This window comes from Ulvibacter sp. 2305UL32-6, from assembly GCF_058148545.1.
On sequence record NZ_JBYVKA010000003.1, the window covers coordinates 173,014 to 634,386 of the forward strand.

415 protein-coding genes and 5 tRNA genes (2 of these 420 cut by a window edge) are annotated in these 461,373 nt (G+C 37.9%); 250 read left to right on the forward strand and 170 right to left on the reverse strand.

The annotated features are described in order from the left end of the window. The 3 genes from ACY2RU_RS10520 to ACY2RU_RS10530 form a co-directional block, all read right to left on the reverse strand. Positions 1-556: the start of a S41 family peptidase gene (locus tag ACY2RU_RS10520; protein ID WP_490138415.1), read on the reverse strand. 1,043 nt of this gene lie to the left of the window's left edge; the window shows 556 of its 1,599 coding nt (coding positions 1-556); the start codon lies at positions 554-556; its stop codon lies beyond the left edge, outside the window. 1 nt (position 557) lies between these two features. Continuing rightward, a complete protein-coding gene (locus ACY2RU_RS10525; protein WP_490138416.1) occupies positions 558-989 on the reverse strand; it encodes a deoxycytidylate deaminase in 432 nt (143 codons plus the stop codon). Positions 990-1,059: 70 nt separating this feature from the next. Beyond that, a complete protein-coding gene (locus ACY2RU_RS10530; RefSeq protein WP_490138417.1) occupies positions 1,060-1,662 on the reverse strand; it encodes a HupE/UreJ family protein in 603 nt (200 codons plus the stop codon). A gap of 56 nt (positions 1,663-1,718) precedes the next feature. On the opposite strand from ACY2RU_RS10530, the gene ACY2RU_RS10535 reads away from it, so the two are divergent. Then, positions 1,719-2,435 (forward strand): T9SS type A sorting domain-containing protein, encoded by a 717-nt coding sequence (locus ACY2RU_RS10535; RefSeq protein WP_490138418.1) that lies wholly within the window; start codon positions 1,719-1,721, stop codon positions 2,433-2,435. Positions 2,436-2,438: 3 nt separating this feature from the next. After that, a complete protein-coding gene (locus ACY2RU_RS10540; RefSeq protein WP_490138419.1) occupies positions 2,439-3,143 on the forward strand; it encodes a T9SS type A sorting domain-containing protein in 705 nt (234 codons plus the stop codon). 91 nt (positions 3,144-3,234) lie between these two features. On the opposite strand, the gene ACY2RU_RS10545 is transcribed toward ACY2RU_RS10540, so the two are convergent. Both ACY2RU_RS10545 and ACY2RU_RS10550 read right to left on the reverse strand, forming a co-directional pair. Beyond that, positions 3,235-3,693 carry a hypothetical protein gene (locus ACY2RU_RS10545; RefSeq protein ID WP_490138420.1) on the reverse strand — a complete coding sequence of 153 codons (459 nt, stop codon included), beginning with the start codon at positions 3,691-3,693 and terminating at the stop codon, positions 3,235-3,237. Between the two features lie 157 nt (positions 3,694-3,850). Continuing rightward, on the reverse strand, positions 3,851-5,608 hold the full coding sequence (locus ACY2RU_RS10550) for a hypothetical protein (protein ID WP_490138421.1): 1,758 nt from the start codon (positions 5,606-5,608) through the stop codon (positions 3,851-3,853). A gap of 106 nt (positions 5,609-5,714) precedes the next feature. On the opposite strand from ACY2RU_RS10550, the gene ACY2RU_RS10555 reads away from it, so the two are divergent. Genes ACY2RU_RS10555 through ACY2RU_RS10565 form a run of 3 tightly spaced genes read left to right on the forward strand, consistent with a single transcriptional unit; the run spans position 5,715 to position 9,689 of the window. Continuing rightward, complete coding sequence (locus ACY2RU_RS10555) at positions 5,715-6,239, forward strand: RNA polymerase sigma factor (RefSeq protein ID WP_490138422.1); 525 nt, start codon at positions 5,715-5,717, stop codon at positions 6,237-6,239. 46 nt (positions 6,240-6,285) lie between these two features. Then, on the forward strand, positions 6,286-7,182 hold the full coding sequence (locus tag ACY2RU_RS10560) for a FecR family protein (RefSeq protein WP_490138423.1): 897 nt from the start codon (positions 6,286-6,288) through the stop codon (positions 7,180-7,182). Next, the gene (locus ACY2RU_RS10565; protein WP_490138424.1) at positions 7,179-9,689 is read left to right on the forward strand and encodes a TonB-dependent receptor; all 2,511 of its coding nucleotides are present in this window, start codon (positions 7,179-7,181) and stop codon (positions 9,687-9,689) included. Before ACY2RU_RS10560 ends, ACY2RU_RS10565 begins: the two co-directional genes overlap by 4 nt. Positions 9,690-9,695: 6 nt before the next feature. On the opposite strand, the gene ACY2RU_RS10570 is transcribed toward ACY2RU_RS10565, so the two are convergent. Beyond that, on the reverse strand, positions 9,696-11,345 hold the full coding sequence (locus ACY2RU_RS10570; protein WP_490138425.1) for an alkaline phosphatase family protein: 1,650 nt from the start codon (positions 11,343-11,345) through the stop codon (positions 9,696-9,698). A 103-nt stretch (positions 11,346-11,448) separates the two neighbouring features. Between ACY2RU_RS10570 and ACY2RU_RS10575 the strand changes: the two genes are divergently transcribed. Next, complete coding sequence (locus ACY2RU_RS10575; RefSeq protein WP_490138426.1) at positions 11,449-12,888, forward strand: CotH kinase family protein; 1,440 nt, start codon at positions 11,449-11,451, stop codon at positions 12,886-12,888. A 29-nt stretch (positions 12,889-12,917) separates the two neighbouring features. On the opposite strand, the gene ACY2RU_RS10580 is transcribed toward ACY2RU_RS10575, so the two are convergent. From ACY2RU_RS10580 to ACY2RU_RS10610, 7 genes are read right to left on the reverse strand one after another with little or no spacing between them, the layout of a single operon-like run. Then, positions 12,918-15,101 (reverse strand): PepSY domain-containing protein, encoded by a 2,184-nt coding sequence (locus tag ACY2RU_RS10580; protein ID WP_490138427.1) that lies wholly within the window; start codon positions 15,099-15,101, stop codon positions 12,918-12,920. Between the two features lie 9 nt (positions 15,102-15,110). After that, positions 15,111-15,596, reverse strand: a complete 486-nt coding sequence (locus tag ACY2RU_RS10585) for a DUF2271 domain-containing protein (protein WP_490138428.1) — start codon at positions 15,594-15,596, stop codon at positions 15,111-15,113. A gap of 1 nt (position 15,597) precedes the next feature. Further along, positions 15,598-17,094: an ankyrin repeat domain-containing protein gene (locus ACY2RU_RS10590; protein ID WP_490138429.1), complete on the reverse strand. Its 1,497-nt coding sequence runs from the start codon at positions 17,092-17,094 to the stop codon at positions 15,598-15,600. A gap of 1 nt (position 17,095) precedes the next feature. After that, entirely contained in the window at positions 17,096-18,001 is a 906-nt protein-coding gene (locus tag ACY2RU_RS10595; protein ID WP_490138430.1) for a DUF6607 family protein, read from the reverse strand. Between the two features lie 7 nt (positions 18,002-18,008). Beyond that, positions 18,009-19,244 carry a T9SS type A sorting domain-containing protein gene (locus tag ACY2RU_RS10600; protein ID WP_490138431.1) on the reverse strand — a complete coding sequence of 412 codons (1,236 nt, stop codon included), beginning with the start codon at positions 19,242-19,244 and terminating at the stop codon, positions 18,009-18,011. A gap of 34 nt (positions 19,245-19,278) precedes the next feature. Further along, positions 19,279-20,691, reverse strand: coding sequence for an HmuY family protein (locus tag ACY2RU_RS10605; protein ID WP_490138432.1), 1,413 nt, complete (start codon positions 20,689-20,691; stop codon positions 19,279-19,281). Between the two features lie 2 nt (positions 20,692-20,693). Next, the gene (locus ACY2RU_RS10610; protein WP_490138433.1) at positions 20,694-22,823 is read right to left on the reverse strand and encodes a TonB-dependent receptor plug domain-containing protein; all 2,130 of its coding nucleotides are present in this window, start codon (positions 22,821-22,823) and stop codon (positions 20,694-20,696) included. Positions 22,824-23,869: 1,046 nt separating this feature from the next. Between ACY2RU_RS10610 and ACY2RU_RS10615 the strand changes: the two genes are divergently transcribed. From ACY2RU_RS10615 to ACY2RU_RS10625, 3 genes are read left to right on the forward strand one after another with little or no spacing between them, the layout of a single operon-like run. Beyond that, positions 23,870-25,084, forward strand: coding sequence for a tyrosine-type recombinase/integrase (locus ACY2RU_RS10615; protein ID WP_490138434.1), 1,215 nt, complete (start codon positions 23,870-23,872; stop codon positions 25,082-25,084). A gap of 22 nt (positions 25,085-25,106) precedes the next feature. Next, positions 25,107-25,376 carry a hypothetical protein gene (locus ACY2RU_RS10620; protein WP_490138435.1) on the forward strand — a complete coding sequence of 90 codons (270 nt, stop codon included), beginning with the start codon at positions 25,107-25,109 and terminating at the stop codon, positions 25,374-25,376. Beyond that, entirely contained in the window at positions 25,376-25,609 is a 234-nt protein-coding gene (locus ACY2RU_RS10625; protein ID WP_490138436.1) for a hypothetical protein, read from the forward strand. Before ACY2RU_RS10620 ends, ACY2RU_RS10625 begins: the two co-directional genes overlap by 1 nt. Positions 25,610-25,663: 54 nt before the next feature. On the opposite strand, the gene ACY2RU_RS10630 is transcribed toward ACY2RU_RS10625, so the two are convergent. From ACY2RU_RS10630 to ACY2RU_RS10650, 5 genes are all read right to left on the reverse strand, one after another. Further along, the gene (locus tag ACY2RU_RS10630; RefSeq protein ID WP_490138437.1) at positions 25,664-26,182 is read right to left on the reverse strand and encodes a hypothetical protein; all 519 of its coding nucleotides are present in this window, start codon (positions 26,180-26,182) and stop codon (positions 25,664-25,666) included. Then, entirely contained in the window at positions 26,166-27,362 is a 1,197-nt protein-coding gene (locus ACY2RU_RS10635) for a hypothetical protein (RefSeq protein WP_490138438.1), read from the reverse strand. Before ACY2RU_RS10635 ends, ACY2RU_RS10630 begins: the two co-directional genes overlap by 17 nt. Next, positions 27,362-29,497: a type II secretion system protein GspD gene (locus ACY2RU_RS10640; RefSeq protein ID WP_490138439.1), complete on the reverse strand. Its 2,136-nt coding sequence runs from the start codon at positions 29,495-29,497 to the stop codon at positions 27,362-27,364. The genes ACY2RU_RS10635 and ACY2RU_RS10640 overlap by 1 nt, the downstream gene beginning before the upstream one ends. Positions 29,498-29,502: 5 nt before the next feature. Continuing rightward, on the reverse strand, positions 29,503-30,903 hold the full coding sequence (locus ACY2RU_RS10645) for a GspE/PulE family protein (protein WP_490138440.1): 1,401 nt from the start codon (positions 30,901-30,903) through the stop codon (positions 29,503-29,505). A gap of 491 nt (positions 30,904-31,394) precedes the next feature. Further along, positions 31,395-31,814 carry a type IV pilin protein gene (locus tag ACY2RU_RS10650; protein WP_490138441.1) on the reverse strand — a complete coding sequence of 140 codons (420 nt, stop codon included), beginning with the start codon at positions 31,812-31,814 and terminating at the stop codon, positions 31,395-31,397. 345 nt (positions 31,815-32,159) lie between these two features. Here ACY2RU_RS10650 and ACY2RU_RS10655 point away from each other — a divergent pair, with 345 nt between their 5' ends. The 13 genes from ACY2RU_RS10655 to ACY2RU_RS10715 all read left to right on the forward strand — a co-directional run bounded on the left by ACY2RU_RS10655 (position 32,160) and on the right by ACY2RU_RS10715 (position 52,017). Then, the gene (locus ACY2RU_RS10655; protein WP_490138442.1) at positions 32,160-32,696 is read left to right on the forward strand and encodes an OmpH/Skp family outer membrane protein; all 537 of its coding nucleotides are present in this window, start codon (positions 32,160-32,162) and stop codon (positions 32,694-32,696) included. 5 nt (positions 32,697-32,701) lie between these two features. After that, the gene (locus ACY2RU_RS10660) at positions 32,702-33,289 is read left to right on the forward strand and encodes a hypothetical protein (protein WP_490138443.1); all 588 of its coding nucleotides are present in this window, start codon (positions 32,702-32,704) and stop codon (positions 33,287-33,289) included. An 18-nt stretch (positions 33,290-33,307) separates the two neighbouring features. Continuing rightward, complete coding sequence (locus ACY2RU_RS10665; RefSeq protein WP_490138444.1) at positions 33,308-38,872, forward strand: hypothetical protein; 5,565 nt, start codon at positions 33,308-33,310, stop codon at positions 38,870-38,872. A 17-nt stretch (positions 38,873-38,889) separates the two neighbouring features. Continuing rightward, entirely contained in the window at positions 38,890-44,136 is a 5,247-nt protein-coding gene (locus ACY2RU_RS10670) for an RHS repeat-associated core domain-containing protein (RefSeq protein WP_490138445.1), read from the forward strand. A 12-nt stretch (positions 44,137-44,148) separates the two neighbouring features. Continuing rightward, the gene (locus ACY2RU_RS10675; protein ID WP_490138446.1) at positions 44,149-44,676 is read left to right on the forward strand and encodes a hypothetical protein; all 528 of its coding nucleotides are present in this window, start codon (positions 44,149-44,151) and stop codon (positions 44,674-44,676) included. 1,110 nt (positions 44,677-45,786) lie between these two features. Continuing rightward, positions 45,787-46,419 (forward strand): outer membrane beta-barrel protein, encoded by a 633-nt coding sequence (locus ACY2RU_RS10680; RefSeq protein WP_490138447.1) that lies wholly within the window; start codon positions 45,787-45,789, stop codon positions 46,417-46,419. Positions 46,420-46,778: 359 nt separating this feature from the next. Continuing rightward, on the forward strand, positions 46,779-47,453 hold the full coding sequence (locus ACY2RU_RS10685) for a hypothetical protein (RefSeq protein ID WP_490138448.1): 675 nt from the start codon (positions 46,779-46,781) through the stop codon (positions 47,451-47,453). Beyond that, positions 47,453-48,391, forward strand: a complete 939-nt coding sequence (locus tag ACY2RU_RS10690; protein ID WP_490138449.1) for a hypothetical protein — start codon at positions 47,453-47,455, stop codon at positions 48,389-48,391. Before ACY2RU_RS10685 ends, ACY2RU_RS10690 begins: the two co-directional genes overlap by 1 nt. Positions 48,392-48,393: 2 nt before the next feature. Next, on the forward strand, positions 48,394-48,858 hold the full coding sequence (locus ACY2RU_RS10695; protein ID WP_490138450.1) for a hypothetical protein: 465 nt from the start codon (positions 48,394-48,396) through the stop codon (positions 48,856-48,858). Beyond that, the gene (locus ACY2RU_RS10700; RefSeq protein ID WP_490138451.1) at positions 48,855-50,123 is read left to right on the forward strand and encodes a hypothetical protein; all 1,269 of its coding nucleotides are present in this window, start codon (positions 48,855-48,857) and stop codon (positions 50,121-50,123) included. Before ACY2RU_RS10695 ends, ACY2RU_RS10700 begins: the two co-directional genes overlap by 4 nt. Further along, entirely contained in the window at positions 50,111-50,437 is a 327-nt protein-coding gene (locus ACY2RU_RS10705; protein ID WP_490138452.1) for a hypothetical protein, read from the forward strand. The genes ACY2RU_RS10700 and ACY2RU_RS10705 overlap by 13 nt, the downstream gene beginning before the upstream one ends. Continuing rightward, positions 50,424-50,900 carry a prepilin-type N-terminal cleavage/methylation domain-containing protein gene (locus ACY2RU_RS10710; RefSeq protein ID WP_490138453.1) on the forward strand — a complete coding sequence of 159 codons (477 nt, stop codon included), beginning with the start codon at positions 50,424-50,426 and terminating at the stop codon, positions 50,898-50,900. The genes ACY2RU_RS10705 and ACY2RU_RS10710 overlap by 14 nt, the downstream gene beginning before the upstream one ends. Then, a complete protein-coding gene (locus tag ACY2RU_RS10715; RefSeq protein WP_490138454.1) occupies positions 50,890-52,017 on the forward strand; it encodes a type II secretion system F family protein in 1,128 nt (375 codons plus the stop codon). Before ACY2RU_RS10710 ends, ACY2RU_RS10715 begins: the two co-directional genes overlap by 11 nt. Positions 52,018-52,192: 175 nt before the next feature. Here the strand turns inward: ACY2RU_RS10715 and ACY2RU_RS10720 are convergent, their stop codons facing one another. Next, positions 52,193-52,714 (reverse strand): hypothetical protein, encoded by a 522-nt coding sequence (locus ACY2RU_RS10720; protein ID WP_490138455.1) that lies wholly within the window; start codon positions 52,712-52,714, stop codon positions 52,193-52,195. After that, the gene (locus ACY2RU_RS10725) at positions 52,704-53,618 is read right to left on the reverse strand and encodes an RHS repeat domain-containing protein (RefSeq protein WP_490138456.1); all 915 of its coding nucleotides are present in this window, start codon (positions 53,616-53,618) and stop codon (positions 52,704-52,706) included. Before ACY2RU_RS10725 ends, ACY2RU_RS10720 begins: the two co-directional genes overlap by 11 nt. Positions 53,619-54,165: 547 nt before the next feature. Here ACY2RU_RS10725 and ACY2RU_RS10730 point away from each other — a divergent pair. Beyond that, complete coding sequence (locus ACY2RU_RS10730) at positions 54,166-54,759, forward strand: tyrosine-type recombinase/integrase (RefSeq protein ID WP_490138457.1); 594 nt, start codon at positions 54,166-54,168, stop codon at positions 54,757-54,759. Between the two features lie 22 nt (positions 54,760-54,781). On the opposite strand, the gene ACY2RU_RS10735 is transcribed toward ACY2RU_RS10730, so the two are convergent. From ACY2RU_RS10735 to ACY2RU_RS10755, 5 genes are all read right to left on the reverse strand, one after another. Beyond that, positions 54,782-55,273, reverse strand: a complete 492-nt coding sequence (locus ACY2RU_RS10735; protein ID WP_490138458.1) for a JAB domain-containing protein — start codon at positions 55,271-55,273, stop codon at positions 54,782-54,784. After that, on the reverse strand, positions 55,270-55,641 hold the full coding sequence (locus ACY2RU_RS10740) for a DUF7222 domain-containing protein (protein ID WP_490138459.1): 372 nt from the start codon (positions 55,639-55,641) through the stop codon (positions 55,270-55,272). The genes ACY2RU_RS10735 and ACY2RU_RS10740 overlap by 4 nt, the downstream gene beginning before the upstream one ends. Before the next feature lie 68 nt (positions 55,642-55,709). Then, complete coding sequence (locus ACY2RU_RS10745; RefSeq protein WP_490138460.1) at positions 55,710-56,903, reverse strand: type IV secretory system conjugative DNA transfer family protein; 1,194 nt, start codon at positions 56,901-56,903, stop codon at positions 55,710-55,712. A gap of 41 nt (positions 56,904-56,944) precedes the next feature. Then, entirely contained in the window at positions 56,945-57,853 is a 909-nt protein-coding gene (locus ACY2RU_RS10750) for a tyrosine-type recombinase/integrase (protein ID WP_490138461.1), read from the reverse strand. 390 nt (positions 57,854-58,243) lie between these two features. Further along, positions 58,244-59,215: a tyrosine-type recombinase/integrase gene (locus tag ACY2RU_RS10755; protein ID WP_490138462.1), complete on the reverse strand. Its 972-nt coding sequence runs from the start codon at positions 59,213-59,215 to the stop codon at positions 58,244-58,246. Positions 59,216-59,318: 103 nt separating this feature from the next. Between ACY2RU_RS10755 and ACY2RU_RS10760 the strand changes: the two genes are divergently transcribed. From ACY2RU_RS10760 to ACY2RU_RS10770, 3 genes are all read left to right on the forward strand, one after another. After that, positions 59,319-59,831 (forward strand): replication protein, encoded by a 513-nt coding sequence (locus ACY2RU_RS10760; RefSeq protein ID WP_490138463.1) that lies wholly within the window; start codon positions 59,319-59,321, stop codon positions 59,829-59,831. A gap of 203 nt (positions 59,832-60,034) precedes the next feature. Beyond that, positions 60,035-60,385, forward strand: a complete 351-nt coding sequence (locus ACY2RU_RS10765) for a hypothetical protein (RefSeq protein ID WP_490138464.1) — start codon at positions 60,035-60,037, stop codon at positions 60,383-60,385. After that, positions 60,375-60,875, forward strand: a complete 501-nt coding sequence (locus ACY2RU_RS10770) for a hypothetical protein (RefSeq protein WP_490138465.1) — start codon at positions 60,375-60,377, stop codon at positions 60,873-60,875. Before ACY2RU_RS10765 ends, ACY2RU_RS10770 begins: the two co-directional genes overlap by 11 nt. A gap of 67 nt (positions 60,876-60,942) precedes the next feature. On the opposite strand, the gene ACY2RU_RS10775 is transcribed toward ACY2RU_RS10770, so the two are convergent. The 6 genes from ACY2RU_RS10775 to ACY2RU_RS10800 form a co-directional block, all read right to left on the reverse strand. Further along, positions 60,943-61,332: a hypothetical protein gene (locus ACY2RU_RS10775; protein ID WP_490138466.1), complete on the reverse strand. Its 390-nt coding sequence runs from the start codon at positions 61,330-61,332 to the stop codon at positions 60,943-60,945. Between the two features lie 129 nt (positions 61,333-61,461). Continuing rightward, positions 61,462-63,000 (reverse strand): hypothetical protein, encoded by a 1,539-nt coding sequence (locus ACY2RU_RS10780; protein WP_490138467.1) that lies wholly within the window; start codon positions 62,998-63,000, stop codon positions 61,462-61,464. 12 nt (positions 63,001-63,012) lie between these two features. Further along, on the reverse strand, positions 63,013-63,855 hold the full coding sequence (locus ACY2RU_RS10785) for a protein phosphatase 2C domain-containing protein (RefSeq protein WP_490138468.1): 843 nt from the start codon (positions 63,853-63,855) through the stop codon (positions 63,013-63,015). Then, the gene (locus tag ACY2RU_RS10790; protein WP_490138469.1) at positions 63,855-64,892 is read right to left on the reverse strand and encodes a protein kinase domain-containing protein; all 1,038 of its coding nucleotides are present in this window, start codon (positions 64,890-64,892) and stop codon (positions 63,855-63,857) included. Before ACY2RU_RS10790 ends, ACY2RU_RS10785 begins: the two co-directional genes overlap by 1 nt. A gap of 3 nt (positions 64,893-64,895) precedes the next feature. Then, positions 64,896-66,230, reverse strand: coding sequence for a hypothetical protein (locus ACY2RU_RS10795; RefSeq protein ID WP_490138470.1), 1,335 nt, complete (start codon positions 66,228-66,230; stop codon positions 64,896-64,898). Between the two features lie 84 nt (positions 66,231-66,314). Then, positions 66,315-67,757, reverse strand: coding sequence for a sigma 54-interacting transcriptional regulator (locus ACY2RU_RS10800; RefSeq protein WP_490138471.1), 1,443 nt, complete (start codon positions 67,755-67,757; stop codon positions 66,315-66,317). A 276-nt stretch (positions 67,758-68,033) separates the two neighbouring features. Between ACY2RU_RS10800 and ACY2RU_RS10805 the strand changes: the two genes are divergently transcribed. From ACY2RU_RS10805 to ACY2RU_RS10875, 15 genes are all read left to right on the forward strand, one after another. Next, positions 68,034-68,207 (forward strand): hypothetical protein, encoded by a 174-nt coding sequence (locus tag ACY2RU_RS10805; RefSeq protein WP_490138472.1) that lies wholly within the window; start codon positions 68,034-68,036, stop codon positions 68,205-68,207. Positions 68,208-68,319: 112 nt separating this feature from the next. Continuing rightward, positions 68,320-70,260: a tetratricopeptide repeat protein gene (locus ACY2RU_RS10810; protein WP_490138473.1), complete on the forward strand. Its 1,941-nt coding sequence runs from the start codon at positions 68,320-68,322 to the stop codon at positions 70,258-70,260. Between the two features lie 2 nt (positions 70,261-70,262). Continuing rightward, positions 70,263-70,922, forward strand: coding sequence for a response regulator (locus tag ACY2RU_RS10815; protein WP_490138474.1), 660 nt, complete (start codon positions 70,263-70,265; stop codon positions 70,920-70,922). Positions 70,923-71,088: 166 nt separating this feature from the next. Then, positions 71,089-72,210, forward strand: a complete 1,122-nt coding sequence (locus ACY2RU_RS10820) for a hypothetical protein (protein ID WP_490138475.1) — start codon at positions 71,089-71,091, stop codon at positions 72,208-72,210. Further along, positions 72,207-72,914 (forward strand): hypothetical protein, encoded by a 708-nt coding sequence (locus tag ACY2RU_RS10825; RefSeq protein ID WP_490138476.1) that lies wholly within the window; start codon positions 72,207-72,209, stop codon positions 72,912-72,914. The genes ACY2RU_RS10820 and ACY2RU_RS10825 overlap by 4 nt, the downstream gene beginning before the upstream one ends. A gap of 61 nt (positions 72,915-72,975) precedes the next feature. After that, a complete protein-coding gene (locus ACY2RU_RS10830; protein WP_490138477.1) occupies positions 72,976-74,544 on the forward strand; it encodes a type IV secretory system conjugative DNA transfer family protein in 1,569 nt (522 codons plus the stop codon). After that, positions 74,537-74,875: a hypothetical protein gene (locus tag ACY2RU_RS10835; RefSeq protein WP_490138478.1), complete on the forward strand. Its 339-nt coding sequence runs from the start codon at positions 74,537-74,539 to the stop codon at positions 74,873-74,875. The genes ACY2RU_RS10830 and ACY2RU_RS10835 overlap by 8 nt, the downstream gene beginning before the upstream one ends. Then, positions 74,838-75,341 (forward strand): hypothetical protein, encoded by a 504-nt coding sequence (locus tag ACY2RU_RS10840; protein ID WP_490138479.1) that lies wholly within the window; start codon positions 74,838-74,840, stop codon positions 75,339-75,341. Before ACY2RU_RS10835 ends, ACY2RU_RS10840 begins: the two co-directional genes overlap by 38 nt. Then, positions 75,325-75,849, forward strand: coding sequence for a relaxase/mobilization nuclease domain-containing protein (locus ACY2RU_RS10845; protein WP_490138480.1), 525 nt, complete (start codon positions 75,325-75,327; stop codon positions 75,847-75,849). The genes ACY2RU_RS10840 and ACY2RU_RS10845 overlap by 17 nt, the downstream gene beginning before the upstream one ends. Before the next feature lie 20 nt (positions 75,850-75,869). Continuing rightward, positions 75,870-76,175 carry a hypothetical protein gene (locus ACY2RU_RS10850; protein WP_490138481.1) on the forward strand — a complete coding sequence of 102 codons (306 nt, stop codon included), beginning with the start codon at positions 75,870-75,872 and terminating at the stop codon, positions 76,173-76,175. 442 nt (positions 76,176-76,617) lie between these two features. After that, positions 76,618-77,652, forward strand: a complete 1,035-nt coding sequence (locus ACY2RU_RS10855) for a hypothetical protein (protein ID WP_490138482.1) — start codon at positions 76,618-76,620, stop codon at positions 77,650-77,652. Then, a complete protein-coding gene (locus tag ACY2RU_RS10860; RefSeq protein ID WP_490138483.1) occupies positions 77,642-79,066 on the forward strand; it encodes a hypothetical protein in 1,425 nt (474 codons plus the stop codon). The genes ACY2RU_RS10855 and ACY2RU_RS10860 overlap by 11 nt, the downstream gene beginning before the upstream one ends. A 283-nt stretch (positions 79,067-79,349) precedes the next feature. After that, positions 79,350-80,852 (forward strand): ImmA/IrrE family metallo-endopeptidase, encoded by a 1,503-nt coding sequence (locus ACY2RU_RS10865; RefSeq protein ID WP_490138484.1) that lies wholly within the window; start codon positions 79,350-79,352, stop codon positions 80,850-80,852. After that, a complete protein-coding gene (locus ACY2RU_RS10870; protein ID WP_490138485.1) occupies positions 80,849-82,498 on the forward strand; it encodes an adenylosuccinate synthetase in 1,650 nt (549 codons plus the stop codon). Before ACY2RU_RS10865 ends, ACY2RU_RS10870 begins: the two co-directional genes overlap by 4 nt. Continuing rightward, positions 82,499-83,140: a DUF7002 family protein gene (locus ACY2RU_RS10875; RefSeq protein WP_490138486.1), complete on the forward strand. Its 642-nt coding sequence runs from the start codon at positions 82,499-82,501 to the stop codon at positions 83,138-83,140. It begins immediately after the preceding gene. 70 nt (positions 83,141-83,210) lie between these two features. Here the strand turns inward: ACY2RU_RS10875 and ACY2RU_RS10880 are convergent. Next, positions 83,211-83,292, reverse strand: a tRNA-Leu gene (locus tag ACY2RU_RS10880). Positions 83,293-83,463: 171 nt separating this feature from the next. Between ACY2RU_RS10880 and ACY2RU_RS10885 the strand changes: the two genes are divergently transcribed. The 25 genes from ACY2RU_RS10885 (at position 83,464) to ACY2RU_RS11005 (ending at position 106,670) form a co-directional block, all read left to right on the forward strand. Continuing rightward, positions 83,464-84,405 carry a ribose-phosphate pyrophosphokinase gene (locus ACY2RU_RS10885; RefSeq protein WP_490138487.1) on the forward strand — a complete coding sequence of 314 codons (942 nt, stop codon included), beginning with the start codon at positions 83,464-83,466 and terminating at the stop codon, positions 84,403-84,405. A 333-nt stretch (positions 84,406-84,738) separates the two neighbouring features. Next, on the forward strand, positions 84,739-85,377 hold the full coding sequence (locus ACY2RU_RS10890; protein WP_490138488.1) for a 50S ribosomal protein L25/general stress protein Ctc: 639 nt from the start codon (positions 84,739-84,741) through the stop codon (positions 85,375-85,377). A gap of 78 nt (positions 85,378-85,455) precedes the next feature. Continuing rightward, entirely contained in the window at positions 85,456-86,148 is a 693-nt protein-coding gene (pth, locus tag ACY2RU_RS10895; protein ID WP_490138489.1) for an aminoacyl-tRNA hydrolase, read from the forward strand. A 1-nt stretch (position 86,149) separates the two neighbouring features. After that, positions 86,150-87,082 carry a bifunctional riboflavin kinase/FAD synthetase gene (locus tag ACY2RU_RS10900; protein ID WP_490138490.1) on the forward strand — a complete coding sequence of 311 codons (933 nt, stop codon included), beginning with the start codon at positions 86,150-86,152 and terminating at the stop codon, positions 87,080-87,082. Further along, on the forward strand, positions 87,075-88,547 hold the full coding sequence (locus ACY2RU_RS10905; RefSeq protein WP_490138491.1) for an HTTM domain-containing protein: 1,473 nt from the start codon (positions 87,075-87,077) through the stop codon (positions 88,545-88,547). Before ACY2RU_RS10900 ends, ACY2RU_RS10905 begins: the two co-directional genes overlap by 8 nt. 139 nt (positions 88,548-88,686) lie before the next feature. Then, positions 88,687-89,220 carry a hypothetical protein gene (locus tag ACY2RU_RS10910; RefSeq protein WP_490138492.1) on the forward strand — a complete coding sequence of 178 codons (534 nt, stop codon included), beginning with the start codon at positions 88,687-88,689 and terminating at the stop codon, positions 89,218-89,220. Between the two features lie 68 nt (positions 89,221-89,288). Next, entirely contained in the window at positions 89,289-90,560 is a 1,272-nt protein-coding gene (gene serS, locus ACY2RU_RS10915; RefSeq protein ID WP_490138493.1) for a serine--tRNA ligase, read from the forward strand. A 70-nt stretch (positions 90,561-90,630) separates the two neighbouring features. Next, positions 90,631-92,415: a tetratricopeptide repeat protein gene (locus ACY2RU_RS10920; protein ID WP_490138494.1), complete on the forward strand. Its 1,785-nt coding sequence runs from the start codon at positions 90,631-90,633 to the stop codon at positions 92,413-92,415. Positions 92,416-92,433: 18 nt separating this feature from the next. After that, on the forward strand, positions 92,434-92,748 hold the full coding sequence (locus tag ACY2RU_RS10925; protein WP_490138495.1) for a DUF4286 family protein: 315 nt from the start codon (positions 92,434-92,436) through the stop codon (positions 92,746-92,748). A 106-nt stretch (positions 92,749-92,854) separates the two neighbouring features. Continuing rightward, the gene (gene rsmA / locus ACY2RU_RS10930) at positions 92,855-93,649 is read left to right on the forward strand and encodes a 16S rRNA (adenine(1518)-N(6)/adenine(1519)-N(6))-dimethyltransferase RsmA (RefSeq protein WP_490138496.1); all 795 of its coding nucleotides are present in this window, start codon (positions 92,855-92,857) and stop codon (positions 93,647-93,649) included. Beyond that, entirely contained in the window at positions 93,627-94,976 is a 1,350-nt protein-coding gene (gene mgtE, locus ACY2RU_RS10935; protein ID WP_490138497.1) for a magnesium transporter, read from the forward strand. The genes rsmA and mgtE overlap by 23 nt, the downstream gene beginning before the upstream one ends. A 20-nt stretch (positions 94,977-94,996) precedes the next feature. Next, positions 94,997-95,401 (forward strand): acyl-CoA thioesterase, encoded by a 405-nt coding sequence (locus ACY2RU_RS10940; RefSeq protein WP_490138498.1) that lies wholly within the window; start codon positions 94,997-94,999, stop codon positions 95,399-95,401. Between the two features lie 19 nt (positions 95,402-95,420). Beyond that, positions 95,421-95,786: a cupin domain-containing protein gene (locus tag ACY2RU_RS10945; protein WP_490138499.1), complete on the forward strand. Its 366-nt coding sequence runs from the start codon at positions 95,421-95,423 to the stop codon at positions 95,784-95,786. Between the two features lie 22 nt (positions 95,787-95,808). Then, positions 95,809-96,471 carry a hypothetical protein gene (locus tag ACY2RU_RS10950; RefSeq protein ID WP_490138500.1) on the forward strand — a complete coding sequence of 221 codons (663 nt, stop codon included), beginning with the start codon at positions 95,809-95,811 and terminating at the stop codon, positions 96,469-96,471. Between the two features lie 45 nt (positions 96,472-96,516). Continuing rightward, positions 96,517-97,878 carry an NAD(P)-dependent oxidoreductase gene (locus ACY2RU_RS10955; RefSeq protein ID WP_490138850.1) on the forward strand — a complete coding sequence of 454 codons (1,362 nt, stop codon included), beginning with the start codon at positions 96,517-96,519 and terminating at the stop codon, positions 97,876-97,878. 39 nt (positions 97,879-97,917) lie between these two features. After that, positions 97,918-98,259, forward strand: a complete 342-nt coding sequence (locus tag ACY2RU_RS10960) for a TM2 domain-containing protein (RefSeq protein ID WP_490138501.1) — start codon at positions 97,918-97,920, stop codon at positions 98,257-98,259. A 91-nt stretch (positions 98,260-98,350) separates the two neighbouring features. Continuing rightward, positions 98,351-98,674, forward strand: a complete 324-nt coding sequence (locus tag ACY2RU_RS10965) for an ArsR/SmtB family transcription factor (protein ID WP_490138502.1) — start codon at positions 98,351-98,353, stop codon at positions 98,672-98,674. 31 nt (positions 98,675-98,705) lie between these two features. Further along, positions 98,706-99,200: a DUF6428 family protein gene (locus tag ACY2RU_RS10970; RefSeq protein ID WP_490138503.1), complete on the forward strand. Its 495-nt coding sequence runs from the start codon at positions 98,706-98,708 to the stop codon at positions 99,198-99,200. Positions 99,201-99,203: 3 nt separating this feature from the next. Continuing rightward, positions 99,204-99,713 (forward strand): GNAT family N-acetyltransferase, encoded by a 510-nt coding sequence (locus ACY2RU_RS10975; RefSeq protein ID WP_490138504.1) that lies wholly within the window; start codon positions 99,204-99,206, stop codon positions 99,711-99,713. A gap of 206 nt (positions 99,714-99,919) precedes the next feature. Beyond that, positions 99,920-102,199, forward strand: a complete 2,280-nt coding sequence (locus ACY2RU_RS10980) for a PAS domain-containing sensor histidine kinase (RefSeq protein WP_490138505.1) — start codon at positions 99,920-99,922, stop codon at positions 102,197-102,199. A gap of 227 nt (positions 102,200-102,426) precedes the next feature. Beyond that, positions 102,427-102,843 (forward strand): DUF3592 domain-containing protein, encoded by a 417-nt coding sequence (locus ACY2RU_RS10985; protein ID WP_490138506.1) that lies wholly within the window; start codon positions 102,427-102,429, stop codon positions 102,841-102,843. Between the two features lie 10 nt (positions 102,844-102,853). Then, entirely contained in the window at positions 102,854-103,564 is a 711-nt protein-coding gene (locus tag ACY2RU_RS10990) for a flavodoxin family protein (protein WP_490138507.1), read from the forward strand. Between the two features lie 108 nt (positions 103,565-103,672). Next, complete coding sequence (locus ACY2RU_RS10995; RefSeq protein WP_490138508.1) at positions 103,673-104,482, forward strand: helix-turn-helix transcriptional regulator; 810 nt, start codon at positions 103,673-103,675, stop codon at positions 104,480-104,482. Between the two features lie 60 nt (positions 104,483-104,542). Beyond that, positions 104,543-105,610 (forward strand): serine hydrolase domain-containing protein, encoded by a 1,068-nt coding sequence (locus ACY2RU_RS11000; RefSeq protein WP_490138509.1) that lies wholly within the window; start codon positions 104,543-104,545, stop codon positions 105,608-105,610. A 91-nt stretch (positions 105,611-105,701) separates the two neighbouring features. Next, positions 105,702-106,670 (forward strand): YitT family protein, encoded by a 969-nt coding sequence (locus ACY2RU_RS11005; RefSeq protein WP_490138510.1) that lies wholly within the window; start codon positions 105,702-105,704, stop codon positions 106,668-106,670. A gap of 182 nt (positions 106,671-106,852) precedes the next feature. Here the strand turns inward: ACY2RU_RS11005 and ACY2RU_RS11010 are convergent, their stop codons facing one another. Next, positions 106,853-108,058 (reverse strand): aspartyl protease family protein, encoded by a 1,206-nt coding sequence (locus ACY2RU_RS11010; protein WP_490138511.1) that lies wholly within the window; start codon positions 108,056-108,058, stop codon positions 106,853-106,855. A 295-nt stretch (positions 108,059-108,353) separates the two neighbouring features. On the opposite strand from ACY2RU_RS11010, the gene ACY2RU_RS11015 reads away from it, so the two are divergent. Continuing rightward, positions 108,354-108,770: a hypothetical protein gene (locus ACY2RU_RS11015; protein ID WP_490138512.1), complete on the forward strand. Its 417-nt coding sequence runs from the start codon at positions 108,354-108,356 to the stop codon at positions 108,768-108,770. A 100-nt stretch (positions 108,771-108,870) separates the two neighbouring features. Beyond that, positions 108,871-109,326 (forward strand): hypothetical protein, encoded by a 456-nt coding sequence (locus tag ACY2RU_RS11020; RefSeq protein ID WP_490138513.1) that lies wholly within the window; start codon positions 108,871-108,873, stop codon positions 109,324-109,326. Positions 109,327-109,396: 70 nt separating this feature from the next. On the opposite strand, the gene ACY2RU_RS11025 is transcribed toward ACY2RU_RS11020, so the two are convergent. Genes ACY2RU_RS11025 through ACY2RU_RS11035 form a run of 3 tightly spaced genes read right to left on the reverse strand, consistent with a single transcriptional unit; the run spans position 109,397 to position 112,994 of the window. Beyond that, positions 109,397-111,217 carry a GNAT family N-acyltransferase gene (locus tag ACY2RU_RS11025; RefSeq protein ID WP_490138514.1) on the reverse strand — a complete coding sequence of 607 codons (1,821 nt, stop codon included), beginning with the start codon at positions 111,215-111,217 and terminating at the stop codon, positions 109,397-109,399. A gap of 47 nt (positions 111,218-111,264) precedes the next feature. Beyond that, positions 111,265-112,521: an aspartate kinase gene (locus ACY2RU_RS11030; RefSeq protein WP_490138515.1), complete on the reverse strand. Its 1,257-nt coding sequence runs from the start codon at positions 112,519-112,521 to the stop codon at positions 111,265-111,267. Continuing rightward, entirely contained in the window at positions 112,518-112,994 is a 477-nt protein-coding gene (locus ACY2RU_RS11035) for a GNAT family N-acetyltransferase (protein WP_490138516.1), read from the reverse strand. The genes ACY2RU_RS11030 and ACY2RU_RS11035 overlap by 4 nt, the downstream gene beginning before the upstream one ends. An 82-nt stretch (positions 112,995-113,076) precedes the next feature. Here ACY2RU_RS11035 and fbp point away from each other — a divergent pair, with 82 nt between their 5' ends. The 5 genes from fbp (at position 113,077) to ACY2RU_RS11060 (ending at position 117,596) form a co-directional block, all read left to right on the forward strand. Further along, on the forward strand, positions 113,077-114,081 hold the full coding sequence (gene fbp / locus ACY2RU_RS11040; protein WP_490138517.1) for a class 1 fructose-bisphosphatase: 1,005 nt from the start codon (positions 113,077-113,079) through the stop codon (positions 114,079-114,081). Between the two features lie 64 nt (positions 114,082-114,145). Then, positions 114,146-114,493, forward strand: coding sequence for a fructose 1,6-bisphosphatase (locus ACY2RU_RS11045; RefSeq protein WP_490138518.1), 348 nt, complete (start codon positions 114,146-114,148; stop codon positions 114,491-114,493). 14 nt (positions 114,494-114,507) lie between these two features. Further along, a complete protein-coding gene (locus tag ACY2RU_RS11050; RefSeq protein ID WP_490138519.1) occupies positions 114,508-115,338 on the forward strand; it encodes a cell envelope biogenesis protein OmpA in 831 nt (276 codons plus the stop codon). A gap of 249 nt (positions 115,339-115,587) precedes the next feature. Beyond that, positions 115,588-116,079, forward strand: a complete 492-nt coding sequence (locus tag ACY2RU_RS11055) for a Rab family GTPase (RefSeq protein ID WP_490138520.1) — start codon at positions 115,588-115,590, stop codon at positions 116,077-116,079. After that, positions 116,076-117,596 (forward strand): ATP-binding response regulator, encoded by a 1,521-nt coding sequence (locus tag ACY2RU_RS11060; protein ID WP_490138521.1) that lies wholly within the window; start codon positions 116,076-116,078, stop codon positions 117,594-117,596. The genes ACY2RU_RS11055 and ACY2RU_RS11060 overlap by 4 nt, the downstream gene beginning before the upstream one ends. A gap of 2 nt (positions 117,597-117,598) precedes the next feature. On the opposite strand, the gene ACY2RU_RS11065 is transcribed toward ACY2RU_RS11060, so the two are convergent. Next, entirely contained in the window at positions 117,599-118,024 is a 426-nt protein-coding gene (locus tag ACY2RU_RS11065; RefSeq protein ID WP_490138522.1) for a tellurite resistance TerB family protein, read from the reverse strand. A 198-nt stretch (positions 118,025-118,222) separates the two neighbouring features. On the opposite strand from ACY2RU_RS11065, the gene ACY2RU_RS11070 reads away from it, so the two are divergent. The 8 genes from ACY2RU_RS11070 (at position 118,223) to ACY2RU_RS11105 (ending at position 130,982) form a co-directional block, all read left to right on the forward strand. After that, positions 118,223-119,287, forward strand: a complete 1,065-nt coding sequence (locus ACY2RU_RS11070) for a ligase-associated DNA damage response exonuclease (protein ID WP_490138523.1) — start codon at positions 118,223-118,225, stop codon at positions 119,285-119,287. After that, complete coding sequence (locus ACY2RU_RS11075; protein WP_490138524.1) at positions 119,284-120,876, forward strand: ATP-dependent DNA ligase; 1,593 nt, start codon at positions 119,284-119,286, stop codon at positions 120,874-120,876. Before ACY2RU_RS11070 ends, ACY2RU_RS11075 begins: the two co-directional genes overlap by 4 nt. Beyond that, positions 120,873-123,368, forward strand: a complete 2,496-nt coding sequence (locus tag ACY2RU_RS11080) for a ligase-associated DNA damage response DEXH box helicase (protein ID WP_490138525.1) — start codon at positions 120,873-120,875, stop codon at positions 123,366-123,368. The genes ACY2RU_RS11075 and ACY2RU_RS11080 overlap by 4 nt, the downstream gene beginning before the upstream one ends. A 124-nt stretch (positions 123,369-123,492) precedes the next feature. Next, positions 123,493-124,128, forward strand: coding sequence for a ligase-associated DNA damage response endonuclease PdeM (gene pdeM / locus ACY2RU_RS11085; RefSeq protein WP_490138526.1), 636 nt, complete (start codon positions 123,493-123,495; stop codon positions 124,126-124,128). A 9-nt stretch (positions 124,129-124,137) separates the two neighbouring features. Next, the gene (locus tag ACY2RU_RS11090) at positions 124,138-124,938 is read left to right on the forward strand and encodes a TspO-related membrane protein (RefSeq protein WP_490138527.1); all 801 of its coding nucleotides are present in this window, start codon (positions 124,138-124,140) and stop codon (positions 124,936-124,938) included. Continuing rightward, the gene (locus ACY2RU_RS11095; protein ID WP_490138528.1) at positions 124,938-126,077 is read left to right on the forward strand and encodes an aminotransferase class V-fold PLP-dependent enzyme; all 1,140 of its coding nucleotides are present in this window, start codon (positions 124,938-124,940) and stop codon (positions 126,075-126,077) included. Before ACY2RU_RS11090 ends, ACY2RU_RS11095 begins: the two co-directional genes overlap by 1 nt. A 174-nt stretch (positions 126,078-126,251) precedes the next feature. Next, positions 126,252-129,602 carry a transcription-repair coupling factor gene (gene mfd, locus ACY2RU_RS11100; RefSeq protein ID WP_490138529.1) on the forward strand — a complete coding sequence of 1,117 codons (3,351 nt, stop codon included), beginning with the start codon at positions 126,252-126,254 and terminating at the stop codon, positions 129,600-129,602. 48 nt (positions 129,603-129,650) lie between these two features. Next, positions 129,651-130,982, forward strand: coding sequence for a TlpA family protein disulfide reductase (locus ACY2RU_RS11105; RefSeq protein WP_490138530.1), 1,332 nt, complete (start codon positions 129,651-129,653; stop codon positions 130,980-130,982). 15 nt (positions 130,983-130,997) lie between these two features. Here the strand turns inward: ACY2RU_RS11105 and ACY2RU_RS11110 are convergent, their stop codons facing one another. Both ACY2RU_RS11110 and ACY2RU_RS11115 read right to left on the reverse strand, forming a co-directional pair. Further along, positions 130,998-131,357 (reverse strand): YraN family protein, encoded by a 360-nt coding sequence (locus tag ACY2RU_RS11110; protein ID WP_490138531.1) that lies wholly within the window; start codon positions 131,355-131,357, stop codon positions 130,998-131,000. 41 nt (positions 131,358-131,398) lie between these two features. Beyond that, positions 131,399-132,298 carry a S66 peptidase family protein gene (locus ACY2RU_RS11115; RefSeq protein WP_490138532.1) on the reverse strand — a complete coding sequence of 300 codons (900 nt, stop codon included), beginning with the start codon at positions 132,296-132,298 and terminating at the stop codon, positions 131,399-131,401. A 119-nt stretch (positions 132,299-132,417) separates the two neighbouring features. On the opposite strand from ACY2RU_RS11115, the gene ACY2RU_RS11120 reads away from it, so the two are divergent. The 9 genes from ACY2RU_RS11120 to ACY2RU_RS11160 all read left to right on the forward strand — a co-directional run bounded on the left by ACY2RU_RS11120 (position 132,418) and on the right by ACY2RU_RS11160 (position 142,327). After that, positions 132,418-133,890 (forward strand): DUF1800 domain-containing protein, encoded by a 1,473-nt coding sequence (locus ACY2RU_RS11120; protein ID WP_490138533.1) that lies wholly within the window; start codon positions 132,418-132,420, stop codon positions 133,888-133,890. A gap of 7 nt (positions 133,891-133,897) precedes the next feature. Next, a complete protein-coding gene (locus ACY2RU_RS11125; protein ID WP_490138534.1) occupies positions 133,898-135,517 on the forward strand; it encodes a DUF1501 domain-containing protein in 1,620 nt (539 codons plus the stop codon). Positions 135,518-135,641: 124 nt separating this feature from the next. After that, entirely contained in the window at positions 135,642-137,711 is a 2,070-nt protein-coding gene (gene metG, locus ACY2RU_RS11130) for a methionine--tRNA ligase (RefSeq protein WP_490138535.1), read from the forward strand. 15 nt (positions 137,712-137,726) lie between these two features. Further along, positions 137,727-139,184: a hypothetical protein gene (locus tag ACY2RU_RS11135; protein WP_490138536.1), complete on the forward strand. Its 1,458-nt coding sequence runs from the start codon at positions 137,727-137,729 to the stop codon at positions 139,182-139,184. Positions 139,185-139,240: 56 nt separating this feature from the next. Beyond that, positions 139,241-140,185 (forward strand): histone deacetylase family protein, encoded by a 945-nt coding sequence (locus ACY2RU_RS11140; RefSeq protein ID WP_490138537.1) that lies wholly within the window; start codon positions 139,241-139,243, stop codon positions 140,183-140,185. A 45-nt stretch (positions 140,186-140,230) separates the two neighbouring features. Further along, a complete protein-coding gene (locus tag ACY2RU_RS11145; RefSeq protein ID WP_490138538.1) occupies positions 140,231-141,070 on the forward strand; it encodes a helix-turn-helix domain-containing protein in 840 nt (279 codons plus the stop codon). A 134-nt stretch (positions 141,071-141,204) separates the two neighbouring features. Next, positions 141,205-141,672: a hypothetical protein gene (locus ACY2RU_RS11150; RefSeq protein WP_490138539.1), complete on the forward strand. Its 468-nt coding sequence runs from the start codon at positions 141,205-141,207 to the stop codon at positions 141,670-141,672. Between the two features lie 93 nt (positions 141,673-141,765). Continuing rightward, positions 141,766-141,903: a hypothetical protein gene (locus ACY2RU_RS11155; protein ID WP_490138540.1), complete on the forward strand. Its 138-nt coding sequence runs from the start codon at positions 141,766-141,768 to the stop codon at positions 141,901-141,903. A gap of 31 nt (positions 141,904-141,934) precedes the next feature. Continuing rightward, positions 141,935-142,327, forward strand: coding sequence for a cupredoxin domain-containing protein (locus ACY2RU_RS11160; RefSeq protein ID WP_490138541.1), 393 nt, complete (start codon positions 141,935-141,937; stop codon positions 142,325-142,327). Between the two features lie 118 nt (positions 142,328-142,445). Here ACY2RU_RS11160 and ACY2RU_RS11165 read toward each other — a convergent pair whose 3' ends face one another. From ACY2RU_RS11165 to ACY2RU_RS11175, 3 genes are all read right to left on the reverse strand, one after another. Beyond that, a complete protein-coding gene (locus tag ACY2RU_RS11165; RefSeq protein WP_490138542.1) occupies positions 142,446-143,549 on the reverse strand; it encodes a slipin family protein in 1,104 nt (367 codons plus the stop codon). A gap of 593 nt (positions 143,550-144,142) precedes the next feature. Next, positions 144,143-144,210 (reverse strand) — tRNA-Ser (locus ACY2RU_RS11170). A gap of 516 nt (positions 144,211-144,726) precedes the next feature. Next, a complete protein-coding gene (locus ACY2RU_RS11175; RefSeq protein WP_490138543.1) occupies positions 144,727-145,284 on the reverse strand; it encodes a tetratricopeptide repeat protein in 558 nt (185 codons plus the stop codon). Between the two features lie 856 nt (positions 145,285-146,140). On the opposite strand from ACY2RU_RS11175, the gene ACY2RU_RS11180 reads away from it, so the two are divergent. Beyond that, positions 146,141-147,451, forward strand: coding sequence for a PI-PLC domain-containing protein (locus ACY2RU_RS11180; protein ID WP_490138544.1), 1,311 nt, complete (start codon positions 146,141-146,143; stop codon positions 147,449-147,451). Between the two features lie 84 nt (positions 147,452-147,535). Here ACY2RU_RS11180 and ACY2RU_RS11185 read toward each other — a convergent pair whose 3' ends face one another. The 5 genes from ACY2RU_RS11185 to uppS all read right to left on the reverse strand — a co-directional run bounded on the left by ACY2RU_RS11185 (position 147,536) and on the right by uppS (position 158,361). After that, entirely contained in the window at positions 147,536-147,829 is a 294-nt protein-coding gene (locus ACY2RU_RS11185) for a hypothetical protein (protein WP_490138545.1), read from the reverse strand. Positions 147,830-147,840: 11 nt separating this feature from the next. After that, a complete protein-coding gene (locus tag ACY2RU_RS11190; RefSeq protein ID WP_490138546.1) occupies positions 147,841-154,515 on the reverse strand; it encodes an RHS repeat-associated core domain-containing protein in 6,675 nt (2,224 codons plus the stop codon). Between the two features lie 65 nt (positions 154,516-154,580). Continuing rightward, positions 154,581-154,874, reverse strand: a complete 294-nt coding sequence (locus ACY2RU_RS11195; RefSeq protein WP_490138547.1) for a hypothetical protein — start codon at positions 154,872-154,874, stop codon at positions 154,581-154,583. Positions 154,875-154,904: 30 nt separating this feature from the next. Then, a complete protein-coding gene (locus ACY2RU_RS11200) occupies positions 154,905-156,737 on the reverse strand; it encodes a cyanobactin maturation protease PatG family protein (RefSeq protein WP_490138548.1) in 1,833 nt (610 codons plus the stop codon). Next, on the reverse strand, positions 156,727-158,361 hold the full coding sequence (gene uppS, locus ACY2RU_RS11205; protein ID WP_490138549.1) for a polyprenyl diphosphate synthase: 1,635 nt from the start codon (positions 158,359-158,361) through the stop codon (positions 156,727-156,729). Before uppS ends, ACY2RU_RS11200 begins: the two co-directional genes overlap by 11 nt. A 602-nt stretch (positions 158,362-158,963) precedes the next feature. Between uppS and ACY2RU_RS11210 the strand changes: the two genes are divergently transcribed. Genes ACY2RU_RS11210 through ACY2RU_RS11220 form a run of 3 tightly spaced genes read left to right on the forward strand, consistent with a single transcriptional unit; the run spans position 158,964 to position 162,213 of the window. Continuing rightward, a complete protein-coding gene (locus ACY2RU_RS11210; RefSeq protein WP_490138550.1) occupies positions 158,964-159,323 on the forward strand; it encodes a hypothetical protein in 360 nt (119 codons plus the stop codon). Beyond that, positions 159,320-160,669 carry a hypothetical protein gene (locus ACY2RU_RS11215; RefSeq protein ID WP_490138551.1) on the forward strand — a complete coding sequence of 450 codons (1,350 nt, stop codon included), beginning with the start codon at positions 159,320-159,322 and terminating at the stop codon, positions 160,667-160,669. The genes ACY2RU_RS11210 and ACY2RU_RS11215 overlap by 4 nt, the downstream gene beginning before the upstream one ends. Beyond that, positions 160,666-162,213 (forward strand): hypothetical protein, encoded by a 1,548-nt coding sequence (locus ACY2RU_RS11220; protein WP_490138552.1) that lies wholly within the window; start codon positions 160,666-160,668, stop codon positions 162,211-162,213. The genes ACY2RU_RS11215 and ACY2RU_RS11220 overlap by 4 nt, the downstream gene beginning before the upstream one ends. 83 nt (positions 162,214-162,296) lie before the next feature. Here ACY2RU_RS11220 and ACY2RU_RS11225 read toward each other — a convergent pair whose 3' ends face one another. Both ACY2RU_RS11225 and ACY2RU_RS11230 read right to left on the reverse strand, forming a co-directional pair. Continuing rightward, positions 162,297-162,635 carry a single-stranded DNA-binding protein gene (locus ACY2RU_RS11225; protein ID WP_490138553.1) on the reverse strand — a complete coding sequence of 113 codons (339 nt, stop codon included), beginning with the start codon at positions 162,633-162,635 and terminating at the stop codon, positions 162,297-162,299. 419 nt (positions 162,636-163,054) lie between these two features. Beyond that, a complete protein-coding gene (locus ACY2RU_RS11230; protein WP_490138554.1) occupies positions 163,055-163,180 on the reverse strand; it encodes a hypothetical protein in 126 nt (41 codons plus the stop codon). 158 nt (positions 163,181-163,338) lie between these two features. On the opposite strand from ACY2RU_RS11230, the gene ACY2RU_RS11235 reads away from it, so the two are divergent. Continuing rightward, the gene (locus ACY2RU_RS11235; RefSeq protein WP_490138555.1) at positions 163,339-163,527 is read left to right on the forward strand and encodes a hypothetical protein; all 189 of its coding nucleotides are present in this window, start codon (positions 163,339-163,341) and stop codon (positions 163,525-163,527) included. Continuing rightward, positions 163,527-163,979, forward strand: a complete 453-nt coding sequence (locus ACY2RU_RS11240) for a hypothetical protein (RefSeq protein ID WP_490138556.1) — start codon at positions 163,527-163,529, stop codon at positions 163,977-163,979. The genes ACY2RU_RS11235 and ACY2RU_RS11240 overlap by 1 nt, the downstream gene beginning before the upstream one ends. A gap of 2 nt (positions 163,980-163,981) precedes the next feature. Here ACY2RU_RS11240 and ACY2RU_RS11245 read toward each other — a convergent pair whose 3' ends face one another. Next, entirely contained in the window at positions 163,982-164,914 is a 933-nt protein-coding gene (locus ACY2RU_RS11245) for an IS1595 family transposase (RefSeq protein WP_490138557.1), read from the reverse strand. Positions 164,915-165,021: 107 nt separating this feature from the next. Here ACY2RU_RS11245 and ACY2RU_RS11250 point away from each other — a divergent pair, with 107 nt between their 5' ends. Further along, positions 165,022-165,228, forward strand: a complete 207-nt coding sequence (locus tag ACY2RU_RS11250; RefSeq protein ID WP_490138558.1) for a hypothetical protein — start codon at positions 165,022-165,024, stop codon at positions 165,226-165,228. Positions 165,229-165,971: 743 nt separating this feature from the next. On the opposite strand, the gene ACY2RU_RS11255 is transcribed toward ACY2RU_RS11250, so the two are convergent. Continuing rightward, positions 165,972-166,127: a hypothetical protein gene (locus tag ACY2RU_RS11255; protein WP_490138559.1), complete on the reverse strand. Its 156-nt coding sequence runs from the start codon at positions 166,125-166,127 to the stop codon at positions 165,972-165,974. A 469-nt stretch (positions 166,128-166,596) separates the two neighbouring features. On the opposite strand from ACY2RU_RS11255, the gene ACY2RU_RS11260 reads away from it, so the two are divergent. From ACY2RU_RS11260 to ACY2RU_RS11270, 3 genes are all read left to right on the forward strand, one after another. After that, complete coding sequence (locus ACY2RU_RS11260; RefSeq protein WP_490138560.1) at positions 166,597-167,118, forward strand: hypothetical protein; 522 nt, start codon at positions 166,597-166,599, stop codon at positions 167,116-167,118. A 147-nt stretch (positions 167,119-167,265) separates the two neighbouring features. Next, positions 167,266-168,033, forward strand: a complete 768-nt coding sequence (locus ACY2RU_RS11265; protein ID WP_490138561.1) for a DUF805 domain-containing protein — start codon at positions 167,266-167,268, stop codon at positions 168,031-168,033. After that, positions 168,020-170,725 (forward strand): RHS repeat domain-containing protein, encoded by a 2,706-nt coding sequence (locus ACY2RU_RS11270; RefSeq protein WP_490138562.1) that lies wholly within the window; start codon positions 168,020-168,022, stop codon positions 170,723-170,725. The genes ACY2RU_RS11265 and ACY2RU_RS11270 overlap by 14 nt, the downstream gene beginning before the upstream one ends. On the opposite strand, the gene ACY2RU_RS11275 is transcribed toward ACY2RU_RS11270, so the two are convergent. The 9 genes from ACY2RU_RS11275 to ACY2RU_RS11315 form a co-directional block, all read right to left on the reverse strand. Then, on the reverse strand, positions 170,722-171,090 hold the full coding sequence (locus ACY2RU_RS11275; protein WP_490138563.1) for a hypothetical protein: 369 nt from the start codon (positions 171,088-171,090) through the stop codon (positions 170,722-170,724). The genes ACY2RU_RS11270 and ACY2RU_RS11275 overlap by 4 nt on opposite strands. A 96-nt stretch (positions 171,091-171,186) precedes the next feature. Next, entirely contained in the window at positions 171,187-171,567 is a 381-nt protein-coding gene (locus ACY2RU_RS11280) for a thermonuclease family protein (RefSeq protein WP_490138564.1), read from the reverse strand. Between the two features lie 13 nt (positions 171,568-171,580). Beyond that, positions 171,581-172,492, reverse strand: a complete 912-nt coding sequence (locus ACY2RU_RS11285; RefSeq protein ID WP_490138565.1) for a hypothetical protein — start codon at positions 172,490-172,492, stop codon at positions 171,581-171,583. Between the two features lies 1 nt (position 172,493). Continuing rightward, the gene (locus tag ACY2RU_RS11290) at positions 172,494-172,901 is read right to left on the reverse strand and encodes a hypothetical protein (protein WP_490138566.1); all 408 of its coding nucleotides are present in this window, start codon (positions 172,899-172,901) and stop codon (positions 172,494-172,496) included. A gap of 24 nt (positions 172,902-172,925) precedes the next feature. After that, complete coding sequence (locus ACY2RU_RS11295) at positions 172,926-173,360, reverse strand: hypothetical protein (RefSeq protein WP_490138567.1); 435 nt, start codon at positions 173,358-173,360, stop codon at positions 172,926-172,928. A gap of 11 nt (positions 173,361-173,371) precedes the next feature. Next, a complete protein-coding gene (locus ACY2RU_RS11300) occupies positions 173,372-173,977 on the reverse strand; it encodes a type I restriction endonuclease (protein WP_490138568.1) in 606 nt (201 codons plus the stop codon). A 671-nt stretch (positions 173,978-174,648) separates the two neighbouring features. Then, on the reverse strand, positions 174,649-175,314 hold the full coding sequence (locus tag ACY2RU_RS11305; RefSeq protein WP_490138569.1) for a response regulator: 666 nt from the start codon (positions 175,312-175,314) through the stop codon (positions 174,649-174,651). A gap of 3 nt (positions 175,315-175,317) precedes the next feature. Beyond that, a complete protein-coding gene (locus ACY2RU_RS11310) occupies positions 175,318-176,985 on the reverse strand; it encodes a tetratricopeptide repeat-containing sensor histidine kinase (RefSeq protein WP_490138570.1) in 1,668 nt (555 codons plus the stop codon). A gap of 30 nt (positions 176,986-177,015) precedes the next feature. After that, positions 177,016-177,174, reverse strand: coding sequence for a hypothetical protein (locus tag ACY2RU_RS11315; RefSeq protein ID WP_490138571.1), 159 nt, complete (start codon positions 177,172-177,174; stop codon positions 177,016-177,018). A gap of 363 nt (positions 177,175-177,537) precedes the next feature. Here ACY2RU_RS11315 and ACY2RU_RS11320 point away from each other — a divergent pair, with 363 nt between their 5' ends. Next, the gene (locus ACY2RU_RS11320) at positions 177,538-178,230 is read left to right on the forward strand and encodes a hypothetical protein (RefSeq protein ID WP_490138572.1); all 693 of its coding nucleotides are present in this window, start codon (positions 177,538-177,540) and stop codon (positions 178,228-178,230) included. Positions 178,231-178,304: 74 nt separating this feature from the next. Here the strand turns inward: ACY2RU_RS11320 and ACY2RU_RS11325 are convergent, their stop codons facing one another. From ACY2RU_RS11325 to gdhA, 4 genes are all read right to left on the reverse strand, one after another. Beyond that, positions 178,305-180,704 (reverse strand): TonB-dependent receptor plug domain-containing protein, encoded by a 2,400-nt coding sequence (locus ACY2RU_RS11325; RefSeq protein WP_490138573.1) that lies wholly within the window; start codon positions 180,702-180,704, stop codon positions 178,305-178,307. Continuing rightward, positions 180,701-181,426: a DNA repair protein RecO gene (gene recO, locus ACY2RU_RS11330; protein ID WP_490138574.1), complete on the reverse strand. Its 726-nt coding sequence runs from the start codon at positions 181,424-181,426 to the stop codon at positions 180,701-180,703. The genes ACY2RU_RS11325 and recO overlap by 4 nt, the downstream gene beginning before the upstream one ends. Next, positions 181,426-183,735, reverse strand: coding sequence for a type IX secretion system anionic LPS delivery protein PorZ (porZ, locus tag ACY2RU_RS11335; RefSeq protein WP_490138575.1), 2,310 nt, complete (start codon positions 183,733-183,735; stop codon positions 181,426-181,428). The genes recO and porZ overlap by 1 nt, the downstream gene beginning before the upstream one ends. Before the next feature lie 113 nt (positions 183,736-183,848). Continuing rightward, complete coding sequence (gdhA, locus tag ACY2RU_RS11340) at positions 183,849-185,192, reverse strand: NADP-specific glutamate dehydrogenase (protein ID WP_490138576.1); 1,344 nt, start codon at positions 185,190-185,192, stop codon at positions 183,849-183,851. A gap of 247 nt (positions 185,193-185,439) precedes the next feature. Between gdhA and ACY2RU_RS11345 the strand changes: the two genes are divergently transcribed. Then, the gene (locus ACY2RU_RS11345) at positions 185,440-186,240 is read left to right on the forward strand and encodes a THC0290_0291 family protein (protein ID WP_490138577.1); all 801 of its coding nucleotides are present in this window, start codon (positions 185,440-185,442) and stop codon (positions 186,238-186,240) included. A gap of 71 nt (positions 186,241-186,311) precedes the next feature. Here ACY2RU_RS11345 and ACY2RU_RS11350 read toward each other — a convergent pair whose 3' ends face one another. After that, complete coding sequence (locus tag ACY2RU_RS11350) at positions 186,312-187,454, reverse strand: cystathionine gamma-synthase (RefSeq protein WP_490138578.1); 1,143 nt, start codon at positions 187,452-187,454, stop codon at positions 186,312-186,314. A gap of 100 nt (positions 187,455-187,554) precedes the next feature. On the opposite strand from ACY2RU_RS11350, the gene ACY2RU_RS11355 reads away from it, so the two are divergent. From ACY2RU_RS11355 to ACY2RU_RS11370, 4 genes are read left to right on the forward strand one after another with little or no spacing between them, the layout of a single operon-like run. Next, the gene (locus ACY2RU_RS11355; RefSeq protein WP_490138579.1) at positions 187,555-188,364 is read left to right on the forward strand and encodes a DUF3298 and DUF4163 domain-containing protein; all 810 of its coding nucleotides are present in this window, start codon (positions 187,555-187,557) and stop codon (positions 188,362-188,364) included. Between the two features lie 23 nt (positions 188,365-188,387). Next, entirely contained in the window at positions 188,388-188,744 is a 357-nt protein-coding gene (locus ACY2RU_RS11360; RefSeq protein ID WP_490138580.1) for an arsenate reductase family protein, read from the forward strand. After that, a complete protein-coding gene (locus ACY2RU_RS11365) occupies positions 188,741-189,634 on the forward strand; it encodes a DMT family transporter (protein ID WP_490138581.1) in 894 nt (297 codons plus the stop codon). Before ACY2RU_RS11360 ends, ACY2RU_RS11365 begins: the two co-directional genes overlap by 4 nt. A 50-nt stretch (positions 189,635-189,684) precedes the next feature. Beyond that, positions 189,685-190,044, forward strand: a complete 360-nt coding sequence (locus ACY2RU_RS11370) for a SnoaL-like domain-containing protein (RefSeq protein WP_490138582.1) — start codon at positions 189,685-189,687, stop codon at positions 190,042-190,044. A gap of 68 nt (positions 190,045-190,112) precedes the next feature. On the opposite strand, the gene ACY2RU_RS11375 is transcribed toward ACY2RU_RS11370, so the two are convergent. The 3 genes from ACY2RU_RS11375 to ACY2RU_RS11385 are packed head-to-tail and all read right to left on the reverse strand — an operon-like array spanning position 190,113 to position 192,053. Next, on the reverse strand, positions 190,113-190,589 hold the full coding sequence (locus tag ACY2RU_RS11375) for an acyl-CoA thioesterase (protein WP_490138583.1): 477 nt from the start codon (positions 190,587-190,589) through the stop codon (positions 190,113-190,115). A 1-nt stretch (position 190,590) separates the two neighbouring features. Then, complete coding sequence (locus ACY2RU_RS11380) at positions 190,591-191,421, reverse strand: alpha/beta hydrolase (RefSeq protein ID WP_490138584.1); 831 nt, start codon at positions 191,419-191,421, stop codon at positions 190,591-190,593. A gap of 41 nt (positions 191,422-191,462) precedes the next feature. Then, positions 191,463-192,053 carry a TetR/AcrR family transcriptional regulator gene (locus ACY2RU_RS11385; RefSeq protein WP_490138585.1) on the reverse strand — a complete coding sequence of 197 codons (591 nt, stop codon included), beginning with the start codon at positions 192,051-192,053 and terminating at the stop codon, positions 191,463-191,465. A gap of 98 nt (positions 192,054-192,151) precedes the next feature. Between ACY2RU_RS11385 and ACY2RU_RS11390 the strand changes: the two genes are divergently transcribed. The 4 genes from ACY2RU_RS11390 (at position 192,152) to nadD (ending at position 195,243) form a co-directional block, all read left to right on the forward strand. Then, entirely contained in the window at positions 192,152-193,111 is a 960-nt protein-coding gene (locus tag ACY2RU_RS11390; RefSeq protein ID WP_490138586.1) for a YheT family hydrolase, read from the forward strand. A 78-nt stretch (positions 193,112-193,189) separates the two neighbouring features. Then, positions 193,190-194,047, forward strand: coding sequence for a YicC/YloC family endoribonuclease (locus ACY2RU_RS11395; protein WP_490138587.1), 858 nt, complete (start codon positions 193,190-193,192; stop codon positions 194,045-194,047). Further along, a complete protein-coding gene (gmk, locus tag ACY2RU_RS11400; RefSeq protein ID WP_490138588.1) occupies positions 194,047-194,652 on the forward strand; it encodes a guanylate kinase in 606 nt (201 codons plus the stop codon). The genes ACY2RU_RS11395 and gmk overlap by 1 nt, the downstream gene beginning before the upstream one ends. Next, positions 194,653-195,243: a nicotinate (nicotinamide) nucleotide adenylyltransferase gene (gene nadD / locus ACY2RU_RS11405; protein ID WP_490138589.1), complete on the forward strand. Its 591-nt coding sequence runs from the start codon at positions 194,653-194,655 to the stop codon at positions 195,241-195,243. Positions 195,244-195,800: 557 nt separating this feature from the next. Here nadD and ACY2RU_RS11410 read toward each other — a convergent pair. Then, positions 195,801-196,721 carry a nicotinic acid mononucleotide adenyltransferase gene (locus ACY2RU_RS11410; RefSeq protein WP_490138590.1) on the reverse strand — a complete coding sequence of 307 codons (921 nt, stop codon included), beginning with the start codon at positions 196,719-196,721 and terminating at the stop codon, positions 195,801-195,803. Between the two features lie 128 nt (positions 196,722-196,849). Here ACY2RU_RS11410 and ACY2RU_RS11415 point away from each other — a divergent pair, with 128 nt between their 5' ends. Both ACY2RU_RS11415 and ACY2RU_RS11420 read left to right on the forward strand, forming a co-directional pair. Further along, complete coding sequence (locus ACY2RU_RS11415) at positions 196,850-197,854, forward strand: NAD(P)H-dependent glycerol-3-phosphate dehydrogenase (RefSeq protein ID WP_490138591.1); 1,005 nt, start codon at positions 196,850-196,852, stop codon at positions 197,852-197,854. Positions 197,855-198,069: 215 nt separating this feature from the next. After that, positions 198,070-199,107, forward strand: coding sequence for a LamG-like jellyroll fold domain-containing protein (locus tag ACY2RU_RS11420; RefSeq protein WP_490138592.1), 1,038 nt, complete (start codon positions 198,070-198,072; stop codon positions 199,105-199,107). A 39-nt stretch (positions 199,108-199,146) separates the two neighbouring features. Here ACY2RU_RS11420 and ACY2RU_RS11425 read toward each other — a convergent pair whose 3' ends face one another. Further along, positions 199,147-199,350: a hypothetical protein gene (locus ACY2RU_RS11425; RefSeq protein ID WP_490138593.1), complete on the reverse strand. Its 204-nt coding sequence runs from the start codon at positions 199,348-199,350 to the stop codon at positions 199,147-199,149. A gap of 443 nt (positions 199,351-199,793) precedes the next feature. Between ACY2RU_RS11425 and ACY2RU_RS11430 the strand changes: the two genes are divergently transcribed. Further along, on the forward strand, positions 199,794-200,828 hold the full coding sequence (locus ACY2RU_RS11430) for a LamG-like jellyroll fold domain-containing protein (protein WP_490138594.1): 1,035 nt from the start codon (positions 199,794-199,796) through the stop codon (positions 200,826-200,828). Positions 200,829-200,867: 39 nt separating this feature from the next. On the opposite strand, the gene ACY2RU_RS11435 is transcribed toward ACY2RU_RS11430, so the two are convergent. Genes ACY2RU_RS11435 through ACY2RU_RS11445 form a run of 3 tightly spaced genes read right to left on the reverse strand, consistent with a single transcriptional unit; the run spans position 200,868 to position 202,699 of the window. Continuing rightward, on the reverse strand, positions 200,868-201,263 hold the full coding sequence (locus ACY2RU_RS11435; protein ID WP_490138595.1) for a hypothetical protein: 396 nt from the start codon (positions 201,261-201,263) through the stop codon (positions 200,868-200,870). A gap of 18 nt (positions 201,264-201,281) precedes the next feature. Beyond that, the gene (gene pheS / locus ACY2RU_RS11440; RefSeq protein ID WP_490138596.1) at positions 201,282-202,301 is read right to left on the reverse strand and encodes a phenylalanine--tRNA ligase subunit alpha; all 1,020 of its coding nucleotides are present in this window, start codon (positions 202,299-202,301) and stop codon (positions 201,282-201,284) included. Positions 202,302-202,342: 41 nt separating this feature from the next. Further along, positions 202,343-202,699 (reverse strand): hypothetical protein, encoded by a 357-nt coding sequence (locus ACY2RU_RS11445; RefSeq protein ID WP_490138597.1) that lies wholly within the window; start codon positions 202,697-202,699, stop codon positions 202,343-202,345. Positions 202,700-202,794: 95 nt separating this feature from the next. On the opposite strand from ACY2RU_RS11445, the gene ACY2RU_RS11450 reads away from it, so the two are divergent. Then, positions 202,795-203,367, forward strand: a complete 573-nt coding sequence (locus tag ACY2RU_RS11450; RefSeq protein WP_490138598.1) for a CvpA family protein — start codon at positions 202,795-202,797, stop codon at positions 203,365-203,367. Here the strand turns inward: ACY2RU_RS11450 and ACY2RU_RS11455 are convergent. The 8 genes from ACY2RU_RS11455 to ACY2RU_RS11490 form a co-directional block, all read right to left on the reverse strand. Beyond that, complete coding sequence (locus tag ACY2RU_RS11455) at positions 203,364-204,125, reverse strand: tetratricopeptide repeat protein (protein ID WP_490138599.1); 762 nt, start codon at positions 204,123-204,125, stop codon at positions 203,364-203,366. The genes ACY2RU_RS11450 and ACY2RU_RS11455 overlap by 4 nt on opposite strands. Next, positions 204,122-205,864 (reverse strand): BatD family protein, encoded by a 1,743-nt coding sequence (locus ACY2RU_RS11460; RefSeq protein WP_490138600.1) that lies wholly within the window; start codon positions 205,862-205,864, stop codon positions 204,122-204,124. Before ACY2RU_RS11460 ends, ACY2RU_RS11455 begins: the two co-directional genes overlap by 4 nt. A 41-nt stretch (positions 205,865-205,905) precedes the next feature. Beyond that, a complete protein-coding gene (locus ACY2RU_RS11465; protein WP_490138601.1) occupies positions 205,906-206,796 on the reverse strand; it encodes a tetratricopeptide repeat protein in 891 nt (296 codons plus the stop codon). After that, positions 206,786-207,820, reverse strand: coding sequence for a vWA domain-containing protein (locus ACY2RU_RS11470; protein WP_490138602.1), 1,035 nt, complete (start codon positions 207,818-207,820; stop codon positions 206,786-206,788). Before ACY2RU_RS11470 ends, ACY2RU_RS11465 begins: the two co-directional genes overlap by 11 nt. Before the next feature lie 2 nt (positions 207,821-207,822). After that, positions 207,823-208,827, reverse strand: coding sequence for a vWA domain-containing protein (locus tag ACY2RU_RS11475; RefSeq protein WP_490138603.1), 1,005 nt, complete (start codon positions 208,825-208,827; stop codon positions 207,823-207,825). Then, the gene (locus ACY2RU_RS11480) at positions 208,827-210,488 is read right to left on the reverse strand and encodes a DUF4381 family protein (protein WP_490138604.1); all 1,662 of its coding nucleotides are present in this window, start codon (positions 210,486-210,488) and stop codon (positions 208,827-208,829) included. Before ACY2RU_RS11480 ends, ACY2RU_RS11475 begins: the two co-directional genes overlap by 1 nt. Position 210,489: 1 nt before the next feature. Next, a complete protein-coding gene (locus tag ACY2RU_RS11485; protein WP_490138605.1) occupies positions 210,490-211,356 on the reverse strand; it encodes a DUF58 domain-containing protein in 867 nt (288 codons plus the stop codon). 98 nt (positions 211,357-211,454) lie between these two features. Next, the gene (locus tag ACY2RU_RS11490) at positions 211,455-212,459 is read right to left on the reverse strand and encodes an AAA family ATPase (RefSeq protein ID WP_490138606.1); all 1,005 of its coding nucleotides are present in this window, start codon (positions 212,457-212,459) and stop codon (positions 211,455-211,457) included. 188 nt (positions 212,460-212,647) lie between these two features. Between ACY2RU_RS11490 and ACY2RU_RS11495 the strand changes: the two genes are divergently transcribed. The 6 genes from ACY2RU_RS11495 (at position 212,648) to ACY2RU_RS11520 (ending at position 218,705) form a co-directional block, all read left to right on the forward strand. Continuing rightward, a complete protein-coding gene (locus tag ACY2RU_RS11495) occupies positions 212,648-213,406 on the forward strand; it encodes an SDR family NAD(P)-dependent oxidoreductase (RefSeq protein ID WP_490138607.1) in 759 nt (252 codons plus the stop codon). Between the two features lie 111 nt (positions 213,407-213,517). After that, entirely contained in the window at positions 213,518-214,651 is a 1,134-nt protein-coding gene (locus ACY2RU_RS11500; protein ID WP_490138608.1) for an ATP-binding protein, read from the forward strand. Between the two features lie 202 nt (positions 214,652-214,853). After that, a complete protein-coding gene (locus ACY2RU_RS11505) occupies positions 214,854-215,543 on the forward strand; it encodes a hypothetical protein (protein ID WP_490138609.1) in 690 nt (229 codons plus the stop codon). Between the two features lie 107 nt (positions 215,544-215,650). Further along, complete coding sequence (locus tag ACY2RU_RS11510; protein WP_490138610.1) at positions 215,651-216,784, forward strand: SPFH domain-containing protein; 1,134 nt, start codon at positions 215,651-215,653, stop codon at positions 216,782-216,784. A gap of 98 nt (positions 216,785-216,882) precedes the next feature. After that, positions 216,883-217,983, forward strand: a complete 1,101-nt coding sequence (locus tag ACY2RU_RS11515; protein ID WP_490138611.1) for a TFIIB-type zinc ribbon-containing protein — start codon at positions 216,883-216,885, stop codon at positions 217,981-217,983. Continuing rightward, complete coding sequence (locus ACY2RU_RS11520) at positions 217,980-218,705, forward strand: metallophosphoesterase family protein (RefSeq protein WP_490138612.1); 726 nt, start codon at positions 217,980-217,982, stop codon at positions 218,703-218,705. The genes ACY2RU_RS11515 and ACY2RU_RS11520 overlap by 4 nt, the downstream gene beginning before the upstream one ends. A gap of 210 nt (positions 218,706-218,915) precedes the next feature. On the opposite strand, the gene amaB is transcribed toward ACY2RU_RS11520, so the two are convergent. The 3 genes from amaB to ACY2RU_RS11535 form a co-directional block, all read right to left on the reverse strand. Then, a complete protein-coding gene (gene amaB, locus ACY2RU_RS11525) occupies positions 218,916-220,469 on the reverse strand; it encodes an L-piperidine-6-carboxylate dehydrogenase (protein ID WP_490138613.1) in 1,554 nt (517 codons plus the stop codon). A 410-nt stretch (positions 220,470-220,879) separates the two neighbouring features. Beyond that, the gene (locus ACY2RU_RS11530; RefSeq protein ID WP_490138614.1) at positions 220,880-221,419 is read right to left on the reverse strand and encodes a 3-hydroxyanthranilate 3,4-dioxygenase; all 540 of its coding nucleotides are present in this window, start codon (positions 221,417-221,419) and stop codon (positions 220,880-220,882) included. 66 nt (positions 221,420-221,485) lie between these two features. Then, on the reverse strand, positions 221,486-221,992 hold the full coding sequence (locus ACY2RU_RS11535) for a CAP domain-containing protein (RefSeq protein ID WP_490138615.1): 507 nt from the start codon (positions 221,990-221,992) through the stop codon (positions 221,486-221,488). A gap of 200 nt (positions 221,993-222,192) precedes the next feature. On the opposite strand from ACY2RU_RS11535, the gene ACY2RU_RS11540 reads away from it, so the two are divergent. From ACY2RU_RS11540 to ACY2RU_RS11605, 14 genes are all read left to right on the forward strand, one after another. Next, the gene (locus ACY2RU_RS11540) at positions 222,193-223,281 is read left to right on the forward strand and encodes an isoaspartyl peptidase/L-asparaginase family protein (RefSeq protein ID WP_490138616.1); all 1,089 of its coding nucleotides are present in this window, start codon (positions 222,193-222,195) and stop codon (positions 223,279-223,281) included. Positions 223,282-223,284: 3 nt separating this feature from the next. Next, complete coding sequence (locus tag ACY2RU_RS11545) at positions 223,285-223,467, forward strand: hypothetical protein (protein ID WP_490138617.1); 183 nt, start codon at positions 223,285-223,287, stop codon at positions 223,465-223,467. Continuing rightward, positions 223,460-223,762, forward strand: a complete 303-nt coding sequence (locus ACY2RU_RS11550; protein ID WP_490138618.1) for an antibiotic biosynthesis monooxygenase family protein — start codon at positions 223,460-223,462, stop codon at positions 223,760-223,762. The genes ACY2RU_RS11545 and ACY2RU_RS11550 overlap by 8 nt, the downstream gene beginning before the upstream one ends. Before the next feature lie 115 nt (positions 223,763-223,877). Beyond that, a complete protein-coding gene (locus ACY2RU_RS11555; protein ID WP_490138619.1) occupies positions 223,878-225,377 on the forward strand; it encodes a DUF4153 domain-containing protein in 1,500 nt (499 codons plus the stop codon). A 232-nt stretch (positions 225,378-225,609) separates the two neighbouring features. After that, positions 225,610-231,177 (forward strand): alpha-2-macroglobulin family protein, encoded by a 5,568-nt coding sequence (locus ACY2RU_RS11560; protein WP_490138620.1) that lies wholly within the window; start codon positions 225,610-225,612, stop codon positions 231,175-231,177. A 60-nt stretch (positions 231,178-231,237) separates the two neighbouring features. Beyond that, entirely contained in the window at positions 231,238-233,604 is a 2,367-nt protein-coding gene (gene pbpC, locus ACY2RU_RS11565) for a penicillin-binding protein 1C (protein WP_490138621.1), read from the forward strand. Positions 233,605-233,625: 21 nt separating this feature from the next. Then, on the forward strand, positions 233,626-236,100 hold the full coding sequence (locus tag ACY2RU_RS11570; protein ID WP_490138622.1) for a beta-mannosidase: 2,475 nt from the start codon (positions 233,626-233,628) through the stop codon (positions 236,098-236,100). A gap of 1 nt (position 236,101) precedes the next feature. Beyond that, positions 236,102-238,405 carry a beta-N-acetylhexosaminidase gene (locus ACY2RU_RS11575; RefSeq protein ID WP_490138623.1) on the forward strand — a complete coding sequence of 768 codons (2,304 nt, stop codon included), beginning with the start codon at positions 236,102-236,104 and terminating at the stop codon, positions 238,403-238,405. Positions 238,406-238,407: 2 nt separating this feature from the next. After that, the gene (locus tag ACY2RU_RS11580) at positions 238,408-239,112 is read left to right on the forward strand and encodes a copper homeostasis protein CutC (RefSeq protein ID WP_490138624.1); all 705 of its coding nucleotides are present in this window, start codon (positions 238,408-238,410) and stop codon (positions 239,110-239,112) included. Between the two features lie 130 nt (positions 239,113-239,242). Beyond that, entirely contained in the window at positions 239,243-239,734 is a 492-nt protein-coding gene (locus ACY2RU_RS11585) for a GbsR/MarR family transcriptional regulator (RefSeq protein ID WP_490138625.1), read from the forward strand. Positions 239,735-239,748: 14 nt separating this feature from the next. Then, positions 239,749-240,873, forward strand: a complete 1,125-nt coding sequence (locus tag ACY2RU_RS11590; RefSeq protein ID WP_490138626.1) for an efflux RND transporter periplasmic adaptor subunit — start codon at positions 239,749-239,751, stop codon at positions 240,871-240,873. A 16-nt stretch (positions 240,874-240,889) separates the two neighbouring features. Further along, the gene (locus ACY2RU_RS11595) at positions 240,890-244,027 is read left to right on the forward strand and encodes an efflux RND transporter permease subunit (RefSeq protein WP_490138627.1); all 3,138 of its coding nucleotides are present in this window, start codon (positions 240,890-240,892) and stop codon (positions 244,025-244,027) included. Positions 244,028-244,032: 5 nt separating this feature from the next. Then, positions 244,033-245,451, forward strand: a complete 1,419-nt coding sequence (locus ACY2RU_RS11600; protein ID WP_490138628.1) for an efflux transporter outer membrane subunit — start codon at positions 244,033-244,035, stop codon at positions 245,449-245,451. A gap of 75 nt (positions 245,452-245,526) precedes the next feature. Beyond that, positions 245,527-246,117 (forward strand): TetR/AcrR family transcriptional regulator, encoded by a 591-nt coding sequence (locus ACY2RU_RS11605; protein ID WP_490138629.1) that lies wholly within the window; start codon positions 245,527-245,529, stop codon positions 246,115-246,117. On the opposite strand, the gene ACY2RU_RS11610 is transcribed toward ACY2RU_RS11605, so the two are convergent. Genes ACY2RU_RS11610 through ACY2RU_RS11625 form a run of 4 tightly spaced genes read right to left on the reverse strand, consistent with a single transcriptional unit; the run spans position 246,114 to position 248,179 of the window. Next, entirely contained in the window at positions 246,114-246,614 is a 501-nt protein-coding gene (locus tag ACY2RU_RS11610; RefSeq protein ID WP_490138630.1) for a YciI family protein, read from the reverse strand. The two genes, ACY2RU_RS11605 and ACY2RU_RS11610, sit on opposite strands and share 4 nt — an antisense overlap. A 56-nt stretch (positions 246,615-246,670) precedes the next feature. Further along, entirely contained in the window at positions 246,671-247,141 is a 471-nt protein-coding gene (locus tag ACY2RU_RS11615; protein ID WP_490138631.1) for a CYTH domain-containing protein, read from the reverse strand. Next, positions 247,134-247,523 carry a VOC family protein gene (locus ACY2RU_RS11620; RefSeq protein ID WP_490138632.1) on the reverse strand — a complete coding sequence of 130 codons (390 nt, stop codon included), beginning with the start codon at positions 247,521-247,523 and terminating at the stop codon, positions 247,134-247,136. The genes ACY2RU_RS11615 and ACY2RU_RS11620 overlap by 8 nt, the downstream gene beginning before the upstream one ends. Continuing rightward, positions 247,520-248,179: an NAD(P)H-binding protein gene (locus ACY2RU_RS11625; protein WP_490138633.1), complete on the reverse strand. Its 660-nt coding sequence runs from the start codon at positions 248,177-248,179 to the stop codon at positions 247,520-247,522. The genes ACY2RU_RS11620 and ACY2RU_RS11625 overlap by 4 nt, the downstream gene beginning before the upstream one ends. 78 nt (positions 248,180-248,257) lie before the next feature. Here ACY2RU_RS11625 and dinB point away from each other — a divergent pair, with 78 nt between their 5' ends. The 3 genes from dinB (at position 248,258) to ACY2RU_RS11640 (ending at position 251,102) form a co-directional block, all read left to right on the forward strand. Continuing rightward, positions 248,258-249,367 (forward strand): DNA polymerase IV, encoded by a 1,110-nt coding sequence (dinB, locus tag ACY2RU_RS11630; protein WP_490138634.1) that lies wholly within the window; start codon positions 248,258-248,260, stop codon positions 249,365-249,367. A 44-nt stretch (positions 249,368-249,411) separates the two neighbouring features. Continuing rightward, positions 249,412-250,203, forward strand: coding sequence for a hypothetical protein (locus ACY2RU_RS11635; RefSeq protein WP_490138635.1), 792 nt, complete (start codon positions 249,412-249,414; stop codon positions 250,201-250,203). Positions 250,204-250,328: 125 nt separating this feature from the next. Continuing rightward, complete coding sequence (locus tag ACY2RU_RS11640; protein WP_490138636.1) at positions 250,329-251,102, forward strand: SH3 domain-containing protein; 774 nt, start codon at positions 250,329-250,331, stop codon at positions 251,100-251,102. A 12-nt stretch (positions 251,103-251,114) separates the two neighbouring features. Here ACY2RU_RS11640 and pyk read toward each other — a convergent pair whose 3' ends face one another. The 5 genes from pyk to ACY2RU_RS11665 form a co-directional block, all read right to left on the reverse strand. Continuing rightward, positions 251,115-252,542 carry a pyruvate kinase gene (pyk, locus tag ACY2RU_RS11645; protein WP_490138637.1) on the reverse strand — a complete coding sequence of 476 codons (1,428 nt, stop codon included), beginning with the start codon at positions 252,540-252,542 and terminating at the stop codon, positions 251,115-251,117. Beyond that, the gene (locus ACY2RU_RS11650) at positions 252,542-253,033 is read right to left on the reverse strand and encodes an IPExxxVDY family protein (RefSeq protein ID WP_490138638.1); all 492 of its coding nucleotides are present in this window, start codon (positions 253,031-253,033) and stop codon (positions 252,542-252,544) included. The genes pyk and ACY2RU_RS11650 overlap by 1 nt, the downstream gene beginning before the upstream one ends. A 140-nt stretch (positions 253,034-253,173) precedes the next feature. Beyond that, positions 253,174-253,917, reverse strand: a complete 744-nt coding sequence (gene rnc, locus ACY2RU_RS11655) for a ribonuclease III (RefSeq protein WP_490138639.1) — start codon at positions 253,915-253,917, stop codon at positions 253,174-253,176. Between the two features lie 8 nt (positions 253,918-253,925). Beyond that, positions 253,926-255,179 (reverse strand): beta-ketoacyl-ACP synthase II, encoded by a 1,254-nt coding sequence (fabF, locus tag ACY2RU_RS11660; protein WP_490138640.1) that lies wholly within the window; start codon positions 255,177-255,179, stop codon positions 253,926-253,928. Positions 255,180-255,188: 9 nt separating this feature from the next. Then, on the reverse strand, positions 255,189-255,425 hold the full coding sequence (locus ACY2RU_RS11665; protein ID WP_121906110.1) for an acyl carrier protein: 237 nt from the start codon (positions 255,423-255,425) through the stop codon (positions 255,189-255,191). Positions 255,426-255,688: 263 nt separating this feature from the next. Between ACY2RU_RS11665 and purN the strand changes: the two genes are divergently transcribed. The 5 genes from purN (at position 255,689) to ACY2RU_RS11690 (ending at position 261,756) form a co-directional block, all read left to right on the forward strand. Continuing rightward, positions 255,689-256,279, forward strand: coding sequence for a phosphoribosylglycinamide formyltransferase (gene purN / locus ACY2RU_RS11670; RefSeq protein ID WP_490138641.1), 591 nt, complete (start codon positions 255,689-255,691; stop codon positions 256,277-256,279). 60 nt (positions 256,280-256,339) lie between these two features. Beyond that, on the forward strand, positions 256,340-256,981 hold the full coding sequence (locus ACY2RU_RS11675) for a ribonuclease H1 domain-containing protein (RefSeq protein ID WP_490138642.1): 642 nt from the start codon (positions 256,340-256,342) through the stop codon (positions 256,979-256,981). Between the two features lie 436 nt (positions 256,982-257,417). Further along, the gene (locus ACY2RU_RS11680) at positions 257,418-258,131 is read left to right on the forward strand and encodes a T9SS type A sorting domain-containing protein (protein ID WP_490138643.1); all 714 of its coding nucleotides are present in this window, start codon (positions 257,418-257,420) and stop codon (positions 258,129-258,131) included. 670 nt (positions 258,132-258,801) lie between these two features. Then, positions 258,802-259,719 (forward strand): PfkB family carbohydrate kinase, encoded by a 918-nt coding sequence (locus ACY2RU_RS11685; RefSeq protein ID WP_490138644.1) that lies wholly within the window; start codon positions 258,802-258,804, stop codon positions 259,717-259,719. 138 nt (positions 259,720-259,857) lie between these two features. Beyond that, entirely contained in the window at positions 259,858-261,756 is a 1,899-nt protein-coding gene (locus ACY2RU_RS11690; RefSeq protein WP_490138645.1) for an amidophosphoribosyltransferase, read from the forward strand. Positions 261,757-262,981: 1,225 nt separating this feature from the next. On the opposite strand, the gene ACY2RU_RS11695 is transcribed toward ACY2RU_RS11690, so the two are convergent. Then, positions 262,982-263,590: a superoxide dismutase gene (locus ACY2RU_RS11695; RefSeq protein ID WP_490138646.1), complete on the reverse strand. Its 609-nt coding sequence runs from the start codon at positions 263,588-263,590 to the stop codon at positions 262,982-262,984. 160 nt (positions 263,591-263,750) lie between these two features. Between ACY2RU_RS11695 and ACY2RU_RS11700 the strand changes: the two genes are divergently transcribed. The 5 genes from ACY2RU_RS11700 (at position 263,751) to ACY2RU_RS11720 (ending at position 274,018) form a co-directional block, all read left to right on the forward strand. Further along, positions 263,751-266,906, forward strand: a complete 3,156-nt coding sequence (locus ACY2RU_RS11700; RefSeq protein WP_490138647.1) for a UvrD-helicase domain-containing protein — start codon at positions 263,751-263,753, stop codon at positions 266,904-266,906. A 43-nt stretch (positions 266,907-266,949) separates the two neighbouring features. Further along, positions 266,950-268,143 (forward strand): glycine C-acetyltransferase, encoded by a 1,194-nt coding sequence (gene kbl / locus ACY2RU_RS11705; RefSeq protein WP_490138648.1) that lies wholly within the window; start codon positions 266,950-266,952, stop codon positions 268,141-268,143. 130 nt (positions 268,144-268,273) lie between these two features. Then, entirely contained in the window at positions 268,274-269,683 is a 1,410-nt protein-coding gene (locus tag ACY2RU_RS11710; protein ID WP_490138649.1) for an OmpA family protein, read from the forward strand. A gap of 61 nt (positions 269,684-269,744) precedes the next feature. Beyond that, on the forward strand, positions 269,745-272,474 hold the full coding sequence (locus ACY2RU_RS11715; protein ID WP_490138650.1) for a PD-(D/E)XK nuclease family protein: 2,730 nt from the start codon (positions 269,745-269,747) through the stop codon (positions 272,472-272,474). Positions 272,475-272,539: 65 nt separating this feature from the next. After that, positions 272,540-274,018 carry a T9SS type A sorting domain-containing protein gene (locus ACY2RU_RS11720; RefSeq protein WP_490138651.1) on the forward strand — a complete coding sequence of 493 codons (1,479 nt, stop codon included), beginning with the start codon at positions 272,540-272,542 and terminating at the stop codon, positions 274,016-274,018. A 111-nt stretch (positions 274,019-274,129) separates the two neighbouring features. Here the strand turns inward: ACY2RU_RS11720 and ACY2RU_RS11725 are convergent. The 3 genes from ACY2RU_RS11725 to ACY2RU_RS11735 all read right to left on the reverse strand — a co-directional run bounded on the left by ACY2RU_RS11725 (position 274,130) and on the right by ACY2RU_RS11735 (position 275,468). After that, a tRNA-Ala gene (locus ACY2RU_RS11725) sits at positions 274,130-274,203 on the reverse strand. Between the two features lie 56 nt (positions 274,204-274,259). Further along, positions 274,260-274,502, reverse strand: a complete 243-nt coding sequence (locus ACY2RU_RS11730) for a GIY-YIG nuclease family protein (protein WP_490138652.1) — start codon at positions 274,500-274,502, stop codon at positions 274,260-274,262. A 171-nt stretch (positions 274,503-274,673) separates the two neighbouring features. Next, entirely contained in the window at positions 274,674-275,468 is a 795-nt protein-coding gene (locus ACY2RU_RS11735) for a universal stress protein (RefSeq protein WP_490138653.1), read from the reverse strand. A 44-nt stretch (positions 275,469-275,512) separates the two neighbouring features. Between ACY2RU_RS11735 and ACY2RU_RS11740 the strand changes: the two genes are divergently transcribed. Both ACY2RU_RS11740 and ACY2RU_RS11745 read left to right on the forward strand, forming a co-directional pair. Next, entirely contained in the window at positions 275,513-276,016 is a 504-nt protein-coding gene (locus tag ACY2RU_RS11740; RefSeq protein ID WP_490138654.1) for a GNAT family N-acetyltransferase, read from the forward strand. Between the two features lie 15 nt (positions 276,017-276,031). After that, positions 276,032-277,384 (forward strand): MATE family efflux transporter, encoded by a 1,353-nt coding sequence (locus tag ACY2RU_RS11745; RefSeq protein ID WP_490138851.1) that lies wholly within the window; start codon positions 276,032-276,034, stop codon positions 277,382-277,384. A gap of 84 nt (positions 277,385-277,468) precedes the next feature. Here ACY2RU_RS11745 and ACY2RU_RS11750 read toward each other — a convergent pair whose 3' ends face one another. The 5 genes from ACY2RU_RS11750 to ACY2RU_RS11770 form a co-directional block, all read right to left on the reverse strand. Further along, positions 277,469-278,707, reverse strand: coding sequence for a hypothetical protein (locus ACY2RU_RS11750; RefSeq protein ID WP_490138655.1), 1,239 nt, complete (start codon positions 278,705-278,707; stop codon positions 277,469-277,471). 26 nt (positions 278,708-278,733) lie between these two features. Beyond that, positions 278,734-280,089, reverse strand: a complete 1,356-nt coding sequence (locus tag ACY2RU_RS11755; RefSeq protein ID WP_490138656.1) for a hypothetical protein — start codon at positions 280,087-280,089, stop codon at positions 278,734-278,736. A 270-nt stretch (positions 280,090-280,359) separates the two neighbouring features. Next, complete coding sequence (locus ACY2RU_RS11760; protein ID WP_490138657.1) at positions 280,360-280,680, reverse strand: hypothetical protein; 321 nt, start codon at positions 280,678-280,680, stop codon at positions 280,360-280,362. A gap of 95 nt (positions 280,681-280,775) precedes the next feature. Further along, a complete protein-coding gene (locus ACY2RU_RS11765) occupies positions 280,776-281,525 on the reverse strand; it encodes a LytR/AlgR family response regulator transcription factor (RefSeq protein WP_490138658.1) in 750 nt (249 codons plus the stop codon). After that, entirely contained in the window at positions 281,522-283,369 is a 1,848-nt protein-coding gene (locus ACY2RU_RS11770) for a sensor histidine kinase (protein WP_490138659.1), read from the reverse strand. The genes ACY2RU_RS11765 and ACY2RU_RS11770 overlap by 4 nt, the downstream gene beginning before the upstream one ends. A gap of 335 nt (positions 283,370-283,704) precedes the next feature. Between ACY2RU_RS11770 and ACY2RU_RS11775 the strand changes: the two genes are divergently transcribed. Both ACY2RU_RS11775 and ACY2RU_RS11780 read left to right on the forward strand, forming a co-directional pair. Next, a complete protein-coding gene (locus ACY2RU_RS11775) occupies positions 283,705-284,154 on the forward strand; it encodes a 6-pyruvoyl trahydropterin synthase family protein (RefSeq protein ID WP_490138660.1) in 450 nt (149 codons plus the stop codon). A 208-nt stretch (positions 284,155-284,362) separates the two neighbouring features. Beyond that, positions 284,363-285,121, forward strand: a complete 759-nt coding sequence (locus tag ACY2RU_RS11780; protein ID WP_490138661.1) for a UDP-2,3-diacylglucosamine diphosphatase — start codon at positions 284,363-284,365, stop codon at positions 285,119-285,121. A 2-nt stretch (positions 285,122-285,123) separates the two neighbouring features. On the opposite strand, the gene ACY2RU_RS11785 is transcribed toward ACY2RU_RS11780, so the two are convergent. Continuing rightward, positions 285,124-285,738, reverse strand: coding sequence for a peptidoglycan-binding domain-containing protein (locus ACY2RU_RS11785; RefSeq protein WP_490138662.1), 615 nt, complete (start codon positions 285,736-285,738; stop codon positions 285,124-285,126). 39 nt (positions 285,739-285,777) lie between these two features. Continuing rightward, positions 285,778-287,472 carry a single-stranded-DNA-specific exonuclease RecJ gene (gene recJ / locus ACY2RU_RS11790; protein ID WP_490138663.1) on the reverse strand — a complete coding sequence of 565 codons (1,695 nt, stop codon included), beginning with the start codon at positions 287,470-287,472 and terminating at the stop codon, positions 285,778-285,780. 142 nt (positions 287,473-287,614) lie between these two features. Between recJ and ACY2RU_RS11795 the strand changes: the two genes are divergently transcribed. Together ACY2RU_RS11795 and ACY2RU_RS11800 are read left to right on the forward strand one after the other, a co-directional pair. Further along, a complete protein-coding gene (locus ACY2RU_RS11795) occupies positions 287,615-289,102 on the forward strand; it encodes a T9SS type A sorting domain-containing protein (RefSeq protein WP_490138664.1) in 1,488 nt (495 codons plus the stop codon). Between the two features lie 52 nt (positions 289,103-289,154). Beyond that, positions 289,155-289,745 carry a carboxymuconolactone decarboxylase family protein gene (locus tag ACY2RU_RS11800; protein WP_490138665.1) on the forward strand — a complete coding sequence of 197 codons (591 nt, stop codon included), beginning with the start codon at positions 289,155-289,157 and terminating at the stop codon, positions 289,743-289,745. 466 nt (positions 289,746-290,211) lie between these two features. Here ACY2RU_RS11800 and ACY2RU_RS11805 read toward each other — a convergent pair whose 3' ends face one another. From ACY2RU_RS11805 to ACY2RU_RS11840, 8 genes are read right to left on the reverse strand one after another with little or no spacing between them, the layout of a single operon-like run. Next, complete coding sequence (locus tag ACY2RU_RS11805) at positions 290,212-292,521, reverse strand: FdhF/YdeP family oxidoreductase (protein WP_490138666.1); 2,310 nt, start codon at positions 292,519-292,521, stop codon at positions 290,212-290,214. 24 nt (positions 292,522-292,545) lie between these two features. Next, complete coding sequence (locus ACY2RU_RS11810; RefSeq protein ID WP_490138667.1) at positions 292,546-292,917, reverse strand: DUF7009 family protein; 372 nt, start codon at positions 292,915-292,917, stop codon at positions 292,546-292,548. Position 292,918: 1 nt separating this feature from the next. Further along, positions 292,919-293,749 (reverse strand): formate dehydrogenase accessory sulfurtransferase FdhD, encoded by an 831-nt coding sequence (gene fdhD, locus ACY2RU_RS11815; protein WP_490138668.1) that lies wholly within the window; start codon positions 293,747-293,749, stop codon positions 292,919-292,921. Beyond that, the gene (locus ACY2RU_RS11820; RefSeq protein WP_490138669.1) at positions 293,742-294,809 is read right to left on the reverse strand and encodes an NTP transferase domain-containing protein; all 1,068 of its coding nucleotides are present in this window, start codon (positions 294,807-294,809) and stop codon (positions 293,742-293,744) included. Before ACY2RU_RS11820 ends, fdhD begins: the two co-directional genes overlap by 8 nt. Continuing rightward, positions 294,806-295,828 carry a hypothetical protein gene (locus ACY2RU_RS11825; protein WP_490138670.1) on the reverse strand — a complete coding sequence of 341 codons (1,023 nt, stop codon included), beginning with the start codon at positions 295,826-295,828 and terminating at the stop codon, positions 294,806-294,808. The genes ACY2RU_RS11820 and ACY2RU_RS11825 overlap by 4 nt, the downstream gene beginning before the upstream one ends. Positions 295,829-295,872: 44 nt before the next feature. Next, entirely contained in the window at positions 295,873-296,544 is a 672-nt protein-coding gene (rsmI, locus tag ACY2RU_RS11830; RefSeq protein ID WP_490138671.1) for a 16S rRNA (cytidine(1402)-2'-O)-methyltransferase, read from the reverse strand. 34 nt (positions 296,545-296,578) lie between these two features. Further along, positions 296,579-296,935, reverse strand: a complete 357-nt coding sequence (locus tag ACY2RU_RS11835; protein ID WP_490138672.1) for a DoxX family protein — start codon at positions 296,933-296,935, stop codon at positions 296,579-296,581. A gap of 15 nt (positions 296,936-296,950) precedes the next feature. Then, positions 296,951-297,745, reverse strand: coding sequence for a DUF8457 domain-containing protein (locus tag ACY2RU_RS11840; RefSeq protein ID WP_490138673.1), 795 nt, complete (start codon positions 297,743-297,745; stop codon positions 296,951-296,953). A 100-nt stretch (positions 297,746-297,845) separates the two neighbouring features. Between ACY2RU_RS11840 and ACY2RU_RS11845 the strand changes: the two genes are divergently transcribed. The 10 genes from ACY2RU_RS11845 (at position 297,846) to ACY2RU_RS11890 (ending at position 306,470) form a co-directional block, all read left to right on the forward strand. Then, on the forward strand, positions 297,846-298,484 hold the full coding sequence (locus ACY2RU_RS11845) for a thymidine kinase (RefSeq protein WP_490138674.1): 639 nt from the start codon (positions 297,846-297,848) through the stop codon (positions 298,482-298,484). Continuing rightward, on the forward strand, positions 298,485-299,603 hold the full coding sequence (gene alr, locus ACY2RU_RS11850) for an alanine racemase (protein ID WP_490138675.1): 1,119 nt from the start codon (positions 298,485-298,487) through the stop codon (positions 299,601-299,603). Positions 299,604-299,676: 73 nt separating this feature from the next. Continuing rightward, positions 299,677-300,084, forward strand: coding sequence for a large conductance mechanosensitive channel protein MscL (mscL, locus tag ACY2RU_RS11855; protein WP_490138676.1), 408 nt, complete (start codon positions 299,677-299,679; stop codon positions 300,082-300,084). 158 nt (positions 300,085-300,242) lie between these two features. Then, complete coding sequence (locus ACY2RU_RS11860) at positions 300,243-301,232, forward strand: aspartate-semialdehyde dehydrogenase (protein ID WP_490138677.1); 990 nt, start codon at positions 300,243-300,245, stop codon at positions 301,230-301,232. A gap of 56 nt (positions 301,233-301,288) precedes the next feature. Next, entirely contained in the window at positions 301,289-301,687 is a 399-nt protein-coding gene (locus ACY2RU_RS11865) for a DoxX family membrane protein (protein ID WP_490138678.1), read from the forward strand. Positions 301,688-301,787: 100 nt separating this feature from the next. Further along, the gene (locus tag ACY2RU_RS11870) at positions 301,788-302,162 is read left to right on the forward strand and encodes a DoxX family membrane protein (protein ID WP_490138679.1); all 375 of its coding nucleotides are present in this window, start codon (positions 301,788-301,790) and stop codon (positions 302,160-302,162) included. Positions 302,163-302,241: 79 nt separating this feature from the next. Continuing rightward, the gene (locus ACY2RU_RS11875) at positions 302,242-304,407 is read left to right on the forward strand and encodes a prolyl oligopeptidase family serine peptidase (protein WP_490138680.1); all 2,166 of its coding nucleotides are present in this window, start codon (positions 302,242-302,244) and stop codon (positions 304,405-304,407) included. A gap of 69 nt (positions 304,408-304,476) precedes the next feature. Then, entirely contained in the window at positions 304,477-305,430 is a 954-nt protein-coding gene (locus ACY2RU_RS11880; protein ID WP_490138681.1) for an ABC transporter ATP-binding protein, read from the forward strand. 72 nt (positions 305,431-305,502) lie between these two features. Beyond that, the gene (locus tag ACY2RU_RS11885; RefSeq protein WP_490138682.1) at positions 305,503-305,871 is read left to right on the forward strand and encodes a hypothetical protein; all 369 of its coding nucleotides are present in this window, start codon (positions 305,503-305,505) and stop codon (positions 305,869-305,871) included. 71 nt (positions 305,872-305,942) lie between these two features. Further along, positions 305,943-306,470 carry a hypothetical protein gene (locus tag ACY2RU_RS11890; RefSeq protein ID WP_490138683.1) on the forward strand — a complete coding sequence of 176 codons (528 nt, stop codon included), beginning with the start codon at positions 305,943-305,945 and terminating at the stop codon, positions 306,468-306,470. A gap of 14 nt (positions 306,471-306,484) precedes the next feature. Here ACY2RU_RS11890 and ACY2RU_RS11895 read toward each other — a convergent pair whose 3' ends face one another. The 9 genes from ACY2RU_RS11895 to pdxA form a co-directional block, all read right to left on the reverse strand. Continuing rightward, positions 306,485-306,943, reverse strand: a complete 459-nt coding sequence (locus tag ACY2RU_RS11895) for a 3-oxoacyl-ACP synthase (RefSeq protein WP_490138684.1) — start codon at positions 306,941-306,943, stop codon at positions 306,485-306,487. Between the two features lie 12 nt (positions 306,944-306,955). Continuing rightward, entirely contained in the window at positions 306,956-307,630 is a 675-nt protein-coding gene (gene mtgA / locus ACY2RU_RS11900) for a monofunctional biosynthetic peptidoglycan transglycosylase (RefSeq protein WP_490138685.1), read from the reverse strand. Between the two features lie 42 nt (positions 307,631-307,672). Continuing rightward, entirely contained in the window at positions 307,673-308,791 is a 1,119-nt protein-coding gene (locus tag ACY2RU_RS11905) for an NAD(P)/FAD-dependent oxidoreductase (RefSeq protein WP_490138686.1), read from the reverse strand. Positions 308,792-309,119: 328 nt separating this feature from the next. After that, positions 309,120-310,472, reverse strand: coding sequence for an acetyl-CoA carboxylase biotin carboxylase subunit (accC, locus tag ACY2RU_RS11910; protein ID WP_490138687.1), 1,353 nt, complete (start codon positions 310,470-310,472; stop codon positions 309,120-309,122). A 77-nt stretch (positions 310,473-310,549) separates the two neighbouring features. After that, the gene (accB, locus tag ACY2RU_RS11915; RefSeq protein WP_490138688.1) at positions 310,550-311,032 is read right to left on the reverse strand and encodes an acetyl-CoA carboxylase biotin carboxyl carrier protein; all 483 of its coding nucleotides are present in this window, start codon (positions 311,030-311,032) and stop codon (positions 310,550-310,552) included. A gap of 34 nt (positions 311,033-311,066) precedes the next feature. After that, complete coding sequence (locus tag ACY2RU_RS11920) at positions 311,067-312,065, reverse strand: beta-ketoacyl-ACP synthase III (RefSeq protein WP_490138689.1); 999 nt, start codon at positions 312,063-312,065, stop codon at positions 311,067-311,069. A gap of 180 nt (positions 312,066-312,245) precedes the next feature. Then, positions 312,246-312,443, reverse strand: coding sequence for a 50S ribosomal protein L32 (gene rpmF, locus ACY2RU_RS11925; protein ID WP_116694094.1), 198 nt, complete (start codon positions 312,441-312,443; stop codon positions 312,246-312,248). A gap of 10 nt (positions 312,444-312,453) precedes the next feature. Continuing rightward, positions 312,454-313,002: a YceD family protein gene (locus ACY2RU_RS11930; protein WP_490138690.1), complete on the reverse strand. Its 549-nt coding sequence runs from the start codon at positions 313,000-313,002 to the stop codon at positions 312,454-312,456. A gap of 78 nt (positions 313,003-313,080) precedes the next feature. Continuing rightward, positions 313,081-314,145: a 4-hydroxythreonine-4-phosphate dehydrogenase PdxA gene (pdxA, locus tag ACY2RU_RS11935; RefSeq protein WP_490138691.1), complete on the reverse strand. Its 1,065-nt coding sequence runs from the start codon at positions 314,143-314,145 to the stop codon at positions 313,081-313,083. 58 nt (positions 314,146-314,203) lie between these two features. Here pdxA and ACY2RU_RS11940 point away from each other — a divergent pair, with 58 nt between their 5' ends. Next, positions 314,204-314,794, forward strand: a complete 591-nt coding sequence (locus ACY2RU_RS11940) for a riboflavin synthase (protein ID WP_490138692.1) — start codon at positions 314,204-314,206, stop codon at positions 314,792-314,794. On the opposite strand, the gene ACY2RU_RS11945 is transcribed toward ACY2RU_RS11940, so the two are convergent. The 3 genes from ACY2RU_RS11945 to mce all read right to left on the reverse strand — a co-directional run bounded on the left by ACY2RU_RS11945 (position 314,775) and on the right by mce (position 315,886). Further along, positions 314,775-314,999: a hypothetical protein gene (locus ACY2RU_RS11945; protein ID WP_490138693.1), complete on the reverse strand. Its 225-nt coding sequence runs from the start codon at positions 314,997-314,999 to the stop codon at positions 314,775-314,777. The two genes, ACY2RU_RS11940 and ACY2RU_RS11945, sit on opposite strands and share 20 nt — an antisense overlap. A 242-nt stretch (positions 315,000-315,241) precedes the next feature. Beyond that, a tRNA-Ile gene (locus tag ACY2RU_RS11950) sits at positions 315,242-315,315 on the reverse strand. A 160-nt stretch (positions 315,316-315,475) separates the two neighbouring features. Continuing rightward, positions 315,476-315,886, reverse strand: coding sequence for a methylmalonyl-CoA epimerase (gene mce, locus ACY2RU_RS11955; protein ID WP_490138694.1), 411 nt, complete (start codon positions 315,884-315,886; stop codon positions 315,476-315,478). Positions 315,887-315,969: 83 nt separating this feature from the next. On the opposite strand from mce, the gene rbfA reads away from it, so the two are divergent. Both rbfA and ACY2RU_RS11965 read left to right on the forward strand, forming a co-directional pair. Next, complete coding sequence (gene rbfA / locus ACY2RU_RS11960; RefSeq protein WP_490138695.1) at positions 315,970-316,365, forward strand: 30S ribosome-binding factor RbfA; 396 nt, start codon at positions 315,970-315,972, stop codon at positions 316,363-316,365. Next, entirely contained in the window at positions 316,366-317,565 is a 1,200-nt protein-coding gene (locus tag ACY2RU_RS11965) for an ABC transporter permease (protein WP_490138696.1), read from the forward strand. 9 nt (positions 317,566-317,574) lie between these two features. Here ACY2RU_RS11965 and dusB read toward each other — a convergent pair whose 3' ends face one another. After that, positions 317,575-318,567, reverse strand: a complete 993-nt coding sequence (gene dusB, locus ACY2RU_RS11970; RefSeq protein WP_490138697.1) for a tRNA dihydrouridine synthase DusB — start codon at positions 318,565-318,567, stop codon at positions 317,575-317,577. Between the two features lie 74 nt (positions 318,568-318,641). Next, positions 318,642-321,047 carry an outer membrane beta-barrel family protein gene (locus ACY2RU_RS11975; protein WP_490138698.1) on the reverse strand — a complete coding sequence of 802 codons (2,406 nt, stop codon included), beginning with the start codon at positions 321,045-321,047 and terminating at the stop codon, positions 318,642-318,644. A 242-nt stretch (positions 321,048-321,289) separates the two neighbouring features. On the opposite strand from ACY2RU_RS11975, the gene lepA reads away from it, so the two are divergent. Beyond that, a complete protein-coding gene (lepA, locus tag ACY2RU_RS11980) occupies positions 321,290-323,086 on the forward strand; it encodes a translation elongation factor 4 (protein ID WP_490138852.1) in 1,797 nt (598 codons plus the stop codon). A 52-nt stretch (positions 323,087-323,138) separates the two neighbouring features. On the opposite strand, the gene ACY2RU_RS11985 is transcribed toward lepA, so the two are convergent. The 3 genes from ACY2RU_RS11985 to ACY2RU_RS11995 form a co-directional block, all read right to left on the reverse strand. Then, positions 323,139-323,402, reverse strand: coding sequence for a hypothetical protein (locus ACY2RU_RS11985; protein ID WP_490138699.1), 264 nt, complete (start codon positions 323,400-323,402; stop codon positions 323,139-323,141). A 71-nt stretch (positions 323,403-323,473) separates the two neighbouring features. After that, positions 323,474-323,701, reverse strand: a complete 228-nt coding sequence (locus tag ACY2RU_RS11990; protein WP_490138700.1) for a hypothetical protein — start codon at positions 323,699-323,701, stop codon at positions 323,474-323,476. Positions 323,702-323,739: 38 nt separating this feature from the next. Continuing rightward, a complete protein-coding gene (locus ACY2RU_RS11995; RefSeq protein WP_490138701.1) occupies positions 323,740-325,611 on the reverse strand; it encodes a cation:proton antiporter in 1,872 nt (623 codons plus the stop codon). 141 nt (positions 325,612-325,752) lie between these two features. Here ACY2RU_RS11995 and ACY2RU_RS12000 point away from each other — a divergent pair, with 141 nt between their 5' ends. From ACY2RU_RS12000 to ACY2RU_RS12045, 10 genes are all read left to right on the forward strand, one after another. Beyond that, positions 325,753-326,601: a universal stress protein gene (locus ACY2RU_RS12000; protein ID WP_490138702.1), complete on the forward strand. Its 849-nt coding sequence runs from the start codon at positions 325,753-325,755 to the stop codon at positions 326,599-326,601. Further along, on the forward strand, positions 326,598-328,814 hold the full coding sequence (locus tag ACY2RU_RS12005; protein ID WP_490138703.1) for a SulP family inorganic anion transporter: 2,217 nt from the start codon (positions 326,598-326,600) through the stop codon (positions 328,812-328,814). The genes ACY2RU_RS12000 and ACY2RU_RS12005 overlap by 4 nt, the downstream gene beginning before the upstream one ends. Positions 328,815-328,931: 117 nt before the next feature. Next, positions 328,932-329,792: an MBL fold metallo-hydrolase gene (locus ACY2RU_RS12010; protein WP_490138704.1), complete on the forward strand. Its 861-nt coding sequence runs from the start codon at positions 328,932-328,934 to the stop codon at positions 329,790-329,792. Positions 329,793-329,799: 7 nt separating this feature from the next. Continuing rightward, positions 329,800-331,470, forward strand: a complete 1,671-nt coding sequence (locus tag ACY2RU_RS12015) for a S8 family peptidase (RefSeq protein ID WP_490138705.1) — start codon at positions 329,800-329,802, stop codon at positions 331,468-331,470. Positions 331,471-331,479: 9 nt separating this feature from the next. Next, a complete protein-coding gene (locus tag ACY2RU_RS12020; protein WP_490138706.1) occupies positions 331,480-333,315 on the forward strand; it encodes a M1 family metallopeptidase in 1,836 nt (611 codons plus the stop codon). Positions 333,316-333,406: 91 nt separating this feature from the next. Further along, a complete protein-coding gene (gene rnpA / locus ACY2RU_RS12025) occupies positions 333,407-333,769 on the forward strand; it encodes a ribonuclease P protein component (protein WP_490138707.1) in 363 nt (120 codons plus the stop codon). Continuing rightward, on the forward strand, positions 333,759-334,592 hold the full coding sequence (locus ACY2RU_RS12030) for a DUF4349 domain-containing protein (protein ID WP_490138708.1): 834 nt from the start codon (positions 333,759-333,761) through the stop codon (positions 334,590-334,592). The genes rnpA and ACY2RU_RS12030 overlap by 11 nt, the downstream gene beginning before the upstream one ends. A gap of 42 nt (positions 334,593-334,634) precedes the next feature. After that, positions 334,635-336,257, forward strand: a complete 1,623-nt coding sequence (locus ACY2RU_RS12035) for a S41 family peptidase (RefSeq protein ID WP_490138709.1) — start codon at positions 334,635-334,637, stop codon at positions 336,255-336,257. A gap of 7 nt (positions 336,258-336,264) precedes the next feature. Then, positions 336,265-337,086, forward strand: coding sequence for a sterol desaturase family protein (locus tag ACY2RU_RS12040; RefSeq protein WP_490138710.1), 822 nt, complete (start codon positions 336,265-336,267; stop codon positions 337,084-337,086). Positions 337,087-337,133: 47 nt separating this feature from the next. Continuing rightward, positions 337,134-337,508: a hypothetical protein gene (locus ACY2RU_RS12045; protein ID WP_490138711.1), complete on the forward strand. Its 375-nt coding sequence runs from the start codon at positions 337,134-337,136 to the stop codon at positions 337,506-337,508. Here the strand turns inward: ACY2RU_RS12045 and ACY2RU_RS12050 are convergent. The 4 genes from ACY2RU_RS12050 to ACY2RU_RS12065 form a co-directional block, all read right to left on the reverse strand. Beyond that, on the reverse strand, positions 337,495-337,938 hold the full coding sequence (locus tag ACY2RU_RS12050) for a GNAT family N-acetyltransferase (RefSeq protein ID WP_490138712.1): 444 nt from the start codon (positions 337,936-337,938) through the stop codon (positions 337,495-337,497). The two genes, ACY2RU_RS12045 and ACY2RU_RS12050, sit on opposite strands and share 14 nt — an antisense overlap. Before the next feature lie 42 nt (positions 337,939-337,980). Further along, a complete protein-coding gene (locus ACY2RU_RS12055; RefSeq protein WP_490138713.1) occupies positions 337,981-338,892 on the reverse strand; it encodes a cation diffusion facilitator family transporter in 912 nt (303 codons plus the stop codon). A gap of 9 nt (positions 338,893-338,901) precedes the next feature. Next, positions 338,902-339,333, reverse strand: coding sequence for a ribose 5-phosphate isomerase B (gene rpiB / locus ACY2RU_RS12060; RefSeq protein WP_490138714.1), 432 nt, complete (start codon positions 339,331-339,333; stop codon positions 338,902-338,904). Between the two features lie 532 nt (positions 339,334-339,865). Next, on the reverse strand, positions 339,866-340,105 hold the full coding sequence (locus ACY2RU_RS12065; protein WP_490138715.1) for a putative signal transducing protein: 240 nt from the start codon (positions 340,103-340,105) through the stop codon (positions 339,866-339,868). Between the two features lie 93 nt (positions 340,106-340,198). Between ACY2RU_RS12065 and rnr the strand changes: the two genes are divergently transcribed. The 4 genes from rnr (at position 340,199) to ACY2RU_RS12085 (ending at position 344,786) form a co-directional block, all read left to right on the forward strand. Beyond that, on the forward strand, positions 340,199-342,415 hold the full coding sequence (gene rnr / locus ACY2RU_RS12070; RefSeq protein ID WP_490138716.1) for a ribonuclease R: 2,217 nt from the start codon (positions 340,199-340,201) through the stop codon (positions 342,413-342,415). Positions 342,416-342,482: 67 nt separating this feature from the next. Continuing rightward, entirely contained in the window at positions 342,483-343,154 is a 672-nt protein-coding gene (locus ACY2RU_RS12075) for a head GIN domain-containing protein (RefSeq protein WP_490138717.1), read from the forward strand. 60 nt (positions 343,155-343,214) lie between these two features. After that, the gene (locus ACY2RU_RS12080; RefSeq protein ID WP_490138718.1) at positions 343,215-343,934 is read left to right on the forward strand and encodes a LysE family translocator; all 720 of its coding nucleotides are present in this window, start codon (positions 343,215-343,217) and stop codon (positions 343,932-343,934) included. Positions 343,935-344,021: 87 nt separating this feature from the next. Continuing rightward, positions 344,022-344,786: a hypothetical protein gene (locus ACY2RU_RS12085; RefSeq protein ID WP_490138719.1), complete on the forward strand. Its 765-nt coding sequence runs from the start codon at positions 344,022-344,024 to the stop codon at positions 344,784-344,786. A 675-nt stretch (positions 344,787-345,461) separates the two neighbouring features. On the opposite strand, the gene ACY2RU_RS12090 is transcribed toward ACY2RU_RS12085, so the two are convergent. Then, positions 345,462-345,532, reverse strand: a tRNA-Cys gene (locus ACY2RU_RS12090). A gap of 120 nt (positions 345,533-345,652) precedes the next feature. Continuing rightward, positions 345,653-346,009, reverse strand: a complete 357-nt coding sequence (folB, locus tag ACY2RU_RS12095; RefSeq protein ID WP_490138720.1) for a dihydroneopterin aldolase — start codon at positions 346,007-346,009, stop codon at positions 345,653-345,655. A gap of 101 nt (positions 346,010-346,110) precedes the next feature. Here folB and ACY2RU_RS12100 point away from each other — a divergent pair, with 101 nt between their 5' ends. From ACY2RU_RS12100 to ACY2RU_RS12125, 6 genes are all read left to right on the forward strand, one after another. Further along, positions 346,111-348,138 carry a glutamine--tRNA ligase/YqeY domain fusion protein gene (locus ACY2RU_RS12100; RefSeq protein ID WP_490138721.1) on the forward strand — a complete coding sequence of 676 codons (2,028 nt, stop codon included), beginning with the start codon at positions 346,111-346,113 and terminating at the stop codon, positions 348,136-348,138. A gap of 33 nt (positions 348,139-348,171) precedes the next feature. Beyond that, positions 348,172-349,164, forward strand: a complete 993-nt coding sequence (locus ACY2RU_RS12105; RefSeq protein ID WP_490138722.1) for an acyltransferase family protein — start codon at positions 348,172-348,174, stop codon at positions 349,162-349,164. Beyond that, a complete protein-coding gene (locus ACY2RU_RS12110) occupies positions 349,142-350,638 on the forward strand; it encodes a phosphoethanolamine transferase (protein WP_490138723.1) in 1,497 nt (498 codons plus the stop codon). The genes ACY2RU_RS12105 and ACY2RU_RS12110 overlap by 23 nt, the downstream gene beginning before the upstream one ends. A gap of 144 nt (positions 350,639-350,782) precedes the next feature. Beyond that, positions 350,783-351,160 carry a YtxH domain-containing protein gene (locus tag ACY2RU_RS12115; RefSeq protein ID WP_490138724.1) on the forward strand — a complete coding sequence of 126 codons (378 nt, stop codon included), beginning with the start codon at positions 350,783-350,785 and terminating at the stop codon, positions 351,158-351,160. A gap of 1 nt (position 351,161) precedes the next feature. Next, positions 351,162-351,611 (forward strand): phage holin family protein, encoded by a 450-nt coding sequence (locus ACY2RU_RS12120; protein WP_490138725.1) that lies wholly within the window; start codon positions 351,162-351,164, stop codon positions 351,609-351,611. Next, on the forward strand, positions 351,604-351,846 hold the full coding sequence (locus tag ACY2RU_RS12125; RefSeq protein ID WP_490138726.1) for a DUF6327 family protein: 243 nt from the start codon (positions 351,604-351,606) through the stop codon (positions 351,844-351,846). Before ACY2RU_RS12120 ends, ACY2RU_RS12125 begins: the two co-directional genes overlap by 8 nt. Before the next feature lie 26 nt (positions 351,847-351,872). Here the strand turns inward: ACY2RU_RS12125 and ACY2RU_RS12130 are convergent, their stop codons facing one another. Then, positions 351,873-352,850: an SPFH domain-containing protein gene (locus ACY2RU_RS12130; RefSeq protein ID WP_490138853.1), complete on the reverse strand. Its 978-nt coding sequence runs from the start codon at positions 352,848-352,850 to the stop codon at positions 351,873-351,875. Between the two features lie 103 nt (positions 352,851-352,953). Here ACY2RU_RS12130 and ACY2RU_RS12135 point away from each other — a divergent pair, with 103 nt between their 5' ends. Further along, positions 352,954-353,607, forward strand: coding sequence for a hypothetical protein (locus ACY2RU_RS12135; protein ID WP_490138727.1), 654 nt, complete (start codon positions 352,954-352,956; stop codon positions 353,605-353,607). Here the strand turns inward: ACY2RU_RS12135 and gltX are convergent. Both gltX and ACY2RU_RS12145 read right to left on the reverse strand, forming a co-directional pair. Beyond that, a complete protein-coding gene (gltX, locus tag ACY2RU_RS12140) occupies positions 353,604-355,127 on the reverse strand; it encodes a glutamate--tRNA ligase (protein ID WP_490138854.1) in 1,524 nt (507 codons plus the stop codon). The two genes, ACY2RU_RS12135 and gltX, sit on opposite strands and share 4 nt — an antisense overlap. 89 nt (positions 355,128-355,216) lie before the next feature. Next, complete coding sequence (locus ACY2RU_RS12145; protein ID WP_490138728.1) at positions 355,217-356,263, reverse strand: alkane 1-monooxygenase; 1,047 nt, start codon at positions 356,261-356,263, stop codon at positions 355,217-355,219. A gap of 76 nt (positions 356,264-356,339) precedes the next feature. Here ACY2RU_RS12145 and ACY2RU_RS12150 point away from each other — a divergent pair, with 76 nt between their 5' ends. From ACY2RU_RS12150 to ACY2RU_RS12165, 4 genes are all read left to right on the forward strand, one after another. Further along, a complete protein-coding gene (locus ACY2RU_RS12150; protein WP_490138729.1) occupies positions 356,340-359,792 on the forward strand; it encodes a hypothetical protein in 3,453 nt (1,150 codons plus the stop codon). Next, positions 359,785-360,201, forward strand: a complete 417-nt coding sequence (gene ybeY, locus ACY2RU_RS12155; protein ID WP_490138730.1) for an rRNA maturation RNase YbeY — start codon at positions 359,785-359,787, stop codon at positions 360,199-360,201. The genes ACY2RU_RS12150 and ybeY overlap by 8 nt, the downstream gene beginning before the upstream one ends. A gap of 133 nt (positions 360,202-360,334) precedes the next feature. Then, the gene (gene mnmG / locus ACY2RU_RS12160) at positions 360,335-362,206 is read left to right on the forward strand and encodes a tRNA uridine-5-carboxymethylaminomethyl(34) synthesis enzyme MnmG (protein WP_490138731.1); all 1,872 of its coding nucleotides are present in this window, start codon (positions 360,335-360,337) and stop codon (positions 362,204-362,206) included. A gap of 48 nt (positions 362,207-362,254) precedes the next feature. Beyond that, a complete protein-coding gene (locus ACY2RU_RS12165) occupies positions 362,255-363,103 on the forward strand; it encodes a class I SAM-dependent methyltransferase (RefSeq protein WP_490138732.1) in 849 nt (282 codons plus the stop codon). Positions 363,104-363,247: 144 nt separating this feature from the next. Here ACY2RU_RS12165 and ACY2RU_RS12170 read toward each other — a convergent pair whose 3' ends face one another. Then, positions 363,248-364,402: a DNA polymerase III subunit gene (locus tag ACY2RU_RS12170; protein ID WP_490138733.1), complete on the reverse strand. Its 1,155-nt coding sequence runs from the start codon at positions 364,400-364,402 to the stop codon at positions 363,248-363,250. 74 nt (positions 364,403-364,476) lie between these two features. Here ACY2RU_RS12170 and ACY2RU_RS12175 point away from each other — a divergent pair, with 74 nt between their 5' ends. The 3 genes from ACY2RU_RS12175 to ACY2RU_RS12185 all read left to right on the forward strand — a co-directional run bounded on the left by ACY2RU_RS12175 (position 364,477) and on the right by ACY2RU_RS12185 (position 368,337). Continuing rightward, positions 364,477-365,667, forward strand: coding sequence for a phosphoglycerate kinase (locus tag ACY2RU_RS12175; RefSeq protein WP_490138734.1), 1,191 nt, complete (start codon positions 364,477-364,479; stop codon positions 365,665-365,667). Between the two features lie 86 nt (positions 365,668-365,753). Then, the gene (locus ACY2RU_RS12180; RefSeq protein ID WP_490138735.1) at positions 365,754-367,331 is read left to right on the forward strand and encodes a LysM peptidoglycan-binding domain-containing protein; all 1,578 of its coding nucleotides are present in this window, start codon (positions 365,754-365,756) and stop codon (positions 367,329-367,331) included. A gap of 31 nt (positions 367,332-367,362) precedes the next feature. Further along, the gene (locus tag ACY2RU_RS12185; protein WP_490138736.1) at positions 367,363-368,337 is read left to right on the forward strand and encodes a DUF4837 family protein; all 975 of its coding nucleotides are present in this window, start codon (positions 367,363-367,365) and stop codon (positions 368,335-368,337) included. A 76-nt stretch (positions 368,338-368,413) separates the two neighbouring features. Here ACY2RU_RS12185 and tatA read toward each other — a convergent pair whose 3' ends face one another. After that, the gene (gene tatA, locus ACY2RU_RS12190; RefSeq protein WP_490138737.1) at positions 368,414-368,602 is read right to left on the reverse strand and encodes a twin-arginine translocase TatA/TatE family subunit; all 189 of its coding nucleotides are present in this window, start codon (positions 368,600-368,602) and stop codon (positions 368,414-368,416) included. Positions 368,603-368,720: 118 nt separating this feature from the next. Here tatA and ACY2RU_RS12195 point away from each other — a divergent pair, with 118 nt between their 5' ends. Genes ACY2RU_RS12195 through ACY2RU_RS12240 form a run of 10 tightly spaced genes read left to right on the forward strand, consistent with a single transcriptional unit; the run spans position 368,721 to position 379,837 of the window. Then, the gene (locus ACY2RU_RS12195; RefSeq protein ID WP_490138738.1) at positions 368,721-369,587 is read left to right on the forward strand and encodes a M23 family metallopeptidase; all 867 of its coding nucleotides are present in this window, start codon (positions 368,721-368,723) and stop codon (positions 369,585-369,587) included. A 3-nt stretch (positions 369,588-369,590) separates the two neighbouring features. Beyond that, positions 369,591-371,087 carry a GH3 auxin-responsive promoter family protein gene (locus ACY2RU_RS12200; protein ID WP_490138739.1) on the forward strand — a complete coding sequence of 499 codons (1,497 nt, stop codon included), beginning with the start codon at positions 369,591-369,593 and terminating at the stop codon, positions 371,085-371,087. A 22-nt stretch (positions 371,088-371,109) separates the two neighbouring features. Further along, positions 371,110-372,798: a DUF6909 family protein gene (locus ACY2RU_RS12205; RefSeq protein ID WP_490138740.1), complete on the forward strand. Its 1,689-nt coding sequence runs from the start codon at positions 371,110-371,112 to the stop codon at positions 372,796-372,798. A 14-nt stretch (positions 372,799-372,812) separates the two neighbouring features. Next, positions 372,813-373,832 carry a dTDP-glucose 4,6-dehydratase gene (gene rfbB, locus ACY2RU_RS12210; protein WP_490138741.1) on the forward strand — a complete coding sequence of 340 codons (1,020 nt, stop codon included), beginning with the start codon at positions 372,813-372,815 and terminating at the stop codon, positions 373,830-373,832. Then, positions 373,829-374,686, forward strand: a complete 858-nt coding sequence (gene rfbA / locus ACY2RU_RS12215; protein ID WP_490138742.1) for a glucose-1-phosphate thymidylyltransferase RfbA — start codon at positions 373,829-373,831, stop codon at positions 374,684-374,686. The genes rfbB and rfbA overlap by 4 nt, the downstream gene beginning before the upstream one ends. Positions 374,687-374,688: 2 nt before the next feature. Beyond that, entirely contained in the window at positions 374,689-375,234 is a 546-nt protein-coding gene (gene rfbC / locus ACY2RU_RS12220) for a dTDP-4-dehydrorhamnose 3,5-epimerase (protein ID WP_490138743.1), read from the forward strand. Continuing rightward, positions 375,231-376,088 (forward strand): dTDP-4-dehydrorhamnose reductase, encoded by an 858-nt coding sequence (rfbD, locus tag ACY2RU_RS12225; protein WP_490138744.1) that lies wholly within the window; start codon positions 375,231-375,233, stop codon positions 376,086-376,088. The genes rfbC and rfbD overlap by 4 nt, the downstream gene beginning before the upstream one ends. Before the next feature lie 9 nt (positions 376,089-376,097). After that, positions 376,098-377,093, forward strand: a complete 996-nt coding sequence (locus ACY2RU_RS12230; protein ID WP_490138745.1) for a hypothetical protein — start codon at positions 376,098-376,100, stop codon at positions 377,091-377,093. Positions 377,094-377,147: 54 nt separating this feature from the next. Further along, positions 377,148-378,431: a lipopolysaccharide biosynthesis protein gene (locus ACY2RU_RS12235; RefSeq protein WP_490138746.1), complete on the forward strand. Its 1,284-nt coding sequence runs from the start codon at positions 377,148-377,150 to the stop codon at positions 378,429-378,431. Then, positions 378,428-379,837, forward strand: a complete 1,410-nt coding sequence (locus tag ACY2RU_RS12240; RefSeq protein ID WP_490138747.1) for an O-antigen ligase family protein — start codon at positions 378,428-378,430, stop codon at positions 379,835-379,837. The genes ACY2RU_RS12235 and ACY2RU_RS12240 overlap by 4 nt, the downstream gene beginning before the upstream one ends. 8 nt (positions 379,838-379,845) lie before the next feature. Here ACY2RU_RS12240 and ACY2RU_RS12245 read toward each other — a convergent pair whose 3' ends face one another. Beyond that, a complete protein-coding gene (locus ACY2RU_RS12245) occupies positions 379,846-380,949 on the reverse strand; it encodes a polysaccharide pyruvyl transferase family protein (RefSeq protein ID WP_490138748.1) in 1,104 nt (367 codons plus the stop codon). Positions 380,950-381,148: 199 nt separating this feature from the next. Here ACY2RU_RS12245 and ACY2RU_RS12250 point away from each other — a divergent pair, with 199 nt between their 5' ends. From ACY2RU_RS12250 to ACY2RU_RS12290, 9 genes are all read left to right on the forward strand, one after another. Continuing rightward, entirely contained in the window at positions 381,149-382,660 is a 1,512-nt protein-coding gene (locus tag ACY2RU_RS12250; protein ID WP_490138749.1) for an ArnT family glycosyltransferase, read from the forward strand. Positions 382,661-382,815: 155 nt separating this feature from the next. Further along, entirely contained in the window at positions 382,816-383,769 is a 954-nt protein-coding gene (locus ACY2RU_RS12255) for a glycosyltransferase family 2 protein (protein ID WP_490138750.1), read from the forward strand. 19 nt (positions 383,770-383,788) lie between these two features. Then, complete coding sequence (locus tag ACY2RU_RS12260) at positions 383,789-385,015, forward strand: O-antigen ligase family protein (protein ID WP_490138751.1); 1,227 nt, start codon at positions 383,789-383,791, stop codon at positions 385,013-385,015. Next, a complete protein-coding gene (locus ACY2RU_RS12265) occupies positions 385,008-385,805 on the forward strand; it encodes a glycosyltransferase (protein WP_490138752.1) in 798 nt (265 codons plus the stop codon). Before ACY2RU_RS12260 ends, ACY2RU_RS12265 begins: the two co-directional genes overlap by 8 nt. 87 nt (positions 385,806-385,892) lie before the next feature. Continuing rightward, the gene (locus ACY2RU_RS12270) at positions 385,893-387,017 is read left to right on the forward strand and encodes a glycosyltransferase (RefSeq protein WP_490138753.1); all 1,125 of its coding nucleotides are present in this window, start codon (positions 385,893-385,895) and stop codon (positions 387,015-387,017) included. A gap of 34 nt (positions 387,018-387,051) precedes the next feature. Continuing rightward, positions 387,052-388,365, forward strand: a complete 1,314-nt coding sequence (locus ACY2RU_RS12275) for a UDP-glucose dehydrogenase family protein (protein WP_490138754.1) — start codon at positions 387,052-387,054, stop codon at positions 388,363-388,365. Positions 388,366-388,404: 39 nt separating this feature from the next. After that, positions 388,405-389,394: a UDP-glucuronic acid decarboxylase family protein gene (locus ACY2RU_RS12280; RefSeq protein WP_490138755.1), complete on the forward strand. Its 990-nt coding sequence runs from the start codon at positions 388,405-388,407 to the stop codon at positions 389,392-389,394. Further along, positions 389,394-390,749, forward strand: a complete 1,356-nt coding sequence (locus ACY2RU_RS12285; protein ID WP_490138756.1) for an exopolysaccharide biosynthesis polyprenyl glycosylphosphotransferase — start codon at positions 389,394-389,396, stop codon at positions 390,747-390,749. Before ACY2RU_RS12280 ends, ACY2RU_RS12285 begins: the two co-directional genes overlap by 1 nt. Further along, the gene (locus tag ACY2RU_RS12290) at positions 390,718-391,530 is read left to right on the forward strand and encodes a glycosyltransferase family 2 protein (RefSeq protein ID WP_490138757.1); all 813 of its coding nucleotides are present in this window, start codon (positions 390,718-390,720) and stop codon (positions 391,528-391,530) included. Before ACY2RU_RS12285 ends, ACY2RU_RS12290 begins: the two co-directional genes overlap by 32 nt. Here the strand turns inward: ACY2RU_RS12290 and ACY2RU_RS12295 are convergent. Beyond that, a complete protein-coding gene (locus tag ACY2RU_RS12295) occupies positions 391,527-392,900 on the reverse strand; it encodes an AMP-binding protein (protein WP_490138758.1) in 1,374 nt (457 codons plus the stop codon). The genes ACY2RU_RS12290 and ACY2RU_RS12295 overlap by 4 nt on opposite strands. A gap of 57 nt (positions 392,901-392,957) precedes the next feature. Here ACY2RU_RS12295 and purD point away from each other — a divergent pair, with 57 nt between their 5' ends. Further along, positions 392,958-394,229 carry a phosphoribosylamine--glycine ligase gene (purD, locus tag ACY2RU_RS12300; RefSeq protein ID WP_490138855.1) on the forward strand — a complete coding sequence of 424 codons (1,272 nt, stop codon included), beginning with the start codon at positions 392,958-392,960 and terminating at the stop codon, positions 394,227-394,229. Positions 394,230-394,256: 27 nt separating this feature from the next. On the opposite strand, the gene ACY2RU_RS12305 is transcribed toward purD, so the two are convergent. Then, the gene (locus ACY2RU_RS12305; protein WP_490138759.1) at positions 394,257-394,508 is read right to left on the reverse strand and encodes a DUF6341 family protein; all 252 of its coding nucleotides are present in this window, start codon (positions 394,506-394,508) and stop codon (positions 394,257-394,259) included. Positions 394,509-394,547: 39 nt separating this feature from the next. Between ACY2RU_RS12305 and ACY2RU_RS12310 the strand changes: the two genes are divergently transcribed. From ACY2RU_RS12310 to ACY2RU_RS12325, 4 genes are all read left to right on the forward strand, one after another. Next, a complete protein-coding gene (locus tag ACY2RU_RS12310) occupies positions 394,548-395,504 on the forward strand; it encodes a DUF6427 family protein (RefSeq protein WP_490138760.1) in 957 nt (318 codons plus the stop codon). 82 nt (positions 395,505-395,586) lie between these two features. Continuing rightward, the gene (locus tag ACY2RU_RS12315; RefSeq protein ID WP_490138761.1) at positions 395,587-396,195 is read left to right on the forward strand and encodes a DUF4254 domain-containing protein; all 609 of its coding nucleotides are present in this window, start codon (positions 395,587-395,589) and stop codon (positions 396,193-396,195) included. 39 nt (positions 396,196-396,234) lie between these two features. After that, positions 396,235-397,266, forward strand: coding sequence for a glycosyltransferase family 9 protein (locus ACY2RU_RS12320; protein WP_490138762.1), 1,032 nt, complete (start codon positions 396,235-396,237; stop codon positions 397,264-397,266). Between the two features lie 317 nt (positions 397,267-397,583). After that, positions 397,584-398,168 (forward strand): TetR/AcrR family transcriptional regulator, encoded by a 585-nt coding sequence (locus ACY2RU_RS12325; RefSeq protein WP_490138763.1) that lies wholly within the window; start codon positions 397,584-397,586, stop codon positions 398,166-398,168. Between the two features lie 5 nt (positions 398,169-398,173). On the opposite strand, the gene ACY2RU_RS12330 is transcribed toward ACY2RU_RS12325, so the two are convergent. Next, positions 398,174-399,223 carry a 2Fe-2S iron-sulfur cluster-binding protein gene (locus ACY2RU_RS12330; protein WP_490138764.1) on the reverse strand — a complete coding sequence of 350 codons (1,050 nt, stop codon included), beginning with the start codon at positions 399,221-399,223 and terminating at the stop codon, positions 398,174-398,176. Positions 399,224-399,413: 190 nt separating this feature from the next. On the opposite strand from ACY2RU_RS12330, the gene porW reads away from it, so the two are divergent. The 17 genes from porW (at position 399,414) to ACY2RU_RS12415 (ending at position 415,547) form a co-directional block, all read left to right on the forward strand. Beyond that, the gene (gene porW, locus ACY2RU_RS12335; RefSeq protein ID WP_490138765.1) at positions 399,414-401,951 is read left to right on the forward strand and encodes a type IX secretion system periplasmic lipoprotein PorW/SprE; all 2,538 of its coding nucleotides are present in this window, start codon (positions 399,414-399,416) and stop codon (positions 401,949-401,951) included. A gap of 34 nt (positions 401,952-401,985) precedes the next feature. Further along, positions 401,986-402,432: a bactofilin family protein gene (locus ACY2RU_RS12340; protein ID WP_490138766.1), complete on the forward strand. Its 447-nt coding sequence runs from the start codon at positions 401,986-401,988 to the stop codon at positions 402,430-402,432. Between the two features lie 5 nt (positions 402,433-402,437). Then, positions 402,438-402,653: an AtpZ/AtpI family protein gene (locus tag ACY2RU_RS12345; RefSeq protein ID WP_490138767.1), complete on the forward strand. Its 216-nt coding sequence runs from the start codon at positions 402,438-402,440 to the stop codon at positions 402,651-402,653. A 6-nt stretch (positions 402,654-402,659) separates the two neighbouring features. After that, complete coding sequence (locus ACY2RU_RS12350; RefSeq protein WP_490138768.1) at positions 402,660-403,079, forward strand: DUF6168 family protein; 420 nt, start codon at positions 402,660-402,662, stop codon at positions 403,077-403,079. 87 nt (positions 403,080-403,166) lie between these two features. After that, positions 403,167-404,282, forward strand: coding sequence for a F0F1 ATP synthase subunit A (gene atpB, locus ACY2RU_RS12355; protein ID WP_490138769.1), 1,116 nt, complete (start codon positions 403,167-403,169; stop codon positions 404,280-404,282). Positions 404,283-404,353: 71 nt separating this feature from the next. Beyond that, positions 404,354-404,545: an ATP synthase F0 subunit C gene (gene atpE, locus ACY2RU_RS12360; RefSeq protein WP_014781930.1), complete on the forward strand. Its 192-nt coding sequence runs from the start codon at positions 404,354-404,356 to the stop codon at positions 404,543-404,545. Positions 404,546-404,673: 128 nt separating this feature from the next. Next, positions 404,674-405,174, forward strand: a complete 501-nt coding sequence (locus tag ACY2RU_RS12365; protein ID WP_490138770.1) for a F0F1 ATP synthase subunit B — start codon at positions 404,674-404,676, stop codon at positions 405,172-405,174. A 6-nt stretch (positions 405,175-405,180) separates the two neighbouring features. Beyond that, positions 405,181-405,720 (forward strand): ATP synthase F1 subunit delta, encoded by a 540-nt coding sequence (atpH, locus tag ACY2RU_RS12370; protein WP_490138771.1) that lies wholly within the window; start codon positions 405,181-405,183, stop codon positions 405,718-405,720. Between the two features lie 48 nt (positions 405,721-405,768). Beyond that, positions 405,769-407,349, forward strand: a complete 1,581-nt coding sequence (gene atpA / locus ACY2RU_RS12375) for a F0F1 ATP synthase subunit alpha (protein ID WP_490138772.1) — start codon at positions 405,769-405,771, stop codon at positions 407,347-407,349. 28 nt (positions 407,350-407,377) lie between these two features. After that, positions 407,378-408,241 (forward strand): ATP synthase F1 subunit gamma, encoded by an 864-nt coding sequence (atpG, locus tag ACY2RU_RS12380; protein WP_490138773.1) that lies wholly within the window; start codon positions 407,378-407,380, stop codon positions 408,239-408,241. Between the two features lie 351 nt (positions 408,242-408,592). After that, the gene (locus tag ACY2RU_RS12385; protein WP_490138774.1) at positions 408,593-409,108 is read left to right on the forward strand and encodes a hypothetical protein; all 516 of its coding nucleotides are present in this window, start codon (positions 408,593-408,595) and stop codon (positions 409,106-409,108) included. Next, positions 409,105-410,565 carry a lipopolysaccharide biosynthesis protein gene (locus ACY2RU_RS12390; RefSeq protein WP_490138775.1) on the forward strand — a complete coding sequence of 487 codons (1,461 nt, stop codon included), beginning with the start codon at positions 409,105-409,107 and terminating at the stop codon, positions 410,563-410,565. Before ACY2RU_RS12385 ends, ACY2RU_RS12390 begins: the two co-directional genes overlap by 4 nt. A 12-nt stretch (positions 410,566-410,577) precedes the next feature. Beyond that, complete coding sequence (gene dut / locus ACY2RU_RS12395; RefSeq protein ID WP_490138776.1) at positions 410,578-411,015, forward strand: dUTP diphosphatase; 438 nt, start codon at positions 410,578-410,580, stop codon at positions 411,013-411,015. Positions 411,016-411,123: 108 nt separating this feature from the next. After that, positions 411,124-412,140 (forward strand): sugar nucleotidyltransferase, encoded by a 1,017-nt coding sequence (locus ACY2RU_RS12400; protein WP_490138777.1) that lies wholly within the window; start codon positions 411,124-411,126, stop codon positions 412,138-412,140. Positions 412,141-412,155: 15 nt separating this feature from the next. After that, complete coding sequence (locus ACY2RU_RS12405) at positions 412,156-413,526, forward strand: tetratricopeptide repeat protein (RefSeq protein WP_490138778.1); 1,371 nt, start codon at positions 412,156-412,158, stop codon at positions 413,524-413,526. Continuing rightward, positions 413,495-414,310 carry a lipoprotein insertase outer membrane protein LolB1 gene (gene lolB1 / locus ACY2RU_RS12410; RefSeq protein WP_490138779.1) on the forward strand — a complete coding sequence of 272 codons (816 nt, stop codon included), beginning with the start codon at positions 413,495-413,497 and terminating at the stop codon, positions 414,308-414,310. The genes ACY2RU_RS12405 and lolB1 overlap by 32 nt, the downstream gene beginning before the upstream one ends. Beyond that, entirely contained in the window at positions 414,291-415,547 is a 1,257-nt protein-coding gene (locus ACY2RU_RS12415) for a murein hydrolase activator EnvC family protein (protein ID WP_490138780.1), read from the forward strand. Before lolB1 ends, ACY2RU_RS12415 begins: the two co-directional genes overlap by 20 nt. Positions 415,548-415,624: 77 nt before the next feature. Here ACY2RU_RS12415 and ACY2RU_RS12420 read toward each other — a convergent pair whose 3' ends face one another. The 3 genes from ACY2RU_RS12420 to ACY2RU_RS12430 all read right to left on the reverse strand — a co-directional run bounded on the left by ACY2RU_RS12420 (position 415,625) and on the right by ACY2RU_RS12430 (position 420,107). Beyond that, positions 415,625-418,360, reverse strand: coding sequence for a S8 family serine peptidase (locus ACY2RU_RS12420; RefSeq protein ID WP_490138781.1), 2,736 nt, complete (start codon positions 418,358-418,360; stop codon positions 415,625-415,627). Between the two features lie 176 nt (positions 418,361-418,536). Beyond that, the gene (locus ACY2RU_RS12425; RefSeq protein WP_490138782.1) at positions 418,537-419,046 is read right to left on the reverse strand and encodes an acyl-CoA thioesterase; all 510 of its coding nucleotides are present in this window, start codon (positions 419,044-419,046) and stop codon (positions 418,537-418,539) included. 104 nt (positions 419,047-419,150) lie between these two features. Then, positions 419,151-420,107 carry an HU domain-containing protein gene (locus ACY2RU_RS12430; protein ID WP_490138783.1) on the reverse strand — a complete coding sequence of 319 codons (957 nt, stop codon included), beginning with the start codon at positions 420,105-420,107 and terminating at the stop codon, positions 419,151-419,153. A gap of 98 nt (positions 420,108-420,205) precedes the next feature. On the opposite strand from ACY2RU_RS12430, the gene dprA reads away from it, so the two are divergent. Then, positions 420,206-421,312 (forward strand): DNA-processing protein DprA, encoded by a 1,107-nt coding sequence (gene dprA, locus ACY2RU_RS12435; RefSeq protein WP_490138784.1) that lies wholly within the window; start codon positions 420,206-420,208, stop codon positions 421,310-421,312. On the opposite strand, the gene trpS is transcribed toward dprA, so the two are convergent. After that, positions 421,309-422,277 (reverse strand): tryptophan--tRNA ligase, encoded by a 969-nt coding sequence (gene trpS, locus ACY2RU_RS12440; RefSeq protein WP_490138785.1) that lies wholly within the window; start codon positions 422,275-422,277, stop codon positions 421,309-421,311. The two genes, dprA and trpS, sit on opposite strands and share 4 nt — an antisense overlap. A gap of 106 nt (positions 422,278-422,383) precedes the next feature. Here trpS and ACY2RU_RS12445 point away from each other — a divergent pair, with 106 nt between their 5' ends. Then, entirely contained in the window at positions 422,384-423,124 is a 741-nt protein-coding gene (locus ACY2RU_RS12445) for a lysophospholipid acyltransferase family protein (RefSeq protein WP_490138786.1), read from the forward strand. Positions 423,125-423,268: 144 nt separating this feature from the next. On the opposite strand, the gene ACY2RU_RS12450 is transcribed toward ACY2RU_RS12445, so the two are convergent. From ACY2RU_RS12450 to recA, 3 genes are all read right to left on the reverse strand, one after another. Further along, complete coding sequence (locus ACY2RU_RS12450; protein WP_490138787.1) at positions 423,269-424,825, reverse strand: porin family protein; 1,557 nt, start codon at positions 424,823-424,825, stop codon at positions 423,269-423,271. A 2-nt stretch (positions 424,826-424,827) separates the two neighbouring features. Beyond that, positions 424,828-425,370, reverse strand: coding sequence for an RNA polymerase sigma factor (locus tag ACY2RU_RS12455; RefSeq protein ID WP_490138788.1), 543 nt, complete (start codon positions 425,368-425,370; stop codon positions 424,828-424,830). 121 nt (positions 425,371-425,491) lie between these two features. Then, entirely contained in the window at positions 425,492-426,499 is a 1,008-nt protein-coding gene (gene recA / locus ACY2RU_RS12460; RefSeq protein ID WP_490138789.1) for a recombinase RecA, read from the reverse strand. A gap of 237 nt (positions 426,500-426,736) precedes the next feature. Between recA and trhO the strand changes: the two genes are divergently transcribed. The 6 genes from trhO to ACY2RU_RS12490 all read left to right on the forward strand — a co-directional run bounded on the left by trhO (position 426,737) and on the right by ACY2RU_RS12490 (position 433,462). Beyond that, the gene (gene trhO / locus ACY2RU_RS12465; RefSeq protein WP_490138790.1) at positions 426,737-427,768 is read left to right on the forward strand and encodes an oxygen-dependent tRNA uridine(34) hydroxylase TrhO; all 1,032 of its coding nucleotides are present in this window, start codon (positions 426,737-426,739) and stop codon (positions 427,766-427,768) included. A gap of 131 nt (positions 427,769-427,899) precedes the next feature. Further along, on the forward strand, positions 427,900-429,174 hold the full coding sequence (locus ACY2RU_RS12470) for a PSP1 domain-containing protein (RefSeq protein ID WP_490138791.1): 1,275 nt from the start codon (positions 427,900-427,902) through the stop codon (positions 429,172-429,174). 1 nt (position 429,175) lies between these two features. Beyond that, a complete protein-coding gene (locus tag ACY2RU_RS12475) occupies positions 429,176-429,664 on the forward strand; it encodes a gliding motility lipoprotein GldH (protein ID WP_490138792.1) in 489 nt (162 codons plus the stop codon). A gap of 4 nt (positions 429,665-429,668) precedes the next feature. Then, the gene (locus tag ACY2RU_RS12480) at positions 429,669-431,975 is read left to right on the forward strand and encodes a penicillin-binding protein 1A (protein ID WP_490138793.1); all 2,307 of its coding nucleotides are present in this window, start codon (positions 429,669-429,671) and stop codon (positions 431,973-431,975) included. A gap of 102 nt (positions 431,976-432,077) precedes the next feature. Next, positions 432,078-432,779, forward strand: coding sequence for a CoA transferase subunit A (locus ACY2RU_RS12485; RefSeq protein WP_490138794.1), 702 nt, complete (start codon positions 432,078-432,080; stop codon positions 432,777-432,779). Between the two features lie 26 nt (positions 432,780-432,805). Further along, complete coding sequence (locus tag ACY2RU_RS12490) at positions 432,806-433,462, forward strand: CoA transferase subunit B (RefSeq protein ID WP_490138795.1); 657 nt, start codon at positions 432,806-432,808, stop codon at positions 433,460-433,462. A 420-nt stretch (positions 433,463-433,882) separates the two neighbouring features. Here the strand turns inward: ACY2RU_RS12490 and ACY2RU_RS12495 are convergent, their stop codons facing one another. Continuing rightward, complete coding sequence (locus ACY2RU_RS12495; RefSeq protein WP_490138796.1) at positions 433,883-435,577, reverse strand: ABC transporter ATP-binding protein; 1,695 nt, start codon at positions 435,575-435,577, stop codon at positions 433,883-433,885. Positions 435,578-435,864: 287 nt separating this feature from the next. Here ACY2RU_RS12495 and ACY2RU_RS12500 point away from each other — a divergent pair, with 287 nt between their 5' ends. After that, complete coding sequence (locus ACY2RU_RS12500; RefSeq protein ID WP_490138797.1) at positions 435,865-439,578, forward strand: fibronectin type III domain-containing protein; 3,714 nt, start codon at positions 435,865-435,867, stop codon at positions 439,576-439,578. A 53-nt stretch (positions 439,579-439,631) separates the two neighbouring features. Here ACY2RU_RS12500 and ACY2RU_RS12505 read toward each other — a convergent pair whose 3' ends face one another. The 3 genes from ACY2RU_RS12505 to ACY2RU_RS12515 are packed head-to-tail and all read right to left on the reverse strand — an operon-like array spanning position 439,632 to position 442,019. Further along, entirely contained in the window at positions 439,632-440,345 is a 714-nt protein-coding gene (locus ACY2RU_RS12505; protein ID WP_490138798.1) for a 3'-5' exonuclease, read from the reverse strand. 44 nt (positions 440,346-440,389) lie between these two features. Beyond that, positions 440,390-441,538, reverse strand: coding sequence for a serine hydrolase domain-containing protein (locus tag ACY2RU_RS12510; RefSeq protein WP_490138799.1), 1,149 nt, complete (start codon positions 441,536-441,538; stop codon positions 440,390-440,392). 4 nt (positions 441,539-441,542) lie between these two features. Next, the gene (locus ACY2RU_RS12515) at positions 441,543-442,019 is read right to left on the reverse strand and encodes a methylated-DNA--[protein]-cysteine S-methyltransferase (protein WP_490138800.1); all 477 of its coding nucleotides are present in this window, start codon (positions 442,017-442,019) and stop codon (positions 441,543-441,545) included. A gap of 112 nt (positions 442,020-442,131) precedes the next feature. On the opposite strand from ACY2RU_RS12515, the gene ACY2RU_RS12520 reads away from it, so the two are divergent. Next, a complete protein-coding gene (locus ACY2RU_RS12520) occupies positions 442,132-444,354 on the forward strand; it encodes a tetratricopeptide repeat-containing hybrid sensor histidine kinase/response regulator (RefSeq protein ID WP_490138801.1) in 2,223 nt (740 codons plus the stop codon). Here the strand turns inward: ACY2RU_RS12520 and ACY2RU_RS12525 are convergent. The 15 genes from ACY2RU_RS12525 to hemA form a co-directional block, all read right to left on the reverse strand. After that, positions 444,351-445,439, reverse strand: coding sequence for a CNNM domain-containing protein (locus tag ACY2RU_RS12525; protein ID WP_490138802.1), 1,089 nt, complete (start codon positions 445,437-445,439; stop codon positions 444,351-444,353). The two genes, ACY2RU_RS12520 and ACY2RU_RS12525, sit on opposite strands and share 4 nt — an antisense overlap. Before the next feature lie 102 nt (positions 445,440-445,541). Beyond that, a complete protein-coding gene (locus tag ACY2RU_RS12530; protein ID WP_490138803.1) occupies positions 445,542-446,012 on the reverse strand; it encodes a hypothetical protein in 471 nt (156 codons plus the stop codon). A 93-nt stretch (positions 446,013-446,105) separates the two neighbouring features. Next, entirely contained in the window at positions 446,106-446,459 is a 354-nt protein-coding gene (locus ACY2RU_RS12535) for a hypothetical protein (RefSeq protein WP_490138804.1), read from the reverse strand. 60 nt (positions 446,460-446,519) lie between these two features. Next, a complete protein-coding gene (locus ACY2RU_RS12540; protein WP_490138805.1) occupies positions 446,520-447,032 on the reverse strand; it encodes a DinB family protein in 513 nt (170 codons plus the stop codon). 185 nt (positions 447,033-447,217) lie between these two features. Then, positions 447,218-448,756 (reverse strand): anti-phage dCTP deaminase, encoded by a 1,539-nt coding sequence (locus tag ACY2RU_RS12545; protein WP_490138806.1) that lies wholly within the window; start codon positions 448,754-448,756, stop codon positions 447,218-447,220. Between the two features lie 161 nt (positions 448,757-448,917). Further along, complete coding sequence (locus ACY2RU_RS12550; protein ID WP_490138807.1) at positions 448,918-449,610, reverse strand: peroxiredoxin family protein; 693 nt, start codon at positions 449,608-449,610, stop codon at positions 448,918-448,920. Positions 449,611-449,615: 5 nt separating this feature from the next. Next, positions 449,616-450,599: a porphobilinogen synthase gene (hemB, locus tag ACY2RU_RS12555; RefSeq protein WP_490138808.1), complete on the reverse strand. Its 984-nt coding sequence runs from the start codon at positions 450,597-450,599 to the stop codon at positions 449,616-449,618. Between the two features lie 58 nt (positions 450,600-450,657). Then, complete coding sequence (locus ACY2RU_RS12560) at positions 450,658-450,861, reverse strand: four helix bundle protein (protein ID WP_490138809.1); 204 nt, start codon at positions 450,859-450,861, stop codon at positions 450,658-450,660. A gap of 21 nt (positions 450,862-450,882) precedes the next feature. Continuing rightward, positions 450,883-451,785 carry an oxygen-dependent coproporphyrinogen oxidase gene (gene hemF, locus ACY2RU_RS12565; RefSeq protein ID WP_490138810.1) on the reverse strand — a complete coding sequence of 301 codons (903 nt, stop codon included), beginning with the start codon at positions 451,783-451,785 and terminating at the stop codon, positions 450,883-450,885. Then, the gene (locus ACY2RU_RS12570; protein WP_490138856.1) at positions 451,782-452,558 is read right to left on the reverse strand and encodes an EI24 domain-containing protein; all 777 of its coding nucleotides are present in this window, start codon (positions 452,556-452,558) and stop codon (positions 451,782-451,784) included. Before ACY2RU_RS12570 ends, hemF begins: the two co-directional genes overlap by 4 nt. Beyond that, positions 452,558-453,046: a DUF6973 domain-containing protein gene (locus ACY2RU_RS12575; protein ID WP_490138811.1), complete on the reverse strand. Its 489-nt coding sequence runs from the start codon at positions 453,044-453,046 to the stop codon at positions 452,558-452,560. Before ACY2RU_RS12575 ends, ACY2RU_RS12570 begins: the two co-directional genes overlap by 1 nt. After that, on the reverse strand, positions 453,043-454,074 hold the full coding sequence (gene hemE / locus ACY2RU_RS12580) for a uroporphyrinogen decarboxylase (protein WP_490138812.1): 1,032 nt from the start codon (positions 454,072-454,074) through the stop codon (positions 453,043-453,045). Before hemE ends, ACY2RU_RS12575 begins: the two co-directional genes overlap by 4 nt. Before the next feature lie 13 nt (positions 454,075-454,087). Then, positions 454,088-454,786: a uroporphyrinogen-III synthase gene (locus tag ACY2RU_RS12585; RefSeq protein WP_490138813.1), complete on the reverse strand. Its 699-nt coding sequence runs from the start codon at positions 454,784-454,786 to the stop codon at positions 454,088-454,090. Continuing rightward, positions 454,783-455,691, reverse strand: a complete 909-nt coding sequence (hemC, locus tag ACY2RU_RS12590) for a hydroxymethylbilane synthase (protein ID WP_490138814.1) — start codon at positions 455,689-455,691, stop codon at positions 454,783-454,785. The genes ACY2RU_RS12585 and hemC overlap by 4 nt, the downstream gene beginning before the upstream one ends. Then, positions 455,688-456,959, reverse strand: coding sequence for a glutamyl-tRNA reductase (hemA, locus tag ACY2RU_RS12595; protein ID WP_490138815.1), 1,272 nt, complete (start codon positions 456,957-456,959; stop codon positions 455,688-455,690). The genes hemC and hemA overlap by 4 nt, the downstream gene beginning before the upstream one ends. Positions 456,960-457,142: 183 nt before the next feature. Here hemA and ACY2RU_RS12600 point away from each other — a divergent pair, with 183 nt between their 5' ends. The 4 genes from ACY2RU_RS12600 to ACY2RU_RS12615 all read left to right on the forward strand — a co-directional run. Continuing rightward, positions 457,143-458,039, forward strand: a complete 897-nt coding sequence (locus ACY2RU_RS12600; protein ID WP_490138816.1) for a helix-turn-helix transcriptional regulator — start codon at positions 457,143-457,145, stop codon at positions 458,037-458,039. Between the two features lie 126 nt (positions 458,040-458,165). Further along, a complete protein-coding gene (gene hemH, locus ACY2RU_RS12605; RefSeq protein ID WP_490138817.1) occupies positions 458,166-459,209 on the forward strand; it encodes a ferrochelatase in 1,044 nt (347 codons plus the stop codon). A 3-nt stretch (positions 459,210-459,212) separates the two neighbouring features. Further along, complete coding sequence (locus ACY2RU_RS12610; RefSeq protein ID WP_490138818.1) at positions 459,213-460,583, forward strand: MATE family efflux transporter; 1,371 nt, start codon at positions 459,213-459,215, stop codon at positions 460,581-460,583. Between the two features lie 57 nt (positions 460,584-460,640). After that, a protein-coding gene (locus ACY2RU_RS12615; protein ID WP_490138819.1) for a WD40/YVTN/BNR-like repeat-containing protein crosses the window boundary here: on the forward strand, positions 460,641-461,373 show its 5' end (the start). The gene runs 2,390 nt beyond the window's last position; 733 of the gene's 3,123 nt are visible here — the first part of the coding sequence; its start codon is at positions 460,641-460,643; its stop codon lies off the right edge, out of view.

A 461,373-nucleotide genomic window follows, 5' to 3' on the forward strand; every position in this document is an offset into this window, starting at 1 on the left:
TTCGGCGCAAAGAGACATCGAACATTTTGTCTTCATCTTTACGATATACCTGTAATGAAACTTTTGAGTTAAGCTCGCCTTTTAAAAATTCAGAAATGCTATCACGCGACATCCCCCCGCCAAAAAGCGATACACCTTCGGCTGCCAAAATACGATCGCCTCCTTTAATTCCTGCTTTAGCCGCGGGGCCGCCCTCAATAGCACGAATCACCGCGATGGTGTCTTTATAAATATGAAAACTGATCCCAATACCTGTAAAGGCCCCGCGCATATCATCTGCGTTATCTGCGTATTGATCAACGGGAATATACACCGAATGCGGATCTAAATTTTCAAGAATTCCGTTTACTGTAACATCTACAATACTGTCGGTATTTACCTCATCTACATATTCATAATCGATATAATCAATAAGTTTATTGAGTTTATCTTTTTTTGAATTGGTAGCGAAGATCTTTTCGGTAGTATCTGTAAAATTTAGCTTTGATCCAATATAAACCCCTATCGCAACAGCAATACCCAAAAACAAGGGAAGATAAATAGGGTTCTTTTTCATATTAAATAGATAGATCTGGAATATGCGTAATACTAACGCCTGCTTTTTCTAAAAATTTCACACCACTGTCGTCTTTGTATCCTTGTAAATAAACAAGTCGTTTGATTCCCGACTGATGTATCAATTTACTACAATCTTTACACGGTGACATCGTAATATACAATGTTGCGCCGTCACATGATTGTGTTGATGATGCAACCTTTAAGATGGCATTGGCTTCAGCGTGCAATACATACCATTTTGTAGCTCCTTCTTCATCTTCACAAACATTCTCAAAACCGGTAGGTGTTCCATTATAACCATCACTAATGATCATCTTATCTCTTACAATAAGTGCGCCAACTTGTCTTCGTTTGCAATGTGACAGTTTACTCCATTCTTGCGCCATTCGAAGGTAAGCGACATCGTACTTGCGTTGTTTCTTTAGATTCATATACTGTAATGAGTGTCAAAATTAGCGCGAAGTTACACTCAAAAAAAATAATTGTGCATTTTTTAAGAGGCTAAGCCCCAAAACAAGTTGCAGATAACATAGGAATTGTCATTCCTATAATGATCGCCGAAACGACAAGGATCCAATCTCGCCTACTGATCTTAAACATTTGCGCGCTGGCAAATGCTACCATTAGCACCAAGAATACAACAATGACCTGCGATAATTCAACTCCTAAGGCAAACATTAATAGCGGAGCAATACTATTGTCAACGCTAATCATTTGATAATAGGTGGCAAATCCAAAACCGTGAATCAATCCAAAGAAAAGCGTAAGTCCGTAGAGTAAAAACCTGCCCTGGGTCTTTATGCTGTTACTGGCAGTAAAGACATTATACAGCCCAGTTAGCAAAATTGTTATAGGAATTAAGCACTCTATAAGCCCGCTGCTGATCATCACCACATTAAAATGCGCCAATAGTAGCGAAATAGTATGCCCAAGTGTAAAAAGCGTTACGAGCAGCAGCAAGCGTTTCCACGCATAAAATGAATACCCGGCAGATAAAGCAATAAGAAAAAGCACATGATCATAAGCACCCCAGTCTAAAACGTGTTCTAGTCCTAAAGTGAGATATAGCCAGAAATCGGTCATTATTATTATTTTTTGGGTCATGTAAAGATAGTGAAAGTAGTTTTTTGTAACTTTAAGGGAATCAATTTTTTCGTGTTATGAAAAAACTACTACTCATACTCGTTTTAAATGCAATTTCATTTCAAAGTTTTGCACAGGAGCCAAACGCAGATTTATTTCAAACGTGGTATTTAGCATCATACAGTTATGATTTGGGAGACACATATTATTTAGCCGATGTTGAGCCTTTTTTATCTGTGGATATGACGATTGATAGTCAACTTGGTTTTACAGGATTGGCATGCAACGAATATGGGGGCGAATTTTTATATGATGCAACCACAGATAGACTCGAATTGGTTTTTTTTGATCTGTGTTTGTGTGGCACATGTAATAACCCACCGCAGTCGCATGTTGACTTAGAGAATGATTATTTTGACTACTTTTTTGGCCATGAAGGCGCGTTTTATGAGTATGTACTTTGGACAGATTCTGGAACAGGAATCATGGATCTAACTCTCGAAGTCATTCCTGGCTTTACGTTAACCTATCAAAATGCGCCAGTATTGGGAACTTCAGAGTTTGAAGCGCAACGTTTTGTCATTAGTCCAAATCCAGTAGCGGAAACGCTTTTTATTACTTCGGAAGGAAGTATGATAAAGCAATTTTCGATTTATTCATTAACTGGTGAACGTATTTTTTCTGACGCTTCCGCAGCCGATCAGATCGATGTGTCAAGTTTGAAAACTGGACTCTATTTTGCAGAAATATTAACTTCCGAAGGAAAAAGTATTCAGAAATTCTTAAAAAGATAAATCATGAAAAATATTGCAGCATTGCTTTTTATGATTGTTTCTTTAACTACCGTTAATGCCCAAGATCCAACCCTATTAGAAAACCAATGGAATTTGTTTAATGTGGTAATCATGGGAGATGACAATATTCCTCCGCCTTTTAATGACGATATTACAGAAATTGGTTTACTCTTTGACATGCCTGGGTCTACAACTCCTTTCACAACGTATGTGTGCAACGGACTTTATGGACAAGTTACGTATGCTGGCACTGACACCTTTAGCCTGACCGATCTAAATCAAACGCTAGGCAGCTGTAATGGTAATTATTCGGATAATTACGAAATGACTTATTTTGAATTTTATTTTGATAATGCTACCAGCCCGTTCACGTATGAAATTACCGATGAAGGCGCCGGCGGATTAGGTCTGATTGTTACGGCAGCCAATGGCGACACGGCCGAATACGGCAATCCCATTTTGAGTATTTCTGAAAAAGACCTTCAAAACATAAGTATATATCCAAATCCAGTTGCGGAGACGCTTTTTGTTTCGTCGGAAGAAACTTTGATTGAATCAATTTTAGTTTTTACTATTAACGGAAAGCAAGTTCTTTCGGAAGCTGAGCAATTAAAAAGTATTGATGTTTCTTCGCTTAAATCTGGCTTATATTTTGTTTCTGTCAGCACTTCCGAAGGAAAAAGTATTCAGAAATTTATAAAACAGTAACACGGTAAAATAAAAGAGCCTCTTTGGGAAAGGCTCTTTTGGAAAAGACTGCATTGAGTATCTGCACGTCTTAAAATAGCAACTAAGCAGGTTATATTTTTTCAAAGGTTAGGTAATCGGTACCTCCATTGCCTCCGCTTACGTCTGTCAATTCTATTTTTGTATTACTTACTGAAATTATATCCCAATCGTCAATAAGATCATCAAATTTGTTGCTTTCAGGTACGGGGAAAAAGATATTAAAGTCGTCGTCATCTGAAGAATTACTAGAGTCATCTACAACAGACCATGTTCCTGTAACAGTTTCACTGCCCTTAACCGCCGTAAGTATTCCATTTTCAGCAAAGGTAAAAACGTAGCCTGCAAAATCTGATGTTTCATCTTGATCACTATCATAGAAATATGTGATCTTCCACGTGCCATTTTGTGCAATTTCGGAGGTTTGGTCGGCAGAATTTGAGTTGTCGCTAGTGCTATCATCACTAGAACAGGCTAAAGATATGAGACTAAATAATGTGAGTATTGTAAAGAGCTTTAAACGATATTTCATAATGTGCTTTTCTTAGGATTAAATTTTAATTTGTTAGTAAAACAGTCTCGCCTCGTCTTTTTTCTTTTTCATAGTGAAAATAGTTTCAACCTATTTCCAAAAAGTGATCAAAACAATTTGAGACTGTCATTAACTAAACAAACAGGTCTTTTATGTATTATAATTTTTCTAAAATTAAAATATCGGTGCCTCCGCCCCCACCACTCACGTATTGTAGTTCAACACGTGTATTGGTGAACATAAGGACATCCCAATCGTCATTGAACTCGTCAAAAGGTGCCCCAACAAAATATAGATTCAATTCGGCATCTGAATTAAGCACCTGCCAAGTACCATTATTTGTATTACTTCCGTTGGTAGCCACTACAGTTCCTGAGCTATTAAAATCGATGCTGTAGTTAACGTAATAAAAAGTCTCATCGTAACCGTCGTCTGTATACAATTGCACAAACCATGGACCATCTGTAAGAATGTCCACAAGTATTGATCCACTGCCTTGAGTGCGTTCAAAAGTCAAGAAATCTACAGACCCATCACCTCCACTACGATCTTTTAGGCGAATTATATCGTTGGTAACTTCAAGTACATCCCAATCATCTGCTAGTTCATCTAGCGGATCGAGTGTTCCAAAATTCAGGTTGAGTTCAAGTGCGGTTTCATCACCAGCTGCTGTAGACCAAAAACCATTGGTCGTTCCGCTTGTGTGCGTTGCCGTTGCCGTGTTATCATTCACAAAATTAAAGGTATAGTCGGCGTAATCACTGGTCTCATCCGTATCATCAAAATAGTAGCTAACATACCAATCGCCCGCTATAAGAGCATTTACGAGCATTGTATCATCTACACTTCCTCCTGTACCACAGTCACTTTCAAATTGCAGTCGGTCATCACCAAGACGTAGATCAACTTTGCTCTCTCCTGGTTGTTGTTCTATTACGTGAAGATTCCAGGTATTGTTAAAGTCGGGTAGCGTTGGAATATTAATTACCACGTCAATATTGTTTCCAGTTCCTGTAGCAGACCAATTTCCGTAGTAAATATCGCTTCCACTTTGAATGGTAATTGTTCCTGAGGGGTCAAATGAAAAGAAATATCCTATGTAGGTATCTTCGAGATCATCATCGTTACGCTCTAATTTGTCAACAAACCAATTATCACATCCGGTAAGTAGATCACTTAATTGTTGTGTGCTACAATTGTCACAATCATCATCATAAGGGTCGTTGTCGTCATCTTCATCGCATACATCATCTGCGTTTGCTATAATATCGGCCAGCTGTACAAAATTCTCGATCTCAATGGTTGATTCATCATAAAGGATCACTGTGATCGGAAAATCGAAAGTAACAATCGTATTCGGATCGATTGATTGTAAAAAAGCAAATAAGGCTGCGTCTGATTGAATTACTACTGTTTCTAGTAACTCATTGTTTAAATTAAACACTGAAGCTGTAATTGGATATTGAATATCAATACATTCAATATCGTCGTCATTACCAACAACACATTGCGCTGCGGCAGCATCAAGCTCGGCTTGGCTATTGATAATTTCTTCGGAATAGTCAGATTTCACAATCGTTATTGGAAATTGAAATTCCAGAGTATCGACATCATTTGGAAATTCATCAAAAATATCTTCTACCGTTTGAAGATCATCCTGATTTTCAATTATCACTTCGGTTCCATTCACACTAACTGTGACAGGCAATTTTATATTAAAACAACTCGCACTATCTAAGATATTGTCATAAGAACCGTCCTTCGTAGCCGTTCTTAATAATAAGTTGGCCACTTCAGACCCAAGTGCCTCTTCTACATCGGGCGTAATTACTACCATTTCCTCTTTACGACAGGACGAGAGCGCGATAATACTAAAGAGAATTGTAAATAATATTTTAAACCTGAATTTCATCATTTGTGCTTTTTGACGTTCCTGCTATATAGTTAAAACAATTTAAGATTAAAATCTCCCGAAAAAAAGTGAATTTTTTCTTTGTAGTTTTGTTTTTAGGATAAAATGTATGTCAAGAGACCTTTATAAAGATATCTGTAGTAAGAGCTTATTTGCAAAGCTTTATCAAAAGCATGCAAAAAATCTACATGACTTTCTCTACTATAAATATGGGGCGCAAAATAACCCAAATGATTTAATGCAAGAAGCCTTTGTAAAGCTTTGGGAAAACTGTGCAAAAGTGGTGCCCGCTAAGGCAAAGTCATTTTTGTTTACCATTGCCAACAATTTAATGCTAAACGAATTGAAACACAACAAGGTTGTTTTAAAATTTCAGAAGATCAAGCCTAAAGAATACACCCATGAATCTCCTGAGTTTTTATTAGAGAAAGAACAATATTTACTACAATATCAAAAGGCTCTTGCCTCCTTAACCGAAGAACAGCGCGTTGCTTTCACATTAAGTAAGATTGAAGGCAAAAAACATAAAGAAATTGCCGAATTATTAGGCGTAACCCAAAAAGTGATAGAGTATCGCATTTATAGCGCCTTCTCTATTTTAAAGAAACAGCTGAAAAATTTTAATATAAAATAATCAGGAGATTTGTTTTTCTAGTTGTTATATGCATAAGAGCACTCGTATGGAAAAAGATTATTTGTTGAAGAAATGGTTGAATGATGACCTCACGGAAGAAGAACGATTAGCATTTGAAGCGCTTGAAGATTTTGAAATTAATAACACAATAATCAATGAAGCTCAGCGATTCAAGGCTTCGCATTTTTCAGATCCAGCCACTTTTGATTCCGTTGAAAAACAAATAACCAAATCTATCCCGAAGAAAACTTTATGGAGGTCTAACCTACTAAAAATTGCAAGTATTGTTGCTTTAGGTGTTGCCGTATATTTTTCATTTTTCAATAACGCACTTACTAAAACACGCGCCTTGGCTACGCAACAAAAAGAAGTTGAACTACCCGATCATTCGAAGGTGGTGCTTAATTCAGATTCTGAGTTGAGCTTTGATGCTAAAGAGTGGAAGAAACAACGCATTGTATCTTTAAATGGAGAAGCATTCTTTAAGGTTGCTAGCGGAAAAACCTTTGATGTGCAAACTTCGGAAGGAATTGTTACCGTAGTGGGAACACAATTTAATGTGAATCAGCGTAAAAATTACTTCGAGGTAATTTGCTACGAAGGGATCGTTCAGGTAAAAAACAAGGATACACTACTAAAATTACTAGCCGGAGATTCTTTTAGAACCTTAAACAGTGTTGTTTCCGTAGGAAAAACAGAAGAAACGATCCCACAATGGACCCAACATATGAGTACCTTTAAAGACATTCCTTTTAGCTTAGTACTCGACGAACTAGAACGTCAATACGACGTTTCTATTGAATATCAAGGTGAGTATCGCGACCAATTATTTTCTGGAGGGTTTATGCAAAATAACCTTGAAAATGCCCTACAATCTATAACTGCCCCTTTCGGTTTAACCTACAAAATAGATGATACTAATATTAGGTTGTTTAAAGGGTGAAGGCAGTAATTAGGTATAGTTGTTCTATCGGCATACTCCTTTGGAGTACGTTTTTTTTCGCCCAAGAAAAAGAAGAAAAAACACGCCTGATCGACCTGATAATACAACTGGAAACACAGCACAATCTTACCTTTAATTATGCGACCGCTCATGTGGAGGACATATTTGTGTTTCCTCCTGAAAGCACTATTTCAATTTCTGAAAAGCTTGCGTTTATATCTGCACAAACTTCTTTAATATTTAACACCTTAGGTGATAAATTCATTACAATTACAAAACGTGAGGAATGGAAATTTTGTGGTACCGTTAAAGATCGCGACACTGGCGAACCTTTGCAGGGGGCTACGATCAAATACAACCAACAGGTTTTAATAACCAACGCCGACGGTATTTTTCACTTCATATCTAAGCAGCCTATAAATCATCTTACTATACAATATTTAGGATATAATACTTTAACACTATCCCTAGACACCTCGGCCTCTACGCCATGTATTGATATCTTAATGCAAGCTCGCTTAGAACCGTTGAGTCAAGTGTTTTTAACTTCCTATTTGGTAAAAGGAATCGACAAAATGAAAAACGGCGCGTTTAAAGTCGATTTTGATGAATTTTCTGCTCTTCCTGGAGTAATAGAAACCGACGTTTTACAAACTATTCAGGCATTACCAGGAGTACAAAGTTTAAATGAAACAGTTTCAAACATAAATATTAGGGGAGGTACAAATGATCAAAATCTCGTGCTTTGGGACGGAATTAAAATGTATCAAACCGGCCACTTTTTCGGACTCATCTCTGCGTTTAATCCAGAAGCAACTCAAACCGTTCTTGTTCAAAAAAACGGCACAGAAGCTTCCCTCTCTGATGGTGTTTCAGGAGTTATTCACCTAAAAACAGATGAACAACTCAATCGTGAGCGACAAACTACGATCGGGCTAAACTTAACCGACGCGAACATTTTTCTAGACCTTCCCCTTGGAAATCAGTCATCGTTGCAACTCGGGGGAAGAAAATCTTTAAGTGATCTTACCACAACCCCAACCTATACCTCATATTTTGATCGTATCTCTCAAGATACTGAAGTTGAATCAAACGATGCGATGATCGTCAATTCAGATAAAAAATTCAACTTTTATGATCTTTCGCTAAGGTGGCTTTACAAGCTAAGCGCAAAGGATCATCTGCGAGTCAATTTTTTAAACATCCACAATAAATTAGAGTTTGACGAAATGGCTACAAATAATACTATAGCTAATTCAAGAAGAAGTAGTGTTGCACAAAGCAGTTTGGGATTTGGATTTTTTTATAAACGAGAGTGGAATAAAAGCCTAAGTTCCTCTCTGGAAATTTACGAGTCAGATTATAAGCTTCAGGCCATAAACGCAAACATTTTAAACGACCAACGTTTTTTACAAGAGAATCGTGTTTCTGAAACAGGAGCCAGATTGCAGGCTACTTACGCACTCAACGATCAACAGGATCTTACAATAGGCTCAGGGATAATAGAAACAAAAGTTAGTAATCTCGACGATGTTGACAAACCGCTAGTTCGTATTTTAATTGCTGAAGTAGTTCGAACTGCGAGTGTGTTTGGTCAATATCAATGGCAATCTAAAAATCAACATAGTTTACTTTCAACCGGCCTAAGATATAATTATCTCGAAAAGTTTAATGAAAGTATTTTAGAACCTCGTTTTCGGTTTTCCCAAAAATTCTTAGATTATTTCAGTGCCGAAATTGCTGGGGAGATGAAACATCAAATTACGTCGCAGATCATTAACTTTCAGAATGATTTCCTCGGAATTGAAAAACGAAGATGGCAATTAGCTAACGACACTACTATTCCTATTACAAAAAGCAAACAGTTTTCTGCAGGGATCAATTTTAGCAAAATGGGTTGGTTGATAAATATTGACGGATATTACAAAAACATTGATGGAATTAACTCGCAAGCTCAAGGTTTTCAGAACCAGTTCGAATTCTCCAAAACCGATGGAAGCTATCGGGTTTTAGGCGCCGATGTGTTGATACGAAAAAGAATAGAGACCGTGACCCTCTGGCTCAGCTATGCGTTTATGAATAATGAATATACTTTTAAAAACCTCTCAAATCAATCCTTTCCTAGCAATTACAACATTCCCCATGCCATTACCTTTGGAAGTACCTATGTCAAGGATGGACTGAAACTAACGGCTGGTTTCCAATGGCGAAGCGGTAACCCAACTACAAAACCTATTTTAGGAAGCGAGATTATCGACAACCAAATTCAATATGGATCAATTAACGCCTCGCGTTTAAAAAATTATTTCCGCGTTGACGCCTCTGCACTTTATGCTTTTGATCTTAAGAAAACACAAATTGAAACGGGGATTTCAGTATTAAATGCCCTCAATCAAGAAAACGAAATTGGATCCTATTACCGAATTGATTCCGAAGGTGCTATTAAAGAAAATATTCAAAATGCGCTTGGCTTTACTCCTAACGCGATGATGCGTATTTCATTCTAAGCCCACTTATTTAAAGACTTCCATTAGCACATCGCCCTTCCAATAAGGTACAAAAGGAATGCCTAGTAGCTTTGCCAATGTTGGGGCAATATCGGTTGGGTTGGTCTCGCGATCGGTGACGCCAGGTTGAATCCCCGCTCCATAGAAGAGCAATGGTACGTGAGTATCTTCTTTATGCGGACTCCCATGACTTGAGCCGGTCTTTGCGTATAATGACATCCCCTCGGAAAGGGTATACACAATATCACCGCTTCGTTTTGGGTGAAAGCCTCTTTGTATCATTTGCAGGGTAAGCTCTTCCATCCTTGCAGCTAAAAGTTCCGTTCGTGTTGCGGCAGTACCTATGGCAGGATCCTTTAAGATATGATCTTTAATAACCTGTTCAATTTCCGAAGCTTTTCTTCCTGAAGCACCTACCAATGAATCGTTTAAATAGATCATATTCCCAGAAATATGCTCTATGATCTTATCATTTCCGAAGGTATCAAGTACAAAATCACCAAGTGCTATCTTAAATGTGGCTTCCTTAAAATAAGCATCATTATTTTGAGCTGATAAGCCGAAACTCGGATTGCTTTGGGCACCGTGATCGGAAGTGAGAAATAAGGTGTAATTATTACGTCCAACCGATCTATTAAGGGCTTTAATAAACCGTGCGAGATCGTTGTCTAGCCTAATGTAGGCGTCCTCAACTTCTTTAGAGTCAACCCCAAAATTATGTCCAATATCATCGGTACTCGAAAAACTGATCAATAAAAAATCTGTGATCTCATCTTGGCCAAGCGCTTCCTCTTTTAAAGTGGCCAAGGCAAAATCTATAGTGTAACTATTACCAAAAGGTGTTGCTTTGAGCAGATCATAACCACCATTGGTGGGCGCTAAGGTTTTTAGATCATATGGAAACGAAGTGCTCTCCTTTTCACGATAGCCGCGCTCTACAGGGCTTTCGTCGGGTCCGCTTTCTATATAATTGGCTATTGCTGAAAATGTATCCCAGGTTTCCATATATTTTTCAAGCTGATTTGCCTCATTGAATTCGATGACCCATTTCGGCAAACGTTTCATATAATAGGAAGAGGAGATCCAATGCCCTTGTCCTTCACCTCGAAACCAATAAGCGGCATTAGGTTTTTTACCCCCTGATAGGACGGCTCCTCGGTCTTTTAAAGATATACTTATGGTTTTTCCTTTATACTTTGTATGCTTTCTATTGATATCACCCATGGTCTCGACCAGTAATTGATGAGGTGAACTTTGAGCCGTTCTACTTCCTGTACCTACGGGATCTACCGAAAAATCGCTTACTGAGTAAGTCACCTCACTCGTAGTCTTATTATACCAGCTATTATTAAGAATGCCGTGCATGCTAGGTGTGACGCCCGTATGAATGGTGGCGTGCCCGGGTGCTGTTTTGGAAGGCACATAGTTTATAAAGTGATTTTGAAACGAATGCCCTTCTAACAATAAGATCTTAAAACCTGATTCTCCATATTTTTCAGCAAATCGTGTGAGATAATCATAGCGCATTTGATCAACTACAATACCTACTACCAACTTGGGTTTGGCATTAAAATCCTGAGATAACGCGGGATTTTGCGACAGTGCTGTCAAGCAAAAAGCAATGAAAAATAAGAAGGATACAATTTTTAGAGTCATTATGCGAAACATCGTATTTTTAAAGATATGCTTTATTCTTGTAGTAAATTGTTATTAATTTTGGCATTCGTATTGCAATGCAACATGTACAAAACAGAACGTTATGATTAAACAACTATTATGTCTCCTTATTGTTTTAAGCAGTTGCAGTCAGCGCGCCCAAACAACAGTAGATGCTGCCGATGGTTTCTTCGGAATTGATGTAGCACACAAGATCATTGTTTGGAATACCTCACACCTCAACGAATTAACCGCTCAAACCGAGCCTATTGAGAAAATTCGTTTCAACAGTGAACTGTATTACCTTACTTCACCAGCCTCAAGATTGTATACAAAAGAACGATATCGTGTGGTTAAAGAGAATGACACCTTTAATTTATATATCAGTTCATTTCCGATCATTCATATCACAACTTCAGACACCATTGTGGATGAACCGAAAATTGCTGCCAAATTCAAATTTTTCTCAAAGAATGACACCCTAACTTCAGCTATAGGTATAGAACTTCGTGGAAACAGCGCCATGCGTTATCCGAAGAAATCCTATGATATGGAATTGTGGGAAGATGCTTCAAACAAAAAATCAAAAGATGCTTCCTTTGGAAATTTGCGCGAAGATGATGATTGGCTTTTCAACAGTATTTATAACGAACCTCTTTTACTTCGATCTTATTTTTCAAACAAATTGTGGTTGGACGTCCACAAACCATACTATTCCGAAGAGGAAAAAAAAGCGAAAAGTGGTATCGATGTGCTTTATGCGGAAGTATTTCTCAATAACACTTATCAAGGAATGTATCTTTTTAACGAGCAACCGGACAGAAAACTACTAAAGCTCGATAAATATAAAAACAACATCGTTAGTGGCGAACTTTTTAAGGCACTTCGCTATGCTGATGCCACCTCCTTTAAAGCGGCTCCCCCTTATAAAAATTCACTTCCCATGTGGGATGGTTTTAGCATGGAATATCCTTACGAAGACTATGAAGCTCATTATGATGAGGTGCACGATATGATCGATTTTGTCGCTACATCATCCAAACGAAAATTTAACGCCCACATTGGAGAGCAGATCGCTATTGACAATGCAATCGACTATTTTTTGTTTATCAATCTACTTCGGGCAACCGATAACAGTGCTAAAAATTATTTTCTAGCCCGCTATAAAGCAAATGCTCCGTATTTCTTTGTTCCATGGGATCTAGACGGAGTCTTAGGAACAATACAAGACGGCAAACGAATTCCTACCACCAACGATATTTTAAGTAATACCTTGTTTGATAAGTTGCTCGAAAACAATCCCGATGATTACCGTAAGCATGTAAAAAAACGATGGAATACGTTGCGAAAGAGCCTATACAGTGAAAAAGCGCTTATGGAACGCCTCGATGCCGTTTACCAACGCCTTGTTGAAGAAGGGGTGTATGAACGCGATAGTTTTGTATGGCAACACAAAAACAATAAAGCAGATGATCTAGCTTATCTGAAAGAATGGCTGCAAAAACGATTGATTTATTTAGACGGATATATAGATAACTTGTAGCTTTAATCTTAGTGTAAGCGCGATCTGTATTAATAACAATCCATTTTCAATTGCCCACGGTGTTTAAGAATGTCTAAACTGACCAGATCATGCTGGTCCAGTATCTCTTCGAGCGTATCCAAGACATCGTTTTGCATGGAGAGTGAGCCACAAAGCATTAAGCAACCATTATTCTCCAATACGCCCAGGATCATTTCGCTCTGTTTTGCTAATAGATCTTGAACATATACTTTCTTGCCTTCTCTTGAAAAGCCCGTGTAAAACTTAATTCGATTTCCTTCGGAAAAATTTTTTTTGAGAATCTTTTCATAGATTGCTACAGAAGCAAGGGTACGTCCACCCCAAAATAAGTGGATCTCGGTCGCCTTATTTTCATTGATCATCCCAAGAAAAGGTGCGATTCCTGTTCCATTCGCAATAAGCACAGCAGAGGATGTTTTCTTCGGAAAATGGAAGTGCTTATTAGATGCAACAGCTGCCTCAAGAACTGCGCCTTCTTGTAACTGATACAAAAATGTAGACGCCTTGCCAAATTCATGTTTTTTAATGCTTAAGACTAGAGTGTCATCTATCTTAGCAATAGAATATTGCCTTGAAACCTCATTCCCTTCAACAAAAACATGAAGGAGGTCTCCAGAAACAAAACTTGCTTTTTTAAGCGGTTTTAGCTTGAGTAAAAATGTATCATCTAGATTTAACTCGGTGCGTTCAATGACTTTAAAAGGAATCTTTTTCAGTTTTGTTTTCTTTTTTTCTGAAAGCGCCAGCTTTAGATCAATGTTTATAGCTTCGCTCCATTGTTTAGCCCAGTTTTTAAATGCTTCTCTCTCCGTATTATTAATTTTATATAATGGAAGTAATGGTTGAAATGCCTGTTGAACTTGTAGTAAACCATCTACTTTGATCGCAAACCGACAGTAATCTGGGTATTCTAAAGAACCAAAGCCCACAACCGAATATTGAATCGCATGCGGTTGCTGAATGCTTGGCAAAAGCGTCTCAAATTTCCGAGCGTTGGTTGTCGCTTCGCCTTCGCCATAGGTAGCCGTGAAGACAATTATGTGTCGCGCTTCAGCAAACAGCATATAATTGTTGAGTTCGGTGAGGTACACCTTTTTTCCTGCTTCGGTTAAAGCCTTATAAAAAGATTGAGCGAATTGATAGGTTGATCCCGTTTCTGAACCAACTAAAATAATATACTCGCAGGCATCCTTATCAGGCATATCCACGTTAGTGGCGATTTTTTTTCTGCGTTTTATTGTCATTACAAAACCAGAATACATAAAGAAAATGATCGAGGCACTCGCTAAAAGCAAAACCATTGCCCATAAGGCATTTCCCTCCCCCGTGTGCAACATCCAACTTATTCTTGAAGCCAGGGTAATAAACGGATAAGGCGCACTACTTATCACAGCTCCGGTTTGTTGGTTCACGCGTAATTCTTGATCTTGTAATGCAATTTGAAAATATTCTTCAGGGTCTTCGGAAAAAGGAAATTCAACATTGCGAACTTTATTAAGCGTTGTCTGTTGAAAAATCGACCTCTTAAATGTATTTGAAGAATTTTCAGTAAGGTCTTCGTTAAAAACGACCGAAGCCTCAGGTAACAGATCAAATTTTTCAGCAGAGAGATACACCCCACTCAACGCAATAATGATGATAGGAAGAAAAAACCACCGACTTAAGATCACGTGGTAATGCATTTCGGCGTATTCCTTTTGCACATTAGAAAAGAGTCGCTTGATCCCTCCTTGCCTTTTGATCAGTAAAAACAGACCTGTAATGGCAATACAGCACAATAAAAAGGAAAAGATTCCCACAAAAACCCGTCCTGTACTTTTTAGGAATAGTGACCGATGTAGGTTGGTAGCAAAACTATAAATAAAAGGCCGTTCAGACACTTCCCCTAGAGTTTCTGAGGTAATTGGATCAATATAAATTTCCTTCGTTTCAAGATCGGGTGTAAGCACCGAAGCTTTTACAAACCCCGACCGTTCCACTTCCAAAGCAAAGACTTCCTCGTAATTCGCTTGAAGCGATTCGATGGTTGTTGCTAGCGTGACTTTACTCAAATCGGCTACGATATAGCCATTGGTCTGATGTTGTATCGGCTCAACAGCAAGTACGACACCAGTTACCGATGCTATTAATAAAAACAAGGAGGAGATAATAGCCAATAGAAAATGACTATATCTCCAGATGGAAATGGTCATGAATTATGGTTATTGTAGCAGCATTCGCACATAGCGAATCCAACCTTTACCTTCTTTTTTACTTTTTAAATTTTCAGTCGTTAGCGGAAACTCTAGGTCATTTTTATAATAATCTTGATCTTCTACGGAAGTTTCAAAACGCAAACTATATCCTTTGTCAATTTTATCTGCCGGAATTTGCAATACCGTCATGGTACGTTCACCACCGCTTATGGTCGCTCCCGAAATAGCATCAATATTGGGGCGATACTTTCCGTAGAATTTCCACCATTCGGGAATTTCACTATACCACTCACTGTCTTTTCCTTGAACATATAGCGTTTCTTCATATTCGCCAGCTGGGTTCAGCAATGAAACCACTACATAGGCGCCTTCGCCCGTATAATTGGTCATTTGTATTAGACACTTGACCGCTTTAGAATCGGCTGTTGAATAGGCCGTAAGCAGCAAGGCCGCAAGTATGAGTAATGGAACTGTTTTTATTAATTTTCTCATCTTATTTTAAAAAATTCAAGGGTATGTTATTGTTTTTCAAAAGTTCGTTTTCGCTTGCAAGATCATAGACACTTTCATCAAAATCTGTTTTCAAGTCGCTATCGCCACCTATAGAGATCAAATATTTCAATAAACTATCATCTTCTGCCTTCATCGCTGCAAGATGCAAGGCTGTAAGGCCTTCATCATTTTTAGCATTTACTGAAATATTATAATCCGAAAGACGCTTTAACAAGGCCAAATTGTTTGCTTTTGCCGCAAGATGCAGTAAAGTATTGCCTTCCGCTTGTGGCGCGTTTAAAGAAACTTGCTGCTGCTGAAGAAGTTTTAATTTACGTTCAAAATCGGTTGCCTTTTTTGAGTCAAATGAAGTCACTAAATAATACGCGAGCGTATTTCCGCTAGCATCTTTTGCCAAAGCATCGCTACCTTTTTTCAGAAGAAACTCGGTCACTTCTGGCGAATTTCCTTGAACTGCAAGCATGAGCGCTGTTTGTCCGTTTTCATTCGCATCATTAAAATCTGTTACCTTTTCTGAAAGCAACTGTACCATTTCCAGCGTATTCCGCGAAGCAGCATTTAAAAAAGGTGTGTTTCCTTCCGAATCTTTTCGATTCACACCCGCTCCCGCCGAAATAAAAAACTGGAGGATCGCTGGATCGGTCGTATTATAGGCCAAACGATGTAAGGGAGTATAACCACTTTTGGCAACTATATTAGGTTCTAAGCCAAGTGTTTTCAGATATTCATATACCGCCAAGGGATTGCTATATCCTCTTCCGCCTTGAGCAGCAAAAAGAAAAGCATTACCACCCCCATTGTTCAAGGTTTTATAATCAATTCCTTTATCAACCAACAACTTTAAAAAGTCAATATTCCCCTTTTTTGCGGCGTAGTTAAAAATGCCATTCCCATGAGTATCGGTACTATTAATATCGACACCCTTGTTCTCAAAATAGGCGATATCTTCTTCACTTTGAAGAAAAGGTGCAGCAAGTAATAGTGTATTCGCTCCATCCTCATTGGTCTCCTGCGCTAAATTGACGCCAAATTGAATAAAAAGATCATAAATAGCCGCGTCTTTTTGACCAGCACCCGCTGCAAAGGTAAGTGGCGTGCTCCCATGACTATCTAATGCTGTTACCGAAGCTCCTTCTTCCAATAATATTTTTACAATACCTGTCTTTCCAGCATAGGCGGCCCAATGTAAATACGTTCTACTATCATGCGTACGCTTGTCAATACCATTACCTTCTTGCGTTAGTAGATAGTTAATTGCCTCATCATTGACTTTTTCAAGCAACGCATATACGACGCCATCAAAGGCATTGCTATTCAATGCTGAAGGGTCATTCCCAGAAGCGATATCCTTTTTGATCTGTTCTACAGAAGGGTTTGCCTTCCAGTAGCTTCGGGATAGAAATACATTTTCTTGTGCGCCTATTTCCGAAGCAAAAAAGAACATTAAAAGAATACTTAATACGGCTTGCTTTATCATACTACGGTTTTTTTACAAACGATTCTATAACATCGTCAATTTGAGCTTCCGCCTTGTAATTGTCATCAAATAAGTACTTGTAAAGCACCTTATTATCAACTTTTTCTTCTAAAACAAGGTCTTGGTTACGTTTATATACCTCATCCCATTTAGCACGAACGATAGCCCATTTTTGGTCATTTTCTTTCCACCATTTGGCCGCGGCATCACAGCGACTATCGGCTACTTTTTTATATACGTTATAGCCTTTTTCTTGTGCCAATACAACATCTTCTTTCCCGCTTTTACGTATCACCTTCATATTATCTTGGTCGTGTACCCAACCAAAATCTGTTATTTCTTGACGATTTCCACGAACGGTCACGTTGTAGTCACTTCGTTTGGTATATTCACGTCTGGGAAGTGGCGCATCGGCCGTATTTTCCCAGTAACTTTTTCCATCAACATGCACCCATGTTGAAGAGCCTTCGTAACGCGGACTATCATCTACCTGAAACACTTTTTGAGTCCATTGACCTTGAACTTCACTCGCTGGTTTATGAATATATTTCCATTCGTTATCTCCATTATAGGTGTACAAATCTGTATTCTCATAAAGCCAATCTTGGCGCCAATGCTTTACGATCATGGGTTCTGCAGGATTTCCTACTTGAAGAATATGCTGAATGGAAATCTCATTGTCCGCATCTTTTATCAATTGCGCCCATTCCAATCCTTTGTCTATTTTCGTTTCTGAAGGTCGATAAAGACTATCACTGCTGTTGTGAAAGGTTTCAGCAAAATTGAAAGTCACTTCATAACAGCCACACATATCTTTAATGGCGTCCTGATCTTGTTGTTTTTTGTTTTGCGCCGTTACACCGAAAGTAAGGCTCAAAGTAAAAATTGCTACTGCTAGTTTTTTCATTACTCGATTACTTTAAAATTAACTTCTTTGTTATGTTTGATTTTCCGTGGGTAAGTGCAACGATATACACGCCACTCTGTAAGGCATTCAGATCAAGTTCTTTGTTATAAAAACCTTGGTTATTTGACAAGTTTGATGTGAATACGTTTCTTCCGTTACTATCGTAAATATTCATTTCACTAGGAGCACTTCCAAGCGTATTTAGATCGTAAATAATCGTCACTTTTTTGTCCTCGGAAGGATTTGGGTACATTCCAAACGAAACCCCTTCAGAAACCGTTTCCAACCCTAAAAGATCTGAAACATCTTCAAAAACAAAGGTTGTATTTCCACTCGCTGAACCTTCAAACTCAGTAAACGTTAGACGATACACGGTGTTATCTGCGCGCTTGATATAATAAGCCATGTCGCTATTTACATCATATCCCACACCATTAAACGATTTCCAATCGTAGCCCATCGTATTGATCTCTTCGGAATAATTTAAGCCATTTGGATCGCCGCCACCCGAAATTTCTTCGTTTTGAGCAACGGTCACATTTGGATTGTGTAAAACTCCTGTTACGTTGTAATACTGTCCTGGAGGATCTAAAAACGTAGTGTACTTTGTGAATACGAAATCCCAAGCATCTATTGCGGGCTCTGCTATTACTTCTGTGTTATTCTGAAGAGAATAATAATTATAGCGCTGATCTGGGTTGGTGGTGTTTAAAATTGTTTCGGTAGTTTCACCTACCCATGCTGCACCATCCCAAGTAGCGTACTTAAATGTATAGCCACTAAAAAACTCCTCGTTAATAAACTTGATATAGGTTCCGTTTGCAAATTTCAGTACAAAAACTATGGTTCCTTCTACTACATGCGTTACCGGATTGTATTCTCCCCAACCATAGGAAGCAGAACCCTGCATAAAAGCGCCATTATCCCAATTGGTATCATCGTTATACAAAGGTGTCCAAGACGCTTCGTCTGCAATATCAATAGTATTAAAATCTGCTGGGTCATTGGCGGCTTCAAAAACTTGAATTCCAATTCCATCGTTTACCCGAATTCCAATATTCTGCGGATTATCACGTAAAAAGGCGATATCCCAGCTAGTCGCTTCATAGGTATTTTCCGTTTGATCTGAAAGATCAAAATATACTTCATTTTCATATCCTGCTCCCATAGAAATAGTTATGGTTTCTTGAGCATTTACGAGTGTTGTGGCTACTATCACAGCCAAGAGTATTAATTTTTTCATGTTGAAACTTTTTAAAAATTTTTAGATTTGTTGATTATAGGAGATTGTATTTAAATTCTGGAAAACCGCGTTCGCCGCTGTCACTAAGCAAAGCAGTAAATTTTAGTTTGTAAGTATTTCCGTTTACGTCTTTAATAATGTAGAATATGTCATCAACAAGTACTTTATCTTCATTGATCACATCGCGCCATGTACTTCCAATTGCCCGTTGGTCTTGCTCGAAATTTTCAGAATTTACACTGCTCAACTGAAAATCGTCATATGCAATATCATCGGTACTCACAGCGTAGGCCGTCACTCCACCTTTGCGGTTGTGAAGCACTCCGTCTGAAAATCCGTAGGACCCAGCTCCTTCCAAAATATTTGTAAATACGGTGAAATTAATATCCCACTTTTCAGCTTCTGGCTCAACCAAAAGGGTACTGTTTGTATCAAAACTGAAAAAGGTAAAATTGTAAGCCGAATTTTTCGAAATTACAATCTCTTCATGTGTTGTAGCATTGAGATCTGCATACTGAAGAAGGTATCCGTTGCCTTGACGTAGTACTCGAATTTTTTTCCAACCACGCGCATCACCAGCAACAGCAACACTTCCTGGTGCCGGACTCAGCGTTCCTACTTCGTAACCTAGATTAACTAAATATACCTTGTTGTTGGCATCATTATCACTTACTGAAGCGATGGCCGTTTTGGTGATATTTCCGTCGGGATGATCAATATAGATCTCGTTCGCTGGGTCAAAAGTCCCCACGGCAACTTGGTCTTGAATCGCTGCCACGTCGGCTTGTGTTACTTCGTCTATATTGGTACTTTCCAATTGAGCGGCCGCCATATAAATGGAACCGTTGATCCCAACGCGGAAGTCAGAACCTCCGTAAAATCCTAAATCCCATGCATCTCTTTTTACAGCTGTTTGGTCTTCGGTACTTAAGTCAATATAAACTTGATTTGGCTGATTCGCTCCACCAACCGAAGGTTCAAATCCGCGTCCTAAAGATGCCGAACTATTGATCAAAAAGCTTGAATTTCCTTGTATGTTGGCGTTTGGATAATCTATCGCAGTGATCGTAAACTTGATCTCTACAGTTTCGTCTAAAGAGGCATTCAACTTGGTAAAAGAAATTGTTGCGCTATTTTGTCCTTCGGAAATAGGAACGATAATATTATTTCCTTCTAAGGGCGGATTCGTATCAAAATCTTCTCCGTAGATCGCATTGGTAGCTTCCACCAAGACGGTTACTGATCCTGGCTCCGAAGTCATTTCAGAATACACTAAATTAATATCTTGATCGCTATCGATCTCGCCTAAATTCGCCGAAAGATTTTCAAAAGCAACCACAAAAGGATCACCAGTAACGGCAGCAGTTTCGTCATCGCTACACGCGCTAAATATAGTTGCCATAAGCAACATTACGAGAATTGACTTTTGTGTTTTAAAAAATGTCATGATTATAGTGTTAAGTTATAAGTGAGTTTTAAAAAATAGGAGCGGCCGTAACCCAATGGAATTTGCGTTGGCGGTCCATTATGCGTTCCGCCACTAAATGCTGTCGTGTTTACTTGAGTTACGTCAAAAAGATTCCGACACCCGATGGTCGTAGTAAAAGCGCCATCAAAAAATGATTTATTGATGGTGGCATCCGTCCAACTGTAAGGATCTGTTTCGCCTTGTACAAATACTTGATCACCTTCAGTATTTGTTTTTTCAACAAATTGTTGCTGTTTCCCGATGTGTTTAAAGAATAAAGAGAAAGTTGTTTTCCACTTCGGAATTAGATACGATACGTTCGAATTGAGTTGAAAATTGAACAGAAAATCATCATTACTTTGTGTATTGCTGTCTAATACTTTGGAAACACCTTGAACCGAAGCGCCTAGCTGCCCTTTAAAATTGTTGTAATAAATTTCGTTTTCTGAAAAGACACCTAAAGCCCGAAAGCTGTCGATGTTGTTGTACTGAAATGCCAGCGGACTCTGATCAATGACGATCAATTCAATACGATCTTGAAGGTCTAAATAGTTAAAACTTAGCTTGTTTTTTAAACGTAAAGCTGTGTTAGCAAAAGCGCTTTTCTTTTTAATATGCAGAAAAGCCGAAACTCCTCTTTCAGGATTTAAGGCCGGATTTCCTTGTACGTCGTGGTTTACATCTACAAAAAACGTATACAATTCATTGTAATTTGGTGTGCGATTGGCAGACCCTAGTATTGCGCGCAATTCCCAGTCTTCGCCAAATTGCTGTTTGGCACTCAACGACCCAATATATTGTGTGTCAAATAGGTTGCTGAAGGAAGTCCGAAACCCCGGTCGTAGTGAGAAATTTTTTGTAAGCTGCAATTCCGAAGCAGCAAAAAAGTCGTAGTTATTTAAATTTTGAGTTATCGCATCACTTTCAGGGCCGATCACAATGGCAAGGGAAGACCCTGAGCCTTGTTCGGCTGTAACTTCATAGCCCAATTGTAAATTAGCGGTTTTGGTATTTATAATGTTACTAAAAGTTCCGCGGGAGAAAAAAGCGCTTCTACTCTGGTATTCTCCTTCTTCGATGTTTTCTTTTTCTTGGCTGCGAATGCGGTAGGTATAGCGTTCAAGATCTTTGGTCTGTTCTTGGTACGAAACCGAAATATTATAATCGATCTTTTTAAAGAAGGTTCCGGTACTATTTAAATGATGATAAAACCGATTGTTGGTATAAATCTCATCCAATGCCGAAGGATTTGTAGTGCCTGTAGACGGATTTTCATTTGGATCGACCGTTTCATTGTAACGATCAATGGTTTCGTTTAGGTAGTCGAAACGGTAAAATATGTTGAAATTCTCCTTTTTGTAAGAAAGCAGCGTCTTGGTGTTTTGCTGAAGTTTCGGCAACCACTCGTGACCGCGCAGTCCGTCGTTTTGATCATAATCGGCTCCTTGCTTGTCATCAAAGAATCCACCGAAGTCGTTTCTGGTATAAACGAGATTGGCGTAAAAATTTTCAGAAAAATTGTGCCCCACTTTCAACGATTGTACATGGCGACCTTTGTCAAACCATTCATACTCGTCCCCTACAGTTTCTTCCTGAATATAGGCGGTGATGTCCCAATCGTTGCGTGAGGACTTTTTTGTAATAATATTGATGATGCCAGAAACCGCATTGGAACCGTACTGCACACCCATAGCCCCTTCAACAATTTCAATGCGTTCAATATCATCGAGATTGATAAGCGTTAGATCGGTGTTATTTCCAACCCCTTCTTCATTGATGATAGGAATGTTATCAATAAGTACTTTGACATATTGACTATCGAGCCCAAAAAGACTAACCCCGCTCTTCCCTGTAGCGGTATTTGGTGTAATATTTAAGTTTAGGGTGGTATTGAGGACATCGGCTAAGGTATTTCCTGCTTGGCGTTCAATATCCTTTCGAGAGATCACTTTTACCTCAACAACCGATTTAGAAACGGATTGCGGATTTATTTGCCCGGTTACCACGACCTCACCTAGGCTTTCGGGTACGATCGAATCGTTTTTTTGAGGCACTTGAGCAAAAAATACCGCAGAGTGAAATAGCAAAATTAAAAGAGTAACTAAACGCATGTTTCTGATTCTAATGAAAGCGCAAAACTAGTTATTTTTATTTATTCTAAATAAGAATAGAGTAAATTTAACAATTAAATCATGAATTAAATGAATTCTCCGTTTCTCATAAGTTGGTTATGAGAACATTGTAGAAGCAACCTTTAGGATCAGTAGAAAAAAGAAAGGATCTTGCTCTATATGGTACATGACGCACCCCTTTTCATCAGAATGAGTACGCAAAGTTTATAATTGAAAATCCAAATTAATACGAGGCACTAAAACTGTTGAAGCGCAGCATAGAAATATGTAGGCGTTAAGAATTTGCGAAGCCTTGAAGTAAATTTAGCTGTAGTATTTCGGTTTTACGAAGTGAAAATGCCTCGCTGAAACTTGATTTTTTTGGTTCGTTTTTTCATCTAAGGAAAAAATGAACCAAACACACACGCGGCAGGTCAAAAGTCAGAATACACACAAGTTAGCGCGAGCAGCCTGTGCCGTTCTTGAAACGGTATCTCGCTCGTGTCGCAATAAAATAGTCAAGACAGTCAAGACGCCTTGCGGGATTCAATGACAAGTGCTGTAAAAATTAGATCAGAAAAGTATCGTTTATATACTACTGCATTCCTCTCGCTTCGCTCGTCGGATGCATAAAAAAGAAGCGAGCTCCTTTTTAAACTTTGAGAAAACATATTAGAAGAGTCAAACCTCCCTGCGGGATTCATTTGCGAAGCAAATGTTCCCGATACGGTCGCTTTGAGAACCACAAAAAGAATCACATCGCTTGCTATCAAAAAAGAAGCGAGCTCCTTTTTTGAAGCTCGCTTGTAATCCACCTTTTTTGTGGTTCATTCGTACCTTGGGCGGGAATCGAACCCGCACGCCGTGAAGCACTGGATTTTGAATCCAGTGCTTCTTGTATCTATATGAATCTATATGTTCTGATATTCATTTATTTAACTAATCATCAACGATTTTAATAGAATATAATATATCAAGTAAAATCTATAATTGTTTTACCTATGTTTTACCTAGAATGATTATCTTGCCATAATAAAGATGCAATTATGGCTTCTAGTATAAAAGTACTGCTACGAAAAAAACCAAATAAGGAAGGCTTATTTCCAATAGTCCTGCGTATCATTAAGAACAGAAAACCAACTTATTTATACACTGGTTACTATATCGACACCAAGCATTGGAATATTGAAGAAAAAAAGGTCAAAAAAACACATCCTAATTCTAGTCGTTTGAATAATATGATCGCACAAAAAATCGCTGAAGCCAATAGAACACTTCTCGATTTACAAGCTAATCACAATGCTATCTCAGCTAAACAGATTAAAAGAGAAATTACAAATCCAACAAGAGCCAAATCTTTTAATAAATTATCAAATGAATATTTAAAAGAACTTGAAGAGAAAAAGAAGCTTAGTCGCTATTCATCTGATAAAGCAAGAATTAAATATTTTATTGAATTTGCACAATCAGATAACATCAAATTCACAGAAATTGACCAAGTAATGTTAAGACGATATTCCTCTTATCTAAAAACAAAAAGGAACAACTCTAATAGATCCGTTATTAATTGCCTCATCGTTATTCGAACATTATTCAATCGTGCAATAAGAATGGGTATTGTTGAACAAAAAAACTATCCTTTTGGAACTCACAAGATTAAAATTAAGTTCCCTGAAACTGAAAAAGTAGGCTTAAATATTGAAGAAGTCCAAAGAATCGAAGATTTGAAAAACCTTACTCCTCCAGAAATACACACTCGAAATGTTTGGCTCTTTAGTTTCTATCTAGCTGGCATGAGAGTAGCTGATATTCTCAAAATCAAATGGGGCGATATTTGCGACGGGCGTTTACATTATAGAATGAATAAAAATGACAAACTACTATCCCTTAAACTACCAGAGAAGTTATTTCCTATTATTGAAAATTATAAAAACGATAAAACACATAAGAATGATTTTATCTTTCCTGAAATGTCAAAGGCTATTATTAATAACCCAAGGGATATCTTAGCAAAAACTAAAACAGCGAATAAAAAATTTAATAAATATTTAGACACTATTGCAATAAAGGCGAACATTGACAAAAAAATAACCATGCATATAGCTAGGCATACTTTTGGTAAAATATCAGGTGATAGAATCCCGATTCAAATACTTCAAAAATTGTATCGTCACTCCTCAATAACGACAACCATAAATTATCAATCTAATTTTACACATAAAGACGAGGATGAAGCTTTGGATAAAGTCATTAATTTTTAAATCATTGTTGTAACTTTAGCAAATGGAAGTAATATGTCTACATGACGAAGCATTCTATGGCCTTGTAGAGGAAGTTGTAGCACGCATTAAAGAGAAAAATAATATCCACAAAGACAAATGGGTAAGCCCAGATCGAGCAATGGAAGTGCTAAACATAAAAAGTAAAACCACGCTACAAAACCTTAGGGATATTGGAGCGATAACATATACGCAACCACAAAAGAAAATAATCTTATACGATTATAACTCAATCTTAGAATATTTAGAAGACAACAAAAAAGAAAGGTTTTAATGAGTAATTCTACAAGCGAACAATACATAAAGGCTTTCAATAATGCATATATATTGACTAAATATAACCCCACATTATTGGGGAAAATCTTAAAATCAAATAATAATAGCGATTTTTTTATAGGTTTAAAAGATGGGAAAAAAACATTTGAGATGGAACAGAAAATATTAAGGATAAATGAAATTGAAAGACTTAAATCTTCCAAGTCTAAAGAAAAGGGCTTAGAGCGATAATAAATGCTAAATTATTCTCTTATTTAGAAGACTATCAAGCGATTCGATGCTATTTCACTCTGAAACAAAACTCTCCACAATAACGAAACATTCTAAATAGTTTTTTCGCTTTCTATAATCTCGTTTCTTCTCAAAATTAACATGTGAAATACGTCCATAATTGTGTTCCTGCTCAAGCTTGTATATCACTTGTAACAAATCGTCAAAATTACCTTGCAAACTAAACTGGTATGATGTCACTGCGCTTTTATCAACAACTATTGTATGAGGCTCATTAAAACTTGCAATTATAAATTGTTGGTTGGTCGATTCGGTATTTAGAAATTCTAATATATTATTTTGTATAGAAATATTTTTAATATTGTTTTTTGCCAAAATTGAGTCTGCAAATCGCTCGCGTTGGCTCAAATTTAGCATGTTTTGCCTAATGCCTTTTGCATTGACAGACTTTTGTTTCAAGTCACTAACCTCCTTTTTTAATTCAAAAGTTTTTGAAATGGAAAGTTGGTACAGCAAAAGCAATAGAACACCAAATCCAACTGTCAATAGTATGTTTTTATTCTTCTTTGTCATCTTGTAATTGTATCTCTATAGCAAATGAAGATGTGTCGCCTAAGGAATTGTATTTTATTATTGTAATTCCACTAACCCAAGAAAATTGTTCCAAATTTTCAATCCAATTAGAGAAGTTATTTTTATCTAAGCTCTCCCCTTCCAAAATGATAGTGTTAATGCGATATTCTATATCTTTATTAGGGCGTATAGATCTTGTTAAAGGTTGAAACTGGATTGAATTAAATACGATAGAAGCAGGCTTATTAACAACAATTCTATTGATATAAAAAGAACTTTTAGAGCCTCCACTACTTAAAATATTATCGACTATTTTTTCTTTGGACTGAACGACTCTTTGTTTAGCTTTAAATACTTCTTTTTGACTACTTGCTATTTGGGTTTCCTGAATTAAGGTCTGAGATTGGTTATCATAAAAATTATAAAAAAGCACATTAATTAGAAGAATTAAAAAAACTATTGCAAGGCCAGCGACAATTCCTTTTTTAAAAAAATTACCTTGCCGCTGTAACATTTTAAGCGCATTGTTTTTTTCAAGAAAATTTGAAGTAGTCAGATTATGGTCCAAAACATAATTGAACAAGCCCGAAAGAGCCAATAAATAGTTTGAATTTACCGTAATATCTTCTATTGTATATACCTGAGTATTTTCATTTCCTAATTTGAAAAAATCAATTGAGTTTTCTTGAATCATTAAAATAAATCGAGAGGTAGTAATTGATTTTTCATCCAAGATTGAGATTGAATTTACAACATTATTAAAACCTAATTTAAATCCAATAATATTGATATTTTGCGCCTTAAACTCATCTAAAATACTATTAACGTATTGCTTTCGGCAAATAGCAACAAAACATTTAGATGGAGTGTGTAGAATTTCATAGTAAAACTCGGAAGATGAAATACTCGGGAAAGCATGCGACAGCGCTTTAGAATCTAGTGCATAAGATGGAGACTCTTTGACTAATACCTGAGTCGTGTTTATTGTTAAGAAAGCATGGTGGATTTTAGCTGAGATTACCTCAATCCTAGAGTACTCAACAAACTTTAACTCCTGAAATTCCCCTTTGTTTTTTTTTGCAAAGACACCAAAAATTTTCTCTTCATCATCAATTGTAGAAAGTTCTAGACTACAGTATGCAATGCCATATCTCCAATATGATATAAGTTTTTGGAACATCAGTAAATCACTGTTGGTTTAATAAGAATATTCAAGTTTCGTTTTGTAGCTTCCCTACGTCTTTTACTGAAAAACCATTTAATAATTGGTATACGAGCTAATAATGGAACACCAGATCCTGAATCATCCTTCCTAATAGATTCAATTCCCCCTAAAACTACAACATCTTGATCCTGCATTCTTACAATTGATGAAAATTCACGACTCGTAATACCAGGAGGAGCATCTTCAGCAATTCGCTCGCCATTAAATGCCGATTGAATAACCTGAATATCTAATGTGATTTGGCCATCTCCTGAAACAAATGGTAGAATTTCTAATGAGAGTTCAGCATCTATAGGTACATAATTTCTTATTTCCGATGTTTGCGGGATCTGCGAACCATAGAAACTTTGACTTGTCACGGCGTAATAAGTAGTTTCCCCACTTGATAGAAAAGCTTTATGTCCATTAATAGTAGTAAGTTTTGGTGTTGATTTTACTTTGAGGGTGCCAGCAGATTCCATAGCCTTAATATCTAGGTAAAAGTTAGGTACAACCCTACCTATGTTTAATGATCCAAACCCATCAAAATTTCCAATAACCTTATTTACATCTTTCGCGCCTATTGTGACATTACCACTTGGAAAGAACTCCCCCTGCGTTTGAACTGGTTTGTCGCCTATTCCGAACGACACACCTGTTTCAGTAATAGCGCTTCTATTTACTTCTAAAATCATTACTTCAATTAGTATCACTGGAACAGGCTTGTCAATAAAACTTATGAACTCCTTAAAACGTTCCACTTTAGCCCCAGGACCACTAACAACAAAACTATTAAGTTCAACATCAATCTTAATCTCTATTCCATCTTTTATATTCTCAGGGATAATTTCTTCAATAGAAGACAAATTTGATGAACCTCCAGAGCTATTATTATTGTTTATTCGATTATTTTGATTTTGGTTCTGATTGAAGTTACTAAAAGATCCATCAGGGTTGATTCCAGAGTTATTGTAGTTATTTCGGCCAGCTCTTTTTTGTCCACCCCCAGATGGATTATCTAATGATTGTATCGAGCGATGCATCATGGTAACAAGTTCGACTTGTTTTAAGGATAATTGATCTTCAGTTCCGAAATAATAGATATTTCCATCTTTTTTAAAAGTAAAATTAGAAGATGTTTTCATTGAATTTCCCCCGACAGCATTTGCGGTTGCCATACCTCTAGATTCGTTAGATTGAAATATTTTTTCCAGTAAATAATCAAACCCTATGTCTTTTGCTTTGACTGTTGCCATTCCCGCCTCTTCTAGTGGAGAAGCCGTGAAAATATCCAAATTCAGATCTTCACCTAGGGTATACACAACATCAGCAATAGCAGTGTTCTGCAAATTTATTTCTACTCTTTTATTAAGTGTATCTAATATTTTATAGTAAAAATTACTTCTACTTCGCTTAACTGATCTTGAACTACTATTTGATCCTGTTTGATTTGAAGGTGTTGTTGAATCAAATGCCGAATCAAAAGTGTAAAAACCATCATCGGTTTTATTCAAATACAAATTATTAGATTCTGCCATTTTACTAAGCGCTAGCCCGAAAGGAACATTCTTAATATAGATAGATAAAGACTTCTTTTCAATCTCTGGTGTATACAATAAATTCTTACCCGATTGATCCATTATTTTTCTAAATACTTCATCCAGTTTGTCATTTTTTAAATCTAAACTCAAGGATTGATTTGTTGGAAAATACTCTACCAAAATCTCTTTTTCTTTTGGTTTTTCTGGAGACTTCTTGTATTTACTTATAGACAATATATTTCCAGTAAAATCAATATCTAACTCATATTCCTTTGCCAAAAACAGTAATACATCTGATACTGAAACATTAGTGAAGTTGTTTACTATATTAATTGAATTTAAATCTGGAGATACATTAATGTTTAACTCATGCACTTTTGCAATAGCTAGCAAAAAATTAGATAAGGTTGTTTGAGAAATATTAATATCTATGGATTGATCCAAACCAGCAACTTCTATTTTTAATACCTCAAATTGGTTTTTAATTTTGTTAATTCTAGTTTCATCTTGAGCATGGCTTTGCCCAAAAGCGCCAAATAATAGAATTATTATTAAGAATATGTTTTTCATATAATTTAGTTAGCCAAGATTGAATAAACTTCGTCTATAGATGTTTCCCCAGCGATTACCATTTTGAGAGCATTATCCTTTAACGTATTTAAATTCCTCTTCTCGAAATACTCATCAATTTGCAAATCATTGTTCTTTATTGCTATTTCTAATTCTTTTGTAATAGGAATGATTTCATAAATAGCTTTACGACCATCATAACCAGTATAAAAACAGTTCGTACAACCTTTAGCAATGAAATGGTGTTTTATTTGATCTTTTTCTTTAAGTGAATCTGGAAATATATCCTCAGTTGCCTCCTTTTTGATCTTGCAATGATTACAAAGTTTTCTAATCAGACGCTGCGCTATGCTCGTATTAATCGTTGAAGCTACCAAAAATGGTGGAACTCCCATTTCGATGAGCCTAGAAATAGTCGCCCAAGCAGAATTGGTATGAATTGTCGACAACACCAAATGACCCGTTAAAGCAGCTTTAATTGCCATATTAGCAGTTTTCTCATCTCGTATCTCCCCTACCATAATTATATCAGGATCTTGCCTTAAAAAAGACCTTAGTGCTCTAGGAAAATCAAATCCTATATCCTCTTTTATCTGAACTTGATTAATTCCATCAAGTGTATACTCAATTGGGTCTTCTATTGTAAGAATATTTGTAGCTTCATTATTAAGTAGTTTTAGGGTTCCGTATAGAGTCGTGGTCTTTCCTGAACCAGTAGGGCCTGAAATTAATACAATCCCATTCGGGCTTTTCACACCTTCCAAATACAATTTTAATTCTTGCTGGTGAAACCCCAGCTGATCTAATTCAACCGCTTCAGCATCTTGCTTTAAGATCCTAAGAACTATTTTTTCTCCATAAAGTGTAGGCATTGTTGATACTCTAATATCGAAGTCTTCAATGTTGTTTTTTACAGATATTCTTCCATCTTGAGGGAGACGCCTTTGAGATATATCTAACTTTGCTTGAATTTTAATTTGATTAATTAGTTGCGGATATTCATCCATCGGGATAAAATATTGTTCTTTTAGCTTACCATCAAGTCGAAACCGCACTCTACTATGTCCGGCATAAGTCTCTAAGTGAATATCACTACTGTTAAAATCTTTTGCTGTTTGCAGTAATCTTTCAAGAAAATTTGTTGCATTTAGCTCTTCTACCTCTTGAGTTATTTTACGATAATTGAGAGCTAACTGGGAATTAATATTCTTTGGAGTTTCTTCTACTAGGTTAAAATCAAAGTCCAATAATACATCTAAATCTTGCCTTAATACATCAATATTTTGTGAATCAGTCTTGAGAACCACCTGCGATCCTATTTTTTCTGTTGGAATAATTCTATAATGAAAAGCCTGATTAGGAGTAATAAGCTGTTTAAGAGAAATAGGAATTTTATAGTCTTCCATCAAAATAAATAAATTGAATCAAAATAGCCCGTCCAATCAATAAGATAAACTAATATCAAAAAAAGAGACATAAAGCCAGCGAGGGGAATACTGGAATGCCAAGACGCTGATAAATTTTTAAGCACATTGTGCAAAACGAATGTAAACAAAATGGAGAAAAGGAAGAAATTAATAAAGGTAATCGTTGGAAAAGAAATAGAAAACGCAACTAAGAATAGCAAATCTCCAAGTCCAAATACTTCTTTAAAGAAATTCCTCTTCAGAATTATTTTAGAGAAAAGAAAAAGGACTATCAGAATACAAAAGACTAAGACCAAATTTATGAATAAATATGCTTTATAGAGGTCAGAACTTACATTTTGAAACAACAATAGTGAACCACAGAATGCAAACACTGGAAATAAAAACACCCAAACAAGGCATTGTTTAAAGTCTTGATAAGCAATTATTCCTAAGGCTAAAACTAAGAGGCCTTTCACTAAAACAAGCATCTAATCTTTGATAATTTCTTTCAGAACACCACTTTCGTCAATTTCCCAAACATTAAAAATACCGTCACCATCAAAATCAACTACAGCCTCAGCTCTTGCTTTAAATGAACTGGTAGAAGCCTGTATGATTTCATAGGAATAATTGGCTGTGCCTCCTTGAGTAACCATCTTGGGTGCTTCAAAATCAATCTCATTGAACTCTATGGAATATTTTGAATTTAAATACTGGAATTGTGTTTGTAAATTGGAAATATATTTAAGTTGACTCTGAGCCTCTTGAGACTTAGCCTTAGATATTAATGGTTTAAAAATAGGCCACGCTGCCAACATTAATATTCCAATTATTGCCAAAACAACCAACATTTCGTTCAATGTGAATGCAGATATTTTATACCTGTCTAAGTTCTTAATGATTCTCATACAGCAAATATAAATGAATACAATTTAAAGAGGGTAAATCGATAAATTTTGATAAAATTAGACTAATTTATTTGCTCAACAGTATGAGTAGAAATCCTAAATATTTTATCAGGCTTTTAAGTATTTAATTATCAGTATTTTACAAAACTTCCTTGGCTTTTTAATTTAAAAATCTTCAATAATTGATAAATATTTCTATTTTAGCAAAGGACTAGTATATCTGAATATCATACTCCCCGCGGATTTAGAATTGAAAGACCCAACACAATTGGGCATTGTAAAAGATAAGATCTGTTTTTTTTATTAACGAATCCATATTATTAATTTTTTTAACCATCATTTTGAATGAAAAAGCTTTCGCTTCCTATCGCTTTAATTGCCCTACTGCTAAGTGTTATTTCTTTTTTTTACAATCAATCTCCTTCAGATTTAGTCTACGTTGATGTCAACAAGCTCGTTGATGGCTACGAACGAACCGCTATTGAAAGAGGCAAATTCGACGAAAAGGCTAAAACTATGCAAGCCAATGTCGATAGCTTAATTTCTGGTTGGCAAAATGAGTTGAAAAATTACGAGAGACAGCGTAGCTCCATGACTAAAAAAGAAATAGAATTAAAACAGGAATTACTATCCAATAAGCAACAACAAATAGGGAATTACCAGCAAGCTATAAAAAGACAAATTCAAGAAGAAGATCAGAAATCTACTCAAACCGTAATTGATGACATAAACGAGTACGTGAAGGAGTACGGAAAAAAAGAAAACTATAAAATTATCTTAGGCGCTAGCGGTAGTGGAAACATCATGTATGCGGCAGAGTCTACTGATCTCACTCAAATAATATTAACAGGTCTTAACAAGGGATTTAATAAAAAAGAATAACCTTTATGAAATTAACTTTGATTCTTTGTTCCTTAATTCTCTGTTCGTGCAATATACAAACGTTTGAAAGCAAAGAAGATCTGATTAGTTATATTAAAAACCCTGAAAATGGATATTTTCAAACCAAAAGTATTAAAGGTTTTAAGTTCGACTTACTCCTTCGTCCGACAGATTTATTAGTTGCTCAAGAATTAAGGGATAAATCGAATCTCATTGCAGTAGATAGTTTAAGAAAAAAATACTCTGAATACCTTTATTTCAGTTTATCCGTTTCAAATAATGCCCAAGAATTATTGAGCACGGTTCCAAAAAACAGAAACGAGTACGGACAAATGTCGGCTGAGCTATCATTTGGTTTAGAAAATATTGTTTTTCTTTATACAGCGAAAAAGGATACCATTAGAATGATTAACTATGTTCATCAAAGAACATATGGAATGAGCAAGAATTCGACATTTCTATTTGTCTTTCCAAAAGATATAAAGCTTGAATCAAATGAAATAATATTTTCGGTGAATGATATGGCTCGATTAAATCGTGACATTAAATTCACCTTTTCAAAAGTTCCGCGGGACGTTCAAATTAGTTTTTAAAAAATCAATTTTATAAATATGAAGAATACCTTCCAGAGCATATTAAGTAATTTGTCGCTAATTTGTCTAGTGCTATTTAGTCATATTGTTTTCTCTCAAGGACCGAATGCTCCTGAAGCTGGTAGTTTCGAGCCTGTTGATGCAACTGACATGGTCAACTTATTAACTGGTGATTTAACATATGTACTCCCTTTATTGAATGTGCCAAGTCCGGAAGGTGGATATCCTATTTCCTTATCTTATCATGGTGGAATTGCCTTAGATCAAGAAGCTTCATGGACTGGTCTTGGATGGAACTTAAATCCTGGCGCCATCAACCGATCAATTAATGGGTTCCCTGATGATTATAATAACGTTAGATTTCATGAGTTTTTTTATGATGAAGGAGGGTCTGAAACTAACCACAGTATTTCGGTTGGATATTCATCAAATGGTAGTTTATCTGTAGGGCTGAATTTTTCGTGGGGATCGAATAAGTCATTAGCTGGGAGCGTTAGTCTGGGCTATGGACCAGCAGCAGGAATTGGCACAAATGCATCAATAGGCACCAACGGTCAGCAGTCTATTGGAATCGGTTATCAAAATAGTGGTGTTTCATTAGGCGGGAGCATAAACAATGCTGGTGTAAGTGGAAATTTTGGAATTAGTGATAATGTTGCTGGGCTTAATTTAAACGCAAGCTCATACGATGGAGTTAGTGCTAGTGTTACAGTGGGAATGAGCACTTCGAAAAACAAAGGTGATAGCGTAGGCCTTACTTTAGGAACTAATGGCATCGGAGTTTCATATCGTCGAGAAAATGACAATGGGAGTTTTGGAGGAATTGGGGTTGGTTTTACCAATTCTTTTAGTAATACAATTCATCAGGGAGATTATACAGTAAGACAGTTTAGTTCTGTAATACCAGTATTCGTGCCTACTCCTATAGGGGTATTTTCTGCTAGCATAGGAAAACAAAAGACTGTATGGTATTTAGACAAAATAACTGAGAATATAATAAACGGACCTCTTTACTTTAATGAAACAACAGAAGATACATTTAGGGTTTCTTGTTATAGAAGATATAATACTCAGTGTAATCAAAGCTGGCTAGAACCTTTTTTTTATTATTCTGAAACAGCAGAAACTTCGGTAATTGCTAATCAAATTAAATCTTACCAAGAGTCATTATATACTTGCGCTACTTGCGAAATTTCAACACTAGTGGAATCTTTTATGGATGTATATGAAATTCCCATGCTAACGAATTCTCCAACCTTTTTAGATAGAAACAACGCCGTCTTTCCAAATTTTGATAGCTTTAATGTGCAAGCTCAAGGAATATCTGGGAATATGTCAATTAAACATTTTGAAAACGGAAATTTGTTTAATCTTTCGAAGGACTTTTATGATAATTTTTCTGTCGTTTATACCATCAATGGCAATGCAAATAATAATCCAGACGAAAAATTTACTTTTGAAGAAAAACCCCAATTCTATTTTGAGAATGAGTTCTCTTCTTATCTTGGCACAGCTCCCGCAACTTTTAATACTAGTAATCAAAATGGAATACTTGATTATCATTTACTCTCAAATCCTGATGGATTGGATAGAAGAAAAGTTTCTAATTATATAGAATATTTCACGAACGAGGAGGTGTTTTCCAATGATCAAGAAAAGTACAGCCGAGGATATATTGAACCTCGAAATATAAATGACCTGTCTAATTCTATTCCAAAAGGTATTGGCGCCTTCACTATTACAAATGCTGAAGGTAAGAAATTTCACTATTCAATTCCGGTATATAACTATGCTACTGTAACTAGGACAATTGGAGTAATTGATGGTAAAGCTGAGGAGGATTCCTATTTCGAGAAAATACAGGATGAGCCTTACGCAACACATTGGTTGTTGACCGCGGTTACTGGTCCTGATTATGTCGACCTCAATAATAACCACAGAGTCGACACTGACGATTACGGTTATTGGGTTGAATTTGACTATGGAAGATGGTCAGAAGCCTATGCTTGGAAAACTCCCTATGGAAAAGAATTTACGGAATCAAAAGATGATGAGAATGTAAAAACACGAACTGCGGGATATAAGGACATTTACTACTTAGACGCGATCATTACAAGAACACACACTGCAATTTTTAGTAAATATCTTAGATACGACAATAAAAGCTACAACTGGAAATATGAATCGGTCAATTGGAGTAATAATCAAAGTTCCAATGACTTTGATGAGGTTTTCAACATCCCATCACAATATTGTCTTAAACTCGATAAGGTATTATTATTTAAAAATGAAGACATAGGGAATTTGAATAAGGAAAGTGGTATAAATATGCCTTACTCCAATCCTAGCTCAGTAAACATTCAATTTCCACGTCCAAATAGTGTGTCAAATACCCGATACTTTAATTTAGACAATAAAATTTATGATCGTTCCGATATTGAAAGTGATTTATTGGATAAAGCAATAAAGGTGATTGAACTAAATTATCGAAGCCCGGAAGCATCTTTAGTTAAAAACACCCCAAATTCTCAGGGTGTTGAAACTGGACGCCTTACTCTTGCTAGCGTTAATTTCCGAGGCAGAAATAATAGCAATGTACTACCTCCTTACCTCTTTGATTATTATGACACTGACAATTTTAATTTAGATGATATGAACGACTGGGGTTATCACAAAGTGAATCCCTGGACATGGTCGTTAAAACAAATTCTCACACCGCAAGGAGGTAAAATAAACATAAATTATGAGTCTGATGACTTTCATAAACCCGCAATACAGAATGGAAAGCTTTTTACGAGACAACTAGAATTTGAGTTTTTATCGTTGCCCCCTACTGGAGGCAACAACCCCGATACTGCTCCTGAGGGTTCAATGACAATCCGAATCAGGCCTGATCAAAATGATCCAATAACTAATAATCTGCAACTAGCTGATTATTTTGACCCAACGCTACCTTTCTTCATTGATTTATGGCATTCATCAGTAATTAACTCTGGAGGAGGAAATTTTAACTTTTCGACAATTGATATTAGGGAAAAGATGGCAACTATTACCAACTTGAACGCGGCTCAGAACTATATGGATATTCAAGTACAGGCATCAAGCCCCTACTATGGTGGTAGTTTTAACATTCAGGTGCAGCCTCTATCATATATTCAAGCCAATGATCAGTATGGAGATTTTCGAGATAATCAGAAAAAACCTCGCTATGAGAAAGCCTGGGTCCCAGCAAATGGTTCTGGAAATCTTAGATATTCTTTGCAATTTAAAATTGTAGGAAATCAACAAACTTTTAATGAGGTTGATGGTGATATTAGGGTAAAAAGTGTAACAATTGATGATGACATAAATACTTATAAAACAGAATATCTCTATAACGAAATTGGATATGACGAATATCCTACGGATAATAACTACAAATCTTCTGGTATTGTTTCATATATCCCGAATGAGGAATATGCCCCTATTCCTTACAGCTCTGAACTCCCCTCTCCGAAAGTGATGTACGAATATGTAGGGGTTCGAAATGTTGATAACGACAATCAAAATCAAACAAAAACTTCTTATCATTTCAATGTGCTTAAAGAAAAATCTCCTGGAGAAATAAAGTTTGGAAACATCTTTGAAATTACATCGGCAACAAATAATTATAATAATACTACTGCTAACAAGGACGTATCAATTAGTGAAATAATATTACACGATAACTTATCTGCTGTTGGACAATTGTTAGATGTCAAAAATTATAATGCTAAAGGACATTTAGTTTCCGCAGTTGAAAATGAATATTTTGATAGAATAGATAGACCATCAAATCAAGGCGTTGAACAGCAGTCCTATCAGACTTATAAGGAAATTGATTATAAGAGAAATAGTGCAAAGGATAAATGGATAATAAATTCTTCAACTCGTAGAAACTATACACAAGCCCTAAAAAGTAAAAGTACTTTATCTAATAATACGCCATCTAGTCTATTTTATACTGAGTATGACAATATTAGTGGTGCCGTAATGAACACAAAGTCTTTGACTAGTGGGGGTTATGAAGTTTTTAATAGTGTTCTACCAGCTTATAGAATAGATGAGTACAACAATCCATTGTTAACTTTTGGTATGGGAAGTAAAGTAGATGATATAACTAATAAGAATATGCTTTCTCAAATTGCCGTTAACACATCTTCTATTTTGTTTATCTCAAATAATCAGGTCTTTAATAAAATTACGGGAGTTGGTATAACCACATGGTCTAACGATTGGACATATTTAGATTATGCGGGAAATAAATATCAAGAACCTATTGAAAATTCTGTTTGGAGAAAACACAAAACATTCCTTTGGGATGGAAACTTAGATTCTGATGGTGGATATATTGGCTATGATGTTGCCACCAATGATGGATTCAATTGGTCTATATCTGCTAATGTACAACCGCAACCATGGAAAGAAATATCCAGAATAATGTATTACGATCATTATTCAATGCCTATTGAGGTTAGGGACATAAATAGTAATTCAATAGCCAAAAAAACATGGGACAATCAAAGTAAAATTTTTGCAGCTGGTAACGCTCAGTTTAGTGAAATCTATAGTAGTGGTGCTGAAAAAATTGAGTCTAGTAATGGCACAACTTATTTAGGAACTGGTATCTCAATGACCTCTTCAATACGTACCGAAGACAAATCACATACAGGTCAGTATTCTATAAGTGTTAGTACATCTAACGAAGCTTTTAAAACAAATTTAATATCTGGGGATCATAATGACGGAATATATAGAATTTCTGTTTGGGCTCATAAAGATAACTTTCAGAGTGCTCGAATAAAACATGGATCCAATAATCCAGAAGTATTTAATGCGGAAAAAGTTTTTGCTGGAAATTGGGTTCAATTAAATCATGAGGTACTTCTTAGCTCAAATCAAGAATCGATCTATCTTACCTCATCTAATGGTATAGTGTTTTATGATGACTTCCGTTTATATCCAATTGAATCTACCATGCAGACATATGTTTATAATAATTATGATCAGTTAGAAGCAATATTAAATGGAAATAATATGGCTACTAAATATAAATATGATAGAGCCGGTAGATTAATTAGAACTTATAAAGAAACCTCAGATAATGCAACGATTATGGGAGGATTTAAGAAAGTGCAAGAATATCAATATAACTACGAACGTGATTTTCAGAATGGAAACAACGGAAATGACTCCTATCCTCCAATTACAGCTTCAATTAATATTCCTATAGACAGTTATAGTTGTGACCCTAATGATCCAACTTGTCATGAGTGTAAAGCATTCACTCCATTTGTTTATAATTTAGAGGGTGGATCTGGAACATTTAGTTTTGATTGGCAATTTAGCACCAATGTTGATTCCAATTGGACCAGCCATGGTGTTACTTCAATTCCTGAAACTAGCTTTCCATATAATATTACCAATTCTGTTTTTTGTGAAACGAATACAAGTTATGTATGGATAAAATGGAGATGTATAATTTCTGACACAGCAGGAAATTCAATCACAATTCCGACTAATTCAACTCAACAAAATTTTGATTGTGGTTGTATTCCTCAATAATTTTTAAAAAGATAAACATGACTAGAAAATATATACACATTCTCTTATTGCTTTGTCTATCAATTTCAATCCATACACATGGGCAGGAAATTGTTTGGAGTGAAATAAGTTCATTTAATTATAATGCAACAAGTAATACTCTATCAAGTAATATTACTTCAGGAAATGAATCATATATTTTATCTCAAAGTGATTTACCTTCCAACGATATGGGGTATGTTGAATTAACTAATTTCAATTTAGATAATAGTGCCATTACGCCACAATCTGAGATAGATTTTCTATCACTATATTTTACTTTTGAAAACAGCTTTAGCCTTGCTGAAGTGCATGCAAATAGTTATTCAATTACTTACTCAGCTACAAATCAAACGATCAATATTAGTAGCCCTAACGGCATTATAGCTATATTAGAAAATATAACACTAAATAATTTAGATATATTCAGAATTGAAAAAATAGAAAATAATAAAATCCTATTAAAATTTAATACGAATGAATATTTTATTACAGATAACTTTATTGATGATGGACGTATTTCTTTGAGAACTGCAACAAATAATTTTTCATTTGATATTAGTACTGATGGTTACAGAACTGTCGACACAACACCATCCATACTAGTCACCGATGATGATAAGAATTGGGTTTTTTCAAAATCGTTTGATAATAGTAAAGCACTGAGAAGTGCTTCCGTAGGATACTTTGACGCATTAGGAAAATTCACACAGTCTCAATCTCGAGATTTCAAAACGAATAAAACGTGGGTCAATGAAACTCGATATGATTATCAAGGTAGACCAGCTTTACAAACGCTCGGGGAACCCCTTCTGGGTACCACACAAGACTTTACTTTTAAGGAAGACTTCATAATTAAAAATCATGATGGACAACCACTTACAACTAGTGGTATAGAATGGGATCCTGAAGGACCTCCAAAAGTACGGTCTAATATACCTGGTTCTTTAGGTTATTATTACAGTAACAATAATAATTCAGAAACATTTCAGGATGTCACCAATAGACCTTATTCAAGAACAGTATATGATGAACTAAATCCAGGAAAAGTACGCGCTGTTGTTGGAGGTAAGACATTAGATGTAAATAACAATAATACTGAAGATGGTCTTTTAGATGAGTTTCCACAAGGCTATTCGCACACAATGCCAGCTGCTCAGGAAATGTATTATGCATTTGGGCAGAATTATTTTGATGGGCCAGTTACTTCAAATGGAAAAGAAGTAATTGCAAAAATTTTCAAAACCGTTTCAATAGATGCTCACGGTAATGAATCGGTAAGTTTTTCTGATTCCGAAGGAAAATTATTAGCAGCAGCCCGTTCAGGAGGAAATACTTCTTATGAAGTTAAATATGTCATGGGTGAACAAGGCTACATAGATGTACATATTCCTACTAATTGGGACACAAGCTTCGAATTATTTGGTTGGGGAACTGAATATACCATCCAAAACTTGAGAACTGGTGAAATATTATCAAATTATATTGACATAAGCGCAGGAAATTTTTATAGAATAAGCCATCCCAGTCCCGGAAATGGAAAAACATATATAACTTCTGGCGGCGACATTAATCGAGATGCTGGTTCTAAAGGGATTAAATATAATGTAAATTACTATGACTATTCTTTAAATTATTATGATAAAGCAGGTTACTTGAAAAAAAGCATTCAACCTATAGGTTTTCATGCTTCTGCCTATGATTTAAGCACTGGAACCCCTACGCATGCCTTTGCATCTACATATTACTACAATGCGTCGGGAGAATTACTAAATACATCTAGTCCCGATGAAGGATCGGCATTCTTTGTATATCGTGAGGATGGTCAAATAAGATTTTCTAGAAATACCTTACAAGCTGCAAATGATGAATTTTCATACACGAATTATGATGATAAAGGAAGGCCTATTGAGAGTGGTGTTAGTGAAAGTGAAGTGCCATTTTTTCCAACAATTTCAACTGGTATTCCTGCATTCGCGGTTCAAGATAGTATATCTTCGGGTAGCGGTATCATAACAAAAATTGGAGAAACCAATTGGAACAACTCTGGCTTTTATTCGAACGAAAATACAGGTACGAGTAATTTTAGTTTAGAATTCCAATTTTCTCAGAATACGGAAGGCCTTGTTGGTCTTTCTGAAACTAATATAGATGGTAGTTATACTACAGTACCTTATGCCTTATATTTTGCAAATAATCAAGTTGATGTTTACAGCAACGGTACTCCACAAATGCGCTTTGCATCACCTTATATGGATTCAGATACATTTAGCATAGAACGAAACAACAATACTATCTTCTTTAAAAAAAATGACGAAGTACTTTATCAAATGAACCCTTGGTCTAGCACTGCTCCTAGTTTTCCTGAATTGTATGTTGATGGGGCTCTTTATACGGAAAATTCTGTGGTAAGTAACATGGTAATGAATGAACTTAGCACTACTACAACTACAACCCCACCTCCGGTAGATGATTGGATCGTTGACCCCACTACGTGCAAAGAACAGATTTTTACATCATACGACATAGCTGATGTAAGTGGAATTAATGATGTCATTAACCCTCAAGTTGCATCTCGAGACCAAAGGCATTTAGCAGGAAATGTCTCTAAAACTTGGACAAAAAATCCATCTACAAGTACGACATGGTACAGTTATGATGTATATGGACGTGTTGAATGGATGCTTATGTATATTAACGGATTAGGTGTTAAAACGGTAGACTACACGTATGATGATGCAACTGGACAAGTTACCAGAGTTGAATATCAAAGGGATGATGCTGTTGATAGATTTACTCACAAATACCTATATAATGATGTGGGTCAATTGATTACAGTTGAGACTTCCAGGGATAATCTTAATTATATTGAACACGCTAATTATAGTTATTATGAAACAGGAGCTTTAAAGAGAGTGATTCTTGCTGAAGGTTTGCAAGGAATAGATTACGTCTATAATCTAAATGGTCAATTAAAAGCAATAAACCATCCTAGTTTGTCCAATACGTATGATCCTGGAGAAGATCAGAATGATGCATTCGGCCTTGTTATAGATTACCACAAAGATGATTATTCCAGACAAGGAACCAATATCAATGCTACTAGTGATGGTATGGACAGATATGACGGAAATATTAAATCAACGCGTTGGGGTACTACTGGGCTTTCAGCAAATACGGGTTATCAATTTACCTATAATAAAAATAATTGGTTGACTGGAGCCACATTCGGAGTTTTTTCAAATGGTGGTGCTTTTACTCAGAATAGTAATAATGATTATAATCTTTCTAATCTTAGTTATGACTCTAATGGAAATATTCTTTCATTAAATAGAAATAAAGATTCTGGAGCTAGCAGTAATTCAATGGATGTATTGTCTTACAACTATTATTCAAATAAAAACCAACTCAGTCATGTAGACGATGCTTCTACCGCGCCCGAAGATGTAGGAGATATTAAGGATCAAATTCCAGATACGTACATATACAATAGTATTGGGCAACTTGTCGCGAACACTCAAGATGAAATCGCATATAATTATTATGCAAACGGTCTTGTGAAGTCAGTTAATTCTACGGTTTCTGGAAGTGATCAAGGCATATCTATCTTTTATAATGATAGGGGTCATCGAGTACTGAAAAGCACTAGTTATCAATCTACTTCTGGACCAGAGACTTTTTATGTTAGAGATGCTTCTGGACAGGCCATAGCGATTTACACCATTCCAACAGGAACAAAACCAATCGTTACTACAGAGTTTCCTATATATGGTATATCTAGACTTGGCGTTGCTGATCAGAATAATATTTTCAAGTACCAAATGACAGACCATTTGGGAAATGTACGAGCAGTTATAAAACGAGATGGTAATGTAATTACCGTATTAGATGAAGATTTTGGCAATGGTATTGTTCCTACTTGGACTCACACGCAAAATACGGTTTTACAGGTAGTTGGCCAAAGACTTAAGGTTTCTGCGGTTAACAATACGCCTGATGACGTAAGTGCAACTTTTCCTGTCACCGCGGGAAACACCTATAGCATAAGATTTGAACTAGATTTGGATGAAACCATAAATAGTTTCCAATATTTTGTAAGCAACAGTCCTAGTGCACCAACTACAGCTATCAATAGTACAAGTTCCAATGGTGAATTTACTTTTACTTATACGGCCTTATCGACAGGAAATGTATATTTAAACTTCAGGCTTGCAACCTCACCATTCCCTGGATCTCAAAACAACTATTATTTAGATAATGTTAAAATAGTTGATGTAACAACCTCAAATATCCCAATCATGTTGGCCCGCAAAGATTACTATCCCTTTGGGATGCCAATGCCAGAGCGTAATGATGAAGGAGAATATCGATACGCTTTTCAAGGGCAGGAAAAAGATGCAGAAACGGGCATGGAGGCGTTTGAGCTGCGACTTTGGGATGCGAGGATCGGAAGATGGTTGAGCCCAGACCCTTATGGTCAGTTTCATTCGCCTTATTTAGGGATGGGGAATAATCCAGTTAGTGTAATTGATCCTGACGGAGGGTTTGCTTGTATTGATGCTGATGGGAACTCTTTTCCTTGTCCAGATGGATTTGAACAATTTAATGGTCCAACTCAGACCGATGCTTATTTTGATGAAAATAATAATTTTCTTTTCCAAGCTGACTATCAATTAGAAGTGGTAACAGTTACTGCAACTAGGCATACAATTTCTGCCGATAATAGAACAGCTTCTGAGCGACAAGCAACTTTCCAGCAATGGGATCAGTTTTATAAAGATTTAGAATTTACTAGAAACAGGTATGCCAACTATACGAATTTGGGAAATCCATATTCTGCATATAACGTAATGGAAGGAGCGGCCTATGGAGCAGTTGATTATGCAACAGGGGCTCTGATAGGAAAAGGAGCAAGTTTAATTAGTGGGTCAAAAAAAGGAGCGGATCTTGGGAGAAAATTAGACTTTGTTTTCGGAAAAGCCACAGGAAGATTACATAACCTGCAAAGATCTAAAGCTATGTTAAAAGTTTTAAATGATATAGATATTTTTGACAATAATGCAGGAAGAACTTTATTGGCAAATCATTTTAATTCTGTATTAAAAGATGGAACAAATATAGCTAAATCTGCTGGTGGGTTCACGACTAGAGAATCTTTTCTTATGGGAAGGTCTGGAGGAGTTAAAGTTATAAGTGTATGGCAAGATAAAATCTTAAGATCAGTAATACTTAAGGCAGGAAATTAATAATATTTGATAATGGCTAAATTAGTAATTAATAATATACAATATAGATTTCAAAAATTCAGAAATCTTATGGAATTTGACAACTATAATAAGCAAAGATCTTTCAAGCATAAGTCTATTAATATATCTAAAAACAAATCATATATTTATTCTTATGAAGGCATTGATTCATTATTAAACTCTGATGAGTTTATTCTGGCTTTTAGTAGTGATGAAGAGGAAAATGATCTTTTTTTCCTTTATTCTAATGACTTGAATTTTACTGCATATACTACTGGTGAAGAAACAATAGTTATAGATTCAAATTATAATGAAATACAAAGGATTTATAATTTAACTCCAGTTATGGATATATACTCTACTAGCAATAAAATTATTGTTATTGAAGAATTTAGTATCAATATAATTAATAAAAAAGGTGTTTTAGAAAAAAAATCAACATATGATGAAAACATAAAAGATTATGACCTTAAAGGTAAAAACCTAATTATTTTACTAGATGATGAAACAAAAATTGTCGAACTATTATTACCGGATTAAAAACAGATATATTAATCCCCCCTGCTAGCCCTAGTTTGTAACTAGTGGCGTATTGAATAAGCAAAAAGATAAGTTATAAGAACTACTGTAAGAGGCAGCTTTTTTTATGCGATGGATTTAAGTTTTACATTTTTAATAAGTGCATCAATAGTGTAGAGAATATACTTGCGTTCTTCCTCGTTAAACTCTTCTATATCCTGAAAGCGTTTCAATATCTCTGGGTTTTTGAAAAGCGCTGCATTATCGTTTTCGCCAGGTAAGTAAGCAATAAAAGTATTAGGAGCTGTGCCAGTTTTTTTCGATATCTACCGCCGGTGTCGATATTCCTTTGGGAGCTCCTATTGATAGAGAATTACAACAATCTTTAAACCTTACAGGCCTTAAGGTACAGCCAGACGATATGTTTATCGTTATAAAAAATCTAACACAGAATTCTTTCTTATAGTTGACGAATACTCTCATCTTGAAGATTATTGTAACAATAATTATATAGGATACGGATCATACAAAAATCATTTAATCCTGTTTTGGGAGACCGCGAATAGTTCTTTTGACAATCTTCTAAACGAAGAAAAAGAAGTTAGTAAAAAGAAAATCTTTCCTAATCGTAAGTTTATAAAGGATAAAGTTCCTAGTCTCATTGGCTTGTCAATTAATATTTATAAATATTATATGACTGGTGATAAAATTTTAAGGGAACAATCCGACTTTTATCCGACAACAATTCATAGTAAATACAAAAGGAATTTTGATAGTAAAACTTCTAAAATGTTAAAAAAACCAATCTGTCAAATTGATAGTGCCTATACTAGCAGTACTATAACTTTGACAAACCTATTGTCATTTAGACAGCGTGTTGAGCAATATTTCATAAGGCGACTTATATCTTTCAGTAGCCCTTATTAAAATTTGAAAAAAACTTAACAATTTTTTAAGCAGTAACGTTAGATTATATTTCGCTTAAAGTTTGCTCCATTCAATAACTTAACGAATTCAATCTTAATTTAATGTCAGAGTAGAATGATAGATAATAATTATGTCAAGTATTTAGTACTTCTCTAATTATTCTTCTAAATTAGCCTTTGCTAAATATCCACAAAATTATATTAGATGAAAACAACTCATTATATTTTACTAATACTTACCATGGCATGGACGTCAATCATTACGGCTCAAACAGACAAGGGAACCTTTTTTATTAATGGAAGTTCAACTTTCAGTGCAAACTTTACTAATTCTAAAATAAAGTCTGATGATCTTGAACGGAAGAACACTGAAAACACCAATATGTCCGTGTCGCCAGGATTTGGGTACTTTTTGGCAGATAATTTGGTGGGAGGTCTTAGTATAAATTATTCTTATTTTTCTGAGAAAAGCACCGTAACTGGAGACAAGGCGAAGAGTAATTCATTTGCCATAGCACCGTTTGCACGCTATTACTTCGGTCAAAGCAAAACGAAACCTTACCTCCAAGCCAGGGCAGGGGTAGGTTCATCCAAATTTGAAAACATTGGTGAGAATTCTGAATTTTCATATACTTCAAAAACAGGCACATTCTTATATTCCTTTGAAGGCGGTGTTGCAATTTTTTTAAATGAGAAAGCCTCAATAGATGTAGGGGTTAGTTATTTATCCTCATCAAATACTCCAAAAGAAGATAACCAAAATAACACGAGATTTGTTTCTAGTGGTTTTGGCTTGGGAGTTGGAATAAGTCTCTATTTATGGGAAAAAGATGAATAAACATTTCCCGTATTTAACCAACAAGTTCGTCAATCTAGAAAAAAAAGAGAATTAATAGCCGTATTTCATTCAAGTATTTTTAAGGGAAAAGCAAGAATTTTTGAGCAAAAACTAGAAATTTATTACTGAGGAAGTAAAACTTGCATCTCCATCAAAAGTTACCAATTTCATCGGCATAGTGTGGGCTCCTAATAGGTAGCCACAGATTACAGAGTAGGTTAGGAAATAGAGATTAGATTTATATACTTGGACAGATTAAGTATCACTGATCAAAGCTTTAAAAAATTAAATTGGATAATATCGGGATTGGCTTGTATACGATACTCTAATAATGTATTTTAGTGTTAAACACCATTGTATTGAAATCGATAATTGTTCTATTATTTTGTTTTGTACTTTTCTCTTGTAATGCCATTAAGTATGAGACAAAAACAACGAAGGCTCTCCCTGAGTTAGGTACTATTGGAGAATATCGTGACTTTTTATTACAATCTATTGAAGATGATAAGACAGTACCCAAACTAGTTTCTCCTGTTCGAGTTAAATTTGAGAAGATTGAGTTTTCTAAGCGTAAAATTTTTATTAAAAATGACTCGATTACTGATCCAAAATCAAACGAAAAGCTACTTACATTGAAAGTTCTAGATCAGTTTTCGTTAATTAATCAGATAAATAACAATAGAGAGTTACTTGATTTTTTAAAAAATAGCAATAACTCCCAAATCATTACAGAAGTTACCATTAAACTTCCAGACAATATTCGTGAGCAGATCGAATCTGCTAATGAATTGTATCTTGTTCAAAATAAAGAAAAAACGCTTTCAATTGAGTTAAGATATGAAGCACAAAAACCGAACTACATTGAATTTAGTCAAGGTAAGATTGTTGATATTACTGCTTCCAGTTTTTGTTGGGGTAATTCTAAAGGATATAAAGTCGAAATTCTGGATTTAGTTGGAATAGGAGATAATTGTAATTCTCAAAGTTATAAATCTGCTCGTAAAGCCGAACGTAAAAACGCTATTAAATTTTAATGTTTAATTTAAAACATATAATCGCAGTTGTATCAATTTTTGTTAGTTTCTCTTGTGAAGATGGTGGTCTTTTAATTGAAACTGACATCAGTGATAAAAACTTAACTTTAATAGCGCCAAGTAATGGTTCTGAAGTCGCGACTAATGTTGTGTTCTTTGATTGGGAGGCTATTGAAGATGCTACAAGTTATGAGATTCAAGTGGCAAGCCCTAATTTTGATAACATTGATCAATTAGTCCTCAGTAAAATTGATTCTATAACTACAAGTCAACTGAATATGGTCTCGGGTGATTACCAATGGCGAGTCCGTGCTAAAAATAGTAATTATGAGACAGCATTTACTACAGCTTCTTTTAGTGTAATTGCTGTTGATGATTTTTCTAATAACGTCGTGTTACTTATATCTCCAGAAAATGATTTGATCACAAATAGTGCTTCTCAACAACTTCAATGGGAAGCTGTTCCAGATGCATCTGTTTACAGAATTGTAATAGTAGATGGTTCTGGGAATGAGTTAACTAGTGAAACAACAGCTAATACTTCTATTCAATTAGAATTTGACGATGGTCAACTAATATGGAAAGTGAGAGCAGAAAATGATAACCAAAGTACATTATATTCTTCGAGAAATATTTTGGTTGATACCGTATCACCGAATACTCAATCTTTATCATCCCCAGCAAGCGGTGTTACTTTAAATGATCAACTTGTTTCCTTTGGATGGTCACGGGAGCTAATTGAAGGAAGTGAAGAAAGCGATAGTTTGTATGTATATAGAGATATGCAATTAACAGACTTATTTCTAAAAGAAGCGGTTTCATCACCGTTTGAGACGATGTTAGAAAATGGCCAATATTTCTGGAATATGAAGGCATTTGATGCCGCAGGAAATGAAAGTTCAGTGAGTAATACTTTTGATTTCACAGTTGATCAATAGAGTTGAAAAATAATAAAAACATAAAAATTTTACTGCCTTTAGTGGTATTGTTATGGGGTGTACTTATTTATAAAATAGTAAGTGCGCTAAATCCATCACATGCTGGATTTTCTACGATAACAAGTAAATTTGTTGCCCCCCAAATAAAACCAAAAGATACTTTTTCCTTGCTTCCCATTACAAGTGACCCATTTTTAGGAACCGTGTACATAAAAAAGAAAGTACAGAGAATAAGTTCCAAAGTTTCTACAGTTAAAAAAGAAGCTACACCGTGGCCACAGATTAATTACTTTGGTTTAGTTTCTGATAATAACTCCACAACCAGCATCTATATTCTCCAAGTGAATGGCAAACAGTATTTACTTAAAAAAGGAGATACTATTGAGAGAATTAAACTTGTTTCAGGCTCCTCAGAAAAGGTTGTTATTAAGTACGACAAAGCATCCAAAGAATTTCCTATAATGTGAATATTTTAGAAAAAATAAGAGGCTCTGCCATGCAGTTTGCAATATTGGTTGCAACCATTGTTTTAATTCTACTGGGTTCATTCATAGCCTTATCAAATACACGCAGTTTTTTTCAAATTCAATCGCAGCTTCTATTTGAAACCATTGATACTTCAAACAAAGGCATTCGGTATGGTCTTAATCCTTTGAGCACATTTCAAGATTCGATTTACATTCAAGATAATCTTAACGAACTAATTGTCAAAAAGGATGCTTGGGGCGGCTATGTGCGATTAACTTCAACGGCAAAGACAAAGAATAAGACATTCCAAAAAATAGCTCTCATTGGAAATGCAGGAACGACTCCAAAAATAAGTTTACTGGTTTCGGATGATGAACTACCCCTTACTATAGCCGGCAACACTCAAATTGAAGGTAATGTATATCTCTCGATTAAAGGCATTAAACCATTTTTTCTAGGTGCAAATGCCTATAAGAAAAATTACCTTGTTAGTGGATCAATATCTACAGGTAGCAACTCACTCCCAAAATTATCTTCCTCATGGATTAGGGAAACAGAGAACCTTTTGAAATATCGCCCAACAGCAAATGATATTTTAGTGGAGAGAAAATACAACAATCAAAATTCGTTTTTTGAAAAGAAGCAGTTTTTTTTCGAGGAAGGACCAATACTTCTTTCTGAAAGCTACATTGGAAATATTATTATAATCAGTAAAACAGAAATAATAATTTCATCCAACTCCAAATTAACAGAAGTTGTAATTGTTGCGCCAAAAATTACTATTAAAAGCGGTTTTTCTGGGAGTGCCCATTTTGTAGCGAATGAGACAATTTTGGTTGAAGAAAATGTACAATTGCTATATCCATCCTCACTTGTTCTGATTGATTCTACTGTAAGCAGAGATCTCCCTCCTAATGAGGGAATGGAGCCTATTTACATTTCTGAAAATTCTATGATCTACGGAAATGTCATCTATTTATCTGATAAAAGTAAAATCCAAACGCATAAATCTAAAGCAGAAACAAATATTAAAATCGCTGAAAATACAATTCTCAAAGGCAGTATTTATTGTGATGGAAATACTGAACTTTTAGGTACCATTTTAGGTGCTGCATTTACCAATCGTTTTGTGGCTAAAATTGCAGGTTCTAGATATATGAACCATATTCTAAATGGTCGTATATTTGGGAATGATGTTCCAAATAACTACGCAGGTCTACCTCTTGAGCATAACGAAAAAAACATTGCTAAATGGTTATATTAAATAAGATTAGAGCAGGTACTTTGATTGAAACACTAATTGCCTCTGTAATAATTGTTACCATATTTGCAATTGCCAGCCTTAGTTTAAACAATGTTTTTAAGGGAGTTGTCAAAGGGAATAATACTCCACTACAGAACCGCCTAAAAGAAGTTACATACATGACACTTCATGAAAAAATAGTAATCCCATATTTTGAAGCAACTGACCTTTGGGAAATATCGATTGAATCATCAAATGATAGAATTATAATGAATTCAGTTAATAAAAGAAATCAAAAAGAGTTTCAAACTGTATTGAACGATGATTCATTTTAAAAAAATAAAAGCTTTTACCCTTACAGAAATGTTACTAGTAATGGTTATTACTTCAATTGTGGTGGGTTTAGCATTTACCATTCTTACCCTTTTTACAAAGAATACGCAGATCATTGGGAATAATTATAACAACTCAACCAAGCGAAATCTATTAGAACAACAACTTACAGTTGATTTTAATCGATTTCACACCGTTTATTATCACCAAAATAATCAAGAGCTACATTTAAGAAATCCATTGGACTCAATAACCTATACATTTGAAGAAGAAATAATTATACGTGGAGTAGACACACTTTTGACCGAAAAAACTGAAATCAGTATTCTTAACAACGGCAACCAAATTAAGCAAGGGCTTGTAGATGCAATAAAAATTGAATTTATTGAAGATCTAACAGGTTCTTTTCTTTTTATTTATAAACTAAATGATGCAACTATAAATATGTCTATGTATGGGAATTAAATTTGAAAATATATCTAATAAGACCGTTTCTGAAAACAAGAACAAGACAAGTTTCTTGAATAAAGAAATCAATTTATTTGGTGGTAATTTTTCAAACAAAGCCAAGGAACAATTCTATGGCGAACTTAGTGTTCTTCTTAATTCTGGAGTAAATCTTAAGAGATCTTTGGACTTGATTTCTGATATGCAGAAAAAGGCTAAAGACCAAAAGTTAATTATTGATATTTCAAAAGGAATTGTCACTGGAAGTTCATTATCCGAAGTTTTAGAGAAAAATAAACATTTCTCACCTTATGAATACAATGCCGTTGCAATCGGAGAACAAACGGGGCAGTTAAAGGAAATTACAGAAGATCTCAGAGAGTATTTTCATAGGAAAACGGAGCTAAAAAGGCAATTAATAACATCCTTGACCTATCCAGCCATTGTAATGCTTACAGCTTTTCTCGTAATCATCTTCATGCTCAAATATGTTGTACCCATGTTTGAAGATATTTTCAAACAAAATAAAGTAGAACTCCCGTGGATAACACGACAAATAATTAATGCTTCTACTTTTATTCAAGAACACGGACTCGTCGTACTTTTATCGACGTTAGCCTTCGTCATAGTTATGAAATGGCTTTCAAAGCAAGGCTTTTATTATAAAATTATTGGATTTATCCAGCTTAAAATTCCTGTGCTAGGAAATTATATAAGGAAGATTTATTTAATACAATTTACTCAAGCAATGGCACTTCTTACAAATGCCAAAATTCCAGTGGTTAGTGGCATTTATTTAGCAAGAAGAATGATTCGTTTTTATCCACTTGAAAAGTCATTAATAGCTATCGAAAAAGACCTCATACAAGGGACTAAACTGTATGAAAGTTTTGCTAAACATGAATTATATGACAAGAAAATGATTGCGCTTTTAACTGTCGCTGAAGAAACCAATCAAACTGAGTATATTTTTCAAAAGCTGTACGATCAATACAGCACAGCACTTAAGTATGAGGGGGGAATTATTTCAAATGTTCTAAATTTTCTAATGACACTTTTAGTGGGAGTAATAGTTGGAGTAATTCTAGTAGCTATGTATTTACCAATGTTTAAGCTTAGTAGTGTGATTGGGTAGAGCTTTGTTAATGACTACATTTTCTTTTTTTCTACTTTAACTTACTGTAAATCTTCGGGTCCAAACCGTATTGGTTTGTTTTCTCCTGTAAAAGAATTATTGTTAGTCATTCCAAAAATTTGATTATTAGTATTGAGTATAAAATTGCTTTTAAAAAATTTATGAAATATCGACTTTAATCTCTTATTTCATCATCCCATACCTTTATACTATTTATTTTGAACCACTTTCGATTAATTGTATCAAATTTTTTTACTTCTATGATTATGGTATCTATAATAGAAGGTTTTTTCAATAAAATATTATAATTATAAATTGAATCGAAAGAATTTTTGTTAGTTATATCAAACGTTATATGTCTATATTTTTTATTAATATAAAAGGGAATTTGATATTTATATTGGTCACCTTCTATAATTCTTGTGTCAGAAGCACTATGTAACCCATAGCGAAATGCTTTCTCAATATAGGCATCAAAAAGTAGGGTGTCTTTTTTTTCTTTTTCAAAAGGCAATAATTTTACAAATATTCCTCTTTCTTTGGACTCTTGGATATTCCCAAAAGTACTTCTACGAGATTCATTTTTTTTATAACCATACCAACCTATAGCACTACTCAAGTATCCTAATCCAAAGTATAGTGTGAAAAAAGCAACAAATAATATAATAGCCATTTTAAATATTCTTTTAATTTCCATCTATTCCGATTTGTTTCAATTCACCAGTTGTCACAACAAAAGGTCTTTCTAAGCGCCTTCCAAAAATACCGTTCGCATTTAAATTGAGATGAAAATTATTCCACAATTGATCAAACCAAGCGTTAGGCCCTAATGCACCAACTCCTGAAAATCCAAAGTTATATCTACCTAATTCGGATAACTCACCTCCTCTACGGTGTTCAAAGACACTCAATAATGCATCTTGACCTGGGTCAATACATGAAGAACCATCACCACAAATTGCATATCTTGGATCCCTTGCAGTTTGGCTAGCTGCATTGAACGCAATACTATCTTCATTTTTAGAAGTAGTATATCTTACATACTTTTTATAATTATGATGTTCTTCAGCATTTGTATTTTGAACTTTGTTAATTACTTCTGCTGCTGTTAACCCTGTCCCTCTAAAGTCATTTGCCCCTGGCTTTCCATAGGGAATATTTCCTAAATCTGCATTTTGAGAATGTCCAAATGCTGCAGCACCATCTCCAGTACCATTTATAGATACGTAACGCCACCCATCTTGATCATTACCGATGAGCACTCCGTGGTGACCAAATCCAAATGCGGCATCAGGATCACTCAGAATTATAATATCACCTCCATCTGGGTCAATAGCAACTGTTGGTCGATTTCCCATGCCTATATATGGCGATATAAATTCCCCAGCAGGATCCGTAGTCAACCACCTACCAATTCTCGCATCCCAAAGCCTCAGTTCAAAGGCCTCCATTCCCGTTTCACTATCTTTCTCCTGTCCTTGGAAGGCGTATCGATATTCTCCTTCATCGTTACGTTCTGGCATTGGCATCCAAAGGGATAGTAATCTTACAGTCCGCAACCCTTGATTTAAAAGAACGTATCGTGATTTTATAAGAATCACTTTATGCCTATTTTGACGTTATAAGGTAAAAATACAATAAAAGTAAGAACCATTATGGCTCTTACTTTTCATTAATGACTTAAATAATTTTATTCTATGAAAAAGCCGCAATTACTGATTCCGTTATTTGAAAAATTCATAACGGACAATCAAACTGGAAAACGCCTGAAGAAAAATGGAGAGCGCATAAAGGATTCATCTATTCGGAATTACAAATATGTTCTTAAAAATCTTTTGCGATTCTGCGAACAAACAAATTTTGAATTAAGAGTCTGCGAAATATCCAAAATGTGTAAACGAGAATACAGTTCTGAAAAGAATTACTGGAAGAAATTTTATAAGACTTTTACAACCTATCTCTACTCAAATGGTTGTCATGACAATTATGTAGGGCAGAATATGAAAGTCATCCGAACCTTCTTTAACTACTTAAAACAGGAAAAAGATCAAAATATCGGAGATTTTCATAAAATGTTCTATATAAGGAAAGAACAAATAGAGGTTTTGGTATTGTCTCCTGAACAGCTAAAATTTATGATTCACAATCATGAATTTCACAATTCACTCAGTAATTCAGAAAGATATAAAGGATGTATTTGTATTTGGATGCTCAACGGGTCTGCGTTTTTCAGACATCTATCAACTCACAATTAGAAATTTTGAAAAACAAGAAAATCACTGGTATCTAAAAATTAAATCAAAAAAAACTAAAACGTATAGCTTTATTAAATTGCCATCATATGTTGTAGAAATTTTTAATTCTTATAAATCGACGACGACTAATAAAAAGTTGTTTAGGCCAATTGCGTTATTTAATTTCAATAAAACTTTAAAAAATATTGGAGAAAAAGCTGGCTTTACGCAACCAATAAGTACTACACGAGAACAATTGGGTAAAGCCAAAAGCGTGTATAACAATCCAGATAAATCCCTTGTTAGGTTTTGTGATAAAATGAGCTCACATATGATGCGCCGAACCGCTATCACAACACTTCTTATTCTTGGAATGCCAGAACATCTGGTTAGAAAAATTAGTGGCCACAGCTCCAATAGCGATTCATTTAACCGATATGTCCATTATGCTCAGGTATATATTGACAGAGAAATTGATAAAGTACATGCCAAGCTAGAAAACTATTAATGTTTCATAAAAAATACTCCACCTAAAAAGGCAGAGTATTATCAGGTTTCAGAATATTTCCATTATCAGAAAACGAATAATATCCTTCGCTCGTAACGATGAGATGATCTAAAAGATTGAAGGAATGGAATGCTGCTACTGTGTTGATATTCTGGGTAATATCATGATCTGTTTTTGAGGGTTTCAATATGCCACTAGGATGATTATGAAAAATAATTATGCTAGTGGCATTGCCTTTTAGTGCCAATTGAAATATTTCTCTAACGTTTACTGAAACTCCAGATATATCACCCTTCCCAATCTCTGATATATAAAGAACCCTGTTACTGTTGGTTAGTAACATAACCCAAAAATGTTCTTTCTGATCTAAAATTTCTATATCAATCGATTTCCGTAAAATCTTATCCGCATCGGCTGAACATTTCACCGTAGGCATTTTACTATAAACCGGGCGTATGTAGGTTATTTTAACCTCGTGCATTTTCTGAGAAACCTTATCTGTTGAGTTCTTCATGGCAGTATAGTTTCTAAGATTCCTAATTCTTCTGCCATTGCCCTTGAGGTTTCTTCAAACGCAAACCAGCTATACCAATTCATTAGATCCCCTCTAGGTTTTAGTGGTTCTCCTAATAACTCTTCCTTGTTTACTCTCAGTTCTTCGATTTGATCATAATATCGAAGAAAAAATGCGTGGGAATCTCTGTAATAGATTAAGCAAGAAACCATGCCACTTATACACCCATGCTGAAGAAGATCGCAAAAAAAGCTAATGGGTTCATTATTAACATAAGACAAAGCTTCTCGGGCTACTTCCTTTCGGATGCTACTCCCTTTTTCGTTTTTAATCTGATTTAGTTTCTGACATATTTTTTCTGTTTCCATGATTATGTAATTAAGATTAATTCATAATCAGTATGGGCTACATCGTAATTTCGGGATAACACCGCTACTTAGAAGTAATCATCATAAGTAATCGTAGTTGCTGTAAACGGCTGGCAAGGCTGTCCATCAATAATAATGCGCACAATAATGTGATATTTGGGAGTCGTCACCAAATCGCCATAGGTGAAAGGCTGAAAGTCTTTAAATAGTTCTTTCGATAGATATTCTCCATCTTTTGCAGAAGTCCGAAATACAATTAGATTCCCAATATTGGCGAACAAACTATCCCTTAACGGTGATTCTAATTGAGAAAGATGCTGGAAAGCCAAACACAAGACGATTTTCATCTTACGCAACTCTTCTAACATAGATGCCACATTTGAAGAATTAGCATATACCTGTGCCTCATCAATGTACAACGTAAATGGCACTCGTTGCTGCTCTGAAATATTAATCCGGCTAAATCCTGCTGAGGCAAGTGATGTGAGTAATAAAGAACCTACAAGCCTCGAGGTATCCGTACCAATAGCCCCTTTTGAAACATTAATGAGCAGTATTTTAGAATCATCCATCAGCTTCCTCATTGAGACATTATCTGGGTTTTCAACAATAAGTCGTCTTATTGCAGGATGAGACAAAAACCCACCTATTTTGTTATAAATGGGAACAAAATCAAATTTTGGATTGTATTGCGGGAATTCTTTTGTAAAAAACTCCTTCACATCGTCATTAACAATATGTTTCACGCAGGTTTTACGAAATTCTTTATCTCGAAGTAACCTGAGAATATCTGAAAAGTTCGTTGGCTTTGGATAGTCAAGAAGTGCGAGGAGACAATTCCTTAAAATATGACTTAGCTTCGGTCCCCACGAGTTAGCATTATTTAGATTTTCGAAGGCTTCAAGAATGCCACTTGCCACTAGGCTGCGTTTTTCATAGGACACTTTTTTAAGTGGGTTATAACCAAAATTCATATTTGGATTTGGGATATCCAGATACACAACGTCATTTTTTCTCCATGCTGGAATTTTAGAATTTACAAACTGAATCAAATCTCCGTGTGGATCGAAACAACAAAAGCCACGTCCATTGTCAATATCATTCTGAATGAATGATTTTAAAACGTGAGTTTTCCCACTTCCTGTTTTTCCGATTACGGCGCAGTGATATTGCATGTCCTCAACCTGTATTCCAAATACCTTGTTTTCTCTTCGGAAATTCGTTTTTGCAAAGTATTTGATTTTACTCGGATCACCTTTCATCAAAGCAGTATGGCTTCCCTTTTGGTATTAGGATAACACCCCTAATTACCAAAGAATGATATTGAGTTCAGAGGGTGTTTTATGATTTGATTGCGTAGGTGTTCAGCGCTTGCTGAAAGGTAGATTGTGGTTGTTGTTATGTCGCTATGACCGAGCATTCTCGACAAACTATAAATGTCACATCCACCCTCAAGCATAAAAGTGGCGAATGTATGACGTAATGCGTGAAGGTTAAATTTAATTCCTGAAGCCTTCTTAAGTCGATCTACTATATATTTTAATCCATGTTTCGTAAGACCAGTGTTTCTCACTGAAGAAGTGAAAAATTCTGGACAGCTCTTTCGGTACTTTTTACGCTTGGAAAGATAACGACTAAGTATGATTATGAGGGTATTACTCATGGGCAGGATACGGTCTTTATTTCCTTTGCCAAGTCGCACAAAAATCGATTGATTTTCAATATCTACATCAGATAATTTGAGATTGAGTAGTTCACCACGCCTTAATCCTGTAAACATAAACATGGCAAAAATAGCATGGTTACGATATCGCTGATATTCGCTTGTATAGGGTAGATTGAATATAATCTCCAACAATTTCTCGGCATGTTCTTTTGATAATCCCTTAGGAAGTGCTCGCTGTATTCGTGGTAGTTCTATATCCTTAGTGAAGTCTTCCTTGCTATAATCGTTAACCATACACCAAGAAAAAAAGATATGCAGACTCATGTGGTAGGTACGAAAAGTACTCGGCAACCAATCACGCTCAACACGACCGTTGAGTAGAAAAGCAAGTACTACATCTTTTGAAATCTCTTCAATAGTGCTTATTTCTGAATAACGAATAAAGAACGAGATCTGGGTTCGGTATCGCTTTACGGTTTCAAGAGACGATCCCTTAAGGTATTGATGATAATGACAAAACTTATTAAGTATGTTTTCGATTGACATAGTGAGTGATATCATCGCATCTCAATTTCTACGGAAACGCCTCTTACGACAACCACCTTTGTGCACGTGGTTAGTCATCGAGTAAGATTTTTGAATCCTTGAACCTCCCTAAAAGCCCAAAATATAAGGTTTATAGCAAGTTACACACCTCTTTGCGTACGATAGGGCTTCAGTGCAAGTGACGCGCTCTAGCCAGATGAGCTACAGGCCCAGAAATTAGCCTATTTTATAAGGCGATTTCAGGAATTGCTTCGATTTCGTTGGCTCAAACAGACGACCACGTCTGCTGCTAAAATTCAGTGATTTTCCTGAAGAAATTGTGACACAAAAACATCGATAATTAATGATTAAAATGTCGACAATCAGAGTCTATCACACAGCCACATCTTGTCAAAAGACCATCTTTTCAATAAAGCTTCTTGCATCTTCCGATTGAATGGATCGCAGATACCGTTCAGTCATTCGTAAGGTGGTATGACCTAGGAGTTTCATGATGCTAGTAATATCTACTCCTGTCTTTGCTAAGGTACAGGCAAAGGTATGACGGAAGCGGTGTACATGAAAATCAACTCCCGAGAGTTTCTTATATTTTTTCACCCAATGTTTTAAACCGTGTTCGGTCAAGACCGAATCACTTTGGCTCGAAATGAATAAATACTCACATGTTGAAGGTTTGTTTCTTCGTTCTTGTAAATACGACCTGAGATGAATAAGCAACGTTGGGTGCATTGGAATATATCGATCACGAGTTGATTTAGAAGTCAGGTGATTGATAAAAATAGTTGAGCTTTCAAAATCAATATCGGAGACACGCAGGGAGAGCAGTTCCCCTTTTCTAACTCCCGCGAAAAGAAAGGTACTAGTCATTGCCAAGTCTCTTTTATAGATAAAGGTGTTATCTGATTCGTGAAGGGTTATGGCGGATATTATTTTAGCTACTTCGCTATCGGTCAGCGACCGAATATCATCATATACTGGCGAAGGTGGACGAACAATCTTTTTGGACACACTGCCTTCTGGGATATACTCTTTGAGCTCTAACCATCTAAAATAGGCCATCAACTTATTGAAATAGGTGCTCGTTGTTGATGGCTTCACTCCTATCTTAATTTTTTTACCCACAGGACGTTTTCTAGTACCTAATCTTTGGAAGAATATGTTTAGAACATGTGGATGTAAATCATCAACATTTTTGACCTCTGGTATAATTTTCTGAAAGGTTTTAAAGACATCTTGGTACCCTTTAATGGTCTGTAGACTCAATCGTTTGGTATACCGACATTCACTAATGTATAGCTTGAACAGTTGTTGTAATTGATTTTCTTTCGTGACATACGGCGTAGATTTTTGGGGACTGGGCATGGAAGCCATCATACTCTTTTTCATTAAGTCGATATAACACCACCGCAGCCACTTTTGGGCGGCGGTGTTATATCTTCCCAGTACTATTTGAAAAAGTGTTGAGATGAATAATATAAAACAATCAACGCAGGTTCCGAACTCCGTATTCGATGTCATCTTAAAAACATTATCCGAAAAAGAATTAAAGGTATTATTGGTGGTTGTCCGTCAGACTTTAGGCTGGGTCGATTCCAATGGCACTAGAAAGCGACGGGATTGGATTTCTCAAAAGTATTTCAGAAACAAAACAGGCCTATCTGGAAAAGCAGTCTCCCATGCTATTCAGCTCTTAGTAGAAAAAGAGTTGATTGTTGCAACGAACAAGCAAAGAAGTGTTCTTATAACCCCTTTAGCGCGGCGTGGTCAAGACAAGATCTATTATGAATGTAGTACGGCAGTCTTGAAAAATATTCATAAGGCGAGGCAAAATACTTCACTAGGACACAAGAAAATTAGTCACAATACAAAACCTACCCTTTACAAAACTAACGGTCAAAACAAAAACATTCAAAGCATAGCACAAGTACTTAAAAACAGAAATCCGCTACCACAATCAGATGTAGAAAAAAGGCCATAGAATCTCCTTCATATGGCTTGGTTCCGTATTAGAATTGATAGGGTTATGAATGCTAACGCATTCAAGCCAAGTAGCTCTAAGTGTAAATTATGAAATATCCACAAACTCTCCACAGAAGTTGACATACTAGCGGTAGTATACCACTTTTCAAGTTACCGTTATAATGCAAAAGGCGCTGGTTATAACCCCTAGCGCCCATTGCTATGAAAAACGAAATAAACACTCTGGCCGAAATTAGAACGGCGGCCGGAATCCAGTTACAAGATCTTGCATACCTGATTGGAATTGATATCGGAAACCTCAAAAAAGTTGAGGGTAATACCATTGATCCTTCTGTAACGATTATCTTAATTTATCATATGCTCTTTAGAGCACGTCTAGAGGATATGTTTACAGATCTGTATGCGAACCTATATACACAGCTCGTGGAGCGAAGTGAAACACTAATTACCAATCTCGAAAGAAAGCAATCTCCAAAGAGCCTACATAGAATAGAATCTCTATCGAAAATTGTCAATCGATTAAACAACGAAGCCTATGGAGATGTCAACTAAACATATTCCAACCAAAACCATTGCCATATATCCCTACACGAGAGGTTTTGGCTATGCGGTTATGGAAAGTGCTTTACAGATAAGCGAAATGCGGCTGATTTCGCCAAAGAAATTGGACAGTTCCAAGTTGTTGGCCTTGATGCGGGAAGTTTTGCAAATACACGGCCCAGCCACTTTGGTTCTTGAAGAATGTAAAAGTAAATACTGCCGTAAAGGGGCTCAGACAAAACAACTTATCAGATCGATTGCTGCTTGGGCGAAGAAAAGAGAAATCCCTGTTGAATTTTATTCTCGAAATCAAATCCGGGAAGTTTTTCAGCGATGGGGTGCGAAATCTAAATATGAGATTGCCGACGTCCTTACTCGTAATATTGATGCCCTAAAACCAATGATGTATGAAAAACCAAAATACCCAGCTCGAGAGCCAAATATTGAAGCTGTTTTTTCAGCGGTTTCGATGGGGGTGGCAAGATATTTCATTAATTCATAAATATAGAAAGTTTCTTCATACTAAAACAAGAACAAAAAGGATTATCAGTAAGATAATCCCTTTTTATTTAATCCAATTGAACCCAATCTTTCCTATGAATAATAACCTTAGTTATATCAGGAAATAGTCCGCTGGTCTTTTCAATATAGTCTGAGATTCTTGTAGTAAAATCCTCTATATTTTCAGATGCTTCAAGAAATAAATTATATAGCAAAGCGTCATCTTCAAGTCTAAAAACCTGAAACTGATCATCTCTTGCTACTAAATCATTCCAAAGATCAATATCAGCAAATGTATATAGATGTCCAGTTATTTTCATATCAGGAAGATCCTTTGACGTTATAGTCCATAGATCCGATATGTGTATATCTAATACTCTTCCATATACTGCTGTGTTTTTTAAGTTGTTATCGAAGGTGTTAACCACCATTCGATCTAAATCAATAATTGCTTGCATAATAATATGAATTGGTTACAGCAATGGAGGTTTACCCCACTTGTGTAACCAATTCATATTTGAAGCAATTGCTTCATCGGAACTATAGCATATACACTAAACTTGTCAAGTGTTTTCTGACGTGACTAATTATGTTTTATAACTTTTTGTCGCGTTCGCTAAGAAATCAAGATCAATGAACTCGGAAGGAAGGTGTTCTTGATGTGATTTAGTTCGATTCAATATAAATTCTGCATAACGATCATTTGGAATTAATTGAAACCAACGCCCTGGTTCTTCTGTCTGTATAGCATCTGATGTATACTTCCAAAAATCATATGGAACGGTAGAACCTTCACTAACCATTGTACTGTTCAATATCTTGTCCTTAAATAATATTATACCAAATCCTTGGTACTTTGTATTTACAATATTTTTTAAAACAGTGGCCAGGTTGTAATATTCGGGATTCGTGATTGAGCCATAGATAATGCGCAATGGCTGACCTTTTTTAAATTCTTTTTTAATACGATCAGATTTTTTTTGGATAGGAATAACATTTGGATTGCTAATTTCAACTACTTTGAGAGTTCCAAACTTAGTTTGAGTTTCTATTGTAGGGTTTTCTATCGATGCTATTTCTTCTTTAATTTGCATAAATGCAATTTGAGATTGAAATTCCACCTGCCAAAGATGTGACATTACAAGGCTGCAAATTGATGGTCCCCAACATCTATCCAAAGCATATGTTAACTTATGAAGAATCAAACTTTGTCTAACGATTCCGTTTTCCGTTTTCCAAGTACCGGTCTTAGCTAATGTCTTATTACCTTCTTTGAAATTTTGCCAGATCTTTCCTTTGACCTTATGAAAATTAGGGTCATACTTTGACAATAGGGTGCGATTCAAAAATGATACAAGACTGCTTTTTGTAAATTCGTTTAGCTTGTCTACCTCTTTTTTACTGAGTTCATAAGATAAAAGGTTATTTTCGTACGTATAAATTAACGCTGTAATACAAGCCGAAACTATTGCTCTTTTCCAGTTCTCTGTTAAATACTTATGTATATATTTTTGCTCGATCTCGTCATATCCAACAATATAAGGAGTGTCATGTATCTTTTTGATTAAATTTCCAAGGTTATATGAATGAGCACCTCCTCTAGAGTCAATTTGATTGACTTCATCAAGCAACAGTTGAATTGATTTAGGTAATGGATTAAATAAATATCGATCTACAACGATTTGGCTGCAAGACGGCTTTTTTCGTGTTCCATCTTCTTCATGCTCATCAAAGAATTCTAAAGCGGTTGCGCCTCCACTTTCATCCTTGCTAAATCCAAAAATAACTGCATTCGGCCAAGTTATTTGGGCTAAGTGATCGTTTTTAGATGACAACAAGGTATGCTCGACGATTTCAATATCTTTAAGATTATACGGCAGTATAGATCTAAAAAGAAGTTCGCCAAAATATTCATCTAAATGTGGGTTTTTATGAGCAATTATTCGTTGTAAGTTAGCCAATTTCTTATAATTAAACTTCTTTAACTTATCCCCTCGATATTTTCTTAATATTTTATAAATATAATCAGCACTAGCAAATGAGAGCGCGTTTAAAATACCCTGTTTCCGCTGAATATAATCTTCTCCAATTTGGATATTGTTTATTGAAATAAAGGATTCTGCCATAATTAACCTAATTTAAGATGGGATACGTTTTAAAGAAATAAATGTTGCGTCGTCGAAAGGCCATTCTTTGTTAATATCTTCACTAGTGATATCTTCAACCAAATTCAAGCGAAATTCAGATTTCCTGTCTACAAAACCTCTTTGATGAATCAAAGGGCGTGAGTTAAAAAAGAAACTATTAAATTTTTCATTTTCTTGAACATTCATTTGCACAAATCCATCAGTAGTGATTAATAAATTATGAAGGTCTCTAGTAAGTCCAGTTTTAATAAAATTTACTTTTTCACCCTCTCCTTTACCTTCATATAGGCGATTTGTAAAATAATTATTGTCCTCTGAACTAAGATCAAATGATTTGGAATTTAAAAAGGCGCATCCATCACCAAAATGGAAAATCATAAACTCAAAAGGAGTTACTACGAACGATATAAAAGTGGCCGAAAATATATTTGACAGTAGTATTTTACGCTCGTTCTTCCATGGACTGAAAGCATTAAAAAGCCGTCTATATTGTCTCATAAGTGAAATAGTATATTCTTCCTGAAATTCATTAACACTTAATTTTTTGCGCATTAAAAGTCTTCGAACAATTTTAATGTTTAGATTACATGCAATGTGAGCACCAACTTGATTGGAAGAAAATCCGTTGATATTTTTCCCTTGTGAACAACCATCCGAAACAACTCCAATCAATATTTTTTTTCCAATAAATACGGACCCAGCATCCTGATTCCCTATACTGATATTACGATGTGAGCTACCTTGCTGGGTTAATCCAAAAATTTGAAAAGGTAACTCCGTGTTATTACGGCAATCTGACTGATAACCTATATGATAATCAAAAAGATAAGACATTATATATATAAATTATATTGTTCCATAAATTGTGTTAATTCTTCTGGATCATTCTTACTTTGAGCAATTATTGTTTCTAAACCATCAAGATTGGCATATTGCTTGAACCCAATCTTATATCCTTTTCTAGGCTTTAATTGAAAATAATCCCTTCTCCCAAACATAAACACATCTTTGAAGTACTGGATGAGTGTGGGATATAATTGTTCAAGAATTTTTAGCCGATGATATGACGCATAGAAAAACTCATTTTTAACTATCTCATAAGCATCCATATTTACCTTTGTTTCCGAATAGTATATGTAATCTAGTAAACTAATGTCCTGCTCTTTTTTATAATATGAATCGGTAACAGGAGTTGTCTGGTAATAATAAGGATTGGAACCTATGATTAGCTCATAGGCTATAATACTCATAGAGAAAATATCGCTGTCTGTTGAATAAACAAAGTATTTACTTGAGCCATATCCATCGGTTTGGACTTTTGGGTCTTTATAATCCTTTCGCTGAGAATTACTATGAAATGTTCCTATTTGTGCCGAATCAATATCTACAATAACTGGTTTCTTATTTTTAGAAATTAATATGTTTTGAGGATTAAGGTCTCCAAGAATAATTCCTGTCTTGTGCATCGTTTCTAAATAAGCGAATAAGTAATCTATAATCGAGAGAAAGTAATCATCCCCTTTGATGTGCTCTCCAAATGAAAATGAATTGCAATTGTAACTATACTTTGAAACCTGATCATGTCCTTGGAAATACTTCATAGTATAACCACAGAACTTTCTAGTTTTTATATCGTAGACCATTGCCTCAGGAGTGGCTATTTGATTCTCTAATTTACCCAAGGAAATCTGATTGAACTTTTGGATTAAAGACAAAACTTTTTTTTCTAAGTAAGGAGTACGCTTATAGGCTTCATAGACTTTAACACACATTTTTTTATTAGTGCCAGAAATAAGATAAATTTCTCCCTCGGCCCCAAATAAATTTGTTGACTCAAGATTAATCACTTTATTATTTAAAAATACTTTCATAAGCTAAGTATTAAGTGCATTTCCAGAGAATAACTTAAATGCTGTTCTCAATGCCGCACCATCACTTTGGTCTATTGCAATTGAGTTGTCGAAGTCAAGTTCTTTTTTCAAGTCAATTAGATTCTCGGATGAAAATTGATCATTCGTCAAGCCGATCAAAATAGCTGATTCCAAATGCTGCTGACCTTTAGTGTTATGCCCTCTTAACTTTTTTAAATTTTCACGAATTAGTTTAATTTTTTCTTGTTTAAAGCGTGCATAAATTTCTTTCTCAGTCCAATGACCAGTTCCGCTTAGCTGATATCTTTGTGTTTTGTCAATAATGGTATCCTCTCCATCAGTAATAACTACTAGAATCAATTTGTCTATTTCTCTTCTTTGTTTTGATGGCTCAATATATTTGTCATATATCAATCGTGCAGACTGTTCAATTGTTTCATACAAAGCAGTCATACCATCGGGATAATAATTTTCATTTGAAAGCTTTTGGACATCGTCCATTCCTGCCTTGTTCAGAATTCTCGGGGGGTTTAATAATCGAGCTTCATGATTGAAAATGTACTGGCAAACTTTTAAATATCCTTGCTGACAAATCGCACTACCTCGAAGTGCTTCAAGTGCTTTATTATGCGCAGTCTCAATGGCTAACTGAGTATTTTTTATAGCTTTTATATAATCACTGGATTTTGGCTTACCGGCATTGGACTTGTCCTTGAGATAAGGCCAAAACATTGATGAAGAAGAATCTACTAACACCAATACATAATATGTAGGCCTTTGTTTAATGATAGATTCTCGTATGATTTCTTCAGAATAAGATTCATCACCAAGTGGATAATTCTTAACTTTCTCTTTTGGAAGTAGTGACCCTAACAAGGGCTTCAAAGGCTTGTCAATATTTTCTATTTCATGAATTTTGTAATCTCTGATACTACCAAAATACAATCGATTAATTTTTTTTAGTGTGAATATAGCTAGTTGGGCTTCATCTTGAATAATCTCCTTCTGATGATAATCTACTCCAATTCGAGCCGCATTTATTAGCTTGATTGAATCATGGATTTTTATATATACATCTTTCTTACTTTTATCATATCGATCTAAGGCATTTTCATTCTCTCCCCAGAAAAATGAGTTATCTCGATCAGTTAGATATCGCCAAGGATTCCTGAATTCTTTGGAATTTTTATCGATTTTACAATCAAACAAACAGAAGTTTTGCTGCAATGCCATAATAGATCTCCTACAATCTGAAATAACATCCTTGCCTTCGCGCTCTGAGCGCATAGCAGAATACAGTTCCTTCAGCATTTTTAATTCATATATATTTAATTTCATGATAAAATTTTAATAACTCCAATCGGAAGCTGCTTATGAATTTCTGAAATGATGATTCTTAATATTAGTATCATAATGTTCACATTAAATTTCCCACCCGTATAGTTTTACCTTGGTTTGAACAGTATTGTATTGCACTCCAAGGGCTTTTGCCGCTTTCGAGGTACTCCCTGAAAACATTCTCCATACCTTTTCAATATGTAGGTTTTTTATATCCTCTAAGCGTATTGAAAAAATATTTTCTTCAGGTTGTTTAATCCTGTTGGGCAAATCATTAATCCCAACTATTTCTTCACAGCCGGCACAAAAACTCTCCAACAAGTGATTTACCTCACGCAGATTACCCGGAAACCAATACGAATCTATATACTTCATCACTTCTTTTGATATCGTAGGAAAACCTCTTTTATATTCGTCTTCAAGGCCTTTAATAAAATAGCTCTGTAAGTTATTTTTTTCGTCTTCAAGAAATGATCGATAAGGAATAGTCTCCATCTCTACAACAGCTAACCTAAAATATAGATCGGCACGAAAATTGCCCTGATGAACCAACTGAAGTAAATCCTTATTACTCGCAGCAATAACTCGAACATCAACCTTAATAGGATCAGTACTTCCTATCGGATAAATCTCTCCGTCATCTAAAGCCTTCAACAATGTCTGTTGCATTTTTTTGGATATGTCGCCTATCTCATCTAAAAAGAGTGTGCCTTTATCCGCGTCTTGAAAAGCACCTGTAGAATCCTTGTGAGCTTGATTATGTGCCCCTTTCTTATACCCAAACAATCTGCTTTCTAAGAGTTCGTCACCCAAAGCACCGCAATTTAGTGGGACAAATTTATACATGTTACGCAAAGATTCATTATGGATGAATCTAGCTAAAACACCTTTTCCAGTACCTGTTTCCCCATGAATAAGAACCGTAGATCTATTATCAAGAGCTATTCTTTCAGCCTTTTCGAAAAGGGCTTTGTTGGATTCACTTATAAAGGGGCTATTCTCTAATTTTTTACGTCTTTTACTTTCCTCTTTAATCGCATGTCCATTGACTAAACCTCTATGAAGAACTTTAACAAATTCTTTTTCTCTTTTAGATTCTTGATTCCAAGGTGGTCGCACCTGAAATAGTGAGACATTTTCAAATTCTGTAGCTAATAAATACCAGGCAGTCTGCATCGCTGGAGTACCAGGAGAAATAAATATCTCTACATCATCATCTTTGTAATAATTTAGCACCCTAAATACTTTTGTTCGTATTTCTTCTATGCTAATGATATCTTCAATATCCATGTACTTCTGAATAATTACTTTTTTGGGATGATACTGCCGAAGAAAAGTGAGTAACCGAGCTAATTTTGGGCTTTCAAAATCCTCGTGAAATGAGGATAATAAAATATGCTCATCATAGTCAAACAACCTAGAGTAAAAATCCGCATGTGGACCGTTAGGGTTTACTATTTCTCTACCATTCTCATCTTTTACAAAATCGTGATTGAAGGCTATCCAAGAAATGAGAATTCTTTTCATTTTTTAATAAGATTTTTCATTTATTGAAAACTAAATTTTTTTAAAACGCTTATAATCAGATAATTAAATTAGGCTCACTGTTTGAAATTCTATTACATGATCGCTCATTGAAAAACTGATTTTAAACTTGGTTTTAGCACCTATTAATGCCATCACTTCAAAACTATTAAGACTCAATTACATGAAATTGAGGAAAACCTCAGTGAAGATGCGCTGCATTATAAACCGAGTTAAAATCAGAAAAAATGAACGACGGAACATTTAAATTCAAAAAAGATGAAAAAAATTTCAATCATTTTGGTAGCCGTAGTATTAACCCTTATGTCAGCATCATGCACTCCAGTACCAATGGTGGGTGCAAATGATCAAGAATCAAATCCCTTCGCAGATTGCTGTGGAGAACAAGGCCAACTTCCTTCAGAACCTGGTGACGATGATGACGAAGATTGATTAGTTGTCAATTTCTAATGAAAAGGTCTTCTCGTTACTGTGAGATCTTTTCATCGTATTGTAGTATTTTAGTTAAGTGTTTAGATCATCAATTGTACTAATTTTATTTTTCTTGATTTTTAGCTCTTGTAGAAATGAGCCCGATATATCTATTTCTCAACCAGAAATAGCACCTTCTATTCAAGAAACAATTGAAAATCTAATAGTACAGTACAAAAATAGCGATGACCCTAGTAGATTGGATTACTTGTTATCCGCAATAGATATCTCACGAGAAAAGCGGATGGATTCCTTATGGTTGGTAACAATGTACAAGTACACCAACCACCTATATAAAAAAGGGAATTATTCATTGTTCAATGAAACAAGTCAAGAGTATTTATCAAACGCAATTCAATGGGAAGACTCACTACATATTGCGAAAGGTCATTATCAATTAGGGAGTTTTCAACTAAAAACATTTACTTATGATAGTGCGTTTTATCATTTTAATAAATCCAAGGATATTTTCATTGTACGGAAAGACAGTCTTCAAACTGGGAGAAATCTTCTCAATATGGCGATCATACAATCATATGTTAGCGACTATTATGGAAGTGAGATCAGTTCCAAAGAAGCACTTGATTACTTAACTTTTGCAGAAAACACCAAGTACATTCCTGCTGTTTACAATAACTTAGGGATTATATCCAATGAGCTTAAACAATATGAAGAAGCTATCTACTGGTATAAAAAATGTATACCCTTATTCTCAAGAGAGAACGAAAAGTTAATACTAATGAATAATATAGGGGTGGTATATAGAAACCGCGAAGACTATATTATGGCCAATAGGTACTTCGATCAGGTAATAAACTCAGAGTCGACAGATAAATATCCTTTAATTTATGCTATGGCGCTAGACAATAAGGGATATGTTAATTTACTCAAAGGTCAAACGGAAGTATTACCTCTATTGCAAAAATCATACGATATTAGGCAAAACAAAAATAGTACAAGTGGTGCAATTGTAAGTGAGTTGCATATTGGTGAATATTATTTGTCCCAGAGCCAAAATAGACTAGCTAAAACTTATTTCAAAAAAGCATTGGCAAAGGCTAATTCTATAGGGGATACTAAGAATATATTAAAGGCCTATTCGTTCTTATCTAAAAACACTTTCGACCAATTTTATACTAACTCTTACATAAGAATTAAAGATAGTATTATTGAGAGAGAAAGGTTTTTAAAACATCAATTTGCTAGAATCAGACTTCAAACTCATGAGAAAGAACAGCAAAATTTTATTTTAGAACAGCAAAACCTTGCTCAAAGACTTAACATTGAGCGGCAAAAAAACAGAAGTCTTTGGCTTGGATCTTTTACCATCTTTTTATTTCTAGTAGTTACGGGCGGAGTTATGTATTTTATACATCGTAAAAAAGCATTACGTCAAAAGACAATGATTATTGCGTTGAAGGCTCGTACCGATGAGAAAGACAAACTTGCACTTTATCTTCATGAGGATATTTCAAGTGACATTTTGAGTGGGCTTCAATTAGGCAACCGTTTACAAAAAAACGAAAGCACCAGTCAATGGGAAATTGTGCTATCACATTTTAATAATGCATATGAAAAAATCAGAAAAATATCTCAGGAAATAAGTGTTCAACATTTCAATCACGTCACTTTTACACAAAAGGTAACCCTACTTATTCGCGAGACAAGTTTTAATGCCGATCTTACTATTAAGCTGGAAGGAATTAATAGCATAAATTGGCCGAAGCTACCTCAAGAAATTCAAATAGCACTATATGGTATATTACAAGAAGGATTAAACAATATTCAAAAATATGCCAAGGCATCTGAAGTCAGTATTATTTTTGAGCAGACCCACAAAGAGTTTAAGATGATAATTTCTGACAATGGGCAAGGAATAAAGAACGACGCATCAAACGGAATAGGCATGTTGCATATACTAAAACGGGTTACAGAACTGAATGGGACCTGTTCACTTGAAAATTACCCTTCAAATGGAGCCGTTCTAAAAGTATTTATCCCAATTTACTGGTAATTATGAAACATCTAGATATTTTATTAGTGGAGGATCATGATTTAGTTAGCTCAGGGGTTCAACAAACTCTTGAACAGGCGGAAAAATTTAAATTCCGCGTATTTATTGCTACAGACGCAGATAGTGCATTTGAGATATTACAAAACCAGCGTTTTGACATAATCTTACTAGATATTGTTTTAAAAACTAACCTTCCAAATCCAAAATTTATTGGTGGAGATGGTCTTTTTAGAGAAATATTGAAAATGAAATCTCCACCGAAAGTAATTGTTCTATCAAAAATTGATAGTCTTGGAATGTTAGATTATATTATCAATACTTTAGGTGCCGATGGTTATATCCTTAAAAGTCGAAATAGTTTAGAAGAAATTATACCCGCAATTGAAAATATAATTGAAGGAGATTATTTCTATAGTCAGTCAATCGAAAGAATTCTTCGATATAATGAAAGTCACTTAGATATAGATTTTACTGACCGAGCTATCTTAAAAGGGCTTAGTAATGGTCTAACTCAAAAAGAAATTGCACATTTTTTAGAAAAAAAAGATGTAGTAATGACGGTGTCAGCTATTGAAAAGCGTATACGGCGCCTTAAAGTGCGATTTGATTCTAATACCACTCCCCAACTAATCGCTAAAGCTATCAAAGAAGGAATAATTTAACGATAGTCAATCTCAAAATAATATTACTACCTATTGCAAAAATCATTCAATTTTTGAATAGTAATTTCAATTTTTCAAATTTAATCATTTCCAAATATCTTATTTACAACACTTTAACTTTGGCGAAGTATTAGCTATTTCATAAGAGAATTTTAAACATACTCCTATGACAACTAATAAAAATGAACTCACCAAATTGGTAGACGTAGACACTGAACTTTCCAAGTACTTAATAGAAAGCGATTTAAGCCATAATAAAAAGCATCTTGGAACCGCCCAAAAGTTAAGCACTATTGAATTTTCTAAACTCCCTAAAACAGCCCAAATATCGGACTACGCAGGAGGCATTACGGCAGACTATCAACAAGATGTTGACTATGTTAACACCCGCCTCAGTGGTGGTCTTCAAAAAGTTAAAGGACAGTCTCATATTGAGGATTCAAAGGAGGCAACCGCTGACATTGACCGTAAGATTAAGAAAATCGACCATGAGCTATCGCCATTGATTGGGAAGCTTGACGATTCTCCCAAAAAACATGAGTCAGCCGTTCGCCTTTTTGATCGAATCATAAAACCAATCGCCATTACAATTGCCTGTATAGAATTAATTGCCAACTTTGAAATCTTCGCGCTGCTGGGCGGAGGAATGATGACAAATCTAGCTACTGCAATCCTAACAGCGATCTTTGTTCATTGGTACGGATTTTTCACACCTTCAAAAGTAAAGAAATACGGAAATGGAAATCCAAAAAGAGAATTCTTAGTTTTTCTTGCTTTCCTTACCCCCTTAGTAATTCTATTCTGGCAACTTGGTCTCATGAGGATAAATTACCTGAGCGCACTTAATCCAGGTATGGAAGGAATACTAATATCAAACCCTTTGGTCTTTACTATGATCAATGTACTGGCCTTCATTATTATTTACTGGCTGGTGGCATATTATCGTCAACCAAAAGAAATTGTACACAGTTACAGGCGATACATAAAAGATTTGAAAGCCATCAGGCGATTGAACAATCAAAAGGAAGTACTTGAACAGGAGCGAAACAAGATATCACCAGAGTTACGTGGCAAGTTGACACATCGCTACAATATCCTTCTTCTAGGTCAACAAAAGGAAAAGGAGATATGTACTCGCATGCAGTCCTGCTTTGAGGAATTTAAGCTTGAACTTTTTCTTAAAACTAATGGAGCCTGTGCACCGCTCTTCTCTGGAGATATAGAAAAGGATCTTCCGAAGCTCAAACTCAACTATCAAGATATTCAACCTAAAATCGAGAAGCTATGAAATTACTTATCATCTTAACGTCCATTGTACTTCTTAACAGTTGTACAAACTACGAGTCAAAGACAGGAACCGCTATTACTTTGTTGGTGGATAGAACTGATACGCTTATTCCATCTCCAAAGCCTGGGTTTGTCCAGGAGTTGATTGGAGGTGCAAATTCAGAAAATTCTGGAGTCATTTTTCGATTCCAGAATATTGGTAACACCGATTACAACTCAACTTATAAAACTACACTCTCTGTTCAATCAGCGATGGGAAATAAGCTGATACACCAGGCTGAGTCTCAAAAGTTCTTTAGGCAGATAGATACCTTAATCGTACGAGAGAATAGTCGTGTCTTTCAATACCAAACAAGTAGTGTATTCACACCATTATTAAATCAACTCAACACCATAAGTGAAGAAGAAACGGGTGATAAGATTGTCGTAATCTGGAGTGATTTGGGTGAAATTTCCGACCTATTCAACCATCTTAAATTAAAGAATAGGAAGCAATTGCTATCCGATCCAGAATCGGTGGCAAAGCATTTCAAAAAAGAGATAACCATTCCGAATCTCAATGGAGTTAGTCTCTACATTGTCAACTTTCCCAAAACCCGCGAGCAAAATAGAATATTCCGTGCTTGGTGCAAGACATATGAAGAAATATTCAAGGACTCAGGGCTCGAACTACATATCGGAATCGATCAAACTCTAAAACTATAGCTATGAGTAAAGAATCAGGAAAAGTATTTGTTACGTCAGTTAAAAACCTCGTTGTCGCCATATGGAAATTACTTCTTCTTGGAATTCACTTGTGCGCAAAGCTAATCGAGGTATCAGCAGCTCTGATATCTCGATTAACAGGAAAAATGTTGAATTAAAAAATTATGGTATGAAACCAATATTAGATTTTATAGAAACAGCTTTCGCCGGAGGCGGTGATTTTATCGCTGGAGGTTTAGAAAGCATATTTGGAAGTGAACCAAAATTGCTAGAGGCTAAGTTTGGTGATGAAGGTGAATTACTGTCTAGATGGAATCATGGATTTGCATTAGGAAACAAGAAATTCACAACGGTTCAGAGCAGGCAGAATCTATTATTATTTGCTCCCTCGGGTGTTGGTAAAACAACCGTTTGCCTGATTCCATCCGCACTTAATATCGCATCCCAAAATGACGGAGCGAGTATGATTATTAATAATCCTTCTGGTGAATTGACACAGATGACAAATTATTTTTTGAGCCGTGGTTATACGGTTTTGAAATTTGACCCAAATAATCCAGAAAACTCCATTCACTATAATCCGCTAAGTCGGATTCGTAGCAGTTCAGATATTCAGAAAGTTGCTACCATGATAATTGGAAAATCTAACAAGGATTCAAAAGATTTCTGGAGCATCAAAGCTATTGAACTTATATCCCTCATTATTGAATTCTTACTCGACCATTGCCCAAAAGTAAATCAGAATTTAGCCAACGTCTACTATCTCTTACAAAATTTGACTGGAGATGAAGACACAATTAATGGGCTATTTTCAACGAAGAGTACAGAAAAACAATGGTTGGCATACAAGAGTGTGATTTCAAATAGTGAGAATACCAAAGCGAGTATTATCTCTTCAGCCATAGCAAGTTTATCTTTCATTGGATCTGATTCCACATTATGTGATTTAACAAGTGTGGACACATTTGATATTGCGCGAATGCGTAAGGAGAAAATTGTGCTATTTCTGAATTGCCCTTTAAATGATATGGAATATTATAAAACTTTGTTGGGGTTATTCTTCGAGCAAGTATTTTCTGAAGTTTTCCAGTTGTTGCCACGTGGAGGAGATAAAGATATCTTTTTACTAATTGACGAAATGTCCAGCATCCCGTTACCTAACCTGGCAAACGTAATAGCAAATACGAGAAAATTTCAGCTACCTCTTTTGGGAGTTTTTCAGTCGGAAAACCAAATTTTCGAGAATTACGGACAGTACAACGCTAAAACGATTATCAATAACGCTTGTAGAGTATATATGACGGGATTAACGGACGAGTGTGAACGCTTAGAGAAAACACTAGGCACATACCAATACTATGAAGGTAAAGAGGATAAGAAAGTGCTCCGAAGCCGTCCCTTGATGTCTAGTGATGAAATTAGAACAATGCCAAAGGGTCGAGTTTTAATTCTTCCAAATGGCGGTGTGCGCCCTTTGCATGTAAAAATAAAGCCATTCTATAAAATCGGGAAATATGTGAGGTATATGAAGATGGACATACCAGAAGGATACGAGTCGCTTACACCTATTAGATATAAGACTCAATACCTATCACTTGATAAAAATAAAAATGCTCAAAGCGATGTATAAAAGCAGCGCCTTATTTGATCTAGGCAAAATATTGGAGTATTTAGAAAATGGTCTTACGGCTTTATCCATTCGACTTGAAAATGCTGTTGAGAGAAAACTCAGTAAATATCATGGCAGAGACCAGCGTCGATATGCGATTCTTGAACAAGAGAAAAAAAGGCGAAAGGACAATAATGAGTTGGCAAAATCACAGGATATCGCGTTGGAAAATACGCATAAAGATACAGACGGTCTAAATCGCGAAGATCATCAGCACATTGCCGATAGAATTGAAGAATTAGGCGATATCGGACATGAGGAATCTTACGATGTCGATATGGATCGAGATTAAGCTGGTTATGTCGTTAAAGTTACAGCCATACAGAAGCCTCCATGACTATTTAGATGCTCTCTTTGAAGGCGTCGACCCATCAAATGAGTCTATAATTCTGGCTAAAAAAGATTATTGGAAAGCGTATAATTTAAACCTAATACGGCAACGCAGGAAGCAGAATCATGAGTTTTCGGTCACCTTTAGTAGGTCTGAATTTAAAATGATGAAGGATAAGCTTGAAAAGAACCAGCCAGTGTCTCAATATATTAGAAGAGTAGTATTAGCTAGCGTAAAGGGTGATGCCAAACTATGTCAACCAATCGACACAGCTATTATTGAACAACAACTCTTTCTAATTGCAGAAAATTTGAGGGAGTTAATTGAGGGTAAAAAAGACCTCACGGGAGACAAATTGAACATTTTACATTCCAACATTTCAGAACTACTAAATAAAATAGAAAGTCAGCTTGATAATCAAGAGTAAGTCATATAAGAATATTGGAGCCTATCGGCCTGTGTTTGAATATCTCCTTCGAGAATCAGAACAGGACGGTGGCTTTGTTATTACCAAATTTGTGAAAGGAACTAACCACAGTCCTGTAAAACTTGCAGACCAATTCATAAGGAATGAAGAATATCGCAAGATTAAAAGAAAAAATAACGTGGTATTATATATGGATATTCTCTCTTTTCACTCTGCCGATGGGGAAATTTCAAATGAAGTACTAAAGCGCATTACCAAGAAATACGTTTCCCTCCGCGCTCCACTATCGATGGTGGTGGCCACAGTACATCGTCATGGAAAATCACACACCCATATTCACATATGTTTCTCTGGCACAGAATATAGAACAGGTAAGTCAAATAGGATCTCACGAGATGCGTTTAAGAACAAAGTGAAAATCCCTATGGAACAGTTCCAGCGACTTCATTTTCCTGAACTCAAACGTTCAGAAATAGAACATGGCAAATCCGTAAAAAAAAAGTTCTGATTAAAGATGCTGAAAAGCAAATGGAACTCCGTGGCGTAATCTCAGACAAGCAAATACTCCTTATACTTCTTGAAAAAACCTATTTAGCTGCAGCCTCAGATCAAGATTTCTACTGCCAACTTACCGAACAAAACCTTGAACTTTATTCTCGACGTGGCAAAGTTGCTGGTATCAAGATGAACCGAAAATTCCGATTTCGCACCTTAGGGTACACCAACGAAATTCTTCGGAATTTGGAAAAAGAACGAAACAAGAGCACAAGATTACAACAGCTCAATCAGATTCGGAAAAATCAACTAGGAAAATCAAAAGCAAAGGAACGTTGATTACCGATGTCCTTTAATGGCACATGTCCTAAGTCGCAAGCTTTTAGAACATGTGGACTCTGGATGTCTCAAGTCGCTTCGGCTTTTAAGACATCTGGAGGCAGGATTGCATTGTGACAGTCATGCTTCCATTTCACAATGCGATCCTACTAGGGAAACCCTAGGACCCCTTTTCGTCGAAGTCAAATCCATTCCTATACCAGCCAAAAAGGAAAAATCAAAGAAAGGGGTTGATACATAAATGAGGCAAATTGTGCATACATTGAGAGAATTAAAAATTGAATCAATAAATATTCGTAGATTTACACTTCTCCCTGATTATTTATAAAGCCAAGGTGTTTGGTACTGAACGAACCACCAAAATACAATTTCATTTAAAATTACGGAAATCCGTAAATATTAATTGAAATCAAGAATTAATTTTGCGAAAATAAATCAACTTATGAAAATAATTTTCTCATCTCTTCATCATATAAATAAACAGGATAATGAAGCCAAGCCAATTGACATAACAATTAGTGCAGCATTAGAAACATATACCCAGGGACTGTTTAATGACATTACAGCAAACCAAAGCAAAAAGCTGTTTTCATTCAAAAGTAACCTTACTGAAGTTCGGCAGTCTATTTCTAAAATTATTAACGCTGAGGATCTTGATGAGGCAGTTACCTCTTCAGCAAATAGGCTGTTAGAAAAAGAGAAAAATGCTCAGGACCGTATTGATAGTAAGAACTTAAAAGTGCAAATATTGAAAGGGAGTTTGTTTCAAGCATATATAGAAGTGGATGGAGAGCAAAAAGTGATAATTTGTAAAGCTGACCATACTCAATTCATAGATGAAGACTTATTTACTTTAAGAAGTGGATTGCTATGGGATAAAAAGATTTTTAAGGCAGCATTGATTCATATAAATAGCGGCGCTATCGAAGATGAGGTGGAAGTTCTTGACCCAAATCATTCTAAATATTGGTATGATGAATTTTTGGAATTAATCCCGAAACACACAGACCAGTACAACACAGTCAATTCAATGGATGCTTTTGATACTAGGGTATTCAACGCAATGAAGCGAACAAATCCCACAGATTATCAAATTCTTAGAAATAGTTTTGTTGGTTATTTTAGGAACAAACAATCTTTCGATATTGAAGATTTTGTGAGTTCTTTGTTTGATAATTACACTCCATTTGATGAAACATTGAAGATAGATACTATCGTAGCCAATATTAGAAAACTCCCTGATGCCCTTAACTTCGATAAGTCATTTCCAATTTCACAAAAAGATATCAAGAAAAGAGAATCAAATACAATTAAAATTGCCGATAATATCCATTTGCAATTGAAATCTCATATTGAAAATTTTGAAGATACAATTCAGTCTGGAATAACGGATGGCGACAGAATGTATATTCAAATCTTCACGGAAGATAAGAAGGTTTATGAACAATTCAAACGCAAAAATATAAATGAGGGTTAAAGAAATTCTCATTAACAGCTTTCAACTTAGTCTCAATAATTCAATAGATATTATTGAGCGACTCGACTCTGTCATTTTTACCGCCCAATTATTGGCACATTCTGCATTAACGTTTGATAGCCTGTCTTCAATAAGAATCTTGAATGATGAATGTGAAATAAATATTTATATTAATGAAGGAGACCCTGTTCTTCAAACTGGTTTACCATTAACTGCTAGGTTTTTAAAATCCTATAATGAGATTGTCCTTTTAGATGGTGATATACTTAGTTTTAAGCTAACTATATCAAAAAATATTGAATCAGGAACATGTAACATTTACGATACCGAAACTTTTGAACAATGGATTAGGAGTTTAACAAGTTGGAAATTCTTAAATACAATTAATACTGCAATTAAAAGACTCGGGTATATTAATTTCCAATTATTGGATAATCAAGAAATTTCCTTAATTTCTCCTAGGCTAAGAGTAAATAGCCTAATAACGGATTACAACCCCATTTCTACATATCTAGAGTATTGTCACTTTAACAATAATAATGATTTTCCATATCGAGGGATTGATTTCCTAATAACCGAAAACAAAGGACAAGGTGAGGTTTTTGTTGATAAAATGATGGTATTGAGCAATCTTTTTTCGATAACAAGTTTATTTGATATTAGTTATGTAGAAAATGAAGTATTGCATTACAAATTAAATGGTTTTAAACACATTCAAGGTTTAATTGCCATCGAAGAACTGACGGATAAATATGTTGTTTACGCCAAAATCAATAAGTGGATATACAAGGATAAGGGGAATGAGCCCGATAAAATTGGAATCGCTAGAAATGTCATTTCAATTCATAACAAAGATAAATCTATTGCTATTGAAGATGATGTTTATCACTCTATTCTATCTGGGTATAAAATTTATCTCAAAGAAAACATCTCAAAATATGTTGAGATCAGATCAAAGCTGAATAATGAATTGAGCGAAATTCTTAAAGAGACTAAAAATTCGCTTCAAGAACTAACTTCAAATTATCAAAAAAGCAATTTCTTATATATCTCATTTTTTATATCAGTGTTCATTATTCGGACACTCAATAATGCCGATTTTGATAAAATATTTACAAAGGATGCTACAATCATATTTTTTGCCTTAATGGGGATTTCACTTATCTATTTGGTTTACTCTTTAATTTTGGTTTTGACGTCTAGGAAACGTATTATCAACCGTTATAATGCCATGAAATTAAAGAATACGGACCTGTTAATGAAATCAGATATAGACCTAATTTTGAATAATGATGAAGAGTTTAATAATGAAAAGACGTATTCTAAAAATAGGATTATAGGTTTTATTTTGGTTTGGATTCTTACACTATTAATGTTTGCTGTTGCTGTTGCTTGGCTATCTGATTATTTTTAATAGTTTCTTCCAAATACCTTCTCCGAATCAAACTATTCATTTTATTTTTCGTCACTTGCAACTTTTCAAGCTTGTCTTTTAATCTAAAGGCGTCCAGAAGTATTTCCACCACAAAAATGAAGTAACTTAACTTTTACAAATCTCTTAAAAAGATATGGTCTTAATGAAATGGACCATACTGAAATCTTCAAATATTTCTTGTAAGTATGTTAAAAAAAACTAATTGATTTCTATGTAGACTATTTATATTTTAACTACCTTTTGAGGTACAGAATTTCATTAAATGACCGAAGAAATAAACGAACAGAAAGAGCTAACTCAAGGGGAACGATCATTCGTAAATAAATATCTTATAGATCATGGATATGGTAGCCATAAAAAGAAAGCTAAAGCTCCGATAATTTCGAAAACCAAATTTGAAAAAAATATACGTTGGAAGCATCCATCGGTTTTAAAGCTTCTTTCAGAGTCCAAAGAACTGGCGGATCCAATTGAAATTATTCGGGAGAAAAGTAAAAGTTTAGTATTGAATGCATTTTCCCTTGGATGGGTAGGACCTCCATTTGATATGGTTGAACTAGCTAAAATGAATGGAATTCAAGTTAGCCCGAATGATATGGTGGCTGAAGCTAGAATTTTTCCAATCAAGGATAGTTTTAGTATAGAATATAACCCTACACAGAGTCCTGCAAGAATTAACTTCTCAATCGCACATGAAATTGCACATACACTTTTCTCAGACTGCGCAGATACTATGCGTTATCGAAAAAATGAACGTGAAAAAGAAGCATGGGAACTAGAATTTCTGTGTAATATAGGTGCATCAGAAATTTTACTTCCCTATGCAGAGTTTACCGCTATAGCTAATCAAGTTGTACCAACAATTGAAAATCTAATTAAAATAGCACGTATGTATAGGGCGTCCGTCGAATCTGTTTTTTTAAGATTTAGTCAAGTTGTAGAAAAACCATGTAATGTTGTTGTGTGTTCTTTTAAAAATGACGGCTCTCTTGTGGTGGACTACAGTAAGGCATCGCTAAACTCAACTATACAGGTTCCAAAAGGGTATGTTATTCCAAAATATTCTAAAGTATATGAATGTATAAAAGCTCGATGGACTTCGTATGCCAAGGAAACATGGGATTTATTTAATGACACTAGATACATAGTTCATGGCGTTGGACTGTCCCCAGTAAAGGGGCACGCAACTGCTCGTATTGGGATACTTATTGTGCCTGAAATTTATGACCCAACTCCTCAAGTTGGTATTTATATGGTAAACGGTGATGCCACAGAACCTCGTGGTAGTGGAATGAAAATAATTACTCAAATAATTAATACGAGTGGCGGATTAGGGTTTGGTTTTGGCCGCGCAATGGCTAAGAAATATCCCCAGACGAAAAAATCTGTATCTAGTTGGAAATTAGATAAAGATGATTTCCAGTTAGGAAATAGTCGTATTGTTGACCTGGATGATAATTGTTATGCATTCCAAATTTTAGCTCAAAAAGGTATTCGTCCGACCAAGGGTATTATACCGCTCAAATATGAAGCTCTTCGAAAAGGCCTTGTCGCTTTAAAAGATTTTGCATTATCTTCAAATAGCTCTGTCCATATGCCAGCCATTGGCGCTGGACAAGCAGGAGGAGATTGGAAGATTATTAAAGGGATGATCTATGACGAATTAGTCTCAAAAGGTATTAATGTCACTATTTATCTACTCCCCGGTAATAGAATTAAATCAAATCAATCTACAGTTTTAACGCTTTTTAAAGGGAATGAATGAGAAATAAAAAAATTATTGTTGTCATTAGTGGAGAAATCGCTAGTGGTAAAAGCTCAATCTGTAAGGGGCTCGAGGACAAGTATAATTTTGTTACTTATAGTACAAAAGAGGCCTTAATTGAAAAAGCCAAGGCAGAAAACGGGGGAAAGATACCGAACACTAGAGGATACCTTCAAAAGTATGGTCAAAAGTTGGACAAAGAAACTGGAGGTAAGTGGGTTCTGGATCACCTGCAATCAAAGATAAATGAAGAATTACGCGTTATTATTGACAGCGCAAGAATTATAGAGCAGGTTGGTTCATTGAGAGTAGCATATGGATTATCGGTTCATCACATTTATCTTCATGCCCCATATGAAGCTAGAAGAAAAAGATTCATTTCAAGGAATCGTGAATCTGATAATTTTAGTTCTGCAGATGAGGCGAAGGATAAATTTGAATTATATTCTAGTGATCCCACTGAGAAACAAGTCCATACCCTAAAATCAAAAAGTGATATAGTCGTACACACGGAAGATTCTTCTAATCCAATGGATCACGTTGTTCGGATCTCGAGTTATTTAAGAATTATGCCTAAAATACATAATCGTAATGTGGATATTATTGTCGGCGGACAATTTGGCTCGGAAGGTAAGGGGCAAATAGCAGGCTATTTAGCACCTGAATATGATTGTTTGATTCGAGTTGGTGGTCCGAATGCCGGGCACAAAGTTTACGATGAACCAGAACCACAGGTTTTTCATATTATTCCGTCTGGTTCGGTTCGAAACCAAGAAGCAAAGATTGTGATTGGCCCTGGAGCGGTAATTAGTGAAAAGACTATCATGAATGAGATTCGAAAATTTTCAATTTCGTCCGATCGGATAATCATTGATGAGAACGCAACGATTATTACTGAAGATGACATTAGAATTGAAGGAATTATTGATACAATAGGATCTACTAAACAAGGCGTAGGTGCAGCAACGGCAAATAATTTATTTAAGCATCGATTGTCTTCTAATGTGGCATTTAAAGCTAAGAATTCTTCTACATTAAAACAATACATTGGCTCTGCACATGAGGAATACGATAAAATGAATCTTGGAAACAAAAAAGTTCTTCTCGAGGGCACACAAGGCACCTTTCTAAGTATTCATCATGGATTTTACCCACACGTAACCTCCAGAGAGACCTCAGCAATAGGTTGTGCTGCTGAAGCAGGGATCGGTATAAATAAAATACGTAAAATTGTAATGGTTGTCAGGCGCTATCCAATTCGTGTTCAAAATCCAAATGAGGGCACGTCGGGGGAATTTTATAGTAATGAAATAGATTTAGAAGAAATATGTAGACGGGCCAAGTATCCCCTTGAGGAAATGCGAAAAATTGAGAAAACGACAACAACAAAAAAAGATAGGCGAATCGCGGAATTTAATTGGCGCTTATTTAGGAAGGCGTGTGAACTTAATACTCCAACTGATATTGCGTTTACCTTTTCAGATTATATTTCTTACGAAAACCAGAAAGCCAGAAGATACGATCAACTTACCGAAGATACAGCTAAGTTTATAGAAGAGCTGGAGCGCTGTTCCGAGGTGCCTGTTAGTCTTATTGCAACAAGGTTCTCTTTTCGCTCAATAATAGACAAACGAAATTGGATATAGATGGATGTAAATGAATTTATTAAGAAAAGACCTTTTGTTTATCATCTCACGAATGAAGCTAATGTACCGTTGATTTTGGAACATGGTCGCATTGCGAGTACCAATCGATTAATTACATTATCAGACCTTAGCAATCAAGATAAAAAGACCCTCATGGAGAGTCGAAGACCAGAGCATGTAAAGGTTAACGTTAATGGGAATAACATTAGTTTGCGTGACCAACGCCCTATTTCGATTAAGGCACTTGAAAAGAGTTTATTAAATAATTGGAAAGCACCAGATTTTATAAAGCATCTAAATAATCGAGTTTTTTTCTGGCCTACCCTAAAAAGACTTCAAACTCATTTTGACCGATACGAACCTGAAGGGCCCATTATTCTTCGTGTTAAATCAAGTGATTTGCTAATAACTAATTCGGCAAGACTTAGATTCTGCCGCCTTAATTCTGGAGCAACGCGATGCCATCACCTTTATGGAGGGGCTCCTCCTCCTCGTGGTAAGGATACCTTTCAAAAAGCTCCTGATTTTGATTTTTCTGTAGCGCAAGTAGCGGAGGTAACGTTTGAAAACCACTGTATTCTTCCAAATAATGTTTGGACAGCAGGTGATCCAGATGGACCATGGTTGGAGGTTGAGTTATGACAAATTTGTTTTACCTATGTTTTACCTTCGTAAAATAAAAAAGGCCTCAACATCTCTGTTAAGGCCTTTGTACCTTGGGCGGGAATCGAACCCGCACGCCGTGAAGCACTGGATTTTGAATCCAGCGTGTCTACCAATTCCACCACCAAGGCAAATGCGACTGCAAAAATAAGCATTTTTTTATACCAAACGATATATTTTTGGTTTCCTATAAAAAAAGTCACCAAACGGCCTTTATGTTGTTAGTAACTCAAAACAATTTTTTTTCTGAAAGCCCCGCCTTTCATTTACCTTTGTAGCTTACAACCAAACCGTCCAAAAACATGTCATTAGATAAGCCGCAACCCAAAATATTTGCCTGTAAACAGAGTCAGTCACTAGCCGAAGACATCGCCAAATCTTTTGGTATTTCCCTAGGAAAGGTGATTACCTCAACCTACAGCGACGGCGAATTTCAACCTTCTTTCGAGGAATCTGTACGCGGAAGCAGAGTATTTATTATTGGGTCTACACATCCCAATAGTGACCACCTTATGGAAATGCTCTTAATGCTAGACGCTGCAAAACGTGCCTCTGCAAGACATATTACTGCGGTACTTCCATATTTTGGATGGGCAAGACAAGACAGAAAAGACAAACCTCGCGTTCCTATTGCTGCGAAACTAGTGGCAAAAATGCTTGAAACTGCGGGTGCCACGCGAATTATTACAATGGATCTACACGCCGATCAAATTCAAGGATTTTTTGAAAAACCTGTAGATCATTTGTTTGCCTCTACGATCTTTTTGCCTTATTTAAAGAAATTGAACCTAGACAACCTAACGATCGCATCCCCAGATATGGGTGGTAGTAAACGTGCCTATGCATACTCAAAAGCTTTGGAAAGTGATGTAGTGATTTGCTACAAACAACGTGAAAAGGCCAATGTGATCTCGCACATGGAACTTATTGGTGATGTACAAGGTAAAAATGTTGTTCTTGTAGATGATATGGTTGATACTGCCGGAACCCTTACTAAAGCAGCAGACCTAATGATGGAACGTGGCGCATTAAGCGTACGTGCTATTTGTACGCACCCAATTCTTTCTGGGAATGCCTACGAACGCATCGAAAATTCAAAATTAGAGGAACTTATAATTACAGATTCTATTCCGTTACGCCAAAAGAGCGACAAGATTCGGGTTCTTACCTGCGCGCCTCTCTTTGCTGAAGTTATGCTTAGTGTTCATGGTAATAAGTCGATTAGTTCTAAGTTCTTAATGTAATTGTTATGTCCTTTTTTCCTTCAATGAAAAAAGGAGCACGAACGCGTTAAGGATAGCAGCGGCATCCTTTTTTATTGTCATAAACTTTTTGCACTTCGCCTACGCTCTATGTGACACATCAAAAATGACAATATAAAAGATATAGCGAATAGCCTGACCGAACGAAGTGAGGGAACGCCCTAAAAAGTACGTATTAAAGGAGTTTCTTTTCTCTTTCTTCTTTTGTCTTTATTCTTACTTAGAATTTTTCGCTCTTTTCAGAAAAAAAGCTACATTTGCACCCCGCTAAAGCAAAGAAGCAGAGGCGATTCATTTAAATAAAGAAAAAAAGTAATGAAATCAATTACAATCGACGGATCTAAAAGAGAAAGCGTGGGCAAGGTTGCAACCAAGGCCCTACGTAATGCTGGTCAGGTTCCTTGCGTAGTATACGGAGGAGAAGAGCCAATTCATTTTTCAGCACCAGAACTGGCATTTAAAAACTTAGTATACACTCCAGACGTGCATACAGTTGTGATTGCCTTAGAAGATGGCACTAAAGTAAACGCTATTCTTCAAGATATTCAGTTTCACCCAGTGAATGACCGAATCTTACACATGGATTTTTACCAAATCTTCGACGATAAAGAAGTGATGTTAGAAATTCCTATTCGTATTGTTGGTAACTCTCGTGGAGTGAAAAATGGTGGTGTTTTACGTGTAGTTTCTCGTAAACTTCGTGTAAAAGCAATCCCAGAAAACCTTCCTGATTTTATCGAAGCAGATATTACAGACATGAAAATTGGTGCTAAAATGTATGTAACGGCTGTAAAATCAGACAAGTACAGCATTTTACACACAGATAACACAGTTATTTGTCAAATTAGAACTTCTCGTACTGCCGTGGCAGACTTGGATGATGATGAAGAAGGTGAAGATGCTGGTGATGTACCTGCAACTGAAACTGACGACACAGCAGCTGTTCAGGAATAATTTTCCAAAAATCAACATATTTAAAAGCATCTCGTTTATTCGGGATGCTTTTTTTATTTTTACTGAAAATTAGCAACTATGCTCAAGTGGCTTCGGAAATGCTTCGGAATTGATTCTGAAAAAGAACTGGATCAAAATAATGATTCGGCGCAAAACGCTTCCGACGAAAAATCTAAAAGTTCCCCGTCTGCGGGGGCAATGAATATGAAAAAATTTCTCATTGTTGGTCTAGGCAACATCGGTCCGAAATACGAACATACCCGCCATAATATTGGCTTTAAAATAGTAGATCATCTCGCCCAAACGGAAGGTCTTACCTGGGAAACAGCCAAACTAGGCGACGTTACAACACACAAGAAAAAAGGACGTACTTTTATTCTGCTTAAGCCAAGCACGTATATGAATTTGAGCGGAAAGGCTATCAAATACTGGTTGGAAAAAGAGAAAATTCCTCTGGAGCATTTATTAGTCATTACCGATGATCTAAACCTTCCCTTTGGAAGCATTCGTATCAAGACCAAAGGTAGTGATGGGGGTCACAACGGCCTTAAAGACACTCAAAACACCTTGCAAACTACACAGTACAATAGGTTTCGATTTGGAATAAGTGATGCTTTTACAAAAGGACGACAAGTTGATTACGTCCTTGGTGAATGGACCCCAGAAGAAGAAAAAGCGCTGGAAGAACGTTTGCCAATAGGTGCAAAGATCATTGAATCTTTTGGCTTGGCAGGAATAAATATTACCATGAACACCTACAACGGCAAATAATATGCAAGAACACAAAGGAGCCTTCCAATATCAAAATACGCGTCGCAGTGTTGTGACTATCGGCACTTTTGATGGAGTACATGTTGGCCATAAAGCGATTTTAGAACGTGTTGTTGCTACCTCAAAAAAAGATGATCTCGACTCAGTATTGCTCACCTTTTTTCCGCATCCAAGAATGGTGCTCCAAAAAGACAGCGATATAAAAATGATCAATACGCTTTCAGAAAAAAAAGAGCTACTCGCAGCTATTGGGATCGATCATTTGATCATTCACCCGTTTACAAAAGAATTTTCCAGAATGACCGCGGTTGAATATGTTCGCGATATTTTGGTAAATCAGTTGCATGCCAAAAAGATCATTATTGGCTACGATCATCGCTTTGGAAGAAACCGAACCGCCAATATTACTGATCTAAAAGAGTTTGGAAAAACCTATAACTTTGAAGTAGAAGAGATCGATGCCCAAACATTGGATGATGTTTCTGTGAGTTCCACAAAGATTCGGAAAGCGCTCGAAGTTGGTGATATTGAAACTGCAAACACCTATTTGGGCTACCCTTTTATGATCTCTGGAACGGTTGTGAAAGGAAAAGCGATTGGTCGCACCCTTGCCTACCCTACTGCCAATTTAAACCCTTCCGAACCTTATAAACTCATTCCTATGAATGGGGTGTATGTTGTTTCCGCGGAAATAAACAATAAGCTTGTATATGGCATTACCAGTATTGGAACCAACCCTACAGTGGGTGGAACTAAGCAAACAATTGAGACTTATTTCTTAGATTTTGACGGCGATCTGTATAACCAACCTATACAAATCAATTTTTTGACACATATTAGAGACGAAGAGACGTTTAACAATATTGAGGCACTGAAAACAGCCATTAAGAAAGACGAAATCTTTGCACAAAACTACATTAAAGCCCGTGAATAAATTTCTATTTAAGCAAATTGACAATACAGGCCTCGTTTTATTTCGGGTAGTCTTTGGATTGTTGATTGCCATTGAAGGATATGGCGCAATCGCTACGGGTTGGGTTCGCCGCACCTTGATGGAGCCTGAATTTACGTTTAATTTTATTGGTTTCGACTTCTTACAGCCACTTCCTGGAAACTGGATGTATGTGTATTTTGCACTCATGGGTACCTTTGGCGTACTCGTTATGGTAGGATATAAATACCGCTTTAGCATGTTCTGCTATGCCCTTATGTGGAGCTGTGTTTATTTGATGCAAAAAACGGCCTACAACAACCATTATTATCTCATGATGTTGCTATGCTGGATCATGGTCTTTTTACCTGCCAACCGTTGGTTTTCGTTAGACGCAAAGATCAATCCGTTGCTAAAATCGCCCGCCATGCCGCGTTGGGTGTTGTTAATTCTTATTCTTCAGGTTTGGATCGTATATACCTATGCTTCGGTTGCAAAACTGTATCCAGATTGGTTAGATGCTACCGTAGCCCAACTATTTATGAAAGGTAAGGCAGATTACTGGCTAATTGGCGAGTTTTTACAACAGCGTTGGGTACATTGGTGTATAGCTTATGTTGGTATTCTGTTTGATTTACTTATTGTGCCGTTACTACTCTGGAAGCGTACAAGGCTCTTCGGATTTGCCATTGGGGTGTTTTTTCATCTTTTTAATTCGATTGTTTTCCAAATTGGGATCTTTCCGTATATGTCGATCGCATTTGCCTTCTTTTTCTTTTCTTCGGAAACATTACAAAAACGATTTCTTCCGAAGAAAACACTATACACAGGTGACGAAGTTATTGTTCCGAAGTATAAAAACGCACTTCTTACCGTACTCGCTGTTTACTTTATCTTTCAAATCGGACTCCCATTACGTCATTGGGCATTTCAAGATGATGTACTTTGGAATGAAGAAGGACACCGCCTTAGCTGGCGCATGATGTTGAGATCCAGAGGTGCCACGCTCAAAATTACTGTTGAAGATAAAGAAACAGGGAAACGCCAACGCTATGATTATATAAAATTACTATCTAAAAAACAGCGCCGCTCCGTAAAATCGAAACCCGATCTGCTCTGGCAACTCGCACAGCGCATTAAAGCTGCAGAAGCAAAAGAAGGTCGTGATGTTGCCGTTTATGTAGATTCGAAAGTGAAGATCAACGGCGGTATTTATCATCAGTTTATCGATCCAGAAGTAGATCTTGCGGCAGAATCTTGGCATCATTTTAAACATCATGACTGGATCATGCCAGCGCCAAAAATGTATCATGCCGACGAAGCCACATTAGAAAAACAACGAGAAATCAATAGTACAATCCGGAAACGGATGGAAGAAAAACGAAAAGGAGACACCGTTTCAAATCCGTTTTTGCTCAAAGGGCTTCTTAGAACTGACACCGTTAAGACAGTCAAAGATTCTCTTTAAAATATTGAATACAGCGGCCTTTTAAAAGATGCCAAAACCTTGTTAGCACGGAATTTTTTTAGATAAACTTTATTGACATGTTTAGCCAAACTATCTGAATATCAGCTTATTTTAATTACTTTTAAAGAAATATAATCTGATGAAAATTTCAAAAAACCTGTTACAAAATTTTTTATTCCTTTCCTTTTTTGCTTTTTTATTACTAACACAATGTAAGAATCCGGAGCCTCGCTATCAAGATGAAATTGCGGCACATTTCGGCAAGTTACATTACCTACAGGTTGAATTTCCGGGTAAAGTTAGTTTTAATTCAAAGGAGCCTCTTACCATTGCCAAAGGTATCGCCAAACATTCATCAGATACCATTCCGAGTGTATCATGGTTTATGGTAGCAAATGAAGATGGCCAACTTGGCGACCTTTATGTGGGATCAGCTAACATAGCCACAACCGGCGTAGTGCAAATGAGCGCAGGGGATTATGTTGCTGGTTCTAAAAAATGTTGGGACATCTCTAGTTCAGATGGCAACTCTGCTGGTAGTGTTATTAAACGGAATAACTGCTTAAGTCAGTTGAATATATTAGCGCTAATAGAATGTGTTTTGGCCAGTGATGGTTCTTCTGAATTTAGCTGTGCTACCGATTGCTGGATGAATAATTCACAATGCTTTTAACAACAAGCGTTTTTGCAGTTTACTAACAGATATTGTTTAACTTTGCACCCTTAAATTGTATAAGGATCATGTTACAGGTAAACGAAATTAGAGAGAATAAACAGCAGTACATCACCGCCTTGGCAAAACGAGGTGTTGATGCAAACGAAATTTTTGATCAGGTATTGACTGCCGACGAAGAGCGTCGTGCAACACAAACAAGCCTTGATGAGATCCTTGCTCAATCGAATACCTTTTCAAAAGAGATAGGTATTCTTTTTAAGAATGGCGAAACCCAAAAAGCGAACCTTTTAAAACAAAAAACCGTTCAGCTTAAGGAAAGCTCTAAGGAGCTTTCAGATAAGCTAAACGCAACTGTTGAAAGACTTCAGGAGTTATTGTACACCATCCCGAATATTCCAAATATCGTCGTGCCAGCCGGTACCGATGAAGCCGACAACGAAGAAACTTTCCGTGAAGGCGACATTCCTGTGCTAGCGGAAGGTGCGTTGCCTCATTGGGAATTAGCCAAAAAGTATGATCTGATCGATTTCGAATTAGGTGTGAAAATTACGGGAGCCGGTTTTCCAGTTTATAAAGGCAAAGGCGCCAGACTACAACGCGCATTGATCTCTTACTTTTTAGATAAAAATACCGCAGCAGGTTACACCGAATATCAAGTGCCGCACCTAGTAAACGAAGCGTCTGCGTTTGGCACGGGACAATTACCCGACAAAGAAGGTCAGATGTACCATGTAGGCGTTGATGATCTATATTTGATCCCTACAGCCGAAGTGCCAGTAACCAATATGTTTCGCGGCGACCTGGTCATGCATACAGATTTACCCATCACTTGTACAGGTTATACACCTTGTTTCCGAAGAGAAGCAGGAAGTTATGGAGCTCATGTTCGCGGCCTAAACAGATTGCATCAGTTTGACAAAGTAGAAATTGTACGTATTGAACACCCAGACAATAGCTACGAAGCTTTAGATGGCATGGTTGAACATGTACAAGACATTTTACGCGACTTAAAATTACCATACCGAATTCTACGCCTTTGTGGAGGTGATTTAGGCTTTACATCTGCACTTACGTATGATTTTGAGGTGTTTTCAACAGCACAAGATCGTTGGTTAGAGATCTCTTCAGTGTCAAATTTTGAAACGTTTCAAGCCAACCGACTTAAACTTCGTTTTAAAGATAAAGACGGAAATAACAATTTAGTTCACACCTTAAATGGAAGTGCATTGGCATTACCGCGTGTTTTGGCGGGGATCCTTGAAAACTATCAGACACCTGAAGGGATCAAGATTCCAGACGTATTGGTGCCGTATTGTGGGTTTGACATGATATCCTAAACGATTCGTTTTTAACAACGGCTTTATTTTTGATATACGGTTTGAACATTGAAATCGTTATATTTATCCCATGCGCATTATTTTCATATTATTATTGCTAATTTTTTCTTCGGAAATCGTCGCCCAGAATGATCTTTTGGCGAAAAACTATTTGGAGCAAGGCGAATATGAAAAGGCGCTATCGATCTACGAAAAACTATATAAAAAAACACCCGGTCGCACCGATTATATCATGGCGATGGTTGAAGCCTATCAGCAATTAGAGCGTTTTGACGAGGTTGAAAGCTTGTTAAACGAACGCCTAAACGCACGCCGTGTGAGTCCGCAATTTTTTGTTGAGCTCGGTTATAATTATTCGCTGCAAAACAAAGATTCCATTGCTGCATCCTATTATAAACAAGCAATAGATTATTTGGAAGAAGCGCCAATTTATACCACAACCGTTGGAACCGCATTTCAGAAATACGGCTTACTCGATGAAGCAGTAGCTACCTTTGAAAAAGGACTCGAACTTGACCCAGATCGAGATTACAATTCGCAATTGGCGCGTCTTTATGGAGAACAAGGGAAAATGGATAAGATGTTTTCAAAATACATCGATCTTATTGAAAGAAATCCGTCGTATACCAGCATTGCACAACGAAATTTTAGTATGTACGTAACCGAAGATCCATTAAATGAAGCCAATGAGATCCTTCGGAAAACGCTCTTGCGTAAATTACAAGACAACCCGCAAACACTTTACAATAAGCTGTTAAGCTGGCTTTTTATTCAGCAAAAAGATTTTAAAAAGGCTTTTAGTCAAGAAAAAGCGATCTACAAACGTCTTGGCGAAGATGATCTTGAAGGCATCGTTGATTTATCTTTTATCACTTTTGCTGCCGAAGATTATGAGACTAGCGAAGACATTATAAACTTTGTCATTGAAAATTCGCCCACACCCGAATTACGCCTACGTGGATATCAATATTTGATGAAGCTTCGTATGAAAATGGCTTCGGAAAAAGACTACCCAAAGATCACCCAAGAATTTGAAGGCTTACTTTCTGAGTACGGTCGCGGGGTGGCAACATATATGTTGCAGATCGACTACAATCATTTTTTGGCTTTTCAAGCCGAAAATCCCGAACTGGCAATCAATAACTTAAAAGATCTTTCCGAGGAAAAACTAAGCGCTTATCAAGAAGCTCGGGTTAAAATGGAGTTGGCCGATATTTTGGTAATGGACGAAAAATTTAATCGGGCGCTTATCTATTACTCACAAATTCAGAGTAAGATAAAGAGTGATGTATTGGCACAAGAAGCACGTTTTAAAGTAGCAAGAACCAGTTATTTTAAAGGTGATTTTCCTTGGGCACAACTGCAATTGGAGGTGCTTCGGAAATCGGCTTCTCAATTAATTGCTAATGACGCTATGCAGCTCAGTTTAATGATCGCAGACAATTCATTGGAAGATACTACGCAAACAGCGCTAAAGAAATATGCACGAGCCGATCTGCTTTCCCTTCAGAATAAAAACAAAGAAGCCATTGTGGTTCTAGACGAGCTTCTACTTAGCCACAAGGGCGAAAGTATGGAAGACGAAGCTTTATTAAAACAAGGCGAGCTCTATGAAAAAATAGGTGAATACAGCAAGGCAGAAGCGAATTACAAAAAGTTGATCGAATTTTACAACGATGATATCTTGGCCGATGATGCACATTTTCGATTAGCACATTTATACGAAGAAAAATTACAGCAACCCGAACTTGCAAAAGAGATCTACGAACAGCTCATCTTCAATTTTGAAGATAGTATCTACTTTGTTGAGGCACGAAAAAAATACAGAATGCTGCGCGGCGACGCGATCAACTAAAAATTACAATTCTTTTTTATGTACATCTATAATGTCACCATTAATATTGAAGAATCTATAGAAACAGCTTGGCTTTCTTGGATGCAAACCGAACATATTCCAGCCATGCTAGCAACTGGAAAATTTTCTAAAGCGCTTATGACTCAAGTACAAGTAGAGGAAGATATGGGCGGTGTAACCTACTCGGTACAATATCATACCGATAGTAAAGAAACTCTAGAAAAATATTACGCTGAAGACGCCGAAACACTTCGCTCACATAGCAAGCCGTTTGAAGGAAAGTTTGTAGCCTTTAGAACCGAACTCGCCATTGTTTCTGAATTTCAGAAATAAACAGCCATGTCCCGCTTAATTGCTTCGCTGTTTTAAATCATACGAAAACGCAGCCTTGTCTCATTTCAATGGCGTAGCACATGCAAATAACCTATCTTTACGCCCTATGAAGGAGCCCATTCGCGCAAAAAAACACTTAGGTCAGCATTTTTTGATTGATGAGACCATTGCTGAAAAAATAGCAAATACCCTGCGTTTTGAAGGCTATAAAAATGTATTAGAAATTGGTCCAGGGACAGGCGTTCTAACCAAATATCTGGTAGAAAAAGATATAAATTTGGTCGCCATGGAGCTCGATAATGAGTCTGTTTCCTATCTCGAAGAACATTTCCCGCAGAAAAATTTACAGATCCTTGAAGCCGATTTTCTACGTGAAGACCTTTCAGATGTCTTTGGAACCGAACAATACGCCATCACAGGGAATTTTCCGTATAATATTTCTACCCAAATTGTTTTTAAAACATTAGAAAACAAAGAGCAGATCCCAGAGTTTTCGGGTATGTTTCAAAAAGAAGTTGCACAGCGCATCTGTGCAAAAGAGGGAAGTAAAACTTACGGCATACTTTCGGTACTAACACAAGCCTTTTATGAGGCAGAATACCTATTTACAGTACCGCCTTCCGTTTTCAATCCGCCGCCTCGCGTTGAAAGTGGGGTCTTACGACTTACCCGTAAAGAAAACCTACAACTGGGATGCGACGAAAAAATGCTTTACAAAGTGGTAAAAACCGCTTTTCAGCAACGCAGAAAAACACTACGCAACAGCTTAAAAACTTTCAATCTTTCAGATAAACTAAAAGAAGATACTATCTTTGGGCAGCGGCCAGAACAACTATCGGTAGCAGAATTTGTTGCCCTCACGCAAAAACTGGAAGACGATGCAATTTCAACTAACAACTGATCTTATTGAGAATATCGAACAGCTCATAGCCAACAAAGATGGCCATGCGTTGCGCGAACTCTTACACGACTATCACTTTGCCGATGTGGCAGAATTGATGGAAGAACTTAATAGTGATGAGGCGACCTACCTTATAAAACTGTTGGAAAGTGAGATCACTTCGGAAGCTTTAATGGAGCTAGATGAAGATCTCCGAGAGCGTATTCTTGAGAATTTAACGCCGAGGGAAATTGCGAATGAACTCGATGAACTCGACACCGATGATGCCGCCGATATCATTGCAGAACTTGATGCTGATATTCAGAAGAAAGTCATCGACCAGATGGAAGATGAAGAGCATGCGGCCGATATTGTTGAACTTCTAAATTACGACGAAAACACGGCGGGTGCCCTAATGGCAAAAGAATTAGTTCAAGTTAAGGAAACATGGACCGTTGCCGGATGTGTTCGCGAAATGCGCCGTCAAGCCGAAAATGTCACGCGTGTTCACTCAATTTATGTTACCAACAAGGAGGGGAAACTTACTGGCCGACTTTCACTAAAAGACCTACTTACAGCCTCCGAAAAAACAAAAATTAGCGAAGTCTTTATTCCAAAAGTAGACTATGTTACCGTGCATACTGAAAATGAAGATGTAGCCCGGATCATGCAAAAATATGACTTGGAAGCGATTCCTGTTGTAGATGAAGACGGTGTTTTGGTGGGGCGTATTACTATTGATGATATAGTAGATTTTATCAAAGAAGAAGCCGAAAAAGATTACCAAATGGCTGCGGGTATTTCGCAGGACGTTGAAGCAGATGATAGTGTTTGGGAACTAACCCGCGCACGTCTTCCTTGGCTATTTCTTGGTCTTATGGGTGGTGTTGGTGCGGCAGCTATCATGGGTGGTTTTGAGGAAGTGCTTAACAACCACGCAATTTTACTTCTATTTACACCACTTATCGCCGCCATGGCTGGAAATGTGGGTGTACAATCGAGTGCGATCATTGTGCAAGGTTTGGCAAATGATGATGTCAAAGGAAGTATTGCAAACAGACTTTTAAAAGAAATGCTTCTTGCCATGCTTAACGGCGCAGCGCTAGCCATTGTTTTGTTTTTCTTTATTTGGGGATGGAAAGGCACCATTGATTACGCCCTTTCTATTTCGGTTTCGCTGTTTGTTGTGATCATTGTAGCGGGAATTATTGGAACATTCATTCCGCTATTTTTACACAAGCGCGGCATTGATCCAGCGATCGCTACAGGTCCTTTTATTACAACGAGTAACGATATCTTCGGAATTTTGATCTATTTATATATCGCTAAACTTATTTTAGGGATCTAAGTTTTACTTCGGAAGAAATTATGACACCACAGATCTATTCTTTTTCACTTACAGTTTCCGAAGCACACATCGACGAACGCAAGCATGTCAACAATTTGGTGTATTTGCAATGGTGTCTTGAAGCCGCAGAAAAGCACTGGAACGAAAATACTTCCGAAGAAATTCGGCAAAAATATGTCTGGTATGTATTAAACCACAACATCTCATATCGCGCTGAAGCTTTACTGGGCGACAACCTAATAATCCAAACCTGGGTGGCTTCTTCCGAAGGTGTTAAAAGTGAACGACATTATAAAATTGTTCGCGATTCAGATCAAAAAGTTTTGGTGGAAGCACAAACCCTCTGGTGTCTTTTAAATGCGCAAACCTTGCGACCTACTGAAGTTACTTCAGAAATAAGCGATCTTTTTATATCAAAACAGTGACATTTTGTAACTTGAGGACATGAAACCAATTAACATTTCCGAAAAATTCAACAAATTTTCAAAGCATTGGCATCCGCATCAAATTGCGATCGTAGACGATATGCAGGTCATTCTCGCTAAAATAAAAGGTGAATTTGTTTGGCATAAACACGAGGAGGAGGATGAACTTTTCTTTGTTCAAAAAGGCACTTTGGAAATGCATTTTCGCGATTCGATAGAAATTGTAAAAGAAGGTGAGATCATTGTAGTTCCAAAAGGTGTTGAACATTGCCCAAAAAGCATAGGAGATGAAGAGGTACAGCTACTTCTTTTTGAAAAATTAAGTACGGCGCATACGGGAAATGTAGTTCACGAAAAAACACAGTCTGAATACCCGAAGATTTAATATCGATTTTAAACACCCAATTATGACAAAATTTTTAACCCAAACCGGATTAATACTTCTTTTTATCGCAGCTTCCTTGCCTGCAAATGCTCAGTTGAATATAAATACCAATCCATTTTGGGAAGGTGAAATTAAACTGCTTGATGGAAGTGTCAAATCGGGATTCGTACAGCCTCCCAATATTGCCGCGCAACGGAAAATTTCATATAAAGCATCTGCAAAAGGCTCCACAGAACATATTGAACGAAAAGAAATCGCTTCGATCAGAGTGACCTCAGAAAATGGAAATTCCTATTTCTACGATAATCTGCCCATAGGATCTATAAAGAAAGACAAAGTTTCAAAAAAGCGCTATTTGCTACTCGCTCAAGCGAGAAATAACTTTGTCACTTTTTATGTTATGAGTACGTATAAAGTTGATAATAGAAACGGAACTATTGATCTAGTGGCAAAATATATACAAGGAAAAGACATCCCAACATTTTCGTACTACATGAGTAAAGCAGATAAAACGGATGCGAAGCTGTATTACATGACAAGCCAATTGGGAGGCATTAAAAACAATGCTGAGCTACACTTTGCTGAAGATCCTGAGCTCGTTCGTAAAATAAAAAATAAGGAGTTAAAAGGTAGAGATATCTTAGAGATCATTCAACACTTTTTAACGACTACGGAAAACATGTAGTGATCAAACAAAACACAATATACTTTTTTAGCTTTAGTTTCAATGATGAAAATTCTACACCTAGACAATAACCACCCATTATTACGTGAAAACCTTGCAACCGCTGGCTTTGAAAATTCGGAAGACTATACTTCTCCAAAATCGGCCATCGAACAAGTGATCGAACATTACGACGGTATCGTGATTCGAAGTCGTTTTAATATTGACCAGCAATTTCTCGACGCAGCAACCAATCTCAAGTTTATTGCGCGTGTGGGCGCCGGACTAGAAAGTATTGACATTCCGTATGCTGAAAGCAAAGGAATCAAACTTTTCTCTGCTCCTGAAGGAAACCGAAACGCTGTGGGCGAACATGCTTTGGGCATGCTTTTATCTTTGTTTAACAAACTCAATAATGCAGACCGCGAAGTAAAGAATGGGCAGTGGAATCGCGAAGCGAATCGCGGCATTGAACTAGACGGAAAAACGGTTGGAATTATTGGCTACGGAAATATGGGCAAAGCCTTCGCTAAAAAATTACGCGGGTTTGACTGTGAGGTGCTTTGTTATGATATTAAGGAAGACGTAGGCGATGAAAATGCCCGACAAACATCCTTGGAAGAATTACAGGAAAAAGCAGATGTATTGAGTCTACACACTCCGTGGACCGAGCGTACCAATAAAATGGTTGACTCGCAGTTTATATATAGCTTTAATAAACCATTTTGGCTTATCAACACGGCACGAGGAAAGAGTGTTGTCACTTCAGATTTGGTCGATGCCTTAAAGAAAGAAAAGATCTTAGGTGCAGGACTTGACGTGCTTGAATATGAAAAATTATCGTTTGAATCTCTATTTACTTCAGAAGACCTTCCGAAGGCATTAGAACAATTATTACAGTTTGAGAATGTGATCGTGAGTCCGCACGTAGCGGGCTGGACAGTAGAAAGCAAGATCAAGTTAGCCGAAGTTATTTCAGAAAAGATCATTGCTAATTTCGGAGAAAAACCTTCCGAAGAGAGCATTGAAAAAAAGCAAAATTTACCAAAACGAGTCACAGGAATTGGTGGAATATTCTTTAAAACCAAAGACCCGAAAGCAACTAAAGAATGGTATAAAACTCACTTGGGTTTTAATACGGATGATTGGGGGTGTACTTTTTGGTGGAAGGACGAACAGGGTAAAAAAAGTTCGACACAATGGAGCACATTTCCAGCAGACACAACCTATTTTGAACCGGCTACAAAAGATTTTATGTTCAACTACCGAGTTGAAAATTTGGTTGAGTTATTAGCAGCCCTAAAAAATGAAGGAGTTACTATCGTTGGTGAGATACAGGAATATGAATATGGAAAGTTTGGCTGGATCATTGATAATGACGGAAATAAAATTGAACTTTGGGAACCAGTAGACGCCGCATTTCTGTAAAAATTGTATATTTATCTCTCAAAACTTAACAACTAAACCATGGAAGAAAACAAAAATGAAGGTTTCGACAGCACCGCTGACAAAATCGAAGATGCAGCTAAAGACACTGCAAATGATTTTAAAGAGGGTTGGAACGAAGTAACCAATAATCAAGAAAATAAAAAAATGATCGCCGGTATTTTAGGTATCGTTATTGGATCATTGGGAATTCATAAATTCGTATTGGGATATACTCAAGAGGGTATTATCCAAATTGTAATTACCATTGTTACCTGTGGATTAGGTGGAATTATTGGTCTTATAGAAGGTATCATTTACCTTACTAAAACTGATGAAGAGTTCTACCAAACCTACCAAGTTGGTAAAAAAGGCTGGTTCTAAAACTTTAAAGCCTTCTTGATTTATTTCGGAAGGCTTTTTTTATATGTTTTAATATCGTAATATTGCATTATCATAATTAAACTAAATTTCAATGGGCGTTTCAAAAAGACATTTGCATACCATGAGTGTGAATCAGCTAGCTGATATGGCGAAGGTGCTATCACATCCTGCTAGGATATCAATATTAAATTATATTGGCGATTGTGAAGGTTGTTTATGTAAGGACATTTCAGAAAAAATACGTCTTTCTCAACCTACTACCTCACAACATTTGCAGATCATTAAAAAGGCCGGACTCCTAAAAAGCAAATTTGAAGGGAAAAGTCAGTATTACAGAATCAACACCGACAAATTAACGGCGTTGAAAGAATTATTTCAAGAATTCTTTGAAACAACAGAGGCCAAGTGTTCTTAGTTTATCCTAAACCGATATAAATTAGTGCATCATGAAAACAAAAGATTTTTTACAACTTCTTGAAGCGAATAAAGATGCTTCTCTCCTATTTGAATATTCGCCTAATCGGTTGGTAGGCGCCAATTATCATATTACAGAGGTCAAACATATAAAGATTGATTCGGTTGATTGTGGAACCAACACCGACAATTGGAATGAAACCATTATTCAGTTGTGGGAAAGTCCGTCTGAACTAAGCAAAACTGAATTTATGAATAGCAACAAGGCACTTGGAATTCTTAACAAAGTGGCCGAAATAAGAGCTTTTGAAATGGAGGCGGAAGTAAGGTTTGAATACAGTAATGCATTATTTCATACCGCACAGTTATATGTTAGCGACTCAATAGTTCAAAATGGAAGCATACTGATCAAATTGACCGTTAAAAAAACCGACTGCAAAGCTAAAGAAACCTGTGGTGTACCAGAACCTTTAATTACGGCTGTTGCGGCAGCCGAAACATGTAGTCCAGGAGGCGGTTGTTGCTAAAATATGAAGATCATACCATTAGAAAAGGTTCATTTTCCAAGTGTCCTACAAATTTATACAGAAGGCATAAAAACAGGAATTGCTACATTTGAAACCGACGTTCCAAGTTGGGAGCAATGGAATAAAAAGATGTTGCCACAATGCAGATTTGTTGTTATTAAAAACGAGGAAATTGCAGGCTGGTGCTCTCTTAGCGCTGTTTCCAGGCGTGAAGTATATCGCGGAGTCGCAGAAAACACGATCTATGTATCGGCTGAATCTCGTGGTACAGGGATTGGTAAAAAACTACTACAGCATCTCCTCATTGAAAGTGAAAAAGCCGGATTTTGGACCATACAGGCAAGTATTTTTCGGCAGAATAAGGCGAGTATACAGCTACATAAAAACTGCGGCTTTAGAATAGTGGGTATCCGTGAAAAGATTGCTCAACGAGATGGCGTCTGGCATGACAATTTATTGATGGAGCGCCGATCAAATAAAATTATTTTACAGGAAACAGAAAAAGATCTGTAGCAAAATTACGATCAAATAAGACACGGGTTAAGATTTATTCTGACAGAATTATCATACTAAAATTACCTTTTGTCGATATTAAATGTATTTCATCGAAAAAATTACGTCGAATTAGACTATTTAACGGATTTATTTGCGCTTTATCGACGAATAAGCCTTACTTTTGTAAGACTCACTACCAAGGAGCTCATATTTACTCAAATTATATGTATGATTTTCCAGCAAAGCTGAATTCTACCGACCCCAACTTTAATAGTATGCCCTATTTAGTGCAAGATCAGCTACATATTGGTGTTTGGTTATTAGACCTTAAAGAACCTTATGAGGGAAAAATAAACCACTATTTCTGGAAGGCTTTGGGTTATAGTGATATGGAAAAATCTGTTGAGGTTGCTTCATGGCAATCATTTGTCGCCCCAGAAGATCTTCCTGCCACATTGCGTTCCTTTCAGAATTTTATTGACAAACCTCCCGTGTCTAATGAATATTCCAAAGTGATCAAGTTTTTACATAAAAATGGTTCTTCTGTGTGGATGGATTGTAAAGGTTTATTGAGACTAGACAAAAGCGACAAGCCACAACTCGCTCTTACGCTACACGACATAACCTCCTTTAAGGAGAAGGAATTGAAATTAGAGGAGAAGATAAATTTTTATACGCAGCTAATTGATGGTACTAATACAGGAACTTGGCAATGGAATGTTCAAACCGAAGAGCTGATTCTCAATGAATCATGGGCCGCTATTCTAGGATATACGCTAGAAGAATTAGGTCCATTAACATCAAACTTATATTACAAATTAGCTCATCCTGATGATCTAGAAAAATCGTCTAAACTCTTAAGAGATCATTTTGAAGGTAAAAACCCTTTTTACGAATGCGAAACTCGCATGAAACACAAAGACGGGCATTGGGTATGGATTAGAGACAAAGGAAAACTTATTTCACGGTCTAATGACGGACATCCAGAATGGGTTGGGGGTTCCCACCAAAAGATCTCGCAGCTTAAAAATGACCAGTATTTAGTTCATCGCTACAAGGATCTCTTAGAGCGTAGTAATGAGGCTGCAAGGATTGGTAGTTGGGAAATTGATCTGATTACTGAAAAAATGGCCTGGTGTAAAACAACGAAAGAGATCCATGAGGTATCAGACGATTATATTCCAAACATTAACAATTCTGTTGCTTTTTTTAAAGAAGGCGAATCACAAGAGCTTATTTTAAAAAGCTTTAAAGAGTGTATTTCAAGCGGCAAAAAATATGATATTGATCTCGAAATAATCACCGCCAAAGGTACTGAGAAATGGGTTAGAGCTATCGGTATCCCTGTCATGAAGAATGGCAACTGCATTCGCGCGTATGGTCTTTTTCAGGATATTGATAAGATTACTAAGGCCCAAAAGGAACTAGCGTTTAAGGAAGAACAACTTAGATTGACATTTGAAAATGCCGCCATTGGAATGGCGCTTGTTGACCTAGACGGAAAATGGCTTAAAGTGAATAATAGTCTTTGTGATATGTTAGGTTTTACTCCTGAAGAATTTCTTCAGTTGAAATTTCAAGATATCACACATCCCGTAGATCTCGCTAAAGATGCCCCATTTATTGAAGAAATGTTCCAAAACAAGAGAGATACCTTTAAAATTGAAAAGCGCTATATTCATAAAGATGGTACCTATGTCTGGGCTCACTTAGCTACTTCTATTATTAAAAATGACAAAAACGAGCCGCTTCATTTTGTGGCTCAGATCACTGATGTTTCAGAAAAAAAGAAATCCGACAAAAAAATTAAATCGTTGTTGGATGTTACTGTAGAACAAAATAAAAGACTTTTAAATTTTGCTCACATTGTTTCCCATAACCTCCGCTCACATTCTGGAAATTTCTTAATGCTTTTAGATCTAATAAAGGAAGAAGCTCCAGAACACGCCGAAAACGAATACTTTCCTCATTTAACTACGACAGCGAACAACTTAATGGAAACGATCTCACAACTGAATGAAGTGGTGAGCATGAATACAGAGATCAACAAAAATCTAAAACCAGTAAATTTAAAAGGTTCAGTAGAGAAGGCAGTTACCAGTATTTCTTCTTCTTTATTCGACGCTAAATTGCAGATCCTAATAGACATTGACGAAACTATTGAACCAATGGTTATTCCTGCTTATCTGGACAGCGTCATCTTAAATCTACTCACCAATGCAGTAAAATACCGCGCAACCAGCCGCGATCCCTACCTACAAATAAGTGCCGTAAGCAATGAAGAGTCTATTACCATCGTATTTAAAGACAACGGCGTAGGCATCGATATGAAGCTTTATGGCTCTAAAATTTTTGGGATGTACAAAACATTCCACAGTAATCAAGACAGTCAGGGAATTGGTCTCTTTATCACAAAAAATCAAGTGGAAGCCATGAATGGTACTATTGAGGTAACAAGTCAGGTTGACATCGGTACAACTTTTACAATACATCTCGAAAACTAAACTCCTATGTTTAACATGGCCTAGTAACTCTAGTTTCTGCGCTGTAGTTATTATAATATCCTTGATCTGCTTATAAAATATCTTCCTTTTAGTATAAAAAGCTGAAGTATTTACAAAGTATCAATTCGGGCAATTTCCCTATCGACCTAAAAGATCAATCTTCTCAGAAAATATTTGCAATTAATTTTTATAATTCCTTCATTTACATAACTTTATCTATACAAGTTATGTGGTATAATCTATATGGTTTATTTGCGCTCACTGGGCTAATTCTCATTGGCTTTGCTGTTTGGCAATATCAGCAGACCAAAGAATTGTTACAAGATGGTGTAAAAACAACCGCAACGGTAGTTGAACTTCTTGAGTCTACCGATAGTGATGGAGATATTACTTATAAACCTGTCTTTTCGTTTCAAGATAGAAATTACAACGAAAGAACCTACATCAGTTTAGTTAGCTCACGTCCTCCCATATATCAAATTAATCAAAAAGTCAAACTAGTATATGATCCAAACGACGATACTGAGATAAAGATCATTGGATTTTGGGGATTGTATCGCGCCACAATTATTTTAAGTTGTATCGCTGCACCCCTACTCATTATTGGTGGTGGCTATTTTTTGTATCTTAGAGATTCTCTATAAGACTAAAAAAATGGCAAAACCCGATTTTTCAAAACTGAAAGCCCTATATATTAATTGTACGCTTAAAAAATCGCCGCGAATGAGCCACACACAAGCACTTATGGATGTATCCATTAAGATCATGCGCGCTGAAGGCGTAACAGTTGAATATCTCCGCTTGGTGAATCACGATATTGCTTATGGCGTTTATCACGATATGACCGAACACGGTGCTGAAAAAGACGATTGGCCAGAACTTTGGAAAAAAGTGCAATCGGCCGATATTTTGGTCATTGGAACGCCTATTTGGTTGGGCGAAAAATCTTCAGTAGCTACTAAACTTATTGAACGCCTATACGGAGAGAGCGGAAAACGCAATGAAAAAGGCCAGTATTATTTCTACGGAAAAGTTGGTGGCTGTATCATTACTGGAAATGAAGACGGTATCAAACACGTTGCCATGGGTACTCTTTATGCCCTGCAGCACATCGGTTACAGCATTCCACCGCAAGCAGACTGCGGATGGATTGGTGAAGCTGGTCCAGGGCCAAGTTATAATGATGAAGAAAGCGGTGCCAAGAATAATGATTTTACCAACCGAAACACCACTTTTATGACGTACAATCTCCTGCATTTGGCTAAGCTATTGCACGATCAAGGTGGATATCCTGCCTATGGAAATTCTAGAGGTGACTGGGATGATGGCACCCGTTGGAATTTTGAAAATCCAGAATATCGCTAAAGCAGCAGTATAGTCTTTTTGAGATCTGCTCTACAAGATTATTTGAATCTAACTATTATTTAATGTAACAATTCTGGCTTCGATTGGTCTACTTAGTAAGCATTTTATATGAAAATACTAACCAAAGGAACCTATTACGGAGAAAAGAAATTGGAACTTGAAAGCAAGGGAATCATACTTTCTGAATATGACTACCTAATGCCTCAAACCGATTGGCATTGCCATGAGAACCCGTATTTTATGTACGTTCTTGAGGGTAACGTTTTTGATATCAACAAAAGGCGCAAAACACATTGCGAGCGAGGTAGTTTTCTGTTGCACAATTGGAACGACCAGCACTTTAATACGAAAGAGTCAACAACTGCACGCGGCTTCCATATAGAATTTGAGCGGAAATGGTTTGATCAAAAAAAACTCAATATTGATCTTTGGGAAGGCAGTCAGAAAATAGAAGACCCTAGAATGCACCATATTTTAGCGAAATTGTATTTCGAATTTAACTGCCAAGATCCATTTTCAGAAGCAAGTATCGATCTTCTACTATTACAACTTTGCGAAAGTTCACAACAAAGCGTTCATAGCGACTCAAATCACGAACCTCTTTGGGTTAACAATCTAAAAGATCTTTTAAACGACACCACCGAAACAATAAGTCTTACGCATCTCTCCAATACATTGGGAATTCATCCTGTACATCTTTCACGGGCAGTTCCGAAGTACCTTCACACAACCTTAGGCGATTATCTGCGCCAGCAAAAGATAAAAAAGGCCATTGGCTATTTGGTTGATTCTTCTTTTTCTTTAACCGAAATTGCCTATATCTGTGGTTTTTCAGACCAAAGTCATTTTACACGAACCTTTAAAATGTATTTTCATAAAACGCCAAAGGCATTTCGTACATCTATAGGGAGATGTTAATATCATACAATTTTATAATCAAAATCTTCCTCAACTTTGTACCTCATCAATCAAACACCTATGAAAAAAATTGTAAGTTTTATTATCGCCATAGCCTTTAGCACGTTGCTCTTTGGCCAAATTGATATGAGTCAACCCAATAAGAATATCAACCCCCTTTTAACTCAAATGGACGCTAAGATAGCAGCTGGTGATTTTGAAAATATCAGCAGTGTCCTCGTAGCTAAAAACGGAAAATTACTCTTTGAAAAATACTATAATGGTGCAGATCAAAATACTAAACACAACACTAGGTCAGCCACCAAGACAATTGCTACATTCTTAACAGGTTTAGCTATTGACAGGGGTTTTATTGTTTCCGAAGAAGACAAAATATACTCTTATTTGCAACATAAGATGCCCGTTAAAAACCCCGATCCACGTAAAGCAGAGATCAGTATTCAAGATTTACTTACTATGAGCTGTATGCTGGAGACAGACGACGAAAATTTTGCCTCCCGAGGTCACGAAGAACGTATGTACTATATTGAAGATTGGACCCAATTTCTTCTCGATCTACCTATTCGCTCGTATCCTTTTAATCCGCCGCCCGCTCAGCAACCTTATGGTCGGTTTTTTCATTATTCTTCGGCACAGGCAGCCGCCGTTGCAGCGATCGTTGAAAGTGCCATTGGAAGTCCGGCAGATCAATTTCTCAAGGAAAATTTGCTCGCACCATTAGAAATTACAGATTTTAAACTTGACTTTACGCCCGCTAACATTCTCAACACCGCCGGTGGTAGCGGATACCGCAGTCGGGATTTCCTTAAAATGATTCAATTACTGCTTCAAAAAGGATCTTGGGATAAAAAGCAACTTATCTCTCAAGACTTCGTAAACAGAGCAACAACACCAAAAGCTGTAGCTCGAGAAGGTGTAGAATACGGCTACTTTTTGTGGATGAATCCCTTCGGAAAAGATAAAAAATACGATGCCTTTTATATGTCTGGTAACGGCGGAAACAAAATGGTAGCCATCCCAGAATTACAATTAACCGTTGTGATCACAACCCGCAATTACAACAACCGAAATGCACATGGTTATACTAATGAAATGATGAATAATTTTATCGTTCCCGCTGCGGAGTAATTTTGTGTTAAAAACACGTTATACGCATTGTTTTTATCGTGAAGCCGACTTATTTTTTAGTAGTTTCGTATAAACTAATTTATAGAAAACGATGCATGCATTTTTTCAGAAATTACTTGAGGATATCACCAAATACAGGCAGGATCACCGCGATGGATCCAAGCCTAGCAAATCCTTTGCAAAAGCATTTTCTGAAACAAAGGTAGAATTTATACATCTTGTAAAAGAAACTGTATTGATCTTACTCGGAGTTCTTTGTGCGAGTATCGGACTCAAAGGATTCTTACTCCCTAATGCATTTATTGATGGTGGTGTCACAGGAATTTCGCTCATACTTGCTGAAATTACGGGGTGGTCACTTGCACTATTCTTAGTGATCATAAACACTCCGTTTATTTTGATTGGCTATTCAACCATTGGGAAACAATTCGCATTTCGAAGTCTTTTTGGCATAGTGATCCTGGCAGTGTCTGTCCATTTTATTGAACTTCCAATTATCACAGACGATAAACTTCTCATCGCTGTTTTTGGCGGCTTCTTTTTGGGTGCTGGTATCGGACTCGCGATTCGTGGAGGAGCTGTTATTGATGGAACGGAAGTGCTTGCCATTTATATTAGTAAAAAGACTTCACTAACCATTGGAGACGTAATTCTGCTCTTCAATGTGCTTATTTTTGGGGTGGCCGCCTATATATTTTCGGTTGAGGTTGCACTGTACGCTATGCTTACCTATCTCGCAGCATCCAAAACGGTCGATTTTGTTGTTTCGGGAATAGAAGAGTATGTGGGCGTTACTATTATTTCAGAGCAAAGTGAAGAAATTCGTATCGCTATTATTGAAAAAATGGGACGTGGTTGTACAATATATAATGGTAAGAGAGGCTTCGGAAAACGTGGAGATCGACTTAAAGAGACCGATATCATTTATACCTTAATCACCCGATTAGAATTGGCACGACTTCAAACCGAAGTTGACAAAGTAGATCCAAATGCGTTTTTGATCATGCAAAGTATCAAAGATGCTAAAGGAGGAATGATCAAAAAACGCCCATTAAAATAGTTTTATACTTTTAACACCAATGGATCCTAACAATATAACTGCCTAGCTTAGATTGGCCTCGGCTATGAATAGTTGTGGCTTAGCACGTAAATTCCACATTAAAAATCCGCGAGAATTTTCAAAAGTAGTCAAGAATAAGCAATTACTTATAGCCATTGTTAGCTGTTAGGGCTTGTGATTGTTTAAAGGGATCTAACTTTTTTTAACTGAAATTCTAATTCTGCCCCATTCCTCAATACTTTAATCGCTATTTCATCAATCTCTTTTGATATAATACCTGTCTTAAAAAAATCGCATTTTTCCTCATTAGTGAGCTGGATGTAATCAATATTATTCATTCGTAATACTTGGTCTCCAAATTGTAATACTTTTGATGCTTCAGTATCATTATATATAAAATCCACAAATAATTTGTTACCATTAAAACTAGGGTAAAAACCAAAATGGTTCAATTCCGTATTAAGAGAAGCACTTTGTTTAACCATTTTGAGTCTTTTTGACTTCCAATTCAAAATCAATCTATAATTTTTAAAAAATGAAATTCCTAGGTTTGTTTTGCCATTTTTCACCACCATTACTTTGTCTTTTATAATGTTGTTCCCAATTTTTATTTGGTCAATTTTTACCGAATACTCCTTTCTTTTATCTCCTTTACCGTACATACCAATACCGCGATAACCAGAGCCTTCTTTATACTTACTAATTTTTTTAGATTTCTTTTGCTCTAAAAAAGTAGCATACGATAAATGTGCGTTTGAACTATTACCTAAATCAATTTTATTATTTAATACTTTTTCCCCATTTACATGAGAAATTATAGATGGCACACTAGCAGCTTCACCAATAAACATTTTTGATTCTATAGCATCTAAAGGAACATTCAATTTCTCTTCATCATCTGTTATCGTAATTAATTGATTTTTAAAATCGAAGTCCCAAACCGCAAACCGCATTAAATTAGAACCAATAAAACCATCGGCATTTAAACAGGCAAGTTCGCCACTATTGAAATCTGCTATGGCAGCAATCGTTTCTTGAAAATTAATGCCTCCAATTTGGATATCAGCTATTTTTGCGTATTCAAGTTGTTTGCTTTTATTATGGATATCGCCCACTTTTTCACTGCCCAATGGTATAACTTGTAGTATGTCTGCTAATTCTTTTGATAGTACATTAGAGGCTCCGGTATCTAAAATAAAGTCGTAAATCTCGTCTTGAATAGTTACTTTGACGATAATAATCCCATTGCGGTATTCAAACGGAACAGTAACTTTAAATTCTTTCTGAACTATACTTCCTTGCTTAAGTGTTTTATTAATTTTAGCACCTGCACAACTAGACAATAAAGTGAATACAAATAGTGAATAGATTAGTTTGGTTAATCTCATAATTACTTTTTTTGTTTGAATTTATTAATGATTTTTAGTTGGGAAGTAAGATTTGTTTTATCCCATCATTTTAATAGACGCAAAAAAAATAGAAAGGGTTGCCTGTGCTTATTTTTGCTTACCGCCAATACATATCAAGATATTTTGCTTTGCAAAGAGTGCTTCTTCTTAATTTATCATTAACTAAATTCATAAATCGCTTCTTGAAAACTATATTTCAATAAAAAAATCTATTATTTCATAGAGGTTTATCTCCTTTATTTAAAATAGTTTCGCTTTTCTAATATGTCTTCTTATGAGAAAAGCATTCTATATCGCCTGTTTATTGATGGGTCTTGCCATCTTCGTATACTTCTACGTTTTTAATTTCGATAGTATGTCTGAAACCGAACTCGTGCAATATGTACTCGTTTGGTATGTTCCGTTTGTTTTTGGCGCTTACGGATTACTTTCTCTTCGGATTAAGAAAAATTATACAGGTGATAGCAATGCCTTGAATTATATTTTCTCCGGAAAAGACTCTGGTTTATTAATGATATTTGCTATAACCCTGATGATTAGTGGTGTCTTGGGAGGTGTTTTTCTTGCTATTCCAATGCTGCTTATCAAACCGAAACATCGCTACTTCGATTTGCTTATAGCCATCATTGCAACCTTGATCTGGGTCTTCTTTTTGGCTGTGTTTTTCTTCCTCCTTTGGGATGCTCTATGAATTCATACATATTTGACACCTCCGCGTTTTCATATAAGCTAATGCCCTCATAATAAACTAGTTTTGAAATATAATTAGATAACCTCATAAATTAAAGATCATGAAAAAAATAGTTTATTTATTTGCCTTGCTGCTTATTCCAGCACTTGCTATCAGTCAAAATTCAGGAAAGGAACTCACAAATGTACCCGACGGCTACACGGAAGTAGAATGGACCTATATGACCAATCAGGTCAGTAAAGTAGAAAAAGAGATCGATGCTTGTAAGCAACAAGCTAATAACTGTAAAAAATTAAATACGTATGCGCGAAGTATCTCCAAACAATCTCAGAACGAGCAAATAGTTAGCATTTTATCTTCTGGAGCTGTAGCTAATTTTTTAGGTGAAATGGCCTCGTTGGAAAAAGCGATGTTAAAAAGTAAAGGAAACGAAAAACTTGGACCGAAACACGTTCATGCAGCATATAAAAAGACACCAGGATATACACTATCAGCTGTAAACCAACGTATAATATTTTACAAAAAACGCATGGAAAGCGTTGATGACGACGAATAATTACTAACCAACCAAATTGAGTTTTTAGTTAAGAACCCGTGCAGGAAGTAAGGAGCTTGTGCGGGTTTCTTTATTCTTCTTCCTTCGGAAGATTCCCACTTGCATACTTTTTCTCAAGCTCTGCTTGAAATTCTTCCATCACAGGTTTTACTGTGCTTTCAGGAAGATCTGCAATACGAATATACATAAGGCCGTCAACCGCATTATTAAAAAGCGGATCGACATTAAACGCTACTACTTTGGCGTTCTGTTTGATATATTTCTTTATCAATACAGGCAAACGCAAACTACCCGGCTCCACCTCGTCAATTATTTTATCAAATTTATTGAGATCTGCTTCACTTTCGTCAAAGATAAAATCTTTGTCGGCATCCTTTAATTTGACTTTATACTCTTTCTTCGGATTGATGTATTGCGCCACATAAGGATCGTAATAATTCGATTTCATAAACTCGATCATCAACGATTTTGAAAAGTCTGAAAACTTATTGCTAATACTTACGCCTCCAATCAGAAATCGATGTTCTGGAAAACGCAACGTTGTATGCACAATACCCTTCCAAAGCAGAAATAAAGGCATTGGGCGTTGTTGATATTCTTTAATGATAAAAGCCCTACCCATCTCGATTGATTTGCTCATCATATCGTACAATTCGGGTTCAAATCGAAACAAGTCTTGTAAATAAAATCCGTCGATCCCGTACTTTTCAAAAATCTTTGATCCTAGTCCCATACGATAGGCACCGGCCAGTTTTTTGGCTTCATTATCCCACAAAAACATATGGTGATAATACGTGTCAAACTGGTCAAGATCCAATGAATTGTTGGTTCCTTCGCCTACTTCCCGAAAGGTAATTTCGCGCAGCCGACCAATTTCTCGCAGAATATTGGGCATTTTTTCCGCAGAAGCGAGATAGACCTCATAATTCTTGCTTTGTAATAAACGCTTGCCATCTGCTAAAAGCACCGCTATTTCGGCTTCCATGGCAGCTACCGATACCGGACCCGCAATTTTTTTCGGAGGCTTCGGAATTTTAATTGTCTTTGGAATATTTTCCAATAATTTTTTCTTCTGAAAAGGATTCGAAAGCATATATGTTTTCTTCCGAAGAAATTCAGTAAAATCGTCCATTTCAACGTGCTCTGCTTGGTCTGCCACCGAAATTGCATTTCCAATTCGAACCTTGATCACACGATCCTTCTGTGTCAATAATTCTGAAGGTAACTTCGCCGTACGCAGTGTATCGCTCATTTTCGCCAGACGGTAGAAAAAACTACTATTCTTAGCATGAAAATATATAGGAACAACTGGTACATTGGCTTTTTTAACCAATTTCATAGCTGCAGCTTCCCAGGGTTTATCAACAACAAGTTTTCCATCTTTATCGGTTGAGACCTCTCCTGCTGGGAAGATCCCCAAAGGATGCCCTTCCTGAAGATGCGAAATTGCCGCTTTAAAACCCGCAACACTCGATTTCGCGTCTTTTCGGTTTTCAAACGGATTCACTGGCATTACATACGGCTTAAGAGGCTCGATGCGATGCAGTAAAAAATTAGCCATGATCTTAAAATCGGTTCGCTTCTCTAAAACTAGCTTTAGCAATAAAATACCATCAATACCACCTAATGGGTGGTTTGAAATAGTTATAAACGGACCCGTTTTGGGAATGCGCTTTAGATCTTCCTCTGGAATTTCAAAATTAACCTCTAATTCATCCAATAGCGCATTTATGAAGTCAAGATCGCTCAAGTGTTTATTCCTGTCATAGATCTTGTTCATGGTAGAGATATTGAGCACTTTCATTAGTGTCCAACTCATAAAAGTTCCCAAAACGCCGAACTTATCGACTTTGATCGCTTTAGCAACTTCTTTAGCTGTGACTAATCCCATGAGATTTTACCATTTTTGGTATCACAAATATAGGCAAACACATCCAACTATTCTTTAACCACAAGTTGCACAGTATCACGATTTTCCTGCTTAAGAAGTACTGTTTTATCTTGAGATAAGGCTTTAATTTCCTTCGGAAGGGCGTGCCGCACAGTATAAAGCGTCACACCTTCGTTCCATTTCACTTTAAACGTTGACCGAAGTTTGGCGAGCAATTCTTCCAATTTATTGTATTTATTATCGACGCAAACCGAAAAGCTAATAGCTGAGTTTTGGTTCATTTCAACCTTCATTTTATATTGATGAAGCCATTTAAAAACATCACCAATATGGTCTTCTACCATAAAACTAAAATCAAGCGAAGACAGGGAGATGAGCACCAGGTTCTTTTTTACAATAAAGCAAGAGATCTTTGGATCAAGGGCAACACCCTTTCCAACACAAGTTCCAGGAGCCGTTGGGTCTAAAAAGGATTTGACATATAATTTAATTTCCTTTCGCTGCAGGGGTTGCAGCGTTTTTGGATGAATTACGGAAGCTCCATAAAAGGCCATTTCAATCGCTTCTCGATATGAAATATGATTGAGCAAGGTAGTTTTACTAAAATGTCTCGGATCTGCATTTAAAACACCTGGCACATCTTTCCAAATGGTAACATCTTCTGCATCGAGGCAATAGGCGAAGATGGCTGCAGTATAATCGCTTCCTTCTCTCCCTAGGGTGGTTGTAAAATTATTATTTTCCTCAGCACCTAGAAATCCTTGTGTGACTGTGATTCCTTTTCTGGAAACTTGCGCTACGATGTTTTTTTGGGTTACATCCCAAGCTACTTTTCCGTCCCGATAATTATTGTCTGTGACAATACAGTTACGCACATCTAACCAAGTATTTTTTATGTCTTCTTCAGCAAGAAAGTCGGATACAATCGTTGTGGAAATTAGTTCGCCAAAAGAAACGATCTGATCATAAACAAAACTGTGGTTGGTCGACTTGTTATTTTCTAAAAAGTGCTGAAGTTTCTTAAAAAGGCTCGTTACCTTTCCGAAGACAGCATGCGAAGCATTCGGAAACAGCGCTTTCATTATAGTTTGATGATAATCAAAAACAGCCGTTACTGCGACCGAAACCTCGCCCGTTTGTTTTGTGTAGTGATATACGATTTCTTCTAAAGCATTGGTCATCTTCCCCATGGCCGAGATTACCACGACAAGATCTTTCTCGTTACACACTTTTAAAACGGTCGCTATATTTTTTACGCCTTCCGCATCTTTGACTGATGCGCCACCAAATTTAAATATTTTCATGATTCTAAATACTGATCAATTCTAGTTCTATTCATTTCCACCAAATACCAATCTTTATGAAAAACAGCACCGCTGCGCTCATAAAATTTGATGGCGCCTTTATTCCAGTTAAGCACGATCCATTCAGCACGACGCACGCCATTTGCCTTGGCATATTTCAACACTTCGGTATATAATAAGGTGCCTATTTCCTTTCCGCGATGGGTTTCTCTTACAACGAGGTCTTCTAAATGCACCGTTTTACCCTTCCATGTTGAAAATCGGAAGTAGACCAGCGCCATTCCTACGATCTGTGTTTGCTCTTCAGCAACAAAGCAGGTAAACAATGGATTTTCTCCAAACCCGTTTTGTTCAAGTTCAGCAACGGTCACTTCTACAGCATCTGGCTCCTTCTCAAAGACGGCCAATTCATTAATGAGTTCTAAAACCTGAGGCATGTCGGCTTTTATAGCCTTTCTAAGGTGTACAGACATTGGTTTGCTTTTACTAGACAAATATCGGTTCAATTTCTTAAAAATCCCGATATTTGCCTGAAATTCATAGCAAAACAAGATTATGCCAAAACAGAACCAAACATTGGGGGAATTTATTATTGAAAATCAGAGTGAGTTTCAATATTCTTCGGGAGAGCTATCTCGTTTGATCAATTCTATTCGTTTAGCCGCCAAAGTTGTAAATCACGAGGTAAATAAGGCTGGGCTTGTTGATATTCTGGGCGCCGCTGGAGAAACAAATGTTCAGGGAGAAGATCAGCAAAAATTGGATGTTTATGCAAATGAGGTTTTTATTAAAACACTCACTAACCGTGAGATCGTCTGTGGAATTGCCAGTGAAGAAGAAGATGATTTTATTACCATTACTGGACGAAATAAAAAGAATGACAACAAGTATGTTGTGCTAATGGATCCCTTAGATGGGTCATCTAATATAGACGTAAATGTTTCGGTTGGTACTATTTTTAGTATTTATCGTCGGGTGACGCCGTCAGGAACACCTGTTACGATCGAGGATTTTCTACAGCCTGGAAACAAACAAGTAGCAGCAGGTTATATTGTATACGGAACCTCAACTATGATCGTTTATTCTACCGGTCACGGTGTCAACGGATTTACATTAAATCCTGCAATTGGAACCTATTATTTGTCACACCCCAATATGAAATATCCTCTTGATGGGGATATTTATTCTGTTAATGAAGGAAATTATATTCATTTCCCTCAGGGCGTGAAAAATTATATTAAATACTGTCAAAAAGAGGAGGAAAATAGACCTTATAAAGCGCGTTATATAGGTTCGTTAGTTTCTGATTTTCACAGGAATATGATAAAAGGCGGTATTTATATCTACCCAAATACATCAAAGGATCCCGACGGGAAATTGCGTTTGTTATACGAATGTAATCCTATGGCGTATTTAGCCGAACAAGCTGGAGGAAAGGCGAGCGACGGGTTTAACCCCATTTTAGATATCCAGCCCACTAAATTACATCAACGTGTCCCTTTTTTCTGCGGAAGTAAAAAAATGGTGGAAAAGGCTGAAGAATTTATGCAGAACGCCTAAAATTGGCTGCCATTTTACAAGGTTGTTAATTTTTATTTACATTTACTAATCCAAATACAATCAAATGAGTAAGAAAAATACCTCCGCGCCTGAAAATGTTGTTGATTCGTCATCAAAAATTGAAGCAATAAAAAACCTCATTTTTGGAGAAAATATTCAACAATACAACAGTGAGTTTGAGACCTTAAAAAAGGAGATCGACACGCAAAAGCAGCAGCTCGAAAATTATATTGATGAGGTTCGAAATGAATTGATGCAATCTATTGATTCTTTGAGTACCGATGTAAATATTCGTATTACCGACCTAGAGGATTCGCTAAATGCGAAAACCGAAGCCCTTACTGAAGAAAAAGTAGACCGAAAGCAATTAAGTAAATTGCTCATTAATCTAGGCGAGAAGATCGGCTCGTAACAACACTTTTTTAAATGGTGGAAGAAGAAGATAAATTACAGCTTCTTAGGGACATCCTGTTAATTGACGACAGGGAAGTCGCTAACGCCATACATCAGCGTATTGAAACCATTTCTGACACCATTGAAAAGCGGGAAAAACTTTCAAAAAAAGTAGATCCTATTATTCAAGAAAAATTAGATGCTTTTATTGCTAGTATTCCGGAGACATTAGGACCAACCATCACAAAGACACTTAAAGAACAGATCGCAAACTCACAAGATCAAGTTGTGGAAGCATTGTACCCAATCATGGGAAAAATGATCAAGCGATACGTCCAAAATGAGATCAAATTGCTTTCAGAAACAATCAATAAAAAAGTAAATAATACCTTTTCATTGATTTCCCTTAAACGAAAAATACGCGCCCGATTTACGGGTGTAAAAGAAAGCGACCTTATGCTTTCTGAAATCGACACCCCTTTGGTTAATGAGGTTTTTGTTATTCAAAAAGGTTCTGGTATTTTGTTAGGCAGTCATAGTACTACAACCATGATTGACGAAGATATGATCTCAGGTATGCTAACAGCTATTAAAAGTTTTGTTGAAGATGCTTTTGAAGGAGGAAATCAAAATTTAGAAAACATTGAATATGAACTTTATAGTATTCATATTCAAAATTTTCACAGTTATTATATTGCTGCAGTATGTTCTGGCACATATACGCGTTCGTTTGAAAATACACTCGAGAATAAATTGTTTAAATTGTCAAAAAAACTCTCTCCGCGAATTGCTAATCTTACTCGTGATGCAGCCGATGAGATCCTAAAAAGCTTTTTTAGCAAATGGAAACAAGGAAAAAAATAGCCTCTTTAAAAATCTTTGATATAACATTTTAGTTTACAAACAATTATCAATCTAGAATAGGTGTTTAGACAAATGTGATAAATAATATTGGGATTAAAGATCCTATATCGTCAAGAAACTGTTTCTTTATAACAACAGTAACGTTGATGCTTTTAAGATGCTAGAACTGTACCTTAGAGCCGAGCAGAGGAATGATAGTTTAAAACTAATTTCAATTAAATTAACTATTTTTACATAAATTACACAAACATGGCGCAAACTAAAAAAATTGTCATCCTAGGTCATTTTGGCGTTGGTAAAACCAGCCTCATTAGACGATATGTTGATAGTGCTTTTAGTGAAGATTACCTCGTTACAGTGGGTGTTCATGTAAAGAAAAAGGAAATAGATCTTCACGATGAAAAGGTAACGCTCATTATATGGGATATTGAAGGCAACACAACTATCGATAAAGCCCGAAAATCATATCTCTTAGGAAGTCATGGCTTTCTGTATGTGTTTGATGTAAGCCGACAAGAAACCTACGAGCAACTGGCAGCAGAAAAGACATATTTAGCAGAGCATTTTAGTAATATTCCCGTTTGTATCATTGGGAATAAAAGTGATTTACTTATTGATGATGCACATCGTGCTTTTTTTGATTCCGAACGTTTTAAGGATTGCTATTTCACAAGCGCCAAAACAGGCGAACATGTAGAAGATGTATTTCTAGAATTAACTAAAGCAATGGTTGGCCAATGACTCCTCAATCCATAAAAGACACCATGGTAAAGACCAAAATTCAAGTGGTCGAAGTAGATACCAATGGAATTATTATTTCAAGCGAAAACACTCTTATAACGCTTGCTGGTAAAAAACCGCTTGCCGATGTGCATCCATTCTTTATGGGCATTGAAGCTATGTTAGATTCGTTGGAAGAAACAGTGCGTTTTCCCTGCGTTAACATCGAAACAGAAAAAGGAGATCTCATTGTCGATATAGAACTAATTCCTAACGGATCTTCGGTTTTTGTCGTACTATTTGATTTTACGTCACATTATAAAGATTCACATCCTTTAGTTCAGGAGAAAAATGAGTCTTCCATTCAAAAACACAAACTCTCTTTTGAAAGAAATTTACTTATAGCCAAAGAGGAGTTTAAAAACAATTTTCTAGCTCATTTAAATCACGAGATCCGAAATCCATTAAACAATCTACTGGGTTTTATGGATATTCTCAACAATACAAAACTTGATTACGATCAAAAAGAAACGCTTTTGGTTATGCAAAGAACGGGTACCCATTTAAAAGTACTCATGGACGATCTTTTAGATATTTCAAAAATTGAGCGAGGTATTAAAGATGTAAAACATGTGAATTTTAATCTTGGCCACATTTTAAATAATATCCAGAATCATTTCGGAATAAAATATGGAACCAAGCCTATTGAACTAAAGATAGAAACCGCCAAAAATGTTCCCACAAAACTGAAAGGAGACCCTGTAAGGCTCAACCAGATTCTATTTAACCTGATAGAAAACGCATATAATAACACGACAGAAGGAAGTATCTCCTGTCATATTGGTTTAGACAACAAAGTCGGAAAAGACGAAGAAGCCTACATTAATATTGCGATATCAGACACGGGCGTTGGTATTTCAGAAGAAGATATTCAAGAGATCTTTTCTTCTTATTATCAATTAGAACTTGATAAAATTAAGCCTGTTGGACAAGGCCTCGGTCTTAAAATAGTAAAAGATTTAGTGAATTTACTCAACGGTAACGTCACGGTTTCAAGCAAAGAGAATCAAGGCACTTCTTTTCATCTTACGCTTCCCTTTGAAGTGCGTGATGTTAAACCGAAGCGGAAATCAGTTCCTAAGGGCTCTGGAATTATGATGAGTAAGCGTATCTTAATTGTAGAAAATGAAGAGATCAACCAAATGCTCTTTATGAAAATGTTCTTAAACAATCAAAAAGGCTATCACTTTGAAATCGCTGATACAGCCAGTACAGCACTCAAGTTTTTAAATGCCAAAAAGTATGATGTCATCATCGTAAAAATGACCATGCCAGACATGGAAGGACTCTCTTTTATTGAGCAGTTAAGAAATCACGAGATTGAGCAAATCAAAAATACACCTATATTAATGGCTAGTGGAAGTACCATGATCAACGAACAAGAACGTTCACTCAGCGCTGGTGCTAATGCATTCTTACCTAAACCCTATTCGAAGAAAGAGCTTTTCAATATGATTGAAAGCGTTTTAAAAAGCTAAGCTTACTTCTTATTTAGAAGATAACGATAGTCTTCCATATCAAGTCCGCCACTGTAGATCTCAATAGATCGCTTGATCAGTTTTTGAGCTAATTCAGCAGAGTATCCCAAACCAATAGCATATTTTTCAATTAAAAAACGCTCGTGATCATCTATTTCATGATCGGCAAAGATCATCTCAAAAAGATCGTGCATACGCTCCAAACGTCGATCAGCATCATTTGGTGGGTTGATAGGATATTTTGTAGGATTCTTTAATACTGCCTCGTATTCAATTTCATCAATGTCTAATTTACGAGCAAAACGACGTAGCAATTTTTCCTCTTCGGCAGTTAATTCACCATTAATGGCTGCAATATTCGCGATAGACGCAAAATGACCTAAATTACGTTGGTGCTCCCCGCTTTCAAATAAATCTGTAAATGACATAGTAAGTATTTAGGCTGCAAATATAACCCTTGCTTCAGAAATTTCCGAAAGAACTAAAAAAATCTTTTTAGTAAATATGTGTTTTTTCTTCGGAAGGGTGTCAGAACGTCAAACAACCATTTTTCCTTTAAACTTTTCTTAATTATAAAATAGGAAACTTTCCAAATTCCTAACTTTATAAAGTGAGCAAATAATACTATGAAACAACCCCTGCTAATCTTTAATGAAAACGGAATATACTGCGCAAAAGCTGATGTCTATATCGATGCATGGCGACCAGTCGACAAATGCATTATTACCCATGGCCATGCCGACCACAGTCGCTGGGGACATAAAAAATACATTACACACAGTAACAATGTTCCTATTATTAAACATCGCCTCGGCGATATTGAAGTAAGTGGGAAAAAATGGAATGAGACTTTTACTATCAACGGAGTAACATTTTCTCTTCATCCAGCAGGGCATATTGTAGCATCCTCTCAGGTTCGGGTTGAATATAAAGGTGAAGTCTGGGTTTTTACGGGCGACTTTAAAACTGAAAATGATTTACTCGCAACACCTTATGAAGTTGTAAAATGCCACACCTTCATTACCGAATGTACCTTTGGGCTACCTGCCTTTTCGTGGACACCGCAAGCCGAGGTTTTTTCGGATATCAATAATTGGTGGGCTCAAAATAAAGCCGATGGTCGCAGCTCGATTCTCTTCGGATATAGCCTCGGAAAAGCACAACGCTTGTTAAAACATCTCGATCCTAGCATTGGCAAAATATATACGCACGGAGCTATCGAAAACATGACCGAAGTCCTTCGAGAAAATTATACGTTCCCGCAAACCACTCGCATTACCCGTGAAACGACAAAGCAAGAGATCACTGGCAATATAGTTTTAGCACCGCCTAGCGCCCACGGCGGAACATGGATTCGAAAAATGGTGCCTTATGTTACCGCAAATGCCAGTGGTTGGATGACTTTTAGAGGCGCCCGAAGACGTCGTGCCATTGACCGTGGATTTGTACTAAGCGATCATGCCGATTGGGAAGGCCTTTTAAGCGCTGTTGCGGCTACAGGTTGCACAAAAGTGATCGCTACACATGGTTATACCGATATTTTTTCGCGGTATCTCCGTGAAGAAATGGGCCTTGATGCGCGTACCGAAAACACCCAGTACGAAGAAGAAGGTAGCGAAACAGCAAAAACCAAAGACGATGTTGAATCTCCATCCGTGAAAAGCGAGGAAGAAAAAAAGAGCCTTCAATGAAAGCATTTGCCAACCTCATAAAAACGCTTGACAGCACTAACAAGACCAACGAAAAGGTAGCTGCCTTAACTTCCTATTTTGAAAATGCTGAAGATGACGATAAACTTTGGACCATTGCTATTTTATCACATCGTCGCCCGAAAAGACCTGTAAACACAACCCTTCTTAGACTTTGGGCAACCGAAATTAGCGGAATCCCACTTTGGCTTTTTGAAGAAAGTTATCATATTGTTGGAGACCTCGCGGAAACGATTGCCCTTATTATTCCTAATTCTGAAAAAGAAACCGACAAATCTCTATCGCAGTTTGTTGCCGAGATCATTGAACTCAAAACCCTTTCCGAAGAAGATAAAAAGGAATATTTACAAACCAATTGGAAGCGTCTCAATTATTTTGAACGCTTCGTGTTTAATAAGATCATTACGGGCGGTTTTCGCATTGGCGTAAGTCAAAAGTTAATGACCCGCTCGCTTTCCAAAGCAACAGGAATCGATGAAGATATTCTCGCCTACAAACTTATGGGCGATTGGACACCACAAAACACAACCTATCAACAACTTATTTTAGAGGAAAACGAGGCCGATTACCTCTCAAAACCCTACCCCTTCTATTTGGCATATTCTGTGGAAGATGATTTTCAAGAAACATTGGGGAATATTGAAGATTGGAACTTTGAGCATAAATGGGACGGCATTCGCTCACAAGTAATTATACGAAATGATGAGATTTTTGTTTGGTCACGTGGTGAAGAATTAGTTACCGACAAATATCCCGAATTTCAACGTTTTCTTTCTGAAATACCCAACGGAACCGTACTCGATGGTGAAATTCTTCCCTTCGGAAATGGAACGATCGGAAACTTTAATGACCTACAAACTCGTATCGGTCGGAAAAACCTATCAAAAGCCCTACTCGAAAAAACGCCCGTGATCCTCAATGCTTACGATATCTTAGAATGGAAAGGAAAAGACCTTAGACAACAGCCCTTTTCCGAAAGAAGAAAAATTTTAGATGAACTAATTGGCATTTGTAACTGCAACGAAATTGGTCTTTACCTCAGCGAAACCATGACTTTTAAGACGTGGGAAGAAGCGGCGAAAGAACGGGAATTAGCTCGTGAAAAATACAGCGAAGGGCTTATGCTTAAACGCAAAGATTCACCCTATCTCGTTGGACGAAAAAAAGGCGATTGGTGGAAATGGAAAACAGACCCATTTACCATTGATGCGGTACTTACCTACGCCATGCGCGGCCATGGAAGACGTGCTAATTTATATACCGATTATACGTTCGGACTCTGGAATGACGGCGAATTGGTCACTTTTGCAAAGGCGTATTCGGGTTTGACAGATGCCGAATTTAGACAGGTTGATGCTTGGATCAAAAAGAACACTTTAGAGCGTTTTGGTCCGGTGCGAAGCGTGACGCCACATCATGTTTTTGAAATTGCTTTTGAAGGAATTGCCGAAAGTAGTAGGCACAAAAGTGGGATTGCCACACGATTTCCGCGCATACTTCGCTGGCGAAAAGATAAGCCTATGGAAGAAGCCAATACCTTAGACGATCTTAAAGCTATGATTCCGAAGTGAAGCAAGCAGAACTCATAGCACTGGCAGAAAATTGGTTTCAGCAACAAAACTGGAAGGCGTTTCCTTTTCAGAAAAAGACTTGGAAAGCCTTTTTACAAGGAAAACACGGACTCCTAAACGCACCTACTGGGAGCGGAAAAACCTATGCCCTTTGGATCCCAATCGTACTACAATACATAAAAAACAATCCAGATTATAAAACAAAAAAAAGCAAAGGGATTCAAGCGATCTGGATCACACCTTTACGTGCGCTTTCGGTTGAAATACAGCAGTCGGCACAACGATTTGCAGACGAAATGGGCACAGGTTTAACCGTTGGTATTAGAACGGGCGACACTTCGCAAAGCGAACGAGCGAAGCAAAAAAGGAATATGCCCGATCTACTTATCACCACACCCGAAAGTTTGATGCTATTATTGGCTTCCAAAGGTTATGAAAAAACGTTTAAAACACTTAATGCCATCGTTGTGGACGAGTGGCATGAACTACTGGGAAGCAAACGCGGAGTGCAAATGGAACTCGCTCTGTCACGCTTAAAAACGGTCTGCCCCAGTCTGCGAATTTGGGGAATTTCAGCAACCATTGGGAATTTAGAGCAAGCGCAGGATGTATTGCTTGGGGTTGATGAAACTTTCCGAAGCAATTCGGTACTGATCAAGGCTGCTCAAAAAAAGAAGATCATCGTCAAATCCATCATACCAAAAAAAATGGAAACCTTTCCTTGGCGTGGTCATTTGGGATTGCACCTATTAGACGATATCATTCCCATCATAAAAGCGAGTAAAACCACCCTTATTTTTACCAATACGCGCAGTCAATGTGAGATCTGGTTTCAGAAAATACTTCAAAAATATCCTGAGTTTGCCGGCGAACTCGCCATGCATCACGGGAGTATCGCCAAAGACACCCGTTTGTGGGTAGAGCAAGCCATACGCAATGAATCGCTGAAGGCCGTGGTAGCTACATCGAGTTTAGATCTTGGTGTTGATTTTGCGCCTGTGGAAACCATCATTCAAATCGGTGGTCCAAAAGGCGTTGCTAAATTTTTACAACGCGCAGGACGTAGCAATCACAGACCTGGAGAGGCTTCGGTAATTCACTTTCTACCAACTCACGCCATGGAATTGATCGAAGCTTCAGCCTTAAAAAAAGCGGTAAAAGAGGAAGTTGTTGAAGATCGAATTCCGTATTTACTAAGCTTTGACGTACTTATTCAATATCTCGTGACATTAGCAGTGAGTGACGGATTCATTCCGTCGAAAATTTTTTCTGAAATTAAACAAACATTTTGCTTTCAAGGCATTACAGAAGACGACTGGCAATGGTGCCTCAACTTTATTACCATGGGAAGTCAGAGCCTCCAGGCTTACGACGAATATAAGCGCGTGATCATTGATGAACACGGTGTTTTTAGAGTTGAAAGCAGAAAAACCGCAATGATGCATCGGCTGTCTATAGGAACCATCGTTAGTGATGCGATGTTACAAGTTCGTTATGTAAAAGGCGGATTTATAGGAACGATTGAAGAATATTTTATTGGGAAGATGAAGCCTGGTGACACCTTCGTTTTCGCAGGGAGAACTTTAGAACTGGTCCGTCTACGGAATATGGTCGCTCAAGTACGCAGTGTTAATAAGCGCACTAATAATGTGGTAAGTTTTATGGGCGGACGCATGGCACTGTCCTCACAAATGAGTGAAATTTTACGTGCAGAATTACAAACCGCACGTTCCCTTTCTCAAGAAAATAATGCTAATCAAAACCTTGACACAAAACGAGCAACACCAGAACTTATAGCATTAAAAGATCTTTTTGCCAGACAAGCCTTAGAGTCGGTCGTACCAGGCTCCAACGAATTTTTGATCGAAACTTTTAAAACCAGAGAAGGCTATCATCATATTTTCTACCCGTTTGAAGGGCGGTTTGTGCACCAAGCCATGGGCGGATTTTTAGCCTACCGAATTAGTTTGCTTTCGCCCATCACCTTTTCATTGGCATATAATGACTACGGATTTGAACTGCTTAGTGACCAACCCATCGATATTCAAAATGTGCTGGATAATGATCTTTTTACAACCGATTTTCTATTTGACGACCTTCAGAAAAGCTTAAACGCAACCGAACTGGCTCGTAGAAAATTTCGTGATATCGCGGTTATCAGCGGGATGGTATTTACGGGTTACCCAAGCAAACAAGTAAAAACAAAACACTTACAAAGCAGCTCACAATTGCTTTTTGATGTGTTTCGCGATTACGAAAACGATAATTTGTTGTTTTTACAGGCGTTTCGGGAAACCTTTGAACACGAATTAGAAGAAGGAAGGCTGCGCGAGGCAATGCTGCGTATTCAAACACAAGAGATTGTCTGGAAACCCTGTAAAAAAGCAACGCCCTTTAGCTTCCCTATCATTACCGATCGCTTGCGAGAAAAGCTTTCTTCCGAAAAATTAAAAGATCGCATTAAGCGTATGACACTCCAATTGATGAAATAAATAATTTGTAATGCAGCATCAGCATCCCTTGTAAGATAAAAGTTCAGTGTTTTTTCTTCTGAAATTTTAATCCCCAAACTAGTTTAGATAAAATAAAAATTGGTTTCACCGTATCTTTGTGTTCGTGTCTGAAAAAATTAGCATCTTAGAGCAGCAGTTTACGCTTCACCCTTATCGGGCCATGTATTGGCATGAGCAGGCGATGCTTCTCATTGCCGATGTTCATTTAGGGAAGGTTGACCATTTCAGAAAACATGGTGCGGCAATTCCTCCAAATAGTTCCGAAGAAAATTATACCCGTTTAAACGCTCTAGTTGCTCACTTTAAACCCAAAACCATTTGCTTTCTTGGCGATCTGTTCCATAGTTCACTAAACAAAAGTTGGTTACATTTTAGCGCCTGGGTTTCCGCTTCCGAAGCAGACATCATCCTTATAAGTGGTAATCACGATATTATTCCCGCCTATCTGTTTGAAGATATTGGAGTTCGTGTCTTAGAATCATTGCGTATTGATCATTTCTTGCTCACACATCACCCCGAAGATGTGGAACATGGCTTTAATTTTTGCGGCCACATTCATCCGGGGGTACGAATGGATGGATCTGGCAGGCAACAGTTGCGTCTTCCTTGTTTTTATAAAACAAAATTTCAGCTTATCATGCCCGCTTTTGGTAACTTTACGGGAAAGTATGTTTTAAATCCAACAGAAACCGACGACATTTATGTCATCGTAGACGACGAAGTGATTCGGGTTTCTTAAAAATTTGTTATGAAAAAATTACTGCAAATAGGGAATATCATTGCTTTTATAGTCACGATCTATTTCAATTATGCTTCTAGCGCTGGTGTTTTTGCCAACACCACCCAAGCCGACGTGAGCGCAAAATATCAAACGCTCTTTACACCGGCGGGCTATGCCTTTTCTATCTGGGGGCTTATTTATTTGTTGTTGCTGGGTTTTATTATTTATCAGTCACGTAGTCTTTTTGTCAAGGTGCGTGATGACGAATTTATCATGCGAATTGGATGGTGGTTTATTGCTAGTTGTATAGCCAATAGTCTATGGTGTTACCTATTTGTGTCAGATTATATTGCGCTATCGGTGATCGTTATCTTTATAATGCTGCTGTGTCTTATAAAAATTGTAATGAACAATCGTATGGAGTTATGGGATGCTCCTTTTTCAGTGATTGTTTTTCTTTGGTGGCCATTTGTGATCTACAGTGGCTGGCTCACCGTGGCGTGTATTGCAAATGTGTCAACCCATCTTGTTAAGATAAACTGGGATGGATTTGGCATTTCACCCGCCACATGGACCTTGATCATGATTGTGATAGCAACGTTAATAAATCTTATTGTCACTTGGAAACGCAACATGCGTGAATTCGCATTGGTAGGCGCCTGGGCATTGGCGGCCATTGCTGTAGCTAATTGGGACCTGCATCAAACTATTGCTTTTACAGCTATCTTTTGTGCGGCTATTCTATTTATGAGTACTAGTTTACACGGTTTTAAAAATCGTGATACAAGTCCGTTTATAAAGTTAAACCAATACCTCAATCGCTCCTGATGGAAAATCAAAAACACTTATTCGAGCTGCCGGAAGACATTACGTATTTAAACGGGTCTTATATGTCGCCCCAATTACGGTCGGTCACCAAGATCGGCACAGAAAATCTAGTTAAAAAGGCAAATCCGACCCTTATTTTGGAAGCCGACTTTTTTTCGGAAAAACAACGCTTAAAAGAACGTTTTGCTCAATTAATTGAGACAGATGACCCGCAAACCATCGCCATCATTCCTTCGGTTTCCTACGGAATCGCAACTGCCATGCATAACATCCCGTTTGAAAAGGGTGATGAAATTTTAGTACTTGAGGCCCAATTTCCGAGCAATTATTATGCTTGGAAACAATTGGAAACCACCAAGGGTGTGATCGTCAAAACGATTGTAGCTCCGCCTATTGGTCCAGATCGCGGACGCATATGGAATGAATCTATTTTGGAAGCAATCAATGAACACACCAAGTGTTTGGCTTTGCCACAAGTGCATTGGGCTGATGGTACGTTATTTGACCTAAAACGTTTTGGAGAACGTGCGCGCGAAATTGGTGCTTATCTAATTGTTGATGCGACACAAAGTGTTGGCGCCATGCCCTTTTCTGTAAAGGATATTCAGCCAGATGCTGTTATTTGCGCAGGTTATAAGTGGCTTTTAGGACCTTATAGTTTGGGTGTCGCATACTATGGTGAGCGATTCCATCACGGAACGCCCATAGAAGATAATTGGATGAATCACCAAAACAGCGAAAACTTCTCCAATTTGGTGAATTATAACGCTCAGTTTAAGGAAAAAGCAAGTCGGTATGATGTAGGTGAATCGAGCAATTTTATTCTAACACCTATGCTTTCAGAAGCCATTCAGCAATTGATAAATTGGACACCAGAAGCGATTCAGGCATATTGTAGAACGATCTCAGAAGAATCGATTCAAAAACTACAAAAAGCGGGTTATTTTATAGAAGAATCAGAGTATCGTGCGAAGCATTTATTTGGTATTTATCTTCCTAAAGACAAGAGCATAGATACTTTAAAAGAAAAATTATTGGCTGCTAAGATCTTTGTTTCTTATCGCGGCAAAGCCATTCGTATTTCGGCAAACGTTTATAATACTAAAGAAGATCTAGAGAAGCTGGTAAAGCATTTGTGATAAGGTATAGATCTGTTTTAAAAACCTCGTTTTTCCATAGACTGTTATCAAAATGATAAAGTTAGTTTTTTGTTCTTCGGAAGGGAACAGAACTTCTTATCTTTGCAATCCTAAACGAAATATCTCCTCATCGAGGGAAATCACTAAAATTACCCGTCTTTACGGGCAATTAATATGAGCAAATCGCTTGTTCGTTCGCTTTTTAAAGAGTCTTCGGAAGTTCGAAAACTCGGGGAAGCTATTGCCCAATCTCAAACCCGTATTGATGTTTCCGGTTTGGCGGGATCTGCTACTTCTCTAGTTATTGCGGAAGTCTTTAAAAAAACAGAATTGCCCTTTTTAATCATTTTGAATGACAAAGAAGAAGCGGCGTATCATCTTAATGATCTCGAAAATTTACTCGGTGGCGATACTGTATTATTTTACCCTGGCAGCTACCGAAGACCTTATCAGATTGAGGAAACCGATAATGCAAATGTGTTGTTGCGCTCGGAAGTTTTAAACCGAATCAACTCCCGCCGTAAGCCCGCACTTATTGTCACCTACCCAGAAGCCCTTTTTGAAAAGGTTGTCACCCGCAAAGAATTAGAAAAAAACACCCTTAAAATTGCGCTTAACGATCAACTTTCTATAGATTTTGTCAACGAAGTCCTTTTTGAATATCAGTTTAAACGCACCGATTTTGTAACTGAACCCGGTGAGTTTTCTGTACGTGGAGGTATTCTCGATGTATTTTCCTTTAGTAATGACGAGCCCTATCGAATTGAATTTTTTGGCGATGACGTAGATAGTATTAGAACCTTTGATGTTGAAACCCAACTCTCACTAGAGCAGGTAAAAAAAGTGTCTATTATTCCCAATGTGGAAAATAAGCGAATGCAAGAGCAGCGCGAAAGCTTCCTAAAATATATTGCTGCAAAAACAGTGGTTTTTGTAAAAAATGAAACCCTGTTAAGGGATAGCATTGAAAAGCTATTTAAAAAAGCAACCGAAGCTTATCAAAATTCACAAGGGGAAGTTCGGATAAATACTCCAGATGAACTGTTCTGTACGGCAACACTACTTGAAGACCAGTTATCTCATTTTACTAAAGTTTCTCTGGCAAATGCTAAAGATACATCGTCTCATAGCAATATTAAGTTTAATGTAAGTCCGCAGCCCTCTTTCAATAAACAGTTTCATTTGTTGATCGAAAATTTAAACGTCAACACAGCCGACGGGTATAAAAATTATATTTTCTGTAGCAGTGAACAGCAGGCGAAGCGTTTTCACGATATTTTTGACGATGCACAGCAGAAAGTAACGCAATATGAAACAGTGGTGTTTCCCTTGTACCAAGGCTTTATAGATCACCAAAACCATCATGTTTGCTATACAGATCATCAGATCTTTGAGCGCTATCATAAGTTTCAGCTAAAAAATGGCTACGCCAAAAAACAAGCGATCACACTTAAAGAACTCACGAATCTTGAGGTTGGCGATTTTGTAACGCATATTGATCACGGTATCGGGAAGTTCGGCGGACTCCAAAAAATAGATGTGGAAGGCAAACAACAGGAAGCTATTAAATTGTTTTATGGTGAGCGCGATATTCTATTTCTTAGCATTCATTCGTTACATAAAATTTCAAAGTACAATGGTAAAGATGGCACCACACCTAAAATCTATAAATTAGGAAGTGCCGCCTGGAAGAAACTCAAACAAAAAACAAAAACAAGGGTCAAAGAGATCGCTTTTAACCTTATTGAATTATACGCCAAACGCCGTTTGCAAAAAGGTTTTCAATACGATCCAGATAGCTATTTACAACACGAATTAGAGTCTTCTTTTATTTATGAAGACACTCCAGACCAAGTAACGGCTACCGCCGATGTAAAACGCGATATGGAAAGTGAACGCCCCATGGATCGTTTGGTGTGTGGTGATGTTGGCTTCGGAAAAACAGAAGTTGCTATTAGAGCTGCCTTTAAAGCCGTAGACAATGGTAAACAAGTCGCTATATTGGTTCCTACCACAATTCTTGCCTTTCAGCATCATAAAACCTTTAGCGAACGCCTTTCTGAAATGCCCGTCAAAGTAGATTATCTCAATCGCTTCCGAAGTGCAAAAGAACGAAGAGAAGTACTGGAAGGCCTAAAAGATGGCCGCCTTGATATTGTGATCGGGACACATCAATTGGTGAGCAAATCGGTTGAATTTAAAGACCTCGGACTCCTTATTATTGATGAAGAGCAAAAATTTGGTGTAGCCGTAAAAGACAAGCTAAAAACAATTAAAGAGAACGTAGATACACTCACCCTTACCGCAACGCCTATTCCAAGAACACTGCAGTTTAGTTTAATGGCAGCGCGAGATCTTAGCGTTATTACAACACCTCCACCCAATCGCTATCCCGTAGAAACCCACGTGATCCGTTTTGGCGAAGAAACCATTCGCGATGCGATTCGTTATGAGATCTCGCGCGGCGGACAAGTATTCTTTGTTCATAACCGCATCGAAAACATTAAAGAAGTTGCAGGGATGATCCAACGTCTAGTGCCAGATGCAAAAATTGGCATCGGTCACGGTCAAATGGAAGGAAAAAAACTCGAGCAAATCATGCTTGGTTTTATGAACAACACCTTCGATGTGCTCGTTTCAACCACCATCATTGAAAGCGGACTAGATGTGCCCAACGCAAACACAATTTTTATCAATAATGCCAATAATTTTGGGCTGAGTGATCTGCATCAAATGCGCGGTCGAGTTGGTAGAAGTAACAAAAAGGCATTCTGTTATTTTATAACGCCACCCTATTCTGCCATGACCGATGATGCCCGAAAACGTATCACAGCCTTAGAGCAGTTTAGTGAATTGGGTAGCGGACTCAATATCGCAATGAAAGATCTTGAGATTCGCGGTGCGGGAGATCTACTTGGTGGTGAGCAAAGCGGATTTATAAACGAAATTGGTTTCGATACCTATCAAAAAATTCTTGCTGAAGCCATTGATGAATTAAAGGAAAAAGAATTTAAAGACCTCTATGCCGAAAGCGATCGCGACTTTAAAAATAGAACGTTTGTCAAAGATGTGGTTATCGATACCGACTTCGAATTGCTCTTCCCAGATGATTATGTAAACAATATTACAGAACGTCTAAACCTCTATACAAAGCTAAACGAGATCAAAGACGAAAAGGAGCTGGAAGCTTTTGAAAAAGAATTGATAGATCGCTTTGGTGAGCTTCCTGAACAAGCCGTCGCGTTGCTAGACAGTGTACGTATTAAATGGATCGCCGTGGCCATGGGACTCGAACGTGTGATCATGAAAAACAAAAAATTAGTAGGATATTTTGTAGCTGATCAACAAAGCGCATTTTATCAAAGTGACGCTTTTAGCAAGGTTTTACAATACGTTCAAAGTCATTCCACAACAATAAAAATGAAGGAAAAACAAACTAGAAACGGTTTGCGCCTATTGTTGACCATAGATAAACTCCCTTCAGTCAAAATTGCATTACAACTGCTACAACGATTTTCGGTCTAGTTATTGCTTAAAGATTCTGTACATTTATACCCTCATATTAGAAGTACCATGATAAAAAAAATACTTTTAGTTTTTCTTGTTTCTCTTTCCCTTTCAGCGACGGCTCAAAAAACAATTTCAGGAACCTTTACCCCGGCAGATGCCTATAATTTTGGTATTCTCTATATGATCGATGTAAACAACGTCTTTTATAAGGTAGATAGCAACATTAGGGATGGAGTATTCACTGTTAAGACTAAAGAAAATATGGAGCCCGGCATGTATCGCCTGGTCTACGATCTCCCACAAAACGAGCATTTCTTCGATTTTATTTATAGCGGAAATGAGGATATCGAATTCGCTTTTTCTTCCGAAACAGGCGTCTCTTTTGTTTCTTCGGAAGAAAACCGACTCTGGTACAACTATAAAAATGCTGTAGACACCTATTTGCAGGAAGTAGATGTGATGTACGCCGACTCAAGTTCCGAAAAACAAATAAAAAAACGATTTAAAGCGCAAACTCAAATCTTAAACGAACTCGAAAAAGAAGCAGAAGGTACAGTTGCCGCAGCATTTATTCGCGCTTATACCCCTTACATTCCAAGTCATTTTGAAACAGTAGAAACTTACCGTTCAAACCGTAAAAAGAACTATTGGAAAACCGTTGACTTCGGAAATATACAACTTCAAAAATCGGGACTACCTCTTGAAATGGCGCTTAAATACGTCTTTAATTTCGTTGAAGATAGTGAGCAACCCGAAGCTTCCCGCAAAGAAAATGTGGATATACTCGCAAAGGCAGTTGTAAATCAGTCACCTGTCTTTCAGAAAGCCTTACTTACTGATCTTTGGCAATTTATGGTAAATAACGAACAAATTGAGATTGCCAATTACCTTTCCGAAGAACACCTTATTGGCATTGCCGAAGCACAACAAGATGCCGCACTATCACAAAAACTCCGAATCTTTAAAAACACATCGATTGGAGCCCTTGCTCCTAATTTTTTCTGGGAAGAAGATATTGATGGAAAAACGGTAAATACCAATCTACACGCCTTAGACGATGCCGAAAATTACCTGATCATTTTTTGGAGTAGCTTGTGTTCACACTGTCTTTCCGAAGTACCTAAAATTCACGCGGCGCTTAAAAATTCAGCCCCTGGAAAATTTCATGTGATCGCTGTTGGGCTGGAAGACGAACCCTACGATTGGCAAAACCGTATTTTAGACATGCCCAACTTTAGCCATGTGTTAGGTTTGGGGAAATGGGACAATAAAATTGGCGATGACTACGACGTTTCGGCTACGCCAACCTACTACCTTTTGGATGCTACCAAACACATCAGCGCCAAACCCGAAACCCTTGAAGAATTAATGCAGCTTATCGCGGAAGACAAATAGTAATTGCGAGCGATTTCAGAAGTGATAAAAGGCATTTTCAAAATGCTCTAATCGCTCTAAATCTTTGTTTTTTAGCACCGCAATAATATCAAAACGCACTTCAAGGTCAAGATCATTGGAGATAATGTATTCATCGGCCGCCTTCACCAATAATTTTATCTTGGAAGAAGTCACAAAATCCTGTGGATCGCCAAAGAAATCGCTATTCCGCGTTTTTACTTCCACAATAATAAGCTGATCATCTTTTTGGGCGATAATATCAATCTCTGCCCTTTGATGTCTGTAATTTCGCTCTAGAATACTATAATTGTGCTTCCGTAGATAATTGGCTGCCAATTGCTCGCCAAAGGCACCTAATTCGTTATGTGTTGCCATTTTACTTTCCCGCGAATGCAGAAATTATTTTGACGGGGGAGTCAGTAGTGTAAAGTTACCGAATTATTTTCAACGGTAAGCGTCGCTTCTCCGCCAAGTATCAACGCACGATTATCTGCTATATGACCTGCTGGAAAGTTAAAACAAACAGGGTAATCATATTCGGCCACCGCTTCTGCGATAATTTCGTGAGCGGTTTTTCCAAACGGAATGGTATTATCATTCATATCGCTCATTCCACCCACAATAAGTCCCTTTAGTTCAGCGAGCAATCTGTTGCGTTTTAGATTTTGCATCATCCGGTCGATATGGTAGAGATATTCGTCCAGATCTTCAATAAAAAGAATCTTTCCAGCAGTATCAAGTTGCGACGGACTCCCAATAAGGGAATATAGCAAAGATAGATTTCCACCAACGACTTGGCCTTTGACCTTTCCATTGCGATGATGCTTATTTTCTTCGGAAATGTAACGAACTTCATACTTTTTTCCGAAGAGCACATCACGTACACTCTCACGGGTTTCAGCCGACTTTATATCGAATTCCATTGCCATATTTGCATGTAATGTTTCGATTGAAAGCGAATGAATATGGCTATGTAAAACAGTAACATCACTATAGCCTATGATCCATTTTGGATTACTTCGGAATGTTGCGAACTCTAATTGGTCCACCATTCGAACCGTTCCGTAGCCACCGCGCGCGCACCAAATTGCCTTGATCTCAGGATTATCCATCATTTCCTGAAAATCTTCTGCCCGTAAACGGTCATTTCCTGCAAACTGGTTATAAGATACATTGATGGTTTTCCCTAACACCGCATTTAAATCCCACGAAGCTAGAAGTTCGATAAAAGGAGCAAGTTCTTCTGAAGTGATCTTCCGCGCCGTTGAAACGATACCAATCGTATCGCCTTTTTGTAAAGATGGAGGTCTAAGCATATGTTAAAAATAGTTTCTTACACAATACAACAATAACTATTCTGTTAAAAATAGCGTGTCTCGGCTGTAAAAGGCTATTATTCAGTATATTTCGTTTAACAAACCATTAAAAAGCACTTATGGAAACAATTGTATCTTCTCCCCCGTGCAATTTTTCTACACTCGCACCCTATGTTCCTACGGGTGCTAATCCGTGGAATACTACAAAAATCAAGCATATTTATAGACGTTTGGGTTTTGGAGCCTCTATGGCAGATGTAGATGCCGCACTTACACTCACACCAGACCAACTTATCGATTCGCTTGTTGATGGAGCATATAATGAGCCGCCAACTGCAGCACCTTTTTGGGGGAATTGGGCTTTTAGTGATTTTTCAGATTACGAAACCCAAAACAATACCTTTATTTACGAATGGCGTATTGAAACAGCCAAACATTTTATAACGGAAAATTTACGCGGGCGACTGGTTGCATTTTGGTCCAATCACTTCGTTACTGAATTGGAAAGCTACTTCTATGCGCCCTATCTTTTTCAATATTATAATACTATTCAAACCCACGTAGCTGGGAACTTTAAGGAGTTTGTGCGTCAAATTGGTGAAAATTCAACCATGCTTATTTATCTCAATGGTTTTGAAAACACAAACACCAACCCCAATGAGAACTATGCAAGGGAACTTTATGAATTATTTACCTTGGGTGAAGGAAATGGATATACCGAAAATGACGTGACCGAAACCGCTCGAGCCCTCACAGGCTACAATCATTGGAGCGAATCTGGTGCCCAGATCTATTTTGATGCTATCACTCACGATACAGGAAACAAAACCATTTTTGGTCAAACAGACACCTTTGGTTATGATGGTGTTATTGACAACCTTTTTAATGAGCGCGGTACAGAGGTTGCCTTTTTTATCTGTAAAAAACTCTATCAGTTTTTTGTAAGTCAAACAATCGACACACAACTCGAACAGGATATAATTCAGCCGCTGGCTGATACGCTAGTTGCAAATAATTACGAATTGGTCCCTGTTTTAAAACTATTATTTAAGAGTGAACATTTCTTCGATGAACGCGCCTTAGGTGTTGTAATTAAAAGTCCGTTTGACGTGATTTTTAATTTTATAAACGAAACCAATTTCTTTTATAATGATACGCTTGTAGAAGCCTTTGTATACTATACAGGACTCATGGGACAAGAAATTTTTGATCCGCCCGATGTCTCCGGTTGGCAACGTGACGAAACATGGATCAATACCTCAACACTCACTGGGCGTTGGGAACTGATGCAACTCTATATTGATTGGTTGTTTTATAACGGCTACGATGTTCCCTTTGTGGATTTTGCAAAGGACCTTACAAACAACAGCAACGACCCCGCTTTGATCACCCAGATCATTGTAGATCATTTTGTTTCAAAAACGCTGCATACGGTTACAGATTACACTACAGCAACCGATATATTTAAATGGGAAGTACCACAGAATTATTACGATAATGGTATTTGGAATCTCGATTGGCCCGATGCTGGCTATCAAGTAACCCTACTGTTAAAGCATATTTCCAAAATGCCCGAATTCCAACTTAAATAGATCGATCATGTGCAATAATCATCATATCCCAAATAAACAGTCGTCAAACGACGAAAAACACGTGCATGATCAAGAACATGCCACTTGGAATCGCCGCTCATTTATACAAGCTCTTGGCTTAGTAGGGGCCGGCGGAATGATGCTCGGACCCGCAGCGGTTTCGGCTTCCAAACCCTCACCTCTTTCCGTAGCTCTTTCCGCAGCAGAAAATGATCGCATTTTAGTTATCGTACGCCTAAAAGGTGGTAACGATGGTCTCAATACCATTGTTCCTGTTTATGATTATGCAACCTATGCTAATTTGCGCCCTACTATTCGTCATCAACAAAGCGACCTGATCAACTTGGACGCAAATTTTGCGATTCCCAATTATATGCAACCGCTAGAAACTATGTGGGGTAATGGTGCTATGAAAGTGGTACACGGTGTAGGCTATCCGCAGCAAAATCTGTCGCATTTTCGTTCTTCGGAAATTTGGGCATCAACTGACGATGTCAATTTTGAACCCACAGGCTGGTGGGGACGTTATTTTGAAGATCTCTATCCCGACTATCTTATTAATCCGCCAGAAGTTCCGCCGGCCATCCAAATTGGAAGTATTGGAAACTTAGTCTTTGAAGGCGACAACAACAACTATGCTTTTGCTGTTGCTAATCCTGCGCAATTAGAAAGTGTAGCCCAAAACGGAGCTTTGCACGATGTCCTAAATATTCCAGACTGCGTATACGGAGATAAATTACTCTTTATGCGCGCCACAACCAATACAACTTTTACCTATGCAGGCGTGATCAATGATGCATATATGGCCTCAACTAATAGTGTGACCTATGATGATAACGATCTTTCAAATCAGTTGGCCATAGTGGCCAGAATGATCAAAGGAGGTTTGGGAACTAAAGTGTACATGGTTTCTTTAGATGGTTTTGACAATCACGCCAACCAAGTGAATGATCATCGCGAATTATTGGAAGCCTTATCAAACAGCATGAAAAACTTTTATGAGGATATTGGCGCAATTGGCATGGAAGACGAAGTGCTTGCTATGACCATCTCAGAATTTGGAAGAAGACCTTATGAAAATGGCTCTAACGGAACTGACCATGGCGCAGCGTCGCCTGTCATGCTTTTTGGACCGGCTCTGGAAGGCAGCGGATTTATAAATCAGCATCCGCAAATAGACGTTTGGGACAATAACGATAATCTTATCCCTACTACAGATTTTAGAGATGTATACGCCTCGGTATTGACAGATTGGTTTTGTTTAGACCCTTCCATAGTAAGCGGAATTCTACTCAACCAAACCTATGAAATTCTTCCACTCGGTTTCGATTGTGAGTTTTTAGGCTCTACAGATTATAGTAATGTTAGCCGTTTTCAACATGCCGGCGTTTATAAAAACGAACGCACATATATAGACTTTATCATGCCATTTAGTGGGCACGTTGATATTAAACTGTATGATATTCTTGGTAGAGAAATTGGAACCTTAAAAAATGAAATTCTCACTCCAGGACCTCACAGTATTGACGTAAGAGCTTCAGTTAAAACCCGATTGTCATACGGACAATACGTTTATCGTATGCAAGTTGGAGGACAATTTTACAGCAAATCGATCTTAATTCGATAATCGCATATGCTGTAACTGAAAAGTCCTCCTCCCCAGAAGGACTTTTCTTTTTTCTAAAACCCCTAACGCGTATAAAATTGCTATTTTTGTGGCTGCTTCCAGCCTAACGGAAGTATAAGCTATTATGACTGATCCAAAACGCTATACAATTACCGCCGCATTACCTTATACTAACGGCCCTGTACATATTGGACACCTAGCAGGTGTTTATGTTCCAGCCGATATCTACGCTCGCTTTCAGCGATTACAGGGCAGAGATGTTGCTTTTGTCTGCGGAAGTGACGAACACGGTGTTCCCATTACCATCAAAGCCAAAAAAGAAGGAATCACACCTCAGCAGGTGGTTGATAAATATCACGCAATCATTAAAAGGTCTTTTGAAGACTTCGGAATATCTTTCGATAACTACTCGCGTACTTCTGCAAAAATACACCACGACACGGCCAGCGATTTTTTTAAAAAATTATATGACGACGGAAAATTTATCGAAGAGGTGACCGAGCAATTTTACGATGCAGAAGCCAATCAGTTTTTAGCAGATCGTTTCGTAGTGGGAACTTGCCCAAAGTGCGGTTTTGAAGAAAGCTATGGCGACCAGTGTGAAAACTGCGGAACCTCGCACAATGCAACCGACCTGATCAATCCGAAAAGTGCCATTACAGGCGCTACACCAAGTCTTAAAGAAACCAAGCATTGGTTTTTACCGTTAGATCAATATGAACCTTGGTTAAAAGAATGGATCATTGAAGGGCATAAAAAGGACTGGAAAACCAACGTTTACGGGCAATGCAAGTCATGGATCGATGACGGGCTTCGTCCGCGTGCGGTAACGCGCGACCTCGATTGGGGAATTCCTGTACCCGTGGAAGGCGCCGAAGGAAAAGTGCTCTATGTTTGGTTTGATGCGCCTATTGGATATATTTCAGCGACCAAAGAATGGGCAGCACGTGAAGGAAAAGACTGGGAACCGTATTGGAAAAGTGACGATACCAAATTGTTACATTTTATAGGAAAAGACAATATTGTCTTTCACTGTATCATCTTCCCAAGTATGCTAAAAGCTGATGGTTCGTACATTGTTCCAGATAATGTTCCAGCCAATGAGTTTCTAAATTTGGAAGGCAACAAGATCTCAACTAGCAAAAATTGGGCGGTTTGGTTGCATGAATATTTGGAAGAGTTTCCAAATCAACAAGACGTGTTGCGTTATACGCTAACGGCGAATGCTCCCGAAACAAAGGACAACGACTTTACTTGGAGTGACTTTCAGGCGCGAAATAACAATGAGTTGGTTGCTATCTTCGGAAACTTTATCAATCGAGTAGTTGTGCTTACGCATAAATATTACGATGGAATCGTACCAGAACCTAGTTCTTTGTCTGAAATAGACACAGCAACCTTAAATGAATTAAAAGCCTATCCTGCGATCATTGAAAGTTCTATTGAGCGCTATCGTTTCCGCGAAGCGCAACAAGAATTGATGAATGTAGCGCGTTTAGGAAACAAATATTTAGCCGACGAAGAGCCTTGGAAAACGATCAAAACCGATGAGGAGCGCACCAAAACTGTGATGTATGTTGCATTGCAAGTTGCAAGTGCTTTGGCGGTATTAAGCGAACCTTTTCTTCCGTTTACTTCCAACAAATTAAAGAACATGCTAAATATTAACCTGAGTTCGATTGAAGGATCGCTTTCGTGGAATGACATTAGCGAGCAGCAAGCCTTGCTTCCGTCTGGGCACACGATCAATCCTGGTGAATTACTCTTCAGCAAAATTGAAGACGAACAAATTCAGCAGCAATTAGATAAATTGGAGGCGAGTAAAAAAGCAAACCAAGCGGCAAATGCTTCCGCAGCACCACAAAAAGAGATGATACAATTTGACGAATTTACCAAGCTTGATATGCGCGTAGGAACCATCCTTGAAGCCGAGAAAATGCCGAAGGCAAAAAAATTATTGGTGCTTAAAGTGGATACAGGGATCGACGTACGGACCATAGTTTCTGGGATCGCAGAAAGTTTTACCGCAGAAGAAGTAGTTGGTAAAAAAGTAACCGTTTTGGTAAACCTTGCTCCACGTGCTTTGCGCGGTGTGGAAAGCCAAGGAATGATCTTAATGACTGAAAATTCGGAAGGAAAGCTTGTTTTTGTGAATCCAGATACTGATGCGCCAAATGGTGCGACGATCAATTAATGACTAAAACTATACATGAGAATATTCTACATCCTATTACTTTGCTCTATTAGCGCCTCGGCTCAACAGAAATTTTTAGAAATACCCAACGATTTAAAACAAGGACAACGCTTTGTGCAAGATGCCTTTGCCGTGGTAAATGAAACAGAGCATACCTTTGCGATCTTTATTGATGACAATAAAACGTTGAATGGTTATTTGTATAATCAGAATCTAGAACAGCTTGCAAAATATGCATCCGACGGTCTCCCTAATAGATACAATCAAATTATTGGACAAACCATAAGAGGCAATCAAATCCGCCTGTATTTAACGAATGCAACCTATAAAAAATTTGGCACAATTTTGTTTGATTTTGATACAGGGAAATCTATTGAAACCGAATTTGATTTTAAATTAAAAAAAGATCGTTTTTTGCAATCTCACAGCTATGATGATCACTTTTATATACTCACGGTAGATAAAAGGGCATCTGTTTTAAATGTGTATGATTTTGATCATAAAGGTGAATTTAAAACCAAGTCCTTTGATTTTACAGATAAACCTATTCGCAATTATGAAAATAGAGCCACTACTTTGTATAGGTTATTTACTGAACATAATGGCTTTGAAAGTATAATTAACGTTGTCAAAATTGATGAAACGAACCCAAATTCTATCGATATTACGAGCAAGGGATCAAAATTCTATGATCGAAAAGACAGTTTTATTCTAACGTTGGACGAAGGAAAACTTTTTACTTATATTTTTGAATTTAAACTTCCCGAAATAGGGGTCAATTTTTATGCCCTTCAGAAACCACAGTTGGAGCATATGGGAGAAAACGATAAGAATAATTCGTTCCTCTTTGGAGATAAACTTTTTCAGATCAGTGGAAGCCAGGATGAATTGGCATTTTCAGTTAAAAACATTCATACCAAGGAAGAACTAAAAAATATAAGTTTAGGACCAGATGATGATCTGTCTTTTAAAAACACTCCGATCCTTCAGGAAGGTGGCGGTATTTTTAATCCTGATCGTGTTCGCGAAATGGAAAAGACCTCCAAATTCATGCGGAAGATCTCAACTGGAGATATTGGCGTAGCGGTAATTCCATTTAAATCTGGATATCAGGTGACTATAGGTGGTGAAAAACCCATTGGATCTAGTGCAGGTGCTTTGCTTCTTGTTGGCGGCATGGCAGCTGGTGTTCCCATAGTTACTGCGGGCGCATATAACATGACCTACAATCCGGTTTACTTTGCTTACAATTCGTACTCTGCTACGCAGTCGATTCGTATTGAATGTTTATTTGACGAATTTTTCAATCATATAGAAGGTGATGTACCTGAAAATCCATTTACGGAAATTAGAGCATTTTCAGATAAAATAAAATTTCCAAAAGCAGAAAATGTCTTCAAATTGCAAGACAACTTCATTTATGGTGTATATAGTGCCGATGAGCAAAGATATACTTTGACAAAATTTGACTGATTCATAGCCTTTAAGCAGTATTCAAAAAAAAGCGCTGCATTAGCATCTACAATACTATGCTCAAAATAGCCTATCACCCTATTTTTACACATAATCTTCCGCTAGGACATCGGTTTCCTATGTCAAAATACGAATTGTTGCATAGTCAGTTGCTACATGAAGGAACGTGTACTTCGGAAAATTTTTTTGAGCCAGGACTTGTAAATGAAGAGGCTATTCTAGCAATACATACCCAAGATTACGTCGATAATCTAAAGGATCTTAATCTTGATAAGCGCGCAGCGCGAAAAATTGGTTTTCCGCTTTCAGCCAAATTGGTAGAACGCGAACAGATCATCACACAAGGCACTATTGAAAGTTGTGTGTTTGCATTAAAGCACGGGATTTCCATGAATATTGCTGGCGGCACCCATCATGCCTATCCCGATCATGGAGAAGCCTTTTGCCTATATAACGATCAGGCGATTGGAGCCAAATATCTTTTGAGTAAAAGTAGCGCAAGGGTCGATGCGATGCCAAATCAAATTCGGAATAACACAATAAAAAAGATCTTGATCGTCGATTTAGACGTGCACCAAGGCAACGGAACTGCTGTAATTTTTCAAGAAGACTCTTCAGTGTTCACTTTTTCCATGCATGGTGCAAGTAATTACCCTTTCCGAAAAGAACAAAGTGATCTAGATATTGCGGTAACAGACGGTAGTGATGATAAAGCCTATCTTTCGCTTCTTAAAGAGACCCTTCCGAAGCTCATTCAGCAAGAAAAACCCGATTTTATCTTCTACCTCAGTGGCGTTGATATTTTGGCAACCGATAAATTAGGGAAACTAAACTGTTCGATGGAAGGCTGCAAAGAGCGCGACCGTTTTGTCCTTCAAACCTGCAAAGATGAAGGCATTCCAGTACAGGTGAGTATGGGTGGAGGCTACTCTCCAGACATCAAAACGATCATCGAAGCACATGCTAATACCTATCGAATAGCACAAAAGATCTATTTTTAATAACTTCATTTGTAATGTAAGCCTCATCTTTCAGACTACCCCACTATGCAACATGTGTTTTCAGAATTTAGTACGGGTGCCATCCTAAAAATCGGTGACCTTTCATTATTGTCTAGAAATATTGACGGCGCTGTTGTTGGGCTCTATACTTTTATTTGGGCGACATCGGGACCCATTCATGTTCTTGTTGACGGAGTACCAACTAGCATAGATGCTCATCATATTTTGGCACTAACCCCCAATCAACATCTTTCCATTCTCGAAAAAAATGAAGCTTTAGTCTATCAATTCAATAAAGAATTTTACTGTGTTCGAGATCACGACAAGGAAGTGAGTTGTGTGGGTCTACTTTTTTTTGGCGCTAAAAATATCCCCATCATCGCTTTAAATGCACAGGAGCAGCAGAGATTTACTCAATTGCACGGTGTCTTTTTGGAAGAAATGGAAACAAAAGATACTATTCAAGCCGAAATGCTCCGCATGCTTTTGGCTCGCTTTATTATTAAAACCACTAGATTACTAAAAGTAGGAAATGACCCCGTAGGAAACCACAGTGGAAATTTAGACTTGTATCGAGAATACAACTATTTGGTCGAAAATCACTTTAAAGAGGCCCATAATGTCTCTTTTTATGCCGAAAAACTCTTTAAATCGCCAAAAACGCTTTCCAATAGTTTTTCGAAATACGATAAGAGTCCGTTGCAAATTATTCACGATCGCATCATTTTAGAAGCCAAAAGGCAACTTACCTATACCGACAAAACCACTAAAGAAATTGCTTTCGATATTGGTTTTGACGATCCTTCTCACTTGAGTAGGATGTTTAAGAAACAAACTTCGGTTTCTCCTTCCGAATTCAAAAAAGGACTTCAAAAAGTAAATTAATCTTCTATTTGTAATAATTAAGGAAGAATTGACATGTTCTAGGGAAATCTCTCCCTTCTTTTAGGTGTTCCTATTTCAGATCTTTGTAGTGTTAATATTAGTAACCGTAGCACAGCTACAAATACCATATGATCATGAAAAAACTAAACCTAATAATCGCACTTCTATTTTTTGTGTTTCTTTCATCAACTACAATGAATGGACAAGAATATTTCGAACAATTAAACACTGTAATTCTTTCAGGTCACGATAGCAATGATGCACAAACCTATAGCTGGGTAAATTCAGAACTTATAGAAAAAGAGCGCTTTAAATTTCATTCTGAAATAAAAAATGCCAAAGCAGAAGCCATCCAGGTAGCTTTTCCAATGGAAGAGCGCACTGAGATCATTTCAAAAGCAGATTATTTAAAAGAACTTCGGAAAGCCGGAAATCGAAGCGAAAATGCAGCCGATTTTATAGAATATTTGGGGAATAATCTAACTATATTCTCTGGTACTTCAACCGAAAACCCTACCCTCACTGAACTATACAAGGTAATTAGATCTAACACCATAGAAGGAAAACTTGATATTATTGAAACAAATTTAGCTTTCTACTAATTCATCCGAAGGAAAAATTGATAGGACTACAGGAAGAATTGAGGTTTTAATCAGTCCGCTACTGTTTCATCTTTGTACTATAAAACAAATACTATGAAAAATTCACATACCTCTATTTTTAATCTCATCGAGATCTTCCGAAAAGGGAAAGAAAAACTATCTAAAAAATTAAACGCACTAACACATTGTGAACATAAAAGTTTACACGATTACTACTGTGATGCCGAATAAGCTTTTACATCCTTAACAAAATAAATAATTCATGAAGAAAATCATTTCAATACTTGTTATCGCTTTAAGTTTTACAACGTTTTCAAAAGCTCAAGATGCTACGATGACAGCAGCAACTCCCGCAATAATCTCGCTATCGCAGAGTCCAGGAGAATTTGATCAAAAAACAATGACCGTAAATGAAGGTACTTATGTTTTTGAAATCACAAACAACCAAGCTGGAACTGATGTAGGTTTCGTCTTGGTTCCAAAAGGAAAAGACGTTTCAAAAGCCGAGAATCATATTAAAACAGCCTATGTTACAACCGTTGTAAAAGAAGGAAAAACGGAACGCAGTAACACAACAACATTAACTAAGGGAGAATATGTTTATTTCTGCCCGTTAAACAAAACAACAACAGATAATACGTTGATTGTACAGTAATAGATGTTTAATTGTTTAGTGAGAAAGGAGCCTGAATCAGGCTCCTTTTTTTATTGATTTAAATCAAGAATGCACCAAGAGTTTTTCAACTCCCAGTGCATTCACCTCCCGTCAAGGCCTATTTGCCTGTAGCAAATATTTCCTTCAACTGTTTCACCATACCTCCATCTCCGGTGACCGAAATCTCCCCGATCTTATCGGCGATCTTTTCTACATATTCCATTTCTTTCAATTTGTAGAGCATTTCATTGTCTTCCATCAATTTGGCGGTGTTCAACAAGCTTCTTGTTGAAGCTGTTTCTTCACGTCTTGTGATCACATTGGCTTGCGCCTTTTTTTGTGCTACCAAAACTTGGTTCATGATGTCTTTCATTTCACCGGTCAAAATAACATCACGTATGCCGCAGTTTATAACAGCAACACCCAACTTTGTTGCGGCTGTCTTTGTGTCTTCAAATACAGCATTCGCAATCGCACTTTTGTTTTCCAACAATTCATCCAATGTAAGCGTACCAATGTAGGCACGCAACGCCAATTGCATAGCGATATACAATTGCTTTTCAAACTCTTTGTTTTCCATCAAGGCTTTTTCAATGTTTACCACACTGTATTGTGCATAGAAGTTCACTCGAATTGCTGCCTTGTCTTTGGTCAACAATTCTTGTCCAGCAACTTCCAATTGCAACATACGCGTATCTACTTTTACGATCTTGATCGTTGTGTCGTTTCTCCAGAAACGGTATGTGCCACCCGTCAATATCTTTACAAAAATATCATTGACAAGCAAGACCGCTTTTTCATAAGCCGCAACTTCAAAAACACGGATATGTTTATTCAATTCATATTTGGCAAACAAAGCCGTATCTATGTTTTCGGTGATATAGATCTTACCCAAATCAACCATCGTAAATGTATAAGCTACCAAACCTTTCCAAAACACATAGCGTCCTGTAGTAAGCACTTGGCTGTAGGTTCCATTTTTGTAAACAATGACAAGTTCACTGTCTTTTACGTCAATAACGTGCAACATAGCCGCCAATGTTTCATCCTTTAGCCAAATGTCAAGCGCCACGGGCACTGCCGTCATTTGCTCTGCAAGGTTATAGATATATACATTGTGCATCCAGTTGACCCAGTGTTTTCCGGTAGCGATCACACGTTTGTATTCTCCATTTCTGAAGACCAAACCTACTTTTCCTGTATTAATTCGTACTCGTTTCATTGTATTCATTTTTACTAATTAAACATAAACCAACCCACCTCTTGTGGGCTCGTGTCATCTCCTCGTCAAGCTACCGGTGCGACTCGATCTAGAAATTTCTTTTTATTTTTTTGGGCGTTTCCCAGACACTCGCTAACACTCGGTCTGGGTCGGGCTTTCGGTGGTACACGGTACCTGCCTCAATCCCTAACGCGAATTCATCATGTAAATAAAAAACAGTAAAGAGTAGATCATCTCTTCAGTTACGGAAATGCAACTTTTTTAAAGCGCCGTGATCTCGTTTTCAGCATCTATTCGAAGCATGCCTATTTCCGAAGAAAAAGCTGCAACGTCTTTCTGCCTAAAAGGATCTCCTTTTGCAAAAAATACAGTTGTATTTCAAGGTACTTGCAAGACTGTTTTTGTGTTGCCACGCAAACTAATCTGCTCCTTACTATTTTATCAATTTTACAGCGTGACTGGCTGTTGACCCTTTTTAAAAGCGGCCGGCTTTGGTGGTCATTTTTTACAAGTTGACCTTCTTTGAGTGGTGAATTTTCATTCACATCCTACGTTATGAGCGTAGTGCTCTACCGCTGAGCTATTGTAGCGCATTGCTACAAACCGGATTCGAACCGGTGACATCCACTTCTGTTGATCTAACCACTGATCTATCGCATCAACGATGCGAGTAGGATTCGAACCTACGTATACAGAGCTACTATTATTTGGCTAATAGTAAAAGCCTCCAAGTCAAGTTGAATATGACAATCAACATACATCGCTGCACGAAGTCATACAATAGTGCCATACAGAAACACCCAACAAGACTCGCTTGGTGTGAAACAGACAGGATTACGCCCTGCCTTTTTTATTTACAATTTGGAGTTCGTGAATACTCCGCATTTTGAACCTAGCTCTTCGAGGATTACGTAATCCTACCCAGACCTACTTTGCTATTTATTTAACCTGATAGGAATCAAACCTATACCTTGAGCATTATTAGCTCACGTGCTACGTTTACACAACAGGTTAATTTGTAGGCTATGAGAGAAGAAACTCTCGTCTTCCGATAGAAAGTAGGAGACATAGCAGTACCGAAGGGATTACTCCCGACGCCCTTATTTACTTCTTAAGGTGTTTATGCATGCTTCGTATTTCGAACCCACACCTTCTCCATAGACAGTGGAGCGCTCCGTTATTTCTTTTTTGAGCGATTCTTACTTTTCTCCTTTCTTTTGGTTTTCGACTTCTTTTTGCTTTTTTTCTTGTTCTTTTTCTTCGGAAGTTTTTCAACAACGCGCTCCATTTCCCGTTTTACAAAAGCACTAAGATTGTTGCACTTGCTTATACGAATTGCTTCTTTGTACGCTTTTTTAGCACGCTTTAACTCGAACCTTCCTTCAAAAATTTGACCTTGTAGCCATTGCATCCAACCTTTATCAGTTCCTTTTACTGTAATCGCATAATCCAATAAGCGTTGTGCTTCCGTAAAATCTTCATTCAGAATTAGAACATAACTATAGTCTATATACAACTTGCCCATTTCCATATTTTGGGTCATTGCTAACTCAAAATAGTGCTTGGCACCTTCGTAATCACGCAACTGATAGGCTCTTACTTTTGCCATTAGTAACAGTGCTTCTGCATTCTCTGGATCGTAAGACAACGCATAGTTGAGCGACTCCATAGTCTCTTCCAAACTATATGAATAAGCGTCTAAAGCCTTGAACAAATACATATTATGTGTGTCCATTTTGGTTTCTTTTACTAATTAATTTTACAGCGATATGCTGCATTTTTAAAACCGAAACGGAATGGGAACGTCAAAAATTGACGTAAAAAAAATCCGAAACGGTTGTGCCTGCTTCGGATTTTCTCATAGAAGATTTTTAATTTCTATTTACAATCTCGAAGCTTTTCAAAAAATGGAAGTTCAGTTCCACTCATTTGATCTATGTGAATATTTCGTTGCATAGCTTCTTGTTATTGATTCGTTATTTATTAAAACCGTAATGTTTGACGGCGGTGCAAAGATGGGCAGTAATTTTAAATTTCCAAATAAAATTTAACTTTTATTTTCCTGATTATCAATTTGTTATGATGATTTTGGGCATAAGAATTCCTGTCCGTTATTTACGGATGCTCACACCATGTTGCAAGTTGCTGTTTCTCTTTTGCTTAGGTTTCAAAGGCGGTATATGCTACTTTTCAATCTTCAATAAAAATAATTTCAAAAAATTCCATAAAAAAAGCGTCCATGTTGATGGACGCTCTTGTATCTGTATAATTTTAATGATTTTTTTGTCAAAAAACAGTACAAAATGTCCCATATCGGCACAATAAATCTTCATCTGCGCGATATTGAAACGAACTTTTTAGTCCGATTGGGTTCATATGTTCTACTATCGTTTTCATTCTTTTTTCTGAAATGCAAATATGCTATAAAATATAGGTTGTAGCCAAATTTAATTTTAGCGGCGTTGGATTCAGTATCTAAAAGACAACTCCGAAACTCAGAATTAAGTAAAAACACGTATAACCAAACTTTTCATTATGTCGTAAATTTCTAAATAACAGAGATTTACTTAATAATGTAATATATAGAAACAATGGGGCAAGGTGGAAAAATCACATTAGTTAACAGCACAGATGAAGACTGGATAAAGATAAAAGAGCATTCTTACCAAATGAATTCATGGAGCTTCCCAGATAAAATTGAATCTAAAACTTCTATAAGTGTCTATATCGAATGGGACCAAGGATTTTTAATTCAACAGGCTGATGATTCTGGAGAGGTCGATTATACAATGCAAGGTTCTGGGAAAACATTCCAGATTCAGGCACGGGCAAAGAAAGGTTTTGACCTGAGGATCTACTATTCAACTCTTGAAACCCATTCTAATCCAAGAAACACTCTAATCTCGTTAGGGTGGAATCATGATGGTCATGTGGCTTATCTTTTATCTGGAAAATTGGGTGATTTTACTTCAACCCATTTAAACGGAGCTTCCTGGATGGAGGACAATCTATCTCTATTAGCTTCCAAAAAAATTAATGACATTTGTATCGTTGGTGCGCATGACTCAGGAATGAATAAATACACCTCGGGAACAGTCTTCGCTAATGACTGTAATGTTCTTACACAAAGTAACACCGTAAAGGGTCAACTCGAATGTGGAGCACGCTATTTTGATATTAGACCTGTTATTAGTAATAGCAACTACTATACTGGTCATTATGGTTACATTGACGCGCTAAGCTCGTGGCAAGGGGCAAACGGTCAATCAATCGACTCGATTATCAAGGATATTAATGATTTTACTCAAGTTCAAAATGAATTGATTATTTTAAATCTATCACATTCGTTAAATACAGATCTTGGCAGCGATTCTTATAGATCTTTTAATCAATCTGAATGGAACGCGTTATTCAAAAAATTATCGAAAATAAATAAGTTATTTGTAAGTGATAAAAACACTGATCTAACGCAAAAAAATGTACAAGACTTTATTTCATCACAAGCATCAGTTATCATCATATTGGAGGATAACGCTAACTTGAATCATTATGAAGGAAACGGATTTTACCAATATTCGTGCTTTGATGTTTACAATAGCTACGCTAATAAGAACACCGTCGATGAAATGGCTTCAGATCAAATATCAAAAATGAAAGCACATGGTGGAACTTACTTCCTATTATCATGGACTTTGACTCAAGACAGCCTTCAAGCGTCTACCTGTGCCTTAGGTGTCTCATCAAGTATAAAGGATTTAGCTAATGAAGCAAATCAACGATTTGTGGATATGGTTTATCCACAAGTAACAACTGCAATATTCCCAAACATAATTTACTTAGATAATATTATAAATTCAGATTCCGCAGCTTTTGCTATGTCTATAAACTGGAAGCGGCAATAGATATACTTCATGGTAAAACTCACGAGTGCCTATTGACCTAAAAAACGTTTTTGAATCCATTAAATTTACTATTATCGCTGCGATTTACATTCCAAAAGTGTTGCATTTGGTCCAATAATAACAATCTTTAGAATTGTTTTCACCACATTCTTTCTTGAACTGTTGACCAATAAGCTTATCATAAGCTTGATTTTTCTCCGATAAAGTTGGTACACATTTCGGGTACTTATACGAACATTCTATTGCACCTTTTAAGGTCGCTTCTTTTCCGTCTGAGAGAACGACCATAAGATCACCTCCTGAGCAGCCTGATGGTTGGATTCCAAAGTTACTAGTTCCTGATCCCTGAACGGGCATAAATTGATGTGGTATTTTCATAATGTATAGTTTTAAAGTAATAATAATAGTAATAATTCTGGTAGTACTTCGGCTAACACCTCAGCACCAACTTCGGCACCGACCTCAGCACCCACTTCTGCTCCAACTTCTGCTCCAACTTCGGCACCAGCTTCAACACCTACTTCCGATCCAACTTCTGAGCTAATTTCACTTGAAATATCGGCTTCTGCTTCGGTACTTGCATCCACACTGGATTCGGTGAGATCACCCTCACCCATTTCGGTTTCATCGCCTAGACTATCTTGCGAGCCCGTACAATCATTATGCACCAAAATTCCAGATGTTGTGACAAAATAATTGTGATTGTCTTCCACTTCAAAATTGTACACAGAAACATCTTTCATCATGGTAGTAATATCTAGAATAAGTACTTGGTTCAAGTTTCTATCTATTAACATGTCTCCAATGTTGAGTTTTGCGGCCGCTGCATAGTCCCCAGATGCCACCTTGAATGGATGTTCTTCGGTGGTATAAATTTGTTCTTTTTCGGTGGTGATCACATAAAGCTGTTCTTTTTTTCTTCGAATTAATTGAATTACCTTCTTTAGCTCTATGATTCTGAGCTTATCATTAAAGCTCCAAACCAAATCTCCAGTTTTGACTGATTCAATATTTACTAAGCCCTTCTCAGACCATACTTTTGTCCCCGCTATAAAACAGCCAGTATCTGAATCAGATAGCACGTCCATTTGTACATCTTCTCCTGGCGCTCCCACATCACTCTCACTTTCATAGGCGTCACTTTCGTCAGAATCGTAACTGGAATCATCACTATCGTCACTGTCATCTTCATTGCCATTCTCATCATTACGACGCAATTTGATACATTTCGCGATACCAGAGGCCAAACCAATACCTGTAGCAACTACAAAAGCGCCAGTCCCCCAGAGTCTTGCTCTAAGTTCTCCCCCCTTTCCTTCAACTGTATAATACATTCCTACATATCCTATTAGTCCTGTTAAGGCTCCACCTCCACCATAGGCAGCGATCGCTCCAAGGCAATTCATTTGACCTGATGGATCATTATACTTAATAGGATTGCCGAGCACATATTGATATCTGTTGAAAGCATCTTGTGTTTTACTACTAGCACCAAGACCATTGTCTGCAGTTATAAACCGACCTGTCTCAGGGTTATAATAGCGCTGACCGTAATAATATAGACCTGTGTCTTGATCAAGACGCTTCCCTGTATACGCGGGCATATCTGAGGCAAGTAAACTACTGTTGTCAAAGAGTTTTCCGTAGGGCAAATAGAATAAAAGGTTATCTTTTTGTCCTGCGCTGTTTGTTACTATTCGCGTACTACTGATTTGATTTTGATGTAAATAGACCGTTTTTTCTTCGGAAGGTACGCTAGTAGAAAGATCCATATATACAGCGGCTATTTTCCCTGATGCTCCAAATACATACTTGATAGACTGCTTTTTAGTCGCATTTACAACGACTTCATAATTTTCTGAAATATAATATCGTTCAGTTCCGTCAGCAGATTTTGATTTCACCCTTCGCCCTGCATGATCATAGGTGTAGACAATAGAATCCTCTGTTGTAGGGTTATATATTTTTTCTAGTCGATTTTCAGCGTCATAACTAAAATTTTGAGTGGTGGTCGCTGTTGTTTGTGAAGTGATATTTCCTATTTGATCGTAATCTGCCTTATAAATGTTTTCATTTGATGCGTTAACCCCACTAATCATTTGATGACCATTATACGCATAGGTAATGTCATTTTTCCTAATTAGATTTCCTGCATTATCAAAGTCGTATTTTATGGTTCCGTAGGTACCATTGGAAGTAGCAGTAGTTAAACGTAAATCGCTGTATTGAAAGTCTTGGCTATAATCGAGGCCTGAGGGATCTAAATCGTTAATACTCTCGATCTGGTTTAGTTTATTCCACGTCAAACTATCATTTAAAATAAGGTTTCCATTAATATCTTTTATCACTATTGAGTTTGGAAGTCCTCCTAAAGCATAAGAATATGTTGACTCAACACCATTTCCGTATGTTATTTTATTTGGTGAACCATTGGCATTTCGATCACTGTAAGTCGCAAAAGTTTTGCCTTGCAAGCTAATAGAATCTAAAGAGCAGGCAGTAAATTTTTTCGATAAAACAGTATTATCTGGGTAGGTATACTCATAGGTTCGTCCTGAAGGGTCCGTTTTAAACTTGGTGATAAAAGGCTTGTTTTGACCAAAAATTTGTAAACTAACCGTTTTTTTGTTTCCGTAAACATCATAAGAATAGGTGTATTTGGTTGTAGATACTCCCTTCGCATTAATAACCTCTGCACTAGTCATTTTTCCCAAGCCATTATCGACAGTCTTTTCATCATACATAAATTTCATTTGGGTACCATCATCCCATTTTCTGGAAATGATTCGCCCTAATTTGTCGTATGAAAAATTTGTTGTTCCGTTTGCATCGGTTTTGGTTGTTAAACTACCTTCCTTATTGTAATTAAACGATATGGTATCCTGTGCAGGGTTATACAACAGCACTTTTCGGCCTTTTGAGTCAAATTTTAGGGTATTGGTTAGCCCATTGGGATCTGACGGAGCAGCAGGGTCTGTTGCACTAATTTTTCTTCCTAAAATATCATACTTAAAGGTAGTAGTAGCAGGAGAAACCTTTCCTGAAATCATTTGAGTGTTAATAGCTTTTCCATTAGCGTACGCATAGGTTAAGCTTTTGTCATATTGATCTGGTGAACCAAATGCCTGCTGAATATTCATGCTATAGCCTTTACTATTATAACTATAGGCAGTTGCTGTTACGCTCGAATCTTTTGCCAATTGGCCAGCTGGTGCAGAACTACGAACAATTCTGTTATAAACATCGTGTGTTTTACGAATATAAAATTTATCGCTATCCGTTGAGAAGTAGGGCGTTGACTGTATTACTACATTGTTTCTACTGTCAAAAAAATAATCTACCGTGACATCATCGTTCCCGTAACAATTTGTAGTTTTTACATTTTTATAAGTAAGACCCTTTCCGTTCAGATAGTGCTTTAGCGTATTATAAACTGGGGAGCCGTTTTCCGGCCAATTCTGAAGAATAGATTCTAATAAGTAGATAGAATCGGTTCCTTGTTTAGCAAATTGATATTCTTTAAGCGTAATAACCTTTTCTGATGAAAATAGAGAAGATCCAGTTACAAGAGGATTTACTTGATTTTTACTTGCTTGCACATTTGCAATATCAGGCAATGGTCCTTGATCAATCAATTTTCTTCCGAATTCGTCAAATACAGTAATATCTACATTTCCATTTGGATCTTGCGTAACCGATTTTTTTCCAAACCTAGGGTCGTAACCGTATCGATAAACAAGAGAATCTCCTTGAGTATTTTGAGGAGTCATTTTTGTAGCGACGTATGTATTATAAGTAGCATCATATGTTCTAATTGTGTTATTCCCTGCCGGATCAATAATATTTATAGTATTTCCAAATTGATCATATGAATATTGGTAGGTGAGCCATACATTCTCATTCTTGTCATTATCCCAACTACATCGACTTGCAATATTCATATTGCTATCATATGCAATACATTTAATGTTAAAATCATTTTTATTATCAAATTTTGGATCAACGGTCGAACAACTAATAGCATTCAATCCAGATGCTGTTGCATTTGCGGACACCTTAACAAGTTCCATAAAACCAAGCCTCCAATTTGAAGTTGTATCATTTTTGAAGATTTTATGTGTGTAGACATTATCCTTTGGATCAATATCACCTCCAGCCTGATTGGTATAGTTCAAGTTTGATTTTAAAATTACATTTCCATAGGCATCATGTGTATTGGCTTGACCAATAGAAAATTTATAAACTCCATAATCGTATATATCTGTAATATCAAGTGCTTTTAACCGCTGATATACATTATTATATGGTTTAAACGTAAGACTATCCTGTGTTGTGCAAACAGTGCCCGGTTCACATACATAGGTGGTTGATTTATTTGATAAAATTTGGTTTGTAGTGCACCTCGAGTCGGTTGATGAAGTGCCGCATTGAACTTGAGACGATTTTAATAACCCTGTGAAAGGGAATGTTTGAAGATAGTCCTTCTGCAAAGTGGTTCCTGCGCCCATATCTTCTTGTATCACAGTTTCAAATCCAAGCCAGCCTCTTCCTTGAAGATTATACAATGCATTTTTATATTGAAATTTTTGAACGTTAGAATAGACCGATGCATTGATTGTCTTTTCATTTTCACCAGTCAACGAAGTCACCACATTGATGCGGCCACCTTTGATTCTCCTTTGATTAAAAACAGCCAGTTGTGGGTTTACTGGTAAGGATAATGAGGTATGCGCTAAAAAGGATACGTTTGACGTTGAGGCACTGCCGCTATAGGAATATATGTCTGGATTCGAAATTGTTGAATATGCTAGGGTATACTTATTACCCAAGCCATCTGTTGATGATGAACAAAGATCTGGATACAACCCTTGGTACAATGAGGCTTTAATATCATTTTTATAAAAACCAACAATTTCAGCTATTCCGTCGCCCGTGATATCAACCATCATCCTCATTTGGCTGCTAGTCCATCCTTGATTTATTCCATAATCTGGATAGGTTTTGCCTTCATTCCAGTAAGATTTTGAGAAAGACACACCATCAGAGATAGCTATCTCGACACCGTTTTGTCCATATCCAACAATATCAGCCATACCATCGTTGTTCACATCAGAAAGTAATCTTGGTGTCGAAGATGTCCATCCTTGATTGTTAGTAAAATCTGTAATCCAAGATACCGGAGCTAAAAATTCTTTACCTGTGGAAATTGAGACCATAATCTCTTCTTTAAAACCAATAATATCGCTATGACCATCACCGTTGACATCTGCTAACATAATCGGAAAATTAGCAGGGTTATTCCAGCCTTGATCCGCTCCAAAATAAGGAAAGGGATTTCCACCATTCCAACTCGAAATTTCAAAACCTGATCCTGTTGATAGTCCTACTACCACTCCAGCATTACTAAATCCCACAATATCTGCCGAGCCATCACCATTGACGTCGGCCATAACTCTTGTATTTGTGCTCTGCCAACCTTGATCAACGGTAAATCCAGTATACCAGGATGTTGGATTCTCAAATGCTGACCCATTAGATAAAGCGACCATAACGTTATCTTTAAAACCTATTAAATCAACTTTTTGATCACCATTAACATCAGCAATGGTCACAGGATAAGCTCCTGCTGCGTTCCAGCCTTGATTCACCCCAAAGTGAGGAAAAACATTTCCGCCATTCCAGTCGGACGTTGAAAAGCCTCCAGCACTCAAATTTCCCTTTGAGATTCCTACTAAAACCCCATTCATTCCTATCCCAACAACATCAGATAATCCATCGCCGTTGACATCGGCCATATATCTCGGTGTTTTTGAAGAGTTTTGCCAGTTAGTCCCGTCCATGCTAAAGTCTGAAGACCAAGTCTCCGTATTTTCAAACAGCGGTGATCCCGAACCAGGATTTACGGCAGCTGTCGAGACTTGTGTGCCATTTTTAAAACCTATGATATCCATACGTCCATCACCATTTACTTCGGCCATCGTAACCGGAAAACTTGACAGGTTGTTCCATCCAGCATTCGGAGTAAAGGCATTGCTAAGAGCAGTCGTGGTTTGAGCATAGTTCGTATTTCCTTCCTGGTACGTAAATACCGTTTGTGGAAGACTAGTCGTGGGTCCAGATTCTTGAATACTTTCAATTTTAGCTCGGTCAACTGGAAAATTCTGAGTTTGATAATTGACATCATACGTTCGAACCATTTGGGTACCAACGAATGTTTTGATGGCTATTAGTCTAGCCGCATACCGTACCAAATAGCCTCCTATATATTTCTCTTCTACATCCTTTCGTGCCTCGTACTCAAATCGAACAAAACGGTTAGCAGCCGTACTTCCGTTTGAAGTGTAGGCAATCTCTAACGGATAATACGCTCCAGGCGTCGAAATTGCAGTATTATTATTGGCATCAATAGGATTTGAGGTATATGAATATTCAATCACATTTCCGTTTAAATCAGTTGATTTGTTAATGGCCCAGAGACGGACATCTGATTGACCATCGGCCAAAACACGACTATCTACCGTGCCGCCATATTCCAGTTGTTTTCCATTTTTTTTTGAAACTAAAAATTGGGTGGGACCCGATCCACTCTGACCCTGAGAAACAAGTCTATCCCAAGACTCAACTTCAGTGTGATACACTGTTTTATCCGCACCATATGTGCCTTCAACATTAATTAATCTCGAACCATCTTTAGTGAATCTATCATTTGGCCCATAACTTACCCCTCCAATAAAACCGTCAACGGCTATAATGGCGCCTGTTCTAGTTATCGCAGACAAACCTTGCAAACTCCACCCCATTCCTAGCATTCCATTTTCTCCCTGACTAGAATATGACAAGATTAATTTTGGGCTTGCGCCATCAATGCCAGGCGGGATATCGATTGGGATAGACAAACTAGCGCCTCCATTTTTTCCAATGGTTGCGTTGATATTAGTTGTTCCAATTAATTTAACTGTTTTGGCACTTAATTCAACTTCTTCTCCATTTGGATCAACGATTTGATGGCATGCCGACAATAACAGTAAAAAAATAAAAACTTTTAGTTGATGTTGATGTTTCATAATTAATTCTCTTTTATGTTATTAACTGAATTTCCAAAATGGTTTAATCTACTTTTAACTATTATTTATATCCCATTACAATTGACATAATAGTAACAATCATTTACATTGTTAGTTCCACAAGTATCTGGAAAGTGTTCACCAATAATTTGGTCATAATGAGCGCTTTTACTTCCACTACATGGGTTGCAATCGGGATACGAATAGCAGCACCCTATCGCGTTATGAAGTTTTGAAGTTGTCCCATTAGGTAGTGTTACATTGAGATCACCATCAGGGCAGTCTGATTGCGATATTTTTGAATAATTTGTTGAAATGCCAAATTTGTTCAATGGCTTGTTTGAGTTTTGAAGTTTCATAATATTTATTTTAAATGTTAAAAAATTGTTTTAATAGATTGACCAATGTCTTATATCTCCTATAGTCGTTGGGATTGCCTCTGTTGTATCAATGGTAAATCCATATACCTTTCGAGCTTCTTCATGGCGTTTGGACGGATTAAAAAACACAACTTTAAAATCCCATAGATCACGATCTGGTCGATAAAATTTACTTTTCTCAACAGAAATATCTGAAAGCTCAAGACCATTCTTGATACTTTCTTCAAAAATTTTAGAAGACTGAAATAAGTTCGTGGCTGCATAATTCAATGCGCGATCGGCTGGATTTCTTCCTTTATTTTGCAGTTCAAAATAAATTCGAGATAAAAAGTCATTTAGTTGGTTTGTAAGACCCGTTGATTTCTTACTTGACACTAAATCAACTAATGCTTTTGTATTCCAAGAGGCCATACCTCTAAGCACTGGTGTTATTGTAGGTACTTCCTGACCGGAGGAGAGCACTGTTGTTCCACTTATTATACCTGGGATAGCCACCCTTTCAATAGGGTTTTTAGTTTTATGTAAATCTGTAAAAAAGTCGATCAACATTTCATAGCCCTCTTTCGCAAAAGCACCTTTCGGTTTAACTGCATAAATTGGCACATCATTAATCATGACTATCCAACTTAATTCTTCAGCGAGATAAGTCTGCTTTTTAATATTTTCAATCAAGACGCCAATACTTAGTTCTTTACCTAAGTAATGGGTAAATGAATCTTTATTTGAATCGCTCAAAAAATCAAAGTGAATGTTGCCTATTACGTATACTAGCGCTCCTTCATTGGTTTGGTTGGAACTACATCCGCAGGATGAGGGCTTTATTGTAGCCTTTACAGGTTCACTTTTGTTTTCTTCTTCAATTCTAGTTTCATAATCTCCTTGTTTAGACCTTTCATTGAATACCTTACTATTTTCAGACATATCAGTTTGAATAGATTTTGTAATCTGATCGTTTTCCATAATTTGTGATTTTTGGTTAAAAATTTTATTTTTTTCATCGTATTTAGAGGTTGATGTTTTGAGAATTGGTTGCTCCTCATAGAAAGTTGGCCTCTCTGGGTGTCCAACATATAGGGTTAAAAATGGACTTCCCTTATTATCACAACCAGCACCCAAATGTTCAATTACAGCATTATGTTCAAGATCGAAATTCCATTTTTCGAATATCTCATAGGGTATTTTAAGTTGTCTACTTATCTGAACAAGATTGATCAAATTATGAGCGACTTTAATTTTTTTTCCTTCAATCAAACTAAAATCAACAGAGTTTCTCTGTTTTGATTCTTCCTTTATTCTTAAAAAGTTCTTAGTAAAGTCGCATTCACGAATGATGCTATAAATTGAATTATAAAAAACGTCACTTTGTATTTCATTGGCACTTCGAAATGGGCCTATCGCATTCTGAAATGTTCGTAATGCACTTTCAACCGTACTTTGATTTGACCAGTCGTAAACAAATATTTTACAATTCTTCTTATTAGGCGCCCACCCTAAGGCATAGGCAGCGTTTTCTTTTTTACCATCATGCAATTCAGAAAAACCAAAATATAGCTTATACAGAATTTTACCGTTTGTTTCAGAAACACCTAAAAAAGTTATCTCTTTTTCTGAAAGTCTATCTTTTATTACTTTTTCCACTGAGGTCGGAGCTTTCAAAAGAGATAGTAATCTGGCTTGTTTGGCTTTTATTTTTCTTCTTCCTGTTTCACCAAATTCAACAAAATAGCGATTCCTATAGATAATTGAATTAGTAAACTTCTGACTTGTGGATAGAACAATGTCGCCTTCAGACAGTTCTTTCCCTACTTCATAAGCCCTTAAGAATAGTGCCTTAAGCTCCATATCTTCGGTGTTTATGTTTAAATGAATAAATGGCTTGATGTATATCTGTTATACATAAATCTGGGAAGTTTTTTTCTATAAAGCACCATTCAGAGTACCTGGATTGGACTGGCATAAAGCCAGACATTCTATGCTCCCCAGAAGTTCTAATTATTAAATCTGGATTTGGAAATATTTGTCCTGCGGTATCTAAAAAATCTGACAGTTTCCCTTTTAAGGTTTTATTAAAGGCCAAATTCTGAGTCGCACGTTCAATTTCGTTAAGGCCTCCATAGTCTAAGGCTATATTAAACACACCTTTTTCATTAGCCCTAGTGCTATCTTCTACCGCTTTTACTCTTTCTGTCAAAAATTCTGGTAGGCGGCTTTTCCTTCCTAAATGGACTATCTTTATACTATAGCGAGCTGCTATTATTAGGATAAGCTTTAAAAACCCGTCATATATGTTCATTAGATGATGAACTTCTTCTTTCGGTCGTTTCCAATTTTCAGTTGAGAAAAGCCAAAGAGTTACCGTGTGAATTCCGTTCTTCCATAGTGCTTCCAATAATAATGGTGCAACTTTAAGAAAAGCACGACTATGACCTTCCGAAACTTTAAATCCATTATTTCTTGACCAGCGTCTATTTCCATCTGGAATAATGGCTAGATGATTCACGGTTTCAAACCATTCTGAATTCATGATTTCTTTAGAAGGTTCGTTCTTATCATGAACCTCCAAATAATCAGTATTTCTACTAAAATTATACTCTTTTTGCAGTTTTAACAGATGAAGTGTACCCGTAATATCTAAAACCCCTTCTAAAAATTTTTCACATTGGTTTTGATTCTCTGAACACGGAGTGGCAGATGCGATTATTGCTTGCATCACTGCTAGCCCATCAATTTCAAGACCCAGCTTAAGTTGCCAGGACAAGTATAAGGCAATAAGCCCTGAGATTATTGGTGTTGCAACCGAAGTTGAACAAGATTCATTATAGGTGTTATGCAACCCAGCAGTAGTAAATGTGGTAAACGGAACTAAAATTCCTCCATCTTTATAATGGGTTCCGTAGTTGCTAAACTCAAATGGAGTCCCATCTTCTTTGACCGCACCCACTGCCAACACTCCTGGTATACTTGCGGGTATTTGACTACAATTACAACCGTGATTACCCACAGCCGATACTACAATGACATTGCTTACCCTAGAAAACTCAATTGCCTGTCTTAGCTTTAAGCTAGAATGAAGCACTGATGATAATTCTCCCGCACTAATATTAATAATATCCGCGCCCTTTTCAATGGCTAACATTATAGCATCCGCAAGCCGATCTTGTGAGCAAGCCTCCTCATACTGATTATATAAAGGAACTATAATTCCAGAAGCATTTGGACAAACACCTTTAATTGACCCTGCATGATTGCCAAAAATTAAGCTAGCAACAGCCGTACCGTGATATGACATTTGATGATCTGCTTTCGTTTCATCATATAAATAACTGATAGTAATTTCACTAAGATTTAAAGAAGGATGATCTAAATCAGGTCTACCATCTAAAACGGCTATCCGAATCGCTGGATCGCCCAGAGTATTCTGCCATACATGATGAATATCATCCCAAAGTTTCTTATTTGTTTTCAAAATGCTTTTAAATTTAGTTCGTGATACTAAGTGCATTTGAAAATGTTCGTGGGGTGCAATCGTGATCGATTAGCAGTGGGAATACATTTTAATATTGTGGGAATGCCTTTATTGGTGGTGGGGAAAGATCAAATTATATTTAATCCTTAAAGAAGGAGAGGCTTTCTACTCGAAATTCTCAAAAATAAAGTATAAAAATTTATATTTAAGTAAATAAGCATACTTGCCAGATGATAAATGTACAGAATTAATGGATACGTTTTTATAGGAAAAATCCTGTTTCTTGTTCTAGGAAAAATCCTGTTTGACTAAAAAATAATTATTAGTAAGGTGTTTAATACCATATATTTTCAAAAAACATTTCGGCTATTTCGATGCTCGTTTAAACAAAGTTTGTTTTTTAGATAAACAATATATCTACTTTATAGAACAAACCGTTCTACTATTGAATCAATAAATTTTTATATCTTTAATACGATATCTCCTCAATATACTCTCGTGGTTCAAACCACTTTAGCATATTTTTAATCAGTTATACTGTTTCCCAAAACCCTTTATTGACAATTGAACTAATTTAAAGTTGAACGCCAAACTCATATACGATGGATATAATTGAAATTGAGAAATCGGTTACTATTGCAGATCCTACAGCAACCATTACCATTGCCACAGACCATACAAATGTTATTGGCACAGAGTCATATCACATTGTTGACATTCCTGACAATGATAATTATTTCGATTTTGAGTGGTCTAATGAAGGTAATACCATCATTGGGATTGCATCCAAATTTATAGGAAAACGAGTAATCATATTCTCTAAAGCTGTTAATATCAAAAAGGATGTTAAAGATATTAAATTGAACTATTTGGTGAATGGTGACGTCTGTTACGCACATGTTAATAGCAAGGCTGAAGAACCGTTACCCTCGATCATGCTAACCATAAGCTTTACGTCATGAAAAATTTTCTTCTAGCTTTTATTGGAATTTTCTTGTGCCTTGCTAATACCAGTGTTGCTCAAAATAGTGAAGATATCAATTTGGACGCTTTAAAGTCGCCATCTTCACCGGCCTCGCAGATCATTGGCAATCAACCAAGTTCAATCACCCGACCAAAGTCTTGGAATGAATTTGAGCTAAGTCTCTTTACAAACTTTTTTAATGATGAAGGAAATATTGATCTAAATCGTGTTATTAATATTGAATTAGCACCTTATTGGCTTAAAAAAGATCGGAAGATTTCAACCAAAGATTTTATATTTCAAGATGATCCTGTTGAAAATTTAAAACAGAATTTTACTATTTCACTTGCTACTGCCAACAATTTTATCCTTAAAGATTCTCTAAATGGTAAGAATTCTGCCATTGCGGTGGGTATGCGAACCATGTTATGGCGCGGAACAAAAGCTGAAAAAGAGGCGCTTGATAACCGCTACGCTTTTTTGCGGGATGATCTTTCGGCTACAACCAGAATTGGGTTTTTGTCTGTTCGTATACCATGTGATAATTGTACCAAAGAGGCCTATTGGGCATCTTTAAAAAGCGCTATGGAATTGCAAGGAATGGACCGATTTTTCCCGGCCTATGTTGCCAAAGAATACATTTCAGAATTAATGTTAAAAATTGAAGAAGATCTAATGGTAAATTTGGAAGATACTTCGGAAGATGGAAAGGATTATGCCAATTATATCAAGACAATTTCCGAAGAGAAGTACTTTTCAAACCTTAAGGAAAATGCCCAGATCCTAACCGATATGATAGCGGACAGAAAAGGGTTTAAATTGGAGCTTGCCGCAGCTTTAGTTGTTGATTTTCCTTCAAATGAAACTACTTTTTCGACAGTACCACAATATGCGTTTTGGGTAACACCCAGCTATCAGCCCTTTGATACAAGCTGGATCGAATTTTTAGGAGTGGCTAAATATCAAGGTTTTCATTTAGACTACTATCAACCGTTTTTAAATCAAAACAGCTATAATAAGAGTGCCTTAGATCTGGGCTTAAAACTAGTTTTAAAATCTAATAAATTTTCTTTTGAATTGGAAGGCGCGAGCCGTAGAGCCACTCAAGAAGTGAGAAATTTGTCTAACGATTTTAAAACCGAGACCATTTCAGAAAATAAATATGTGGCTCGAATAAATTACAGAATTTCAGACCAATTTGTGATCACTTACGATTTTGGGAAGGACTTTTCGGTTCTGGGCGATTCTCCTGGGTCGCTTATTTCTCAATTTGCGCTGAACTACGCCTTGGGCGCATTTAAAACTAAGAATCTTCAATACACAACTAACGAACCCAAACCATGAGAAATATATTTATTGTTGTTTCGGCGGTTTTACTCTTAGGCATTTTAGCATTTACAATATATAAAATTGCCAAGTTTTTACGTAAAAAACTCGATGTTGTACTTGTTGATTTTGCCGTTGGATTTTTAGTAGCGGCTCTTGTTTTTGAGAACGGATTTAGAAAGTTATTTCAATTTCTTCGGTCAACATTTAATGCGGCATATGATCTCTTTACTTCTTCAGAGGCATCCCAAACGATCAAGATCGAGAATTTTATTAGTGATTTTGTAAGTAATGAAGGACTTTTAAATGTACTTATTCTTATTGCATTTATTTTTATAGGTAGTTATTTGTCTTCTTTAATCCGGATCAAATATCACATTGGAGGCAAAGAAAAGAATTTGGACGATGCCGTTTTTGAAAAACGCGATGTGTTGCTTAAAAATATTGTTACATCAATCATAGTGATCCTTTCCATTTATCTATGCATCTCAACGCTTATTGCGGTTAGTTATTTTAGTGATTCAAAACTTGTAAAAGATGATGTGGTTGAAACACTTAGAGCAGAATTTGAAAAAAATAAAATTTCTGATGACACAAAGAAAACATACTACCTAAGTACTATAAAGAATATTCAACAGGAAATTGAAAAGGACAGTTTGCTTAATGAAAAGCTCGGGCTTTCAATATATACGCAAAGTGTGATCAATAATATTGAACACCAATATGACCGTTTGGAACAAGAACAAAACAATGCGCTCAATATTCTTGATGAAATCAACCAAAAGAAAGTAAGCAATGATTATAAGTTGATCTATCGAAATAAAATTATTAATTGGTATTACAATTTCAGAAATAACTGGAAAAATTATGTAAACAACGATTTTCAAAGTTATTTGGTAGTAACTAATAAGTGGATACAATTGGAACAAGCCAAAACTGACACTAATTATTTTAGTGATCAATTGCAGATGAATTACAACTATCCCTCATTGAAGGAGTTTGATCGGGAAGAGGAGTTTGTAAAAGATGATGTTTTCAATTTTATTGCTGGCTGGTTAGTTTCCAGCATGTCTTATCAATTCATCATTATCGCGGGACTCATTGGTTTCGGCTTTTTAGGTGCGGCGGTATCAACTTTGATCCGTGAACGTAGCGATGAAAAAGATGAAAACCCACTACTTTTAACCGACTTGCTTGGGGTTATTATTCGTGGTTTTACAGCAGCCTTAATTATTTTTTTAGCCGTAAAAGGCGGACTATCAGTACTTGTTCGAGATGCAGTCGAGTTAAATGCTTATGCCCTTTTCTTTACTTGTTTTGCATCAGCTGTATATAGCGAAAATGCTTGGGCTTGGGCAAAGAAAAAATTAATAACAGACTTAGATAGTTATAAGGAGGCCGAAAAAAAGGCAAAAGATACCTCAACACAACGAAAAAAGGCACTTGAACCAAAAGCTGCATTTGAACGTATTACGAAAAAAATGTCACAGCAAGATACGACAGATTTAAAAGAAAAGGCACGATCTATTTTTAAAGAGATCGATAAAAAAATGAAGCACTGATATAAACAATAAAAGCCACTATATGTAGTGGCTTTTATACTTCCAACTCCTATCGAAGTCATTAAGAACAGATGATACTTTGGTTAAGCTTTGCTTCCTAAAAGGAGGAGCTCGTTACAAAAAACTTCGGTCGTATATTTCTTTTGACCATCCTTGTCTTCCCAAGAGCGATTTGTTAGCTTTCCTTCAATTGCGATCTCTTGTCCTTTACTTACATAGTTTTCAACAATATTTACAAGTCCGCCTTTTACAACAACGTTATGCCAGTAGGCACGTTCTACTTTTTTTCCATCCTTGTCTTTATAGCTATCATCAGTAGCCATAGAGAATTTTGCCAGTTTGTTGCCATCAGCAAAAGTTATAATTTCTGGGTCTTGTCCCAATCTTCCAATCAACTGTACTTTGTTTCTAAGTGCGTTCATAATTTTAAATTTTAATGTCTGCCCGAAAGCAGACGGGTTTAACAGTTAAGGTTATATCAAGCCACTCTGACTTGACACTGCAAACATAAAACCCAATGGAAACGCGAATCGGTTACTAACTACTTACTTTCGTTTATAGTCGTTTACAAACGTTTGTTGTTGATTAATAATCAGAAAAATAGGGACTTATATACGTGCTACCACAAGAGTGGGTAGATTTTCTTTGTTAATCCGTGGAAAGATTTTTTGGAAAGTAAAGCATTGAACCTCATAGCGATGTATTACTATGACCTAATGGCAACGGTTAATCCGTTAAGGTTTTACTTATAGGCATGAGCCTGTATTAGAATGATCGTTTTGCGCTTGGCAATGATATGTCACGTCGTACCCCGCCATACGCTCATAAACGAGGCGCAATATTATTTAGTTTCCTTTTCCTTTGGTTTAGGAATAGAAACCTTTAAAACATCGTCGAAAGAACCCTCTATGTTAAGAGAATGATCTTTCTCATGTTTTTCTTTATGCTTTAAATCATCTTTTTTCATATTGTAAAGGTAATTATTTAACTTTATATTAATTTACTAGACATATTATTTAAAGACATAATGACGTTCTTTATTCTATAGGTACGATAGTTGCTTATAGTATAGAACATATGATTAATACTTTTTTTTATATATTTGCGATGTTAACCAAACAAACCATGAATAATAATAACTTATTTTCTATTGGTAAGGGCTTATCTATTTATACTAACAAACACCTTACTACAAATGCCAAAGGATTTGTGAGAATAGTTCAAACTAAGGGGGATTCTATAAAATCTACAAAGTTTGAACCTCCAAAAATTGGCTCTAAAGGCTTAGGAAGGTTCCACGTTGAATTAAAATAATGTCTGGAAAGCCGAAAAACACTTCTGATAACAAGTCTTCTAACCGTAATGGTTTAGATTCTGATTTGGTAAAAACATTCTTAGATGTTCAAAAACAGAAGGCTCAAAACGAAGTTAAAAATTTAGATCTCGAAAAAGAACGACTAGGGCATAATTTTAAATTAGCTAATAAGTCATTAGACATTCAAGCTAGTTTCATAAAAGAAGAACTACCTCAAAGGCGTAAAACAATATTATTAGTTAGCGTTATAGGAATTGTTATACTATGTATCATTTTATTCTTTATGTGGCTTCTTATCAATAAAGGCTATGATGAATTTGCAGATAAACTAATCACATGGGCTTCTTATGTGGTTGTGGCTCTAGCATCTTATTTTGCAGGCAAAAGAAAAAGATCATCTAATGATGATGATATTAATGATGATATTGAGGATGCTGAAATAATGCCTTAAAATTATCTAGTTAATTTATTATATGTCAATACGCTTTCGCTCTGCCCTAAGAAAGTTTCAAAACGCTGTTGGCTTGTCAAATTTCTAGTATTATAACGGTTCGCATATTCGTCTAAATAACGCTCTAAATGCTTCTCACTTACATGGTGGTATATTCCGTTAATACCTCGCTTTAACTGGCTCCAAAAGTTTTCTATCGTGTTAGTATGGCAGTTTCCTACAACATACTGACTGGCAGAATGTACAACCGTTCTGTGCGTGAATGTTTTACCCACGCGGTTATATATCTTGCTTTCGTCTGTATGAATTTCAGCACCTTTTACAATGTGCTTTTCTAGTAGTGGTAAAATTTCTTTGTTGGTAGCACGTGAAACGTGTTTAACAACGATGTCCCCACCACGCTCAACAAAGCCTACAGCCATTTTCTTCGGTTGGTACGGTGTACCATCGTTCTTTAGGCTTGGATTAGATTTAGAACGTTGCTTTTTAAAGTGCTTGTTCCCCTCTTTACCGCCAATGTAGGCTTCGTCAATCTCTACCATATCGGTAGCCCCTAACATTTTAGGAGATTTTTCACGAAGCATTTCTCTAATTCTGTGAAGTACAAACCATGCAGATTTTTGTGTGATGTTAAGATCACTCGCAAGCTGTACACTAGAAATACCTTTTTTATGATTGGTAGCTAAGAAAATAGCAGCGAACCACGTACGTAATGGAATCTTAGAGTTTTCAAAGATAGTACCCACCTTTACAGTAAAGTCTTTTCTACATTCCTTTTCCGAACATCTGTAGCCTCTTTTTGTGCTGTATGGAGCAGTACCACCACAATGAGGACAAGAAGGCTCGTTACCCCAACGGATTTGCTCGTAGTATTCAATACAAGTACTTTCCTCTTTGAAGTAGTCTAAAAGCTGTATAAGTGATTTGAAGTTCATAGCGTTCGTTGTTATTGTTATACAAATATATTCGAATATATTGACATAAACAAAGATGAATACAACTATTTTCGAGTATAATTGTATTTATTACATATCTTTGCCATATGACTACATATAAAGAACAACGTGCGAACCTAGAGTACTACGTTTTACTAAAAGACGGTGATGTGCTTGGAACTTTTGGAAATTTGAAAAAAGTTTGTGAGTTTCTGTCGGAAGAAGATTTCTATTCTTACAATACCATAGTAAGAAAAAAAGACTTCCCTGTGATCTATAAAGATTATAAGGTTTTTAAGGTAAAGCACTACTAAGATTTTTTTACTTTTCTTACTTGTGGTCTATAATCTGGATTATCATAACTGTAAAAGTCATAAACCTTCCCTGTAGGACTTATGAAACAATAGAACCTAAACTGCGATAGCTTGTCTGAAAGAGTCTGACGAGTGATAAAATTTGTTTCAAAACCAATCATTGCATCAACTATATCCGTTAGTGTTTTGCCTGCAAATATTATTTCATGATTATGTATTACAACAATTATTTGTCGGGTTCTTCTATCCATAATTATGCACAAATGTAAGAATAGTTAACATATCTGCGCACATTGTTGATAATTATATTGTTAATTCACTAGGTTATTACGCTCTTAGACGTTAAATTTGGACAATAAAAAACGCCTACTCCGTTAGGAATAGACGTTTTACGTTCATAAAAGTAAAATTTGAGTTTTAAGAGTTGCTCTTAATGAGAGAGGTTCTTACATCTTTTCAGGCTGTCATCATTATTTGAATGCCCTTAATTTTACTAGTTGTAGTTCAGGCCCACTAAGCTGAGCGACACTTACGAAATACAGAGGCTGCAACCTCTATACCGATTACCGACGTACTATGCGTCGTGTAATGCGAATCGTCCGAGTGATACGTACCGTCCTTGACGGAATACGAATCGTGACTGTTGTTCTAGACATTTGTTCTTGCGAATTAAATTAATAAAATGACGGAAATGGACTTTCCAAATCCCAAAAAGGGACGCTGTGAAGAGCGTCCCTTTAGTTTTAAAAAGCTTGGTGTTGCTGTTCTGTAGCACGCATTAAAAGCGTTTCCACCATATTATTAAATGTTCGATTTTCTTGATTTGCCATATCTTCTAATTTTTCTATAAAACCCTCTTTAAGTCTTATTGATCTCTGTTTAGTTTCTGCTTTTTTCATAACTCGTCAGTTATTTAGGTTAATAATAGTTCGAATAGTTAAGTCAAAGCTATAATTTAATTCATGTTTAACCACAAATAAACACATTTGTTATCAACAAGGTTATTAACATAAGACGTTATATATGAGCGCATTGTTAACACAAAGCTGAGAAAAAAGAATAAATAAAGCACTATTGAATTTGTAGTTATTTTTTCTCATGTTGTATCGAGGTGAAACGATAAATTTTAACATAAAACAAGATTTTTCTTACAATTTTAACTTTAAATAACACTATATTTATATTGCTTACTTCCCACGCATAAACCTAATAATATGCGAAAGCAATACAATTATTATCGAGATCCAGCTAGGTTCTTACTCGTAGCGTAGTTAATTACAGGAATAGTAATTTTTATCCTGTGGTTGATAGGCGTGTTTTAAAAGAGTGTATATTTGATTGACTCCTCTTAATTTAATATACACACATATGAAAGTAACCAAAGATAATAGGGAAGATTTAGGGGAATTAGTTAGAATAATGGAAAGCAGAAGTGACCGAGAATACGATTGGGTAAAACAGGTTATTATTGTTCTTTCTACAATTCTAGGTCTTTTGATTGCTTTAAGAGACGACTCCTCAATAAACAACATTGAGCACATTTTATTTTCTGTTGCGATTTTATCAAACGCACTTTGTATCCTTTTCGGATTAATCTTTTTACATAGAGAATCTGACACCCTCCATGCTCTAAGCTTGAAGTACATAGAACATATAGAACACCTCGATGACGGTAAGCCACAAGAGTTAATATCAGCCGCCCCAAAAAGGATTTACGCAATTGCAAAAGGAGTTTTTGAATTTCTATTGCTCGCATCTCTTTTGAGTTTAATCTTATTTGCGATCTATTCAGACAGAGTAGTTGTAGAAGACGAACTAAACACGATAAATGATCCAGTTGTTGAGAAATCAAATATTTTAATTCAATCTGACTCTTTAAAAATCGAGTAATCTTAAACTTCTTCATATCTACTTAAATTTTAGTTGAGATTTGTGGTACGTTGTATATAAGTGCCGAAAAATATATTCTCCCATGTCAGAATCTATTTACAAACTCAAATAATCTGTTATCTTCGTACGCTAAGTTTAACCAAGTGTATGTTTAGCAATCCTTTCTCATTTAATGGCCGCATTCGCAGATTAGAATTTGGCCTAAGCTATATTATTTTTATATTTTCCTTTTTCCTTTCAGGTTTTATCAGTGAAACAATTGGGGATGAAGAAGGAAGTATTATCATGCTCGCACTTATTCCCGGATACTGGTTTATGATTGCGCAAAGTGCTAAAAGATGTCATGATTTGGGAAATAGTGGCTGGTATCAACTTATTCCTTTTTATGGTCTTTTCCTGCTTTTTGAAGATGGCAAACGAGGCACAAATCGCTACGGAAATGACCCCAAAGACAAACTGACCCCATCAGTACCAAAAGAACCTTTCCAATTATATATCAAGCTTCCTCAAGATAAATCCCTTGCCAAAATTTCTATTGAAATGTGTACGTTCGCCCTTTTAAATACTTGGCTTATTGTAATTACAGAGCAACTTGGTGAGAACTATACAATCATCTCACTACTCGGGTTAGTGTTTTCGGTAGTTTGCTGCTATTTTATGTTGTTATATTTTGGTTTTCATGGTCAAAAACTGCCTCAACTGAAAGCTTTTTGGATAAGACATCATCTGGCTTATGCATTATTAGTTTACATTATAGCCACTATTTATGGTGTTGTATTTCAAAACGAAGCAGTTGATCTGGATGCGATGGTTTGGGCTATCTTTATTTCTGCTTTTTTCTTTGGTCTCACGTATATAGGGAGTTGGTTTTATTCCCAATATTTTACAAAATATGCAACTCATGATTCGCAGTAAATATTACATTATATTATCTGTCTTTTTAATCGCGTTCATAAGTGTTTATGGGTATTCCAATAGAGTTGTGCTAAAAGATCACATTAATTGGTCTAGTCGCGCCTTAAACTGGAATGATTTTACACCAGTGAACAGTCTTTATGATAATTATGATGCGGTTGTTTATTCAGATATTGGCTATTCGTTGCCCATACAAAAAAATAATTTAAAGGTCTACGCCTATATGGACCCTAACCAGTCTGAATGGGTTAAAGACACGTCTTTTACTGAACAACTTTTAATTCATGAGCAATTTCATTTTAATCTAACGGAATATTGCGCGCGCCTCATGCGCAAAGAAATAGTTGCTTTAGGGGCTAACAAAATTTCAGAAAACAAAATGAAGCGTCTGTATAAAAAGTACGGCAACAAACTAGACAGTCTTCAGATTGTATATGATAACGAATCGGATCATAATATTAATACATATGAACAACGTTATTGGGAATTGTACATCACCGATTTATTACAACAGACCGCCTATTATAAAAATGAAGATTTAAGCACATATTCTCAATTTACTTCTTCGGAATCTAATTACTTCAAACATATTTATACTACGGTAGATCATCAAATCCTAAGCAGTTATCCAATTAGTAAAACTGAAGCCGAATTTGGTGAATCTTATCAAATTATCGTTCAAGATAGTATCACCACCATTCGTTGTATTAAAGACGGAAAACTAACCAATGGTGGTACATTTAATACAGCCATCACTACAATAAACACTACAGATCCAACCCGATATATTTGGGAATATAGAGATCCCGATTCATTGTTTAACTCAGCTCTCGATCGAGTTAAAACAATTGTGACCTTTGATGATAAGAAAGGTATTTCTCGCCGTTATTATAATTCTGAAAACAAGCGCACTACACATAATGGAGTTTTTGAACTTCAATATGCTTATGACGCTCGAACCAATAGCTATACCACCTCGTATTTTGATAAGGCTAAAAACCTAATTACCAATCAAGATAACGTTTATCATGAAAAACGTAAGCTGGATGACAAAAATCGAACCATCAAAATCACCAATTTAGATAAGCAGTTTCATCCTATGCTAGACATCTACCTGACTGCGATTTATGAAATAACATTTGGTGAAAATGGCAAAATTGAGCAGTATCGTCTTTTAAATGAAAAAAGTGATTATGCTATGCATTTAGACGAATATAATATACAATACGAGTATGATGAGCGCGGAAATATGATAAGCAAGGTATTGCTTGATCATAAGGAGGAACCAAGAAATGATTCAAATGGGGTCTCTAAACGTACATATGCCTATGATCTTTATGATAGAATACTTCACGAAAAACGCTATAACAGAAAGGATATCGCCGTAATTGGAACTGAAGACTATTTCCAAGAAACCATACGTTATGATAGTATTGGCAGAATAGCTTTTAAAGCACAATATTACCCTGGTTTTGTGCTAAAATTTGACGAATCTAAATGGGGAGCAACAAAATATGAATACCCTAACGACTCTACAAAGGTACTTTCTGCGGTTGATGCCTACGGATTTCACTACAACGATGATCGCGGTATTTCAAAAACTGTTTATACCCTTGATTCAAACAATCGTGTTACTGAAGAAGCCCATTATGATCACAATGGAAATTACGCGCTAACAGAAGACGGTGTAAGCATCTATACCTATCAATACGATAAGGCAGGAAATACAATCGTTCAAACTACATTAGATTCTTTAAGGAATAAAGTTGTCTTTGACGAAGATGTTACCACTATTCGCTGGGAGTACGACGTAAATAATAACAAAACGAAAACAACCTATTATAATATTGACGATGAATTGGCCAATGCGGTTCAAGGGGTTACATATAACAACTATGTTTATGACGAAACCGGTCACCTAATTGAGCGGACTAATTTTAACAAACACGGCAAACCTGAAAATAATGATCGTGCTCATCGAATTGTTTTGACAATTAATAGATTTGGAAAAGATTCTACCGAAACGCTATACGACAAATCAGGGCGTCTCGCTTCAGGAGCGGCTATTACCAAATACAAATACAACAGTGTGGGTAAAATTACGTCTACGTCTTACTTTAGCAATTGGTCAAAACCCACATCTAATTCCGAAGGAATTCACCGTATCGCCTATGCATACACTCCAGATTATAAATTTGCAGGCTATAGCAACTATAATAGTAGCGGCCGAAAAATTAACAGTACCGAAGGAATTGGCGAAGAGAAACTAGTTTATACGCTCGATGGCTTGGTAAAAAGTCATAGTTATTTAAATGATCTCGGTAAACCTGTTTTGGGTCCAGAAGGTTATTATAAAAAAGAATACCATTATAATGATGCAGGTGTGACAACACGGATCAGCACCTATGGCACCGACAATCGTCTCCTTGCGAATGAAGATGGCATAGCCGATTTCGTATATCAAATTCTACCTTCGACCATTGCAAGTAGAGTTTCCTTCTTTGATGCTGATGGTAATAGTGTAGATGACGCTTATGGCGTTTCGGAATATATCTATAGTAAAGAACTCGACGGACTCTATTTTATTGAGAAAAAGCTAGATGCAAACGGAGATGAAATTTTATTAGAGGAAGAGATGGAGGAAGAAATAGAAATTGATGACACAGAAACTAGTGATGAGATGGATGATTAATGTTGAAAGCATCTACCGTTACTATTTTTAGTTTTCCTCTTGCATCTTGCACCGGCTTGTGTCTTCCCAGTGCACTGAGTAGCAATGGTCTTCTTAATAGGAGTTGTTTCGCCAGAATTAGCATCCAAAGACAACCCACTAGCATTCTTTAATGCCGTTTTTGCCGTTGGTTTACAAATAGAGCATGGCTCATATCCTCTGCTTATAGCATCATCTATAGTTACCGCTTTTTTGGAATATTTCAAATAATGACATTTTTCCAAATGATACTTCTCACCTGTTTTGGTTGTAAAGACGGTTTGTGCATATACTTGTGAGGAACATGCTATCAACAGGATTAAAAGAAATCGTTGTACAGTTTGCATTCGTTACTCTTGCTTTGGTTTATCTCGCCATGTCCAAGGAGCAATGGGAGATTTATCTGCCCATAAGCCTATTTTATTGTGGCGTGCGATGTCCTCTCAACCTTGTAACAAGGTATCTTTTGAATACTTTACATAATGCCAAGCCAAACCTTTTTTTACGAGTTCATGGTTGAGTTGAAGCGAATCTCCGTAATATACATTGGCAATAGCCCTTCTGTACCGATCCTTTTTAAGTATTTCTAATTGAACACTCTTTCCGAAAATAGCATCTGAGACAAACTTTTTCGCCTTATCTGAATGGGGTTGCTTTTTTTCTGGACAATCAATATTTGCCAATCGCACTTTTAACTGAGTCGAATCTAATTTTAAGATCTTAAAAGTATCTCCGTCCATAATACCTATGACTTTCCCCTGAATAGTCTGTGAATGAACAGAAAAGGAAAAGAGAAATACAAAAGCAATCAAGTAGCGCATCATAATTGAATCTAAGTTATTTATTCATAGTGTGCAATACCATTTGCTTAATTTGATCTGCACCTTCTAGTTCACCACAATATACGATCGCATTTTCGAGATCTTTAATTACTTTTTTTAAAAAGTGCTGTGCTTTGTTTTGTGTTTTTATTAAAGGTATCGCAACCACATACGTTTCAACTGCATTTAATTCATTTCCTTGCATCAATTGCGCTAATCCCTTATTTGCCATGATCCAGCCATATTGGTAGACAGCAGAGGATTTATCACAATATGCTACACATTTTTGAAAATCTCCACTTTCCAAGGCGGTCCATCCTAGACTTCCATACAGTTCAGCTTTTTGCTGCTCAGAGGTTTTAGGAATTGCTATTTGTGTTTCGGTAATAGCAACAACTTCAATGCTAATATTAAGACCGTTCATCTCGCTAGGGTTTTTTAAGCCTAAATAAACAGACCCTGAGAGCACATCATTAATGACAACAACGGCTTGTTTGGTATTCTCTGTGGAACCTTTCATATTGTAATTGTAACTTTCTTTTTTAATGAAATGATCTATGTTAGCGCGATCACAAACATAAATATCGGCCGAAGCTACACCCTCTGGAACTTCAATTTGCGAAAAGAATTCTGAAGAAATCCCACTTTGGTCAACCAAGAGTGCGGACAACTGTAATGCAAGCCCTAAGTTTTTATCGCCACTTTTCCCTTTTGAAGTTGTAAAACTATAATACCATTCTACTGTATTTGGCGGCAAATCAACCTTTATAATAGTCCTTGATTTTCCACCCATAGAAGCTCTTACACCTCCATTTAAATAAATACTCCTGTTTTCAATAAGTTGATGCGATTCTCGTTTCGTTTCGAATTCTTGGGCATAACAGCACTTGTAGGTAAGTAACAAAAATAAAATAATAAAAAATCTCATATTATTTAATGGGTATTGCCCGAATAACTTCCCAGCCAATAGTGTTTACATTTTTAAAGTTTTCAATTTTTAGCTTAAAAGGAATTGTAGTGTTTGGCTGAACAACTTCATAAATTGTATAATCTTTACTACCCAGATTTGTTTTAGTTTTAGAATAATAGGTAACTCGAACCGTTATATCCTTATAATCTGCTACAGTTGCCGTATTTGATATAGTCCCATTAACATGAATTTTTGTACCCCAAAAACTATCGTTATACTTTCCTCCAGCATCAAGAAATCGTAAAGGTTCTGCATCTTCAATTTCTTCAATAGTCATTTTCTTTTCAAAATATGTTTCAGTCTGAGATCCAGTATAGTCGCAACTGAGACATATCGTTAAAATTAAAAGCTGAATGAGTGTCTTCATAATGTTCAAGCTATTCGTTTAGGGTTATTCGTTGTAATAGGCTACTGTTTGGAGAAGCCTGTCTTCAAACTGATAGATGCTGTCAATAGATTCAATCAATTCTCTCGTTTCATTTTTTAGCTCATCAAATATTCCTATATACTTCGTGCCTCCATTTAAATGCAATCTGCATAGCGGCTTACGGTTATTATTGTCCAATAAAATTCCGAAATAAGACTGTGTGTCTCGATGTACAATCCTGTCTACAGCAAGTTTCCTCCTCAAGATTGCAACTACAATTCTAAACCCTTCTAACTCTTCCTCGGTGGTAATAATTTTATTTTCCTCTTCAATTAACTCAATAGAATCCAACTGCTGCTTTTCGGTTTCCTTATTTAATGCGGCATTTAGACGATCGTTCACTTTTTCACTGACTGTTTGATTAAATGCTTTGTGTACTAAATCAGTAAACTCTTCCATCACTTTTTCCGTTAACCGTCCAGAGTAAACTTATTCGCAAAGAGTTTCACAAAGTCATGTGTTGGGATCGTTAGTTGTTCTGCGATACACTTTTTTATTTCTTTAGTGTACTTTAATGAACTTGCATTATTTACAATTTTATTAATGTCAAAATTGGATTTGTGAAATTTTGATATTTCTAATATTTCATTGTCCTTAATTTTTGTGATATCAAAGTCTAAAAAAGGCTTTTCATCCATTTTATTCACTTGTTCCAAGTCTGTATAAAAACGATATTGAATACCGTTAGTCAATAGTGCAAATCGTGTTTTTGTAGTGTGGAAATATCGAAACAATTGTGAGTTATGATTATCAAGACTTTCTTTCCAATTCTTGCACTCTACAATTAAAATCGGGATATCATCTTGAAAAATCGCGTAGTCTACTTTCTCGCCTTTTTTTAAACCTAAATCTGCTGTAAATTCTGGGACAACTTCGGTGGGATTAAAAGTGTCATAACCCAAAATATTAATGAAGGGTAGAACGAAAGCATGTTTTGTAGACTCTTCTGTCTCTATTTTATCTTTTAGCTTGTTGATTTTTTCAGCTAAGGCCTTTATGTGATTTTGGAGTTCCATAATTCAGTTTAAGTTTTCCATTAATAATAAGCACATCGAAGCTACCTTTGAAACATCATTACTATCTAAATATGAATGATCTTGTATTGCTTCATCGATGCATATTTTTAAATTCGTTGCGATTATTTTAATTTCATCTATCGAATTATCGTTATAAGTATTTGCGCAAAAATCTCCACAAGTAGCTAGTTTATTTTCTTCTGTAGCATTTTTCCAATCAATTATTTTAGATTTATGAAGAGTACCTCCTTAATACCATTTGGTTTCCATTTTTTGCTTTTCATTATCACAAGAAATGAATAACGAAAGGCAGATTAGCGTTGTAAAGAGTATGGTTAGTTTCTTCATTATGCTTTGTTTATAGTTAGGAAGTATGACAATCTTCAGAACATGTTTTACAACCATTGGATTGTGCATATGTTTCCTTTGCTTTCCTTATAGCTGAATGACATGTTATATGCTCTCCAAGATCTTTCTTACTCAATATTAAACTCAACCAATAACATCCATCCTTATGAACTTCATGATCACCATTGGACTGAGCTGTATTGTTAACATAATATTTGGCCATAACTTTAGGTTTTAGTGATTACTATTCCCCAAACCTAAAACCAATGCATGTAGATTCCTTACGGGAACCCGTATACAGCAAAAAATAAAATTATTGGAAGTTAAATAAGCCCTAAGTCCTTGACTATTGAAATCAGGTGAATGGCATTGTTAGCCTTAAATTGTATACGAAGTTTATTGAGCCGTTTTTCAATAGAGCTTAAACTGTTGGGTGAGGTTTCATTGGCTTTAAAGTACTCGCTAATCTCTTCTTGAGATAGACCCTTTGAAAGTTGTTCGATAAGTTTTAACTCATAATCACTCATCTCTAAATCAGTTTTGGGACTCAGTGCATTGGCTACTTTTGGAGATAGATATTTTTGCTCTTTAAATACGGCAGTAATTGCCTCCGACAATTCTAACAAACCCCTTCTGCTTTTACAGACATAGGCATTGATATCATACTGATTCATTAAAACTCGAACTTTTTGAAGTCGATCCTCGACAGAGTATACAATGATTTTTAAATTAGGATATTCTTGCCGTAGCGCTTTTACCAAATGCTCTCCAGAAGGTAAACGCTGTTCTCGATGATCTTGCTTAAAAGATAAGTCTGTGATCAATAATTGATATGGAGCATCGTCTAACGTTGCTTTCTTTATTTTTAAATATGCATCGTCACAATATTGAACTTGATCTATTTGGGATATACCTAAGTCACAAAGCGAGGTATATACGCCTTTGGTAATATCATCCATATCTTCCGAAACCAAAACTTTTGTAAACATAGGCTAAACTGTAATTTGTGCTTTAAAACCCCTATTAGGTTCAGATTCAAAAGTAATAGTTCCATTAATTGTGTGAATACGGTTTTCCGCATTATTCAGTCCGTTATTCTTGCTTAAGTTGCATCCAATACCATTATCATTATAGTTTACGGTTAATTTAGAGTTTTTTTGCAAAAAGGTTAGTGCAACTAGCGAAGCCTTACTGTGCTTTTTCATGTTTGTCATTAATTCCTGAAGAGCCCTATATAGTGCCGTTTTTTTATCAGAATTCAACAATTTCCAATTGATTTTAGAAATGTTTTTAGTGATAATATTGACATGTTCGTTCTTATAACTAAGCAATAGATCATTTAGCAGCTCATCAAAGTCTTCATCTACCTCGATAGCACTACTTTCCTTAGAGATATCTCTCGTCTTTTCATAGATCACTTCTAGATTATCAATTATATCGTTTGTCATATTCGTTTTACTCTGAATCATGGACATTATGTGATATACGTCATTAGCGACCTCGTCATGGATTTTTCTGGAAATTCGTGTTTCCACTTTATAAATTTCCTGAATTTTTTCTTTTTTATGTTTTGCCCTAAAAAAGAAGAAGAGAAAAATCCCGCCAATAAAAAGTGTTGCACCAAGATACTGTGCTAACAATCGATTTGATCTTTCCTTTTCCGACTTAAGCTCTGCCTCTAACGTTCTCTTTTGTTCTTTCTCTACATTATATCTTTGGTAGGCATATTTGTTCTCCTCCCGTTGATTTGATGCCTGAATGCTGTCATTTAATCTTATATAATTAATGGCGAGAGAGTCTGTTGATAGATTTATTAAGACAGAAAGAGCGTCCAATTTATATGTTACATTTTGTCCAACAGTTGCTTCATAACCAAGATCTGCATATTTTTTTGCGAGGGTTAGCTCTTTTCGATCTAAATAGTATTCACTCAAATGTTTATAGCTTGTATAAATTTTGGAGTTTTCGCGTTCTTCGATCCGAATTTTCAGCGCCTTGAGCATATTATCGACAGCGGTCGATTCATTCAACTTGCCTTGAGCAAATCCTAAATTATCCAAAGCACTTGCAGTTTTTCTTTGATTATTTAACAGCAATCTGCTTTGATAAACTAGCTCATACTTTTCTTTAGCCAGCTCATACTTTCCTTGATCCATATAAACGTTTGCAATATTCATGTATAGCGAATTCTTGCTCTCAGTCTCGTTAGTTAAAAGTAAAGCAGCATTATAGGTCTTTAGTGCATTTTCATGATCATTCAATGTTCTATAAATAATACCTAGACTGTTATAAATCCCTTTTCGGTTTGCGTTTAAGTATATTTCACGTTCTTTATTACCATTACTCATTCGATCTATTAAATCTAGAGCCTCAACTGCCGATGATTTTGCTTCGTAATAAATTGCCATGTCTGTCTGACAAATAACAATCATCCTTAAATTGGAAATAGCATTTAATGTATCTCCATCTCGTAAATTATCAGCTTTTTTATGCGAATAGAAAGAATATGCTTCCAACTTATCATAGCCACTCTTAGGGTCATTTGCTTTCTGATAGTAGTAATTAACGCTATCCAAAACACTTTCTGTCTGTCCCGTACAAATATTCGAACAAACAATTAGTATATATAAAAAAAGGGATGAAGCTCTATATGATTCCATCCCTCTAAGGTATAAACTAATTTTCAACCATTAGTTGTCTGGTGGTGGTGGCGGTGGTGGTGGTATTTGTTCATCCTCCCCACAACATGCTTGTGGCGCTTTAATATCCTCATTCAATGCTTGTGGCGTACATGAATATAGCGCCATATTGAGGAAAACCGTAAAAATTATTAATGCAAATTTCTTCATTTTGTTTGATTTAATTTTGGACATAGCTCTAGCCGTCCAAGTGATTACTCAGTTTGATTTTGCGACACGGAGTCGCTAAAAAAATGAAGAGACGTCTCTCTTGTTTGAGAAGTAGGAGGTGCAGAAGTAAAGCGTAGTAGTTACTTCTCAAATGGCTATTCCACTTTACTTTGCATCTCCAGTGTAGAATTGATATATTTCGTAAACCCAATTACGTTTTGGGTAACAATCGATTCTGGAGTAAATGAAATGATTTTGATTTTGATTGAATGGAAAGGGGATAGAAGTTTGATAGAAATTAATTTCCATCAAATTTCCATGAATAATTTGTGAATTTAATTAATAGAAAAACTACCCATAAATATGCATAGTCACTTACTATTAAAGGCGTTTGAAAAGGCTGGGAAAGATATAGGGTCAGAGGTGGTTAATCGTCAAGCAATATATCTGTCTGAATTTATTTTCGAGAATAGCGGGGAAACATATGGAGAGAAAAGTTTAATAATTAACTATAATCGAGCGCGATCAGATTCAGAAACCAAAATTGAATTTAAACAATATGTAGTACAATCTCTTTGTAACTTTTTGGAATTCAAAAATTTTCAAGAATTTAACAAAAGAAACCCTAAGCCCGAAACATCTGATACTCCAAATAACTTTAAAGAAACACTTTTCACATGGGTGAAAAAAAATAAAATACTGCTCACTATTCTAATTCTAGTGCCTATTCTTCTTTTTGTATCAGTGGATCGACAACGATGGATGATATGGAATTCAGATCATTATGTAGAAGCTAATTTTGATGCTAATAAAGTTCAAAACGGTACTTTAAAATTGTACAAAGAGGATCGAATTGAAAATTTTAGAAGAATAGAGCCTGACAGCACCTATACTTTTTTTAATAAAGATGGAAGTGTAAGACTCTGGTATGGAAAAAATAGCCAAGGTGATCTTGAATATTTTACAGACTTAGGTCTACACCCAGAAACAGGCAAGACCTTAAAACCAATTACCCAATATATGATTAACAAATACATTCGTACATTGACTAAATAAGGTCTTGCCTTTAACGGCTCTTATCGTACAATGCCAAAAGACAATTAAATATAGCTAACTTTTAATCGTTCTTACTAAAAAGCATAACTCGCCGCCACGATCAAATTTCGTCCTGCAGAAGCGATCCCAGAAGAATATTGCTGGTAGCGTTGATCGGTGATGTTTTCTAAGGTTGCATTGAGTTGTATTGCCTCCGTAAGTGCATATTGCGCTCCAAAGTTTAACGTATACCATTTTGGTGAATACGGGTTCCCATCACTGTCTTTAGCATACAAATAATCAGTGCTTTGCTGGCTTGGTGCTAGATCTAAATAATCAAACTGCCCATTGTAAATGCCAAAGGCATCCAGCTTTAGTTTATCTTTTTTAAACGTAAGGTGGGTATTTCCAAATTGAGGCGCGGCATGACGAGCAGGATTTCTATTTCCATCGTCATCTTCCTCAAAACCATCAGTAATATTATACTGGCTGCTTAGTTGTAATTCCTTATTAAAGTTGATCTCTACGCCCGCTTCAAAACCATAAACCTCAGCCTTAGCAGCATTTTGAATAGCCTGTACATTACTTAATTCTCCCTGATATAGTATTTCAGTTTCGCCGTCTAACTCAAAGTCACGACGCACCAAAGCATCGTCTAAGTGAGTCATATACGTAGCAAGATCTATTTTTACGACTCCATCAAAATTTAGGTTTACTCCCAATTCATAATTTCTGGCATATTCAGGTTTTAGATCTGGATTTGGAACCACTACACTTCCCGGTTCGCTGTCAAATATCTTACCTACATCATCAATATTGGGCGCTCTAAAGGCTGTTGAAAAATTGAGTTTCCAACCTAAAATATCATTCGGATTCCATGCTAGACCGGCACTTCCCGTCAAGGCGCCAGTACTAATGTTTGCTTCGGAAAAAGGAAAATCAAAGAATTTATCATCAAACATAGCATCTACTAAAATATGGTTATAACGCAATCCTCCTTGAAAAGAAACCTTTTCAGAAATAGGCCATTGTGTACTCGCATAAGCCGCCATTGATTGCCATGTAGAGCCATCGGGATAACGCGATGCTGTCTCAGCCGTCTCTTTGGTCACGATGTCTGTTTGTTGTCCTTCGCTATTCACTTTATTATAAACATATTCTAAACCATAAAATACATTGAATTCACCAAGCTTTTTGGTAAAATCCCAGCCTCCACTATAAGCACTCACTTTCTCATCAGTCTCATACAAAATGGTCGCTCCAAAATCACGATCATTTCGGCTTTCTTTAAATTGCTGAAAAGATAACGTCAAGTCACTTTCGTCGTAAAATTTTGTTTCTTTATTCGTTATTTTGAAATTGGCTGCAAGCCATTCCTGAGGTCCATAAAACCACTCAGCCGCTCTAAAATCGTCCCCACTTTTACGTATTAAACGATCATAACGCGGATAATCACTTGTGGTAGTATAAAACAAGCCTAGGTTAAAGTCCCAAGTTTCCGAAGGCATAAATCGAATTTTCTGCATGGTATTGATCTGATTGTAGCCAGTAGGTTTTTGTACACGTGGATCATCATTTTTAACTACGACGTCTTCGCCATTAATGGTTTCAACATACTCTGGACGTAAATAATCTTCTGGTCCGTGACTTCCCATTTTCAGATCGTCAAAATCACTTATAGTGATACTACTTAAAAACGCCCATTGCTTCATTCCGAAGTTTAAATCAACATGACCTGTTTTTTCACTATTTGCCGTTGCGTAACGTGCGGTAGCGTTCCCAGAAAACGAGACGCCTTCAACAAAAGAGAATTTTGGCTTTTTGGTATAGAAATTCATCACACCTCCCACGGCATCACTTCCGTAGACAACAGAGCCGGGGCCTAAAATGACTTCTGTACGATCAATGGCGAATGGATCAATAGAGATCACATTTTGAACATTTCCAGCACGAAATATCGCTGTGTTAAATCGAACCCCATCTACCGTTATTAGCAAACGATTAGTAGAAAAGCCACGAATAAGCGGACTCCCACCACCTAACTGACTTTTTTGAACATAAACCTGCCCGCTACTCTGCAACAGATCAGCAGCCGTCTGCGGATTCGAAAACATAACATCTTCGCTGGTGACGCTAACAATTTGCTGCGGAATGTCTCTTTTGTTCTGCTTAAATTTTGAAACGGAAAGTACCACTTCACTCAAACTACTGGCATCCATGCGCATAGAAATTTTTCCGCCATGAGCAATTATCTTTCGCTTTGCCATTTGCATGGCTTCGTGCGAAATATGTTGAAAGTTAATAATTTCATCTTCAGAAAAAGCACTAACATCAACTAGACCGTCAAAATCGGTTACCCCACTCTTGTCCTTTAGATCATTAAAAACAGCCACTCCCATTATGGGTTCTTGTGTCTCTTCTTCTAAAATTTGGATTTTTTGTGCTACGGAAATGTAAGAAATAAGGCAAAGGGAAAGCAGTAATGAGAATCTCATAATTTATTGAATAGTTGGTTAAGTACTACCAGCGACCTAGGATTTTTATAGCCTTGCAGGTGAATTTGGTAATAATTCAACAGCAATAAAAGCACCTCAGACCGCTCTGTTTTGGTCAATTTGATTTCGGCGATAGCATCAAAATTTATGCCAATGAACTGTTTAAAGGCATCTATCTTTAACCCCTCTTTACAGTAATCATTGGTTTTTAGATCTTGAAACGTTCCATCTAGCATGTTAAAATACCTGAGTTCCAAATGGGAAGCCTCGGGATAAAAACCTAAATGAGCTGTCAACTTCAATAAAAATAAAATGTGAAAATTAGCAATGCCTTCGTGTGCGTCCAACCACAGCATAGCATGTTCGAGATATTCAAACAAATTTTTGTTTGGTTCTTCCTCTTTAATGCAAATTTTAAGCATTTCTGCGATAAACATTACCAATGACGACTTAACCACCTCAGTGTGTAATGTTTTGTAGGGCTGTACTAACTTAACGTCTCGGATCCGTTCAAGTGTACCCTTGTTTTTGTGTGTACCTACTATTTCTAAATGCGTAAGGGGAAGAAAATAGGAGGCTCGTACCTTTCCTTTTTTGCTCTTTAAAACATTTGGGAGCATGTAACTTTGAAGGCCGTAATCTTCGGTAAAGCACGTCACTATAAGGTCTGCTTCGGAATATTTGAGTGCTGAAAAAACAAGTGCCCGTGTAGTAATGACCATTACCGAATGACCATTATTTTTGAAATCTTTGTTTCTAAGGCATCTTCCGTAGTAATTAAAACCAAATAAACTCCAGAGGCAACTTTATATTTTCCGAAGGCCTTGGTATCCCACAAAACACTTCCTCCCTCACTGGTTTCTTCAAATACGAGGTTTCCTTCGATATCAGTGATCTTTACATTGGCATCGGCTGTGAGTCCGTCGATAGTTACATTTCCTTCAAATCCTGGTCGTACAGGGTTTGGAAACGCATATACATTTTCTAAATTATCTCTTGGTGCTGTCGCGGTTCCATTATAGGCTACAAGCCCGTTATTAGTCGCAAAATAAACAACCCCTGTAAAGTCGTCTATAGCAATATCTTGAACGGTATTTGAAGGCAAAGGCGAGTTGTCTTTCGTAAATCGAAGTAAGGTTTCCTGGCCATTTGGAGAAACATAAAAAACGCCCGAGGTTGCTGTAGCAATCCACTTATTATTGGATCCATCAACTTCAATATCTGTAATGGGAATATCAAAAAGAAACTCTTGTGGAACGCCATCCTCTAAAATAATGATCTGGTTACTTTCGGTATTTGGGTTCTCTTCAAAAATTCCACCCGGACTAAAAAGTACCCGAACTCCTGAAAGCGTTCCTATCCATAGACGATTATTCTTATCGAATGCTAAGGCTCTTACATTAGGTGATGGTAGATTCCCATTTCCCTCTCCCTTACCTATCTTATTAAATTTATTAGTAAACGGGTTATATCCTACCACCCCGGTCTCAACTGCCCCGAAAAATACATATCCTTCTCTACTTACCTGTAGATCACTAAGTGCCAATTCTTGCCCAGGCATCTCAATAACGGGAGTTATATCAATTTTCTGGAATTGACTATTTGCTGGGTTGAACTTTATAAGACCGTCATCTACCCTCGACTGAACCAACCATAAGTTACCATCTGGATCAAAACTAGATCCGTAGATGCGAATATCAGTGTCGTCGGGTCGAAACGATCGTAAAACACTATTGGTATCATCGTAAAGTTCTACAGGAGATTGATCTGTTACCCGTAAAAGTCCTTTGTTAAAAGAGCTCATAAAAACTTGATCAGCTGAATTTGGGTTGATGGTTACAAAGACCATATCATTTACGTCTCTATTACCTACAGCGATCTTTATGTCTTCATAGGCAACATTGGTCCAAACTCCCTCTCGTAAATTACTTATGGGTCTAAAGGATTGTTGTGGTTGATACGGATCAAAATTAACATCTACGTCTCCAAAGACCGTCCACAGCTGTCCTGGAGAGGCGTCAATGGCAAAACTTTTATTTAATGCTGGACCATCTGGAAGGATCTGTGATGCCTGGCTAGTGCCAAAAGGAACTTCTAACATACCTAATAAGGTAGTTCCCATATAAAAAGTATTATTAAAAGAAATACCCGATTGGAGTTCAAAGTCGAAATCAGGCAAAAACGTAACATTAGCTTGTTGAATAAAGCCTGGGCCATAAGCCTGGATCGAATTTTCAGTAGTAATTGTAAGCAGATCGTCAATGACGTTAAAATCTATTACTCGATTATTAAGACCTGCAACCACAGATAAGCCTCCACCAAAAGAGTATTTTGAAATATAATTATTAATACTCACTACATAAATGGTTCCGTTTAGGTTTTGAACTCCTTTAAACGATCCATTCCCAACTTGCGTCCATTGGTTAAAATCAATTAAGTTATCGTTAGCCACTAATGCTCTACGGATGCCGGCCTCTTCTGTACCCGAAGCAAATATGTAATCTCCAGCTACCGCTGTTTGCGTTATATTGATCTGAGTTCCCAGGTCACCAATAAAATAGGTATCACCAAATTCAAGCGCGGCCAAATCGAACAATGAAATTCCGTAGGCAGTCGCAATATAAAGGTTGCCATCGTACTCATTAAAGTGGTTTATCCTCTTTTTATTGGATGGAATTGTAGGTTTATCTAAGATATCAACCACCGTAAGTATATTTTCCTCGCCATCACGAACCACTTCAATAAGGCCATTTTCATACCCTATGACCAATAAGTTATAATTTTCACTGTAATACAGAGTTGAAATCGATTCTCCCGAGAGTCCGTTTACTGTTGAAAGTGTTCTTAACTCTTCTGTTTGTAAATCGTAAGTAAATACCGAGTTTTCAACACCGCCATAGATCTTACCATTTCCCTGCGAAATACTCTTTACCGAAACGTACGAAAAATGCCCTGTCCATGCATCTTCAAAATTTTGAGCACTTAATGTCAAACTGAGAATATAAAAAATGATGAGGCAAAATTGTTTCATATGGCAACTCTTTTCAGAAAGTATAACATCTTTCAGGCTTATTTATTGCGGTGTTAGAATGAAAAAGGTTGCCAATTACGGCAACCTTTTTCGTCTTATTTCAGCTGTAATTACTAGACAACACCTTGTGCTAGCATAGCATCTGCAACTTTTACGAATCCAGCTACATTGGCTCCCTTCACATAATCAACGTGACCGTCGCCATCCTTGCCGTATTTTACACAAGCCGCATGTATATCATTCATAATAGTATGTAACTTTTCATCTACTTCTTCAGAAGTCCAACTAAGTCTTAATGAATTTTGAGACATTTCCAGTCCAGATGTCGCTACACCTCCTGCATTCGAAGCTTTTCCAGGCGCAAATAATATTTTAGCCTCTTGGAAAACTTCAATCGCCTCAGGTGTTGAAGGCATATTCGCTCCTTCGCTTACACACATACAACCATTCTTGACAAGCGTTTTAGCTTCGTCTGCATTTAATTCATTCTGAGTAGCACAAGGCAAGGCAATATCACATGTTACCTCCCAAGGGCGTTTTCCTTCATTGTATTTTGCTGAAGGATATTTGTTTACGTATTCGCTAATACGACCTCTTTTTACATTCTTAAGGTCCATCACAAAAGCAAGTTTTTCTGTGTTAATTCCTTCAGAATCATAAATATATCCGCCAGAATCTGACATAGTCACTACTTTTCCACCAAACTCCATGGCCTTTTGCGCTGCGTATTGTGCAACGTTTCCAGAACCAGATATTACAACTGTTTTACCCTTAAAGCTTTCGCCTTTAGTAGCTAACATATTTTTTGCGAAATAAACATTTCCGTAGCCTGTTGCTTCAGGTCTAATGAGCGATCCTCCATACGAACGTCCCTTTCCTGTTAAAACACCCGTAAATTCATTGCGAAGTCTCTTATATTGACCAAACATATATCCGATCTCACGACCTCCAACCCCAATATCTCCAGCTGGCACATCTGTGTCAGGGCCAATATGGCGAGAAAGCTCCGTCATAAAACTTTGGCAAAAACGCATTACCTCAGAATCGCTTTTTCCTTTTGGGTTAAAGTCACTTCCTCCTTTACCACCGCCCATGGGTAGAGTGGTCAAGCTATTCTTAAATACTTGTTCGAATCCTAAAAACTTAAGGATGCTTAAGTTTACCGATGGGTGAAAACGCAAACCTCCTTTATAAGGGCCTATAGCCGAGTTAAACTCAACACGATAGCCACGATTTACCTGAATCTCACCGCTATCATCGGTCCAAGGGACACGGAACATAATTGTGCGTTCTGGTTCTACCATGCGCTCAAGTAGTTTTTTACCCTGATAGGCTTCATTCTTTTCAATAAAAGGAATTACAGTTTCAGCAACTTCAGTAACGGCCTGCATAAATTCTGGCTCGTTCGGATTCATTTTTTCTACGGAAGAAATAAAATCTTTTATACTTTGTTTCAATCTCTTAGAATTAAGTTAGTAATTAAAATAACTCTCTTGTTTTCAGCTATTCATAGAAAATCAAAAGAACACCATTTCGTCACAAAAATACTATCTATAGTTCTTTAACGTTATGGAACAACAAATATAAGTGTTATGCGAAAAAAAGGGGCTAAAAATTTAGAAATAAGCTAAAAAGCGTCATTAAATTTCACTGTTACATATGTTTTTATATATTTGTTACGTCTCAATCTAAACCTAAATTCTAATGAATACCAGAACTCTGCTATTGGTATTATTCACGCTAGCCCTTGTTAAACAAGAGGTTCAAGCTCAACTCGGTTTCTCGCATGAGCTTGGTATTATTACTGGGCCTGTGACGTTTTATTCAGATTTTGGTCAGCGAAATGACTTTGAAACTAACATTAATAATGTTGGTATTGGTGTTGGAATAGTGCATTATATCAACTTTTCCTATAGAGCGGATTGTAATTGCTATACTCGAGATACTTTCTTTAACGATCACTTTAAAGTTAGAAATGAATTTGATTACCACAAAACAAATTTTGAACATTTTGGAGAATGGGTTGAACCTGATAAAACTTCACTTTTTGCAGATCAGCTTAGAGGAATGACCGGTTCGAGTACTGTAATTGAGTTAGGATCACAATTGGAGTACTTTCCTTTGAGTATTCGTGATTTCGCCGCGGGAGGTTATAAAATCGCGCCTTTTATAAGTATGGGTATTCATTATGTAAGTTTTGATCCCGAAATAAATTCTACTCTTGGAGATTTAAACACTCCTCTTTCTACACCAGATAAATATTTTAACGGTTTTCAACAGGAAGGTGGTTCTACTTGGGCATTTGTGGGAAGTGTTGGAATTCGATACAAACTAACGGAGCTAAGTGACTTAATGCTCGATAGTCGATGGACCTACTATTTTAGTGATTGGGTAGATGGTCTAAACCCATCAGAGAAAAATAACGGAAGTGTTCCTGTACCTGAAAACAAGGCAAACGATTGGATGTACTGGTTAAATGTCGGATACATTTACTATATCGATTAAGCGTTTTCTATAAAGCATAAAAAAAAGCCGAAACATTCTGTTTCGGCTTTTTTTTATAACCTATTCTATTCTTAACCAATCGCTTGTTTTAGATCGGCGATCAAATCATCAATATCTTCAATTCCAACACTCAAACGTATTAATGAATCAACCACGCCGGTTTTTTCACGCTCTGCTTTAGGAATACTTGCATGGGTCATAGAAGCAGGATGTCCCGCAAGACTTTCAACTCCTCCAAGGCTTTCTGCAAGTGTAAATACTTTTAAATTCTCTACTATCTTGATAGCTTCATCATAATCATTTCCTTTTGTCACAAAAGATATCATACCGCCAAAGTCTTTCATTTGAGCCTTAGCTATAGCGTGATTAGGATGATCTTCAAAACCTGGCCAGTACACCTTTTCGATCTTTGGATGTGTATTTAGATATTCCGCAACAGCTTTCCCGTTTTCACAATGACGTTGCATACGTATATGCAATGTTTTAATTCCGCGCAGCATTAAAAAACTGTCTTGAGGACCACAAACCGCCCCACTAGCATTTTGAATAAAATAAAGTCTTTCTGAAAGCTCTTTGTCTTTAACGATCAAAGCGCCCATAACAACATCACTATGGCCACCTAAATACTTGGTCGCCGAATGCATTACAATATCTGCTCCAAGCTCGAGTGGCTGTTGTAAATACGGCGTCGCGAATGTATTGTCGACTGCCAATAATACCCCGTGTTTCTTAGCAATTTTGGAAGCTGCTTTGATATCAATAATATTCATCATAGGGTTGGTTGGAGTTTCAACCCAGATCAATTTTGTATTCTTATTGATGTAGTTTTCAATATTGGCTGCATCTTCCATACCAACGAAATGAAACTTGATTCCAAAATCTTCAAAGATCTTTGTAAACAATCGATAACTTCCTCCATAAAGATCATTGGTAGAAACTACTTCATCACCAGGTTTTAATAATTTGATTACAGCATCTATAGCCGCTAATCCACTTCCAAATGCAAGTCCGAAATCACCACTCTCAATACTCGCTAAACTGCGCTCAAGTGCCGCTCTTGTAGGATTACCACTCCGCGAATATTCAAACCCTTTGTGGCCTCCTGGTGTGGTTTGTGAATAAGTACTCGTCTGATAAATTGGCGGCATTACCGATCCATATGCTGGATCTACATTATGCTGTCCTCCGTGTATCGTTTTTGTGTTAAATTTCATAGTCTTGCCACACTCAGTGGTATTTTAAATTATATAAAAATCTGTTCTTCAAAAGTAATCCTTTCCTTTCGCATTAAAAAAACTGTCGTATTTTTAACGTATGAAATGCACAAACATTCCTTTTAGAAAATCAATACTTCCATCGTTAAGTCGAGTTACCCTTATTTTACTTACTATTTTGCTTCTGGCAAGCTGTAATAAGCAACCACTAACGATCACTTCGGAAGGATTTAGCGAAACAAGTCTTGAGGCGTGTAAAAAAGTGACCTGCCCAGAAATAACCGTAGATTATTTTAAAGTTTCTGGCGACGAAGAAATCGCTGACTTGATCAACAGTGATATTCAACAATTTATATCAGATGCGCTATATTTGGGCGATGAAGAAGAACTTCCGAAGGCAACTTCAGTAACAAAAGCAGCCGAACATTTTATTGAAATGTACCGAATTGAAAGTGCCGAATTTCCCGACATGGCGGCCGAATATTTTGCCGAAATCACCATCACAAATACCATCTCAACACCCGATATCTTTTCGGTTGAAATGAGACAATACTTATACACGGGTGGTGCCCATGGCTACGGGTCGGTTATATTTAAGAATTACGATCCGCAAACTGGAATGGTGATCACTAATGACATGCTTTTTAAGGATACCGAGCCGTTTACTGTTTTTGCTGAGAAAGCCTTTAGAAGGACCCACGAAATTGATCCAACAGCGAGTCTCAACGAAGCTGGATTTTGGTTTGAAGATGACAATTTTCAATTGCCAGAAACCATCGGATTTACAAAAGAACATCTTATTTTACATTATAATCCATATGAAATTGCAAGTTATGCCGCGGGACCTATTGAAGTGGAAATTCCACTTGAGGATGCTGTTCCGTTCTTAACTTTTAATCCAAATGATTGATTATTTCTTTTCAGAAAAAGGCCATGAAGAAAATTTACTATTTAAGCAGTTGCGATACATGTAAACGCATTATGGAAGAACTAAAACTTCCGCAGTCATTTATACAACAAGATATCAAACAGCAGCCACCTACGGAAGAGCAAATAGAAGAGATGTATAACATGACTGGCAGTTACGAAATGCTCTTTAGTAAACGCGCTAGACTTTACAAGGAACGCAGTCTAAAAGATGCTAAGCTGTTAGACGAAGATTATCTAAATCTACTCCTCGAACATTATACCTTTTTAAAGCGTCCGGTGATTATCAATAACGATCAGATTTTTGTGGGAAATAGTAAAAAAACCGTTGATGCGGCAAAAGCTTCTATCCATCACGAATGAATAGTCGCGCCCTCGCTCTTTTGGCCGCAACGGCCGCAAGTACGATCTATGGTGTTAATCATACCATTGCCAAAGGGCTCATGCCCGATGTGATAGGATCGTATGGTTTTATTTTACTTCGCGTGAGCGGCGCTGCACTAATTTTTTGGATCATAAGCCTTTTTTACACTTCAGAAAAGGTAGACAAAAGGGATTGGTATCGCATTTTGGCGTGTGCTTTCTTCGGAATGGTCTTAAACATGACTATGTTTTTTAAAGGATTAAGCCTATCTACACCTATAAATAGTTCGGTGGTTATTACAATTGCTCCCGTATTACTATTAATTCTTTCGGCCTTTTTTCTGAATGAGCGAATTACCGTACTAAAAGGAGTGGGAATTGGTCTCGGACTCACAGGAGCCTTGGTTTTGATTCTATTCGGACCTAAAACACAAACAAATGCCCCAAACATACCCATTGGCAACTTATTATTTATTGTCAATGCCGCTTCCTACTCTGTCTATCTAATAATAGTCAAACCCCTGGTAGCAAAATATAATGCTATCACGCTCATGAAGTTCTTCTTTTTGTTTGCGGTTATTATGAATATCCCCATTGGTATTTCAGAATTTACAGATGTTGCATGGTCAACACTTTCTTTTGATTCGATTTGGAAAATGATCTTTGTTGTTGTTGGAACGACCGTACTCACCTATCTTTTTAATATTTATGCTCTTAAACAATTGAGCCCTTCTGTGATTGGTGTTTTTATGTATTTACAACCTCTAATTGCTGCAATCTTTGCAGTTTTGGTTGGTGCAGACACCTTAACTACACTAAAAATTGTAGCTGCTGCCCTTATATTTTTGGGCGTTTTTCTTACAACAAGGAAGAAAAAAATCACATCTTAGATAGTCCATATTTTTGTATCTTACCTATCCTAACTTTTAAAAACAGAAAGATGGATACGAAAGAAATCGCTCATAATCTAGTAAATTGGTGTAACAGCGGACAAGAAGCCCGTTGCTATCAAGAATTGTACAGCCCAAACATTGTAAGTATAGAAATGGAAGGCAGTGAGAACCAAGTGTCAAATGGAATGGCCGAAGTCGTAAAAAAAGGCGAATGGTGGCAAGAAAATTTTGAAGTTCATAAAGCTGAAACCAGTGAGCCTGTAGTTGCCGACAATTGGTTTAGCGTTCGACATACCATGGATACAACACACAAACCTAGTGGTCAGCGAAGCACTATGAGTGAAATAGGAGTATATGAAGTTAAGGACGGAAAAATTGTAAAAGAACAGTTTTTCTACGATAAATAATCCTTACGATATAAACAAGAATAGCCGTAACATATGTTGTTACGGCTATTTATTTGCAACACATGATTTTACTCTAAGTGACTTGGAACATGCCCAAATTTTCGGGTATCTTCTTTAGTAATAGTATAAAAATCGTCTGTTCTATCCAACTTGTTTAGGTTATTAAACAGCTCCTCTGGCAGGGTTCTTAATTTTCTTTCTTTAAGATCGATCCAACCTCCCATCATCTCACAACGCGCTATATTTCTTCCCTTATGATCATAAAAATTATGTAAAAAGGAGAAATAGGTTCCCTGCTCGCTTATCCCTTTAAGTTCTAGTGACACTTGAATGGGCTTGCCAGGAAAGACTTCCTTAAAATAGTACATATGTTCATAGAACACTACTGGGCCAATATTGTGTTCAACCATTTTTGCTTGCCCAAAGCCACTTTCAAGCATAAAACTAAGTCGCGTATGACTCATATAATTAATGTAGGCACTGTTTGCTAGATGTCTGTTCGCATCAAGATCACTCCAACGTACTTCAAATTCTTTTAAATACATACTATTCTCTTATAAATTCAATAATTCTATTTATGGTTTCTGCCCCTTTTAAATTATGATCCTGACCTTCTGTAAAAAAGGTTTTGACATTACTATTTTCTTCGGAAGCCTTACGGATGGGTTCAAAAGGAGTGATTGCATCCGAAACTTCATGCACCACCAATACTGGCTCTTCGACCTTCTGAAAAAAATGTGCTATCGTTATTTCTTCCGAAGGTATTTTTAAAATACTATCAACTTTTATATTTAACTGCTGAATTGCGCGATCTGATAAACCGAGCATGGTTTCAAAAAATACAAAAATAGCATCCAATCCCGAAGGCGCACCCATGATGACATATTTTTTAACAATAATTTTAGGGTCGACCAAAAAACTATAGGCTCCCGCCAAACTACCAAATGAGTGGCAAACCATTGTGTCAATGGGTCCAACTTTTTTTAAGGCAATAGCAACGCCTTGTCTAAAGGCCTCTAAAGTTAATTTATTCCCTTTTGAAAGACCATGCCCAGGAGCATCAAGTGCATACACAGTATATTCATTTAGATCTAATGATTCAACATAGGGTAACCAACGTTGTGAATTACTCATCCAACCATGAAGAAAGAAAATACTCTTTTCTCCAGTACCCCAACGATGGAGCACAGTACTATAAACCCCATTATCAAGCGTGAGTTGTTCTCCGCTGTCAAAAAAGTCTTTTCCCTTTTCTGAAATACCAACGCGTCTTACCTTGCAAAGAAGATCGAAAGAATAGTTAGTACTCCATGTGGGAGCAATTTTTGCAGTTGTATTAATAAACAAGCCGATTGCCTTTGGAACTATTTTTTTCATATAATATTTGATACCGATTGGTATCTGTTTTTTTAAATTTTTTAAACCGACATCTTTTCTACGATACTTCTCAAATGCATTACAGTTTGTTTGATCGCTTTGTCGGAGCGCTCTAATTTACTTATCATAATTCCACCCTCCAGCGTGGCAATAAAAATTGTACTGAAAAAGTCAGCATCTGTTCCTTCTACCACCTGTTTGTTTTTGATTCCATTTGAGATAAGTTTCGCTACAGACGCCTTTAATTGTGCCAACATATTATATACCTGCTGGCGCAATAAAGGATTTGCGTCATCTGCTTCAATAGCAGCATTCAGTAACGGACAACCACCCTGATAAAGAGGCGTATGCATATAATCTTCAAAAAAGGAAAAGATAGCCTCCATCTTTAGCTTAAAGCTTTTGGCGTTCCTAATAGAGAGCCCAATAGACTCAAACATGGCTTTTGCCAAACTGCGAAGCGCTTGCTGTTCAAGATCTGCCTTGCTATCAAAATGCCTGTAAATAGCTCCCTTCGTAAAACCTGTTGCCTTGGTAATATCACTGATCGAAGTTGCCTTATACCCTTGTGTATTAAACAAATTGGCACTGGTCTTGATAAGGGTATTCTTTGTGTTTTCGGCATTACGCATAAACAAAGATACCAATTGGTATCAAAATATGCAAGCTTATTTTATAATCGCCTAGAGTATTGTATTTTTGTCATTCTAAATTTTGTTTTATTCAGTATATGCCAGTTATCAACTCACCTTTTCGCGCAAGCGGTCCTTTTAAGAATGGGCATTTTAGCACCATCTATTCGGCTAAATTGCGTCCAATTCCGAAATTGATCCAAGAACGAGAACGTCTTCTCCTTCCTGATGGAGATTTTATTGACTTAGATTGGTCTTTCAGTAAAAAAAACACAACCCAAGTGGCCATTCTACTACACGGTTTAGAGGGAAATGCGCAACGGGTTTATATTAAAGGGCAGGCAAAAATCTTGGTTGAAAATGGCTGGGATGTTGTAGCCATGAATCATCGCGGTTGTAGTGGTGAAGAAAACCTACGTTATCACTCTTATAACAGCGGCCGTACCGAAGATTTAGAATCTCTAATAGATCATGTGATCAAATTAGATCGATATGAAGAAATCACGCTTATTGGATTTAGTTTAGGAGGAAATTTGGTTTTAAAATATTTAGGAGAACGTAATACGTTTCCAAAACAACTAAAGAAAGGGGTTGCGATCTCTTCGCCATTACATTTAGAAGGTGCCCTTCATGCCTTACAGCGACGTGAAAACTTGATCTATCACACCACTTTTCTAAATGATCTTCGAAACAAGTATAAACGAAAAATGGAACGGTTTCCGAATAAAATGAATGCTGCTGAATTAAAAAAAATTAAGTCGCTGTTGGCTTTTGATCATCTCTATACTGCCAAAGCACATGGTTTTGATGATGCTTTCGATTATTACAATAAAAGTAGCAGTCTGCAGTTTTTACCCAATATAACCCTTCCTGTGCTTATTTTAAATGCAAAAAACGATAGCTTTCTCTGTGATCGCTCCTATCCCTATAGTTTGGCAAAAAAATCTAAGTCGGTCTACCTTGAAACTCCAAATAATGGTGGTCACGTAGGTTTTCATATGAGCAATAAGCGCTATTATTCAGAAGAGAGAACGCTCGAATTTTTGACTTCAGAATAAATTATATCCAAAAAAGGGATTGCAAAGCAGCTACCTCTAAAATTACTACCTTTGCGCCTTAAGAAGTAACTCTTTCGTATGATCCAATCCATGACCGGTTATGGCAAAGCTGTAATACAGCTGCCTTCCAAAAAAATTACTGTCGAAATTAAGTCGTTAAACAGCAAAAATCTCGACTTGAATACCCGAGTACCTTCTTCCTATCGCGAAAAGGAACTCCATATTCGAAATATGTTGGCCAAGTCGTTAACACGTGGAAAGGTAGATTTTAACTTGTTCGTAGAAGTTACGGGAGAAGAAACCTCAACCCAACTCAACGAAACAGTTGTTAAACAATATATGAGGCAACTACAAAATGTTGTGGACGGTGATGCAATAGAGCTTCTAAAAATGGCGATCCGTATGCCCGATGCCTTAAAAACCGAACGGGAAGAGATTGATGAAACTGAATTTAATTCGATCTTGGAAGCTGTCAACGAAGCGCTAGTTGCCATCAATATTTATCGAACCGACGAAGGTGCGGTGCTACAAAACGATTTCGTGGAACGCATTGACATCATTGAGAATTTGCTTGAGCAAGTTATTGAAATTGATAGTCAGCGTATGGACAATGTTAAAGAACGCCTACGCACAGCGGTAAGTGAACTTCAGGAAAAGGTTGATGAAAATAGATTTGAGCAAGAGCTCATCTACTATTTAGAAAAATACGACATCACCGAAGAAAAGGTACGTCTTAAAAACCACCTCAACTACTTTAAAGAGGCTATTGCTTCTTCAGATTCAAACGGAAAAAAGCTTGGTTTTATAACACAAGAAATTGGAAGAGAGATCAATACTATTGGCTCTAAATCTAACTTTGCACCCATGCAACAATTGGTGGTTCAAATGAAAGATGAGCTTGAGAAAATTAAAGAACAAGCGTTAAATGTATTGTAATGAGGGGAGGAAAATTAATCGTTTTTTCGGCACCTTCCGGTAGTGGTAAAACGACCATTGTACGGCATCTTTTAAAGCAGAAAAATCTAAATCTAGAATTTTCAGTATCCGCTACTTCGCGAGAGCCTCGTGGAGAGGAAAAAGATGGTGAGGATTACTATTTTATTAGTTTAAAGGAATTTAAACAACACATTAAAAACGACGACTTCCTTGAATGGGAAGAAGTTTATCGCGATAATTTCTACGGAACACTAAATAGCGAAATAGAACGTATTTGGGCCATGGGTAAAAATGTGATCTTTGATATAGATGTGGTTGGCGGTTTACGAATCAAAAAGAAATTTCCGAACAAAACCTTGGCCGTATTTGTAAAACCGCCTAGTGTGGAAGAACTAAAGATTCGTCTCAAAAAGCGTAAAACGGAAAGTGACGAGCGTATCAATATGCGCATTGCAAAAGCTTCTGTGGAATTAGCTACGGCACCGCAATTCGACTTTATCATTGAAAACAATCACCTAGGAACCGCCTTGAATGAAGCTCATGCGTTGGTAGCCGACTTTATTGCGAAACCCGAAATTTTACAACATCATCCCGAAGAGGAATAAATGGCAAAGGCAAAGAAAATCGGACTCTATTTTGGGACATTTAACCCCATCCATGTTGGTCATCTTACCATAGCTAACCATATGACCGAATTTAGCGACCTAGATGAAGTATGGTTGGTGGTTACGCCTCATAATCCGCATAAAAAGAAAAGTAGTCTCTTAGACAATCATCATCGTATAGCGATGGTTGATGTGGCTTTGGAAGACTACCCAAAATTAAAATCGAGTAAGATCGAATTTGACCTTCCGCAGCCAAACTATACGGTAAACACACTGGCACATTTGGAAGAAACGTATCCAGATCAGCATTTTTGTTTGATCATGGGAGAAGATAATTTAAAGAGTTTCCACAAGTGGAAAAATTTTGAGGTCATCATAGACCGCTACGAGATCTATGTGTATCCGCGTATTTCTGAAGGCACTATTGAAACTCAATTTAGTGGTCATCCTAAAATTACTAAAGTTGATGCGCCTATTATGGAATTGTCTTCTACGTTTATTCGGAAAGCAATTAAAGCAGGAAAAAACATCAGACCTATGCTCCCGGAAGGTGTTTGGACCTATTTGGATGAGATGCATTTTTACAAATAGTCTTTTATTCATTTTGCCTTGAAGCAACACGGATCAAAAAATCAAGAAGCTTTTAAGGAAATTTTTACGCCAGTAAAACCATAGCGCCTTTCGTTTCATGCTCTATTTTCGCTACGCGAAACGCAGTTCCATTTATTCACTATTATTTCTGGGAAAGCTTTAAATACAGCATTGAAAGCATGGTGGAAGAAAAAAATGCTCAGGCTAGACTTTTTTGGTTCTTTTCTGGGCAATGCAAAAAAGAACAATCTCGCGTTAAGGATTACTCCTAATTTTTATATTTAATAAATAGGTTGTCGTGAATGCTATGCATTTGAGGCTCTGTTGGAGCTCTTACGCTGAAGGCGTGAAGTGACTGCCGAAAGCCTGACCCAGACTGAGCATTGGCGAACGTCTGGGGAACGCCCAACTAATTGTACAAAAAGGGATGTTAAGAGTACAGTGAATTCTTCTTGTTATGTTTGTTCTGTCCCAAAAAAACCGCCCCAAACAAACCGAAGTTTACGGAGCGGTTTCAACCAACCAAAAAAATTGTTATTTGCTCTTCATTGAGCGATCTAGAATTTACTGATCTTTACCATCTGCTTTGCAATGGTTGCTTTAGATTCTCGTAATTTTCCTTCATTATTTTTATACTGAATATATCCACGACCGTTAAATCTGTATAAGGTTCCTGACGCTTCATGAAATAATTCGATCGTATTGTCATCGAGAACGCTCAAATCAAAGTATTCATTGCCTAGATAATCATAATCCAATGTTAAATATTTGAGGTAGCTATTTCCAGGAACATCGTCTACATTATAGATGCCCGAATAGTCCCAATAAATGTTGTTGATATTCATACCATTAGGATCTTGAGAGCTCCGAAAGTTGCCATCACCGCCACCTGGCAGAAATTGTACAAAATTCTCGTTATCAAATTCATTTAGCTGTCCGTACTCGCTCGTATACGTCTTTTCCCAAGTAACATATTCCTGCAAAAAGTAGTGAATGTTCTCATAGAAAAGCTTGTTATAATCGAAGGTATTCCGTTGATACCCAACTAAGATATACGAGAGCCCCAGACTTCGGTTGTAGAGTTCAATTTCGTTGCCATTTAATTGGTTCACTTCAAAGGTGTAAAAGCCGTCAAGGTCGTGTGAAATGTCCATATCAAAATTGAATGTATCGAAGAAGCCAACGTCAATTCCGTAGCCACCTCCTTGATCACCAATACCGACAAGGTTGTTATTTGCGAACACGGTTCCATTTCTAAACGACATGGTAAATGCTTTCTGCATAAATGGAATATATCCATTTCCTTGTGTGCGGTCAATATCGACATACCAGAGTTCGTAGCTATGTAATAATTCGTTTAAGCTAATAGTTTGCACAGGATCGATATAAGGGTCTTCATCTATGATAACTTCGGTATAACACGAAGTAAAAAATAGGGCCAAAAGGCTGTATCCGAAAAGTAGTTTTGTCGTCTTCATAAGTCCTGTGTTTTAAAAGTTTCTATTTCTGAAATTTCAAAAGGCATGCCAAAAACATATAGTGCTGTTATACTGAGGGTTACAGTACGTAATTATTTGCGTATTTTTGGGTAATTGAAACTCACCCTATGGATAAAACAACAAAATTCGCTGTTTTTGGCGGCGGTAGCTGGGCTACAGCCATCGTAAAAATGCTATGTGAAAATTTGGATGAAGTGGGCTGGTATATGCGGAGTATTTACGCTATTGAACACCTAAAAAAAGAGCAACACAATCCGAATTATTTAAGCTCTGTTGAATTTGACACAAACAAATTAAAGCTGAGCAACGACATTAATGAGATGGTTGATTATGCCGATTATTTGATCTTTGTCATTCCTTCGGCATTTATCTATTCTGAACTTGAAAAAATAACCACTTCATTAAAAGGGAAAGTTATTTTTTCAGCGATCAAAGGAATCGTGCCTGAAACAAGTCTTATAGTGGGAGATCATTTTTTTACACATCACGGCATCCCGTTTAGTGATATAGGAGTGATTACAGGCCCCTGTCATGCAGAGGAAGTAGCATTAGAGCGTCTTTCCTATCTTACTATTGCCTGCATCGATGATGAAAAGGCGCAATTGGTTGCCAAAATGTTAAGTAGTGACTATATTAAATGTACAACTAGTGATGATGTAATTGGCGCAGAATATGCAGCCATGTTAAAGAATATCTATGCCCTTGCTGCTGGTATTGCCCATGGTTTGGGTTATGGTGATAATTTCCAAAGTGTTTTGATGAGTAACGCCATTCGTGAGATGAAGCGCTACGTCAAAAAAGTACACAAAATGAAACGCGACATCAATGGTTCTGCCTATTTAGGCGATTTACTGGTTACGGGCTATTCTGTTTTTAGTCGGAATAGGATGTTTGGGAACATGATTGGGAAAGGGTATACCGTAAAAAGCGCACAAATGGAGATGAGTATGGTTGCCGAAGGTTATTACGCTACTAAAAGTGCTTACGAACTCAATATTAAAAAAGGTAAGAAAAAGGCCAAAACACCTATTATTAATGCTGTTTATGAGATACTTTATGAGAATAAAGATCCTAAAAAGGTGTTTAAAAAACTTACCGAAAAGTTAAATTAATAATAGATCTCTTCCAAAAGCATCAAAGTGCACGCTTCGCATAAGAAACACTTCTATACACTTATGAATTAAACGTAAGCGCATCTGAAGTCGCTATTGTTCTCCTTTCTAAATTGCACGATCTTCATACTAAATCTAGTATTCTAATCGAATTCATTCTTTAGAGCAAAAATTGGTCTCGATGGAATGATGAACAATATGACAACTCCTTTATTATGAAAACAATTATTTCTCTCCTTATACTTACCGTAGTATATACCACAGCACAATCTCAAAACAATTCGCTTCAATTTGATGGTATAGATGATTATGTGAACTTAGAAAATAACTTTAGTTTTGAACATACAGACTCATTTAGCATTGAAGCTTGGATAAAAGTTGATCTGCAGGGTGAATTTCAACAAATTATTTCGAAATTAGGTATTGAAAATGGAGAATTTAGGGGTTGGGGATTTCAAGTAACCAATACCGGATTTATTAGCGGCTACATAGCCACAGTCTTTGATGTAGATTTTATCTATGTACGAGGAACAACCGTGTTAAATGATGGCCTCTGGCATCATGCTGCTATGACCTACGATGGAATTGATGAAATTCTTTTATATCTCGATGGTGAGATCGAACCTATTGGTTTCTCTGATAATTCTGGTACACTAACTACCATACTTAATACAACCGATACCCATATAGGAAATTATCACGGAAATGGAAGCCAAGGTGAATATGCCGTAGGGAATATTGACGAACTACGTGTTTGGAATGGTGTGCGAAGTCAACCCGAAATTCAAGCCAATTATCAAACAGAACTTTCAGGTACAGAAGCAAATTTAATTGGCTATTATAAATTTGACGATAACGCAAGCGACTGCGATGTTAGAGATTGCAGCCCAACCGAAGCCCACGGAACAAGGTTTGGAAACAATGGTGCAAATAACTTACCGCAATTTGATCCTGATGTGCCTGTGATCACTGATGTGGCGTGCGGAGCTATCGAAAACTGTAAACTGGGAACCGAAGATTATAAAGCAGTTACTATTCAATTGTTGCCAAACCCAGCAAACGACTTAGTTTTAGTTTCAGGATATGACGTTGCGGGAAGCTCAGTAAAAATCCACAACCTCTTAGGCGTTGAGATTTCAAAAATTAGTTTGACAACAAATACTATAGATCTTTCGGGACTTGCTTCTGGAATGTATTTTGTCACCCTTGAAATTGACGGAAAACAATTTGTCAAGCGTATTATTAAAGAGTAAAAAGCAGTGAATAAACCGTTTGTAAATACCAGGCTGTTTTTACGAAGCTAAAACCCCTTCCGTTTCCAATACGCGTATAGGAACACAGCTTTCTTCGGAAATTTGATCGGGTGCAAACACAAAGCGCTTCTCGTGAAGTTTGTCTTCGGAAAAATACGTAACCAAATATTCGTTTTGAAACCGAAGTACTTCATCCTGCATAAATTCGATTTTCTTTGCTGAATGCGCTTCCAGATTTCCCATATTATGTCGTAAAGTCGACGTTTTTTGTTCGTTGCTACTTCCGCGGGAAAGAACTAAAACGGTTTCAATGACTTCCGAAGCATTATTTACTATATAAACATTCCAATGCTGCGCCAGAAAATCCTCGTCCCATTCTCGAACTGCTACCCTACATATTAATTTTATTCCATCTGATAGTGAGAATCAAAAAAGTGTAAATAAAATGATCATTTAGTAATGGAAACAATTGTTTCACACGAAGCAATCTATTCAAGTCAGCGCATCTCACTTAAGAAACACTTCTATACACTTATGAATTAAACGTAAGCGCATCTGAAGTCGCTATTGTTTTCTTTTTTTAATTACATGATCTTCAAACTGAATCTAGTATTCTAATCGAATTCATTCCTTAGAGCATAAATCGGTCCCGATGGAATGATGGACAGTACTATAAATATATTATTATGAAAACTTTTACTTCCATCGTTATTATAACCTTGATTTACGCGACAAGTCTATCTCAAAATCACTCATTGCAATTTGACGGAACAGATGACTACATAAATTTAGACCAAAATTTTGCATTTACGCCTACAGATCCCTTTACCGTTGAAGCTTGGATTAAGTTCGATCAGCCAGGATTAAAACAAATTATTTCTAAACTTGGTACCGAGTCCGGGAATTATCGAGGCTGGGGCTTTCAAATTACTACCGAAGGTTACCTAAGCGGATTTGTTACAACTCAATGGAGCTTAAACACCCGCTATGTTCGAGGGACAACTTTCTTTTTTGATGACACTTGGCATCACGTGGCTATGACTTTTGACGGGGAAGATACAATCCTTCTATATTTAGATGGTGTAGAAGAACCTATTGGTTATGTAAACCTTTCAGGAAACATAACAACTATCGAAACAACGGCCCAAACTCATATTGGCAACTACCATGACAATGGATTTCAAGGGGAGTACTTTGATGGAAATATTGAGGAATTACGTATTTGGAATGGTGTGCGAAGTCAACCCGAAATTCAAGCCAATTATCAAACAGAACTTTCAGGTACAGAAGCAAATTTAATTGGCTATTATAAATTTGACGATAACGCAAGTGACTGCGATGTTAGAGATTGCAGCCCAACCGAAGCCCACGGAACAAGGTTTGGAAACAATGGCGCAAATAACTTACCGCAATTTGATCCTGATGTGCCTGTGATCACTGATGTGGCGTGCGGAGCTATCGAAAACTGTAAACTGGGAACCGAAGATTATAAAGCAGTTACTATTCAATTGTTGCCAAACCCAGCAAACGACTTCGTTTTAGTTTCAGGATATGACGTTGCGGGAAGCTCAGTAAAAATCCACAACCTCTTAGGCGTTGAGATTTCAAAAATTAGTTTGACAACAAATACTATAGATCTTTCGGGACTTACTTCTGGAATGTATTTTATCACCCTTGAAATTGACGGAAAACAATTTGTCAAGCGTATTATTAAAGAGTAAAAAGCAGTGAATAAACTGTTTGTAGATACCAGGCTATTTTTACGAAGCTAAAACCCCTTCCGTTTCCAATACGCGTATAGGAACACAGCTTTCTTCGGAAATTTGATCGGGTGCAAATACAAAACGCTTCTCGTGAAGTTTGTCTTCGGAAAAATACGTAACCAAATATTCGTTTTGAAACCGAAGTACTTCATCCTGCATAAATTCGATTTTCTTTGCTGAATGCGCTTCCAGATTTCCCATATTATGTCGTAAAGTTGACGTTTTTTGTTCGTTGCTACTTCCGCGGGAAAGAACTAAAACGGTTTCAATGACTTCCGAAGCATTATTTACTATATAAACATTCCAATGCTGCGCCAGAAAATCCTCGTCCCATTCTCGAACTGCAACAATCTGAACATGCTCAGCGATGTGAAAGTCAATATCTTTTTTCATAAATAAAACAAATGAAAATTAATCGGCACTTTTAAACTGCTCCAAAAAGCGAAGATCGTTCTCGCTCAACATACGAATATCTGGAATTTGGTGTAACAGCAAGGCAATACGGTCAATTCCCATTCCAAAAGCAAAACCAGAGTATTCGGTAGAATCGATTCCGCAATTTTCTAAAACGTTTGGATCTACCATTCCGCAGCCCATAATTTCAAGCCAACCCGTTCCTTTGGTCATCTTATAATCGGTTTCCGTTTCCAATCCCCAATACACGTCGACTTCGGCGCTTGGCTCTGTAAATGGAAAATACGACGGACGAAGACGAATTTTTGATTTCCCGAACATTTCCGTAGTAAAATATTGCAAAGTTTGCTTCAAATCGGCAAAACTTACACCCTTATCTACATATAGACCTTCCACTTGGTGGAAAAAACAATGCGATCGTGCCGAAATTGCTTCATTGCGATATACTCGCCCTGGAGAAATAGTACGAATAGGTGGCTTGTTGTTTTCCATATAACGCACCTGCACAGATGAGGTATGCGTACGCAACAACACGTCGGGATTAGTTTGAATAAAGAAGGTGTCTTGCATATCACGAGCTGGGTGATATTCGGGGAGATTCAAAGCTGTAAAATTGTGCCAATCATCTTCAATTTCTGGACCTTCTGAAACATTAAATCCAATTCGTGAAAAAATATCGATGATCTTGTTTTTTACGATAGAAATGGGGTGTCTGGATCCCAAAACTATTGGAGCTCCCGGACGACTTAGATCTCCGTAAACGCCAGTTGTTTCTTGAGTGTCTTCTAAGGCGGTCTTTAATTCAGCAACCTTTGCTTCGGCAGCAGATTTAAGTGCGTTTATCGCTTGACCGTATGCCTTTTTCTGTTCGTTTGGCACACTTTTAAAAGCGGTAAAATACTCTTTCAACAATCCTTTCGAACCTAAATATTTAATTCGAAATGTTTCAACCTCATCGGCGTTTGTTGCCTTAAAAGCTTCTACAGATTCTTGGTGTTTTTTTATTTCATCTATCATTTCAATACACTTCAGCCCGCAAAAGTACGGCTAATTACTTCTTATTGTATTACTTCCTTTTCTAAAAAATACTGAACAATGGCGTCTTTCATTAAAACACTTTGTTCGCCTGCTTTTAATGGCGGTAATTGCTCCAAGATTTTATAATGTGGCCATCCTGCTTCATCAAAAAAATCAAATTCGTAATAGCCAAACGGCTCCAACAGACGACATATCGCAATATGCATCAAATTGATCTTTTCATCTTTTTTAAACTTGCGATGTAATTGCCCCAATTCCTGTATACCGACCAAATATATGATCGCATCCAGATCGAGACGATCCCCGTCTGCGAAACGGTCGCTCAACATGATCACTACGGCTTCCCATCGTTCTTTAAGCTGTTCATCTCTTGCCATGATGCAAATATACTTTTAATATTGAAAAGGATGCATACCCACCTTAGCTATTGCACTAGAAAAAGTTGTGTTATATTTACTTCAAATCTCATAATATGAACTCGGTCGATATTATTTTGGGCGTCATTTTGCTCATTGCTTTTTACTCAGGTTTTAAAAAAGGGCTTTTTGTAGCGCTCGCTTCACTCATCGGACTCATTTTGGGAGTTATTGGTGCTGTTTATTTTTCTGGTTATGCTGGTTCGTATTTAGCTTCAAAATTTGACTGGGGAGATCAAACAACATCGCTTGCGGCCTTTGCGCTAACTTTTCTGGTGATCATTTTTGTAGTTTCTTTACTAGGGAAATTTCTTACTAAGGTAGCCGATTTTGCTGCATTGGGGATTGTAAACAAACTTTTGGGAGGCGTTTTTGCGGCTCTTAAATACGCCTTTATTGTAAGTGTCCTCTTTATGTTTATGAGCGCCTACTCTGGGATTAGCGGATATGTTATTTCCGAAGAAAAGAAAGAAAATTCTATGCTTTATGCACCTGTTTCTGCTTTTGCCCCTTTAATTTTACCTCGTATCTTAGAAAAAGTAGACAGTCTGAAAGATGAAGTAATAAACCTAGAAAGTTATCCTGATCCTCAGGAATCAAATAAAACTTCCACCGATACTATTAATTAAAGTGCTTTTAATTCACTCTTAGGCATCCATCCGTCTTTGCCATCAGCTAGCAATATTCGTACCCACTTATTTTCTTCGGCTGTGATCTGGACTTTGGTTCCTTCATGCAAAACAAAAGCTTTTTCACCACCCATATTAGGGGCGCTTCGCACTTCAGTACTTTCGGCAAAAATAATGGCAGGACGATCTTTTTGAAGATCTGAATATGTTTGGAAAGCAAAAAACATGGTTCCTATAAAAATCAAAAGTGTAACAATAGATCCCACAAAAAAGAGTCTCTTTTTTCCTTCGGAAATAGAAAAATAATAGAGCAAAAAGAGTCCGACAAACAAGAAAGAACACACTACTACCGTCCATGCCCAGCCGTCAAAAGTAAAGACGTTTGCCACCGAATGATACCATTTAGAGAAAACAGTTTTTGGCAGAGGTTCAATGGCATCTACCCGCGCATTTTGCGCAAAAGCCAAGTTGTTCTTTGTATCGCGATCAGTTGGGTCGAGTTGCAATGCTTTTTCATAATAATAAACGCTAGGTCCTATATTATTCATTTTGTAATGTGCATTCCCCAGATTAAAATATAGGGTGGCATCGTGCTTTCCGTTATTAAGTATTTTTGTCCACGCCTCAATAGCCTGTTGATACTGTTGCGCGGCATATTTCTCCTTTCCTTGCTCAAACAATACATCGTTTTGAGCAAAACTCATCATCGCGTAGCAACCTACGAAAATGAAAACCAGTTTTTTTATAATGCTCATCATGAATACGTTATTTGTTTATCTATATCTGAAATGGTTTCAACTGCCTTATTGTAATCTTGCTGGATGGTCACCTGTGTAGCGGGTGTATAACGAGCGTACTCACATGCTTTTAAAAGTTCATTGAATTGACCCGTGACTGCATTTGAAACTTGATGTTGTTCTAGCAAGCTTGAAATATTCTCTTTAGACATCTCAACTGTTACAATATCTAGTTTTGCCTTTAAATAATTGTGCAATGCCCGTTCAAGTGCTTCATAAAAAATAGCTTTATCACTCATACTTTTCTTAGCCTCACCCAAGTATTTTTTAGCAAGCTTATTTGCTTTACGCAAACGATTTCCAGTGACATCTGCCAAGCGTTTTTTACGTCTAGAACCTGCCAAAATAAATAATGGGATCAATAAAAATGGTCCGCCAACTAGGCCCCAAAACAACTTCGATTTGAAAAAAGTTTCGGCCGCAATGGGTTTTAAATTTGCGTCTAGTTTGATGTATTTAAACTGATCATTATCTAAAGTGACCGGCTTTTTTGTACCGTCTGTATTTGTGGCTTCAGCGAGTTCTGCATTCACTGGTCCGTTTTCAACTTCAATGACAATCTCTTCGGAAGAAAGCGTTTTATACTGCTCGGTCTTGGGGTCAAAATAAGAGAACGTAATAGGCCGAATAGGATACTTCCCTTTAAACTGAGGCACCACAGTATAAACATCCTGAATATCACCTCGCATCCCAGATCGGTCTGTACGTACATTTTCTTTGTGCTCTGGCTCATATACCTCCAAAGAACTAGGTAATTTAATTGTTGGAATCTCTGTTAGTTTTAAGTTTCCGCTACCTGTAACCTTAACTGAAAGTTCGAGTGCTTCACTCGCATTTAATTTTTTCTTGTTGGTAGCTACGTCTAAACTAAAATCCCCTACAGCTCCCAGAAAATTGTCTGGCTTTCCTTCGAGAGGTAATGGCTTTACATCGATAGTTCGTTTTCCTGCCGAAATAGTTTTATTAACCCGTGACATGAGTCTACGCCCAAATAGATCTCTACTGCTCCCTGGCACGTCTATTGGCACGTCAAGCGTTAAGGGTTCAATATCTAATTTCCCTGTTTTTTGAGGGTAGAGTAAAGTGGTTCGTAAGATCACAAAGCGGTAATCTTCTCCTTGATACTTCCCTTCATAAATTTTAAAATTTCCTGAATTATCAATATTCTGACTCCAAAAATCGGCATACTTAGGTGTTTCCACCTCTCGCCAACTACTGGTTATACTTACATCGTGAGAGACATATAATTTATAGGTTACCGTGATCGCTTCGTTGATATACGGATTCGCCTTTGACACTTCAGCAACCAAATGCACATTCTCACTTGCGAGATAATCAACATTATTTCCATCTTTTGGAACCTCAACAGCTTTGGTTACAAATACTGAGACCGGTGAAGTTTTAAATGTTTCACCGTTGATCTCAATTGTTGCCTGCCCGATGCTGAATGTTCCTTGAGCGGTTGGAGATAAAAAATAGGAATACGACTTAGAATAGCTCCGCTTTCCGTTGATCCAAGAATTACTAATGGCCTGATTTGGTCCGCCTACCACACGGAAACCTTCAAAACTTGGTGGATTAAAATTATCGCCATCCTGATTCATCTCAAAATCAACACGCAGGCGTTCGTTCATCCCAACGCGCTTCTTGCTCACTTTGGCTTCAAACTTCACCTGTGCCTGCAAGACGTTGCAGGACATGATAAAAAATAGTATGTATATGAAATTTTTGAGTTTCATGACTACCAATCTTTGTTTGATTTTACTTTAGCGCCTTTTTGTTTTTTGGCATTGATCTTATCTTGTACTTTCTTTTCCTGATTGTTCATTGCTTCCAACAAATTTTTCACTTGTTGCGGAGAGAGCTGTCCAGGAACGGGTTGCTGCTGCTGTTTTTGCTCTTGTTCGCCTTCTTTTTGCTCATCAGGCTTACCTTGATCCTTTTCTTTGTCCCCTTCGCTTTTATCTTCCTTTTCGTCTCCTTTGTCTTCGTCCTCTTTTTTGTCGCCCTCGTCGTCATTATCATTCTCGCCAGAGTCGTCCTTCTTGTCTTTATTTTCTTTGTTGTCTTCGTTTTGCTTATTTTGCTCCTTATCATCTTCATCACCACCACCTTCTTTTTGCTCGTTCTCGAGCATTTTTTTCGCCAATGCTAAATTATAGCGCGTTTCATCATCGGTGGGGTTGTTACGTAACGCATTTTTATAAGCATCAACAGCATCCTGATACTTCTTATCATTCATATAGGTATTTCCTAAATTATGAAAAGCCATGTGCTTCGAGTTTTTTGAAGTACCCACTGCCGCCGATTGCTTATAACGCCGATTTGCCTCGCCGTTAAGGTTTCGGTCATAGTAAGCATTCCCTAAATTGTATTTCGCCGCTTCATTTTCTGGAGCAAGTGCAATTGCCTTTCGGTAGTCTGCCTCTGCTTCTACAAATGCTTCTTTCTGAAGAGACACCCCAGCATCACTTACCAAAGTTTGCGCCTCTTTCAATGCCTTCCTTTTTTCCTTCGGAATTTCTTGAGAAAACAGATTTGCTGTACTTAACAACAATAGCACGAACAGCATGCTCGAAAATTTCCGAAGCATTCCAAAAACAAAATTTGTTATGTGCATATTATTTTTCATTAAATAAATTCAACTTTTTAACCCATGCTGTCTTTCTTTCAAGCAGAAAGACATCTAATATCAGCAAAAATAATGCCCCAGCTAAAAACCATTGAAATTGATCTTTAAAATCGGTAAACTGCTTGGCATCAAATTCTTTCTTGTCCATGCCATTTAAAATGCTTTTGACCTGCTCAACCACGTCTTTTGTATTTGAACCGTCGATATATTGCCCGTTTGCCGCGGAAGCAATATCCTTCAATTTTTGAGCGTCAAGGCGTGTGATCACAATTTCATTATTCTCATCGCGTTTATTGCCTTGAAAAATTCCGTTGCGTTTAATTGGAATAGGACCTCCTTCGGGTTTTCCAACGCCAATAGTAAAAATTCTAATTCCTTGCTCTGCCGCTTCTTCAGCAATAGCAGCCGAATTACCTTCATGGTCTTCCCCATCTGAAACGATAAAAACAACCCTATTAGTCTGTTCTTCATCGTCAAAATAGCCTTCGGCCATCTGTATTGCTTCATTAATAGCCGTTCCCTGAGACGAAACCATATCGGTATTCATACTATTTAAAAACAATTTCGCCGAAGAGAAATCGGTTGTAATAGGCACCTGCGGAAAAGCGCTTCCTGCATAACCAATAATTCCAATACGATCTCCTGCCAAACTGTTGATGATCTGTGTCACCAATTGCTTCGATTTGTCTAAACGATTGGGTGCGATATCTTCAGCAAGCATACTTTTTGAAACATCCAGTGCAAAGACCACATCTACACCTTCACGTTTCACTGTTTCTAATTTCGTTCCAATTTTAGGGTTTACCAAAGCGAAACTCAAACAAGCGATTGCCAGGCAAATTACCAATACTTTTAAAACCGCCTTAAAACGGGATCGATCGGGACTCAATCGCTTTAAAAGATCACTCTCGGCAAACTTCTTCTGCGTATGACGTTTCCAAATGGCCACCAAAAAGAACAGCACCAAAATCGCCGGAATGGCGATCAGCAAATAAAAATATAAGGGTTGATCTAATTGATACATAATTATATAAAACTTCTAAATATGGTATATCGAAGGAGTAATTCAAACGCCAAAAGACCAAAGGCTAACAACGCCCATGGACGGAATTTTTCCTCGTAATTCGTATATTTAAATTCTTCAATATCTGTTTTTTCTAATTTATTGATCTCGTCGTAAATCTCACTCAGTTTCGTGGTGCTCGTTGCTCTAAAATATTGTCCGCTTGTTGTCTTTGCAATTTCCTTCAACAAGGTCTCATCGATCTCCACCGGCATATTTCCGTATTGAAACTGCCCATTTGGTTTAATTCCAATAGGCGACATTGCCGTTCCATTGGTTCCTAAACCAATGGTATATACTTTGATTCCAAATTCTACCGCCAGCTCACTCGCAATTTTAGGATCAATAAATCCGCTATTATTTACACCATCGGTAAGAAGAATAATCACTTTACTCTTCGCACGGCTATCTTTTAATCGGTTTACTGCAGTAGCAAGCCCCATTCCAATGGCTGTTCCTCCTTCAATTACTTGATTGTATTCAATCGATTTTAAAGACGACAATACAATACTTTTGTCACTCGTTAGTGGCGTTTTTGTATAACTTTCTCCAGCGTATTCCACCAAACCAATTCGGTCATTTGGTCGGCCATTGATAAAACGCGCAGCTACATTTTTTAAAGCTTCCAAACGATTTGGCTTTAGATCACGCGCCAGCATACTTGCTGAAACGTCGATCGCCATAACAATGTCAATTCCTTTAGTTGTTTTTATACGTGTTGACTCATCAACCGTTCTCGGTCTGGTCATGGCGATAATTATGGCCGTAATTGCCAATAATCGCAGTACAAATAGCAACGGTTTTAATCGTGCCAACCAATTCTTTTTCGTTTTAAAACCTTTGATACTAGAAATATGAAGCGCAGCTGTTTGTTGCTTTCTTTTCCATAAATACCATAGCACCAATAATGGTAGCACGAGGAGCAACCAAAAAAACTGCGGACTTACAAATTCAAAATTTTCAAACATTATTTTTCTCCTTCTGTTACTTCCAATTCTATAGATCCAACGATTCTATCAACGACTTCTTCAGCATAGCTGTCATCTTCATTACTGGCAATTACAACCTGTTGTAGGCCTGTTTTCTGTCCGAAAATGATCACTTGATAATTCTGCTTCTTATCTGAAACATAGTTTCCTTTTGCATCTTTTATTCTGAAATCTCCATACGCACGTACCCCTTTCATCCCTTTTTCGGTATTGAACTCATCTTTCTTTACCACCATATTGGTTACACCCATCTGTTCCATACCACTGAGCACCTGATCGAGCACTTGATCTAACTCCACTTCGACAGGTTCGTTAAATTCTATAGTAGTTACGGTTACATTAAAATTGCCAAGTAAACTTCCGTAGCTAAACGTTTCATGTGTTTTAAACTGCGCCTTTATCTCGTCTGGAACAGCTTGTTCGTTTCGAACCAAAACCTTAGGCGTCTCGATCACGACCGCAGGATTTCCGTACTCACTTTTGATCCAGCGACCTTCGGCCAATTCTTTTGTTGGGTGACCAATAAGATTGTCTTTTACATAATCAAAGCCGTAGGTTGCAATAAAAGCAACGAGTGTAATAGCAATTGCCAAAAATCCGCCAGCAACACCATAAACGATGCGCTTTGTTCGTCGTTTTCTTAGTTGTTCTTCCTGATAAAGTTGATTTTGCATCAACTCTTCTTCCGTAGGTTCTGGAATTACCTCATGCGTTTCATTGATAATTTCCTCAATGGTATTTCGATCGGCTTCAGCCTGACCCGACTCCTGATGCATTTTAGCAAATTTTACGAGGTCGGCACGCTTTAAAATTTGATCGAGATGACGAATTGTTTCATTGTCAAATTCAAAATGCCCTGCGTCTTTGTGCAGTTGGAGCCGTTCAATAAGCTCATCTGAAGTACTTTCTAAAGCCGAATCATCCACCTCACGATCGAGATATCGTTTTACAATTTCAGTAAGATGCGAATAGTATTCTTTTGATTTGTGCTCTCGTAATAAGTTTGAACTATCGAGTGCATGTAGCGCCGATATTGCTTCTTCGTAAGGTGGTAATTGCTCAGCTTCTGCCTCTTTTCTCTTTTTTCTTCGGAAGAAAAGCCACACGACCAAGCCTAAAATGGCTAGAATGGGCAATAACCAATATACTAATTTCATAAAATCAAACGGGGGTCGCGCTACTGGCAAAGCTTCCTTGATTTCAAACATTTTTTGTTTTGTAGTATCTACAACCACATCGCGCACTTCTACACGAACCGAATCGGTTTCAAACGGTTTTTGATTGATAAATACTTTTTGCTTCGGAATTACATAATAACCCGAATCAAATTGCGTCAATCCGTACTTTTTTAATAAACGATATTTTGCTTTTTCATACGTTGTATCGATCTTATACGAATCAATAACTTCCAAAGGTAAAAACGTCTGCCCTTCTGGAAATGTAACAATGTCTGTTGTGTCTGCTTCAACCTGTATGCTGTATAAAATTTCTTCTCCAATTTGAATGGATGTTGAATCAACAGCCGATTGAACTTGGGCGGTTGCAATTGAAGCGGTGAACAAAAATAAGGCGACAGCAAAGTGACTGCGCAACATAGTGCGTAATAAGGTATTCTTGATATGTTGTCTAAATTTCGTCATTTTATCCTCGGCGTTTAAAATAGCCCAACAATTTCTTTACATAACTTTCGTCGGTTCTACAGCTAATTGCTCCCGCGCCACTTTTAAGAAAAGCATCTTCATAATACGCAAGACGTTGTCTATAATATGCATGGTATTCATTTCGAACGCCTTTCGAACTTGTATTGACAAGCATTTGTTCGCCCGTTTCCTCATCACGCATCGTAACCATCCCTAAACTTGGAATGTTCTCTTCATGTTTATCATAAATACGAATACCCGTCACATCGTGTTTATTCGATACGATCTTTAGGGTGTCTTTATATCCGTCTGTGATAAAATCTGATAGCACAAAAACGATCGCTTTCTTCTTCATAACGCTCGCCATATATTTAAGCGCTTGCGCTAAATCTGTTTTTTTACTTTTTGGCTCAAATTCCAGTAATTCACGAATGATTCGGAGTACGTGCGATTTTCCTTTTTTCGGTGGAATAAAAAGTTCTATTTCATCTGAAAAAAGGATGAGTCCAATTTTATCATTGTTTTGCATTGCTGAAAAAGCAAGTGTTGCGGCTACTTCGGTAACGATCTCGCTTTTGAACTGCTCATCTGTTCCGAAGAACTCAGAGCCGCTAATATCGGCCATTAGCATCATGGTTAATTCGCGTTCTTCCTCGAAAACCTTTACATAGGGTTCGCTATAACGTGCTGTTACATTCCAGTCGATATTTCGTACATCATCACCAAATTGATACTGTCGCACCTCACTAAAAGTCATTCCACGACCTTTAAACGTACTGTGGTATTCGCCACCAAACACGTGATCGCTTAGGCGACGTGTTTTGATCTCGATCTTACGTACTTTTTTAAGAAGTTCTTTAGTATCCATCTTTTTAGTAAACAGTTGGCAGTTGCAGTTAACAGTAAAAAGTTCTTGTGCTTCGTGATCAGAAACTGATCAATGAAGACTGTAAATTGCGAACTAGATTAAGGTACTTCAATCTCGTTTACGATACGATTGATGATATCTTCGGAAGTAACATTTTCGGCTTCAGCCTCATAGGTGATTCCAATACGGTGACGCAATACATCGTGTACAATGGCACGAACGTCTTCAGGTACTACATAGCCACGACGTTTGATAAACGCATAACATTTGGCAGCCATTGCAAGGTTGATACTTCCACGAGGAGATGCCCCATTGCTAATAAGTGGTTTAAGGTCTGCTAAGCGATAATTTTCTGGATTACGCGTTGCAAAGATAATATCGAGAATATATTTTTCGATTTTTTCGTCCATGTATACTTCTCGTACAGCAGACTGCGCACGAAGAATCTGGTCTAAGGTAACCACAGGATTGATCTGCTCATAGGCACCTTTAAGATTCTGACGAATAATAAGTTGTTCTTCGGCCATCTTTGGATAGTCGATAACGGTCTTTAACATAAAACGGTCAACTTGTGCTTCCGGTAATGGGTAGGTTCCTTCTTGCTCAATTGGGTTTTGTGTTGCCATTACTAAAAACGGCTTGTCAAGTATAAAGGTTTCGTCACCAATGGTAACTTGCTTTTCCTGCATCGCTTCTAGTAGTGCCGATTGTACCTTGGCAGGCGCTCTGTTGATCTCATCTGCCAATACAAAATTGGCAAAAATGGGCCCCTTTTTTATACTGAAGTCGTTTAACTTCATGTTATAGATCAGTGTTCCAACCACATCGGCAGGAAGTAGATCTGGTGTAAACTGCACACGGCTAAAACTCCCGTGAACTGCTTTAGACAGTGTGTTGATCGCTAGGGTTTTTGCTAAACCCGGAACTCCTTCCAACAAGATATGCCCTTGTCCAAGAAGACCAATTAACAAGCGTTCAATCATATGCTTTTGGCCAATGATCACTTTGTTCATCTCCATGGTGAGAATATCTACAAAAGCACTTTCCTTTTCTATTTTTTCATTCAATGCGCCTATATCCAAGGCGGTAGTAGTCTGTTCCATAAGGTGATTCTTTTCAATAAATTGCTGTACGTTCTAAAGACGACGCAAATTGTAGATTTATTGCATCAAAACGTGTTAATGATTGGTTAAAAATAAGGACTTACCTACTCTGGCTTTAACATTATTGCATATATTTTTATAAGCAGAACATATTCCATACATTTCATCTTATAAAAAATTCATCTTTTATGAAATCAAAAATTGCCCTTATTACAGGAGCCACTAGCGGCATCGGCATGGCAACAGCCCGTCTCTTTGCTTCAAACGGTTTGCATTTAATTCTCTGCGGAAGAAGACAGGAACGCTTAGATGCTTTAGCTGAAGAACTTTCAGAAAAAACCTCTGTTCACACGCTTACCTTCGATGTACGCGATAAAGAACTTGTTTCAGAATTACTTCGGAAGCTACCCGAGCCATTTTCAAATGTTGACATTTTGATCAATAATGCAGGAAACGCACACGGCTTAGATCCGATACAATCTGGTAACACCGATGATTGGGACGCCATGATCGATATCAATGTAAAAGGATTACTCTACGTTACTAAAGCGTTACTTCCGAAGTTTATAAAAAAACAATCGGGTCATATTATCAATATTGGATCAACCGCTGGAAAGGAAGTATATCCTAACGGAAATGTCTATTGTGCAAGTAAATATGCTGTAGATGCAATAAATCAAGGCATGCGAATTGACCTCAACGGAAACGGTATTAAGGTAGGTGCAATTAACCCAGGTTTGGTAGAAACTGAATTTAGTGAAGTGCGTTTTAAAGGAGATGAATCTCGTGCTGAAAAAGTATATCAAGGTTTTACGCCCTTACAACCCGAAGACATTGCAGATATCATTTGGTTTACCGTTACCCGACCACCACATGTAAATATTGCCGATTTGACCGTGATGTGTTTGGATCAGGCGAGTAGTACGATTGTGAATAAAAATGTATGATGGATAGAATTTTGGTGAGATGTGACCAAATTCGACTAATAAAAATAAATACTACTCCTAATCGTTGCTGTAGAATAAATTAAGAAAGCCCCACATTCGTAGAGAATAGATATGATCAACAAACGTCTTCTTATTAAAAACCTCCTGGCTTACAATGATGAGAGTAGTTTCTATGATAAAAAACGAAAGATCGATCTGGGCAGTAAAGAAGGCAAGGCGAAATTTTTGAAACACGTTTGTGCGCTCAGCAATAGCAACCCAGCAAACAACAGCTTTATTGTAATTGGCGTTGAAGACGAAACCAACGAAATACGAGGCGTCGATTTTTTTGATGACAGTAAATTACAAAACCTGATTAACGCCTATCTAACCAATGCACCACTGATCACTTACGAAAATGTGGCTTTCCCGAATCTTCCAGCAAACAAGGTAGTGGGCCTTGTCACCATTAGACCTAATGGCTTGATTACATCGCTCCGGAAAAACATTTGGAAATATTGGGGCGGTTCTATATTTCTTCGCGACGGCAGTATTTCCATGCCCAAAGATTTTGATATTGAGATCAAAGATGTGAATTCTGAGATCGTTCAAGCTATTGAAAACAAAGCGAAGAACAACATTGAACTGACCTTAGACGGGGTAATGGATTTTATCAATCATCGGCATCGCGATCTCGACGCGAACTATAAAGTCTTTAAAGAACTTTTTGTGGTATGTTGGGCCGGAATTACAAAACAGGTAAAAGGCGAAACCTATTATTCTCGTGTCGACATCGAACTTATTAACGAGCAAGTACGATTGTTCTATTCGGCATTAGATGAAGTAAGCATAGATTATACAAACGATCACTTTACTATTACGGAGTATGTATTGCTTGGCTTAAACAATCAATATAAATACTATCCGCTGGAAGAAGTGACCATTACCTTTAAGGAAAATGGTTTTTATAATTTAGACTCGAAATTACTTTTTGAACCCCCACGTTATAACAAAAAGACCCTGCACCATATTTATAATGCTAACAATGCCTTGGTTGAAAAGCTAAAAAAGCAAATTCCGTTGCATCCGTCCGAAGAAAAGGATCTTAAAAACCTTCCCGCCACTTATTTGATCTGCTTTCTAAATGATTTTACAGAAGCCCGATCAAAACTGTTGGAGGCCAAATCGCTATTAAAAAAATTCCCCGACGTATATGAGTCATTTAAGGAGTCTTTGCGTATTCTTCGGAAAGTGAGATATAACTAGTTTAGCTATATCTGCATTGCGTTTTGTGCATCATATAGGAAAAACCCCCTGCTGCTCTAAGAAATCCCTCAAAAAAATCTATCCTTTTTACAGCTTGCTTTTCAGTTGTTTAACTCACTATTGTCTTTTAGAAGCATCGCATATTTGTACCATAGAAAGTCTGAATAAACAAAAAGACAAAACAAATACTAAAGACAAAATTATGAAAACAGTAAAAAGAATTTTTATGTACACTTGTATGGTTGCGGCCATGGCACTAGTCGCTTGTGATGCAGAAGACGGTGTTGATGGAGCAGACGGAATGGACGGAATCCAAGGTGAAATGGGCTTGCCTGGCGCAGATGGACAAGATGGTGCTGATGGACAAGACGGCCAGGATGGACAAGACGGACAAGATGGTCAGGATGGAAATGCTAATGTAATTTCTAGTGGCTGGATTGAATTTGATTCAACGGTTTGGAGTGATGTAAGTTCTGAATTTGGTGTTGACTATAGAAACTATCCAATTGTGGAACCACAGATTACACAAGAAGTGGTTGATGATGGTGTTGTATTGGTGTACTCGCGTTTTGTCATCACTGGAACACAAACCTATATGCTACCGTTTACAGAGAACATTACGGGTGCAGATCCTGACGGACAAACAATTACATTCCGTATCGAGGTTTCAGATCTTACTATTAAGATGCGCAACTTTAGTGGGTCGGGTGACCCTGGAACTTTTGGAGGCCCTGGTATTGCAGAATATCGTTATATCATTATTCCTTCACTAGGAGCAACAAATCCAGGTAATAATCAATTCCACGTTGATATCGTAAAACAACAGTTAGCGAACCAAGGAGTTGATATTAATAGCTATGAGGAAGTAGCTGCATTTTACAATCTCAAATAGTTTTAGCCAACTGCTAAACAAAGTGCTCGGTTTTTCTTCGGAAGAATCGAGCGCTTTTATTTCATAGATTTACTATATTTAAGATTCCTAATTTAAAATTAAACCTCATGGGCATTTTCGACACTATAAAAGAAAAACTAAGTAACGAATTTATTGACATCATTGAATGGTTAGACTATACAGACGACACCATTTGCCACCGTTTTGAGCGTTACCAAAACGAAATTAAGAACGAGGCTAAACTCATTGTTCGTGAAGGTCAGACTGCTGTTTTTATTAATGAAGGTCAGTTAGCCGATGTTTTTAAACCAGGAACATATACGTTAAACACACAAAACTTACCCATCCTTACAACTTTAAAAGGCTGGAAATACGGTTTTGACAGTCCGTTTAAAGCTGAAGTATACTTCGTCAACACTCACCTCTTTACAGATGAAAAATGGGGTACTAAAAACCCAATAACGCTCAATGACGAACGTTTTGGTTTGGTTGAGATACGGGCCTTCGGAACCTATGCATTTAAAATTAACGATGCTGGGAAATTTATAGTCGACATTGTAGGAACCGATAATAATTTTACCAATTTCGAAATAAACGAACACCTCAAAAGCTTAATTGCCACGCGTTTTACGGATACCGTAGGTGAAGCCAATCTTCCTATTGAATTATATGCTGCAAATACTTCGGAACTTTCAGAAACCTGCAAAGAGGTCATGCAACCCGAATTTAATAGCGTTGGTATTTCCTTAGAAAAATTCTATATCGAAAATGTCTCAATGCCCGAAGATCTTAAAAAAGAGATCTTTGAATACAGCCGAATCGACAAACTCGATCTAGACAAATTAACCAAATTCAAAACTGCCAAAGCAATCGAAGCTGCTGCTGCAAACGAAGGCGGTACTGCTGGAGCCGGAATGGGCATGGGAATGGGTTTTGTGCTCGCACAACAAATGGGCGGACTTATGAGCCCGCAAATGGGAGGGCAACAGGCCATGCAACAACCACAGAGCCATATGCCTCCACCAATGCCAATGGCCGTGCATTATTTCTACGCTGCAAACGGGCAACAAGCTGGGCCCGTCACGATTGAACAGTTACGAGCACTTTTTGCAAATCGCACCGTTAATAAAGATTCGTTGGTTTGGAAACAAGGCATGAGCGGCTGGACGGCCTTACACGAAGTAGACGAACTTAAGTCCTTTTTAGGTGGAAATACACCGCCTCCGCTTCCGGGCAACTAATGCGACCCATTAGTTGCATCTTCTCTTATAAAGAGAAGATGGTTCGCTTAAAGCGAACCGGAAGGCAGTAACTCAATCCTGTTTGTAATACCTGTGTTTTGACCACTTTACCAGAGCAAAAATCCGAACTTAAAAAATCCTGTGTCAATTGTGGCGCAGCACTATTGTATGCGCCTGGGACAACAGAATTAAAGTGTGAGTATTGTGGTCACACACAAGAAATATCTCCCACCGAGATTGGCCTACAAGAGCTCGAACTCAACCAATATCTGGAAGATATGGGTTCGCAATCGCACAGCGAGGTGATCACCATGTTGCATTGTAAGAATTGTGGTGCTAATCAACATGTGGAAGAACACTATAAATCGCTGCATTGCGTCTATTGTACAATGCCCCTTATTATCGAGGATGCAAATAAAGAGGCTTGGATCTTACCGGGAGCCGTGCTTCCGTTTCAGATCGATCAAAAAAAAGCACATCTTATTTTTAAAAAGTGGGTCAACGGACTCTGGTTTGCGCCCAACAAACTTAAAAAAGCTGCCATAGATCCAGAAAACACCAAAGGACTCTATTCGCCATATTGGACGTTTGATGCAAACCTCTACGCCAAATATACCGGACAACGGGGCGAGTATTATTATGTTAGCGTTCCTTATACAACTACGGTAAACGGTAAGACTGTTCACCGAACGCGCCGCGAACGTCGTACTCGTTGGTATCCGGCAAGCGGGTCTGTAAATGGGTTTGTAGACGACACTTTAATTAGAGCATCAAAACAAAGGTCGGGATATATTCCGAAGCAAATTGCTCGCTGGGACCTAAAAGCGCTACAACCTTTTGACAGCAGTTTTTTGGCTGGATTTGTCACCGAAAAATATACCATTCCTTTAAAAGAAGGACATATAGAATCAAATAAAGAGGCAAAACGAATTGCAGAACGTTGGGCCTGCCGCGATATTGGCGGTGACACACAACGAATTTCTTCTATTGACATGAAACTCACAGATGAAACCTTTAAACATATTCTATTGCCCGTTTATGTGAGCGCTTATAATTTTAAAGGGAAGCGCTATAATTTCTTTGTAAACGGACAAACAGGAGTGCTCCACGGCAGTCGCCCCTACTCATTTTGGAAGATCTTTTTCCTGGTCTTAGCCATTTTGATCGTACTCGGCACTATTATCTATTTTGCACAATGAGAACCTTAGTAGTTGGAGATATTCACGGGGGTTTAAAAGCGTTGAAACAGGTTCTTGAGCGTGCCGCCATCACCCCAACAGATCAACTTATTTTTGTGGGCGATTATGTAGATGGCTGGAGTGAATCTGCTGAAACGATCTTGTTTTTGATCTCTTTAGCAAAAACACATCAAACTATTTTTTTACGCGGAAATCACGAAGAATTGGTCTTCAATTATCTCTCTGGAAAAGAATCGAGCCCTATGTGGCTAGAGCATGGCGGCAAATCAAGTATCACTAGTTTTTCGCGTTGTTCTTCGGAAGAAATTTCGCAATGCATCCAGTTTCTGAAAGCTTTGAAAAATTATTACATCGATAGTGAAAACCGTTGCTTTATTCACGCTGGCTTTACCAATCTGAAAGGTCCGGCGCACGAATATTTTCCAAATACGGTGTATTGGGATAGAACCCTTTGGGAAGTAGCCTGCAGCTTAGATAGGAACATTTCCGAAGAAGATCCAACTTATCCAAAGCGACTTACATTATTCAAGGAAATTTATATTGGCCACACCCCTGTTTTCAGAATAGGAAAAGACACACCAACCAACTTTGCCAATGTATGGAATGTCGATACAGGCGCCGCTTTTAAAGGAAGGCTATCGGTTTTGGATATTGACACCAAAGAATTCTGGCAGAGTGATGAAGTGTGGACGCTTTATTCAGAGGAACAAGGAAGGAATTGAATTCAATGTAACGCAACAGCCAAAAGCGCCCTAGTATTTGACTTCGGGTACCCATAGATGAAGCATTCGATTAAAACTAAACGCTGTTTGAGTCCCGCTAAAAGCGTGATGAGTTGCGTGTGTTTCACAACATTCCAAAACTAAAAAACCCGTTTCACATATCTGTTAGACGGGCTATTCAATTTAAGACAAAAGTCTTAGAGATTTATGTTATAGATCAAACTTGATTCCTTGAGCGAGCGGAAGTTCAGTAGTATAATTAATGGTATTAGTCTGTCTTCTCATATATACCTTCCAAGCATCACTACCGCTTTCACGACCGCCACCAGTTTCTTTTTCACCACCAAAGGCTCCACCAATTTCAGCACCACTGGTTCCAATGTTTACATTTGCAATACCACAATCACTTCCAGCTACCGAAAGAAAATGTTCCGCCTCACGTAGATTGTTAGTCATAATTGCAGACGACAAGCCTTGGTTTACACCATTTTGAAGCTCTAATGCATTTTCAACGTTTCCGCTGTATTTTAGTAAGTATAATACCGGAGCAAATGTTTCATGCTGAACGATCTCAAAGCTATTCTTCGCTTCTGCGATCGCTGGTTTTACGTAGCAACCACTTTCGTAGCCTTCGCCAGAAAGAACGCCACCTTCAACAACAAGGTTTCCTCCTTCTGCCACAACGCGCTCTAAAGCCTTATTGTAATTAGCCACAGCATCTTTATCGATAAGCGGGCCCACATGATTATTTTCATCCAATGGATTTCCAATACGTAGTTGTCCGTATGCAGCAACCACAGCATCTTTTACTTTGTCGTACATAGATTCGTGAATGATCAAACGACGTGTTGAAGTACAACGCTGACCCGCCGTCCCAACAGCACCAAAAACGGCACCGATCACGGTCATTTTAATATCTGCATCTGGCGTCACAATGATCGCATTGTTTCCTCCTAATTCTAGTAATGATTTACCAAGACGTTCTCCAACAGTACGTCCTACGATCTTACCCATTCTAGTTGATCCCGTTGCAGAGATCAAGGGTACACGCTTATCGGTTGTCATAAACTCTCCAACTTTGTAATCCCCATTCACTAAACAAGAGATTCCTTCTGGAAGGTCGTTATTTTTAAAAACACGTGCAGCGATCTTTTGACAAGCAACACCACAAAGCGGAGCTTTTTCACTTGGTTTCCAAACACAAACATCGCCACAGATCCAAGCCAAGGCTGTATTCCATGCCCAAACGGCCACAGGGAAGTTAAATGCTGAAATGATCCCTACCACTCCTAATGGATGGTACTGCTCATACATACGGTGTCCTGGACGTTCCGAATGCATAGTTAAACCGTGCAACTGACGAGAAAGTCCGACAGCAAAATCACAGATATCGATCATTTCTTGTACTTCACCTAAACCTTCTTGGTAACTTTTCCCCATTTCGTAAGAAACAAGTTTTCCTAAAGGTTCCTTTAAGCGACGCAATTCCTCACCAAATTGACGAACCACTTCACCACGCAAAGGAGCGGGTGTAGTACGCCACGTCTTAAATGACGTAGTTGCGGCAGTCATTACTTTTTCATAATCGGCTTTTGAGGTTGTAGTTACTTTACCTATTAGTTTTCCATCAACGGGTGAGTAGGAAGCAATTTCTTCTCCTTCCGAAAACCAATCGCTCCCGGTAGAAGTTCCTTTATTGACGGCTTCTAAACCTAATTGTTTTAATGCTTCTTCGATACCGAAGGATGTTGCTACTACTGACATATCTCTATTGTTTATTAGCTATTTAACTCTTTTTTCTTGTGTTGCATTTCTCTCGTTTCAATCATCGGATGCAGAGAAAATTAACGTGGTGCAAAGGTATGGAAACCATTGTAGATTTTGAAATGAAACCCGCATAGAGTTTGAAGGTCTTAAAAAAGCACAAACAAGCTATATGACAGACGTCGTTTTATATCTTTTTTTGAAGACTGATAAAAAGGCGACACCCATAAAAACAGAAATCGCAAGCCATAATAGTGTACTATTAACGTACTTCGATCATTAAAATTTCCGAAGAGAAAAGGCTAAACTTCCGTAAAACGGTCGTCAACTTCTCTGCATCCGACGAATCATCAACGACAACCCATCACCAACAAACGAAGTAAGAGAATGATGATGAGAGGAATGCATTATTAATTATCATCCGTAAAACGGTCGTCAACCTCCATGATAGTCCCACAATTATCACAAGTTCTTAGATCTTTACTGCCGTAGAAGTCTTTAAAATGTCCTAAGAAGTCTTTTTCAACGTCATTAAGTGTAAAATATACCTCGTGTAATTTATTGTTACAGTTATCGCAGAACCAAAGGAGTCCGTCTTTACCTTCTAGATCGTTGCGTTTTCGTTCAATTACAAGGCCTATAGAATTTGCTTCTCGCATCGGTGAATGCGGTACTTTGGCCGGATGAAGGTACATATCACCTGGACCTAATTTCATGACCTTTCGCTGTCCGTCTTCCTGAATAACGACCTCTATATTTCCTTCCAATTGGTAGAAAAGCTCTTCCGTTTCGTTGTAGTGATAATCTTTACGGGCATTAGGTCCGCCTACGATCATAACAATATAATCGTCCGATTCTTTATACAGATTTTTATTTCCTACAGGAGGTTTGAGGAGATCGCGATTTTCAGCGATCCATTTATTAAGGTTGAAGGGTTTTAAAATAGCCATTGCCGTATTTTTAACGTGTGTACGTAAAAATACGGCAATTGAATCAATTTAAAAAGTATGTTTTAACTACTCTTTATAAAATATTTGTGTGAAGTAATATCTTCCTTCTTCCGATTGCATGATTCCAAATCCGGAGTGTGTATACGAACCTTCAATGGCAGCTCTGTGTCCCGGACTATTTAGCCATGCACTTACAACTGCTTCAGCACTTGTATAACCATAGGCTACGTTTTCGCCTACTACAATCGCTCCGCGACTTTTAAGTGCTGCTTTTCGTTCTTCAAAATTATCGTGATTGATTTGATCTGTTGCGATCATATAGTCTGTATGATCAACCGCGTATGCAGATGCATAGGTTTGATCTAATTGAAGTCTATTAAGGCCCATATCCTCACGATGGTCATTCACCAAGGTTAAGATGCTATTTGCCATATCCCAATCGGTCTTTTTAGCTAAGTTTAGATCGATGGTGTAATTTAAGTCGTCTTGTGTTTCTACATCTGCTTCTTTTGAACAGGATGCTACGGTGAAAAGTAATACCATAGCTAGTAGGCTGGTTTTGATAGTTTTCATAATTTGGGGGGCATCAAATTTGGGGCATGATGTTGATTCAAATATATGTAATATTTTCCTACAAAATACACTTGAGCGGTTTTTATGTGTCGTTTATCGATGTTTTAACAGGTTTATTATCAAATATTCCTACATTTAATTCCTACAGAATGCCCAGTAACAGGGGATATTTCACTAATTTGTAGCCTAATAGAAGAAAAATGAAAAAAATTCAAATTTTAACACTTTTAATCGGAGTTTTTGTGCTTTTCAGCTGTAAAAAGGATCAAAAAGTACCTTCGGAAACGCAGAAAGTGATCTCTGAAGCGATCAAAAATGACGAAAATGCCAATCCCACATTCGGAATTGTCATTCACGGAGGTGCCGGAACCATCTTAAAAGAAAATATGAGTGATTCGCTTGAAAAAGCATATCGAGAAAAGCTTACCGAAGCGATCACTGCCGGTCATACCATTTTGGCAAATGGTGGCGATGCCCTGGAAGCCGTGACGAAAACCATCAATATCATGGAAGACTCCCCATTATTTAATGCTGGGAAAGGCGCCGTTTTTACTGCGGAAGGCACCAATGAATTAGATGCTTCTATTATGAATGGTGCTACGCTAGATGCAGGAGCCGTTGCGGGGGTCACCCATATAAAAAACCCCATCGATTTAGCGAGAGAGGTCATGGAAAATTCAGACCACGTGATGCTTAGCGGAAAAGGAGCCGAAGAATTTGCCAAAACACGTGCTATTCCGTTGGTAGATCCATCATACTTCTACACCGAAAAAAGATATCAATCGTTACAACGTATTAAGGAAACGGAGAAAACACAGTTAGATCACGATGCAAAGATCTCCTTTGAAGATCCTTTTATTAAAGACTCCAAATTTGGAACCGTAGGCTGCGCAGCGCTCGATAAAAATGGCAACCTAGCTGCCGGAACTTCAACAGGCGGAATGACCAACAAACGATGGAATCGAATTGGTGATGCTCCTATAATTGGCGCCGGAACCTACGCCAACAACGCGACCTGCGCCGTTTCGTCCACTGGTTGGGGAGAATTTTTTATCCGTTCTGTTGTTGCGTATGATATTTCAGCAATGATGGAATACAAAGGCGTAAGTTTGCAAGAGGCTGCTTCCGAAGTCATTCAGAAAAAAGTACCTGCCTTAGGTGGCGACGGCGGTATTGTTGCCATTGATAAAGATGGTAATGTCGCCATGGAATTTAACACGGCCGGTATGTACCGCGCGCATATGAATGCCGCTGGAGAATTAATTATTGGTATTTACAAAGAAGAATAATCTATGAATACACAAAAGAAGACGGCAAACCCTTACTTGATCATTTTTTTAGGCGTTCTATTTTTAGTCATGGCGTGGACGAGCGAGAAAGCCTCAATGATTCCTTCTATATTTAAATGGCTTTCGGGTTTTGCAGCTATTGCCTTTGGCCTCTATTTGCTTTATAAAAAACAGAAAAATGGATAGTTCATATTATGCTGTAATTTTCACGACCCAACAAACCGATACCCTTGATGGGTATGCCGAAATGGCCGAAAAAATGCATCATCTTGCACAACAACAACCTGGCTTTATTGATATAGAAACGGCCCGTAGCGAGCTTGGCATTACCGTTAGCTATTGGAAAAGTGAGGAAGCCATCATTGCTTGGAAAAATAATATAGAACATCTACATGCTCAAAAATTAGGTAAAGAGCAATGGTATGCTTGGTACAAATTGCGTATCTGCCGTGTGGAACGTGAATATGAGTTCTCTAAATAACGCAACCTTTCCCATGTGTGTGTGTCTAATTTAAAACCAGGGTCAAATTTGAACCCGATAAACTTTAGCGCTTAAGGACAAACATTACATCTAACATTTACTAAATTGTTTCAAGATGAGAATGAACACCTTACTTCCGGCCGTAAGCGCAAGCGCCGTCCTTTTAACTGCACTTTTCTATCAACAAGGTATTGGTCTTAATTTACTGCTTGTCGATCTGCTCTTTTTGCTTTGGCTTGGGCTTTCAAAACAACTTGAGTTTACCAATCGAAATCAAATGCTAAGTGCAGTCGGTTTTCTGCTAACAGGCATTTTCACCGTCGTTTCCTATACCGTATACGCCTATTTAATTCATTTCCTAGCATTATTTATTTTTGTAGGAATGCTCAATTATGCCAAGGCTAGATCTTTTCTTACGGCTTTTGGTATGGCCTTTTTGGCACTCGTAACGGCTCCCACCGAATTTTTACAAACCTTATATCATCGAAGAATTCGTGAGAATACCTTGGGTCGCTTCTTTTGGAAATCGAGAATTTTCCTCGTACCCATAGCTATCATTGCCGTGTTTGTTTCCATATACAGTTTTTCTAATAATGTCTTCGGGAATATGGTCAGTGAACTTGGTGTTCCACTTCAGAAAGGAATCAATTTTATCTTCGAACACCTTAATTTTTCACTAATTTTCACCTTCTTACTTTGCGCATTTCTAAGTGTATTTTTATTAATACGAAGTAAAAACAGCGCTTTAGCCAGAACTGATGCTGAAGCAAACGAGACATTTGTTCGAACCAAAAAATCGGGCGTACGATATTTTAGAATGAACGGTTTAAAAAGCGAATACAACGCCGGTGTTTTCCTTTTAATCACACTTAATGCGCTCCTCCTATTGATCAATGTGATAGACATCGATACCGTTTGGTTTAATTTTGTTTGGGACGGACAAACACTCAAAGAATTTGTACACGAAGGCACGTATTTACTTATTTTATCGATCCTGATTTCCATTGCCTTGGTGTTGTATTTTTTCCGCGGAAATCTAAACTTCTACAAACAAAACAAATGGCTGAAAGTTCTTAGTTACATCTGGATATGTCAGAATGCAGTACTAGCGCTATCGGTCATGATGCGAAACTATTGGTATATTGAATATTTTGCTTTGGCATACAAACGCATTGGTGTTATTGTTTTTCTATTGTTGACTATTTTCGGGCTTTACACTGTATTTGTCAAGATTAGCCAACGGAAATCGGCTTTCTATCTTTTTAAGATCAATGCTTTCGCATGGTTTATTGCGCTCATTTTGACCGCCGCCGTCCCTTGGGATTCGCTTATTGCTAAGTATAATTTTGCGAATGCTGACCAATCGTATTTGCACCTTGATTACTTATTAGATTTTTCAGATAAGTCGCTTCCTGCCATGGATCAAGATGCTGCAAGGTGGGCTGAGATCGAGACCTTTCAGAAAGAAAACTTTGAAATAGACGCTTACGATATGTCCTTTGAGACATTCCGCGATAGAATTGAATGGCGAAAAGAAAAATTCAAAACCAAATGGGAAGCTAAAAATATCCTTTCATGGAACCTTGCCGAATATCTTGCATATCGTAAGTTATAGCATCAACACCATGAGTCTGTTAAATTCGTATTAAATCTAATCCCTCCAAATACGATTCTTTAAAAGGGAGACGTTATCGCTAAACACCCTTCCCCTAAAAAGCTATTATTTGTAATGTTAGATGGTTTTCGCTTACGCGGAATTGTCGACAAGCGGTTGACATCCTTTCGGGTTTTGACACTCATTTAGAACACCTTTTTGTACATTTAATAATCTTTTTAAACCATCACACATGAAAATTTTTCTTCGCCTACTCACCCTAGTCGCGTTCTTTATTATTTCTGCCTGCGGCGACAAAACCGAAACCTCACAAACCGACAACCTTTTTAAGTACAAAGAGTATATTAGTTATAACACGTCTGGTATACAATCAATCGCCGAACCTATTCGTATTGACCTTAACACACCGCTAACGCAATATGAGATCGCGCAAGAAATTCCTTCAGAATATTTAAAGATCACACCTAAAACTGAAGGAAAACTCACCATTGAAAACGGACGAACATTGATCTTTGTTCCTTCAGAAAATCTAAAACCCGACACAGCGTATTCGGTGACTGTCAAGCTTTCAAAACTTTATGAAGATATTAATCAAGAATTTAAGAACTATACATTCAGTTTTAGAACGATCAAGCCCAATTTCAAACTCGATCTAGGCAATTTACAATCGTATAGCAAACAATGGCAATACGTAACTGGAACCATCCAATCCAGTGATATCATATCGCTCGACAAAGCAAAGCAGTTGGTTTCTGTAAATCAAGGAGAAAAAAAGATCAGTCTAAAGTGGGATCAGGCCGAAGGTTCTGCAACCTACTTTAACTTTACCATAGACAGTATTCAAAGAAAGGTAGAAGATTCAGAAATAAAAATCAGTTGGGACGGAAGCGCAATACAAGCCAAAGAAAATAAAGGCGAGAATACCTTTGCCATTCCCGGGCAAAACAATTTTACCATTGTTGATGTAAAAAGCACGCTCTCTCCTGAAGCATCACTAACTTTAAATTTTTCTGACCCCTTACAGCAAAACCAAGACTTTGCTGGCTTGGTTACTATTGAAAATGCACAAGATCTACGCTTTGAAGTCGACGGAAATGTACTCAACGTATATCCCTCAGCACGAATTATTGGCGATGTTCGCGTGACTGTTTTTAACGGGATAAAAAACGATTCAGGTTTTAAACTGAAAAAGGAATTTAGTGAGCTTGTTTCATTCGAACAAATCAAACCAGCTGTACGCTTATTGTCTAAAGGAGTTATTCTTCCTAATGCTGCTTCCACTCCGCTATATTTTGAAGCTGTAAACCTTTCGGCGGTTGATGTTCGAATTATAAAAATTTACGAGCCTAACATGCTTCAGTATTTACAAGGAGCCAACCTTAACGACAACAGCGCGTACAATCTGAAACGGGTAGGAAGACGTATCGCTAAAAAGACCATTACACTTTCTGATGGAATCGCAGACAACGGCAACTGGCGTGCCCACGGTATCAATCTTTCTGAACTCTTTAAGGCAGATCCAGGTGCCTTATACCGCGTAGAAATTAGTTTTAAGAAAGAATACACAACTTATGATTGTGATGCTGCCCCTACCGACACGACCAATACCGAAGACGATTACTACGAAGAAGACTATTATGAAGAGGATTACGCCTCAAACGAGGCTAATTTTGACGATGAAGATGAACGCGAAGAGCGTTATTGGGACAATGAACTATATCGATGGCGCCAAAATGTATACAACTGGCGTGAACGCGAAAATCCATGTCATCAAGCGTATTATCATGAAGATCAAGTGGCGAGCACCAATGTCTTAGGAAGTGATTTAGGGCTTATCGTAAAAGAAGGCAGTAACCGATCTTATCATTTCGCAGTAGCCAACATCCTTTCAACCAAGCCAGAAAGCGGTGTTAAAATCGACCTCTTTAATTACCAGCAACAGCGTATTGAGACCGTTACAACTGATGCACAAGGAATGGCTATTTATGACAGCGATAAGAACGTGTCGTTTGTAGTAGCGCGTAAAGGTCAGAACTATGCTTATGCAAAACTAGAAGACGGAAATGCACTCTCCCTGAGTAAATTTGATGTCTCCGGAAAGCAGCTGCAAAAAGGACTCAAAGGCTTTATTTATACCGAAAGAGGCGTTCATCGTCCTGGCGATAGCATCCATCTTACCTTCGTGCTCAATGACAAAGCCAATCCGTTACCAAAAAATCACCCCGTCAAGCTTGAAGTAACCGATGCTCGCGGAAAAATGGTACAACGAACCGTCGTAGAATCTAGCGTCAATGGGTTTTATTATTTCCCCATCACAACAGACGCAAATGCGCCCACAGGCAACTGGAATGCAAACATTTCTGTTGGAGGTGTGAGCTTCGGACAATCACTAAAAGTAGCGACCATTAAGCCCAACCGACTCAAGATAAAACTCGACTTTGACGATGAAATTTTAGATGCAAGCAAAGAAGTGACGGGTACCGCAACGGGCTCATGGCTGCATGGAGCACCCGCTCGAAATATGCGCATTGAAATGAACGCCACCCTGAGATCAACCTATGCTGCATTTCCAAAGTTTAAAGAATATCAATTTAATGATCCTATTCGTCAATTCAACGAAATTGAAATGGACGTCACAGATCAAAACCTATCTCAAGAAGGTACCGCAACCTTTAGCAAAAAATTTAATTTAAGCGAAAAGGCCCCCGGTATGCTAAAAGCTACTTTTCTAACAAAAGTATATGAAGGCGGTGGTGATTTCTCCATCGATGTATTCACCAAAGATCTTGCTCCTTTTTCTCACTTTGCAGGTTTACGTTCTCCTAAAGCACATCGCTACGGCTCCTATTTTACAGATGAAAACACAACTTTCGACTTGATTTCGGTTGATGCGCAAGGAAATGCCCGCGGAAATCGCGAACTGGAAGTCAAAGTTTTTAAAGTAGAATGGCGTTGGTGGTGGAATCGTGGCAGCGACAACTTATCTCGCTATGAAGATGCTACCATTCACCGCCCCGTTAAAAACATGACGGTTACGACCAATAGCGCTGGAAAAGGCACTTTCGATCTAAAAATTACGGAGAACGATCGCGGACGCTACCTTATTCGTGTCATTGATAAAGCTTCGGGTCACGCTACTGGACGTATCACTTACTTCTATAAAAACTGGTGGAAACGACCTGTTGATGGCGATGCTGAAAGCGCTAAAATGCTTGTATTTTCCGCAGATAAAGAAAAATACAATGTTGGCGAAGAAGCGGTTATTTCGTTTCCTTCTGGAAGTGCAGGACGCGCACTTATTAGTATTGAAAATGGTACCGAAGTGCTATCAACTCAATGGTTGGAAACTAAAAAAGGCGAAACTGAAGCTAAAATCAAGCTAACAGCAGATATGGCGCCAAATGTGTTTGTCAACATCTCACTTTTACAGCCACACGCACAAACCGCTAACGACCTGCCTATTCGATTGTATGGTGTGATTCCGATTTTAGTTGAAAATCCTTCCACCGTATTACAACCTCAACTCACGATGCCGGAAGTCTTAAAGCCTGAAGAAGCCTATACGGTTTCGGTTTCCGAAGTAAACAAAAAAACAATGACCTATAGTATCGCAGTCGTTGACGAAGGGCTTTTAGATCTTACCCGTTTTAAAACCCCACGCATTCATGAAGCATTTTATACGCGCGAAGCTTTGGGTGTAAAGACTTTTGATATTTATGATTATATCATTGGTGCATATTCAGGAAGCGTTGATAATATTTATGCCATTGGTGGGGGTGATGAAGCCGCCGGCGCTAAAAACAGAAAAGCCGATAGATTCAAACCCGTAGTGACATATATTGGTCCGTTTACCTTAAAAGCAGGCGAAAAAGCCAGCCACACCTTGATGATGCCTAATTATATTGGTTCGGTGCGTACCATGGTTGTTGCTGGTGATAATGCAAAAAGTGCCTACGGAAAAGCAGAAAAAACAACACCCGTTAGAACGCCATTAATGGTGTTAGCTTCGCTTCCGCGGAAATTATCTCCGGGTGAAAAAGTAACGCTTCCAGTGACGGTTTTTGCAATGGAAAAGAACGTGAAAAGCGCAAATATCACCCTCAAAGTTGGTGACGCATTAAAACCGCTCAATGGTCTAAGCAAACGTGTTTCTTTTTCGGAACCCGGTGAGCAAATCGTCAATTTTGAGTTTGAAGTTTTGGCAACGCAAGAATTTCAAACCATCGAGGTTCTGGCTTCAGGAAATGGTGAAAAAGCAAGTTATAAAGTAGAAGTTGATGTGGTGAACCCCAATCCAATTTCTCAAAAAACCACACAATACACCTTAACTGAAAACGGTTCGCAAACGATCGACTTCAACACCTTTGGCGTTGCGGGAAGTAATGGCGCCATGCTCGAATTTTCGACAGTGCCTCCTATGAACTTCGGAAAACGTCTAGACTATTTAATTCAATATCCGCATGGTTGTATCGAACAGACCACTTCCGGCGCTTTTCCGCAGTTATTCGTAGCCGATGTTTTTGATATTACCTTCGAAAAGAAAAAAGAGATCAAAAGTAATATGGAAGCAGCAATTCAACGTTTGGGGAATTTTCAAACGACCAACGGCGGACTCTCATACTGGCCTGGAGAAGGCTATGAAGATGAGTGGGGAACTAATTACGCTGGTCATTTTATGCTGGAAGCTAAAAATAAAGGTTATGCACTCCCTATTACTTTTATGAGCAATTGGTTACGCTATCAAAAAAATGCGGCGCGACAATGGCGTGCAAAAAACACCTCATATAATAATAGTCTCACCCAAGCCTATCGCTTATATACCTTAGCCTTAGCAGGACAGCCAGAACTAGCCGCAATGAACCGCTTGCGTGAATCGAAAGACTTAAGTAACGATGGTAAATGGCGTTTGGCCGCTGCCTACGCACTCGCTGGTAAAAAGCAGGTTGCTGAGCAGATCACCAAAACGGCAAATGTGAGTTTTGTTCCGCAGCAATACGACTATCATACCTATGGTTCACCGTTTCGGAATAAAGCCATGGCTCTTGAAACCATGGTTGCGACCGGGAATCCGCAGCAACGTGAGATCGCAGTCTCACTAGCCAAAGAATTGTCGTCACAACGCTGGTATAGCACACAAGAAACTGCCTATGGATTATTAGCGATGGCGAAAATGATCAATAAAAATGGCGGTAAAGCAATGGAACTAACCTTTACACAAAATGGCAAATCGACCACAGTTAAAACAGATCGTGCGGTTGCACAACGCGATCTTGGAATTTCGATGGGGTCTAATGCAATCACCGTTTCCAACAAAAAAGGAAATGTGGTCTATGTAACCTTAGCACAAAAAGGAAAATTACCCTTGGGCGATGAACTCGCCGAACGACGTAATTTTGCTGTGAGCGCGACCTATACCGATGGCGATGGCAAACCGTTAGATATAAAAACGCTACGTCGAGGCTCAGAGATAAATGCTAGCGTTACTGTTACGAATACTTCGGAAGACTATATCGATAATATCGCATTGACTAAAATATTCCCTGGAGGTTGGGAAATTGTCAATACGAGCTTTACTGAATTAGGCGGCGGAGCAAAAGGCGATGCTCGTTATACAGACATTCGCGATGACCGAGTTAATTTCTATTTCGATCTAAACCGAAAGAAATCGAAAACCTTTAATGTCAAGCTCAATGCAAGCTATTTGGGAACCTATTACCTCCCAGGCACCCAAGTGGAAGCGATGTACGACAATAATTATTACGCTCGAAATCAAGGAATCTGGGTCACGGTAGAGCAATAAGTTCATCCACCCCCCTTTTCAGTAAACTGAAAACCAACCTAAGGGATCCATAAAATTATAATGAGCGCAAAACAAGGTCATATCAAGTTTTTAATACGACACAAAGTAAAACTCACTGTTTTCTTTGTGGGGTTTGTGTTGTGGCTATTTTGTTTGCCGAGCCATCTTTTTGACGTGCCTACAGCTACTGTTGTTACGAGCAAAGAAGGAATTATGCTCGGAGCTCGTATTGCCGATGACGGCCAATGGCGATTTCCCGCAATGGATAGTGTTCCGAACCGATTTGAACATTGCATTTTACTTTTTGAAGATGAGCATTTTTACCAACACCCTGGGTTTAATCCGATTTCAATGAGCAAAGCCCTTTGGGGAAATATAACTACAGATAAACGTCGCGGTGGAAGTACGCTAACCCAGCAGGTCATTCGGTTATCCCGGAAGAATAAACAACGTAGTTATTTCGAAAAGGGTATCGAACTGGTTCAGGCAACCCGTTTAGAAGCGGGGTATTCTAAAAAGGAAATTTTAAATATGTACGCCTCCTATGCTCCTTTTGGCGGCAATGTTGTTGGTCTTGAAACGGCTTCGTGGCGGTACTTCGGACTCCCCTCCAGCGAGTTGAGCTGGGGGCAATCGGCTGCCTTGGCAGTTTTACCCAATGCGCCATCTTTGATCTTTCCAGGGAAAAATGAAGCCATCTTAAAAGCAAAGCGCGATCGATTACTTCGGAAATTGTTCGACAAGAAAATTATTGATCAAACTACGTTTGAGCTTGCTTTAGATGAAAACCTCCCGGGAAAACCTTTTCCGTTGCCCGAAGTTGCTTCCCACCTTACGGAACGTGTTCGACAAGAATTTCACGGACAACGCATTCAAACAACCATAGATTACAACCTTCAGAAAAAGGTCAATCGCATTGCCAAAGAACATCACTACCAGTTGCAACAGAACGAAATTCACAATCTTGCAATTTTGGTGCTCGACGTCAAAACCCGCGAGGTCATTGCCTATGTTGGCAACGCTCCTACAACCAAAGACAACAACAATTATGTCGATATCATCACCAAATCACGAAGCACAGGAAGTGTCTTAAAGCCTTTTTTATATACGGCTTTGTTAGATAGTGGCGAATTGCTTCCAAATAGCTTGGTCGCTGATGTTCCCACGGTTATTAATGGTTATAATCCAGAAAATTTTGACAAAAAGTTTAACGGTGCTGTTCCAGCAAGCGTCGCCTTATCACGATCGTTAAATGTTCCAGCTGTTCGTATGCTACGTTCATACGGACTCGAACGTTTTTATAATAAATTAAAGAAAATGAATCAGCCGCAAATAGATAAACCGGCGAATTATTATGGCTTATCCCTTATTTTGGGCGGCGCCGAGAGTTCCCTTTGGGATATCACCAGCAGTTATGCCGGATTAGCGTCAACGCTCGATTTTTTTAATCATTCCTCCAGCGAATACCGAGAAGATGAGTTTATGAGTCCGATCTATGTACACAATACTGCTATTTCCTTCGGAAAAAAACAAAACAAGGCGCCATTATTTAATGCGGGAGCTATTTATAAAACATTCGAGTCGCTTCAGAAAGTAAACAGACCGCAAGGAGAAGAAAATTGGAGCTTTTTTAGTAATTCACAATCAATTGCGTGGAAAACAGGTACGAGCTTTGGTTTTAAAGATGCCTGGGCCGTTGGTGTAACACCTAAATATGCTATTGGTGTGTGGGCTGGAAATGCAGACGGCGAGGGGCGTCCCGGGCTTACCGGACTCCAAGCTGCCGCACCGATGTTGTTTGATGTGCTTGATATGCTTCCAAAAACAGAGTGGTTCGCGACGCCCTACGACGAACTTATTGAAGCCGATATCTGTACAAAAAGCGGTCATTTAGCGGGTGTTTTCTGTGGTGAGAGCACTTCCGAATTTATTCCGAAGAACGGAATCAAAACAAGCTCTTGTAATTATCATCAAAAGGTGTTTTTAGATGCTTCGGAAGATTTTCGGGTGAATTCTTCATGCTACGATCTAGCTGAAATGAAACAGCAAAGTTGGTTTGCGCTTCCGCCCATCATGGAATATTATTATGCGCCTTTACATCCCGAATACAAAGCGCTTCCGCCATTTGCGTCAGGTTGTTTACAAGAAGGTGAATTGCCTATGGAATTTATATTCCCTAAGAAAAACGAAACCATTTTATTAGCAAAGAACTTTGACGCCCAGGTAAATGAAGTGATTTTTAAATTGGCACATCGCGCTCCCGAAACAAAAGTTTATTGGTATTTGGATGATCATTATATAGGTACAACCGAAACCTTTCATGAGCTGGCGTTAGCGCCAAACCCTGGTAGTTATATTTTGACAGCTACAGACCAAAAAGGAAACGCTATCAAGCAGCAAATTGAAATAACGAAAGCTTCGATGTAAACTTTTAACTATTTTAGTGGCATGCGATTTCTACCTTGGTTCATTATTCTTATCACACTTATTGGCTGTGGTGATTCGCGTAATTCGGAGATCTTATTACATTCAAATTGGGAGGTTTCGGAAGCCAAGACAGGGCAATGGCGAGCCGCTACGATTCCTGGAACTGTACAAACCGATCTACTGAATCTGGGCGCAATCCCTGATCCGTTTAAGGGAAACAATGAGGATTCTATTCAATGGGTCTCAGAAAAAGATTGGACGTACAGAACTACTTTTTCCGTGGCTTCGGAAGTACTTCAGAAGAAAAAACATTTTTTAGCATTTCAAGGTTTAGACACCTATGCGACTGTTTTTTTAAACGATTCGTTGATTCTTACGGCTAACAATGCATTTCGAAGCTGGGAAATTGATGTAACCGATCTCCTTCAGCAAGAAAATAGATTACGCGTACTTTTTCAACCGGTCGATTCTATTGAACAAAATGAAGCCGATAAACTTTCGTACACACTCCCCGAATCACCGCGTGTATTTTCGCGAAAAGCACAATTTCAATACGGCTGGGATTGGGGCCCTAAGATCAAGACGATGGGGATTTGGCGCGACGTATCGCTAATCAGTTACGATAAAATAAGACTGAGAGATGTCTATATTGAAACCAATGAAATCAATACTTCCGAAGCAAACCTAACCGCCCATATTACTCTTGATAGCGACTTACACGACTTTTGTGATATCGTGATTGAAAATGTGACAACAGGAGAAATTAAAAAAGTGAATCAAGAATTGTATGGGCCAAGTACGATCTATAAAATTCCGCTTTCCATTAAAGATCCGAAGCTTTGGTGGACGCACAATCTAGGAGCGCCTTTTTTGTATGAATTCAAAATAACGATCAAAAAAAAGCAACAAATAATTAGCTCAGAGGTGCAGAAAATTGGGTTACGAACCATTGAGCTCGTCACTGAAAAAGATAGCATTGGTGAAAGCTTCTTTTTTAAGCTGAATGGCAAACCTGTTTATATGAAAGGCGCCAATTATATTCCACAAAATATTTTTCTTCCTGAAGTAACACAAAAAGATCGTGAAAAACTGATAACCGATGTGGTTGATGCCAACATGAATATGCTTCGCGTTTGGGGCGGAGGTGTTTATGAAAATGATCTTTTTTACGATTTATGCGATGAAAAAGGCGTGCTTGTTTGGCAAGATTTTATGTTTGCCTGCGCCATGTATCCGGGCGACGCGGCTTTTATTGAAAATGTAAAACAGGAAGCCATAGAAAATGTAAAACGTCTTCGGAAACATCCTAGTATCGCTTTGTGGTGCGGCAACAATGAGAACAGTGAAGGCTGGGCGCGCTGGGGCTGGGCAGATGATAAAACCACTGAAGAGCGTGCCAAAATCTGGAGCGACTATCACGCCGTTTTTAGGCATGTACTGCCTCGTGTGGTTGACAGTTTACATCCTTCTGTGAACTATTGGGAGAGCTCTCCAAAATACGGGCGGGGTGACAAACGCTATAAAACCGAAGGCGATGCTCACGATTGGTGGGTTTGGCACGATGGCTATCCGTTTGAACATTTTGAAGAGGAAATTCCTCGTTTTATGAGTGAATTCGGATTTCAATCATTTCCTTCTTATGAGGCCATTCAATTTTTTACCGAGCAAGATTCCATTGCTATTTCACATCCCGGTTTTACTACACATCAAAAACATAGTCGCGGATTTCAATTAATCAAAGAATATATGGCGCGCGACTATCCCGTACCAGAAAATGACCGTGAATATGTTTATGTGAGTCAGTTGTTACAAGCCTATGGCATCACCAAAGGCATTCGCGCGCAACGCAAAGCAAAACCTTATAATATGGGTTCGCTTTATTGGCAACTGAATGATTGCTGGCCTGTAGTTTCTTGGTCTAGTATCGACGGTTTAGGTAATTGGAAAGCACTACATTACAAGGCAAAACGTGCCTTTGAGAACAGATTAATACTCGCTTGGGAAGCAGGTGAATATTTAAACGTTACAGTTGCAGATGATGCGCTAACTTCTATAACGGGCACCTTGCGTGTCGCTATCAAAGATTTTGAAGGAAACTTAATTAAAGAACAAACGCTTTATAACTATCAAACGGATAGAAATAAAAATGAAGTCGTTTTAAAAATGCTTCTTTCTGATTTTGAGTTTAATCCTGCTAAGTCATTTGCTGAAATCACGTTTGAAAAAGAAAAAAGCATCTTTTATTTTGAAAAACCTAAAGATTTAAAGCTTCCGAAGCAAGAAATTGCTATTGAAACTAAAAAAACAGCCGAAGGTTTCACCCTTAGGCTTACCTCCGAAGTACTTCAAAAAGATGTTTTTTTATACAGTGATTCGAAAGGTCATTTTGATGATAATTTTTTCGACTTGCTTCCAAAGGAATCAAAAGTTGTTATTTTTAAAACCGACATTTCCGAAGCAAACATAAGTTACCTAACGCTTAATCAAATTCAATAAAATGCGCACCATTCCTCTTATTCTAGTAATTTTTATTTCAAGTCTGGTTTTGAGTTGCCAAAAGGATTCGGTGATCCAAGGAAATACGTCCATCATTCCAAAACCTCAACAATTGACTGTGGGCGACGATTTTTATGTGCTTGATTTTGAAACTAAAATCAATGCTCCTGATAACTTTGAAAATGCGTATCGCCATTTACTTGGGTATCTACAAATGGGTGCCGGCTTTGGCGAGCTTTCGCCGACAGCTTCAAACGCTGATATTGTAATTCGAGAAAACACCAAACTTCCTGCCGAGGGGTATACCTTAAATATAAATGAACATGGTATTTTGATCGAAGCCAGCGATGCATCGGGAGCTTTTTACGGGGTGCAAACACTTATTCAATTACTCCCAGATGAGATGGTTGTGAATACTAAAAAAGGTATTGGCGCTGTAAGTGTTCCGTTTGTAACCATCACCGATGCTCCAAAGTTTCGCTATCGTGGAATGCATCTGGATGTAGCGCGGCATTTTTTTCCGAAGGAATTCATTAAAGAATATATTGCCCATCTCGCCTCATTAAAGATAAACTATTTTCATTGGCATCTTACCGACGATCAAGGTTGGAGAATTGAAATATTGCAATATGCCGATTTAATAACACATTCGGCTTATCGTGACGAGACGCTCGTTGGTCACTACAGTGATAGCCCGCAGCAATATGACGGGAAACGCTACGGCGGATTTTATACGCAAGAGGACGTTAGAGAAATTGTACGCTTTGCTGAGCAACATCAGGTAACCATCATCCCTGAAATTGAAATGCCTGGGCACGCGCAAGCGGCTATCAGCGCATATCCTGAGTTGGGCTGTACTGGCAAAGAGATTCCCGTTGCAACTACATGGGGCGTTTTTGAGGATATCTTTTGTCCGAATCAAAAGACCTTTGCCTTTTTGGAAAATGTTCTTGACGAGGTCATTCCGCTATTTCCGGGAGAATATATCCATATTGGTGGCGACGAAGCTCCTAAAACACAGTGGGAATCTTGCGCTCATTGTCAGAAGTTGATCAAAGACCACAATTTAAAAGATGAACATGGCTTACAAAGTTATTTTATCACAAAAAAGGAAGCTTATATCAATAGCAAAGGCAAAAAGATCATAGGTTGGGATGAGATCTTGGAGGGCGGACTTGCTCCCAATGCTACCGTGATGTCATGGCGAGGTACACAAGGGGCAATTCAGGCAGCCCGAGAAGGCCACGATGTAATTTTAACGCCAACCTCACATGCTTATTTTGATTATTATCAAGCCGAAAATGACGATGAACCTCTTGCCATTGGCGGATTTCTTCCTCTGAAAAAAGTATATGAATTTAATCCTATTCCAAAGGAATTAAACGAAGCCGAAAGTAAATTTGTGTTAGGGGCACAAGGCAATCTATGGACCGAATACATTTCTACTGAAGAACATGTGGAATATATGATCTTTCCCAGAATGCTTGCGATGAGCGAGATAGTTTGGAGCGGTCCTACGACGGAGCCAGAAACCGATTATAATGAATTTTTGACCCGTGTTGAGCAATTTAATCAAAGACTTGATCTGCAACAAGTGAATTATGCTAATCACCTTTATGATCTCAAAGGTAGCATTGTTAAAGAAAATGATACGTTGTTTTACAGCTTGTCCACAGCCGTTCCTGGAAAAGAAATACACTATGTTTTAAATGCTTCGGAAGAAAAAGTATATAAAGGAAGGATCCCAATCACAGCTTCATCAAACATTCGTGCAAACGTATTTAAAGAAGGAAAAAAAGTAGGTCGAACTTTTTCCGAAGACATCCTTCTTCACAAAGGAGTTTTGGCAACTATCTCAATCAACGCCGAACCTCATAAGGCGTATAGCGGTAGTGGAAAAAACGGCCTTATTAATGGTGTGGTTGGCAGCAATACGAGATACGGAGACAGCGAATGGCTCGGGTTTTGGGGCGATGATCTAGAAATTACGCTCACCTTCCCCGAGCCACAAAAAATTGAAAAACTTGATCTGCGGTTTTACAATGCAACCGGACAATGGATCTATGCACCTCCTCTAGTTTTAGCCACAGCCAAGCTCGAGAATGATAAAGACGTTTCAATAGAAAATGTTGTAAACATAAAAGATGAGGATCCCATTGCAACGAGCTCTATTTCCTTTCAAACTAAGGATGCGTTAATCAAAGAAATTACACTTGTGATTCCTAGCTATGGGATGATTCCCAACGGACTCCAAGGCGCGGGAAATAAGGCTTGGACCTTTATTGACGAAATCATAATAGAATAAGTATGGTCGTAGAAATTTGCGCCAATGGTATTCAAAGCGCCCAAAATGCTCAATTAGGTGGCGCAGACCGCATTGAATTATGTACACAATTGGCTGTTGGCGGACTCACACCTTCCCACACTGAAATACGCACTGTAGTTAACACACTTACCATTGAAACGCACGTCCTTATTCGTCCGCGTAAAGGTGATTTTATATATTCTGAACAAGAATTACAGCATATGATCGATGCTATAACATTCTGCAAAAATGCAGGGATTAAAGGTGTAGTAAGTGGCGTTTTGACTTCGGAAGGGAATATTGATGTTGAAGCTACTTCCCGACTCATTGCCGCTTCCGAAGGAATGTGCTTTACATTCCATCGCGCCTTTGACGCATGTAATCATCCTGAAAAGGAAATAAAAACATTGATCGACTTAAAAGTAGATCGACTTTTAAGTTCGGGGCAACAACACAAAGCGATTGACGGATTGCCGCTGCTTAAAAAACTACAATTGCTTGCCAGGGATCAACTTGAGATCATGCCTGGGAGCGGCATAAATACAAGCAATGTGCTTCAATTTAAAGACGCTGGGTTTGAGAGCATTCATCTTTCGGCTACTTCAAATAAAAACCTAGTGACCAACACCAAATCTTTTTTTCAAACTGGTTCTGAAGGCATTTCAGACACTGCGACAATCAAGGAAGTAGTTGGCTTATTCAAATAAGTATTTCGTTTAAATTCCTGCAAAAACCACAATTTCAACCCCTTTAAATTTTTTAACGAAATATTAATATAGTATTGGTTCGGTATGTTCCGAACCAATACTATATTTGTCCAATATTTAATTCCTGATTATGAAAAATTGTTCTACCGAAAAATGCCAATTGATCGAAGAAGTTGGAATCAACCTTGAAGATCGTCACGGTTTTGCGCCCCTAGCTGCGCGTATTTATGCATTTATGATCCTATCTGATGATCACGGGCATAGTTTTGAAGAATTTGTAGCGATGACCGAGTCTAGTAAAAGTTCGGTTTCTACCAATCTAAATTTATTAGTACAATTAAAATTTGTTGAATATTTTACAAAATCGGGTGATCGAAAACGCTATTTCAGACCCTCTAAGAACTACCTAAAGATCACGCTTCAAGAGTATTTGCTATCGGCACAGAAGGAGTTGAAAATTGTTGAAAAGATCAACAAATATAATTGTAAGCATCATCCTGAGAAATTTGACAAGAACGAATCTATTGGTCTCATTTTTCAGCAATACTTAATGTCTCATCAAGAAAATCTTAAAACAACCATTGATAAAATGGTTCAATTTCATAAAAACAACGCCTCTTAAAAAATCAACTTACCATGAAAAAAATACCTTTTTATATATTTATTCTCTTCGGATTGCTCTTAGTTTCTTGTAGTGACCAAGACAAAGAACAAGCTGCTGCTGTAAGACCGGCAATGGGTATTCCGGTTGCACAAATTGCAACGAAGACGGTTACTGGGTTTAACACGTATCCAACAACTATTGAAGGAATCATTAACAGTGAGGTGAGAGCCAAGGTTTCTGGATATGTTCAGAAAGTGTATGTTGATGAAGGACAAAAAGTAAGCAAAGGACAAACCCTATTTAAGTTAGAGACTCAATCGTTAAGTCAAGATGCGGGTGCCGCTAAAGCACGTGTAAATGCAGCTCAAGTTGAGGTTGACAAACTTATTCCGTTGGTTGAAAAGAATATCATAAGTGCCGTTCAATTAGAAACTGCGAAAGCAAATTTGGCGCAAAGCAAAGCAAATTATAACAGTATTGCGGCGAATATTGGCTATGGAACCGTTAAAAGTCCGGTAGATGGTTATGTAGGTTCAATACAGTTTAGAGAAGGTTCCTTGGTGAGCCCCAATGACCAAACACCATTAACGGTAGTTAGCGATATTAAAAAAGTATATGCTTTTTTCAGTTTGAATGAATCTGATTATTTAGATTTTCTTCAGAATACAAAGGGGGAAAATCTGGAAGAAAAGATTGCAAATTATCCGGAAGTCAATTTGATTCTTGCCAACGGAAAAACCTATTCAGAAAAAGGTAAAATTGAAACCAGCTCTGGTCAAATAAACTCAAATACAGGAACGGTAAGCTTTAGAGCGGTTTTTGACAATCCAAATCAGTTGCTAACAAATGGTAACAGCGGAAAAATTCAAATTCCTATCGTGTATGAAAATGCCATTGTTATTCCGCAGGAAGCCACCTACGAGCAACAAGGAAATATCATGGCATTTAAACTTAAAGAAGACAACACGGTTGCTTTAACGATAATCAAGGTGAAAGCGTCGATTTCAAATTTATATGTTGTTGAATCGGGTATTGAGGAAGGGGATAAAATTATTGTTTCGGGCGTAGGAAAATTACGCAATGACATGCCAATTACACCTCAAGAAGTAGCTTATGATAGCATCATTACCCCTATCAAAACCTTATTTAAAAACTAATTAGATCCCTGTCATTATGTTAAAAACATTTATTGAAAGACCCGTACTTTCGACGGTAATTTCTATCATTATAGTTGTACTTGGCGTTATAAGTATCACAAGTCTACCCATAGAGGAATATCCAGATATTGCACCTCCTACGATTAAGGTAACAGCTTCGTATCCTGGTGCTAATGCTGAGACCGTTTTAGAAAGTGTTATCATTCCTATTGAAGAGCAAATCAATGGTGCAGAAGGTATGACTTACATTACTTCTACTGCCACAAACAATGGAACGGCAGAGATCACGATATATTTTAATCAGGAAATGGACGCAGATATTGCGGCGGTTAACGTACAAAACCGTGTAGCAAGAGCAAATCCCTTATTACCGCAAGAAGTAATTCAAACAGGAGTAACGACGCAAAAGCAGGAAACTAGTGCTTTAATGTTTATTTCTATGTATTCTGAAAGTGATGATTACGACGCTACATTTATTCAGAATTACTTAAAAATTAATGTTATTCCTGCCATGCAACGTATTAGTGGTGTTGGAGATGTTAGTGTCTTCTCGCAACAAGATTACGCGATGCGTATTTGGTTAAAACCCGAAAAATTAGCAGCCTACAATTTAATTCCTTCAGACATTACCGCGGCCTTACAAGAGCAAAATTTAGAAGCCGCAGCTGGTTCCTTAGGACAAAATAACGGGGAAGCATTTTCGTATACCTTAACCTATAGTGGTCGTTTTAAAGAGGAAAAACAATATGGCGATATTATAATCAAGGCTTTAGGCAATGGCGAATTTCTTCGTTTAAATGATGTGGCAACTATAGAATTAGATGCACAATCGTATTCTGCTAACGCTATGAGTATGGGAAATCCTGCGGTGTTTATGGGAATCTTTCAAACCAAAGGATCGAATGCACAGGAGATCATTGAAAATATAAAAACAACTTTAGAGTCGGTTAAAGCAGATCTTCCAGAGGGCTTAAGCATTTTTGTGCCTTACGATACAAGCTTGTTTTTAAATGCATCTATAGAAAAGGTAATTACAACGCTTTTAGAGGCTTTTGTACTGGTATTTTTAGTGGTATTCCTCTTTTTACAAGATTTTCGTTCTACTTTAATCCCAGCAATTGCGGTTCCCGTATCTATTATTGGGACATTCTTTTTCCTAAACGTTTTTGGGTATTCAATTAACTTATTAACGTTATTTGCTTTGGTCCTTGCAATTGGTATTGTGGTTGATGATGCCATTGTGGTTGTAGAGGCGGTACATGCCAAATTAGATGAAGGCGAAAAGAGTGCCAAGAAGGCCACTCTAAACGCCATGAACGAAATATCTGGCGCCATTATTTCTATTACTTTGGTAATGGCAGCCGTATTTATACCTGTAACTTTTGTTTCTGGACCAACAGGTGTATTCTATGAGCAATTTGGAGTCACGTTAATAATTGCCATTCTCATTTCCGCAGTAAACGCCTTAACCTTAAGTCCGGCCTTATGTGCCTTATTATTAAAAGCACATAAAGATGACGAAGATTTAAAAGGTAAAAGTCCGTTAAAACGTTTTTATACACTCTTTAATCGTGGGTTTAATGCTACAGTAGATAGATACGGAAGATCCCTTCAGTTTTTATACAAAAGAAAATGGGTGCCTGCATTATTGCTAGTGTTGGCAATAGTAGGAATTTTTTATGCTTCAAAAACAACACCAACAGGGTTCGTTCCTAATGAGGATCGCGGGATCATTTTTGCAAATATTGAATTGCCTGCAGGTGCTTCATTAGATAGAACAGATGCCGTATCAAGAGATCTCTATGGAAAAATCAAAGGTATAGACGGTATTGTAGCTGTTAACTTTATTAAAGGCCGAAGTTTAATTAGTGGCGCCGGAAGTAACTACGGTTTCGGAATTATAAAACTTAAAGATTGGAGTGAACGTAAAGATCCTTCACTTTCAGTTCAAGCGATAACTGGAAAATTATTTGGGGTTGTTTCAGCAATGCCAGAGGCCAACATTATTTTCTTCTCACCACCAAGTATTCGTGGATTTGGTAATTCAGCAGGTTTTGAAGTAAACTTATTAGATAAGTTTGGAGGTGAGTTTACAGACCTGGATAAAGCAAATCAAGAATTTGCAGCGGCTTTGATGTCACATCCGGAGATCAAATATGCGCAATCCTCTTTCAACACAAAATATCCACAATATGAAATGGAGATCAATGTGCCTTTAGCCAAAGAAAAAGGGGTTCCTATTAATAGTATTTTCTCAACCTTACAAGGATATATTGGAGGCGTTTATGCATCTGATTTTTCAAAATTTGGAAAACAATTTAGAGTCTATATTCAATCATTGCCTGATGATCGAGCAGATGTTGACGATCTTAATAGCATGTATGTACGAACAGATTCTGGTGAGATGACGCCCATCACACAGTTTGTACAATTGAAACGCGTATACGGTCCGCAATCTGTAACACGTTTTAACCTGTTTAACTCTACCATGATTTCGGGTGCTACCAATGATGGATTTAGTACAGGTGATGCCATCCGCGTTATTGAGGAGGAAGTTGCAAAATTGCCTAGTAATTACACGATTGCGTATTCAGGATTAACTCGAGAAGAAGTAAGTGCTGGAAACCAGACGACCTTCATTTTTATATTGAGTATTTTGTTTGTGTACTTTTTATTAAGCGCCCAATATGAAAGTTATTTATTGCCATTAGCAGTGGTTTTTTCTATTCCTTTTGGAGTATTTGGAGCCTATATAAGCACTAAGTTTTTCGGATTAGAAAATAATATTTACTTCCAAATTGCCTTGATCATGCTTATTGGTCTACTCGCCAAAAATGCCATTCTTATTGTTGAGTTTGCCGTTCAGAGAAGGAAAAATGGTGAATCTATTGTCGATGCCGCCATCCATGGAGCCAAAGCACGTCTCCGCCCCATTTTAATGACCTCGTTTGCCTTTATTTTAGGATTAATGCCTTTGGTATTAGCGAAAGGTGTGGGTGCAGAAGGAAACAATTCTATTGGAACCGGAGCAGCAGGAGGAATGTTAATTGGAACGCTACTAGGGGTCTTTGTAATTCCTATCCTATTTATATTATTTCAATGGTTACAAGAAAAAGTTTCTAGTAAACCAGCAATACAAACTATTGAAGATTAAGAACAATGAAATCACTTCTAGAATATAAAAATATCAGTAAAAGTATCTTGATGCTCCTCGTTGCAGTAACATTACAGAGTTGTTTTGTTGCTCAAGATTATACCAGACCCGAACTACCAGAGACGGAGGCACTTTACAGAACAGATAATTTGCCAACAGATAGTCTCTCGCTTGGTGATGTGTCCTGGAGAACATTATTTACAGACCAATATCTTCAACAATATATTGAAGAAGGGCTGCAAAATAATATGGATGTTCGAATTGCAATTCAGCAAATGGTGGCAGCAGAAGCTTACGCAAAACAAGGAAAAGCAGGTTATTTACCAACCTTAAGTGTTGGACCTAATTATACCCACCAAGAACTTTCAAAAAACAGTCAGTTTGGAGCGTTTTTATCGAACACCTCAACAGATCAGTTTGACGTTACAGCAAACCTCTCTTGGGAAGCCGACATTTGGGGGAAAATACGAAGCAATAAAAGAGCGACACAGGCTGCTTACTTACAAAGTGTTGCAGGGCATCAGGCCGTAAAAACACAGTTGATCTCTAGTATTGCTAATACGTATTACAACCTCTTGGCTTTAGATGCGCAATTAAAAGTAACGAAAGAAACAATTATAACAAGAGATAGTAGTGTAACTACAATTAAAGCTTTAAAAGATGCAGGGCAGGTCACTCAAGTGGCGGTTGACCAAAACATCGCGCAATACAATAATGCCAAAGCTTTACAAGTAGATATTGAAACCGCCATTTTTAAAACTGAAAATACGCTAAGTATCTTATTGGGTAAATCACCTCAGCATTTTGAAAGAAGTGATCTAGATATTCAAAAAATTGAACAAGATCTAAATGTTGGTGTACCGGCAAGCCTATTGAGAAATAGACCCGATGTCATGTCGGCCGAATATGGATTGATTCAATCTTTTGAGCTAACAAACGTTGCTACAAGTAATTTATACCCTTCATTAACGTTAACAGCCGCTGGCGGATTTCAAAGCTTAGAATTAGACAAATTATTCAACGCAAACTCCTTATTTGCTACCCTCGTTGGTGGATTAACACAACCACTTTTAAATCAACGAAAGCTTAAAACACAAAAGGAAGTTGCCATCGCACAACAAGAACAAGCATTGCTTGAGTTTAAAAAGACCTTGTTAATTGCTGGAACCGAGGTCTCTAATGCTTTGTTTTCGTATGAATCTGAAACGAAAAAATTCGAGTTTAGAAAAAATGAGGTCGAAGCTTTACGTACAGCCGAAGCAAATTCAGAAGAATTACTAAAAAATGGTTACGCAAACTACTTAGATCTATTAACTGCAAGACAAAGTGCTTTAGGAGCTGAACTTAATATAATAGATAGCAAACTTCAGCAGTTAATATCTGTGGTTGACCTATACGAAGCCCTTGGTGGAGGTTGGCTTTAAAAGATAAATGATTTTTTATGGTTGGTTGTTTTAACCCCCGACTTGATCTATGATAATTCGGGGGTTTTAAAAAAAATGCAAAAAGAAAACGAACATACAACAAAAAGGATTCTTGCACTGTTTAAAAAATACGGTGTACGGAGTGTTTCTATGGATACCATTGCCAGCGAACTAGGGATTTCAAAAAAAACGCTATATGAACGTTATCAAAGCAAAGATCACCTCATCGAAGAATCGATCTTCTTTATTTTTAAAAAACACTTCCTCGTCCTTGACTCCATTTTAAACCAAACCAGTCCTCCTATCCAAAAGGTTATTGAAATATATCATTATGGAATTAAACAGATGATGTCATACGATTTGGCCTTTTACGCAGAGCTCCGTAAATATCATCCCGATTGTTTTGCTCTATATCAAACCAATAAAAAAACTATTCTTTTTGATATTATTAAAGAGCTGTTGGAAGAGGCCCAGCAACAAAAAGATATCCGAAAAGATATAAACCTACAGCTTTTCTGTGAACTACACCTATATAAAATAGATGAGGTCATAGCAAGTTCTGAGTTTACTAAACAGTACGCTTTGCAAGAAATATTAGATCATTTGGTAATCCATCCAATACGTGGAATCCTTACCAATCCTACCCTTTTAGAATATACATACTAACGCATTCCGTATCCTTTTCCGGCCCACCACGGACGAATTTCAATCGCTAATCTGCCAGCTTGTACCATCGGATCGAGATTCGCCAGGCTATCTGCTATCTTTAAAGTTGGCACGTTATAAATGGTAATACCCATTGTTTCGCCTTCATCTCCAAACGGACCGGATACATCGGCATAACCTTCGGTATACATACGCGTAAGATGGTTTAAGTGCAGTACTTGTAAACTATCAGCCTCGGTTTTAGATTGATCTCGATTTGGCCCTTTTTTTAAAAAAGCCATAAAATACTGCTGCATAATAAGTGTATCACCTGTGGTTTCATCTACCATCTCAAAAATTTCGAAGCCGTCTTCTTTGAGTTGTTGTATTTGAGCAGTGGCAGATATTTTTTCGTCCTCCGGACACGGTTCCATCATATACTCACGATGCACCTCAGGTTTGCATGAAATGAACGCAATAACACATCCCACTGTTGCTAATTTTATAATATCCTTCATAGTTTTTGCTTTTAGTTGATGCTTCGGAAAGTTACAAAATGATCTGCTTGTTTATATTATCGCCAGGAAGAGAAAGGGTGCTTACTAAGCTGCGAATTGTAATATTTTGTGATTCCTGTCACTTCGTTGCCCAACCAATCGGGTTTTGTAAAAATTTCATTTGCTTCGGAAAGTTCTACTTCCGCAACAACTAAGCCCTCATTATTTCCGAAGAATTCATCTACCTCAAAAATATGCTCGCCTACCGAAACTTCATACCGTATCTTGTCGATCATCCCGGGCTCACAAAGCTTAAGCAACGCCTCCGCTTCCGTTGTCGAAATCTCCCGTTCCCATTCAAACCTGCTCACGCCAGCCTTATCTGAGATCCCTTTAACCGTGATAAATGCTTGCGCTCCCTTGATACGAATACGAACGGTGCGCTCTGGATGTGTGTTTAAGAAACCTTGTACTATTCGGGTTTTCTTTTGAGCTTCTTTTTTAAATGCTTCCGAAGAAACCAAAAATTTACGTTCTATTTCAAGCATCTTTGTCTGTTTTTCGCCAAGGCGGATTTTTTCGGTTTTCTCCTGCGTGATAAATAATAAGTTGGTTTCCGTCTAGGTCTTTCAACCGCGCTTCATGCCATAACCAGGACTCTTCTTTTGGGTCTTGATCAAATATAATTCCCTTGGACTTCAATGCTGAAACGGTTTTAAAAAGGTCTGTCACCTCAAAATAAATAACGACTCCCTCCCCTTTTCTAAGTGTATCAACTTTATGGATTGAAAAAGTACTCTCCCCCTCCATACATTCAAAACGGGCATATGCATCATGTGTATGAACAATTAACCGCAGTCCGAGTTTTTTATAAAACGTGATCGCCCGTGGCACATCTAAAGATGGTATGGTAACTTGGTTTAAATTCATTTGGAAGTGTCTTGCGCAATTTCCTTGATTTTATCCGATTCGATTCTAATTTCTGAAAAACCGGTTAAAGCAACAACAGACATCGCTTTAGCGATCGTTTTTGGTTCGATAATTTTGTACTTTTTTGGAACTAAAAAACTAAATGTTCCCATAAAAAATTGCGCTAATCGCTCACCTGATCTTTTTTCAGTTCGATCGCCACCAATAAGTGACGGCTGCATGATGTATGTGTTCTTTATTCCTTGTGCCATCACATCACGCTCCATTTCACCCTTTACTTTATTGTAGAAAACACCACTCGAAGCATCGGCTCCAAGCGCCGAGATCACTACAAATGTTTTAATATCATTCGCCTTGGCAAGTTTAGCGGCACTTACGGGAATTCCGTAATCGATCTTTTTGTAGGTTTCCTTATTGGGTGTTTTTGCCTTGGTGGTTCCTATACAGCAAAAGACCACATCAGCTGTAAACGCATCTTTAGAATTCTCTAATGCAAACATATCAATAAGATGTTCCTCCAATTTGGGATGCTCAATTTCTGTAGAACTTCTTCCAAACACTTTTACCTTCTCATAGCCGTGATCATTTAGCAATAAATTTAATAATGCGCCACCCGTGAGTCCGGTTGCTCCTAAAATAATAGCTGTTTTTGGCATAGATCTACTCCTTAAATTAAAACAACAAACGTTTATTTTGGATGTGTTTGCTGTGAATAAAGATATTAAATTTACAGGATGGAGACGGCATTACCACAACGAAAGATCATTCACGTAGATATGGATGCATTTTATGCTTCGGTAGAGCAACTTGACAATCCGGAGCTCCTTGGCAAGCCTTTGGCTGTTGGCGGTGGTGGTAACCGAGGGGTTGTAAGTGCAGCGAGTTATGAAGCTCGGAAATATGGAGTGCGTTCGGCTATGAGCGGCGTTCTTGCTCGAAAATTATGTCCCGACCTTATCTTTGTAAAAACCCGTTTTGATCGCTACCATGAGATCTCTGATCAAATTAGAAAGGTGTTTTTTGAATACACCGATCTTGTAGAGCCGCTCTCGCTAGATGAAGCCTATCTCGACGTTACTGAAAATAAAAAAGGAAATCCGAGTGCTTCCCTGATAGCGCAGGAAATTCGTGCACGCATCAAGGAAAAAACGGGTCTCAATGCTTCCGCAGGGATCTCAATCAATAAGTTTATTGCCAAAGTAGCAAGCGATATCAATAAGCCTAACGGACAAAAAACAATTCCCCCAGAAGAGGTGATTCCGTTTCTAGAAACGCTAGACGTTAAAAAATTCTACGGTGTTGGCAAGGTGATGAAAGACAAAATGTATCGTCAAGGAATTTATACCGGCAAAGATCTTAAAGCGCGGTCTTTAGAATTTTTGGAGGAGCACTTCGGAAAAAGTGGCGGCTATTATTACAATATCGTTCGTGGAATCCATACTAGTAAAGTAAAACCAGAACGTACCCGGAAATCATTGGCAGCCGAACGTACTTTTAATGAAAATATTTCTAGCGAAATCTATATGATGGAACGCTTGGAGGATATTGCTAAGGAGGTAGAACGACGTCTCAAAAAAAGTAAAGTCGCAGGAAAAACCATTACGCTTAAAATTAAATACAGTGATTTTACGTTACAGACTAGAAGCAAGACGTTGGCGCTATACATTGCCAATGCTGATCTTATCCTGGATACTGTTAAAGATTTGTTATTTCAGGAGAAAATGAGAAACTCGGTACGTTTGTTGGGAATCTCTATATCAAATCTGAATAACGAAGATAAAAAAACCTCGAAGCTCGTTTCCGAAGAGAAAACGATCGACGTTCAACTTAAAATAGACTTTTGACGTATGTAAGCAAACTACTTTTTATTAATCTAAATTTTACCATTATGAAAAAAGTAGCTTATTCAATCGCGGCGGTTGCCCTAATTTCTTTATTCGCAGCCTGCAAAAACGACGTCCAAAACACCTTAACTTCAAACGAATTTCCCGCCGATGCAAGCCATGATCTTGCGGTTGCAGATATTGGGAATGCAGAAAATCCGTCTTCTCAGTATCTATATGTGACGGCACCTAGCGGTCTCACATTGCGGGAATACAACAATTTAAACAGCGATAAACTAGCGCGTATGCCCTACGGAACGCGTGTTGAGGTGCTTACTTCGGAAGAAAATGCTACCATGACCGTTGGCGGAATCCGCGGTGCCATGAACGAAGTTGCTTTTAATCACCAAAAAGGATTTGCTTTTACAGGATATCTCTCCAAGTTTTTCCCTCCTGAGCCAAATATCAATGCAAAAATTTACGCAGACGACTTGCAGCAGCTATTTCCAAATGTTTCCTTTAGTGAAACTATTGGCGGTACGGTAAGTGAGCCAGTAAACACACAAACATTAAGCCTGCCAACAACACAGTGGCATGAAGCCTTCTTTATTGCGCAGCGTTTGTTTGATTTCCCGAAAGAATTTGCTTTCCCAAATCAAAAAGGCACTAATTCTGAAACATTATTTGATGGCAAACCTAAAAAAGGAATCTGGAAAAGTGAACTTCAGATCACGCGAAAAGACAACACCTTAGAAAAAATTGAATATGTATATGGTTCAGAAACGTTTGATAGTACTGTGAGCATTGTACAAGATGGTGAAACCATGAAAATCACAAAGACAGAGACCATTAAATAGATTTTTTGCCTCATGTTTAAAAACCCGGAACGCTTTGTTTCGGTTTTTTTTGTACTGTTATTGATAATGTGTCACTTTATGTTTTCTTCGGAAAGATGCGTATCTTAGGTATAAAATGAAGCGTTATGGTAAAAAGACTAATTTTAATTGCATCCGCTAGTTTTTTTATAGTGCTGAGCGCCTGTAAAAATAGTACGGAAGAAACCTTAGTTGCAGTGCCCGAAGATGTTTCAGTTTCCGAAGCTATTCAGAAGCGACAAAACCAAACGGAATTTTATGTAATGGCTGCAAGCGGATTATCGCTACGGAAATCAAACACCACCAAAAGCGATAAATTGGCGGTTATGCCGTATGGAAGTATGGTGATTGTAAAACCTCAAACCACACAAACAAGTATTAGCGTCGATCATATTGAGGGCGTAATGCAGGCAGTAGTGTTTAACGGACTCGAAGGCTACTGTTTTAGTGGCTATTTGTCTCCGTATCCTATGCCTGTAAAAGGTGTTTCGGTGGAAGATTATGTAGAACAATTAAAAGCTAAAGATGCAGCAGTAACCTATGAGCAAAAAGAAAATGGCCCCGATTTTCATCAAGGGTATCGCGAATTTATAAAGCTTCCCAATGCTAATTGGCATGAGGCGTATTACATTGCCCAAAATCTTTTTGAGATCCCACGAAGTTTGGTGTTTCCAAATCCAAATGGCATTACTTCCGAAGTCATCGAAGAACCCACTAAGCCCAAAGATGTTTGGAGTAGTGATCTTATGATCAAGCGAAGCAATAATCAATTAGACACCATCAGTTACAGTTGGCGTGCAGAAGGCTCTGGGCGTGGCATCATTATCACCAAACCTGACCCATCACTGCTACAAATTGAGCATTTTGTGTTTGTAGATTAAGGTTGTGCTTGACTAAACCTGCGAAACCCGTAAGGTGTTCACCATTCCTTTATCAACGATCGGCATGGCTGCAAGATTGATCAAATAATCCCCCTTTTCAACAAACCCCTGCTCGTGTGCAATTCGATTTACATCTTCTACAGTTTCGTCTGTACTAACATACTTATCATAAAAAAAAGATTTTACTCCCCATAACAAGTTCAATCTAGACAAAATGCGATGATTTGACGTAAATACTAAAATATGTGCATCTGGCCGCCAGGCTGAAATTTGAAAGGCGGTATATCCACTATTTGTAAGTGTACAAATGGCTACTGCATCAATTTCATTTGCCATGGTTGCGGCGTGATAACAGATCGATTTGGTGATATACCGATTGGTTCGAATGTGCGGTGGCTCTTGTGGGACGTTAATTAGCTCACTATTTTCTACATTTTTACAGATATTAGCCATTGTTTTTATAACCTCTACAGGATATTTTCCTACGGAAGTTTCTCCACTCAACATCACAGCATCGGCGCCATCCATAACACTGTTGGCTACATCGTTTACTTCAGCACGTGTGGGCGTTAACGAAGTGATCATCGTTTCCATCATCTGGGTTGCAATAATCACGGGAATACGAGCGCGTTTGGCAGTAAGCACTAGTTCTTTCTGAATAAGAGGCACTTCTGCTGCAGGAACTTCAACCCCAAGATCGCCTCGCGCCACCATGAGTCCGTCACAATAAGCAACGATCTTATCTATATTTTCAACGGCTTCGGGCTTTTCAATTTTTGCGATAATAGGAATTTTATACTCGCTATGTGCTTCTATAATTGCTTGTAGTTCTTTAAGATCTTCGGCGTGTCGCACAAAGGAAAGTGCGATCCAATCTACTTCCAAAGAAATAGCAAAAATGGCATCCTTTTTATCTTTTGCTGTCAGTGCTGGTAATGAAATGTTTGTATTGGGAAGATTAACTCCTTTTCGCGAACGCAAGGGTCCGCCTTGGATTACTTTTGTTTTAACTTCTTTCTCACCATCGGTTGAAAGTACTTCAAACATCAATTTTCCATCGTCAAGCAAAACACGTTCTCCCGCTTTGACATCCTTCGGAAAGTTGTCATAATTCATATAAACTTTCTTCGCCGTACCTTCAAACTCTTTACCAGTACAAAACGAAATTTTATCTCCTGGATGTACAATAACCTCTTCCTTCATAATTCCGACCCGTAATTTTGGACCTTGAAGATCGGCCAGAATAGCCGTGGTGGTATTTAGCTCTTTCCCTAATTCGCGAATCATGATTATGGTCTCTTTCACATTATCATAATCGGCATGAGAGAAGTTCACACGAAAAACATTGACACCTTCAAGAATCATTTGCTTTAATATTTCTTTATCTGCGGTTGCTGGTCCTAGTGTTGCAACTATTTTGGTCTTCTTTTGGTGTGGCATCAATAAAAAATTAAATTATTTTTAGTTTTAATCGTTTCGGTATCTATGCTATATGCTGAAATAACCTGAGGAATTTCATTAATGGAGCGAACGAGTTGTTTTAATGAATCGCGTTGATCTTCCGAAGAAATTTTTAGAAAAAAATCTACATTTTTGAACTCTGGAAGCAAATAAGTGATGACAGTCTTCTCATTGGTCGAATCATCAAACAGACCCCCACTGCTTTGCAAGGTAGCTATTTTTGAGCTACAGACATTGGCTACCAAGTGAAAGGTTGTATACTTTCTTTTATCTTCAAATTCAAAGATAGGAAACATCAAATCGAGTCCGTTACTTGAAAGATCAAGGTCGACATGCCAACGCTCTAGTTGCAAACTTAGGTATTTATTTAGTAAAAAGCCCATTTTATATGCTTCTTCACTACAGTGAATAGCCAAAAGACTAAAGTCTTCTGCATCATCATCTTCTAAGATCAATTTATAGTGTGCCATTAGTATCTAGACAGAGGCATAAGTTAGCTGTTTCTATCGTTTAAAAATAAGGATACTTTCCGAAAAGAAAACGGAGACTGTGTAAAATCTATGTGAAATTATTCTTTAAAAGAACAGAATGCTCAAACGCTTTGTAAAGGTTACAACATTTCGTTGTCGATCGTAATTTGAAGCTTGTAATACGCTCTCTTTGCCGCGCGTTCCTCAGCCTTCTTTTTGGAGGTGGCCCTAGCCTTTCCAACTACTTGATCGTCTAATTGCAATTTTACTGCGAAGTGTTTAAGCGCGTCGGTTCCCGTGTCTTCATAAACCGCAAATTTGAATTTCTTCTTATTCTTTTGACACCATTCTATAAACAAGCTTTTGTAGCTTATGATCTTGCCTTCCAGTTTTTCAATATCTACATACGGCTTGATCACACGTTTATTGATAAACTTTTCGCAAAAACGATAGCCCCGATCTAAATAAATAGCACCTACGAGTGCTTCAAAAACATTTCCGTGGATATTCTCGCCAAATTGCTTTGTTGGAATCGAGGTCTTTACTAGTAAAATAAGCTTTAGATCTCTCCCAAGTTCATTGAGATGCTCCCTACTCACAACCTTTGAGCGCATTTTAGTTAGATAGCCTTCGTTTCCTCCAGGAACCTCTTTAAAAAGGTGAGAAGCGATCACAGCGCCAAGCATCGCATCGCCTAAAAACTCTAAACGTTCATAATTTTGTGAATGCCCCTCGCTATTTTTTTCATTGGTAGATCGATGCGTAAAAGCTTCTTCGTAGAGCGCAATATTCTTGGGCTTAAAGCCAAGTATCTTTTTTACCTGCAAAAAAAAATCCCCGTCTGTTGAAGAACGGGAATTAAATATGTTTTTTATGGATGCCATAGCAACGCTTAGTCGTCAATTTTTTTAAACAATACACAAGCATTATGACCGCCAAAACCAAAAGTATTACTCATGGCGATATTGACTTGTCTTGCTTGCGCCTTGTTTAGCGTCAAATTAAGCGACTGATCAATATTTTCATCAATAGTGGTGTGATTAATTGTTGGAGGAACCAAATTGTGTTGCATTGCAAGTATAGATGCAATGGCCTCAATAGCTCCGGCCGCTCCTAATAAATGCCCTGTCATCGACTTCGTAGAATTGATATTGATCTCATTGGCATGCTTGCCAAAGATCTTGCTTATGGCTTTCAACTCTGCTACATCGCCTAAAGGCGTTGAGGTACCATGTGTATTTATGGCATCAACTTCACTAGCATCAATGCCTGCGTCATTAAGACAGTTAAGCATTACTCGTTCTACGCCAATACCATCAGGGTGTGGAGCAGTCATGTGATATGCATCACTAGACATTCCACCACCAATAACTTCGGCATAAATTTTTGCACCACGCTTTTTAGCGTGTTCATATTCTTCTAGGATCAACGCTCCCGCGCCTTCTCCTAATACAAATCCGTCACGTGTTGCATCAAAAGGTCTTGATGCTGTTTCGGGACTCTCATTTAGTGTTGATAAAGCATGCATAGCATTAAAGCCACCCATCCCTGCTTTGGTAACTGCAGCTTCACTACCTCCAGTCACAATAATATCGCAAGTTCCTAATCTAATGTAGTTAAGTGCGTCTATCATCGCGTTAGCTGAAGAGGCACATGCCGAAACTGTTGTGTAATTCGGCCCCATAAACCCATGTTTGATCGAGATATTACCAGGAGCAATATCGGCGATCATTTTAGGAATAAAGAAGGGGTTGAAACGTGGTGTTCCATCCCCTTCTGCAAAGTTTATTACCTCATCTTGAAATGTTTCCAAGCCTCCAATTCCTGCTCCCCAAATAACACCAACTCTAAATTTATCAACCTCATCGAGGTTAAAACCAGAATCTAATATGGCTTCATCACTTGAAACCATGGCATATTGAGCAAAGCGATCTAATCTTCGAGCTTCCTTTCTATCAAAATGTTGTAATGGGTCGAAATTTTTAAGTTCGCAAGCGAATTTTGTTTTGAACTTTTCGGTATCAAAATAAGTAATAAGGGCGCTTCCGCTCTTTCCATTTTTAAGTCCATCCCAGTATTCTGAAATGTTATTGCCAATGGGCGTAAGGGCACCTAATCCTGTAACTACAACTCGCTTTAATTCCATAAAGAAGTCTTATTTTTTTGCTTCTTCTATATAAGATACTGCTTGACCTACTGTCGCAATATTCTCAGCTTGATCATCCGGAATCTGAATGTCGAATTCTTTTTCAAATTCCATGATAAGCTCTACCGTATCTAGTGAGTCTGCTCCTAAATCGTTTGTGAAGCTTGCTTCATTTACAACTTCGTTTTCGTCTACACCTAATTTATCAACGATAATAGCTTTTACTCTTGATGCAATGTCTGACATAATTCTTGTTTTTAAAATTTAATTAAGTGGCAAAAATAAAATATTTTAACTAGAAACACCATTTTAACTTTAAAATGTGACTTGCGTATCGTAAAAATCCTCTTTTACTTTTTTGATCTACTCACGCATTTGATCTTTCTCTAAAGCTATTTCTTCAGAAAGATGAAACCAATTTAAACATTTTTGGGCGAAGTAAAACCCGATTACCGTACTTTTGTTATTTATAATTATTTATTACTTCTGAAAAAACTCCGAAAACAAAGATGAAGAGAAAGCGAATTGTAATTTTTGCTTCGGGTAGTGGTACCAACACTCAAAACGTGATTCAATACTTTCAGCGCACAGATGTCGCCGAGGTTGTTCATGTGCTGTCAAACAATAAGAGTGCCAAAGTCTTAGAACGCGCTAAAACCTTTAAAATAAAGGCTTCTTCCTTTACTAAAGAGCAGCTTTTTTCTTCGGAAGGTGTTATAAAAGCACTCGAAAAAGATCAACCCGACCTAATTGTGCTCGCCGGTTTTCTTCTGAAATTTCCGAAGGAGATATTGACGGCATTTCCAAATAAAGTGATCAATATCCATCCGGCGCTCCTCCCGAAGTACGGTGGAAAAGGCATGTACGGAAGTCACGTGCATGAAGCGGTGGTTGCTAATAAAGAAACCGAAACAGGGATAACCATCCATTACGTAAATGAGCACTATGATGAGGGTGCAATCATCTTTCAAAAGCAAACAAAAGTAGCGCCTACAGATACTGCAGACAGTGTAGCCGAAAAAATTCACAGTTTAGAATACGAGTGGTTTCCGAAGGTAATTGAAGGATTGTTGATGGGGGAAGATTCAATGACTGAATGATTGAATGATTGAATGATTGAATGATTGAAATTAAACTTTGCGCCTTGGTAACCAATAAATATGACTAAAAAGAAGCAAAAATACTACGTGGTTTGGTTTGGAAACCCGGCTGGGATCTATGATAGCTGGAAAAAATGCCAAAACGCTATCAGAGGGATTTCTGGCGCGCAATACATGAGTTTTGAAACGCTCGCTCAGGCAAAAATAGCCTACAACAAAGAATATAAAGACTATAAAGGCAAAGGTGGTAGTAAAAAGAAAACGCTCTCGGCAGCCGAAAAAGCCAAATACGGACTTCCAAACCTTTTTTCCATTGCGGTTGATGCTGCTTCTAGCGGAAATCCAGGGATCATGGAATATCGCGGTGTAGATACGCAAACAAAGAAACAACTGTTTCACCAAGGGCCTTTTCAGCAGGGAACAAATAATGTAGGTGAGTTTTTAGCGTTGGTTCACGGACTCGCCTACTTAAAAAAGCAACAAAGCAACCGTATTCTTTATAGTGATTCCCGTATCGCCATGGGCTGGGTAAAGAAAAAAAAGTGCAATACCAAGCTCAAAAAAACCGCAAAAAACAAAACACTCTTCGAACTCATTGCTCGCGCTGAATCCTGGTTAAAGTCACAAACCTACACCACAACTATTGTTAAATGGGAAACCAAAGCCTGGGGGGAGATTCCAGCTGATTTTGGAAGGAAGTAATGTTTTTGTTCATTTCTTTGAAGTGCATTCCTCTCTACATCATCCTCTCACTTCGTTCGTCGGTGATGAGTCGTCGGATGCAGAAAGAAACGAACCAAAAGAAAAGACACCCTTTCAAAGGAATTTTTCAGCTTTGCCGAAAATCGCACTCAAAACTACGCGTCGCTTCGCTCCTGAATCCCCGCCTTGCCAGTCGGGCAGGTCGTAGCTTTTGAGCGCATATTCTACTGAAAGGGAGCTCTAAAATGCCCTTCTATTCGAATTCAGGTTCCGTAGTTTGAAAATGCGTTAAGCATAAAATTCTGTCTAACTTCGTTGAAAAACGAAGGAGTTCCTTTTATGTAGCAGTGAAAATCCTCTCGGTATAGCATAAGATTAAAAGGAAATAAAATTATGTATCTTTAATTACTCCCCTTTTAATTTTAAAATAATCTTTATGAAAACACTTGTACTCCTATCGGGATTGTTGTGTTCCCTTGTTATATACGCTCAAGACCCACAACTGCTCAACAACCAATGGTTTCTTGAGCATATTGTCATTGATGGAATTTCTTTCACTCCTCCCAGTAATGACGAAGTACCATTCGTAGGCATCTATTTTAATACTGATGACATGTTCGATACAAATGTTTGTAATACATTTCAAGCCAATTTAGCATTTCATCCCAGCGAGCAGAGCTTTGAAATCTTAGATGGTGGTATTACTTTAATAATGTGCAATAATCCTGATAATAACATATTCGAAAATCGTTATTTTCAAGATTTTTTTAGTGCTGATTTTAACCTTGACAATCCTTTTGAGTATGAAATTAATCAAGGCTCTGGAGATGACAAACAATTAATTATAACCTCAGCTGCTGGAAATACAGCTACCTACAATAATTTTCAATTATCTGTCCTTGAACACAAATTAGCTGACTTTAAAATATTCCCAAACCCAGCCACAGAAACCCTATCTATCGTTTCTGATCAGTTTGCAATTTCTGAAATCGCGGTTTATAATGTTCATGGGGCGAATATAGTGGCGCTAGAAGTTGCCAATATGAAGACTGCCGTTGTTGATGTAAGAACATTACCTTCTGGCATCTATTTTGTTCAAATTACTTCGGAAGACGAGCAAAGACAAACGCTACGGTTTATAAAACAATAAATAATTTGTGCTTTCTTTTTGCATTGAACCACTAATTAGGAAAGACTTTACACCCCTTCCGTCAAAGCTTTGCTTTGCCACCTTCCCCTAAAAAAAGGGAAGGAGCTTTTTCTCTGAGCAATGTCGAATGTAAGGGCGGCTTAAGATTCCTTTTGAGCACATATTCTGCATAAACATAAAAGTAGCCCAAGCTAACACCCAATCAATGCAAAGCATTGAAACCGTTGAATCGCAGCATAAATGGGTGAAGGCGTTAAAAATTTGCGAAGCCTTGGAACAAATTTAGCCTTCACCTATTGATTTTACGAAGTAAAAATGCCTCGATGAAACTTGATTTTTTTGATTCGTTTTTTCATCTAAGGAAAAAATGAATAACGACGCGTTAAGGATTGAGGCTTTGTTGAAGCTCTCACGCTAAAAGCGTGAAGCGACTGCCGAAAGCCTGGCCAAGATCGAGTAAAACGAGTATCTAGGAAACGCCAAGAAAATCTGAAAAAAACGAGTCGTTATATTTCACATTTTAACGATGAAAGCCCATATTATCCCTCTAAAATATTCTAACTAAAATCGTATCTTTGCAGCCTATTTACTGAACCGCCTTCCAAAAGGATCGTATTTAGTTAAATAGAGAACTAAATTCAAAAGATACCCGTCTTCACGGGCAATGTATATGAGTAAATTGGTTATTGTTGGAACCGTCGCTTTTGACGCTATTGAAACCCCTTTCGGAAAAACAGATAAAATCTTAGGAGGCGCCGCAACCTATATTGGTTTAGCAGCTTCGCACTTTGACGCCGATGGCGCTATTGTTTCGGTGGTTGGCGGAGATTTTCCGAAGAAATATATAGACCTTTTATCAAATAAAGGAATGAACGTGGACGGACTCGAAATTGTCCCAGACGGTAAAACTTTCTTTTGGAGCGGTAAATATCATAACGATATGAATTCGCGTGATACCTTGGCTACAGAGCTAAATGTTTTGGAAACGTTTCAACCCGTTGTGCCAGATGCTTATGCAGATGCTGAGGTTGTAATGCTAGGTAACCTTCACCCTTTGGTTCAATTAAGTGTGATCGAACAAATGAAGGCGCCTAAATTGGTGGTGCTAGACACCATGAACTTTTGGATGGACATCGCCTTAGACGATCTAAAGAAAGTAATCGCAAAAGTTGATGTGATCACGATCAACGATGAAGAAGCGAGACAATTGTCTGGTGAATATTCGCTGGTGAATGCAGCTAAGAAAATTTCGAAAATGGGTCCGAGCTATGTAGTTATTAAAAAAGGGGAGCACGGTGCACTTATATTTGATGGCGATGATATGTTTTTCGCTCCCGCCCTTCCGCTCGCCGAGGTTTTTGATCCTACCGGTGCTGGAGACACCTTTGCTGGTGGCTTTACAGGTTATTTGGCAAAATCGGGCGATTATAGTTTTGAAAATATGAAACGTGCTATTATTTACGGTTCTTGTTTAGCCTCTTTCTGTGTAGAAAAATTTGGCACAGAACGTATGCAGCAATTAAGCAAGGTTGAAGTAGAAAAACGCCTGCATCAGTTTAAAAACCTAACACAATTTGACATACGATAATATATTACGCCTCAAATTTTGAGGCGTTTTTGATTTAATAAAAATCGAGTAAGCTTTAAATATTCATTACCAAATAACGAACTTTACATTCTTAATTGTGCTGAAATCACACAACATAAACCTTAGAATTTTATCCCAATGAGTGACGCTTTAAAACACGAATGTGGAATTGCCCTTGTGCGATTATTAAAACCTCTCGAGTATTACAAAGAAAAATACGGTACTGCGTTCTATGGCGTCAATAAAATGTACCTCATGATGGAAAAGCAGCACAACCGAGGTCAGGACGGTGCTGGTTTTGCTAGTATTAAACTCGATGTTGCTCCCGGGGAGCGTTACATTAGTAGAATTCGCTCCAATCAATCGCAACCTATTCAAGATATTTTTGCGCAGATCAACGAGCGAATCAATAACGAATTTGAAAAAGCTCCAGCCTTAAAAGATGACGTGGCACTTCAGAAAAAACAAATCCCATATTTAGGTGAGTTGTTTTTAGGACATGTGCGTTATGGTACTTTCGGCGGAAATAGCGTAGAAACGGTCCATCCTTTTTTGCGTACCAACAACTGGATGCATCGTAACCTAATTATTGCCGGAAATTTTAATATGACAAACACTACCGAGCTGTTTGATAGCCTTATTCAACTCGGAATGCATCCCAAGGAAAAAGCCGATACCATCACTGTGATGGAAAAGATTGGTCATTTTCTCGATGATGCGGTGCGCAAATTGTATAAAAAAGCTAAAGCTAAAGGATTAAACAAAATTGAAGCCTCGCCATATATCGCTGAGAATTTGGATATGGGGAAGGTCTTACGCAAATCGGCCAAAAATTGGGATGGTGGATATGCAATGGCAGGTTTATTAGGTCATGGAGATGCATTCGTACTACGAGACCCTGCTGGTATTCGTCCGGCGTACTACTATCAAGACGATGAAGTGATCGTGGTAGCTTCAGAGCGCCCGGTTATTCAAACGGTATTCAATGTAAAATTTGAGGACGTCAAAGAGATCGAACCAGGAAATGCTTTACTTCTTAAAAAAGACGGAACGTTAGATATTGAGGAGATCCTTCCTCCTCTCGAACGAAAATCATGTTCTTTTGAGCGGATTTATTTTTCTCGCGGGAGTGACGCAGAAATTTACCAGGAGCGTAAAGAACTAGGTCGTTTGATCATGCCTAAGGTATTAAAGGCCATCAATCACGATACCGAAAACACCGTATTCTCGTTTATTCCAAATACTGCTGAGACTTCTTTCTACGGAATGCTCGACGCAGCACAAAATGAACTCAATAAACAAAAGAACGAAGCTATTTTAAAAGAAGCTGGAGATCTTACGGAGGAAAGACTCAACCAAATACAAAGTCATAAGATACGCACCGAAAAGATCGCTATTAAAGACGTTAAACTACGAACGTTTATTACGGACGATAGTAGCAGAGACGACCTAGTAGCACACGTCTATGACGTTACGTACGGCGTAGTCAAGCCAAATGACAACTTAGTAATCATTGATGATAGTATTGTTCGCGGTACTACCCTAAAAATGAGTATTCTTAAAATGGTGGATCGTTTGCAACCCAAGCAGATCGTTGTGGTTTCTTCGGCTCCTCAAATTCGCTATCCCGATTGCTACGGAATTGATATGGCACGACTCGAACATCTTGTAGCATTTAATGCGGCGCTAGAATTGCACAAAGATCGCGGTACAGAAAAAATTGTGGAAGAGATCTATCACAAATGTAAAAAGCAGCTTGAGTTAAAAGACAGTGAAGTGATCAATCATGTAAAAGAATTATACGCTCCTTTTTCAGACGAGGAAATTTCGGACAAAATTGCTGAAATTATTTCGGCTGGAGCTATTAATGCCGACGTAAAATTGATTTTTCAATCGGTAGATGATCTACACAAAGCCTGTCCAAAAAACTTAGGAGATTGGTACTTTACTGGCAACTATCCTACAGATGGCGGGAATCGAGTGGTAAATAGGGCCTACATTCACTTCTACGAAGGAAACCCTGAAAGAGCGTACTAAGTGTTAAAATTTTGTAGTATTTAACCTTTTAACGAGTATACAGCTCACTTTGTCCAAAAGTAGGAAAAATCTGTAGTTTGTGTTTAGATATAATATATATTTGATCTATACCATAGCATAAGTAGGTTAAGTTCATGGTAAGATTTGGGGCAAAAAGGCGGACGTAAGTTCGCCTTTTTATTTGGCCCAAATCTCTGGGGTCGCGAGCAAAGCCAAGACTCAATGTGTTTTCTAAACAATATGCGAGATGTATAAATACCTCACTTCGTGATTTGTATACTTTCTACTTTTAAAAATTTTTGGTCTCGAGCTGTATATTTCGTAGCGTGACCGATTTCATTTTTAGGGAGATAGCATTTTATCATTTAGGCGTGTTTAGCGGTCTTAAAATCAACCTTATTCTCAATTTTATCGCCTTTCATCGTCGATTTTCGTATTATTTGTGCCTTTTAACGAAAATACAAGTCATTGGTCTAAAAGTTCCTTTTACAAACTATAATATCCCATATATTTGATGTATACCATAGCATAAGTAGGTTAAGTTCATGGTAGATTTGGGGCAAAAAAAGGTGAACTCTCGTTTACCTTTTTTTATGCACCAAACTTTCGTTTTTATCCAAATTATTTTGCCCCAAATCGTTTGGGGTCGCGAGCACAGCAGACACTACAACTTATTCCAAAGGAGTATGCGAGCGGTTTCTTATCCCACCCGTGAACTTGAAATTATATTTTGCCCCAAATCGCTTGGGCTCGCGAACACAGGAAATGTTACAACGTATTCCAAAGAAGTATGCGAGCGGTTTCTTATCCCACCCGTGAACTTCGAATTATATTTTGCCCCAAATCGTTTGGGGTCGCGAGCACAGGAAATGCTACAACGTATTCCAAAGGAGTTTGCGAGCGGTTTCTTATCCCACCTGTGAACTTGAAATTATATTTTGCCCCAAATCGTTTGGGGTCGCGAGCACAGCAGACACCACAACGTATTCCAAAGAAGTTTGCGAGCGGTTTCTTATCCCACCCATTAACCAAACATCTTTTATTACCCAAATTCTAGGGCAGCGAATGATGCGAGCAATGTTGAAATTTAACTATTCATACATTGAACATGTATAAGAGCCACTCTATTAATTTGGTGGTTTTTGCCTATTACTAGTTAGATTTCTTATAAATAAAAAAGCCCCGCTACATAATGTAACGAGGCTTTTCCATTGCTATTTATATTTTATTTATTCTTAGCGTAATTTGCTCCAACCTCTTCCCAGTCGATCACGTTAAAGAAAGCTGAGACGTAGTCTGGACGCTTATTTTGATAATGTAAATAATACGCGTGTTCCCACACATCAAGTCCCAAAATTGGTATTCCTCCACATCCAATACCCGGCATCAATGGATTGTCTTGATTTGGCGTACTACAAATATCGACTTTGCCGCCTTTCTGAACACATAACCAAGCCCATCCTGAGCCAAATTGTGTTTTTGCAGCATTCGCAAAAGTTTCTTTAAAAGCATCAAAACTTCCAAAGGCGTCATCAATAGCGCTAGCTAGTTCACCAGAAGGTTTTCCGCTACCATCTCCAGACATAACACGCCAGAATAAACTGTGATTGTAAAATCCGCCACCGTTATTTCTAACTGCCATGTTCTTCATGTCAAGGTTCATCAAGATATTCTCAATGGTCTTTCCTTCCAAGTCCGTGCCTTCAATAGCACTGTTCAATTTATCTGTATATCCTTGGTGATGTTTCCCATGATGAATTTTCATGGTACGCTCATCAATATAAGGTTCCAAGGCATCGTATGCGTACGGTAATTCAGGTAATTCAAAAGCCATAATAAATATTTTTTTGGTTACTAATTCTATTTGTTATTCAAAAATAAGCATTCCATTACGTTCAAACTGTTATAAAATTTATAAGATTCTTATATCTCTATAGATTATTCCAATATGCTATTCTTAATACCCTTCATTTTCGTTACTTTTAAACGTTATTATGACGAACCATTCTTTTCTTATTTATGATGCCGCAGCCGGAAGCGGTAAAACCTTTACCCTTGTCAAGGAATATCTGAAGCGCATTTTAATGGCTTCGGAAGTTAGCTATTATAAAAAAATTCTGGCAATTACCTTTACGAATAAGGCTGTAGCCGAAATGAAATCGCGCATTTTGGAAAATCTTGTCGCTTTTTCTGTAGAAGAATCTATTCAAGATCCGTCGGCTATGTTTGTTCAAATTTCCGAAGAAACCGGTCTCCCTTCCGAAGATATTCAGCAGCGCTCCAAAGACATCCTAAAACACTTACTTCATCACTATGCTGGTTTTGCCGTAGAAACCATTGATCAATTTAATCACAATCTCATTCGCACCTTTGCGCGAGATCTTTCTTTGGCAACCAATTTTGAAGTTACTCTTGACACCGATCAATTGCTCGCCGAAGCCGTTGATCAACTTATCAATAAAGCCGGAACTGAGCAAACCATAACTTCAGTTTTAATAGATTACGCACTCGAAAAAACCGACGACGACAAGTCTTGGGACATTTCTAGAGATATCGCAAAGGCTTCAAAAATTTTATATGATGAAAATGAAGCGCCACACCTAGAAAAATTGCGTGATAAATCGGTAGCCGATTTCCAAAAACTGAAAACCTTACTACATAAAAAGAAAGCACAATACCAAGAAGAAGTAACCTCCATTGCCGAGAAAACATTGCAAACGATTGAGGAGGCGAGCTTGGAGAATACCGACTTTACCGGGGGCTCACGGGCGTTTTTTCCGGCCTATCTACAGAAATTGGCAGATTCAAATCTCAACGTAGCCTTTGGTGCCGCTTGGCAAGAAAGCATGGGTGAAAAACCCATGTACCCAAAAACAAAAACTACCGATATCATTGCGCAAACCATAGATGCGCTTACCCCGCAATTTATTGAAGCTTTTGAGCAAACCAAAAAGATCGTCTCAAAGATCTGGCTTTATGATAATATGCTTAAAAACCTTACGCCGCTTTCGGTTATTAATTTGGTAGGACAAGAGCTACAAGCCATTAAGGAGGAACAGAATGTGCTTCCTATTTCCGAATTTAACGCTTTGATCAATAAAGAAATTAAAAATCAGCCAGCACCGTTTATTTATGAACGTCTCGGCGAACGCTACCGTCACTTTTTTATTGACGAGTTTCAAGATACATCCCTATTACAATGGGAGAATCTAATCCCTCTTATTGACAATGCCCTATCGCAACAGCACGAGAATGAAACGCCAGGAAGTTTATTACTAGTTGGTGACGCCAAACAATCGATCTATCGTTGGCGTGGCGGATTACCCGAACAGTTTATCGCGCTTACACAGAAGATCCATCCGTTTTCTGTCGCCGATATCACAGTAGAAAACCTGCCTACCAATTATCGAAGTTTTACTGAAATTGTTCAATTTAACAACCTGTTCTTTTCTTCAGTTGCTAAACATTTTGGAAATGCAATGCATCAGCATTTATACGAAATTGGCAATCAACAAAAAGCAAATGCCCAGGTGGGAGGTTATGTACATCTCGAGTTTTTAGAAAAGATGACAGCTGCTGAAAAAGACGAAGCTTATGGTCAAAAAACCCTTCAAACTATACAAAAATTAGTTGCTGATGGTTTTGAACTGGGGGACATCTGCGTTCTTACGCGCAGCAAAAAAGATGGAATTTCGTTAAGCGGCTTTCTAATGGAGCATGACTTGGCTGTTGTTTCTTCCGAAACTTTACTGCTCCAGTATGCTCCTGTGGTGCAGTGTATGATCAATACGCTTATTCTTAGCGTATATCCCGACAATGACGAGGTTAAAATCCAAATCCTTGACTTTTTACATGATCACCTATCCATTTCAGAAGAAAAACACACTTTTTTTAGTGCTTTTTTAAAAAATGACAACACCTCATTTACAGCGCAATTAGCAAATTATAATGTCAATTTTGAACTTGAAAAATTAAATACTATTTCGGTTTATCAAAGCTGTGAATACATTATAAAAAGTTTTAATCTCTATCAGAAGGCAGACGCATATCTCTATGGTTTCCTAGATTTTGTGTTCGATTTTGAACAACAGCCTCAGGCCGATACCATTCGGTTTTTGGATCATTGGGAAACTAAAAAAGCCTCGGCTTCGGTGGCTACCAATGCAGGTGCTAATGCGGTTCAGTTTATGACCATTCACAAAGCAAAGGGCCTCGAATTTCCAGTGGTTATTTTTCCGTATGCCAATGTTGCTATTTACAAGGAGATTGAGGCGAAAGCTTGGTTTCCTATAGATGATTCACAAACGGTATTTGAAGAAGCGCGGATCAGTTTCAACGGTGATGTAGAAAATTTTGGTGAACATGGTAAGAAACTATATGACGAACGCCGTGATCAGCTAGAGTTGGATGCGTTTAACTTACTTTATGTTACTCTTACGCGACCCGTGGAGCAATTGTATGTTTTTGCCGAAATGCCTTCGGAAAAGAAAACTTCTTCCGTAAGTAGTTTTAGTGATTTATTCGCAACGTTTCTCGGCGAGCAAGGCATGTGGAATGCTTCGCAAATGCTGTATTCCTTCGGAACATACTCTGAGAAGAAAATTTCCGAAGAAAAACAGAAGATCAATAGTATCACACCAATATTTTATTCGTCTACGCCCGAAGAACACAATTTAAAATTGATCACAAAAGAGGCTTTTCTTTGGCAAACTGAGGCTGGTGAAGCTATTTCGGCAGGAAATCTATTTCATGAAACCATGGAGCAGATCAAAACCACTGAAGATATAGATGTTGTAATTTCTGAGATGTATTCACGTGCCGTGATTCCTTCTGAAACTCTGGAAACTTTAACTGCCATAATTAAAAAGGTAACTACACATCCCGAACTTATAGCCTTTTACAAAACGCCAGAAGCTGTATTAAATGAGCGTGAAATCATTACTCAAGACGGACGATTACTCATCCCTGACCGACTCAATTTTATTGGTAATAAGGTGACTATTATTGATTATAAAACTGGGCATATCAATGAAAAATACGAGGCTCAAATTCATGAATATGCACAAGCTTTGGAAGCTATGGGATATGATGTTGCTGAAAAAATCATTGTCTATACCCACCAAGACGAAATATTGGTAAATAAAGTATAAATTTGCTCCCGCGAAGAGCAATTACTCATTAATAAAAGTAAGCATGTACGGAAAAATTAAAGAATTTTTACAAGAAGAACTTCAAGAAATAAAAGACAACGGACTGTATAAAAAAGAGCGGATCATTACTTCTCCGCAAGATGCGGTTATCACAATTTCAACAGGAGAAAAAGTGATTAATTTTTGCGCCAACAATTACTTAGGTCTGTCGTCTAATAAAGAAGTGATACAAGCAGCTAAAGACGCTATGGACACTCATGGTTTTGGAATGTCATCGGTGCGTTTTATCTGTGGAACACAGGATATTCACAAAGAATTAGAGGCAAAAATTGCGTCGTACTATCAAACTGAAGACACCATATTATACGCAGCCGCCTTTGATGCTAACGGAGGTGTTTTTGAACCACTCTTAGGACCTGAGGATGCGATCATTTCAGATTCGTTAAATCACGCGTCTATTATTGACGGAGTACGCCTTTGTAAAGCAGCGCGCTATCGTTATCAAAATAGCGATATGGAAGATCTAGAGAAACAGCTTATTGCTGCTAACGAAAAAGGAGCGCGGTTTAAGATCATTGTAACCGACGGTGTGTTCTCAATGGATGGTGTAGTAGCTCCACTTGATAAAATCTGTGATCTTGCCGATAAATACGATGCCATGGTCATGATCGACGAATGTCATGCGGCAGGTTTTATTGGTGAAACAGGACGTGGAACCTTAGAAGAAAAAGGAGTTATGGGCCGTGTTGATATTATTACCGGAACACTGGGGAAAGCATTGGGTGGCGCCATGGGTGGTTATACCACTGGGAAAAAGGAAATCATTGAGATCCTTCGCCAGCGCTCTCGTCCGTATTTATTTTCAAATTCTTTAGCTCCTGCAATTGTAGGTGCATCTATTAAGGTATTTGATATGCTAGCAACAGATACCACCCTAAGAGATCGATTGGAAGAAAACACCAACTACTTTAAAAAAGGTATGAAGCAAGCAGGTTTTGATATTGTAGATGGCGATTCGGCCATTGTTCCGGTGATGCTCTACGATGCCAAGCTGTCTCAAACCATGGCAGACATGCTTTTAAAGGAAGGAATCTATGTTATTGGTTTTTTCTATCCTGTCGTTCCAAAAGACAAGGCTCGTATCAGAGTACAACTTTCGGCAGCACATACAAAAGAACATTTAGACAAAGCTATAACTGCCTTCACAACAGTGGGCAAAAAATTAGAGGTAATTTAGGCGAAGCCTTGTCTAAATTTCCCCGCGAATACTATTGTATTTAGGAAAAATTTAATAGATTTGCTTTTGTTTATAAGTTCTAACAACTTACTTTTGCTCTAATTAACACTTAAAAATTAAACAATCGAATATGAAACATCTTAACAGTATTTTAGTTGCTGCACTGCTTTTAATAGGAGCGGGCGTAGCAAATGCACAAGACGAGAACAATCCTTGGGCAGTTGAGGTAGGGGTTAACGCCGTTGACGTATTCCCTGTGGGAATTGACGACGAAGGAAGACTTCTAGCTCGCGATCCTGGTAGTAATGAAGCAGTCAAAGGAGACTTTGGTGATGAGTACTTTAATTACAATGATCACTGGAACGTATTAGCGGCAGCTTCAAAAGTATCTATTGGAAGATACATTGGTAATGGCTTCACTTTCGCTGCTACTGGTACAGTAAACAAAATTGACAAACTAGGAGACGCTAAAGTTAACGACTTGACTTACTACGGTGTTGATGGTGAAATTAAGTATAGCCTTAGAGACCTAATCAATGGTCCTGGTGGATGGTTCGATCCAAACATCGGTATTGGTGGTGGTTACACTTGGGTAGATGATATCGGATTTGGTACTGCTAACGGTATCGCTGGTATTCGTTTTTGGGTTGGTGAAAACTTAGCCTTAAACTTCCAGAGTGCTTACAAACGTGCTTTCGAAAAATCATACGGAATTACTCACTTCCAACATTCAGTTGGTGTTGTGTTTAAATTCGGTGGAAAAGATACAGACGGTGATGGAATCTTCGATCAAGATGACGAATGTCCTGAAACTCCTGGTTTACCAGAATTCAACGGTTGTCCTGATACAGACGGTGATGGAATCGAAGACAGAAACGATGCGTGTCCTAACACTGCTGGTTTAGCTGAATTCAACGGTTGTCCTGATACTGATGGTGACGGAATCGCTGATCCACAAGATGCTTGTCCTACTGTTGCTGGTCTTGCTTCAATGAATGGATGTCCTGATGCTGACGGTGATGGTATCACTGATGCTGAAGATGCTTGTCCTAACGAAGCTGGTCCAAAATCTAACAAAGGTTGTCCTTTCGAAGATAGAGATGGTGACGGTGTATTAGACAAAGATGATCAATGTCCAGACGTTCCTGGTACTGTTGCTAACAACGGTTGTCCAGAAGTAACTGTAGATATCATCAAGCAATTGAATGACTACTCTAAAACTATCTTATTTGATACTGGAAAAGCAACAATCCGTCAGGAGTCTTATGCTGTACTACAGAGTATCTCTGATATCATGCAAGAATATCCAACTGCGAAATTCTTAATTGAAGGTCACACAGATAGCGTAGGTAGTGAATCATCTAACCAAAAGCTTTCTGATAACAGAGCTGCTTCAGTTAGAACATACCTTACTACTATCGGTATGGACGGAAACAGATTGTCTTCAATTGGATACGGTGAAAGTCGTCCAATTGCAACAAATGCAACTAAAGCTGGAAGACAGCAAAACAGACGTGTTGAGATTTCTTTGATGAAATAATCACACGCTAAATAAATCTTTGAAACGCCACCTATTTGGGTGGCGTTTCTTATTTTTAGACATGCGTACATTCTTAGAAGAAACTATACAAGATCTAAAAATAAAACATGGCGATCTATCGCAGCTTACCCTTATTCTTCCAAGTAAGCGAGCTGGTGGCTTTCTAAAAAATTACCTAAAGAAAGATGCCTCTATAACCAGCTTCGCCCCAAAGATCATCAGCATTGAAAGCTTTATAGAAATTCTATCCGATCTTACTATAATAGATACTACCGAGCTTCTCTTTAAAAGTTATGAAGCCTACCAAGCTACTACGAACCTAAAGGAAAAAGAAGATTTTGAAAGTTACGCTTCTTGGGCTACAACACTCTTAAATGATTTTAACGAAGTTGATCGCTATCTAGCAGATCCAAAAGCGTTTTTTGGCTATTTGGGAAGTATTAAAACCTTAGAAAAGTGGAACAGCGTACATGAACAAACCGATCTTGTTAAAAAATATCTCGCCTTTTGGAATCAGTTGTACAGCTTCTATGAAGAACTCAAAGAACGACTTTTAAAAGAAGGAGTTGGATATCAAGGGTTGGTATACCGAAGAGCTTCGGAAGAAATTGAGCATTATATCGCAAATCACGGCCATAAAACACACATTTTTATTGGCTTTAACGCCCTTAACACTGCCGAACAACATATTATTCAAGAGTTACTAGAAACTGGTAATAGTGACGCGTATTGGGATGTAGATGCCCATTTCTACAATGATACAAAACACAGTGCTTCTTTATTTCTTCGGAAGTATTTTAAGGAATGGAAATATTTCAGCAAAAACACTCCCAAACAGATCGTAAACAACTATCAGGCTCCTAAAGAGATCGAGATCGTTAGCGTTCAAAAAAACATGGGGCAGGCAAAATATGTGGGAAATCTTCTCGCCAACTACTCTCAAGAACAACTTAGTGAAACAGCACTGGTGCTGGCAGATGAAAGCCTACTTACCCCAATTCTACACTCGCTTCCCCCGAACGTGACACAGGTTAATATTACTATGGGTGTTCCGCTTAAAACGCTACCCACAACCGTATTTTTTGAACTCCTTTTGTTACTACATCAGCAAAACAATAAGACCTTTTACTATAAAGACGTTATAAGTATTTTAAACCACCCCTTAGGTATTAGCCTGATTGCCAATAGCACCCAATTGGTTTATGCCATAACCTCAAACAATCTCACGCATCTTACTCTACAAAAACTACTAGAGTATAGCTCAGTTGAAAACCATAAGATCCTTTCTATGCTCTTCGGAAACTGGGAAGATAAAAGTGCATATGCATTAAAACAAATTCTCGATGTTACTAATACCCTTCAAAAGACCTTTTCCGAAGATAAAATAAGCCGTGTCGCCTTGTTTCATTTACACGAGATCTTTACCGAAATTTTAGGCCTGCAAGAGAAGTTTCCGCATTTAAAAACGATCAAATCTGTACATAATTTGTTTAAAGAACGTATCGCAACCGCCGCACTCGATTTTGGAGGTGATGCTTACAACGGACTCCAAATCATGGGTGTGTTAGAAACGCGTGTTCTGGATTTTAAAAATATTATCATGACTTCGGTGAATGAAGGGGTGCTTCCTACCGGAAAATCAAACGCATCATTTATAACCTACGATCTTAAAAAAGAATTTGGGCTGCCCATGTATACCGAAAAAGATGCGATTTATACCTATCACTTTTATCGCTTACTCCACAGAGCTCAACATATTACGCTCCTTTATAACGATCATTCCGAAGGAATAAACACAGGAGAAAAAAGCAGGTTTTTACTACAGTTGGAGATCGAAAAACAGCCAGAACATCAACTTAAACACACTGTGGTAAGCGCTACTATCCCTACACTTACGGTAAAGCCCAAACATATTCATAAAACGGAAGCGGTACTCGACCGACTTCGAGATATTGCAGCCAAAGGCTTTTCTCCTTCGGCATTGACAAGTTATATAAGGAACCCCATTGATTTCTACTATCAAAAGATCTTGCGCATTCAAGAATTTGAAACCGTAGAAGAGATCGTTGCTGCAAACACTTTAGGAACTATTGTTCACGATACCTTAGAAGCTTTTTACAAACCATTAGAGGGCTCTTTATTGACTTCGGAAGTACTGCTTCAGCTAAAAAAACAAACCGCTTCAGAAGTGAAGAATCAGTTTGAAAAAACATTTAAGGGAGGCACTTTTGACCAAGGTAAAAATTTGATCATTTTTGAAGTCGCTAAGCGCTATGTTTCCAACTTCATCGATAGTGAACTTGCTGAAGTCAATGCTGGAAACTCAATTAAGATTTTGCAAATTGAATCTAATCTTACACTTGACGTTGACATTCCCAGCATTCCGTTTCCCGTAAAAATTGGCGGAAAAGTAGATCGTGTGGATGAGTACAACGGAAAACTGCGCATCATAGATTACAAAACAGGTAAAGTAAATCAAGGCGATCTGGAGATTGTAGATTGGGACGTATTGATTGATGATTATGCGTATAGCAAAGCCTTTCAGGTATTGGCCTATGCGAGTATGATTAACAAGCAAATGCCCATTACCCACGCCGAAGCCGGCGTTATTTCGTTTAAAAACTTACAAAACGGCTTTTTAAACTTCGCCACAAAACCATCGCCTTTCAGTAGGAATAAAGATTTTGGCGTAACCCCAGAAATTTTGGACGCGTTTAAAGAGCAACTCATTAAACTTATTGTAGAAATCTGCAATCCAGAGGTTCCTTTTGAGGAAAAGGAGATTAATTGACAAGATCGCTTCAGTTACGCACCATTTAAAAATTAATTATATTTAAGGTCCAAAGCAATTTTAACATGAAAAAGAACATATTCAAGCTTTTATTTTTACTTCCTTTAACTATCTATGCACAATGGTCTCAAGTAGGAAGCAGCATCTATGGAGATAATTTAGATGACGTTTTTGGGAAATCTGTTAGTCTTAGTGCTGATGGATCTCGAATAGCTATTGGGGCTTATTTAAATGATACCAATGGTGAGGATGCCGGTCAAGTTAAAGTCTTTGAGCACAATGGTAGTGACTGGATTCAAATTGGAGATGATATTTATGGCCAAAATCAAGAAGACAATTCGGGCACCAGAGTGTCCTTGAGTGACGATGGAACCATTTTGGCGGTAGGTATAATGAGATACAATAATATCACTGGAAGGGTCATTGTTTATAAAGAAACCAGCGGTGTTTGGATCCCAATTGGCGCACCAATTGAGGGTGTAAACAATAGCTTTTTCGGACAGCAGCTTGAGCTAAACGCTGATGGAACGCGCATAATTATTGCAGGTTCAAGTGCTAGTGGTAATGGAAATACAAACAATGGGCTCGTTCGTGTGTATTCATACGACGGCGCAAATTGGTCACAACTCGGACAAGATTTTTACGGAGATGCACTCGCAGCCTATTTAGGAACTGAAGTCGCAATGAATGCAGCGGGAGATATAATAGCTATGTCTTCCCCTATGCGGAGTGGTTCAAGTGGTTCTAATGTAGGGCGAGTCTATATCTATGAACTCATTGGATCTAATTGGAATCAACTAGGTCAGACGCTAGAAGGTGCTGTAGAATTTCAAGAATTAGGAAGAGGCATAGCCCTCAACGCTGCTGGTAATAGACTTGCGCTTGGTTCGCCATATTTTAGTCAGAATCGAGGGAAAGCACAAATGTTTGAAATTGACAACAATACATGGATCCCTTTGGGTCAGGAATTACAAGGAGATACTAATGGCGATTATTTTGGAATTAAGTTAAGCTTCAATCAGTCTGGTGATGTTTTAGCAGTAGGCGCTCCTTTTAACGGTATGAATGGTTCAGCTTCAGGACTTGTTAGGCTTTATAACCTACAAAGTAACAGTTGGGAACCGTTTGGGGACACTATTCTAGGTGAGGCTTCGGAAGATCGCGCAGGCTTTTCTATTGCGCTTTCCAATAGTGGTGAAACGGTAGCAGTTGCATCCCCATATCATGATGGTCCTGGAGGATTAGATTCCGGACAAGTGCGTGTGTTCAGTAACCAATTACTTTCCGTAGAAGAAAATCTAGATACCCAAAGTATGGCTGTATATCCTAATCCGACGCCAAACAAAGTGACCGTATCTTTTGATGCAATCCGATCGAATGTAGATTTAAAAATCCATGATGTTCTAGGGAATTTAGTCTTAAAAAAATCAGCTTCTAATGTTCAAATTGTACAACTAGATACTAACGTCTTGGCAAGTGGTCTTTACACCATTACTATTTCAAACGAATCTTCAAATACGCAATTCAAGCTTATTAAGGATTAAAAAAATGTATTAAAAGAACCAAATTAAACCTGTAAAAAAAGCAACGCGCTTAAGCACGTTTTTCTCGGAAATGAAAAAATCCGCACTTTCGTACGGATTTTCTGCTTGATGTGGAGAATATCGGAGTCGAACCGATGACCTTTTGGCTGCCAGCCAAACGCTCTAGCCAACTGAGCTAATCCCCCAAATTATTATAATCTAAATTCAACTGACCTGCCCGAATGAACTTGTTCAGGCGGGGCTAATCCCCCAAATTATTTTTTCGCCACCTTCTACCGGCAGCAGATTTTAAATATTTTTCTCTTTCTCTAGCTTCCGCTCTGGTTTTAAATTCTTCAATATGAATTATTTTCCAAGGTCGAAACGGTCGAGTTGAAACAACATTACCGCCATTATGTGATTTGAGTCTTTCTAAAACATCACTTGATAATCCAACGTAATGTCTCTCAAAATTAATACTTCGTAATACATAAACAAAATACATCTCACTAAACAACGCTCCCCGCCCGAACGTGCCGTTCGGTACGGGCGGGTAGCCAACTGAGCTAATCCCCCAAATTATTATAATCTAAATTCAACTGACCTGCCCGAATGAACTTGTTCAGGCGGGGCTAATCCCCTAAATTATTACGTTGCGAAAATAGTAAAAAAACGTTTACTCTTCGCCACAAAGAACCAACAAAGGTTTGCTGGTATGAAAATTCTTTTTTAAGATCACATTCTTTTCAAAAAGCTTCTTAAAAAACCCTCTTTTTCTACGTAAAACACAAAGAATATCAGGATTATGCGACTGAAAATGCTCTAAAACACCTTGAAATATCGTAGCATTCGCTGTCTCTTTAAACGAAGCCATCGCATTTTTTAATTGAGCATCCATTTTTTGCTCCTCACCTGCCATATCTGGTGTCTTTACGTAAAGTACATTCAGATTTGCCGAAAAAAGCTTCGTTATGGTTAACAGTGGATCTAACACATTCTTCTTTTCAAAAGATGTTCTTTTTACTGCAAGTAGTATATTTTCTGCCTTTCGGAACAAATAATCCTTCGGCACGATAAGCATGGGGATATCTGTTTGTTTGACCAATTTCCCCGTGATCTTTCCTAAGTAAACTTCATCTTTAATGTCAACACTCTGTGGTGATAAAATGATCAAGTCGATATTCAATTGCTTTGAAACCCGCGCAATCCCTTCAAAAGCATTCCCTTTGATGGGTTTTGCCATCACCTCAACACCTTGCGTGTCCACCTGGCTCAAAACTTTTTGCAACTGCGCTTCATTCTCTTCCATGGCTAATTGCGTTACTTTGTTCAGCCCGCCAACCTTAGAAAATTCTTTATAGATATTTACTAGGTATACCTTTGCACCACTCATGGCCGCAAAATTAACCGCATACTTTAAATTGTTTACACCATTCTCTGTCGATCCAACAGGCACCAATATATTTTTCATAATAAAAGTATATCTTTAATTGAGCACAAAATTAATCCTAAAATATGATTCGGAAAGCGAAACCAACAGAAATTGATGAAATATTGGCGATTACACAGGCTTGCGCTCTTAAAATGGCTTCGGAAAACATCTTTCAGTGGGATGAAGGGTATCCTAACAAGGAAGCTTTCGAAAAGGATCTCGCTCGCGACGAACTCTACGTGATGCTTTCCGAAGAAGATATCATCGCTTGTATTACTATTTCTTCGGAAAAAGATAGCGAATACAACACTATCGACTGGCTCACACCAGACAGACGCAACTATTATATTCATCGCCTAGCGGTACATCCAGACTTTCAAAATCAAGGAAAAGCAAGACAACTCATGGATTTTGCCGAAGCCTTTTCCAAAGAGCAAAAGGCCCTTTCAGTACGTCTGGATACTTTCAGCAAAAACGTAAGAAATCAGCGTTTTTATGTCGCCCGTGGTTATCAACGATTAGGTGATGTGTACTTTCCGAGGCAAACCGAACATCCTTTTTATTGTTATGAATTGGTTTTGGGTTAATTTTGCCACTTGACCATTTCAGCAACAGATATCTCCTTTAAACGTATTCAGCAGCTCGCTATCCCAGCGATCATTGCAGGAATTGCCGAACCCGTACTTTCCAGTACCGATGCCGCCGTAGTAGGAAATATTGCTGAATTTGGAACCGAATCACTCGCAGCTGTTGGTATCGCTGGAACTTTTATTTCTGCCCTTATTTGGATTCTTGGGCAAACACGTAGTGCCATTTCGGCCATTGTATCACAAAATTTAGGTGCTGGTAATATTGCCGACCTTAAAAATTTCCCAGGACAAGCCGTTTTTTTTAATGTCGCACTTAGTATTGGGATCATTATTCCTGCTGTGTTTTTTGTAAAGGAGATCTTTCAACTTCTCAATGCAGAAGGAATGGTCCTTAACCTCAGTATTGACTATTTTAATATTCGTGTTTGGGGGTTTCCACTGACCTTATTCACTTTTGCTGTGTTCGGACTTTTCCGCGGGCTTCAAAATACCTTTTGGCCCATGGTAATCGCTGCCAGTGGCGCCATACTCAATATCGGTCTTGATTTTGCATTGGTTTACGGAATTCCAAATTTTATAGACCCTATGGGCGTAGTTGGCGCGGCCTGGGCCAGTTTGATCTCACAATTTATAATGGCAATTCTCGCTGTTATTTTTCTACTGAAAAAAACTCATATTAGTCTGCGGCTCCGTTTCCCACTACACCCAGAAATCTCGCGTCTTGTAATTATGAGTCTTAATCTCTTTTTACGTTCGGTTGCCTTAAATACCGCTCTTATATTGGCTACGCGTGAGGCTACGGCTTTGGGCAAAGAATATATTGCCGCACATACTATCGCTTTTAATATTTGGATCTTTACAGCCTTCTTTATCGATGGATATGGCGCTGCAGGAAATATTTTGGGCGGAAAACTTTTGGGTGAACGAAACTTTAAAGCCTTAGTTCAATTAACCAAACGTGTCAATTTATACAATTTGGGGATCGCCATCTTGCTTCTTATCGTCGGGCTCATACTATACAAACCATTAGGACTCCTATTTAATAAAGATCCTGAAGTGCTCTCGCTATTCTACGGTGTATTTTTTATGGTACTCATTTGCCTTCCTTTAAATGCGCTTGCCTTTACTTTCGATTCCATTTTTAAAGGTTTGGGCGAGATGAGTTATTTACGAAATGTGCTCCTAGGCTCAACCTTTTTTGGTTTTATTCCAGCACTTTACATTTCATTGTACTTTGATCTTGGGTTGTTGGGCATCTGGATCGCTCTACTCACCTGGGTTGCTTTCCGGGCAGCGGCACTAATCATAAAATTCCGAAGAAAATACTACCCATTGGCACATATTGAAAAACCGCCCCTGTCTTAGGAGCGGTTCAACACTTTGGGTTGCCGGTTAGTTAGTGAACCTTATGTTCGTTTTGGCAACCCAACCATCAACTTCATACAAAAGTTATTCGTCTAATACGGTCTCAATTTTAGAAACCCAGCCCTGTACTGGCTCGAAAAGGCGCTTTTTCGTTTTATTTTCGTCTGTTGAATATTCCAACTGTATTGTTCCCGTAGCAACCGGATCAATATTCGCTCCATCTTTATAGGCCCACACCGTCACTTTTAAGTCGTATGTCTTCCCCATGGTTAACTTATCTTGAGTAAGTCTAAGCAGCTCTAGAAAGGCATAGTCTGCCACATTGTTTGAGGTATTGATCGTCACTTTTGGATAAAACCAATAGAATAGATCTTGATCATCATCTATTTGTGGAATATTCTTTCCGAAAATTGAGCTCGATTTTCTAAGAGCCTCACGATCTGTAGTCTCCCCTGCCATTTCATACGTAACATTAAACCACGCGCCTGGATGTGTTTGTTCTAAAGGCTGGTCGAAGTAAGGCTTATAAGCCACTGTTTCCCCTAGAATTTGTTTGGTAATGAAATTTGCTTCCTTTTCGGTTGGTTGATTTCTTTTCTGGTTTCTCAAGTAGTTTGTGCCTTTCGCAAAAGCAATTTTTCCAACGTGATTTTTATACACGTCATATTTCATCAATTGCTTTTTTGCCTTATCTCCCGCAGCTCCTTTTAGAGTACCCACAAGCATATCTACTTTGGCTTGTGCCGTTTCTATATCCCAAGTTTCAAAATCAGCTTTGTTCTTAGCGCCAAGATCCACAACGGTTCGTTTTGCGTCAAGCGGAATGGGTTGATCGTATTCATTTAAACTTCTGTCTCCTGTTAAAATTGCAAATACGCCAGGAGCCACTTCCATCATTTCAACGTAGCTACTTGCGCTGGCCGATCTCCAAACAAAAAACATCTTAATTTGGTGTTTTCTGAAATAGCTCTCTTTCATTTTAAGCTTCAAACTTGGCGTTCCCTTTTTTTCGTAATAATGCAATTCGTCTACAATTTTTCCATCGGCCTCTTTTACGAATTTAAGTCCGACGGCCGCTTGATCCGTATACCCGAAGTATTCTCCCGTGATTCCAAGTTCATCTGTTTCATTGTTGAATTCTGAAAACTTTGCTCCGCCCTTTGATTTAGATTTCGATTTGGCTGAACTACTATTCTTTTTGGCCTTTTTACTTAAGCCAAGGGCCGCTTTTGCTTTCTTTCCGAGTTGTGCTTCGGCTGTGTTACTAATTCCTACAATTAAAAATAGGCTTAGTAGTGCTGTTAATACTGTTTGTTTTTTCATTTTGATTAAAATTTAATTATTGATAGTTAAAAGTTGAGTGTTACTGAATTTGTTTTGGTGACCGTGGTTCCTCTACTCCCTGTTTCACCAGTTGCTCCTGCGGTACCATTTATGTTATAGCGCTTGCCTCCTTTACCTCCTTTGCCGCCATTATTGCTCACAGTTAGTTTTATTTCTGAAACCGAAGGATCTTTAATGATCGTTACATTACCGCCATTACCGCCAGCACCTCCACGATCTCCATTGGGATAGGTATTGCTGCTTCCATCACTTCCCCACTGTCCGTTTCCTCCATTGGCATTAATGATCAATTCGGTACTTGGGCTCAGTTTATACTTTGCCACCGTTTTTTGTTCATATTCATCATAGATCTCAATTTTATTTAGAGAAGCGCCCGTTTGTTTGTGTTTAACACCTTTCACTTTGATAACAAGCGTGTGGCCATTTCCGCCACGCTGACTTGCACCAAATGTGGCGGTATTGGTTGCGCGTGCTCTGTCAGCTCCATAAAAGCCGTTTCTATTCACTTGAACAGATACATTATTAGTTGTTGCCAGCGCTTTCTTCGCGCTTAGTGAAGGATGAAAGATCGAACGCGCGTGAAGCACCACTTCGTCATTGGGAATTTTTGAAGCATCTTCATCTACTTTTACACGTTCCGAAGTATTGCTACAGCCCACATGCGACAATTTGAAATCTTCCCAAGGCAGCTTACCTCCCAAATTGTTTGTTTTTAATTGACTGCCATCTTTAAGTGTAGCGACAATTCCGTAGTCTATAGCTTCACTAAAATGTGCCACTTTAGTGGGTGTTGCGACTAATTCAATGGTAATTTTAGCAACAGATTTTCCGTCCAGAGAGTTCGCTTGACGTTCTGCTTCGGCCATTTCTGCCTTGGCGACCTTTACATTAGCCCTTGCGTCTGTTTGATTTTTAAACGTTGTTGTAGCGTACTTAGCGACTTTCGTGTTGGTGTCTTCCCAATTGGAAGAAAAGTTCCCTCCAGATTTTACAAGTACATATTTGGTTTTTGCTTGCTGCTTGCCATTCCACTCATAATAGACGGCATGGTCTTTTATAAATGTTAACCGGAAGGTTTTATAAGCAAAATAGGCTGGATAGCCAGGAACATCAGGTTTAAAAGTTTCATCTAAAATTCCTGAGCGCTTTACCAATACTTCGGAAACTTGATCGCCGGTTTTTGTGATAGCCACTGGCCAAGTTTTTTTGACCTTTTCAAATTTATTTTTGGCGTTTACTTTGTAGACTGTGTAGTCTCCTGTTTGAAAGTTGGTTAAAATTGTGTTCTGACTTTCTTGCGCTTCCGCGGAAAAAATTCCGAAGCAAACTAAAAGAAACACAAAGTTGAATACATTTTTCATATCGTTGTTAATGGTTAATTACGATACAAATATGCTCTAAGACAAGCTGTTGAAGTTGCGTTGATTGCTGAAAAGGTCTTTTCAGTTGCTCAATGGTCGCGACTGATTTAGGAAAAAGCTTTGGAAGGTAATGCGGAAAGAATCCTTTTTAGAAAAGACTGAAAATCAAGTAATACGCTTTGGCTATTTCAGAAAAAGGCATAAAAAAACCCCGGTCAGTCTCTCCTCAAATACTGCCCGGGGGTGTCAAAATTAAACGTGGTTAGTTATTTATAAATATTCCGACAGTTTTATAGTTTTACCACACATGGCATCGGTGATCTTAAAAATGACATCTTTCTTTTTTCCACTATCAGCCCATCGCACTTCCTTGCCCGAGTTACAAGTGATCGAGGTTTTAGAGCCCTTGTTCAAACTAACAAATCCGCTCCCCGTATGGATACTCACTTTTTCCTTGGTGTCATTTACAAGACTAAAACTTGCAAAAGTTACGGTGTCGATACTGAGCTCTGGTGTTTTAGAAGTTGGTTGTTCTATTGTTGAAAAGGCAGAAAGACAAAATACTGCCATAAGTAATAATACTGTTTTCATAATGTTGATTTTTAATGTTATTCAAATGTAGTAGTATTAAAAATTTAGGCTCCTTAGAATTTCTGAAACGTCGTTTTCAATTGCTGAAAGTATAATTACAGACTGCTAACAATTTCTAAAAACTCTTCGCGCTTTTCTTTACTAATAGAAACTGTCTTCCCATTGTCAAGCAGAATATACCCGCCGTCGCTTTTAACGTACCGCTTAATATATTTTAGATTGACCAAATACGAGCGGTGTGGTTTGTAGAAAATAGGTATGTTTTGAAGCAACTCTACAAAATGCTTTAACGGTTTGCTTATCAAAATTTCAGGCTCCGTATTGGTGGCGATTTTTGTATACATTCCATCGGCCTCCATCAGGATAATTTCATTGAAGTCCACAAATTTAATTCCGTCTGAAACTGGCAGTCCAATTTTTTTAAAGTTAGAGGAAGAAAGCGTGGTTTTAAGCTCTTCAAGTTTGGTGTTAATTTGCGAGTTTCCAATGAGGGAAACGGCCTTTTCAACCGCTACCTTCACTTGGCTTGGGCGCACTGGTTTTAATAAATAATCGATGGCAGCAAGCTGAAAAGCCTGGATGGCATATTCGCTGTATGCTGTTGTAAAAATAATTTCAAAATTAATGACGTCTTTTTCTATAAAGTTTAAGATCTCTAAACCGGAATGCTCGGGCATTTCAATATCTAAAAAAACGATATCCGGTTCTTCCTTTTCAATAATAGCTACGCCAGATAAGAGATCTTCGGCTTCAAAAATTTCTGTGATCTTCGGGCAGTTTTCCTCTACTAAAATACGAAGCACATTCCTTGCTTTACGTTCGTCGTCTATTATAATTGCTTTCATCCTTTTTGTATTGGAATGTTTAAAATTACCCGTGTCCCAGACACGTTAGTAGTATCATCATATAGATCTTCAATAGTCACTCCTATCTTTTTATCCTTTCCGTAATTTAACAATTCGAGGCGTTCTTCGGTTGCTTTGGCGGCAAAAGATTTATGAAGGCTGTTTCTATTAGCCTGAAATTCTTTTGCCTTGGCTCGTCCTACGCCATTGTCTTCAACAATACATTCTATGGTGTTGTCTTCCGAAGGAGAAAAAGTGACCTGTAAATGTCGGTTATCTTTTTTGTGAAGTAAGCCATGTTTCAATGCATTTTCAATATAGGGTTGAATTAACATAGTAGGAATAAAGATCATTTCCTTGTTTAAATGTCCGGTAACCTTTAACTCATAAACCAATTTGTCCTCAAACCTTAGGCTTTCTAAGTCGAGATACATCCTTAGGCTATCTATTTCTTCTTGAAGTGAGATCACTCCCGTATCGCTGTGTCCTAGGTATGTACGAATTAAATCTGCAAATTTTCCGAGATAATCGCTCGCCTCATTTTTCTTGTTCATGACGATATACTCTTGAATCGAATTCAAAGCGTTAAAAATAAAATGCGGATTCATTTGTGACTTCAGTGCTTTCAGTTCACTATCGCGATACTGCTTTTCTAAGGCGAGACGTTTTTGTGTTTCACGTAGTTCTAGAGTAATCAAGTCGGCCTTTTTGCGGGCGCGTATCCTTCCGAAGAAAAACAAAGAAGACAACAATATCAAACTAGCAATCACAAGGGAACCAATAAGATAATTTTTATTCCGAATACTCGCTGCTTCGGCGGCCTCTTTTTCCAATCCCATTTTTTCAGTTTCGTATTTTGTCTGCATTTCAGCAACCATTTCTTTACGTTCAATAGACTCAATAGAGTCTTTTAAGCGTAAATAAGACGCGTTTGCGGTGGTCGCCTTTTCCTGATCTTGCATGATACTATATGCAACAAAGAGCGCTTGGTTGGTGTTCTTACTATATTCCAGATTTCCAACTTCATCAAAAATTTGCCGCGCTTTTTCATAATGTGGAATGGAAACTTCATGAAAACCCTGAGCCGATGCTATTTGTCCGAGTTGTTGATAGGTTGCAGCGACATTTGTCTTTTGCCCCGTTTTTTCAAAATAGGGTAATGCTTCCTCAAGCATGGTGGTGGCCTCCGAATAGCGATATAGATTTTTATAAGCTGCCGCCAAAGATCCCATCATGATCATTTTGCCAGGTAGAAAATTGGTTTTATCACAAATATCAACGGCTTCCAAGTAATAATCAACCGCCTTTTCAAAATCGTTAAGGGTCATATACCGGTTTCCAACATCGTAATAAAACCGTCCTTTGGCGGGAGAAAAGGGGTCGTTCTTAACGATCTCTAACGTTTCTAAAGCAATGCTTAATGCGCCTTCATGATTTTTAATAGCCTCATAAAATGTGCTTAATTCACTATTTGCAATTAAGCGCTGTTCTCGCGGAGCTTCGGTAGAATCTAATAAATGTTTCGCTAGTAATATCTGCTCTAAACCTTCGGCATACTTTCCTTTTCGTTTAAAATTTTGCGCAAGATACATTCGTGACATCCCCTCCTGCTCCTTGTGATTGATCGCTTTAGAAACCTTTAAAGCCTTTTTGATATAAGAATGTGCAGAATCTAGATCACTGGTTCGATACATATATGATAAATCGAGTAACCTTGAAATTTGTAATGAATCTTCATGCTTATTAACCTTAAGTACCGCCTTTAGACTGTCTATTGCCGATTTTTGAGAGAATGCACAAAAAGAGCATAAAAAGCAAAGCACTAAAAGGGATTTTCTAAGCATAATGTAATTCGTTGGGTACTCGAAAGTAATTATAATATAAGTTACAAAAATGAATAAATTTGGCTGAGTACATTATTCTAATTTCTGAAACCGCTGTTTCAACTGCTGAAATAATAGTATTTTTGCTCTTTTAAAGTGCATATTATGATGGATTTTCTTCAGTACATATCAGGTCAAGGTGGATTTCTGATCCTCGCCTTTTTTGTAGTTGTCATTCTTCTATATAACAAGATCAAGCAACGCCGAGATATCAGAGCGATAGACAAAAAACGTAAACGCTAAAAAGCGGTAACAATAAGTAAAGCATCCTGCCTTCATTTCCTTATCTTTATTTTATGAGCAACATTCGTATCACCAAACAATTTTCTTTTGAAACTGGTCACGCCCTTTATGGATATGACGGCAAATGCCGGAACGTCCACGGACACAGCTATAAGCTATCAGTTACGGTTATCGGAACGCCCATTCCGGATGCGAACAACGTAAAATTTGGGATGGTGATCGACTTCGGCGACCTTAAAAAAATTGTCAAAGAAGAGATCGTTGATGTGTTTGATCATGCCACGGTTTTTAACAAAAATACACCGCATGTAGAACTTGCAAAAGAGCTTAGCGATCGCGGTCACAATGTGCTTTTGGTCAATTATCAGCCTACAAGTGAGATGATGGTGATCGATTTTGCCGAAAAAATTAAGCAGCGTCTTCCTAAAGACATCCATTTGCATTCGTTGCGCCTTCAAGAAACGGCATCGAGTTATGCCGAGTGGTTTGCTTCCGACAATTAATCTTTTTTGGGCGCTCCCCTCAAAAACGTTCCGTTTTTTCAGGTCAGGCTTTCCGCACTCAATCTTTTTTGGCTTTTAAGCAACCGCTTAAATCCCAAAAAAGTATTTCAAACAAAGCTGCAATCCTTAGCGCGAGCTTTCCAGTTTCACTTTGCAAATCAACAAATTCAATACTTTTTTCTCTTTACGCTTTTACTATCTTTACCAAATGCAAATTCCTCCCGGAAAAAAAGTCTATTTCTCAAGTGATAATCACCTAGGTGCTCCTACGCCCGAGGCTAGTTTACCACGTGAAAAAAAATTTGTTCGCTGGCTCGATGAAGTAAAGCAAGACGCAGCTGCGATCTTTCTTTTAGGCGATCTTTTCGATTTTTGGTTTGAATATAAAACCGTTGTCCCAAAGGGTTTTGTGCGTGTTTTGGGTAAACTTGCCGAAATTAGCGATAGCGGAATCCCCATCTATTTTTTTGTTGGAAATCACGATCTGTGGATGCGTGATTATTTTGAAAAAGAACTCAATATTCCAACCTATCGTGAGCCAAAAGAATTTGTTTTTAACGACAAAGTCTTTCTTATTGGTCATGGCGACGGTAAAGGCCCAGGAGACACAGGCTATAAACGCATGAAAAAAGTGTTTACCAACCCCATCTTTAATTGGCTTTTTCGATGGTTTCACCCCGAACTAGGCATGCGGCTAGCACAATATCTTTCAGTAAAAAATAAAATTATCTCCGGAGAAGACGATAAAGTATTTTTGGGAGAAGAAAACGAATGGCTCGCTCAATACGCCAAACGAAAATTAGAAACGAAGCACTACGACTATTTTGTGTTTGGTCACCGTCATCTTCATATGGAAATAAAAGTCAGCGAAGAGTCAACCTACTTTAATCTTGGCGATTGGATCTCACAATACACCTATGGGGTATTTGATGGTGAGCAATTTCAACTAAAAACCTTCGAAGAATAAAACTATTTCAGTAAATATTCTAAGGTCAATGCATCTAGCTTTCCATTGGCAAACAAGCCGTTTTTTTCTTGAAACGCCTTAAGAGCGCCGAACGTTTCTGAACTAAAAAGACCATCGTGTTCTATTGTAGCTCCCTTTTCATTTAGTAAACGTTGCACCTCATAAACCAAAGCACTGCGCTCTCCCAAGCGAAGACTATTGGCCATAGGGTTTACATAAAACATCTTCTGAATAATGTTCTTTTTTTCTTCCGCTTCTGAAAGTTCTTTCGGACTTTCCTCCGTCAGCTGAGGCGCTAAAAGTTGCGACTCATAAAACTTAACATTGGCTAACTTCTTTGTGTATTCTAAAACCGCCGCTTCAGTTTCTTGATCGTCGTCACTCGGGTTCCGCACATCAATTCCGTTTGCACTCCATTGAGTAATCACATAGCCATCCAAGAGAGCGATCGCTTCTTGATAATCGAGCAACAGCGCCTTATTGGGATGATTGTTGTCAACCGCTTCGGCAGCAACATATTCGTAATTCGGCGGATTAAAACGCTGATATTTTTTATAATAATTGTAGCCCATGACCGCCAATATGATGACGAGCAAAAAAATGATGATCTGTTTCATGGAAGTGTGTTTTATTTGGTTAAATAAAAGTACACTTTTTTACTGAGGTTTAATATCTTTTAAGCGCAATTGCAGACTCACATTACCCTGCCACTCGTTTTCGTCAATCACAAAGACTGCCTTAAAAGGTTCTCCTTTACAGGCTATTTCTTTCTTATCGCCCAATCCAAATCCTATACAAACAAATTGCTGTGAATTTCCTTGTTTAACTGTAAGCCGAAGATGCTTGTCATCACTTCCCACACATTTTCCATAACCTGTATCACGCAATTGTTGTGTCATAAAAACCGGCGCTCTGTTTCCAGGGCCAAAAGGTGCAAACTGTTTTAAAATACGATAAAATTTTGGTGTTATCTCATTTAAATCAATTTCGGCATTGACAATTACTTCGGGAATAAGCAGCTGCGGATCAATGGTTTCTTGCACCACTTTTTCAAATGCGTCCTTAAAATTTTGATAATTTTTTGCTTCCAAAGTAAGTCCGGCAGCATACATATGTCCGCCAAATTGTTCAATATGTTCTGCGCAGGCTTCCAACGCATTATACACATCAAAACCTTTTACGGAACGTGCAGAAGCCGCCAATTTATCACCGCTTTTGGTAAAAACTAGCGTCGGACGATAATACGTTTCAATAAGACGCGAAGCGACAATACCAATAACGCCTTTATGCCATTGAGGATCGTATACGACCGTAGTCATGCGGTCTTCTTCCTTATCTTCGGAAATTTTCTGCAACGCTTCTTTGGTGATCGAAGCATCTGCCTCACGTCTATCGGTATTGTATTGTTCTATTTCCGAAGCATAAACCACAGCTGTTTCTACATCGGTTTCCGTTAATAAAGTAACGGCGTGGTTTCCGTGTTTCATTCGCCCCGCAGCATTGATTCGCGGCGCAACGATAAAAACAACATCAGTTATGGTTAGTTTTGCTTTATTAAGCGGTTTTATGATCGCTTCAAAACCTGCACGCGGATTTGAATTAATAACTTGGAGTCCGAAATAAGCCAAAACCCTATTCTCTCCAGTTATCGGAACGATATCGGCGCCAATGGCCGTTGCCACTAGGTCTAAATAAAGCAAAAGATCGTTGATGTCAAGACCTCGTTTTGAGCCAAGTGCCTGTATGAGTTTAAAGCCAACGCCGCAGCCGCATAATTCTTTATACGGGTACTTACAATCCTCCCTTTTCGGGTCTAGAACTGCAACAGCTTTCGGAAGTTTTGGACCCGGTCTATGATGATCACAAATGATAAAGTCGATGTTTTTCTCGGCAGCGTATGCCACCTTTTCAACTGCTTTTACACCGCAATCTAAGGCAATAATGAGGCTAAAATCGTTGTCTTCTGCAAAATCGATTCCTTTGTACGATACCCCATAGCCTTCGTCATAGCGATCTGGAATATAGGTCGCAACATTAGGATAGTATGATTTCAGAAACGAGGAAACCAAAGCTACGCTCGTTGTTCCGTCTACATCATAATCACCGTAAATTAAAATATTCTCGTCATTTGCTATTGCGGTTTCAATACGTTCTACGGCTGTCTGCATATCCTGCATCAAAAACGGATCGTGTAGGCTATCAAGGCTAGGTCTAAAAAAGTCCTTGGCGGCTTCAAATGTTTCAATGCCTCGTTGTACAAGCAATGATGCAATGACAGGATCTACGCCTAATGCCTTCGCTAATTGTAGAACAGTTTGCTGTTCAGGTTTTGGTAAAAGAGTCCAACGCATGAGTATAAATGATCTGGTTCACAAAAATAGCATCTAACAAAAGATCTTTGAGTTTTCTGTGAATGTGGGCAGGTAAGTAGGTAAAGTTACAGAATTTGCCTAAATTGAATCACTACTTTCCCGACTTTTTAATATCTGTGTTATGAAATCCAAATTGATAGTTATTGTGATGCTTGTTCTAACACCTTTCTTTGCACAAGCGCAAGATGGCGTTATCGACATGTCATTTGGAGATAGTGGTTATGTAATAGCCGATTTTAACTCAAGGCGTGATATTGTTAGCGATTTTATCTCCCTTCAAAATGACGCTCTTTTGGTCGCAGGTACAAGTTATGCGTTAGACTTTTCTGAAAACAAATCACTTTTGGCGAAGTTTGAAAGTGATGGAATCGTTGATATCAACTTTGGAACCAATGGGGTGGTCTATTTGGAAGACGTTTCGGGGCGCAATGATTTTATTGAAGCCTATGTTTTAAGTAATGGGACAATTATTACAAAAGGCGTTAGAGGCCTACACCCAAATTCGCAGGTCTATTTGGCTGCTTTTACCCCATCAGGCACGCTCGACACCAATTTTGGCACAAATGGTATATTAGATTTGAATGGAATCTTTAAAGTTGCGGTTTTAGACGACGATACGTTTCTAGTTTTAAGATCTGGAAATGGTACAGAGATAATTTTTTCGAAATATGACGCCAATGGCGTTTTAGACACAAGTTACGGGGTAAATGGTTCTGCAGTTTCAATACAGCCGAGTGGTTCCTTTGTTGTTACCGCGTTGAAGTTACTGACGAGCGGTGCGATGTTGGTTCATGGAAATAGAACGACTCCCAGCACCTCTGAATTTATCATTCAAAGATTTACATCTAATGGCTATTTGGATGTTAACTTTGGAAATAATGGTGAGCATATTACATCTTTTGATGCTTTAGGCAACATAGATTACAATAGCTCTAGCATTGCCATTAATGCCGAAGGGAAAATCATTATGACGGGAAGCTTCGGAAATTGTGACTATGAAATTCGGGCGTTTTTAGCCCGTATTCTGCCAAATGGTACTCTTGATTTTGATTTTGGCACCAATGGCGTGATTCTTTTTGAGGCGTCAAATTTTACACCTACCAACGTAATTGTACTTCAAAATCAACGGATCTTGGTTGGCGGCCGAAGCACGCATTGCTTTGAAGGCTCTGATCTTACCGTAGCGCGTTATTTTGCTAGTGGAAGCATTGATACCAGTTTTGGAAACAACGGTAAGACCTTTTTAGAAATGGATGGAGATAAAGTAGCACTTCAAAGTGATGGAAAAATTGCAATTGCAGGAAATACCTGGTGGTACCAAGGAGAAGAAGATGTCATCATGGCTCGCTACACGAATAATCCCTTAAGCATACCTGATAATGCACTTCAAAACGTCAAATTATATCCCAACCCTGTTTCTGAAACATTCGTTCTAGAACTGCCAAACCTAACAAGCACTACAAAATATGCGATACTAGACCTAGCCGGAAAACGCATTAAATCAGGTGTCATAAGCGACGTTACTTCAACCCTGGATATTTCCGAAGTGGAAAGCGGACTCTACTTTCTGAAAGTGGACACAACCACGCTTAGGCTTATTAAAGAATAATTTGGCTTGCCCTATTGGATGTCGTATTTTCGAGCAAAACTAAAACAAATCGATGCCATTAGTAACTCCTCTCTCTCCAGAACACGACAAAGAAACCCAAGAACTCGCTGCTTTTTTTAACGAAACCCTTGGCTTTTGCCCAAATAGTGTGCTTACCATGCAACGCCGTCCCGCTATTAGCAAGGCATTTATAAACCTCAACAAGGCTGTCATGGCCAATGAAGGTCGCGTTACCTCAGCCCTAAAACGTATGATCGCTTGGGTGAGTAGTAATGCAACAGGTTGTAGATACTGTCAGGCACATGCTATTCGCGCTGCTGAACGTTACGGCGCAGAGCAAGAGCAACTTGATAATATTTGGGAATACAGAACCCACCCAGCTTTTAATGAGGCAGAGCGCGTGGCGCTCGATTTTTCGCTGGCCGCGTCTCAGGTTCCTAATGCCGTGGATGAAACGATCAAAACACGCCTGCACGAACATTGGAATGAAGGCGAGATCGTTGAAATGCTAGGTGTTATTTCACTCTTCGGATATTTGAATCGCTGGAACGACTCAATGGGCACATCCATAGAAGATGGTGCTGTTGAAAGTGGAGATCAATATCTGGGTAAGCACGGTTGGAATAAAGGAAAACACATCTAGCCCATTGAGCACTAATGGTGGTGGTTTTCAAAAAATTGAAAACTTTTCTCTTTCTCAATTTTTTGAAAACTAACCGTGAGGTGTAGACGAGTACGATGCTGTTGAGAGTGATAATCATCATCTCAGCAAACACGGTTGGAATAAAGGAAAACACATTTAGACCATGCAAACTGCATGTCGGTAATTTTAAAAATTTATAAATGGAAAAAGGCTGGATAATAGGAATTGCAATATTAATTTTTTTAGTCGTTACCTTTATTTATTGGAGAATTACAAGGCATGGCATAAAAAAGATCTATGGTGAAAATTGGAAAATATGGGGCGCGAGAACTTTTTATTGGCAGGATGCAATATATATTTGCACTGCAATAACCATACTAATATTGTTCATTTTTAAATGGACCAATGTTTTGTCTTTCTAGAGATACAATATAGAGATCAATCGATAAAAATTCCCTTGGAAGCCTTATAATACATGTTTCCGTACTTCGACAACAACCGACTTACTCGTGGGCGTATTGCTCTTTTTGGCAACCGATTTAATAGGAACTAACACGTTGGTCTCTGGAAAATAGGTCGCTACACATTGCTTCGGAATGTCATAAGAGATCACCAAGAATTTTTTTGCCACCCGTTCTTTTCCGTCAGAAAAATTGAACAGATCCACCAAATCCATTTGTTGTAAACCGTGCTGTCTCATATCATCAGCATTCATTAAAATCACCCGGCGTTCATTCTCGATACCGCGATAGCGGTCGTTTTTTCCGTAGATCGTTGTGTTGTATTGATCATGACTTCTAATAGTCATCATAAGTAATTCATTTTCCTTTAACGGAATTGCTTCGGAAATCGTCATTGAAAAATTAGCTTTCGTGGTTTCCGTAGGAAACGTTCCTTCTCGCGACGAATTAGGTAGATAGAATCCGCCGAAATCACGCACTCGCTTGTTATAGTCTTTAAACCCAGGAATTGTGGCTTCAATAGCATCGCGAATTCGATCATAATTTTGCCGATATGCTTCCCATGGAATGGCGGCATTTTCCTTTAAAACAGCCATCGCCAGTCTGCAAACCAAGTCGGGTTCACTGATCAATTGATCACTAATAGGTTTTAAAACCCCTTGGCTTTTTTGAATAACTCCCATCGAGTTTTCGCAAGTAACAAATTGCTTTCCGTTCTTTTGAATATCTTCATCACTTCGTCCAAAAACGGGAAGAATCAACGCTTCCTTGCCTGTTACCAAATGACTCCGATTCAATTTTGTACTTACCTGAATGGTGAGATCACAATTTTGTAATGCTTCCGCGGTAAAAAGCGTGTCGGGTGTTGCGCTTAAAAAATTTCCGCCCATACCCATAAAGATCTTACACCCCCCGCTATGCATGGCTTCAATTGAATTTACAACGTCTAGACCGTGTTCTCTTGGCGGACTAATATTGAAATTCACTTCCAAAGCATCCAATAGCCAATCCCAAGGTTTTTCATAAATCCCCATGGTTCGGTCGCCTTGCACATTACTGTGCCCACGAACAGGACACGTCCCCGCACCTGGCTTTCCAATACTTCCCTTCAACAAAAGCGTATTTACCACTTCTTTGATCGTGTCAACCGAGTTTTTATGCTGCGTAAGCCCCATCGCCCAGCACGTAATGATCTTCTTACTATACTTGATCTTGTCAACTAGATCTTGAATGTCTTCTACGGAAATACCACATTGCTGCGATAGATCTTTAAGATCCTGAGCAAGAATATGTTTTTTATAGGTTTCGAAACCGAACGTATCTTTTGCAATAAATTCCTGGTCTAACACAGTTCCTGGTTCGGCTTCTTCCGCTAAAACTAATAACTGATTAATGGCCTGAAAAAGTGCGATATCACCATTGATCTTTATAGGCAGATGTATATTGCTAATGGTAGTTCCCATTCCTAACATTCCAGCAACCGATTGTGGATCGGCAAATTTTGATAATCCCGTTTCTGGCAAAGGATTAATTGAAATGATCAAGGCGCCATTTTTGTGCGCTCTTTCCAAGGCACTCAGCATTCGCGGATGATTGGTCCCGGGATTTTGCCCCATGATCATGATGACTTCGGCTTCATAAAAATCTTCCAACTTTACCGATCCTTTTCCAATTCCCAAGGCTTCACCTAAAGCAACACCGCTACTTTCATGACACATATTGCTGCAATCGGGCATATTATTTGTTCCGAAGGCACGCACAAATAGCTGATATAAAAACGCAGCCTCATTGCTTGTTCTTCCGCTAGTATAAAAAATAGCCTCATCGGGTGATGCTAAACCATTTAAATGCTTTGCGGTTAGTGCAAAGGCATCTTCCCACGTAATGGGTTGGTAGTGTTCGGAATTCTTCGGAAGGTACATAGGCTGGGCTATTCTCCCGCTTTTCCCGATCGCATAGTCATCCCATTGGGATAGTTCGACAACCGAATGTTTTTTGAAAAAATCTGGCGTCAACGCTTTGGTCGTGGCTTCTTCAGCAACTGCTTTTGCACCATTTTCGCAATATTCAGCCATGGTGCTTCTGCGATCATCTGGGTCAGGCCAGGCGCAACCCGGACAGTCATAACCATCTACTTGATTTAATTTTTGAAGCGCAACAAACCCTCTCGACACGTTCATTTCGTCCAAAATATGCTTTACCGAAGAAGCAACCGCCTTGAATCCCGCAGCTGTTTTATCAACCGAAGTCAGTTTAATTTTACTGAGTTCTTCAGGGTTTTCTGGATTGACGCTATTTGATTTTTTTGTTGACACCGTTTAATTTTTAAATTCTATGAGCTAGCACTCCGTTTTTGGATTTTCGTACATATCAGATTGATCTTCGTGAGTTTCATCCAAGCAGGCAAGGTCTTTTTCGATCAATAAAAACAGACCGCCATCCTCACCATTCTCTTGATGTCCTTTAACTGTAATTTCAGGCGTATCAGTCAAAATTCTGGCCGCTTCTTTTGATAAAATCACATGAATTTCATTGTCGCTAAACGTTGCCCTTATCTGCTTTTCATCCGTATTTCGCGATAGTTTATATCTAAAAATCATCTTTTCAGATAGGATCGTTTGTGCGCTAACAATGCCGTCCGATTTTAATTGCGCAACATCCGATTTTGTAAGTCGTAAACGAATGCTATTATCTTTAATTCTGATCTTCATTTTAATTGTTTTTAATTCGGTCTGAACCGCAATACACATTACACGACTGTTGCTTTAAAAAACCGATTAGTGTAATCCCGAACGATTGGGCCGTCTCTATTGCCAAACTACTGGGTGCTCCGATTGCGCAAACCACTTGAATTCCTGCCATTGCGGCTTTCTGTATAAGTTCAAAACTCGCTCTTCCACTTAATAAAAGTATCGCCTTTTCTAAACGAAAAGATTCATCGCCATTCGTCAAAAGTGCCGCTCCAATAAGCTTATCTAAAGCGTTGTGCCGTCCAACATCTTCTTTAAAGTCAATACAGTCTCCAGCACTTGAAAACAATGCTGCTGCATGAATTCCACCTGTTCGCACAAAGGCTTCTTGAACTTTGCCCAATTTTTCGGGAAGTTGCGAGATCATTTCCAGATCGACTTGAAAATGCTCAACCGCGTTCGCCACCTTACACACTTGATGTATGGCTTCTATACTTTCTTTTCCGCAGACACCACAGCTACTACTGGTATAAAAATTACGTTTAAGCTTGTCCAAATTAGCCTCAAAATCTTCGCCCAAGCGAATCAACATTTTATTTTCCCCGAGAGATCGGCTTACGGGTTCTGCCAAATTTTTTGCCGAAGAAATAATTCCTTCAGTAAATAGAAATCCTACCGCCAACTCAGTATCATTTCCTGGGGTACGCATCGTAACCGCTAGTGGCGTGATTGTTCGTTGATTTGCCGGACCAATTTCCAGCTGAATTTCTAACGGCTCTTCTATTGCCACCACATCATGGGTCATTATAAACTCATTATTTCGCTGTCTAACGATGGCGATCTCTTTAATCATTTATGCCTTTTTTTAAACGCTGAAAAGCTTCTGGCTCGTTTACATTTTGCAGAAAATCTGCTTCTGAAACATCCACAAAGCAGGTTTTTGCTTGTTTTATAAAGGTAGCAATTGAATCGTTACCTTCTTTATAAAATGCCTGAATTTGTTCAAATACCGATGCTTCAAAAAGGGTGATTAAAGGTTCTGTTCTGCCCTTATTTCGATAACAAACCACGTCAAAATCGGTACTTCTATGTTTTATTAGCTCCAAAAGATGTTCCATTCGTAATAAAGGATAATCACAAGCAATTAAAAATATCGGTTTATTTCCAACAGCTTCCAAAACCGACATTAGACCTGTCATTGGACCGTGCTCTTTATATTCGTCTTTATCTAAAATTTGCTCAATATGCTTCGGAAACATCCCTGTTTCCTGTTGTTCGGTGTTTACAGAGAGAAACGTCTTTTCACAAAACGGGCTAAGCAAATTATAAACATACTCCCACTGTGGAAGCCCATTATACTGCAAAAAAGCTTTGTCGGTTTTCATCCGTTTGCTTTTTCCGCCGCAAAGAACCACCCCAATAGGACGATCTGCAGCGGACTTGTAAAAATCATCTTTTGTTTTTACCCTCACATCATCCAAACCATACAGCCTTATAAAATCTTGAATACAATAATCGCGAACAACGACAATAATTTCTTTTTGGCTAACGTGGTCATCATGGCAAATACGAACCAGTAATTCATGAAAACCTTGTTTCTTTTTAATCTCTAAAGGTCCTATTTCATCAATAAGCAGCGTTTTTATCGATGGGTCTTTCCAAAAATCCCAAAGCGCCTTTTCTACTTTTTGAAAGTTCTGCGCATCAAATTGAAACCTTCCAATTAAAAGCGATCCGTTTTCGCTTTCCATAGGTAAAAGTTCCCCTGATGGAATTAGTTGAAAAAATCTTTTTCCGTTTTGCTTGGGACTTAAAACTCCCGCTGCTCCTGGCAGATTTTTTAACTCTTTTTGTAAAAATGTGGTTTTTCCACTTCCCACGGCATCCGAAAAAATGGTGATCTTCGGTTTCATGAGGGTTCAAAATAAAGAGAGATCGTGATCCAATATATTAAAAAGCGCTTAGCTCTCGTAATTGGATTTTTAATGTGATTGCTAAAGGAATTAGCGATAATGGTGTTTTTCCTCAGCTGTGGCATTTCAGAAATAATGGTTGTTAGCGAACTTTCCACAGTGGTTCGTCGATTGCTTACCCATATTTTTAGTAAAAATTTGACGAGCGGACTAATAACAAACAGAAATACCAATAACACGGTAAGTGTGCGAAGTAATACGTACCCTATCGTTTTCTGGTTTTCAGTAAAAAATAATGCAATGACTATAAAGAGTCCGATGCCAGAGAAAAGAAAAACCTTTTTTAAACGTTTTCTTTTTACTAACGAAACTGTCTCCACATCTACCGTTATAAAGCCTTTCTGTCGTAAGATCTGAGCTTCTTTCTGAATATTCTTCGGAAGTTTGTACGCAAAAATACCCGCTGTAATTCCAACTAAAACATAAAGCAATCCATAGCTTATCAATACGATCCACGGCAAATCTTCAAATAAGGCAAGTTCGAAACGCTGGGTTAGCTCTCCAAAAAAATTAGAAATAGCCTCCCACAATTGAACGCCAAAAATGATGGTAAGTGTGAGTATTTTCTGAAATGCAGATTCAAATAACGCGATCATTCCGAAGCAAATGGTAGACACTTTATTAACACCAAACACCGAATAGATCGCTGCCCCAAGAACGCCCTGGAACGCCACCGCAGCATAAGCCATAACTGGTGAATGCGGACTAATAAGTACTTTAAGCATAATAACCAAAAGCATAGCTTGTATGATGGTTTTCCACTTATTTTGGCTGTTATAGGCTAAAAATGTGATAAGAATGACCGAAATACTTCCTAAAAAAATACCGCTAAAGGGTAGGCGAACGGCGTGCAATATTCCTCCAAGGCCGCTTTCGCTAAATGCCCATAGCGCCGTAATCTTGGTAACAAGATCTGGAATATTACTGTGATATATTAAGCCTGTGTTTTTAGTGGTCATCGGTGATTTGCGGTCTTGTTTTTTTGTGATTAGCAAGCGTTGTATTACTTTTTCCCAGCTACGATCACTACAAATTCTCCTTTTGGCGGTTTATTTTCAAAATGCTTTTGTACTTCGGAAATAGTTCCGCGTATGGTTTCTTCGTGCAATTTACTAAGTTCTCTCGACACAGAAATAGATCTTTCGTTTCCGAAGAATTCGGCAAACTGCGCAAGACTTTTTAGGAGTTTGTGAGGTGATTCGTAAAAAATAATGGTTCGCGTTTCTTCGGCCAATAATTGGAGCCGCGTTTGACGCCCTTTCTTAACAGGAAGGAAGCCTTCAAAAACGAACTTATCATTAGGTAAGCCACTATTGACCAGCGCAGGAACAAAGGCCGTTGCACCTGGCAGACAATCTACTTCAATGCCCGCTTCTACACAGGCTCGGGTAAGTAGAAAGCCAGGATCGCTAATTGCTGGTGTACCTGCGTCACTTATCAATGCTACCGTTTCACCCGCCTTAATACGTTGCACAATACCTTCGGTAGTTTTGTGTTCGTTGTGCATATGATGTGAATGCATCTGTGTGGTAATATCAAAATGTTTTAGCAATTTACCACTCGTTCGTGTGTCTTCCGCTAAAATAAGATCTGCCGCCTCAAGCACTTCTACTGCGCGAAACGTCATGTCTTTTAAATTCCCAATGGGCGTTGGTACCAAATAGAGTTTCCCCATAGATTTGTCCCACCTATGTGGGAATGTAGTTTAATTAATAACGAACCTCTTTTCCGAAGAAATATGAAATAAGCAGTGCTACTAGTGCAATAAGGGTTGTAGTCATTCCTCCGTCGTCTGCCATATAATGTGCTGTTGTTGCTAAAACCAAGTCAAAAAACAAACCTGCATAGGCCCATTCGGTAAGCCATTGACTTTTACGCCAAAGGATCATGAGTACGGCCAATACTTTGGCTGTTGCTAATGGGATTACAATGTATGCTGGATAATTAAAAGACTCAAAAAAATCTTTGACCATTTCGGTGTTCACAAAATACATACCTGCTGAAAAAAGCATGGTACCACATAAAACTGCTGTTGCGACCCAATAAATGATCTTTTGTGTTCTCATAATCCTTTGTTGGTCTTATTTCTGAAACTGTCGCTCGATGCAGGTCATAAAACGAGCACTATAATCATCTTTATTTAGCCAATTATTATAGTCGGGTTTTACTTGTCCGTTAATAAAAGTATCGGCTTGTTCAAAGTTCTGCATGGTATTGATCTGCGAAAGCACACGTGTATAATCTTCTGCATTTCCATCAAACAAGTGTTTAATAAATGCCAGTCGATCGTTTAAACCAATTTTTACGCTATGATTAGCAACTTCGTTAAGCGATTTTGGTTTTTCTGAAATATCTAAATCATTGATTAGGGTTGAACTCGATTTTGGCACATCGCCTCCTTTGGCTGGTTGTCGTTCTTCGGCTATCGGTTTTGTGGTTTCGGTCGTTTTTCTTTCAAATGTTGGCGTTTGTTGATAGTTTGCTGCAAATTCTTCCAGATCGTTCTTTACGTATTTTGCCTTCGGAAGCACTTCGGCTAAAAGTTCATCCATTTGTTGTGATTCGGCTGGCATTTGCGCCACAAGGTCTTTGATCTTTTCCATAAGCGGCTCAACAAGATCTTCTTTATGTGAAGACTGCGGAAGCGGCTCTGGTTCTTTAAACCAATTATCTTCTCTATAACTTTTAGAATCTAACGATTGTGGTTGCTCGGTTTCCGAAGACATACCAACCTGATTTTCAAGATGTTCTAATATGGTTAATTTTTCGAATAAACCCGCGACAGTTTTCTTCATCTCACGCGTGTTGAAGTCTGTTGGAGCAGCAATGATCTGCTCTGCCATTTTTTTAATTTCCGACTGAAGTGTATTCTTCATAACTTTTAAAATTATTCTCTTTTGCTCAATTTTGTTTTTATAAATTTACGCAACCTTTATGTAAACGGAAAACTTTTCTGTTTTCGTCTAAATCGTACCTATGTTTCTGGAAAATACCGTAAATCAAAAAGAGCAATTTGGCTGGATCGAAGTGATCTGCGGCTCTATGTTTTCGGGGAAAACGGAAGAGCTTATTCGCCGATTAAAACGTGCTAAGTTTGCGCGTCAAAAGGTAGAAATTTTTAAACCGAAGATCGACACGCGTTACGACGATGACTCTGTAGTTTCACATGATAGTAATCAAATAAGATCGACTGCGGTTCCTGCCGCGGCTAACATTCCTATTTTGGCAGATGACTGTGATGTGGTAGGTATTGACGAAGCCCAATTTTTTGATGATGAGATCGTAAAAGTATGCAATGACTTAGCCAATCGTGGGGTTCGCGTTATTATCGCCGGCCTCGACATGGATTTTAAAGGAAATCCGTTTGGCCCCATGCCCGCCTTAATGGCAACAGCCGAATATGTGACCAAAGTACATGCTGTTTGTCCGCGTACAGGAAATTTAGCTCACTACAGTTATCGTAAGGCAAAAAGCGAAGATCTTGTTCTTTTAGGTGAAACCGAAGAGTATGAGCCGTTGAGCCGTGCTGCCTATTACAAAGCCATGCTACGAGAAAAAGTAAGTAAAATGGATGTGACAGATCCGGAGGAGTTTCCTAGTAAAAAACAGGCCTAAATGTCAAAAGTTTCTGAAACCGTTCTGGAAATTGACCTCAGCGCGCTAAGGCATAATTACCAATATCTCACCTCAAAACTTACCAAAAACACCAAAGTGATGGGAGTTGTTAAGGCTTCCGGATATGGTAGTGATGCTGTCGCTATTGCCAAAGAATTAGTTGCTTTAGGCGCTAATTATCTCGCGGTAGCTTATACGCCCGAGGGGGTACAATTGCGTGATGCTGGGATTGAAGTTCCTATTCTGGTATTGCATCCGCAACCCAATAATTTTGAAACCCTGATCGCGCGTTGTTTAGAGCCAAATCTTTACAGTAAACGTATTTTTAAACTTTTTTCCCGTTTAGCGGAAGAAAAAAATCAACAGCACTATCCTGTACATATTAAATTTAATTCAGGACTCAATAGATTGGGTTTTACTGAAAAGGACTGTGATTGGTTAGCAAAAGAACTTTCCGAAAGCTCTGCTATTTATACGAAGTCACTTTTTTCACATTTGGCAGCGAGCGAAGATCTTACAGAACGAGATTTTACCCTTCAGCAAATTAATCGGTTTAAGCACATTTCCGAAGTAATGATTAAAAAATTAAGCTACCGCCCGATGCTACATCAAAGTAATACTTCGGCGATCTTAAATTATCCGGAAGCGCAATACGACATGGTTAGAACGGGAATTGGGCTGTATGGATATGGCAATTCTGAAAAAGAAGATAAAAACCTTAAGCCTGTGGCTTCATTAAAGTCGGTTATTTCGCAGATTCACACTATTAAAGCCGGTGAGACTGTAGGGTATAACCGCGCTCATACTGCAAGTAAAGAAGAGCGAACGGCGACCATTCCTATTGGTCATGCCGATGGAATCCCAAGGCAGTTGGGTAAGGGCCGGGGGGCAGTTTATATTAATGGTCAAAGAGCCCCTATTGTAGGAAATGTGTGTATGGACATGCTTATGGTTAATGTTACTTTGATAGACTGTGAGGAAGGCGATGAGGTTGTTATAATTGGAAAAGAACAATCGGCTGTGGCGTTGAGCCAAGACATGGGGAGCATCTCATATGAACTATTAACAGCTATTTCTCAACGGGTAAAACGCGTAATTTATCGAAATGGCGCTTTGTAAATGATGTTTTTTGTTGAAAAAACTCTTTTTTTGCATACCTTGGGAATATATAAACCTATTAAACCATCTAAAAATGTTAAAAGAATTTAAAGATTTTATTATGACCGGCAACGTCATAGACTTAGCCGTTGCTGTATTACTGGCAGGTGCTATGGGCCTTGTTGTTAGTGGCTTTGTAAATGATATCATGATGCCTTTGGTGGGTCATTTCTCTGGTGGCGTAGATTTCGCCGATATGAAAGTTGTATTAGACGAAGCTGTTGTGGCTGCTGATGGAACTGTAACTAAAGCTGAAAATGCTATTATGTACGGAAAATGGATCAATGCCATTATCAATTTAATTATTGTAGGGTTTGTATTGTTTATGATCGTTAAGGCCTACAATAAAACGAAAAAACCAGTTGTGGAAGCTCCAGCAGCAGATCCGGGACCATCTGAGATTGATTTGCTTAAAGAGATTAGAGATTCGCTAAAAAAGTAATTTAGATTACTTCCGCTACACTACTCATTTAATTAAACCCTCCAACCTCACGGCTTGGAGGGTCTTTTTTTTCCTTTTACGGCAAATAATTAAGCCGCTATGATTTACTTTTGTTGTCTTTAACCCTAATACCTCGAGATTACTGAGGAGATCTAATTATGAAAATAGCTATTGTTGGAGCCACCGGAATGGTAGGTACCGTCTTATTAAAAGTACTTGAGGAACGCAATTTTAATATCTCTGAATTATTTCTAGTCGCTTCTGAGAAGTCGGTTGGACGAGAATTAGTATTCGCTGGAAAACTCCATCAAATTATTAGTATGCAGGACGCTATTAATGCCAGACCTGATATTGCTATTTTTTCGGCTGGCGGCGAAACATCACTTGCTTGGGCTCCTAAATTTGCTGAGGTTGGTACTACGGTCATCGATAATTCTTCTGCCTGGCGCATGGATGCAACAAAAAAATTGATCGTTCCCGAGATCAATGCCCATCTTTTAACCAAAGAAGATAAAATCATTGCAAACCCTAATTGCTCTACTATTCAGCTTGTAATGGCTTTGGCTCCGCTCCACTCTAAGTATAAAATGCGTCGGGTGGTGGTTTCTACCTACCAATCGGTTTCAGGAACTGGCGTAAAAGCTGTAAAACAAATGGAGAATGAGGCAGCTGGTATTTCTGGGGAAATGGCCTATCCTTACCCCATCAACAGAAATGCCATTCCACATTGCGATAGCTTTGAGGCTAATGGTTATACTAAAGAGGAAATGAAACTTGCTCGTGAACCACAAAAGATCTTGGATGATCGTACGTTTTCGGTTTCAGCTACCGCCGTTCGTATTCCTACATCTGGAGGACACAGTGAATCTGTAAATGTTGAATTTTTAAATGATTTTACCTTAACGGAAATAAGACAGGTATTACATCAAACTCCAGGTATTACTTTACAAGATAATACCGACACAAACACATACCCAATGCCTCTTTATGCAAACGGAAAAGACGATGTATTTGTTGGTAGATTGCGCAGAGATGAAACACAGCCCAACACATTAAATATGTGGATCGTTAGTGATAATTTACGTAAAGGAGCGGCAACCAATGCTGTTCAAATCGCTGAGTATTTAGTGGCTAACGATCTTGTTTAAAGTACATTTGTAAGTTAGAAAGATCGATTCCGTCTATTGTATAAGGTATATTATTTATGAAAATTTTTCACACCGTTTTATATATCGGCCTCGGAGTTATGCTCCTTGCCTTTGGCTTGAATAAATTTTTTTGGTTTATGCCCGATTTTGACTTTACGGGCTACCCTGAAGCAGCATATCTTTTTACATCGCTTCGCTATTCTTGGTCTGAATCTGTGGGCAAAGGTTATATTATGAGTTTAGTTGGACTCACAGAAGCCTTCGTAGGCGTTTTACTTATTTTGAGAAAATGGGTGCCTTTTGCACTCGTTGTTCTCGTTCCTATTTCAGTAAATATTGTTTTATTCCACGCATTCATAAATCTGCCAAACATTGGTCCAGCACTTTTAGTAGCACTTTTAAATGCTTATCTAATGTTCCTTCATTGGGATGTATATAAAAAGTTATTTACGTAAATAGCTGTTTTACAAACACTTATGGTGTTAATTAACTTTTAAATAACGGGTCTTTATTTTTTAAGTATATTTAATAGGTATAACACTAATCCAACTACCTATGAATTCGACCTTTACCACCATCGTTCGTCTCGTTTTGGCACTTATTCTCATACTTTTTGGTGCAAACAAATTTTTTGGCTTTATCCCTATGTTTGAGATGCCCCCAGCAGGAGCAAATTTTATTGAATCACTAAACACTTCAGGCTATGTATTATATGTTGTAGGCGTATTAGAGATCATCATTGGCTTGCTTCTTTTGCTAAAAAAATGGGTTCCTTTTGCATTAATCTTACTTGCGCCTATCACATTTAACATATTATTGTTTCATCTGTTCTTAGATGTTTCTGATATTTGGGTGGCAATTGTGATCGTTGCACTTAACACGATCTTAATTTATAAATATTGGAAGGCTTATAGACCGCTGTTTCAATAAAACAATAGAAAAAACCGACTGTCTTAGATCTATAACACATGGATTGAAACCACTAGTACTACAACTAATTATAGAAAAAATGAAGAAGCTTATTATTCCAATGATTGCCGTGCTAAGCGTGATAGCCTGTAAAGAAGAAACTAAAACCCCAGAAACAGTCGCCGTGACCTACCACAATACTAAAAAAGTTGATACCGTTGATACCTACTTCGGAACAGATGTTCAAGATCCATATCGTTGGTTGGAAGATGATCGAAGTGAAGAAACCGGTGAATGGGTAAAAGCACAAAATGAAACTACCTTTGGGTACTTAGATAATATTCCTTTTCGAGAAGATCTTAAGAACCGATTAACAGAATTGTGGAATTACGAAAAAGTAAGCGCTCCATTTAAAGAAGGGGATTATACCTACTTTTATAAAAACGATGGCCTTCAAAACCAATTTGTGATCTATCGCTATAAAACAACCGAAGACCCTTCAACAGCAAGCGTATTTCTCGACCCGAATACATTTTCCGATGATGGAACCATTTCTTTGGGCGGACTAAGCTTTTCTAAAGATGGAAGTTTGGCTGCTTATAGTATTTCTGAAGGAGGAAGTGATTGGAGAAAGGCACTTGTGATGAACACCGAAACCAACGAATTGGTAGGTGACACCATAAAAGATATTAAGTTTAGTCAGATCTCATGGCTGAAAAACGATGGTTTCTATTACTCAAGCTATGAAAAGCCAGAAGGGAGCGAACTTTCAGCAAAAACCGATCAACATCGCGTTTTCTATCATAAATTAGGAACAAGCCAAAAAGAAGACAAATTGGTTTATGGCGGAACTCCTGAAGAAAAACACCGCTACTGCTACGCTGGTCCAACAGAAGATGGAAAATACCTAGTTTTAACCGCGAGCGTATCAACTTCTGGTAACAAATTATTTATCAAAGATCTCGAGAAGTCAAATAGCAAGTTTGTAACTGTTTTAAATGATACTGATAGTGATTCATATGTGATGGAAAATGTAGGATCTAAATTGTACATTTTCACCAACCGCAACGCTCCAAATGGGAAGATCGTTACCGTAGATGCTGCTAACCCTGGACCCGATAATTGGAAAGTCCTTATTCCCGAAACCGAAAACGTACTTAGTGCAAGCACCGCAGGAGGTTCAATTTTTGCAACTTATATGGTTGATGCTGTTTCTAAAGTATTACAATATGACTACGACGGAAAACTCGTCCGTGAAGTTAAATTACCCGGAATTGGAAGTGCTGGTGGATTTAATGCGAAGATGGAGGACACAGAGACCTATTACAGTTTTACAAACTATGTTACTCCTGGAAGTATTTATAAATACAATATTAAAGATGGAACTTCCGAGCTTTTCAAAAAAGCTGATATTGATTTCAATCCAGATGACTACGAAAGCAAACAGGTGTTTTACAGCTCTAAAGACGGAACCAAAGTTCCTATGATCATTACCTATAAAAAAGGCATTGAGCTGAATGGTAAGAATCCAACTATTCTTTATGGCTATGGTGGTTTCAATATAAGTTTAACGCCTAGCTTCAGTATTGCCAATGCCGTGTGGATGGAACAAGGTGGAATTTATGCAGTGCCAAACCTTCGTGGTGGTGGCGAATACGGTAAAAAATGGCATGATGCTGGAACGCAAATGAAGAAGCAGAACGTTTTTGACGACTTTATCGCTGCTGCAGAATATCTTATCGATAATAAGTATACCTCTAAAGAATATCTTGCCATCCGTGGAGGTTCTAACGGTGGCTTACTCGTGGGTGCAACTATGACACAACGCCCCGATTTGATGCAGGTTGCTTTACCAGCCGTAGGTGTTTTAGATATGCTTCGCTATCACACCTTTACCGCAGGGGCTGGTTGGGCATACGACTATGGTACTGCCGAACAGAGTAAAGAAATGTTTGAATATTTAAAAGGTTACTCTCCTGTACACAACGTAAAACCGGGTGTTTCATATCCTGCAACTTTAGTGACCACAGGTGATCACGACGATCGTGTAGTGCCTGCGCATAGTTTTAAATTTGCTGCAGAATTACAAGAAAAACAAGCAGGTACAAATCCGGTGCTCATTCGTATTGAGACCGATGCGGGTCATGGCGCAGGAACACCAGTAAGCAAAACAATAGAACAATATGCCGATATCTTTGGTTTTACACTCTATAACATGGGCTATAAAGTGCTTCCGAAGAAAATAAACGATGGCGTAAAAAAATAAGTACTAATTATCAATTGTAAAGGTTGTCATGTGGCTCAGGTCAAGATTGACAACCTTTTTATTTCATATATGCTAAACGTAGCCATTTCATCATTTGCTTACGAAAAACGCCCAATTTTAAGCGACATCTCTTTTACACTAGAAAAAGGAGAGCATCTAGCGATTTTAGGCGAAAGTGGCTGCGGAAAGTCTACATTGCTGCATCTCATTTACGGACTGCTACCGCTGGATAATGCCACCATCACGTGGAACGAACAAGCGCTATTAGGCTCAAAACACAACCTTATTCCTGGTGAATTATTTATAAAGCTCGTGGCCCAAGAGTTTAACGTGATGCCGTTTATTTCGGTGGCCGAAAATATTGCAACACATCTTCCGAGATTAGATGCAAATGCAGATATGGCACGTGTTGACGAACTGCTGGAAGTAGTTGACCTCACTGCGTTTAAAGATGTGCATGTAAAGAACTTGAGCGGCGGACAAAAACAGCGTGTGGCGCTTGCGAAAGCACTAGCCCAAGAACCTGAAATTTTATTGCTCGATGAGCCTTTTAGTCATATTGATACCTTTCGGAAAAACGCCTTACGTCGGGATCTTTTTGCGTATTTAAAAAAGAAAAATATTTCTTGTATTACAGCCACCCACGATGCAGATGAAGCTCTAACATTTGCGGATACCCTCATGATCCTCGATAAAGGTACTGTGGTGCGCTACGGAAAACCACAAAACATCTATTCTTCTCTTAAAACAACTTATGAGGCGGGATTCTTCGGAGATGTAAATATGCTTCCAAAACGCTTATTTACTTCGGAAAGTGATCCTTCTGAAATGTTACTACTATTACCGCATCAACTGACTATTTCCGAAGAAAAAACACCACTTAAAGTGACTGTTTTAAAATCGTATTACAAAGGAAGCCATTATCTTATTGAAGCCGCTTCCGAAGAAAAAACGCTGTTTTTCGAACATCCCATTGAAATAAAGAGCAAAACTAAAATATTCCTTCAAATTCATCCCGAATAATGCCAAATAGCAATATTTGACACACCCCTTTACGTCCTAGAAGTACATTTGAGCAATACTAAATCTAAACTCATGTATTCTAAACACATTTTTTTGCTTGTAATGCTAGCTGGCATTCTTAGCTGTTGTAGTAAAAAAGACGACAGTGATGATGATGATCCTTCTGGAGATAGCGGTAGCCTCACTTTTTACAAAACAGAGATCTTTCCGTGTAATACCATTACTATTACCCTTACAGATAGCAATGGTGATGAATCTTCTGGCACGCTAAATGGATCTGCCGTGGTTACAGGGACACCACAATGCGATGTTCCCAACACCTTTACCTTCCTCAATTTAAGTTATGGAGCCTATACTTTTGAATATACTTGTGCCGCCACTACAAAAGAAGGACAATTTAGCATTAATAGTGATTGCAAAACAATTTTGATGATCAACTGACGCTAATTATTGGGCTAGGGCTTTAAAACCTGCCTGTCTTAATTTTTGTACTTTAGAGTAAAGTTCTTATCATGAAAAACCTAAAATACTCGCTCGTTTTATTCGCTTTTAGTGTGGCCACGCTATATAGCCAAACACCCGAAGAAAAATATCTCTCGAAAGTGCAAACCCTTGACAGCACCATAGAAACTCTCTACGCGGTTATTTCTGGCGAAAAAGGAGAGGAACGCAATTGGGAATTGTTTCGATATTTATTTAAGCCTGATGCAAAATTGATTCCATCTAACAAAAGCAAAGACAGCATCATAGATGTAAACTATATGACTCCTAGTGACTATATTGAGGTTGGCGGGTCTTGGCTTATTGAAAACGGTTTTTTTGAAAAAGAGATCTCTCGAAAAGCAGAAACGTTTGGCGCCGTAACACATGTTTTTAGTACATATGAGTCGTTTCGTAGCGCAAAAGACGCTAAGCCCTTTATGCGCGGAATTAATAGCATACAGCTCTTAGATGACGGCCATAGATGGTGGGTGATCAATATTTATTGGATGAGCGAAAATGAAGAGAATCCCATTCCGAAGCAATATTTACAACAGTAAGTCGTCGCGACTTATTATTTTACACTAGTGATCTTATGTTCCTTCCCGTTAAACACAATGTGATCTCCTTTTTTCTTTCCTGATAGAAGCTGTCCAATAGGTGATTGTAAGGCAACACAAAAATAATGTGTTTTACTCACCACCATATCTCCTATAGAAATACTAAGGAAATAAGTGGCTTTATCTGTATAAACGAGGCTTCCAAGGCGTGCATAATCGGAAGTTGCCTTTACATCAATACGTGGCAAAAGCTGTTGTAACTTCTCTATTTCATGTAATTGCTTACCCGCGTTTTCACGATCAATTTGGAGCATGGCTCTACCTGTTTCATGCTTATCGCCAGCACTACTTTTAGACTCTTCCATCAGCGATTCTTCAATATCGGCAATGGTTTGTTTTACCTTACTAAAGCGCTTTCCAACAAAGTCTTTACAAGCTTCAAGAAGCGCAGATTTTATTTCGGTGACGGTCATAATTACAGCGGGTTATTCGAGGCTAAATGTACCATAATTTCGCATCTGTTTTACAATCCATTGAGCGCGTTTTTCAACATAAAGTGACGGCGGATTGGCGCGATAATTCCTAGGATTGGGGAGTATGGCAGCGAGACAAGCGGCTTCATGCTGACTCAGGTCATTGGCGTCTTTTTGAAACCAATGCTGGGTTGCGGCCTGTGCGCCATAAACACCATTGCCCATTTCAATACTGTTTAAATACACTTCGAGAATACGCTCTTTCGTCCAAATTTGCTCTATCAAAAATGTAAACCAAGATTCTAAGCCTTTTCGTAGCCAACTTCTATCAGGCCATAAAAAGGCATTCTTTGCTGTTTGCTGTGAAATAGTACTTCCGCCTCGTAAACGTTTCCCTTGCTGATTCGATTTAAACGCTTTTTCTATAGCTGCTCTATCAAAGCCGTTGTGGCTACTAAATTTTTGATCTTCGGCACAAACTACGGCTAATTGTAAATAGGGGGAAATCTCCTTAATTGAAACCCACGTATGTTTAATTTCGTGATCATCGGTCGCATCAATAGAACGAATGACCATCAAAGGCGTATACGACACAGGAACGTACTTATAAATGACCACCCACAAAATACTGAGTAGCATTAAGCCTATGACGAGTTTAACGATAAATTTGAAAAATTTTCTGATCATTCGGTACGCGTACATTTCTTTAGTCGAAACGTTTTTTTAGATTCAATCGATTAGATGTGCAAGCTCTTTTCCTATAGTACTGCCAATGGCAACGCCCATTCCTCCTAAACGTACGCCACAATAAACCCGAGGCATTACTTCTTTCACAATTGGCTTCTTTTGTTGTCCAACGCCCATTATCCCGCTCCATCGCATGTCAATTTCAAACGGTGTGTTGGGAAGTATTGTTGTGCGAAGCACTTCCTCAAGCTGATCTTGAACTAATTCGGTGAGGCCCATTTGGGTTGTTTCTTCAGTTTTAAAGTCAAGATTTCTTCCGCCGCCAAAAAGCACACGATCGTGAATATTTCTAAAATAATAATAGCCTTTATCCAAATGGAACGTTCCTTCCAAAGGCAAATTAGCAATGGGTTTGGTGATCAAAACCTGTGCGCGTGCTGGCACAACATCTAGCGATAAAAATTGCTTTGCAAATCCGTTAGTGGCAATAAAAACGTTTTTGGCACTGATCTCTTCGGAAATATTTGTGGAAAGTATAGCACTTTCATTTCCTTTGGAAATACCCGTTATTTCTACACTATTCAATATTTTGATATTGGCTTCGGAAGCTTTCTGAAGCAACCCGAACATCATTTTTCCTGTGTCTATTTGTCCTTCAAAACGATTATGGATCAAATTGGAATGAATGTTCCCAAACCCGAAACTATTTTTTCTTTCAGTAAAAACATCCGTTCCAAAAACAGGTTTCAATAGTTGGTTGACATAAGGTATCTTGGACGAGCATTCCGAATACAATTCGCTGTCTTTTTCTGAAAAAAGTTCGTAGCCACCATGTTCCTGATAATCTAAGGTCGCATCTCCTACAAAACTGCGAAGCCGTTTAAGTCCGTCAACACGTGCTTCCACCAACTGAATCACTTCGGCTTCCGAATGATGGGCGAGATCCTCTAAAATTTCAGAAATACTTCCGAAGCAAGCAAAACCAGCATTTTTAGTACTTGCTCCACTAGGGAGTATACCTCGTTCCAACACAACTATATTGGCTTTGGGATGCTTCTCGCGAAGTGTCAATGCACAAGTAAGCCCTACAATGCCACTACCAATAATAGCAAAATCAACGTCTGTTAGCCACGTTTTACGTTCCCAATAGGAGAAATTCATACACGATGTTTTTTTCTGAAAAATACGATAAGACCAATCAAAATGACTGGAATCGCAAGCGCAAAATACAGTTTAAAATATAGGATCAAGAACCCAGTAATAGCAGCTATCACTATAAATAGAATTATATAGTTGATTGCTGTATTCATCTTCTTTTTGTAAAAGCCGTCAACCAAGAATACAAATAGCGGTATTGCCGAGATTAGCATGAGTATGTCAAAATATTTTAGCATACTGGAAGATACAAATTACCAGAATTAAAAAATCCAGAATCGACTTTGATTCTGGATTTTTTAATAAAATTCTTAGCAGTGTAACATGCTAATTACTATTCTTCCTCTGGCTCATTCATTTGCCAAGTGTTCATAAATGCCGTGGTGTAATTACCAGCAACATAGTCTGGATGATCCATCAACTGACGGTGGAACGGAATAGTTGTTTTAATTCCTTCGATGACAAACTCGTCTAAGGCACGTTTCATTTTGCTTATTGCTTCTTCCCGTGTTTGGGCCGTAGTAATAAGTTTTGCGATCATTGAATCGTAGTTTGGAGGAATAGAGTATCCCGCATACACATGTGTGTCAAGACGTACACCGTGCCCGCCTGGCGCATGTAAAACGGTGATTTTTCCTGGCGAAGGTCTAAAGCCATTGTAAGGATCTTCAGCGTTGATTCTACATTCGATGGAGTGTAGTTTTGGTAAGTAGTTCTTTCCTGAAATAGGAATTCCTGCTGCTACCATGATCTGCTCACGGATCAAGTCGAAATCGATCACCTGTTCGGTAATTGGATGCTCTACCTGAATACGTGTATTCATTTCCATAAAGTAGAAATTTCGATGCTTATCGACCAAAAATTCTACGGTTCCAGCACCTTCGTATTTAATATATTCGGCTGCTTTTACAGCGGCTAGCCCCATATCATTCCGAAGTTTATCGGTCATAAACGGACTCGGAGTTTCTTCGGTCAACTTCTGATGACGTCTTTGAATAGAACAATCACGCTCGCTAAGATGACAAGCTCTTCCCGTACTATCTCCAACAATTTGTATTTCAATATGTCTTGGCTCTTCGATGAGTTTTTCCATGTACATATCGTCATTTCCGAAGGCAGCTTTACTTTCTTGACGGGCAGAATCCCACGCGTCTTGAAGATCTTCAGCTTTATATACAGCACGCATTCCTTTTCCACCACCACCAGCACTTGCTTTAAGCATCACGGGGTATCCAGTTTCTTTGGCTACTTTCTTACATGTTTTAAAATCTGGGATCACGCCTTCACTCCCTGGAACAACCGGCACACCCGCTTCGATCATGGTGCTTTTGGCCATGGCCTTATCTCCCATTCTATCGATCATGTCTGGAGAAGCCCCAATAAATTTAATATTGTGCTCTTCACAGATCTTAGAAAACTTGGCGTTTTCAGAAAGAAATCCGTATCCAGGATGTATTGCATCAGCATTGGTGATCTCGGCAGCAGCAATAATATTAGACATCTTTAGATAGCTCTCACTACTTGGAGCAGAACCAATACATACTGCTTCATCAGCAAATTTTACATGCAGACTTTCTTCATCAGCCTTTGAATAAACGGCAACCGATTTGATTCCCATTTCTCTACAGGTTCGAATTACACGTAGTGCAATTTCACCCCTATTCGCAATTAATATTTTTTTGAACATAGTTTTTGAAATTTCAAAACCCAAAAATTCAATCATGAAGAATCATGACAGAATATCGGACTGTTGTTGGTTTGAACTTACGAAGGATCAACCAAGAAAAGTGGCTGGTCAAATTCTACAGGGGAAGAATCATCCACAAGGACTTTTACGATTTTTCCTGAAATTTCACTTTCGATCTCGTTAAAAAGTTTCATGGCTTCGATCACGCAAAGCACATCGCCTGTGCCAATTGTATCGCCCACTTCTACAAACATAGGTTTGTCTGGAGAAGGTTTACGATAGAATGTTCCAATAATTGGAGACTTAACAGTAATAAATTTTGACTCTTCACTAGCGGCAGCTGTTTGTGCAGCGGGAGCTGTGCTTTCGGCGGCAGGTGCAGCCTGCATTTGTTGTGGTGCCGCAGTCATTGCTGGCATTTGGTGAATATAGGTTGTTTCCCCTTTTTCATCATGTCCGGTTTTGATGGTGATCTTAATATCTTCCATCTCCAGTTTTACTTCACTGGCTCCAGATTTAGCCACAAACTTGATTAAATTTTGAATGTCTTTTAACTCCATTGTCTTTTAGGTTTTAAGCTGATGTTTAGTAGTATTATTCGCTGTCGTATGCCCATTTTACATATACAGCACCCCAAGTGAATCCACCTCCAAAGGAGGCAAAAACGAGGTTATCTCCTTTTTTTAATTGTTTTTCGTAATCACAAAGGCAAAGTGGAAGTGTTGCCGATGTAGTATTTCCGTATTTATGGATGTTGACCATGACTTTTTCTTCCGGAAGATTCATTCGCTTTGCGGTAGCATCAATAATACGTTTGTTTGCCTGATGTGGTACAAGCCAAGCGATATCATTTGAAGTAAGATTGTTTCGCTCCATGATCTTTCCACTCACGTCGGCCATATTAGAAACTGCAAATTTGAAAACCGTTTTTCCGTCTTGAAAAACATAATGTTGTTTATTAGCAACTGTTTCTGCTGAAGCTGGTAAAATAGAACCTCCTGCATCGATCTTAAGACTTTGTCTTCCTATTCCATCGGTGCGTAAATATTCATCTTTTACGCCATAGCCTTCGGTATTGGGCTCAAATAAAACAGCTCCACCACCATCTCCAAAGATGATGCATGTTGCTCGGTCTTCATAGTCTATGATTGAAGACATTTTATCGGCACCTAATAGCAGTACTTTTTTGTATTTTCCAGACTCAATATAGCGTGCTGCAGTTGACATTCCGAAGAGAAAACTAGAACATGCAGCGACAAGATCATATGAAAAAGCGTTTACGGCACCAATCTCAGTAGCTACGTAAACGCCGGTTGCCGCAACAGGCATATCGGGTGTGGCTGTTGCCATAATCACCATATCAATATCCCTCGGGTCTGTATTGCTTTTTTTAAGAAGATCCTTTGCTGCTTGAATGGCCAAATAGGAAGTTCCTTTGTCTTTATCTTTTAGGATATGACGCTCTTTAATTCCAGTTCGTGAAGTGATCCACTCGTCATTGGTATCAACCATGGTCTCCAAAATTTGATTGGTAAGAACATAGTCTGGAACATAGCCTCCTACAGCTGTAATCGCTGCCGTGATTGTACTCATAGATTGAATGTTATATTCAAAAAAGGGCAGAAATGCCCTTAAAAGCCTTGAAAAGTACTAAATTTTAATCAAAATAGCCGTAAAATTAACCTTTTTTGATATTTATTAAATAGAAAAAATCAGAAAACAAAAAAACTCTCACAGGAATGTGAGAGTCTATTTTGCACGCTAAAAAGCGGCTTATGCTTCTACTTCTTCGACAGCATCAATTACAATCTGACCACGGTAGTATAATTTACCTTCGTGCCAGTGTGCTCTGTGATACAAATGTGCTTCTCCTGTAGTAGGGTCTGTAGCAATTTGTGGTGCTGTAGCCTTGTAATGTGTTCTTCTTTTATCTCTTCTTGTTTTCGAGATTTTTCTTTTAGGATGTGCCATTACTTATTGTTTATTTATCCGTTAATAGTTTCTTTAAAGTATCCCATCGGGGATCTGTATCTGTGCTTTGAGCATCGTCTGAGTTATCCTTCGATCCTGTTGGGCTTAATTCTTCGAGTTTATCGAGTATGTCACTTTCTAAGGTGCCGTCTAAAACACCAGGATGAATCCGTCGACTTGGTAAACTAAGCACCATTGATTCATAAATATACTGTTGAATATTTACCTCATAACTTCCATGAGGTATGGTCAATAAATCTTCCTCTTCATCATTAAAGGTGTCGCCAAATTTTACAATAAAATGGTAACTTCCGTCAATTTCCTGATCATAAGGTTCGTTGGTCACGTCACAATTAACATTCACCGTTCCTTTATAAGTTAAGGTGAATTCTAAAAGTGTCGTTTTTTTATCCAAAAGTACATCGAGTTTAATACTTGCGTCATTAAATTCGTCATACCCAAAATGCTCAAAGAACGTATTATCAATTTCGAAGTCAAACCGGTGCTCTCCAATTTTTAATCCCACAAATGGAATCGTAAATTCTTTCAGTTCTTTCATATTCACACCAATTATACATCTCCACCTTACGAATAAGGCGGGTGCAAAGATAAAAAAATATTTTAATAGGGAATTATTTTATTCGTTCTTTTTTGAATAGGTTTTTCTTCTATTCGTCCGCAACGGATTTTTTGATATTTCTGCGTATTGAGCTCGCTTTTCAAAAATGCTAATTGCGCTGTATATGGCTTCTTTAAACGAATCTGCATTCGCCACGTTCTTACCAGCCACATCGAAAGCTGTTCCGTGATCTGGAGAAGTGCGCACAGCGCTTAGTCCTGCTGTAAAATTAACACCTGATCCAAAAGCAAGCGTTTTAAAGGGAATCAAGCCTTGGTCGTGATAGGACGCTATGATCACATCAAAATTCTTATAATTTCCCGATCCAAAAAAGCTGTCGGCTGCATATGGGCCAAAAACTAGTTTGCCGTTGTTTCTCAAGTTATCTAGCGTAGGTTTTAAGATTGCGTCATCCTCTGTTCCAATAACGCCATTATCGCCAACATGTGGGTTTATTCCTAATACAGCGATTTTCGGTTTTACAATTCCAAAATCTTGAATCATAGATTTATGCACTGTATTGATCTTCTTTTCAATCAATTCACGGGTAATATAGCTTGATACGTCTTTAACCGGGACATGATCTGTAAGTAGCCCTACACGTAATCCTTCAGAAATCATCAACATCATGCTATCTCCTTCTAATTCTTGTGCAAGGTAGTCTGTGTGCCCAGGAAATTTAAAGTCGTCTGATTGAACCGCTGCTTTGTGAATAGGAGCCGTAACTAAAACATCGATCTTTTTCTCCTTTAGCGCTTTTACTGCAGCCGATAAGGACTTGATCGCGTAAGCTCCAATTGCAGTCTCTTCTTTTCCAAATTCAATCGCTACTGGTTCTTTCCAAACGTTAAACACGTTTATCTTCTTCGGAAGGATCTTGTCAAGAGAATCTATGCCATGAAAATTAATATCTAATTGATATTCTTTTTTAAAAAATGACATCGTCTTGACTGAAGCAAAAATCACGGGTGTACACAAATCAAGCATTCTAGTGTCTTGGAATGTTTTTAACACAACTTCACTGCCAATTCCGTTTAAGTCGCCAATTGAAATCCCAACTACTATTTTATTCTCTTTGCTCATGCGCTTGCTCTCTGCTTATATTCGTATTTTTGCTCTACAAATGTAACTAATTGTAATCATGTTTACAGGAATTATTGAAGCTATTGGGGAAATTAACGATCTCGTAAAAGAGGGAGATAACCTTCATATAACAGTAAAAAGCTCGCTTGCCCCCTCTCTCAAGATAGACCAAAGTGTCTCACATAATGGCGTATGTCTTACCGTGGTTGAATTAAAACCGAATGCTTATGTAGTAACGGCCATTAAAGAGACAATCGAAAAAACCAATGTTTCCAGTTGGAAACTAGGCGATATTGTGAATTTGGAGCGCGCTATGAAATTGGGCGATCGACTAGACGGGCACATCGTTCAGGGTCATGTTGATCAAACTGCAACATGTATAAACATCAAGGAAGCTAATGGAAGTTGGTACTTCACATTTCAATATGATACCAGTCAAGGAAACCTAACAATAGAAAAAGGTTCTATTACCGTAGACGGCGTTAGTTTGACTGTGGTTGATTCTAAAAAGGATGTATTCAGTGTAGCAATTATCCCTTACACTTATAAAAACACGCGGTTCTCCTCCTACAAAACAGGTACTCTAGTAAACTTAGAGTTTGATGTCGTGGGGAAATATGTAAAAAGGCTTATGCAGGGCTATCTGTAGCACGTACTCTTTTTATGGCAATAAATATTCCATAAAAAACTCCCAACACTAGTAGTAAAATAATGGCACTGTCAATTGGCAACTCGGGCGGGGGGATTGTAGGTGGTGGCGGAGGATCTCCCCCACTAGTTAGCTGTGCTGAAGCAGAAAAACTACTTAACAAACTTAGCATAGAAATGAATATAGTTACGATTTGGGGTCGCATATTAAGGGTCTAAAGTAATATTTTTTTTTAAACAACAAACAAAATTCTATAATTATCCAAAACTTATAAACGACTATAGTATCTAAAAATTGTTATCGGCTTCAAATTTCAATCTATTCTATTCTCTCGACTTCATTCGAAACTTCAACATCTACTAGCGTTATAAATTACGCAATAAAGAGGTGTTTTGTTTTCTTTCCTCAACCTGTACTCACCAAGAATCCAACCTTGTTAAAAACTTGTGGTCCCACTTGGGCTCGAACCAAGGACCCTCTGATTATGAGTCAGATGCTCTAACCAGCTGAGCTATGGGACCGCATTCTTTTTTAAGAACTTATTCTAATTTTTTTCGTCTATACCACGGTTAAAATTACTAATTGCTTAGTTACTTATTAGGTAGAGATGGAACCAAAATTAGTTTGCAAATATAAACACTTTGCCGCTATTACAAACTTTTTATCGTTAATATTAGGTTATTACGCTCTTACACTCTTCTCTTGACAGAGTTCTACTAATACGCCTTGCGCCGATTTTGGATGTAAAAAAGCGACCAATTTATTGTCCGCACCATTTTTTGGTGTTTCATTAAGAACCACAAATCCTTCCTTTTTTAAACGTTCAATTTCACCAATTATATCATCAACAGCAAATGCTATATGGTGAATCCCTTCACCGCGTTTTTCAATAAACTTTGCAATAGGACTGTCTTTATGCATGGCTTCCAAAAGTTCAATCTTGCTGTCTCCACACTTAAAAAACGAAGTTGTAACCCCTTCACTGGCCACCTCTTCTGTCTTATAGTGTTCATAACCCAATAAACTTTTATAGACTGCGTTTGCCGTCTCAATATCCTTTACTGCTATCCCGATATGCTCAATTTTATTCATATATTCTTCATTTGACTTCAAAAATAACAAATACGCTGGGTATCTTATGTGTTGTACTATATTTATTGTAGTACTTTTGCACTATGGTAGAAAGCAATAGACAAAAAAAGATAGCAGGAGTACTTCAAAATGATCTTGCTGAAGTACTACAAAATATGCTGCGTGAAAGCGGACAATTAGGAATCATAATCTCTGTTTCCAAAGTGAATGTCACGGTAGATCTTTCAATTGCCAAAGTGTACGTAAGCGTTTTTCCTCCCAAAGGAGCTAAGGACATTGTTTCTGAACTCAATACATTAAAGCCTAAAATAAAACACCAAATCGCTCAACGTACTAAGCATCAACTTCGCAAAATGCCTGATCTTACTTTTTATAATGACGATTCGCTTGAATACATTCAGAATATAGAAAAAGCCGTTAAGGGAGAAGAAAACCCTATTCAAGATCCCGAATTATTACCCAAAAGAAGGAAAAACTAAGTGAAATTTCCGCTGTACATCGCGAAGCGGTATCTTTTTTCGAAAAGCAGTAACAATGCGATTAACGTAATAACTGGTATTGCTGCGGTTGGCGTAGTAGTGGGCGCTATGTCGTTATTCATTGTGCTTTCAGGATTTTCTGGACTGAAAGATTTTAGTCTTCAATACACCAATATATTTGATAGTGATCTTAAAATTTTTCCAGCTAGCGGCAAAACGCTTAACTTTTCTGCTGCTTCCGAAGAAAAACTCAATAAACTAGAAGGTGTTGCCGCATTTTCTAAGGTGATCGAAGAACGCGTATTTCTACAATATAAGGGCGGTCAACAAATTGCATATATTAAAGGAGTAGATAATAACTTCGGAAAAGTGAACCCGATTGATAGTATTTTGTTCCATGCCGAGTGGTTTGAACCCAACCGAGATGAAGTAGTGGTTGGTTTAGGAACCGCTGCAACTTTATCTATGGGTGTTCGCGATTATGGTGATCTATTAAATATTGTAGTTCCCAAACCCGGGTCAGGGCAAATTCTTGATCCGTCTAAAGCTTTTACCAAAGAGCGGGCAGTAGTTTCAGGTATTTACGCTGTCAATGAAGATCTGGACAGTAAATATGTGTTTTCGGATATCGATTTTGCCCGCAGGTTGCTTCTCCTGGATAGCCTCACCGTTTCTTCCATAGAGATAAAAACAACCCAAAATGCAGATGAACAGGCGATTCGCGATTCTCTAAAAGATCTTTTTTCCGAAGAAATTATTATTAAAGACCGGATTCAACAGAATGACGCTTTGTATAAAATGCTAAATACAGAAAATGTTGCGGTATATCTTATTTTCACGCTTGTACTTATAATCGCGCTTTTTAATGTGATCGGTTCTATCATCATGATGATCCTTGACAAACGCAAAAACATGAAGACACTGTATAGTTTGGGAGCGACCATTCAAGAAATTAGAGCTGTCTTCTTTCTACAAGGTACGCTAATGACAACCCTTGGCGGACTTTTAGGAATTCTACTCGGGATTATCGCCGTTGCCTGTCAATTAAAGTTTTCATTTGTACGCATTACCAGTACTTTAGCATATCCCGTTTCGCTAAACCTGATGAATGTTTTGGTTGTATTTTTTACCATCACCATTTTAGGTCTAATAGCATCAAAAATAGCATCGAGTAGGGTACGAGAAAAACTACTTGCTTAAAAAAGCGAGCTAAACAAATTGAAAGTCTTCAAATTTGTCCAGTACTTCATCAAAAGCCGCAAAAACATCGGCTGAATCATCACTAGTAACCATCTTCATTCTGTAGTCTTTAAAGTGAGGAATTCCTTTAAAATAATTGGTATAATGACGCCGGGTTTCAAAAACTCCTAGAGTTTCACCTTTCCAGTCGATCGCCATTTGCAAATGTCTTCTTGCAGCTTCAACACGTTCTGTCATGGTTGGTGGTGCGCAGTGTTTCCCAGTTTCCATAAAGTGTTTCACTTCTTTAAAAAACCAAGGGTACCCTATGCTAGCTCTCCCTATCATGGCACCGTCTAAACCGTATTTGTCGCGCATTTCGATCGCTCGTTCAGGTGTGTTTACGTCACCATTTCCAAAGACCGGAATATGCATTCGTTGATTGTTTTTTACTTCGGAAATGGGCGCCCAATCGGCATCTCCCTTATACATTTGAGCTCGGGTTCTTCCGTGGATAGAAATCGCCTTACAACCTACATCCTGCAAGCGCTCAGCAACTTCAACAATTTTTATCGAATCGTGATCCCAGCCCAAACGTGTTTTTACCGTAATAGGAAGTTTTGTGTGCTTTACCATGGCTTCAGTTAACGAAACCATAAGGTCGATATCTTTTAAAATTCCGGCACCAGCCCCTTTTGATACCACTTTCTTTACAGGACATCCGAAGTTAATATCAATAATATCTGGACCACTTGCTTCCACGATTTCTACACTTTTTAGCATAGAATCTAGTACTGCACCAAAGATCTGGATCCCTACGGGCCGTTCTTTTTCATAAATATCAAGCTTCATTACGCTTTTGGCGGCATCGCGAATTAGTCCTTCCGAAGAAATAAACTCGGTATACACCACGTCGGCGCCTTGTTCTTTACAAAGGGCACGAAACGGTGGATCGCTCACGTCCTCCATGGGTGCGAGTAATAAGGGAAATTCCCCAACATCTATATCTCCAATTTTAGCCATATGCTGCCTATCTACAGGTAATTTGATTGCAAAAATACGTAAATTGTTGCTTAGGCTCTTTAAGAAAAAGCGAGCTATTGTAAACGTTCGGCTTCAACGGGCTTGATCGATCTGTTGTTGTCTTTTAAACGCGCATTTCCGAAGTTAAATTTAAAACCCAATCGAAACATTCTCGATTCGGCCATAGAGAAATAGCGGTTATTCTGGTTGTAGTATTTTGATTGCACCGGAATGTTATATGTGTCAAAAACGTCATCTACACCCAGTGAAATACTTGCACGATCATTCCATAAAGCCTTCCGAAAGGAGAGAGAGAGATTAAACTGATTTGTATAATCATAAGATCCATAGATAAGATTAGAAAGATAAACAGCTGTTATATCACTGCTAATCTGTTGTTTCTTCGAAAGTGTAAACCCGCTGTATACTTGGCTATAGAAACCAAAGGTGTCATTTGAATAGGTCGGTAATGCACTTTCTTCGGAAAGAAACTCGTTCTCTAAATAAAAAGTAGAGGTCACAACACTTAGGTACCACCAATCTTCTATTGCAGAGGCATAAATGGCGTCAAAGCTATATTGAAAATCGGTGATCAGGTTGGCATCTATATTTCGTAAAGTGTTATTCTCGTTATCTTGAAAGGTAAGAACACTTAATGCATTGTCAAAAACTTGATAATACAATTCAAAAAACCAGGTATTCTTATAGGTGTAACTCAATGCAACTTTGTTTTCGATAGAGGGCCTTAAATTTGGATTTCCGCCGTTAAAATTATTTTCGTTTAAAAAATATTTAAACGGATTTAGGCTTTGATATCGAGGTCGCTCCACCCTACGCGCATACGTAAGACCAATTTTGTGGTTTTCATTCAGATCGTGTTGTACGTTCACGGACGGAAAGAGTTCAAAATAAGATTGCGTGTTAAGTAGCCCCAAATTTCTTGAATCACCCTCAACATCGGTATATTCACTGCGTAGCCCCGCACTAAACTGCCATGCTTCCCAATTTCGACTCAGGTTGATGTAGTTCGCAAAAATTATTTCTTTATAGAGAAACTCATCAGAAAGCTCGGTATTAAATTGTTGTATTCCGGTATCGGTGTCAAAAAAATCTAACTTACTATCTGTATGAATGGTTGAAAACTTTGCTCCCGCTTCTAGGGTATACTTTTTTAAAGGTGTGGTAGCATCCATTTGACCCGTAAAAATTTTGGTGTCCTGACTTGAATCAGTAAAAAACTGATTTCTGGTCAGCGGACTCCCATCTGGCAATTCATATTGCGTATCTACTGTTTGAATTTGCTCGTGGTCATAGCGAATAAAATTTACCGCTGTCTTTAAAGTTGTCTTTTCTGGAGCGATCTTCCAGGTATGCTCAAGATTGAACGACAGATTAGAAGAATCATTTTCTAAATCACTTTTGGTAGCAAAAGTAGAATCTAAGACTTGTTGCGCATTAAACATTTCTGTAAAGACCGTATTTCGAAACGATTTGTCTGGAGAGATAAGGCCAGTCATGGTTAGATGTAAACTATTTCTTTCACTTAATGTAAAATCAGATATAATGTTTAACTGATGTGCATTTGACCTTGTGATCCGTTTAAAATCGCTCTCCCAAATGGATTTTGTACTGCCGTCTGGCTGAAAAAATTGTATAAAATCTTCCTGATCTTTGTTCTCTTTTCTAGGACTCGTACTTATGCTTCCGTAGAGATTGATCCAGTCATTTTTATAGAAATGTGAGGTGGTGAAGTTATACTTCGGAAATACAGCTTGTTCCCATCTACCACTTACAGATGCTTTATATCCTACTGAAATAGCTTTGGTTGTAATGATATTCAAAACAGTTCCGGCCTCAGCGTCATACTTGGAAGACGTATTGGTTATGACCTCAATTGCTTTTACCACACCTGCGTCCAAATTATTCAGCAAAGACGTCACCTCGGCAGGAGACAGATACACCCGTTTATCATTAATATAAATGGTTGGAGCCATATTTTGAACAGAGATTCTGTTCTGAACAACCAACACTCCTGGCGTGCGTTGCAATAAGTTGAGGGTAGTTCCTGAGGAAAGTGATGTGTTTTCAACGTTAAAGACTAATTTTCCAGATTCCTTTATTAAAGTAGGCCGTTCTAAAACGATAAGAGTTTCATCTAAAACTTGAGTATCGGTCTCTAAAGTAACGGTTCCTACGTTTTCTTCGGAAGGAAGGTTAACCGCTATTGTTCTCGTTTGAAAACCAATAAAACTAAAACTAATTACATATTTTTTGTCTTCGAGCTTCGAAATAACAAAGCTGCCATCATCATTTGAAGTTGCTCCAGAAATGGGGTCGTCATTATCCGTTTCATAAGCGAGAATATTTGCAAAGGCAATAGGATTCCCAATACTATCAATAAGCATCCCCCGCACAGAATTGTGTTGCGCAGTAAGAGCCATTGTGCTGAGAAGTAGCATCAAAGAGAAAACCTTTCTCATGAATTAAAAGTTGATTTACTGTTTTGTTTAGTTTGTTAAATGTACAATCGCTATGGGTGGGTGGCGTCTGTGTAACGACAAAGTAGAGATAAAAAATGTAATATTGAAAGGTTTCTTTCTCATTTTTAGGTGATCATGGTCTTAATACATGAAAACGCGACTTTTTACGCTATATTTGCATTTCGTTTAATAGCTTAATTTTTTAAGCTTAAATGACATTAATTTTCCATTGGAAACGCCCTATGAAGAACATTCGCAATTTTTGCATTATTGCACATATTGACCACGGAAAAAGCACCCTGGCAGACCGTTTGTTGGACGCAACTGGTTCGGTTACAGCACGCGAGCAGCAAGCCCAATTATTAGATTCTATGGACTTGGAGCGCGAACGTGGTATTACCATAAAGAGTCATGCCATTCAAATGAATTATACATTGGATGGAGAAGACTATATTCTCAATCTTATTGACACTCCTGGTCACGTAGATTTCTCGTATGAGGTCTCGCGGTCTATTGCTGCTTGCGAAGGTGCATTACTTGTAGTAGACGCGGCACAGAGTATTCAGGCACAAACTATTTCTAATTTATACCTCGCCTTAGAGAATGATTTAGAAATTATTCCTGTCCTTAATAAAGTAGATCTTCCTTCGGCTAATCCTGAAGAAGTTACAGACGATATTGTAGATCTTTTAGGTTGTATCCGTGAGGAAGTAATTCCAGCAAGTGCCAAAACCGGTATTGGTATTGAAGAAATCTTACGTGCTATTATTGAGCGTGTTCCAGCCCCAACAGGAGTTGCCGAAGAATCGTTGCAGGCACTAATTTTTGACTCGGTTTACAACCCGTTTCGAGGTGTTGAAACCTATTTTAGAGTTTTAAACGGTGAAATTAAAAAAGGCCAACATATTAAGTTTATGGCGACAGGGAAAAACTACTACGCCGATGAAGTAGGAACCCTCAACCTAAAACAAACGCCAAAGCAAGTTATAAAAACGGGAGATGTAGGCTACCTTATTACGGGTATTAAAGAGGCAAAAGAAGTAAAAGTAGGTGATACAATTACCGATGCCAAACACCCAACAACCAATATGATTGAAGGGTTCGAAGACGTTAAACCAATGGTTTTTGCGGGAATTTATCCAGTAGACACCGAAGATTACGAAGAACTTCGAGCTTCGATGGAAAAACTGCAACTTAATGATGCATCTTTGGTTTTTATACCTGAAAGTTCTGCCGCTCTAGGATTTGGTTTTCGTTGTGGTTTCCTCGGAATGCTACACCTCGAAATTATCCAAGAACGTTTAGAGCGTGAATTTGACATGACGGTTATTACCACGGTGCCTAACGTATCATACCACGCTTTTACCAACAAAAATCCGGATGAGTTGATCCTTGTAAACAACCCAAGTGATTTGCCCGATCCATCGCGCTTAAACCGTATGGAGGAGCCGTATATTAAAGCGACCATTATCACAAAAGCCGATTTTGTGGGTCCTGTGATGTCGTTATGTATAGAAAAACGCGGTCAGATCACGCATCAAACTTACCTTACTACCGAACGTGTGGAGCTATCATTTGATATGCCACTAGCCGAAATTGTATTCGACTTCTATGACCGTTTAAAGACGGTTTCTAAAGGGTATGCTTCGTTTGACTACTCGCCTATAGGAATGAGAGAATCTAAGCTTGTACGGGTTGATGTGCTGCTTAACGGAAATATCGTAGATGCACTTTCAGCCTTGTTACACCAAGATAATGCCTATGATATTGGAAAGAAAATGTGTGAAAAGCTGAGACAGCTAATCCCACGACAACAATTTGACATTCCTATACAAGCTGCCATTGGCGCAAAGATCATTTCGCGGGAGACGGTAAAAGCGCTACGAAAAGACGTTACTGCCAAATGTTATGGTGGTGATATTTCCCGAAAACGTAAGCTGTTAGAAAAGCAGAAAAAAGGAAAGAAACGTATGCGTCAAGTAGGTAATGTAGAAATTCCACAAGAAGCATTTATGGCTGTATTAAAGCTAAATGATTAAATAAAAAAGCCCCGCAATAATTGCGGGGCTTTTTTGTGTCAATAAGATCTTCTTAATTACAAGTAGTCAATTGCTCAAGAGCAGCGATATACGTAGAAAATTCAACCGTTGTATCTTGCCCCATTACCTCAGCGTTTCCATTTGCTAATTCGCAAACTTCTACCGCAGGTACTGTGGTTGTTTGACCGTTAACTTCAATCTCGTAAGAAGCACAGGTTTGACATCCGTCGTCGTCGCTTTTTGAATCATCGTCTTTATTACAAGACACAGTTGCCATTAAACCTAATACTAATACGCTTAAAAATAATTTTTTCATGTTGTTTGTTTTATGTTCGGCGGCAAAGATGAGAAAAAATATTAGAAGCGCTAAATCGGTTTTCTTAACGTCTAAATTCCGCCACAGGTTGTCCCAACATCTCTCAAATTGGCAAGGTAGACATCGTAATCGGTCCCTGTATTAGAGCCGTTTACTGATGCATTTCCATTACTTTCGCGACATAATTCAAACGAAGCTGTTTGATCAGACTGACAGGTTGTACAGCTGCGGTCATCGTCCTTTTTACAAGACAAAAACAATACAAGGCAACCTATCAAGATAATTTTAGCTATTTTCATTCGATTTGATTTGGTTTTTATTAACGCTCATTTAGCTGTCATATTTTATCTTGAGAAGTTTCTTCATCTTCACGCGTAGCAGTAACCACATCTTCAAAGTCCATTGGCTTGCCTAAATACGCAATGCTAGTGCCGGAGGCAATATCTAGTTCAAATAGTGTGTCGAGAAGCTCTATTGTTCCATCAGGGGTTTTCATAAAAAGCGGAATAGCATCATGATTTTCTTGAATCAGATTTAAAACCCTAAAAAACATATCATTATCACTTACTTCTATTTCCTGAATGGAAGGATAAGCACGAGCAACTTCGGTAAATCGAATATAGTCATGGGTATTGCTAAATACTTCCTTCGGATCAAATGGTTCTTTTTTCAGCATTTCTTCCGAAGTCATTAAACGAAAGGTTCCATTCTCCCCAAATTGCTTTCCAAAACGACTTATTGCTTGTCGGTTAATTTCATCATTACCTGTCAAGGCCAACAAATACCCAACATCACTTAATTCGATGTTATCGGTTAGGTCGTCGCTATAAATATTCGCATTAATTGCATCAATGCCTAACTCTTTCGCCTTTTCAATATTCAACCGGTTTGAGTCAACTAAAACTACATGGCGATCATTCTTTTGTAAATAAGAGGCAATTAATCGCGATACCCGCGAACCTCCTACGATCATAATTCCTTCCGATTTTTTCAGAAAAACACCAACCAAAGACGCAAAAAGACGTGCAGTGGTGGCATTTAAAAGTACCGTGATCAAAACCAGCCCAAATACCAAAGGCGTAATATATTCGGCGCCTGGTACTCCTTTTTCAACGAGCTTTGTTCCGAAGAGAGAAGCAATACCGGCTGCTACAATTCCGCGTGGGCCCACCCAACTAATAAACAATTTTTCATTGGTCTTAAGCCCTGAGCCGGCTGTACTGAGAAATACACCAATGGGTCGTACTATAAAAATAATTAGCGCAAAAAGAATTGCCGTTTTGTAGTTTGCAACTAACTGTAGATCTTCAAGGCTAATGTTTGCCGAAAGCAAAATAAACAGAATGGATATAAGTAAAACGCTTAATGACTCCTTAAAATAAAGCAGTTCTTTTAAATTCGGCAAGTCACTATTTCCTAGGAACATTCCCATAACAACTACGGAAAGTAGTCCAGATTCATGCGCAAACAAATCGCTTAAAACAAAAATGAGCAGCACCATAGAAAGTGATACTACGTTTAATAGATAATGCGGAATTACCTTCCTTTTTACCGCTTGATACATCGCAAATCCGCCTGCCAATCCGAATGCAAACCCTATCACTACAATTTTTCCAAACTCCAAGAGTGCGTGTTTGGTATAACCATCTGAGTCTTCAACACTGATAAAACCAAAAACCAAAACTGCCGCTAACGCACCAATGGGATCAATTAGAATACCCTCCCATTTAAGTACCGCCGAGATATCTTTTTTTAAGGGAATGTTCCGAAGAATAGGCGTAATTACAGTAGGTCCTGTAACAATGATAAGTGCCGAAAACAAAAAAGAAATACTCCAAGACAGCCCAAAAATATAATGTGCAGCCGCTCCAGACGCAAAAAAAGTGATCAGCGAACCTAAGCTAATCAGTTTACCGATAACGCCCCCAACTTTTTTAATTTCACCCATTTTTAAGGTGAGTCCGCCCTCAAAAAGAATAATTCCAATCGCTAAGGAGACAAAATAGAACAGACTCTCTCCGGGGAAAAATCCTTTCTCAGTATTCCAAATAGGCTGAATCCATTGTGTTCCATCATCAGAAATTAAGGTTGAGATGGGCCCTACAAACAAACCGATTAATATAAGTGGTAAAATAGCCGGGATTTTAAATTTCCAGGCAACCCATTGTGCTAATATTCCTAAAATAATAATCCCTGCAAGCTCTAACATTGATTGATTTTGGTGTGAAAATATAAATATACAGTATCCCGTAGAAATAATTGGGAAAATATTATTAGCAAAGCAATACGCCCTCACTCTTTGAAAGCGCCAAAAAAATAGTATATTCCCAATTCATCAAAGCTGCTGTTTTTGGAACAACAAAAATTTAAAACCGTTGGGATCGGTGTTACTTTTTCCCCTAACCTCAAAGCAAACTTATACGAATCGGCCAGACTCACCCTGATGTATGGTTGTAAGCTTATCTTGATCCATATTGGCGATCCTTCCGAAGAAAAAGAAGCAAAATTTAAAGAAATTCTTGCGCCGTTTCAATCACAAGGACTCACTTTTGAGGTCGTTTTTAACACAGGAGAACCTGTGAACGCAATCCTCCAAACCGTAGCGGCCAAAAATATCGACCTTCTTATTCTTGGAGCTTTAAAAAGAGAGAAGTTTCTTAAATATTACATAGGCTCGATAGCACGAAAAATTACACGTAAAGCCCCATGTTCAGTATTATTACTTATCAATCCTTCTATAGAGCGCGTTCCGTGTAAACATGTGGTGGTAAACGGCCTTGAACACGAAAAGACCAAAGAGGCTATTGCTGCGGCCTTTTTTGTGGCACATGCCCTTGAAAGTGAAAAAATTACCATTGTAGAAGAAATTAAACAACAAGAGGTTGCTATTGCAATTAATGATGACAAATCCCTTCGGAAGGCTACCTTAAAAAAAGAAAAGCTTCGAAGACGTGAAGATTCGCGTATTCGGAAGCTATTAGACGCTATCCCTGAAATACAGCAAAAAAATATAAGTGTCAATATGCAACCTATCTTCGGAAAACGAGGATATTCTATTGGACACTACGCACTCGTTGCACGTGCCGATCTTCTCGTGATGAACGCTCCCGAAAAAACGGGCTTTTGGGATCGTATTTTTCCTCATGATATCGAATATATTCTTTCTGAACTGCCAACAGACCTATTAATTATTCAATGAGTCCAAAAAAAGACACCTCCAAAAGCTTTTTTAAAGCACTTCCGAAGAATATCTTCTCTGGATTTGTAGTCAGCCTTGTTGCGCTTCCGCTTGGCTTAGGTTTGGCCATGGCAAGTGAAGCTCCTCCCATTGCAGGAATCATTGCCGCCGTGGTAGGTGGAATCGTAGTTTCAATTCTAGGAGGAAGTCATATTACAATTACAGGGCCTGGAAACGGACTCGTAGGCGTCCTTTTAGTGGCTATCACCACGCTAGGACTCGAAGGAGCTTATGCTGCCATTATATGCTCTGGCGTATTGCTTATGATCTTAGGGTTACTTCGTATGGGCGCGCTAGCCGATTTTTTCCCTTCTTCGGCCATTCAAGGAATGTTAGCGGCTATTGGTCTTATTATCCTCGGAAAGCAATTTCATATCATGCTTGCTAACAAGTTAACCTTTGATAATAGTTTTGACTACCTCTTAGCTATACCCGAAACCATTAGTGGAATCTTCAATTACGAGAATATGGGGCTGCTCTATGCTGCCTTTGCCGGAATCATTTCGCTTACAATTATGATCTTGCACTCAAAAGTGCGAAACAAATATTTTCAACTCATTCCTGCGCCCATGTGGCTCGTTTTACTTTCTATTGGCTTTAGCTATTATTACGAACTTGTTTTAAAAATGCCTAACCCCATTGCACCGGCATATATGCTTTCTGGAATTCCAACCGCCGGTGAGATCGTTTCTCAAATTCCAACTCCAAATTTTTCTTCGTTCTTTGGAATGCCCTTTTGGACAAGTGTGATTGCCATAACCTTGGTTTCAAGTATTGAATCTCTTTTAAGTATTAAAGCCGTAGATCAATTAGACCCACAAAAACGACGAAGTAATGTGAATCGTGATTTAAAAGCGCTAGGACTCGCGACCGTAGGGAGCGGATTTTTAGGAGGTCTTAATGTTGTGACCGTAATTGCTAGAAGTTCGGTAAATGCCAATAATGGCGGCACCAACAGATCGGCCAACTTTTCACATGCCGTATTTCTTGTTATTTTTATCGTCCTTTTTGCAACACAACTTACGCGAATTCCGTTGCCAGCCTTAATGGCAATATTAGTTTATACGGGCTACAAATTAGCTTCCCCGAAATTAGTTCGGAAGATCTTTTCAGTAGGAAAAGAACAATTACTCATCTTTTTTACCACCCTTTTTGTCACCCTTTTTGTTGATATCATCACGGGGATCGTGGCAGGAGTACTGGTAACCTTATTGATACATGCCTTTATAAATAAAGGGGTTTCTTTTTTTCTGAAGAATATTCTCAAGCCCAACGTTCTTATGTATCATGAAGATAATGCCAAGGGAAATTATTATATCAGTGTAAAACATTTTTGTACGTTTTTAAATTACTTCAGACTTAAACAAAAACTGCAAGCCATTCCCGAAACAGAAGATGTTGTGTTAGATTTCTCACTCTGCCATTTTGTAGATCATACCGTGATGGAAAATCTTCATGGTTATCAGGAAGTTTTTCTAAAACGTGGCGGTCACTTTGAATTGATTGGCTTAGACCTCCATGATACAAAAAGTGAGCATCCTTTTGCGCTACGCCGACTTATACCCGGACTTGGTCTTCTCACTAAAAATTTAACAAAAAGACAAGGCACCTTAAAAGAAATTGCCGCTAAATACAATATGCATTATGAGGCCGAAAGCGCACAGAATGCACATTTTTTAGATTCATTTAAATACTTCAGTATCAAACATATTGACAATGTTTACAATCGGTTATTCAATACAGAAAACACCTTTAAAATGTTTGATGTAGATTATTCTGAAGGAGAATTTATAGCCAAGGAAAATGTACATACAACTATGCTTCATATGAAATTAGACGAAGAAATTCCCGCATTTACCTTAGATCGCGAAGGTTTTCTTGAACGCGTCTACGCTTTTGCAGGTTTTAAAGATATTCCTATTGCCAACCATACCGATTTCAGTAAACGTTTTTACCTTCTTGGAGAAAATGAAACGGAAATTCAAGCCTTTTTTCACGATGATCTGGTGCGTTTTTTTGAAAGTAACCCGTATTATCATGTCGAATCAAACGGCACAGCATTGCTAGTTTTTGATAAAGAGCGTATTGCTGGAGTTAAGGAGATCAAGGCATTATATGACTTCGGAAGGCGCCTGCGGGAAGTCATTGTACAGAGAGAAATTGCAGTTGTCTAAAAAATCACCTCTTTTTTGTATAAATCTACTTCCGAAGAAACCCCAAAAAACAGATTACTCTTAATAAATTCTTAACATATATCAACTATCTACTGTGTTTTTGTAATTTGCAGGCTTATGCAACTATATCCTATTGAAGCTGGTAATTTTAAACTAGACGGTGGTGCCATGTTTGGTGTGGTTCCCAAAACGCTTTGGTCAAGAACCAATCCCGCCGATGCAAATAATATGATCGATATTGCTGCGCGGTGTCTCCTTATTGAAAATGGTGACAGACTTACCCTTATCGACACAGGTATGGGTAATAAGCAAAGTGATAAGTTTTTTGGCTATTATTTCCCTTGGGGCGATCATACCTTAGACAAATCGTTGGCAAAACACGGATTTCATCGTGATGATATTACAGATGTTTTTATGACACACTTACATTTTGACCATTGCGGCGGAAGTGTTCAGTGGAATAAAGACCGAACAGGCTATGAACCTGCATTTAAAAATGCGAAGTTTTGGAGTAACGAACGGCATTGGCAATGGGCAACAGTACCAAACCGAAGAGAACAAGCTTCCTTTCTTACAGAAAACATCTTACCAATGCAGGAAAGCGGCCAATTACAATTTGTAAAAGATCCCGCCGGAGATTATTCTGAAACCAACGAATTAGATTTCGGCATCTTCTTTGCAGATGGGCATACCGAAAAGCAAATGATTCCACATATCAAATATCAAGACAAAACGGTTGTTTTTATGGCAGATCTATTGCCAACTGCAGGACATTTACCGATTCCTTTTGTAATGGGATATGATACACGACCATTGCTAACACTTCCGGAAAAGGAAAAATTTCTAAACGCAGCTGCAGACCAAAACTATTATTTATTTTTAGAGCATGATGCTCATAATCAAATTATTACCGTAAAACACACTGAAAAAGGCGTACGTCTTGATCAGGTTTTTACATTTGACGAACTTTTTAATTAATTAGCAAATGAAAATCTTAAAAAATGCATTCTTAGCCATCGCGGCGACCTCACTTTTAGCTGGTTGTGGAACCACCGTGGCACCTATCGTATCAACCCCTGTTGAAAATATTGATACGCTGCCTTTAAAAATGGCTCCCTTAACCGATGCTCAATACAAAATGTGGAGCTCTTCAGATCTTCTAACCGATACCATTCCTGGTATGAGCGTTGATCGCGCCTACAGTGAACTTTTAAAAAATAGAAAAGGTCAAAAAGTAATTGTGGCGGTTATTGACAGTGGTGTTGATATTGAACATGAAGACCTAAAGAATGTTATTTGGACCAACCCAGGTGAAATTGCCGGAAATGGCATTGATGATGATAAAAATGGATTCATTGACGATGTTCACGGATGGAATTTTTTAGGCGATATCGTTGCTGAAAACTTGGAGTACGTAAGAATCATGCGTAAACTCGGACCAAAATTTGAAGGAAAGTCCGATGCTTCTATTAGCGCTTCAGACCGTAAAGATTTTGCTCTTTATCAAAAAGCAAAAGCGGAATACGAAAAAGAAGTACAACAGGCTACCGCAAACAAAGCACAGTATGAAGGCATTTTAGCGCAGGTTATACCCGTGCATAAAAAGATGACTCAAAAATTAGGGAAGCAGGACTACACCAAAAAAGAACTCGCAGCTATTGCAAATCCCACTGCCGAAGAACAACAAGAAATTGGTTTACTTACACAAATGCTCAACTTTGGAGATACAGTACCAGAGGTGATCAAAGAGCTTAATGGAGGGATTGAGTACTTCGGAAATAGATTGGACTCACATTTTAATATGACTAAAGACTTTAGAGGTGTTTTAGGTGATGATCCTAACGATATTAAAGATTCAAAATACGGAAACAACGATGTTGATGGTCCCGATCCTAAAAAAGAAGATGCTAAACACGGTACTCACGTAGCCGGAATTATTGCTGCACAAAGAAATAACGGTATTGGAATGAACGGTATTGCTAACAATGCCGAGATCATGGTGGTTCGTGCTGTGCCAGATGGCGATGAGTACGATAAAGATATTGCCTTGGCAATTCGTTATGCAGCCGATAATGGCGCAAAAGTGATCAACACAAGTTTTGGTAAATATTATTCTCCACATCCAGAATGGGTTTGGGATGCAATTAAATACGCAGCGAAAAAAGATGTGCTTATTGTAAATGCCGCAGGTAACGAAGGCTTAGATTTAGACGGGATTCAAGTATATCCAATGGATCAAGAACTTACCGGTGCTGAGATTTCAGATAACTTTTTAACAGTTGGTGCACTTAATTTTAAATACGGAAGCGAAATGGTCGCTACGTTTTCTAACTACGGAAAATCAAATGTTGATGTATTTGCTCCTGGTGTAAAAATCTGGGCAACAACGCCATTGAACACCTATGAATTTTTACAAGGAACGTCTATGGCATCTCCTAATGTAGCTGGTGTTGCCGCAACAATTCGCTCATACTACCCTAAGTTAAAAGCAAGTCAAGTAAAACAAATTTTAATGGATAGCGGACTTACCTCAAAAACACCTGTTATGCTGGGTGGTGATGAGTCTAACATTCAAAATTTTCCTGACATTTCGAAGTCGACTAAAATGGTTAATATGTACAACGCATTAATCATGGCAGCGCAAATGTCTAAATAGATCAATCTTATGAATCATTATTTAAAAGCAATTGTTGCTCTTCTTTTCTTCGGAAGTGTAAGCGCACAAAACAATACCTCGTACTGGCAACAGCATGTAGATTACCAAATGGAAATCGACATGAATGTGGAAACACATCAATACACAGGAAAACAAACTTTAAAGTACACCAATAATTCACCCGATGTACTAGACAAAGTTTTTTATCATCTGTATTTTAATGCTTTTCAGCCAGGAAGTGAAATGGATGTGCGTTCTCGCACCATCGAAGATCCAGACGGTCGTGTTGGTGACCGCATTTCAAAATTGACTCCTAATGAGATCGGTTATATCAAACCAACCATGCTCAAACAAGATGGTAAAAAACTAAACTATGAAGTAGTTGGAACCGTTTTAGAAGTTATGCTTAATGAGCCTATTCAGCCAGGAAAAAGCACCACATTTACAATGGAATGGGACGCGCAAGTGCCTTTGCAAATTCGTCGTAGTGGACGAGATAATGCCGAAGGCGTTGCTTATTCAATGACACAGTGGTATCCAAAGTTAGCCGAATATGATTTTGAAGGTTGGCACGCAGATCCTTATATCGCACGTGAATTTCACGGCGTATGGGGAGATTTTGATGTAAAGATCACTATAGATGCAGATTATACTATTGGCGGAACGGGATATCTTCAAAATACAGAAATCGGACATGGTTATGGAGCCGTCGGACAAAAAGCAGTAAAGCCTAAAAAAGGGAAGTATACTTGGCACTTTAAAGCGCCAAAAGTTCACGACTTTACTTGGGCGGCCGATAATGACTATATTCATGATATCTATCCGGGGCCTAATGGCGTAGAATTACATTTTTTCTATAAAAACAATCCAGAGATCAAAGAGAACTGGAAAAATTTACAACCTAAAACTGCCGAAATGCTTACGTTCTTTAACGAGCATATCGGTCCGTACCCATACAAACAATATTCTGTAATTCAAGGTGGCGATGGTGGTATGGAATACGCTATGTGTACTTTGATCACCGGAGAACGTAAATTTGGTAGCTTAGTAGGTGTAACCGCTCATGAGATGGCCCATACGTGGTTTCAATTTCTTATGGCAACCAACGAAGCACGTCACGAATGGATGGATGAAGGCTTTACCTCGTACATTTCATCTGAAGCGATGAATGTTATTATGGATGAGAAGAGCCCGAACCCTCACAGTGGTTCGTATCGCGGATATACATTCTTAGCTAATAGTGGTAAAGAACAGCCACAAACTACACAAGCAGATCGCTACGCAAGCAATCGTGCGTATGGAATTACTGCCTATAGCAAAGGTGCCGTATTTTTAGCGCAGTTAGGCTATATTATTGGTGAAGAAAACCTTCAGAAAACACTAAACAAGTATTATACAGATTGGGCATTTAAACACCCAACACCAAACGATTTTATTCGTGTGGCCGAAAAAGTATCGGGTATTGAGCTTGAATGGTATTTGATCGATTGGACACAAACCACAAATACTATTGACTACGCCGTAAAAGATGTTGTAGTACAAGACAATGGTGGAACTAAAGTAACGTTAGAGCGCATTGGCCTTATGCCAATGCCTATAGATGTTGATGTAACCTATGAAGATGGTTCGCAAGAGCAGTTTTATATTCCGTTACAAATGATGCGAGGTGAAAAACCAAATCCGTATCCAAACATGAAACGTACACAAGTACGCGATTGGGCATGGTCTTATCCAACCTACGAATTTGAAATTCCGAAGGGAAAAAAGGTAAAATCGTTGATGATCGATGCCTCCAAAAGAATGGCAGATATTAATTCTGAAAACAATAGTTGGGGCGTAGAGTAATTCTCGCTTCCTTATAAAACAACCCCTTGATTTTTACTTCGGATATGTTTCGGAAGAAAAGACAAGGGGTTTCTTTTTGTATCTTTATCACATGCGCATAACTTTTAAGAAAAACGAGCGTTTAAAAAGCCGCAAAGCCATTGAGGCTCTATTTTCCGAAGGAAAATCGTTTAAAAAATACCCTGTTAAACTGTTCTTTCTTCCGAAGGAAGATTTTGAAAATACTCAGGTTGCATTTGCCGTTCCTAAACGACTTTTTAAAAGCGCTGTAGACCGCAATCGTATCAAAAGACAGCTTCGGGAGGCGTACCGACTTCAAAAACATGTGCTTACAGACAATAACGGCAAGAAATTTGCGCTTCTATTATTGTATCTTGGCAATGAAAAACCACAATATGCAACGATCGAAATTGCGATGAGCATATTGCTTAAAAAACTTTCAGATGAAAAATAACTTATTCCTTCTGTTTTTTATTGTGTTGATGGGTTGTTCAGAAAGCAATCAGTCACCGCCCATTCAGGGCGAAGTATATAAGGAAGCTGGTTATGCCATGAACGATGTGGAAGATGAAATAGTTGCTTCTTTAAGACCTCAAGATGCTCCTATTTCAGAAGAAATTCAAGAACAAAAGATCATTAAAACCGCGCAGCTTAATTTTGAAACACAGAAGTTAGCCGAAACACACCAAAAAATACTTCAACTTACACAGCAATATAAAGGAATTGTACAGAGCGATAATTCTGGTAAAAATTATAACAATGTCTTCCGAAATATGACACTACGTGTTCCTTCGGAACATTTTCAAACGGTCGTGGATGGTATCTCGAGCGGCGTTGAATATTTTGATAACAGACAGATCACACGTCAGGATGTAACCGAAGAATTTGTAGATATTCAAGCGCGATTACGTGCTAAAAAAGAACTTGAAAACAGATACATTCAATTGTTGAGTCAGGCGCGAACCGTAAAGGATATGCTCGAAATTGAACGCGAGCTTTCTACCATACGCGAAGAGATTGAAGCCAAAGAAGGCCGTCTTAAGTTTTTGGAAAATAGAGTCTCCATGAGTACTATCAACGTTTATTTCTATACAACGACTGTTGAAACTGGTGTTCGGGTCTCTTACGGACAAAAAATGCTAAATTCACTAAAAGGTGGCTGGGAAGGTGTTTCGGCATTTTTCTTAGGCACCCTCTATCTCTGGCCGTTGTTTTTCTTTGCCATTATCATTATTTTGGTAATTCGTTGGCTTATCAGGAAGAACAAAAAGAAATAAGCTCATTCTAAAAATAATCCCTTCGGGTTTTTAAAATATTATATGAAAAAGAAAATTATTATACCCATACTCGCTGTTGGAATCTTCTTTACAACGGTTAGTTTTAAAAGCGATTTCTTTGAGATCGCTAAGCAAATTGAAATTTTTACGACACTCTTTAAGGAGTTGAATATGAATTATGTAGACGAGAATACACCCGCAACCCTAATGGATAAGGCCATCAAAGGGATGCTTGCAGATCTCGACCCATATACCGTTTATTGGAATGAACAAGACGTTGAAGATGCACGTATAAAAAATTCTGGTGTTTATACAGGTATTGGCGCTACGGTGCGCTCTTTAGAAGATAGAATGATCTTAATTGAGCCTTTTAAAGATTATCCAGCCGATAAGGCAGGTTTAAAGGCGGGAGACGAACTGATGGAGATTGATGGAACGGCTGTTGCCGGTTACGAAGGTGACGCAAGAGATCTCTTAAAGGGACAGGCGGGATCTAAACTTAAATTGACCTACAAACGCCAAGGAAAAACTGAAAAAGCTACTGTCACCCGTGAAGCAGTCGATGTAAAAGCAGTACCATTTTCAAAGCTTATCCACAATGATGTGGGCTATATTGTGCTTCGGAAGTTTAACCGAAAAACAACGGTTGAGACCAAGGCGGCATTAGAAGCACTTAAAGCTGAAGGAGCAACTAAGATCATCTTAGATCTTCGTGGTAACCCAGGCGGATTATTAAACGAGGCGATCAATATTGTAAACCTATTTGTTGATAAAGGTGAGGTGATTACTACCACAAAATCTGCGATCGAAAAGTATAATAAAGTGTATAAAACCACGAGAGAGCCCGTTGATACCGAAATTCCTTTGGTTGTATTGGTCAATGGCCGAAGTGCCTCTGCCAGCGAGATCGTTTCGGGTGGTTTGCAAGATTTAGATCGTGCTGTGGTAGTTGGTGCGCGTAGCTTCGGAAAAGGACTTGTACAACGCCCTAAAAAGCTTACTTATGGCACCCAGCTAAAAGTTACTATTTCAAGATACTACACACCTAGCGGACGCTGTATTCAAGCATTAGACTATTGGAATCGCGATGAAAACGGTGATCCTGTACGTGTAGATTCAAAAGAATACAACGCTTTTAAAACTAAAGGCGGAAGAACTGTTTATGATGGTGGTGGAATACTTCCAGACATCGAAGTGGAAACAGCGGTTTTTAGTCCGATAACAACAGCCCTTTTAAAAGACAATGCCATCTTTGATTATGCAACTGAATATTATTACAAGCATCCTATGACCGATTGGAGTGGTTTTGAATTCTCAGATTCAGATTTTGAAAACTTTTTAGGTTTCTTAAAGCTGAACAATTTTGAGTATGAAACCGAAACTGAAAAGGAATTTAAGGAAGCCCTGCGTCGCGCCGAAGCTGATGATATTCAAAAAGATATCAACGCTAGCTACAATGCGTTGATGGCCGATATTGAAAAAGCAAAACAAAAGCGATTATACACTAAGAAAGCCGAGATCAAATCATTGTTAAGTGATGAGATCTTAAAGCGCTATTTTTACGTCGAAGGCCTCTATGAATATCAGGTTGAACACAATCCTGAGATCTTAGCAGCTGTAGAGGTGTTGCATAACGAAAGCAAATACAAAAAGATCTTGAAGTAAACATTCTATGCAGGATTTCCTTAGCTTTTTTGAAAATATGCCCATCTGGATGAAAGCTGGTTGGGTGTTTTTTACTTTAGCTATTTTCTGGCTGCTCGAAGGCTATTATAGCCTTGTTGTTCACAAATACAAAAAATGGAGCCACGCCAGAGTCAATTTGGTGCTACTTTTATTTGTGATGATCATTAATGCGGTATTTGGCATTGCAACCGCTGGAGTTTTTGTTTGGCTTGATACTTCTCAATTTGGCTTACTACACCTTTTTGAAGCTCCTGTTTGGGTAAAATTGCTCTTATCTATCATGGTCTTAGATCTAATTGCGCAATACGGCGTGCATTTTATGCTGCATAAAGTACGGTGGATGTGGCGTTTGCATTTGGTTCATCACAGTGATAAACATGTTGATGCAACTACAGGAACGAGACATCATCCGTTTGATTTTATTATTCGGGAAATTTTTGCCCTGGTTGCCGTGATCATCATGGGAATGCCTATTTCATTCTACTTTTTTTATCGAATTTTAAGTGTGCTTTTTACCTATTTTACACATGCAAATCTAGGTTTACCGCTATGGCTAGACAAAGGGCTGAGCTATGTAATTGTTACTCCAAATATGCATAAATTTCATCATCACTTTGAATTGCCTTGGACCGATTCTAACTACGGAAACATGCTTAGTTTGTGGGATCGTTTATTTGGAACGTTTGTCTATGATGATCCCGCTAAGATTCAATATGGAATAGACATCGCAGATCACACCGATCCCGAAAATATTCGGGTTCAATTAGGCTTACCATTTAATAGGAACGTTCGTTCCAAAGAAGCTTAACACCGTATTAACGCATATTCTCCCTTATTTTCTGTAGCTTAAGAGCTATGGTACAAATAGACAAGGAAGAGAATTTAGAAACAATGAACGATGCAATTGCATATTTAGAGCATCGGGGTTATGAAAATATTAAAGCCGATATGGAAGGTTATGAAACACCAAAGTCATATCACAAAAAAGATAGTGATGTCTCCATTACGCCAGATATTGTAGCTGAGCGGAATGATATAAAGTACTACTTCGAAATTAGTTTAAAGTCGGAAAAACCAAAACTTTTAAAATCTAAGTGGCGTTTTCTTGAAGTATTTACACGCCTAAAAAAGCATCGTTTTAAAATTATGACACGAAAGGGGCATTATTCATTTACTGAACAAATGATGAGTGACCTCAACTTAGATAAGAAAATGATCAAGTTGTCTTGATCATAGCTATATGAGGGATTCCATCTTCCAGATAGCCTTCACCAACCTGAGAAAAGCCGTGAGACTCGTAGAATTTCTTTAGATGCGTTTGAGCCGATAATTTAATATTTTCAGTATTATAATGTTGCTTTATTGCCTCTAAAGAAGCTGTCATTATTTTATGGCCTAGTTTGTATTTTCTGTGTTTCATGTCAACAACCACACGACCAATAGCAGCTTCTTCAAAATAGATCCCTGGAGCAAAACATCGGGTATAGGCAACTATCTTCTCATTTATCTTGCCTATTATATGAAGTGCCTTCAAATCTTTTCCGTCGATATCCTGATAAACACAATCTTGTTCGACAACAAATACTTCCGAACGTAGCTGAAGCAAATCATGCAGTTCGTATATGTCTAATTCATTAAATGTTTTTACTGAAATTTCCATGATGTATGATGGTTTCTTCGGAAATAAGCCGGAACCTGTAGCTTAATCTTGTACAATAATATCCTTGGCGTCGTCTTTTCTAAATTCTGGTTGAATATTTACATGATTAATTCCGAATTCATGAAAAAGCGTTTCCTCTACACCATCTAAAATATCATCGAATTGTGACAAGGTAATGTCTTTATGAAAGTCAATATGCGCCTCTAAATGTATTTCCTTTTCATTCAATTGCCAAATATGAATGTGGTGCACATTCTTTATCTCTGGATCTATAGACATGGCAGAACGAATTTTTTCTACGCTCAGATCATCTGGAGTAAACAGCATAAGCACTTTAAATGAAGTGCGTAGTAGATCATATCCCATTACCATTAAATAGATGGCGATCAAAATAGTAAGCACGCTATCTACCCAAAACCAACCAAAATATTTCATTAAAATTCCACCAATTAAAACCGCCACGGAAGCCGACATATCTGTGATAAGATGTAAATATGCTGAACGCATATTCATATTATCTTTTGAATCTTTCCGAAGTAATAAAACGCTAAACCCATTGGCAATAATACCAAGTAAAGCAAGCCAAATAACTATATTGCTCTCAATTTCTTGCGGATCAAGAAAGCGTTCAACTGCTTCGTAGACCAAATAGATCGCTACAATTAAAAGTGTTGCTGCATTTACAAAAGCTGCTAAGATCTCTGCACGTTTGTAGCCGAAAGTACGCTCAAGAGAGGCTTCTTTTTTTGAAAAGCGATCTGCCACATAACTTACTATTAAGGAAAGTACATCACTAAAATTATGTAGCGCATCAGAAAGTAAAGATAAACTCCCAGAAACAATACCACCAATAACTTGTGCTATGGTGATAAGCACATTTAGTAAAATGGTAAGTAACAGTTTTTTACCTTTTAGATCGTTGTGGTCATGGGTATGTGAATGTGAATGTCCCATTTTTACGAGCTAAGAACAGGCGATCTTCTCAACACGTTTTTGATGACGTCCGCCTTCAAAAGGTGTAGAAAGAAAAGTTTTTACCATATCTAAAGCCTGTGGTTCACTTGTAAAACGCGCGGGAATGCTTAAAATATTGGCGTCGTTATGTTGACGCGCTAAAGCGGTGATCTCTTTGGTCCAGCACAAGGCTGAGCGCACTTCTTGGTGTTTATTTGCAGTCATATTGGCGCCGTTGCCACTTCCGCAGATAACAATACCAAAATCTGCTTTTTTTGACGCAACATCATTTGCTACAGGATGTACAAAATCTGGATAATCAACACTATCATGACTATTGGTTCCGTAATTTTCTACCTGATGCCCTTCACTTAGCAAATAATCAACAATTGTATTTTTATAATCAGTTCCGGCATGGTCGTTACCTATGGAGATTTTCATAATATTGAGATTTTATACAAATATAGTGTGCAAGGCTTTTCTTCATTGCAGAAAATTTGCTAATTATTAACAAGTTATAAAATTTACAAAGTCGTAACATTTAGTTAACAACTCTGTTCATTACTGTTGATAGAAAAAAGATAGAAAAATTTGGTAGAATCAATTGAAATTTCAATAGCAAAAACAAAATGGATTCTACTAATTTTGAGTCTGCTAGTTATAGGTCACTTATTAGAAAAATACATATGGTTGTAAACAAAAAATTACAAAAAACTTTTCAAAAATCATATGTCAACAACAGTTATTGACAATTGTTAATCATACTATATAACAGCTTTATTTACAGTAGTATTTACATCTGAAAACTTGTTTATAAGTAGCATAAAAATAGCAACAAGTTTTATTCAAAAGAAAACTCAATAAAATTATACCCGCTATCAACATACCATCATCATCATCATTTTATTTTAAATTTTTAAAAAGAAAAAAATGATATAGTATAGTTTGTTCATAAGTCTGACAACTAAAAAAATTAAACGATTTTTAGGTGTGAAGCTCCGTTGAGTTCAGTTATAATTTTTGCGGCTTTTTCTATATCTTCGGAATGGACTTTTAAGCGAATTCCGCCAAAAGCGTTACTGTGAAATGGAAGAACACCAATCATGGTTTCGTTTTGAAAAACATAGCGAATCTGAGCTTGATCCAGTAATAATCGAAGTACAGCATACTCGCTAGGAAAGGTATATATGGCTATGGTCTTATAATCTATCATTGTTAAGCTATTGTAATGAAGGTACTAAAACTTTACTAATTACCTATCCTTCTATGTATTAAACAGTACTTTTGCAGCAAATAATTAAATTTTATGTCTAAAAGACCTAAACAAAGAAAGAAAAATACCAATGAAGGTCTTTCGCAGAGCATTCTTGCTATACTGCGTAAAGATCACGCTACCCCAAAAAATTACAAACAGATCGCTGCCAAATTAGGTGTCGATGATCCTAGTAGTCGAAATCAGATCATTAAGAAACTGAAAGAGTTACAAGGAAAAGATATTATACAAGAAATAGAAAGAGGAAAATATATTATTACACCTTCACAAAATTACTATACCGGCCGTGTTGATATTGCTGGAAGAGGTCAGGGTTACATTATCGTAGACGACCTAGAAGAAGATATACTAGTTAAAAATCAAAATTTAAACAAGGCTTTAAACGGTGATATTGTTGAAGTCTATGTTTTTAAACGGAGAAAAGGTGGTAAAACCGAAGGAGAAGTAACAAAGATCCTGGAACGTAAGCGAACCGAATTTGTAGGAACCATTCAAATACAAGAGAATTTTGCTTTTGTGGATGTAACCGACTACAAAATGTATACAGATATTTTTGTTCCGAAGAATAAAATAAACGGAGCAAGACAAGGTGAAAAAGTATTGGTTGCTATGGAAGATTGGCCAGAAAAGGCTGATTCTCCTTTCGGAAGTGTTATTAAAGTACTAGGAATGCCTGGGGAACACAATACCGAGATCCATTCTATTTTAGCACAATACGGATTGCCGTATGAATTTCCTGCAGAAGTTGAAAATTTTGCAAATAGTATTGATACGAGTATTCAAGAACAAGAGGTTGCAAAACGTCGTGACATGCGTAAAACACTTACGTTTACAATTGACCCGAAAGATGCTAAAGATTTTGATGATGCCCTTTCTTTTGAAACTCTAGAAAATGGTAATTACGAAATAGGAATTCATATTGCAGATGTTTCTCACTATTTAAAAGAAGGAACTGTTTTAGATGATGAGGCTTATGAACGAGCAACATCAGTTTATTTAGTAGATCGCGTAGTGCCTATGCTTCCAGAGATTCTTTCAAATGGAGCTTGTTCATTACGTCCACATGAAGAAAAATATACTTTTTCGGCAGTTTTTGAAATAAATAAAAAAGCGGCAGTGGTAAATAAATGGTTTGGAAGAACTGTTACTTATAGTGATGCTCGTTTTGCTTATGAAGAAGCACAGCATATTATAGAAACCAATCCAGGCATACCAGCTGATGGTACTAAATTACAGCGTACAATTCCCTCGGAAATATCAATCATCGATAAAGAATATGATGTTGATCCAACTATTGCAAAGGCAATTCTAGAACTAGATAGACTTGCGAAAATTCTTCGGAAGGAAAGAATGAATGAGGGCGCTATTTCATTTGATAAGTTAGAAGTAAAATTCCGCTTAGACGAAAACAATAATCCAGAAGGTGTCTATTTCAAAGAAAGTAAAGATGCTAATAAATTAATTGAAGAATTCATGTTATTAGCCAATAGAAGCGTAGCAGCGTATATTGGTAAAAAGAAACCTAAAAAGACCTTTGTATATCGTGTGCACGATCAACCTGATGATGAAAAGATTGCCGCGCTTGAAAATATTATCAAACGTTTTGGGTATAAATTAGATACTCGTGATAGAAAATCTACCTCACAATCTCTTAATAAATTATTGAAAGATGTCAACGGTAGAAAAGAACAAAATTTAATTGATACCCTTGCAATACGCAGTATGAGTAAGGCTGTTTATACAACCAATAATATTGGGCACTACGGACTCGCATTCGATTATTATACTCATTTTACGTCGCCAATTAGGAGATATCCTGACGTGATGGTGCATCGTTTATTACAACGTTATCTCGACGGAAAAGATTCAGTAAAGGAAGAAGTCTACGAAGAAAAATGTAGACATTCCAGTGATATGGAAAACCTTGCTGCTAATGCCGAACGAGATAGTATTAAATATATGCAGGTTAAATACATGCAAGATCATCAGGATGAGGAATTTGTGGGTGTTATTAGCGGTGTAACCGAATGGGGTATATATGTAGAGATCATGGCTAATAAATGTGAAGGAATGGTTCGTAATCAAGATATGCGCGATGATCACTATGTATTTGATAAAGAAGAATATGCTGTGGTTGGTCAAAAAACAAAAACAGTCTATCAATTAGGAGACGAAGTGATGGTAAAAGTAAAAAATGCTGATCTTGTGAAAAAGCATCTCGATTTTATCATGCTTGGTCATCGTGAATAAAGTACGTTTAAAGTGTAACATTTTACAGAAAATAGACTCTTTAGGAAAATATTTAATACGGGAAACCATGAAAAGTCTTATTACTTTAACTATTATTCTATTTACAAGTAGTTTATTTTCTCAGCAAATGATCACGAAAGATGTTGGAGATTTTAGTGAGCTCAAGGTGTTTGATCTGGTATTTGTTCGTTTGATTCCTTCGGAAGAAAACAAAGTAGTGATAAAAGGAGAATATTCTAACGATATCAAAGTGATCAACGATAATGGAACGCTAAAGGTGCGTATGCATACTGAAAAGCGCTTCCACGGAGAAGACACGTATATTGAAGTTTACGCAAAAAATATTGATGTTATCGATGCAAATGAAGGTACTGAGATTACAGTAAATGAGGTGTTGAAGCAGAATAATATTGAATTACGTGCTCAAGAAGGTGGGACTATTAATATTGCTTTAAATGTGAAGTATGCTAAGATCAAATCGGTTACCGGTGGAATCATTGAAGCTACAGGTACTGCAAATATGCAGGAAATCACACTGAATACTGGAGGAATATTTAACGGAAGAACACTTCAAACAGAAAATACCAAAGTAAAAATTACTGCAGCAGGTGAAGCTGAAGTACGCGCTAGTAATAAAGTTGATGCTAAAGTTACTGCTGGTGGTGATATTGTGATTTTCGGAAACCCAACAACAGTAAATAAAAAACAATTTGCAGGCGGCCGTATCAAAGTAATGTAGTCAGCATTTGTGTCGATATAGCCAACGGAATCTAAACTTTATTGTATTTTTACCTTAGGTATGTTTGACGGTCTAGGGTACGCAGCTTTTTATGGATTTCTTCTCGCTTTTGCAGTGGGTCCAGTCTTCTTTACTCTAATTGAAACAAGTATTACCAAAGGTTTTCGTGCCGGAATTGCTTTCGATTTAGGGGCGATTGTAGCCGACATCATTTTTATTTTAATCGCTTATTTTAGTACGAGTAAGATCTTAGATCGAGTCAAGGATGACCCAGGATTACTTATTTTTGGCGGTGCTATTCTTATTGTGTACGGTGTTATTTCCTATATACGAACAGCAAAATCATTTATAAAAATTGCTCGAGAACACTATGCGGTTAATGTAAAGAAGAATTTAGGCGGACTCTTCTTAAAAGGATTCCTACTTAATTTTGTAAATTTTGGTGTTCTTGCAGGTTGGATAGGAACTATCATCATGGCAAATGCACTCACTACTTCTAAGAACGGTGTCTTTTTCTTTCTATCTACGGTGATGATCACCTTTATTCTAACCGATCTTTTAAAAATTACCTTGGCTAAAAAATTAAAAAGTAAGATGACCCCGCGATTTATTTTTAAAACCAAGAAATGGGTAAGTATTTTAATTATTTGTTTTGGCGTTTTATTACTCTTAGAAGGCTTTTTCCCGAGTCGTGTAAAAGCAGGACTTGAAAAAATTCCAAGTACCCAACTTCCTATTGATAAACCCATTCCTCCAGTAGAAGACGTTCAAGGCATCTAATATTCACTTTTTTAAATAGTGCTCAAGTCTTACGAACCACACTATTATTAGATGAACGCGCGTTTATATAGCTGTATTTAATACTATATGAAGCGATTTGTTCTTATAATATTCTTTATTTCTCTCTTTTCCACGATCAGAGCACAAACAGAAACCATCCATGTTTTTGTGGCATTATGTGATAATATAAACCAAGGAATCGTACCAGTACCTAGTTCATTAGGAAATGGGCAAGACCCAAGGTCTAATTTGTATTGGGGAGCGGCTTATGGAATTAAATCTTTTTTCAAAAACAAATCGAAAGATTGGGAATTAGTTAAAACCCTACAAACAGAAAATAGTAGTATACTTGAAAGCGTGTTATTTAAGCATAAAACAAAAAATGTTTATATGATCGCAGATGCCTATGACGGGAAGAAAATAAAGAACTGCATTGAAGATTTTTTACTAGCTTCTAATTCACAAAACACAAAAAAAATAGCGATTGATAAAGAGGAACTATGTTTTGGTGGTGACGCAAATTTAGTAGCTTATATTGGTCACGACGGACTTATGGAATTTACCGTGGACGTTTCTTATAAAAATGAAACCGAAAATAAAAAGGACGCCATTATTTTAGCCTGCTATAGCAAAGATTTTTTTAAATCTGAATTACTCAAATCCAACGCAAAGCCTCTTTTATGGACCACACATTTGATGGCTCCGGAAGCATACACGCTAAAAGCTGCTATAGATGGTTGGCTAAACAGAGAAAGTGATTTAGAAATTGAAGAACGAGCAGCACAAGCTTATAACAAATATCAAAAATGCGGAATTAAAGGAGCAAGGAATCTTTTTACAACAGGCTTCTAATTTCTTCAAATACTTTAGCCCTTTTATTAATGCTTAAAAATTAGGCATAAAAACCTTTAGTATCAACTGAAGACCCCTCTACAGGGCATTAAACGGATCTGACCCACTATAGTATCTTTTAATGATTTTTAGTAAAAAACTACATACAAAAACCTTTAGTATCAACTATAGACCCTTCTAAAGAACATCAAACGGATTCGATCCGCTGTAGTATCTTTTAATGATTTTAGTAAAAAACTATATGTAAAAACTTTCAGTATTAACTGAAGAACCTTCCAAAGAACATCAATTGGATCTGACCCACTATAGCATCTTTAATAATTTTTAGTAGAAACTATATATAAAAACTTTTAGTATCAACTGAAGATCCTTCTATAGGGCATTAAACGGATTTGATCCACTATAGTATCTTTTAATGATTTTTAGTAAAAAACTACATACAAAAATCTTCAGTATCAACTGAAGATCCTTCTACAGGGCATTAAACGGATTTGATCCACTATAGTATCTTTTAATGATTTTTAGTAAAAAACTACATACAAAAACCTTTAGTATCAACTGAAAACCCGTCTAGAGGGTATCAATCAAATTCGAACCGCTGTAGTATCTTTTATTAATTTTTCTTAAAAATTAAACATAAAAAAACCTTCAGTTGATACTGAAGGTTTCTTCTCGAGGCATCAAGCGGATTCGAACCGCTGTAGAAGGTTTTGCAGACCTCTGCCTAGCCACTCGGCCATGATGCCAATTTTTATACAAAAGCAGGAATCTCCCACAAATGCTGGGCAAATATAATTGATTAAGTTGAAAATTTACAACTAAAAAATACTTTTATCATACACCCAATGCAAGTATCATGCGACTTTTTAGCGCTGTGATTTCATAGTAACACTTACTTCCGCAACATCACCACCAATAGGAGGATTCATCTTAGCTACAGTCACCTTGATACTTTTTACTTCTGAAATTTCAGAAAAAACTACATCAATAATTCGCTGTCCAACCTGCTCTAATAATTTAGATCGTATGGCCATTTGTTCTCTTACGATCTTCTGAAGATGCACATAATCAACAGTATCGGCCAATTTATCTGTTTTTGCAGCCTTGCTTAGATCTGCCTTTACAGTAAGATTTACTAAGTAATCACTTCCAATTTTTTCTTCTTCAACCAAACACCCGTGAAAGGCGTAAATCTTAATATTCTTTAACCGAATGGTATCCATAAAATATGCTTTCCGCAAAGATACAAATCCCCGTTTGCCTACTTATTAAATTCCATCCAATTTTAAGTTTATTAACTACCTTTGTTCTTTATTTTTGAATCATGAGCGACGCTAAAGAACCTCTCAATTTTATTGAGCACATCATAGAAAATGACCTTAAAAATGGTATGGATCCGAAGAACTTACGTTTTCGATTTCCACCAGAACCGAATGGTTATTTGCATATTGGACACACCAAAGCTATTGGAATTAGCTTTGGATTAGGCGAAAAATATAACGCCCCAGTAAATCTACGCTTTGATGATACCAATCCGGCGAAAGAGGAACAAGAATATGTAGATGCCATTAAGCGTGACATTTCTTGGCTAGGCTATACTTGGGCTAATGAGTGCTATTCGTCAGATTACTTTCAGCAGCTGTATGATTGGGCCGTTCAAATGATCAAAGACGGGAAGGCTTATGTAGATTCGCAATCAAGCGAAGCCATGGCATTACAAAAAGGAACGCCTACGCAGGTGGGTACCAATAGTCCATTTCGTGATCGCTCTGTAGCTGAAAATTTAGATCTTTTTGAGCGTATGAAGGCAGGAGAGTTTGACGAGGGAAGTCATGTACTCCGCGCTAAGATCGATATGGAAGATCCAAACATGCTGATGCGTGATCCGTTGATGTATCGAATATTAAAGAAACATCACCACCGCACTGGAAATGACTGGTGTATTTATCCCATGTATGATTGGACACACGGCGAGAGCGACTATATTGAACAAGTTTCGCACTCATTGTGCTCTTTAGAGTTTAAACCCCACAGAAAGCTTTATAATTGGTTTCGGGATATTGTGCATGTATATAGCGACGATGAATATCCGCATGTGCCAAATCAAACAGAATTTGCTCGATTAAACCTGAGTTATACCATCATGAGTAAGCGAAAATTACTCAAATTGGTGCAAGACGGCGTTGTTTCTGGTTGGGACGACCCAAGAATGCCTACTATTTCGGGGTTGCGAAGACGTGGCTATACACCAAATTCTATTCGGAAGTTTGTAGAAACTGTGGGTGTGGCAAAGCGTGAGAATGTGATTGATGTGTCGCTTTTAGAGTTTTGTATCCGCGAAGATCTCAATAAAACAGCAAACCGTGTCATGGCTGTCTTAGACCCAGTTAAGTTGATCATTACCAATTATGCTGAAGGAAAAGAAGAGTGGTTTGATGCAGAAAATAATCCAGAAGACGAAAATGCTGGAAGCCATCAAGTACCTTTTTCTCGTGAGTTGTATATAGAAAAAGAAGATTTTAAAGAAGAGGCAGGCAGTAAATTTTTCCGTTTAACGCTAGGTGGCGAGGTGCGTTTAAAGAATTCATACATCATTAAAGGAACTGAAGTTGTAAAAGATGCCTCCGGAAATATTACCGAAATTCACGCTACGTACGATCCCGATAGTTTAAGCGGAAGTGGCTCGGAAGCTTCACTTCGGAAGGTTAAAGGAACACTGCATTGGGTTTCTATAAAACACGCTATTCAGGCAGAAGTTCGTGTTTACGACAGACTTTTTACAGACGAAGCACCCGATAGTCACAAGGATAAAGACTTTATGGATTTTATCAATCCAAATTCGTTAACGGTGATCAATGCTTTTGTAGAACCCTATTTAAAGGAAGCGAAAGAAGGTGATCGTTTTCAGTTTCAACGTATTGGCTATTTTAATGTTGATAAAGATAGCACCCAAGATCATCTAGTTTTTAATAAAACGGTTGGCTTGCGTGATTCTTGGGCGAAGCAAAAACCAGCCGCACAGCAACAACAAAAAAAGCAAGAGCGTCCCGCAAGACCTGCTATTGAAGAGATCAAGCAGTTTGGTAAAAAATATATGAATTTACCAGAAGAAAAGCAATTGGTAATTAAATCGACTATTCAGGAATTGGCAAAAAACGTTTCCTATGAAGAGTTAGAACCTTTATTTGGCACCGCAGCAAAGAAAGCAGGAACTCGAATGATTGTACTACTTGCGCTAGACGTTGTACTGAAAAATGGTCATGAGCGTACCGAAGCTGCCAAAAATTTTATTGAGATAGCTTCTGAGGATAAAAACGAAACCCTAGCAAACGAGGCTAAAGAAATGCTATAGCTTTCTTCAGCAATTTTTAGCTATTTTCGCTATATGGATACAAGAAAAAAATGGATCGATCAAGCAAGAGGCTTATCCATCTTTTTGGTTGTCAATGGTCATAACTTTCCTATAAATGAACCGTACATCTATAGTTTTCACGTTCCCTTATTCTTTTTTATTGCGGGGATGTTTCATCCAAAAAACGTCACATTTTCTGTAGTAAAACGCAGGGCGAAAATGATCTTAGCGCCCTATTTTATCTGGGCTACACTGTTATTTTTATTTTGGGCCTTTGTTGGAAGAAAATTTGGCGACAGTAGTGAGGCCGGACTTTCTGTACTCGATAATTTTTTAGGTATTTTTTACGCTCAGGGCGGACAAACATATATGGATTGGGGAATCCCAATGTGGTTCTTACCTTGTATCTTTCTTGTGTTTGTTTCATATGCGGCTATCCAAAAAATAAAGAATCGATTAGTTTCTCAAATTTTATTGTTAGTAGTGGTTTTAGCGGGTTTTATAATTCCTAAGACTCTAGAGATACACTTACCTTGGAGCCTGGATGTTGCCTGGGTTGCAATGGGCTTTTATGCCTTCGGAAATGTGCTTAAAGAGACTCTGTTTAAATTAACAAAGCTTCAGGCGTTAGCGACACTTGTTATTTTAGGCGTTATACATGTGGTAACCTTTTATTACAATCCGTCAAAAGTGGATATGTATCGATCATTATATGGTGATGAGGTATTTTTCTTTGTCAGCGGACTCACAGGTTCTGTTACCTATTTACTATTTTTTAAGCTTGTGCCTGTTTTTAATTTCTTGTCGTATTTAGGAAAACACACCATTGTGATCTTAGCAACCCATTTGCGTGCCTTAACGGTGATAAAATTGGTGTTAATGCTTGTGGTGGGAATGACCGTTTTTGAGTTTACCGAATGGCAAAAATTTATGGTTGCTATCGTTCAGGTCTTGCTTGTAATTCCTGTAATTTGGTTGGTTAATAAATATGCTCCTTTGTTAGATGGAAAAGTTACGAAGTCTTAAACCCAACATCGCATTTCACCTACTACTTAATGTAGTGGTCGTGCTATTTATTACAGGAGCTTCGTATTATCATACGCCGCTTGTTGGTTTTAAAGATACCGCCATATATTTTGTTCACCTCTGCGCCTTACAAACCACCTTGGCAGGTTTACTCTATTTTTTAAGCCTACAGCGTTGGGTCTTTAAAATTGGTTTTAGCGTTCTTTTTATGATCTATGCTGGATTTGCTTTTTGGGCGTATTCGCAGGATATTTCAGTTACTCCAGGATTGATTCAAGCTGTAATAGAAACAAAACCAGATATTGCTGCAGATCTTATCACATGGCCTTTTGTGCTGTTTTATCTGTTTGTAATTGTTGTCTTATATTTTCTTCTGAAATTATACCGCACGATTCATCCAACAAATGGATTTAGATGGTTTCTAATCCCTGCTCTAGGCTGTATTGCCCTGTTTTTCTATTTGGAACAAAAGCGCCCGGGGAGTTTAAAAAACCGTCTTCCGTATAATGTGGTGCAAGGGATGGTAACTTATTTTGAAAAACCAACGCTTCAATTAAACACAGCGATAGAACGCGCCACAAAAGAAACCGACTCTTTAAAAGTAGTTTTTGTGCTCGGAGAGACCGTTCGGGCAGATCATTTAGGCTTAAATGGATATGAAAGAGAAACCACACCATCACTTTCGGAAGCGCGTAACCTGATCAGTTTTACCAACTTATTTACAAGCAATACCTATACTGGTTCTAGCGTGCCTCAAATTTTGACAGACGAGCCGCTTTCCGAAGAACACAAGAAAGAAGTGTACACCTCAGTATATTCGGTAGCTGCAGCAGCAGGCGTTCAAACCAAATGGATTGGTAATCAGACGCTAGAAAAATCGTTTGAGCCTATCGTTTATACGAATGAATCGGTTGAATTAATAGACGCGTATAAATCTGAATTTAGCTTTCGGAAGGCGCTAGACGAAGCACTTTTACCCTCTTTAGATGCTGCCTTAAAGCAAAGTGAGATCTCACTGACCACCTTGCACATGATGGGCAGTCACTGGTATTATGAAAACCGTTATACAGACGATTTCCGAAGATATACACCTGTAATAGATAGCAAATATGTGCCATCGCTTACAAGGCAACAAATGATCAATTCATACGATAATACAATATTGTATTTAGACTTTTTCTTGGCGGATGTGATTGAGCGTCTTAAGCAGCAAGATGTTCCTACAGCGATGATCTATGTTTCAGATCACGGGGAATTATTAGGAGAAGGTGGAAAATATTTACATGCACAGACAGGAGCGGCGCTAGAGAATCCAGGATATATCATATGGTTTTCTGAAAGCTATAGAGAGAAGTATCCTGAGGTTGTTTTGTCTTTTTCCGAAGCAAAAAATCAAGCGTTAACGACAGACACTATTTTCTATTCGATACTCGAAATTTTAAGAGTTCAACACCCGTATTTACCAAAATTTTAAGAGTATTTGGCAAGTTTGATGTCTTTTTAAGAAGATTTTAAGGGTGTTAAAATATCTATTAACCGGTTGTTAACACGCTTTGGTTGAGAGACATCGTATCTTTGGTTTATTACTACAGAGTACTAACAATTAAAACAACTCATTATGGCATCAAATACAGGACAAACACTATTGGCATTATTAACTGGAGCAGCAATTGGAGCTGGAATAGGAATTTTATATGCGCCAGATAAAGGAACTAAAACGCGCGATAAAATTGGTAAAGAAACCAAGAAGGCACAAAAGAAGCTTAAAAAGCAATATGATGAGACAACCAATCAGTTGTCTGATAAAGCAAAGAGCGCTCGTATTACTTTTGAACAAAAGTTAAACGAAACCTTGTCTTCAGCAAGTTACAAGGCTGATGATATCTTAGTTGCAATGGAAGACAAACTGGAAGCTTTACGCAAGCAAAATGCGAAACTTCAAAAAGATGCTACTATTGATAAGGCTAAGGCATCTGTTAAAAAAGCAACTGTATAGTATGAGTTTCGAGACACTGTCTGAAAACATCAACCTGACCGGGGAAAAAACCCAAGAATACATCAATAGCACAGCGGAGTACTACAAGCTCCGCTTATTCAAATCCACCATGAAGTTTGCCACTTCGCTTACAAATATGTTGGCTCTTGGAAGTATGCTGATGCTGTTTTTGGCATTCTTTTCTATTGGCTGTGCCCTATGGATAGGAACTGCCTTAGACAACACTCAGGCGGGTTTCTTTATAGTAGGCGGCTTCTTCTTTTTGGTCTTTGTATTTATTTTGATATTTGGTAAAGAATTTATTACAAAAACTATGTTGGAAAAATTCTCTGAATTGATCTTAGATGAAGGCGAAGATCTTGAAAAAGATCCTTTCTATTTTGAAGACGATATGAAGGCTGAAAATATATTGGAAGACGAACCTGAAACACTAACCGAAAGACATGGGTAAAAAATACACTTCGTTTGAAGAGATCGATAAAGATCTGAAACGGCTGCATTTACAGTCTGAAATTAGTAAAGAAGAACTAAAGCTCAGTTTCCATGAGGTGCGTGATAGTGTAACTCCTTCAAAACTAGTTGCAGGAGTCATAGGCAGCGCAGCGACTGGTGCGGTAATATTTAAACTGCTTACTCCCCTAATTAGTTTTGGAATAGGAAAATTAATTAAAAGATTTAAAGATTAAAAAAGCCCCAAATTGGGGCTTTTTCTTTAATAATTTAGGTCTTCTCCTTCGGGAGGCCTTGGTGGCGTTGGCGGACGTTTCTTCCTTTTATTGGTAATGCCCTTAGCGGCATTTGTTTTTTTCATCTCTTCGCCAATTTGATTACTCGCCACAAAGGAAGCGATCATATCGTTAAGCATATTACTTCCCGCTTGCGGTGAGTTTGGTAGTAAAATAAGGTTGGTATTGGTTTCTTCACCAATCGATTGTAATGTATCGTAGTGCTGTGTTACAACAATAAGTGCAGAGGCTTCCTGTGAATTGATCCCTACATTGTTTAATACATCGACACTTTCTTCCAATCCGCGAGCAATTTCGCGACGTTGATCTGCTATACCCTGTCCTTGTAAACGCTTACTCTCAGCTTCAGCACGAGCCTTTGCTACGATTTTGATACGCTCTGCTTCTGCTTCATATTCAGCAGCTACTTTTTCACGTTCTGCTGCGTTAATACGGTTCATAGCTGCTTTTACCTGTACGTCTGGATCTATATCTGTTACTAAAGTTTTGATGATGTCATATCCATAATTGATCATGGCTTCATTCAGCTCCATCTTTACTGCAATTGCAATATCGTCTTTACGTTCAAAAACATCATCGAGTTTCATTTTTGGAACTTCAGCACGCACTACATCAAAAACATATGAGGTAATTTGATCATGCGGATTCTGTAATTTATAAAATGCGTCGTAAACCTTTTCACGGATGACCTGAAATTGCACCGAAATTTTGAGTCGGACAAATACATCATCTTTCGTTTTTGTTTCTACAAGTACATCTAACTGCTGAATTTTTAAGTTGACTCTCCCCGCAATTCTTTGAACAACAGGTATTTTGAACTGTAAGCCAGAATTTCTAATACTACTAAATTTTCCGAAGTTCTCAATCAGTGCTGCAGTTTGTTGCTTAACCGTAAAGAATGAAGATAAGAGTAGAAAAAAGAGAATAATTCCTAAGGGAACCATTAAAATAAGAAGTGCATTCATGAGATTTCAAATATTAAGTTAATTACTACGTTCAAGATACGAAATTAAACCTACTTTTATTCGCCTAACAAGTTGTTCTGCTATGAGTCTTCGTTCCTTTATTTTTGTTACCCTTACTACTTTGTTTATTTATCAGTCACGTGCTCAGCGCAATTACGATGATTACAACCTCTTGGGCTTACAAGGAGGGCTTTCACAAACCAATATTTTAACCGATGACTTTACTACGGAAGTTGGTTCTGGTTTTATCGGTGGTTTTACCTCCCGTGGGGCGTTTCGAAATAATTTCGACTTGATCTACGGAATTAACTTTGTGAGTTCAAACGTAGATATTCTTGCAAATAATGGTAGCGAGGATGTATTTGTCACCTATTCTCTGGAAGGAGCACAGATCAATTTTTTAGGAAGTTTCAATATTGTTAAAAAGCATTTGAGCATCGAATTTGGTCCCATGCTTAATATCAACGGAAAGCTGAAACCAAAATCGGAAAGTCAAAACAGTTTTCTTTTAGATGGCTACGAGACTTTAAAAGTTGAAGATATTCAAGACGTGAGTAAAATTAACTTTCATCTTGCAGGAGGCGTCACAGCAGGTCTTGAGCATTTTCGTATCTCTGCTTTATATCAATACGGTGTAACCAATCTTTTTGGTAAATTGAACGACGCAGATCTTGAAAAAACCGACTTTGAGGGTCATGTCTCTATCGTTAGCCTAGCTGCAGTACTTTACTTTTAGTCTAAAGTTGCGATCGCATTTTGAATACGAGTTGTTGTCTCTTTTTTACCAAGAATAGCAATAATATCAAACACATCTGGACCGCTCATTTCACCAACAAGCGCTAAACGTAATGGCATCATCACTTTCCCAAAGCCAATTTCTTCGGAAGTGATCCAACCTTTTATTTTTTCTGAAATTTCTTCGGAAGTAAATTCAGCTACTTCTTCTAACAGCTCAGCAACTTTCCGAAGCACATCGGAAGTACCTTCCTTAAAGGCTTTTTTAGACGCTTTTTCGTCGTATTCCGAAGGTTGAACAAAAAAGAAACTACTTTCAGCCCAAAGATCTTTTGGGAAAGTAGCGCGTTCTTTCAACATGGATACGATCCTTGGCACGTCAACGTTGGCAACTGTTTCAGAAGAAACACCTTGTGCCTCAAGTTCTTTTCTGAAAAGGGAAACCAGCGTTTGCTCATCCATTTCTTGTAAATAATGATGCTGAAACCACTTGGTCTTATCTGGGTCAAATTTCGCGCCTCCTTTACTTACCCGTTCCAGATCAAAAACACTAACCAATTCTTTTAAGCTAAAGAATTCCTGCTCGGTTCCTGGATTCCATCCAAGAAAAGCAAGAAAGTTAATAACTGCTTCTGGTAAATAACCATCTTCGCGATATCCTGAATAGATCTCGCCTTCGGCCGTTTTCCACTCCAAAGGAAATACAGGAAAGCCCATTTTGTCACCATCGCGTTTACTGAGTTTTCCTTTACCCACCGGCTTCATTATCAACGGTAAGTGAGCAAACTGAGGCGCATCCCAACCAAAGGCTCTATACAATAACACATGAAGTGCAAGCGAAGGCAACCATTCTTCACCGCGAATAACATGAGAAATTGCCATTAAATGATCGTCTACAATATTTGCAAGGTGATAGGTTGGCATGCCATCACTCTTAAAAAGAACTTTGTCGTCGAGTACATTGCTGTCTATTTCAATGTTGCCACGAATGATATCGGTAAGCTGTAAATGTTCGTCTTGTGGAGACTTAAACCGAATTACATAGTTTTCACCAGCGTCTATTTTTTGTTGAACTTCTTCTGAAGACAACACCAATGAATTATTTAATTTTAGTCTGTTATGCCAATTGTAAATGAAGGTCTTTCCGTTTGCTTCATGATCTTTTCGGTGCGCATCTAAGGCGTCTGCAGTGTCAAAAGCGTAGTACGCATTGCCTGAAGCAATCAATTTATCGGCGTATTCTCTATACAAATGTTTGCGCTCACTTTGACGGTAAGGTCCGCAGTTGCCGCCCATTTCAGGGCCTTCATCAAAAGGAATATTTAGCCAGTTCATAGCTTCAACGATGTAGTCTTCAGCACCAGGAACATAGCGATTTTGGTCGGTGTCTTCTATTCTAAGAATAAAATCGCCACCGTGTTTTTTTGCAAATAAATAATTGAATAAAGCGGTTCGAACCCCACCAATATGTAGTGGTCCTGTTGGACTTGGAGCGAAACGTACGCGGACTTTTTGTGACATCATTCAGATTAAAAATTAGATGGCAAAGATACAACGACACTCTTGCATTCCAATAGAAAACCCTATCGTTTATTGGTAGCATGGATTTGCTATGCCGGGCGCATTTCGACAGGAATACGCTTGTTCATGATAGAGAACCAAAGTGGAGGAATTAGCGCTATGACCATGGAAGTTGGGTAGCCATACGGCATTTGCGGACTCACATCATGATATTCGAGCAGCTGATACTTTTTATGCGAACGATAGTGATGATCACTATGCCGCGTTAGTTCGTAAAGCATCATTCGCCCTAAAACGTGGTTTGAATTCCATGAATGTATTTCGGTAACGCGCTCATAACGACCACTTTTGGTTTTGTTCCGTCGTAAGCCGTAATGTTCAATATAGTTGGTGGTTTCGAGTAAGAGCGCACCAGTTAAGGCAATAGCTATGGCTACTAATAACGGAGTGCTTCCGAAGAAAACATAGATGGAACTCAAATAAACTCCCTGAATAATAACATACCAAAACATATCATTTTTACTGCTGAAAAAGGATCGCCTCTCACGCTTTAATAGATCCATTTGAATTTTCCAGGCACTGAGATATTGCCTAAAAATAGACGTAAACCAAAAGCCATAAACAGTTTGATTATAAGACGCACTTGCAGGATCTTCATGGGTTGCGGCATTTTGATGATGCCCAAAATTGTGTTCAATAAAGAAATGCATGTACAAAGAAGGGATCAAAAGTAGCTTTCCAAGCATATTTTCCCACCATAATTTGCGATGTCCTAATTCATGTGCGACATTAATACCATTTGAGCCTACCACAATCCCCACGCTAAATGTGAGGCCGATGAGCTCACTTAAACTATAATTGACTATGGTGATACTATAAAGAAACCGCCCCAGAATTCCGAAGACAATGGGTATATTAAGATAGAGCAAAATATTGAAAAATTTGTTTTGAGCCTTTGACAGCGACTGTTCTTCGGAAAGGTTTCCTTCCTGAACTGGAAGCAGGATCTCGAGAATTGGAATTAGCACAAAAGCAAATACAGGTGTAAAGAATGCCCAATTGCCTTTTAAGTACAAACCAAGAATTGCGGCAAGCGGAATGGAATAAGAAACTAAGTATTTAAGATCGTTAAGCATACAGTCTTTTTGGAGTGCTTTTTGCTGTTGAAATAAAAACGTATTTTAGAAGTTTAAATAAGGGTAATACCGCTCCATGAGTACATTTAGCATTATCCAGCAAAAGCTGGAACAATTTATAAAAAAATACTATACCAATGCCTTGATCAAGGGAACCATTCTCTTTTTTGCCATTGGACTGCTGTATTTGCTCATTACCCTGCTCGTAGAGTACTTTCTTTGGCTAAATCCGCTGGGGCGAACGGTTTTGTTTTGGTTATTTGTGGCTGTTGAGATCGGGCTTTTTGTTCGGTTTATAGCATTTCCGTTAGCAAAGCTTTTTAAATTACAGCATGGTATTAGCTATGAAGAAGCTTCAAAGATCATAGGGAATCATTTTCCGCAGATAAATGATAAACTACTAAACGTCATACAGTTAAATCAAAATCAGCGTGAATCTGAACTCTTGGCAGCGAGTATCGATCAAAAAGCCAGTGAGATGCAACCCGTGCCTTTTAAGAGTGCGATCAACTTTAAAAAGAACGCTAAATATTTAAAATATGCAGCAATTCCGGTGATCATCTTTATTTTGGTGAGTTTGTTGGGGGAAAAGGACACGTTTAGCAGCAGTTATAAACGGGTTGTAAATTATGATACCGCCTATGAACCGCCTGCACCATTTTCTTTTTATGTTGTAAACAATGAATTAAACGCGATTGAAAATAAAAACTTCACGCTAAAAGTGCGTACCGAAGGCACTATCCTTCCTGAAAATGCCAGCATTAGCTATAATAACGAAACATATTATCTGCAGCAAACGGCTCCGGGTGTGTTTGAATATACATTTTCACAACCCACCGAAGCAATTGATTTTAAGCTTATTGCAAACAAAGTAACATCGCAAGAATATACTCTGGAGGTTGTTAAAACCCCTTCACTTCTTGGGTTTGAAATGGTACTTGATTATCCGAGTTATACAGGGAAACAGGATCAGGTTTTAAATAGTACAGGGAATGCGACTGTTCCTGAAGGGACAAGAGTACGATGGAATGTTACCGCAAAAAACACAGATAGGGTACAACTTAAGATGCGGGATACCGCTTATGTTTTTTCTGAAGAGGCACAGGCATTTACCTACAGCAAAGGAATTTATAATAAACTCGATTACGCAATCACAACTTCGAACAAAGCTTTGGAGGATTATGAAAATCTCTCGTTTACATTGGGTGTCATAAAAGATGAATATCCTGAGATTGACGTACAGTCGAAAGTAGATAGTACCGATAGTCAATTAACCTATTTCTTAGGGCGTGTTTCTGATGACTACGGACTTACAAAATTGCGACTTGTCTATTATGCTGAAGGAGAAGAAGCGAACAAACAAACCGAGACGCTTCCGTTAAACAAATCAAACATTGATCAGTTTGTTTATACGTTTCCTGGAAATCTTCCTTTAACCGAAGGAGTTGCATATGAATACTATTTCGAAATTTTTGACAATGATGCGGTACATAAATTTAAGTCTTCAAAGTCGGGAATGTATTCTTTCAGAAAACTAACAAAGGAAGAACAAGAGAAGGAACAACTGGAAAATCAGGAGGAATCTATCAAAGAGCTCGACAAGTCGCTTGAAAATATGAAAGACCAGCAAAAGTTGCTGAAAGAGCTTTCTAAAACGCAAAAAGAAAAGGAAGAGCTCAACTGGAATGACAAAAAGAAACTTGATAATTTTTTAAAACGTCAGAAGCAACAGGAGCAGATGATGAAAAATTTCTCAAAGGAACTAAAAGAGAACCTAGAGAATTTCCAGCCAGAGAATGAGGAGAAAGATCCGTTTAAAGAGCAGTTAGAGGAGCGACTGGAAGAAAACGAAAAACGTCTAGAGGAAAACGAAAAGTTGTTGGAAGAGCTTCAAAAGTTACAGGAAAAGATCGCCAAAGAGGATCTTTCAGAAAAGCTAGAGAAATTAGCAAAACAGAATAAAAATCAGGAGAAAAATCTTGAGCAGTTGTTAGAATTGACCAAGCGCTATTATGTTACCAAGAAAGCTGAAAAGCTAGCCGAGGATTTATTTAAATTGGGTGAGGAACAAGAAAAATTAGCCGATAAGCCTGAGAATAAAAACACCAAGGAGGAGCAGGAAAAATTAAATGAAAAATTTGAGGAATACAAAAAGGAAAAGGAAGAATTAGAAAAGGAGAATGAAGGATTAAAAGATCCTATGGATTTACCTAAAGATGATCAAGGTGAAAAGCAGGTAGATGAAGAGCAGGAAAAAGCTTCGGACAATCTTGAACAGAATAAGAAGGAAGATGCTAAAAAGAATCAGAAGAAAGCGGGTCAGAAAATGAAACAAATGGGACAGCAAATGCAGGCTCAGATGTCGGCTGGTCAAATGGAAACTATAGAGGAAGATGTTGATATGCTCCGACAGATCTTGGATAATTTGGTTGTATTCTCATTTGAGCAAGAGAATGTTATGGAAGATTTCAAACAGATTAATTATGGCAATCCTGTTTTTGGAAAAAAGCTGAATTATCAAAATGATCTAAAACAAAATTTTCAACATATAGATGATAGTTTGTTTTCACTGTCTTTACGACAGCCTATGATCAGCGAACGTATAAATGAATCGCTAACAAACATTGAGTACAATCTTGACAAATCACTTGAGCGTTTGGCTGAAAATCAAATGCGTGAAGGTATTTCTAGTCAGCAATATACTGTGACCGGCGCCAATGAGCTTGCCGTAATGTTAAGTGAGTTATTAAACAATATGCAAATGCAGATGCCTGGACAAGGCGGAGGCGGCGGTGGAAAAGGAAAACCTGGTGAAGGTGGAGAGGGACAGGGATTTCAGTTACCAGATATTATTAAGAAACAGAAGAGCCTTAGTGAACAAATGAAGGAAGGAATGCAGCCTGGGGAAGGTAAAGGCAAGGGCGAAGGAGAAGGAGAAGGTGAGGGTAAAGGAAAGGGTGAAGGTCAAGGTCAAGGTCAAGGAGAGGGCCAAGGCCAAGGAGAAGGAGAAGGAGAAGGTCAGGGAGAAGGTCAAGGCGAAGGTGATGGTTCGGGCAATGGAAAGGGGTCCGGAAACGGCGAAAATGGTAGAGATGGTAAAGAAGGTGAGAGTGAAAACAATGATGGTGAACTTTACGAGATCTATAAACAGCAACAGCAACTACGGCAGCAATTGGAGGACAAACTAAGTAAAGAAGGTCTTAGCGGTAAAGGGGGCGATTTACTTCGTAAAATGGAAGGAGTTGAACAGCAGCTACTAGATAAAGGTTTTAATGAACGTACCCTTCAAAAAATGCTTGAGCTTCAGTATGAGATGTTAAAGCTAGACAAAGCAGATTTCGAACAAGGTCAAGAGTCTAAAAGAGAATCTCGTGCTAATCGACGTAATTATGAAAACACACTTCGGTTATCTCCGGAAGCTGTCAAAAAGTACTTTAATACTACTGAAATTTTAAACAGGGAGTCCTTACCTTTGCGGCAACAGTATAAGGAAAAAGTAAATAGCTATTTTAAAGATAAGAATGATTGATTTTTTTTCTGAAACGGAATTTCAACTAGAACAACAGGATTCGATGGCGGAATGGATCGCTAATGTTATCGCTTCAGAAAATTGTACAGCGGGAGACATTAGCTATATCTTTTGTGATGATGAGTATCTCCACAAGCTGAATGTACAATTTCTAAACCATGATACGTTAACAGATATTATTAGTTTTGACAATTCATTAGGAACTCAAATTCACGGTGAGATCTATATTTCAATTGAGCGCGTAAAGGAAAATGCAGAGGAGTTTAATGTACCATTTACCGATGAACTCCATCGTGTGATGATTCATGGAATTTTACATTTTTGCGGGTATAAAGACAAATCTGTTGCAGAGGAAAAGCAAATGAGAAGCAAGGAAGATGAGGCCTTAAGGGCAAGGACTTTTTTGTAGCAAGCTGATTTTCAATTTATTACACAATAACTAACTGATTTTGAGTTATTTAACGTATCTTTGCGTCCGCAAAATTTTGTTGCCAAAAGAATTTTATAAAGATTAGAATGTTCCACGTGGAACAATAGAAAATATGTTTCAAACAGAATACGATGTTATAGTAGTTGGGGCTGGTCATGCAGGTTCAGAGGCTGCAGCTGCAGCTGCAAATATGGGCTCTAAGACCTTGTTGATCACAATGAATCTTCAAAACATTGGTCAGATGTCCTGTAATCCAGCTATGGGCGGTATCGCAAAAGGTCAGATTGTTAGAGAAATTGATGCATTGGGTGGTTATAGTGGAATCATTTCCGACAAGACAGCGATTCAGTTTAAGATGTTGAACAAATCAAAGGGACCTGCTATGTGGAGTCCTCGTGTTCAAAGTGACAGGATGCGTTTTTCAGAAATGTGGCGATTGATGTTGGAGCAAACAGAGAATCTTGATTTTTACCAAGAAATGGTGTCTGGAATCATAGTGGAACAGGAGAAGGTGGTTGGAGTTCGAACATCTCTCGGACTGGAGATTAGAGGTAAATCTGTTATTTTAACTAATGGTACTTTTTTAAACGGACTTATTCATATAGGCGAAAAGCAATTTGGAGGAGGAAGGGCAGGTGAAAAAGCAGCCACAGGAATTACTAAGGATCTTGTTGATCTAGGATTTGAAACTGGTAGAATGAAGACAGGAACACCCCCAAGAGTTGATGGGCGTTCTTTAGATTTTTCAAAAATGGTTGTTCAACCTGGTGATGAAATTCCAGAAAAGTTTAGCTATTTAGCAAGCACTAAACCCTTGACCAAACAACGAGATTGTCATATGTCATATACAAGTCCGCTTGTACATGAAATGCTTAAAGAAGGTTTTGATAGGTCACCAATGTTCAATGGTTCTATTAAAAGTATTGGCCCACGCTATTGCCCATCCATTGAGGATAAAATAAATCGGTTTGCTGATAAGGACAGACATCAGTTGTTTGTAGAGCCAGAAGGGTGGAATACTGTGGAATATTATATCAATGGATTTTCTACTTCTTTACCTGAGGAAATTCAATTTAAGGCGTTAAAAGAGGTCGCTGGATTTGAGCATGTCAAATTTTTTAGACCAGGGTATGCGATAGAATATGACTATTTTCCACCAACTCAGCTTCAACATACTTTAGAGACCAAGTTGGTTTCTGGTTTGTACTTTGCAGGACAAATTAATGGAACCACCGGATATGAAGAGGCGGCTTCGCAAGGATTAATGGCAGGGATTAATGCACACTTAAAAGTGCAAGATAAAGATCCTTTTATTCTAAAAAGGAATGAGGCTTATATAGGAGTTCTTGTTGATGATTTGATCACTAAAGGAACCGAAGAGCCTTATCGAATGTTTACCTCTCGTGCTGAATATCGAACCTTGTTGCGTCAAGACAATGCAGATTTTAGGCTTACACCGCTCTCTCATTCGTTGGGATTAGCCACAGATGAACGTATGAAAACGATGGAGATCAAAAAGGAAAAGAGTGATGCTTTTTTACGCTTTTTTACTGAAACAAGTGTGCTTCCGGAGGTGATCAATCCAATACTTGAATCTAAAGATTCGGCTCCAGTAAAACAAAGTGACAAAATGGTAAAGCCATTCTCACGTCCAAATATTACTATGGACGATATGAGACAGATCGAGGAAGTTGAGCAATTTATTGTGGAAAATGAACTAGATCATGAAGTGCTGCAACAAGCAGAAGTTCAGGTAAAATATGCTGGTTATATTGCCAAGGAAAAGAACAATGCCGACAAACTTAATCGACTAGAAAATTTAAAGATTCCAAAGAATTTCGATTATACTAAATTGAAATCATTGTCATATGAAGCTAGAGAAAAGCTTACCAATATACAGCCCGTTACTATTTCTCAGGCGTCAAGAATTAGTGGAGTTTCTCCTAATGACATTTCCGTTTTATTAGTTTATATGGGTCGATAGTTTCCAAAAGAATCAACTTGTTCCACGTGGAACATCAATATCTTCAACTTGAATAAAACAGATAATATTTATCTTTCAAATGTAAAGGACTTCCTGGTTTCTGCGGAAGTATTTTCGCTTATATACGATAGAGATACGGAAATGTTGATTACATCTCCAATGCCCGAAGAGGAAAAATTGAGCTCTTATTACGAGAGCGATGCTTACATTTCTCATACAGATAATAAGGAAGGCATCATGTCCTTTTTATATCAAAAAGTAAAGCGATGGTCCCTTCAGAAGAAAACTAAACATATCACAAATCAGAATGGCGGTGTTGGAAGTTTGCTTGATATTGGAGCTGGAACTGGAGAATTTGGCAAATACGCCAAAAATCAAGGTTGGGAGGTTTCTGGTGTTGAGCCAAATGAGAATGCTCGAAATTTATCTGGCAAAAAAGGAGTTTCTCTAAAAGAAAATATAGATGACTTTTACGGCGAACAATTTGATGTGGTTACACTTTGGCATGTCCTAGAGCATTTACCAAATTTAGAAGCGAGCATTAAAAAAATTGAAGAATTAGTAAAACCCGGAGGTGTCCTAATTATTGCCGTTCCTAATTTTAGATCTTTTGACGCAAAACATTATAAATCGTTTTGGGCGGCTTATGATGTTCCGAGACATTTATGGCACTTTTCAAGAAAAAGTATGGAGTTGTTGTTTTCAGAAAAAATGAAGCTTACTAAAACCAAACCCATGATCTTTGATTCCTTTTATGTTAGCCTGCTTTCAGAAAAGTACAAATCGAATAATAGCTTTTCCATTAAAGCAATTTTTATTGGATTTTGGTCTAATATCAGTGCTTGGTTCTCTAAAGAGTATTCTTCCCTTATTTACAGCTATAAAAAGATCGAATAACGCATTTTAAGGCGTTTTAAGGCATCATTCGAAGCGCGCTAATAAAGAGTGCTGAACAATTTCAGAAAAAGCATATAACGCCGGGAAACGACCTTAATTTATATAGATAATAATTATAGCGGTTCAATTGTTTATAAAAATATCTTATGCGTGCTCTTTTCTATGAATAAGTCGAGTAAGTTGAATGGAAAGATCGGTAAGGATGATCTTTGCGTTTCCATTTCGTTCAATATGATAAGATGCTTCTTCAAGCGCTTGGGTGATCTCAAAAATATTATTTTGATGAATGAAGGGGGCAAATTTTTCAATGGCAAATCCGCCGTCACTTGATTGAAAATATAAAAGAGAATCAGCTTTATAATTTTTAAGTAAGGCTTGTCTAAAAATTTCTATACAATAGCTGAGGAACTTTTTTTGTGTTTCACGACCTTTTCCCGCAATTTTTTCACTCCAAGCAATCAAGTCATTGATCGCCTTTTTATTTCCTTTGGCTTTAAAAGCAGCTCTAACCCAATCAACAAACCACTTTTCAAAAATAATGTCATCACTATCTTCCTGCAAAATGTGTAAGGCCTTATTGTAATTGCCTGCTGCCTGGCGACTTATATTAATGGCCCTAAGACTTTCAACACCTTGATTATCAATTAGTTGATTAGATATTTCAATTTCTGATAGTAATGGAAAGTCTAACTTTTGACAACGAGAACGTATAGTGGCAATAATTTGTTCTTCGCTTTCGGTTAATAATAAGAGGACAGTATTGTCTGGCGGTTCTTCAACAAGCTTTAAAATCTTATTAGCTGTTGCTGTATTCATATTTTCGGCCATCCAAACAATCATCACCTTATAACCACCCTCATACGATTTCAATGAAAGCGTCTTTAAAATATCTTGTGCTTCATTAACACTAATATTTCCCTGTTTATTCTCAATACCCAAAGATTGAAGCCAGTCAAATAAGGAACCATAAGGATTTGTGGCTACAAAGGCACGCCAATCGTCAGCGTAATGTGAGGAAACGGCATTTTTACTTACTTTGTCGCTTGTATTTACAGGATAGACAAAGTGCAGATCAGGATGCGATAGTTTAGCAACCTTAAGCGCGCATTGCTGTTGTTTGTCACTTCCAGGGGCATGGTTGCTTGCCAATAAAGCATTTGCGTACGCAATAGCCATTGGTAAAATGCCACTTCCTGCAGCACCTACAAATAATTGTGCATGCGGAACTCGACCATTTTCAATGGTTTTAAGCAGGTGTGCTTTAAGGTGTTTTTGACCTATGACTTCCGAAAAATCCATACGCAAAACTACGTTTTTTTTACTTCCGAAGTAAACCCACTAAATATGTATATTTGTCTCTCAAAAATAGCGCTATGAAAACGGTAAATGACTTTAATTTTGCTAATAAGAAAGCACTCATTCGTGTTGATTTTAATGTTCCTTTAAATGAAGATCTAGAGGTGGCCGATGCCACTCGAATTACAGCTGCAAAGCCTACCATCATCAAGATATTAGAGGATGGAGGAAGTTGTATTCTCCTTTCGCACTTAGGACGTCCTAAAAATAAAGAAGCCGAATTTTCACTTCGGAATATCGTAGAAACGGTTAGTGAGATCATTGGTGTACAAGTTAAATTTGCTTCAGACTGTATTGGTCCTGTTGCCGAAGATGCCGCTGCAGCCCTTCAGCCAGGTGAAATTCTACTATTAGAAAATTTGCGATACCATGAAGAGGAAACAAAAGGCGATAGAGGTTTTGCCGAAGCCTTATCAAAACTTGGAGATATTTATGTAAATGACGCCTTTGGAACCGCACATAGAGCACATGCCTCTACGGCAGTGATAGCCGATTTCTTTCCTGGTAATAAATGTTTCGGCTTATTGCTTGCTTCGGAAATAACCAATGTAAATAAGGTATTGGCAGAAAGCCAAAAACCCGTAACTGCTATTATTGGAGGTGCTAAGGTTTCTTCCAAGATCACGATCATTGAACACATTCTTGACAAAATTGATCACCTTATTATTGGCGGCGGAATGGCCTTTACTTTTGTAAAAGCGAAGGGCGGAAAGATTGGTAGCTCGCTGGTTGAAGACGATAAACAAGAACTTGCCCTTGAAATTTTAAAGAAGGCGGAATCAAAAAATGTAGCCGTCCACTTACCAGTTGATGCAATTATTGCCGACAGTTTTTCTGAATTTGCAAGTATAGATGTTTCTCCAATAGACAATATTCCTGAAGGTTGGATGGGCTTAGATACTGGTGAAAAAACGAATGCCATTTTTAAGGAAGTGATCTTAAAATCTAAAACGATATTGTGGAATGGTCCTGTTGGTGTTTTTGAACTGGAAAAGTTTGCACACGGCACCATCTCGCTAGGAAACGCCATCGCAGAAGCTACAAAAAACGGCGCCTTTTCCCTTGTTGGCGGCGGAGATTCGGTAGCTGCCGTAAAACAATTTAACCTAAGTAATAAAGTGAGTTATGTTTCTACAGGCGGCGGAGCGATGTTGGAAATGCTTGAGGGAAAATCGCTTCCAGGTATTGAAGCCATAGAAAAGGAATAAGAGCACAATTGTGCTGAAATTTGCTCCTTTTTTACAATTGCTTACATTTATACAAATTTTTATAGAACTTCTTCCGTTATATGCATATGAAGCAGATCATTATATCTCTTAGCCTACTTTTCAGTGTTACCCTGTGTTGGGCACAGATGGAGAAAACCACCATAGACTCTTTAAAGAAAACTAAAATTCAGATCATAGATTCCATAACCGTAAATCAGGTTTCTGGAGATCTACCCACAACGGTAGTGGCTACAAAGATCAAGGACACCTCTGTTTTTATTTTGGAAGACCTAGCGGTCGCAAGAAAATACGATAGCCTTTGGTTAGACGCACTGTACAATAACGAAATGTATGAAGAGATCTATGGAAGTATTACAGATCAAACCTACACACCTGTTGATTATGAAGAACTTCCCACAGAAGTTTTAAAGCAACGCTTGGAGGCATTGAACGCCAAAACACCATTCCACGTTGAATATAACCCTTCGCTTGAATCGGTAATTAAAAGCTATTTAAAAAATCGTCGGAGAACGATGGGCCGACTTATGGCATTGAGTGATTATTACTTCCCAATGTTTGAGGAAACATTAGATAAACATGACCTACCCCTCGAATTAAAATATTTAGCCATAGTGGAGTCTGCCTTAAAACCGCAAGCCAAGTCACGTGTAGGAGCTACCGGTTTGTGGCAATTTATGTTCGCTACAGGAAAAATGTACGGCCTCGATGTAAATTCGTACGTAGATGAGCGTAGTGATCCACTTATGGCTACAGAAGCTGCCGCACAATATTTAAAAAAATTATATGAAAGCCTAAATGATTGGGACCTTGCTTTGGCAGCCTATAATTCGGGTCCGGGGAATGTTTCTAAAGCAATACGTCGCTCTGGCGGATACACCAATTATTGGAATATTAGACCGCATCTTCCTCGTGAAACAGCTGGTTATTTACCAGCTTTTTTAGCTACAATGTATATTTTTGAGTATGCCGATGAGCATGGATTTAAAAGCGAGGGCCCCAGAATTCCGTATATAGCAACAGACACAGTTCACGTAAAAAAACAGATCACTTTACAACAGGTTGCTGAAGTGGCGGATATGGATCTTGCCGAATTGGAATTTTTGAATCCGGCATATAAATTGGGTGTGATTCCAGTAATAGAAAATGAAATCTATACCCTTCGCTTGCCTTTAGATGTGGTAGGCAAATTTGTTACAAATGAAGATGCTATTTACGCCTATGCGGAGGCTGAATTTAACAAAAGAGAAAAACCACTTCCCGAACTTTTAGTTGCCGAAAGTCGTCTTCGTTATCGGGTAAGGAGTGGTGATTACTTAGGAAAGATCGCTAACAAATACGGTGTTACCGTAGGGCAAATTAAACGATGGAATGGTCTAAGAAGTAACAATCTAAAAATAGGTCAGCGTTTAACCATTCACCCAAGAAAACCAAGCGCTTCAGTAAAGACAACAACACCCACGAATACCAGTACCACTACACCGATTTCCGGAAACTTTAACCTCTATACGGTAAAGCAGGGCGATTCGCTATGGAGTATTTCACAAAAATTTCCAGGGGTATCTATTGATAATATTAAAAAGTGGAACGATATTAGCGGTAACAAACTCAAACCAGGAATGAAACTGAAGATCCAAAAGGGATAAACAGTACTCGTTTCTTTCAAAATATTTTTCCATGAAACGCATCTACCTAGGCATTTTTGCCATTTTGCTATTAATTTCTTGCCAAGAAAGCGGAAAAAAAGACAATACCTATAAGCCTGATTCTTCAGGGAATATCAATAATCTACAGGTGATCATTGAAAATGAACTCTGGAACGGAGATGTTGGTGAAGAAATCCGAAATTATTTTGCTTCCCCCACACACGGCCTTCCACAAGACGAGCCTATTTTTTCTATGAATCAAATGCCACCGGCTACATATACCGGCTTTGCACGCAAAAACAGACTGTTTTTACACGTGACCATAGGTGCAGAAGAGAAAGTGAAAATAGCCCACGACGAGTATGCAAGACCCCAAACAGGGATCATTGTATCGGCACCTTCAGAAGAAGCACTTATTGCATTGTTTAAAAAGGACGCAGATCGTATGATCAAAGCGCTAAAAAATTCAGAAATAAAAGAACGTCAGCGTAGAACGTCTATTTCGACTATGAAAACAGATTCATTAAAATACCGTTTTGGTGTGGATATGAAAATTCCTTCTGCCTATCATGTAGCAAGAAACGCCGAAGATTTTTTCTGGATGCGAAAGGAGCTAGAGTCTGGAAGTACCAACATTATTGTGTATCAAGTTCCTATGAACCTTATAGGCAGAGATAGTGCGATTGTGGGTGATATTATTAAAATTCGTGATTCTATTGGTGGCGCGTTGATGCCTGTTGAGGATGACGGACATTTTCAAACCGAAGAAGCCTATGCGCCTTACTTATTTGAAAGCGAGATCGATGGCCATTTTGCTTACGAAACAAAAGGAACCTGGGATGTAAAAGGCGAATACATGGCAGGTCCCTTTATCAATTATGCGGTACGTGATGAAAAAAACAATAGGTATTTGATCTTAGAAGGCTTTACCTATGCACCGTCGGTTGCTAAACGCGATCTTCAATTTGAGTTAGAATCTATCTTAAAAAGCGCGAAATTGCAGTAAAGAAATTTCAATTAGTACAAAAAAACCCGCTAAACATAATGCTTAGCGGGTTTTTTTATACTGAATAAATCAGTCGTTAATTTTTATTTTCAATTTTAGACTCATCGCCGTCTTCTTTTGAAGCATCCTTAAATTCTTTGATTCCGCTTCCTAGTCCGCGCATCAATTCTGGGATCTTTCGGCCTCCAAATAAAAGCAAAACAACCATTACGATTAAAACGATTTGCCATGGGCCTATTGCTAAGGGTAGTAAAAGTGCAGTCATCATTTCAAATTTTATGTCACAAAGGTAACAAGATTTCCTAACATAAAACGTTTTCAATGGAAGATTAGCATAATGCGCCCGTAGTTTATTTTATATTTGTATTCATCAAGCAAAACCAATGGTTAAAAAAGAAAAAAAAGGAAGAAAAATACGTAAAAAGCTTCTACATAAGTATCGTCTTGTGGTTTTAAACGAAGACACTTTTGAAGAGCGATTTTCCTTTAAGCTAAATAGACTAAATGTATTTGTGTTTAGTATTATTTCGGCTTTGTTACTTATTGCGCTAACTACACTTATCATTGCGTTTACTCCACTTCGGGAGTATATTCCAGGGTACTCTTCTACTTCACTTCGGAAGAAAGCTACAGACCTTACTTTTAAGGCAGATTCATTGCAACAGACGGTTTCTGTGAATGAACAGTATATCAATTCAATACGAAAAGTGCTTACCGGAGATGTTAAAACAGTCGATTTCAATAAAGATTCTGTTATTAGAGCCGCACAAACCGATCCTAGTATAATTGATTTTAGTGCTTCGCGAGAAGATTCACTATTAAGAGAGAAAGTATCGCAAGAAGATAAGTACAACCCTTTGTTGCGTGACGATGAAGTGAAATTTGTATTATTTGCGCCTGTAAAGGGAACAATTTCCGACGGTTATGATCCTGAAAAAAAGCATTATGCCGTAGATATCGTTACCACCAAAGATGCGCCTGTAAAAGCTACGGCCGATGGAACTGTGATCTTTGCTGAATGGACTGCCGAAACAGGCTATGTAATGATCTTAAAACACGCTAATAACCTAATTTCGGTATACAAACACAACGCTTCCTTATCGAAAGAACAAGGCGACCTGGTTAAAGGCGGCGAAGTAATTGCTACTGCGGGCAATACAGGAGAACTTACAACCGGACCTCATTTGCATTTTGAATTATGGCTTGATGGAAATCCCATTGATCCAACCAATATTATAGACTTCGATTAATCTATGTCATTAAAATCGTTTGCCGCTAAGATTTTTGCTGGGATCGTGGTCCGAAAGATGCGGACTTGGTCTAACGACCCTATTGCGACACAGCAGAAGGTGTTTGAACAGCTCATTTCCGAAGCAAAAAATACTGTCTTCGGAAAAGATCATCAGTTTGAGAGTATTACAAATCACACGGACTTTATTTCGCGAGTGCCTATTCGTGATTATGAAGCATTAAAAACCTACGTAGATCGCGTGGTTGAAGGTGAAGAAGATATTCTTTGGCCTGGAAAGCCGCTGTATTTTGCCAAAACATCGGGTACTACTTCGGGTGCTAAGTATATTCCGTTGACCAAGGCATCTATGCCCTATCACATGCAAGCCGCTAGGAACGCTATACTGTGTTATATTCACGAAACTGGAAAGGCAGAGTTTGTAGATGGGAAGATGATATTTCTGCAGGGAAGTCCGGAAATGACCGAAAAGAATGGTATTAAATTAGGCCGACTTTCAGGGATTGTTGCGCATTATGTTCCTGGGTATCTTCAGAAAAACAGATTACCAAGCTGGGAAACTAATTGTATCGCCGACTGGGAAACGAAGGTTGATGCGATCGTTGAAGAGACCAAAAACGAAAATATGACCGTTATTAGCGGAATTCCGTCTTGGGTTCAAATGTATTTTGAGCGCCTGCGTGCCGTTACAGGCAAGTCGGTTGGTGATTTATTTAAAAATTTTAATCTTTTTATCTACGGAGGTGTAAATTACGAACCCTACAGAGCAAAGTTTGAGGCTTTAATTGGACGCAAAGTAGACAGTATTGAGTTGTATCCCGCCAGCGAAGGGTTTTTCGCTTTTCAGGATTCGCAGCGTGAAAAAGGAATGCTGTTGCAGCTTAATAGTGGGATGTTCTACGAGTTTATCAAAGCCGATACATTTTTTGACGAAAACCCGCAACGGCTCACTATAGGCGAAGTAGCATTAGGCGTTAATTATGTTATCATTATATCAACCAACGCCGGACTCTGGGGTTATAATATTGGCGATACGGTACAATTTACCTCACTCAAACCGTATCGCGTGATCGTTTCAGGCCGTATTAAACACTTTATTTCTGCATTTGGAGAGCATGTGATCGGGAAAGAAGTTGAGCAAGCGATGAAAGAAGCTATGACCGCTTTTTCTTTTTCTATTACTGAATTTACCGTGGCACCACAAACCAACACCGCCGAAAACGAACTACCCTATCATGAATGGCTGATCGAGTTTGAGCAGCAACCCAAACAGCTGGAAGATATCGCAAAAGCCTTAGACATCGCCATGCAAGGGCAGAACACCTATTATTATGACCTTATTAAAGGCAAGGTGTTGCAGCCGTTGAAAATAAAGGCCTTACAACGAGATAGCTTTAATGATTATATGAAATCTCAAGGCAAATTAGGGGGTCAGAATAAGGTTCCGAGGCTGTCTAACGATCGTAAGATCGCAGACCAATTGCACCAATTACAAGGATGAAATTAATAGTATCTTTGCTTCAATGACAAAACTAAAATCACATACACGAACCCGCGCTCAAGAGAGCACAGGCGCTATTGAGCGACTTTATATTACCATGCGACACCTTTTTAATAGAGGTTTTTACAAGCCTATGGGTGTTTCTGGAGAAACTTTAAGAGAATCTTTATTGATTCTCAGGCCGGAAATTTACGGTTCTATTGGTGATGATAAGATGGAATTACAGGGTTTGCTATATGTAATGGACCGACTTCCAGTTGGTATTGAAGAATGTAAATTTGTGAACCTCACAAGCGATGAAGGCTATAAAAACTCACACTTTGAGGCTATTATTCCAGAAAAACGGCGCCGTAATTGTTACCGAATCGATGAACTTCAAATGAATATTGAAGTAACTCGTGGACGTTCTGAGATCTATGATATTCTTACTCATCTAACCTTTTTATATATAGAGTCTCATAAGATCATGCGAAGCGTAGTGATCAATGATGAGGGTGATGTGATTCGCGACTGGAAGAAATTGGAAGCCGCGGTATTAAAGCAAGGCAAGTTAAGTCAGGAAGAAAAAGAGATCGCACTTACACATACGGCCAATTTCTTGGGCCGCACTTTCGAAGAAGTTAGTGAGATCTACCCTTTGTTTGCTAGCGAAAACAACCCGAACCGCTTTTTAAATATTATTTATTACCTCGGAAAAAGAGCTATTGAAGAGTCTTTAGAAGACGATAAACGTATCATCACGTTTAGTCCGGTGCTGCGCGAGCGGTTGGGGCATCATATCCATGGTGAACGCTGGGCCTTAAATATTAAGTCGGTTCTCCAGCATCAACAATTGCTGGAACGTCCTATTCATATCATTAGCGCAAACATGCACAGCGTAATGAACACCTTATTTGCTAGAATGGCGCTGATTAAGGAAGGAAAGAACAAAACCTCTATGGAGCTCTATGAAGCCTTAAGTAGCTCTAAAAATAGTGAGTTAAGAGCCAAGGTAGAAAAGGTTGCTTTAAAACACGGGATGACCTATTTGCCCGATTCGAGCGGAACTAATATCAATGTACAGATCTTTGATACTTCTAAGTTTCCTGAATCGCTTCGGAAAGCAGGAACTAGTTCTTCCGAAGAGAAAAAAGAAGATCCAATTATCATTGTAATGGATTATGCTTTTGGCGAACAGGCTTACGAAACCATGGATGAATTACTGAAACCTTATCAAGGCACAAATGGCAACCAATTTTTAAATGTTGCATCTGTTTCTATAATGGGGAAAGCGGGGATTTTGGAAGGCGGTAAAGGCGATATTATGATCCCTTCTGCTCATGTTTTTGAAGGCACGGCAGATAACTATCCGTTTAAAAACGGTCTTAAAAAGAAAGATTTTGATGGTTCGGGTATTAAAGTTTGTACAGGATCTATGATCACTGTTTTGGGAACATCGCTTCAGAATAGAGACGTACTTCGGTTTTTCCACAAATCGTCTTGGAATGTAATTGGGCTTGAAATGGAAGGAGCGCATTACCAAAAAGCAATACAAGCAGCCTCAAAAATAAGAGGTAGTATTAATGAAAAAGTTAAAGTACGCTATGCATATTATGCAAGTGATAACCCTTTAGAAACAGGAAGCACTTTAGCTTCTGGTGGATTGGGAACAAGTGGTGTAAAACCGACGTACGAAATCACTGAAAAGATGTTAAATCAGATTTTAGACTAATCTAAAAATATATTTTGAAAAGCAACAAAGTATTAGTAACAGGCGGCGCAGGCTTTATAGGGTCAAACTATGTCGCTTATCTTCTTGAAGACACCCAGGCCGAAGTTTTTGTGCTTGACAAACTAACCTATGCAGGAAATCTTGCCAATTTGGAATCGGTTTCTCACAAAAAGAACTATCATTTTATTCAAGGAGATATTTGTGATGCTGCGTTAGTGCATGAACTTTTCAGTAAAAATTTGTTTACGCAAGTGGTTCATTTTGCTGCAGAATCTCATGTTGATAATTCGATCACAGGACCTGGCGCATTTATTGAAACCAACATTGTTGGTACATTTAACTTATTACAGGCTGCTTATAAAACCTGGATGGATGGTCCGAATATAAATAAAAAAGGTTTTGAGGAGGCACGTTTTTTACATGTTTCCACCGATGAGGTTTATGGAACTTTGGGAGAAACGGGCTTGTTTACTGAGGATACGCCATACGCGCCAAATAGTCCGTATAGCGCTTCAAAAGCGTCTAGCGATTTTATTGTAAGAAGCTATTTCCACACCTACGGATTGCCCGTTGTGACTACGAATTGCTCAAACAATTACGGTCCTAATCAGCATAAAGAGAAATTAATTCCAACGATTATACGAAAAGCCATTGCTGGGGAGCCTATTCCTATTTATGGCGATGGTAAAAACATACGTGATTGGCTCTATGTTGAGGATCATTGTATTGGCATCAAAATGGCTGTTGAGCAGGGAGTTTTGGGAGAAACCTATAATATTGGGGGTAAGAACGAGCGGCAAAACCTGTACATTGCAAAGACCATTTGTACTTTGTTGGATGAAATAAAGCCTAAAGAAGGCTCTTATCATGATCAAATCACTTTTGTGACAGATAGACCAGGCCACGATTTTAGATACGCTATAGACGCTTCTAAGATCGAAAACACACTGGGTTGGCGTGCCAAAGAAAATTTTGAGAGCGGAATTAAAAAAACCGTACAATGGTATTTAAATAATACAGATAGATTGCTATGAAAGGAATCATATTAGCTGGAGGATCAGGAACTCGTTTACACCCTATTACTTTGGCGGTAAGCAAACAGCTTATGCCAGTTTACGACAAGCCCATGATCTACTACCCATTATCAACACTAATGTTGGCAGGAATTAGAGAGATCTTGATCATTTCAACACCACAAGATCTACCCCTATTTAAAAAGTTGTTGGGAGATGGTTCGCAGCTGGGATGTAATTTTCAGTATGAGATACAAGAACACCCCAATGGTTTAGCGGAAGCGTTTATCATTGGAAAAGAATTTATTGGCGAAGATAAAGTTGCTTTGATCCTTGGTGACAACATTTTTTATGGATCTGGATTAAAGGAATTGCTTCAGGCAAATAATGATCCTGATGGAGGAATTATTTATGCCTACCACGTTCACGACCCAGAACGGTATGGAGTTGTTGCTTTTGATACCGACGGAAAGGCACTCTCTATAGAAGAAAAACCAAAACAACCAAAATCGAACTTTGCGGTACCAGGCATCTATTTTTACGACAACAGCGTGGTGAAGATCGCTGCTAATATAAAGCCGAGCCATCGCGGTGAACTTGAAATTACCGACGTGAACAACGCTTATCTACAGCAAGGAAATTTACACGTAAGTATTTTGGATAAAGGCACGGCATGGCTTGACACAGGAACCTTTTCTTCTTTGATGCAAGCCTCTCAATTTGTTGAGGTCATTGAGGAACGTCAAGGTCTTAAAATTGGCGCAATTGAGGAAGCTGCTTTTGAAATGGGCTTTATCAATAAAGAACAACTCATAAAATTGGCCGAACCACTGCTTAAAAGTGGCTACGGAAAACATTTAATGCAACTTACATAAGCGTGGAAATTATAAAGACAACACTAGAGGGATGTTTTTTAGTAGTACCATCGATTCACCAAGACGAACGCGGAACCTTTTCTGAAACCTTTAATGAACAGGATTTTCATTCAAAGACGGGTTTAAACACACGTTTTGTACAGGATAATCAATCAATTTCAAGTCACGGTGTGTTACGCGGATTACATTATCAAACGGGTGAATATGCACAAGCGAAACTAGTTCGGGTGATCGAAGGCAAAGTGTTAGACATTGTGGTTGATCTTCGGAAGGAATCCTTAACCTTCGGAAAGCACTTTTCTGTAATATTGGATGCAGAGAAGCGACAACAATTATTTGTTCCACGCGGGTTTGCACATGGCTTTGTGACCCTTTCTGAAAGATCTATTTTCGCCTATAAATGTGATAATTACTACCATAAGGCTTCAGAAAGCGGTATTATTTACAATGACGCAACCTTGGCTCTTGATTGGCATCTTGGAAAGGAAGAATTGGTAATTTCAGAAAAAGACCTAAAACTTCCTACCTTTTCGGAGGCAATACAATGAAGAAAATCTTAGTTACAGGGGCAAATGGTCAATTTGGGAGATGCATAAATGATGCTTCACACGGTTTTTCCGAAGCTATTTTTACCTTTGTTTCCAGAGCAGAATTGAATATTGAGAATGATGAGGAGTTAAAGGAATACTTTAGCAAAAATACATTTGATTATTGTATCAATGCAGCAGGTTATACCCTAGTTGAAGAAGCAGAAAGTGATGCTGACGCAGCTTTTAAAACCAATGCAGAGGCGGTAAATACGCTGGCACATTGTTGTAAAGACACTGATACTGTATTGATTCACATATCGACTGATTATGTTTTCGACGGAAAAAGTAAGTTTCCATATACCGAAAAAGATTCAACAAAGCCTTTAAGTGTATATGGAGAGTCAAAATTAAAGGGTGAAGTAAATATTGAAAAAAGCGGAGTTAATTATTTTATAATCAGGACTTCATGGCTTTATTCTCAATATGGAAATAATTTTTTGAATACTATCTTGCGTTTTGCGAAGACTAAAAAAGAGGTTGCAATAACAACAGAGCAAATGGGTACACCAACCAATGCGAATGATCTGGCAAAAGCAATTTTGACAATAATCAAAGCAGATAGTAATGCTTACGGAACCTATCATTTTAGCAACAAAGGGAGTGCAACATGGTATGATTTTGCGGAAGCCATTTTGAAGTTTACAGAGCAAAAAAATGCGCTGCGACTTGTAAAAACCGACCATTACCGTACTTTTGCCGCGCGACCAGCATATAGCGTATTGGACACGACAAAATTTGAACAGACGTTTTCCTTTGAAATTAGAGAATGGAAAAAGGCGTTAAAAGATTTAATAAATAGTACTAATTTATAAGCATAAACCATGTCACAAAAGAGCAGCGACGAAATTGATTTAGGGGTTATTTATGATAAAATAAGAGACGGATATCACAGTATACTGATCTTTTTTTACGGCTTATTTAGGTTTGCAATGAAATTCTGGATCGTGCTATTGGTTTTAATTGTATTAGGCGTTGTTTACGGACTGATCAAAAATAATCCTGAAAAGGGTCGAGAAACAACCCTATTGGTTCAAATCAACGGCGACGCGGCGAGCTATGTATATGATGCCGTTGATCAATTACAATGGAAAATCTACGAAAGAGATACGGTTCTGCTTAAGAAAATGGGCTTGTATAAAAATGAAGTATTTTTCATTAGCAAGGTCGAAATTGAGCCAGTTGTTAATGTATTGGATATTGTTGATAAAACGCCGGAAAACAATCGAAATTTTGAGATTGTAATGGAAGAAACGCAGTATGAAGATCAGGTGCTGACCTCAGACATTTTTATTCCAGAGTATCAAACTCATAAAATTACCATGAGCCTTGGGTATTGGGCAAATCAAACACATATAGATCGCTTTTTAGATTATTTGAACGAGAATGAAGCTTTTGTAAAGAAGCAGGAGGTTATCAAGAAGAATTTGAAATTCAGAATCGAGGAGAACCATAAAAGTATTGCTTATATGGATTCTCTTTTCAATACCTACGGAAAGCCAATTTCAGAGGTTAAGAAAGGAGAAAATGATGTGGTTTCATTTTTCGACCTCAACATCACGAATATCCACATGGTATTTCAGGAAAAAGGGTTGTTAATGGATCAAAATCAAAAGCTTGAATTGTACTATGCAGACTTCGATAAGATCGTTGTATTGCTGAACAAGCCGATGCTTTCTATTAAAAAGTCATTCTTTGATAAAAAGCACATCATTTATCCTGTAGTTTTGGTGTTCTTGTTTTTTGCGGGAGCAGCGATATTGTATTATTTCAAAAAAGCAAAGCGCTTAAGCGAAGAAAGAAATAAGAAACAGCTCTAGTAATGAAAGCTGTAAAAAGCTATTTGCTGAACCTTTCAATTAAAGCAAGGCGATATGCGTACTCCCTTTAATTTAAATGCTCGGGGACTTAACAACAAATATTTGTTGCTTTTGGACCAGTCGCTACTATCGGTAGTGAATTTTGGTTCAATTTTATTGCTTTCACGTGTTGCAACAGTTGATATTTTTGGTTCGTTTGTAGTGACATATAGTTATGGGTTTTTTATTTATATTTTCTGTACATTACTACTTTCAGCGCCCATTTTAATCTTTCTGAAGAAGAAATGGCACCAACAGGAAGGAACCTATATCGCAGTAGCATTAGTGGTCAACAGTGTTTTGTGTCTGCTTTTAGGAACGGTAGCCTTTTATTTCTTGCGGAGTCAAATACCCGAAATCTCATATATTCATTTTCTATTGTTACCATTGAGTATGACGCTCTTTGATATTGTAAAAAAGTTTGTGTTTAGTAGTGATAACATACATGTAAAATTTGGGCTTCTTGCTACCGTATTATTGAATATATCGTTTTTTGGAATGTTGGTATTTTTGATGTACGGAATTAGCCTAGATGAAATACTACTTACATATTCAATCTCTTTTCTATCAGGTGTTGTGGTGCTTCTTTTCATTATTTTTTCAAATCATACTGTAAGACGAACCATTCATGGCAGCGCCATGGAAATAATTCATTTTGGTAAAGAAATGATACGAACACACTTCAACTATGCGAAGTGGATCATTTTGGGCGGAATCGCATTTTGGGGTTACAGTCAAGGAATTTATATCCTAGCAAAAAGTTTTCAGGTGGACGATCTTATTATTGGAAAAGTACGCACCATACAGAACTTGGTTGGAGTCTTTAGTATCCTGATGATCACGCTAGAAAATCACTATACTCCTATTTTTTCCAAAACAGTTTCAGAAGAGAACAACGAAGGTCTTGGGCGACTTATTCGCAATGTATACAAAGAGAATTATTTAAAGGTATTGGCATTATTTATACTTGCCGTTCCCATAGGACTTGGTTTTTATCATTTTGTATATTTGGATAAATACGGCAGCGGAACAGATATTTTTGTTATGTTTCTTATGGTTCAACTATTTCTTGTTGCTATAAAACCGCTAGGGATTGCGTTAAAATCAATTGAAAAAACGATACCGTTCTTTGTTTCGCACGTTTTTGCAGCCCTTGTTATGGTAGTTGTTTTTCCTATATTGCTTTATATCAAGAATGAGTTTAGCCTCGCCTTAACGTTTCTATTAGCGAATCTTACATACGTCATTTATATTATTGTCTATTATTTTAAAAAGAAAAAAAGTAACAGCGCATTATGAAGATTAATTTAGCTAAGATCTACAAAGTGCTTTTTTTGCTGGGTGTGTTTTTCATTCCTTTCAACTCTTTTCATGGACCTTCATTTTTAGGGGAATTTAGCCGTGAAGCTGCTGCTATTTTTTTTATGATAGGCTTTGTTTTAATGGGGGCGGGAGCCTATTTTAAATACGAGTTAACACTACCCCTAAAGAACAAGATATTTCAAGTGCTCTTGATCTTCCTATTATGGTGCTTTTTAGCAACGCTTTTTAATATAAACACGGTATATTCTAATTATTTCAAGGAAACCTCTGGAATTAATAGGTTTATCAGGCAGTATTTTTCTTTACTACTTTCAACGGCGGTCTTTGTTGTGTTTTATTGGAATGTTTTACGTAGAATGACAACCACCGAGATCTTAATCAGTATCCGGAAAATGTTTTTATACTCGTTGATTGTGGCTTCAGCGTATGGTTTTCTAGAGACATTAGTGATTGTGTTTCAGATTCCCGCATTCTTCCCACTATTAAAACTGTTTGATTACTTTCCGTTTGTTGCAGTAAAAGTATATGGAGAGCGTATCTCTTCCATTACTTTTGAAGCACCCGCTCTAGCCATCTACCTTATTACGATCGCTGGTTGGATGTTTAGTTATATTCTTACGCACAAAGGAATTAAAAAGTTTATTCCAGCCTTTTTAGTGTTAGTACTTACTTTTTTCTCTGGGTCTCGAACAGGGCTTGTGGTTGTGCTCATCCAACTTGTTACGTTTTTGTTCATACTGTTCTTAGACAGTAAATTTAGAAAATACGCTTTGATCTTTGTAGGTTCGGGTGCCATGATAGTGGTTTTGCTCTTGGCGATCAATTCTAAGGGCGTTATTGCTTCCGTAGAGAAGAAAATAGACTCTCTTAATTTTAAGGCAAATCTACTCGAGTCTACCTCAAATAAATCGCGATTTGGTATTCAATATGCTTCGTGGCAGGTATTTAAAGAGCATCCTATTACAGGTGTTGGGTACGGACAACAAACTTATCACAACCGCTTTCACTATCCCACATGGGCCGTGAAGAACAACTATGAGTTTTGGCTGTATTATACAGATCCGCATTACAAACCGTTTCCTCCGGCTTACAACCTCTATCTGCGAATCATGACCGAAACGGGCATCATAGGGATAGTGATCTTCTTATTTATGCTTTATTTGCTCTTTTACAATGCGAAAGAACTCATCAAGAAGAGTACGGCAGAAAAGCGAGTGCTGGCAATTATTGTGTTTATTTCTTTAGTTGGAATTACAATAAATTTCGTGCAAATAGACACATTTAGACTCTATGGTTTTTGGATCTGTTTGGTGATCCTTATCAAAATTTCAAGTAAGGCTACGCTGTCTTCCGAAGAAAAAAAGAAAGAGATTGAATCATAGCAGTGCTTTTATAGCTTCGGAATGGTTTCCGTAAAATTACGCTCAGAGAGGGCTATTGTTTCGGCGATATTGCTTGGCTTTTTATGGATGCCAGAAAGTATTTCTACTATCTTCGGAAGTATTTCTTCAACACTTACTTCGGCATCATACAAACGATATGAAATATCTTGCCCCACATCCGCTAAGAAGTCGGAACACTTTTTATGATATTCTAACATCATAAACGGAACATCAGCATAACAAGCAAAAATTCCAGCATGAAGTCTGGTGGTAATAACGAGATCACAAGCAGCAATACGATCCCAAGCTTCTTTAACGTTAGGCGTATAAGGCATAATCGAACAGCGCGAATCGTCGATGTTAGCGACAAGTTCTCTTGAAATTTCCAAGTCTCCGAAATGACTGTTGCCATTTATAACAAAAACGTTGAAATGCACATTTGTTTCTTTTGCTAAACGGTTTATAAGCGCTTTAAAAAATGAATTTCTTTTTTCTTCTTTTGAAAGGTCTCCCCCAGTATATCGCTCATGATTACAAATACTAAGTCCGATTACCTTTTTGTCGAGATTTTTTGATTTTGCGACAGGAAGATTTTGATAGACTTTTGGCAGTAAAGCGGCTAAATCAAATGCTTTAATGGGCGTATAGGGCAGATCTATTGAGGACGCATATTGGAAGGACCGGTCATCTCTTAACGCAAGAAATGAAAGTGATTCTAAATAACGGATTACCTTTTTTTCTTCTTCGGAAGTACGAAAAGGTCCAACCGAAACGCCTATTGCTCCTAGGTTAAGATTTTTCCGCGCTTTTTGAACTTGTCTAGCCAAAGATTTATTACTGTGAAAAGGGAGTTCACCAAAAGTAGAACCACCCGCCGAGATAAGATAATTAGCGTTTCTTAAATTGGCCATTAAATTGACTCGATCAAAACCTTTTACCTTAGCAAATAATTGCTTGTTTATGATGGGATAAATGGTTGTTGGAAGCGACGCTCCAAAATATACGTTTTGGGTACATTGCCAATAATTACGTGCACCCCAAGATGTCACTTCAATAAAAGCATCGTCTCCGGTATTCTTAAATCCGTAAAATCCTTCGTAGATAATTTTCATAGAACAAATTAGGAAGTTTTAGGCGTTTCATATAAGTTTGGACGTAAAGATACTTAATTTGATAGGTATGTCATATAAGGTTTAATTGGGCTTTCTAAAAAGGCATTTTTTGGCTTAGTTCAACCTTCCATACGCTTTTAAAATTATATTTTTGCCGATGATCACCGGCTTTGTACAATTTTAAAATTGACGATATATTATGAGTTCTTTTTTTAACAAGAATAACGCAATTTATATTATTGTTTTTTTGCTTGCCTTAATTCCTATTTTCGGTTTTATGGACGTCTTGTCGATACGTATATGGGATGAAGCGCGAAACGCGAACAATGCATTTGAAATGCATAAAAACGGCAATTATTTGGTTAGCTATTTTAATGGTAAACCTGATATGTGGAACACAAAACCGCCCTTTTTAATATGGTGTCAAGTGTTTTGGATGAAAATTATAGGTGTTTCTATTTATGCAATAAGATTACCATCTGCACTCGCAGCACTGGGTACGATCACAATAATTATTATTTTTTGTAAGAAAATAGGACTAAAAAAATGGTTTGGACTACTTGCGGTACTTGTGTTAGTGAGTAGTTATGGATATATGGGGTACCATGGAGTTTTAAATGGTGACTTTGATGCTATGTTGACCTTTTTTACAACAACTGCGGCTTTGAGCTATTTTATTTTTCTAGAAATTAAAAGTGTCAAATATTTGTATTTATTTTTTGGTGCGCTTGTTCTAGCTGTGTTAACCAAAAGTATCGCTGGATTGCTAATATTACCAGGGTTATTTTTTTATACTTTGATAAAGAAAGATCTTATAAATGTTTTAAAATTAAAGCATTTATACATAGGCATTATGGGTTTTGTTGTTATAGTAGGAGCCTATTATTTAGATCGAGAAAGTATAAACCCAGGATATTTAAAATACGTATCAGACAATGAACTTTTAGGGAGGTATAATGAAGTACAACACAATAGCTCACAAGGTTTTTGGTTTTATTTAAAAGCGTTAAAAGCGTCTCGCTTTAATTGGTGGTATATATATGCGGTTTTAGGCGTTATTTTAGGTTTATTTAGCAAGAAAAAACAAGTAAAAAACCTTACTATTTATGCTACTCTTTTATCTGTGTTGTTTCTGCTGATAATCTCATTATCTAAAACAAAATTATCTTGGTACGATTTACCGGTATTCCCGTTCCTAGCACTGTTAACGAGTATTTTTTTGGTCCAAGTCGCTAGTTTATTAGGAAAAGTTTCAACAACTAAATCTAAGGTAACTAAAATTTTATTTCCCATAGCATTTATAACTTTACTGCTTTACAGGCCGTATGTTGAGACCATTAATTCTATATCTAAAAAAGAATCAGTAGCCTACATTGAAACTCATATGATTTCTTATTTTTTGCGTGATGCGCTTCGTGGAAAACAAAATGCGGAAGACGTAGTTGTTCTATATGATGGTTATGCGCCCCATATAAGATTTTATGTAAACGCGCTTCAGGATAAAGGTATTCATGTTGATATAAAAAATTATAAATATCTTAAAGAAGGTGATGTGGTGATAGCCAATCAATGGCATGTGCAGGATTATTTAGAAAAAAACTATCCTTTACAAGGTATAAGGGCTTATGACGAAGAAAACTATAACAAACTAAAAAAATACAAAATTGTTACTTGGGAGACGGCACAAAATAAACCAAAATCAAGCCAGTAAAGGTGTTTTGTCATCACGGGAGCTTTTATAAGGCCCTTTTCCATAAATATTAAAGACCAACAGTAAGAAATTCTAATTCAGCGGTGTTGCAAAAGGGTATAATGGTGGGATTTTTGCATCTTTGCAAAAGAATGTTTTCTGAAAAACATATATAAATGCAACAGTCAACTAAAACTTCGATTGAACTTTCAATAATCATACCCATCTATAACGAAGAACAAATACTTCCGGAGTTATATCAAAGACTCACGGCAGCAGCTTTGGAAGTTACATCAGATTATGAACTTCTTTTTGTCAATGACGGGAGTGCTGATAACTCGTTGCAGGGATTGATGCGAATCTCAGAAACGGATGATAAGGTGTTTTTTCTGAATTTCAGTAGAAATTTCGGACATCAAATTGCAGTTACCGCAGGCTTGGATTATTGTTCTGGAGATGCCGCAGTGATTATTGATGGCGACCTGCAAGACCCACCAGAGCTTATTCCTGAAATGTATGCAAAACATAAAGAAGGTTATGAAGTAGTGTACGCGCGACGTTCTGAACGTGAAGGCGAATCAATGTTTAAAAAATTCACCGCTAAAATGTTTTATCGAGTACTTCGGAAACTCACTTCCGTAGATATTCCAATCGATACAGGTGATTTTAGATTGATCGATCGTAAAATTATTGATTGTTTAAAAAAGATGCCAGAGCAAAATAAATTTTTACGCGGGCAGATCGCTTGGTTAGGATTTAGGCAAACGGCTGTTTTCTTTAAACGGGATAAACGTAAATTCGGAAAATCTGGCTATCCATTGAGTAAGATGCTCAAATTTGCAATGGACGGGATCACAAGTTTTTCCAGTGCACCACTCACATTTGTAACACGATTAGGTTTTATTATATCAGGGCTTTCATTTCTAATTATTATTTATGCAGGGTTTTCACACTTCTTATTAAAACAAACCATAACTGGTTGGACATCTCTTATCGTTAGTTCAATGTTTATTGGAGGTGTTCAGCTTATTTCTGTTGGTATCATTGGAGAATATATAAGTAGAATCAATAAAAATATTCTCAATAGACCTTTGTATATTGTGCAGGAATCGAATATGACCAAAGAATAGCACTGACAGCAGAATTTTTATGAAAATACTTTTAGGTTCCATATATCCTTTTGCATTTGCCTTGCTACTTTTCATAGTTCCTTTCGATGATTATGTAAGAGCTTTACCAAATATTTTATTGATCATTCTTGCAATAACCTACCCCTTTATCATCACAAAGGAGGATTTTAGCAAATTAAACAAAAAGGGCACGTTGATTTTGCTTGCGTTTGTATTTTCATTGTTATTGAGTACCCTCATTAACGGAAATTGGAAGGAAAATCTATTTGTTCTTGAAAAAGTTGGAATTGCTGTAGGCGTTTTATTATTGTATCTGCCCATTTCACAAAACAGTAAGCTTAAAAATGCTATAATTTTTTCTAGCCTAGCCGCCGTTCTTTACTCTGTTTTCAATATTTTTATGCTAATCAAAAATACAGGAACTTTTGATTTTGGAGAAAATTCAAACCCATTACACACCCTGTTAATTGATCGTCTCTATCTGGGTTTTCTAAGTATTATAAGCATTTTAATTTCGTATAAATCACTAACCAAAAATTACTCGAGTTACAATAGATATCACCTGGCAAATATTGTGGTAAACATTTTGTTTATCTTTTTAATTGTTGCGCGTATGGCAATCCTTACGTTGATAATATTGGCCGTAGTTCGGCTGTTTTACAATCTTCAGAATAAAAAAATAGTCTTTATAACGTTGGCGGCAATAGTAATAGTAGTTATAGGAGCCTTTACGTTAAATGACAACCTTTCTAAACGTTTTTTATATCTGAAATATGGAGATGGCGGACAATCGGTTGTAGAGAGAATGTATAAGCAGGAGCCTAGAACTATTATTTGGGCTTGTGCAAAAAAGATCATTCAAGAAGGAGAGAATATTTTATTAGGCTCGGGATTTACTACTACAGAAGAGAACCTAATTGCCTGTTATGCATCAGATATAATGGTTAATAAAGAGCGGCAGCAATGGTTTTTAGCTAGAAAATACAATTCGCATAATCAGTTTATAGATATCTATTTAAGCGCAGGAATAGTGAGTTTTGTTCTTTTTGTGAGTCTTTTTGTGTATTTATTCTTTCAGCATAGAAAAAACTTCTTTTTAACAGCTATCGTTATTAGTATTGTTAGTTTTGGCTTTATAGAGAACTTTTTACATCGACAAATTGGGGGGTATTATTTTGGGGCAGTATTGATCTTTTTATTACTTCATGAATTTAAAAATCCGGAAAAATTGAGCGAGAATGAATAAGCTTTTATTAATTATGGCTCATTTCAATAGACCTAAGAGCCTCGAAAATTCTCTCAATTCAATTAATGAAGATTTTACAGTCGATATAATTGTTGTTGATGACGGCAGTGAAAAGCTATTCGATGAAGAAAAGCTGAAAAAAGGGTATACAAACGGAACTATTTATTTTAAATATTTAGAAAAGAATGAAGGTGTTGGGATTGCATCCAATGTGGGAGTTGATTTTGCGCTAGAGCATAATTATACTTATACAGGACGCTTTGACTGTGGCGATATATGTTATAAGGGAAAATATAAGATTCAAATTGATTATCTTGAAAATAACCCAGAAACTATGATGTTAGGTACCTGGGCAAAAGTTCTTGACGACAAAGGCGTATTTCATCACTACATTAAGCATCCAGCCGATTTTGAGACAATCAAGAAGAAAATGTATGTGAACAGTATGTTCTTAAATCCATCAGTGATCTATCACACCAAAATTGTAAAGGAAATAGGCAACTATCCTGTAAAATATAAACGCAATGCCGAAGATTATGCTTTTTTCTTCAATGTAATTAAGAAATATAAAGCTGAAAATTTACCAGAAGTATTGATGGATTATATTATTGAACCTGATTCTTTATCCTCAAGTAAGAGAAGACAGCAAGTTGGTAATAGAATACGTGTAACTCTGGATAATTTTTACTTCGGAATATATCCAGTTTATGGGCTTCTTCGGAATAGTATATTGTTTTTCTTTCCCAGAAGCGTAACAACTTTTATTAAAAAAATTCTATTGAAAGTATAGCCTCAACCTGAGAATAATTTCAAGATCGTTATATTAAAACAGAAACCAGAGATAACGAAAAAGCCAATATAATATGATATTTAAGACATGAGAGTTCTACACATTGGAAAATACTACCCTCCATTTTTTGGCGGTATAGAAAAGGTCAATTTCGACATTGTAGAAAATCTTAATAATAGGAATATACAAACAGATGTACTTTGTTTTAATCACAACAAAGGCGGCACACGCATCGAAGAAAAAGGCTATAAGATCATTAGAGCCTCGCTTTTGGCTAAAAAGTTTTCTACTCCCATCTCATTTTCAATCTATAAGTATCTTAAATCGATTCATAAAAATTACGATATAATTCATTTGCATGTGCCTAATCCCATTGCTGGATTGGCGCTAACCTTTGTTCCGTTTAAAGGAAAACTTGTGCTACACTGGCACCTTGACATCGTAAAGCAAAAATTGCTTAAAATTGTCTATAAACCGCTACAGTCGCGTTTATTAAAAAAAGCACATGCTGTAATAGTAACCTCACTTAATTACGCTCAGCATTCAAATGATCTTAAAGCATATTTAGACAAATGTGTCATTATACCGATCGGTATTGACAGTTCATATCTGAAAGAAAACAATTCGTTTCGGACAGCCTTAGAGGAAAAATATCAAGGTAAGAAGTTGGTATTTACGCTCGGCCGACTTACGTATTACAAAGGGCATAAATACCTAGTTGAAGCTGCAAAGCACATACCAAACGACTGTATTATTGCCATAGGTGGAATAGGACAGTTAGAGACTGAAGTCAAAAGGCAAATTGAGCAATTAGGTTTGCAGGAAAAGGTTATATTGCTAGGAAAGGTTCCTACAGAGGAACTCGCTGAATACTACAGGCGAGCCGATGTGTTTTGTCTTCCTTCAAGTGAGCGGTCAGAAGCTTTCGGAATTGTCCTTTTAGAAGCGATGGCTTGTAAATGTGCACTTATCACTACCGAATTAGGCTCGGGAACTTCCTGGATCAATCAGCATAACGAAACAGGACTCGTTGTTCCAGCTAAGGATGCAAAGGCGTTGGGTGATGCAATACGATCCCTTTTAGAAGATGACGTGCGCAGAAATAAAATGGCAAATAACGCCTATAGCCGGTTTCAAAATGAATTTCAACTCGAACAAATGGTTGATAGAACAATTGCGCTGTATAACGATTTGTACAATAAGAATTCCTAATTTTGCCAGCAGGAAAAAATAAGCTAGTTACAGTATGAAAATAGCAGTTATAGGAACAGGATATGTTGGTTTGGTCACAGGTACGTGCCTCGCCGAAACCGGCAACGATGTGGTTTGTGTAGATATTGATTCCAGCAAAGTTGAAAAAATGCGACAAGGCATAGTTCCAATCTATGAGCCGCATTTGGATGTGTTGTTTGACCGAAATATTAAAGCCGAAAGACTGCGCTTTACAACTTCCTTAGACGAAGGTCTTGAACATGGCGACATCATCTTTCTAGCACTACCAACCCCTGAAGATGAAGACGGTTCGGCCGATCTTTCTTATGTGCTAAACGTTTCCGAAGAAATTGGAAAAAAAATAAAGCAATACCGCGTGATTGTCGATAAAAGCACTGTTCCCGTAGGTACGGCTGAAAAAGTACATGCGGTAATTGCGCAAAACGCTTTATGCGATTTTGACGTAGTGTCAAACCCAGAGTTCCTTCGTGAAGGCTTTGCAGTAGATGATTTTATGAAACCCGAACGCATCGTAGTAGGCTCTAGTAGCGATCGTGCTACAGCAATGATGCAAAAACTTTATAGCCCTTTTGTACGCTCTGGCAACCCCATCCTCATCATGGATGAGAAGTCGGCCGAGCTCACTAAATATGCGGCAAACTCGTTTTTAGCCACAAAAATTACGTTTATGAATGAGATCGCCAACTACTGCGAAAAGGTTGGCGCCGATGTTGACAAGGTACGCGTAGGTATGGGAACCGATTCTCGAATTGGCAAACGATTTTTATTTCCAGGCATTGGATATGGAGGTTCTTGTTTTCCGAAGGATGTAAAGGCACTACATAAAGCAGGAAAGGACCAACAGTACGATTTTAAGATCTTAAATGCTGTGATCGAGGTCAATGACTACCAAAAGACGGTGCTGCTGCCCAAAATGATAAATCACTTTAAGGGCGACCTTACTGGAAAAACCATTGCAGTATGGGGATTGGCCTTTAAACCGGAAACAGATGACATTAGAGAGGCGCCTTCTGTTTATATGATGAATGCCCTCTTAGATAGGGGAGCAAAACTACAGGTGTTTGATCCTGAAGCTATGCCCAACATTAAAAAACGTTTTCACGACACCATTTCTTATGCAGATTCAATGTATGAAGCGCTTGAAAATGCCGATGCCGTTCTTATTTGTACCGAATGGAGCATATTTAGAACGCCAGATTATGCTAAACTAAAGCAACTTCTTGCTGAGCCTGTCATCTTTGATGGTAGAAACTTATATAATATAGAAGATATGGATAGCGAAGAAATCACTTATATTTCCATCGGAAGAAAAGAAGTTCGTCCGTGATATATAAAGAATCATTTCTGAAAAAGAAGACCCTATAGGATGAAAAAACGTGTTTTAATTACTGGTGCTGCTGGATTCTTAGGATCTCATCTATGCGATAAGTTTATGGCCGAAGGCTATACTGTTTTGGGTATGGACAACCTTATTACGGGCGACCTGGATAATATTAAACATCTATTTTCTGAAGAACATTTCGAATTTTATCATCACGATGTAACCAAATTTGTACACGTTCCTGGGAAGGTTGATTATATCCTACACTTTGCCTCTCCCGCAAGTCCAATAGATTATCTTAAAATCCCTATCCAAACGCTTAAAGTAGGCTCTTTAGGAACACATAATTTATTAGGGCTCGCAAAAGAAAAAAAAGCACGGATTCTTATTGCTTCTACTTCGGAAGTATACGGTGATCCGCTTGTACATCCGCAGAGTGAAGATTACTACGGAAATGTAAATACCATTGGCCCTAGAGGCGTATACGATGAGGCAAAACGCTTTCAGGAATCTATCACGATGGCCTACCATCGTTTTCATGGTCTCGAAACACGAATTGCCCGTATTTTTAATACCTATGGACCCCGGATGCGCTTAAATGACGGACGTGTAATACCTGCTTTTATCGGACAGGCTCTCCGTGGCGAAAACCTAACTGTTTTTGGTGACGGCTTACAAACACGCTCTTTCTGCTATGTAGATGATCAAATAGAAGGTTTATACAGACTTCTTTTAAGTGATTATGAACTGCCTGTCAACATAGGAAATCCAGAGGAAATAACGATTTTAGATTTTGCTGAAGAAATTATAAAACTAACTGGAACAGATCAAAAAATTGTGTTTGAACCCCTTCCTAAAGATGACCCTTTGCAACGTCAACCCGATATAACGAGAGCTAAAGAAATTCTTGGATGGGAACCAAAAGTGCCACGAGATCAAGGTATGAAGGTGACCTTCAACTATTTTAAAGGACTAACAAAAGAGGAGCTATTTAAAAGTGCTCATAAAGACTTTTCAAAACACAATAGAGCCTAATGATATTTAAAACAGGGAGATTTTCGGGGTTTTTAAGACCCATTTCTTATGGAATAGACTTAATTATTATTCACCTCCTGGCGGGATACTTTTTTGGTTCAGACTTTCAATATCTCTACTTCTTTATTACTATCACCTTTGCATGGGTTATACTTTCGTTGAAGTCTAATTTTTACGAGATCTATCGTTTTACGCATGTTGCTAAGATCATGTCGCTCCTGGGGAAACAGAGTGTTGTATTCTTTTTGATCGTTTTTTCCTTTTTTGGTGTATACAATGAGCCTCAAATAGAGCCAACCACAATATTGATATATATTCTGACCGTAATGGGAGGTATAGCAGTGGCCAAGTTCGCCATCTTCTTTCTACTTAAAAAGTACAGAAAGTTATTTGGCGGAAATAAAAGGAATGTGGTCATACTGGGCCTAAACCAGAAAACAGATCAACTTCGAAAGTTTTTTATTGACAATCCTGAGTATGGATATCACCTTAAAAACACCTTCGATATTCGTGGAAAAGACAAGGTGAGCATGGAGACGTGTTTTGAGTATATTCTACAAAACAAGGTTGATGAAATCTATGTTTCCGTAGGTGAAATTCCGAATAAAGAATTATTACAACTAATCGACTTTGCCGATAATAATCTAAAGATCCTTAAATTCTTACCCGATAATAAAGAGATCTACACCAAAAAACTAGATTTTACTTATTACGGCTTCCTCCCCATCTTGTCCATGCGTAAAATCCCTATGGACGAGCCATTTAATGGATTTATTAAACGAACTTTTGATATCATCATGTCGCTCACCATTATTGTGGGAATCCTTTCTTGGCTTACTCCATTACTCGGACTCGCAATTAAATTAGAATCTAAAGGGCCTATTTTCTTTAAACAACGCCGAAATGGTCTCGATTATAAAGAGTTTTATTGTTATAAATTTAGATCCATGCGTCCCAACCCTGAAGCTCACTTACATCAGGTAAAAAAAGGAGATGAACGGATCACGCGTGTAGGACGCATCATTCGCAAGACAAGTATGGATGAATTACCGCAGTTTATTAATGTGCTCAAAGGTGAAATGTCTGTAGTGGGACCACGACCTCATATGGTGAGTCACACCCATATGTATGCAGAACGTATCGATAAATTTATGGTACGCCACTTTATAAAACCAGGAATCACAGGTTTAGCTCAAGTGAGCGGCTACAGAGGTGAGGTAGAAAGCGACAAAGACATTATCAATCGTGTTAAATACGATATTTTTTATCTTGAAAACTGGTCGTTATTTTTAGACCTGAAGATTGTTTTCCAAACTATTTATAATGCCATTCGAGGAGAAGAAAAAGCATATTGAGGGCACAAATATGCCGCTGGTTTCCATTATTACACCGCTGTATAATGCAGCTTCTTTTGTTTCCGAAACGATCAACTCTGTACTACAACAAACATATCAAAATTGGGAACTACTCATCGTAGACGACGCCTCCACCGATAATTCTATTTCTATTTCCGAAGCATTTACAGCTAAGGAGCCTCGTATCCGCCTTCTAAAGAACAATAAGAACAAAGGCGCTGCTTCCTGCCGAAATCAAGCTACCGAGCTTGCAAAGGGCGATTATATCGCTTTTCTCGACGCCGATGACCTCTGGTTTCCAGAAAAACTTGAGAAACAGATTCAATTTATGCAAAAAGCCAAAGCAACAGTTTCTTTTACAAGCTATATGCATATCGATGAGACTGGAAAGTATCTTCACAAAAACATTATCGCAATGCCTCGCCTTACCTACGCAAAGCAACACACAAATAATTATATTGGAAATCTTACCGGTGTATACCACGCGGCAGTTCTTGGTAAAATTATTGCACCTAAATTAGAGAAGCGTCAGGACTGGGCCGTTTGGCTGGAAGCGATCAAAAGAAGTGATTCGCCAGCACTAGGGATTCAAGAAATTTTAGCAAAATATCGCGTTCATGCCAGTTCTATGAGCGCAAATAAAAGGAGTCTTTTAAAGCACAACTTCAATTTTTATAGAAAACATTTAGGCTATTCTTGGTTGACCTCAACATGCTACTTAGGTCGATTTATGTGGGAATATTTTATGGTTCGACCTAAATTTATTGAAAAGACCTCTTAAAACTTTCGGATCTCCATAATTTGAGGTTTTCCACTTGGCGAAGCTGTGATTTCTTCCACCTTTTTTAAATGAAATTCCATCGTATTTTCAGCGAGCTCAGTCAGTTTTGTTAAAATTTCCGAAGAAACCTCAGGATTCAACTCGAGAATGCTTCGATATTGAATCTCGATCGTTGTTGCATTAACTTGAATTACCTTAAACTGCTCGATTTCAGAATAGAATTCTAAGATCCCTGTAAAACTATGTACAATAAGAGTATTGCCGTTGGGTGTTTTTATCACGTCGGTTTCACGCCCTATCATTTTTTCAAGCAAGGGATAGTTATATTTTCGATCTTTCGGATACTTCTCTTCCGGTAATTTCACTCCTAGATCGCCTAATTTATAACGTAGCAAAGGCATGGCAAAATTTGTGAGTCCGGTGACCAAAATATGGCCCATTTCACCATCTGGAACGGGCATTCCGAAGTCGTCTACCACCTCCAAATACACATGTGGCGACATAATATAATAATATGGAAGATCACTTGTACACGCCATATAATAGCCTTCAGCGCAGCCATAGGTGTTAATGATTACAGGATTCTGGAACGCTTGTTCAAAGTTTTGCCGGTACGTATCAAAAAGCTTGTCGCCATAGGATATAACCGATTTAAAAGGGGTCTCTTGTTTGTTCTTGATCGCGTATTTGGCAATTTCATTTAAAGCCGATGGATAACCCGCCATATGTTTGGTTTGTTTCCCGGAGATAGCGTTTAGGTTTTCTGAAATATTTTTGTCTGTTAACTGAAAGGCATTCATATATCGCACTCGAAAGAAAAGGTCCTTTAATTTTTTTGCAAAGCCGCGTTGTAGTGACATTCCGGCCTGCAGTATAGGTTGCCCCGGTTCGTAGCCACCCCATCCCCACCAGTGTGTTTGTAAGGCACGAAGATAAAACGTGTGCTCTGGTGTCATATACGTAAATGATTGCTGTCCGCTGCTCCCACTACTATGGTTTTTTTGCAAGGTTGACTTCGGAAACTTATCTGAAATTAGATCATCGTTATATGCTCGTAAAATGGACTTGGTCAATATGGGGATCTCGCTGATCGACGCGTCTTTAGGCAATTGAAGATTCTGGTAAAACGGAACATGCTCGCTTGCATAGGCTATGATGGATGCTAACCGTTCAGTTTGAAGCTTTAAATGGTCTTCCGAAGAAAGCTGATCATAGGCTTTCCATTGTTTGCGATGCTTGTTATAGCTTCCGCGGAAAAACAACGAGCCTAGTGGTAAAACGACATGTTTGATGAAAGCGGTATACACGTGATTCTTGAATAGCGATTTGCTATGCACAAGGTACAATAAATATTGAGCGAAACTTCCCATGTTGCGCTTGGTATGGGGTAAAATTCTATTATTTTTGTAGCATAAAGCTTTATCATGATAAACATATTAATATTGGGTTCTGGCGGCCGCGAACACACGTTTGCTCATCAATTGGCAAAGAGCGATCGTTGTAAACACATCTTTGTCGCGCCAGGAAATGCAGGTACGGCTGCAATAGGAACGAACGTTCCAATTTCTGTAACCGATTTTAAGGCTATCGAGGCCTGTGTCTTAGAAAACGATATCGATATGGTAGTGGTAGGTCCCGAAGATCCTTTGGTTCAGGGAATCTCAGATTTTTTTGCTGAGACACATTCCTTAAAAAAGATAAAACTTATTGGTCCGTCAAAGCGTGGTGCTTTATTAGAGGGCAGTAAGGAACGCGCCAAAGAATTTATGATGATGCACAATATTCCAACGGCTGCTTATGCAAGTTTTACGGCAGAATCGTTAGCCGCTGGGAAATCGTTTTTAGAAACTCTTTCGGCTCCGTATGTCTTAAAGGCTGATGGATTGGCTGCTGGAAAAGGCGTTTTAATAATCGATGACCTTTCCGAAGCAAAACAAGAACTGGAAAATATGTTGATGCACAGTAAATTTGGTGCTGCCAGTGCTACTGTGGTCATTGAAGAGTTTTTAGATGGCATAGAACTCAGCGTCTTTGTACTTACCGACGGAAAAAACTACAAGATCTTACCAACTGCTAAAGATTATAAGCGAATAGGCGAAGGCGATAAAGGATTAAATACAGGTGGAATGGGTGCTGTTTCTCCAGCTCCTTTTGTCGATGCGGCTTTTATGCAAAAGATAGAAGAGCGTATTGTAAAACCAACCATTAACGGACTTCAAAAAGAGGAGATCGATTATAAAGGGTTTGTCTTTATTGGTCTTATTAAAGTGGGAGATGATCCAAAAGTTATAGAATACAATGTGCGAATGGGCGATCCAGAAACTGAGGTAGTACTTCCAAGAATAAAAACAGATCTTGTTGATCTGTTTGAAGCTACCTATGAAGAAAATCTTGACCTTTGTTCTTTAGCTATTGATGACCGAGCCGCTGCCACAGTTATGCTCGTTTCTGGTGGGTATCCAGAGGCCTACGAAAAAGGGAAAGAAATTACAGGAATTTCTGAAGTCATAGATTCTATCGTTTTCCAAGCGGGAACAAGTTTAGATGGTGGGAAGATCGTTACAAATGGAGGCCGTGTTTTGGCCGTAACTTCCTTAGATCAGGATTTTAAACAAGCCATAAAAAAATCCTACCAAAATATAGAAAAACTACATTTTGACAGGATGTATTATAGAACCGATATCGGTTTTGACCTTTAAAATAGCAAAGGATCAAGCGCGGTTTAACTAGTTGTATTTATCGCCACCTAAATATGCATGCGAAGTTGAAGAACGATCTTCTTCATTGTTTTCATTGAATTTCTTTAACTGAAGCATCCAATAAACAAAAGCTACAAAACCCACAAGCGTAAAGAGCCATGACATAATGTTAGCACCAAACCAACTGTCCAGTTCCATCGCACGAAGCGCATCAAATGGAGCAAATAAAACGTCCTCGGTAAAGGCCTGAATACCTTCAAAAAATTCTTTTAAAGTCATATCTTTAAATTTATAGCACAAAAGTATAAATAAAGCCACATGCTGACAAGCTTTTTTAGAAAATCTACTCCTATAAACTATCTGTTACTAAGTATTTTTATACTTATTGGCTTTATTTATGCCCTTACGAGATTCAATACTTCGGAAATGTCCTGGGTAATGGGTATTAAGAATATTCTTATAGCAATAGGCTGCATCTTCTCTATGTTATTGCTTGATTTTATGATTCGGAAAAATGATCTTACCGAAAGAAATACCTTTGCAATATTCTTGTTTTCCTGTTTTTTGGTGTCTGTCCCAACCATCTTTATAAACGGGCCCATCGTGACCGCCAATATATTTGTCATGCTGGCATTACGACGAATTTTTAGCCTTCCTTCCAATATTAACACAGAAAAAAAGATTCTAGATGCCTCGATTTATATAGGTTTAGCATCACTTTTTTACTTTCCCGCCATTTTATTTATAGGATTCCTGTTTTTAGCTGTGATTCGAATGAATGAACTTAATTATAGGTGGTTATTGATCCCCTTTGTAGGACTATTGGTTACGGCTGTGCTTACTACAGTATATTATATACTTATAGAAGATACAATTGCGTGGTGGACCCTTTGGGTGCAGCCAATTGCATTTGACTTTTCTGTATATCACTCGTTATCGGTTTTAATTCCCGTTACAATTATTAGTGCAATTATGCTTTGGACAGGAGCTCATCTTTTAGTACGATTAGGGAGTCTGTCAAAAAAAGAGAAGCCTCGTGGCTTTCTGATACTTTTGCTTACTATAATTTCCTTACTAGTTTGTTTGCTTAGCCCCATAAAAACAGGAGCGGAAGTTTTATTTATAATAACCCCCTCAGCCATGTTAGCAGCAAATTATATAGGATATCATCAACCTAACAACAAATTGGGGGCTCGCGACACTAATTTTTGGTTTAAAGAAATCCTTCTTTGGATCGTATTGCTGCTTCCTTGTATTGGCTTGCTCGCTATTTAGCTACTATCACAAAATGTAATATCTTTGCTACTAAAGAGGAAATACCTCTAGTATACTTGCTTAAATTGAAAAAACGACTTTTATGTTCAGCGAAAAAGCCAACGAAATATTCTTAGAGGTTATTGTTAAATATCACCACAAAAACACGGTAGATCAACCCTTTAGCAACCCGTATAACAAAGATGAAAAGCTTTTGTCTCATTTGTTATACCGAAAATGTTGGATAGATACCGTTCAATGGCATTATGAAGATATTATTCGCGATCCAAACATAGATCCAGTAAGCGCCCTGACTCTTAAACGAAAGATCGATGCGTCTAATCAGGATCGAACAGATATGGTTGAATATATCGATAGCTACTTTTTAGAAAAGTATCGCGATGTAACACCAAATGACGATGCTACTATCAACACCGAAAGTCCGGCATGGGGTGTAGATCGCCTTTCAATTTTAGCATTAAAAATTTATCATATGCACGAAGAAGCTACGCGTGAAAATGCCAAGCCGGAACATCGTGAAGCGTGTCAAAAGAAACTTAATGTCCTGCTAGAACAACGGGCCGATTTGAGTAAAGCTATTGATCAGTTACTGGAAGATATCGCAGAAGGAAGAAAATACATGAAAGTCTATAAACAGATGAAAATGTACAATGACGATGAGCTGAATCCAGTACTTCGTGGGAATAAATAAACGTGATATCAAGGCAAAACACCTTGTAAACACGGCAGCATGAAAAAACCGAATCACATATTTGTCATTCGTCTTTCTGCCATGGGAGATGTAGCTATGACAGTTCCTGTTTTACGGGTGCTGTTGCAAACTTACCCACAACTTAAGATCACTGTTGTTTCTAAAACACCGTTTAAACCCTTATTTTCAGGATTGGAGCGATGCAACTTTTTGGAAGCAGATGTACGTGGTAAGCATAAAGGCTTCGGAATTTTTAAACTTGCCAAACAAGCCAGAGCCTTAGGTATTGACGCGGTTGCAGATCTTCACAATGTAATTCGTTCAAAGGCCATAACAAACTATTTAGGGTATAGAGGCATTAAAAGAGCAACAATCAATAAAGGCCGCTCCGAAAAAAAGGCACTTGTTTCTGCTAAAGGGAAACAATTACATCAGCTTAAATCAACACATCAAAGATATGCCGATGTTTTTGAGGAATTAGGATATCCTATCGATCTTAAAGATTATATAACTCCAAAACCTTTGACCTTACAGCAAAAACATCATTTGCTTATTGGAACTCAACCCAAAAAACTGATCGGAATTGCACCTTTTGCTGCCTATAAAAGCAAGATGTATCCGCTGGAAATGATGGAGGAGGTCATTTTTCAGCTAAGCGCATCCAATAAATATCAGATTTTACTTTTTGGAGGAGGTGCTTCGGAAATAGAACAACTAGAAACAATCGCGGCTAAACATAAAAACGTGATCAATGTGGCTGGGACACTGACCTTTTCTGAAGAATTGATACTACTCTCTAACTTAGATCTTATGGTTGCCATGGATAGTAGTAACGGCCACCTCGCTGCCATGTTTGGCATTCCCGTGATCACACTTTGGGGTGTTACACATCCGTATGCCGGATTTAAACCCTTTAGACAACCAAATGCCAATCAATTAGTTTCTAATCGAGAACTGTATCCTCTAATTCCGACTTCAATTTACGGCAATAAATTCCCGGCCGCCTACGAAAACGCTATGGAATCGATCCCCACAGAGCTAGTATTAGAAAAGATCTATCAAACCGCTTAAAGATACTTTTTGAATATAGGAACGCTTGTTCTTTTTTGAAAACACCGAAGAATTGAATTTAAATTCTTTTAAAAGCAATTTACTTTAGCAGCAGTTTCTTCGGAAGAATAAAGAGTAATAATTTTAAAATATTTTAAAACCATCTCTTTGTTTATGGGCGTTCCAATTCGATTTATAAAATGTTTCAAGATTTCGGAACATTTGTTCCTAAAACAGCTAACTTTGCTATTCCTTTTTAAATGAACACGTTGCAGTATTATTTTTAAGAACGGTTGTTCCAGAAATTTTTGTAGTACCCCCGAAGCAAAAAACAAGACATGGCGAGAGTAAAAGCGTTTAATGAAGTTGACGTCCTTGACAAGGCGATGCTTTTGTTTTGGACCAAAGGATATCACGCGACCTCCGCCAAAGATCTGGTCAATGATCTTGGTTTAAGTAGGTCAAGTTTGTACGATACTTTTGGCGACAAGCGTACCCTTTATCTAAAAGCCCTTCAATATTATGAAGAGGACGTGCTCGGCAATATCATTTCATTAGTAACTCATAGTGACGACATAAGAGAAACGCTGATGGCTATTTTTAGTATCATCATCAAGCAGCATACTTATGAACAAGCTCCTAGAGGCTGTTTTATGGTTAATGCTGCTGTAGAACTTGCCGCCACCGATCTAGAGGTTGCTTATATTGTTTCTAAAAGTCAAAGGGCTTTTGAAAGAGCGCTCGAAAAGGCATTTGTAAAAGCAAAAGACACTCAGAAGTTGACGCCAAATTATGACGCAGCCTACCTTGCGAAATTCTTTACTAATGTGATGACAGGTTTGCGCGTACAGGTGCGTGCCAATCAAAACTCAAATGATTTTAAAGAAGTGATTAACGTAAGTCTTTCTGTTTTAGATGGTTAATCTAGTTAAACGTCATCGTAATCTACAATTAGCTTAGCAGTTGTAGGATGAGCCTGACACGTTAATATAAGACCTTCGGCCAATTCACTATCGGTAAGTATTTGGTTTTTCCGCATTTCAACCTTTCCTTCAACAACACGAGCAATACAAGTACTGCAAATTCCTCCTTGACAAGAATACGGAGCATCTAGCCCTTTGTCTAGAGCGGCTTCTAAAACCGACTTCTTTTTGGGCATATGAAAGGTTTCGGTCTCTTCATCTATTATAATTGTTATTTCCGTATCTCCTGTGTGTGGTTCCACTAAAAGACCTTCTTCCGAAGTGGTAAAAAGTTCAAATCGGATCTTCTTTTCATTTATACCATTCTGCTTTAAGGTTGCTGAAACAGCATCTATCATGGGTTCTGGTCCGCAAAGATAATACAGGTCGAAGTTTACATCTTTGTATTTGTTTTTAACCATTAAATTGACCGTAGAATTTTCAACACGTCCAAAATAACCTTCGTCTGAATTCTCTCTACTGAAAAGTAATTCTAAAAAGAAACGCCCTGGGAACTTTGCTTCTAGTGATTTTAGGGAATCATAAAACATACTTTCGGCTGTCGTTCTATTTCCGAAGACCAATAAAAAAGTACTATTTGGTTCTTCCTGTAGCACGGTGCGTATGATTGACATTATAGGGGTAATTCCACTACCCGCTGCAAATGCCGCGTAGTTTTTTTTGTTTTCTGAAGCCGTTTCAACAATAAATTTTCCTTGTGGAGGCATCACTTCTAATTGATCACCTGCTTTCAACGTTTCGTTGGCATACACCGAAAAACTTCCGCCGTCCACTTTTTTGATTCCAACCTGAATCGTTTGATCATGCGGAGCACAGCTTATAGAATAGGCGCGCCGAATTTCAGTTCCGTTATGGTTGTGTTTTATGGTTATATATTGTCCTGCTTTAAACTGAAAGGTGCTTTTAAGGTTTTCAGGAATTTCAAAGGTGACAAGAACAGCGTTGGGAGTTTCTTTTTTTACTTCGGAAACGGTTAGCAAATGGAAATCGCTCATAGGGGTAATTTTTTTGTAAAAATACAACCTAATTTATTTTTACAAAGCATGCGAACTGGTTTGACTTCCATTTTTTGACACAAACGCAGGCCCAATACCAAAAAGAAATGTATTTTTACCGTTTGTAGACCCATTTTACATACTAAACACGAAGCTTTTAAGTTAAAGTAGTACATAAATTTTAAGCATTTTGAAAGGCATATATAAAATTACCTTATTTCTGTTAACCATATTGCTTTTGGCAGCTTGTTCCAGAAAGAAAAACACCTTTATTAATCGTAACTTCCATGCAGTCACTGGCGAGTATAACACGCTGTATAATGGTGATGTAGCATTTGCCGATGGCAAAACCGATCTTACACAAACCTATAATGATAATTTCTGGGAATTACTTCCTGTAGAGCGTATCAAGCTTGACCCTAAAGGTACTCCAGGAGAAAAAGAAAACCAGAATTTTGCCCGTGCTGAAGAAAAGGCCGCCAAAGCCATTCAGAAGCATTCCATGTATATTGATGGAAAAGAGTACAATCCGCAGATCGATGAAGCGTATATGCTTTTAGGGAAGTCGCGTTACTACGACAAACGTTTTATTCCGGCGATCGATGCATTCAATTTTATTTTAGATAAGTATCCCACTAGTAATAATATTAACCGAGCGAAAGTTTGGAAAGCCAAAGCGAACATCCGTTTGCGAAATGAAGATGTAGCCTTAGAGAATCTTCAGAAAATGATGGATGAGGAAGAGCTTGAAGAAGAAGAATTAGCAGAAGCTTCGGCTATGATGACGCAGGCCTATATCAATCTTGATTCTATTCCGGAAGCACTTCCGTATATCAAACTGGCTTCAGAATACACCAACGATAATGAGTTGCGCGGACGCTATGCCTATATTAAAGGGCAGATCTATCAGCAGTTAGAGATGAAAGACAGTGCCAATCTTGCATGGCAAGAAGTGATCGATCTCAATCGAAAATCGCCTCGTATCTATATGATCAACGCGTATATGGCGCAGTCTCGTAACTTCGACTATGAAAAGGGCGATCGTGTTGCTTTTCTTGAGATGCTTTATGACATGTCTGAAAATAGAGAGAACAGACCGTTTTTAGATAAGATCTTCAATCAAATGGGAGAATATTATCGCAATACAAAGAATATTGATACCGCGGTCATTTTTTATAACAAGTCGATCAAAGATTACAAGAACGATCAGACACTTCAATCAATGAATTATACAACCTTGGCAGAGATCAATTTTGACCGTGCTTTGTATAAAAACGCTGGAGCTTATTACGATAGTACGCTTACCATGTTAACCGAAAATTCTCGTCAGTGGCGACGTGTAAAGAAAAAACGTGAAAACTTAGACGACGTGATCAAATACGAAACGATCGCAGCTGTAAATGATAGTGTTTTGCGTATCGCTGGAATGAGTGAGGCCCAACAATTGTCTTATTTTACTGAATACACCCAAAAGCTAAAAGCCAAGGCTGTGGCCGATTCTCTTGAAAATGTTAAAAACGAAGAACGGGTTGCAAACAATGAATTCTTCCAAAAGAACAAAGGAGAAAAAGGAACTAGTGGTCCTCAGGGCGGAAAATTTTATTTCTACAACCCTACTACAGTTGCCTACGGAAAGCAAGAATTTAGTAGGATCTGGGGAAATAGAGCTTCAGAAGATAACTGGAGACGCTCAGAAAAGAAAAGTTCTGGTATTGAAGAAGAAGAGGAAGTGGTTACAACGGCTGTGCCAATATCTGAAAACGAATTGTTTAAGCCAGAAGCCTATATTGCTAAGATCCCTACCGATCAGAAGGTTCTTGATAGCTTGACAAAGGATAGAAATTTTGCTTATTATCAACTTGGACTTATCTATAAAGAGAAATTTAAGGAATATGGTTTGGCGACAGATCGTTTGGAAAAACTACTCACATTTGATCCAGAAGAACGTCTGGTATTACCAGCTAAATACAATTTGTACAAGATCTATAATCAAACAGAAAATGCAGCTTTAGCAAGTAAGTACGAGCAAGATATTCTCAACAATTATGCGACTTCTCGTTATGCAGAGATCATTCGAAATCCAAATTCACAATTAGCTACAGATGAATCGAGTCCGGAGTTTAAGTATAAGGGGCTTTTTAATGAGTTTGAAGCCTCCAATTACGCCCATGTCATCGCAAAGAGTGATGAATATATCACTTTGTATAATGGAAATGATATTGTTCCGAAATTTGAATTATTAAAAGCCACAGCTATTGGTCGTCAAGATGGTTTTGACGCCTATAAAAAGGCCTTGAACTTTATTTCTTTGACCTATCCAAATAGTGAAGAAGGAAAGCAAGCAGAGACGATCTTTTCAAAAAATTTGCCGCTATTGGCTAGTAAAAAGTTCGTTTCAGACGAAGAGATAAAAAGTTTTAAATTGGTGTATAAGTTTAATGTTTCTGAACGTGCTTCCGCCGAAGCGTTAAAGGAAAAACTAGACAAGGCTGTAAAAGAGTTAAACTATTTCAATTTATCAACCTCAATAGATTATTACGACCCTCAAACCTTGTTGGTTGTAGTTCATAAATTGAATACAAGATTAGGTGCACGCGGATTTGGAGAAAACCTCAAAGATGCCAAGGCCTATAAAATAAAGAAACCATTTTTTGAAATCTCTACACCTAATTATAAGACCATTCAGATACACAAAAACTTAGATGAATATTTAGGTCAAGAACTATAGAGTTAAAGCAACATTAATCCCCAAACCCATCGGTATGTTTTCAGATAAAAAAGAACGAAAAATGACAGAGCCGGGAGCCAATCAGAATAGAATTAACGCAGGTACAACCCTTAAAGGAGATATTGAATCGCAAGGTTTTTTTAGGATCGATGGGGTTATTGAAGGAAATGTAACCACTCCCTCAAAGGTTGTTTTAGGTAAAAGCGGAAGTATTATAGGTACATTAACCTGTAAAGACGCCGATATTGAAGGCACTTTTGAAGGTTCTCTAAATGTTTCTGGCACACTGAGTTTAAAAGCAACAGCTAATATTGAAGGAGAAGTTGAGGTTGGCAAGCTGGCCGTGGAACCAGGAGCGATATTTAATGCGTCTTGTTCTATGAAAGGAAGTTCAATTAAAACTTCAGAGAGCTCAAATAAACCACACCCCTTTGACCGCTCACAACGTGTGCAGAAGTCTAAAACAGAATCACAACCATAATAACCATGGCCAACAAGGGCAATAATGGTATTAAAAGATGGGCCATACTCTCTGCAATAGCCATGGAGATGGGTGTTGTTATTTATCTATTTGTACAGTTGGGAAAATGGTTAGATGTACAGTATGGCGACGGAAAGACCTTTACTATTATATGTACCTTAGTAGGAGTTGGAATTTCACTATTTCTTGTTGTGAAACAAACCAATAGGCTTAATTCTTAAGCTGAAATGAAGAAACAAGGTTTTATTTTCTTAGGAATATTATTTGTCGTGCTGTTGGGTGCTTTTTTAGTTCACCTAGGAATCCTTTTCTGGCTGGATCTTGAACTGTTCGACAACCTAATTATCCTTTCATATATACTCAATTATGCGCTTGCCGCATTGCTTTTAATTGCGGTTAAATCTAATTTAAACAAACAATCATCACATACGGGCTTTCTTTTTATGGCCGGGAGCGGATTAAAATTTTTAATTTTCTTTCTATTTTTCTACCCAGTATATCAAAGTGATGACACGATGCAAACTGTTGAATTTGCTGCATTTTTCGTGCCCTACGCCCTCTGTTTGACGCTCGAAGTAGTGTATTTGGCGAAACTGCTTAATAATCAGACCTATTCCGAAGAAATACAACGAAAAAAAAAGAAATAAAATAGTTTTTTCTTTCTCTAAAAGTACCCTATTTTTGCACCGATTTTAAGGACACCATTAATTTGTCTCAAAATGCAAAGAAAAACATTGTCTAGATTACTTTTAATTTTAGTTGTTGCATTCACTACTTTTTCTTGTTCAAAAGAAACAGCTGAAGATGTGCAAGCGAAAGCCGACAGAAAGCAGAACGTTAAAGATTACGTAGCGCATCACTTATTGGATTCGCATGATTTCGGACTCTATTCATACACTGATGATGCGGGTGAAGTTCATCATGTTGGATTCCCGTTACCTATTATTATATGGGACGATGGTTTAAAAGTGTTTTCTTCTGCTAAGTTCCACCACGGCGAAACTGTTGCTGAGGTTGACGGAAACTACTACAAAATTGATCACGCTAAGATCTATAAGACTGACGCGGCAGGTACCATTAACTATGATGAAGATCACCACGCCACTAATGCGAAGCCTTTAGACCTTTCAATCACCAAAGGTGTTTTTATGATGTTACTTACATCCATCCTGATGATCTTGTTGTTTAGAGGGCTTGCAAAAAGCTACGCTAAAAACGGAGGTATTGCTAAAGGAGCAGGTCGTTTCTTTGAACCTATCGTACTTTATATTAGAGATGATATTGCTATCGCAAACATCGGAGAGCAGAAGTACAAAAAATATATGCCATTCTTATTAACCGTATTTTTCTTTATATGGTTTCTGAATATGTTCGGTCTTACACCACTGGGTGTGAACGTGACCGGAAACATTGCAATTACAACAGCATTGGCGATCATTGTTTTTCTTATCACAACTTTTACAGGAACTAAAGATTACTGGAAACACATTTTTGATCCCCTAGGAGACGGAATGCCTTGGTCTGGAAAGATCTTTATTTATATCATTTTAGTGCCTATTGAAATCTTAGGTCTTTTTATTAAGCCTTTTGCACTACTAATACGTTTGTACGCCAACATGACGGCAGGTCACGTAGTATTGGGAAGTTTATTAGGATTGATCTATATTTTTCAAACATGGTTAGGTGGAACATTATCATTTGGTTTGGCATTCGCCATTTCATTGATCGAAATTCTAGTAGCATTGCTACAAGCCTATATTTTTACAATGCTAGCAGCCTTGTACTTCGGTTTTGCAAGTGAGACTCACGAGCATCACGAAGAACATGAAGGCGAGATTCAGCATTTATAATAAGAGTAGTGCCTCAAGAGGAGTCTAGAGGTAATTTTAACGAGAGTGTTTAATTTTTAATTATATATATTATGGAAATCCCAACTATTGTAGGAGCAGGTTTAGCAGTAATCGGTGCCGGTATCGGTATCGGAATGATTGGTGGAAAAGCTATGGAAGCTATTGCACGTCAGCCTGAGGCTTACGGAAAAATTCAAACAGCGATGCTAATTGCAGCGGCGCTTATTGAAGGTATTGGTTTCGCAGCGATTTTCGCAGGGTAATCAAAAAAGATAACATATCGCTGCAACGGTTGGTTGCAGGGATATGTTTCTATTTAAAATTGAACAAAATTTCTTCGGAAATAAATTAAAGTATAACCAAATATTACCCGCCTACGTGGGCAGTAAACATGGATAAATTAATAACAGAATTTTCAGTAGGGCTTTTCTTTTGGCAAGCCGTTGTATTTATTTTATTACTTCTTTTACTTCGGAAGTTTGCATGGAAACCTATCTTAAACGCAGTTAACGAGCGTGAGCAAGGGATCAAAAACGCTTTAGATTCAGCAGAAAAAGCAAAGCTAGAAATGGCAAACTTACAAGCTGACAATCAGAAGTTATTGCAGGAAGCGCGCGCAGAGAGAGAAGCAATGATGAAAGAAGCACGTGAGATCAAAGCAAAAATGATTTCAGACGCTAAAGAAGAAGCGCAAGCAGAAGCAAACAAAACCATTGCAAATGCACAAGTGGCTATTGAAGGTGAAAAGAAAGCAGCAATTGCCGAATTGAAGCAAACAGTAGCTTCACTTTCAGTAGAAATTGCTGAAAAAGTAGTGAAACATGAATTGTCTGATAAGTCTAAGCAATTAGAGTTAGTAGATACGATGTTGAAAGACGCCAACCTAAACTAAGATCCAATGAGCAGCAGAGCAGCCATACGATACGCGAAAGCAGTTTTAGAAAACGCCAACGAAGCCAATGTGGCCAACGTTGTTTTTGGCGATATGAAGTCTGTAGCAGCTACCATTAAAAATAGTTCAGAACTTCGTAACGTACTTAATAGTCCTGTGATCAAAGGATTGGATAAAAAAGAAGCATTGATCAAGATCTTTGCAGATAATTCAGACGCGACAAAGCGTTTGATCGAAGTCTTAACCACAAACAAGCGAATTGCTTTGTTAGGCGGAGTAGCAGAAAGCTATGTTGATCTTTACAATGAATCAAAAGGTGTTAAAGTAGCCGAAGTTACTACCGCTGTACCTTTGTCTTCAGAATTAGAAGAAAAAGTTTTGACAAAAGTAAAGGAGTTAACGGGAAGTGATCACGTAACTCTTGAAAATAGAATTGATGAGAGTATCATCGGCGGGTTTATCCTCCGTGTTGGAGATTTGCAGTACAATGCAAGTATCGCTAACCAATTGGATACATTGAAACGAGAATTTAGTAAATCATTATAACAGAAATTTAAGAAGTGTCTCACATCTTAGATCTCAAATCTTATAAAAATGGCAGAAGTTAAACCAGCTGAAGTATCAGCAATCTTAAAACAACAACTTTCAGGTTTTGAAGCAACTGCTTCATTAGACGAAGTAGGAACTGTATTAACCGTAGGTGATGGTATTGCTCGTGTTTACGGTCTTTCTAATGTGCAATATGGTGAATTGGTAGCGTTCGATAACGGACTGGAAGCCATCGTATTGAACTTGGAAGAAGATAACGTTGGGGTGGTTTTATTAGGACCCTCTGTAGGAATCCGTGAAGGTTCAACCGTAAAACGTACACAACGTATTGCTTCCCTAAAAGTAGGTGAAGGTATTGTTGGACGTGTTGTCAACACACTAGGACAGCCTATCGACGGGAAAGGACCTATAGTTGGTGAAACTTATGAGATGCCACTAGAGCGTAAAGCACCAGGGGTTATTTATCGTGAGCCTGTAACAGAGCCATTGCAAACAGGTATTAAGTCAATTGACGCCATGATCCCTGTAGGTAGAGGTCAGCGTGAATTGGTTATTGGTGACCGTCAAACTGGTAAAACAACAGTTTGTATCGATACCATTTTGAATCAAAAAGAATTTTACGATGCTGGAGAGCCAGTATATTGTATTTATGTAGCAATCGGACAGAAAGCTTCAACGGTAGCGAATATCGCACAAACCTTAGAAGATGCCGGAGCATTAGCATATACTACTATTGTTGCTGCAAACGCATCAGATCCTGCACCAATGCAGGTATATGCGCCGTTTGCTGGAGCTGCAATTGGTGAGTACTTTAGAGATACAGGCCGTCCAGCCTTGATTATCTATGATGATTTGTCTAAACAAGCGGTAGCATATCGTGAAGTATCATTATTGTTACGTCGCCCACCGGGACGTGAAGCATATCCTGGTGACGTTTTCTTCTTGCACTCAAGATTATTAGAGCGTGCAGCGAAAGTGATCAATGATGACAATATCGCAAAAGAAATGAACGACCTTCCAGACGTTTTAAAACCAATGGTAAAAGGTGGAGGTTCATTAACAGCATTGCCTATTATTGAAACACAAGCAGGAGATGTATCGGCATATATTCCAACAAACGTAATTTCTATTACAGATGGTCAGATCTTCTTAGATGGTGATTTGTTTAACTCTGGGGTTCGTCCAGCGATTAATGTGGGTATTTCTGTATCACGTGTGGGTGGTAACGCTCAGATCAAATCGATGAAGAAAGTAGCTGGTACTTTAAAGCTGGATCAAGCTGCTTTCCGTGAATTGGAAGCATTTGCGAAGTTCGGTTCAGACCTTGACGCCGCTACATTGAGTGTGATTGAAAAAGGAAAACGTAACGTAGAGATCTTAAAGCAAGCGGAAAACGACCCGTATACAGTTGAAGATCAAATTGCGATCATTTATGCAGGTTCTAAGAACTTACTTCGTAATGTTCCTGTGAATAAGGTTAAGGAATTTGAAAGAGATTTCTTAGAGATGATGAACGCGAAGCACAGAGATACACTAGATACGTTAAAGGCTGGTAAGTTAACTGATGATACGATCGATGTGATCACTACAGTTGCTGCAGATCTTTCAGCGAAGTATAAAAAGTAATTTTGAATTCATAATTCATAATTGAACAATGGCAAACTTAAAGGAAATACGTAACAGAATATCATCGGTAAGTTCAACGATGCAGATCACCAGCGCCATGAAAATGGTGTCGGCAGCAAAGTTGAAAAAAGCGCAGGATGCTATTACAGCGATGCGACCTTATTCTGAAAAACTTTCTGAATTACTTCAGAACTTAAGTGCGACCTTGGACAGTGATGGAGGCAGTAAATATGCAGATCAACGCGAGGTGAATAAAGTTTTGGCAGTAGCCATCACTTCAAACCGTGGTTTGGCGGGCGCTTTTAACAGTAATATTGTAAAGGGAGCCCAGATTCTTGTAAATGAAACATACGCAGGAAAGCAAGTTGATTTTGTTACTATCGGTAAAAAAGGGAATGATATTTTAAAGAAAAACGGTACCGTTTTAACAAACAACGTTGCCATTTTTGATGACCTTACTTTCGATAATACTTCGGAAATCGCAGAAATGTTGATGGATCAGTTCTCGCAAGGTAATTACGATAGAATTGTATTGGTTTATAATCACTTTAAGAATGCTGCGACACAAGAAGTAAAAACAGAACAGTTTTTGCCTATTCTTCCGCCGCCAGTTTCTGAAGTAACAACTACAGCCGATTATATTTTTGAGCCTTCTAAAGAAAAGATCGTTGAAGGATTAATTCCGAAGAGTTTAAAAACACAATTGTTTAAAGCGCTTAGAGATTCAGTAGCGAGCGAACATGGAGCACGTATGACGGCAATGCATAAAGCAACCGACAACGCAACCGATCTTCGTGATGCACTGAAATTACAGTACAACAAAGCACGTCAAGCATCGATTACAAACGAGATCTTAGAGATCGTTGGTGGTGCAGAGGCATTAGCAGGGTAATATTTCTTTGCTTATAATATTTTAAAGCCTCTCCAAACGGAGAGGCTTTTTTGATTTTAGAGTGTTTTCACACGTACCAGTGTGAGCAGGTTGTTTCTTTTTTGGGCGATGCAAAAAGGAAAATATAATTATGTTTTTGATATGATTTTTACTCGCGCTGCGCTATTTATTAAATGGATGCTCGTGAATCTTCAAGTTCTTTTGGACCGGCAAAAGAAATGAACATACTAAAATTAAGAGATATTCTCGTTGTGTACATCAAACCATAGTTTCGAATAGATCTTACACCAAATAATAATTCACACAAAAAAAACCATCATCAAACAACTTCCTTTTTTATACCTTTACCTTATGAAATTATTAAAACAAGTATTCTTACTTCTAGGCGTATCGTTTTTAACCCTAAGCGTTTCCAATTGTGGCGCGAGCAAGGCAGATACCCTTGCTTTTAATGAAAACCCACCGTTTAAGGTCGGTGATATTTACGCACAAGATTGGATGGCAGGTACGCCTGAAGGCGGTTCGGGTACAAACGTCTATATCAACCTAAGTGGAATTGAAGAGGGTGTGGTATTTAATGATGTTTTCTACGGAAAAAGATCAACCGAATTGGTTAGCTCACCCAATGTTCGGGTGCAATATATCGGTTATTTTAAAAATAAGCTTAGCCGAAACATTATCATGGATGCGGACCCAATAAAAGAAGCGGTTAACGAGGTACCAGTTGTTTCGCCGTTTGATCTATTGCCCAATGAGGCGGTGATAAGTTATACGCAAAACGGAAAACTGCAATATTATAAAACCGTACAAGTAACGGTAAAAGAACCTTTAGCATATCCTAGCACCAATCCCAACGGAATCGATTGAGCGTCTTTAAAAAACTCTTTAAGCAAACCTTTATTTACGGGCTCGCGACCGTCTTGCCCCGCGCGCTTGCCATTGTTCTAGTCCCGTTGTATACAGCGGTCTTAGAGCCGTCTTCCTTCGGAATTTATGCAACTTTAATGTCGTATCTTATTCTGGGAAACGTACTGCTTTCCTACGGAATGGAAACCGCGTTCTTTCGATTTATTAATAAAGATGAATCGAAGAAAAAGATCGTACAATCTACAGCACTTCGGTCATTGACCGTTTCTACGTTATTATTTTTAGGGGTAGGTCTATTGCTTCGCGAACCACTCGCGCTGCATCTTGATTTTAAGATAGAATATATTACCTACGGACTTATCATTTTGGCATTAGACGCGTTGGCTGTGCTTCCGTTTGTCTGGTTTCGGGCCAATGAACGCCCCATGCGCTACGCGATCATTAAGATCATTAATGTCTGTATCAATTTAGGATTTAATGTCTTCTTTTTGTTGGTGCTACCGTTATGGGCCGGCGAGGGTGACACTTCTTTGTGGAGTAGTATCTATTCCGAAGAAAACAAATTGACCTATGTCTTTATCTCTAACTTAATTGCCAGTGGAATTACATTGCTCTTACTAGTTCCGCAGTATATAAAAATTGGATTTAAATTTGACGCCTCCATCTGGCGTGCTATGTTTAAATATGCGCTTCCCGTACTCATCGCAGGTATTGCGTTTTCGATCAATGAGGCCTTTGATAAAATTTTACTGAAATATCTTCTTCCCGAAGATATTGCAGAGACCGAAGTTGGGGTGTATGCAGCTTGTTATAAACTGGGCGTTTTTATGACGCTTTTTGCTACTGCCTTTAGACTTGGTATCGAGCCGTTCTTTTTTAATCATGCAAAAAATGATAACGCGAAGACCACATACGCGACCATCACTAAGTATTTTACCATTTTTGGAAGCATTATTATGCTTTTTGTGATCGTTTATATTGATCTGTTTAAAGCGTTGCTTATTTCAAATCCCGATTATTGGGTGGCGCTTTCTATTGTGCCAATTATTTTATTGGCAAACCTCTGTTTGGGTATTTATCACAACCTTTCGGTATGGTACAAAGTGACCGATAAGACCAAATACGGGGCGTATATTTCAATTGTAGGTGCTATCATTACACTCGTGCTCAACTTCGTGCTTATTCCGGTGATGAGTTATATGGGCTCGGCTATTGCCACCCTTGCCGCTTATGGAAGTATGATGTTACTTTCTTATTTCTTCGGAAGAAAACACTACGCCGTTCCCTACGATCTTAAAAGAATTGGTGGCTATTTAATGCTTTCAATAGGCTTTTCAGTCCTTACATTTTATGTGTTTGACGGTAATTTAATCATAGGAACTGCTTTATTATTGGTATTTTTGTTGCTCGTATTTCGTTCAGAAAGGAATGAATTACAACGTATTCTGAAAAAATAACAAATCTTTACAATGACCACGATCAAGATCATTAACAAATCTGAACACCCACTTCCTAGTTATGAGACCATCGCTTCTGCAGGAATGGATATTCGTGCTAATGTCGCTGAACCTTCAACACTTAAACCGCTGCAACGAGCGATCGTAAAAACAGGGCTATTTATTGAACTTCCCATTGGTTATGAAGCGCAGGTTCGTCCGCGTAGCGGTTTGGCAGCCAAAAAAGGAATTACAGTTTTAAACAGCCCAGGAACCATTGATGCAGATTATCGAGGAGAAATAGGGGTGATCTTGGTGAATCTATCGAACGAAGACTTTACCATCAAAAATGGCGAACGAATTGCACAATTGGTGATCGCAAAGCACGAAAGAGCTGTTTGGGATGAAGTTGAAGAGCTAAGCGATACAAGTCGCGGAGCAGGCGGTTTTGGAAGCACTGGGCTTAAGTAATTATTATTGCACACTTAATGCGCAATCGCTACAAAGTATGTTGGCATAACAAAGAAAACCAGTCCGCGTAAAGAGCGGAATGACTATAAAATATATCTACATTAAATTATGAAAATAATCGTTCCAATGGCCGGCCGAGGCAGTCGTCTTCGCCCCCACAGCTTAACTGTACCTAAACCGTTAATTCCTGTAGCAGGTAAACCTATCGTACATCGTTTGGTAGCCGATATTGTAGGCGTTCTTAATGAAGAGATTGAAGAGATTGCTTTTATTTTAGGAGATCCAGCTTTTTTTGGAGACGAAGTTGTAAGCAGTTTAGAGGCGCTAGCAGCCGACTTAGGCGCAAAGGCAAGCATATACCGCCAATTGGAGCCAAAAGGCACAGGACACGCTATTATGTGCGCTGAGCCATCGCTTTCGGGGCCTGCAGTCATCGCTTATGCCGACACCTTGATTCGTGCCGATTTCAATTTAGATAAAGAAGCAGATAGTGTGATCTGGACCAAACGTGTAGAGAATCCATCAGCTTACGGCGTGGTAAACTTAAATGAACGTGATGAGATCACTGAATTAGTTGAAAAACCAGAGACCTTTGTAAGTGATCAAGCAGTAATTGGTATTTATTATTTTAAAGATGTTGCTGAACTGAAAAACGAACTACAATATGTTTTAGACAACAATATCATTAATGGTGGTGAGTATCAAATAAATGATGGTATCAAACGTATGATGGCTTCCGGGAAGATCTTTAAGACGGGAACTGTGAGCGAGTGGATGGACTGCGGAAATAAAGAAGTTACCGTAGAGACAAATCGGCGTATGTTGGGCTTTTTGGCTGAAAGCGGCGTTTCGTTAGAAGCTGATTCCGTAGTAAACGAAAATTCTAAGATCATTGAGCCGTGCTTTCTAGGAGAAGGAGTGCAATTACAAAACAGTACCGTAGGGCCATTTGCTTCTATAGGAGCTGGTACAATAATTGAGAATAGTTACGTTAAAAATAGTATAATACAAACCCACTCGGTGATTAAAAATGCTACATTAGACAATGCGATGATAGGTAATCACGCTACGTTTGATGGCAATTTCACAAATGTGAGTATTGGCGATTATTCAGAATTAAAGTAATACAAATGCCCCCTCGTGATCAGAAAATTGAGACTAAAACATACATTTACTATACTTTTCTTCGGAATTTTCTTCGGATGTTCACCCTTGTGGGCACAAGAGGAAGAGCCTACTGATGACCTCGGAAATGTGAGCGATGCCTTTCAAGAATATTTTTTTGAGGCATTAAAACAGCGTGCAATCTCAAACCATGAGTTGGCGCTTGAAGCATTACTAAAAGCCGAAAAAGCCGCCAAGGGAGACCCTGAAAATATAGCGGTTGTAAATTTTCAGATTGCTAAGAATTTGGTTTCAGTTCGTCGTTTTGATGATGCCATACCATATTTTGAAAAAGTGATCGCTTCGCAAGGAGATCGTTTGGATGTCATGGAAGCTATGTACGACCTGTACTATCAGCAACGTGATTATAAAATGGCAATACCCTTGGTTGAAAAGCTAGTTTTAAAAGATGAAGACTATAAAGAAGATCTCGCAAACCTTTATCACAGAACAAAGCAGTATGATAAGGCGCTGAGTTTATTAGACGAACTCGATGATCTTTGGGGCGAATCTACATATAGAAATACGTTACGTCGTCAGATCTATAAGGTAACGGGAAATACAGAGGGTGCCATTAGTGATCTTCAGGAGAAAATTGACAAGAACCCTAAAAAGGAGCAGGACTACCTTAATTTGATCTTTTTATACAGTGAACAAGGCGACACCAAAAAGGCCTTTGAAACGGCTAAGGAGCTGCTAAAAAATGATCCCAATAATGAAATGGTACATTTTGCATTGTACAAATTTTATCTGGATGCTGGAGATACCCAAGCAGCAATGGCCTCAATGAAAAAAGTATTTGCCTCAAAGCAACTAGACAAAGAGAGTCAGTATAAAGTGTTAGGAGATTTTATTCAATTTGTTCAAAGTAATCCCGAGTATGAAGATGAATTACAAAATATTGTAGCGTTATTTTCAGAAGAAGACAACGGTTTGGTATATGAGAAGCTTGGAGACTTTTATAGAGCAAAAGGGAAAAAGGAGCAAGCACTTGCTTTTTATGAACAAGGGATAGCGATAGATAAAGACAATTTTAGCTTGCTAAAAAACACCTTATTACTACAAATTGATTTTATGAAGTATGCCAATGCTGCTGCCTTGAGTAGTGAAGCGTTGGAGATCTTTCCTTCGCAACCTCTTTTGTATCTCATTAATGGTGTGGCAAATAATAATCTTCAAAAGACGGATGAAGCCATTGAAAGTTTGGAGACAGGTTTAGATTACATCCTAGATAATCCTGTGATGGAAAAAGATTATTACGAGCAACTTCAATTAGTTTACTCACAAAAAGGAAATACTAAAAAAGCAGATCAATATGCAAAAAAAGCGGCATCCATTCAGTTATAACAGCAAACGCCTGCGCTTGCTTGTCGTTTTCTTTTCCTTTGTATTCTTGTTGACTTCCTGTGGAGGAGCTAAGAATTTTAAGGGCTCTTCTACAGCTAATTCTAGTTTGGCAACCAAGAAGATCATCGCATTTCACGAAGCAGCTTCGCCAGATTTTAAGACGTTGGCGGCGCGGGTTCAGGTGGTTTATGAAACGGAAGGCAGACAGCAAAGCATCACTACCAGTTTACGTATGGAAAAAGATAAAACCATATGGATTAAAGCCTCATTGCTTGGTATTACCTTAGCAAAAGTGCTCATAACCCCAGAGCGTGTAAGTTATTATGAAACCATCGGAAACACTTATTTTGATGGTGACTTTGAGTTTTTAAGTGAATTATTAGGGACTGAAATAGATTTTCAAAAGGCGCAGGCCATTTTATTGGGGCAATCCATATTTAGTTTAAATTCAACTGCCTATACTTCCGAAGTGGTACAAAATAAGTACAAGCTACTTCCGAAGAAACAATCGGAACTTTTTATACATTCATTGCTTTTAGATCCCGATACATTTAAAATTCATTTAGAAACTCTTTCACAACCTAGCGAGCAGCGATTGCTCACTGTGAGATACGGTCCCTATCAAATGTATGGGCAAGAGATCTTCCCTTCAGAAGTAAAAATAGATGCTTCAGAAAAGGACAGTAAAACCAAGATTGAAGTAAATTATAAAAAGATCGATCTCAATGTTTCGGTCAGTTTTCCGTTTACAATACCAAATGGATATGATCAAATTGAATTATAAAATGACTAGCAACAAATTCATAGTATTTTTTGCAATGTTCTTGCTTGCGGGAACCTCAGTGTTTGCGCAAGTCGATAAGCAGGCTCAGCTTGAGGAAAAACGCCAGGCAATTCTTTCAGAAATTAAACAGATCAATTCACTTCTTTTTAAAACGAGAGGTGAAAAGAAGTCGGTTTTAACGCAGGTGGAAGATCTAAATCAGCGTATTTCAGCCAGTGAGAACTTAATTCGCATCACCAATCAGCAGGCCAATTTGTTAACGCGTAAAATCAATGACAACCTCACTAAAATGGACGGATTGCGAACTGAGTTATCCGACTTGAAAGAAGATTATGCGGCAATGATCAAGAAATCGTACAAAAGTAAGTCGCAGCAAAGCAGGATCATGTTTTTGTTCTCTTCGGAAAATTTCTTGCAAGCATATAAGCGTATCCAGTATATGAAGCAATATGCTAATCACCGAAAAAAACAAGGCGAACGCATCAAAGAAAAGACCGCGCTCTTACAAATTCTGAATAAAGACCTCGTTAGTCAAAAAGAAGAAAAAAAGAAGCTGATCGATGAAAACAAACTGGCCAAAGCCAATTTGACAAAAGAAAAGAAGAATCAGGAGACACTCGTAGCATCTCTTAAAAAGGATGAAGGTAAGTTTGCAGGGCAAATACGCAGTAAGCAAAAAGAAGCCGATGCGATCGACAGACAAATTGAAGCCCTAATTGCAGCTGCCATCGCTAAATCAAATGAAGGAAAAACAGTAAGCGGTAATAAAGTTAGTAAGCGGGAGTCAACTTTTGCCTTGACAGCAGAAGCGAAGGCTCTGGGAGCTAGTTTCACTACAAATAAAGGGAAACTACCATGGCCAGTAGAAAAGGGCGTAGTGGTGAAGCGCTACGGAAAACAACAGCATCCGCAGCTACCAAATGTTACCACCTTTAACAGTGGTGTTGAAATTGCAACTGAAAGTGGCGCAAAGGCGCGTGCCGTATTTAATGGAGAAGTACTTATGATACAACAGATCAAAGGGGCTAATCTTACAGTGATGATTCAGCACGGAAGCTATATTTCGGTATATAAAAACCTTACCAATGTTTTGGTTAAAACGGGCGATAAGGTAACCACAAAGCAAGCGTTAGGAACTGTTTACGATAATCCAGCTATTGGGAAAACCATTTTAAAATTTGTGATTTACCAAAACATGAATCGTCTAAATCCAGCAGATTGGATCTTTAGTATGTAAATAGAAATATGTAACTATATAAAAAGCCCCTCTTCAAATAGAAGAGGGGCTTTTGTATTTAAGCTTGTTATAAAATATTATTTCACTACAAGTTTTTTAGTTGTTGTACTATTTCCAGCGTTAATAGTTACAAAGTACACACCTGTTGTATAATTTGAAACGTTGATCGTAGCAGAACCATTTACACCTTGAAGGCGTTGCATATTCTGTCCTAGAATATTTGTTACAGTAATGTTGATCTCACTATTGATATTTGCAAAATCTAAAGTTACTGCAGTCTGTGCAGGGTTCGGGTACATCACTACATTTTCAGCAAGTGTATTATCATCAAAACCAACAATCTCACAGTTTAGGAGTCCGCCAGCATGACTAATCGCTATTTTTCTTCTTCCTACCCATCCGTCAGCATCATTTTTGGCAGCTACAGAAGCGTAAATAGGCTCATTGAAATCTGTAATTGGGAATGTAAACTGAAGATCAGATGTAGAACCAACAATATCCATGTATTTTTCTCCAAGAACATGCACGTCATAATTATCGGCGCCTGCAACTTCACTCCATAAAATGGTAGCAGTTGTTTCACAAACTTCTATAAATTGAATAAGCGAAACAGGAGGTGCAATTGAAAAAGTGTTATCACTTACATCACTGTGAGAACCACTAGTTACTCGTACTAAAGCATCGCCTGTAGCAACACCTGTTGGAAGTGTCCAGTCAATGTTAGTTTCATTCGCAGGAGCTGTACCGATCATGTTCCAGCTTCCACCATTATTAAGAGAATATTCAACAACAAAAGACGCTGCAGTATTTACTGCATCCCAGTGAATGGTCTCAACTTCGTTCGCTTGAGAAACAAATTTTTCTCCTTCGTTAGGGTAAGTAACAGTTAAATTATCTGAAACCAATTCGTATACCACAAAATATTCCTGTGGTCCCATTGGCACATTAAATCCGCTAACATTAATAGTATAGTTTCCAGCTGCAGGCGTACTAAATACTACTTGTTCCATATTGTTCAGGTGATCTGCTCCATTTGTAGCAGGAAGATTTAATGTTCCTGCATTTGGGGTAGGATCTAGGATATAAGGAAGGTGAGTACCACTTGAAGGATCTGTAACAACTAAATCTAAGTCATTAACTAAAGCAGGGTTTGCGCCCGTTGCAGCTGCAGGGTCATTCCAATATACCATAAATCGAGCTTCAACAGTTCCAGCAGGTACGTTTATCACGTGGTTATTTGAGCCACCTTGTGAGATATCGTCAGATAAGTAGCGGTTGTCTTCCAATAATTGAACGGCTCTGAAACCATTAACAAGTCCCCAACCAAAACTATAATCAGGACCAACATTACCATAGTCGTTTGCTGTGTTTAGCATGGTCGCTTTGATAAGTGCAGACGGAGGCAGCGCTCCACCATTAGCATCTCCATAGGCTTGATATAATTGTGCTGCAATTCCTGCAACACCTGGAGCAGCTCCAGAAGTTCCACCAAAAGATTGGTAGGCATTATTCTCTGAACAAGAACGTTGTCCTTGACCATGCGCAGTAATATCTGGTTTGATACGACCGTCTGTTGCTGGACCGCGACTACTTGAACTTTCAAGATCACCTTGATAATCGGTATTTGCTGTAGCAATTACATTCTTACCTTGCTTGTGTCCACCTGTAATATTACCCCAGCCTGAGCCAGCACCGTAACCACAATTTGAAGTACCTGAGTTCCCAGCCGAAAATACGTGAAGTATTGTTGGCATGTCATGAATTTGAGAATCAACAGTTCGTGCTGTTGTGGTATATCCATCGTTACAACCATTTCCGTAAGATGAATTTGTGATTTGCACATCACCATTTGTTAATCTAGTAACTGTTGCATTATCTGTAAAAGTAGAATTGTAGTTTACAACATAGATGTCAGATCCTGCTGCCATACCACGTACTTTAGGGTCTAAGTTCCCTGCTCCGGTCAAGATACCACCAACACCATCTCCGTGTGTTTGTCCTGATCCACCTACATTACTGATAATTCTTCCTTCAAAATCAATGTGTGGCCCTAATCGTCCGTCATCACGAACCATAACACCAACACCTGTTCCGTCGTAGTTTCTTCCAGTAAGGGTTTGAGTATCTAAGTTGCTTGATCTATGTAGACCTTTTCCTCTAATGTCTTCCTTTACAGAAGGCGCAGGAATTACGTCAATATACTTGATATAAGACAAGTTTGATAAGCTATCAAGACAATTATCTGGAATACGAAGATCAATTGTATTTCCAGTATCATGACGCTCTAATACGCCAATCTGTTTTCTGGCAAGATCCTGAATAATAAAGTTAACATCTACGTTATCGTGAAATTCGAGTGTCACTAGAAGGCTATTACCATCAACTGCATGCTCCGGGTAAGGTGTATTCTTCAGGTTTGAAGAAAGCTTAAAGCGGCCCTCAACTGGAATAATAGCACGAACACCACTGTCTTTTAAAAACTGAATTGATGTATTTGCGTCAAAATGAAATAAATAAGTTTTGTTTGGAATATACTCGATAAGCTTCAAATTATTGCTTTTGAACGCATCTTGAATATCTTGTGTAGGAGTTTCATAAAACTGAATCCATCCTACATATCCTCCTTTTAATTCAGAAGATTCTGGCATCTGACTCCATTGAAAGGTGTCAATATTTTCTTGAACAGCAATAGCGTCGTCTTGAAACGATATTGCATAATCACTTTGTGCATACGTGGTCGAGAACAAGAGTGTTAGCGCCATGAATACCAAACTTTTTAAGCTCCGCAGGGAGGAAAAAGTACTGTTTTTCATAATTATCTTTTTTAGATTAGTAAACAAGGAAGATCCCTTGAAATTTTTTGAATCTCAAATATATTGATTTACAAACTAAAAAAAAGGTTTTTAAATGTTAAAGTCGGAACCGTAAAATCCTTTAATGTACTATTAATCAGTACAATTTGGATATGTGAAGAAACTCTTCTAAAATTTTAAAGGAATAGCGCTTTCAATTCTGTGGCTTCCTTAGGGTTTAATTTCCCCGCCAAAACTAAACTCAATTGCCTTCTTCTTAGTGCTGCCTCATAACGCTCTTTTTCAAGATCACTTTCAGGAACAATAGGTGGTACGGGTACAGTATGACCCATTTCATCAACAGCGACAAAGGTATAGATCGCCTCATTGGCTTTACTGCGCATACCATTTTCGCGATCTTCAATCCAAACGTCCATAAATATTTCCATAGAACTTTTAAAAGCACGTGAAACTTTCGCCTCAACTGTAACCACACTTCCCAAAGGAATCATTTTATTAAATGCCACGTGATTTACAGAAGCTGTTACCACTATTCGTCTGCTGTGCCTTCTTGCGGCAATACTGGCTGCGCGATCCATACGCGCTAAAAGTTCGCCACCAAACATATTCCCAATGGGATTAGTCTCGCTCGGAAGTACTAGATCGGTAATGATAGTGCAAGATTGTGAAGGGGTTTTATGTTCCATGCTCAAATTTTTGGCAAAGGTACGTACTAATTCCATTTCCGAAGAATTGAAATAATATAGATTCTATGATTTCTTCTGAAGAATATAAGGAGACCCTCAGGGTGTTATTTGTCTAACTCTTGAACAAGCAACCAAGCGTCTTTGTTTTCGGTGTTTTTAATATTCCGAAGAGCTTGTAAAGCCTCTAATCGGTCTTCGTGACTACTGTATACCACTTGATGCAGTCCGTAGCGATTTTTGCCGATCTGTTTGGCAGAATATCCTTTTTCTGTCAATTGACGTACTTTCTTAGAAGCATTAGATTCAATTCGAAAAGCGCCAGCAATGATGTGATATTTGCCTGTTTCCTTTAAAAGCGTAAGGTTTAATGCTGGTAAAGGATTCTCAATGACAAAACTTGCTTCCTGAATCTGTGTTTCAACTAACGAATTTGCCTTTTGTTTTTCAGCAAAATTATGCTTTTGTACTTCGCCCTCGTATAATTTCATGCCTCCTAAGCCTGCTACTGTGATCGCAATGGCTGCAATGGCTGCATATTTTAAATACGGACGAGTAGCTCGTTTTTCAGGTGTAAATAATAAAGGGGTGCTTTCTTCAAAAGGAATTACCTTTTCTTCGGAAGCTGTTTCACGAAGTATTTGAGGCGAAACCACAGTTGTCAATCCAAAAGAGGACGTGCTAAAATTTTCTGTTTCTGAAGGCGCAAACTGTACGCTGTTTTCTTCATTCAGTGAAAATTCACCAATATTTTTTAAAGAAACATGCTTTTCTTCTGAAAGTTTAAGCGAAACAGTTCCAGTGAAGTTTCTAATCTTCTGAAGGGCATCTTCATAACTGCATCCCTCAACGGAGGCTACATAATTTGCCAATAAACCGTCATTGGTCTGTAGCTGTCTATTAAACGAAAGTGTCTTGCCAGGAGGATAAAAGGTGTAAGACGCATCATCTATTTTTGCAGAACGATATTGCGTCAAAAATGCTCCAAAACCCGGTACGATAACACACTCGTATCGGTATAATAAATCGTTGATGTACGTTGCCAATTGCATAGAAACAAACATAAAATTAATTTTATTCGCATTCAATTTTTATTCGTCTAACTTATCAACAACGAAAAAAAACCTATCTTTAAACGAGCTCCCCTGCTTGATACTTTTAAATGCTTTCTACAAATCAATTGCGTTATACACTTGCTTTACAGCGAGTTAATAATCTGGGAGATACTTCTGCTAAAAAATTAATTCAAATTGTGGGTTCCGCCGAAGGGGTCTTTAGGGAAAAGAAAAGAAATTTACTCAAAATTGACGGGATAGGGGCCTTTAAAATTAAGGGTTTGGAAGATACTTCGCTATTAGATCAAGCCGATTTTGAACTGCGATTTATTTCTGAAAACAATATCAGTATTAGTTATTTTCAAGATAAAGAGTATCCTGAAAAACTAAAACACTGTGTTGACGGTCCGTTGTTATTTTTTCACTCAGGTAATATTGATCTGCGGCGTAAAAAACTTATTAGCATTGTTGGAACGCGCAATATTACCAGCTATGGTCGTCTACAATGCGAAAAACTTGTTGCCGATATTGCCTTTTTCGACCCAGTCATCATATCAGGATTTGCATATGGAGTTGATATAACTGCGCATCAAGCCGCTCTTCAAAACAAGCTACAAACTATTGGATGTTTGGCTCACGGACTCAATAAGGTTTATCCAAAGGCACATAAAAAGTATATGGCTCAAATGAGGGAACACGGAGGGTTTATTTCTGAATTTTGGAGTGATGATCCCTTTGATCGGACTAATTTTTTAAAGCGAAACCGGATCATTGCTGGATTAAGTGAAGCAACTATTGTGATCGAATCTGCCGCTAAAGGAGGAAGTCTCGTCACTGCAGATATCGCCAATTCATATAACAGAGAAGTTTTTGCCATGCCTGGCCGTGTGACCGATAAGCAAAGCGAAGGTTGTAATAATCTGATCAAAACACAACAGGCACATGTTTTGTCTTCGGCAGCCGATCTGATCTATATGTTGGGCTGGAATTTGGATGAGCAAAGGTTAAATGCACAGCAAACGCAACTCTTTGTAGAACTTTCAGAAGAAGAAAAACCGATTTACGAATTTTTAAAAACTACCGAAAAAGAAGTGTTAGACATCATTGCCTTAAAATGTAAAATTCCAACGTATAAAGCTGCTACCTTGCTCTTAGGTATGGAACTTAAGGGTGCTATTCGCCCATTGCCTGGAAAGTTATTTCAAGCGATCTAGTACCCTAATTTAGTGCGTACTCGCTGCAAAACATCGTCTGCTACTGCGGCCGCCTTGGCAGCTCCAATAGCAAGGGCTTCATCTATTTCAGTAAGATTGTTTATATAGTGGTCATATTTTTCACGTGCCGATCCAAATTCCTTCAGAAGTAATTCAAACAAGGCCTGTTTTGCATGACCATAGCCATAATTTCCGCCTTTATAGTTGGCTCGCATTGCAGCAATTTCTTCGGAAGAAGCCATTAAGCGATATAACGCAAATACATTACAAGTTTCTGGATCTTTAGGATCTTCCATGGGTGTACTGTCGGTTTCAATACTCATCACTTGCTTGCGCAATTTTTTCTCTGGTAAGAATATGTTGATGATATTGTTTTTGGATTTACTCATTTTAGCACCGTCACGCCCAGGAATAAGCTTGGTATTTTCTTGAATTTTTGCATCGGGCATTACAAAAGTTTCTCCCAACTTCGCATGAAACCTTGAAGCTACATCGCGTGTCATCTCAATATGCTGCAATTGATCTTTTCCAACAGGAACGAGTTCGGCATCATAGAGCAAAATATCGGCTGCCATTAGCATAGGATAGGTAAACAAACCTGCATTTACGTCTTCTAGGCGATCTGCTTTGTCTTTAAAGGAGTGGGCAAGGGTAAGACGCTGATACGGATAAAAACAGCTGAGGTACCACGATAGTTCGGTTACCTGCGGAATATCACTCTGGCGATAAAAAACAGTTTTTTCAATGTCAAGTCCGAATGCCAACCAGGCCGCTGCTGTACTATAGGTATTGTTCCGAAGCGTTTCAGCATCTTTTATTTGTGTAAGTGAATGCATATCAGCAATGAACAGGAAACTTTCGTTTTTGGGATCATTAGCCATAGTGATGGCCGGAATAAGTGCGCCTAAAATATTACCCAAATGAGGGGTTCCTGTACTTTGTATTCCAGTAAGAATTCGTGACATAATTTTTTTTCGCCTGGGCGGGAATCTATTAGTTAGACATAAGATTTACGCAAAGTTACTTTTTTTCATGTATTCACGTGCTGCAATTACCTATTTTTGAACCCTGATGAAATTTTTGAGATATATTTTTGCACCACTTTACCGGATCTGGTTTTATCTTTTGATAACCATTCCTATTTTGGTGCTATTTCCCTTACTCGTGATTAGTATCTTGAAGGAGTCGTGGTATCCATTCTTTTTTAAGTTAGCACGGCTGTGGGCAACGATCATTCTTTTTGGAATGGGATTTCTTCCGAAGATAAAACGAAACACAACCTACAAAAAGAATCACAGTTATATGTTTGTGGCCAATCATACGTCCATGACCGATATTATGTTGATGCTCTATGTCACCAACAATCCGTTTGTTTTTGTTGGAAAAAAGGAATTGGCTAAAATTCCGTTATTTGGATTCTTTTTTAAACGCACCTGCATTATGGTAGATAGATCGAGCCCTAGAAGCAGACGAGATGTTTTTAACAGAGCGCAGGAAAGAATTAAGCAAGGCTTGAGCATTTGTATTTTTCCTGAAGGCGGTGTTCCAGAAGATCAAAGTTTACTGTTAGATACATTTAAAGACGGAGCTTTCCGTTTGGCGATAGAACACCATATTCCTATTGCGCCAATGACCTTTCACGACAATAAAAAGCGCTTTTCGTATCAGTTCTTTTCGGGAACGCCTGGTAAAATGCGGGTTGTGATTCACAAAGTAATTCCAACAACCATTTTGGAACTAGAAGATAAAAGGATGTTGCGAGAGCAGACGCGAGAGGTGATTTTAAAGGAGTTGCAGCAGCCTTCGGTTTAACCTTTCTTGGTTCTTTTTTGCACCCACGAAAAAAGAACAAGAGGAAAAAAAGCGCACAAAAAAAAACCATCCTATGGCGAAGAATGGTTTTTTAAATCATGCTTGAAATATAACTTTCAAACCTAACCAACTAAAAAAAATAACCTAAAAGCTCCAACTCATTCCAGTATAGACCCCAACATAGTAAGGTTTAAACCCTACGTTAGCGTCTGTATATGGATTGAGTTGGTACTTGAACATAGGCTCAATATTAAACTTAAACTTTCGTGATAATTTGTAATCAAATCCTATCCCTACATTGGTGGTAAAACTTACAGACGACAGGTTATTGGCTTCCCCAAGTACACTATTAAAGTCTTGGGCACTTACAGATACTTCATTGTTTCCTAAAAACAATGTGCTAAAGCCTCCAATGAGATTCACGCCTATTTTTTTATTGACTACGGCGTATTTAAGCTCTAAAGGAACTTCGTAATACGTGATATTTTGATTGATCTGAGCATCACCTGCGGTAGACTTTGTTGTAATATTTCCATATTCACCATCATTTTGCATCGAGAAGCTACCTTTATCGGCTGCTGTTACTACAATCTCCTTATTTCCGTAGTCTACAGAACGAAGCGCAGAGGCAATCGGTCCGCTTCCAATTTCAATATCTCCTGTAGCATAACTTAAATCAACATTGCTAACACCTGAGCGTACGCTTAATCGATCGGTTATATTGTAACTTACCTGCACTCCATAACTAAAGTTGACATCGCCATCTTTTTTATTGTCGGCAAAACTAGGGTCGATAGAAGACCCGCCGTCTGCACTTCCGTAGTAAACAGGCGCAAAATTGGGAGCTACATCCCAGCGTTTATTGGGGGTGTTGTTTTTTACAACAGCCTCTTCAGTATTTACCGTGTTTTGCTCTTCAATAGCGTCGTAAATAGACTTTTTGTTTTCCTCAACCTCAGTAGCAGCTATGTCGGTGTTTGTCTTTTCAACTATAACAGCATCTTTTTTGATAATCTCGTTTGTTGTTTTTGACTGCTGCTCTTGTTGTGCAACGGCCTCTTTTTCGATGGTAGGAAAGACTGTTACATCTTTCTTTATAAGAGGATTATTAGGAGTTAACTTCTTATTCTTTTCTTTCGAAGTGCTTGCAGCAACAGCGTCACGCTCATTAGTAACAATGATTTGTTGTTTCTGGTGTGGTTGAATAGCATTGTTTGTTTTTTCTTCGGAAACTTTATTTGTTTTATTTTCTTGCGTTGCAATACCTGTTTGAACGGCCTCTTTTGGTTGTTGCAACACCTTTTGTTTTGCGTTATGATTTAATGAATTGCTTTCGGAAGCATCTTCTAGTTGGTCATTGTTGTCTTCCGAAGCCATTTCAGAATTCTCAATAGCATCAGTTAATACCTGAATTTTCTTGTCAGACTCGTTTAGCGAGTCTTTAATGGTTTCTTCCGCAGTGACAATTTCAGATTCATTTTGAGTGGCATCTGTTGAAAGTACCGTTTTGCCAACGGTAAATAAGAGCGCGAGCAAAGCAGCGACACCGGCAAGTTTCCACCAAATAGGGATCACTTTACGGTCCTCTTTTTCTTCCTTCAACTGGGCTTGGATGTTTTCCCAAACCTGTGGAGAAGGCGTCGCTTCGAAATTCTCGAAACGCGCTTTAAAAAGTTCGTCTATGTGCTTTTTGTCTTTCACTTTTATTCTGAATCTGAAGCCTTATCTTTAAACGCTTCAATCTTAGTTTTTAATATACCTCGAGCCCGTGCTAGATTTGATTTAGACGTGCCATCTGAGATTCCTAACATATCGGCGATCTCTTTATGACTATAATCGTCCATTACATACATACTGAATACCAAACGATACCGATCTGGCAATTCCTGAATGATCTTCAGTAAAAAATCAAGAGGGACGTTCGTTTCTTCTATTTCTTCATCAACCTCGTCCTTGATCTGATCTTCCCTAGCAATGTCAAATACTCGTTGTTTGCGATACTTCTGAAGGACGGTGTTTACGGTCACGCGTTTCATCCAACCTTCAAAAGAACCTTTGTCTTTAAATTGAACTACCTTTTTAAGGATTGTTATAAATGCATCTTGCAAGTTGTCTTCCGCCTCTGTATAATTGGGCGAATACCGAAGGCAGATAGAAAACAATACCCCGGAATACCGTTTGTAAAGTTCACCTTGCGCCTTAGCATCTTGCTGCTTACATAATATAATGAGCTCGTCTAAAGTCAAATTGTAGTACCTTGATTTTGATGGTTAATGTAGCACTTTTTAAACGTACAAGCATAATTATCAGGGTTTCTACATGTAGTAGATACCAAAATAATGCGAGGGTTGCGTATTGAAAGAAAAATTATGCGTTTAAAGCAGCGATGGCATCTTTGATCTTAACTTCCAGTTCTTCAAAGAGTTCGGGGTTATCAAGTAACAATGCTTTTACAGCATCTCTTCCCTGACCCAATTTGGTTTCGTCATAACTAAACCAAGACCCACTTTTCTTGATGATCTCAAACTCAACACCTATGTCGATGATCTCTCCCACTTTAGAGATACCTTTTCCATACATAATATCGAATTCGGCCATTTTAAACGGAGGAGCCACCTTGTTTTTTACTACTTTAACACGTGTTTTATTCCCCTGCACCACACTATTGGTATCCTTAATCTGTGTAGAGCGTCTTATGTCTAATCGAACTGAAGCATAAAACTTTAAGGCGTTACCACCTGTAGTAGTTTCTGGATTTCCAAACATCACACCGATCTTCTCTCTCAACTGATTGATAAAAAAGACAGTACACTGCGTTTTACTAATAGAACCTGTAAGTTTCCGAAGTGCTTGCGACATCAATCTGGCATGAAGTCCCATTTTGCTATCTCCCATTTCGCCTTCAATTTCACTTTTAGGCGTTAATGCGGCTACCGAGTCAATTACAATAATATCTATTGCACCACTCCGAATCAAATTATCTGCAATCTCTAAGGCTTGTTCACCATTATCGGGTTGTGAAATAATAAGATTTTCAATATCTACGCCTAAATTTTCAGCGTAGTAGCGATCAAAAGCGTGTTCTGCATCAATAAAGGCAGCGATGCCTCCTTTTTTCTGCGCCTCTGCAATTGCGTGTAAGGTAAGGGTTGTTTTACCAGAAGATTCTGGCCCGTAAATTTCAATAACTCTTCCTCTTGGATATCCGCCTACTCCTAAGGCGATATCGAGGCCCAAAGAACCTGTTGGAATAACATCTACTTCTTGAACGGCCTGGTCACCCATTTTCATTACCGTTCCTTTTCCGTAGGTCTTGTCAAGCTTGTCAAGCGTTAGTTTTAATGCTTTTAATTTTGCGTCTTTTTCGTTGCTCATGTGTATAAAATTAAATGGAGGAGTACAGTAACGCAAGGTACTATTTCTTTGTTGCTAGAACAAAAGGAAAATGAGTGGATTCAGGTTTTTTTTTAACAGTAATGATTAGGGCGAATGGAGTAGCGTTTTATTTTTAATCACCCAACACCCATCATCAAATGCCTTCCTCTTGTCAAAATATATCATAACCCTTATCTTTGCACCTTTAATTCAATCTTTTCACTAAAAAAGTATAGCATGCAACTGTACAACACCTTAAGTGCAAAAGAAAGAGCGACCCTTTTAGAAGAAGCTGGTGAAGACCGCTTGACTCTTTCTTTTTATCAATACGCCAAAATTGGCAATCCAGAATTATTCAGAAATCACCTATTTGTCGCTTGGGATGAAATGGCCGTTCTTGGTCGGATCTACGTAGCTCACGAGGGAATCAATGCGCAGCTCTCTGTACCTGCAAAGAATTTCGAAACCTTTAAAACATTTCTTGACGGCATCTATTTCCTCGAAAATGTGCGTCTCAATATTGCTATTGAACACGATCTTAAATCGTTTTTAAAGCTGAAAGTTAAAGTGCGTACAAAAATTGTAGCCGACGGACTCAACGACGAATCTTTTGATGTGAGAAATAAAGGAGTTCATGTCGATGCTCAAAAATTTAATCAGCTTATCGAAGATCCAAATACGGTGCTGGTTGATATGCGCAACCATTACGAAAGTGAAATCGGGCATTTTAAAGGCGCCATCACACCCGATGTTGATACCTTTCGGGATTCGTTAGATATTATTGAAGAAGACCTTAAAGATCATAAAGAAGATAAAAAGCTCGTCATGTATTGTACGGGTGGTATTCGCTGCGAAAAGGCAAGTGCCTACTATAAGCACAAGGGTTTTAAAAATGTTTTTCAGTTAGAAGGCGGTATTATTGAGTACGCACGTCAGGTAGAAAAGCAAGGCCTGGAAAATAAATTTTTAGGAAAGAATTTCGTTTTTGATCATCGTCGCGGGGAGCGCATTTCCGAAGATGTCATTGCCCATTGCCATCAATGTGGTGAACCTTGTGACACCCATGTGAATTGTGCCAATGAAGCCTGTCATTTACTATTTATTCAGTGTGAATCATGCGCTTCAAGCATGCAAAATTGCTGTAGTGATGAATGTAAAGAAATTATTCAACTTCCGTACGAAGAGCAGAAAAAACTGCGCAGCGGACTCCATAACAGTAATAAGATCTTTAAAAAAGGGCGTTCAGAAAAGCTGAAGTTTAAGAAGTAAGAAAGGTTTCACATAAGTGATTTGCTGAAATCGCAAATCTGAAATCTGAAATCGCAATTATAATAGTATCTTTACTAATTGAATTTTAATCTTCGTCTTTTTTCTTCGGAAAGGAGCTATATATATAAAATATGGGCTGTACTAGTTGTGCCTCAGGCACTGATGGACAACCAAAAGGTTGTAAGAATAATGGAACATGCGGAACGGATGGGTGCAATAAACTTACCGTTTTTGATTGGCTTTCTAATATGTCACTTCCGGGAAACATGGAGCCCTTTAACGCGGTAGAAGTGCGTTTTAAAAATGGACGAAAAGATTTTTACCAAAACCCAGATAATCTTACGCTTTCCATTGGAGACATAGTTGCTACAGAAGCTGCTTCTGGGCATGATATAGGTATTGTAACCTTAACAGGAGAATTAGTTCGGGTTCAAATGAAAAAGAAAAAGCAACCCATTCAAGTGGACGGCTTGCTAAAAATATATAGAAAAGCTTCACAAAAAGATATCGATGTCTGGCAAGAGGTACGCAGTAAAGAAGATGCCGTTCAAAAACAATCCCGAGAGATCGCGATTCGTTTAGGACTTCAAATGAAGATCAGTGATGTTGAATTTCAGGGAGATGCGTCTAAAGTTGTTTTTTATTATACAGCCGAAGAACGAGTTGATTTTAGACAATTGATAAAAGAATTTGCCCGAACATTTAGCACACGTATTGAAATGAAACAGGTTGGTTTCCGTCAGGAAGCAGCGCGTTTAGGAGGTATTGGTTCTTGTGGTCGCGAGTTGTGTTGTTCTACCTGGCTAACCGATTTTAGATCGGTAAACACAGCTGCAGCACGTTATCAACAGTTGTCTTTGAATCCACAAAAATTGGCAGGACAGTGCGGTAAACTCAAATGTTGCCTAAATTATGAACTAGATACGTATTTGGATGCTTTAGAGGAATTTCCGAAGAATGATATCAAGCTTCAAACAGAAAAAGGCACAGCTGCTTGTCAAAAGATCGACATATTTAAAGGCCTTATGTGGTTTGCCTATATGAAGGATGGAATGAATTGGCATCAGCTTTCCGTAGAAAAGGTAAACGAGATCATTGCGATCAACAAAAAAGGAAATAAAGTTGCCAGCTTAGAAGAATTTATTGAGGATATTATTATTCCTGAAAAGGAATTATTTAGCAATGTGGTAGGACAAGATAGTCTGACTCGTTTTGATCAACCTAAACGAACCAATAAACGTCGAAGAAATAATCGCAATAAAAAACCCGCCACAGTTAATAAAGGCACGGGAAGCCCAAAAGCAAAGGGAGAAAAAAATCAAAGTGCTAGCACCACAAAGCCCAATCCACGTAAAAATAATAGAAATCGCAATCGAAATTCAAACCCAAATCCAAACAAAAAGTAGCATGCCTAAGTTTTTGGTGATTTTAAGCGTGATGATGCTCATGGTTTCTTGTGACACCAATACTGTAGTGAGTGAAACGCAGGCGATCTCGGGTGGTTTTTGGAACAAAGATAAAGCCGTTCACTTCACTTTTGCATCGCCCGATACTACGGCAAATTATAACATGTTTCTGCATCTTCGCAATACCAACGATTATACTTATAACAACATTTATTTGTTGGTTTCTCTTCAGTATCCCTTCGGAAAAAAAGTGACAGACACCCTTGAATATCGTATGGCAAATCCAGATGGAACATGGCTTGGAGAGGGATTAGGGAACGTAAAAGAAAGTAAATTGTGGTATAAAGAAGGTGTTCAACTTAACGAAAGTGGCGATTATACACTTACCATAGAGCAAGCGATACGCAATAACGGCGAGGCCGAAGGCGTTACCAACTTAGAGGGAATTACCGACGTTGGATTTAGTATTGAAGTGGCAAACGAACAATAGTATCATGGCAAAGAAGACAACAAAAAAGAAAAAAGAAACCAACTCGAATAGGCGAAATGTTCTATTATTTTGGAAAATATTAGCAGCGGGAATTGGTTTTGTTATCTTATTATTTCTCCTGACTTCTTGGGGTGTTTTTGGGAGCTTACCCGATGAAACAAGTCTTGAAAACCCTGAGAAGAACCTCGCCACCGAGATCATTTCATCAGATGGTGATGTCTTGGGTAAATATTATAAAGAGAACAGAACGCCGGTTCCGTTTACAGCCTTGCCAGATCATTTAGTAAATGCCCTTATTGCTACTGAAGACGTTCGATTTTATGATCATTCGGGGATTGATGCCAGAGGAACTGTACGTGCTTTCGCTTTTCTTGGTACAAAAGGAGGCGCGAGTACCATATCACAACAATTAGCAAAACTCTTTTTTACTGATAATGTTTCGCGCAGCAAATTGGCGCGTGGATTTCAGAAAATAAAAGAATGGATCATTGCCACTAGATTGGAAAGACGGTATACAAAAGATGAGATCATCACCATGTATTTTAATGAGTACGACTTTTTAAATCAGGCGGTTGGAATTCAATCGGCATCAAATATTTATTTCGACAAAGAACCTTCAGAATTAACTACCGCTGAAGCTGCCATGCTCGTTGGGATGTTTAAAAACTCTTCTCTGTACAACCCGCTGCGGAATGCAGAAGGCGTTAAAAACAGGCGCAACGTTGTATTAGCCCAAATGGAGAAATACGATTTTATTTCTGAAAAAGTAAAAGATTCTTTGCAAGCGCTTCCGTTAGCATTAAAGCACACGCCTCAAGGTCATGATGAAGGTATTGCAACCTATTTTAGAGAATATGCGCGTGCGTTTATGGAAGATTGGATCAAAGAAAATCCTAAATCTGATGGTAGTAAGTACAATATTTATAGCGACGGCCTCAAAGTGTATGTGACCATAGATTCAAAAATGCAGAAGTATGCTGAAGAAGCTGTAGACGCACATATGCAAAATCTTCAAAAAGAATTTGACAGTCAGAATAAAGAGAATAAAACGGCTCCTTTTAGAGATATTACGGAGGAAGAAACCGCAAAAATCTTAAATTCTGCAATGCGCCGAAGTGATCGTTGGCGAGAATTAGATAAGCAAGGTAAATCTGAAAAGGAAATTATCGCAAGCTTTAAGAAAAAGACAAAAATGCGAATTTTCTCATGGGGCGGTGATATAGATACCACCATGACACCCATAGATTCTATTCGTTATTACAAAGGTTTTTTAAGAGCCTCTATGATGTCGATGACACCACAAACGGGTGAAGTAAAAGCATGGGTTGGAGGTGTCAATTATAAGCACTTTAAATATGATATGGTAAAGACGGGAAGGCGTCAAATAGGCTCTACCTTTAAGCCTTTTGTTTATGCAACGGCTATAGATCAAATGCATATGTCTCCATGCGATACACTCCCTAATACGCAGTATACTATTGAAGCAGGTAAATACGGACTTATCAAGCCGTGGACGCCTAAGAATGCAGGTGGAAATTACGGCGGTATGCTTTCTCTTAAACAAGCTTTAGCACAATCTGTAAACACTGTAACCGCACGTTTAATTGATCGTGTAGGGCCAAGACCCGTGATCGATCTGGTAAAAAAGATGGGCGTTGAAACAAAAGATATGCCCGAAGCACCTTCTATCGCCTTAGGGACACCCGATGTTTCACTTTATGAAATGGTTGGCGCTTATAGTGTATTTGCAAATGAAGGGGTATACGTAAAACCAACGCTTATCTCTCGCATTGAAGATAAAAATGGAACCGTTTTATATCAAAATATCCCTGAAACAAAAGATGTGATTAGTGATGAAACAGCTTATGTAACAGTAAGTTTAATGGAAGGAGTTACACAATCTGGTTCGGGTTCACGATTACGACATACATGGCGCGGCGGAAGTGGAGCCTACAAAAAAGCAGTTACTGGTTATCCGTATGGGTTTAAAAACCCGATAGCTGGAAAAACCGGAACAACACAAAATAATAGTGATGGTTGGTTTATGGGGATGGTCCCCAATCTTGTTACAGGCGTATGGGTTGGTGGCGATGATCGTGCTACACACTTTAGAACCACAGAATACGGGCAAGGCGCTACCATGGCCCTGCCAATTTGGGCACTATATATGAAAAAATGCTATGAGGATAAAGATCTAGATGTATCTGATGGGAGTTTCACTAAACCGAGTAAATTGTCTATTGTAACAGATTGCAAAGATTATAAACAAGGTGGAGATATTGACGAGATCCCTGATGAGCTTGATTTTTAATCTTAGAGAATAAATTTTATTTTGAATGCTTCGGAAATATCCCGGAGCATTTTTTATTAGCGCCAATTTCAGTATTTTTACAAGAACACATAAGCAACTACCATGATCAACAAAACTGTTACAAATGTTTCTGATGCCTGTGAAGGCATTTCCAACGGAATGACCTTTATGCTAGGAGGTTTTGGTTTAAGCGGAATTCCAGAAAATGCAATAGCTGAGCTTGTCCGTAGGAACGTGACGGGAGTTACTTGTATTTCAAATAATGCGGGGGTGGATGATTTCGGACTCGGATTACTACTTCAAAAACATCAAATAAAGAAGATGATCTCATCGTATGTAGGCGAAAACGCTGAGTTTGAGCGACAGATGTTGAGTGGAGAGCTCGATGTGGAGCTTATTCCGCAGGGAACATTAGCCCAACGCTGTCTTGCCGCCCAACAAGGTATTCCGGCTTTCTACACGCCAGCGGGATACGGAACTGAAGTAGCCGAAGGAAAGGAATCGCGTGAGTTTAATGGAAAAATGCACATCTTAGAAAAAGCTTTTAAAGCTGATTTTGCCTTCGTAAAGGCATGGAAAGGCGATACTGCAGGGAATCTGATCTTTAAAGGAACGGCCAGAAATTTTAATCCGAATATGTGTGGAGCTGCAACAATAACCGTTGCTGAAGTAGAGCATTTAGTTCCCGCTGGAGAGCTTGATCCTAATCAAATTCACATTCCAGGTATCTTTGTACAACGTATTTTTCAAGGCGAACACTATGAAAAACGTATAGAACAACGTACAGTTAGAGCCAAAAACTAAATTATTTTAAAAAATCTCGCACGAATATGAGCCTAGGAAAAGAACAAATAGCACAACGTATTGCCAAAGAAGTACAAGATGGGTACTATGTGAATTTAGGAATTGGAATTCCAACCTTAGTTGCAAATTTCGTAAGAGACGATATTGAAGTTGAGTTCCAGAGCGAGAATGGCATTTTGGGCATGGGACCCTTTCCTTTTGATGGTGAGGAAGATCCAGACCTGATCAATGCTGGAAAACAAACTATAACCGCTTTACCCGGAGCTTCTTTTTTTGATAGTGCTACTAGTTTTGGTATGATCCGCGGGCAACACGTTGATCTTACTATCTTGGGCGCCATGGAGGTTTCTCAAAATGGAGATATTGCCAATTGGAAGATCCCAGGAAAAATGGTAAAAGGTATGGGAGGTGCGATGGATCTGGTTGCTTCCGCAGAAAATATTATCGTAGCCATGATGCATACTAATCGGGCTGGTGAATCAAAATTACTTAAGCAATGCAGTTTGCCACTTACGGGCGTAAACTGTGTAAAGAAAATTGTCTCTAATCTCGCAGTACTCGAAATTGTAGATGGTAAATTTAAATTACTGGAACGGGCTCCTGGAGTTTCCGTAGAAGAAATTAAAGCTGCTACCGAAGGTGATCTTATTATTGAAGGTGATATCCCTGAAATGAGCTTCTAGATTTCAAAATAAGGCTACCAAAATATACTTCACTCATACTTTACAAGCTGTAACTGTCGCTAAATACTAGCGCTTACGTTGTTATATTTTATAAGAAATAGACTTCCGCTTTCGTCTAATTGTTAAAAAATAGCGCATTTCATCGAAAATATCTGTTTTTAATCGTTTTAATTCATTTAGGCGTTGCATATTAGCAGTCCCCAATACGAACATAAAAAAACCTACTTATGTATAGTATAATAAAAACCATTAGAAACACAGTACACCTATTAAAGAATGTGCTTTACATCGCAAAAAAAGTTTTTTTATTGATGTAACCACTATGGAAACATAGTTTTCAGAATGCATTACCCCCGAATCTGCAATGATTCACATATAGTCCCGTTCTTTGTGAGGTTAGAACGGGACTTTTTTAATGCTCTATTGAAACCTAGGCTTCGGGATGGCTTCAATTAACTTTTTAGTATATTCTTTTGTTGGGTTAGCATAGATCTCATCAGCATCACCCAATTCCTCAATTTTACCGGCATTCATGACCAATAATTGGTCTGCCATATATTTTACTACCGCCAGGTCATGGGAGATAAATATATAGGTAAATCCAAAATCTTCTTTTAGTTCGTTTAGCAAGTTCAATACCTGAGCTTGCACTGAAATATCAAGGGCAGAAACCGATTCATCACAGATCACCAATCGCGGTCGCATCGCGATAGTTCGGGCAATCCCTACACGTTGGCGTTGTCCGCCAGAAAGTTCATGTGGATATCTGTAATAGTAACTCACATCAAGTCCGACACGTTCCAGCAAGGCCATAGCTCGTTCCTTTCTATTTTTTGCTGAAGTACCCACTTGATGCACTTTCATGGGCTCAACGAGCGCTTCTCCTATAAGCATACGAGGGTTCAATGAGGAATACGGATCTTGAAAAATAAGCTGTATTTCCTTCCGAAGTAAACGCAATTGTGATCCAGAAAGGGCTAGCAACTCTTGTCCGCGATATTTTATACTTCCCGCTGTGGCTTTTTCTAATTGTAAAATAGCTTTTCCTAAGGTAGATTTTCCACATCCAGATTCACCTACAAGTCCGAGTGTTTCACCTTCGTAAACATTAAAACTAACATCATTAACAGCTTTAACTTCTTTTTTGCTTCTAAAAAAGCCGGCATTACTATAATAGGTCTTTTCAACATTAAGCACTTGTAATAAAGGAGCTTGAGTGTATAGTTTTTTATGATTAAACGCACGTTTTTGAGGTGTTACAACCACGGGTTTAAACGTTTCGTCTTTTAAGGAGGCAATAGTAGGAAGCGTTTCTAGGCGCTCGGTTAGAGTTGGTCTTGATGCCAGTAGAGCTTTGGTATAGTCTGCTTTCGGAAATTTAAATATATCTCGTACGCTACCTGCCTCCACAATATCTCCTTTATACATCACCATGACACGATCTGCAATTTCTGAAACTAGGTTGAGGTCATGCGAGATAAAAATAAGGCTCATGCCAGTTTCTTGTTGAAGCTCTTTAAGTAGTAATAATATCTCCTTTTGAACCGTCACGTCAAGTGCTGTTGTTGGCTCATCAGCAATAAGTAATTTAGGTTTACAGGCAATCGCCATGGCGATCATTACCCGCTGCATTTGTCCGCCACTAATTTGATGCGGATAGCTGGCATACATATCATTAGGACGGGGCAATTTAACCTTTTCAAAAAGCTGAAGTGTTTCTCTTTTCGCTTCGGAAGCGGACATTTTAAGATGATGCCTCAAGATCTCAGACACCTGTACACCACAACGTAGCGAAGGGTTTAAAGCACTCATGGGTTCTTGAAAGATCATTGCGATCTCTTTCCCGCGTAACTTCCGAAGCTCCTTTTCTGTAAGCGCTAATAAATTAGTTCCGTTAAAGGCAATGCATCCGCCGATTGTTGTCGTTTTCTTCGGAAGTAAGCCCATAATGGCCATGGAAGTAACCGATTTTCCTGATCCAGACTCACCAACAATACCTACTATTTCGTTTTCTGAAATATGGAATGCGATTTTGTGAATCACGTCAACTTTCTTCTTTTTACTTCCGAAGGAAATAGAAAGGTCATCAACAGAAAGAAGTGCTTGTTGCGTCATTAAATCAAAGGTAATGCATTAAAATTTCAGAAAAAAGCAGGATGAAAATTCCTATATGGCGGGAAGAACTTCCCAGAATACAGGATTGTTAATAAAAAGTTAATGTAGTTCGTCGAATAAAATTTGAATTATACAATTTAATTAGTTCTTTCGTACGGATTTATTTATAAAGTCTCCCCAAAATTGTTGAATTCATCAATTCTTTGCTTAAAATATTGCGATTTTGATATCGACAACTTGCTTTTAAATGAACCGCTAATTAAATATTAACTTAACAAACTAACATCATGAGGAAATCCTATTTTTCAAACAAATGGACAATGACTGTTTCGGCTTTATTACTCTGCGCTTTTGTTTTTGCGCAAACCCCAGCCGAAAAGGAGAAAATTACAAGTCGGTATAACTTACCCGCTTTACAACAATTAGAAACAACGCTAAGTGCGCAAGCACAAGCCAAAAAGCAACAGGCGGCGAGTTTCGCACAGCAAAAAAATATTCAGCAACGCATTGTCATGCCTAATGGCGCAATTGCTGAATTACAATATATTGCCGAAGATGGAAGCCCAATTTACTACCAAACATTTAATGTAAATGCTGCCATTTCTACACGTGCCAACTATTTAAATAGCGGCGGAGGCTTAGGTCTAAATGTAGATGGTCAAAACATGACTGCCTATGTTTGGGACGGAGGTCATGCGCGAGTGTCTCACCAAGAATACGATGGTGCTGGAGGAAGCAATCGTGTAACTGTTGAAGATGCTGCTTCTGAAGGAGGAACACAGCTTAATTATCACGCTGCGCACGTAACTGGAACCATTACGGCTTCAGGTGTTCAGGCAAACGCAAAAGGGATGGCGCCACAATCACGAGTTCGTGGCTATATGTGGAATAATGATGTTTCTGAAGCTACTGCTGCTGCTGCAAATGGGATGCTTTTATCAAACCACAGTTATGGTTATCGATCTGATCTAGTGCCTGATTATTATTTTGGCGCTTATATCACAGATTCTCGTGATTGGGATAATGTAATGTACAATGCACCATACTATTTAATGGTTGTTGCTGCTGGAAACGACGGAAATACAAATTATAATGGAGCACCGCTTGCTGGAAATTCGGCTTACGATAAGTTAACGGGTCATTCTACTGCAAAAAACAATATGGTTGTAGCCAATGCTCAGGATGCTAATATTGATGGTAGTGGTAACTTAGTTAGTGTATCTATCAATAGCTCAAGTAGTGAAGGACCAACAGATGATTATCGGATCAAGCCTGATATTACAGGAAATGGTACTTCATTAACATCTACCTATGATTCTAGTGATACTGCTTATGGAACTATTACAGGTACGTCTATGGCGTCGCCAAATGTGACAGGAACCTTGCTTTTATTGCAGCAACATGCTAATAATACCTTCGGAAATTATATGCGTGCTTCAACGCTAAAAGGATTAGCGCTACATACAGCAGACGACGCTGGTCCAACAGGCCCAGACGCTGTTTATGGATGGGGATTACTAAACGGAAAACGCGCTGCAGAAGCCATTACGGCCAACGGAATTAATTCAAAAATAGAAGAACTAACCCTTTCTAGCGGACAATCATATTCGATCACTGTTGATGCCGATGGTGTAAACGATTTGATGGCTTCTATTTCATGGACAGATCCTGCAGGTGTTGCAACTACCCAAACAAATTCATCTACGCCGCTTTTGGTAAACGATCTTGATATCCGTGTATCAAAAGGAGCAACGACCTATTTGCCATATCGCTTGACTGGTGTTACAACTAACGGACTAGGAGATAATGTAGTAGATCCTTTTGAAAGAATTGCGGTAGCAGGAGCTTCGGGTAGTTACACCATCACGATCACTCATAAAGGTTCTTTAAGTGGCGGGAGTCAAAATTACAGCTTGATTGTTACAGGTATCATTGATAGTGGTGCAACCTGTACAGCAGATGTTCCTGCGAATGTAAATGTTTCGGGAGTTGGATCTAATTCGGCTATTATTGGCTATGATTCAGTATCTGCAGCTACTTATGATATTCGCTACCGTCAAACAGGTTCAGGTAGCTGGACAGTAATTTCTTCGGCTTCAACTTCAGCAACCTTAAACGGGTTAACGCCAGAAACGGCTTATGAAGCACAAGTACGAAGCAAATGTAATGACGGGACGACCTCAGCGTATAGTGCTTCGGTTAACTTTACTACAACCGAGGTTCAACTAAATTACTGTGCGTCGCAAGGAGATAATGTATCCGACGAATATATTGGTCGGGTTCAATTTGGATCGATCGATAATACAAGTGGTTCAGGAAATGGCTATTCAGATTTTACAAACTTAAGCGCTAATATTTCTAAAGGAGCAAGTGCTTCTATAACTGTTACTCCGTTTTGGACTGGCACTGTATATGCTGAAGGATATTCTGTGTGGATCGATTATAACCAGGATGGCGATTTTGACGACGCTGGCGAACAAGTTTGGACGCAAGCAGCAACTACGGCAACACCTGTAAGCGGAAGTTTTACCGTTTCTAATGGAGCGGCAGACGGATCAACACGTATGCGAGTTTCTATGAAATACAATGGAGTGCCAACGGCTTGTGAGTCATTTACCTATGGTGAAGTTGAAGATTATACTGTAAATATTTCTGGAAGCGGTGCCGATACACAAGCACCTTCTAATCCAACTAATTTATCAGCTTCTAATCTTACTGAAACAACTGTTGATCTATCTTGGAGTGCATCTACCGATAATGTTGGCGTTACTGGTTATGAAATATTTATGGATGGGTCTAGTTTAGGTACGGTTGCAGGAACTACTGCAAACATTACAGGGCTTGTTGCAAACACAAGTTATTCGTTCTATGTACGTGCTTTTGATGCGGCGGGGAATAACTCTGGAAATAGTAACACTGTGAATGTAACGACGCCAAGTGGTGCAGATACACAAGCGCCTTCCAATCCAACAAATCTCTCGGCTTCTAACGTTACAGATACAACAGCCGATCTTTCATGGAGTGCTTCTACAGACAATGTAGGTGTTACAGGCTATGAAGTGTTTATGGACGGCTCTAGTTTAGGAACTGTTGCAGGAACTGCGGCTAACATTACAGGTTTAGTAGCGGGAACTACGTATTCATTCAATGTTCGTGCTTTTGATGCAGCCGGAAATAATTCAGGATTGAGCAATACAGTAAGCGTTACCACAACAGGTGGCGGAGGCGGAGGTTCTGTGGTTTTACACCAAGGATTCTTTGAAACTGGCTGGGATGGATGGATCGATGGAGGAAGTGATTCTTACCGTTATAGTGGTTCACGTTCGTATGAAGGTTCGTATTCTATTCGTCTAAGAGACAATACAAATACATCTACCATGACATTGGGAAGCTTTGATGTGACCCCATATAGCAGTATTGATGTTGAATTCTATTTCTATGCTTACAGTATGGAGAATGGGGAAGATTTCTGGGTACAGTTCTATGATGGATCAACTTGGCAAACCGTAGCTGCCTACGCAAGTGGAACGAGCTTTGAAAATAATACCTTCTATACGGCAACAGCTACAATTGATGGAGGTACCTATAATTTCCCAAGCAATGCACAGTTCAGATTTAGATGCGATGCTAGTACAAATTCAGATTATGTATATATAGATCAAGTTACGATCACGGCAAACAGTGGTAATGGAACGAATAGCACCAACAGTATCACTGCAATAGGACCACCACCGTATGATGCAATGAGTGATGCAAATGGTCTTGAACTTGAAGATGACTTCATAATGTATCCTAATCCTGCTAAATCAATACTTACGGTAAAGTTTATTGATGCTAGTGAAGCAATTACCTATCGCGTTATCAATATGATTGGTCAAACAGTATTAAAAGGCGATTTTGCTAGTGATACAATTAATGTACAATCACTACAAGCCGGAGTTTACTTCCTAGAAGTTAATGATGGTGAGGAATTGATGATCAAAAGGTTCGTTAAGCAGTGATCAATTCCCCACATGCTTTAAAACCTTTAGCCCGCTCGAAAGAGCGGGTTTTTTTATACAGAAAGAATTTCGTCTGGAGTCAATAGTGCTTCATTTCGAAGCCTTAAAATAATCTGGGCAACAGTGATCGTGTCTTTTTCACAGTAGGTGATAATCCGATCTATGTCTTTTTCTACATAATAAACATCGCGTACTTCACTACCGTCAATATCGTCTTTTGGAGAAGGGATGCCTAAGACGTAAGCCATTAATTTCAGCGAAGTAAATGTTTTGTAGTCACCAAATTTCCACAATTCAAGGGTGTCAAGATGTGCGACTTCCCAAGGCTTTTTTCCGAAGAGATTCAGCTTAAAAGGTAAGTCGATGCCATGGATGATCATACGTCTTGCGATATATGGAAAGTCAAATTCTTTACCGTTGTGAGCACATAACAAATGCTGTGCTTTATTAAAGTATGCTTCGAGCAAATTTTTGAATTCTTTTAAAATCGTTTCTTCCTCTCCGTGAAAAGACGTGACCCGAAAGCTCCGAACATCGCCTTTCATTTTAAAATAGCCAACGGAAATACAAACGATCTTCCCAAATTCGGCCCAAATACCAGCTCGGTCATAAAATGCCTCTGGCGTAAATTCGTCTTTACGTTGATATTTTGTTTTGAGTTCCCAAAGTGATTTGCCAGTGTCGTCTAATGCGTCATAACTTGAATGCTGCGGAACGGTCTCAATATCCAGAAACAGGATATTTTCCAAATGAATACGATGTAACATGGTTTTAAAATGTAATGTGGGAAGGAGTTTAAAGATACAAAATTTTAGTCTTCTGAGGCGAGCATTGCGAAAGCCTCTTCCACATAAATGTAGAAATCGTCACTCATGGGCCTTCCGGCATTGCCTCCACGTTGATGACCTAAGCGAACTATGATGACATCATCTTTAGGGCTTACAATTACATATTGCCCTAAAATACCGCGCATTACAAATAGTTCTTTATCTAGGTGATCACTCAGCCAGAATCCGTAGCCATATTCGGGACTCGTCTCAAAACGTGGCTTAATACTGGTTGCAACAAAAGATGAATCGATGAGTTGTTGGCCATTCCAATTTCCGAAGTCTTTATACAATTTTCCAAAACGAGCAAAATCACGTGCATTGCTTGCAATACAGCAATATGCCTTCGCTACTTGATTTTCAGCATCATCAACCTGCCAAAGCGCAGTATGTTCTGCTCCCATTGGTTTCCAAAAGCTTTCTGAAAGAAATTCAGCTAATTTTTTGTTTGTTGCCTTTTCTATCAACAAACCCAAGAGTTGTGTACTTCCGCTGAGATATTTAAATGATTGGCCTGGTGCTTCTGTTACTTTTTGACTTAGGATGGTTTCGGCTAGATCATCATCGTAATAAGCGCGAGCTGTGACGCTAAACGGACTCGTATAAGACTCGTCCCAATCGAGACCTGAAGCCATAGAAGAAAGATCACCTACCGTAGTTTTAGAGCCTTTGTATTGCTCATAGAAATCACTAATAGGTTGGTCTAAGCTCTTAATAAAACCATCTTTTATGGCCTTTCCAAGTAAGGCGCTCGTGATACTTTTAGCCATGGAAAAGGAGTTTGTCTGAGAATCACGATCGAAATCCTCAAAATACTCTTCAAACCACAAACTGTCATTTTTTATGATTAGAAATGCAACGGTGCCAAGTTGTGTATTTGTTTCTGATAGGTATTTTGTGGCTGGCACGCTATTGTAGGCCTCGTGTTTAGGCCATGGTTGAGGTGTATCGCTGGCTGCAATTTCATCATTTTCAAAATAGGGATGATCGTCAATATAGGCAGTTATATGGCCTGTAAGATAAACCACTCGCACTCCTTTAAGGATATAACCATAGTCGGTTATATAAAGAAACATTATAAGAACAAGTACAATTCCGAAGAACCAAAGAGAAAAGCGTTTTAGGTATCTCATGAAGCTAAAATAACGATTGTTGTTTGGCGGGGCTTTCATGTTCTAGCAACCACTTTTTGCGATGTAATCCTCCCGCATAACCAGTTAAAGATCCGTCACTTCCTATAACTCTATGGCAAGGAATAATAATTGAAATAGGATTTTTTCCGTTTGCGGAGGCGGCAGCTCGAATTACTTTAGGGTCTCCCAAAGTATTAGCCATACGCTGGTAAGACGTGGTTTTGCCAAAAGGAATGTTTTGCAATTCCTGCCATACTTTCTTCTGAAAATCGGTTCCCTGTGGATTCAATGTGAGGTTAAAATTACTGCGTTGGTTGTTGAAATATTCTTTGAGCTGGAAGACAGCATCTTGTAATACAGCTGGAATTTCGGTTCTTGTGATTTCCGAAGTGTCTTTTAAAAAGAGCACCGAGGCTAATCCGTCTGCCGAACCTTTTAATTCGAGGATCCCGATGGGGGATTGTATATACGCTGTTTCCATAGTAGCTAAGATAAAACTAACTATTTTATAAGAACTTGAATAATATAAAATAAATTTGAAATAACGATGTAAATTCTTACATTGCATATCCCAATATCTCCTACAAATGCTTTTGAAACAACTACTTATAGTTTGTTTATTGTGCGTTAATTTACCCTATGCTCACGCTCAAGATACAGTCCTTTCTAAAGATAGTTTAGAAATAATTTTAAACAAAGCGAGTGATCAATATTATGATTACCAGTTTAAGAACGCGATGGAAACAAGTTCACGACTTGTTGACGAAGCAATAAAAGCACAAGACAATTACTATACTTTTAGAGGATATATTGAATTGGGGATCATTCATTATAGTATTAAAGACACCTCCAAAAGCAGACTATACTATCGTAAAGCGTTAGAAAAAGCTATTGATTCTAAAGTAGATACGCTTATTTCGTGGGCCTACAATGATCTTGGAAATAGTTTTGCAGAAGACGAAGCTTATTTTCAAAAAGGGATTGATTATTACGCCAAAGGCATTGAGATCAATAAGCGTAGTGGAGCTCCAGACGTTAAGAGTATCGCCCAATACATGAATATTGCCTGGACCTATCTCGATATGGGAGCGCATAAAAAAGCTTGGCCCTATCTACAAAAAGCACAATTGGTCTCAAAAGACAGAGAACAAAGTCCGCTATTATACCTGAATCTTAATATTCTCTTCGGACGGTATTATCACTATGTTGGTAGAGATCAAGAGGCCATCACTATTTTAAAACAGGCCGCAAGAGCTGCGGAAGAGGGTAATCATTTAGAGCAGGCAGCAGAGGCACATGAGTATTTAGCAGCGATTTATGAAATTCAGAATAAGTTGGCACTAGCGAATGCCAGTTTAAAGAAACAACAACAGCTTAAAGATAAAATTCACGCTGCCGAAAATGAAACGGCTGTCATGGAGGCGAGTGCCAAACTTGGGATTCAAGAGTATCAAAAGGATCTGGAAATTGCCCAGAAAGAAAAAGCTTATTCCGAAGCACTAGTTAAAAAATCTCGGTTGCTTTCTAGCATTTTTCTTATTGCAACTATTATTTTGGTCATAGCACTTGGCGCCTTTTTTATGTTTTTTCGAGCGAGAAAAAGATACATCAAAGGTCTTTCAGAAAAGAATAAAGAACTTATTATCGCCAAAGATAAAGCTGAAAAGCTTTCGAAACTAAAAACACAATTTTTCTCTACCGTAAGTCATGAATTGCGAACTCCTTTGTATGGAGTAATTGGTCTTTCGTCTATACTTTTAGAAAATGAAGAGCTAAAGGCGCACAATGACGATCTAAAATCGTTAAAATTTTCGGCAGACTATCTTTTGGCGCTGATTAATGATGTACTCATTCTCAACAAAATGGATGCAAATGGTATTCAGTTGGAGCGCACTCCTTTTGCGCTAGATACCTTGTTAAATGGCATTATAAGGTCTTTTAGCTTTAGTTTAGAGCAAAATAATAATAAGATTCATTTGCACATGGAGGAAGGTATTCCTAACCGGCTTCTAGGAGATTCAGTACGTTTATCACAAATACTAATGAATCTTGTGGGAAATGCTGTAAAATTTAATGAAAACGGAAATATATACCTCTTTGTGCGTTTGGTAGGGCAGGAAGAGCCGGGAGCTTACAGAACAGAGTTTATTGTACGAGATGACGGAATTGGAATTCCACAAGATAAACAACAGTCTATATTTGAAGAGTTTTCTCAAATAGAGAACAATAATTATAATTATCAGGGTACCGGTCTGGGTCTTCCTATTGTTAGAAAATTATTAGCACTTTATGACAGCAAAATTCACTTAGAAAGTACAGTTGGCGAAGGATCTACTTTTAGTTTTATCATCACATTGGAAGCAGATCCTGCATATGATGTTGCCGAATTATTTAATGTCAATCAAGCGGGAGTCATTTTTGAGGAACCGATTTATGAAAATTATCATATACTTATAGTAGATGACAACAAGATCAATCAAAAAATAACCCAAAAGATACTTGAGTCGCGGCACTTTAGCTGCAGCATAGCTGATAGTGGCGAAGAAGCCATTGAAATGGTTAAAAAGAATACGTATAATTTGGTGTTAATGGATATTCATATGCCCGGAATGGGCGGCATCAAAGCAACCGAGGCTATTCGGGTGTTTAATAAACAAGTCCCTATCATTGCACTTACAGCAGTTGAGGCAGACGAAATTCGCGGCAAGATCCATGAGTCTGGAATGAATGACATTATATTAAAACCCTATGATATTTCGAGATTTTTAAGCACCATCTTAAAAAACATCAATAGAGAGTTAAGTCAGCAATTTTAATCAGTTGGTTCTTGATCCTCTAATTGAATTCCCATGCGTTTTGCGCGGCGTTCCCAGTTTTTTCGGGCTTGTACCTGCATGTCTTCAATCGCATCGCTTTCGTCCATTATTTCAAGGCCTAAAAGGGTTTCGATGATATCTTCCATAGTTACGATCCCTGTAGTATTTCCAAATTCATCTACAACCAAAGCAATATGAGCGCGCTGCTTAATAAAGGTGTCAAATAACTCTGGAATTGGAATTTTATCGTTAACCATATTTATTTCCCGCTTGATATCACTGAGTGGTTTATCTCCGCGCTCTTCAACGATTTCTTCTAACAAGTCGTCTCTAAGAACAAAACCGGTGATATTGTGACTCTTCTCTTTATAGACTGGAATTCGCGAAAACTGCAAATTTTTATGCGTTTCATGAAATTGACTCAATGTGGTCGATTCATCTTCGGTGATCACTACAGGAAATGGAGTCATCACATTTTTAGCCGTAACCGATTTAAAGAGTAATAAATTTTTGATAACAGCACTTTCGCTTTCTTCAAAAACACCCTCTTGTTCAGCTGCATCAGTGATCGCAATAAACTCTTCTCTACTCATTGTACTTACATGAGCCGATTTTCCAATAAGTTTGGTTGTAAGGTTCAGCAGCCATAAAATACCTGTGTATTTCAATGGGAAAATGATAATGTTCAAAAAGAGGGCTGTGAACTTACCTAATTTTTTCCAGTAGGTCGCTCCAATGGTCTTCGGAATAATTTCTGAAACGATCAAAATTAAAATGGTCATGATCGCTGAAACGATACCCACAATATTTATTCCTAAGAAATCTATTTTATAGGGTAAACTTTCGGCTTGAACTCCAACTAAAATAGCTCCCACCGTATGAGCAATGGTGTTGAGCGTTAGAATGGCAATAAGTGGCTGGTCAATATTTTTCTTAAATCCGGCCAATGTTTGTGCGTAGCCTTTGCCTTCCTGTGTTTTCATCTTAATAAAAGTAGGCGTAAAACTCAATAAAGCAGCTTCCAAAATGGAGCACAAGAATGAGATAAAAATAGAAATGACTGCGTAAACAATAAGTAACGTCATGCGTAGCGTAAGTTTCCGACTAAAATAAAGATTTTAAAGGGGATATATTGCAATAGAATGTTAATTAGAAAAAAAAGGGCGGAATTTCCCGCCCTTTTTTCTTTATGATGCTCGAACCAACGGACGAACTTTGTCTTCCCATTGATGTGCTTTGTGTAAGCATGCTTGCGGATCTGTAGCCGGACCGTCTTCATCAGTTTCCGAATAGAACATAATATCCTTTATTCCGCTTTTGCTTAGAAGTTCGAGTCCTACCCAATCAATGGTCTTCTTATTAAGATTTACCACTTTTGTTTTACATTGATTCACTTGATCAAGATCGATCACTTGAAAGTTCTTTACAACATCTTTACGGTTAGAAACAATCATTTTTTTATGATTCGCATCCAAACCAATTACAACATCACCATTGATTTCAAATTCATTTAGGGTGATCTCATTTGTTTTGCAAAGTCGGTCTATCTGCCGCTTCACTCGTTTATCTTGAGAGAAAGCATATATAATTAATACTGCTATTGGCGCGATGATAACCAATAGAATAATAGCGTCTAGTAATAGTGCATTTTTTTCCATGATATAATAAAATTATAGATTGTGATATTTTTTGTTTTTCTGGCAACAGAGCGAGTCATATTGCGGCAATACAGTTAATTACAAAAAATAGAACTAGGAGAAAAAATGAAATGGAAAGATAGATTCACGTAACTTTTTACGCTTGTCTTGCAGAAATAACTCAGCCGAATTTTTAGTAGTATTAAGGTGTAAAAACACTTCAGAAGTAAATGAAGTGCTAGTATTTCCATAACCCAAAAAGTCACTTTCAGCTAAAATCTGTACGGTCGTTTCGGCTTCCTGAGAAAAGTAAAAATGTCCTTTGTTAGAGTTTTCTACATGCTGCGTTTGCTCTGTTTCCGAAGAAATTTCAGAAACTGTTGCAGAATACGCAAAAGTAGTCGTGCTCCACGCGAGGCCAATCGCAAGGATTCCGAAAGCTTTCAGTAAAAAGACAAACGACTTCATGTGCCAAATGTAAACGAAAACTAATTACAGCACTGATAAATGTTTATTAAATTTTAGCACCTACCAACCCACGTATTTTGGAGGTTCAACGCTATTGAGATTAAGGTAGACGATTAGTTGTCCGCGGTGATGGCTCACGTGATCTTGCAATAAGTTCAACATTTGGAGTTTGCTTTTTGGTCCGTCAAAGAAGTCAATTGTACGTTCTAGATCTTCTTCCGAAGCACTTTCAACTTTCGCTTTTGCTGCATCAAATGCTTCGGAAAGTAATGCAATCACCGCTGCTTTTGTTTCAGGAATCACCGTTTTTTCACGTTTAAAGTCTTCTTCGGAAAAGTAAGTGGAACTCAACCAATCCATATTTCCTTTGATATGAATAAGTTGCTCTTTAAAGCTCATTTGGCGTTCAGTAGGTTTAAAACCGAAGTGTTCTTCTGGCATGACTTCAGCGATTGCAACCAAGTAGTCTTTTGAGTTTTCCCACTTTTCTAGCCAGGCTTCTTTTGCACTAGATTGTTGCGCAAAGCTTAAAGAAGAAGCAAGTAATACAAAGATAAAAAACGATTTCGTCATGAATAAAACAACCGCTTTAAAGCGGTTGTTAGTTTTGTTAAGTTTAATTTCTTTTACGATTTAAAATTTTCGTGTTGAGCTCTCTATTTTGAGATCTTTGAATAGAAATAATTTTTACTTCTTTCGCAGTATTCTCAAAATTCAATTTTAGTTGATTTTTGGAATTCTGATTATTGTTGGGCATTTTAGATAAGGATTTTATCAAATTTATCACTTTTATTTAATTCTTCAGTAGCTTTTCGTTCTAAAAAAGGAATCGCTTCTAAGGAAATACTTTTTCTTGGAGAAGCATTTTTCCGACTTTCAATTGATTTTTTGCCATCCTTTTTTCTTTTTTCAGCATCTTGGGTTTTGAATAAATCAATATATCTTTTAGGTGAAACCCCGTCATACATAATAATTCTAACACGGTTATCTGAATTTAATCTTTCGGTTATTGAATCGCTATGCAATTTTAGAGCCAAACTTTTTTTATAAGGTTCAATATAGTAGACTTCTTTAATACCTGCAGCTACTATATGTCGAGCACAGTTATGACAAGGATATGTAGTGCAGAATAGCTTACCTCCAAGAATTTCGGAACCAGATTTTTGAGTAGCATTTATCATAGCGTGCATTTCCGCATGAACAGCTCTTGAAAATTCAATTAAATCCTTAATTCTTGAGTTATTAAATACTTTATAGGTCTTTTCATACTGTTCTTTAACTATTATTTTTTCTTTCAGCAACTCATCTGTAATTAGTTTTATAAGTACATTCTTTTCCTCATCATTAAAGCATTTTCCGCCGCTTTTATTTATACAACGATGATCATCGTTTGATAAATCGTTTTCGGTATAAAGATTTCCACCGAATTTTGGAACATCATTCCACCCTACAGAAATAATATCACCTAGCTTATTTGTTATTGATGCGCCTACTTGTCTAGATAGACAGGCAGAATTTGCCGCAGCAGAAGAAGCCATATACATTGCTGTCTCCTGATAAGTCGGAGTAGTAATTTTTGTGCCAAAAATTAAATCTAAAAATCGGCCAAGTTTATTTTCTACTACTTGATCATTACTGTCCTCAATTCTTAAGAAATAATCTGCATTTGGAAAAGTTTTTGCTACTTTTTGACCGTGATCCTCAATTTGTTCAGAATCGATATTTATCAAACGTTCTATGTCTGGACTGTCCATTCCTTTCAAACTTAAATTTTCTTTTCTAACCTCAAGAGGGGAAAAGACACCTATAAAGTAAAAAATATTTTGATAAACTCTTTTAAGTAGTCGATATTCAGAAATGTGTTTTATTGAGTTTACTATATAACAGATTCTTTTTTTCTTTACCAACTCTAAACTAGTGTTAGACTTGGCTTGTCGATCTTTGGTAATTTCATGCACTACAATTTTTGAAAGAATATCATTACCCGACTCACGTCTTAACCTGTTTCCTAAATCAATGAGTTCTTTATAACTACTGAAGGTCTTAGCTTTATTGACAATGTCATATTGTTTTTTTATTATACTACTTACTTTGAGTTCTATACATTCATAACCAAAATTATCTTCAAGAATTTTCCTTAAATTATTAGAAACAAAATTTATATCACTGCCAATTGGACCACAAAGACCAATTATTAACTCATCAGTGATGGTAAAATCTAAATAACTATTAATGTCCTTAGGTTCGTCTTCATCGCTAGTTTTATCATTAATTTTAAGTTGTTTGGCTTCGCTCATGTTCGATCAGAATTAAGTTTACAAATTAGTGAAAAATATAAACTATGGAAACAGGAAAAACCCTTAAAACTTTAAACCTGATATTCTTGCGCAAAGTTTGTTGCTGAAATGATCATGATGAGTAGCGTCGTTCCTAGTTTCATACTTCCGAAGTTATATTATTACAAAGCCGCTTCGATCGCCGCTTCTATTTGTTTACCAATGCCTACCATACCACCCGAAATATACTCTTCAATGGTGCCATCTCTTCCTACGATCACATTGGTTGGATATGCGCCACGCGAAATACTCTGACTAAAATCAGACTCGCTACCCACGATTGGGTATGCAAAGGCATATTTTTCTTGAAAGGTCTTAATTCTGCTTTCCTTTTCAAAAGTAACCGCTGCAAAAACAATATCGGTTCTATCTTTATATTTTAGATAGACAGCATTGAGTTCTGGAACTTCTTTGATGCAGGGCGGACAAGAAGCAAACCAAAAATTAAAAACAACTACTTTTCCTTTGGTCGTTTCTGAAGTGATCAGGTTTCCATCCCGATCGATCAAGTTAAAATAGGGAAGGTTGATGCCGTGAAATTCGCTTTCCATTTCTTCCATCGCGACTTGCACATTTTGCTGATTTTCTGAAAGGGGCAACATCTGAATATACATGACACCATTTGCATCGGTTTTGGGGTCAAAAGTCCATTGATCACTTTCCATAAGACTGATAAAACGGTTTAGTGAAATACGCGTTCCAGCGGTGTCTTTTATGATCGTTTCAGCGTTAATTTGAAGCGTGGGAGTTTCTTGCGCCTCCGTAACATTTACAAAGAAAAATGAAAGAAAAAACAGCAATAACACATTTTTCATACAGCTTAACTTAATAGTTTAACGACGTCTTTTGCAAAATAACTAGCAATAATATTGGCTCCGGCTCGCTTAATGGCTGTTACTTGCTCCATCATCACAGCATCGTGATCTAACCATCCGTTTTGAGCAGCAGCTTTAAGCATAGCATATTCGCCACTTACTTGATAAACGGCGACAGGCACGTCGACAACCTCTTTAATATCGCGCACAATATCCAAATAGCAAAGACCTGGTTTGATCATGACAATATCGGCGCCTTCTTCAATATCCATAAGTGTTTCTTTAATGGCTTCGCTACGATTTCCAGGATCCATTTGATAGGTTTTTTTATCCTTCGGAATATCCTGAATAGCCACAGGAGCCGAATCAAGCGCATCGCGAAACGGACCATAAAATGCCGAAGCATATTTTGCGCTATAACTCATAATACCCGTGTCAACATAGCCTTCCTTTTCTAATAAGGTGCGCATATCAAAGATGCGGCCATCCATCATATCACTAGGCGCTACAAAATCGGCACCTGCTTGTGCGTGCGATGCGGCCATTTGGGCTAAGATCGCTGAGGTTTTATCATTGATGATCTTTCCGTTGTGTACAATTCCATCATGGCCATATTCAGAATAAGGATCTAATGCAACATCGGTCATAACGAGCATTTCGGGAACTGCGTTCTTTACCGTTTTGATTGCACGTTGCATCAAGCCTTGCGGATTAAGTGCTTCGGTTCCTTTGTTATTTTTTAAATTGTCTGGCACTTTTACGAAGAGTAAAACCGATTGTAACCCTAGCGACCATAACTCTTTTACTTCCGCAGAAAGAAGATCTAAACTATAGCGATAGTAGTTGGGCATAGAAGGAATCTCTTCCTTAATGCCTCTTCCTTCAACAATAAATAATGGAACTAGGAAGTCGGCCGGCGTAATGATGGTCTCGCGAACCAAATTCCGAATGGCTTCCGAAGTACGTAATCTTCTATTTCTTCTTAACATGGGTAATAAGTTCTAAGTTTTAAGCGACAAGCTTAAAGTGATTTTTTAATAGTTTTAATTAAAGCAATAATCGGATTAACTCTTTCTGAGTTTCACGGCCACATCCTTCTGCAATGTTAGTCGGTATTGATAAAGTTGCCCTATTTATTTGACTTACAAAGTTAAACTGTTCACTCTTTGGAAAAGAATGAGTAGTTTTATAGACATCAATAACCAACCGGTGTGATTTCTGCCAAACTTTATAATTTCTATAATCAATCAAGCTTTAAACTTTATACTCCAATCACACCCAATTCCTAGGATTCTTTAGGACGTTCAATAATCTTTCTTCTTCGCTTCCGGCTTCAGGATGATGATTATACACCCATTGTACTTTGGGCGGAAGACTCATCAAAATACTTTCTATTCTTCCGTTGGTTTTGAGTCCGAATAACGTTCCTTTATCATGCACTAAGTTGAATTCTACATAGCGTCCGCGTCTAATTTCCTGCCAATTTCGTTGCGCTTCAGTGAATTCAATATCTTTTCTTCGTTCCACAATAGGAACATAGGCTTCGAGAAAGCTGTCACCAACTTCAGTAACAAAATTGTACCATTCTTGCATTGACATTTGGTCTGTGGCTTTTAAATAATCGAAGAAGAGTCCGCCAACACCGCGTCCTTCGCCACGATGTGTATTATAAAAATAATCGTCGCAGCGTTTTTTGTATTCTGAATAAAAATCACTTCCGTGGGCATCGCAAGCATTTTTACACGTTTGGTGAAAGTGTTTAGCATCTTCGTCGAAGAGATAATAAGGCGTAAGATCTTGTCCGCCGCCAAACCATTGATCAACCAATTCACCTTGTGCATTGTACATTTCAAAATAGCGCCAGTTTGCGTGTACCGTGGGAACCATCGGGTTTACGGGATGTAGCACGAGGCTCAATCCGCAGGCAAAAAAGTTAGCATCTTTTACGCTAAAATATTCCTGCATGGTATCGGGAAGCGTTCCGTGAACTTCGCTAATATTGACACCTCCTTTTTCAAAGATATTTCCATTTTCAATGACACGTGTTCTTCCGCCACCGCCTTCAGGGCGTTTCCAAAGGTCTTCTTGAAACATTGCTTTACCATCAATGCTTTCAAGGGTTGCGGTGATCCTGTCTTGTAATTGGTGTATATATTTTACAAACTGTTCTTTCATATTATTTTTTTCTGAAGGTTTTCAGAAGCACGAATAGTACCGTTTACTTGTAATAACTTGATTGTCTCTCTGGATGCTGCCGTTACCGAAAGTGGTAAAACAAGGATAATACCAATCACGGGAATAAAAAGCATGAGCATAAAAACAATACCGTTCCCGATAGCGTATCCGCTATGCTGCCGAACAAATTTTACACTTGTATCATAGTTGTAGTGACGTTCCAATGTATAATCCATGTTACCGAAACCGGCGTAGTATGATTGCACTAGAAAGAGCAATATGGAAGTAATAATATTGACAATTGGGATTAGGCTTAAAATTAAGATCGGTATCGTGAACAGAAGCTCCATTAGTAAATTTCGCACGTTGATGCGAATACCTCGCCAGAGTTGAGATTTAAAGGAAAATTCACTCGCTACATATTCCTTCCCTAAGAGGTGTGCTTCAATTTTTTCTGAAACGGGACTCATAAAAGGCGCACTGAGCGCCATAATTATGTGTTTGTAAAGTACCAGTCCAATAGCAACAACGATCAAGCCGCCAAGGAAATCGCCAATAGACCGAAATGTTTCGCTACCCCACTCCCAAAACCATGCTTTAGCAATAAGACCACCAATATCGTCGCTCAAACCCCAAGCCGCAAAGCCAATACTTGTTGCTGTAAGGAGACTAATGAGTACAGGTACACCAAAATACTTCCATAAGCCTAAGGTGCTTATAAGTTTAAATGTGCCGCCATAGGCACGAATTCCTTTAAATATGTTTTTAAAAATCATGCTTCTAAATAAACAAATCGATTGCGAGCACTTTCAATTTCTTTAACTGAATCTATTTGTATGGCCTCGTCAATTTTTGATTCAAGATACTTAATAATTTCGTCTTCATTTTGACCCAAGGTATTTAAAAAACAGATCCTGCCCACACCATTGTTATGTAAATCCATCGCGCTGTCCAACATTTCATTTTGGGTCACTTTTTCATACAAATGGGTCACTTTTTGAGCCCAAAGAACACTTTTTTGCTTGTTTTTGGTCATTTTCATTGCCTTTTGGCAAATCAGTATATTCCATAATGCATGACGAAATGCATTTGCTTTATTCCTTCCGTGATGTGAGTTTCCGTAGCGGGCATTGCAAATTTTAAACGTTTGTTTTGTAGCGCGCAACGTTGGTATAATGAGTAATGGTTTTTTCAGAAAAACAACACTAAGTCTTGCTAACTGACCAATGCTTAAGACGCGTATTCGTGCCCAAAGTCTCAAACCTCAGCCTTGTATTCCTTCACCGCCTCAATAAAAGCGCCTGCATTTTCTAATGGAATATTTGGTAAAATTCCATGCCCCAGATTAACGATATAACGATCTTTCCCAAATTCATTGATCATTTGAGTGACCATTTTTTTAATTTCTAAAGGCGGACTAAAAAGTCGAGTGGGATCAAAATTTCCTTGTAGCGTGATCTTACCTCCCGTGAGGTAGCGTGCATTTCTAGCAGAACATGTCCAATCGATCCCTAAGGCCGAAGCGCCACTTTTTGCCATAGTGTCTAAGGCAAACCAACATCCTTTTCCGAAAGCGATCACTGGCGCATCATCTTTTAGTGCATCAATGATCTGTTGGATATATTGCCATGAAAATTTTTGATAATCGGTAGGTGAAAGCATGCCGCCCCAGCTGTCAAAAACCTGAACCGCATCCACACCAGCCTTTACTTTTTCCTTTAAATACAAAATGGTGGTATCTGTTATTTTCTGAAGCAACTCATGCGCCGCAACAGGTTGCGTAAAGCAAAACTCTTTGGCTTTATCAAAATTTTTGCTGCCTTGACCTTGCACACAATAACATAAGATAGTCCACGGACTCCCAGCAAAACCAATCAATGGGATCTCATCATTTAATTTTTCTTTGGTCATTTTAATGGCTTCCATCACATACCCTAAGGTTTCGTGAATGTCTGGAACAATGACCCGCTCTAGGTCCTTTTGTGTTCTAATAGGAGAAGGTAACCACGGACCTACATTGGGTTTCATTTCAACCTCAATATTCATCGCTTGTGGAATTACCAGAATGTCGCTAAACAAGATGGCTGCGTCCATTCCATACCTGCGAATGGGCTGTACGGTAATTTCACTGGCCAATTCGGGGGTTTGACAACGGGTAAAGAAATCATATTTTGCCTTGATCTCCATAAATTCTGGAAGATATCGCCCCGCTTGACGCATCATCCAAACGGGTGGACGATCAACAGTTTCACCTTTTAAAGCTCGTAAGAATAGGTCGTTTTTTATCATATCTAAATGTTAACTACTGGCCTTTAGCCATTAGCTGTTTTTTATAGTTGTAATTTATCGCACGCTCAATAATACTCTCTACTGAAGGATTCTCGGCAACCACAACATTTTTAAAATATTTTTTTGCTTCGGAAGCGGTAGTGTCACCAATACAGATTGCCGATGTACTGCCTTTGTGCACTTGTTGCGCAATCGCTTTATCATTTAAGTTGGATTTACTAAAACTTTCCACTCCACTCGGACTAAAAAACAGGATTCCGTCCCATTTTTTATCAAATTCGACCAAATTGAGTTGTGTTTCGTATGTTTTTACTTCGAAAAGCGTGATTTTTGACTTTTTTAGTTTTTCAGGAATGATATCTCTTCGCAAGTTTCCACAAAAGAAATAAAAAGTATCATTTTTGCGATTTTCGACTATAAAATCGGCTAATTCATGGCCATAATTATAGCTTTTGATCACTTTTTGTCCTTTTTCTTCCAAAAGCTGCTTGGTCTTTTCGCCGACGCAAAAACAGTTTTTAATGGTGATTTGAGTAAAATCTATTGAACGAACAGCATTCTGACTCGTAAAAATGGCATTTTCCACTTCCGAAGGCAATATAACATTCAAGAAATCAATCGAAATAGCATCATAATCGGTGAGCGAAATATTTGTTTCACCAAAATGTGCTTTTTGAGCTTCATTTAATTTCTTGGTGGAAAGCAAATTCATAAGTCTCTTTTAATATCGGCCATCAATTCGCGACCTCCATTTTGAAGAATTTCTTGAGCACAGGTCCTTCCGAAATCATTAAATTTGGCTACTCCAATCACTTTTTCAATCTCGAGTTTGGTCTGCCCATCTAAAGAGCATAAGATCCCTTTTAGCTGAATACTATCGTCAACAATCGTTGCTAAAGCGCCAATAGGTGCAGTACAACCGCCTTCTAATTCGCGTAAAAAATCACGCTCAACCTGTGTGCAAATGTGCGTTTGAGTGTCGTTTAATTTTTTTGTGGCTTCACAACTGTACAGATCATTTTCTAAGGCCACAATAACCATTGCGCCTTGCGCGGGCGCGGGAATCATCCAATCAAGGGATGTGTGATTTTCTGGAAGTACTTTTATGCGTTCTAAACCGGCTTTTGCAAAAATAGCACCTTCCCAAGAATTGGTAGTCAATTTTTCCAAACGGGTGTTTACATTTCCGCGGAGATCAACTACAGTATGATGTGGATAACGATGTAGCCATTGCGCTTTACGGCGTAGGCTTCCTGTTGCAATGGTACACGACTTTGTAAAATCGGTCACCCCTTTTTCCACCAAAATATCAAGTGTTGAGGCTCTTGGTAATACGGCTGTTTGGACGATACCCTTTGGAAGTGCCGTTGGAACATCTTTCATGCTATGCACGGCAATGTCAACGGTTCCATTGAGCATGGCAATATCTAAAGTCTTAGTAAAAATGCCCGTAATGCCCATTTCGTACAGCGGTTTATCCAATACCAGATCGCCAGTCGATTTTACAGGAACTAGCACGGTTTCATACCCTTGCTCACGGAGCTGGTCTTGAACCGTATGTGCTTGCCAAAGTGCTAACTGGCTGTCACGAGTACCAATGCGAATCACTTTGCTCACAGCTCTTGGGGTTTAATTTGAAAAACGCTTTGAATAAGTGCGACGCTTTCATCGGTCGAAATTCGGTCGTCCTTTAAATGATTAGCGAAGTGTGTGGTGATCTTTTGAATTATCCGATTACTGATGATCTCTGCTTGTTCTTCGTTAAAATCGGTTAGTTTTCTACGCTGATTGTCAATTTCCCCAGCTTTGATCTCAAAAAGTTTGGTTTTTAAAGCCTTGATTGTTGGCGCAAATTTCCTGTTTTGAGCCCAAAGATTAAATTCGGTCTCTACCTGAGAGATAATTTTTTCTGCTAAAGGAATCTGAGAGGCACGGTGTGCCAAGGTCTGATCGGTCACCTGAGACAATTCATCGAGATGTACTAAGGTGACCCATTTATTTTCTTTTACATCTTCGGAAACGTTCTTCGGAATAGAAAGATCGATGATGAGTAAGGGTTTCTTTAGGTATAATAACTCGTTTGAAATAGTAGGTTTTTGAGCTCCAGTGGAAACAAAAAGGATATCCGACTGCGCAATTTCACTTTGAATATTTGCGTAATCTTTTACAACTAAGTTAAACTTGCCAGCAACCTCTTCGGCTTTGATCTTGGTTCGGTTAACAAGTGTAATATGTTCGTTTTTGGTGTGCTTTACAAGGTTTTCACACGTATTGCGGCCAATTTTCCCTGTTCCGAAGAGTAAAATATTCTTTTCTGAAACATAAGGAACACGAGCCAATACATATTGAACGGCAGCAAAACTAACCGACGTCGCCCCTGAAGAGATCTCGGTTTCGTTTTTAATTTTTTTGCTTGCCTGAATCACTGCATTAACCAAACGCTCCATAAACGGATTCATCAAGCCTAACTTTTTTGAAAGTCGGAAGCTTTTGCGCAACTGACTGATAATTTCAAAGTCGCCTAAGATCTGACTGTCTAAGCCGGTACCCACTTTAAATAGATGTGAAACAGCTACCTTATTTTTATGAATGTAAGCTACTTTTTCAAATTCCTCAACCGAACCATTGGTGTGCTCACAGAGTAATTTTATTAGTTGAAAGGGATGTTCGGCAAAGCCGTATAGTTCGGTGCGATTGCAGGTAGAAATAACGCTGAGGCTTGGAATACCTTCATCTTTTGCCTGTAGTAGTATATTTTTTAGAGCGGTTTCAGAAATACTAAAATGCCCACGAATAACGGCGTCAGCTTTTTTATAGTTGAGACCGATGGCGTAAAAATTGCCTTCGTTTTGTTGAATAGGTAAACTGATATCGTTATTTTTCATCTGCGACGATGCAAAAGTAGAAGAAGCAAATTGTAAAAAGTAACGCTAGCGGTATGATTAATGTCGCTGTCTGTTAATTTATGCTAAAAAAATCATGATTTGCTATAAATCCTTTAATTTCGGTGCTTCAAATAGGTTTTTAACACTTGTTGTTTAGAATAATTCTAAATAAAACTAAAAAAGATGGAAAAGATTTTCGAAAAAAATGTCGCTCAAGGCTTTTATGAGGAAACAATCATAGAGGAAGGTTTTTTTATTCTGAAGTTTAATAATGATACTACTGAAAATCAATTATTTAAACGCGAAGTTAGTGCGCATTTTGTTCAGTTTCATTTCTGTTTAAAGGGCGGGGCTTATTTTATTTTTAATGACGGAAATTACAAACTGCCTATTTCCGAAGAAACCTCGCTGCTCCTTTACAATCCGCAGCGTGATCTGCCAATTGAAATTTCGGTTGAGCCGCAATCCTGGATCATTTCCGTGCTTTTACCTATTGCCAAGTTTCATAGTTTGTTTTCTTCCGAAGCCAATTATATCACCTTTTTAAGTGACGAGAATAAGGACCGAAAATATTATAAAGACGGTTCTATTTCGCCATCCATGGCAATTGTACTTAACCAACTCATGAACTACAACTTGCACGCTTCGGTAAAACCGCTCTATTTTAAAGGAAAGGTGTATGAATTGTTAAGCCTGTATTTTAACCGTCCAGCCGATGCAGATACCGAGCAATGTCCGTTTTTGGTTGACGAAGAAAATGTGGCAAAAATTAAAAAGGCGAAACAGATCATTATTGCGCGTATGGCCGAACCGCCGACACTTCAGCAGCTTTCCGAAGAAATTAATTTGCCTTTAAATCGTTTAAAAGAAGGTTTTAAACAGATTTATGGAGATTCGGTTTTTAGTTTTTTATTCGACTATAAAATGGAAGTGGCCAGACAATTACTTGCTACTGGATCACATAATGTCAATGAAGTTGGTTTAAAAGTAGGGTACAGTACATCCAGTCATTTTATCGCGGCTTTCAAGAAAAAATTTGGCACAACACCCAAAAAGTTTTTAATGGGTTTAAGTTCGTAAGGCACTGCCAATACGGCGATAGAATTTATATATATGCGAACAATTATAAGTACTTTGGTAAGTCGTATTTTTGTTCTGAAAAAGAAAAAGATTAATTAAAGAAATTCCTGTTCTGGGAAAAAAGCTATGAAAAAAGGAGTACTTCTTGTCAATTTAGGATCGCCAGACAGCACGAGTCCGAAAGACGTAAAAAAGTATTTAGATGAATTTTTGATGGATCCTCGTGTGATTGACGTGCCGCGTTGGGCACGCATTCTTTTGGTCCGCGGAATTATCTTAAACACACGACCTAAACAGAGCGCTAAAGCCTATCAAAAAATATGGTGGGAAGAAGGTTCACCGTTGATCGTACTTTCAGAAAGACTAAAAGAAAAAGTACAGCAAAAAACAACAGCACCCGTGGCATTAGCGATGCGCTACGGAAGCATGACCCTAAAAAAAGGCCTTCAAGAATTGGTAGATCAAGGGGTAGATGAAATATTAACCATTCCGCTTTATCCACAGTTCGCGATGGCAACTACAGAAACCATCGATGTAAAAGTTGCCGAATTGCGCGACGCCTTTTTTCCGCAGTTAAAAATTAGTTCGCTCCCTGCTTTCTATGGTAAAAAGGACTATATCCAAGTGCTTTCTAAAAGCATCGGCGAGAAGCTTAAAGATCTTGACTACGACCATATCTTATTTAGCTATCACGGTGTTCCCGAAAGACATATCAGAAAAAGTGACATTACCAATGGAAATTGCCAAATGGATGGGAAATGTTGCTTCAAAATGGGCTCTCCACAGCATGAGTTTTGCTATAGACATCAATGTGAGATAACCACAGTCAATGTAGCAAAATATCTCAAACTAGAGCGCGGAACCTACTCGACTACTTTTCAATCCCGACTCGGTTTTGATCCGTGGTTGCAGCCGTATACAGACCGTACGATAGAGCGTATGGGAAAACAAGGTGTCAAAAAAATGGTAGTGGTGACACCGGCCTTTGTAAGTGATTGTTTAGAAACGCTCGAAGAGATCGCCATGGAAGGGGAAGAAATTTTCCACGAAGTAGGCGGCGAAGAATTTACAGTGATCCCGTGCTTAAATGATCGCGATGATTGGGCGCAAGTACTGGCAAATTGGATTGATACCTGGCGTATTGTGGATGTAGAAACCGCGATTGCCTAATTGATGGAGAAGAAAGCAAACAGTTTAGGAACTGATTCTATAAGCAGTTTGTTGATCAAACAAGCTGTTCCAGCCTCTATTGGTATTTTAGTGATGTCGCTAAATATGATCGTTGATACGATTTTTGTTGGGCGGTGGATCGGTCCGTTGGCGATCTCAGCCATAACGGTTGTTATTCCGGTTACCTTTTTTATTGCTGCTATTGGTTTGGCGGTTGGAATTGGCGGTAGTTCTGTGTTATCCCGTGCTTTGGGCGCTAATAATCCAACGAAGGCGCTTCGTGTCTTCGGAAACCAAGTAACCCTCACTTTTTTAACTTCAGGGCTTTTGGCCATTTTAGGCCTGATTTTTCAAGATTATTTGATCGAATTCTTTGGTGCCGATGACTCTTTTAAAGAGCTGGCACTTACCTATTATCGCATCGTGCTTTACGGTATCGTAATGCTCGCCATGTGCATGATGGGAAACAATGTTATTCGCGCTGAAGGGAAACCCAAATTCGCGATGTACGCCATGCTCTTACCAGCGATCGCTAATATTTTTATGGATTATGTGCTTATCAATGTGATGGGCTTTGGTATGGAAGGTGCAGCTTGGGCGACCTTTATAAGTTACTTTATATGCTTTGCATTTATCTTTTGGTTCTTTATTGCAAAAAGTGAACTCAGACTGAAGTGGGAATCGTTTAAGCTTCAAAAAAGAATTGTTTCAGAAATTAGCGGACTCAGCTTTGTGACGCTGGCCAGACAAGGAACTATTGCAGTACTTACCATTTTATTAAACAATGTGCTTATTACCTATGGTGATGCGCTCGATGTGGCGAGCTACGGAATTATTAGCAGGATGCTCATGTTCGCATTATTCCCTGTAATTGGCGTTAATCAAGGCTTTTTGCCTATTGCTGGGTTTAATTATGGCGCGGAAAAATTTCAACGCGTTCGAGAGTCTATTAATACATCGATTAAATATTCAGGCGCGCTGGCCTTATTGATATTTGCTGTTATTATGATTTTTGCGCCTCAATTGGTATCAATATTTATTAGTAATTCTGAAAGTTTAGATGCACAAACCTTGGCAAATAATGCCGAAATTCTAGAAAGAACGCCAAACGCCTTACGATGGGTTTTTGCGGCAACGCCTGTGATCGTAGTGCAACTTATTGGTGCGTCCTATTTTCAAGCCATCGGAAAGGCCGTACCCGCTTTACTCTTAAGCCTAACTAAACAAGGTTTCTTTCTTATTCCTTTTATTATAGTACTTCCAACGTTTTTTGGCGTATTTGGTGTGTGGATCTCGTTTCCTATTGCCGATGTACTTTCAACCATCGTTACGGCTTACTATCTTAATAAAGAGGTTAAGAAAATGGTGCGGTGAGTTTTATTTAAAGCTGAGGAACTCCTATCTTTAAGGAAACTTTTCAAATCGTATTTCATGAAACGCTTATTTTCTCCCTTCCTTCTCCTTTGTAGTATTTTTTTCTTCGGAATTCATTCAGAAATCATCCAAGCCCAGTCGTATGATGAAGCGCTTTACAGCGGTTTAGAGTATAGGCTTGTTGGGCCGCATCGTGGCGGAAGAAGCGCCGCTGTTACCGGCGTTCCGGGAAAACCGAACTTATTCTACTTTGGTTCCACAGGTGGTGGAATCTGGGAAACTAAAAACGGTGGACGCACTTGGAAAAATATCTCAGATGGTTATTTCGGTGGCTCCATTGGCGCTATTGAAGTAGCCGAAGATGATCCCAATGTGATCTATGTGGGCGGTGGCGAAAAAACCGTTCGTGGTAATGTTTCCTCAGGATACGGACTCTGGAAGTCTGAAGATGCAGGAAAAACGTGGGAAAGCGCGGGGCTGAAGAACAGTCGGCATGTACCGCGCATCGCGATCCATCCCAAAAACCATAATATCGTCTACGCTGCAGTACTCGGTAATATTTATAAGCCAACACAAGATCGAGGCGTTTACAAAAGTACCGACGGCGGAAAATCATGGCGTAAAACGCTATTTGCTAATGAAAATGCGGGAGCGGTTGATCTTCTGTTAGACCCTAATAATCCTAGAATTTTATATGCTTCCACATGGAATGTTCGCAGAACCCCGTATAGCTTAAGTAGTGGCGGTGATGGCTCTGCCCTTTGGAAAAGTACCGATAGTGGAGAAACAT

Excerpts from the sequence above, each read along its gene's own strand:
- ACY2RU_RS10525 (WP_490138416.1), bottom strand. The coding sequence starts at position 989 with ATGAATCTAAAGAAACAACGCAAGTACGATGTCGCTTACCTTCGAATG.
- ACY2RU_RS10530 (WP_490138417.1), bottom strand. The coding sequence starts at position 1,662 with ATGACCCAAAAAATAATAATAATGACCGATTTCTGGCTATATCTCACT.
- ACY2RU_RS10535 (WP_490138418.1), top strand. The coding sequence starts at position 1,719 with ATGAAAAAACTACTACTCATACTCGTTTTAAATGCAATTTCATTTCAA.
- ACY2RU_RS10540 (WP_490138419.1), top strand. The coding sequence starts at position 2,439 with ATGAAAAATATTGCAGCATTGCTTTTTATGATTGTTTCTTTAACTACC.
- ACY2RU_RS10545 (WP_490138420.1), bottom strand. The coding sequence starts at position 3,693 with ATGAAATATCGTTTAAAGCTCTTTACAATACTCACATTATTTAGTCTC.
- ACY2RU_RS10550 (WP_490138421.1), bottom strand. The coding sequence starts at position 5,608 with ATGATGAAATTCAGGTTTAAAATATTATTTACAATTCTCTTTAGTATT.
- ACY2RU_RS10555 (WP_490138422.1), top strand. The coding sequence starts at position 5,715 with ATGTCAAGAGACCTTTATAAAGATATCTGTAGTAAGAGCTTATTTGCA.
- ACY2RU_RS10560 (WP_490138423.1), top strand. The coding sequence starts at position 6,286 with ATGGAAAAAGATTATTTGTTGAAGAAATGGTTGAATGATGACCTCACG.
- ACY2RU_RS10570 (WP_490138425.1), bottom strand. The coding sequence starts at position 11,345 with ATGACTCTAAAAATTGTATCCTTCTTATTTTTCATTGCTTTTTGCTTG.
- ACY2RU_RS10575 (WP_490138426.1), top strand. The coding sequence starts at position 11,449 with ATGATTAAACAACTATTATGTCTCCTTATTGTTTTAAGCAGTTGCAGT.
- ACY2RU_RS10580 (WP_490138427.1), bottom strand. The coding sequence starts at position 15,101 with ATGACCATTTCCATCTGGAGATATAGTCATTTTCTATTGGCTATTATC.
- ACY2RU_RS10585 (WP_490138428.1), bottom strand. The coding sequence starts at position 15,596 with ATGAGAAAATTAATAAAAACAGTTCCATTACTCATACTTGCGGCCTTG.
- ACY2RU_RS10590 (WP_490138429.1), bottom strand. The coding sequence starts at position 17,094 with ATGATAAAGCAAGCCGTATTAAGTATTCTTTTAATGTTCTTTTTTGCT.
- ACY2RU_RS10595 (WP_490138430.1), bottom strand. The coding sequence starts at position 18,001 with ATGAAAAAACTAGCAGTAGCAATTTTTACTTTGAGCCTTACTTTCGGT.
- ACY2RU_RS10600 (WP_490138431.1), bottom strand. The coding sequence starts at position 19,244 with ATGAAAAAATTAATACTCTTGGCTGTGATAGTAGCCACAACACTCGTA.
- ACY2RU_RS10605 (WP_490138432.1), bottom strand. The coding sequence starts at position 20,691 with ATGACATTTTTTAAAACACAAAAGTCAATTCTCGTAATGTTGCTTATG.
- ACY2RU_RS10610 (WP_490138433.1), bottom strand. The coding sequence starts at position 22,823 with ATGCGTTTAGTTACTCTTTTAATTTTGCTATTTCACTCTGCGGTATTT.
- ACY2RU_RS10615 (WP_490138434.1), top strand. The coding sequence starts at position 23,870 with ATGGCTTCTAGTATAAAAGTACTGCTACGAAAAAAACCAAATAAGGAA.
- ACY2RU_RS10620 (WP_490138435.1), top strand. The coding sequence starts at position 25,107 with ATGGAAGTAATATGTCTACATGACGAAGCATTCTATGGCCTTGTAGAG.
- ACY2RU_RS10625 (WP_490138436.1), top strand. The coding sequence starts at position 25,376 with ATGAGTAATTCTACAAGCGAACAATACATAAAGGCTTTCAATAATGCA.
- ACY2RU_RS10630 (WP_490138437.1), bottom strand. The coding sequence starts at position 26,182 with ATGACAAAGAAGAATAAAAACATACTATTGACAGTTGGATTTGGTGTT.
- ACY2RU_RS10635 (WP_490138438.1), bottom strand. The coding sequence starts at position 27,362 with ATGTTCCAAAAACTTATATCATATTGGAGATATGGCATTGCATACTGT.
- ACY2RU_RS10640 (WP_490138439.1), bottom strand. The coding sequence starts at position 29,497 with ATGAAAAACATATTCTTAATAATAATTCTATTATTTGGCGCTTTTGGG.
- ACY2RU_RS10645 (WP_490138440.1), bottom strand. The coding sequence starts at position 30,903 with ATGGAAGACTATAAAATTCCTATTTCTCTTAAACAGCTTATTACTCCT.
- ACY2RU_RS10650 (WP_490138441.1), bottom strand. The coding sequence starts at position 31,814 with ATGAGAATCATTAAGAACTTAGACAGGTATAAAATATCTGCATTCACA.
- ACY2RU_RS10655 (WP_490138442.1), top strand. The coding sequence starts at position 32,160 with ATGAAAAAGCTTTCGCTTCCTATCGCTTTAATTGCCCTACTGCTAAGT.
- ACY2RU_RS10660 (WP_490138443.1), top strand. The coding sequence starts at position 32,702 with ATGAAATTAACTTTGATTCTTTGTTCCTTAATTCTCTGTTCGTGCAAT.
- ACY2RU_RS10665 (WP_490138444.1), top strand. The coding sequence starts at position 33,308 with ATGAAGAATACCTTCCAGAGCATATTAAGTAATTTGTCGCTAATTTGT.
- ACY2RU_RS10670 (WP_490138445.1), top strand. The coding sequence starts at position 38,890 with ATGACTAGAAAATATATACACATTCTCTTATTGCTTTGTCTATCAATT.
- ACY2RU_RS10675 (WP_490138446.1), top strand. The coding sequence starts at position 44,149 with ATGGCTAAATTAGTAATTAATAATATACAATATAGATTTCAAAAATTC.
- ACY2RU_RS10680 (WP_490138447.1), top strand. The coding sequence starts at position 45,787 with ATGAAAACAACTCATTATATTTTACTAATACTTACCATGGCATGGACG.
- ACY2RU_RS10690 (WP_490138449.1), top strand. The coding sequence starts at position 47,453 with ATGTTTAATTTAAAACATATAATCGCAGTTGTATCAATTTTTGTTAGT.
- ACY2RU_RS10705 (WP_490138452.1), top strand. The coding sequence starts at position 50,111 with ATGGTTATATTAAATAAGATTAGAGCAGGTACTTTGATTGAAACACTA.
- ACY2RU_RS10710 (WP_490138453.1), top strand. The coding sequence starts at position 50,424 with ATGATTCATTTTAAAAAAATAAAAGCTTTTACCCTTACAGAAATGTTA.
- ACY2RU_RS10715 (WP_490138454.1), top strand. The coding sequence starts at position 50,890 with ATGGGAATTAAATTTGAAAATATATCTAATAAGACCGTTTCTGAAAAC.
- ACY2RU_RS10720 (WP_490138455.1), bottom strand. The coding sequence starts at position 52,714 with ATGGAAATTAAAAGAATATTTAAAATGGCTATTATATTATTTGTTGCT.
- ACY2RU_RS10730 (WP_490138457.1), top strand. The coding sequence starts at position 54,166 with ATGAATTTCACAATTCACTCAGTAATTCAGAAAGATATAAAGGATGTA.
- ACY2RU_RS10735 (WP_490138458.1), bottom strand. The coding sequence starts at position 55,273 with ATGAAGAACTCAACAGATAAGGTTTCTCAGAAAATGCACGAGGTTAAA.
- ACY2RU_RS10740 (WP_490138459.1), bottom strand. The coding sequence starts at position 55,641 with ATGGAAACAGAAAAAATATGTCAGAAACTAAATCAGATTAAAAACGAA.
- ACY2RU_RS10745 (WP_490138460.1), bottom strand. The coding sequence starts at position 56,903 with ATGAAAGGTGATCCGAGTAAAATCAAATACTTTGCAAAAACGAATTTC.
- ACY2RU_RS10750 (WP_490138461.1), bottom strand. The coding sequence starts at position 57,853 with ATGTCAATCGAAAACATACTTAATAAGTTTTGTCATTATCATCAATAC.
- ACY2RU_RS10755 (WP_490138462.1), bottom strand. The coding sequence starts at position 59,215 with ATGCCCAGTCCCCAAAAATCTACGCCGTATGTCACGAAAGAAAATCAA.
- ACY2RU_RS10760 (WP_490138463.1), top strand. The coding sequence starts at position 59,319 with ATGAATAATATAAAACAATCAACGCAGGTTCCGAACTCCGTATTCGAT.
- ACY2RU_RS10765 (WP_490138464.1), top strand. The coding sequence starts at position 60,035 with ATGAAAAACGAAATAAACACTCTGGCCGAAATTAGAACGGCGGCCGGA.
- ACY2RU_RS10770 (WP_490138465.1), top strand. The coding sequence starts at position 60,375 with ATGTCAACTAAACATATTCCAACCAAAACCATTGCCATATATCCCTAC.
- ACY2RU_RS10775 (WP_490138466.1), bottom strand. The coding sequence starts at position 61,332 with ATGCAAGCAATTATTGATTTAGATCGAATGGTGGTTAACACCTTCGAT.
- ACY2RU_RS10780 (WP_490138467.1), bottom strand. The coding sequence starts at position 63,000 with ATGGCAGAATCCTTTATTTCAATAAACAATATCCAAATTGGAGAAGAT.
- ACY2RU_RS10785 (WP_490138468.1), bottom strand. The coding sequence starts at position 63,855 with ATGTCTTATCTTTTTGATTATCATATAGGTTATCAGTCAGATTGCCGT.
- ACY2RU_RS10790 (WP_490138469.1), bottom strand. The coding sequence starts at position 64,892 with ATGAAAGTATTTTTAAATAATAAAGTGATTAATCTTGAGTCAACAAAT.
- ACY2RU_RS10795 (WP_490138470.1), bottom strand. The coding sequence starts at position 66,230 with ATGAAATTAAATATATATGAATTAAAAATGCTGAAGGAACTGTATTCT.
- ACY2RU_RS10800 (WP_490138471.1), bottom strand. The coding sequence starts at position 67,757 with ATGAAAAGAATTCTCATTTCTTGGATAGCCTTCAATCACGATTTTGTA.
- ACY2RU_RS10805 (WP_490138472.1), top strand. The coding sequence starts at position 68,034 with ATGAAAAAAATTTCAATCATTTTGGTAGCCGTAGTATTAACCCTTATG.
- ACY2RU_RS10815 (WP_490138474.1), top strand. The coding sequence starts at position 70,263 with ATGAAACATCTAGATATTTTATTAGTGGAGGATCATGATTTAGTTAGC.
- ACY2RU_RS10820 (WP_490138475.1), top strand. The coding sequence starts at position 71,089 with ATGACAACTAATAAAAATGAACTCACCAAATTGGTAGACGTAGACACT.
- ACY2RU_RS10825 (WP_490138476.1), top strand. The coding sequence starts at position 72,207 with ATGAAATTACTTATCATCTTAACGTCCATTGTACTTCTTAACAGTTGT.
- ACY2RU_RS10830 (WP_490138477.1), top strand. The coding sequence starts at position 72,976 with ATGGAAATTACTTCTTCTTGGAATTCACTTGTGCGCAAAGCTAATCGA.
- ACY2RU_RS10835 (WP_490138478.1), top strand. The coding sequence starts at position 74,537 with ATGTATAAAAGCAGCGCCTTATTTGATCTAGGCAAAATATTGGAGTAT.
- ACY2RU_RS10840 (WP_490138479.1), top strand. The coding sequence starts at position 74,838 with ATGAGGAATCTTACGATGTCGATATGGATCGAGATTAAGCTGGTTATG.
- ACY2RU_RS10850 (WP_490138481.1), top strand. The coding sequence starts at position 75,870 with ATGGAACTCCGTGGCGTAATCTCAGACAAGCAAATACTCCTTATACTT.
- ACY2RU_RS10855 (WP_490138482.1), top strand. The coding sequence starts at position 76,618 with ATGAAAATAATTTTCTCATCTCTTCATCATATAAATAAACAGGATAAT.
- ACY2RU_RS10860 (WP_490138483.1), top strand. The coding sequence starts at position 77,642 with ATGAGGGTTAAAGAAATTCTCATTAACAGCTTTCAACTTAGTCTCAAT.
- ACY2RU_RS10865 (WP_490138484.1), top strand. The coding sequence starts at position 79,350 with ATGACCGAAGAAATAAACGAACAGAAAGAGCTAACTCAAGGGGAACGA.
- ACY2RU_RS10870 (WP_490138485.1), top strand. The coding sequence starts at position 80,849 with ATGAGAAATAAAAAAATTATTGTTGTCATTAGTGGAGAAATCGCTAGT.
- ACY2RU_RS10875 (WP_490138486.1), top strand. The coding sequence starts at position 82,499 with ATGGATGTAAATGAATTTATTAAGAAAAGACCTTTTGTTTATCATCTC.
- ACY2RU_RS10885 (WP_490138487.1), top strand. The coding sequence starts at position 83,464 with ATGTCATTAGATAAGCCGCAACCCAAAATATTTGCCTGTAAACAGAGT.
- ACY2RU_RS10890 (WP_490138488.1), top strand. The coding sequence starts at position 84,739 with ATGAAATCAATTACAATCGACGGATCTAAAAGAGAAAGCGTGGGCAAG.
- pth (WP_490138489.1), top strand. The coding sequence starts at position 85,456 with ATGCTCAAGTGGCTTCGGAAATGCTTCGGAATTGATTCTGAAAAAGAA.
- ACY2RU_RS10900 (WP_490138490.1), top strand. The coding sequence starts at position 86,150 with ATGCAAGAACACAAAGGAGCCTTCCAATATCAAAATACGCGTCGCAGT.
- ACY2RU_RS10910 (WP_490138492.1), top strand. The coding sequence starts at position 88,687 with ATGAAAATTTCAAAAAACCTGTTACAAAATTTTTTATTCCTTTCCTTT.
- serS (WP_490138493.1), top strand. The coding sequence starts at position 89,289 with ATGTTACAGGTAAACGAAATTAGAGAGAATAAACAGCAGTACATCACC.
- ACY2RU_RS10920 (WP_490138494.1), top strand. The coding sequence starts at position 90,631 with ATGCGCATTATTTTCATATTATTATTGCTAATTTTTTCTTCGGAAATC.
- ACY2RU_RS10925 (WP_490138495.1), top strand. The coding sequence starts at position 92,434 with ATGTACATCTATAATGTCACCATTAATATTGAAGAATCTATAGAAACA.
- rsmA (WP_490138496.1), top strand. The coding sequence starts at position 92,855 with ATGAAGGAGCCCATTCGCGCAAAAAAACACTTAGGTCAGCATTTTTTG.
- mgtE (WP_490138497.1), top strand. The coding sequence starts at position 93,627 with ATGCAATTTCAACTAACAACTGATCTTATTGAGAATATCGAACAGCTC.
- ACY2RU_RS10940 (WP_490138498.1), top strand. The coding sequence starts at position 94,997 with ATGACACCACAGATCTATTCTTTTTCACTTACAGTTTCCGAAGCACAC.
- ACY2RU_RS10945 (WP_490138499.1), top strand. The coding sequence starts at position 95,421 with ATGAAACCAATTAACATTTCCGAAAAATTCAACAAATTTTCAAAGCAT.
- ACY2RU_RS10950 (WP_490138500.1), top strand. The coding sequence starts at position 95,809 with ATGACAAAATTTTTAACCCAAACCGGATTAATACTTCTTTTTATCGCA.
- ACY2RU_RS10955 (WP_490138850.1), top strand. The coding sequence starts at position 96,517 with ATGAAAATTCTACACCTAGACAATAACCACCCATTATTACGTGAAAAC.
- ACY2RU_RS10960 (WP_490138501.1), top strand. The coding sequence starts at position 97,918 with ATGGAAGAAAACAAAAATGAAGGTTTCGACAGCACCGCTGACAAAATC.
- ACY2RU_RS10965 (WP_490138502.1), top strand. The coding sequence starts at position 98,351 with ATGGGCGTTTCAAAAAGACATTTGCATACCATGAGTGTGAATCAGCTA.
- ACY2RU_RS10970 (WP_490138503.1), top strand. The coding sequence starts at position 98,706 with ATGAAAACAAAAGATTTTTTACAACTTCTTGAAGCGAATAAAGATGCT.
- ACY2RU_RS10975 (WP_490138504.1), top strand. The coding sequence starts at position 99,204 with ATGAAGATCATACCATTAGAAAAGGTTCATTTTCCAAGTGTCCTACAA.
- ACY2RU_RS10980 (WP_490138505.1), top strand. The coding sequence starts at position 99,920 with ATGTATGATTTTCCAGCAAAGCTGAATTCTACCGACCCCAACTTTAAT.
- ACY2RU_RS10985 (WP_490138506.1), top strand. The coding sequence starts at position 102,427 with ATGTGGTATAATCTATATGGTTTATTTGCGCTCACTGGGCTAATTCTC.
- ACY2RU_RS10990 (WP_490138507.1), top strand. The coding sequence starts at position 102,854 with ATGGCAAAACCCGATTTTTCAAAACTGAAAGCCCTATATATTAATTGT.
- ACY2RU_RS10995 (WP_490138508.1), top strand. The coding sequence starts at position 103,673 with ATGAAAATACTAACCAAAGGAACCTATTACGGAGAAAAGAAATTGGAA.
- ACY2RU_RS11000 (WP_490138509.1), top strand. The coding sequence starts at position 104,543 with ATGAAAAAAATTGTAAGTTTTATTATCGCCATAGCCTTTAGCACGTTG.
- ACY2RU_RS11005 (WP_490138510.1), top strand. The coding sequence starts at position 105,702 with ATGCATGCATTTTTTCAGAAATTACTTGAGGATATCACCAAATACAGG.
- ACY2RU_RS11010 (WP_490138511.1), bottom strand. The coding sequence starts at position 108,058 with ATGAGATTAACCAAACTAATCTATTCACTATTTGTATTCACTTTATTG.
- ACY2RU_RS11015 (WP_490138512.1), top strand. The coding sequence starts at position 108,354 with ATGAGAAAAGCATTCTATATCGCCTGTTTATTGATGGGTCTTGCCATC.
- ACY2RU_RS11020 (WP_490138513.1), top strand. The coding sequence starts at position 108,871 with ATGAAAAAAATAGTTTATTTATTTGCCTTGCTGCTTATTCCAGCACTT.
- ACY2RU_RS11025 (WP_490138514.1), bottom strand. The coding sequence starts at position 111,217 with ATGGGATTAGTCACAGCTAAAGAAGTTGCTAAAGCGATCAAAGTCGAT.
- ACY2RU_RS11030 (WP_490138515.1), bottom strand. The coding sequence starts at position 112,521 with ATGAAAATATTTAAATTTGGTGGCGCATCAGTCAAAGATGCGGAAGGC.
- ACY2RU_RS11035 (WP_490138516.1), bottom strand. The coding sequence starts at position 112,994 with ATGTCTGTACACCTTAGAAAGGCTATAAAAGCCGACATGCCTCAGGTT.
- fbp (WP_490138517.1), top strand. The coding sequence starts at position 113,077 with ATGCCAAAACAGAACCAAACATTGGGGGAATTTATTATTGAAAATCAG.
- ACY2RU_RS11045 (WP_490138518.1), top strand. The coding sequence starts at position 114,146 with ATGAGTAAGAAAAATACCTCCGCGCCTGAAAATGTTGTTGATTCGTCA.
- ACY2RU_RS11050 (WP_490138519.1), top strand. The coding sequence starts at position 114,508 with ATGGTGGAAGAAGAAGATAAATTACAGCTTCTTAGGGACATCCTGTTA.
- ACY2RU_RS11055 (WP_490138520.1), top strand. The coding sequence starts at position 115,588 with ATGGCGCAAACTAAAAAAATTGTCATCCTAGGTCATTTTGGCGTTGGT.
- ACY2RU_RS11060 (WP_490138521.1), top strand. The coding sequence starts at position 116,076 with ATGACTCCTCAATCCATAAAAGACACCATGGTAAAGACCAAAATTCAA.
- ACY2RU_RS11065 (WP_490138522.1), bottom strand. The coding sequence starts at position 118,024 with ATGTCATTTACAGATTTATTTGAAAGCGGGGAGCACCAACGTAATTTA.
- ACY2RU_RS11070 (WP_490138523.1), top strand. The coding sequence starts at position 118,223 with ATGAAACAACCCCTGCTAATCTTTAATGAAAACGGAATATACTGCGCA.
- ACY2RU_RS11075 (WP_490138524.1), top strand. The coding sequence starts at position 119,284 with ATGAAAGCATTTGCCAACCTCATAAAAACGCTTGACAGCACTAACAAG.
- ACY2RU_RS11090 (WP_490138527.1), top strand. The coding sequence starts at position 124,138 with ATGAAAAAATTACTGCAAATAGGGAATATCATTGCTTTTATAGTCACG.
- ACY2RU_RS11095 (WP_490138528.1), top strand. The coding sequence starts at position 124,938 with ATGGAAAATCAAAAACACTTATTCGAGCTGCCGGAAGACATTACGTAT.
- mfd (WP_490138529.1), top strand. The coding sequence starts at position 126,252 with ATGAGCAAATCGCTTGTTCGTTCGCTTTTTAAAGAGTCTTCGGAAGTT.
- ACY2RU_RS11105 (WP_490138530.1), top strand. The coding sequence starts at position 129,651 with ATGATAAAAAAAATACTTTTAGTTTTTCTTGTTTCTCTTTCCCTTTCA.
- ACY2RU_RS11110 (WP_490138531.1), bottom strand. The coding sequence starts at position 131,357 with ATGGCAACACATAACGAATTAGGTGCCTTTGGCGAGCAATTGGCAGCC.
- ACY2RU_RS11115 (WP_490138532.1), bottom strand. The coding sequence starts at position 132,298 with ATGCTTAGACCTCCATCTTTACAAAAAGGCGATACGATTGGTATCGTT.
- ACY2RU_RS11120 (WP_490138533.1), top strand. The coding sequence starts at position 132,418 with ATGGAAACAATTGTATCTTCTCCCCCGTGCAATTTTTCTACACTCGCA.
- ACY2RU_RS11125 (WP_490138534.1), top strand. The coding sequence starts at position 133,898 with ATGTGCAATAATCATCATATCCCAAATAAACAGTCGTCAAACGACGAA.
- metG (WP_490138535.1), top strand. The coding sequence starts at position 135,642 with ATGACTGATCCAAAACGCTATACAATTACCGCCGCATTACCTTATACT.
- ACY2RU_RS11135 (WP_490138536.1), top strand. The coding sequence starts at position 137,727 with ATGAGAATATTCTACATCCTATTACTTTGCTCTATTAGCGCCTCGGCT.
- ACY2RU_RS11140 (WP_490138537.1), top strand. The coding sequence starts at position 139,241 with ATGCTCAAAATAGCCTATCACCCTATTTTTACACATAATCTTCCGCTA.
- ACY2RU_RS11145 (WP_490138538.1), top strand. The coding sequence starts at position 140,231 with ATGCAACATGTGTTTTCAGAATTTAGTACGGGTGCCATCCTAAAAATC.
- ACY2RU_RS11150 (WP_490138539.1), top strand. The coding sequence starts at position 141,205 with ATGAAAAAACTAAACCTAATAATCGCACTTCTATTTTTTGTGTTTCTT.
- ACY2RU_RS11155 (WP_490138540.1), top strand. The coding sequence starts at position 141,766 with ATGAAAAATTCACATACCTCTATTTTTAATCTCATCGAGATCTTCCGA.
- ACY2RU_RS11160 (WP_490138541.1), top strand. The coding sequence starts at position 141,935 with ATGAAGAAAATCATTTCAATACTTGTTATCGCTTTAAGTTTTACAACG.
- ACY2RU_RS11165 (WP_490138542.1), bottom strand. The coding sequence starts at position 143,549 with ATGAAACGAGTACGAATTAATACAGGAAAAGTAGGTTTGGTCTTCAGA.
- ACY2RU_RS11175 (WP_490138543.1), bottom strand. The coding sequence starts at position 145,284 with ATGGACACACATAATATGTATTTGTTCAAGGCTTTAGACGCTTATTCA.
- ACY2RU_RS11180 (WP_490138544.1), top strand. The coding sequence starts at position 146,141 with ATGGGGCAAGGTGGAAAAATCACATTAGTTAACAGCACAGATGAAGAC.
- ACY2RU_RS11185 (WP_490138545.1), bottom strand. The coding sequence starts at position 147,829 with ATGAAAATACCACATCAATTTATGCCCGTTCAGGGATCAGGAACTAGT.
- ACY2RU_RS11190 (WP_490138546.1), bottom strand. The coding sequence starts at position 154,515 with ATGAAACATCAACATCAACTAAAAGTTTTTATTTTTTTACTGTTATTG.
- ACY2RU_RS11195 (WP_490138547.1), bottom strand. The coding sequence starts at position 154,874 with ATGAAACTTCAAAACTCAAACAAGCCATTGAACAAATTTGGCATTTCA.
- ACY2RU_RS11200 (WP_490138548.1), bottom strand. The coding sequence starts at position 156,737 with ATGGAGCTTAAGGCACTATTCTTAAGGGCTTATGAAGTAGGGAAAGAA.
- ACY2RU_RS11210 (WP_490138550.1), top strand. The coding sequence starts at position 158,964 with ATGGATATAATTGAAATTGAGAAATCGGTTACTATTGCAGATCCTACA.
- ACY2RU_RS11215 (WP_490138551.1), top strand. The coding sequence starts at position 159,320 with ATGAAAAATTTTCTTCTAGCTTTTATTGGAATTTTCTTGTGCCTTGCT.
- ACY2RU_RS11220 (WP_490138552.1), top strand. The coding sequence starts at position 160,666 with ATGAGAAATATATTTATTGTTGTTTCGGCGGTTTTACTCTTAGGCATT.
- ACY2RU_RS11225 (WP_490138553.1), bottom strand. The coding sequence starts at position 162,635 with ATGAACGCACTTAGAAACAAAGTACAGTTGATTGGAAGATTGGGACAA.
- ACY2RU_RS11230 (WP_490138554.1), bottom strand. The coding sequence starts at position 163,180 with ATGAAAAAAGATGATTTAAAGCATAAAGAAAAACATGAGAAAGATCAT.
- ACY2RU_RS11235 (WP_490138555.1), top strand. The coding sequence starts at position 163,339 with ATGAATAATAATAACTTATTTTCTATTGGTAAGGGCTTATCTATTTAT.
- ACY2RU_RS11240 (WP_490138556.1), top strand. The coding sequence starts at position 163,527 with ATGTCTGGAAAGCCGAAAAACACTTCTGATAACAAGTCTTCTAACCGT.
- ACY2RU_RS11245 (WP_490138557.1), bottom strand. The coding sequence starts at position 164,914 with ATGAACTTCAAATCACTTATACAGCTTTTAGACTACTTCAAAGAGGAA.
- ACY2RU_RS11250 (WP_490138558.1), top strand. The coding sequence starts at position 165,022 with ATGACTACATATAAAGAACAACGTGCGAACCTAGAGTACTACGTTTTA.
- ACY2RU_RS11255 (WP_490138559.1), bottom strand. The coding sequence starts at position 166,127 with ATGAAAAAAGCAGAAACTAAACAGAGATCAATAAGACTTAAAGAGGGT.
- ACY2RU_RS11260 (WP_490138560.1), top strand. The coding sequence starts at position 166,597 with ATGAAAGTAACCAAAGATAATAGGGAAGATTTAGGGGAATTAGTTAGA.
- ACY2RU_RS11265 (WP_490138561.1), top strand. The coding sequence starts at position 167,266 with ATGTTTAGCAATCCTTTCTCATTTAATGGCCGCATTCGCAGATTAGAA.
- ACY2RU_RS11270 (WP_490138562.1), top strand. The coding sequence starts at position 168,020 with ATGATTCGCAGTAAATATTACATTATATTATCTGTCTTTTTAATCGCG.
- ACY2RU_RS11275 (WP_490138563.1), bottom strand. The coding sequence starts at position 171,090 with ATGCAAACTGTACAACGATTTCTTTTAATCCTGTTGATAGCATGTTCC.
- ACY2RU_RS11280 (WP_490138564.1), bottom strand. The coding sequence starts at position 171,567 with ATGATGCGCTACTTGATTGCTTTTGTATTTCTCTTTTCCTTTTCTGTT.
- ACY2RU_RS11285 (WP_490138565.1), bottom strand. The coding sequence starts at position 172,492 with ATGAGATTTTTTATTATTTTATTTTTGTTACTTACCTACAAGTGCTGT.
- ACY2RU_RS11290 (WP_490138566.1), bottom strand. The coding sequence starts at position 172,901 with ATGAAGACACTCATTCAGCTTTTAATTTTAACGATATGTCTCAGTTGC.
- ACY2RU_RS11295 (WP_490138567.1), bottom strand. The coding sequence starts at position 173,360 with ATGGAAGAGTTTACTGATTTAGTACACAAAGCATTTAATCAAACAGTC.
- ACY2RU_RS11300 (WP_490138568.1), bottom strand. The coding sequence starts at position 173,977 with ATGGAACTCCAAAATCACATAAAGGCCTTAGCTGAAAAAATCAACAAG.
- ACY2RU_RS11305 (WP_490138569.1), bottom strand. The coding sequence starts at position 175,314 with ATGTTTACAAAAGTTTTGGTTTCGGAAGATATGGATGATATTACCAAA.
- ACY2RU_RS11310 (WP_490138570.1), bottom strand. The coding sequence starts at position 176,985 with ATGGAATCATATAGAGCTTCATCCCTTTTTTTATATATACTAATTGTT.
- ACY2RU_RS11315 (WP_490138571.1), bottom strand. The coding sequence starts at position 177,174 with ATGAAGAAATTTGCATTAATAATTTTTACGGTTTTCCTCAATATGGCG.
- ACY2RU_RS11320 (WP_490138572.1), top strand. The coding sequence starts at position 177,538 with ATGCATAGTCACTTACTATTAAAGGCGTTTGAAAAGGCTGGGAAAGAT.
- ACY2RU_RS11325 (WP_490138573.1), bottom strand. The coding sequence starts at position 180,704 with ATGAGATTCTCATTACTGCTTTCCCTTTGCCTTATTTCTTACATTTCC.
- recO (WP_490138574.1), bottom strand. The coding sequence starts at position 181,426 with ATGGTCATTACTACACGGGCACTTGTTTTTTCAGCACTCAAATATTCC.
- porZ (WP_490138575.1), bottom strand. The coding sequence starts at position 183,735 with ATGAAACAATTTTGCCTCATCATTTTTTATATTCTCAGTTTGACATTA.
- ACY2RU_RS11345 (WP_490138577.1), top strand. The coding sequence starts at position 185,440 with ATGAATACCAGAACTCTGCTATTGGTATTATTCACGCTAGCCCTTGTT.
- ACY2RU_RS11350 (WP_490138578.1), bottom strand. The coding sequence starts at position 187,454 with ATGAAATTTAACACAAAAACGATACACGGAGGACAGCATAATGTAGAT.
- ACY2RU_RS11355 (WP_490138579.1), top strand. The coding sequence starts at position 187,555 with ATGAAATGCACAAACATTCCTTTTAGAAAATCAATACTTCCATCGTTA.
- ACY2RU_RS11360 (WP_490138580.1), top strand. The coding sequence starts at position 188,388 with ATGAAGAAAATTTACTATTTAAGCAGTTGCGATACATGTAAACGCATT.
- ACY2RU_RS11365 (WP_490138581.1), top strand. The coding sequence starts at position 188,741 with ATGAATAGTCGCGCCCTCGCTCTTTTGGCCGCAACGGCCGCAAGTACG.
- ACY2RU_RS11370 (WP_490138582.1), top strand. The coding sequence starts at position 189,685 with ATGGATACGAAAGAAATCGCTCATAATCTAGTAAATTGGTGTAACAGC.
- ACY2RU_RS11375 (WP_490138583.1), bottom strand. The coding sequence starts at position 190,589 with ATGTATTTAAAAGAATTTGAAGTACGTTGGAGTGATCTTGATGCGAAC.
- ACY2RU_RS11380 (WP_490138584.1), bottom strand. The coding sequence starts at position 191,421 with ATGAAAAAAATAGTTCCAAAGGCAATCGGCTTGTTTATTAATACAACT.
- ACY2RU_RS11385 (WP_490138585.1), bottom strand. The coding sequence starts at position 192,053 with ATGCGTAATGCCGAAAACACAAAGAATACCCTTATCAAGACCAGTGCC.
- ACY2RU_RS11390 (WP_490138586.1), top strand. The coding sequence starts at position 192,152 with ATGCCAGTTATCAACTCACCTTTTCGCGCAAGCGGTCCTTTTAAGAAT.
- ACY2RU_RS11395 (WP_490138587.1), top strand. The coding sequence starts at position 193,190 with ATGATCCAATCCATGACCGGTTATGGCAAAGCTGTAATACAGCTGCCT.
- gmk (WP_490138588.1), top strand. The coding sequence starts at position 194,047 with ATGAGGGGAGGAAAATTAATCGTTTTTTCGGCACCTTCCGGTAGTGGT.
- nadD (WP_490138589.1), top strand. The coding sequence starts at position 194,653 with ATGGCAAAGGCAAAGAAAATCGGACTCTATTTTGGGACATTTAACCCC.
- ACY2RU_RS11410 (WP_490138590.1), bottom strand. The coding sequence starts at position 196,721 with ATGAAGACGACAAAACTACTTTTCGGATACAGCCTTTTGGCCCTATTT.
- ACY2RU_RS11415 (WP_490138591.1), top strand. The coding sequence starts at position 196,850 with ATGGATAAAACAACAAAATTCGCTGTTTTTGGCGGCGGTAGCTGGGCT.
- ACY2RU_RS11420 (WP_490138592.1), top strand. The coding sequence starts at position 198,070 with ATGAAAACAATTATTTCTCTCCTTATACTTACCGTAGTATATACCACA.
- ACY2RU_RS11425 (WP_490138593.1), bottom strand. The coding sequence starts at position 199,350 with ATGGGAAATCTGGAAGCGCATTCAGCAAAGAAAATCGAATTTATGCAG.
- ACY2RU_RS11430 (WP_490138594.1), top strand. The coding sequence starts at position 199,794 with ATGAAAACTTTTACTTCCATCGTTATTATAACCTTGATTTACGCGACA.
- ACY2RU_RS11435 (WP_490138595.1), bottom strand. The coding sequence starts at position 201,263 with ATGAAAAAAGATATTGACTTTCACATCGCTGAGCATGTTCAGATTGTT.
- pheS (WP_490138596.1), bottom strand. The coding sequence starts at position 202,301 with ATGATAGATGAAATAAAAAAACACCAAGAATCTGTAGAAGCTTTTAAG.
- ACY2RU_RS11445 (WP_490138597.1), bottom strand. The coding sequence starts at position 202,699 with ATGGCAAGAGATGAACAGCTTAAAGAACGATGGGAAGCCGTAGTGATC.
- ACY2RU_RS11450 (WP_490138598.1), top strand. The coding sequence starts at position 202,795 with ATGAACTCGGTCGATATTATTTTGGGCGTCATTTTGCTCATTGCTTTT.
- ACY2RU_RS11455 (WP_490138599.1), bottom strand. The coding sequence starts at position 204,125 with ATGATGAGCATTATAAAAAAACTGGTTTTCATTTTCGTAGGTTGCTAC.
- ACY2RU_RS11460 (WP_490138600.1), bottom strand. The coding sequence starts at position 205,864 with ATGTCCTGCAACGTCTTGCAGGCACAGGTGAAGTTTGAAGCCAAAGTG.
- ACY2RU_RS11465 (WP_490138601.1), bottom strand. The coding sequence starts at position 206,796 with ATGAAAAATAATATGCACATAACAAATTTTGTTTTTGGAATGCTTCGG.
- ACY2RU_RS11470 (WP_490138602.1), bottom strand. The coding sequence starts at position 207,820 with ATGTATCAATTAGATCAACCCTTATATTTTTATTTGCTGATCGCCATT.
- ACY2RU_RS11475 (WP_490138603.1), bottom strand. The coding sequence starts at position 208,827 with ATGTTTGAAAATTTTGAATTTGTAAGTCCGCAGTTTTTTTGGTTGCTC.
- ACY2RU_RS11480 (WP_490138604.1), bottom strand. The coding sequence starts at position 210,488 with ATGACGAAATTTAGACAACATATCAAGAATACCTTATTACGCACTATG.
- ACY2RU_RS11485 (WP_490138605.1), bottom strand. The coding sequence starts at position 211,356 with ATGGATACTAAAGAACTTCTTAAAAAAGTACGTAAGATCGAGATCAAA.
- ACY2RU_RS11490 (WP_490138606.1), bottom strand. The coding sequence starts at position 212,459 with ATGGAACAGACTACTACCGCCTTGGATATAGGCGCATTGAATGAAAAA.
- ACY2RU_RS11495 (WP_490138607.1), top strand. The coding sequence starts at position 212,648 with ATGAAATCAAAAATTGCCCTTATTACAGGAGCCACTAGCGGCATCGGC.
- ACY2RU_RS11500 (WP_490138608.1), top strand. The coding sequence starts at position 213,518 with ATGATCAACAAACGTCTTCTTATTAAAAACCTCCTGGCTTACAATGAT.
- ACY2RU_RS11505 (WP_490138609.1), top strand. The coding sequence starts at position 214,854 with ATGAAAACAGTAAAAAGAATTTTTATGTACACTTGTATGGTTGCGGCC.
- ACY2RU_RS11510 (WP_490138610.1), top strand. The coding sequence starts at position 215,651 with ATGGGCATTTTCGACACTATAAAAGAAAAACTAAGTAACGAATTTATT.
- ACY2RU_RS11520 (WP_490138612.1), top strand. The coding sequence starts at position 217,980 with ATGAGAACCTTAGTAGTTGGAGATATTCACGGGGGTTTAAAAGCGTTG.
- amaB (WP_490138613.1), bottom strand. The coding sequence starts at position 220,469 with ATGTCAGTAGTAGCAACATCCTTCGGTATCGAAGAAGCATTAAAACAA.
- ACY2RU_RS11530 (WP_490138614.1), bottom strand. The coding sequence starts at position 221,419 with ATGGCTATTTTAAAACCCTTCAACCTTAATAAATGGATCGCTGAAAAT.
- ACY2RU_RS11535 (WP_490138615.1), bottom strand. The coding sequence starts at position 221,992 with ATGAAAACTATCAAAACCAGCCTACTAGCTATGGTATTACTTTTCACC.
- ACY2RU_RS11540 (WP_490138616.1), top strand. The coding sequence starts at position 222,193 with ATGAAAAAAATTCAAATTTTAACACTTTTAATCGGAGTTTTTGTGCTT.
- ACY2RU_RS11545 (WP_490138617.1), top strand. The coding sequence starts at position 223,285 with ATGAATACACAAAAGAAGACGGCAAACCCTTACTTGATCATTTTTTTA.
- ACY2RU_RS11550 (WP_490138618.1), top strand. The coding sequence starts at position 223,460 with ATGGATAGTTCATATTATGCTGTAATTTTCACGACCCAACAAACCGAT.
- ACY2RU_RS11555 (WP_490138619.1), top strand. The coding sequence starts at position 223,878 with ATGAGAATGAACACCTTACTTCCGGCCGTAAGCGCAAGCGCCGTCCTT.
- ACY2RU_RS11560 (WP_490138620.1), top strand. The coding sequence starts at position 225,610 with ATGAAAATTTTTCTTCGCCTACTCACCCTAGTCGCGTTCTTTATTATT.
- pbpC (WP_490138621.1), top strand. The coding sequence starts at position 231,238 with ATGAGCGCAAAACAAGGTCATATCAAGTTTTTAATACGACACAAAGTA.
- ACY2RU_RS11570 (WP_490138622.1), top strand. The coding sequence starts at position 233,626 with ATGCGATTTCTACCTTGGTTCATTATTCTTATCACACTTATTGGCTGT.
- ACY2RU_RS11575 (WP_490138623.1), top strand. The coding sequence starts at position 236,102 with ATGCGCACCATTCCTCTTATTCTAGTAATTTTTATTTCAAGTCTGGTT.
- ACY2RU_RS11580 (WP_490138624.1), top strand. The coding sequence starts at position 238,408 with ATGGTCGTAGAAATTTGCGCCAATGGTATTCAAAGCGCCCAAAATGCT.
- ACY2RU_RS11585 (WP_490138625.1), top strand. The coding sequence starts at position 239,243 with ATGAAAAATTGTTCTACCGAAAAATGCCAATTGATCGAAGAAGTTGGA.
- ACY2RU_RS11590 (WP_490138626.1), top strand. The coding sequence starts at position 239,749 with ATGAAAAAAATACCTTTTTATATATTTATTCTCTTCGGATTGCTCTTA.
- ACY2RU_RS11595 (WP_490138627.1), top strand. The coding sequence starts at position 240,890 with ATGTTAAAAACATTTATTGAAAGACCCGTACTTTCGACGGTAATTTCT.
- ACY2RU_RS11600 (WP_490138628.1), top strand. The coding sequence starts at position 244,033 with ATGAAATCACTTCTAGAATATAAAAATATCAGTAAAAGTATCTTGATG.
- ACY2RU_RS11605 (WP_490138629.1), top strand. The coding sequence starts at position 245,527 with ATGCAAAAAGAAAACGAACATACAACAAAAAGGATTCTTGCACTGTTT.
- ACY2RU_RS11610 (WP_490138630.1), bottom strand. The coding sequence starts at position 246,614 with ATGAAGGATATTATAAAATTAGCAACAGTGGGATGTGTTATTGCGTTC.
- ACY2RU_RS11615 (WP_490138631.1), bottom strand. The coding sequence starts at position 247,141 with ATGCTTGAAATAGAACGTAAATTTTTGGTTTCTTCGGAAGCATTTAAA.
- ACY2RU_RS11620 (WP_490138632.1), bottom strand. The coding sequence starts at position 247,523 with ATGAATTTAAACCAAGTTACCATACCATCTTTAGATGTGCCACGGGCG.
- ACY2RU_RS11625 (WP_490138633.1), bottom strand. The coding sequence starts at position 248,179 with ATGCCAAAAACAGCTATTATTTTAGGAGCAACCGGACTCACGGGTGGC.
- dinB (WP_490138634.1), top strand. The coding sequence starts at position 248,258 with ATGGAGACGGCATTACCACAACGAAAGATCATTCACGTAGATATGGAT.
- ACY2RU_RS11635 (WP_490138635.1), top strand. The coding sequence starts at position 249,412 with ATGAAAAAAGTAGCTTATTCAATCGCGGCGGTTGCCCTAATTTCTTTA.
- ACY2RU_RS11640 (WP_490138636.1), top strand. The coding sequence starts at position 250,329 with ATGGTAAAAAGACTAATTTTAATTGCATCCGCTAGTTTTTTTATAGTG.
- pyk (WP_490138637.1), bottom strand. The coding sequence starts at position 252,542 with ATGCCACACCAAAAGAAGACCAAAATAGTTGCAACACTAGGACCAGCA.
- ACY2RU_RS11650 (WP_490138638.1), bottom strand. The coding sequence starts at position 253,033 with ATGGCACACTATAAATTGATCTTAGAAGATGATGATGCAGAAGACTTT.
- rnc (WP_490138639.1), bottom strand. The coding sequence starts at position 253,917 with ATGGCATCCATAAAAAACATATTTAATTCCCGTTCTTCAACAGACGGG.
- fabF (WP_490138640.1), bottom strand. The coding sequence starts at position 255,179 with ATGGAATTAAAGCGAGTTGTAGTTACAGGATTAGGTGCCCTTACGCCC.
- ACY2RU_RS11665 (WP_121906110.1), bottom strand. The coding sequence starts at position 255,425 with ATGTCAGACATTGCATCAAGAGTAAAAGCTATTATCGTTGATAAATTA.
- purN (WP_490138641.1), top strand. The coding sequence starts at position 255,689 with ATGAAGAGAAAGCGAATTGTAATTTTTGCTTCGGGTAGTGGTACCAAC.
- ACY2RU_RS11675 (WP_490138642.1), top strand. The coding sequence starts at position 256,340 with ATGACTAAAAAGAAGCAAAAATACTACGTGGTTTGGTTTGGAAACCCG.
- ACY2RU_RS11680 (WP_490138643.1), top strand. The coding sequence starts at position 257,418 with ATGAAAACACTTGTACTCCTATCGGGATTGTTGTGTTCCCTTGTTATA.
- ACY2RU_RS11685 (WP_490138644.1), top strand. The coding sequence starts at position 258,802 with ATGAGTAAATTGGTTATTGTTGGAACCGTCGCTTTTGACGCTATTGAA.
- ACY2RU_RS11690 (WP_490138645.1), top strand. The coding sequence starts at position 259,858 with ATGAGTGACGCTTTAAAACACGAATGTGGAATTGCCCTTGTGCGATTA.
- ACY2RU_RS11695 (WP_490138646.1), bottom strand. The coding sequence starts at position 263,590 with ATGGCTTTTGAATTACCTGAATTACCGTACGCATACGATGCCTTGGAA.
- ACY2RU_RS11700 (WP_490138647.1), top strand. The coding sequence starts at position 263,751 with ATGACGAACCATTCTTTTCTTATTTATGATGCCGCAGCCGGAAGCGGT.
- kbl (WP_490138648.1), top strand. The coding sequence starts at position 266,950 with ATGTACGGAAAAATTAAAGAATTTTTACAAGAAGAACTTCAAGAAATA.
- ACY2RU_RS11710 (WP_490138649.1), top strand. The coding sequence starts at position 268,274 with ATGAAACATCTTAACAGTATTTTAGTTGCTGCACTGCTTTTAATAGGA.
- ACY2RU_RS11715 (WP_490138650.1), top strand. The coding sequence starts at position 269,745 with ATGCGTACATTCTTAGAAGAAACTATACAAGATCTAAAAATAAAACAT.
- ACY2RU_RS11720 (WP_490138651.1), top strand. The coding sequence starts at position 272,540 with ATGAAAAAGAACATATTCAAGCTTTTATTTTTACTTCCTTTAACTATC.
- ACY2RU_RS11730 (WP_490138652.1), bottom strand. The coding sequence starts at position 274,502 with ATGTATTTTGTTTATGTATTACGAAGTATTAATTTTGAGAGACATTAC.
- ACY2RU_RS11735 (WP_490138653.1), bottom strand. The coding sequence starts at position 275,468 with ATGAAAAATATATTGGTGCCTGTTGGATCGACAGAGAATGGTGTAAAC.
- ACY2RU_RS11740 (WP_490138654.1), top strand. The coding sequence starts at position 275,513 with ATGATTCGGAAAGCGAAACCAACAGAAATTGATGAAATATTGGCGATT.
- ACY2RU_RS11750 (WP_490138655.1), bottom strand. The coding sequence starts at position 278,707 with ATGAAAAAACAAACAGTATTAACAGCACTACTAAGCCTATTTTTAATT.
- ACY2RU_RS11755 (WP_490138656.1), bottom strand. The coding sequence starts at position 280,089 with ATGAAAAATGTATTCAACTTTGTGTTTCTTTTAGTTTGCTTCGGAATT.
- ACY2RU_RS11760 (WP_490138657.1), bottom strand. The coding sequence starts at position 280,680 with ATGAAAACAGTATTATTACTTATGGCAGTATTTTGTCTTTCTGCCTTT.
- ACY2RU_RS11765 (WP_490138658.1), bottom strand. The coding sequence starts at position 281,525 with ATGAAAGCAATTATAATAGACGACGAACGTAAAGCAAGGAATGTGCTT.
- ACY2RU_RS11770 (WP_490138659.1), bottom strand. The coding sequence starts at position 283,369 with ATGCTTAGAAAATCCCTTTTAGTGCTTTGCTTTTTATGCTCTTTTTGT.
- ACY2RU_RS11775 (WP_490138660.1), top strand. The coding sequence starts at position 283,705 with ATGAGCAACATTCGTATCACCAAACAATTTTCTTTTGAAACTGGTCAC.
- ACY2RU_RS11780 (WP_490138661.1), top strand. The coding sequence starts at position 284,363 with ATGCAAATTCCTCCCGGAAAAAAAGTCTATTTCTCAAGTGATAATCAC.
- ACY2RU_RS11785 (WP_490138662.1), bottom strand. The coding sequence starts at position 285,738 with ATGAAACAGATCATCATTTTTTTGCTCGTCATCATATTGGCGGTCATG.
- recJ (WP_490138663.1), bottom strand. The coding sequence starts at position 287,472 with ATGCGTTGGACTCTTTTACCAAAACCTGAACAGCAAACTGTTCTACAA.
- ACY2RU_RS11795 (WP_490138664.1), top strand. The coding sequence starts at position 287,615 with ATGAAATCCAAATTGATAGTTATTGTGATGCTTGTTCTAACACCTTTC.
- ACY2RU_RS11800 (WP_490138665.1), top strand. The coding sequence starts at position 289,155 with ATGCCATTAGTAACTCCTCTCTCTCCAGAACACGACAAAGAAACCCAA.
- ACY2RU_RS11810 (WP_490138667.1), bottom strand. The coding sequence starts at position 292,917 with ATGAAGATCAGAATTAAAGATAATAGCATTCGTTTACGACTTACAAAA.
- fdhD (WP_490138668.1), bottom strand. The coding sequence starts at position 293,749 with ATGATTAAAGAGATCGCCATCGTTAGACAGCGAAATAATGAGTTTATA.
- ACY2RU_RS11820 (WP_490138669.1), bottom strand. The coding sequence starts at position 294,809 with ATGAAACCGAAGATCACCATTTTTTCGGATGCCGTGGGAAGTGGAAAA.
- ACY2RU_RS11825 (WP_490138670.1), bottom strand. The coding sequence starts at position 295,828 with ATGACCACTAAAAACACAGGCTTAATATATCACAGTAATATTCCAGAT.
- rsmI (WP_490138671.1), bottom strand. The coding sequence starts at position 296,544 with ATGGGGAAACTCTATTTGGTACCAACGCCCATTGGGAATTTAAAAGAC.
- ACY2RU_RS11835 (WP_490138672.1), bottom strand. The coding sequence starts at position 296,935 with ATGAGAACACAAAAGATCATTTATTGGGTCGCAACAGCAGTTTTATGT.
- ACY2RU_RS11840 (WP_490138673.1), bottom strand. The coding sequence starts at position 297,745 with ATGAAGAATACACTTCAGTCGGAAATTAAAAAAATGGCAGAGCAGATC.
- ACY2RU_RS11845 (WP_490138674.1), top strand. The coding sequence starts at position 297,846 with ATGTTTCTGGAAAATACCGTAAATCAAAAAGAGCAATTTGGCTGGATC.
- alr (WP_490138675.1), top strand. The coding sequence starts at position 298,485 with ATGTCAAAAGTTTCTGAAACCGTTCTGGAAATTGACCTCAGCGCGCTA.
- mscL (WP_490138676.1), top strand. The coding sequence starts at position 299,677 with ATGTTAAAAGAATTTAAAGATTTTATTATGACCGGCAACGTCATAGAC.
- ACY2RU_RS11860 (WP_490138677.1), top strand. The coding sequence starts at position 300,243 with ATGAAAATAGCTATTGTTGGAGCCACCGGAATGGTAGGTACCGTCTTA.
- ACY2RU_RS11865 (WP_490138678.1), top strand. The coding sequence starts at position 301,289 with ATGAAAATTTTTCACACCGTTTTATATATCGGCCTCGGAGTTATGCTC.
- ACY2RU_RS11870 (WP_490138679.1), top strand. The coding sequence starts at position 301,788 with ATGAATTCGACCTTTACCACCATCGTTCGTCTCGTTTTGGCACTTATT.
- ACY2RU_RS11875 (WP_490138680.1), top strand. The coding sequence starts at position 302,242 with ATGAAGAAGCTTATTATTCCAATGATTGCCGTGCTAAGCGTGATAGCC.
- ACY2RU_RS11880 (WP_490138681.1), top strand. The coding sequence starts at position 304,477 with ATGCTAAACGTAGCCATTTCATCATTTGCTTACGAAAAACGCCCAATT.
- ACY2RU_RS11885 (WP_490138682.1), top strand. The coding sequence starts at position 305,503 with ATGTATTCTAAACACATTTTTTTGCTTGTAATGCTAGCTGGCATTCTT.
- ACY2RU_RS11890 (WP_490138683.1), top strand. The coding sequence starts at position 305,943 with ATGAAAAACCTAAAATACTCGCTCGTTTTATTCGCTTTTAGTGTGGCC.
- ACY2RU_RS11895 (WP_490138684.1), bottom strand. The coding sequence starts at position 306,943 with ATGACCGTCACCGAAATAAAATCTGCGCTTCTTGAAGCTTGTAAAGAC.
- mtgA (WP_490138685.1), bottom strand. The coding sequence starts at position 307,630 with ATGATCAGAAAATTTTTCAAATTTATCGTTAAACTCGTCATAGGCTTA.
- ACY2RU_RS11905 (WP_490138686.1), bottom strand. The coding sequence starts at position 308,791 with ATGAATTTCTCCTATTGGGAACGTAAAACGTGGCTAACAGACGTTGAT.
- accC (WP_490138687.1), bottom strand. The coding sequence starts at position 310,472 with ATGTTCAAAAAAATATTAATTGCGAATAGGGGTGAAATTGCACTACGT.
- accB (WP_490138688.1), bottom strand. The coding sequence starts at position 311,032 with ATGGAGTTAAAAGACATTCAAAATTTAATCAAGTTTGTGGCTAAATCT.
- ACY2RU_RS11920 (WP_490138689.1), bottom strand. The coding sequence starts at position 312,065 with ATGAGTACAATCACGGCAGCGATTACAGCTGTAGGAGGCTATGTTCCA.
- rpmF (WP_116694094.1), bottom strand. The coding sequence starts at position 312,443 with ATGGCACATCCTAAAAGAAAAATCTCGAAAACAAGAAGAGATAAAAGA.
- ACY2RU_RS11930 (WP_490138690.1), bottom strand. The coding sequence starts at position 313,002 with ATGAAAGAACTGAAAGAATTTACGATTCCATTTGTGGGATTAAAAATT.
- pdxA (WP_490138691.1), bottom strand. The coding sequence starts at position 314,145 with ATGAGCAAAGAGAATAAAATAGTAGTTGGGATTTCAATTGGCGACTTA.
- ACY2RU_RS11940 (WP_490138692.1), top strand. The coding sequence starts at position 314,204 with ATGTTTACAGGAATTATTGAAGCTATTGGGGAAATTAACGATCTCGTA.
- ACY2RU_RS11945 (WP_490138693.1), bottom strand. The coding sequence starts at position 314,999 with ATGCGACCCCAAATCGTAACTATATTCATTTCTATGCTAAGTTTGTTA.
- mce (WP_490138694.1), bottom strand. The coding sequence starts at position 315,886 with ATGAATAAAATTGAGCATATCGGGATAGCAGTAAAGGATATTGAGACG.
- rbfA (WP_490138695.1), top strand. The coding sequence starts at position 315,970 with ATGGTAGAAAGCAATAGACAAAAAAAGATAGCAGGAGTACTTCAAAAT.
- dusB (WP_490138697.1), bottom strand. The coding sequence starts at position 318,567 with ATGGCTAAAATTGGAGATATAGATGTTGGGGAATTTCCCTTATTACTC.
- ACY2RU_RS11975 (WP_490138698.1), bottom strand. The coding sequence starts at position 321,047 with ATGAGAAAGGTTTTCTCTTTGATGCTACTTCTCAGCACAATGGCTCTT.
- lepA (WP_490138852.1), top strand. The coding sequence starts at position 321,290 with ATGAAGAACATTCGCAATTTTTGCATTATTGCACATATTGACCACGGA.
- ACY2RU_RS11985 (WP_490138699.1), bottom strand. The coding sequence starts at position 323,402 with ATGAAAAAATTATTTTTAAGCGTATTAGTATTAGGTTTAATGGCAACT.
- ACY2RU_RS11990 (WP_490138700.1), bottom strand. The coding sequence starts at position 323,701 with ATGAAAATAGCTAAAATTATCTTGATAGGTTGCCTTGTATTGTTTTTG.
- ACY2RU_RS11995 (WP_490138701.1), bottom strand. The coding sequence starts at position 325,611 with ATGTTAGAGCTTGCAGGGATTATTATTTTAGGAATATTAGCACAATGG.
- ACY2RU_RS12005 (WP_490138703.1), top strand. The coding sequence starts at position 326,598 with ATGAGTCCAAAAAAAGACACCTCCAAAAGCTTTTTTAAAGCACTTCCG.
- ACY2RU_RS12010 (WP_490138704.1), top strand. The coding sequence starts at position 328,932 with ATGCAACTATATCCTATTGAAGCTGGTAATTTTAAACTAGACGGTGGT.
- ACY2RU_RS12015 (WP_490138705.1), top strand. The coding sequence starts at position 329,800 with ATGAAAATCTTAAAAAATGCATTCTTAGCCATCGCGGCGACCTCACTT.
- ACY2RU_RS12020 (WP_490138706.1), top strand. The coding sequence starts at position 331,480 with ATGAATCATTATTTAAAAGCAATTGTTGCTCTTCTTTTCTTCGGAAGT.
- rnpA (WP_490138707.1), top strand. The coding sequence starts at position 333,407 with ATGCGCATAACTTTTAAGAAAAACGAGCGTTTAAAAAGCCGCAAAGCC.
- ACY2RU_RS12030 (WP_490138708.1), top strand. The coding sequence starts at position 333,759 with ATGAAAAATAACTTATTCCTTCTGTTTTTTATTGTGTTGATGGGTTGT.
- ACY2RU_RS12035 (WP_490138709.1), top strand. The coding sequence starts at position 334,635 with ATGAAAAAGAAAATTATTATACCCATACTCGCTGTTGGAATCTTCTTT.
- ACY2RU_RS12040 (WP_490138710.1), top strand. The coding sequence starts at position 336,265 with ATGCAGGATTTCCTTAGCTTTTTTGAAAATATGCCCATCTGGATGAAA.
- ACY2RU_RS12045 (WP_490138711.1), top strand. The coding sequence starts at position 337,134 with ATGGTACAAATAGACAAGGAAGAGAATTTAGAAACAATGAACGATGCA.
- ACY2RU_RS12050 (WP_490138712.1), bottom strand. The coding sequence starts at position 337,938 with ATGGAAATTTCAGTAAAAACATTTAATGAATTAGACATATACGAACTG.
- ACY2RU_RS12055 (WP_490138713.1), bottom strand. The coding sequence starts at position 338,892 with ATGGGACATTCACATTCACATACCCATGACCACAACGATCTAAAAGGT.
- rpiB (WP_490138714.1), bottom strand. The coding sequence starts at position 339,333 with ATGAAAATCTCCATAGGTAACGACCATGCCGGAACTGATTATAAAAAT.
- ACY2RU_RS12065 (WP_490138715.1), bottom strand. The coding sequence starts at position 340,105 with ATGATAGATTATAAGACCATAGCCATATATACCTTTCCTAGCGAGTAT.
- rnr (WP_490138716.1), top strand. The coding sequence starts at position 340,199 with ATGTCTAAAAGACCTAAACAAAGAAAGAAAAATACCAATGAAGGTCTT.
- ACY2RU_RS12075 (WP_490138717.1), top strand. The coding sequence starts at position 342,483 with ATGAAAAGTCTTATTACTTTAACTATTATTCTATTTACAAGTAGTTTA.
- ACY2RU_RS12080 (WP_490138718.1), top strand. The coding sequence starts at position 343,215 with ATGTTTGACGGTCTAGGGTACGCAGCTTTTTATGGATTTCTTCTCGCT.
- ACY2RU_RS12085 (WP_490138719.1), top strand. The coding sequence starts at position 344,022 with ATGAAGCGATTTGTTCTTATAATATTCTTTATTTCTCTCTTTTCCACG.
- folB (WP_490138720.1), bottom strand. The coding sequence starts at position 346,009 with ATGGATACCATTCGGTTAAAGAATATTAAGATTTACGCCTTTCACGGG.
- ACY2RU_RS12100 (WP_490138721.1), top strand. The coding sequence starts at position 346,111 with ATGAGCGACGCTAAAGAACCTCTCAATTTTATTGAGCACATCATAGAA.
- ACY2RU_RS12105 (WP_490138722.1), top strand. The coding sequence starts at position 348,172 with ATGGATACAAGAAAAAAATGGATCGATCAAGCAAGAGGCTTATCCATC.
- ACY2RU_RS12110 (WP_490138723.1), top strand. The coding sequence starts at position 349,142 with ATGGAAAAGTTACGAAGTCTTAAACCCAACATCGCATTTCACCTACTA.
- ACY2RU_RS12115 (WP_490138724.1), top strand. The coding sequence starts at position 350,783 with ATGGCATCAAATACAGGACAAACACTATTGGCATTATTAACTGGAGCA.
- ACY2RU_RS12120 (WP_490138725.1), top strand. The coding sequence starts at position 351,162 with ATGAGTTTCGAGACACTGTCTGAAAACATCAACCTGACCGGGGAAAAA.
- ACY2RU_RS12125 (WP_490138726.1), top strand. The coding sequence starts at position 351,604 with ATGGGTAAAAAATACACTTCGTTTGAAGAGATCGATAAAGATCTGAAA.
- ACY2RU_RS12130 (WP_490138853.1), bottom strand. The coding sequence starts at position 352,850 with ATGGTTCCCTTAGGAATTATTCTCTTTTTTCTACTCTTATCTTCATTC.
- ACY2RU_RS12135 (WP_490138727.1), top strand. The coding sequence starts at position 352,954 with ATGAGTCTTCGTTCCTTTATTTTTGTTACCCTTACTACTTTGTTTATT.
- gltX (WP_490138854.1), bottom strand. The coding sequence starts at position 355,127 with ATGTCACAAAAAGTCCGCGTACGTTTCGCTCCAAGTCCAACAGGACCA.
- ACY2RU_RS12145 (WP_490138728.1), bottom strand. The coding sequence starts at position 356,263 with ATGCTTAACGATCTTAAATACTTAGTTTCTTATTCCATTCCGCTTGCC.
- ACY2RU_RS12150 (WP_490138729.1), top strand. The coding sequence starts at position 356,340 with ATGAGTACATTTAGCATTATCCAGCAAAAGCTGGAACAATTTATAAAA.
- ybeY (WP_490138730.1), top strand. The coding sequence starts at position 359,785 with ATGATTGATTTTTTTTCTGAAACGGAATTTCAACTAGAACAACAGGAT.
- mnmG (WP_490138731.1), top strand. The coding sequence starts at position 360,335 with ATGTTTCAAACAGAATACGATGTTATAGTAGTTGGGGCTGGTCATGCA.
- ACY2RU_RS12170 (WP_490138733.1), bottom strand. The coding sequence starts at position 364,402 with ATGGATTTTTCGGAAGTCATAGGTCAAAAACACCTTAAAGCACACCTG.
- ACY2RU_RS12175 (WP_490138734.1), top strand. The coding sequence starts at position 364,477 with ATGAAAACGGTAAATGACTTTAATTTTGCTAATAAGAAAGCACTCATT.
- ACY2RU_RS12180 (WP_490138735.1), top strand. The coding sequence starts at position 365,754 with ATGAAGCAGATCATTATATCTCTTAGCCTACTTTTCAGTGTTACCCTG.
- ACY2RU_RS12185 (WP_490138736.1), top strand. The coding sequence starts at position 367,363 with ATGAAACGCATCTACCTAGGCATTTTTGCCATTTTGCTATTAATTTCT.
- tatA (WP_490138737.1), bottom strand. The coding sequence starts at position 368,602 with ATGACTGCACTTTTACTACCCTTAGCAATAGGCCCATGGCAAATCGTT.
- ACY2RU_RS12195 (WP_490138738.1), top strand. The coding sequence starts at position 368,721 with ATGGTTAAAAAAGAAAAAAAAGGAAGAAAAATACGTAAAAAGCTTCTA.
- ACY2RU_RS12200 (WP_490138739.1), top strand. The coding sequence starts at position 369,591 with ATGTCATTAAAATCGTTTGCCGCTAAGATTTTTGCTGGGATCGTGGTC.
- ACY2RU_RS12205 (WP_490138740.1), top strand. The coding sequence starts at position 371,110 with ATGACAAAACTAAAATCACATACACGAACCCGCGCTCAAGAGAGCACA.
- rfbA (WP_490138742.1), top strand. The coding sequence starts at position 373,829 with ATGAAAGGAATCATATTAGCTGGAGGATCAGGAACTCGTTTACACCCT.
- rfbD (WP_490138744.1), top strand. The coding sequence starts at position 375,231 with ATGAAGAAAATCTTAGTTACAGGGGCAAATGGTCAATTTGGGAGATGC.
- ACY2RU_RS12230 (WP_490138745.1), top strand. The coding sequence starts at position 376,098 with ATGTCACAAAAGAGCAGCGACGAAATTGATTTAGGGGTTATTTATGAT.
- ACY2RU_RS12235 (WP_490138746.1), top strand. The coding sequence starts at position 377,148 with ATGCGTACTCCCTTTAATTTAAATGCTCGGGGACTTAACAACAAATAT.
- ACY2RU_RS12240 (WP_490138747.1), top strand. The coding sequence starts at position 378,428 with ATGAAGATTAATTTAGCTAAGATCTACAAAGTGCTTTTTTTGCTGGGT.
- ACY2RU_RS12245 (WP_490138748.1), bottom strand. The coding sequence starts at position 380,949 with ATGAAAATTATCTACGAAGGATTTTACGGATTTAAGAATACCGGAGAC.
- ACY2RU_RS12250 (WP_490138749.1), top strand. The coding sequence starts at position 381,149 with ATGAGTTCTTTTTTTAACAAGAATAACGCAATTTATATTATTGTTTTT.
- ACY2RU_RS12255 (WP_490138750.1), top strand. The coding sequence starts at position 382,816 with ATGCAACAGTCAACTAAAACTTCGATTGAACTTTCAATAATCATACCC.
- ACY2RU_RS12260 (WP_490138751.1), top strand. The coding sequence starts at position 383,789 with ATGAAAATACTTTTAGGTTCCATATATCCTTTTGCATTTGCCTTGCTA.
- ACY2RU_RS12265 (WP_490138752.1), top strand. The coding sequence starts at position 385,008 with ATGAATAAGCTTTTATTAATTATGGCTCATTTCAATAGACCTAAGAGC.
- ACY2RU_RS12270 (WP_490138753.1), top strand. The coding sequence starts at position 385,893 with ATGAGAGTTCTACACATTGGAAAATACTACCCTCCATTTTTTGGCGGT.
- ACY2RU_RS12275 (WP_490138754.1), top strand. The coding sequence starts at position 387,052 with ATGAAAATAGCAGTTATAGGAACAGGATATGTTGGTTTGGTCACAGGT.
- ACY2RU_RS12280 (WP_490138755.1), top strand. The coding sequence starts at position 388,405 with ATGAAAAAACGTGTTTTAATTACTGGTGCTGCTGGATTCTTAGGATCT.
- ACY2RU_RS12285 (WP_490138756.1), top strand. The coding sequence starts at position 389,394 with ATGATATTTAAAACAGGGAGATTTTCGGGGTTTTTAAGACCCATTTCT.
- ACY2RU_RS12290 (WP_490138757.1), top strand. The coding sequence starts at position 390,718 with ATGCCATTCGAGGAGAAGAAAAAGCATATTGAGGGCACAAATATGCCG.
- ACY2RU_RS12295 (WP_490138758.1), bottom strand. The coding sequence starts at position 392,900 with ATGGGAAGTTTCGCTCAATATTTATTGTACCTTGTGCATAGCAAATCG.
- ACY2RU_RS12305 (WP_490138759.1), bottom strand. The coding sequence starts at position 394,508 with ATGACTTTAAAAGAATTTTTTGAAGGTATTCAGGCCTTTACCGAGGAC.
- ACY2RU_RS12310 (WP_490138760.1), top strand. The coding sequence starts at position 394,548 with ATGCTGACAAGCTTTTTTAGAAAATCTACTCCTATAAACTATCTGTTA.
- ACY2RU_RS12315 (WP_490138761.1), top strand. The coding sequence starts at position 395,587 with ATGTTCAGCGAAAAAGCCAACGAAATATTCTTAGAGGTTATTGTTAAA.
- ACY2RU_RS12320 (WP_490138762.1), top strand. The coding sequence starts at position 396,235 with ATGAAAAAACCGAATCACATATTTGTCATTCGTCTTTCTGCCATGGGA.
- ACY2RU_RS12325 (WP_490138763.1), top strand. The coding sequence starts at position 397,584 with ATGGCGAGAGTAAAAGCGTTTAATGAAGTTGACGTCCTTGACAAGGCG.
- ACY2RU_RS12330 (WP_490138764.1), bottom strand. The coding sequence starts at position 399,223 with ATGAGCGATTTCCATTTGCTAACCGTTTCCGAAGTAAAAAAAGAAACT.
- ACY2RU_RS12340 (WP_490138766.1), top strand. The coding sequence starts at position 401,986 with ATGTTTTCAGATAAAAAAGAACGAAAAATGACAGAGCCGGGAGCCAAT.
- ACY2RU_RS12345 (WP_490138767.1), top strand. The coding sequence starts at position 402,438 with ATGGCCAACAAGGGCAATAATGGTATTAAAAGATGGGCCATACTCTCT.
- ACY2RU_RS12350 (WP_490138768.1), top strand. The coding sequence starts at position 402,660 with ATGAAGAAACAAGGTTTTATTTTCTTAGGAATATTATTTGTCGTGCTG.
- atpE (WP_014781930.1), top strand. The coding sequence starts at position 404,354 with ATGGAAATCCCAACTATTGTAGGAGCAGGTTTAGCAGTAATCGGTGCC.
- ACY2RU_RS12365 (WP_490138770.1), top strand. The coding sequence starts at position 404,674 with ATGGATAAATTAATAACAGAATTTTCAGTAGGGCTTTTCTTTTGGCAA.
- atpH (WP_490138771.1), top strand. The coding sequence starts at position 405,181 with ATGAGCAGCAGAGCAGCCATACGATACGCGAAAGCAGTTTTAGAAAAC.
- atpA (WP_490138772.1), top strand. The coding sequence starts at position 405,769 with ATGGCAGAAGTTAAACCAGCTGAAGTATCAGCAATCTTAAAACAACAA.
- atpG (WP_490138773.1), top strand. The coding sequence starts at position 407,378 with ATGGCAAACTTAAAGGAAATACGTAACAGAATATCATCGGTAAGTTCA.
- ACY2RU_RS12385 (WP_490138774.1), top strand. The coding sequence starts at position 408,593 with ATGAAATTATTAAAACAAGTATTCTTACTTCTAGGCGTATCGTTTTTA.
- dut (WP_490138776.1), top strand. The coding sequence starts at position 410,578 with ATGACCACGATCAAGATCATTAACAAATCTGAACACCCACTTCCTAGT.
- ACY2RU_RS12400 (WP_490138777.1), top strand. The coding sequence starts at position 411,124 with ATGAAAATAATCGTTCCAATGGCCGGCCGAGGCAGTCGTCTTCGCCCC.
- lolB1 (WP_490138779.1), top strand. The coding sequence starts at position 413,495 with ATGCAAAAAAAGCGGCATCCATTCAGTTATAACAGCAAACGCCTGCGC.
- ACY2RU_RS12415 (WP_490138780.1), top strand. The coding sequence starts at position 414,291 with ATGATCAAATTGAATTATAAAATGACTAGCAACAAATTCATAGTATTT.
- ACY2RU_RS12420 (WP_490138781.1), bottom strand. The coding sequence starts at position 418,360 with ATGAAAAACAGTACTTTTTCCTCCCTGCGGAGCTTAAAAAGTTTGGTA.
- ACY2RU_RS12425 (WP_490138782.1), bottom strand. The coding sequence starts at position 419,046 with ATGGAACATAAAACCCCTTCACAATCTTGCACTATCATTACCGATCTA.
- ACY2RU_RS12430 (WP_490138783.1), bottom strand. The coding sequence starts at position 420,107 with ATGTTTGTTTCTATGCAATTGGCAACGTACATCAACGATTTATTATAC.
- dprA (WP_490138784.1), top strand. The coding sequence starts at position 420,206 with ATGCTTTCTACAAATCAATTGCGTTATACACTTGCTTTACAGCGAGTT.
- trpS (WP_490138785.1), bottom strand. The coding sequence starts at position 422,277 with ATGTCACGAATTCTTACTGGAATACAAAGTACAGGAACCCCTCATTTG.
- ACY2RU_RS12445 (WP_490138786.1), top strand. The coding sequence starts at position 422,384 with ATGAAATTTTTGAGATATATTTTTGCACCACTTTACCGGATCTGGTTT.
- recA (WP_490138789.1), bottom strand. The coding sequence starts at position 426,499 with ATGAGCAACGAAAAAGACGCAAAATTAAAAGCATTAAAACTAACGCTT.
- trhO (WP_490138790.1), top strand. The coding sequence starts at position 426,737 with ATGCAACTGTACAACACCTTAAGTGCAAAAGAAAGAGCGACCCTTTTA.
- ACY2RU_RS12470 (WP_490138791.1), top strand. The coding sequence starts at position 427,900 with ATGGGCTGTACTAGTTGTGCCTCAGGCACTGATGGACAACCAAAAGGT.
- ACY2RU_RS12475 (WP_490138792.1), top strand. The coding sequence starts at position 429,176 with ATGCCTAAGTTTTTGGTGATTTTAAGCGTGATGATGCTCATGGTTTCT.
- ACY2RU_RS12480 (WP_490138793.1), top strand. The coding sequence starts at position 429,669 with ATGGCAAAGAAGACAACAAAAAAGAAAAAAGAAACCAACTCGAATAGG.
- ACY2RU_RS12485 (WP_490138794.1), top strand. The coding sequence starts at position 432,078 with ATGATCAACAAAACTGTTACAAATGTTTCTGATGCCTGTGAAGGCATT.
- ACY2RU_RS12490 (WP_490138795.1), top strand. The coding sequence starts at position 432,806 with ATGAGCCTAGGAAAAGAACAAATAGCACAACGTATTGCCAAAGAAGTA.
- ACY2RU_RS12495 (WP_490138796.1), bottom strand. The coding sequence starts at position 435,577 with ATGACGCAACAAGCACTTCTTTCTGTTGATGACCTTTCTATTTCCTTC.
- ACY2RU_RS12500 (WP_490138797.1), top strand. The coding sequence starts at position 435,865 with ATGAGGAAATCCTATTTTTCAAACAAATGGACAATGACTGTTTCGGCT.
- ACY2RU_RS12505 (WP_490138798.1), bottom strand. The coding sequence starts at position 440,345 with ATGTTACATCGTATTCATTTGGAAAATATCCTGTTTCTGGATATTGAG.
- ACY2RU_RS12510 (WP_490138799.1), bottom strand. The coding sequence starts at position 441,538 with ATGAGATACCTAAAACGCTTTTCTCTTTGGTTCTTCGGAATTGTACTT.
- ACY2RU_RS12515 (WP_490138800.1), bottom strand. The coding sequence starts at position 442,019 with ATGGAAACAGCGTATATACAATCCCCCATCGGGATCCTCGAATTAAAA.
- ACY2RU_RS12525 (WP_490138802.1), bottom strand. The coding sequence starts at position 445,439 with ATGACGTTACTTATTGTTTACGCAGTCATTTCTATTTTTATCTCATTC.
- ACY2RU_RS12530 (WP_490138803.1), bottom strand. The coding sequence starts at position 446,012 with ATGGAAAAAAATGCACTATTACTAGACGCTATTATTCTATTGGTTATC.
- ACY2RU_RS12535 (WP_490138804.1), bottom strand. The coding sequence starts at position 446,459 with ATGAAGTCGTTTGTCTTTTTACTGAAAGCTTTCGGAATCCTTGCGATT.
- ACY2RU_RS12540 (WP_490138805.1), bottom strand. The coding sequence starts at position 447,032 with ATGACGAAATCGTTTTTTATCTTTGTATTACTTGCTTCTTCTTTAAGC.
- ACY2RU_RS12545 (WP_490138806.1), bottom strand. The coding sequence starts at position 448,756 with ATGAGCGAAGCCAAACAACTTAAAATTAATGATAAAACTAGCGATGAA.
- ACY2RU_RS12550 (WP_490138807.1), bottom strand. The coding sequence starts at position 449,610 with ATGAAAAATGTGTTATTGCTGTTTTTTCTTTCATTTTTCTTTGTAAAT.
- hemB (WP_490138808.1), bottom strand. The coding sequence starts at position 450,599 with ATGTTAAGAAGAAATAGAAGATTACGTACTTCGGAAGCCATTCGGAAT.
- hemF (WP_490138810.1), bottom strand. The coding sequence starts at position 451,785 with ATGAAAGAACAGTTTGTAAAATATATACACCAATTACAAGACAGGATC.
- hemE (WP_490138812.1), bottom strand. The coding sequence starts at position 454,074 with ATGATAAAAAACGACCTATTCTTACGAGCTTTAAAAGGTGAAACTGTT.
- ACY2RU_RS12585 (WP_490138813.1), bottom strand. The coding sequence starts at position 454,786 with ATGAATTTGCTTTCCACCAAGAAATTAAATGAAGCTCAAAAAGCACAT.
- hemA (WP_490138815.1), bottom strand. The coding sequence starts at position 456,959 with ATGAAAAATAACGATATCAGTTTACCTATTCAACAAAACGAAGGCAAT.
- ACY2RU_RS12600 (WP_490138816.1), top strand. The coding sequence starts at position 457,143 with ATGGAAAAGATTTTCGAAAAAAATGTCGCTCAAGGCTTTTATGAGGAA.
- hemH (WP_490138817.1), top strand. The coding sequence starts at position 458,166 with ATGAAAAAAGGAGTACTTCTTGTCAATTTAGGATCGCCAGACAGCACG.
- ACY2RU_RS12610 (WP_490138818.1), top strand. The coding sequence starts at position 459,213 with ATGGAGAAGAAAGCAAACAGTTTAGGAACTGATTCTATAAGCAGTTTG.